A 444028-nucleotide genomic window follows, 5' to 3' on the forward strand; every position below is an offset into this window, starting at 1 on the left:
GCCGAAGCGCATGCGCCGTAGGCGCGAGTCTCGGCCGCTCGGACGCGAGACACCCGGGGGCCGCGAACACGCCGCGCCCGCGCGGCAAATAAGACAGCTATGTTGGGGGGCGACCTCCCCCGTTTGCGAACAGATCGAGGACAGAATTCATGCAGAGGACCCGTGGCAAGGTATTCGGCGTTGTTGTGGCGGTCGCCGCGACCGGCTTGCTCGCTGCCTGTGGCGGCAATGACTCGACCGCGTCGAGCACGCCGACGTTGACCCGTACCACGGCGGCGTCGCAGCCGCCTGCCGCGTCCAGCTCCAGTGTCGATCCTGGTCAGCAGGCCCCGGCGCCCGCGCCTGCGCCGGCTTCGGAGCAGCCGCCGGCTGAGACGGTGGCGCCCGAGCGGCCGCAGCCGATCGATACTCCGCCGCCTGCGGACACGTCGAAGCTCACCGACAAGGACAAGAAGTATCTCGACGCGCTCAAGCAGCAGGGTGTCACTCCGTCTACGCCGGATATCGCGCTGAGTGTGGCGAACTATGTGTGCCAGGGCACCGCGTCGGGTGCTTCCGATCAGGATCTGATGACCTTCGTGACCGCGATGGCCGGTTCCGATCCGTCCTTCGATCCGGCCAAGATGCCGGTGGAGAAGGCCGGGCAGGTTTACATCAGCGCCGCTAAGCAGACGTACTGCAAGTGAACGCGCGCAGCGGTTCGTCGTCTCGCCGGTCCAGGCCGGCGGGGTGCCTTCTGCTGATCGGGATTCCTGTCCTGATCATCATCGTGGTGCTGCTGCTCTGGTACCTGCTCGCCGGTTTGCTGCGGCAGCCGAAGCCGGGACCGAAGCCGCCGAAGGAGCCGACTTCGCAGTCGGCGGACTGTCCGGATGTGCAGATGATCTCGGTGCCGGGCACCTGGGAGTCCAACAGCAATGACGACCCGCACAATCCGTCCGCGAATCCCGTGTCGCTGATGCTCAATATCTCCAACCCGGTCGGCCAGCAGTTCCCGAAGGAGCGGCTGGACGTGTACACCGTCCCGTACGTCGCGCAGTTCTCCAATCCGATCGCGCTGCCGCCGGACGGCCAGGCGTCCTACAACGACAGCCGGTCCGAGGGCACCCAGCGGATGGTCGACGCGATGGCCGCGCGCTACCGCGACTGTCCGTTGACCACCTACGTGATAGCGGGGTTCTCGCAGGGCGCGGTGATCGCGGGCGACGTGGCTTCGGATATCGGTCAGGGCAAGGGGCCGGTGCCGGCGAACAAGGTGCTCGGCGTGACGCTGATTTCGGATGGCAGGCGTACCGGTGACACCGGTCCCGGCCAGCCCGTCCAGGTCGGCGCGGTGCCCGCTGGAGTCGGTGCCGAGGTCGCGCTCAAGGGCCTCAACGTTCCCGGTATCACGATGACCGGTCCGCGGCCGGGTGGTTTCGGCGAACTGGCCGAGCGCACCTTCACCATCTGCGCGCAGGGCGATCTGATCTGTGACGCACCGCGACAGGCGTTGAGCCCGTTCAACATCATGGGCAGCGTCGGCGCGCTGGTGCGGGCGGCGGGCAATCCGGTGCACTCGCTGTACAACGGTTTCGTCGTCGAGGACAACGGGGCGACCTCGACCCAGTGGACCGTCAACTGGGCGAACGGCCTCATCGAATCGGCGCCGCATCCGGCGCATTCGTGAAATGTCACAGCCAATGTTCCGGTCGGCACGCAGTACACCTAGACCTGCTCCGGCAAGCGCGACTCCTGTTGGGCAGGACGCTGTAAAGTGCCGCTGGTGATCGCGACGCAGGCAACACCGACTTCGTGTTCGGGGTGGGATCGCCCTGCACCGTCGCGCCCGAATTTCCTTACAGCCAGGAGCATGAGTTCATGACAGAAGCCGCCGCACCAGCCGGTGAGTTGACCGCGCTCGGTACGCCGCTGCGCAGCTTCCGCTTCGGGGCAGCGGGCGAGGGAAACAAGCAAGAGGGTGGCGCCCGCAAGTTCGTCCAGACGGCGCAGCAGGCCGAGGAGTACGGGTTCGACACCTTCTTCGTGCCGGATCACCTCGGTGACCAGATCGGCCCGATCGCCGCGCTCGGCGCGCTGACTCAGGCTACCGAGAAGATCCGCCTGGGAACCTCGGTGCTGGCCAACGGTTTCCGGCATCCCGTGGTGCTGGCCAAGGACCTGGCCACCATCGACGTGCTGTCCAAGGGGCGCCTCGAGGTCGGCGTCGGCGCGGGCTGGAAGCAGGACGAGTTCCTCGCCGCGGGCCTGCCCTACGAGACACCGGGCATCCGGCTGGAGAAGCTGGACGAGACGCTGACCATCCTGGATGTGCTACTGCGCGGCCAGGAGTGCAATTTCGAGGGCAAGTACTACCAGGTGCGCGGGATCAAGGGCACGCCGCGCCCGCGGCAGGGTCCGCGCCCGCCGATCTGCACCGGTGGCGGCGGCCCGAAGATGCTGCGGCTGGCCGCCAAGCACGCCGACATCATCTCGATCGTGCCGGTGACCACCAAGAACGGTAAAGGCCTCTTGTCGGGTATCACGCTCGAGAAGACGATCGAGAAGGTGAACCTGATCCGCGACGCCGCGGGCGACCGGTTCGCCGATATCGAGCTCAACTGGGCGATCACCGCCATCGTCATCACCGACGATCGCGAGAAGACCGCTGAGATGGCACTTTCCGCGATCGAGCGTGGTCTGCACCCGGATCTCGAAGTGGACGTGAAGCTTTCGGTCGAGGACATCCTCAACTCGCCCTACGTGGCGATCGGCAGCTTCGAGGAAATCGCCGAGCAGATCCGTCGTGTGCGCCAACTCACCTCGATGTCGTATGTCGGGGTGTTTCCCACCCAGATGGACGCGTTCGCCCCCGTTATTCCCCTGCTGCGAGACGAGTGAGCCGGGCTTCTCTGTAACATGACTCTGGTTTGAGTACATCTAGCCGATAGCGGTCACCGCGCAGACCGCCCAATAACTGCAGGCTGACTCGGGCACTTGGAGCCACCCGCGGGCGAAAGCGAGTCGGGGCCTCACAGGTAACTACGGCGTTGTCGCCGTCTTGCTGCGTGTGCCTCGGAGGAGAAGAAGGAATGGAAGAGACTTTCGACGACTACCTGGACGAGACCGGGAACATCCGAATTCCCGAGGATCACACCCTGGTCGATCACGTCGAGAAGCACACCCGGAACGACGCGAACACCCTGGCGTACCGCTACATCGATTACTCGCGTGAGCGTGATGGCGAGGCGCAGGAACTGACGTGGCGTGAGTTCGGCATTCGGCTGCGCGCGGTGGCCGCTCGACTGCAGCAGGTGACCAACCCGGGCGACCGGGTCGCGATCCTCGCGCCGCAGGGCCTGGACTACGTGGTCTCCTTCTTTGCCGCGATCTACGCGGGCACCATCTCGGTGCCGCTGTTCGATCCGGACGAGCCGGGGCACACCGACCGCCTGCATGCCGTGCTGGGCGACTGTGAGCCTGCCGCCGTACTGACCGCCAGTTCGTCGGCGGCCGGGGTGCGGCAGTTGTTTCGCTCGTTGCCCTTCGCCCAGCGACCGCGCATCATCGCGGTAGATGCGATCCCGGATACCGTCGGTGAAAGCTGGGTGCGTCCCGATATCGCCATCGATGACATCGCCTACCTGCAGTACACCTCGGGCTCGACCCGTACTCCGGCCGGTGTGGAGATCACGCACCGCGCGGTCGGCACCAATCTGCTGCAGATGGTCGACGCGATCAACCTGGACTGGAACTCGCGCGGCGTCACCTGGCTGCCGCTGTTCCACGACATGGGCCTGCTGACGGTGATCCTGCCCGCGGTCGGCGGTAAGTACATCACCATCATGTCGCCGAGCGCGTTCGTGCGCCGCCCGTACCGCTGGATCAAGGAACTCGCCGCGCAGTCCGACGGCGCCGGAACCTTCGCCGCCGCACCGAATTTCGCGTTCGAGCACGCCGCGGCGCGTGGCCTGCCGAAGAACGGCGAGTCGCTCGACCTATCGAACGTGATCGGCCTGATCAACGGCAGCGAGCCGGTCACCACCTCCTCGATGAAGAAGTTCAACGAGGCGTTCGCGCCCTACGGCCTGCCCAAGACGGCGATCAAGCCGTGCTACGGCATGGCCGAGGCGACGCTGTTCGTGTCGGCGACCAAGGCCGAGGACGAGGCCAAGGTCACCTACGTCGACCGCATCGAGCTCAACGCGGGCCGGATGGTCAAGGTCGAGCCGGGCACGGAGAACGCCATCGCGCAGGTCTCCTGCGGTTACGTCGCGCTGTCGCAGTGGGCCGTGATCGTCGACCCGGAGACCGTCGAGGTCGACGGCGGGACCGAGCAGCCCGACGGCCGGGTCGGCGAGATCTGGCTGCACGGCAACAACATGGGCATCGGGTACTGGGGCAGGCCGGACGAAACGTCGGCGACCTTCCAGAACAAGGTGCCGCACCGGTTGGCCGAGGGCAGCCACGCCGAAGGCACCGAGCGCGACGCGAATTGGATGCGCACCGGCGACTACGGCGTGTACCTGGACGGCGAGCTGTACATCACCGGGCGGGTGAAGGACCTGGTGATCGTAGACGGCCGCAACCACTACCCGCAGGATCTCGAGTTCTCCGCACAGGAGGCCTCGAAGGCGCTGCGCCCCGGTTTCATCGCCGCGTTCTCGGTGCCCGCGAACCAGCTGCCCGCGCTCGTCTTCGACCAGGGCAGCCATTCGGGCCTGAAGTTCGACGCCGACGACGCCTCCGAGCAGCTGGTGATCGTGGCCGAGCGTGGTCCGGGTGCGGGCAAGGCGGATCCACTACCCATCGCGGACGAGGTGCGTGCCGCGATTGCGTCACGCCACGGTGTCACCGTTCGAGACGTCCTGCTGGTGCCCGCGGGTTCCATCCCGCGTACCTCCAGCGGCAAGATCGCCCGGCGGGCCTGCAAGGCCGCCTACCTCGAGGGAACGCTCCGGGGTGGTTACACCCAGCAGGCGTTCCCCGATGCACCGGAAGAGTAATTGCCCAGGGGTGGCCTCGGACAGCCGACATGTCGTCCAATGTCCCAAGCGCGGCACGCCCGGTTCGCAGACAGGTAGCTTGAGGAATTGATGGCTGACAACGAGGGCACGTCCACCACGACGAGCGAATCCCTGCCCGCCGGCGCGGAGGCCGACCAGGCTTCCGCGCAGGTGGCCGCCGCCTCCACCCCCGGCGGCGCACAGACCGACATGACGGTCGCCGAGCTGCGCGACTGGCTGCGTCAGTGGGTCGCCGACGCGATCAATCAACCGGTCGAGCAGATCACCGTCGACCGGCCGATGGAGGAGTTCGGGCTCGCCTCGCGCGACGCCATCGCGCTCGTCGGTGACATCGAGGACCTGACCGGCGTTGTGCTCACCGCGACGGCCTACTTCCAGCATCCGACGATCGCCTCGCTGGCCGAGATGGTCATCAACGGTGAGCCGGAGACCGTCGAGGAGGCGTCCGGTGACGCCTTCTACACCGACGGCTTCACCCCGGGCGATTCGCACGACATCGCCATCATCGGCCTGTCCACCCGGCTGCCCGGCGCGGGCGACACCCCCGAGTCGACCTGGGACTTCCTCATCGGCCGCGGCGACGCCATCCGCGAGCTGCCGGAAGGCCGGTGGGAAGAATTCACCAGCAACCCGGCGGCCGCCAAGGCGATCGCCGACGGCAACACCCTCGGCGGCTATCTCGACCAGGACGTGGTCAAGGGCTTCGACGCGGAGTTCTTCGCGATGTCGCCCATCGAGGTCGAGCGGGTCGATCCGCAGCAGCGCCTGATGATGGAGCTGACCTGGGAAGCGTTGGAGCACGCCCGGATTCCGGCGAGCGAGCTCAAGGGCCAGCCGGTCGGCATGTTCATCGGCTCGTCCACCAGCGACTTCATGCTGATCGCCGCGCTCGGGCTCGGCGCCGACCAGGGACCGAACGTGCCTGCGTCCGCGCAGGCCTACGGGATCAGCGGCAGCTCGAACGGCATCATCGCCAACCGCGTCTCCTACTTCTACGACTTCCGCGGCCCCTCGGTCACCGTCGACACCGCGTGCTCGTCGACCCTGGTCGCCGTGCATCAGGCGGTGCGCGCACTGCGCGAGGGCGACGCCGATGTGGCGCTGGCCGGTGGCGTGAACATGATCCTGGCGCCGATGGCCACCCTCGGCTTCGACATGGGCGGCGGCGTCGCCAAGAACGGCCGGGTCAAGGCCTTCTCGTCCGACGCCGACGGCATGGTCCGCTCGGAGGGCGCCGGGCTGTTCGTGCTCAAGCGCCTCGCCGACGCCGAACGTGACGGCGACCGAATCATGGCCGTGATCAAGGGTTCCGCGGTCAACAGCGACGGCCGCTCCAACGGCCTGTACGCGCCGAACCCCGACGCCCAGGCCGACGTGCTGCGCCGGGCGTACCGGGACGCGGGCATCGTGCCGTCCACCGTCGACTACATCGAGGCGCACGGCACCGGCACCCCGCTCGGCGATCCGATCGAGGCGGACGCGCTGGCCAAGGTGGTCGGCCGCGGCCGCGACGAGGACAAGCCCGCGCTGCTCGGTTCGGCCAAGACCAACTTCGGCCACCTGGAGTCCGGTGCGGGCGCGGCGAGCCTGGCCAAGGTGCTGATGGGCCTGCAGCACAACGTCATTCCGCCGAACATCAACTACGCGGGCCCCAACCCGTACATCCCGTGGGATCAGTCGCACCTGAAGGTGGTCGTCGAGCCTACGGAATTCCCGCGCTACAGCGGCACCGCCACCATCGGCATCTCCGGCTTCGGCTTCGGCGGCACCAACGCGCATGTCGTTGTGCAGGAATATGTTCCGGCTTCGGCCGAGGTCGCGGCTGTCGAGCCGGTAGCCATCGAAGCCGAGGCGGATTCCGCGGTCGCGGCTCTCGATGCCGATCTCGACGACGAGACCACCGATGTGATCGCGGAAGCGGACGCGGTTGTCGAGGAAGCGGACGGGGACGTCGCCGAAACTGCCGCTTCCGCAGTGGAAATCGCCGCGCCTGTCGCGGAAACCGTTGCCCCCGTTGCTGAATGGACTGCCGAGCGGACCGAGCCGCTGCCGGTGATCCTGCCGGTCTCCGGCTACCTGCCCTCGCGTCGCCGCCGGGCCGCCGCGGAACTGGCCGACTGGCTGGAATCCGAAGCGGGCCGCGATGTTTCGCTCGAGGATGTGGCCCGCTCGCTGGCCAAGCGCAGCCACTGGCGTTCGCGCGGCGTGGTGCTCGCCAGCACTCACGAGGAGGCCGTCACCGGTCTGCGCGCCATCGCCGCGAGCAAGCCGGGCGCCGGTGTGTTCACCGCCGACGCGCCCGCCGTCATGGGTCCGGTCTGGGTGCTCTCCGGTTTCGGTGCGCAGCATCGCAAGATGGCCAAGCGGCTCTACCTGGAGAACTCGATCTTCGCCAAGGCCGTCGACGAGGTCGATGCGCTGGTCGAGGACGAGGCCGGGTACTCGATCCGCGAGCTGTTCCTCGATGACGGCCAGGACTACAACGTCGGCACCTCGCAGGTCGGCATCTTCACCATCCAGATCGGCCTGGCCGCGGTGCTGCGGGCGCACGGCGCGCAGCCCGACGCGGTGGTCGGTCATTCGATGGGCGAGGTCGCCGAGGCCTACATCGCCGGTGGCCTGCCGCTCGAGGACGCGGTGCGGGTGATCTGCGCGCGCTCGCGGCTGATGTACGAGGGCGAGCAGATGATCACCGACGACGACGTGCGCAACATGGCACTCGTCGAGAAGAGCGCCGAGGACATCGAAGCGCTGCTCACCGACTACCCGGACGTCGAGGTCGGCGTGTACGCCGCGCCGACCAACACGGTGATCGGCGGCCCGCAGGCTCAGGTCGAGGCGATCGTGGCGCGGGTCGAGGCGGAGGGCAAGTTCGCCCGCATCCTGCAGACCCGCGGCGCGGGCCACACCTCGCAGATGGACCCGCTGCTCGGCGAGCTGGCCGCGGAGCTGGCCGGCATCGAGCCGACCAAGCTGAAGACCGGCCTCTACTCGACGGTGCACAAGGGCGCGTTCTACCGTCCGGGCAACGATCCGATCCATACCGAGGACTACTGGGTCAAGAACCTGCGCGGCAGCGTGTTCTTCACCAACGCGGTGAAGCTCGCGGTGGACGCCGGGCACACCACCTTTCTGGAGCTCGCGCCGAATTCCGTTGCGCTGATGCAGGTGCTGGGCACCACCTTCGCGGCCGGTCTGCATGACGCGCAGCTCATCCCGACGCTGAAGCGCAAGGAAGACGAGGCGGCCGGCGTGATCGGCGCGCTGGCCCAGCTGTACGTGCACGGGCACAAGGTCGACCTGTCGTCGCTGCTGACCCCGGGTGACTACGCCGACATTCCGCGAACTAAGTTCGTGCGCAAGGAGTTCTGGCCTAAGGTCTCGCTGGCCGCGACCGGCAGCACCGGCGCGCCCGGCGCACATGTGGCACTGCCGGACGGCAGGCACGCGTGGGAAGTGCAGGCAGAGTCGGCAGGCGATCTCGCCGCGCTCGTGACTGCCGCTGCGGCACAGGTGCTCAGCGACGTGTCGCTCGGCGCCTCGATCGCGCACGCCGCCGTGCCCGCCGTCGGCACCCTCACCACCACGCTCACCCCGCATCCCGGTGGCGCGTCGGTGCAGGTGCACGCCAAGGAGGGCGGGAGCTTCCGGCTGCTGTTCGACGCGGTGGTCACCTCCGGTGCGCCGCTGCCCGAATCCGTTGCAGCTGAGATCGTTCCGGCCACCAGCCCGGCGATCGAACCGGCGGGTGGCGACCTAGAGGTCGTGGAGACCTTCGGTGACCGGTGGGACCCCAACGGCAACCAGACGCTCGACGCCCGGCTCGCGCTGATCGTCGCCGAGTCGATGGGCTACGCGGTCGAGGACCTCCCGATGGAGATCCCGCTGATGGAGCTCGGCCTCGACTCGCTGATGGCCATGCGCATCAAGAACCGCGTCGAATACGAATTCGACATCCCGCAGCTGCAGATCCAGGCCGTGCGCGACGCCAACCTCAACGAGGTCGGCAAGGTACTGCGCTACGCCGTCGAACACCGCGACGAGATGCAGGCGGTGGCCGCGCGGCAGGCAGCGGGCGAGGAAATCGTCGTCGACGCCGATTTCATCGCCGCGGCACGCGCCGCGGTGGAAGCCGGTGCCGACCCGGCCGCCGCGGTCGCGGAAGCGACTGCCGCCGAAGGTGTTTCGCTGGACGTGGAGAGCACGTCGGTGGCCGCCGAGGCCGCGGAGATCGTCGTGGAGGCCGAAACCGCCGCGGGCATCACCGGTGCCGCGCCCGGTACGGCGACACCGGCTCCGGTCTCGCAAGAGCAGGCTGCCGCAGCGGAAGCGAAGGAAGCTGCCATCGAGCAGTCGCTCGACAACGTGGACACCACTGCCGTCGGTGCCGCGGAAGCGGTTATCGCGCAGGCGACTACGACGGAGTCGGTCTTCGGTGCGCCGTCCTCGGCCGACGAGGATGATGTCCCGCCACGTGACGCCGCCGAACGCCTGACCTTCGCCACTTGGGCGATCGTCACCGGCAAGTCGGCAGGCGGCATCTTCAACACCCTGCCGATCCTCGAGGAGGAGGTCGCCGAGAAGCTGGCGGACCGCCTCACCGAGCGGGTCAAGGCCGAGGTCACCGTCGACGACGTGCTCGACTGCGAGACCATCGAGCAGCTCGCCGATGTCGTGCGCAACCTGCAGGACAGCGGCGCTGACGTGGACGGCTTCATCCGGCCGCTGCGGGCGCGCGAAGCGGGCTCGAATGCGGTGCCGGTCTTCGTGTTCCACCCCTCGGGCGGCAACACGCTGGTCTACGAACCGCTGCTGAAGCGACTGCCGGCGGGCACGCCCATGTACGGCTTCGAACGCGTCGAAGGCGACATCCTGGAGCGCTCGCAGCAGTACGTGACCGAGCTGCGCAAGATGCAGGGCGACGGCCCGTACGTGCTGTACGGCTGGTCGCTCGGCGCGGTGTTCGCACTGCAGGTCGCGCAGCTGCTGCGTGCCGACGGCGCCGACGTGCGCATCGTCGGCCTGATCGACCTGGCCATCCCGGTCGAGGACGAGGACAACAGTCCGGAGGAACGGGTACGCCGGATCGAGCGCTACCAGGTCTTCGCGAAGAAGACCTATGGCGTCGAGGGTGAACTACCGCCGGAGCAACTGCGAGAGCTGGCAGCGGCTACCGATGAAGAGCAGTTCAAGATGATCAGCGATCTGGTCAAGATCAGCGGTACCAAGATTCCCGGCGGCGTGCTCGAGCATCAGCGCACCTCGTGGATCGAGGGACGGCACCTGGCCAAGACCACGCCGACCCGGTACGACGGCGACGTTGTGCTGTATCTCGCGGATCGCTACCAGGACGGCATGATCGAATTGGAGCCCCGTTACGCCGATCGGCGTCCGAATGGTGGTTGGGACGAATACATTCCAAACCTTGAGGTCATTCACATCCCAGGAGACCACCTGCAGATCGTCGATGAACCGCGGATCGGAAAGATCGGAGCCGACCTCACCGCGAAGCTTGCGGTGATTGCCCCCTAGGGGTGAACCTGACGAAAGGGGCGTAGTGAGCACTACTGCCGAGAAGCTCGCCGACCTTCGTAAACGAATGGACCTCGCGCAGGAACCGGCGGGCGAAGCAGGAGTGGCGAAGCGCGCGAAGAAGGGGATCCCGAGCGCCCGCGAGCGGATCAACATGCTGCTCGATCCGGGCACCTTCGTGGAAATCGGTGCGCTGGTGCGCAAGCCGGGTGACCCGACCGCGCTGTACGGCGACGGCGTGGTCACCGGGCACGGCCTCGTCGAAGGCCGACCGGTGGCGGTGTTCTCGCACGATCAGACCGTCTACGGCGGTTCGGTCGGCGAGATGTTCGGCCGCAAGGTCGCCGGAATCATGGAGTACGCGGCCAAGGTCGGCTGCCCGGTGGTCGGCATCAACGACTCCGGCGGCGCGCGCGTGCAGGAGGCGGTGACCTCGCTCGCCTGGTACGCCGAACTGGGCCGGCGCCAGGAGCCGTTATCCGGTCTGGTGCCGCAGATTTCGATGATCCTCGGCAAGTGCGCGGGCGGCGCGGTGTATGCCCCGATCAACACCGATGTGGTGGTGGCGACCGAAGAGGCGTACATGTTCGTCACCGGGCCCAAGGTGATTCGCGAGGTGACCGGCGAGGATGTCAGCCTCGAGGAGCTCGGCGGCGCGCAGAGCCAGGCCGAGTACGGCAACATCCATCATGTCGCGCCGGACGAGAAGTCGGCGTTCGAGTGGGTGCGTGACTACCTGAGCTTCCTGCCGACCAGCTGTCAGGAGCTGCCGCCGATCGTGAATCCCGGCCTGGAGCCGGAGCTCACCGACAGCGACCGGGAACTGAATTCGCTTGTCCCGGACTCGGATAACGCCGCCTACGACATGCACGACATCTTGCTGCGCATCTTCGACGACGGCGGCTTCCACGAGATCGGCGCCACGGCGGGACGCAACATCATCACCGGCTTCGCGCGCGTCGACGGTCGTCCCGTCGGCGTCGTGGCCAACCAGCCGATGGTCTACGCGGGCGCGCTGGACGCGCGGGCCTCGGACAAGGCGGCGCATTTCGTCCGCCTGAGCGACGCGTTCGAGATCCCGCTGGTCTTCGTCGTCGACACCCCTGGCTTTCTGCCGGGCGTGGAGCAGGAGAAGATCGGCGTGATCAAGCGCGGCGGCCGGTTCCTGTTCTCCTATGTGGAGGCGACCGTGCCGAAAGTGACTGTGGTGATTCGCAAGTCGTACGGCGGCGGTTACGCGGTGATGGGTTCCAAGCAGCTCGGTGCCGACGTGAACCTGGCCTGGCCGACCGCGCGCATCGCGGTGATGGGTGCGGAGAGCGCGGTGAGCCTGATCGGCGGCAAGCAGATCGAGGCCGCGCCGGAGGAACAGCGGGCGGCCATGCGCCAGCAGATGATCGACTTCTACAACGCCACCATGGCGACGCCGTGGGTGGCCGCCGAGCGCGGCTACATCGACGCGGTCATCGAGCCCGCGAACACCCGGTTGGAACTGCGCAAAGCCTTGCAGCTGCTGCGCGACAAGTCGCTGGCGCGCAATCCGCGTAAGCATCACCTGCTGCCGCTGTAAAAACCGGAATCGGGCCGCATCCCGTTGTGGCGCGGCCCGATTCACCCGAGTCGGGCTACCTCAGCCGAGGCTGGCGGATTCGATGATGACGTCGTCGGTCGGCACGTCCTGGTGCCCGCCCGCGGAGCCGGTGGACACGGCGGCGATCTTGTCGACCACCTCGGTGCCCTCGATCACCTTGCCGAACACCGTGTAACCCCAGCCGGACGGGGTCGGCGCGGAGTGGTTCAGGAACGCGTTGTCGGAGACGTTGACGAAGAACTGCGCGGTCGCCGAGTGCGGGTCGTTGGTGCGCGCCATGGCCACCGTGTACTTGTCGTTCTTCAGGCCGTTGTTGGCCTCGTTCTGGATCGGCGCCTGCACGCCCTTCTGCCGCAGGCCGCGCTCGAAGCCGCCGCCCTGAATCATGAAGCCCGGAATGACGCGGTGGAAGATGGTGCCGTTGTAGTGACCCGCGTTCACGTAATCCACGAAGTTCTGCACCGTGTTCGGCGCCTTCTGGTCGTCAAGTTCCAGGACGATCGGTCCGTAATTCGTCGAGAGATTCACCTTGGTCATACCCACACCTTGCCAGCCCGCCGTCGCGCGCCTTTTGCCGGTCTCGAGATGCGGCCCGACTATCGCTTGCGGCGCGCGTCCGGGAAGAGTGGCCCATGCTGGGCGTGTCCGGCGAGTCGCCTACCTTCCCGCAGGATCAACTGTGATGTTTGTCCAGGTCGGAAGGCTCAAAGTTCATTTCGCATTTCAATTGATCTAGAAACGGACAACTGATCTCGCGAGAACGCGGGCACCTCGCAACGCGATTCGGCACTTATGCGCCGGACGTCCTCGAAACTTACGGCGCACCTAAGTCGGCCTAAAGACTCGGAGCGGCGGACTAGCCTGGCCTCGAGACGCGGAGACGCGGTACAGCTAGCATTGCCAATCGTGCCCGACGCCGCTACTGCTGTCCTGACGAAACCGCCCGCCGTGCCAGCGGCCTCTTCGGCCGATTTCCGGACGGCGCGAATAATCGCGCTGGTCGCGGGATTGCTCGGCGCGCTGTTCGCCTTGGCCACCCCGTTCCTGCCGGTGACACAGACCACCGCGCAGCTGAACTGGCCGCAGGGCGGGACGCTCGGCAATGTGCAGGCCCCCTTGATGTCTCAGGTGCCGATCGACCTGCGCGCCACCATCCCGTGCAGCGCGGTCGCGCAGCTGCCGGAGCGTGGCGGCATGCTGCTGGCCACCGCGCCGCCGCAGGGCGACCGGGCCGCGTTGGAGGCGTTGTTCATTCGGGTGTCGGACACCTCGGTGGACGTGGTCGACCGCAACGCGGTGGTGGTGTCGGCCCAGCGTTCGGACATGGACCGGTGCTCGGCGCTGGAGCTCACCTCCGACAACCAGAGCACGCATGCGGAGTTCAAGGGCCTCACCCGGATGGTCGACGATCCGAAGGCGCCGGGGCAGCAGCTCGAGGTGCCGGTCGAGGGCACCATGAACAGCGACCTGCGCCCGCAGGTGGTCGGCGTCTTCTCCGAGCTCAAGGGCGCGGTGCCGGCCGGGTTGTCGTTCAACATGACGATCGATACCCGCTTCTCCAGCAGCCCGACCGCGATCAAGCTGATCGCGATGATCGCGGCGGTGCTGTGCACGCTGGTCGCGCTCGCGGCGCTGGCTCGCCTCGATGGTAGTGACGGGCGCGGGCACCGCCGGTTCCTGCCGTCGAACTGGCTGAAGCCGACCTGGGCCGACGGCGCGATCATCGGCACGCTGCTGGTGTGGCATTTCGTCGGCGCCAACACCTCCGACGACGGCTACATCCTGAGCATGGTGCGGGTCGCGCCGCACGCGGGCTACATGGCCAACTACTTCCGCTGGTACGGCGTGCCGGAGGCGCCGTTCGGCTGGTACTACTACGTCATCCAGCTCTTCGCTGAGTTCTCCACCGCGAGCGCATGGGTCCGGGTGCCCGCACTGCTCTGCGCGATCCTCTGCTGGATGGTGATCAGCCGCGAGGTGGTGCCGCGCCTCGGCCGCGGTGTGCGCAACAGCAAGGTCGCGTTGTGGACCGGTGGTCTGGTGTTCCTCGCGTTCTGGCTGCCGTTCGACAACGGCCTGCGGTCCGAGCCGATCGTCGCGCTCGGCGCGCTGCTCACCTGGGTGTCGATCGAGCGGGCCATCGCGACCGGCAGGCTGCTGCCCGCCGGTGTCGCGGTCTTGGTGGCGGCGTTCACCCTGGCCGCCGCGCCTACCGGATTGATGTGTGTCGCCGCGTTGCTCGCCGGTATCCGTCCGCTGGTGCGGATCGTGGTGCGCAGGCGACGGCAGTTCGGCTCCGACGGGGCGAAGTGGTGGTCGACGCTGCCGCTGCTCGCGCCGATCGCCGCAGCTGGGCTGCTGGTGCTGATCGTCGTGTACACCGATCAGACCTTCGCGGGCATCCAGGAGGCCAACCGGGTGCGTCAGGTGACCGGGCCGAACCTCGCCTGGTACGAGGACTACCTGCGCTACTACTACCTGTTCGTGGAGACCGTCGACGGCTCGCTGGCCCGCCGGTTCGCCTTCCTGGTGATGCTGCTGTGCCTGTTCACCACCATGCTGGTGTTGTTGCGGCGCAGGCAGGTTCCGGGCATCGCGAGCGGGCCGACCTGGCGGTTGATGGGTGTCGTCTTCGGCACCATCTTCTTCATGATGTTCAACCCGACCAAGTGGACGCACCACTTCGGCGCGTACGCGGGCATCGCCGGTTCGCTGGCCGCGGTGACCGCGGTCGCGGTCTCGGCATCGGCGCTGCGAGCGCGGAAGAATCGCGCGATCTTCCTGGCCGGGTTGTTGTTCGTGCTGGCGCTGTCGTTCTCCGGCATCAACGGCTACTGGTATGTGTCCAGCTTCGGCGTGCCGTGGTTCGACAAGCGGATCTCGCTGCACGGCTACCAGTCCAACACCCTGATGCTCGGTTTGTTCGGTCTCGCATTGGCTTTGGTCGCCTGGCACTCGTTGCGTGAGGGTTATGCGAAACCGGAGGCCTCGCCGAAGTCGGCGCGTGGCAAGCGGATTCGCAAGTTCGCCGCGATCCCGCTGACCGTCGTCGCGGCGCTCATGGTGTTGCTCGAGGTGCTCTCGCTGGTCAAGGGCGCGGTCGCGCAGTACCCGGCGTACTCCATCGCCCGGTCGAACCTCGACGCGATCGGCGGCAGCAGCTGCGGCCTCGCCAATGACGTGCTGGTGGAACCGAATCCGAACGGCGGCGCGTTGCAGCCGGTCGCCGATCCGGCCCATCCGCTCACCGACCCGAACGACCCGCTGGCCGGTGCCGATCCGGTCGGCTTCGACCCGAACGGGGTGCCGAACGACCTGTCCGCCGACAGCGTCGAGGTGAAGCCGGGCACCGGCAACACCTCCACCCAGTCGGTCGGCGCCGCGTTCGCCGAGGGGCAGAGCGCGGGCACCGGCGGCGGTCAGGGCGCGCGCGGTATCAACGGCAGCACCGTGGCCCTGCCCTTCGGGCTCGACCCGGCGACCACGCCGATCCTCGGCAGCTACCAGAGCGGGGTGCAGCAGCCCGCGCACCTCACGTCCAGTTGGTACGGCCTCGCGCCGCGGTCCGCGGACAAGCCGCTCGTGGTGATCTCCGCGGCCGGCCGCATCCTGTCGGTCGACGACACCGGCGACACCAAGTACGGCCAGTCGCTCACCGTCGACTACGGCAAGCGGCTGCCGGACGGCAACATCGAGAAGCTCGGCACCTACCTGCCGCGCGATATCGGCCCGTTCCCGTCCTGGCGCAACCTGCGCGTCCCGCTCGCCGAGATCGCGCCGGACGCCGACGTGGTGCGCGTCGTCGCCAACGACCCGATCCTGATCGGCGACCAGTGGCTCGCGTTCACCCCGCCGCGGATGCCGAAGCTGGAGTCGCTCAACAGCTTCATCGGCCCCGACCAGCCGGTCCTCGAGGACTGGGCCGTCGGCCTCCAGTTCCCCTGCCAGCGCCCGCTCTACCACAAGAACGGCGTGGCCCAGGTCCCCAACTACCGCATCCTCCCGGACCGCCCGCTCGCCATCAGCTCCACCAACACCTGGCAGGCCGAGGAGTTCGGCGGCCTCCTCGGCTTCGCCCAAATGCTGGCCAAGTCCGAAACCGTCCCCACCTACCTCAAGGACAACTGGGCCCGCGACTGGGGCTCCCTCGAGCGCTACGACCAGTACGACCGCACCGCCACCCCCGCCCAACTCGAAACTGGCACAGCCACCCGCTCCGGCTTCTGGTCTCCCGGCCAACTCCGAGTGTTCTAGCACGCATCAAACGACCGCAGGCCCGTCGAGAGGTACTCCACCCCTCAACGGGCCTGCGGCCGCTAGATGGCATGTTTGAGACCGTGGCCCAGGTCTGTCGGCCGAGCCGAAGCAGGGCAAAAATAAACCCGCCCCCAGAGGGGACGGGCGGTATAGATCAAGGATGCCCCGAAATCGCTCGAACCGCAAGCGAACGACCGGCGCGCTATGCGATCACCAAGGTGTCGGCTTCCGCAGATGGCCGATCATAGGTGGAAGCTGAGCTGAGGTGATGTCGTTCGGCTGGAGTTGGTACCACCAGTGTCCGCCGACGCCGTCGCTCGGCCCACCGCGAAGCCGTCCTGCGGGAAAGCTCATTGTCGGGTTGACCGTCCCTACCGGGACTCGCCGTCGGGCCTCACATATCGGGAATTCGAGATCGCTGTCATTGCTGATCACGACGGCAGCATCGACCGTGCCCTGCAGGACGTCGAGTAGCAGATGAGACGCGACGTTGACGTCAGAGCCCTTCTCCTCCCGCCGCGCGATGGACACCATGAACACGGCATTCGGTTCGGGCGTTCCCTGCCCGTTCTGGATCATCAGCGGCCATGCCGGGTGTGTCAGTTCTGGGCGCCCCTTCTTGCCAGAGGTCGCAAGTGGAGCAGTCGTCGCGCGATGGACGTACGAGCCGAGGGACAACTCGTCTATCGACTTCGCTAGCTGCAACGCACGAAGGTAGACGTCCTGCTCATTCGCGCCGACCGGATTGTCGCGGCCACTGATCCGAGCAGTGCAGTACACCACTCTATCGATAGTTGCGCTAGCCCAATTTGATTGTGTCGCAGTGATTTTGGCCGCGAGTAGGCGTAGGTCCAACCACCGCCAACCCGGTGTGCTTCGTCCGCACATGTTCCGAGCACCGTAGTAGAGATTGAAGCCGTCGATGTATATGCCCACCCGCATGGGCGTCGACAATATCGACTGGCTGACAGCCACATGCGCAATACGCCAAAGGTGCAAGCGTTCGCATACTGATTGCCGGTGGCGTGGACGCGGTGTTGGGTGCGGCGGCGCTCGTTGCGGCCTGGCTCAGGTGTCGTCGGCGGTCGCTGGGTGGTTGCTCAGACCTTTGTCATACGCAGACCGAGTTCGCGGCGGAGGACCTCCTGGGAGGGGAGGCGGTCGAGTACGCGGAGTACGGCGGGGCGTAGTTCGCGTTGTTCATCTGCGGTGAGTAGACCGACGAGGTCGCGTAGATCCATGTGGTCGAAAGCCGACGTCATAGTGCACAGGTTACGGATTTCTGTGGGTTTCGTCCTGCGATCGTGCGGTGTTTTTGCCGTCCAACCGGTCTGTTTACAACATCTTTGCGGCACCGCAACACCGAACCGGCTGGTCCGGTGTCGCGGAACGGCAACGGCGGCTAGCGAACCCGGATCGGATCGTCCTTGGCGAGGCCGGTCCGGGTTTCGACCGTGACGCCGATCTCAGCGGGCCGGGCGTTCGGGTCATAGGGGGTGAACTTCTCCAGGGATCCCCAGTCGCGCGACCAGTCGTGGTCGAGGTAGCTGGGGATGGTTTCCGACTTCAGCAGCAGCCCGGTCCAGCCGAGCGGCCCGCCGCCGATGTCGTCCTGCCAGGCGTTGGACGCGTCGGAGCCGACCCGGTCGGGCAGGATGCGCCAGTTCGGCACCTCGGCGACGCCGTCGTGGTGGTCGAAGGGGCGCTGGCACGGGAAGGCGAGCCCGACGTGCCAGTCGAGCAGCACCGGATTCTTCGAGCCGACAACGGAATTCAGCGTGGTCAGCTTGGGCAGCCGGGGCGGGGTGACCGCGAGCCACTGCTTCTGGGTGATGTCGTTGTCCACCGCAACCAACCGCACCGCGTTCGCCTCGGCGGGCAGCCGGTCCAGCGGCACCCGCAGGTTGCGCCAGGACGGCGCGGGCCCGATGTCGATCGGGTCGACCGAGCCGAGCTTGCGCACCGAGCCGTCCGCCTCGTGCACGCCGTATTCCAGGTGCAGTTCCTGGCCGTAGGTGACGACGCCGTCGGCGTCGACGTGCCGGATCCGGCCCGCCGCGGTGATGGTGAGCACCTGGTAGGCGGGGTCGTGGCGCATGCTGTCGGCCAGGTCCAGGCGGTACCACTGGGAGGTCAGCGAGGCCTGCTGCTGCTCGTCCTCCTGGTAGCTGCCCATGATCGGCGTGGTCGCCGGGTCGAGGCCGAAGGGCAGCGCGACGGTGCTGCCGTTGATGCCGGTCTGTTTCGTGGTGCCGCCGCCGGTGCCCGCACCGGTGGTCTTGGTGGTCTTGTTCTTGGAGTCGGAGTTGACCGAGTTGGCGCCGCCGGACACGGTCTCGTCCGCGTCGGCGGTGAGGTCGCTCGCGACGCCGTTGGGCGTGAATCCCTTTGATTCCGCGGCCAATCCGTCAGCGGGCGAGCCGGAGTAGGGGAGCAGCAGCGAGTTACGCGTGTCCGTCTCCACCAGCACCTCGTTCGCCAGCGCGCACGAATCTCCCTTCAACGACTGGAGATTCGACTTGGCGACCGAGTATGCGGGGTACTGTGCGACGGCCGCCTTGGCCAGCGACGCCACCTCGAACAGTACGAGCAGCGCCGCCGCGATGGTCAACGGCGCGCTCGCGAACCGATCGAAACGCCTTGGCGTCGTGCGTGGCCGGCGATACGGCTCCCGATAGTGCAGCCACACCGCGACCACCAGCGCGACCCCGCTGAGCCCGAGGAACAGCGTGGAGAAGCCCTTGCCCGCGAACAGCGGCGCCTTGTCCCACCACGGCACGCCGTAGCTGGACACATACCACCAGCCGTTCGACCCGGTGAACGTCACCGCGAGCAGGAAGAGCACCGCCGCCGCGAACAGTGCCCGGTTGCGCGGCGAGCGAATTCCCTCACTGCCCACCGCAACCGCCGCGAGCGCGGCCAGCGAACCGGCCAAGCCGGCGTACACGCCGAAGTGGTGCGTCCACTTGGTGGGCGTGAACATCATCAGCACCAGCGACGCGAACACGATGCCGAGAATCCGCACCGACGGCCCGCGCGAGGTGCCGGGGATGCGTCCCTTGCGCAGCACCTGCAGCACGCAGACCAGCAGGCACAGCAGCATGACCAGCACACCGAACCGGCGGGCCAGCGATCCGTCCGGTGAGAGCATCAGCAGCGAATCCCACCGCGTGCGTTCGTCGAACCAGGCCACGTTCGGTCCGACGATGGTGCGCACCCGGGTGGCTTCCAGCACTGTCGACAGCGTCTGATCGGCGAAAACCACCACCAGCACGAGGGTTCCGGCGGACAGGCCCGGTGCGAGCAGCGCCAAGTAGCGGAAAAGCGTTGTTACCCAAGACGGCCGGGTACCGCCGGCGTCGGATGCGCCGGACTTCATTGCCGGAACAGCGTCCGCGTCGTCCTCGAGTCCCATTGCACCCGAGGGGCTTTCGGCCACTCCACCGCCAACCGCAGGAACCACCCCACGCGCCCGCTTGATGATGATCTGCAGCACCGGCCGAGATCCCGCGATCAGCGCACCGATGCAGATGAGCCCGGTCGGCCCGGCGGCCAGCGAGAACCCGGCGATCAACACCGCGACAGCCGCGGGCAGCAACCGCCCGGTGGCGATGGCCCGTTCGATCGAGCACCAGGTGAGCAGCGCGCCCGCCGCGATCAGCGGCTCGGGCCGCAGACCGTTGTCGTAAGGCAACCAGAACGCGAGGAACACCAGCCCGGCCGTCCACAGCGCGACCTTGTTCCGTCGTACCCGGGCGCCCAAGCGCGGCAACACTTCCCGGCTGATCACCAACCAGCAGGTCACGCCCGCGAGCAGGGCGGGCAGCCGCATCCACGGGCTGGCGTCGGAGATCCTGGTCATCCAGGCCAGCACCTCGTACGACCAGCCGAACGGCGCCTCGGGCACGCCGAACCAGCGGTAGTAGTTGGCCATGTAGCCCGCGTGCCCGGAGGCGCGCGCCATGTTCAGGATGTAGCCGTCGTCAGAAGTGTTGGCGCCGATGAAGTGCCACAGCCCGAGCGTGCCGAGCACCACCGCGTCCGTCACCGTGAACCGCCACCAGTGCGCGGGCAGGAACCGGCGCGCCCGTCGCCGGTCGCTGGTGTCCAGCATGTGCAGTGCGAGCAGCGCGATGATCGTGCAGACCACCGCCGCGATGATCGCGATCAGTTTCAGCACCGACGGCGACGAGGAAAAGCGCGAGTCGATGTCCGCGTGCAACCGGGCACCGTCCAGCCGCCCGGCTGCCAGATCGGTGAACACACCGACCATTTGCGGCCGGATGTCCCGAGTCACGGTGTTGCGGAACGGCGTCCCGTCCTGCCGTGTCGCACCGGCGATCTCGGTGGATGTCGCGGCGGCCGTCGAATCGACGGTGAGCGCGGTACATCCGGCCGCGGTGATCTCGGCGACGGGCGCGGACAGCAGCGGCACGTCGCGCAGCACCACCGACAGCGTGCCGTCGGCGACCGACACCACCAGCCCGGTGGCGGTCGCCTGTCCCGACGAGACCGGCACGGTGGACACCACCGTGCCCGATCCCACCGCCTGGATCAGCGAGCACGGCAGCGTCGCGCTCAGCCGCAACGGCTGATACGACACCAGCGGCGCCTCGACACTGCTGAGCCCGGCCTGCGGCCAGTCCAGCGTGGCCTGGTCCTGCCGCACCGGCAACAGCGGTGTCAGCAGCGCCAGCACGAATCCGAGGAGCCCGGAGACGAGGGCGATCAGGCGGTAACGGGTGAACGCTCGAGTTGATCGGTCCGGTCGCACGGGGGTTGATGCTAGCCACCCGAGCCGCCGGAGCCGGTGATCACCACCTATCGCATCGCGCGAACATCCCAAACCCACACGTCAGCCACCCGGGTCGGCCCGAAGCCGAGCAGTTGCGTCATGGTGGTGCGCAGCGTGTCCACATTCCTCGTCGCGGGCAACACGAACACGTCGGCTCGCCAGAAGTTCAGGTCGGCGCGGATCTGTTCGCGGGCCTCATCGGTCAGCGGCGGCACGGCGCCGGTGTCCTGCGCCTGCACCAGCAGCGCGGTGGTCGGCCGGAACTCGGGGCCGTAGATGCCCTTCTTCTGGGTGCTCGTCGGGCCGACGAAATAGCCGCCGGCGAGCGGGAAGTCGAAGTCCGTGTCGGCCTGCCAGCGCAGCGCGCCCGCGTCCATCGGCCGCGACGGCGGCACCATCACCACCGACCCGGTGTTGACGTAATCGCGCACCAGCCCGTCTGCGAAGAACGCCGGTGTCGGCGGGCGCTGGACCACCGGGAGCACGGTCGGGATCAGCGGCAGCAACGCGAAAAGCAATGCGCCGAACCAGGCCAGCGGCCGCCAGTCGACCGGCGATGCCCGCCACCAGCCGATCGCCCGCTGGGTGGCCAGGGCGAGCACCGCGGCGATGGCCGGGATCGCCGCCATGGTGAGCCGGGTTTCCAGCACCGTGTTCAGCAGCGGGATGTGTTCGGCCCAGCGCCACGGCAGGGCGAAGCCGGTGTCCCGCTTGCCGAACATGGCGACGGCGCCGAGCGACAGCACGCCGAACACCGCGATCACGACGGCGGCGGCCCGGACCACCCGCTCGCGCCAGAGCAGCACGAGGGTGCCGGCCAGCACCAGCAGCAGCGGCCAGCCGAAGTAGGCGTTCTGCTCGGTGTCGTTGATCGCCACGTACTGTCCCGGCGAGAAGAGCCCGCCGAGCGACTCGGACGGGAACTGCGTGATCGCCTTCAGGTCGTTGCCCATCGGGCCGTGATCGATCGAGCGGTAGCTCTGCGGCCCGAAGAACTGGTACCACAGCGGTATCACGGTGCACAGCAAGGCGATTGCCCCGGCCAGCAGGATCGCCGGGGTGATCCCGCGCAGCACGCGCAGACCTTGTCGCGGCGTGTGCACGTAGTACACAACCGTGAACAACCCGAACGACAGCGCGAAGATCAGCAGCGGTTCCTCACCGAGCGCGATCTGCAGCGCCACAAGGAATCCCAGGAGGACGGCGTCGCGGACGCGCCAGCGCCGCCGATCCGAATCATGCACCCCGGCCCGTCGCGCCATCCGGATCAGCAGCCCGGCCATGATCGGAAGTAGCAGCAGCACAACAAAATTCGGATGTGCGTTGGCGTGAGAGATCATCGCGGGCGCGAAACCGCAGAACAGCCCGCCGATACCGGCCGCGATCCTGGACTGGACCAGCTCACGGGAGAACAGCCAGTACCAGGCCAGTGCCGTCGTAGCCAGCCCGAGGGTAAGCACCAGCACGAACGTCACGGTCGGCCCGAACAGCAGGGTGATCGGAGTCAGCGGCACCCCGACCCCGAACATGGCCGTGTTGGCCATCATGTTCACCCCGGCCGGGAAGTTCTGCAGCGTGGTGCCGAGCGGGTTCTCCAGATGCGCCACCGAATGCGCGGTGACCGCGAAGAACCATTCCCACATGGTCTGGTCCTGACCGCTCTTGATCAGGTAACCGCTCTGCGTATTGCGCCACTGGCCGGACAAGACGACGACCGCCAACGCCAGGTAGCCGAACGCGGCGACCACATCGAACGGACTGATCCGGATGCTGGGCAGCCTGCGCTTGCGAACCGGAGCCGATGTCTCGGTGGTGCGCATGCCGGTCGCGGTGGATTCCTTTTCCGCGACTCCTACCGCCGACCCGTCCTGCGTGCCCAGATCAACCTGTCGTGCCCGTACCACCTGCAAACCGCTCCTGTAACTAGCTGCAACTCAGCCGCCCACGCTAACCGAACACGCTGTGTAGCGCCTGGCAACGGGAGCTGCGAGCAGCCCGAAAACAGGGCAGAGGCGCAGGTCGAGACGCGCTTCTGCCCTGTTTTATTCGAGCTGGCTATCGGCGGACGGTGACCAGCGTGAAGGGGCCGATGTCGGTGGTGGTGAAGTGCGGGTCGTTGAAGAGGTCCTTGGGGAACGCGACGGTGTAGCGCTGCACGTTGGGATCGTTCGGGTAGACGTCTCTGGCGAGGCGCAGCGTGTAGGTGTCACCGCTGTTGCGGAAGAGGAAGGCGTCCGGCGCACGCCACGGGCTGGCCGCCAGCGCGTCGAGCAGCGCGCCGGAGGACTTCAGCTTGCTCCAGCTCTCGATGGTCGCGGCGCGAGCGGGGAAGTCGGCGAGCATGTTCGCGTAGTGCGAGGTGAGCGCCTGGAAGCCGTAGTACGAATAGAAGGACAGGAAGCTGGTGTCGGCGGTGAGCACCACCGTGCCCGAGCGCGGCCGTCCGGTTTGCGCGAGCAGGGCCTCGTCGATGGCGCGGTAATGCGCCACGGCCGAGGGCGGACGCTTGTCGGCGCGCACCCCGTTGCCGTCGGTGTCGGTGTACGCGGTGGTGATCTCCGGCGCGAGGATGTGCGGGATGTTCTGGGTGAACGCGAGCGCGCCGACGATCGCGACCGCCACCGCCGCGAGCCGGAAGCCGCCCGGCTCGTTCAACGCCTGATAGACCGCCCTGGCGCCCTCGGCGAAACCGAACGCGCCCGCCGCGGCGAGCAGCGCGAGCAGCACCGACTCCAGCCGGAACGACAGCAGCGTGGTGCCCGCCGCGGTCGCCGCCATGGACAGCAGCGACCACAGGTAGACGGCGAGCACACCGATCCCGAGCGCCTGCGCGCGCCGCGACGAGGCGGCCCGCAGCACCAGCCAGAGGAGGCCGACCAGGCACAGCGCGCCGCGCAGCGAGAACTCGGCCATCGGCAACGGCAGTTCGGAACCGGACTCGGGCAGATAGTGGAACGCGGAGCCCGAGGTCGCGACCTTCCCGCTCAGCGTCTTCAGCAGATACGGCAACCACACGATCAGCGCGACCAGTGCCGCGATCGCCGCGATCACCACCAGCCGCACCAGCGGCGGGACGGCCGCCCGCCACGGCCGGACGGTGTCGTCGTTGCCCCTGGCGCGCCGAGGCCGCGCGGCGGCGTACTGTTCGCGCACCGCGAGCCCGGCCGCGATGACGCCCATCAGCCCGACGGCGAAGGCCGCGAAGCCCGCGTACAGGGTGTAGAACGTGGCGGCCATCCCCAGGAACAAGCCGGTGCCGAACACCGCACCCCAACCGCCGAGGCTGTTCCCCCGCTCGGCAGGCCGGTGCAGCGCACCCCAGGCGAGCACCAGCGCCGGTGGCAGCAGGATCACGATCACCGCGCTGTAGGCCTCCGGCGAGGCGTACGCGACCGCGAGCGCGGTCACCGCCGCCGTGACCGCGATGGCCCAGTCCGCGCGAATCAGCTTGGACCACAGCACGAGTGAGATGACCGCCGCCACCGCGATCGATCCGATCGCGTACGGCTTGAACACCTCCCACCCGTCCATGCCGAGCACGTTGGCGACCCGGCCGCCGATCCAGAACCACCCGGCCGGATAGAACGGCGGCAGATCCGCGTAGGTCATGTCGTGCAGCGCCGCGGAATCGGTGAGCCGGGTCAGGTATTCGGTGCGGAACTCCTGATCCACCGAGACGCCCAGCAGATACAACTTGGTCGCGCCCAACGGCATACCGAGCGTGAACGTGACGAACGTCGAAATACCAACCCAGGACAGCAGTTTCGTGACCCACGGCCGAGCGAACCACCTACCCGGCCGCAGCCGCGTCAGCGCGATCGCCGCCACCACGAAGACGGCGGCGACAACCTGCCCGACCGTCGTCAACGCGCGAGTCACGTTGGAGGAGTTGAAAGCAGGCCAGTGCACGATCGAGAACGCGTAGAGCCCGACGGTGGTCACCACGATGGCGACGAGCGCCGCCAGCACAGCCTCACCGACACCCGACCCGATCTGCTTGGCGAGCAGCGATCCTCGTCCGCGCACCGGAGCAGGGGCTTCGCCTCGCTCCTCGAGCACCGCCGTCATCGACCGGCTCCGGCGACGTGCGAGCGGCACGCCGTGCTGCGGCATTCTCGGATTACTCGCATGGCATCTCCGGGTTCACTCGGGTGTGCATTCGCATCGGCGCCGCGCGGTCTCGGTTCGAGAGCGTGCGGGGGATCGGCGATCATGCTGCCAGGTCCGGGTTCGGATGTGGCAACACGTGCCGGTCGTGGCGAAACGAAAACCGCACCCCGCCGACCCGCGCATCGAAATGCGGGGCGGATCGAGGTGCGGCTCGGGGTAAGAAAATTAGATGGGGAGCTTGCGGAAGATCGGGCGCGGGATGTGGCGCAGGATCATCATCACGTAGCGGAAGGCGCCCGGCGCCCAGATGAGCTCCTTGCCCTTCTGCGCGGCCGAAACCGCAAGCACCGCAATGTCTTCCTTGTCGACCGTGAGCGGCGCCTCTTTGACGTGCGCGGAGAACCGAGTCCGCACCATGCCGGGCCGGATCACCAGCACCTGCGGGCCATGCGGGCGCAGCGCCTCGCCGAGCCCGAGGAAGAACCCGTCCAGGCCCGCCTTGGTAGACCCGTAGACGAAGTTCGAGCGGCGGACCCGCTCGCCGGCCACCGAGGACATGGCGATGATCCGCCCGAAGCCCTGCGCCTTCATCTTCTCGCCGACCAGCACGCCGACCGAAACCGATGCGGTGTAGTTGATTCCGGCGACCTGCACGGCCTTGCGCTGGTTCTGCCACAGCTCTTCGGGATCGCCGTCCAGCGCGAACGCGACGATGGCGATATCGATGTCGCCGCCGTCCCAGGCCGCGTCGATCACCTTCGGGTGGCTGTCGGTGTCGAGCGCGTCGAAGTCGATGACGTCGACCTGGCTCGCGCCGGCCGCCCGCATCTGCGCGACCGCGTCTTCGCGGAGCGGGTCGTTCGGCAGTGCGGCGAGCACGATGCGCGTGGGACCCTTCTTCAGGTATTCCGTGCAGATCGCCAGGCCGATCTCGGAGGTCCCGCCCAGCAGCAGGATGGCCTGCGGGTTACCTACGGCATTGATCACTGCAGCTCCAGCCTTCTCGCCATATCGGACATGAAAACGCCTGTGGGATCGACACTTCGGCGGATCTTGATCCACTCGTCGATCCGCGGGTACATCTGGTGGAACGTCTCGGCGGTGGTCCGCGAGTCCTTCGCGGTGTAGAGCCGCCCGCCGAACTCCAGCACGCGCCGGTCCAGCTCGCTGACCAGCTCGTTGAGCCCCGGCTTGATCGGGAAGTCGACGCAGATGTTCCAGCCCGGCATCGGGAAGCTCAGCGGCGCCGGGTTGCTCGCGCCGAACAGCTTGAACACGTTGAGCGCCGAGTAGTGCCCCGAGCCCTGGATGTCGATGATGATCCGCTTGAACTCCTCGACCGCCTCGGTCGGCACCACGAACTGGTACTGCAGGAATCCGTTGGAACCGTAGCCACGGTTCCACTCCGCGATCATGTCCAGCGGGTGATAGAACTGCGTCAGGTTCTGCACCTTGCCGGTGTAGTTGCCGCCCATCGCGTAGTACGCCTCGCCGATGGACCGCAGCGTCAGCTTGTTCATGGTCCAGTTCGGGAAGATGTCCGGCACCGTCATCAGTTGCGGCGCATCGAATTTCAGCGGCTTGGCGCGCAGCCGCTTGGGCAGCTCGTCGACCTTGGCCAGCCTGCCGCGGGTGATGGTGGCCCGGCCGAGCTTCGGCGCGGGGCTGATTACGTCGAACCAGGCGCTCGAGTACGTGTAGTTCGCCTCGCTGCCGTCGCTGTGCGCCGCGATCGTCTCGTCCAGCGTGGTGGTCTTCACGCCGTCGTTGAGGAAGTAGGCCGACTCGGTCGGCGTCATCTCGATGGTCGCGCGCAGGATGATGCCGGTGAGCCCGTTGCCGCCGACGGTCGCCCAGAACAGCTTGGCGTTGCGCTTCGGCGTGAGGTGCTGCACCTGCCCGTCGGCGGTCAGCAGATCGATCGAGCGCACGTGGTTGCCGAAGCTGCCCTCGCTGTGATGATTCTTACCGTGGATGTCGGAGGCGATGGCGCCGCCGATCGTCACCTGACGGGTGCCGGGCAGCACCGGGACCCACAGCCCGAACGGCAGCGCCGCCTTCATGAGCTGGTCCAGGCTGACGCCGCCGTCCACGTCGACGATCCGCGTATCGCGGTCGATCCGATGGATGTTGTTCAGCGCGGTCATGTCGACGACCAGGCCGCCCGCGTTCTGCGCGTGGTCGCCGTAGGAGCGGCCGAGCCCGCGCGCGATCACGCCGCGGCGCAGATGCGGGGGCTTCGAGTCATTGTCCTCGGCGACCATGGCGACAGCCTTGGCGATCAGTTCCGGATCGCTGGTCGAGAGCACTTCGGACGAGGTTGGTGCGGTGCGACCCCACCCGGTCAACGTGCGGGTCTGCGTCGGCAATGCGAACGCGTTCCCGGCGTCGGCCCCATCGTTTGTGACGGTGGCGCCGTTCTCGTTACCGGTTGTCGTGGTGGCGGTCGGAGCTTTCGTGGACATCGGCATAGAGGCTACAGGTATGACCCGACATCGGCGTCGATGTCTCTTACTCCGGAGTAGTGATCTACATATCGGTTTAGCGACCGCTACGCTCGTCGCGTGCATGCCGAACCCCACCTGCCGCTCCCGGCCGAGCTGCCGCTCGTCGACGAGCCGGGCGGTACCGACGTCGACCTGAAGACGCAGATCGTCCGGTTCACCCTGACCGGCGGGCTGTCGGCGATCGTCGACTTCGGGCTGTACAGCCTGCTGTTCAACCTGATCGGGCTGCCGCGTGAGGTGGCCAAGTCACTCAGCTTCATCGTCGGCACCACGACGGCGTATCTGATCAATCGCCGCTGGACCTTCCAGGCGCCGCCCAGCCGGGCCCGGTTCGTCGCGGTGGTGATCCTCTACGCGGTCACCTTCGCCGTCCAGGTCGGCATCAACGCGGTGCTCTACGACGCGCTGCCCGACGCCGCCTGGCGTCAGCTGCTGGCGTTCGTCATTGCGCAGGGCACGGCCACGGTCATCAACTTCGTCGTGCAACGCCTGGTGATCTTCAAGATCCACTGAAGCGTCAGCGGGTGACCAGCGCCCCGGCCCGGTCGCCGCTCTCGGCCTTGGCGCCGAAGTAGTCGCCGCCCTTGGCGCGGACGTTGTCGGTGCCCCAGTCGCGTCGCTCGCGGTCGGCGGGCGCCAGGTGCGGAATGTGCTTGCGGCAGTGGATGTAGGCCTCTTCGATGTCGACGACCACCCAGCGTTCGGCGGTGCGGCCCTTGAGGTTCTCCGGCAGGCCGGGGGTGGCGTTGCGCAGCGTGGCGTCGGGGATGATCCGGGCTGAACCGTTGATGTGCAGGCCGATCAGATCGCGGACGAAATCGATGAGCAGGATGCCGACGTGCGGGTTCTCCAGAATGTTGCCCAGGCTGGCCAGTACGCCGTTGCCCCGGTATTCGGGGTACGCAATCGTGCGTTCGTCGATGACGTGCAGAAAACCGGGCTCGCCCGCGCGGAAGCTGGAATCACATTCGCCGTGCTTGTCCGAAGTGGCGATGAAGGCCATCTCCATCCGGCCGATGAATTCGATCATCGTGGGGTTCAGCTCTTCGAGCACCTGGTCGTTGTAGAAGCGGGCGGCTCTGTCCTGGGTGCCGTACCGATCCTGTAGCTCGTGCTCACCGTCGCTGCCGCACTGTGTACCGGGCATCTTCGCCACCCTCTGGTCGCCGGAGTCCGGATCCTTCGAGGGTCGTCGTTGAGCCCGCGACTAAACCGAAATCCTGTCCATTTTAGTCCGTTCGGCCTGGCAAAAACTGGGAAATCAACGTTGAGAATGCACTGAATGCGTAGTTAGCGCAAGGGATTCCGTCGTTCGACCACAAGCCGACCGGCCGGAATGGTTGGCCTGCTTTCGGATCGGCGCCGACCGCCGTCATGCCGGGCTCAGCGTCACCGGGACGCCGTTGAAGATCGCGTTGCCCGACGGCACGTCGACCACCGAATCATCGGTCAGCGCATTGGCGTTGACGCCCGCGTGCGCCCTGGCGACGGTCTGTGTGCTGTCGGCGTGCCCCCAACCGTGCGGCAGGCTCACCACGCCGGGCATGATCGCCTCGGTCGGCTCCAGCGGCACCGTCAGCGTGCCCGCGGCCGACTTCACCACCGCGTGCTCGCCGAGCCCGAGCCGGGCCACGTCGGCCGGATTGATGTGCAGCGTGCAGCGATTCGACCCGCTCACCAGCTGGCCGATGTTGTGCATCCAGCTGTTGTTGGACCGCAGCTGGCGCCGGCCGATCAACACCACGTCCGGCGCGATATCGGCCAGCCGCGCCCGCATCCTGGCCACGTCGTCGAGCAGCGGCGGCGGGGCCAGCTCCACCTGCTTCGATGCGGTCCGCAGCACGCCGGGCAGCCTCGGCTGCAGCGGGCCCAGATCGATACCGTGCGGATTGTCCAGCAGCACTTGCAGATTCAGCGTGCCGCCGTTCCACTCGCCGAACGGGCCGAGCCGGAGCATCAGGTCGAGGCGTTGCTCGGTGGTGTCCGCACCGGCCAATTCGCCGCGCCGGTCGGCCATTCCGGCCTTCTGCAGGGTGCCCGCCATGATCAATTCGTCCACGCCGGTGATCGGGTCGACCCCGTCCACTCCCTCGTGCGGCATGCCGGAGACCGCCGCGGCGAGGCGGGCCAGTACCGCCGATTCCGAGGGCCGATCGGCCAGCGGCACCAGGGGCCGGGAGTAGCGCGCGTAGTTGTGCACCGCGAACTGCAACAGCGCGAAGTCGTAGTGCGGCGACTGCACCGGCCGCGGCGGCGGCAGGATCACGTCGGCGTGCCTGGTGGTTTCGTTCAGATAGCGGTCGACGCTGACCATGAAGTCGAGTTGGGCGAAGGCGGCGTCCAAGCGGGGACCGCTCGGCGCGGACAGCACCGGGTTGCCTGCGACCGTGACCAGCGCGCGGATCTGCCCGTCACCGGGGGTGAGGATCTCGTCGGCCAGGGTCGCGACCGGCAGTTCGCCCATCGCCTCGGGCATTTCGCGGACCCGACTGGTCCAGCGGCCGAGCCGGAACGGCCTGCTGCGCGTGATGCCGCCCGCCGCCGCGGTGGCGAACATCGCGCCGCCGGGCGCGTCCAGGTTGCCGGTGAGGGTGTTGATCGCGTCCACCAGCCACTGGGTGATGGTGCCGAATTCCGCTGTGCAGGTGCCGATCCTGGCGTACACCGCCGCCGTCGGCGCCGCGACGAGTTCGCGCGCCAGCCGAATCACCGTTTCCGCAGGTACTCCGGTACGGACCGCCACCGAGTCCGGGCTGAATGCCGCTGCGGCCGTGCGCAGTTCATCGAGCCCGGCCACCTCGACCCGGACGTCGGTGAGATTCTCCGCGAACAGCGTGTGCACGATCCCGAACAGCAGATACGCGTCGCTGCCCGGCCGGATGAACAGATGCTCGTCGGCCAGTTTCGCGGTGCGGGTGACCCGCGGATCGACCACCACGAACCGGCCGCCCCTGCGCTGCAAGGCCTTCAACCGACCGGGGAAGTCCGGTGCGGTGCACAGCGATCCATTCGATTCGAGCGGATTCGCGCCGAGCATCAGCAGGTAGTCGGTGCGGTCGAGATCCGGCACCGGCACGGTCAGCGGGTCGCCGAACATCAGCCCGCTGGCCACCTGCTTGGGCATCTGGTCGGCGGTGCTGGCCGAGAAGATGTTCTTGGTGCTCAGCGCGCGCAGCAGCACCGGCACATACAGCGCGCCCGCCACGGTGTGTGCGTTCGGGTTGCCCAAATACGCTGCCGCCGATTGTTTTCCATATTCGGCTATAACCGCAGGAAAACGTTCGGCGATCAGATCGAATGCCTCGTTCCATGAGGCAGCCCGCCAGGTATCGGTGGCCCTATCTCGAATAAGCGGTTCGGTCACCCGATCCGGATCTTCGTCCAGTTGGCCAAAACTCGCCCCCTTCGGGCAGATGAAGCCCTTACTGAAGGGATCCGCTTTGTCACCACGGACCGAGGTCACGTGATCGTCGGGATCAAGGGTGATTTCGAGTCCACACACGGCCTCGCAAAGCGGGCAGGTGCGCAACAAGTTGCGAGTATCCGTGACAGGAGCCATGCCCCATCCTCCCGCGCGCACGCCGGTCTGAAAAGAGAACGAGCGATATACGGCCAAGGCGACACAGTGATACAGAAACCGAACCACGCGTCTCGGGCGAGACGCGTGGTTTCGTAAGTACATGGGTAACTCGTCGGGGACGGGCTAACTTGGCTACTACGTCACGGCCAGCCGCCAACGTTGCTGTTGTGGCACCTAAGTCTGGCCTGAATACGCGGAGAGGCGGGCTAGCAGGCGACGCTGGTGAGCGCCGAGCCCTTGCGGGCGGTGGCGGCCCGGACGGCGGCGCTGATCGCGACGACCGGCGGTACCCAGCGGGCCTCACCGGGTGCGACGCTCCAGCAGGCCGAACCGGCCGAGAGCTGGGTGGGCGGCAGCGGGACGCCCGCGCCGTCGGTGTAGACGGTGGCACCCGCGGCGGTCAGCGCCTCGAGCGCCATGGCGGCCTTGCGGACGCCGGTGACCAAGTGGATCTCGCGACGCTCGGCGCCGGGCAGCTCGATGACCGGGCCGGACAGGTTGTTCGCCCGCAGGAAGCGGCGAACCTCGCCGGCCAGCTCGCCGCTGACCTCGATGGCGGAAAGGTCGTCATCGGTGATCAGGCAGAGACCGTTGGCCGTTTCTGCGACCGTCCATCCGCGCTGGGTGTAGTCCTGCGCAGCGGCGGTCATTGCGGCCGCCGAGACGGAAGTCGGAAACGTGGTGCGCACTGTTCTCTCCATTCCCCGGTAGATCTGGGTCCTGCATCTTCATGGGGCGTATCGGTGCCTGTGGTGCGCAGCGTTACGCGATCTTCAAAACTTCTTCAGGACTGTTGGCTACGTCTCTTTCAGCCCTACTTGAAAGCTAATTGCTATGACGTTGCTCGAACTCGTCAAGAGTTGTTGTCCCGCCGCTACTTTCGGCCGCTGACCTGTTCTTTCGCTGTGCCGTTCCTGCGAGGCCGCTGTGGATGATGGGACTCGTGTGGTCTGCACGAGGTTACGGCTGGCCCGGAGGTGGGATTACGGGGAGGATTTCGATCATGAGTGATGAGTCCAACGGCACCGGCACGGAGAGTGAGCTGCCGGATCCGGAGGAGTACGAAGCCGAATCGCGGTGGATCACTTGGAAGGAGTCGGCGGCCCGCCGGTTCTCTCGCGGCACCCCGGTCGCGGACGAGCGGCCGCCGGAGCCGTTCGAGAGCCCGCGCGCCTTCCGGCAGTGGAGCGTCGAGGCGGCGCGCGGTCTGCTCGATGTGCAGTTCCGCCGCACGGCGACGCGCACGCTGCTGCCGCTGGTCTACATGCTCGGGCTGGTGTTCGCCTTCGCGGTGCCGATCGCGCTCACGGTGTCCATGTGGCGGGTCTCGGCGGTGCTCGGGGTGCTCGCGGCGCTGATCGGGGTTCCGCTCGGGCTGACCATCGCGGCCGCGGTGCGGCTCATCCTGGAATTCCTGGCGAACGCCTCGCGCCTGGCGACCAGGATGGAGCACATCAGCGAGCTGGCCGACGATCTGTTCCAGGCGCTGTCCGATGTCGCCGAGCCGGTCAACCAGCTCTCCGAAGACGTTCGCGCGGTGCAGTTCTGGCGCTTCCGCAAGGGCGGCTCGCGCAGGTAGCCGGCGGCAAACCGCGCTGGCCAAACATGTTTGGCGTCGTGAGGCCATCGGCCTAGCTGAGCCACCGATCGTGACCTGTGTCCGATTTGCTGTGAAACAATGCTGTTTGGATGCTCAGATACCGAAACGGGCATCAGCTAGGGATGGTCGCGAGGGCGAACCCGGATGGGTTCGGGAGTGCGACCGGCGCACGGCAACGAGGGGGGAACACCTATGGCTTTACCGCAGGGGACGACTGGATCGACCATGCCCCGGCGCCAGCTCGGGCGCCATCTGCGCGACCTGCGCAACCGGGCGCGGATGACCACCAGGACCGCGGCCCAGCAGCTGGAATGGTCGGAGGCCAAGATCTGGCGGATCGAGACCGGCCAGACCTCACTGCGCAGCCTCGACGTCGAGGCGATGTGCAAGGTCTACGGCGCGCCGTCCGACCTCATCGGGCCGCTCACCGCCTTGGCACGGGAGACCAAGGCGCGGGGGTGGTGGACCGCGTACGGCGATGTGATCGCCGAGGGGTTCGAGGTCTACATCGGCTTGGAGGAGGCGGCCGCGCGGCTGTCGACCTATGAGAACGAGTTGGTCCCCGGCCTGTTGCAGACCGAGGCGTACACGCGGGCGATGCTGCGCACCGGGCGCCCCGAGATGTCGGCGAGCGAGATCGATCGCCGGGTGCAGCTGCGCCGGGCCCGGCAGGCGTTGGTCACCCGTGCCGATTCGCCGCTGCACCTCGACGCGGTGATCAGCGAGGCGGTGCTGTGGCGGCGCATCGGCGGCGCCGAGGTGGCGGCCGGGCAGCTGGAACACCTGCGGCGCATGTGCGACTTGCCCAACGTCCGAATCCGGGTGGTGCCACCGGATTCCGGCTACCACGAGGGCATGGAATCGGGCCGATTCGTCATGCTCGAGTTCCCCGAGCTGCGGGTCGGCGAGCAGCCCGAGCCGCCGGTGGTCTACGTCGAGGCGTTCACCGGGCCGGTCTACCTGGACAAGGAAATCGAAATCGACCGGTACCGAAAGGCTTTCACGAGCCTGGGCGCCGCGGCGGTGGACGCGCGCGCCGGCATCGAGGAAGCGCGGGACAGCAGCCCGGTGTAGTGCTGAACTTGGGCGCCGTTGCGCCTCAGCACTTTTGGCCGGGCGAGCCCCAGGTGTCGGTCAGCACGGCGCGGTGCGTCGGCAGCGCTCGCTCGTAGACCTCGCGGCCTTTCTCGGTGAGGCAGACGAACACCGCGCGGCGGTCGTCGGTGCACATGGTGCGCGACACCAGGCCGTCGCGCTCCAGCCGCGCCACCGCACGCGAGAGCGCGCTCTGACTCAGGTAGATGTCGTTGGCCAGATCGCTCATTCGATAGTCGCCGCAGTTGGCGTCGATCAGCCGGTCCAGGGTCTCGAACTCGCTGAGTCCGATCCGGTGCTGTCCCTGTAGCGCTTTTTCCAGTGCGCAACTCACCGTCGCGTGCCGGTCGAGCAGCTCGCGCCACTCGCCAATCAGCCCGGTCTGCGCGACGGTGCGGCGGGCTGTCTCGATTGCCGATGGGTTCGACATGGCCCCATCCTAGTGGTCAGAGCCAGTCCATGCAACTGCATTAAATGTGTTGGCATTTAATGCGTGTGCATGTAACGTACCCGGCATGACTTCACCAGCAACCCTGGCGGCCGCTTCCGCGACCGATCCGACCAGATGGACTACCCGCCTTTGGGGCATGCTGATCACGCTGTGCATCGTGCTGTTCCTCGACGGCCTCGACGTGTCGATGATCGGTGTGGCGCTGCCGTCCATCGGCAACGAACTCGATCTCTCGACCTCAACGCTGCAGTGGCTGGTGAGCGGCTACATCCTCGGCTACGGCGGCCTGCTGCTGCTCGGTGGCCGCACCGCCGACCTGTTCGGCCGCCGCAAGGTCTTCCTCATCGCACTGGCGATCTTCGCGGTCGCCTCGCTCGCCGGCGGCCTGGTGAGCTCGGGCCCGCTGCTGATCCTCACCCGTTTCGTCAAGGGCCTGGCCGCCGCGTTCACCGCGCCGACCGGTCTGTCGATCATCACCACCAACTTCGGCGAGGGCCCGGCCCGCAACAAGGCGCTGTCCATCTACACCGTGTTCGGCGCCGGTGGTTACTCGTCCGGCCTGCTGTTCGGCGGCCTGATGACCGGCGTCGGCTGGCGCTGGACCTTCCTGCTGCCCGTCCCGATCGCGCTGGCCGCGCTGGCCGCCGCGTGGGTGCTGGTGCCCAAGGACAAGCCCGCCGAGGGCGGCGGCCACGACCTGTTCGGCGCGCTGCTGTCCACCTCCGCCATGCTGCTGCTGGTCTACACCGTCGTCACCGCGCCGGAGGCCGGTTGGGCCTCGGCCCGCACACTCGGTTCGTTCGCCGCAGTGCTCGTGCTGTTCGCCGGGTTCATCGCGGTGGAGAAGCGGGTCAAGCACCCGCTGGTCCGGCTCGGCATCCTGCGCAAGGTGTCGCTGGTCCGGGCGAGCCTGGCGATCGTCGCGGTGGCCGGTTCCTACTTCAGCTGGCAGTTCATCGTGACCCTGTACATGCAGGACAGCCTCGGCTGGTCGCCGCTGAAGCTGTCGATGGCGCTGCTGCCGGTCGGTCTGATGGTCGCGTTGTCGGCGGTGTTCTCGGACAAGCTGGTCGACCGGTTCGGCACCGGCCCGATCATCGGCGTCACCATGGCCGTGATGGCCGTCGGCTACCTGCTGTTCCTGCGGCTGGACACCGCGCCGTCGTACTGGACCATGCTGTTGCCCGCGATCCTGCTGATCGGCATCGGCTGGGTCGGCTTCCCCGCCATCAACATTCAGGCGACCAACGGGATCGACGACGACGAGCAAGGTCTCGCGGCAGGCGTGCTGCAGACCTCCATGCAGGTCGGTGCGGCCATCGTGCTCGCGGTGACCACCGCGATCATCGCGTCGGGCAGCCACGGTGAAACCTCACCCACCGCGATGCTCGACACCTACCGGCCCGCTCTGATGTTCGCCACGGCCGTGTCGATTGTCGGTGCGCTGGTTGCCCTTTCGGCCTTCTTCGTGAAGAAGCGTGACAAGCAGGCCGAGGTTGCTCCGGAACCGGAGCTCGAACTCGTCGGCTGACCCTCGCGGCCGACTCGAAAAAGCCGACCGGCGCCACTGTGGGGTGGTGCCGGTCGGCTTTCGCGTTGGTCAGGAAAAAGGTTGCGCCGCAGTGTCTTTGGCCGAGCGGATGAAGGTCAGCGGGCTGCCGTCGCGGCCCACCGTCGGCCACTCGATCCCCAGCCGTGGGTCGAAAGCGTCGATGTCCCTGTCGAATTCGGGCGTGTACTCCAGCGAGCACAGGTAGGTGACCGTGGAGTTGTCCTCCAGCGAGAGGATCGCGTGCCCGAGGCCCTCGGACAGGAACATCGAGCGCCGGTCGACATCGTCGAGCAGCACGCTGTCCCAGCGCCCGTAGGTCGGCGAGCCGGGCCGCAGGTCGACGACCACGTCGAGGAACGCGCCGCGCACACAGGTCACGTACTTCGCCTGCCCCGGCGGATCCTCGGTGTAGTGGATGCCGCGCAGCACGCCCGCCGCCGAGACCGACAGGTTCACCTGCCGCAGATCGAACGGCCGGCCCGTCACCTTCTCGAACTCCGAGGCCTTGAATCCCTCGAGAAACATGCCGCGGCCGTCACCGAGCTGGCGCGGCGTGATCACCCAGGCGCCGGGCACCGCGAGTTCCCTGAACTCCATGTTCACCAGTCCCGCCCGCGTTCGAGGATGTCGAGCAGGTAGCTCCCGTAGCCGGAACGGGCCAGCGGTTCGGCGAGCTTGCACAGCTGCTCGTCGTCGATGAAGCCCATCCGCCAGGCCACCTCCTCGGGCACGCCGATCTTGAGGCCCTGTCGTTCTTCGATGGTGCGCACGTAGTTGGCGGCGTCGAGCAGCGAGTCGAAGGTGCCGGTGTCGAGCCACGCGGTGCCGCGGGCGAGCACGTCGACGCGCAGCCGATCCTGTGCCAGGTAGGCCCGATTGATGTCGGTGATCTCGTATTCGCCACGCGCGGAAGGCTGCAGCGTGCGGGCGATCTCGACGACGTCGTTGTCGTAGAAATACAGCCCGGGGATGGCGTAGTTCGACCGCGGCGCCTTCGGCTTCTCCTCGATGGATACCGCGCGTCCCTCGGTGAACTCGACCACGCCGTACGCGGTCGGATCCGACACCCGGTAGGCGAACACCGCACCGCCGTCGATCCCGGCGAAGCGGTTCAGGCTGGTACCGAGCCCGGGGCCGTGAAAGATGTTGTCGCCGAGCACCAGCGCCGCCTTGTCGGTCCCGATGTGATCGGCGCCGAGCACGAACGCGCGGGCCAGGCCGTCCGGCTCGGGCTGCACCACGTAGCTGATCGAGAGGCCGAACTGCGCGCCGTCGCCGAGCAGCCTGCCGAACGCGTCCGCGTCCGCGGGCGTGGTGATCACCAGGATGTCGCGAATGCCCGCGAGCATCAGGGTGGACAGCGGGTAGTAGACCATGGGCTTGTCGTAGACCGGGACCAGCTGCTTGCTGACCCCGCGCGTGATCGGATGCAACCGGGATCCGGTGCCACCAGCCAAGATGATTCCCCGCATGACCAGGAGTCTGCCAGCTCGGCCCGCGCTGAGCGTCGGCGAGGTTCCGGGTACTCGTCGAATTGATTACGGAATGGGCTTTCCCGGTTTCATGAGCCGCCGATTCGGTGATTCTGTTGCTTAGGTCACACAACACATGGTGTTCTGAAACATCATTGTGTGAGATGTCAGCGCCGACAGCTCGCCTGAGACCGCTCGGTCGTGGCTCGGCGCGCCAGTTGGTGAGGTAGGTGCGCGATGGCAGCGACCAGCGTCGGCGAGCCCGGCAATGTGATGAATCCGGAAAATCTGAGTGCCCCCGCGCGCCTGGTGCTGGCGGCCTGCCTCGGCGTCGTCCGGCCCGCCCTGCGCGCCGCGCCGATCACCCGCGCGACCATCCCGATCGGCGCGCTGGCCATCGACACCCTGGCGCGGCTGCGGCCGGAGCCGTCGGGGATCGATCGGGAGCAGGTGTCGCTCAACGGTTTCCGGATGGAGATCCTGCGCCCGGCGGGCGCGGCCCGGGCACTGCGGCATGGTGCCCTGCTGTACATGCACGGCGGCGGATTCGCGGTCTGCGGGCTCCGTACCCATCGGCCGGTCGCGGCGAGCCTGGCGCGGCGTACGGGCCTGCCGGTGGTCAACGTCGACTATCGCCAGCTGCCGAGCAAGCGCATCACCAATTCGGTCGACGACTGCCTCACCGCGTATCGCTGGCTGCTCCGGCACGGCGCGGACCCGAGCCGGATCGTGTTCGCCGGTGATTCGGCGGGCGGTTACCTGACTTTCGCCACCGCGTTGCGGGCGATCGAGGTCGGCCTGCCCGCGCCCGCCGGGCTGGTCGGGCTGAGTCCGCTGCTCGATCTGGACTACGCGGCCAAGCGAACGCACGTCAATGTCCGGCGCGACCCGTACATTCCGCTGCTCGCGCTGGAGGCGGTGGTCCGCATCGGCGCGGAGATCGACGGCAAGCTCGACCCGCTGCTCTCGCCGGTCAACGGGATCCTGGCCGGGCTGCCGCCGGTGCTGCTGATCGCGGCGGAGGACGAGGTGCTCCGCTACGACTGCGAGCTGATGGCGCAGCGGCTCACCGCGGCGGGTGTGCCGAACGCGGTGGAACTCTGGCGCGGTCAGGTGCACGCGTTCATGAGCATCGCGCCGAACCTGCCGGAGAGCAGGGCGGCGCTGGCCCGGGTGTCGCGCTTCGTCCGTGCCCGGATCGAGGAGGGCCAGCAGGCGCGGACCGCGTAAGCCGTCCGGCCTGTCCAGGCGAGCCCCGTTCCGCTTGTGGCCGGGACGGGGCTCGCGCCTGCCGGGAACAGGCGAAACCCCGCCCGGCGCAAGGCCGAGCGGGGTTTCGACGGTGTATTCGGTTGTGCGCGTTGCCTACTTGGCGGGCGCGGGCGCCGGGATGGACGGCTGCGCCAGGGTGGCGAAGTACTGGATCGCCGCACCGATGGCGACCGGGGCGGTCACGAAGATCTGGCCCGCGACGGTGCCGAGGGCGCCGACGGCGATGATGCCGCCGAGGCAGCCGATGGCGGCGGCGGGGATGAACGGGCCGAACAAGCCGATGATGGTGGCCGAGGCCGCGGTCGCGCCGAGGATGCCGCCGAGGACGCAACCGACGGCCGCGCCGCCGAGGCCACCGACCAGGGTGCCGATGGTGGCACCCATCGAGATGGTGCTGGTCATCCGGCTCCAGGCCGCCTGCTCACGGTCGTAGTCGCTCTTCCACGGCGCCTTGTCCTCGAAGGGCAGGGCGACGGGCTTGTAGACCGCCTTGTCCATGTTGAACTGCGGGGTGAGCGTCGCGGTGTGATCGGCGATGTCCGCGGCGATCGGGAACTCGTAGTCATCGACCCGGAACTTCAGCGGGGTGCCCGCGACCGTGCTGCCGTTGGCCGCCTTGATCTTGAAGACGCCGTCCTCGACGACCATGGAGCCGGCATCGGTCTTGATGATGGACGTCGAGTCGACGGCCTGAGCGGTGAAGTTGATGGCGTCGCCGGCCTCGGGGGCCGGAGCCGCGTTAACGGTGCCAGCGGTGACACCGAGCGCGGCGATAAGTAGGGCCGAGGTGGCGGCAAACTTCTTGATGATCATGCGTTTTGGTCCTCATCCAGGTGCTTTTGGCAGGGGGGTGGGGGCCGGAAACTGAGGTCGCAAACTTTCAGTAACACGGCTGGGCTTGGGGAAACCCGCTCGACGGACAGTCGAGCGGGTTCCTGGCTCGTTTCTTCAGTTGTGCGAATTCAGTTGTGTTAGAGCGATTTTCGACTTACTTCGGCGCGTTGAACGGGCCGGAGGTGGTCGCGAAGTACTGGATGGCAGCACCGATCGCGACCGGGGCGGTGATCAGGATCTGGCCCGCGACGGTGCCGAGTGCGCCGACGGCGATGATGCCGCCGAGGCAGCCGATGGCGGCGGCCGGGATGAACGGGCCGAACAGGCCGATGATGGTGGCCGAGGCCGCGGTGGCACCGAGGATGCCGCCGAGGACGCAACCGACGGCCGCACCGCCGAGGCCACCGACCAGGGTGCCGATGGTGGCGCCCATCGCGATGGTGTCCTTCATGCGGTTGAAGGCGGCCTGCTCACGATCGAACTCGCTCTTCCAGGGAGCCTTGTCCTCGAAGGGCAGGGCGACGGGCTTGTAGACCGCCTTGTCCATGTTGAACTGCGGGGTCAGCGTCGCGGTGTGATCCGCGATGTCGGCCGCGATCGGGAACTCGTAGTCATCGACCCGGAACTTCAGGTCGGTGCCGGCGAGGGTGGTGCCGTTGACGGCCTTGATCTTGAAGACACCGTCTTCGACGACCATGGAGCCGGCATCGGTCTTGACGATGGTCTGGGAGTCGGTGGAGCTCGCCGTGAAGTTGACGGCTCCGTTATCGGCCTCGGGGGCCGGAGCCGCGTTGACGGTGCCTGCGGTGACGCCAAGAGCGGCGATCAGCAGCGCCGAAGTCGCGGCGAATTTCCTCATCAGCATTTTGTTGAAAACCTCGATGTGAAGCGTTCGGAGGGGACTAGACGATCGAAATCTAGACCAGCTAACGCGTGGTGAACCGGTTGTGACCTTTTATTCAAATTTTGTTCACCAAGGAGACTCATGGCATGGTGGGGTTGCGGAAATATGCACGCCTGCCGGGGTTTTGATCCGCAAAGCAGACTGGGCGTCCTATATCTACCGGAGAGTATGAGACCAAGGTCACGGAGCGCAACTCTGGCGGATCGGCCGAGATCGCCTGGCGTTGCGTCGATCCCGCTCTCGCGCACCCGTCGAAGTAGAGTCGTGGCGTGCGAGTGCTTGTCACCGGCGGAGCCGGATTCATCGGAGCCAACTTCGTCAAGCAGACCGTGGCCGACCGTCCCGACACCACCGTAACGGTTCTGGACGCGTTGACCTATGCCGGAAATCGCGCCTCGCTCGACCCGGTGGCCGACCGCATCGATTTCGTGCACGGTGATATCGCCGACCTGGATCTGGTCGACGAGCTCGTCAGCAGCGTCGACGCGGTGGTGCATTTCGCCGCCGAATCGCACAACGACAACTCCCTCGCCGAGCCGTGGCCGTTCGTGCAGACCAATATCGTCGGCACCTATTCGCTGCTGCAGGCCGTGCGGCGCTACGACGTGCGCTACCACCACGTCTCCACCGACGAGGTCTACGGCGATCTGCTGCCGGACGAGCCGGCGTTCACCGAACGCACCCCGTACAACCCGTCCAGCCCGTACTCGGCCACCAAGGCGTCCAGTGACCTGCTGGTGCGCGCCTGGACCCGCTCGTTCGGCGTCCGCGCCACGCTGTCCAACTGCAGCAACAACTATGGGCCGTATCAGCACGTGGAGAAGTTCATCCCGCGTCAGATCACCAACCTGATCGACGGCGTCCGGCCGCGGCTCTACGGCGCGGGTCATCAGATACGCGACTGGATCCACGTCGACGACCACAACCGCGCCGTGTGGGATGTGCTGGAGCGCGGGCGGATCGGGCAGACCTACCTGATCGGCGCGCAGGGCGAGCAGGACAACAAGTCCGTGGTGCGGATGATCCTCGAGGCCTTCGATCGCGACCCGGACGACTTCGACCACGTCACCGACCGCCCGGGCCACGACCAGCGCTACGCGATCGACGCCACCCTGCTGCGCACCGAACTCGGCTGGAGCCCGCGCTACGCCGACTTCCGGGCCGGCCTGGCCGCGACCGTCCAGTGGTACCGCGACAACGAATCCTGGTGGCGCCCCTACAAAGCCATCACCGAGCGCGCCTACGTCGCCGCGGGCGAGCAGACCCTCGACTAGCCCCAGACGATGTCGTAGTACTTCCAGACCGCGCCGATCAGTGCGATGACCGTCGCGACGATGACGGTGACCGCGGGACCGAGGGTCGGGGTACGTCCGGCGATGTTGGTGAGCCGCAACGGCATCCAGCGCAGCAGCACCGCGAAGGCGACGATCGCCAGCGGCACGAAGTAGCGGCCCTGCACGCCGTCGATGATGTAGTAGCCGACCGGCGTGAACGACATGTACAGCGTCACGTAGATCATCGCCACACTGGCCGCCACGGTGAGCGCGACGAGCAGCGTGCGCCGGAAGGTGGCGGCGGTCATCCGATCCGCCACACCGATGCTCACCGCGAACGCGAACAGGCAGGCCAGCATCGTCAACGCGGGCACGTCGATGTAGGAGAAGCCGAGCTCACCGAAGAACTGGCTGAACCACCGCTCGTCGCGCAGCGCGATGCTCTCTCCGAAGACGTTGATGAAATGGCCTGGGTCGGTGAGGATCCCGCGCAACTGCTCGCCTGGTTTCACCGAATGCCATTGGTGCTCAGGCCGCATCAGGCCCATGCCGTCGCCGGTCGGTGCCGCGATCTTCATCCAGACGGCGAAGACCAGGCCGCCCAATGCCGCGAAACCCCACGGGATTCCGCGCTTCCAACCGGTGAAGCCGAGCCGGTCCGCAGGCACCAGCACGACGAGCATCGCGAGCAGCACGTAGGTCGGCTTGCTCACCGGCAGCAGGATCGTCGCGGCAAGCAGCGCACCGGTTTCCAGCCTGCCGAGCCGGTCGCCGAGGAACAGCGCCTTCACCAGCAGCGCCGACACCATGATGGCGAGCGCGTTGGTCATCGTGTCCGCGGTGACGGTGCCCGCCTGGAACACCGCGATCGGCAGCACCGCGACGGTGAACGCCAGCCACTGCACCCGGCGCTCGCGCAGCGCGTACAGGCCGAAGCCGACTACCACGAGGTACGCGACCAGCCCGGCCAACCTGGTCAGCGCGATGGTCCCGCCGACATCGAGGCCGAACAGCTCGGCCGCTCGAATGCCAACGGCGGCAGGGATATACGGCACCGGCGAGTAGGCAGCGGTGTTGGTGAACCAGACCGGTTCCTTGGCGTCGGACACCGCGGCACCGCCGAGCCGGTCGTACGCAGCCGGGTCTTCGACCATCGAGCCGGGCTCTTCGGGGTTGTTCTGGTAGTCGTGCAGCGCGTAGCCCATCAGCGCGGTGATGCTCTTCGGCACATCGCCGCCGTAGGCGACGCCACGATCATCGTGAATCTGCTGTGGCAGCAGTCCACCGTGCGCGACCTGATAGGCGCGGCCGAACTGGGTGATCTCGTCATGGCCCCAGAAGGCGGGCGTCAGGAACGTGAACAGGCCGCCGAAGATGGCGACGAGCACCGTGAAGGCGATCGTCGCCCCGCCGAAGCGGGTCACCACGCGGCCGCCGAACGAGCTCTCAGAAGTCTTGACCGACAAGGGTTTCGCCGCACCGTTGCCGTTGGCCGACGCGGGGGCAGTCTCGTCCAGCGTCCCCGTCGATTCGCTGTCTTCCGCTGTGGCTCGGTCCGCCGCGGCGGTCACTGCCGGTCTCCGCCGGTGCGGGCGTCACCGCCGTTGCCGTTCGGATGAAAGTCGTCCGCGCTCACCGCGGAGTAGCGCAGATACACCAGCCGCGCGGCCTCGTGCCGCGAACGCCGGATGCCGTCCAGGATCAGGCCCGCGGTCCACGCGAGGCTGCCGAGCAGCAGCAAGGTGAACGCGAGGAACAGTGTCGGGAACCGGGGCACCGTGCCGGTGTTGTAGAACTCGACGACGATCGGGATGCTCAGGATGATCGACACCAGCCAGCTCAGCGTGCCGAACAGGCCGTAGAACATGACCGGCCGCTCGTGCCTGGCCAAGCCGATGATCAGCGCCAGGATCTTCAGGCCGTCGTGATAGGTGCGCAGCTTGCTCTCGCTGCCCGCCGGGCGGTCCCGGAAATCGACCGGCACCGCGGTCCGCGGCACCCGCAGGTGCAGCGAGTGCACCGTCAGCTCGGTCTCGATCTCGAACTCGCGCGACACCGCGGGGAAGCTCTTCACGAAGCGGCGGGAGAACACCCGGAAGCCGCTCAGCATGTCTTCGACGTTCTCGCCGAACACCTTGCCGACCACGCCGTTGAGCACCTTGTTACCGGTCTCGTGCCCGGCGCGGTACGCCGAGCCGCTCTCGTCCTGCCTGCGCACGCCGAGCACGTGGTCGTACGGGCCGTCCAGCAGCGTCTTGATCATCAGCGGCGCGGCCGACGCCTCGTAGGTGTCGTCGCCGTCGATCATCAGATAGACGTCGGCCTCGATGTCGGCGAAGGCGCGGCGGACCACATTGCCTTTGCCCTTGGTGTACTCGTGGCGCACGATCGCACCGGCGGCGCGGGCGCGCTCGGCGGTCTGGTCGGTGCTCAGGTTGTCGTAGACGTAAACGACGATCCCCGGCACGGCGGCCTGCAGGTCGGCGACGACCTTGGCGACGGACGCTTCTTCGTTGTGGCACGGCACCACGGCGGCAATACGAAGCTCGGTGGAGTCCACCCGGGTCAATCCTCGCGATCGGTGGTGAATGTGGGAACACCGGGAGGGTACAGGGAACTCACGGTGGACGCGTGGCCGACCTCACCGCGTCGGGGCCGGAATTTTGGGTCGGGGCACGCGGCGCGCGGGCTGCGGTACCGTCGGGCCGTGCCAACCAGTGAGTCGACCGCGCAGGCGGGCGAGACCGTGCCGCCCGGCGACGCATCGATCGTGCGGAAGGTGCGCACCGCGCTACGGCAGGGCAGTGCGTTCCTGGTGGTCGGGGCGATCGGGTTCCTGGTCGACGCGGGCACCTACAACCTCCTGGTGTTCTGGGGTGGCGAGGGGGTGCTCTATCACTACCCACTGCCCGCCAAGATCATCGCGATCCTGGTGGCTACGGTGGTCACCTACTTCGGGAACAAGTGGTGGACCTTCGCGCACAAGAAGACCGACAACCCCGGGCGCGAATACCTTCTCTACGCGGTCTTCAACGTCGTCGCGATCGGCCTGCAACTGGGTTGCCTCGGCTTCTCCCGGTACGTGCTCGACCTGTCCTCACCGCTGTCGGACAACATCTCCGGCACCCTCATCGGCCAGATCGTGGCCGTGATCTTCCGCTACTGGGCCTACGACAAGTTCGTCTTCACCGGCGCGCGCGAGTCGGCCGTCGCGGCCGATACCGATACTTCAGCGAACGTTCAGCAACAGTAAAAGACGCGTCGGCACCACCACTGAGCAGGCAGCTAGCTACGCTGGTTGATATCCTCACCCCCGCCGCGAACGGCATCCAGGGGCAGTCTGTCCCGTCCGGCACGATAACGATTTCGAGGACTTCATGGATCAGTCGGCTACCCAGGCCGTGACCGAAACGAACGATCGAGCGCCGGCCGTTGCCGCCCCGACCTCCCTGCGCTCCGAGCACCTGGCCCCGGATCGGCTGGTGCTGCAGCGCGGCATCTTCACCGGTCCGTCGGCCAAGGTGAGCGACGAGCTCTATGCCGTCGTCAAGGGTCGCGCGCACCGGGAACGCCAGGTGCTGCGGCTGGAGAAGGGAACCGCCGCACACACCAATACCTACTTCGGCCGCTTCGCCGCGAGCTACTGGCAGCGCTGGACCACCGTCACCGAGGTGCGGGTGACCATGGTGCTCGACGTGACGAAGAAGGCCAGGGTCCGCCTGGTCGCCTCCGATATCGCGGGGCATCGCCGGATCATCGACACCGCGCAGGTCACCGACAGCGGCCCGCTGACGCTCAGCGCGCCGCTGGATCAGTACGTCGACGGCGGCGCGATCTGGCTCGAATTCGACGCGATCGGCGGCGACCTCGGCATCACCGAGGTCAGCTGGACCACCGCCGCGCCGGACCACATCCGGCCCGTCGCGATCGCCATCTGCACCTTCAACCGGGCCGAGGACTGTGCGCACACGGTCGCGGCGCTGGCCTCCGACGAGGTCGTGCTGGCCGCGATCGACGCGGTGTACGTGGTGGACCAGGGCACCGATCTGGTGCAGAACCGGCCGCGCTACCAAGAGGTGGTGCCGGTCTTCGGCGACAAGCTGCGCTATATCCGCCAGCCCAATCTCGGTGGGGCGGGCGGTTTTACCCGCGGGCTCTACGAGGTGTCCGCGGCCAACGAGCACGCCGACGTCATCCTGATGGACGACGACATCCTGTGCGAGCCGGAAACGGTGTTGCGGCTCAACGCCTTCGCCAACATGACGGTGGAGCCCACCCTGGTCGGCGCGCAGATGCTGTTCCTGCTCAACCCCGACTACCTCAATGTCGGCGCCGAAGAGGTGCACCTGCAGCAGCTGCGGCACGGGCAGAAGGTGCCGAAGGCGTTGCGCAACACCAGCATGCTCAAGAAGAACCAGGAGCGCCGGGTCGACGCGGGCTACAACGCGTGGTGGACCTGCCTGATCCCGGCCGAGGTGGTCGCCAAGATCGGGCTGCCGGTGCCGATCTTCTTCCAGTGGGACGACGTCGAATACGGCATCCGGGCCCGCGAGAACGGCTTCGTCACGGTCACCCTGCCGAACGCGGCGGTCTGGCACGCGGACTTCTACTGGAAGGACTACGACGACTGGGCGCGCTACTTCAGCACGCGCAACTCGTTGATCGTCGGCTCGCTGCACACTGACCTGGACGCGAAGGCGATCACCCGCAAGCTGTTCCGTGAGCTGTCCGAGCAGCTGGTCGCCATGCAATACGGCCTGGTGCACACCACGCTGCAGGGCATCGAGGACTTCCTGAAGGGGCCGAAGGTGTTGCGGGACGGCGGCATCGACGCGCTGGCCGCCGCCCGCGGCACCCGGTCCGACTACCCCGAGACGATCAAGCATCCGGCGTCCACGCCGCCGGTGCGCTCCGGTGACATCCAATTGCGCCGCGCCACCGGCGAACCGAGCCGTCCGGTGCTGGTGCTGATCAAGCGGGCCATCAACCAGTGGTTCGGCCGCACCCAGCACGGCGTCATCGGCGTCACCCGCGAAGACGCGTACTGGTGGCATGTTTCGCTGTTCGACCACGTGGTGGTCACCGACGCTTCACAGTCCGGCGTCCGAGTCCGGCAGCGAGACAAGGCGCGAGCGCGTCAGCTGCTCCGCCGCACCATCCAGGTGCTGCGCCGGCTGCGCGACGAACTGCCCGCCCTGCAGCAGGAGTACCGCGCCGCGGTGCCGGAGCTGACCAGCCGGGCCAACTGGGAACGCCTCTACGGCATCGAGAATGCCAAGCGCGACAACTGATCTCGCACACAACTGAGGGCCGGGCAAGATTTTGCCCGGCCCTCAGCTGTCGGTGCTACCGGCCGAGCGGGGAGTCGTCCAGGAAGAGGTCGGTGGTGAGTTTGCCGTCGCCGGGCACGACGCGGTACTTCTCCAGATCCGTGATGCCATGCGCGGCAAGGACATCGTCATCGATGAAGAAGTTGCCCGAGGTCGACTTGGCCGGTGAGGTGAGCACCAGGTAAGCGGCGTCGGCGTAGATGTCGGGGGTGCGCGAGGTGGCGATCATCTCCTCGCCGCCGAGCAGGTTCTTGACTGCGGCGGTGGCGATGGTGGTGCGCGGCCACAGCGAGTTCACGCCGATACCGTCGCCCTTCAGCTCCTCCGCCAAACCCAATGTGGTGAGCGACATTCCGTACTTGGCGATGGTGTAGCCGAGCGCCATGCCTGCCCACCTCGGGTTGAGGTTGAGCGGCGGGGACAGGGTGAGGATGTGCGGATTGCGGTCGGCCGCGGCCGATTCGCGCAGGTGCGGGAGGCTCGTCTTGGCCAGCAGGAAGCTGCCACGGGTGTTGATGTCCTGCATCAGGTCGTACTTCTTCATCGTCAGCGCGTCGGTGGGCGACAGATCGATGGCCGAGGCGTTGTTCACCACGATGTCGATGCCGCCGAACCGTTCGACCGTCTGCCGAACGGCTTCCTCCACCGATTCATCGATCCGCACATCGCCGACGAACGGCAGTACCTGCGCACCGGCCGCCTCGAGTTCGGCCGCCGCGGTATGGATGGTGCCGGGAAGCTTGGGATGCGGCAGATCGGTCTTGGCGATCAGGGTGATGTTCGCGCCGTCGGCCGCGGCCCGCTTGGCGATCTCCAGACCGATACCCCGGCTACCGCCGGACATGATCAGCGTCCGGCCCGCGAGCGGCTTGGATCCCGATTCCGTCATTGACGTGCTCCTGTCGTCGGCGCCGCAGGTAAGGCCCCGCAGCCTTCCACCGTTTGCACAATAAGCGTAAACCCTCGTCATATGCAACGGGTTGCATAGGGGCGCGGATGAGCGGTGCCGTTGCGCCGGGCGGGCGGTCGCCGATCGCCAACCGCGTACCGCCCGCCCCGCGCGTTCAGCGGCGGGAACCGCGTTCCCGATAGCCCTGCCGCTGCTGTTTGGAGATGACGCGCCAGTCGCGTTTGCGCTCGGCCTCCAGGCGTTTATCGGCGCGGGCCGCCATCCAGGCGTTCTCCTTGGCCAGCTTGCGGTAGCTGTCGAAGCGCCGCTGGGGGAGTGCGCCGTTGTCGATCGCGGCCAGCACGGCGCAGCCGGGCTCACCGTTGTGCGCGCAGTCGGCGAATCGGCATCGGGCGGCGAGGGATTCGATGTCACTGAAGGTCTTCTCGATGCCTTCGGCGGCGTCCCACAGCCCGATCCCGCGCAGGCCCGGTGTGTCGATGAGCGTGCCGCCGTTCGGCAGCGGGCGCAGCTCCCGATGCACCGTGGTGTGCCGTCCCTTCTTGTCCGCCGCGCGAACGGCGTTGGTGGCGAACACTTCCTGCCCGAGCAGCGCGTTGGCGAGGGTGGACTTCCCGGCGCCGGACGGGCCGATCAGCGCGACCGTCCCGTCGAGCATGGCGGCGAGCGCGTCCAGCCCGGCACCGCTGTTCGCACTCACCGCGAGCGCGCTCGCGCCGGGCGCGACGGCCCGCACGTCCTCGATCGGGATATCCACTGCCGCATCGGCTTTGGTCAGCACCACGATCGGTTGCGCGTTGCTCTCCCAGGCCAGCGCGAGCATCCGCTCGATCCGGCCGAGGTCGACGTCCGCGTTCGCCGCCGTGCAGAGCAACACCGTGTCGACATTGGCGGCCAGCACCTGCGCCTGCGAGCGCCCGGACACCGACGATCGCATGATCGCCGATCGCCGCGGAAGCATTTGCCGCACAGTCGATTCGGCATCGATCGTCACCCAGTCCCCGGTGCACAGCCCGCTGACCTCGGCATCGCCCCGAGGGCACCGGGCACGGGCGAGCCCGGCCGAGGTGGCGACATCACATTCGCTGCGATCCATCCGGATAACCCGGGCGGGCACGCAGTTCTCCTCGATCAGCGAGGCGTATTCATCGGCTACGGCTTCGGTCCAGCCGTAAGGAACAAGAAGGTCGTTCTCGACCATGATGGAGGGAGTCTTTCGTTGGGCACCGAGCCCAACCCGGACTCAGCGACTGACGTATGAGGTGGTGTTCCGTGCGACGGCGTGCGTGAGCACAGCTCGTCCGGGCACGGCAATCCGAATGTTCCTAGCCACGGTCAACACCTCCTCGCCTCGCTCGCAGTTGCCCAACTTTGACATGGCTCCGCCACCCCGCACAACCGATTTATGACGGCTACGGACGCTGGTCGGGTTTGCCGAATTGCTCGTGCCGGCCGAGGGAGCGCAGGTGGAACCATTCGCGCAGGCCGGCCGGGTCGCGGCGGGTGACCAGGAAGAACCAGGAGAAGCGGATCCATTCCTGGGGAAGCAGCTTGCGCATACCCGGCTGGGACATGAGGTAGCCGCGGTTGCGGTAGGTGAAGTAGCGCTTGATCGGGTCGTCCGGGTACTGGGTGTGCATGCGTCCGCCGAGGATCGGCTTGAACTCGTCGGCGCCGTTGGGGTGCAGGTACGCGGTCTGCAGGCAGGTGCCGAAGGGCAGGCCGGAGCGGACCAGCCTGCGGTGCACCTCGACCTCGTCGCCGCGCACGAACAGGCGCAGGTCGGGCACGCCGATCACGTCGACGACCTTGGCGGAGATCAGGGCGCCGTTGAAGAGTGAGGCAATGCCGGGCAGGAAGTCCTCGTCGCCGAGTTCGGAACGCCGCCGCCGCCACACCACGCCGCGACGCAGCGGGAAGGCGAGCTGATCGGGTTCGTTGATATCGCAGACCACCGGCGACACCTCGACCAGCCCGTGCCGCTTCGCGCAATCCAGCAGGGTGGCAAGGACGTCCGGTCCCTCGGGGCGGCCGTCGTCGTCGGCCAGCCAAACCCAGTCCGCGCCTACGCTCAGCGCGTGCAGCATGCCGAGCGCGAAACCGCCTGCGCCGCCGAGGTTGTGCGCCGAGCCGAGATAGGTGGACTCGATCGGCTGATCGCGCACCAGGTCGGCGACCTCGGGCTCGTTGGCGTTGTCGACCACGATCAGGTGATCCACCGGACGGGCCTGGGACGCAATGACTTTCAAGGACTCCGCGAGCAGCTCACGCCGCTTGTGCGTGACCACGACGGCCACGATGCGGGCCTCGGGGCCGGTCTCCGTCGGACCATAGCTCTGCGCCCCAGGGCCGACAGTCTCGATCGGGGTGTCCGGCCCGGTCGGCTCACTCATGCCTGGTTCCGCTCCAGTTCTCGTTCGGTGTCCATGGTCTTTTCGGCTGCCAAGGCCTTTTCGTCTGCCAACTCGCGCAGCACGGTCGCGACGTGGTTGCCCGCGTCCGGACCCTCGTAGGCTCGCACCACTTCTTCGATACCGCCGCGCTGGCGTATGTGTCCGTGATCGATCCACAGCGCGGAATCGCAGAGCTGGGCGAGAAATTCGTTGGAATGACTGGCGAATACCAGGATGCCCGATCGGGCCACCAATTTCTGCAGGCGCAGCCGGGCCTTCTTCATGAATTCGGCGTCCACCGCGCCGATGCCCTCGTCCAGCAGCAGGATCTCCGGGTCGATCGAGGTCACCACGCCCATCGCCAGCCGCACCCGCATACCCGTCGAGTAGGTGCGCAGCGGCATGTACAGGTATTCCTCGAGATCGGTGAAATCGGCGATCTCGTCCATCTTGGCCAGCATCGACTTGCGCGTCTGCCCGAGGAAAAGGCCGCGGATGATGATGTTCTCGTAGCCGGAGATCTCCGGGTCCATGCCGACCCCGAGATCGAATACCGGCGCGACCCGGCCGCGGATGCGCGCGCTACCCCGGCTCGGTTCGTAAATGCCGGCGAGCAGCCGCAGCAGCGTCGATTTGCCCGCGCCGTTGTGCCCGACCAGGCCCACCCGGTCGCCTTCCTGCAGCGACAGCGTGATGTCGTTCAACGCCTCGACGACGACGACATCGGACTGGTTGCGCCCGATCGCGCCGCCCGCCTTGCCGAGGAACGCCTTCTTCAGCGACCGCGATTTGGCGTCGAAGATCGGGAATTCGACCCAGGCATGGCGGGTTTCGATACTCACATGGTCGGTCATCGATGCCCTCCTAAACCCAGTACGGCACGCGCGAGCGGAACTGCTTCATCGCGAAGATAGCCACCAGCCAGCCGACCACGGTGATCGAGCCGACGATCACCCAGTGGTACAGATGCTGATCCTCGCCGAGTAATGGCGCGCGAACGATCTCCAGATAGTGGAACGTCGGGACGATCTCGGCCAGCTTCGCGCGGTCACCGACCGCACCACCCTGTGACGTCAGGCTTTTCGTGCTCCACATCACCGGGGTCAGCACGAACAGCATCAGCGTGAGGCTGCCGAGAATCGGCGCGATATCGCGGTAGCGGGTGCTGAAGATGCCGAACACGATCGACACCCACATCGCGTTGAGGAAGAGCAGCCCGAGCGCGGGAATGGCGAAGATCGCGGTCCAGTGCAGTTTCTCCCAGACGCCGAACGCGACGAGCACCACGAAATAGATCACCAGATTGTGCGCGAAGAACAGCAGCTGTCGCCAGACCAGGCGATAGACGTGCACGCTCAGCGCCGAGGGTAACTGTTTGATCAGCCCCTCATTGGCGATGAAGACATCGGCGCCCTCGAGAATGCTCGCGTTGATCACATTCCAGACGATGATGCCGATCGCCACGTAGGGCAGGTAGTCCTTGATCGGCTGGTCGAGCAGCGCGGAATACAGCAGGCCGATCGCCGCGGCCTGCACGCCGGTCGCGATGGTGATCCAGAACGGCCCGAGCACCGAGCGCCGGTACCGCTGTTTGATGTCCTGCCAGCCGAGCGACAACCACAGTTCCCGCTGCCCGAAACCGACGCGGAAGTCTTTGAACGCGCGCCGATAGGTCTGCGAATCCGAGGGGAACGGTTCGGTGTCCACCGGTTCGGCGAGTGCCGTCGAGGTCTCGCTGGGACTCACCGGACCCTCTTCCGCCGCGCTGTTGTCGTCGGAGCGCACCGCGCTGTCGTCGGAGGGATCGTCCTCCGAGCGCACGGATTCATCTGAGCTGTCATCTGAACGCACTGAGCTCTCTTCAGGACGCCCCGAACCCATGTCCGAGTCGGGGCGGGCGGCAGCGGCGGGCACGGTGCTCGACACTACCCTTGGACATTCCTGTCGACCCGGCTGGACGCGGGTCGGTACCTCACAAATACTGCCCGGACCCGCCGGTCACATGGTTGGCCGGACCGCCGCGTGGGTCGCCCGCGTGGATGCCGGGCGGCAGCGCGCCCTGGCGCATCTGCTCCAGTTGCGCCCGCGCGGCCATCTGCTGCGCGAACAGCGCGGTCTGGATGCCGTGGAACAGTCCCTCCAGCCAGCCGACCAGCTGTGCCTGCGCGATGCGCAGTTCGGCGTCGGACGGAATGGCGTCGTCGGTGAACGGCAGCGTGAGCCGCTCGAGCTCGGCGCGCAGTTCCGGGGCCAGGCCCTGTTCCAGTTCGCGCACCGACGACTTGTGGATCTCCTTGAGCCTGCTGCGGCTCGCGTCGTCGAGCGGAGCCGCGCGCACCTCTTCGAGCAGTTGCTTGATCATGGTGCCGATGCGCATGACCTTCGCCGGCTGCTCGACCATGTCGGCGAGCGATTCGCCGGTATCGTCCCGATCGTCCGACTCGTCTTTCTTGTCCTCGTCGGTCACCACCTGCGCGGTGAAGGGCGCGTCCGCCGCGGCCTCCGCTGGGATGACCAACGGGCGGCCGTCCGGTCCGACAACGACGATGTGGTCCGGGGCCTCATCCGATTGCGTCATGGTCCCTATCATGTCGCGTCGTTCCCGAACGCGCTAAGCCGGTGTTCACCGGCCTGCGGATAACGGGCTGCGACCAGGTTGCCCGGTACTCGGCAGCGTGACCGGGTGGCGTTCTATTCTGTTCGGGTCGTGTGGTTCGGATTTGCTGAAAGTCGGTTGCCATGCTGAGTCCCAGGTCGCTGTGCCCCCGCTATGAGGCGGAGGGGAACGCGGTTACACAGGCTCGCCCGCTGCCCTTAGAGTGGCCAACATGACTTACGACGTCGCGAGGGTTCGGGGCCTGATACCGTCCCTCGGCGACGGCTGGATCCATCTCGACCCGCAAGCGGGCATGCTGGTGCCCGATGCGGTATCTCGCGCCGTCTCAACAGGATTCCGAACTTCCTCTTTTTCGCATATCGGTCGTAATGGTGCGGCGGTGCGCAGTGCCGCCATTCTGGACGCGGCCCGCGAGGCGGTGGCGGATCTGGTCGGCGGCGATCCGGCGGGCGTTGTGCTCGGCCCGGATCGGGCCGTGCTGCTCGCCTGGCTGGCCGAATCGCTGAGCTCGCGGCTCGGGCTCGGCACCGGCATCGTGTTGTCCCGGCTGGACGACGAGGCGAATGTCGCGCCGTGGTTGCGGATCGCCAATCGGTACGGCGCGCACGTGCGCTGGGCCGAGGTGGAGATCGAGACCTGCGAGATGCCGTCCTGGCAGTTCGAGGAGTTGATCGGGCCCACCGCGCGGCTGGTCGCGCTCACCGCCGCCTCGCCGATCGTCGGCTCCGCGCCCGCGGTCCGGGTGGCCGCCGACCGGGTGCACGAGGTGGGCGGCCTGCTCGTCGCGGACGCGTTCGGCGCGGCGCCCTACGCGCTCATCGACATCGATGAACTCAATGCCGACGTGGTCGCGCTCAGCGCGCCCGCCTGGGGCGGCCCGCAGATCGGCGCACTGGTCTTCCGCGATCCGGCCTTCCTCGACCGGATTCCCTCGATGTCGTTGAACCCGTACGCCAAGGGGGCCGAGCGGCTCGAGGTCGGCGGCCACCAATACGCCCTGCTCGCCGGGCTGACCACCTCGATCGACTTCCTCGCCGGACTCGACGAGCGGGCGCGCGGTAGCAGGCGCCAGCGGCTGGAAATGTCGATCACCTCGCTGCAGGACTACCACGATCAGCTGTTCGAGCACCTGATGGATGTGCTGGACAAGATCCCGAACCTGACCGTGATCGGCCGCGCCTCCACCCGAATCCCCACTGTCAGTTTCACTCTCGCGGGCATGCAGGCCGAAAAGGTCGCCGCCAAGCTCGCCGACAACCGCATCGGCACCCTCAGCGGCGTACACGGCGGCAGCCGCCTGCTCGACGCACTCGGCGTCAACGACGAAGGCGGCGCGGTAACCATCGGCCTCGCCCCCTACACCACCAGGTTCGAAATCGACCAGCTCGGCCGCGCTCTCGGCACCCTGGAGTAGCGCACCCGGATCTGCCTCCCGCGCAACGATTCTCGTGCCGCGCTCGAAATAGTCGGCAATTTCCTGCGCACCAAGCCAATCCGTGCGCAGCATCGGAGATCAGCGCCGGCGTGCGCACCGCAGGGTGTTTCCGCCGCGCACCGATTCGCATGCTGCGCTCGAAGTAGTTGGCAATGTGGTGCGCGCCAAGCCAATTCGTGCGCGGCGTGCGGTCAGAGGTCCTGTACTCGCAGGACGACTTTGCCGAAGGCTTCGCCGGATTCGAGGAGGCGGTGTGCCTCGCTCGCGTCGGCGATCGGGACTTCGGCGTGGATGATCGGGGCGATGGTGCCGTCGGCTACCAGCGGCCACAGGTTCTTACGCACCTCGGCGATGATCTCGGCCTTGCTGCCGTGGCCGGTGGCGGGGCGGTTGCGCACGTTGGTAGCGTGTACGGTGCCCCACTTGCGCAGCAGCGCAGCGACATTCAGCTCACCGCTGACCCCGCCCTGCATGCCGATGATAGTCAAGTGGCCGAAATTCGCCAGCGCCTCGACGTTGCGGGACAGGTAGGCCGCGCCCATGTTGTCCAGGATGACGTCGGCGCCACCTTCGGCCCGCACCGCGGCGACGAAATCGTCCTCCCGATAGTTGATCAGCACGCTCGCGCCGAGTTCCTTGCACCGCGCCAGCTTCTCGGCCGAACCCGCGGTGACCGCGACCCGCGCACCGAGGCTGCGCGCCACCTGGATGGCATGCGTGCCGATCCCGCTGCCGCCACCGTGGATCAACAGCAGCTGGCCCGACCGCAGCCCTGCGGTCATGACCAGGTTCGACCACACCGTCGCCGCCACCTCGGGCAGCCCGGCAGCCGCCCCGAGGTCCAAGCCCTCGGGCACCGGCAGCAGCTGAGCGGCAGGCGCGACCACCTTTTCGGCGTACCCACCGCCGGACAGCAGCGCGCAGACCCGATCGCCGACCTGCCAGTCGTGCACGCCGTCGCCGAGCTCGGCGACGACACCGGAAACCTCCAGGCCGATCACCTCGCTGGCCCCGGGCGGCGGCGGGTAGAGCCCCTGACGCTGCATCAGGTCGGCCCGGTTCACCCCGGCGGCCGCGACCTCGATCAGCACCTCACCATGCCCCGGCACCGGATCCGGCGCGTCCGCCCACGCCATCGCGTCGGGCCCCGCGGAACCATTCACCTTGATCGCACGCACGAACTCCATACTGCTCCCGTCCGCCTCGCCGTGAACCGCGGGCCCCTCGCGAGCGTCTGGTCCGATCGTGCCCGATGTTGTCCGCTGACTGATACGTCTTTCCCCACAGCGGTTTTCCGCAGTTGGGGGCGACATAGAATGAGCGGCGTGCATTCCGAACCGAGCGGTCCCGTGGCAGCCGAGCCGAGGTGGCTCTCTCCGGCGCAGCAACGGGCCTGGCGGGCCTATATGGACGGGCACCAGCGTCTGATGGCCACCTTGAACCGGCAGCTACAGCGCGACAGCGAGCTGAGCGTCGCCGAATATCGCATCCTGGTGCTGCTGTCCGAGGCCCCCGGCCGCGCGCTGCGGATGAGTGAGCTGGCCGACGGCGTGCTCTCCTCCCGGAGCCGCCTCACCCACCAGATCCGCCGCCTGGAGGCCGAGCGCATGGTGCGCCGCAACACCTGCCTCGAGGACGGCCGCGGCGTGCTCGCCGAGCTCACCGACGAGGGCATGCGCCGCCTCGAAGCCGCCGCCCCCGGCCACGTCGAAGCCGTCCGCCGCGACTTCGTCGACCTGCTCACCCCACACCAGCTAGAGGTCATCGCCGAAGTCTTCGCCCGCATCGATCAGGAAATCGGAACGCGCCCCGCCTGAGCCGTCCGCTACCATCGTGCACTGAGGAGACGTGGCAGAGCGGCCGAATGCACTCGCCTTGAAAGCGAGCGTCGAGAGATCGACCGGGGGTTCAAATCCCTCCGTCTCCGCTGGGTAGACCGCAGGTCGGGCTGGTTTTTGCGAACAGAACCCGGCGCTGCGGTTGCTGGTTGAATGGCTTTGTGGTGACGGAACCCGTTGTGCTCGAAGCCATTACCGGGCAGGATCCGGTCGTGTGATGAACAGACGAATCCATGGATCCATCCTGCTCGCCGCGTCCGTCGCGGCAGTGACGTTCGCTCCCTTTACCGCCGCCCCCGCTCTCGCGGCGTCACCGTTCAAGGCCCCCGAGGTCACCTTCGAGGTCACCGCGCCGGGAACGGTCACGGCGACCCTGCACAACACGAACGATCGCGGCCAGTGCTGGGCGGAAGCCGGCGTCGGTCCCGACAAGAACCACGTCTTCTTCGGCGAGGGCAAGCTGGAGTCGCTGGCCCAGCCCGGCCAGACCATCAAGACCTCGTTGACCGGTCTCGAGCCGGGCTCCACCATCACCGCGCGGGGCGGCTGCGCCGACACCAGCACCGCGGGCGGATACGAGTTGGGCGCCCCGGTCGACATCGTCGTCACCCCCGCCGCCCCCAAGCCGTCGACCGGCAGCTTCGGCAGCTAGCCTGCTCGGCCGACCGCCACGACGAGCGGCGCGGGTGCCGCGGTGCCCACCGCCGACCCTCGCGCCGCTCGTCGGCGTTTGCCCGTCGTTCCGAAAACGGCAGCGCGTGTTTGTCTCCCGCGCCGCCGGGTAACCGGCCGTCGACTGGGCGGTGGCGTGCTCGCCTCGCGTCGAACGCGACATCGAAGCCATCAAGGACGGGAGACGCCGATGAGCGACGAGGAACGCCGCGCCGACGACGCGACCGAAGCCGACAAGCCGATCGTGCGCGGGCCGATCGATGAGGAAGCCTTACGCGCGGATCGCGACACGGCCAGAGAAGAACTCGGGCAACCGATTTCGGAGTCGGCCGACAAGCCGAGCGATACTGCGGACACCGCACGCGCGAAGGTGCACGACACCGCGCGGGAAAAAGCCACGGAGCCAACCGAAGCCGCCGCGAAGACCGGGCAGGCGCAGGCAGCCGTGAGCCGCAAGACTGCCGCGCCCAAGGCGGCGGCGAGCAAGAAAGCCACCGAGACCAAGGCACCCGCGACCAAAAAGGCCACCGGGACCAGACAGGCCGCGAGCAAACAGGTCACGCGGGCCAAGGAATCCGCAGGCCAAATCGCCGCCGAGGCGAAGGATTCCGCGAACCGCAAGGCAGCCGAAGCGCGGGAAGCCGCCAGCCGCGACGCCGTCCAGGCTGCGGCGGCCGCACGCGAGCATGCCGAGCAGGCAACTGAAGCCGCGAGCCGATCGGCCGCACAGGCCAAGCAGGTGCTCGAGGAGACGGCTCAGCGGGCCAAGGCACAGACCCGGGAACTCGCCGACCAGGCCGTAGCCGCAGCACCCGAGCCGGTGGTCGAACGTGGCAGGCAGGCCGCCGACGTGGCCCGTAGCCAGCCCGCCGCGGTCGCCGGTGCCGCAGTGCTCGCAGCCCTCATCGTCTGGTGGATCCTGCGCCGACGATGAGGTGACAGTCCCGGGCGGGGCTGACCGGATTCACTCGTCGGCATCCCTGCTGAAATCCCGGCGGACGAAGTTGGGCCGGATATCGGGATCCGGCGGGTCGTAATACCGATGGAAGGTCGGCGTCAGCCCCGAGGAGATCGGCGGATTGATCCAACTCCAATCGGTCGGGCAGGTCCGGCCCGCGGCCTCTTCCCGTTGCACGTGATCGCAGAACTGCTTGGCCACCGTGTGGTGGTCGACGATGTACACCCCCGCCTTGCGAAAGCTGTGCAGCACCGCGCGATTGAGTTCGACCAGGGCGGAGTCGCGCCACAGGTTACGTTCGGATCGGGTGTCCAGGCACATCATTTCGGCGATCAGCGGCAGCATGTTGTAGCGATTGGTGTCGCTGAGATTGCGTGCGCCGATCTCCGCGCCCATGTACCAGCCGTTGAACGGCGCGAACGGGTAAGTGACGCCGCCGACTTCGAGGTTCATGTTGGAGACCGCGGGCAGCGCGTGCCAGCGCAGGCCGAGCCCGGCGAACCATTCGAATTCCGGATGCTCCAGTTCCACCTCGCGGGCCAACTCCGGCGGAATGTCGAACCAGCGGATCGGCTCGTCCGGCGTGCTGATCAGTAGCGGCAGAATGTCGAATGGTGTTCTGGCACCGCGCCATCCGAGCTTCATCGCGAATTCGGTGAGCGTCACATTCGCCGCGTCACCGGTCACCGTGCCGTCGCCGTTGCGGTAGCCCGCGTACCGGATGAGCTGCGGGCTGACGATGCGGAATTCTCGCCCGTCGGGCTGGCGCGGCGGGCCGACGGTGATCATCGATTGAATGGCGCCGCCATTGGTGGCCATCTGCAGGTGCTGCCAGCACACCTCGGCCAGCTCGCGCGCGGACCGCACGCGCCGCGCGTCGAGCAATTTCAGTGAGCGCCAATGTTTTCGGCCGACACAGCGGGCGTGGTTGCGCCAGGCGAGCTTGGCGCCGATCAGGATTTCCTCGGCGGTCTGCAGGTAGCCACCGGTTTGTTCGAGCTGCTCCAGCGCGATGCGGCGGCGCTGGGACGACAGGTGGGCCAATTCCGGCATGCGGAAGAATTCATCGCACTCGCGTAGCCGGCGTTTCAGGTCGGTGCTGAAAGGCTTTGTGTCCGGCGAGTTTTCGAGCGGTGGTACAGGTAACACAGGATTCACGGTTTTCTCCGGTCGGGCATAGGTACTGCGGTGAAACAGACGAGTTCGAGCGGGAGAATTCGCATAGGCGCGCAGCCGACACCGTCGCTCGCCGGTGGCCCGCGAGGGCGGTTCGGTGCGGTGATGCCGCGAAATAGCTTCGGCTCGAAGCGAAGTGCGGTTTTCGCGGGACTGTCGCGACTCCGTACCGAGCGGCCGGTCTGCTTGCTGCGCATAAGCGCAGCGAGGTGACCTCGGTGCCGATGGTGCGGATCCACGATCATGCTCGTCCTTGTTCATGCCCGGAAGAGGCCCGGAGAGTAGCGTACGGCGAGTGTGCTGGCAGTGTGCCCAGATTTGCTGGATTTGCTGGGTTGGCCCAAGTCGCGGCCTGAAATCGGGTGTCGTCGAGTCCCATTGACGACGCGTGGCGCTCCGATAGCCGGGGTTTGCTGCGGTCGGAACGGGGTGCCTGATGCGCGCGGAACGGGTGACATCGGCTACATCGATGCCAGGCCGACTGTGCCCACCAGATGGGATCGCCGCCGCGGCACACCGACTCGTCCGCGGACAACGGCGCTGGCAGCGCCGCATTCAGGCACCGCCGAAGCTCAAACGTGGCCCTGGTCACATCTGCTGGCGACCCGCTATGGCCGAGCGTTTGATCAGGGCATTTCTGGCAGGATGGGTCGCATGCTGTCTCGGCGCAGGGTGCGGCGCTGGGTTTCCAGCGTCTTGGTCAGCGCGGCACTGGTTTCCGGTGCTGTGGCGTTCGGCGCTCCCCAGTTGTCCGCGGCTCCCTCTGAACCATCCAAACCAAGTAGCGGCTCTGCGGACGGCCCGGGTCCGGCCGAGCCGACCACCGACCGACCGGCCAAACCGGCGATCGACCGCATCGAACCGATCAACGATCGGTGGCTGCGGGTGTTCGTCGACTCACCCGCCATGAGCCGCACCGTCGAGGTACAGGTGCTGCTGCCGCGGGACACGTCGAAACCGCGACCGACCGTCTACATGCTCGACGGCCGCAGCGCGAACCCGACCAGCAACAACTGGACCGACATGGGCCACGCCGACCGCTTCTTCGAGGACAAAGACGTCAACGTCGTGCTGACCGTAGGCGGCCCGGCCAGCTTCTACACCGACTGGAAGAAGCCGGATCCGGTGCTCGGCACGAACATGTGGGACACCTTCCTGGCCCGCGAGCTGCCGCCGCTGATCGACGCGAAGTTCAAGGGCAACGGCCGCAACGCCGTGATGGGTGTGTCCATGGGCGCCGAGGCCGCGATGATGCTGTCCGTCCGGCACCCGCAGCTCTACACCGCGATCGCGGCGCACAGCGGCTGCTTCTCCATGGGCACCGACCTCGGCCAGGCGCAGGCCAGGGCCGTGATCGCCACCTATCAGGGCGAGCCGGACAACATGTTCGGCGGGCAGGACGACCCGGCCTGGCTCGACCACGACGTGACGCTGCACGCGGAAGCGTTGCGCGGCAAGACGATCTACATGTCCGTCGGCAGCGGCGTGCCCGGCATCCACGACGTGCCCGGCGAACCGGACGTCGACGTGGCCACCGCCATCAGCTTCGGCGGGCCGCTGGAGGCCGCCACCAATGCCTGCACCCGCAGGCTCACCGATCGGCTGCGCGTTCTCGGTATCCCGGTGACCGCCGACTTCCGGGCGACCGGAACCCACTCGTGGCCGTATTGGGCCGACGAGCTGGTCCAGTCGTGGCCGGTCGTGGCGGGCGCCCTCGGCGTCTGAGGGCCTACCCCAGGAAGCGTTCGAGCACTGCGGGATCGGTGGCGAAGCTCAGGAACAGGTCGTTCTCGTGCGGATCGCCGGTGGTGATGCGCACCCCGTCGGCGCCATAGGGCCGAACCAGCACGCCCGCCTCGGCGCTCGCCTCACCGAACTCGGCGCTGCGCTCGCCCAGCGGCAGCCAGACGAAGTTGGTCTCGCTCTGCGGCACCTCGTAGCCGGCCGCCAGCAGGGCGTCGCGCACGCGGTCCCGTTCGAGCACCAGCGTGTGCGTGCGGTCCAGCAATTCGTGCCGCGCGTCCAGCGAGGCGATCGCCGCGGCCTGCGCGACCCGGTTCACGCTGAACGGGATGTGCACCTTCATCAGCGCCGTGATCACCGCCGGATCGCCCACCGCGTACCCGGCGCGCAGCCCGGCCAGCCCGTACGCCTTCGAGAAGGTGCGCAGCACAAGGACATTGGGCCGGGTGCGGCCGAGCTCGATGCCGTTCGGGAAGTCTTCTTCGGCCAGCCGCATGTACTCGAAGTACGCCTCGTCCAGCACGACCAGCACCCGCTCGGGCACCGCGTCCAAGAAGCGGGTCAGCTCGGCCGTGCCGACCGCGGTGCCGGTCGGGTTGTTCGGGTTGCAGACGAAGATCAACTTGGTCCGCTCGGTGACCGCCGCGGCCATCGCGTCCAGGTCGTGCCGGTAGTCCGGGGCCAGCGGCACCTGAACGGCGGTCGCGTTGCCCACCTTGGTGACGATCGGATAGGCCTCGAACGAGCGCCAGGCGAACAGCACCTCGTCGGTCGGTGCGTCGCAGGTGATCTGCACCAGTTCCTGGCACAGCGCGACGCTGCCGCAGCCGACCGCGACGTTCGCCGGCGTGACGCCGAGAAAATCGGCCAGCGCGGCGCGCAGCTCGACGGCCTGGTTGTCCGGATACCGATTGGCCAACTCGGCCGCCTCGGCGATGGCCTTGGCTGCGGCGGGTAGCGGACCGAAGGTGGTCTCGTTGCTGGCGAGCTTGACCGCGCCGGGATGGTTGCGGCCTGGGACATACGCCGGAATCGAGTCGAGGTCCGGCCGGGTTGACGCTGTCACACACCAACCATAGGTGGCCTGGTGCAAAGCCTGACTCGCGTACCGGAAATTCTGTGGTCGATAGGCCCTCAACAGCAATTTCTACCGAAGATCAGCAAGTCGCCCTACGCTGGTTTCATGTCGGGCACCTACAACGACCTAGCCCCCCTGCGCTGCGACGACCGGTCGCCGGGACCTGCGACCGACGCGACACCTCGGGCCGCCGATACCCAGGTGCCCATCATCGTGGTCGAACCCGAGGGCAATGCCCGCGGCGGCATCGTGATGCTGCACGAAGCCCGCGAGTTCACCGGCGCGCTGCTGGCTCTGATGAGCGCGCTGGCCCTGGAGGGCTGGACGGTGGTCGCGCCCAACCTGTTCCATCGGTCGAGTCGCGAGTCGGTCGTCGAGGTGTTCGGCGACGAGCTCTTCGACGACTTCGACGCCTGCTTCGACTGGCTGACCCGGCACGGTGTGTTCCCCGACACCATCGGCGTGCTCGGCTTCGATTCCGCGGGCACCGCCGCGTTCCTCGTCGCCACCAACCGTCCGGTCGGCGCGGCCGTCAGCGTCGCGGCACCCGGCATCATCGAGCCGCTCACCGATCAGGCCGACGCCCTGGTCCGGGTCGCCCCACACCTGCAGGCCCCCTGGCTCGGCCTCTTCGGCACCGACGACCCGGCCACCCCGCCGGTCGAGGTCGAGCGACTGCGCGACGCGACCGGCCGTGCCGCCGTGGCAAGCCTGGTCGTCAGCTACCCCGGCCTCCGCCATCGCGCCGACCATCCGGCCACCGAGGACGACTACGGCCTGGTCGACTCACAGACCCGCATTTTCGACTGGTTCGACAGCAACTTACGCTGATAACCAGCCGTTTTGCGATCTGGACAAGGGCTACTGTAATCTTCATGCTCGGCGGTTCGAAAGGACCGGTGCCCTCGAAGAGAAGGCTCCAGGAGGCGTGCCAGAGCGGCCGAATGGGACTCACTGCTAATGAGTTGTCCCTTCACGGGGACCGGAGGTTCAAATCCTCTCGCCTCCGCCACAACCCGGGAAACCGGCACAACTGAATACCCACGCGGCTGTAGCTCAACGGATAGAGCATCTGACTACGGATCAGAAGGTTAGGGGTTCGAATCCCTTCAGCCGCACAGAATCAAAGCCCTGACAGTCCCACTGTCAGGGCTTTGATTGTTTCACCGGCGTCCTCGTTGTCGTCATGATCTCAATCTCGCCGCCATCCCACACTTCCCCGCAGTTGGATGCGCACCCGCGAACGGTTCCAACGCCGCCCGGCGAGTCGGGCACCAACAGTTCCCGTTCCACGTAGTGCTCCTCGGCCACCTTCGAACTACGCCGATGCCGAGGAGCAAACCCGCCTGACCTATGCCGTACTCACGGGTGATCACCGCGGTCGCAGTCTTGCGGAACATTTTCGGTGTCACCCATGCGAAGGTCTCGCCGTGCGCACCGCGCCATGTCCTAGGGAAGTTCGCCGGACTGCGCCAACCACCCGTGCGAGACGGGAAGATCGGCGATTCGTCCGTTGCGCGGGAGTACCGGCCGTCGTGAGTCTCGCCGAGCTACTGCACGACCGCTCATGTGTGCTCTTCGACTTCGACGGCCCGATCTGTGCTGTCTTCGCCGGGTTCATCGACCGAGCAGTCTCCAAAGACCTTGCAGTGCTTTTAGATCCGCCGCTCCCCGCCGAGGTATCCGCAGCCAAAGATCCTTTCGACGTGCTTCGCTACGAGATCTCCACTGGACGCTGCAACCGCCGGAACGTCGAGCGTCGCTTAAGCGACGCTCGACATGGACGCGATGAGCTCTGCCACGTCAACCGACGCGACTCCAGCTGCGATGCGCGATGTTGCCGTAGTGGGCCGAACCATCGGTGTGGTCAGCAACAATTCCACAGCCGCCATCGACGCGTATCTCACCGCCCACGGACTCTGCGGCCTCGTCGATGGAAGAGACGCCCTAAGAGATTCCGTGCAACCGACCAACCGTCGATAAGCAGGCATTACCGGGCGGTCAGGCCGACCAACAGACGTCCAGCGAACGCGCGCGGCAATCGACGAAGCCTCCGAGGGTCGCTGAGGCGGAGTCGGCGTCAGTGTGTTCTGCGGATAGCCCGTTCGCGAGCACCAGCATCACGGCACACTTCGACTAGGCACTCGCCGCCCCGTTCCCAGTGGCTGGGATAGGGCAGTCAGATATGGCACTCAGTGCCACATATCGACCATCTCGCACCGCATAGTGTCACGCGACATGAGTCGCTGCGGCGGCCCCCGACTGACGTGCCCGCCGAACGCAATATTGCGAACGGGATGCCAGATGCGAGGACGGGGTGCTACTCGAAATGGAACACGTGACAGATCGATCTTGAATTTTTCGAAACGGGCAGCTCGCGAACTGTTATCGGTGTTGGCAATGCTATCCAGTTTCAGGAAGCGCATAGCAAGACGAGCATATGGTTTTAATTTCGCCCGGCGTGTCGTTTTGACTAATCGGCAATGTCCAGATCTGAACTGCTGATGCTTGCAAACAACGTGCACGAAGTAATCAAACCAGCGCATCGTCAAAAACTGACACCGCGTGCCATTCCAAAAGAATATTACCGTTTATAACGTGATATAGGTCACTTCAGAAACGGGAACTCTTCTCTCAGCAAACCTCCGGCATACCACTGCCCTCGAGCGCAATCGGGTGTAGTCCGAAAACCGGGACCTCCCGCAAACCTGGTGCTGACGTACGGGATAAACTCGTGCCGCGTGGTCGTGATTAGCTCGTTACCTTCGGGTGGCGGTCTCACTGCCACGTTCGTTCCTGCTGGCCCACCTTGGTCGAGGAGGCTCCGGACACCGTCCGGCACCTGCTCGGCCACTGTGGTCACGCGAGAAAAGGTAGGAACGATATGGGTTCGAGAAGGAAAGAAATTCAACGACTTCAGAACGAAGTTGAAGAATTGAAGAAGGAATTGAAAGAAAAGGAAACCTCGGCCGCTAAGCATGGTAGCGCCACGGCCGAGGTCTCTCTTCAGATCCGACTTCAACTGATAATTCCGATGACAATCGGAATGGTTTTCGGCTCAGGGACGACGCTCTTGATCACTCAGATCGCCAGCTAGCCCCAAGCCGTGGAGAGACGGACCGCCCAGGTACCAGCCGGACGGTTCGTCTTCTCCAATAACAGTTGAGAACCGGACATCCTCCAGGATTGCACGTTCTTGCAACTCCCACCACCCGCCACCTGGGGTAACGATCGACCCAGTGAGCGATAACACGGCATATCCGCTGCTCGGGTGGCTGTCGCGCTCTCCCGTTATGGACTGCAATGTATCCCACATGCTGGTTCGACGCGCCTGCGCCCCACATGTATGTGCATATCCCCAAATGGGGGGAACACGCGACATGTAGGACTTACTTCCTGGAACCGGCCAAAACATACCGTTCTGGCCAAAACGTACCGGACAGTGCACAGGGGCCCTGGCTCATTCCCTCCTGACCAATGCTCTGCACCCATCTATATGGTGCCCAACATGCATCGGTCTGCTGGGGTCGGTCAGCACGTAATTGTCTGAAGTACTGCCGAATTTCGCCCGCCAGGAACGCCGCACAGTTCTCGATTCGGGGCCAGGATCGGCGGCCCGTCGGCTTCGGGTGAACGCGCCTGACGCCGCCCGCCAGTGCCGCCTCCGGCTGCCACGCCAGGCTGTCCCAGTCGTGGACGGTCCACACGTCCCGGGCGTGCCACGGAAGGTTCTGCGCTTCGAAATCGCCTTGGCCGCTGTTATCGTGGGCCGGTTCGGAATGCTCTGCGGTAAGCGCCGGGTGTGGTGCCGAGGGCGCGGAGGAAGCGTCTTCGGAGGTTGGTGGGGGAGGAGAGGCCGACTCGGCGGGCTATGGCGTCCAGGGGGAGGTCTGAGGTTTCCAGTAGTTCTCGGGCGACCGCGATTCGCTGGGCGAGTAGCCATTGGCCGGGGCCGATGCCTAGTTGGTCGGTGAAGCGGCGGGCGAGGGTGCGGGGGGAGACGGCGGCCTGGGTGGCCAGGTGCTCGACGGTGAGGGGTTCGCTGAGTCGGGCGGTGATCCATTCCAGTAGTGGGGCCAGTGAGCCGTCGATTTGAGTGGGGTGTGGGGGTGCCGCGTATTGCAGTTGGCCGCCCTCGCGGTGCGGCGGCATGACCATGCTGCGGGCGACCTGTGCGGCGTAGCCGGCTCCGTGGTCTGTGCGGACCAGGTGCAGGCACAGGTCGATGCCTGCGCCTGCGCCGGCGCTGGTGGCCATGTCGCCGTGGTCGACGTAGAGCACGTCGCGGTCGACGGATATGGCGGGGAAGCGTTCAGCCAGTTCGTCTGCTCGGGCCCAGTGGGTGGTTGCCCGGCGTCCGTCCAGTAGGCCGGTGTGCGCCAGCGCGAAGACGCCGGAGCAGATGCTGACCAGGCGTGCGCCGCGGTCGTGTGCACGTTGCAGGGACCGGATGACGGCTGGGGAGGGCGCTTCCTCGGTAGGTAGCCAGCCGGGGACGATCACGGTGTCTGCCTGGTCGAGCGCGCCGAGCCCGTCGGTCACGAACATGGCGTATCCGGCGTACGTAGCGATGGGGCCGGGGTGTTCGGTGCACACGTTGAAGGTGTATCGCGTTGGCAGCCCGCCGCGTTCGATCCCGAACACCTCTGCCGCGCAACTGAGTTCGAAGGTCGACTGCGGCGGGTGGACTAGCGCGACGACACGGTGCATGGCAGAAAAGTACCCTGGGATGTCATTTCTGACACTCGGCAGCGGCACTCGGTGCGGCGAGGCTGGCTGCATGACAACAGACTTGAACATGGCCGGCTACGAATGGTCGAACGCACAGGACGCTCCGGTTCGTGAGATATTCCCCGGCATCCGCTCGCGTTCGCTGTGGCTCGGCGGTAATGGTGCGAAGGCGTATGTGCTCGAGATGGACCCGAACTCCTGCTGGCAGGGAATCGACGTGCACGAACCGGGGCCCGAGGAGGTTTTCGTGGTTTCCGGAGTCTTCAACGACGGGGTCAGGGACTATCCCGCAGGCTCCTTCATCCATGCCCCAGCGGGTTCCTCGCATATTCCGCAGACGACGACAGGGTGCACGCTGTTCGTCTTTTATCCCGAGGGTTAGCGCTACTGCCAATGGAATTGGGGTCAGCGAAGCTGAAACTTCCGGGTGGAATCGGCCGATACATTGCTGCGATGGTCCAACGAACGGAGATCGGAATGACAGCAAGCTGGCACCGCATCATCAGTAGTTCGGCCCTCCTCGGCCTAGCGGCGGCCGCGGTCGTCGCCACCGCCGGTTCGGCCACGGCCGAACCGAGGGACTGCGTCCTCGATCGGTCGCTGACCGGCGCGACCGGCTTCTGTCCCGGCGGCGACGGGTATTTCACGGTGGAAGCCGACTGCGTCGGCGTCTTCGTCACCCGGGGCGGTGTGGGTGTCGGCCCTTACCGGCAATCGAGCCAGCGCAACGCTTACGCGGGCCCGCATCCCGAAATGGATGCGACGCAGACCCACCCGAGGGCCGAGTGCAACGAGTTCATCACCGGACACTTCGGCATCGCCACGGACGCTCGCCTGTACGAAACCTTCCGCTGACCTCTCGGCTCAACAGACGCCGCTTACCTACGGAGAGACTATGCGACACCGCAATTGGCTCGTTCGAGTACCGATCGTCGGGGCGCTGCTTGCCGGAGCGCTCCTCGCCACCAACGCGACAGCCACGGCAGACGACGCCCTCGGCACCCAACTGGGCTACACCAACACCCTCTGCTACGACCCACTCACCTTCGCGACGATCACCGGCAATGCGGGGAACCGTCCCGACGTCGGCGGCCCGGGTGGCGCCAGCGTTTGGTACGGAATCCAGCATTACCTGTTCGTCTACCCGCCGTGCACCGTGACCGTCTTCGCGAACTGGCGCAATCTCGACACCGGCGATTCCGGTTCCGTGCCCGTCCTGGTAAGCGGCGGTTGGGGATTCGCACTTCCGGCGAACCCGGGCGCGGTCGGGCGCGCCGACCTCCCCACCGGGCGTGGTCGAATCAGCATCACCACCACGACCGACCGGCCCCATCAAGCCGGGCCCGCCTACGAGTTCACCGTTCGCTGACACGAGCGACCGCAACGCCCCGCCCCTCGAATCTCGATGGGGGCGGGGCTTTTCGCTCGCGATGAGCTACTTCCAGGCGGGCAGGGCGGGCAAGTCGCCGGTCAGGTCGGCACCGTCGGAACGGCCGAGCAGCCAGGCGGCGAGGGACGCGGCCGGTCCGGCGATGGTGTTGCCGGGGGAGTCGGCACCGACGATTCCGGTGAAGTCGGTGTCTGTGGCACGGAGTGCGAACGCCGGAACCGGTTCCGTTGCGGCAGCGGTGATTCGATTCATATCGACGGTCGCCTGACCGAGTACCCGCGCGACGAACGCGACGGGCCAATCCGCCGGGGTGTATCCGACGTTGAGATCGACGTGGTGAATCTCCACCTCCTGCAACCGCATCCACCGCACTTCGCTGGCCGGAATCGGCCGCCCTTGCCGGGTACGAACTTCCGCGTGCCAGATGTCCTCGGTCAGCGAATTCGCCAGTGCCAGCCACCGTTTCGCCGCGGCCTCGTTATCAGCGAGTTGTTCCGCAGCAGGCCGAGGCGCACCGGCCTCGATGTCGAAGTCCCGCAGATACATACTCGCGTATTGCGGAATTTCCACACCCGTATGCGCCCACAACAGCAGATTCAGCAGACTGTCGGCATTCCGGGCAACATGCGCGAGCACATGCCCGCGACTCCACCCCGGCAACAGCGACGCCTCGGCCGCCTCGTTGTCGCCCAGCTTGCGCATGGCGTCGAGGAGACGATCGGTCGCCTCGGCCAGGGTGTCGAGTGAGACGGGATCTTCCGCAGCAGCACTAGTCACAGCTGCGACCCTAGCGATCCGGGCCCCGGCCCGCCGGTGGAACGTGGCAAGCCGGGCTCGATATCAGGCACTGATGCTCTCGGTGCTGTTCCGGGGCGTGCAGCTCGTTTCGGGTCAGGTTGCGAAGCTCGGGTCGAGCCAGATCGACATGTCATCCCGGAATGCTCCGACCCGGAGCTTCGAGATGTAGTCGATCTCTTTCTGTCTGTTCTTGTCGTTCTTGGCGTCGCGGACCTTGGGCACGGGTGTCATCACCTCGACCGCGTTGATCAGTTCGGTCAGCAGCGCGTAATACTCGTCCCTTACCTCGGGTTTGCAGAGCTTCAACCGTGACGCGTTGGTCAATTCCTTGGTGTTGAGGACATGATCGCGGGCCTCACTGATGGGATCCTCCGGGTCAGCGGCCGTCCCGAACGTGACAGGCAGAGCTTCTCGGTAGTTGGTGTCGAGCAGGTCCAGCGTTATGTCATCCATTTCTTCTGTGGTGCAAAACGCCTCCTCGAGCTTGAAAATCTTCTGGACATTGACGGGCGTGTCCATGAAGGTGTCGCGGTAAATGCCCGGCAGCGGCACGATTAGGAGCTTGCCTACCGTTCTGTTGGCGATCGCGGTCCCACTGGGTGCGGGATCAGCGGAACCCGTGGGTGCCAGGACCGTCAGCGCGGCAATCGCGGTCGCAGCCACGGCCAGCACAGCCCTGGTCGACTTATGTTGTTTGGACATGGCCGGAGACCATACGTGGTGTGATTCACAGTCGCTGAGGCGTGGGTCGCTTAGGAAGGTGCCCGGAATGCGTGCTACCGCAGCAGATTCGGATCGTCACGGCGTTGGCCAGCGGCAACACGATTCCGGCCGGACTGATGGGCCTGGCCTACTCGCTGACGATCGCGTCGGCTTCGATCTCCACCAGCAGGGCCGGGGTGATCAGGGCGCTGATCTCGTACATCGAGGTGGCCGGGCGGATGTCGCCGAAGACCTCGGCGTGCGCCTTCGCGACCTCGGGCCAGCGGGCGATGTCGGTGACGAAGATGCGGGTGCGGACGACGTCGGCGAGGCTCGCGCCCGCGTCGGTGAGGGCGGTGGCGATGCGGCGCAGGGTTTCCCGGGTCTGTTCGCCGATATCGTCGCCGCCGACCGCGCTGCCACCGGTGACCGAGGCGGTGGTGCCGCTGACCGCGATGGTGTTGCCGACCCGGACGGCGCGGCTGTAGCCGACGATGTCTTCGAACTCGGAGCCGGAGGAGATGTTCACGCGTGTGGTCATGGCGTCAGCATCACACGCGCAGCATCGCGGAGCCCAATGGCCCAGGATTCGGCGGGGATCGGCACCGAGTTGTCACCTGCGCGTCGGCCAGATTTCGGATCGGCGCGGTAGGCAGTCCCAGTGAAAGCTCTCTCTCGTCCTCGCGTCACCGCCGTCGCCGTGCTCTGTGTCGGCGTACTGGCCGCAGGCTGCTCATCGTCGGACTCGGCCGCGGACTTCACCGCGACCATGGACCAGCCGCTGGTGATCTCCCTGGATGACCTGCTCGCCAAGACGGGCGGCAGCGCTGCCGTCCGTATCGCCGATCCGGAACACGGCAAGCTGAGCCGTCGCGTCGACGGCGCGATCGTCTACACACCGAACGCCGGCTACATGGGCTCCGACAGCTTCAAGGTGACCACCACCGACGCGGTGCGCCTGTACACCACCGACATCCCGCCGCTGGGCGAGTTCGGCGGAACAACGGTGCAGGCCAGCGGTTTCGGCTCGGCCTGGACCCCGGTGCCGGGCAGCAAGGACGAGTTCTACGGGCTGACCGACCGCGGCCCGAACGTGGACGGCCCTGGTAAGAACGAGAAGCTTTCCCCGACACCGAGTTTCGTGCCGAAGATCGGCCGGTTCAAGCTGGTCGGCACCCGCGCGGTGCTGCAGTCCAGCCTCGACCTGCACACCGCGGCGGGCGTCCCGTTCAACGGTCAGGTCGACGTCGCCGCGAGTACCGGCGAAACCATCAAGGACCTCGCCGGAAATGTCTTGCCGCCCACCGATCACGGCCTCGATCCGGAGGGCCTGGTCGCACTGCCCGATGGCACCTTCTGGGTGTCCGACGAATACGGCCCGTTCCTGGTGCATTTCGACGCCAAGGGTGGTGAACTGGAGCGTCTTGCCCCGGGATCCGGCCTGCCCAAGGAACTTTCGCTGCGCACACCGAACCAGGGCATGGAGGGCCTGACCATCACGCCGGACGGCGGCACCCTCGTCGGCATCGTGCAGAGCGCCTTGAACACGCCGGGCCTCAACGGGTCCGCCAAGGAGGTACCGCTCACCCGCATCGTCACCGTCGATCTGAAGACGAAGGCGCAGAAGGAATTCGTGGTCCCGCTGGAGAACCCGAAGAGCAGCAAGGTCGCCGACTCGGAGATCACCGCGCTGAGCGCGACCACCTTCCTCGTCGACGAACGCGACGGCAACCTGGCGCCCAAGGCGGACAAGAAGCTGTGGACCGTCGACATCGCCAACGCCACCGACGTCGGCCCCGACTCGAAGGTGCCCGGCGCACAGTACGATCCGGAACACGGCGGCCTCCTGATCGACGGCAAGGCGCTGGAGACCTTGGTCGGCACGGTCTCGACCACCGACGGCATCGCCGCGCTGACCAAGGCGGGCATCACCCCGGCCGCCAAGCCCAAGAACCTCGATCTGAACGGTCTGGTCAAGGAGTTCGACGCCGACGGAAAGTTCTTCGGTCACGACAAGATCGAGGGCGTCGCCACTCTGGACGGCGGCAAGACGCTCTACATCTCCAACGACAGCGACTTCGGCCTGCTCGGCAGCAAGGGCGACCAGCCGCCGTTCGGGCTCAAGCCGAAGACGCTGCCCAACGGCGTGCAGGACAGCGGCGAGATCCTCTTCGTCGACACCGCGAAGCTGCCCGCGAAGACCGGCGAACACACCGTCACGCTGAATGTGAAGTAGCTAGTCGCCCGGGTCGATCCACTCCCGGCCTTCCAGAATCACCGCCGCGGCCAACGTGATCAGCCACAGCGACATCGAACCGACCTGGATCCGCTGGGCGATCCCGAGCGCGTAGTTGCCGGGCAGGTTGTCGGCGACCAGCATCCACACGGTCGCCGCCGACCCGACCACCAGCACGACCAGCCCGGCCTCGCGCAGGATCCGCCAGCGGTGATAGCGGAACGCGGCCACGCTGAACGCGAAGGTGGCGACGGCGATCGAGGTGACCGCGATGGTGCTCGACAGTGCGTGCGGCTGGTGCAGTTGCGGGAAAAGCTCGCTGTCACCGCCGCACGCATTGTCGCTCGCGGTGCAGTCCTTCAGGGGCAGCAACACATCGGCGATCGTCGCGGCGCCGAAGCAGAACAGCGCGACCCAGCCGATCGTGGTGAACCGGCGGCGCGGGAAGAGCAGCAGTCCGCCGATCGCGGCGGGGATGAGCATGACCCCGACGATCTTGTCGGCGGTCGCGAACACCGCGCGATACGGCTTGCCCTCGGCATCCAGCTCGCTGAGGAACGAGTTGACCGGGTCGACGTCGATCTTCAGCACGAACTCGAGCACCCAGGACGAGTAGCAGACTCCCGCGATCAGGATTGCCGCCGCGATCACCAAGGACGCCACCCGCACGCGCCGTTCGGCGATCTTTTGGCTATCTGTCACGGATCCATTCTCCTACCTCCCACTGGACCGATGATCAACCGTAGGTCAGCGGGCGCGCGGAGTCATGGGATCACCGACCGGATGGGATCAAACACACGTCATTGCCAACCGGCGCACAGGCTCCTGTCAGGTTCGACGGACAGGCTGTGAGGGAAGCGTTCCTGAGGAGGTCCCCATGATCGGCTACGCAACAGCCGTCGCAGGCATAGCCGTGATGGCGGTGATGGTGGCATCGAGCTACCTCGCGGCCCACGCGCCACGCACGTTGGTCCGGGTCAAGTCCCGCCGCTAGTACCCGCCCTGAGCGTGGCCTGCACCCGATCGGCCGCGGCCACGGCGTCTTCGTGCTCCCATACGCGAATCACCTGCCAGCCCGCGGCGATCAACGTCGCATCGGTCGCGCGGTCGCGCGCCACATTTCCGGCGAGCTTGGCCGCCCACCATTCGGCGTTGTTGCGCGGCTTGGTCGCGTGCTGCGGGCAGCGATGCCAGAAGCAGCCGTCGACGTAGACCGCGACGCGTAGCCGCGGAAACACCAGATCGGCGCGTCGCCGCTGCCCGCGGATCGGCGCGCGATCGACGAAATACCGCAGCCCGCGCCGATGTAGTTCCCTGCGCAGCGCCAGCTCCGGCTTGGTCCCGCTGCGCCGCTGCCGCGACATGCGCGCACTCGTCGCCGCGTCGGTGGTGGGCCGTCGACTATCGCGCGAAAATCGTGATGCGTCGTCGGGCGCGTCGCCGGATGTTCCCGGCCCGGCACCCGCCTGCCGGCTCATGCCGCCCAGCCACCCATCCGATGGAGATGACTCTCCACATCGTCGAGAAAGCCCGGCGGAAACCGCAGGCTCCCCATGCCGGTCCGCCGCAAGAATCCCGCGGTCGCCCGCGCCGACAGCAGCCGGGAATCGGTCAGGAAATTCTGTAGATCCTCGTACGGCTCGTGCACCGGCCAGGTCGACACCGGAACCCGGAAGGCCGCCCCGTGGTGCCCCCAAGCCGCCACCGGCCACGGCGTTCCCGGTGGTAGCGGCAGGTCGCCGGGGACCAGGCCGCGCGGCGCGGACAGTCGTGACCCGACCCAGTCGGCCATCCGCACACTCACCGCATTGCCGACCAGCTTCCACCGATGCCCCTGCCGGATGCCGGGCACCTCACCGGCGGGCGCGGTCCACTCCGCATCGAAGCCCTGCAACCGTTCCACGTCGACGAGACCGGGCGTGACGATCTCCCCGGACGGCAGCCGCACCGCGGGCGGACTGGCGATGCCCAGCGCGGATCCGCCCTTCACCGTCGGTACCGCGTTCACCGCCCAGCCGAGCCCGCGCACGCCCTCGGTCCAGTAGAACCCGCACGGATCGCGCTCGGCGTCGCCGACGATCCGCGGTCCCGCGTCGTCACCGAACAGCACTGCGCGTGGGTCCTCGGTCCTGGAGGCCAGCATCAGCACCCGCTGACGGCGCTGTGGCAGCCCGAACGCACGCGCGTCCACCACCCGATAGGCCCAGGTGTAGCCGAGCTCCTCCAGGGCCGTGGTGATGTGCCGCATCGCGGCGCCGCGACCGAGCTGCAGCATGAACGGCACGTTCTCGATCAGCAGCCAGCGCGGACCGCGTTTGCGCCGCACCAGCCGGAACACCTCGTCGACCAGGCCGGACCGTTTTCCGGTGATGCCCGCGGTGCGGCCGGCCTGGGACAGGTCCTGGCAGGGAAATCCGGCCGCGACCAACTCGGTGCCCGCCGGTAGCGCGCGCAGGCTGGTGATGTCGGAATGCAGTGGTACATCGGGAAAACGGGCGCCGAGCACCCCCTGCGCGCCCGCATCGATTTCGCACAGCAACTCGGTCTGCCAGCCGTTGCGGCCGAGACCGAGTTCGAGCCCGCCGATCCCGGCGAACAGCCCGACCATCCGCGCGCCCGTCACCGACTGTCCCTTCCTCGCGTCCTCGGTCGAGACGCCGCCGACGTCGCCCCGTGCCCGGGGAGAGGTTACTCGAGTTGCCGGGTGTCGTCCGCGAACAACGCCATGACGGCGCGACGCAGCGATCGCAACAGTGGCCTGGTACCGTCCGCGTGTCAGCAACATGATCGGTCTGCTGCTGCTCGATAATGCTCATCGGCCGATCAAGTGTGCGGCCCTGATGACAGGCTCGGCAGGCTGATCTGCCTGCGCTCCAGCGCTATACGCGCGGATGCCGCCCCACGTGTTAGGCGGCGCGTCCGCATGCGAAATGCAAATGCTCCACAAAGGTTTTGAGCTCGACAAATTTCTTAGTCGTCACGCTAGGGAAAGTGAGCGAACATGCAGATACCTTCGAAAAACAGGAGCTTTCCCAACGTCGTCGTGACCAGCCTGGCGGCGACGACCTCCATCGCGGGCGACATCGACTCGACCTGGAAGGGCCTGCTCAACGGCGAGAGCGGCATCGACGTCCTGGAGGACAGCTTCATCGAGCAGTTCGAGCTGCCGGTCCGCATCGGCGGGCACCTGAAGGTCTCACCCGCCGAGAGCCTGACCCGGGTCGAGGCGCGCACCCTCTCCTACGTGGAGCAGATGGCCACCGTGCTGAGCCGTGAGGTGTGGCGCAACGCGGGCAGCCCCGAGGTCGACAAGACCCGGCTCGGCGTCGCCATCGGCACCGGTCTAGGCGGCGGCGAGTACATCATCGACGCGCGCGACCGCATCAAAAACGGTGGCTACCGCAAGATTTCACCACTCACCGTGCAGCGGATCATGCCGAACGGCTCGGCCGCCTGCGTCGGCATCGAGCTCGGCGCGGGAGCCGGTGTGGTCACGCCGGTGTCGGCCTGTTCCTCGGGCTCGGAGGCCATCGCGAACGCCTGGCAGATGATCGTGATGGGCGACGCCGACATGGTCGTCACCGGCGGCGTCGAGGGCTCCATCCAGGCGGTGCCGATCGCGGCGTTCACCATGATGCGCGCGATGAGCACCCGCAATCACGATCCGAAGAGCGCGTCGCGCCCGTTCGACAAGGACCGGGACGGCTTCGTGTTCGGTGAGGCGGGCGCGATGATGATCATCGAGACCGAGGAGCACGCCAAGGCGCGCGGCGCGACGATCCATGCGCGAATCATGGGGGCCGGCATCACCTCCGACGCCTTCCACCTGGTCGCGCCCGACCTGGAGGGCAAGGGTGCGGCGCGCGCGATGACCAGGGCGATCGAGAAGGCCGGGTTGACGAAAAACGATGTCACCCACGTGAACGCGCACGCCACCGCCACGCCGATCGGGGATACCGCTGAGGCGCAGGCTATTTCGTCGGCGATCGGCAACCACACCTCGGTCTACGCGCCGAAGTCGGCACTCGGTCATTCGATCGGCGCGGTCGGCGCGCTGGAGTCGGTGATCACCGTGCTCTCCATTCGCGACGGCATTGTGCCGCCCACCCTGAATTTGGACAATCAGGACCCGCAAATCGACCTCGACGTCGTCAAGGGCCAGAGCAGGCCGGGTCGGATCGATTACGCCGTGAACAACTCGTTCGGTTTCGGCGGGCACAACGTAGCGATCGCCTTCGGGCGGTACTGAGCGTCGGAAGGCTGCGCACCTGCTAGCCTTCCCGACGCTTCGTTATCGACCTGTGTTCGGTGTAACTGCACGGCCTGTGTGCGTGCTTTGGCAAAAGGATAAGGCGATGATCGACGAGACCTTCGACGACTATTTGGACGACCAGGGCAATATCAAAATCCGCGGTGACAAGACCCTGATCGACTTCGTCGACAAGCACAGCGCGGAGAACGGCGACGACCTCGCCTACCGCTATATCGACTATTCGCGGGAACGCGACGGCGAGTACCACGAGCTGACCTGGCGGCAGTTCGGCGTCCGGCTACGGGCCGTTGCGGCACGGCTGCAGCAGGTGACCAAGCCCGGCGACCGGGTCGCGATTCTGGCACCGCAGGGGCTCGACTATGTCGTCTCCATTTTCGCGGCCGTCTACGCGGGCAATATCGCGGTCCCGCTGTTCGACCCGGAGGAGCAGGGGCACACCGACCGGCTCACCGCGGTGCTCAGCGACTGCACGCCCGCGGCGATCCTCACGGTCGGCGCCGCGGCGGGCGGTGTGCGGAACTTCTTCCGGCATCTGCCCGCGGCGCAACGGCCGCGGATTATTGCGGTGGAAGCGATTCCGGACAGCGTCGGCGCGATGTGGGTGCGGCCCGATATCAATATCGACAGCGTCGCTTACCTGCAATACACCTCCGGTTCCACCAGAACGCCTGCGGGTGTGGAGATCACGCACCGTGCCGTCGGCACGAATCTGCTGCAGATGATCGATGCCATTGGTGTCAAAGAGAATTCGCGCGGCGTCACCTGGCTGCCGCTGTTCCACGACATGGGCCTGCTCTGCGTGATTCTGCCGACCGTCGGTGGCGGATTCATCACCATAATGTCGCCGAGCGCGTTCGTTCGCCGCCCATATCGCTGGATCAAAGAACTGGCCGCCGCCTCCGACGGCGCCGGAACTTATGCCGCGGCACCGAATTTCGCCTTCGAGCACGCGGCGGCACGTGGCAAGCCGAAGCCGGGCGAGGAACTCGACCTGTCGAATGTGATCGGCCTGATCAACGGCAGCGAGCCGGTGTCGGTGTCGTCGATGAAGAAGTTCAATGACGCGTTCGCGCCGTACGGGCTGCCGAGGACGACGATCAAGCCCTGCTACGGCATGGCCGAGGCGACGCTGTTCGTCTCGGCGACCAAGGCCGAGGACGAGGCCAGGGTCGTGTATGTCGATCGCGCCCAACTGAATTCGGGCCGGATGCTCGAGGTCGAGCAGGGCGCCGACAACTCCATCGCCCAGGTGTCCTGCGGGTATGTGGCGTTGTCGCAGTGGGCGACCATCGTCGATCCGGACACCGGCGTCGAGCGGGCGGACGGCGAGGTCGGCGAGATCTGGTTGCACGGCGAGAACATGGGCATCGGTTACTGGGGCAAGCCAGAGGAGACCGTAGCCACCTTCCGGGCCAAACTGGCCGCTCGCCAGCCGGAGGGCAGTCACGCGCAGGGCACGGCCGAGGACGCCAACTGGATGCGCACCGGTGATTACGGTGCCTACCTCGACGGCGAGCTGTACATCACCGGCCGGGTGAAGGACCTGGTGATCGTCGACGGGCGCAATCACTACCCGCAGGACCTGGAGTTCTCGGCGCAGGAATCCAGCACGGCGCTGCGCCCCGGCTTCGTCGCGGCATTCTCGGTGCCCGCCAACGAACTTCCGGCGCTGGTGTTCGCGAAGGACAGTCACTCCGGATTGCGGTTCGACGCCGACGACAGTTCCGAGCAGCTGGTGATCGTGGCCGAGCGCAACACCGGTGCGGGCAAGCTGGAAACCGAGCCGATCGCGGATACGGTGCGGGCGGCGGTTTCGCAGCGGCACGGTGTCACCGTGCGCGATGTGCTGCTCGTGCCCGCGGGGTCGATTCCGCGGACCTCCAGCGGCAAGATCGCCCGCCGCGCCTGCCGCACCGCGTATCTCGACGGCACGCTGCGCGGCGGATACCAGCAGCAGGCCTTCCCGGACGCACCCGTCGAGCGGGAGTCCGAGAGCGCGGGGATCCGTTAGGGGCGAACCTCGTTCGAATACTCGAATTCACTGACCTCGGCGCCCAGGATCTGGGCGCCGAGGTCGTTTGCTGTCCCGGCACCCTTGACCTCGAGGTTACTTCAGGTTGTTTGCTTGGTGGATGAAGGTGGGTGCGACCTGCGCGGAAGCGGTGATTTCCAGCACGAACACGGGTTACGGGGAATCGTCAAGCCCGGAAAACCGGTTGGCTGAATCGGGTAATACTGCCACCCTGAAGTGTCGGACCTCGATGCGAACATCATCGAGTGTCCCTGTTCTCGACACCGCCAACCACAGACCTGTAGGGGGAGCTTTGTCAGTTGCACTGGACGTCGCAACGGCCGATCCGGAGGCCGACAGACCGGAGCGGTCCGGCGCGCCCGCGCCGGGCCGCCTGCAATCGTTGCGGCGTTTCTGGCCGTACGTGCGCCCGTACCGGCGCGCGCTGCTCGGCGCGACCACCCTGGCCGTGCTCTCCTCGCTGACCGCGATTGTCATCCCGCTGATCATCGCCAAGATCATCGACGGACCGATCGCACGCCGCGATTTCGCCGGCGTGTTCGCGCCGGTCGCGCTGGTGCTCGCGCTCGGCGTGCTGGAAGCCGCCGGCGTGTGGGGGCGCCGCTGGCTGGTATCCAAGCCGGCGACGCTGGTCGAGATCACCATGCGCGCCAAGATCTTCCGCAAGTTGCAGTCGCTGGCGATCGGGCGGCACGACTCCTGGGAGTCGGGTCAGCTGCTGTCTCGCGCGGTCGACGACATGGCCACCCTGCGCCGCTTCGTCGCGTTCGCCGGGCCGTTCCTGATCATCCACCTCGTGCTGATCCCGGTCGGCCTGCTCGTGCTGCTCGCCTTGAACTGGCAGATCGGGCTGATCTTCGTGATCATCGCGATTCCGTTGACCTACATCTGCGTTCGGTTCGAGCGCGCGTATTCGGTCGCGTCGCGCCGGTCCCAGGACCAGTCCGGCGACCTGGCCACCACCGCCGAGGAGTCGGCGCAGGGCGTGCGCGTGCTGAAGGCGTTCGGGCGCGGTGTGTTCTTCGGCGGCCGGTTCCTCGCCCAGTCGCGCGAACTGCAGCAGACCGAACTGCTCAAGGTGCGCCTGGACGCGCGGCTGTGGTCGGCCATGACCGGCATGCCGCAGCTGGCCATCGCGTTCGCGCTCGGTTACGGCGGCTACGCCGTGGCGCAGGGCTCGATGACGCTCGGCACCCTGGTCGCGGCGATCACCCTCGCCAACTTCCTGCAGTGGCCGATCATTTGGACCGGCTTCCTACTCGCCGAGTTGAACGACGCGCGTACGGCGGGCGATCGGTACTGGGAGATCATCGACACCCCGGTCGACATCGCAGATCCGGCCGATCCGGTGGAGCTGCCGCAGACGGTGCTGGGCGAATTGCGTTTGGATGGCGTGAAGTTCGCCTTCCCGGATGCGAAAAGCGAAGTGCTGCAAGATGTTTCGCTAAAGATTCGACCCGGCGAGACGGTGGCCCTGGTCGGCGCGACCGGTAACGGAAAGACCGCGCTGCTCAACCTGATTCCGCGGCTCTACGACCTGTCCGGCGGTGTGATCACCATCGACGGCATCGACATAGCGACCATGCGCCTGGCCGACCTGCGCTCGCTGGTGTCGGTCGCGTTCGAGGAGCCGGTGCTGTTCTCGGCGAGTGTGCGGGAGAACGTCGCACTCGGCGACCCGTCCGCCACCGACGCCGATGTGCGGCGCGCGCTGGACGTCGCACAGGCCACCGAGTTCGTGGACAACCTGCCGTGGGGCCTGGACACCAGGATCGGCGAGCAGGGTCTGAGCCTGTCCGGCGGTCAGCGCCAGCGACTCGCGCTGGCCCGCGCGGTGTTGAGTGGCGCGGGCGAGGGGACCCGCAGCCGGATCATGGTGCTCGATGACCCGTTGTCCGCGCTCGACGTGGAAACCGAAGAGCGAGTGCAGGAACGGTTGCGCACCGTGCTGGCCGGCGCGACGACGCTGCTGGTCGCGCACCGACCCTCGACGGCGGCGCTGGCCGACCGGGTTGCGGTGCTGGCCGATGGCCGCATCGTCGCAGAGGGCACACACGATCAATTGCTGCGCAGCAGCAGCCGATATCGCGAACTGATGGGAGGTGAACAGCAGTGAGTACGGAGACGGTCGCGTCAAAAGACGTTGTGATCGACAAGGATTCGTCCGAGCCTCGTGACGAGGCCGCCGACTGGCGTGGCATCGCCAGCGAGGACAAGGAGGTCACCCAGGCCGGAAACCTGGTGCTGGCCGGGCGATCCCGGCGACTGCTGCTCGACCTGGTCCGCCCGTACCGCAAGCTGGCGGCGCTCGCGCTGGTGCTCATCGTGGTGGACAACGCCGCGATGGTGTCCGCGCCGCTGTTCATCGCGCACGGGCTCGACAACGGCATCGGCGAAGGGCGCAAAGGGAATTGGACGCCGCTCACCTGGGCGGTCGGCGGGTACTTCACCGCGGTGCTGCTCGGCGGGCTGACCACGTTCCTGTTCCTGCGGGTGTCCGGCAAGCTCAGCCAGAGCGTGCTGTTCGACCTGCGGGTGCGCTCATTCGCGCACATGCAGCGGCTCAGCGTCGCCTTCCACGAGAAGTACACCTCGGGCAAGGTCGTCGCGCGCCTCACCGGCGACATCGAGACGCTGCAGGAGCTGCTGGAGGGCGCGCTGAATCAGGCGCTCAGCGCGATCCTTTCGGTGCTGACCATCGCGGTGCTGCTGATCTACCTGGATCTGACGCTGGCCGCGATCGTGCTGATCGGCTTCGTGCCGCTGGTGTTCGTCACCCGCTGGGCGCAGCGCAGGCAGCGCGCGAGTTACCGGCACACCCGCGGCGCCATCGCGAAGGTGGTCGTGCAGTTCGTCGAGTCGATGGGCGGCATGCGCGCGGTGCAGACGTTCCGCCGCGAGCAGCGCAACGAGTCGGTGCTCGCGCACGAGGACAGCGACTATCAGCAGGCGACCACCAAGGCCATGCGCGGCATGGGCGACTACGCGGGACTGAGCAGGCTGCTCGGCAACCTGACCACGGCGATCATCATCGTGGTCGGCGCGTGGCAGGTGATCGAGGGGCACATCGCGGTCGGTGTGCTCGCGGCATACCTGTTGTACCTGAACGAGTTCTACGGTCCGCTCGACGAACTCGCGCAGGTGTTCAACTCGTATCAGTCCGCGGCCGCGGCGCTGGAGAAGATCTCCGGCGTGCTCGAGGAAGAGCCCTCGGTGGCCGAGCCGGCCGACCCGACGCCGGTGGCGAAGGCGAGCGGCGCGGTGCTGATGGATCGGGTGTCGTTCGGTTACGGCGCCGAGCGTCAGGTGCTGCCGGAGTTCACGCTGGACATCCCGGCCGGACAGGTCGTCGCGCTGGTGGGTGCCACCGGCGCGGGTAAGTCGACGCTGGCCAAGCTGCTGACCCGGTTCTATGACCCGTCCGAGGGCGCGGTCACGCTGGACGGGGTCGATCTGCGCCGGATCGCCGACGCCGATCTGCGCCGCAATGTCGTGATGGTCACTCAGGAGTCCTATCTGTTCTCCGGCTCGGTGGCCGACAACATCCGGCTCGGCAGGCCGGACGCGAGCGACGAGGAGGTGTTCGCGGCGGCCCGCGCGGTCGGGCTGTACGACTTCGTGCGGGCGCTACCCGAGGGCTTCGGCACCGACGTGCGCAAGCGCGGCGGCCGGTTGTCCGCCGGTCAGCGGCAGTTGGTCGCGTTCGCCCGGGTGTTCCTGGCCGACCCCGCGGTGATCGTGCTGGACGAGGCCACGTCCAGCCTGGACATCCCGGGTGAGCGGCTGGTGCAGCGGGCACTCGAGACGGTGCTGCGCGATCGGACCGCGGTGATCATCGCGCACCGGCTGTCCACCGTGGCCATCGCCGACCGGGTGCTCGTCCTGGAATCCGGCCGCATTGTCGAGGACGGCAGCCCGGCCGAGCTGATCGCGGGCACCGGCCGGTTCGCCAGCCTGCACGCGGCCTGGCGAGAATCCCTGGTGTGATGCGGGCTGGTGTGGTGCGGGGTACGGCTCGGTGTCGCTTACGGTAGATACGTGACGACTCCAGCCCCCGAGAGCCAAGCCTCTGGCCCCGAGACGCCGCCGGCCTCCCGGTGGCCGGCGATTCTCACCTGGCGCGCGCACAACGCGTCCCGGATGGAGTCGGTCCGCGTGACGCTGAACGGCAATCGCATCCGCGCCGCCGGTCGCATGATCGGCGGCGCGTGCGACGACCACCCGGCGTTCAGCGCGTCCTACGACCTGGTCACCGACGAGAGCGGCGCGACGAAGCGGCTCTCGCTGCGCACCACCACGGCGGCGGGTGAGCGGCACGCGTCCATCGCCAGGGACGAGGAGAACTACTGGCTGGTCGACGCGGGCGGCAGCCACGTGCGCTCCACCTTCGCCGGCGCGCTCGATGTCGACGTGGTGCTCAGCCCGTTCTTCAACACGCTGCCGATCCGCCGCTTCGACCTGCAGCACGCGGTGCACGACGTCCAGGTCCCGGTCGTCTACGTGCGCCTGCCCGACCTGCTGGTCCAGGAAGCCAGCCTCACCTACAGTGCGGCCGCCGACGGCATCAGCGTGCTTTCCCCGGTCTCCAGCGCGACCGTCACCGTCGATGCCGACGGCTTCCTGCTCGACTACCCGGGCCTGGCCGAACGCATCTGACAATTCGGTTTACCGGGCTCAGTTCAACCGGGTGATAACCCCACCGCGCTGCCCGGCCTCCCGCAAGTTCGCCAGCCAATTGTGGTCACCGGGGTGGATATCGGTGATTTCCCATCGTCGCGCGGTTTCGTAGCGTTCGCGGGCATCGTGTCCGGCTTCGACGAGATCGGCCAGGGAATTGTCCGCGCGCAGGCTGTCGCGGGCGGCGCCGAGCACCGTGAGCGTTTCCTCCAGCACCGCCAGCAGTGCCGCGGAATTGGGTTCACAAATGGCGCGCACTAGATCGGGGGCGGTCGCCGCGACCCGGGTGCCGTCGCGGAAGGAACCCGCCGCCAGCCCGAGGGCGAGCTCGCCGCCCGCCGCACCGGCCGAGGCCAGCGCCTCGGCCAGCACGTGCGGCAGATGGGAGATCCGGGCCACCGCGCGGTCGTGCTCGTCCGCGACCACCGGCACGACCACCGAGCCGCAATCCAGGGCCAGTCGCACCACCCTGGTCCACGCCTGGACATGGGTGCCCTCGTCCACGCCGACCGCCCACCCGGCATCGCGGAACAGCTCGGAATCGGTGGCGGCCCATCCGGATTCGGCGGTACCGGCCATCGGATGGCCGCCGACATAGCGGGCCGACAGGCCTTCCTTGCGCACCGCCTCGGCGACCGGCGCTTTCACACTGACCACATCGGTCAGCACGCAGCGCGGCGCGAACGTGGCGATCGCGGAGACCATATGCGCGACCGCGGGCATCGGCACCGCGATGACGATCAGCGCGTCCGCCTCGGCGGCCCGGGTCAGCGCGGCGGACAACTCTTCGGTGACGTCGAAGCCGTCCGCCCGTGCGGCCTGCGCACCTGCCGCGGAACGGTTGAATCCCCAGGCTTCATAGCCCGCGCCGACGGCGGCACGCAGCAGGGAACCGCCGATCAAGCCGGTTCCGAGGACACAGACGGATGCTTTCCCAGCAGAAGTCACCTGAACAGATTGGCATACGACTTCAACATTTCGGCTCGGGCAGACTACCGTTGCGGCCATGGCAGCACAGCGCTCGGGCACGAATAGGGCGGCGTCGGATGATTACGACGACGTAGAAGGGTTCGCAGTGGCGGTTGTCCGCGAAGAAGGCAAATGGCGGTGCAGCCCGCTGAGCCAGGAAGCCCTTACGGATTTGTCCGCGGCGGAAAACGAACTGAAGGCGTTGCGCAGCTCGGGTGCCGTGTTCGGCCTGCTCGACATCGACGACGAGTTCTTCATCGTGGTCCGGCCCGCGCCCAGCGGCACCCGGATGCTGGTCTCGGACGCGACCGCCGCCATTGATTACGACATCGCCGCGGACGTACTTGACGCCCTGAACGTGGAAATCCCGGACATCGACCCCGACGAGCTCGACGACATCGAGCCGTGGGAAGAGGGCGACCTCGGTGTCCTCGCCGATCTCGGGCTGCCCGAGCCGGTGCTCAGCGTCATCCTCGCCGACACCGACCTCTACCCCGACGAGCAGCTCGGCATGATCGCCCAACGCCTCGGCTTCGCCGACGAACTTTCGGCGGTGCTGGACAAGCTCCCCCGCTGACGTGCCCCTCCCTTCGGACGCCGACATGGTGCGCGCCGCGATCGCCGCGGCCGCCGAAGCGGACCCCCGCGACGTTCCCGTCGGTGCCGTCGTATTCGACGCCACCGGAAGGGAACTCGCGCGCGCGGCGAACGCCCGCGAAGCCCTCGGCGACCCCACCGCACACGCCGAAGTCCTAGCCCTGCGCCAAGCCGCCCAACTCCACGGCGACGGCTGGCGCCTAGAAGGCGCCACCCTAGCCGTCACCCTGGAACCCTGCACCATGTGCGCAGGCGCCCTAGTCCTAGCCCGCGTCTCCCGCCTGATCTTCGGCGCCTGGGAACCCAAAACCGGCGCCGTAGGCTCCCTCTGGGACGTAGTCCGCGACCGCCGCCTCAACCACCGCCCCCAAGTCCGCGGCGGCATCCTCGAACCCGACTGCGCCACCCTCCTAGACACCTTCTTCCGCACCCACCGCGACCCGACTTAACGCACGATCCACCCTCCTGACGCAAGCTGCAGCATGCGTCAGGAGCCCCTTCCGTGCGTCAAGTCACACCACTCCCGCCGCTGCCCAGGCGATTTAGCGATCAGCTCCCGTTCCGGTATGGTTGTCGGCGGTGGCGTGTCCGAGCGGCCTAAGGAGCACGCCTCGAAAGCGTGTGAGGGGTAACCCCCCTCCGAGGGTTCAAATCCCTCCGCCACCGCCAAAGCCCTTCACCTGTTCCGACAGGTGAAGGGCTTTTTCTATGCCGTCGCCTTGCCTGATTCCGAAACGCTGGGCTGGAACGGAACTGACGCGACCATCCCAACCATGATGAGCTAGCGGACCCGGTGGTTGCTCGTGTCGGCGATATAGAAATCTTCGCCTTGATCCCCAGTGTTGACCTGAAAGGTCCTGGAGCTCTTGGGCTTTGGGGTGGGGACCTCCGTTTCGGTGGTGGCTGGATCGTCCGGAAGAGATTCAGAGGGTTGTTCTACGTTGGTCATCGCGGTCCCTCGTTCTGCTGGCCGTTCACGCCGTCGTTCGACGCACATTGATCGTCGCACCGCAAACCATCGAACAAGCGTGATTCGTGAGTCTTACGCTTTGATGACGGGGCGGTAGTCCCCTCCCCCGGTCGAAGCCCTGACGGTTGGCATAGGGCTTGCCAATTTGTACGGCTTGTGTACTGCGTCGCGCACGGGTGGAAAGCTGATCAATGCCCGCAACGATCATTCCGTTGGCAGGCGGAAGCACATCCGGCGAATCGGGATCTTTGTACTCGCTTCGCACGGGGTGACCGGTCTTCGCTGCCAGGGCATCGGTATCGATGAATCGGCGGCCGTTCGGTGAGGCGATCACGCATACATCCCAGCCGTCTGCGTGCGCCAGGACGATCAGCTTGTCGACGTCTTGGGCGACTCGTGCACCGGTCACGATGGCGTACAGGACGGGCGCTCCGTTCTCGTTTACTGGCTCATCGTCCCAGCAGCGGTGGGTGCACGTCGTGGGCGCGCCCTCGTACCCCCTCCTATGCGGCGGTGCCTAAGTGGTTCCCATCCGGACTGCCCGCAGGATCGAATACGGAAGCAGTGACCTCCGTGCTCCTCCCGCAGCTAGTCCGGCTGCATGGGCACCTGACATATCAGAGAGAACTGCCATGCGTGTCAGCCCAGCTCGGATAACCGCCTTCGCCGCCGCGTCCATCCTGACAGTTGCCGTTGCAGCCGTGATCGCACCGACTGCTCATGCCGAACGCTACGACGACGAAGCCTGGAACACTTTGCCCGGTTACACTTGCTCGGGCGGACTGGCGGGAAAAGGGTTGCACGATACCTATTTCTCGATAATTGAGGGAAGCGACTGTGTAGCAGCTAACGACGCGCCCGAAACCGGGAAGATCACCTTCAAAAAGTTTGTAATAAAAGAGCCGGACAGCAGCAGCAAGCCGATAAAATGGTTATGCCAGAGCTACAAAGGTTACTCGGGCCAAGCAGCGCTCCCCAAGAAAGTCACCGGACAGTCATGCTACCCAACGAGCTACCATGACCAGCCCCCTTATCCGCAGCCGTCCTGACTTCTCGCCCACGCCCACCAGCGTAACCAACACGCCGAACCCGGGCATGCTTCGCCGTCAATTCGCTGCACCGCCAAAGCCCCTCACCTGCTCACCCAGGTGAGGGGCTTTTTCTATTTGATAGAACGCGCTGTTCGTCGGGTGCTACTGCTTGATCGGTTCGATCGGCGTGGTGCGGACGTATCGAATACTGCGCTGACCCGCGCCGTACCGGGCGCGCCCTATCCAGTTTTGATGCAAGAACTTCCGGTGTAGAGGCCGGTGCCTTCGACGTTGATGGTGGTGAATTTCGTTGACGTGTATTGCCCTGGCACGCTTTGGATTGCGGTGAGGATTTGCGGGCCGGTGTGGGTGGGGGTCCAGGTGGTGGTGACGGTGTTGTTGGCGGGGTGGTGGATGGGGTCGCCGGGGAGGCGTTCGCCGTTGCCGGGGATTACGCCGCCGGAGAGCCAGAAGAAGACGGTGCCGGGGGCGGTGGAGGCGTCGGTGACCGTGGCGGTCACTCGGTAGTGGCAGCCGGTGACGATTCCCTCGGAGCCCAGGTCGACGCTGACGCCGGTGACCTCGGCGTTGGCCGGTGGTCCGGCCAGTACGGCGGTGGCGGTCGCGGCCGCGAAGGTGGCCGCGCCGACCGCGGCGCGCGAGTAGGACCTGCTCATCGTGCTACCTCCCTGACTGGAACTTCACGATCGCCTCACCGTTGCGGCTTACCCAGTCCAGCAGACTGTGCAATCGTTCCGCTACTTCCATACCCATCGGGGTGAGCGAGTATGTGACTTTCGGTGGGGTAGTTGGTTCTACGGTGCGGTCGGTGAGGCCGTAGTCGGTGAAGGTGCGCAGGTTCTGCGACAGCATCTTCTCGCTGATGCCGCCGATGTGGTCGCGCAGGACGTGGAACCGCATCGGTCCGTCACGCAGGGCGGACAGGATCAGCACGCCCCAGCGGCTGGTCAGCTTGTCGAGGACGGTGCGCCCGGGGCAATCGGTGTCGAATATTGCGTGCCGTGTGGTGTCGGGCGAGCTGTTGACCAGGGAACCTACCTTCACGGGTAGAGCTTACTTTGAGGTGGGGCCTTACCAAAGGTTAGTCGCTTTCGTATGGTGAGCGAATGGCTCAAATAGCGAAGGTTTCGGTGATCGGTGCGACCGGTCATGTTGGCGGACAGGTTGTTTCGCAACTCGCGAAGACCGAGGTGACGGTGCGTGCACTCGCGCGCAAACCCGAGGCGGCGTCATTTCCGACGGGCATCGAGGTTGTGCCCGGCGATCTGACCGCGCCGGAAACGCTGATCCGCGCGCTCGACGGAGTGGACGCCGTCTACCTGACCTGGCCGAATTTGCCCCCCGACAACGTGATTCCGGTGGTCGAGGTGATAGCCGAGCACGCGCGCCGCATCGTCCTGCTGTCCTCCGCCGCGGTCCACGACGATCTCGAGGAACAGGACAACCCGATCGGCAAGGTACACGCGCTCCTCGAAGAGCCGATCAGGAATTCCGGACTGGAGTGGACCTTCTTGCGCCCCTACGGTTTTGCGACAAACACGTTGGAATGGGCACCTCAAATCCGCACTGGCAACGTCGTGCGCGGCGCATACGGAGCCGCATCGATGACCTTGCTGCACGAGGCGGATATCGCGGCGGTCGCGGTACGTGCGCTGACCACTGACGAGCACATCGGTGCGCGATATGAGCTGAGCGGTCCGTCCTCACTGACCAGGGCCGAGCAGGTAGCGACGATCGGCGCGGCACTCGGTCGTCCGCTTGTCTGGGAGGAGATCACCCGGGAGCAAGCCAAGGCGCAGATGGATTGGGCGCCAGCGGAATTCGCTGACTACATCCTCGGCGGCCTGGCCGCGATGGTGGACACGCCAGGGCAGCCGACGTCGACGGTTCAGCAGGTCACCGGATCACCGGCCCGCAGCTACGCGCAGTGGGTCGCCGATCACGCCGCCGACTTCGCCTGACACCTATCCGATACGCAGACAGGAACTTCCGGTATCGAGCCCACTGCCGACAACGTCGACGGTGATGAACTTCGATGACGTGTACCGACCCGGCTCACTCTGCATACCGATCAGGTTCTGCGAACCGACCCGGGTCGGCGTCCAGTTGAGGGTGACGGTGTTGTTCTCCGGGTGATGCACGGCCTCACCCGGGATCCGCTCCCCATTACCCGGAATCACGCCGCCGGCCAGCAGGAAGAACACCGAGCCCGGCGGAATCTCCGAATCGGTGACCGTCGCCGTCACCGTGTAGTGACAGCCGGTCAGCAGCCCTTCGGGCCCGGCGGCGACGCTGACGGAGTCGACGTCGGCGTTCGCCGGTGGACCGATCATCACGGCGGTGACGGCAGCGGCCGCGAAGGCCGCGGCACCCACCACGGTGCGAGAGAAAGACCTGCTCATCGTGCTACCTCCTGAAAGGTCGGCATGCGGTCGAGCTGAAAGAAGCCTAGACGCTGACAGGTCCGGACAACCGGCAGTCGTGCCGAATAGTGCGCCGAACCGGACTTTCACGCAGGCGCCGCGGACTTGTCCGCGGTAGCGCCGATGCGCCGCGTCGAGGTGAGTACGGCAGCACCGAGCACCACACACAACACGGCAGCACTCGCCGGAAACAGCCCGACCTGCCAGATCGAGTACACACCCCAAGCCGCCAGCGCCGTACCGACCACCGCGGGCACCGTCGCGTCGCGCGCGGCGTACCGCGCACAGAACACATCCCAGCGCGTGCTGACCCGCACCACGAAGAACAACACCACCCCGCCGACCAGAATCCACAACGGCCGTGTCTCCCACCAGGTTTGCGGATCAGCCGGCAGCAATCGCGACGGCGCGAGCGTCGCCGCCCCGGTCAATATCGCGATCACGGGCACATGCCACAGATAGATCGTCATCAGCAACGGCACGATCGTGGTGATCACCCGTCGCACCGAGCCGCTCGGTTCCCATCCGCCAACCCGCCGGTCCACCAACGTCAACAGCGCCAGCTGAACGACGGCCAGAATCGAGATGGCCGAAGTAGGCGGGGACAGATTGGACACCGGTGCATCGGCCACCCCGAGGGTGGTCGGAAAATACGGACCCACCCCGACCATCACCACCAGCAGCCCGACGCCGGCCACGGCAAGCAGCAGCACACCAGCATCGGTGACCGTCCGCAACAGCCCGCGCGCGTGCACCACCCCGAGTTGATGACAGAACAACCACACGAAGACCAGATTCCACTCGGCGAACCGCCCCGCACCACCGAATCGCAAGGCGTCCACGGCAATCGAGCATCCCAGCAAAACCAGCGGCAACAGCAGCGGCACCCGATCGTGCAGCACCACCGCGCCCGGTGCCACCGCCACCGCGACCAGATACACCGCGAGAAACCACAGCGGACTGGCCACGACATGTGCGGCCGTCGCCGCCGTCCGCTCGGAGTAGACGCCGAGGACCGTGATCACCGGAGCCAGCACCGCGACCAGCGCGAGCACCGGCGTGACCAGCCGTCGCGCCCGCGGACCGAGATACTCCCCATAACCCAACCCGCTTGCCCGCCAACGATCCACGATCAGCGTGTTCGCGAACCCGCCCGCGAGAAAGAACAGCGGCATCACCTGAATCAGCCAGGACAGGGCCCAGATCGGCCGCCCGTGCAGCGCGGGCTCGCCACGCAGCACCCCGTCGGTGACGGTGACCCGCACCGAAATCCAGTGAATGACAACGACGACCCCGATCGCGAAGACCCGACCGAGATCGATCGTCCAACTACGCGGTCTACTCACACTTATGGGCGTACCCGCCCCGGCTGAACAGCGGATGAAATGCACCGCACGCCTGCGGTATCGAACCGGCGAGCAATAGTTCGGCGGCAACGGATATTTCGGGCGATCGGGGGTATACGCCGGATAGCTAAATGCGGGAAGGACGTGGTGGCCCATGCGCCGTCGTGCAGTCCGCTCGAGACCGATGAGCGAGAGAAACATGAGAATCGGAAGCGTTATTGTCCTGGTCTGGTTGCTGATCGGCGTGGTCGCCACAGCTCAGCGGGGCTACTTCGACAGCGGCCCGGTGAACTGCGCCGGGTTCGGCACCATTGCGGTCACGGTGATCGCGGGCCCGCTCAACTACCTGGGCGTGAACCCCAAGATCGACGATTGCAATGTGCCGCAACCAAGTCCGTAATCCACGGAACCGGTGAAACACCGGCCCAACATGATTCGGTGAACCTCGCGCCCGGCAACGGGCGCGAGGTTCGCTGTGGCGCGCTGGCCGTGTCGCTGCGTTCGGCGTGTCGCGTTCGGGACCCGATAATGAGGGTCGCTCAGAAGACGCCGACGAATGAGGCACTATGCGACTTGGCAGTCTGATTGTCGTGCTCTGGCTCGTGATCGGTGTGATCGCCGCAGGCCAGCGCCACTACTTCGACAATGGCCCGATCAATTGCGCCGGCTTCGGCACCACCGCGCTCACCGTTCTGGCCGGTCCGCTCAACTACGTCGGCATCAACCCGAAGATCGCCGACTGCAACGTCCCGCAACCGAGCCAGTAGGGGATAAACGCTGATCAGGCGGGTATTCTGGGGTGGGGAGCACGGAAAGGGAGCGACGACATGCGCGACCAAGAGATTCGTGACCGCGGTTTTCGCGGCCGAGCAGTGCGTCACACCGGTACCAGGCTGTTCAGCTCGCTGCTGCTGATCTGGCTGGCCATCGGCCTGATAGCCGCGGGGCAGCGCCACTATCTCGAGAGCAGCCCGACGAACTGCGCGGGTTGGGGCACGATCGCCGTCACGGCGCTGGCCGGGCCGCTCAATTACATGGGCATGAACCCGAAGGTCGATGACTGCACGTTGCCGCAGCCGAGCCAGTAAAAGTACTGGCCCCCACCCGGAAAACCGAGTGGGGGCGAATTCTGGAAAATCAGCCGACGTCGGCGGGCAGCTTCGCATCGCCCGGCGTCGGTTGCCCGCGCAACGCGAACAACTTCGCGCCCTCCACATCGATGTCCGGCACGATCTTGTCCAGCCACTTGGGCATCCACCAGGCCCACTTGCCCATCAGCGCGAGCAGCGACGGAATCAACACCATCCGCACCAGGAAGGCGTCGAACAGCACGCCGGCCGCCAGCGCGAAACCCATCATCTTCGCGGTCACGTCGGTCTCCAGCAGGAACGAGCCGAACACCGAGATCATGATGACCGCGGCGGAGGTCACCACCCGGGCCCCGTGGTGATACCCGCTGATCATCGCCTCCTTCGGCGGCTTGCCGTGCACGTATTCCTCGCGCATGCGAGTCACCAGGAACACCTGGTAGTCCATCGCGAGGCCGAACACCAAGCCGACCAGCATGATCGGCAGGAAGCTCACGATCGCCCGCGGATCCTGGATCAACCCGAGCTTGCCCTCCTGGAAGATCAGCACCGTCGCGCCGAAGGTGGCCGCCATCGACAAGAGGAAGCCCAGCGCGGCGGTCAGCGGCACCAGGATCGATCGGAAGACCAGGATCAGCAGGATGAACGCGGCACCCGCCACGATCGCCATGTACGGCACGATCTTGCCGAGCAGCACGTGGTCGATATCGGCATAGATGGCGGTGGTGCCGGTGATGCCGTATTTCATCCCGTACTGCGATTCGAGCCGCCCCTCGGCCGCGCGGGCGTCGCCGACCAGGTCCTTGGTCGACTGGTCGTTCGGCCCTGACTTCGGCACGCCGTTGATCAGCGCGCCGAGCCCGTCCTGACTCAGCCGCGGCTCGGTCACGTAGTCCATGTCCGGTGAGGCCGCGAGCTCGTCGTGCAGCGAATTCAGTGCCGCGGTGCGCTTTTCCGCCGGAACATTCGCCAGGTCGACCGCGACCTGCAGCACGCCGTTGCTGCCCTCGCCGAACCCGGCCGTGCGCAGCTCGTAGGCCTTCCGGACGGTGGAGGTCTTGGGCATGCTGTCCTCGCCGGGCAGCCCGAGGTTCATATTCGTCGCGGGCAGGGCGAGCAGCCCGAGCACGACGATGCTGAGCACCAGTGCGACGGCGGGCGCCTTGCCGATGGCCTGGGCGAAGCGCATGCCGTTGGTGATCGAGTTGTCGTCCTCGGGATCGTGCTGCGCGATGAACGGCAGCTTCGGCTTGAACAGGTGCCGCCCGAACGCGCCGAGCAGCGCGGGCATCAGCGTGATCGCGGTGAGCACCGCGAAGCCCGCGGCGATCGCGCCGCCTAGACCCATGAAGGTAAGGAATCGAACACCGACGATGCTGAGCCCGACCAGCGCGATGATCACCGTGAGACCGGCGAACACCACCGCCGAGCCTGCGGTCCCGAGCGCGGTCCCCGCCGCCTCGTCCGGCGAATCCTGTACTGCCAGTTCATGTTTGTAGCGCGAGACGATGAACAACGCGTAGTCGATGGACAACGCGATACCGATCATCGACGCGAGGAACGTGGTGAAGCTGGGGATAGAAAGGAACGAGGTGCCGAGGAAGATCACCGCGGTAGCCGCACTGAGCCCCACCACCGCGGTGATGATCGGCACGAAGGCGGCGACGATCGCACCGAACGCCACGAACATCACGATCAATGCGACCGCCATGCCGATCATCTCGGACTGACCGCTCGGCGCCTGCTGCTCCGTCGCGATGGTGCCGCTCAGCTCGACCGTCAACCCCGCGCCGCGCGCCTGATCGGCCACGTCGTAGGCGGCCTTGCGGCTCTCGGCGGTGACGTCGGTGAAGTTCTTGATGCCGAACGGCACGCTGAAGAACGCGACCGTGTCCCGGTCGGTCTTGTTGAGCACGTTCAGCGGCGCGCCACTGCACTTCGAGGCGTCCGGCTCGGCGACGAGACAGCCCATCTCCTCGGTCGCGGTGATCGGGTTCGTGATCGGCTTGCTGTGGTCGACGATGCCGAGCTGGTTCAGCTTGTCGATCAGCGCGTCGATCGCCTGCCGGTTGACCGGGTCGGTCAGTTTTTGCCCCGCGGGCGCGCCGAGCACGTAGGTCCCGGTGACCGCGTCGAATTTGAACGCCTCGGACATGCCGGGGAAGTGCTGGTCGAGGATCTGCGTCGCGCGCTCCGACGGCAGGTTCGGCATGCTGAAGTCGTCGCTCATCGGCTCCTTCAGCTGGGTGCCGAGCACGCCGAGGACCAGGAAACCGACGATCCAGATGGGCAGCACAATCCACTTGTGGCGGAAGGCGAACTTGCCCCACCGGTATAGATACACGGACACAGGGTTCTCCTCGCGGTGGTCGAGTCGGGCCGGATCGAGCGTCTGAACGCCCGCGGGCCGACTGCGCCCGCCGGGGAACTACCGAGCTGGAGAGGTCGAACTTCTTCTGAGTCTGCTGCGGACGGCGCACAAGATCAAGAACCGACCGCGGAAACGACTCGGCCCCGCACCCGGAGAATCGAGTGCGGGGCCGAGTGCGGAGTGATCAGCTGACGCCGACCGGCACCTTCGCCGTTTCCGTCGAGCGCTGCTGCAGTTCACGCAGCTTGGCGCCCTCGACGTCGATATCGGGCACGATCCGGTCCAGCCACTTCGGCATCCACCAGGCCCACTTGCCCATCAGGACGAGCAGCGACGGGATCAGCACCATCCGGACGATGAACGCGTCGAACAGCACGCCGGCCGCCAGCGCGAAGCCGAACGACTTGGCGGTCACGTCGGTCTCCAGCAGGAATGAGCCGAACACCGAGATCATGATGATCGCCGCCGAGGTCACCACGCGGGCCCCGTGGTGATAACCGGCGACAACCGCTTCCTTCGGTGACTTGCCGTTGACGAACTCCTCGCGCATGCGGGTCACCAGGAACACCTGGTAGTCCATCGCGAGGCCGAACACCAAGCCGATCAACATGATCGGCAGGAAGCTGATCAGCGGATGCGGATCCGCGATCAGGCCGAACTTGCCCTCCTGGAAGATCAGCACCGTCGCACCGAAGGTGGCGCCCATGGAGAGCAGGAAGCCGAGCGCCGCGGTCAACGGCACCAGGATCGAGCGGAACACCAGGATCAGCAGGATGAACGCGGCACCGGCGACGATCGCCAGATACGGCACGATCTTGCCGAGCAGCACGTTGTCGACGTCGGCATAGATGGCGGTGCTGCCGGTGATGCCGTATTCCATGCCGAACTCGGCCTGCAGCTGGCCTTCCGCATCGCGGGCGTCCTTGACCAGGTCCTTGGTGGCCTGGTTGTTCGGGCCCGACTTCGGCACGCCGTCGAGCAGCACGCCCTGCTTGTCCTCGCTCCACTTCGGCTCGGTCACGTAGTCCATGCCGGGGTAGGCGGAGAGCTTGTCGCGCAACGCCTTGACCGCGTTGTCCCGGTTCTCCACCGGCACCTTGGACAGGTCGGCCGCGACGTTCAGCACGCCGTTGCTGCCCTCGCCGAAGCCCTCGGTGCGCAACTCGTAGGCCTTGCGGATGGTGGAGGTCTTGGGCTGGCTGTCGTCGCCGGGCAGGCCGAGGTTCAGCCCGGCCGCGGGCGCGGCGAGCGCGCCGAGCACCAGGACGCTCAGTCCGAGCGCGAGCCAGGGCGCCTTGCCGATCAACCGGCCGAAGCGCATGCCGTTGGTGACCGAGTGGTCGTCCTCCGGATCGTGCTGAGCGACCAGCGGCAGCTTCGGCTTGAACAGGAACCGCCCGAACGCGCCGAGCAGCGCGGGCATCAGCGTGATCGCGGTGAGCACCGCGAAGCCCGCGGCGATCGCGCCGCCCAGACCCATGAAGGTCATGAACTGCACGCCGACGATGCTGAGCCCGCCGAGCGCGATGATCACCGTCAGGCCGGCGAACACCACCGCGGACCCGGCCGTGCCGAGCGCGGTACCGGCCGCCTCCTCCGGCGAATCCTGTACCGCCAGTTCATGTTTGTAGCGCGAGACGATGAACAACGCGTAGTCGATGGACAGCGCGATGCCGATCATCGACGCGAGGAAGGTGGTGAAGCTCGGTACCTCGATCACCGAGGTGCCGAGGAAGATCAGCGAGGTGGCCGCGCCGAGACCGATGATCGCGGTGAGGATCGGCACGAAGGCGGCGACGATCGCGCCGAAGGCCACGACCATCACGATCAGCGCGACGCCCATGCCGATCATCTCGGACTGGCCGCTCGGCGCCTGCTGCTTCATCGCGATCGAGCCGCTCATCTCGACCGTCAGCCCGGCATTGCGCGCGTCGGCGGCGACCGCGTAGGCCGCGTCGCGCTGCTGGTCGGTGACGTCGGTGAACTTCTTGATGGTGAACGGCACGTTCAGCACCGCCACCGAGTCGGGCACGGTCTTGCTGAGCACGTTCAGCGGTGCGCCACTGCACTTTCCGGGATCCGGGTCGGCCAGGCAGCCCATCTTCTCGGCGGCCGCGACCGGGTTCATGATCGGCTTGCTGTGGTCGACGATGTCGAGTTCGCCGAGCTTGGCGATGAACGCGTCGACGGCCGTGCGGTTCGCCGGGTCGGTGAGCTTCTGGCCCGCCGGTGCCGCGACCACGTAGGTGCCGGTGACGGCGTCGAACTTGAACGCGGCGGACGCGCCCGGAAAGTGTTTGTCGAGTATGTCGTTCGCGCGCGCGGACGGCAGGTCCGGCATGCTGAAGTCGTTCGTCATCGGCTTCTTGAGCTGCGCACCCAAGCCGCCGAGGATCAAGAAGAGCAGCAGCCAGACGGGGAGCACTATCCACTTTTTTCGGAAAGCGAACTTTCCCCATCTGTAGAGGTACACGGACACGAGAGATCTCCTAGCGGTGCTGGGGGACGTGCTGATTCAGGCCGGTGACAGCACTCGCGGGGTGCCCTGCTTGTCCCCGCCTCCACGTGACGCTTTCTGCCTACCGTGCGGTAGGTAGACTATTCGAGGACTAAGCGGAGGTGCAACCTCTATTTCGCCGACACCGTTAGCTCGGCGCATGAATGGTGAGAGGATCATCCGATGACCGCGCGATCTACCCACGGCAGCGTTGCCGCTGGTCGAGGCACTAAATCCGCGATCCGCGACGCCGCGGTGAAGCTATTCGGCGACAAAGGATTCGAGCAGACGAGCCTGCGCGAGGTCGCGGATGCGGTGGGAATCACAAAGGCCTCGCTCTACTATCACTACGCCTCGAAGCTCGACCTGCTACACGCGATCATCGATCCGATCATCGATCACATGCACTCGGTGGTGCTCGAGCTCGACCAGGCCGCGCGCGACGCGGCCGGCATCCGGGACGTGCTGCGCAACTATCTGCGTGGCCTGGTCCACCACCGCGCCGCGGGCGCGCTGGTGCTGCGCGACACCGTGACGATCCTCAACGCGATGGCCGACCGGCATCCCGATCTAGTCGAAGACGACCAGACGCTGCGCGAATGGCTGGCCGGACCGGACGCCACCGATGAGGCCAAACTGCGCGCGGGCGCGGTGCTCGCGATGCTCGGCGTCGCGCTGATGTCCAGGGAGTTCGCGCCGGGCGCGGACAACGCGCTGGTGGAAACCACGCTGCTCGATGCGGCGACCTGCGTGCTCAACGGGCGCAACAGCGCGTAGATTGCAGCTACTCGACGGACCAACCGGAAAACGCCAGGAGATGCTGTGCACATCACCGCGAAGGTCGACTACGCGGTGCGGACGTTGCTCGAGATCGCCCGCGCACCGCAGCTGAACCCGGCCGTGCTCGGCCCCGTCGTGCAGGCCGCACCGGTGGTGAAGGCCGAGGCGATCGCAACGGCCCAGCGAATCCCGCCGAAGGTGCTGGAGACGGTGCTCGGCGATCTACGCAGGGCCGATCTGGTGATCAGCAGGCGCGGTCCCGACGGCGGCTACTGGCTGGCCCGCCCGGCCACCGAGATCTCCGTCGCCGACGTGATCAGGGCGATCGAGGGTCCGCTCGCGTCGGTGCGCGGCGAGCGCCCGGAGGACGTGACCTATCCGGGCGCGGCCGAATCGCTGCAGCGTGTCTGGATCGCCTTGCGCGTGAATATTCGTGCGGTACTGGAGAATGTGTCGATCGACGACGTCGCCAACAATCGGCTACCCGAGTTCGTCGACGCGCTCACGAATGATCCGGGCGCATGGGCGCGTAGAGAGCGCCCGCTGAATTAGGCCCGCTGAATCAGACATATCACCCGCTGAATCAGATGCCAGGGCCACCGAATTGGACGCCAGGCGCGGGTAAGCGCCTCGACGGGAGGGCATTTATGCAGGTCAGAAATGTTTGCGACGCACGTCACTGTTCGCCGGTATTCTGCGATTCATCATGCTGATTCGACTTCTGCGCACCTATCTGTACCCCTACCGCGCCCAGCTGGCGGGGGTCGTTGTGCTGCAGTTGATCTCGGTGATCGCGATGCTGTATCTGCCGAGTCTCAACGCCGATCTGATCAACAACGGCGTCACCAAGGGCGATATCGGATATATCTGGAGCACCGGTCTACGGATGCTCGCGGTCACCTTTGTCCAGATCGTCAGCTCGGGCTGCTCGGTCTACCTCGGCGCGCAGGCGGCGATGAGCGCGGGCCGCGATATGCGTGGCGCGCTGCTGCACCGAGTCGGCACCTTTTCCGCACGCGAGGTCGGCATGTTCGGCGCGCCGTCGCTGATCACCCGCAATACCAACGACATTCAGCAGGTGCAGCTGCTCATCGCGATGTCGGCGACCATCCTGGTGATGGCGCCGATCATGTGCATCGGCGGCATCATCATGGCGTTGCGCGAGGATCTCGGCCTGTCCTGGCTGCTGCTCATCGCGGTGCCGGTGCTCGGGCTGTCGATGGGGTGGATCATCAGCCGGATGGTGCCCGGGTTCCGGGACATGCAGACCAGGATCGACGAGGTGAACCGAGTACTGCGCGAGCAGATCACCGGTATCCGCGTGGTCCGTGCCTTCGTCCGGGAACGCCAGGAAACCTGGCGCTTCGGCGTCGCGAACACGGAGCTGACCGATACCGCGTTGCGGGTCGGCAGGCTGATGGCGCTGATGTTCCCGCTGGTCATGCTGATCAGCAATGTCACTGCCGTCGCGGTGATCTGGTTCGGCGGGCACGCCGTAGACGGCGGCACCATGCAGATCGGCTCGCTCACCGCGATGCTGTCCTACATCATGCAGATCCTGATGGCCGTGATGATGGCCTCGTTCCTGGCCATGATGGCACCGCGCGCCGCGGTCTCCGCCGAACGGATCGGGGAGGTGCTGGAGACCGAGTCCTCGGTCGTGCCGCCGCCGCTGCCGCAGCCGTTCAAGGGCGACCCGGCCGAGGTCGACTTCCAATTCGCCGAGTTCGCGTACCCCGGCGCGGAGAAGCCGGTACTGAAAGCCATTCGGTTCCAGGTGCGGCCGGGCACGACCACCGCGATCGTCGGCTCCACCGGTTCGGGCAAGACCACGCTGCTCAATCTCATTCCGCGGCTGATGGACGTCACCGACGGCGCGGTATACCTGGGCGGCACCGACGTCCGGCACATCGACCTCGAGGTGCTGCGCGCACAGATCGGCCTGATCCCGCAGAAGGCCTACCTGTTCTCCGGGACGGTGGCCAGCAACCTGCGCTACGGCAATCCGGACGCCACCGACGAGGAACTCTGGCGGGCGCTGGAGATCGCGCAGGCGGATGACTTCGTCCGAGAGATGGCGCAGGGCTTGGAAACTCCGGTCGCCCAGGGCGGCACCACCGTCTCCGGTGGCCAGCGCCAGCGGCTCGCCATCGCGCGGGCACTGGTGAAGCGGCCGCGGGTCTACCTGTTCGACGACTCGTTCTCCGCGCTCGACCAGGCGACCGACGCCAGGCTGCGCGACGCGCTCCGGCCGGTGACCGGTGACGCCTCGGTAATCATTGTGGCGCAACGGATTACCACGATCCGCGACGCTGACCAGATCGTGGTGCTGGAGGACGGCGAGATGGCCGGAATCGGCACGCACGAACAACTGATGCGTGACTGCAAGGAATACCAGGAAATCGTGTCATCCCAGCTGAGCGCGGAGGAGGTGCGATGAGGCCAGGAATGCCTGCCCCCGGTGCGCCGGATGCCAAGGCGAAGTCGTTCGGCCCGTCGCTGAAGCGACTGCTGCATCGGCTCGCACCGGAGAAGAAGCTCGTCTGGCTGGTCATGCTGCTCGCCATCACCTCGGTGGTGCTGAACACGCTCGGCCCCTACATGCTCGGCAAGGCGACCAACCTGGTCTTCGACGGCTTCGTCGGCAAGCACCAGCTGAGGTTCCCGCCGGGGACCACCAAGGATCAGGCGGTCGACTACCTGCGGGCCAGCGGCAACAACACCTTCGCCGACATGGTCAGCGCCATGGACGTCACCCCCGGCGTCGGCATCGACTTCACCGCCGTCGGTCATGTGCTCCTGCTGGTGCTCGCGCTCTACATCGGCGCTTCGGTGTTCGGCTGGTTGCAGGCCTTCCTGCTCAACCTGGTGATCAACCGGACGGTCAAGCGGCTGCGCGGCGAAATCGAGGACAAGATCCATCGACTTCCGTTGCGCTACTTCGATTCTCAGCCGCGCGGTGACGTGCTGAGCCGGGTCACCAACGACGTCGACAACGTGTCGCAGAGCCTGCAGCAGACGATGAGTCAGCTGATCGTCTCGGTGTTCACGGTGCTCGGCATCCTGGTGATGATGTTCTGGATCTCGCCGCTGCTCGCGCTGATCGCCCTGCTCACCGTGCCCGCCGCGATCGTGGTCACCGCGCTGATCGCGAAACGCTCCAAGCCGCACTTCGTGGACCAGTGGAAGCACACCGGTCTGGTGAACGCGCAGGTCGAGGAGGCCTACACCGGGCACGAGATCGTCACCGCGTTCGGCCGCAACCAGGAGGTCGGCGCCGAGTTCGACAAGCGCAACGAGGAGCTCTACCAGTCGAGCTTCAAGGCGCAGTTCATCTCCGGGCTGATCATGCCCGCCATCATGTTCCTCGGGAACGTGAACTTCGTGCTGGTGGCGCTGGTCGGCGGCCTGCGGGTCGCGACGGGTCAGCTCTCGCTCGGCGAGGTGCAGGCGTTCATCCAGTACTCGCGTCAGTTCAGCCAGCCGCTCACCCAGATCGGCGCGATGGCCAACCTGCTGCAGTCCGGTGTCGCCTCGGCCGAGCGGATCTTCGAGATCCTCGACGCCGAGGAGCAGAGCCCGGATCCGATCGCGGCCGATACCCGCCCGGTCGACCGCGGCGAGGTCGAGTTCGAGGGCATCTCCTTCCGCTACGAGGAGGAGAAGCCGGTGATCGAGCGGCTGTCGCTGATCGCCGAGCCCGGCCACGTGGTCGCCATCGTCGGTCCCACCGGCGCGGGCAAGACCACGCTGGTGAATCTGCTGATGCGGTTCTACGAGCTGGACTCCGGCGCCATCACCATCGACGGTGTCGACATCACCCGGATCAGCCGCGACAACCTGCGCTCCCGCATCGGCATGGTGCTGCAGGACACCTGGTTGTTCAAGGGCACCATCCGGGAGAACATCGCCTACGGCAACCCGAACGCCGGCGAGGAAGACATCCTCGCTGCCGCACGGGCCGCCTATGTGGACCGTTTCGTGCACGCGCTGCCCGACGGTTACGACACGGTCATCGATGAGGAAGGCTCCGGTGTCAGCGCCGGGGAGAAGCAGCTGATCACCATCGCCAGGGCGTTCCTGGCGAAGCCGTCCATCCTGATCCTGGACGAGGCGACCAGCTCGGTGGACACCCGCACCGAACTGCTGGTCCAGCACGCGACCGCAGCCCTCCGCCGCGACCGCACCAGTTTCGTCATCGCACACCGCCTGTCCACCATCCGCGACGCCGACCTGATCGTCGTCATGGAGGCGGGCCGCATCGTCGAGCACGGCACCCACGAACGCCTGCTAGAGGAACGCGGCGCCTACTACCGCCTGTACAACGCCCAGTTCGCAGCGGCCTCGGCCGACGTATAGCGCGAACCATCGAGCAGAGTCATATGGTCGCGAAACGATCTTGACCAGCAACCATATGACTCTGCTCGATCACGCCATCGACCATTTGACTCTGCTCGATGATGCCAACGCCCACCTGACTCGCCTCGTTTTCCCAAGCATCTTTGAACCGGACCACAGCCAGTCCTCACGCTGGAACACAAGCGTTGCCCATCACAAGCCGCGGAAGAGCAGGTCGGGTACCCCACCTGACGCGCCCAGCACTACTCCGGTCATCTGATGAACCAGTCGACAACCTCTGAGCCAGCACACCACCGAAGTTCTCTGTGCGTACACCAACCCGGACCAGTACACAAACAGACCCTCGGAAAGGTCCACTTATCCGGGCAAGTGCTTCTTAGGGACTCCAGGCGATGACCTGTCCAGTGAGCTGAAGACCTGATCCCACGTTTTCTTGTGAGTAGTGCTGGGCACGTCAGGTGCCGTACCCGACTTTAGGTGCGCGTCAGGTGCGCGATGTCACGTTCCCGAGGTGGTCACCTGGCTGTGGTTGCGTCACAAGCGCTTTGGACAAGAGCGGTTGGTCGGCTGCGGTTTCGGTGGCCGATCAACCCCGCGAGATGCTCGGCGCCGGTTTCGGTGCGCGATCCGCACCCGCCAGGTGTGCCCCGAGCCGGTGTCCCCAGGATCTGCACCCTGTCTCGGGATCGGCACCGGGAATAGGGCCCTAAAGCCAGTGCCGATCCCGAGAGGGTGCGCAGATTCTGGGTTCGGCGGGGTGGAGTGGGGTGCTGGGCGTTCGTGGCGGGGTGCGTACCCGGTTTCGAGCACCGATCCGCACTCGCTCTCGGAATCGGACCGGCAGTGGCGCCCTGATCCGGGTGCGCGATCCCGACACAGGGTGCCGATTCCGCTGCCCGCGTGGGGAATTGGAAGGTTCTCACCCTTTGTGTGAGCTGCACACCGGGTGTACTGGGTGAGCGGGTTAGGCAATGGGTGTTCAGTTGACCTATCTGTCGCTTGGTCTCTGGTTGCTGTTGAGGGTTGTTGGCGGGTTGGGGGTTGGCTCGGTGTGGGGGTGGGTGGGGGACCTGGGAGGATGTTCGGGTGTCAGACCCTGGTTCCTTCTCGTTCACCGTCGGTAACCGCCTCGATGGGCGGCACGGGCGGTCAGGTGTGATCAACACTCCGCACGGTTCGATTGCGACGCCTGCGTTCATTCCGGTGGGCACCAAGGCGACGGTGAAGGCGGTGTTGCCGGAGACGATGAAAGAGATCGGCGCGCAGGCGCTGCTGGCCAACGCCTATCACCTCTACCTGCAGCCGGGGTCCGACATCGTGGACGAGGCGGGCGGGCTGGGCACGTTCATGAACTGGCCGGGGCCGACCTTCACCGACAGCGGCGGCTTCCAGGTGATGTCGCTGGGCGTCGGCTTCAAGAAGGTGCTCGCCATGGAGGCAGTCGACGTGCGCAGCGACGACGTGATCGCGAAGGGCAAGGAGCGCCTGGCCACCGTCGACGACGACGGCGTCACCTTCCGCTCGCACCTGGACGGCTCGAAGCACCGGTTCACCCCCGAGGTGTCCATGGGCATCCAGCACCAGCTCGGCGCCGACATCATGTTCGCCTTCGACGAGCTCACCACCCTGCTCAATACCCGCGGCTACCAAGAGAAGTCGCTGCAGCGCACGCACGAGTGGGCGCAGCGCTGCCTCGACGAACACGAGCGGTTGACCGGCGCCCGCACGCATCGCCCGTACCAGGCGCTTTTCGGCGTGATCCAGGGCGCGCAGTACGAAGACCTGCGGCGCAAGGCCTGTCGCGGGCTGGAGTCGCTGCGCGGCAGCGAGGGCACGAGTTTCGACGGGTACGGCATCGGCGGCGCGCTGGAAAAGAGCAACCTCGGCACCATCGTCGGCTGGTGCTGCGACGAACTGCCCGAGGACAAGCCGCGGCACATGCTCGGCATCAGCGAGCCGGAGGACATTTTCACCGCGGTGGAGCACGGCGCGGACACCTTCGACTGCGTGAACCCGTCCCGGGTCGCCCGCAATGCCGCCATCTATGTCGCCGAGGGCCGATTCAACATCAACACCAGCCGTTTCCGGCGCGACTTCACCCCGATCGACGACACCTGCGACTGCTACACCTGTGCCAACTACACCCGCGCCTACCTGCACCATCTGTTCAAGGCCAAGGAAATCCTCGCGGCGACCCTGTGCACAATCCACAACGAGCGCTACACCATTCGGCTGGTAGACCGTATTCGCGCGAGCATCGAGGGCGGCTATTTCGATGAGCACAAGGCCGAGACGCTCGGTCGCTGGAAGGGCCGGATTCCGACCCCGTGAACCGGTGGCCCCGAACTCCACGGCGTGAAGTTCGGTGGCCGCCAACATCTTTCAGCTCAGTAGTGCGGGTTCTTTGCTCGGTGCGTAGGTCGGCTCGTTCTTCTTGAGCCAGGCGATCACCCGATAGGTGATCGGCAGCACGATGACCTCCGCGAGCGTCTTCCAGATGAAGCCGACGATCACGTAGTTCACGAACTGACCCCACGAGTCGATGCCGATGGCGGTGGCCGCGATCGAGCAGAAGATCAGCGTGTCACCGAACTCGCCGACCACGGTGGAGCCGATCAGTCGCGCCCACAGGTGCTTTTCCTTGGTCCGTTCCTTGATCAGCACCAGCGTCGCGGAGTTCAGCATCTCGCCGACGAAGTAGCCGGCCAGCCCTGCCGCCACCAGTTGCGGCGTGGTGCCGATGACGGTGCGGAACGCCTCCTGGTTGTCGTAGAAGGTCGCCGCGGGCAACTCGATCGCGATCTTGAAGCACACCACCACCAGCAGCAGGATGGCGAAGCCGTAGTAGATGGCCCGGCGGGCGGCCTTGAAGCCGTAGATCTCGCTCAGCACATCGCCGATGATGTAGGCCAGGGGGAAAAGGAACCAGGCGCCGTCGGTGCTGATCGGCAGCACCTCCAGCGGCCCTATCTTCACCGAGTGGTCGGTGAAGAACTGCACGCCCTTGGTCGCGCAGATGTTAGAGATGATCAGCGTTGCCGTGAACAACGCCACGATCGGTGTGTAGTACCCCCGCGCCACCTGGGCAAATGCCGCATGGTCGGGCGCGGGGTGCCCAGATTCGGGCGCTTCGGTTTTATTCGGCTCACTCACCCGCATCATCCAACCAGGTTGTGGAATACCCTGTAGCAATGACGAATCCCGGCGATTCCGACGAATGGTGGAAACAGTACGGCGGCCAAGGCGTATCGCCGGAATCCGGTGCGCAGAGCTCGGTTCCGCAATACCCGAACGCTGAACAGCCATCGGGGTACCCGTCGGCGCCGCAATACCCGCAGCAACCCGCCCAGCCCATGACCCCGCCGCCGCAACAGCAGTACCCGGGCTACCAGCAGCCGCAGCAGGCGTATGGGCAGCAACAGCCGCAGCAAGCCTATGGCCAGCCGCAGCAACCGTATGGTCAGCAGCCGAACTACGGTTACCAGCCCGCCTACCAGCCGTACGGGATGCCGCAGCAGCAGGGCACCAACGGCATGGCGATCGGCGCGCTGATCGCCTCGCTGGCCGGATTCGTCACCTGCGGCCTCGGTTCGATCGTCGGCATCATCCTCGGCGTCATCGCCTTGAACCAGGTCAAGCAGAGCGGCCAAGAGGGCAAGGGCATGGCGCTGGCCGGCATCTGGATCGGCGTCGGCGCCATCGCGCTGGCCGTCCTGTGGTTCGTCGTCGTGCTCATCGCCGGAACGACTTAGTCTCGACCGCACCAAAACGTCAGGGGCGCACCCGATATCGGGTGCGCCCCTGCGCGTGTTTTCAGCCGATCGGCGTCAGGACTTGACGACCTGCGTGCCACCGGCGAACTTGTCGTGCCAACCCTGCTTGTTCGGGTCCTGCGAGATGGTGACCATGATGTAGATCGCGAGCACCAGCGAGACCACGCCACCGACGCACGGAATGATGTTCGCCGCCACGAAGATGTTGCGCTTCAGCGAGGTGACCGGCTCGATCTTGGCCGCGCCGCCGGGCGCGAGCACCTTCAGGCCGAGCACCTTCTTGCCGATGGTGGTCCCTTGCGAGGTCTCCATGCCGACGAAGTAGCCGAGCTGCACCAGGGTCCAGACCAGGCCGAGGCCGATGGTCAGCCCGAGGCTGTTCTTCACCAGGAAGTAGATGATGAGGTAGGGGATGTAGAGGATGAGTGCGTCGATGACGCGCGCACCGATGCGGGTGCCGAGGTCACCCGGCTGCCCGCCGTACTGGTTGAAGCCGCCCGGCTGCTGCGGGTACTGGCCGTACTGGTCCTGCTGGCCGTACTGCGGCGCCTGACCGTACTGCGGCTGCTGGCCGTATTGCGGCGGCTGCTGACCGTACTGTGGCGGCTGCTGGCCGTACTGTCCGCCCTGGGGGAACTGTTGCCCGCCTTGCGGGAACTGCTGGCCGCCTTGCGGGTACGGCTGCTGCCCATACGGCTGCCCGCCCTGCGGATATTGGTTGGGGTCGTACCCACCGCTTGTCATAGTTTGTCCTCGTCGAGTGATCAGTAGTTGGACGAATGCGTACGTTACGGACATCGACTGCGTTGCAACAACCCATTCCCGTCGAGTATCCACGGTTCGCGTGGCAGATGTGCCGGGTCGAAGCTGTCGAGCAGTTCCGCCGCCGAGGTCGCCGGGTAGCCGAGCGAGTGGGCCAGTGCGGCCACCACCTGGTCGGGCGTGTTGCCGAGCGCGCGTTGATCGGCCAGCGTCACGGCGCCGTCGCGCTTGGCCAGACGTTGTCCTTCGGCATTGAGTACCAGCGGAACATGTGCGTAGTGCGGCACCGGAAGTTGGAGCAGCGTCGCGAGATAGGCCTGACGCGGGGTGGACGGTAGCAGGTCGTCGCCGCGCACCACCTGATCGATGCCCTGCGCCGCGTCGTCGACCACGACCGCGAGGTTATAGGCCGGGACGCCGTCCGCGCGCCGCAGCACCACATCGTCCACCGGTGCTCGATAGGGCCCGTGCAGGTTGTCGACGATCTCGAATTCGGTTGCCGCCGCCCGCAGGCGCAGCGCCGCCGGACGTCCCGCCTCGTGGAACCTGGTGCGTGCCTGGTCGGTCAGCGTTCGACAGGTGCCCGGATAAGCACCGAGCGGACCGTGTGGCGCTGTCGCCGCCTGCTGGATTTCCTTTCGCGTGCAGAAGCATTCGTAGGTGAGTCCGGCGGCGGTGAGCCGATCGATCGCGTCCTGGTAGTACGGGAGACGCTCGGACTGCCGGACGACCGGGCCATCCCAGTCGAGTCCGATCGCGGCGAGATCGTCGAGCTGCCGTTGCTCGGCGCCCGCGCGCACCCGGTCCAGGTCCTCGACCCGGAGCAGGAAGCGCCGACCGGTCGAGCGGGCGAACGCCCAGGCGAGCAGTGCCGTGCGCAGGTTGCCCAGGTGCAGATCACCGGACGGGCTCGGCGCGTACCGGCCCGCACCCGGCTCAGGCACGGGCCCGGCTCGGGCGCGATGACGTGAACACGGTGCCCATCGTAGATATCAGCCGCGCAGCTGCGGCATCAGCTCCGTCGGCGCGATCGGCGTCTGCGCGTCCAGCGCGTCGAGCAGTGCCTGCGAGTGGGCGATCAGGCCGGCGCGGTCGATGCCGTAGGGCGTGTCCGCGGGCTGGTACTCGGTCAGCCGGGTGATCGCGCGGTTGAGCAGGGTGCGCGCGCCCTTGGGATTACCGCGCTGGATGTGGGTGACCCCGACAGCGAGTTGGGCGAGTGCCTGCCACAGCATCCGTTCGGCGAACGGTCCGTTCTTCCACGCCGCCTCTAATACCTCGTGCGCGTTGAATGCCAAACCGTCGTCCAGCAGTTGCTGAGCGAAGGTGAGCGTTTGCTGCGGCGGCAGGTCCAGATCGTCGGGAATTCGGGCAACTCCGACACTGCCGGGTGGCAGCGGACGGCCCAATCGGTCACGCGGACGAGAGTTAAGGGCGCGACCTGCGTCGTCGCGATCGCGGTCAACCATGAGTTCCATCATGCCCGCCGCCGGCGGTGGCGTCGATGAGCCAGTGTCCACAGAAAGAAACTCTGCCGGATCACGGAGCAATCACATCGGTCGAAAAGTTTGCGGCAGTCCGATCGGAGGAATGGCCAATACCTGCTGGCAATGTTTCCGCAACATTTCATCTTCGCAAACTTGGCAGTTGCGATGTTTCAATAAGCAAGAGGCGGGCAAACTTTCGATAGACCTGCTAGGGTTTATCGCGCGGGGGCAACCTCGCGGGGTGTATTCACCCCGACGTACAGTGCGATAACGACGCACCGTTGAGTTGCGCGCTTCTAGCAGGCGCACAGGGGATTCGGCGTTGGTTGGCCGGGTGCCGGTGCTAGTTAGAACGATGTCAGAAGAAATCTCGTTCTCGACGCAGCAAAGGAGCTAGTGCCGTGGAGGTTGATTTGACGGATGCTGTGTGGCGTAAGAGCACATACAGCGGCCCCGATGGGAACTGTGTGGAAGTCGCCTTTCTAGTCGACGGCAAAATCGCGGTCCGTGACACCAAGGACAACGGATATGGCCCGGTGCTCGCGTTTGCCCCGGGGCAGTGGGACACATTCCTAACTGGAGTGGCGCAGGGGGAGTTCGGGCGCGCCTGATAACAACAGGTCGTCTGAACAGGCACTACGGGCCCCGGGTCGGCACGGACTCGGGGCCGCGCAATATTCGGGCATCGGGTTTCCGGCGTCCGAATACTTGCATGTCACCGATAAAGAGCGTCGGTCAGCTATTGGTCGTCGACTAACGCGCACTGCCGTTGCCGCCCGCGCCGTTCCCGTTCCGGCTATCGCGTTCCTGATAATTCCGCAGTACCGCGAGCTGACGCCGCTCCTCGTTGTGGTCGGCCTCGTGATTGCGCTCGGACTCCTCCGACGGATCGGCCCGGAAGAAGCTGCCGGTCCCCGGCTTGCCCGCCAACCCGAGCTTGCTCATCTTCTTCGGCACCGGCGCGCCCTGGTACTCCAGCGGGATCGGATGGCCGTGGTCGTCCACCGGGCCCAGCGGCTGATGCAGCTCGATGTACTCCCCATCCGGCAGCCGCCTGATCACGCCGGTCTCGACGCCGTGCTCGAGCACCTCGCGGTCGCCGCGCTGCAGGCCGAGGCAGATCCGATACGCGACGAAGTAGGCCAGCGGCGGCAGCAGCAGGATGCCGATCCGTCCGGTCCAGGTCGTCGCGTTCAATGAGATGTTGAACTTGTAGGCGACGATGTCGTTCACGCACGACAGGGTGAGCACGACGTAGAACGCGATCGACATCGCACCGATCGCGGTGCGCACCGGCACGTCCCGCGGGCGTTGCAGCAGATTGTGATTCACGGCGGAGTCGCCGGTCAGCCGTTTCTCGATCCACGGGTAGGTGATCAGCGCCGTGAACACCAAGCCCATGATCAACGCGCCCCACACCGGGGCGGGCACCGTGTAGCGGCCCAGATACAGCTCCCACGGTGGGATGAGGCGCATCATGCCGTCGGTCCACATCATGTAGAAGTCCGGCTGCGATCCCGCGGAGATCTGAGAGGGGTTGTACGGACCCATGTTCCAGATCGGATTGATCTCCAGCAGGCCACCCATGATGGCGACGATGCCGAGGGTGAACGCGAAGAACGAGCCCTGATCCAGGGAGAACACCGGCACGATGCGCGCGCCGACCACGTTGTTCTCGGTGCGGCCCGGACCGGGGAACTGGGTGTGCTTCTGATACCAGACCAGTGCGACGTGTGCCGCGATCAGCGCGAGCATGATGCCGGGGAACAGGAGCACATGCGCGATGAACAGGCGCGGAATGATGATGGTGCCCGGGTAGTCGCCGCCGAACATCAGCCAGTGCAGCCAGGTGCCGACGATCGGTATGCCGAGCGTGATGGACGAGAACGCGGCTCGCAGGCCGGTACCCGAGAGCAGATCGTCGGGCAGCGAGTAGCCGAAGTAACCCTCGAACATCGCCAGGATCAGCAGCAGCGAGCCGATCACCCAGTTCGCCTCGCGCGGCTTGCGGAACGCGCCGGTGAAGAACACCCGGAACAGGTGCACGATGATCGATGCCGCGAAAAGCAGGGCGGCCCAATGGTGTACCTGCCGCACGAACAACCCGCCACGCACCTCGAACGAGATGTTCAGCGCCGTCTCGTAGGCCCGCGACATGGTGACGCCACGTAACGGCTGGTAGGCGCCGTCGTAGACCACCTCGGTCATGGACGGGTCGAAGTACAGGGTCAGATACACGCCCGACAGCAACAGGATGATGAAGCTGTACAGCGCGATCTCGCCGAGCAGAAACGACCAGTGTGTCGGAAAGACCTTGTTGATCGACCGCTTGAGGAAGCCGGCGGCCTGATATCGCTCGTCGGCGGAATTCGCCTGCGCGCTGACCTTGCGACCGAGTTGAGTTGCCATGGTCGACACCCCGCCCCTGGGAGAGTGGTATGCGTTCTACTACAGACGGTAGCAGGTAGGTCCGGTGGAATCGATGGGTTTCGCCCGATCCGCTTGCGGAACAAGATCATTCAGGCTCGGCCGGTGCTGTTCCGAGTGAGCCGCAGGCGGGCGTTCCCGGCGCTCGAGTGGCGCGGGCGGACGGGTTCGATACTGTCGGGCGGTGGGTTCGATGGCGGCGCAGGACGCGACGATGTACTGGCTGTCGGCCCGTACACGCAACGATCTGTTTCTGCTGTACTGCTTCACCGATACCGGGCGTCCCACCGCGGACCTCCGCACCTTCGTCGCCGAACGCAGCGCGCGGATCGCCGATCTGCGGGTGCGAGCGCGCGTCGTGCCGGGCGATCTCGATTACCCGTCGTGGGTGCGGTGTGATTTCACCGCAGACCAGTTCGTTGAGCATGTGCTGGCCGAGCCGGATTGGGCGCATCTGCAGGCGGCGCTCGGCGAGGTGCTCGGCACCGGAGTGGACGCGGCGGTGCGGCCGTGGCGATTGCACGTGTTCCGCGGCATCGTCGATGCTCCCGGGCGGAATCGCGCGAGACCCATGAGCGGCGCGGGGTCTGCACCGGTCGACGGCGACCCGGGACCTACGTCCCAGGATGACTCAGGTCCGGTGCTCGTCGCGGTTCTGCAGATGTCGCACGCGCTCGCGGACGGTCGGCGCGCCGCCGAGATCGCGCGAGCGTTGTTTGCCGAGGCGGATCCGGCGGCCGAAGCGAACTCTGCCGGGGGCGGTACTCGCACCGATCGGCCGCTCGGCTTCCGGGCTCTGGCCACCTTGGTGACGCGGACGGTCGGTACCAAGGTTGTCGGTTTCGGACCGTATGCCACCCTGCGGGATTCGGCCGCTGACGTGCTTCGCGGGTCGGTCGGAGCGGCGACCTCGGCGTCGGCGGCCGCGGCGCTGGCGTTGCCGCAGCTGCCGATTCGTTTGGCCCGGACCGCTTTCCGTGGCTACCAGGCGTTTCGAGCTCAGCAGGAGCTCGCGGAGTTCACTGCGGCAGGCAGGCTGCCGTCGCCTGGGCCGGGCTTCCCGCCAAGTCTGGTCAATCAGGCTGCGACAGAAGCTGATTCGGGACATCAAGTACGAATGATTGTGTGCGACTCGGCAGCTTTGCGGGTTCCCGGGCGCACGGTGACCGTGGTCGTGCTGACCGCCGTGTCGCTCGCACTCGCGCGCTATCTCGAAGGGCGCGGCGGTGCGGCGGTGCGGCTCGGTGCGCAGGTGCCCGTGGCGCTGTCAGATACCGCGATGTCCAACGCGCGCAACAACTATCGCAGCCTCAGCATCGATCTCCGCATCGATGAACCCGATCTCCGGCATCGCGCCGACAAGATCGCGGCCGCCATGGCCGATCGGCGAGTGCGTGCACAGCATCCGTTGCTGGCGGCACAGGATCGCGTCACCGCCGTCGTGCCCGCGCCGCTGCTCCGTCGCGATGTCGGCCGGTATCCCCTGGACGCGGTGCCCGACTCCATTGCGGGGCACACCGTCGTTTCCAGCGTGCATCGCGGGCCGGCGAACCTCACCTTCGGCGGCGGACTGGTCCGCTTCACCGGCGGCTTCCCGGCGATCGGCTCGGTCATGCGGTTGACCCACGGAGTTCACGGACTCGGGGAGACCGTCACGATCTCACTTCATGCGGATGCCGCGACTATTCCGGATCTCGACGTCTATGCCGAACTGTTGCGCACCGCGTTGGACGAGACATGTCGAGACTTGAAATGATTGCGCCACAGGTCAATTCGAATGTCTGGCAAATCTAGCTGTCGGGTTTCTGCCACACCAGTGAGTACCGCCAGTAGACGAGCCGCCGCACCCGTGCGCCGGGAAGTATCGCGACCGCCTGCTGCCGCACCTGACGAGTCGTCAGCGGCGGATCGAGAACCACCGGCATGTCCTCGTGGCTCGGCGCCAGGGCATGCCAATCTCCGCGACCACAGCGACGAAGACCAGCGAACGCAACCCCGAGAACCCGGTGCCCGAGCGCCGCCATGATCTCGACCGGCAGTTCCCGAGGCAGGTCCGCGCGCGGCAGCGCCACAACGGCCAGCACCCCGCCCGGTCGCAGCGCATCGGCCAGCACCGGCAACGTCTTGTCGAGCGGCAGATGGTGCAGCGTGCTGATCGATACGATCGCGTCGTAGCTCGCCGCGGGCAACGGCTGTGCCAGCACGTCCCCCACAATGCAGGTGACATTGTCGGGCGCCGCCTGTTTCGCGGCGTCGATCATCACCGGCGACCGATCGATGGCATCCACCTGTTCGGCCTGCCGCGCCAATTCGACTGCGAATGCTCCGGCCCCACACCCGACATCCAGCACTCGCGCACACGGCTTCGGCAGTTGTCGCACCAGAAACCGGTGGTAGAAGCTGTTGTGATTCCACTCCGGTCCAGCCATCAATCCCACTTTGCCACAGTATTTCCGGGCATCAATGCGTCAGTCGAGCGCTAACGTCGCCGTCACCGTCTCGCCGCTGACGGTCGATGTTGCCGCCCCGAGCAGCCTGCGCGCCGCCGAATTAGCCACCGTGGTGACCGCTACCACCCGCCGCGCACCGATCTCCGCAGCAACCATCCGCAGCTGCTCGGCAACGGCCCGGCCCACACCACGCCCACGATCCGAGCGGCCGATCCACACACCTGCCTCGAGCCCCTCCGCACCCGGCTGCAACCGCGCGGCCCCGACCACCCGACCACCCACCACGATCAAATAGGTGTACTCCACCGGCCCATCCGCCAACAGCGCCCGCCCGCGATGGAAATCCAGAAACGCCTGCTTGCGTTCCGCATTCCACCCCGGCGCACCATCCACCGGCGGCATCACCTCCAGCGGATCCGCGTCGGCCACCGCCGCGTCGAGCAGCAAGGCGAGATTGTCCGCGGTCAACGGCTCGAGCACGACCCGCTCCGTATTCCTGTGCACAGCCCGAGCTTGCTGGACCGGTCATTCCCGGTCAACGGAATTCCTGACGGCTGCTCCAGCTCAGCTCAGGGCTGCTACCGCCTAGTCGGATTCTGCGGTGCCCCGGCAACCTCGCCGGGGCAAGCTAGGGCATCGAGCAGGAAGCCACCGTGCCCGGCGAGATGCCGACCCAGCCGTGATCCAGCGGGGCCAGCCAGCGCGTTCCGGGTCGGTCCGCCGGGTAAAAGCGCAGGCTACGATGGCCGGGAGTCGGAATCGGTGACGAACGAGCCTGCGTGGGTGATCAATTCGGGTCCGCAATGGCAGCAGGTGGCATGTGGTCGGCGACTCGACGTCTGAGAGGACGGGATGCTGCGCGCTGGTGAGGTTTTCGCCGGGTACGTGATCGAGCGCCGCCTGGGTCACGGCGGTATGGGATCGGTGTACCTCGCGCGGCATCCGCGGCTACCGCGCCGGATCGCGTTGAAGCTGCTCAGTTCCGGGCTGCAGGCCAACGACGAAATGCGGGCCCGGTTCGAGCGTGAGGCGGAACTGGTCGCACAGCTGGACCATCCGAATGTCGTCGCGGTATACGACCGTGGCGTCGAGGACGGCATCCGCTGGATCTCGATGCAGTACATCGACGGCATCGACGCCGGAGCCCTAGACCCGCGCGCCCTGGACCCGGCCCGCGCGGTGGAGATCATCGCCGAGACCGCGAAGGCCCTCGACTACGCGCACGCCGTCGGCGTCCTGCACCGCGACGTGAAACCGGCCAACATCATGCTGTCCCGCCCGACGGCCGGACAGGACGAGCGAGTCCTGTTGACCGACTTCGGCATAGCCCGCCTACGCGACGACGCCCACCAGCTGACCCGAACCGGAATGTTCGCCGCCACCTTGGCCTACGCCGCCCCTGAACAACTCTCCGCCACCCCCGTCGACCACCGCTCCGACCAATACGCCCTCGCCTGCACCCTCTTCTGGCTCCTCTCCGGCACCGCGCCCTTCACCGCCGACAACCCCGCCGCGATGATCGCCGCCCACCTGCATCAATCGCCTCCACTGCTCAGCACCCGCCAGCCCCACCTACCACCCGCGCTGGACGCGGTGCTGACAAAGGCATTGGCCAAACGCCCCGCCGACCGCTTCCACTCCTGCACCGAATTCGCCACCGCGGCAAGGCAAGCCCTGGCAAGCGGCGCACAGTCGGACCACCGATCACCATGCGGTCCAACAACAACCGGCCACGCCCCACCCACAGTGCCGCAGTCGTGGGTACCGCCACATACAGAACCGCGAGAGCCAAGCGAGTCCGCCCACGGGCAGTCGTCGGATAACCGTCCGCGACAAGCAGAGTCGTATGCACCTACGTGGCAGTCGGAGTCGGCTGGTTCCGCGCACGAGACGCTGTCGGATGCGGGCGCGTGGCAGGTGGCACCGAGTGGCTGGACGCAGGAGGTCGGCTCGAGCGAGCGTACGCGGCAGGCAGAGTCGGAGTCGGCTGAGCGCGGATTGGCGTCGGGCGAGCGGACGCGGCAGGAGGATCCGAGTGCGTCGGTGCATGGGGCCGGGTCGAGTGAGCGCACGTTGTCGGAGGAGCCGAGTCAGTGGGCGCAGGAGGGTGAAGGGCCTCGGGAAGCGCTGGTAGCAGGGCGTTCTGGCGGGCGGACCGCTCGCAATGCCGGGCTTGCCGGGGCGGCGCTGGTGGTTGTGGCTGTGATTGTGGCGGGGTTTGTTTGGGCGAACTCGGGATCCTCTTCGGACACGGCGGCGCCGCCCACCGGGGCGGGTGCGCCGCATCCCATTGATTGGGTGCGGGCGGTGGCTCCTGGGACTATCGGCGCGTCGCGGGCTTTCGAGCCGCTGACGCAGATCGATGCTCTGGGCAAGGAGGTTGCGAAACCCAGCGTCGCGTTCGCAGCGGCGGGCGATGGGCAGGCGACCTGCGCGCCCGTAACCATTGCGACGACGGCGGCTGCCACGCAAAGCACCGGCGGTGGGGTGAAGTTGGCGATCGATCAGTTCACCAAGGCGAATCCGGGATGCTCTGTCGCACTGCGGGAATTCGATATCGCGGGGGACCCGCAGTCCGCGGCCGGAGTGGCCGCGCAGATCGTGAACGACCCATCGATCGTCGCATTGGTAGGACCGGTGTTCTCCACGGAAATCCAAACTGCTGGAAGGGTGTTCAGCGACGCCGGGCTTCCGTTCCTGACCCCCTCGGCCACCGACCCCGCGTTGTCCACCAACGGTTGGCACTCCTTCTTCCGCGCTTTGGCCGCCGATGACGTCCAAGGAACCGCGTTGGCGAAATACCTGGTCAATACGGCGCACTTCCGCAAGATCTGCATCATCCAGGACAAGTCCGGTTATGGCAGCAGCCTGGCAGGCAGCGCTGTCTCCAGCCTCGGTTCCGCCGCCGACCCGAATTGTGCGGCCGCCATCGCCAAGGGCGATCGTGACTTCACCACGGTGACAACCGGTATCGCCGCCGCCAAGCCGGACGCGGTCTTCTACTCCGGCTTCTACGAAGAGGCTTCCGCCCTGCTGCAACAGCTGAGACGGGCGGGCAGCACCGTGCCGTTCGTCTCCGCGGAAAGCACTGTGACACCGGATTTCGTTGCTCGAGCAGGCGATTCGGCGACTGGAGCGATCGTGTCCTGCTCTTGTGGCCCGGTCGTCACTCAGTTCGCCAGTGACTACCAGGCTTTGAACGGCCGAGCTCCCGGCCCAAGTTCCGTCGAAGCCTACGACCTCACCACGATCATCCTGACGGGCATCGCCACCGGCCGCGCGACCCGCCCCGGCCTGGTCGACTACCTGCGCGGCTATGAGGGCACCGGCCTCGCCCGCACCTACCGCTGGTCCAGCACCGGTGAACTCGCAACTCCCCAAACTTGGCTTTACAAGGTCAACTAACTCGTATTGTGTCCGCCCCCGAACGCAGTGTCGATCGTTCAACTCCGCCCGCGCGACGACCGAACAGCGGCGGTCTATTCGCTGGTAGCGCAACATATTTGCGCCGCACCGACGCCCGATAACCTGTTGCCGCATCGAGAGAGACTTTCTCGCAATGCTGCTACCGTGGATGAACCGTCAGCTTCTGGGCGGTTGCCAGGACTAGGGGGATTCGCCGGTGCCGCACCCGTCGAAAACATGTGTCCTGCAGGGACTGTGAGGTAGGTGCGGTGAACCTGCGGTTGCCGCACGGCGTTCCGGTCCTCGCCGTGCACTCGTTAGCAATGGTCACCTATGGTCGGTTGACACCTGATACACCTCCGACCTTTCCCGAGGCACCTGGCCGAGCCACGGGCCCGCGCACCGACCGTCTGGAGTCACGTCCTTGACCACGTCACCATTCACCGAGACCGCCACGCCCGGAGTCTGCCCTGTCCAGCACGGGTCGCCCATCGACACCGATGGCCCCCGAGTGCAACTGCACACCCCGGAGTTCGCCGCCGATCCGCATCGCGCCTATGCCGAGATGCGCAGGCAGTACGGCTCGCTGGTGCCGATCGAGCTGGCTCCGGACGTGCCGGCCACCCTGGTGGTCGGTTATCAGGCGGCATTGCGAATCCTGAACGACCCCGAGCATTTTCCGGCCGACCCGCGGACCTGGCAGCAGCACATCCCCGACGACTCGCCGGTCAAGCCGATGATGGAGTGGTACCCGAACGCGTTGCGCAACAGCGGCGCCGCGCACGCGCGCTACCGGCAGGCCTACACCGTCGCCATCGACGGAATCGACCTGCACGACCTGCACGCCACCGTCGAGCGGATCGCCATCCCGCTGATCAATACCTTCTGCGCGAAGGGGTCCGCCGACCTGGTGACCCAGTACGCGTTCCCGCTGGTCTTCGAGGTGCTCAACCAAATGGTCGGCTGCTCAGCGGAACTGGGCCAGCGGGTGGCGACCGGCATGGCCGCGCTCTTCGACACCGTCAACGCCGCCCAGGGCATGCAGATGCTCAGCGAGGCGCTGCTGGAGTTGATCGGTCTGCGGCGCGCGGAACCCGGCGACGACGTCACCTCCCGGCTAGCGCATCACCCGGCCGAACTCGACGACACCGAAATGCTGTCCCAGCTGATCAGTTTCTACGGCGCGGGCATCGAACCGCAGCAGAACCTGATCATCAACACCCTGCTGCTGATGGTCACCGACGACCGGTTCGGCGGCGACGTCGTCGGCGGCAGCATGTCGACCCGCGACGCCCTCGACGAGGTGCTGTTCAACGACCCGCCGATGGCGAACTTCTGCACCTCGTACCCGAGGCAGCCGATCCTGATCGACGACAACTGGTTGCCCGCGCACCAGCCGGTCCTGATCAGCCTCGCGGGCTGCAACAACGATCCCGAGATCCGCGGCGGCGACCGCACCGGCAATCGCTCGCACCTGGCGTGGGCCGCCGGACCGCATGCCTGCCCGGCCAAGTCGGTCGCCTACCTGATCGTGCAGGACGCCATCGACCAGCTGCTCGACGCTCTCCCCGAAATGGAACTCGCCGTGCCCGTCGACGAATTGGTGTGGCGGCCAGGGCCTTTCCACCGCGCGGTCGCGGCACTGCCGGTCGTCTTCCCCAAGTCCCCTCCGTTGAACATGATGTAAGGAGCGTCCGATGGAGCATGAACCGATAGTTCTGGACACGACCGGTGCCGACATTCAAGGCGAGTCCGCGCGGATCCGGGCGCGCGGACCCGTCGCGGTAGTGGAATTACCGGGTGGCGTGCCCGCGTGGTCGGCCACCGACGCGACGGTGCTCAAGAGCCTGCTCGCCGATCCGCGCGTGTCCAAAGATCCTCGGCAGCACTGGTCTTCGTTCATCAACGGCGAGATCACCGAGGCGTGGCCGTTGCTGCCCTGGGTCGCGGTGGACAACATGTTCACCGCCTACGGTGCCGACCATCGGCGGCTGCGGAAATTGGTCTCGCCCGCGTTCACCCATCGGCGCACCACGGCGCTGCGGCCGCGGATCGAGGCGATCACCGAGAACCTGCTGAACGCGCTGGCGGCCACCCTGCCCGGCGAATCAGTGGACCTGCGTGCGGGATTCGCGTATCCGGTGCCGATCCAGGTGATCACCGAAATGATGGGCGTGCCCGAGCATCTGGGCGGCGGCCTGCACAAATGCGTCGACGGATTCTTCGACACCTCGTTCACGCCCGAGCAGGCGCAGGCCAACTATCTCGAAATGTACCGGCTCATCAGCGAACTCGTCGCCTACCGCACCGAGACCCCCGGCGACGACGTCACCAGCGTCTTGATCGCCACCCGCGACGAGGACGGCTCCCAGCTGATCGAGAAGGAACTCGTCGACACCTTGATGCTCGTCATCAACGCGGGGCACGAGACCACCGTAAACCTGCTCGACCAAGCGATTTTCGCGCTGTTGACCCATCCGGAACAGCGCGCCGATGTGGTCGAGGGCCGGGTGCCCTGGTCGGACGTGGTGGAGGAGACGCTGCGCTACGAGGCACCGGTCGCGCACCTGCCGTTGCGCTACGCGGTCGACGACATCGACATCGGCGATATCCGAATCCCCAAGGGCGAGGCCATCCTCGCCTCCTACGCGGGTGCCGGACGCGACCCGAACCTGCACGGCGCGACGGCCGATCAGTTCGACATCCACCGCACCAACAAGGACCATCTGTCCTTCGGCCACGGCGCCCACCACTGCATCGGTGCACCGCTGGCCCGACTCGAAGCGGCGGTCGCGCTCCCCGCCTTGTTCGAGCGCTTCCCGAACCTCCGGCTCGCGGTGGATCCGGCGGATCTGCAGCCGGTCGGCAGCTTCGTCTCCAATGGTCACCGCCAGCTGCCGGTGTATCTGGGGGAGTAGGTCGCTCTGCGTGGGGTGTCCTCGGACGGCACCCCACGCGTATTCACCCGATGAAGGCCAGCGCGGCCACCGCGAGGGCGATCAGCGCGACCACGTCCACCCACGCGACGCGCTTGGTTTTGTCGTTGAGGTCGCGGAAACCGACGGTGCGGGCAAGCGCGAGAAAGCTGATCAGGCTGATCGCCGCTGCGGTCATCGCGGCCACTCGGATCGGCGCGAAGAGGGCCCCGACGATGACTCCGGCCCCGACCAGCGCGAGCAGCAGCGCACGATGCCGCAGCAAAAGTTCCTGGTCGCGATTGCCGAGCTCGGTGCCGTAAACCGCGGCGGCGCGGCCGGGTGCGCAGGCGACGATGCCGGGAACAATGTGGATCACGCCTATCAGCACAAGCGTTGCCTGCGCGAGGTATTCGAATCGCATGGTCGACCCCTTTCCGTTGGTCGTGCAAGCATGGCGAGCATGGGTGGTGCGGCACTTCCAGAAACACGCTGTCTTACGACGGTGTGGTTGTGGCCCGGGCACGCGGTGTATCGAGGCCCCTCGCTGCGGCTCGACGCGCACTGTGGCTCGGTGCTGTGCCTGGCGGTAGGCATCGATGCGCCGTTCACGCTGTGTGCCGACGGGTCGGCACGGACTGCTCGTACCGCGCTGATTCCACCCCGGATGGTCCATCAGGTCGTGGCTACCGGCGGGCAGATGCTGTTCTGCTATATCGATCCCAGCTCGCCCCGGGCGAAGACGAGCTGGGACCGGATGACCATCCGTTTCCATGGATTCGGGTTGGACCACCGCGACGAACCCGACCTGATAAGCCTTGCCGCACAGGTGGATTTCGACCCTGCCGCCGCAGTCGACCTGGCGTGTGGTCCGGGGGCGGCGCCCATCGATACCAGGATCGCGGCCGCGGCGGCGATGCTGCTGGCGCACCCGGCCCGGGCGAACTCGGCCGCCGAACTGGCCGCCGAGGCGCACCTGTCGACCTCACGGTTCCTGCACCTGTTCGCCCGGCACGCGGGCACCAGCTTCCGCCGCTACCGAATGTGGGCGCGCATGCTCAGCGTCGGCCGTGCCATCGCGAAGGGCGCGGACCTCACGACCGCCGCCGCGGACGCGGGTTTCGCCAGCCCCTCGCACTTCAGCGATACCTTCCACGCCATGTGCGGACTCACTCCCAGCGCGCTGCTCGCTGGTGGCGTCCGGATCGTCGTGCTCGACTCGTTGGCAGCAGGCAGGCGGTAAGGGTTGTGGCCGAGAGGGTTTCGATGTTGCTCTGATCATCAACCCAGGAACGAGTGGTTGCCGTCATGGTGCGTGGTGCCGGTGTGCCGGGGCAGTGCCGCGCCAGCGTGGCGAAGAATTCGTCGGGGTCGAGCAGGGTCTCCGGGGTGTGCACGCCGGGTTTGGTGGGCAGTCCGAGGGCGGCTACGGCGAGCGGGACGCCGGTGATTTCGGCCATGGACAGGCCGGGGACGTGTGCCAGCGCGGTGGCGGCAGTGCCGGGGGCGCCGTCGTGAGTCCCGCTGAGCACGGCGAACAACGGCGGAAGCGCGCCGGGGCGCAGGCCGTCCGCCGGATCGGAGGGCAGTCGCCGTTCGGCCGCTTCGACAGTCCGCGCTGCCGCGGCTGCGGTGAGGATGTGGTGGTCGACGCAATAGCGCAGTGCCGCAAGCGCTGTGATGATCCAGCGGTGGCCGACTACCACATTGACGTTGTCGCGAGCGTGTGGGTAATCCCGATGCAGGGTGACGGCCTCGGGATGTCCGAAGCTCCAACCGCAGCCCGGTCCGAGCCCTGGATAGTGGAATCGTTTCTGTGCCAAGGCGGGCCGGTCGACCAGTCGACCGTCTCGCAGTATCCGGATCGTGCCGGTGATCTGCTGAATCCCATGCGCGACAGCCGCATTCGGTGTTCCGGCCGCTTCGGCAGGTGACGCCGTCGCCACGTCGATGCTCCACCCGGTGATGATGTCGGCCACGGTGTCGAGTTCGCGAGCCGCGGTCACCGCGAGCAGATTGGCGATTCCGGGACTGGCTCCCATGCCGACCAGTGCAGTGACCCCTGCCGTCCGCGCCTCTTCATCGAGCTCGAGCATCTGCAGAGTTGGTTCCCAATCGTCGCAGATGTCGATGTAGTCGCGGCCCGCCTCGATCGCCGCCGACAGAATCCGCGCCCCGAAGCGAAAGTACGGACCTACCGTATTCACCACGAGGTCGCAGTCGCGCAGGGCGGTGGCCAGCCCGGCCGCATCGAGCACATCGACACTGATCCCGGATACCTTCGGGCCCAGTCGATCTGCGACTGTCAGCGCCTTGCGCTCGCAAAGGTCGGTCACCACAACATGTTCGACAGCGTCATCCTCGGCGAGGACGCGCGCGGCAACCCGCCCCATCTGACCAGCGCCACCGAGCAGCAGGATTCGCATCTCTGCCCTCCATATCTATTTACCTATCGTGGCAGTAAATAGACCTGGAATGCATTATTCGGCGGTCGAATTCCACTCGGTTCCGCATCGGCTTGGATCAGGCGAATTGCGCGAGCAGCCGCGCGTCCAAGTCCCGCAGATAGTCGCTGCCGTAAGGGCCGTGCTCGAGCCCGATCAGCAATGCGTCCGGCAGGTCCTGCTCGATCTGCGGTGAGCGCGATCCGGCGGCGAGCGCGATCGTCGCGACGGTATCCACATCGCCGGTGAAAGCCACTGAGACACGCAGGATTTCGCTGAGGCTGCTGCTCGAGGTCAGCGCGGTGAGCGCGGCGCGCACGCTCATCCAGCCCTTCGATCCGACCTTGCCGCGCCACGGTCGCGCCCAACTCGGGTCGAGCTGAGCACCGAGCCAGCCGGGCAGGTCGCCCACCGGCCCGAGCTCCCGATGGCAGTAATGCACAGCCAGCGCGGCGGCCTGCGCCGCCGAGATCCCACCGGGAGTGTTGTGGGTGACGCGCGCCTGCACCTCCGCGTAGTGCAGCACCTGATCGACCGTCGGTAGCAGGCCGATCGGCCCGGCACGCATGGCGGACCCGCTCTTGTCGCTGGACGGATCGATGCGGCGCAACAGGTCCGCGCCGGTGTGCACGGTGTCGAGGAATTGCTGAAACCGAGTGGCGTAACCGTCGCGCGGGTCACGGTGATAAGCCCGCACGAAGTGGTCGGCCAGTTGCACGGGCTCCCACGGCTCACCGGAGACCATCAGTTCCGCGATGGCCAACGTCATCTGAGTGTCGTCGGTATACGCACCCGGCCGGACGCCCAGATGCGTCGGATGCTGGATGTACGCATCCAACGTGTTGTATTCGGCGACAAGTCTCGGATCGGCGTACTCGAAACCCGCCCCATACGCGTCACCAACGGCCAACTCGACCAGCATTCGGTCCCCTCCCAGCATCCGATTCTACAGTGCAGCAGGATAACTCGAAGCTGGTATGGGCTGGCCGAGCTGCCGCCGAAGATCACCGTCGAGACCGCGGAGGCGAGCCAGCGTGTTCAGTGGGACTCTGCTCGGCGTTCCTGAACTGCCGCAACGAAGTTCGGATGCGCGAAGACGATCAGTTGGTTTGCCGGGTCTGCCATCCAGACATCTGCGAAGTAACTGGATCGCTTCCACAGGACCACCGCGAGGAATAGCAGGATGGGAAAGCAGCCGGGCAGGATCGCGAAGGCGAGCGGTAAGTAGAACTGCTGGGCAGCGAAATAGCGAGCGACAATGGTCGCCCCGATCGTTATCGCAATCACGAGCAGCAGGAGCAACGCGATGCGCCGGTATCGGCGAACATCGTGCAGGCAGTACACACAGGCCGGGCAGGCGAATCGGACCAGCGCCCGCACCCCGCCGGTCCGGTATTTCCGCGATGTACTCAGGGACCGAAGAACGGACCCCACACTCGGAATCTCCGATCCCGGCCCACTGGAACTCACTGTGAATGGCCGACTTTCCGCGGCGGGCTCGCCGTGTTCGCTACACACGTCGGGCATGGCCTCCACGAGAATCAGTTCGAGCGGCGCCGCCGCGAACACCGGCGCACGATCCGGATTGATATCCGTCTCGAACAGCACCTGCTGCCGCCGCGACCCACTCGGTGCACTCGACATCAATAGTCTTCCCGCACTTGTCGATTCACTCCAGCCACCCACGCTGGCGGCGGTCCTGGAAGTACTCGTCGTCCTCGTCTGGTTCATCGGGGGAGACGATGCGGTCGCGATTGGGCTTGCGTGTTCCTGGCAGCACGGTATCCGCGGGTGCGGACGGTGGCGTTCGGTCGGTCGGTGGTGTGCTGTCGGTCGAGGGCTGGGCATCGGGCGGCTGGTTGCGCAGCCGTTCCAGCTCGGCCTCACCTTGCGCGGCAAGGCTATTGCGTTCGTCCGCAGGCATTTCCGCGAACTTCTGCATTGCCGCGGGCAGCGTTCGATCGAGGACCCGATTGAACGCATCGCTACCCATCAGATCGCGGGCACTGCCTTTTCCTTCGAGGATGCCGCGAATCTGGTTCTTCAGCTGCGGATCCGGGCTGCCATCCAGCAGCACCTTCAATGCACGCGAGAGTTGACGAGAGACGGCCAGATCGCCGCGGGCGAGATCATGAATCGGCTCGGGTGAATTCACGTCAGGCCCCCGGATGGTCGTAGGTCTTGCCGGGGAGCGAAGGCAGGTCGGTGGACTGGATCAGGCCGGCCGCACCATGGATGAGCCCGCCGACGCCTTCCAGGACAACGACTCCCTTGGTGAATGTTTCGACCAATCGACCGAATTCCGCGATGACCCGCAGCGTGGTCGCGGTTGCCGCCGCGACCAATGCGGCGGTGGCGACGAGTCCTACGCCGGTGAGTGCGGAAGCCTCTGCCGCGGCCCATTCGATTACCGCGATCGCGGCCATATCCAGCACGGTCTGCGCCGCGTCGCTGAGCGACTTCGCGATGAAGTACGCGGAGTTCGCGTAGCTGTTGATCTGGTCGGCCATATCCCGCAATGGACCCGCTTGAGCGGCCACAGCCTTGGCGAAATCGGTGAAGTACGACTGAGCGCTGGTGGCCGCGTTGCCGTGCCAATGGGGATCGACGGCCTTGGCCGCGTTGCCGATCTCTTCGGAGTAGCTGGAACTGTAGGCCGCGAGGTTCTCCACCGCCTTGCCTGCCTTCTGCAGGGCTTCCCAGTCACCGGCGATCTTCGTGGCGACGAACTCCACCGGATCCGTCCCGATGACGTTCTTGCACCAGGTCTGGACCCAATAGGTCGGCGAGATCGCGTTGAAGGTGAGCAGGAACTCGAAGTTGTCCGAGATCGGGTCGTCCGGCTGCGGTTCGGTCAAATGCTCGACCGGAGTCTTCGCCATCACTTGCCTCCCGGATAGGTGGCGTCCAACTCCGCGGCCCTGGCAGTGTCCGTGGTCCGATACACCTGAGCGACATTGGACAGTTCGCTCGCCGCGGACGCGGTCAGCTGTCCCAGTGCCGCGTAGTTCGGCTGCAGCTTTTCCAGCGTCGAACGGATTGCCTTGGCGCCGATGGGGAAAAGCCCCCCGTCGCCGAATGCGCCGGCGTCTACCTCCAGCCATTGTTTGAGGTACGACGCGGTCGCCGCATTTTCCTGCGCCAGCTTCTGCAAGCTCGCAGAGAATTTGTCCACTTGGGCCGGAGCCACGCTGAACTTGTCGGTCATCGAAATCCCTCCCCCGGGCCGGTGCTTCTTGGATTCTGCCCGACATCGATATACGAACTTCGGCAAGGGTAGGCGATCGGTGCGACCGCCCTTCTCGCTGGCCTACGACCGGCGACGCACTGTGACGTGGGTATCTCGTCTCGGGAGTTGCCGCTCCAGGCATGATCCTCGGTCGTCCACACGTGGCAGGTCGGCCACCGGCCGAGGCTAGGATCCCCGGGGTGTCTGTACCGAAAGCCGAATTGCATCTGCACATCGAGGGAACGCTGGAGCCGGAGCTGGCCTTCGCGTTGGCCGAGCGTAATGGGGCCGAGCTGCCGTTCGCGTCGGTGGATGAGTTGCATCACGCCTATCGGTTCGAGGATCTGCAGTCGTTCCTCGACCTGTACTACCGGCTGACGGACGTGCTCCGGGTCGAGCGGGACTTCACCGACTTGGCCGAGGCGTATCTGGTCCGTGCCCGCGCGGCCGGCGTCCGGCATGCCGAGATCTTCTTCGATCCGCAGGCGCACACGGCCCGTGGGGTGCCCTTCGCGACCGTCATCGACGGTTTGTGGGCGGCGCTGCGTGACAGCGAGCAGCGGTACGGCATCACGACGAAGCTCATCCTGTGCTTCTTGCGCGACCTGTCGGTCGAATCCGCCCTCGAAACCCTCGAGGCCGCCGAGCCGTACCTCGATCGGATCGTCGCGGTCGGACTCGATTCGGCGGAGGTCGGTCATCCGCCCGCCAAGTTCGCTGCGGTCTATGAGCGGGCTCGCGAGCTTGGCCTGCGGGCAGTAGCGCATGCCGGCGAGGAGGGCCCGGCGGCGTACGTGGCCGAGGCGTTGGATGTGCTCCGCGTCGAACGCATCGACCACGGCATCCGGGTGCTGGACGATCCAGCACTGGTCCAGCGCCTGGTACGCGAGCGAATCCCGCTGACCGTCTGCCCGTTCTCCAACGTGCGGCTGCGGGTGATCGACAAGCTCGCCGATCACCCGCTGCGCCAGATGCTGGATCTCGGTCTGGTCGCCACGGTGAACTCCGACGACCCGGCCTATTTCGGTGGCTATGTGCAGGACAACTTCGACGGCATCCGAGACGCCTTGGACCTGACCGCCGATCAGCTGCGCACCCTGGCTCGCAACTCCTTCGAAGCCTCGTTCATCGATGAGCCGACCCGCGCCCGCTACCTCGACGAGGTCGACGCCTACCGGTTCTGACCCGACTAGGCGCCGACGAGGCAATCCGGATGAAAGCTGTTCGGGGACCGCGTTATCTGCGGGCGAGGCAGATCGTCAGGCCGTTCGTGACGCCTGGATCGAAGGTGATCCAGGCGGGTGACTTCGCCGGACAATTGCCGTCATTGGACTCGTGCCGGTCGATCACCTCGTGGGTGGCGGCCGGGTCCGCGCAGTCGACGCGTCGGGACCGGTCCGCGGGGCCGGTACCGCCGGAGGCGACGCAGTCACCGACCTTCGAGTAGATGACGGCGTTGTCGGCGGCCGGGCCGAGGCAGATCGCCAGCACCAGATCCGCCTTGTCGTTGTGTGTCATCGAGAAGGCGTTGGCGCCCAACACATCTGGACACTGTGGCTTCGTCGGCCGTTGATGCAGCGCGCGGACCGTCAGCACCCGAAGGTTGGCATCCGGAGAATCGCACCGCACTATCTGGCGCAGCTCCCTGGTGGTGCAGTCGCCGACCTGTGCCGAGTCGAGATTCTGCGGATCGTTGACAACCGCGCACAGCACGATGGCTCGCCCGCCAAGTGAAGCTTGTGCGAACGCCTGCCTGGCTTTCGGTTGATCACGGCACGCCTGATCGGTAACCGGAACCTGTCGATGCAACTCGATGCTCAGCACCCGGGTCGACTTGTTGGCCGCGCACGGAATGCGATGCACGCTGTCACCCGCGCCGGTGACCTCGACGCAGTCGTCGGGCTGCAACGCGCCAGGATCATTGGTGTTGAACCGGGTCGGGGTCAGGCACAGCGCAACCTCGGCGTTCGGCCCCGGAGTATCGCCGACGGCCTTGGTGACGTCGGAATACTTCATGCACGCCGACTCCATCGGCCACATCACCGCCTCACGAGCCGTGATGCGATACGTCGCTTTGCTGTCGGCACAGCCGTATTCGATCGGTATCGCGGTGTCGATCGAAACACAGTCACCGACCGCCAACGCTATCGGTTCCGGCCGGAGCAGAAAGTAGCCGCCGACCGACACCGACCCGACCAGCACGAGCACCGCGACCAACGCGAGCCACACCCACTTCCGCCGCCCACTCGGCCGCGCAGTGGCTTCAGGCATTGGACCCGGTTGCCCGGCAGGCGACGCCCCCGGATCACCCATCCACAGCTGCCCACCGTCGGGAACCCCATACGGCGTCTGACCATCGCCGGGCCCACCACCCGCACCCGAATCGACATGGTTGTACCACTGGTCTTGCACGATCTTCCCCCACCGGCCGAACCCTCAGCCCTCGAGCACCCGCGCACCCACGCGGAACCGATGATCATACCGCGCGAAGAACCCACCGCAACCGCTCGAAAGTTGTTCAGGCATAACCGCATCGATGAACCCCGCACCGTACGGCCCCATAACAATCACGCTGCGGGTATTTCGTGTTGAACCGTCTTGCAACGTGATTCACTCGAAGGGTGATCTCTTCCGCTGGCTGTTCATCGAGACGATGAGCGGAGCGGCGAGTGCGAGCGCGGATGGCAGGGCCGCACCGGCATGACGTTCACCGACGAAGCGGTGTATCGGGTCGATTGCGTGACCTACCGCTTCGACGGGGCGGGGAGCGTGCTCGTCGTGATGAGGATGGAGGTGCGCAGATGCGACTGCGGACAGCGATAGGGCGAGGGGTGCGGGGAGGTATCGCGGGGGTTGCGATGGTGCTGGCCTTTTCGGCCGTGCCCTGGCCTGCGGTGGCGGATGTGCCAGCCGGTGGGCATGGTTCGGTCGTCTCGACGCGCCCGCTGACCGCAGATCCCGGTATCCCCGGGGCGCGCAACTATCTGGTGTCGTATCGGTCGGTGGATGTGCATGGGCAACCTGTCGAGGTATCGGGCACCCTGGCCGTGCCGCAAGGCCAACCGCCTGCGGGCGGTTGGCCACTGATCTCCTGGGCGCACGGCACCACCGGCGTCGCCGATGTGTGTGCGCCCTCACGTGATACGGGTCCGGACTATCTCTCCCACGACTACACCTCGCTGGTGCGCGGCGTGCAGGCCAAGTGGGTGGCGGCCGGTTATGCGTTGGCGCAGACCGACTATCAAGGGTTGGGCACCGACGGTGCGCACGGCTATCTCATCGGTACGGCCGAACAGCGTGCCGTCGCCGACTTCGCGCTCGCGGCCCACGACATAGATCCGTCCGTCGGCACTCGTTGGGTTGCGATCGGTCACTCCCAGGGCGGGCAGGCCGCCGTCTTCGCTGACGCGCAAGCGCAGGATTGGGTGCCCGAGTTGCAGTTGCTCGGTGCGGTGGCGTTGGCTCCGGCCTCCCATCTCGGCCCGGCCGTCGAGGCGGCGAAGGTAGCGGCAACCTCCGGTGGCGCCCAGCTGCCTGGAAATGCTGCGTTCCTACCGCTGCTGATTCGCGGTGCGCAGACCGTCGCCGAGATCGATCCGGCCAGATTCCTGACTCCCAAGGCACTGGCGCTGTTACCGCAGGCTGACGATCGTTGTATCGGCCAGTTGCGCGGCGACGATTCCTGGGGTGGTCTGCGCGCGGGCGAGGTGTTCACTAGGGACGCCGACATCAAAGCACTCACTCGCGTCCTCAACGACAACGACCCGAGCTCCCTGACCTTCACCACCCCGCTGCTGGTGTTGCAGGGCCGCAGCGACACCACGGTGGCGCCTCAGGGCACCGATGCGATGGTCGCCCAGCAACGTTCGTCCGGCCAGCCCGTCAACTACCGCAACTACCCGGGCATCGATCACCGCGGCGTCCTAGATGCGTCGTTCGACGACGCGCTGGTCTGGGTGAACGCCCGCTTCGGCCGCTGATCCGTCGGCCCGGTCCGGGTCTCTTGCCGTCCAAATGGCCCGGCCTCGTGCAGATTTGGCGAGAGCACGGCGACTGCGAATTATGAAAAACGCCTCTGACCAGCCGATTAAGGCGGTCAGAGGCGTTTGCCACTGCGGAGGATAGGGGATTTGAACCCCTGAGGGCGTTAACCCAACCCGCGTTCCAGGCGAGCGCCATAGGCCACTAGGCGAATCCTCCGTGGAGCAGCATACCGGGTGGGGGACGCTTGACGCCAAACGGGTCCGTTCGGACCAGGAAAGTCCCAGTTCGGCCCGGTTTTGACCCCGTTTCGGGTACCCGGCGCAGAGGGGTGGGCGCGGGAGCGGCTACACTGGCCGACGGATCCCGCGCGGCGCGCATCCTGTGAACTCCCCCAGGGCCGGAAGGCAGCAAGGGTCAATGGGCTCTGCCGGGTGCGCGGGGTCCCCTTATTTTTTGAGGGGCCCGCCAGGCCTGCCGCCCGGCTGTCGAATAACGCCTCCAAATCCGAGCAACGCACGGGTAACGTGAACTACGGTCCGGCGACGCACGATGCGCTCGGCGGGCTGGCACGTCCGGCCGCCGCACATCGGTCCGGCCACAACCCACGTCCCCGCTGCTTCGAAAGGCTGCCCAGGATGCCCCGGCAAACGCAGATCGGTTTGATGAGCCACGAGGAACTCGTGTCCGAACACGAGACTCAGCACGCGAACTATGCGACGCTCAAGACCGAGAAGCTCACGCTGGACCTGACCCGAGGTAAACCCTCGCCGGAACAACTCGACCTGTCGCTGGACCTGCTTTCGCTGCCCGGCGACGGCGACTACCGCGACGGCACCGGCACCGACTGCCGCAATTACGGCGGCCAGCACGGACTTCCGGAGTTGCGTGCGATCTTCGGCGAGCTGCTCGGCATCCCGGTGGACAACCTGCTGGCCGGCAACAACGCCAGCCTCGAGCTCATGCACGACGTGCTCACCTTCGCGATGCTGTACGGCACCAACGACTCCGAGCGTCGCTGGGCCGCCGAGGACAAGCTGAAGTTCCTGTGTCCGACCCCCGGCTACGACCGGCACTTCTCGATCACCGAGGTGCTCGGCTTCGAGATGATCCCGGTCCCGATGCACCACGACGGCCCGGACGCGCACGCCATCGCCGAGCTGGTCGCGAACGATCCGCAGATCAAGGGCATGTGGGTGGTGCCGAACTACTCCAACCCGTCCGGCGTCACCTTCTCCGAAGAGGTTGTCCGGGAACTGGTTTCGATGCCGGCCGCGGCCCCGGACTTCCGGCTGATCTGGGACAACGCCTACGCCGTGCACCCGCTGACCGATACCGCGGCCCCCGTGTACGACGTGCTCGGGATGGCCGCCGCGGCCGGAAACCCCAACCGCCCCTTGGTATTCGCCTCCACCTCGAAGATCACCTTCGCCGGTTCGGGCGTCAGCTTCCTCGGCGGTTCCACCGCGAACCTGAACTGGTACCTCGGGCATGCGGGCAAGCGGAGCATCGGCCCGGACAAGATCAACCAGCTGCGTCATCTGCGTTTCTTCAAGGACGCCGACGGCGTGCGCGCGCACATGCAGAAGCATCGCGCCATCCTGGAGCCGAAATTCGCTGCGGTGCTGCGAATTCTGGAAGACCGGCTCGGCGCGTCCAAGGTCGCGTCCTGGACGGAGCCGAAGGGCGGCTACTTCGTCAGCCTGGATGTCATGGAGGGCACCGCGGGGCGGGTGATCGCCCTCGCCAAGGATGCGGGCATCGCGCTCACCGCCGCCGGTTCGGCCTTCCCGTTGCGGAATGACCCGGAGGACAAGAACATTCGGATCGCGCCCAGCTTCCCGAAGCTGCCCGAACTGGAGAAGGCGATGGACGGCCTGGCCACCTGCGTGCTGCTCGCGGCCACCGAGAAGCTGCTCGACAAGTAGACGAAAACAGCGGGCGCGTACCGAGGTACGCGCCCGCTGTGGAGTCCGTGGTCAGTTCGGCTTGTGCGCGAGTACCGCGAACATCGTCACCGAGAGGTGGATGTCGCCGCTGGCCGCGCCCGCCTCGAGGTCCTCGACCAGCCGGTCGCGCTGCTCCTCGGTGATCACGCCGCGCGCCACCGCCATCGCGGAGATGCGGGTGACCAGCGAGCCGACGCCGACGGTGCGATCCTGCACCAGCGCGTGCGAGCCGATGTCGTCGATCACCAAGCCCGCCTTGGTCAATTGCCCGGGCAGCCTGCGGCCGGAGAACGGATTGGTGGTCGCGGAGATCAACGTGTCGACCACCTCGCGGACCACCTGACGCTCGCCGGGATGCACGATCGCGGTGCCCCAGTCGCTGTCCATCACCACGACGCGGCCGCCGGGACGCAGCACGCGCGCGATCTCGTTGGCGGCCCGCGCGGGTGCGGTCAGATGCTGAAACACCCGCTCGCACAACGCGGCATCGAAACTGCCCGCGCCGAACGGCAGGCCGTAGGCGTCGCCGGAATGGAACTTGGCCAGTGAACCGGTCTGCGCGGCACGGCGTTCCGCGGAGGCGAGCAGGTTCGGGTCGGGCTCGACGCCCACCGCCGCGCCGCCGGGGCCCACCGCGTCGGCGAAGGCCATCACCTCCGTGCCGGTGCCGGAGCCGATATCGAGTGCGTGTTCGCCGGGACGCAGCGCGAGCGCGTCGTGCGCCCAGTCCCGCAACCTGCGGATACCGGGCAGCGCGGCTTGTAAGTCGCGCACGTCGACGAGTTGATCCTGGCCTGCTCGATCGAAGCGATCGGGGCGCAAAGTGTAGGTGTCCATGGGCCCGTTTCCATCCCTAGCCGTGGCCACCTCGTGGGGTGCCGATGTAGGTACTGCCGTCTGCTGAGGCATGCGGTGGAGCCTACGCGGGGGCCCATAGCGGTGCACGGCAGGGATGTGAGGCCCGTCACGGTGCCGTCGGTCAGGGGTACGTGACGGTGTACAGGTACGCGGTCGCGGCCAGCACCGCGCCGAGTGCGGCCCCGGCGATCACCTGGTCGCGGGTGTGATCGCCGAGCCATACTCGCGACCAGCCGATCAGCGCGGTCAGTGGCAGCGCGAGCAGGAACCACGGCGAAGAGACCAATGCCAGCAGGACTATCGTGCCCGCGCTGACTGCCGTGTGCACGCTGACCTTCCAGCCGCCGAGCATCGTCACGAGGCCGATCCCCACCAATACCGTCAGCGCGGCCACAGTCCAGGCGATCAACTCGCGCGGTGCGCCCTGAACGGTCTCGATCATGAGGCCCGCGTACACGATCGCCAGGATCACCGGTATCACCCAGTGGCGGTCCTCGATCTCGGTCACATGGTGATCGCTCGCGATACCGCGCCGCACACCGGACAGGATGACGATCATCGGGATCACGCCTGAGATCGTCGCGACGAACAATCCCCACGCGGGCGCATCCACCAGGAACCCGGCGACTACCGAGGTGACGGTGTTGGTAATCCACGGTGCCCCGAGTTCGGTCAGCGTCCGCGCGGCCCGCTCCGCCGCCGTCACCGGTTTACCTCCAGCGACTGCCCAGCGGTCACCGCGTACCCCCCTTGCATACCGTCATCAAACCACGCGAAGATCCGCGACGCCTACCTATTTGGACGGGCCGACAGTGCGGTGCGATCGCGATGGGCAGGACGCCTTCACACCGTCTTGACAAGTGAGATGATCGAGTCCGTCCGAGCATATTTGTCACGGTGGGAAGGAATGGCGATGAGTCGCAAGCTTTGCCTGGCGCAAGACGTCGAGGCGGACGAGCTATTGACCGAGGACCACTTCGCCACCCTGCTCGGCATGCTGCTCGACCAGCAGTATCCGATGGAGCACGCCTTCCGCGGCCCGAAGAAGATCGCGGACCGGATGGGTGGCTTCGACATCCACCGCATCGCCGAGGCCGACCCGCAGGAATTCGAAGACCTCTGCGCCACCCCGCCCGCCATCCACCGCTACGGCCGCTCCATGGCGCGGCGCGCCCAGGAACTCGCCCGCTACATCATCGAGAACTACGACGCGAAAACCGAGAACCTGTGGAAGAACGACAAGCCCGACGGCGCCGAGGTGCTGCGCCGGCTCAAGGCGCTGCCCGGTTTCGGCGACCAGAAGGCCAAGATCTTCCTGTCACTACTCGGTAAGCAGCGCGGGGTCCAACCGGTCGGCTGGCGCGAAGCGGCAGGCGCCTACGGCGACGAAGGTTCGCGTCGCTCCGTCGCCGACGTGACGGACGCCGAATCACTGGCCCAGGTACGGGAATTCAAGAAGCAGGCGAAGGCGGCCGCGAAACAGGGGTAGTCGGCGCGGGGATTTCGCGAAATCCGGTGCAGTGGCGGGTTACTGGCAGTGGGCGGGCATTGCCGGGGACGGCGGTTTACCGGATGGTTTTGGGCGGAAGGGAGTGGTCTGATGAGGCGATGTCCAGCGGCGGTCGGGTACTTGCGTCGAGATGTTTCCGGAGCGCGGCAGCAGTGGGATGAGGTGCTGATCCGGAGCCTGGCGCAGCGGTTCGGTTATGACCTCGCCAAAACGGTGGTGTTCGGTGCGGAGACCGAGGATGTCACCGGGCGGTTGGTGACGGTGGCGCGGCGGCTGGATACGGACGCCGTGATCGTGCCGAGCACCGCGCATTTCGAGGGCGACGTGCCCGACGAGCTGGTGCAGGTATGCGATGTCATCACCGTGGCGCCGGAGTACACGTATGCCCGTCGGCCGAGCACCACTTTCGCGGACGGGGTGGAAGGTCCCCGGCCCGCTTGACCTTCGCGACTAACTCACGGCCGACGCTGACGCCGTGAAGGTATTGCATTGGGTCGTGCGGTTCTTGTCCAGACCCGATTCGAACCACTGGCCACCGTTTTCGGAGGTGCCGTGGTCGCGCATGTCACCGGCTTGGTCGCCGCGACCGTAGGCATCCTTGCGCGCGAGGGTGATCTGGGAGTTGGTGAGTGACCCGCCGCCGGAGGACGAGTTGAGGTACATGCCGTCGAAGCAGTTGGCCTGCAACTCGACTCGGCGCGACAGCTCGAGACCGCGGGTGGTGCGGGGGCCCGCATCGGCGCGGTCACTGTTGGCCTTGCGCAGGATGCCGGACATGGCCTGTACGTGGTGGCCGTACTCGTGCGCGAAAACGGACAGGTAGACGACCCAGTTGTCTTTGAAGAAGTCGGTCTGCAGCTGACTGATCGGCATATAGATGGTTTTGTTCGCCGGGCAGTAGAAGGCGGCGAAGTTGCTGGTCGAGCCGGTGCACGGGGTGGTGATGCCGGTGGTGGTCGCGCTGACGTTGAGGGCAGGCGCGGTGAACGGCAGATTCGCCTTCTGCAGCACCGGTTTCCAAGCCGCCTCGAGGCAGCCCGCGGCGCTTTCGAAGAACTTGCGTGCGGCGTCGACCTGCGTGCCCCACGGGGAGTACGCGCAGCGTGACGGGATGAGCGTCGCGCTCGGGTCGGCCAGCAGTGGATTAGCGCCGGTCTCGGCCGGGCCAGTGGCGCCGTCGGGGGCGAAGGTGAGGCTGGGTGCGGGACCCGTCGCGGCGCTGTTGTCCTTGCCGGTGGATATCGCGTTGCGCACCAGGCCGCCTGCGACCAGGAAGACCACGACGACCAGCACGGCGATCCACGCGCCGCCACCACCGGACCGGCGGCGCGGGGTGTGCGGCGGACGTCCGGGCGGACCGTAGGGCATCGGCGGCGGTGCGCGATGCCCGGGCGGCGGACCGTATCCGGGCGGCGAATAACCAGGCGGCGGACCGTATCCCGGTTGCTGGCCGTAACCGGGCTGCTGGCCGTACCCCGGTTGCTGCCCGTATCCCGGCTGCTGGCCATAACCTGGCTGTCCCGGCGGCGGCCCGTATCCGGGCGGCGGACCGTAACCCGGCGGCGGACCGTATCCGGGCCCAGCGGGCTGTCCGTACCCGGGCGGGGGCGGAACAGGTCGCCCACCAGGCGGAACCGGTCCATATCCGTACGGTGGTTGTGTCACGCCCCCGTACCCCCTCGTCTCAATGATCACCGACAGCCGATGACGCAGAATAGCAAGCTGTCTAAAGTAGGCAGCCATGCTGACTTTTCGGGGGGGCGCCGTAGGCGCGCTGCTGCTCGCCACCGTGGGATTGCTCGCGACCGCCCCGATCGCCCACACCCAGCCCGCCCCGAGCGGTGTCACCATCATCGCCGATCTGAAGCTCAGCCGCGAGGGCGTGCTCGAGGTGGTCGAACAGGTCGATGTGCCCGCGGACGGCTCGTTCCGGATGTCGCTGCCGTTGCGGCTGAAGGTGAATGACGACGTCGAGCGCTATTTCAAGGTCACCGACGTCGACACCAAGGGCGCGGGCACGGCGACGGTGGCGAACGATCAATTCACCATCGAGGCGAAGCCAGGGGAGTCGACGTTCACCTATTCGGTGCACAACCTGGTCAATGACGCACCGGGCAGTCAGGTGTTCAACTGGCTCGGGGTGATGGGCAGCGATATCGCGTCGATCAGCGCCACGCTGATCAGCCCGAGCTTCGAAATGGGCATCGTGGACTGCAAACTCGGCCCGCCCGGCAACACCAGACCGTGTGCCGACGTGAAGACCGAGGTCGACGGCGTGCTCCATCTGGAGCAGACCGATCTGAAAAAGGGTGACGCGATCGACCTCACCCTGCAGCTGCCGCCGGGCAGCGTGCCGAGCAATGCCGATGTGCGCGACACAGGCGCTTCGGGACCGTTCGCCATCACCGCGCCGGTGCTCATCGCGTTCGGCGTGCTGCTGGTCGCGCTGGCCGGTCTTGCCGCCTTCGTACTGCGCGCTCGCCGCCGAAATGCCGCTGCCGCAACCGGATCGGAGACACTCGATCCGCTGGTGCGCGACGGTGAGCGAGTGCAGTTCACCTCCCCCGACGGTGTACTGCCCGGCGAGGCGGGCCTGCTGCTGGACGAGCACGTCGACCCGGTCGATATCGCCGCCACGGTGGTGGATCTCGCGGTGCGCCGGTACATCTGGATCACGCCGCTCGGCGAGACCGACTGGCGGATCACCCGGGTGAACGCGCCCGACGACCAGCTACGTGACTACGAGAAGGTCGTCTATCGGGCGTTGCTACCCGACGGCACCGACGCCGCCACCATCACCGAACTGCGCGCGCCGGGACGGGTGCAGTCCGGACCGGTGCGTACCGCCCTCGTCGCCGACGCGGTCGCCCGCGGCACCTTCCTCGACCGCCGCCGCCCCGGCCTGGCGCTCTGGCTGGGCGGCGCGCTGATCGTCGCCGGTATCGCCGCGACGATCGCCCTGGCCCTCACCTCGGGCCACGCACTGGTCGGTGTGGCGATCGCGCTGGCAGGCCTCGCTACCGTGCTGCTGCCCAAGTACCTGCCCGTCCGGACCACCCACGGCCTCGCCCTGACCGGCCAGATCCGCGCCCTCCAGCGCGGCCTGGAATCGACCAGACGCGAACAGGTCCCACCCATCGATCAGGAAACGGTCTTCTCCCGCGCCCTGCCGTTCATGGTGATCGGCGGCCGCGCCGACAACTGGATCCGCGCCTTCCGCGACCTGAACCCCTCCGCCGACTCCCAACCCGGCCTCTACTGGTTCGGCGGCTTCGACCGCGACCGCAACCTCCAACGCTTCGCAGGCCACTTCCCCTTCTTCATCACCGCCCTGGAAGCCCTCTTCGCCACCGCGGGCGACCCGCACCGCTAGCGCCGACTCGCACTTGACGCAGGTTGCGTGCTCTTGACGCAGGCTGCAACCTACGTCAAGAGGATGCTTCGTACGTCAAGTCGTGGGGCTCGAGGCGGTGGAGGGCGCGTCGGTGTGGAGGTCGGTCGACTCGGTGCAGGCCTTGGGAAAGTTATTGCGGGGCAGGGTGATCCGCGGGGTGTGTGGCGGGGGGTGAGCGCTTTGCGTTGACGATGGTGCGGCGGAGTAGGGCGCGGGCGGTGGCCAAATCGGCTGCGCGGCGGTCTAATTCGGTTAGGCGGTCCTGTAGTGCGGGTAGGACGTGGGGGCAGGTGCGGAGTGCGCCGTTGTCGGTGGTGCAGGGGAGCAACTGGCCGATGACGCGGGTGGGGAGGCCGACGGCGAGTAAGGCGCGGATTTGGGTGACGCGTTGCTCGGCGGACTCGTCGTAGTCGCGGTAGCCGTTGCTGCGGCGTTCGGCTGCGAGTAGGCCTACGCGTTCGTAGTAGCGCAGTAAGCGTTCGCTGATGCCGGTGCGGTTGGACAGCTCACCGATCAGCATGATTTGACCTTGTCATGGTGTCAGGGATCAACACTCGGCGGTGCAACTCGATTCCTGAGGAGGACCGTTGATCATCGACGCGCACAGCCACGTACACGTTCCGGTCGAGGACCACATCGCGCTGCTCGACGAGGCAGGTGTGGACAAGACCGTGCTGTTCATGTCCAGACCGCATCCCGAACGAGCTCGAGACCTGGCCGCGCTGCGTCAGGAGATGGACCTGCTGCACCGGGCGCTCGCGGGAGGCGGTGGTGCGGGCCGCGAAACAGCCTGGCGTGAACTCGATGCGGCGCTCACCGCATACCCGGACCGATTCATCGGCTTCGGCTCGGTGCCGCTCGACGCACCCGATGTCGGCGAGCTCGTCGAGCGCGACGTGGTCGGCCGAGGGCTGCGCGGTATCGGTGAGCTGACACCGCCGCCGGATCGGGCAGCGCTACTGGAGCCGGTATTGCGGGCCGCCACCGACCACGATGGGCTTCCGGTGGTCGTGCACGGTGCCGCGCCCACGACCGCCGCCGATCTGCGCACCCTCGCGGACTTGGCGCGCCGCTATCCACAGGTGCCCCTGGTGGTGTCCCAGCTCGGCGGCGCGTACTGGATGGACGCCATCGAGCTGGTCCGCGACACACCCAGCATGTACCTCGAACTATCCACCGCCAGTATCGTTTTCGCCGTCCGCCTGGCCATCACGGAGATCCCGGAGCGCACCCTCTTCGGCTCGGACGCACCCTACGGTGACCCGGTTACCGCGCGCATCACCGTCGAGCGGGCCACTCGTTCGGCAGCAGTGCGCGAACTGGTTCTCGGCGGAACCGCTCAGCAGCTGCTGGGCTGACGCCGGATCTTCGCCGGTCGGCTGCTGAGCGGTCTCCGGTCGCTGTCAGTCGGTCAGCGCCGTCCGGCGGATAGCGGCGAGCGGGTCCGCGTAGAGCACGCTCAGTGAGGTGACCACCGCGGCGAATTCCTGGACCTTGCCGCCGAATCCGCTGATCCGGATGTCGGTGGGCGGGAGGGTGGAGCCCTGGTTGAACGCGCGCGCCACGTGCGTGACGGCGGGGCGGTAGCCGGTGAAGGCCTGGCCGCCGAGGATCACCCGGTCCGGGTTGAGCATGTCGCGGACCATGGCCACGGTGTTGCCGAGGATGGTCGCGCGTTCGGCGAGCAGCTCACGGGCCGGTTCCGAACCCGATTCGGCCGCACGATACAGATCCAGGATGGTCGAGCCCGCGGTTCCGTTGTGCGCCGGGATGATTCCGCGCCCGACCGCCCGCGAGTGCAGCGAACGATCGCCGACGGTCACCTCGAGGCAACCGCGCCTGCCGCAGGTGCATTCGACGTCGGAGCCGGTGGGTAGGTGCGCGATCGAGCCGGGCCCGTTGCTCGGCGTGTGCACGCGACCGTCCAAAGTCACCGCGACACCGGCGGTTTCGCGAACGTAGAAGTACAGGCTGCTGCCGCGTTCCGGACCGGCGACGCGACCGTTGGCCGCATCGCGCGATTCGATGGTGGGCAGCAACAACTCCGAGGCCGCCATCGCCTCGACGTGCGGCGCCACCGACACCGGCAGCTCGAGTACCTCGCCGAGCACGGCGCCGATCTGCGCGCCCTGCCATTCCAGCTTGGGATGGTCGACCACGCCGGTGAGCGGATCGACCCGCCCGCCGATGGCGACGCCCGCCCAGAGCGGCTTGCGCCGATGCCACCGCTGCAGGAACGCCTTGGCGCTGCGCGCGACGGTGGTGGTGGCGAATTCCTGGCCGGTCTGCGGGGTGGCGATGGCCAGGCCGCCGAGGATGCGGCCGCGCAGGTCGGCCGCCACGATCTTGGTGACCGCGGCGCCGATGTGGATGCCGAGGGTCAGGTACGCCTCGTGGTCGATCTCGAAGGGCACCCGCGGTCGTCCGACCGCACCCGACGCCGTCAGGTCGGGCCGTTCGCGCAGCAAACCGGCGGCAAGCAGCGCGGACACCTGGCGGTTGACCGTGGCGATGCTCAAACCCGTTGACCGCGCGGCATTGTCACGCGAGACGGGACCGCCGGTGGCGGACCGCAGCACCGCGGCCGCCGGGTTGTCGGCGATGCGCAGTTCCGGGGCGACCACGGGTCGCTGGACCCGAATGCGGCCGCTGGCAACCCTGGTGCCGGATCGTTCAAGGGTAGGAAGGGACATGGTGAAGATTCCTTGCCGAGGTCCCGCGCCGGGCGAGACGTGCCTACATGGGCGACTAGGCAGCAAACGAGCCGGAAGAAGGGCTCAGCTGCAGCAAGGGCGACAACACAGTTCGCGCGTCAGCGGCAACCGCAAACCGAGCGCAGCGGTCACATAGGTGACCCGCAGTGCGTTCGAGCGGCCAGCAGACATGTAAATGAAATTAACACCGGTGACCGCAACTCACCAAGCCTCAACCCGCCGCTGTGTTCTCGCACACACCGTTTCCCCAGGTCGCGGACGAGCGTTGGCGATACGTGGTCCGCCATTGGCCGCCGTGGCACGCAGAAAGCTCTACCCGGGCGCGCATGGGCACGCCCGGACGGAGCCGATCATCAGCTCGCGCCGAGCGGACAACGGCCGCTCCGAGCCGGAGCCGAGCGGGTCGCGGACGAAAGCCCCGCCCAGGCGAGCGCAGTTCTGGGTGGGACGTGCTCAGGTCAGCGAGACTTAGATGGGCCACCCGGCCGCTCGTGCGGCATCGACCGCCGCTGCCTCGGCCTTGTTGGCCTTGATGCGATTCTCGACCGTATCGCCGGGGGCCGTGTCCCTGAATTCGGCCTCTGCGGCCGCATCGGCTGCCATATCGGCTTCCATGTCGTCACCGTGCGATTCCGTCGATTCCGGCATGTCCGGATGCTCGCCGGCCAGCAGCCGGGCGCGGGCGCGGGCGGCCGCGGCGGTTGTCTTGGCGTTCAGCAACTTCGGTGGGAGGGTTTTGTCGTCATGCTTGTCGACGGTGCCACCCCCGGATTTCTTGTACAGGTAGTTGCTCAGCGACTTATCCGGCTCCGGGTCGGACGCGGACTCGACCTTGACCGGGTCGAAGTACAGAGCGCCCCCTTTTTCGGCCGTGTAGAAGCCGGTGTAGTAGGCGGCACGGATCGCCGCGTTTTCGTAGGCGCTCACGCTGCCGGTATCCGAAAACTCGGCGTCGCCGAACAATGATTGCTGCGTTTGCGGTTCGACACCCTGACCTGTTTTCAGTTTGAAGGGTGTGATCTTTTCCGGATCCTCCGAGACCGGGACGCTGCTGCGCCGGGCCTCCGCGCTCTGAACTCGCAACTGTCCACACTTGTCGACGGCAACCGGGTCAGGTTTTTCTTCGGCGTCGCGTTCCTGCTGGTCTGTACACAGTGTCGGTGGCCCGGCGAGCGCGATGGCCGGCGTCGGAATCATGAGACCAACCCCCACGACGAGCGTGGCACGTGCGAGAACGCGTGAACTGACGAGCATGGATCCTCCAAGTTCGTTGTGCGCTGTTCGGTACCGAGGTACTCGGTCCCGATTCCTTCGCCCTCTTCGTCAATTCTTTGCTTCGCCCTGGATTCACCGTACGAGGAGACATTCGTACCCATCGGCATTCGGGATTGGTTGGGCGAGGCGTTCGCACGCGAAAAACCCCGCCCAGCGAGAGGATGCTGAGCGGGGTTTTGTCGCGGCAGTGGCGACCGCGCCTTACTTCGCCGGGGCGAAAGGCTGATTGATTGTGGTGAAATACTGAATTGCCGCACCGATGGCGACCGGGGCGGTCACCAGGATCTGGCCGGCGACGGTGCCGAGGGCGCCGACGGCGATGATGCCGCCGAGGCAGCCGATGGCGGCGGCGGGGATGAACGGGCCGAAGAGGCCGATGATGGTGGCCGAGGCGGCGGTGGCGCCGAGGATGCCGCCGAGGACGCAGCCCACGGCCGCGCCGCCGAGACCGCCGACGAGGGTGCCGATGGTCGCGCCCGCGCTGATCGTGCTGGTCAGTCGGCTCCAGGCCGCCTGCTCACGGTCGTACTCGGACTTCCACGGCGCCTTGTCCTCGAACGGCAGGGCGACCGGCTTGTAGGTGGCGTGCTGGGGGTCGATCTGCGGGGTGAGCGTCGCGGTGCGCTCGGAAATCTGTGCGGCGATCGGGAATTCGAAGTCGTCGATCTTCAGCTTCAACGGCGTCGCCGCGACGGTGGTGCCGTCCGCGGCTTTGATCTTGAACGCCTCGTCCTCGACCACCAGCGAGCCGGAATCCGTCGAGATGATCGATGACGTGTCGGTGGCGCGCGCGGTGTAGTTCACCGGGTCCGCATCGGTCTGCGGTGCCGCGACCGAAGTGCCTGCGGCTACTCCGGTAGCCATGGTCACCAGCGCCGCGACCACGGCAAGCTTCCTCATCCTCATGTACTGCAATCCCTCATCTAGATGGCTCTGTCGAGGCAAAGCATCGAGGAGAAAGCCCAGGAGAACGAGGGAAAAACGCAGGCAGATTCCAATGGACGACACCGCGGCGAGTGGGTCAGAGTTTGCGGCGCAAGTCGTCGAGCCACACCGCGGCCTCGTCCGGTGCCGCATCGGTACCGATCATGTCCACCACCACATGGCCGATGCACGCGGCCCGCAGCACCCGGTTCGCCACCACTTCGGTATCGCCCCACGGGATAAACGGTTTGGCGATCAGCAGTGAAGCGATACCGTGCGCGGCGGCCCACAGGTCGAGCACGACGGGCAGCGGGTCACCCGGGGTGATCACCCCCGCGTCCATGCATTCCTGCACCGTTCGCGCGAAACGCAGGAACGCACCGCTGCCGAGCACCTGATCCACCGCGCCGCCGGACATGGATGGGATGGTCGCCAGCCGATACTGCTCGGGGTGCTCCCTGGCGAACCGGACGTAGGCCAGCCCCTGCTCGCACAGCCGCGTGATCGGCGAGACCGATGGATCGGACTCGGCGGCGATCGCGGCGTCCAGATCCTCGAAGACCCGCACCACCACGGCCTCGATGAGCTCGTCCTTGTCGGCGAAATGCCGGTAGATCGACGGCGCGCTGACGCCGACCCGCCTGCTGATCTCGCGGATCGACACCGCGTCGGCGTGCCCGGTACGGGCCAGCAATTCTCCTGCCGCGTCGAGGATTTCGGCACGCAACTGAGCGCCGGTGCCGCGGGCCGAGCGCGACCTGCCCGGACCGATCATTCGTGCCCGGCCAGTACCCGCTCGGTGGGATCGGGATCGACGTCCTCGCGCAACCCGATTCGGGCATGCAGCCGGGCCAGCGGCGCGGGCGCCCACCAGTTCCAGGTGCCCATCAGCTTCATCAAGGCTGGTGCGAGCATGGTGCGGATCAGGGTGGCGTCGGCGAGCACGGTCAAGGTTAAACCGAGGCCCATCAGCTGGATGAACGACACCTTCGAGGTGATCATCGCGCCCATCACGATGGCCATGAGAAGCGCTGCGGCCGTGAAGATCCGGCCGGTTCGCGCGACGCCGACGGCGACGGCGTGCACGTTGTCCTGCGCGGTGCGCACGGTGACGCCGTCGACGACCCGGCCGGAGGCGAGCCATTCCTCGCGAATGCGGGAGAGCAGGAACACCTCGTAGTCCATCGACATGCCGAACGCGAGGCAGAACATCAGGATCGGCATCGTCGGCGTCATATAGCCGACCGGGGTGAAGCCGAGCAGGCCGGACAGGTGACCGTCCTGGAAGATCCAGACCATCGCGCCGAACGCGGCGGCCAGCGAAAGCGTATTGAGGACAATGGCTTTCAGCGGCAGTAGCAGGCTGCCGGTGAAAAGGAACAGCACCACGAAGGTGGCGAGCGCGATCAGCGCGATGGCCAGCGGCAGCCGTTTGCCGAGCGAGTCGAGGGCATCGGCATTGATCGCCGCGCCGCCGCCGAACAGTGTCTCGCCCGGGGCGGGCACGGCGCGCAGCTCGCGTAACTGTGCCTCGCCCGCCGGGGAGAACGGGTCGACCCTGGTCGCGATATTGATGTATTCGCCTGTGCTGTTTGCCATTCCGGCCGGGCCATTGGCGACTCGGCCGCCCTTGATGTAGACGCCCGCACTGGACAGCACCGCCGAGACACCGTCCGCTTTGGACAGTCCCTTGGCGTAGTCGCCGAGCGGCCCTTGGCCGCCGCGATACCCATCCAGCACGACGGTGGTGTTGTTGCCCGCGTTGGCCGCGGGGAACTCGGCCCGCAGCACGTCACCGACCTGGCGGGTGGCGGCGCTGGTCGGCAGCACCCGGTCGTCGGGATAGCCGAATCTCACGGAGAGGAACGGCGATCCGAGCGCGAGGAACAGCGCGACGAGCAGCACCGCGACCGGGATGGCATGCCCGGTCACCCAGGTCACCATCCGGTACCACCGGCTCTGCTCCGGCACCTGCGGCGTCAGCGGATCGGGAGCCGAGCGACCGAACAAGCGGCGCAACGGAACTCGGATGTCGAGCGAGTTCACCCGGTGCCCGAGCAGCACCAGCGCGGCGGGCAGGATCAGGATCGCCGCCGCGGCCGCGGCGGCGACCACCGCGACGCCGGCATAGGCGAACGAGCGCAGGAAGTAGATGTCGAAGATGCTCAGCACGGCCAGCGAAAGGGCAACGGTCAGTGCGGAATACAGCACCGTGCGGCCCGCGGTCTGTACCGCGCGAATGGTGGCGGCCACCGGTTCGAGGCCGTTGGCGAGCTCCTCGCGGTACCGGCTGACAATGAACAGGCTGTAGTCGATCGCCAGCGCGAGACCCATCGCGGTGGTCATGTTCAGCGCGTAAATGGACACGTCGGTGATCAACGTGAACATTCGCAGGATCGCCAGGGTGGTGAGGATGGCGAAGAGGCCGACGGTCAGCGGCAGCGCGGCGGCGATCAGGCTGCCGAACACCAGCACGAGCACGACCAGCGAGACCGGGATCGCGACGCCCTCCGCGAGGGCGAGGTCGTGCGTGATCTGCTTGTTCACATCGTGGAAGACGGCTGCGGTGCCGCTCTGCCGGACGGTGATGCCGTCGGTGGTTCCGGTGAGCTGCTCGGTGAGCTCGCCCGCGGCCACCTGGGATTGGGTGTCGTCGCCGGTCAGGTAGGCGAAGACCAGGGCTTCCTTGCCGTTGGTGCTGCGCAGTGCGGACGCCACCGCGGGCGGCGCGGTCCAGTACGATTGCACGCCCTTGACGTCGCCGCGGGCCCGCAATGTGTCGGTCAGGTGCAGGCCGACCGCGCGGGTGGCCGGTGCGTCGGCGCCCGCGTCCGAACTGACCAGCAGCACGTAGTTCGGTGCCGCCCCGTCGAAATTGTCCGCGAGCAGCCGCGCGACCTGGGACGACTCGGCGTCGGGCGAGGTGAATCCGGCGGCCTTCAGATGCGACGCCGCCGTCGCGCCGAACACGCCGCAGAGGATCGCGAGTGCCGCCGCGGCGAGCAGGATCGCCCGGGGATACCGGGTGACGATCTGGGCAATCCGAATCAGCACGCGCGGCTCCCTCGCTCGGCGCAGTATGTTAACGGCGTTAGCGTAACGCCGTTAACCCCGCACGAACAGAGGGAACCGCCGAGCGTTCAGTGATCCCGGTCACCTAGCTGGCCCTGGCCGAAGTGCCCCTCGCCGAACCGGCGCGGCGAGTGGCCGTGCACGCCCTCGGCGTAGGCGGTCTCGGCGTGCAGCGCGAAGTCGATGCCCGCGGTCTCCTCTTCGCGGCTCACCCGGAAGCCGATGGTGCGATCGATGAGCTTGCCGACCGCGAAGGTCACCACGAACGCGAACGCCGCGACGACGAGCACGCCGACCAGCTGCTTGCCGAGCTGCGCGAGTCCGCCGCCGAAGAACAGCCCCTCGACCCCGCCGGTCATCACCTGGGTGGCGAGCAGGCCGATCAGCACCGTGCCGACGATGCCGCCGACGAAGTGCACGCCGACCACGTCGAGCGAATCGTCATAGCCCGCCTTGAATTTCCAGCCGACCGCGAACGAACACACTACGCCGGCGGTGAGCCCGACGATCAGCGCGCCGAGCGTGTTCACCGATCCGCAGGACGGCGTGATCGCGACCAGGCCGGCCACCACGCCGGACGCCGCGCCGAAGGTGGTCGGCCTGCCGTCGCGGATCTGCTCGACCGCGAGCCAGCCGAGCATGCCGAGGCAGCCCGCCACCAGGGTGTTCAGAAAGACCGCCGCCGCAACACCATTCGCGGACAGCGCGGAACCGGCGTTGAAGCCGAACCAGCCGAACCACAGCAGGCCGGCGCCGAGCAGCACGAACGGCAGGTTGTGCGGACGCATCGCGTCGGTCTTGAAACCGATGCGCGGGCCGAGCACCAGGGCGAGCGCGAGTGCCGAAGCGCCGGAAGCGATCTCGACGACCAGGCCACCCGCGTAATCCAGCACGCCGAAGGAGGCGAGCCAGCCGTCCGGGCCCCACACCCAGTGCGCGATCGGGGCGTAGACCACCAGCGCCCAGACCGGCACGAAGATCATCCACGCGGCGAATTTCGCGCGGTCCGCGATCGCACCGCTGACCAGCGCCGCGGTCAGGATCGCGAAGGTCAGCTGGAAGGTGGCGAACAGCAGTTCCGGCACGGCGCCGTGCAGGGTGCTCGGATCGATGTTGGCCATGGCGAGGTGATCGAGATTGCCGATCAGGCCGCCGCCCGCGTCGTCGCTGAAGGCCAGGCTGTAGCCGAACAGCAGCCAGGCGACGGTCACCAGCGGGATCGCGATGAAGTTCATCATCAGCATGTTGAGCACGCCGGTCGAGCGCACCATCCCGCCGTAGAACAGCGCGAGCGCCGGTGTCATCAGCAGCACCAGGGCCGTGCTGATGAGCAGCCAGGCGGTGGCCGCGGGATCCAGGGGTGTGGACACGAGGAGCTCCTTCCACGCAAGGTGCGTTGCAAGGAAATTACCGAATGCTCACCGCCGGATTTGCGCTGGTCTACGAGTTGCGCGCAAGTCCGGACATGGGATGTTTGCCGAGGGACGCCGTTCGGCGGCGACCGATCAGCCGCGCGACTTGCGGGCGATCGCGCGCTGACCACGTTTGCCGGGGACGGGCAGCTCGTCCTGGATGGCCACCCATTCGGCGGTGGTCAGCCACAGTTCCTGGACGCGGGCGTCGGCGGTGTTGTGGAAGACCCGGCGGCCGCGATCGTCGCGCAGTTCCTGGGCGACGGTGGACCAGCGCGGGGCGCGATCGTGCTCGGTCAGGTAGTCGCCGAGGTAGGCGGCCACCGCGGTGCCGATCGTGTTGACCGGGCGCAGCGAGACCCGGTTGCCGTACTGATCGGAGTGGAAACGCCGTCCGGCGCACAGTGATCCGGCGTTGGCGTTGGAGGCGATCCAGCCGGCCCGCTGGGCGCGCTCGATCAGCCAGAGGTGTTTCACCGCCGCGGGGGCGATGTCGCCGATGCGGGTCCGGATCAGCGACATGACCTGTTCGGAGGACAGCACGTCGCGCCGGGTGGGGCCGATGCCGTGCGCGGTCCAGTGGGCGTCGGCCAGGGTGGCCAGTGCGCGGCCGAAGTCGTCGATGCTGCGCTGGGCGCGGCGGCCGAGGCGCTCGATGCGTTCGGCCTCGCGGCGCATCTCGTTCTGCGCGGTGAGGGTGCGGATGGCGGCCATCGTGGGCACCTGGCCGCGTTCGAGGAGCTCGAGGATGGCGGCGGAGGTGGCGGGATCGGCCGCGGCGGCTACCGGGAGTGAGTCGCGTTTGATCGCGAAGTCCTGCGGGCTGATCGCGCGGCTGAGCAGGTCTACCGCGGAGCGATCGCCGGCGAAGTCGGTGCTGGAAAGCAACGCGGTGGCGATGTCATCAGGCGTTTGCACGGTGAGAAGTTCCTCCGATGGATGTGGAACTCGGTTGCGCTGGAACTTGGCGGTGCGGGAACTTTGGTTGTGCCCCGGTCGGGATGAGGGACCGGCCGGGGCAACCAACCTGATGAAGGTTTGGCTACCGAAGTTGCCGATTGCCACGGTAGCCAGCCGATTGCGTCGGTGTCACCCTCGTTGACGCTTTCGTTATCTCCACAAACCTGCGGTAAATCGGGGAATAGGTACATATTTTCCGGTTTACAAGGGGGAATTGGGCGGTATTTTCCCGCCTTCGACCGGTGCTTCGTCAGCGTTAGCTCATACGTTGCCGCTGTCGCTATCGGTCAGTGGGGGTTAAGAAGGGCTCCGGAATCTTGTGATTTGGATCACATATCGAGATCTGCGCTGGCGCTGTTTCGCCGCGCCGGGCCCGGCGCGCAGCGGGAATGTTCTTTGTCGGTGCGCGCCGGTAACCTCTGGCCGTGGCTCTGTACCGGAAGTACCGACCGGCAACGTTCGCTGAGGTAGTGGGTCAGGAGCACGTCACCGACCCGCTGAGCATCGCCCTTGATACCGGCCGGATCAGTCATGCCTACCTGTTCTCCGGACCGCGGGGGTGTGGCAAGACGTCGTCGGCGCGCATCCTGGCGCGGTCGCTGAACTGCGTGCAAGGCCCGACCTCGACGCCGTGCGGCGTCTGCCCGTCCTGCGTCGCGCTCGGCCCCGGCGGCCCGGGCAACCTGGACGTGATCGAACTCGACGCCGCGAGTCACGGCGGCGTCGACGACACCCGCGAACTGCGCGACCGCGCCTTCTACGCGCCCGCCGAATCCCGCTACCGGGTGTTCATCGTCGACGAGGCGCACATGGTCACCACGGCGGGCTTCAACGCGCTGCTGAAGATCGTCGAGGAGCCGCCGGCCCACCTGATCTTCATCTTCGCCACCACCGAGCCGGACAAGGTGCTGCCGACCATCCGCTCGCGCACCCACCACTACCCGTTCCGCTTGCTGCCGCCCGCGACCATGCGCGGACTGCTCGGCAAGATCTGCGACCAGGAGCAGGTCACCGTCGAAGAGGCGGTGTACCCCTTGGTGATTCGCGCGGGCGGTGGCTCGCCGCGCGACAGCCTCAGCGTGCTCGACCAGCTGCTGGCCGGTGCCGGTCCCGAGGGCGTCACCTATTCGCGGGCGGTATCGCTGCTCGGCGTCACCGATGTCGCGCTGATCGACGATGCGGTCGGCGCGCTGGCCGACAACGACGGCGCGGAACTGTTCGGCACGGTCGACCGGGTGATGGAGGCGGGGCACGATCCGCGCCGCTTCGCCGTCGACCTGCTCGAGCGATTGCGCGACCTGATCCTGATGCGCGCGGTCCCCGACGCCATCCAGCGCGGGTTGGTCTCCGGGCCGGAGGATGTGCTCGATCGGATGAGCGAGCAGGCCGGGCGACTCGGCCCGGCCACGTTGGCTCGGTATGCGGAGTTGCTGCACGAGGCGCTCGGCGAAATGCGCGGCGCGACGTCACCAAGGCTGCTGCTCGAGGTCGTCTGCGCGCGCATGCTGCTGCCGTCGGTATCGGATGCGGAATCCGCGACCTTGCAGCGGTTGGAGCGGCTCGAGCGCGGGTTCGCGGGTGGGGTGATCGCCGCCGTACCTGCGCCATCGTCGGGGTCGGCGCCTGTTGCCGCAGCACCCGCCGCAGCTGCGCCGCGAGTCGCGCCCGCCACCACATCGGGCGAGTCGACCCGTCGACGCGGCGCGGAGGCGTTGGCCGCGATCCGCCGTGAGACCACGGGAGGTGCCGCTCAGGCAACTGACGACAGCGCGGGAGCCGGATCGCGTGGCGAAACTTCCGCTGCCCCGGCCCCGGCCGCGAGCGATGCAGGTGCGCGGAGCGACCATGAGGTGGGTGGCGAGGCGGCGCAAGCGCAGCCCGCTCCGACGGGCTCGAGTGCTTCGGCCGAGAGTGGTGCCCAGCCTGCTCACGGTGACGAGGGGATCGACGAGGCCGAGGCAACCCGATCCGCGGTCGTCGGCGTTGCTGCCGGCGCGGATCCTGGTGCCGTCGCGTCGGACAGCTCGGTCGATCGACCGAGCGCGCCGACTTCCGCCGAGGCCGAGCCCGAATCCGCTGGTGCCGCTGCGCTCGAGCCGAGTCGGACGGCTGCCGCGCCGGAGCAAGTTCCGGCGAGTTCGCGCGAGTCCGTTCCGGCCGTAGCAGCGACCGAAGGCCAAGCGGCGCAGGCGGTTTCCGCCGATGATTCGGTTGGCGGGGAGGTTGCGGAGCAGGCGCCGGCGCCCGCCGCGCAGGTCGCCCCTGCCCAACCGGAGCCTGCGCCGTCCGCTGCTCAGCCGTCCGCCGATACCGCACAACCCGATCCGGTGGCCGAGCCGGAACCGTCGGCCGCGCCCACCGGGCCGAACGCGGATCTGCTGCGCGAGGTCGAGGCTGCCTGGGCGGATATTCGGGCCAAGGTGCGCGAGTTCGGCGCCGCCGTGCAGGCGATGCTGGCCGGTGCCTCGGTATCGCGCATCGAGGGCGACACCATCGTGTTCGCGCATCAGCACGCGCCGCTGGCGCAGCGACTCTCGGACCCGCGCAACCTGGACGCGGTGCGTTCCGCAGTCCACGCGGTGCTCGGCCGCGAGCACGACGTGCGCTGGGAAGCGGGCGGTGCCGCCGCGCGACCTGCGGCGACACCGCGGGCCGGCGCGGCCACGAAACCTCAGCGCGGTGCCGCGCAACCGGCCGGGCGTGAATCCGGCAACGCGGCCGGGCGTGGCTCGGATGCGCCTGCGCCACCGCGTTTCTCGCGGCCGAGCCAGGCCAAGAACGCCGCGGCGGACCAGTCGGCGGCGGCGAACAAGCCGCGTTCGTTCGGCGACGACGATATTCCGCCGCCCGACTTTCCCGATCTACCGGACGATCCCGGCCCTTTTGATTCAGCGCCGCCCGAGTCGGCGCAATCCCAGGTCGGCAACGGGACAGGCGGCGGCGTCGGCCGGACCGCCGACGGCGCGGTACCGGAGACCACGCCGGAGGACGAAGAGGAGATGATCCGGGCCGCGGCGGTCCCGGTGGCGCCGGAGGATCGGCGCGACCCCGACGAGACTGCCCTCGAATTGCTGAAGAGTGAGCTCGGTGCCACACGGCTGAGTGGTTGACAAGCACCGCCGCCAGGACGTTAAGTTAACCGGAGTTCGCACACCACGGTAGTATGAACGGGTGGCCGTGAGCTCCGGTACGACGAGGTTCTATGGTATGCCCAGGCGTATGGGCGATCGGAACCTGCGTCCGCCGTCGCATGCCGCGTTTTGTACAGCGTCAGGACGGTCGGTCACAGGACTGGTCGGCGAGGTTATCCGCAGTGAAACCGCAGTATGCGGTGCCGTTGCACAGAGCGCTCGGACGGACGACGTCCGGCCGCCGCACCTTTAAGGAAGGAACACTCCGATATGACCACAGAGGCCTACATTTACGAGGCCATCCGCACTCCGCGCGGCCGCGGCAAGAAGAACGGCTCGCTGCATTCGGTCAAGCCGATCGACTTGACTGTTGGTCTGATCCAGGAGCTGCGCGGCCGCTTTCCGAACCTCGACGAAGACCGGATCTCGGATCTGATCCTCGGTGTCGTCAGCCCCGTCGGTGACCAGGGCATGGACATCGCCCGCACCGCGGTGACCGTGGCGGGCCTGCCCGACACCGTCGGCGGCTTCCAGCTCAACCGGTTCTGTGCCTCCGGCCTCGAGGCCGTCAACCTGGCCGCGCAGAAGGTGCGCTCCGGCTTCGACGACCTCGTCCTCGCCGGCGGCGTCGAGTCCATGTCCCGCGTGGCGATGGGCTCCGACGGCGGCGCGTGGGCGCTCGACCCGGCCACCAACTACGACACCTACTTTGTGCCGCAGGGTGTTTCGGCCGACCTGATCGCCACCATCGAGGGCTTCAGCCGCGATGACGTGGACGCCTACGCGGTGCGCTCGCAGGAGCTGGCGGCCAAGGCCACCACCGGCGGCTACTTCGCCAAGTCGGTCGTCCCGGTCAAGGACCAGAACGGCATCATCGTGCTGGACAAGGACGAGCACATGCGTCCCGGCACCACCGCCGAGGACCTGGCCAAGCTCAACCCGTCCTTCGCCGTGATCGGTGAGATGGGTGGCTTCGACGCCGTCGCGCTGCAGAAGTTCTACTTCGTCGAGAAGATCAACCACGTGCACCACGGTGGCAACAGCTCGGGCATCGTCGACGGTGCCGCGCTGGTGCTCGTCGGCACCGAAGAGGCGGGCAAGGCGTCCGGCCTGACCCCGCGTGCGCGCGTCGTCGCGACCGCGACCAGCGGCGCCGACTCGACCATCATGCTGACCGGCCCCACCCCGGCCGCCAAGAAGGCGCTGGCCAAGGCGGGCCTGACGATCGAGGACATGGACCTCGTCGAGATCAACGAGGCGTTCGCCTCCGTCGTGCTGAAGTTCCAGAAGGACCTGAACGTCCCGGACGAGAAGCTGAACGTCAACGGTGGCGCGATCGCGATGGGCCACCCGCTGGGTGCCACCGGCGCGATGATCACCGGCACCATGGTCGACGAGCTGGAGCGCCGCAACGGCCGCTACGCGCTGATCACCCTGTGCATCGGCGGCGGCATGGGCGTGGCGACCATCATCGAGCGCGTCTAAACCCCAACCGACAGCTGAGAATTCAAGGAGACACAGAGCTGTGAGCGAAACCAACATGATCGGTTGGGAGCAGGATTCGGACGGCATCGTCACGCTGACGATGGACGACCCGAACCAGGGCGCCAACACGATGAACGAGCTGTACAAGACGTCGATGACCGCGACCGTCGAGAAGCTCGAGGCCGAGAAGGACAACATCACCGGCGTGGTGATCACCTCGGCGAAGAAGACCTTCTTCGCGGGTGGCGACCTGAAGAACATGATGCAGGTCGGCCCGGGCGACGGCCAGGGCGTGATGGAAGAGCTCTTCACCATCAAGGACGCGCTGCGCCGCCTGGAGACCCTCGGCAAGCCGGTCGTCGCCGCCATCAACGGCGCCGCGCTCGGCGGTGGCCTGGAGATCACGCTGGCGACCCACTACCGGATCGCCGCCGACGTGCCGGGCGTGCAGCTCGGCCTGCCCGAGGTCAGCCTCGGCCTGCTGCCCGCCGGTGGTGGCGTCACCCGCACCGTGCGCATGCTCGGCCTGCAGAACGCCCTCATGCAGGTGCTGTTGCAGGGCAACAAGTACCGCCCGGGCAAGGCCAAGGAGATCGGCCTGATCAACGAGGTCGTCGGCTCGGTCGAGGAACTGGTGCCCGCCGCCAAGGCGTGGATCAAGGCCAACCCCGAGGGTGGCGTGCAGCCGTGGGACAAGAAGGGCTACAAGATCCCCGGCGGCACCCCGTCCACCCCGGCCTTCGCGGCGAACCTGCCCGCGTTCCCGGCCAACCTGCGTAAGCAGCTCAAGGGCACCAACATGCCTGCGCCGCGGGCGATCATGTCCGCCGCGGTCGAGGGCGCGCAGGTCGACATCGACAACGCCTCGCTCATCGAGTCGCGCTACTTCGTGCACCTGCTCACCGGCCCGGTCGCGAAGAACATGATTCAAGCGTTCTTCTTCGACCTGCAGTCCATCAACAACGGCGGCTCGCGGCCGAACGATGTGCCGAAGAAGGACATCAAGAAGATCGGCGTGCTCGGCGCGGGCATGATGGGCGCGGGCATCGCGTACGTCTCCGCGAAGGCGGGCTACGACGTCGTGCTCAAGGACGTCACCATCGAGGCGGCCGAGCGCGGCAAGAACTACTCCGAGAAGATCGAGGCCAAGGCCCTCTCGCGGGGCAAGACCACCGAGGAGAAGTCCAAGGCGCTGCTGGCGCGGATCACCCCGTCCGCCGACGCCAAGGACTTCGACGGCGTGGACTTCGTGATCGAGGCCGTCTTCGAGAACACCGAGCTCAAGCACAAGGTGTTCCAGGAGATCGAGGACATCGTCACCCCGGACGCGCTGCTGGGCTCGAACACCTCGACCCTGCCGATCACCGGCCTGGCCGACGGGGTGAAGCGCCAGGAAGACTTCATCGGCATCCACTTCTTCTCGCCGGTCGACAAGATGCCGCTGGTGGAGATCATCAAGGGCGAGAAGACCTCGCCCGAGGCGCTGGCGCGGGTGTTCGACTACACCCTCGCGATCAAGAAGACCCCGATCGTCGTCAACGACAGCCGTGGCTTCTTCACCTCGCGGGTGATCGGCACCTTCGTCAACGAGGCCATCTCGATGCTCACCGAGGGCATCGAGCCCGCGACCATCGAGCAGGCCGGTCTGCAGGCCGGCTACCCGGCCGCGCCGTTGCAGCTGTCGGATGAGCTGAACCTCAAGCTCATGCAGAAGATCGCCAAGGAGACCCAGGAGGCCGCCGAGCACGGCGACACCACCATGGGCAAGAAGCGGCACCCGGCCCAGGACGTCATCGACTACCTGGTGTCCGAGGGTCGTCCGGGTCGCCTGGAGAAGGCCGGCTTCTACGAGTACGACGAAGACGGCAAGCGCACCGGCATCTGGCAGGGCCTGCGCGATCACTTCAAGACCACGGCGGACTTCACTGTCCCGCTGCAGGATCTGATCGACCGCATGCTGTTCATCGAGGCGATCGAGACCCAGAAGTGTTTCGACGAGGGTGTGCTGGAGACCACCGCCGACGCCAACATAGGCTCGATCTTCGGCATCGGCTACCCGGCCTGGACCGGTGGTGTGCACCAGTTCATCGTCGGTTACCCGGGCGGTCAGGCGGGCTTCGTGGCTCGTGCCGACGAGCTCGCCAAGACCTACGGTGAGCGTTTCGAGGTTCCGGCCTCGCTGCGCAAGTAGGCACCAACGGTAAAGCCCGCCACCGCCTTTCGCGGTGGCGGGCTTTCGCCGTTTTCGGGGCTGTTCGGCGGATTCGGGTGCTGTTCACCTGTTGGTACCGCATTGTGGATAGCGTGAGGCGCGTGAGACGTGGACAGGCACGACGTGGGCAAGCTCTGTTGGTCGCGAGCATCGCGGTGGCGCTCGGCGTAGCGCCCGCCGCCGCGGCGCCGGACGCGCGCCCCGCGGTCCGGCTGCTCGGCGAGCAGGTGGTGCCCAACGATCTGGTCTTCCAAGACACCGCGGTCGGCGGCCTGTCCGGGATCGACTTCAATTCCCGCACCGGCGATTACGTGCTGATCAGCGACGACCGTTCGGAGCGCGATCCGGCCCGGTTCTACACGGCTCGCTTCCCGGTGGGCGAAAACGGTATCGGCCCGGTGACTTTCACCGGTACCCGGCCGCTGCTGACCGCCGGGGGCGCTGCCTACGGCCCGAAGTCGGTGGACCCCGAGGAGATTCGGGTCGACCCGTGGACCGGCGACTACTACTGGACGCAGGAGGGTGAGCGCACCGATACGGTGCTCGCCGACCCCTCGGTCCGGGTCGCGCGACCCGACGGTACCTTCGCGGCCGAGCTTCCGATTCCGAACAACGAACGGATGCAGCCGAATTCGGGTCCTCGGCAGAACCTGGCGCTGGAGGGCGCGACGTTCACCGCCGGTGGTGCGCTGTTCGTGACCTCGGTGGAAGCTCCGCTGCTGCAGGACGGTCCGCTCGCCACGACGACGGCGGGCGCGACCTCGCGGCTCACCGTGCAGGCGCGGTCCGGCCAGCTGCTCGCCCAGTACGCGTACCCGATGGAGCCGGTGTTCGCCGAGTCCCGGCCCCAGCCCGATCTCGGCATGAACGGCATCTCCTCGATCCTGGCCGCCGACCCGGTGGACCCGTCGAAGATCCTTGTCCTGGAACGCTCTTTCGTCTTCGGCGTCGGTAACAAGATCCGGATCTACGAGGCCGACCTGAGTGCCGCCACCAACGTGCTGGACGCCCCGCTCGGCAACGCCCGCCCGGTCACCAAGCGCCTGCTGGTCGACCTGGCCGACGTCGGCCTGCACGCCATCGACAATGTCGAGGGCATGACCTGGGGCCCACGCCTCCCCTCCGGCGAACGCACCCTGATCCTGGTGAGCGACAACAACTTCGCCGACAACCAGATCACCCAGTTCATCGCCCTCGCCGTCCGCTAGACCGCGTCGCTCACGGCCGCCGCGCACCAATCAGCCTGCCGCGCGCGAAATCGTCGGCAAACTCGTGCGCGGCCGGACGAAACGTGCGCGCCGGCATGTCATGCCCCGCTGGGTTCAGTCGGCGCGTAGGTCTTCGGTGGCGTCGCGGAAGGCGTCGGCGGCGCGGGTGAAGTAGTCGAACAGCACCTCCCGCTGTTCTGGGGTGTAGCCGCTGACGATCTCGCCGATCCGGCGGCGGGCGGGGGCCAGCGCCGCGTCCAATTCCGCTGGTGTGCCGACCAATTCGACGAGCACCTTGCGCCGGTCGCCGGGCACCGGGACGCGCCGCACGTAACCCGCGTCTTCCAGGCGGTCGATCAGCCGTGTCGTAGGTCCGGTGGTCAATCCGCTGCGCGTGCCGAGTTCGCCCGGCGTCATCGGCCCGGCCAGCTCCAGGATGTTGAGCGCGTACAGATCGGTCGCGCCCAGGTCGACGGCCCGCGCGCCGGCCTGTCCATGCAGCATGACCGCACTCAAATACCGCTGGTAGACCTTGCTCGCATCCGATCGCGCGGGGGGTGTTGACACGGCGGACCTCCATCTCGTAATCTCTTCCTCAACGAAGAAACTTCTCCAATGAAGAAAGCTCTTCTAAGAAGAGAATCTACCACGGAGGCCGTTATGAGCAGCAACAACGTCGACCAGCAGGGCCAGGAAATCCGCACCGTCTTCGCCGAAATGGTCGCGGCCTGGGGTCGCGGCGACGCCGACGCCTACGGCGCGGTCTTCACCGAGGACGCCACCTACACCGCCTGGTTCGGCACCCTCTTCCAGGGCCGCACCGACATCGTCGAATCCCATCGCGCCCTGTTCGGCAGCTTCCTGAAGGACACCAAGATGGCCGAGGACGTGGTGGACATCCGCCTCTACGGACCCGACACCGCGGTGGTCAACAGCCGAGGCGACCTCTACAAGGGCAGCCCGAAGACGCCGGACCGGTTGGGCAAGGTGCAGACCTACACGCTGGTCCGCCAGGACGGGCAGTGGCTGATCGCCAGCTTCCAGAACACCAAGCGCAAGAAGCTCATGGAGCGCTTCACCTTCCGCTTCGCCCCCGGCGCCCGCCCCGCCGCCCAGCGCTGACCCACCCGGCAGGCGGGTCGCTGGGAAATTGCGTCCTTCCACAACACCAAGCGTCAGAATGTTATGGAACGAATCTCGTTCCTGATCGCACCGGACACCAGGCCCGCGCTGGAGCGCTGAGCAGGGAGAATTACGGGGAAGATGGAGGTGGAAAAGATCCTGTTCCGAAACTTCTCCCACCGGATGCCGTGCCCGCGCTACGTTGGAGTATGCGCAGACATATCGGACATCGCGCGGGGTTTCGGGTGATGTCCGGCGGTCGGCGCGCTTATTGGTCGCCGGTGACGCCGATTCGATATGAGTTCGAGGTGGTCACGTGAATCCACGGACGCAGACGGGGGAAGTCGGCCCGGACTCGACTCCGGCCGACTCGGATACCCAGCGCCACCCGCTCATCGGGATCGCCGACGAGCTGGAGGCGATGGGCCTGTCGGAAGCGAAGGAGATCGGTCGGGGCGGCTTCGGCGTGGTCTATCGCTGTATCCAGCGGGCGCTGGAACGGGTGGTCGCGGTGAAGGTGCTCTCCTCGGAGATCGAGCTGGAGAGTCGCGAGCGCTTCCTGCGCGAGGAACAGGCCATGGGCCGGCTGTCCGGCCACCCGAATATCGTCGACATCCTGCAGGTGGACGTCACGCTGAGCGGGCTGCCGTTCATCGTCATGCCGTACTGCACCCGCGGCTCGCTGGAACAGGTGATCCGCGATCAGGGCCCGCTCACCTGGGCCGATTCATTGCGGGCCGGGGTGAAGCTGGCGGGCGCGATCGAGAGCGCCCATCGCGCCCAGATCCTGCACCGCGACGTGAAACCGGCCAACGTGCTGCTCAGCGGCTACGGTGAGCCGCAGCTGACCGACTTCGGCATCGCCAGGATCCCCGGCGGTTTCCAGACCTCCAGCAGCCTGATCACCGGGTCGCCCGCGTTCACCGCGCCGGAGGTGCTCAAGGGCGACGATCCGACCATCCGCTCCGATGTCTACGGCCTCGGCGCGACGCTGTTCGCGCTGCTCACCGGGCACGCCGCGTTCGAGCGGCAGGCGGGGGAGAAGGTGGTCGCGCAGTTCCTGCGGATCACCACCCAGCCGGTGCCCGATCTGCGCGCGCACGACATCCCACCGGACGTGGCCGACGTGATCCAGCAGGCCATGTCCACCGACCCCGACGAGCGCCCGCCCTCGGCCTACGACTTCGGGCAGCTGCTGCGCACGGTGCAGCGCGACCACGACCAGATGCCCGACGAGATGGCGCTGCTGGAAACCATCGCCGCGCCCGAGCCGATGGCGCATCCCCCCGAATCCTCGGCCTCGACCAAGTCCAGGCCCGCGGTGACGGCCCGGCGCAGCTGGCCGCTGACGCTGCGCCCGGCGCTGTCCCCGCAGGCAGGCACCACCGGCTCGGCCACCACCTTGCCGCCGACCGCGGCCACCAAGTTCCGCCCGCCGACCCCGGCCCGCGACCCGGTCCCGCGCCCGCGGCTGCTGGACATCCTGCGGGCGGGCGGCAGGCGCAGGCTCGCCGTGATCCACGCGCCCGCCGGTTTCGGCAAGAGCACCGTGGCCGCGCAGTGGCGCACCGACCTGACCGACCGCGGCATCCCGGTCGCCTGGATCGGCATCGATCGTGACGACGACAACGAGATCTGGTTCCTCGCCCACCTCATCCAGGCGATCCGCCGGGTCCGCCCGGACGTGGGCGCGGGCCTGGATCAGGCGCTCGAGGAACGGCCGGCCGACGCGGGCGCCTTCGTGATCTCCACGCTCATCGACGAAATCCATGCCAGCGGCAGCACGGTCGTCGTGGTCATCGACGACTGGCATCGGGTCACCGACGCGGGCGCGCACCGGGCGATGGAAGCGTTGCTGGACAACGGATGTCACCATCTGCGCTTCGTGGTGACGAGCCGGGAGCAGTCCGGCCTGCCGACCAGCCGGATGCGGGTGCACGACGAACTGGTCGAGATCGGCTCGGCCGCGCTGCGCCTGACCACGGAGGAGACCAGCGAGATCCTGGTGCGGCACCACGGGTTTCCGCTCAGCGACACCCAGGTGGAGCAGATCCATGCGGCCACCGACGGCTGGCCCGCGGCCATCCAGCTGGTCAGCCTGTCGCTGCGCGGCAATGCCGACCCGGCGCAGCTGATCGCCAATCTGTCCGAGGGCAATCACGGCATCCGCGAGTACCTCGCCGAAAACGTCTTGGACACACTGGAACCCAGGATGCTCGACTTCCTGATGTCGATCTCGGTGACCGAGCGGGTGTGTGGCTCGCTGGCCGCGGCGCTGTCCGAGGACGCGGACGCCGAGCAGCTGCTGGAGCAGGCCGAGCAGCGCGAGCTGTTCCTGCGCCGGATCGTGCACGACCCGGAGTGGTTCCGGATGCAGCCGCTGTTCGCCGAGCATCTGCGGGCGCGACTGGAACGCGCCCAGCCGGGTCGGCTGAAGTCGTTGCACCGCAAGGCGGCCCGCTGGTACGCCGAGCATCAGCTGCTGCGTAAATCGGTCGATCACGCGCTCGCCGCCACCGATTTCAAGATGGCCCTCGATCTGCTCGAGACCGGCGGCATGGACCTGATCGACCGGTCCCGGCTCGCGACGCTGCTCGGCTCGGTCTCCAAACTGCCGATGCAGCAGGTGGCTTCGCGGTCCAAGCTGTTGATGGCGGTGGCCAGGGCCAACGTGAACCTGCAGCAGTCCGGCGCGGCCCGGACGGCGCTCGGCCGGCTGTCGAACATCCTGGCCCGCGGCTCGGCCACCGACGAGGACGTGAGTCAGCAGCGCTGCCAGGCCGCCGTGATCGGCGCCGCCGATCAGATCGCCCGCGACCACACCGACGGCGTGCTCGACCGGGTCGCGGACTGCCTGAAGAAGCCGGACGAGCTGCCCGCCTGGACCGTGTCGACCGCGGCGAATCTGACCTCGTTCGTGCGGCTGTGTGAGTTCGACTTCGACGGCGCCCGCGAGATCCAGGACTGGGCCGCGCCCTACCATGCGCGGTCCAAGGATCCGCTCGGCGCGGTGTTCGGCCTGTGCGGGCGCGGTGCCGCCGCCTACGAGCAGCTCGACATTCCCACGGCGACAGAGTGTTTCCAGCAGGCGTGGCAGGTGGCCGAGCAGCGGTCCGGCCCGCGCTCGCACTCGCTGCGGGTGGCTTCGGCGATGCTCGGCGAATTGAACTACCGCCGTGGCGATCTCGACACCGCCGACCGGCTGCTCGACGAGAGTCATCAGCTGGTCGCCAGGGTCGGCCCGGTGGACTTCCTGATCTCGACCTTCGTCATCGGCGCCAGGGTCAAGGCGGTGCGCGGCGACCTGTTCACGGCCGCGACCCGGCTCGACGAGGGTGCGCGGATCGCCAACGACAACAGGCTGTTCCGGCTCGCCGCGCACATCCGTGCCGAACGGTTGCGGCTGGGTTTGCCGCTGGACGAGGCGGACGGTCAGTTCGGGGGCGCCGAATCACCTTCCGCGCCACTGCATGCGGGCCACCGGATAACCGGCACCGCCGTGCTCACCGCGGAGGCCGAGGAGGTCGCGGCGATCCGCGCCCTGCTGGCCAACGGCCGGAGCGGCTCGGACGATCGCGCGGTCCGCCGATCGCGCGCCCTGCACGGCCGGATGCTCGACAAGGGCCGTCCCCGGGCTCAATTGGACGCGTCACTGCTGCTCGCCGAATGCCTCGCCGCATCGGGCTGGGTCGGCGAGGCCACCGGCCTGCTGCTGCCCGCGGCCGCGACCTGTGCCGAACTCGGTTGGACCAGGCCACTCCTCGACGCCGGCCCGGGCGTGGTCTCCATCCTGCGCGTGCTGCGCGCCGAAATGCCTTCCGCCGCAGCACATACCGGCGACATAGCACTGCCCGCCCAATTCCTGGATGAACTCCTGGACTAGGACGGGCAGTGCTGCGAAAGCTACGGCTGCCACCACGGGCGCAGCGGGACTGTCCAGTCGCCGTCGGCCGGTAGTTTCACGCCGAGCACCTGGTGCAGCTGAACCACGTTGCGCTGGAAGCCGAGTCGGCAACCCGCCATGTACAGGCCCCACACCTTCGCGGTGCCCTCGCCGACCTCCGCGACGCACGCGTCCCAGTTCTCGACCAGGTTCTTGCACCATTCGTGCAGGGTCAGCGCGTAGTGCTCGCGCAGGTTCTCCTCGTGCAGCACCTCGAGACCGGTGTTCTGGATCTCGGAGATGATCCGGCCGGAGCCGATCAGCTCGCCGTCCGGGAACACGTACCGGTCGATGAAGTCGCCGGCCTTGGTGGTCCTGGTGTTGTCCGGCCGAGTGATGCTGTGATTGAGGAACAGGCCGCCGTCGCGCAGCTTGGTCTTCATGTACTCGAAGTAGTACGGATAGTTGTGCACACCGATGTGTTCGGTCAGCCCGATCGAGGACACCGCGTCGAACTCGCCCTCCGCGATGTCGCGGTAATCGGAGTGACGCACCTCGGCGAGCTCGGACAGGCCCTGCTCGGCGATCTTCTGCTGCGCCCACTCGGCCTGCTCGGCGGACAACGTCGCGCCGATCACCTTGACGCCGCGCTTGGCCGCGTAGCGGACCATGCCGCCCCAGCCACAACCGATGTCGAGCAGCCGGTCGCCTTCCTTCAGCCGCAGCTTCTCGAAGACGAGGCGGTACTTGTTCTCCTGCGCCTGTTCCAGCGTCCAGTCCTCGGCGCCGTAACACGCACAGGTGTAGGTCATCGACGGGCCGAGCACGTACTCGTAGAACTTGTTCGAGACGTCGTAGTGGTGATGGATCGCCTCGGCGTCGCGAGTCTTGGAGTGCCGCAGGCCTTCCAGCGCGATCCGGCGCCAGCGCGGCAGCGTCTCCTGCGGCGGCGGCGCGATCGGCTTGAGCCGCTCCCAGCCCAGCGAGCGGGCGATGGTGACCAGCGCGAGCGCGGACGGGCGGTGGAACTTCAGCCCGTCCATCGCCGCGAGAATGTCGTAGGGATCGCCGGGATGCACCCCGTCGGCGGTCATGTCGCCGGAGATGTAGGCGCGGGCCATGCCGAGATCGCCGGGCGCGGTCGCCAGGTAGTTGATGCCGCGTGGCGTCTTGATGTCCAGCGCGTACTTCGAGTCCTCGGGACCGGTCGCGCTGCCGTCGTAGGCGGTCAGCCGGATCGGTACCTCGCCGTCGATCAGCGTCTCGAAGATCTCGGCAATGCTGAGTTTGGCTCCTAGGTCACCTAAGACGTCGGAACGGTCCTTGAATGTCGTCATTTGCGTTGCACCGCCTTCGAATACAAATCCAGCAGCCGCTGGTCTGGGTCGTAGCGTTTCTTCAATTCGGTGTAGGTATTGCCGCCGTACAGCGCCGCGAACTCATCTTTGTCGTAGTAGGAATCGGAGTACAGCGACTTATGTCCATCGAAGTCGGTCACGGTGCGTTCGATCGCACGGTTGGCCGCTCCTTCCTGCTGTCCGGGCACGGTGGGGACGGCGGACCAGAACCCGACGTTGACGTACGTCCGGTTCGGCTCGAGGGGGTACAGCGGCCAGGTGCGCTCGGTCGTCGCGGGCGCGCCGGTCTCGCGCAGCCGCAGCGGGCACAGCCAGATCGGCTCGATCGGAATCTCGCGCAGGAACCATTCGACGAAGTCGGCGGTGCGGTCCACCGGCACCTCGATATCCTGCACCACCCGCTCGCGCGGCGGGTTGCCCTGCCGGGCCTCCAGCTTGTCGGCGATGTTGTATTTGTGATCGAGGGCGATGAGCTTCCAGTAGAAGCTGCTGCGCCGGTACCGCTTCGGCCAGAACCGGCGGATCTTCGGGTTCTGGGTGCCGAACGCGCGCGAGCACCAGAACCAGTCGGTGTCCCAGCGCCACAGGTAATCGTGGATGGTCAGGCGGTCGCGTTTGGGCACTACGTCGTCGTGCTGGATGGACCGGTAGAAGATGTCCATGTCGGTGTAGTCGCTGACCGGGCCCGGCTCGTCGGTCTGGCGGCCGAGGGTCAGGTAGCTCTCGTCGGCGGTGAACACCACGCCGTCGAGGTAGTCGACCCGCTCGCCGTCGTAGGTCTGCTCGTCGACGATGGTGGCCAGGGTCCGCTCCAGCTCACGCAGGTCGTGGAAGCGCAGGTGGCGCAGCGCCACGTACGGCTGCACGGTCTCCAGTTCGATCTTCAGCCGGACCGAATAGCCGAGGGTGCCGTAGGAGTTGGGGAAGCCGCGGAACAGGTCGGCGTGCTCGTTGTCCGGGGTGGCGGTGATGATCTCGCCCGACCCGGTCAGGATGTCCATCTCCAGCACCGACTCGTGCGGCAGGCCGTTGCGGAACGAGGTCGACTCGATGCCGAGGCCGGTCACCGCGCCGCCGAGGGTGATCGTCTTGAGTTGCGGCACCACGAACGGCGCGAGGCCGTAGGGCAGGGTCGCGGCGACCAGGTTCTCGTAGGTGGTCATCCCGGCCACGTCGGCGGTTTTCGCCACCGGGTCCACCGTGATCACCTGGGCCAGCCCGGATACGTCAAGGCCGGGCGCGGGGTTTTTCGCCCTGGCCCGGAACAAGTTCGAGGTCTTCTTCGCCAGCCGCACGTTCGCGTCCCGGGGAATCGCGCGATAACTCGCCAGGAGTCGATCCACTCCAGCCCGATGCGCGGCAAACCCGGATTCGTGCGCGGCCGGAGCGTGTCCGGCCTTCCCCAACAGACTCACTGCCACCCCTCGACGCTAGTACGCACCTCAGTGTGAGACCACCGCGAGGGCAGGGTCTCGGGAGAAATGTCACGCATATGTTGCGAACCGGAATACCGACCGGCTCGGAGAAGTTCGCCACACGATTCGACCGGCATGCGGTGTGCTGGCCGCTACAGGGCAGGATGGAGACCGGTCGACATACCGTACCCGGACAAGGAGCTCATTGTGGGACAGGTCAGCGCCAGCAGTTCGATCACCGTTGCGGCGGACCCGCAGCGCACCCTCGCGGCCATCGCGGACTACGAGACGGTGCGGCCGCGCATTCTGTCGTCGCACTACCACGACTACAAGGTCGTCGAGGGCGGCAAGGGCGCGGGCACCGTGGCCGAGTGGACGCTGCAGGCCACCGAGAAGCGCTCGCGCAACGTGCACGCGGTCGTGACCGTGTCGGATTCGATTGTCACCGAGCGCGATTCGAACTCCACCATGGTCAACACCTGGACCGTGACGCCGGACGGCGCGGGCGCGCAGGTCACCCTGCGCACCACCTGGCAGGGTGCGGGCGGCGTGGCGGGCATCTTCGAGGGCATCTTCGCGCCGCTCGGCCTGAAGAAGATTCAGGCCGAGGTGCTCGGCAACCTGCAGCGCGAACTCGCCTGACCGCAAGCAATGCCGAAAAGCGCAGTCCGGGTGTCGGGCTGCGCTTTCCAGTCGGTAGTTACGCCGCGCCGATGTCGAAGAGGTTGCCCTCCGGGTCGGCCAGCGTTGTCCACTGCGCGCCGTACTCGTCGAAGTCGCCGATCCGCTTGGCGCCCAAGCTGACCGCGCGCTCGATGTGCTGATGCCAGTCCTCGGCGTGCAGGTCGAGGTGGATCACGTTCTTGCCCGGCGTCTTGTCGGGCACCTGGATGAACATCAGCACCGGTGACTGCCCGGCCGCGCGGCCGACGGTGGCGAATTGCGCGGACGCGCCCTCGTCGACCGGCTGATCGAGCAGCTCGGACCAGAATCCGGCCAGGGCGGCGGCGTCGTTGCTGTCGATGGTGATGTGTGCGAGTGACAGTGTCATGGGGTTCTCCACTTCTCAGAGCAGGCCGATCGGCCAGCAGACTTCGGTTCGGTAGCTGTTCGGGTCGTCGGTGTCGTCGGGGCTGAGCAGATAGCGCTCCCGGACGGGTTCGGCCAATGCGGTGTCGTATTCGGCGACATAACTGCCCAGTGCGCCGTAGGTCCGGTCGAAGTCCTCGAAATCTCCCTCGTGCAGTGCGATGGCGAATCGGCGCGCGGGCAGCTCGATGACCGCGACCCGGTCGGCCGCTTCGATCCGGGCGGCGGCCGGGATCGGGACGTAGGCCACCACCTCGCCGATGTCGTTCTCGAAGAACTCCATCGAGTAGGTGGCGCCGTCGATGCCGTCAGGCTCGATGCCCGCCGCGGCCAGCGTCTGATGCAGCAGCGGGTATGCGGCCGCACACCACGGGCCGATGTCGTCCCTGCTGACCACCTCGGTGAGCGCCAGCGCGGAAAAGGCGGGGATCGAGCGGTATTCGACGGTGATCGGCGCGGTCGGGGTGAGCAGCGACCGCAGCGACGCCACCACCGAGCGGGTTCTGGCCAGCTCGGCCTCCATCCGCTCCAGATGCGCACGCAGGGCCGCGTTGCGAATGTCGTCGTCCGGGGCGGCCAGCACCGCCTTGATCTCGGGCAACGGCATGTCGAGCTGGCGCAGGCGCCGAATCAGATGGGCCTGTGCCACTTGGTCGGTCGAGTAGCGCCGATAGCCGGACCCCGTATCGATCTCGACTGGTTCGAGCAGCTCGATGTCGTGGTAGTACCGGAGCGTCTTCACGGTCAGGTACGTCAGCCTGGCGAACTCCCCGATGGAGACGGTCGCTGTCATGCCTTCAGCGAACACCCTCCAGCGACGGGAGAGTCAACTTCCCCCGAAATGCGCCCTCGCGCATGCGCTCCCTAGGTCAACACGAAGGTGAGCAGGAGGGTGTTCTGGAAGAAGCCGCGCCACCAGGAGTAGCCGAACCAGACGCCGGGGGTGACCTCCCGGATCTCGTCGTAGACCTGCGGTGTGGGGGACGGGTCGTAGTTCAGTGCCCAGGTCGGCTTGCCGTCGAGCATCGCGGGCGCCGTGTACACGTAGGCGGGCCAGGCCTCGTAGCCCGCGCCGGTCACCCGGTTGGTCAGCGTGCCGCCGTCCGGGCCGGTATAGAAGGTCTTGCCGATCCAGAATGCGGGCGCGATGCCCTGAATCGCCGGCGGCCTGGTCACCCAGCCGTTCTTCACGCCCATCGGCACGTCGCCGCGGTCCGCGTCCCGGAAGATGGCGTCCTGCTGTTCGGGTCCACAGCGAAAGCGCAGCGAGTCGATCGTGGCCGCGGGATTGTCCGGGTAGAGGACACAACCTCCGCCATAGTCGGCGGCCGCCTCGACGACACCGGAATCGGCGGTCGCCGCCGGCGCGGCGATGCCGAGGAAAATGCCGGGAACCCCCAGTGAAAGCACCGCAGTGCTCCGAAAACGCGCCCTCATCGTGCTCATATCGGTAACTCCAGAACTCCCGACCTGTCTCCCGATGGTAAGGCGATCTTGTTGTACTGAAGCCGGACGTGCTCAACCTGTTACCGGTCATGCCTCGAAGACATAACGACCGGTCGGGAGCTATATCGCCGAACAGATTTCGGACGCGCGGACTCAGCGCTCGGTCGAGGCGGCGCGGCGTCGTCCCCGGATCAGGGACTAGGCTGGTGAACGAGTCTTTCCCCAGAGAGGAATATGCCGTGCAGCCCGGTGGTCAGTTCGACATGCAGCAGCTACTCGCCCAAGCGCAGCAGATGCAACAGGCGGTGATGGAAGCCCAGGCCGAGATCTCCGCGGCCGAGGTGGACGGCCAGGCCGGCGGCGGGCTGGTCAAGGTCACCATCAAGGCGTCCGGCGAGGTCGTCGCGCTCACCATCGATCCCAGGGCGGTCGACCCGGAGGACGTGGAGACGCTGCAGGACTTGGTGATCGGCGCGGTCAACGACGCGATGGCCAACGCGCAGCAGCTGGCGGCCGAGCGGCTCGGCCCGCTCTCGGGTGGGCTCGGCGGCGGCTCGCTGCCCGGGCTGCCGGACTTCTGATAGCCACGAGGACATAGCCGTTGTACGAGGGTCCGGTTCAGGATCTGATCGATGAGCTGGGCAAGCTGCCCGGCGTCGGTCCGAAGAGCGCGCAGCGCATCGCCTTTCATCTGCTCCAGGTGGAGCCGCCGGAAATCGACCGGCTGCAGGCCGCCCTGCAGAAGGTGCGCGACGGTGTGCAGTTCTGCGTTGTCTGCGGCACGGTGTCCGACGGCGAGAAGTGCCGCATCTGCGCCGACGCGCGCCGCGATCGCACCATGATCTGCGTGGTCGAGGAGCCGAAGGACGTGCAGGCGATCGAGCGCACCCGCGAGTTCCGTGGTCGATACCACGTGCTCGGCGGCGCGCTCGACCCGCTGAGCGGGATCGGGCCGGACCAGCTGCGGATCCGGGAGTTGCTGGCGCGCATCGGCAATCAAGAGGACGGCATCGATGTCACCGAGGTGATCATCGCGACCGACCCGAACACCGAGGGCGAGGCGACCGCCACCTACCTGGTGCGGATGCTGCGCGACTTCCCCGGTCTGAGCGTGACCCGGCTGGCGTCGGGCCTGCCGATGGGCGGCGATCTGGAATTCGCGGACGAACTCACGTTGGGCCGCGCACTGTCCGGACGGCGCGCGCTCTAACTTTCGGCGCAGGTCCAGCCCCGAATTAATGGGGTTTGCGGGGTCCCGCTGACGGGTTACTGTCACGGGGATGAGCATCGAATTCATGCTGACCACGCTCGTCATCGTCGCCACTCCGGGCACGGGCGCGCTGTTCACTCTGGCGGCTGGACTTTCCAGGGGAACGAAGGCCAGCGTGATCGCGGCGTTCGGCTGCACCCTCGGCATCATTCCGCACATGGTCGCGGCGATCACCGGCCTGGCCGCGCTGCTCAACGCGAGCGCGGTCGCATTCCAGACGTTGAAGTACCTCGGTGTCGCGTACCTGATCTACATGGCGTGGAGCACGTTCCGGGACAAGGGCGCGCTCACCGTGCCGGAGGACAGCGCGCAGGTCACCCAGTCGGCGCGCAAGGTGATCACCTCGGCGGTGCTGCTGAACATCCTCAATCCGAAGCTGACCATCTTCTTCTTCGCGTTCCTGCCGCAGTTCGTGCCGAACGGGTCACCGAACGCGTTGGCGCGCATGCTCGAACTGAGCGGGATCTTCATGGCCGCCACGTTCGTGGTGTTCGCGGTCTACGGCGTATGCGCGGCCGCGGTGCGCAACCACGTTATTTCCCGGCCCGCCGTGGTGACCTGGATGCGCCGGGTATTCGGCGTCTCGTTCATCGCGCTGGCCGGCCGCCTGGCCGTGCAGAACCAGTGAGTCAGAGTTCCACCCGCGACCACGGCAGGTTCTGCATCCGGGTGCGGTCGTCGGTGGCCCAGTCCCAGATGAGCGCGGACACCGTCGGCGCGTCCAGCACCGTGGTGCCGAAGTGCTTGTCCGGGGCGCCATCTCGGTACTCGAGGGTGAACGCGCCGGTCTTTTCCCGGTAGGTCTGCATGTAGACCTGCTCGTCGCGTTCCACCACCAGGTACGGGTTCGGCGGGGCCAGCTCGGAAACCCACTGATCGGCAAGGGTTTTGGTGAGGTAGGGGAACTCGCCCGCGCCGCCGTGGGTGACCGTGGCGGGCACGTGCCCGGCCGGGTCGATCAGCCAGGCCAGCTGCGGATCGTAGATCGCGTAGTCCAGCGGCGTCGCGATCGCGAACAGCAGCTGCCGGACGAAGCCGATCGCGTCGTACGGGCTCGGCACCTGCAGTGCGGCGCCGGTCGGGACGCCGCCGACCGGGTGCACGCTGAGGAAGCTGTCGTCCTCCGGAACTTCCGAGTTGGCCTTGTTCAGCTCGGCCGCGATCTGTGCGACCAGGCCCGCCTGCGGGAGTCCCTGCTGAGTGTTGAGGTAAGCGTCGACCTCGGAGATCGATGACGCGACACCGGACGGCAGCAAGATGTGGTCATAGCTCACCCGGACAGGGTACGTACGCGACCGGTCAGGCCCGGCGACGGGCCGTCTCGGGCTCGACGCAGGCGCAGCCACCGGCCACGTCGGCGCAGTCCACGACGAAGGTGTGCCTGACGTAGTCGAGATCCACGCAGTCGCCCTCGGTGCATTCGGTGAGCCTGTTCGGATGGACGATCAGGGTGCCGTGGCAGTGGTCGACGGCGGATTCGCAGGACGAACAATCCGGCGCGCGCATATGACCTCCAGACGAGATCGGTTCGTTATCTTCGGTCTACCACTCCCGGGCCGCACGCTGGGGGATGTTGGTGACGTGTGTCGGACCGCGGCCGTCGTTTGCGCAGTTCGGCGTCGCCGTGAACGCTGCGCGATTGTGTCCGACACCGCGTCCGCCATGTGGTGAACTTGCTGCATGGGTATCAAGGTGTCGCTCGAACACCGGACCATATACACCTTCGACCGGCCGGTGCAGGTACATCCGCACGTGGTGCGCCTGCGCCCGGCGCCGCATTCGCGCACCACCATCGATGCCTACTCGATGCGGGTGACGCCCGCCGCGCACTTCTGTAACTGGCAGCAGGACGCGTTCGGCAATTTCCTTGCGCGACTGGTGTTTCCGGAGCCCACACCGGAGTTGTCGATCACCATCGGGTTGATCGCGGACCTCGAGGTGGTCAATCCGTTCGACTTCTTCATCGAGGACTACGCCGAGCACTATCCGTTCGAGTACAGCGCGGAACTGCTCGCGGATCTGGAGCCGTACCTGCGGCCGGTGGACGAGTCGGGGCCTGGGTCCGGACCCGGTGCGCTGGTCAAGGATTGGGTACGCGCGCACGACGTGGCGGATCGGCCGCGCACCATCGACTTCCTGGTCGACCTGAACCAGGCGCTGCGGCACGACGTCGGCTACACGATCCGGCTGGAGGCCGGTGTGCAGACGCCCGATCACACGCTGCGCGGCGCGCTCGGATCGTGCCGGGACTCGGCCTGGCTGCTGGTGTCCATCCTGCGCGAGCTCGGGCTGGCCGCACGGTTCGTGTCGGGGTATCTGGTGCAGCTGGCCCAGGATGTGCCGTCGCTGGACGGGCCGTCGGGTCCGCCCGCCGACTTCACCGACCTGCACGCCTGGACCGAGGTGTTTCTGCCCGGCGCGGGCTGGGTCGGGCTCGATCCCACGTCGGGTCTGTTCGCGGGGGAGGGGCACATCCCGTTGGCGGCGACGCCGCATCCGGTGTCCTCCGCGCCGATCACCGGCGCGACCGAGCCGGCCGTCGCCACCATGGAGTTCGCCAATACCGTCCGGCGGTTCCACGAGGATCCTCGGGTTACCTTGCCCTACACCGGATCTCAGTGGGCGCGGATCGCCGCGTCCGGTGCCGCGGTCGACGCGCGGATGGCCGCCGAAGACGTGGGTTTGACCGTCGGCGGCGAACCGACGTTCGTCTCCATCGACGACCAGACCGGTCCGGAATGGACCACCGAGGCCGATGGCACGCACAAGCGTGAACGCGCGGTCGATCTCGCCGATCGGTTGCGGCGGATCTACGCGCCGACCGGGTTGGTGCAGTATCGGCAGGGCAAGTGGTATCCGGGAGAGCCGTTGCCGCGCTGGGAGATCGCGGTCGCGTGGCGCGACGATGGTGAGCCGGCGTGGACCCGGCAAGATCTGCTCGCCGACCCGTGGACGCCGTTCGGGCAGCACCGCAAATCCTCCGAATTCGTGCGGGCAGGTCAACCGATTTCCAGCGAAAAGTCCAGTACCACAATGGCTTCGACCGCAGCGAGCACCGAGGCGACGCAGGCTACGCGATCACCCGAGTCTGCTGGGCAGGCCGGTGTGCGCACAGATAGTGGTCCGCAGCTATCGGAGGACACCGAATCGGCTGCCGCGCAACGCACACACGCACCAGTCGAACCCGACGCCGCGCGTGCCCTGATCGGGCACGTGGCAGCGAGCCTCGGCCTGCCGCCGGGCCAGGTCCGCCCGGCGTACGAGGATCCGCTGCTCCGGCTGGCCGGGAAAGTCCGTGCCCCCGAGGGGGATCCGGTCGACCCGGTCGATGATCTCGACCCGGATCTGGACTCGGCGCAGGCTCGCAAGGAACTGCTGACCCGGCTGGACACCGAGGTCAGCGAACCGACGGCCTACGTGCTCTCGCTGTATCGCCGCGACGACGGCACCGGCTGGGCGAGCGCGGACTGGCGGCTGCGGCGCGGCGTCTCCACCGACCAGCCCGCTGGTCGAATCGTGTTGACGGAGGGCGATTCTCCGGCCGGGCTGCGGCTACCACTCGACTCGGTCTCCTGGCACACGCCGACCCAGCGCCCGGACCGCGATCCACTGTTCGCCGAGCCGTTGACCGTTGACCGCGCCGAGCCACCCGCCGTGGTGCGACCCGCCGACTGGGAACCGACGACCGCGCTGGTAGGCGAGGTACGCAACGGTCGGCTGCACGTATTCCTGCCGCCCGTCGAGGAACTCGACGACTTCCTCGACCTGGTCCGCCGGATCGAGGCCGCTGCGGTGGCGGTCGACCGGCCCGTGGTGCTGGAGGGCTACGCCCCGCCCGCCGACGCCCGGCTGCGGACCTTCTCGGTGACACCGGATCCCGGCGTGATCGAGGTGAACGTGCAGCCGACCATTTCGTTCGCCGAGCAGTCCGCGCTGCTGTCCACCCTGTACGAGCAGGCGCGGCTGGCCCGGTTGAGCACCGAATCGTTCGATGTCGACGGCACGCACAGCGGCACGGGCGGCGGTAACCACATCACCCTCGGTGGCGCCACCCCCGCGCGCTCACCGATGCTGCGCCGCCCCGACCTGCTGGTGTCCATGCTGACCTACTGGCAGCGGCATCCGTCGTTGTCCTATCTGTTCGCCGGTCGTTTCGTCGGGCCGACGTCGCAGGCGCCGCGGGTGGACGAGGGACGCGAAGAGACCCTCTACGAGCTGGAGATCGCGTTCGCCGAGATCGCCAGGCTCGCAAAGTCGAGTCGGCTTGCGCAGGTGGCGGATTCGGCGAGCCATTCGGCGCCGTGGCACGTCGATCGTGCGCTGCGGCATCTGCTCACCGATCTGACCGGCAACACCCACCGTGCCGAGTTCTGCATCGACAAGCTCTACAGCCCCGAAACCGCCAGGGGCAGGCTCGGATTGGTGGAGATGCGCGGCTTCGAGATGCCGCCGCACTTCCAGATGGCGATGGTGCAGTCGCTGCTGGTGCGCGGCCTGGTGGCCCGCTTCTGGTCGGAACCGTTGCGGGCGCCGCTGATTCGGCACGGCGCGAACCTGCACGGCCGATATCTGCTGCCGCACTTCGTGCTCGCCGATATCGCCGAGGTCGCCGCCGATTTGCGTGCGCACGGCATCGATTTCGACGCGAGCTGGCTGGAGCCGTTCGCCGAGTTCCGCTTCCCGCGCATCGGCACGGTGCTGCTCGGCGACGTCGAGCTCGAATTGCGCGGCGCCATCGAACCGTGGCACACCCTCGGCGAGCAGACCACCGCGGCGGGCACCGCGCGCTATGTCGACTCCTCGGTGGAACGCCTGCAGGTGCGGGTGGTCGGCGCCGACCGCGGCCGCCACGTGCTGACCTGCAACGGCATGCCCGTCCCGCTGCTGGCCACCGGCAAGGGCGACGTGCAGGTCGCGGGCGTGCGCTACCGGGCGTGGCAGCCGCCGAACTCGCTGCACCCGTCGATCACCGTCGACGTGCCGCTGGTGTTCGACCTGATCGACGCCGATACCGGGCTGTCCCGCGGCGGCTGCACCTACCACGTGGCGCACCCGGGCGGCATGGCCTACGACGAACCTCCGGTCAACGCGGTGGCCGCGCAATCGCGTCGCAACCGGCGCTTCGAGGCGGCCGGACACACCACCGATCGGGTCGACCCCGGCGAGTTACGTGCGAAAATAGCAGCACAATCCATGGACGCCGGTGTCGCGGGCATCCTCGATCTGCGCCGGGCGCGGACCGTCTGGGGATTGGTCAGCGACCGTTAGGCACGTCTGGCAGGGGAAGTGAGGTCGGCGCGGTGACGATGCGCGAAGATGCGCTGCGGGAGACCACTGCGGGCGCCACCGTGCGCGAGCAGGTGGCCGAGCAATTCGCGCGCTACCGGACCGGCGGCGTCGAGAGCGCGCCCTTCGACGAATGCGGCAGGCCGACCGAGGGCTACTACGACGAACTGGTCGACGGTGACGGCAAGGTGCGCCGGATGTGGTCGGAACTGTCCGCCGATTTCGTCGAACTCGGCACCACCGGACTCGGCAGGCTCGACAGCCGGGTGCGCAGGCTGATCGAGGACGACGGCATCACCTACACCGAGGTCACCGGGGCGGGCGAGCAGGCGGTGACCACGCCGTGGCGGCTCGATCCGATCCCGCTGCTGATCTCCGCGGACGACTGGACCCGGCTGGAGGCGGGGCTGGTGCAGCGCTCGCGGGTGCTCGACGAGGTGCTCACCGACGTCTACGGCCCGCGTCGCACGCTCACCAGCGGGCTGCTGCCACCCGAGGTGATTTTCGGCTATCGCGGCTATGTCCGTGCCGCACATGGCATTACGGTGCCCGGTCGGCATCAGCTGTTCCTGCACGGCTGCGATATCAGCCGCTGGAGCGACGGCCAGTTCCGGGTGACCGCCGACTGGGCGCAGGCCCCGTCCGGCGCGGGGTACGCGCTGGCCGACCGGCGGGTGGTGTCCACGGCGATCCCGGAGGCGTTCGAGCATTCCAATCCGCGCCCGCTCACCCCGTTCGCCAGGGCGATGCGGTTGATGCTGATCGAGTCGGCGCAGGAGGGGGAGTCCGACGATCCGTTCGTGGTGGTGCTGAGTCCCGGCGTGTACTCCGAGACCGCATTCGATCAGGCCAATCTCGCGTCGATGCTGGGCTTCCCGCTGGTGGAGAGCGCAGATCTGGTGGTGCGCGATGCCGCGCTGTGGATGCGCTCGCTCGGCACGCTGCGCCGGGTCGATGTGGTGCTGCGCCGGGTGGACGCCGAGTTCTCCGATCCGCTGGACCTGCGGCCGGATTCGCGGCTCGGCGTGGTCGGGCTGGTCGAGGTGTTGCGCAGGGGCGCGGTCACCGTGGTGAACACGCTGGGCAGCGGGCTGCTGGAGAATCCGGCACTCACCGGGTTCCTGCCGCGGCTGTCCCGCGCGCTGCTCGGCGAGGACCTGATGTTGGAGAGCGCGCCGACCTATTGGGGCGGCGAGGAGAAAGAGCGCGCGCACCTGACAAAGAACCTGCACCGGTTGATCATTCGGTCCGCGGTCGACGGCGCCACCGTCTTCGGCCCCGAATTGTCGATCCGGCAGCGGGCCGATCTGCGGGCCAAGATCGAGGACACCGGATGGCAATGGGTCGGCCAGGAACCCACGCAGTTCTCGGTGGCGCCCGCCGTCGAAGGCTACGGCGGGTTGGCGCCCGCACCGGTCGGCATGCGGCTGTTCTCGATGGCCCGGCGCAGTGGGTACACCGCGATGGCGGGCGGTCTCGGCCAGTTGCATCAGCGCATGTTGCCCGAGCGCGTGGTGATCAAGGTTGCCGCCAAGGACATTTGGGTCAGGGCGGCACCGACGGCGGTGCCAGCGGTCGGCACCGAGGCGCCGCACGAGGAGCGCGAGCGGCGGGCCGCGCCGGCGGTGATGGCGGTCAGTTCGCCGCGCGTGCTCAACGATCTGTTCTGGATGGGCCGCTACAGCGAGCGGGCGGAGTCCGCCGCCCGGCTGCTCATCGCCACGCACGCCCGGTATCAGGACTACCGCTACCGGCCGTGGCTGGAGGGTGCCGAGGCCGTGCCGGTCTTGATGGCGGCGCTGGCTCGCGCCACCGCGACGATCGCCCCGGCAGCTGTGGTATCCGGTGTCGCCCCCGGCGACGACGCCGATAGTGATGCGGCAGAGCAAGATTCGGCACTGGACTCGGCGAGTTCACAGTCTCGGTCAGCTGCGCACCAGTCGACGGCAGCGAGTGCGTCGCAGTCGCAGTCACAGGGGAGCCAAAGGCAGTCGCAGTCGATGGGCCGTCCCCCGACTTCGGTTGGGGCCGAATCCGGTTCGGCCGGGCAATCGGAATCCGCGACGGAAGGTGTCGACGGCACGGACTCGGGTATTGCCGAGGAAATGAACGTGACCATACGACCAGGGCTGCTGCAGCGGGCGATCGTCGCCGCCGCGAGTGCCGCCGAGGAACAAGGAGGCACGGCCCCCGTGCCGGTGTGGACGCCCGCGGTGGCCGGGGCGTCCCGCGAGGGCTATGAATACTTGGCGGCGTTGACGATCGACCGCGACCTGCCCGGGTCGCTGGCGTTCGCGATCGATCGATACGAGAACGCCGCCCGCGCCGTACGCGATCAGCTGTCCGCCGATACCTGGATGATTCTGAGCGCCGTGGATCGGGCGCTCGCCGAATACCGTGGCGCCGACGGGGATCAGGAGACCGCGTTGTCGGCGGTGCATTCGCTGACCTTGGCGGCGCTGCTGTCGCTGTCCGGCATCGGCGCCGAATCGCTGGTGCGCGACTCCGGTTGGTACGTCATGGATATCGGCAAGCGGATCGAGCGCGGGCTGGCACTGACCGCGCTGATGTCGGCGGCGCTGACCCAGACCTATCCGGACGAGGCCGAGCGGGTGGTCACCGAGTCGGTGCTGCGGGCCACCGAGTCGCAGGTGAGTTACCGTCGGCGGCACGGGGATTCGGTGCGCATCTCCGCGGTCGCCGGGCTGCTGCTCTTCGATACCGCCAATCCGCGTTCGCTGGCATATCAGCTGGATCGGCTCGACGCCGACCTGCAGGCGTTGCCCGGTGCGTCGGGATCGTCGCGGTCGCAACGCTTGCTGGCCGACGCCCAGCGGATGCTGCGCCGCGTCGACCCGGACGATCTCGACGTCACCGACGACGACGGCATGCGCACCGAGCTGCTCGAGCTGCTGGAGGGTGTGCATCTGCGGCTGCGCAAGCTGGCCGAATCGTTCGAGACGTCGAAACTGTCGCTGCCCGCAGGCTTTCAGCCGCTGTGGGGTAGCACCCGGGTGGTCGGATGACCGGCCGCAACGGTTCGGCCCGGCGGTATCGCGTGGCGCACCGCACCACCTACTGCTACTCCGACGAGGTCACCAGCTCCTACGGGCGCGCCTACCTGACGCCGCGCGAATTCCCCGGGCAGCGGCTGCTTTCGCACGACATCTCGATCGATCCGGTGCCCTCGGACCAGTCGGTCGGCCCGGATGTGTACGGCAACACCACGTCCTACTTCCACGTGACCGCCGAACACCGGACCCTGGTGGTCACCGGCGAATCCCTGGTCGAGGTCGAGCGCCCCGATCGCGCGCCGGACGGCCCGGCGGCGCGGCCGTGGGAGCAGGCCCGCCCGACCGGCGCGACGGGCCCGCTCGCGGTGGAATTCACCCTCGATCTGCAGCCGCCCGAGATCACCCCCGAGGTGCGGGCGTACGCGGCCGAATCGCTGACCCCCGGCCGCCCGCTGCTGGAGGCGGTGGCCGAGCTCAACAGTCGCATCCACACCGACTTCACCTACAAGTCCGGCTCGACCACCGTCTCCACCAAGGTCGCCGACGTGTTCGCCGCCAGGGCCGGCGTCTGCCAGGACTTCGCACGAATCGGCGTGGCCTGCTTGCGATCACACGGTTTGGCGGGCCGCTACGTATCGGGATACCTGGCCACCGACCCGCCGCCCGGCAAGGAACGCATGGTCGGTGCCGACGCCACGCACGCCTGGTCGGCCGTGTGGGTGCCCGGCGGCGACGAGCTGGACCGGACCGGTCACTGGATCGACTTCGACCCCACCAACGATCAATTCGGCGACGAGCGCTACGTCACCGTCGCGTGGGGCCGCGACTACGCCGACGTGCCGCCGCTGCGCGGCATCATCTATACCGACGCCAAGGAGAGCACAATTACCGTCTCGGTCGATGTCTCTCCGGTGGAGGTGTAACCCGCGTGCGTGATTTCGCCTGTCCCAACTGTGGTCAGCAGTTGGCCTTCGAGAACTCGGTGTGCCTGTCCTGTTCCAGCCCACTGGGTTTCAGCCTCGCCGAGATCGCCCTGGTGGTGATCGGTGCGCCGCCGGGCGATGTCCCGAACGACGCGAGCACCGGTGTGGTGGATGCCAGCCGCTTCCGGCTCTGCGACAACCTCCATGTGGCGCAATGCAATTGGCTGGTGGCGGTGCCGGACCCGGGATCCGAACCCGCGGCGCGGGCCGCGAACGGTAACGGGAAGCCGGTGCTGTGCGAATCCTGCCGGCTCACCCGAACCCGGCCCAACGACCTCGACGCCGCCGGGCTGGCCGCCTTCGCCGAGGCCGAGGCGGCCAAACGCCGGCTGATCGTCGAGCTGACCGAACTCGGCCTGCCCATCGTCGGCCGCGACCAGGACCCGGACCGCGGCCTGGCCTTCGACCTGCTCACCAGTGCCAGCGGCAAGGTCGTCACCGGCCACAAGAACGGCGTCATCACCCTCGACCTGGCCGAGGCCAACGACCCGCACCGCGAACAGTTGCGCATCGAAATGGACGAGCCCTACCGCACCCTGCTCGGCCATTTCCGCCACGAGATCGGCCACTACTACTACATGATCCTGGTCGCCACCGACGACGCCGCCCAGCGCTTCCGCGACCTCTTCGGCGACCCCGACGCCGACTACCAGGCGGCACTGAACCGCCACTACTCCGAGGGTGCCCCGGCAGGCTGGGAATCCGCCTACGTCTCCTCCTACGCCACCATGCACGCCTCCGAGGACTGGGCCGAAACCTTCGCCCACTACCTGCACATCCGCGACACCCTCGACACCGCCGCCGCCTTCGGCCTCGCCCCCGCGGGCGCAACCCTGGACCGCCCTCAGGTGGGCCGTGCGGGCTTCGACAAAATCATCGACCTCTGGCTCCCCTTGGCCTGGTCCCTCAACATGGTCAACCGCTCCATGGGCCACCCCGACCTCTACCCCTTCGTCCTGCCCGACCCGGTCCTCGACAAAATGCGCCTGGCCCACGACCTCTGCGCCACCCCGGCCCGCTGACCATCGCGAACCGTGTTGCCTTGCCGTTCGGTGGTGGACTAACCTCTTAGCTAAGGAGGTGGGCCATGTCGGGCAGCGCAGCGGAACAGTTCAATATCCACGACGCCAAGACGAACCTGTCGCGCATCATCGAGCGGGTCGAACGCGGCGAGGAGATCATCATCAGCCGCGCCGGTCGCCCGGTCGCCAGGCTGGTCCCGCTGAGTCGCAGCGTGAACCGGGGCGGCCGCGGTGTGCTGAGCGGGCGGCTGGTCCTCACCCCCGATTGGGACTCGGACGAGACCAACGCCCAGATCGCCGCCGACTTCGGTATGGCGCCGTGAGGATGCTGCTGGACACCCACGTGGTGCTGTGGTGGCTCACCGACGATCCGACGCTGTCCGAGGACATGAAGGAACAGATCACCCACGACCCGGAAATCCTGGTGAGCGCGGCAACGATCTGGGAGGTCGCCATCAAGCAGGCCCTCGGCAAGCTGGACGGGCCGGTCGGGCTCGCGGACTACATCGGCAACGGCGGGTTCATCCCGCTGCCGATCGGCCTCGACCACGCCGCCGCGGCCGGTCGGCTGCCGCTGATTCATCGGGACCCGTTCGATCGAATGCTGGTGGCGCAGGCGCAATGTGAGGATCTCACGCTGGTCACCCGTGACCCGTGGTGTCAGCGGTACGAGGTCGCCGTGCTCCAGGTGTGAGGCCGCGTCACGCGTGGGCGGCGTAGATGTGCGCGGAGACCTCGTCGCGCATGTGGATGAAATCGGGGTGGGCGCGCAGGGTGGTGAAGGTGGGGTCGGTCAGGGCCGTCTTGAAAGTGGTTGGCTCGTCGTAGATTATGCGGCCGGGGCGGGTGCCCATGACCAGGACTCGGGTGCCGAGGAGCAGGGCTTCGTCGATGCTGTGCGTGACGAAGAGGACGGTTTTTCTGCGGTCGCGCCACAGGGTGAGTAGTTCGCCCTGGAGTTTTTCGCGGGTCAAGGCGTCCAGGGCGCCGAAAGGTTCGTCCATCAGGATGATTCGGGGATCGTTGACCAGGACGCGGGCGATCTGGGCACGTTGTTGCTGGCCGCCGGAGAGTTCGTAGGGGCGGCGACCGCCGAGGTGGTCGAGGCCGACCAGGGCCAGCATGCGTTCGGCGTCGGTGCTGCGCTGATTGCGCGGCACACCACGGACTTTCGGGCCGAATTCGACGTTCTGGCGGACCGACAGCCAGGGGTAGAGGTTGGGCTGCTGGAAGACGACACCGCGGTCGGGGTCGGGTCCGGTGATCGGGTGGCCGCCCACCCGCACCGTGCCCTCGGTCGGTTCGAGGAAGCCAGCGAGGATGTTCAGCAGGGTCGACTTGCCGCAGCCGGAAGGGCCTACGACACAGACGAACTCGCCGCCCTCGATGGTCAGGTCGGTCGGCGCGAGCACCTGGGTCGGGCCGTCGTCACCGGGGTAGCTCTTGCTCACCCCGGTGAGAGCGACTTGGAGCTCGCTCACGAGCTGGCACCCTTGGCCGCGTCGGCGTAAATGCCGGTGCGGTAGGCGGATTCGTCGCCGATCGCGTCGATGCCGCCCTGGCTCAACAGGAATTCGGCCGTCTTGTGCAGATCGCCGCCGAAGCCGCCGCCCAGGTACTTCGCGTCGGCCTGCTCGGCCGCGCCGAGGTAGGTGTACCCGGCCAACTGCGGTCCGACCAGCTTGGGCTCGATGCCGAGCTGCGCGCCGATCGAGACGGCCGCGTCGTCGGGCTTGGTCCGCAGCTGGGTCACCGCGTAGTCCTGCAACTTCGCCCAGACCACCGCGAACTTCGCGTTCTCGTCGAGAAACTTCTTGCTCGCCACCGCCAGATCGAAGGTCGGCGCGCCCGCGGCCGCGGTGTCGGCGCTGGACGTGATGATGTGGCCGCCGGATTCGGCGAGCTTGGACAGGGTCGGATCCCACACCCAGGCCGCGTCGATCTGACCGCCGGTCCAGGCGCCGGGAATCGCATCGGGTGCCATGTTGATCAACTGCACGTCAGCGGCCAGGCCTGCCTTACCAAGCGCCGCGAGCAGGCTGTAGTGCGCGGTGCTGCCGAACGGCGTCGCGACGCGCTTGCCGCGCAACCCGGCCAGCGAGGTGATCGACTTGTCCTTGGCGATCAGCGATTCCGACTTGCCAATCACGTCGTGGATCCACAGCACCCGCACCGGCAGGTTCAACGGCGCGGACAGCGCCTTGGTCGCCGGGCTCGACCCCATGGTGCCGATGTCGAGGCTGCCCGCGCCGAACGCCTGGACCACGTCGGCACCCGAGGAGAACTGGCTCCAGGTGACTTTCGCGTTCGGCAGGCAGGCGGCGAGCAGCCCGCGATCCTTCACGAGCAGATCGGCATTCGGGATGGCCTGGTAGCCGATCCTGGCCTGCGTGGTCACGCCGGGATCCGCCGCGAACGGGCAGGCGGACTGTGCCCCTTCGGCTCCGGTGTCGCCGCGACCGGACTGGACACACCCTGCGGTCGTCGCGACCACGGCCGCCATGGCCAAACCTGCGGTGACCGCCCGGCGGACTGCGGATTTCATACCTTGCCTTTCCACGGAACTGCTTTGGCACCAAGGAATTTGATGACCGAGTCGAGCACGAGAGCGGCGCAGCCGATCACGATGATGCAGGCGATGGTCAGCGGCGTATTGAGCTGCGTGCCCGAGATATACGCGAGGCCGCCGATGCCGGGGATACCGTTGTTGAGCTCGGCGGCCACCACGGTGGTCCAGGCGAACGCGGTGGCGATCCGGATGCCGCCGATCACCTCGGGCAGCGTGGCGGGCAACACCACGCGCGAAATGACCTGGGTGCGACCGGCACCCAGCGAACGGGCGGCATGGAGATAGTCCTGCTTGACGCCCGTGACGCCGCTCAGCGTCGCGATGGCGATGGGCGGGAACGCGGCGAGGAACAGCAGCCAGATCTTGGACATGTCGCCGATGCCGAACCAGACGATCAGCAGGCCGATGTAGCCGAGCGGCGGCAGCGACCGCAGGAAGTTCAGGATCGGCTCGGTGACCAGCCGCACCGGGGTGAGCATGCCCATCACGAATCCGACCAGCGGGCCGACCACGATCGCGAGGCCGACCCCGGCGCCGATCCGCTGCAGGCTGGCCAGCAGATGCTCCCACAGGTAATAGTTCTGCTCACCGATCACCGTGCGATCGACGCCCGCCGCGATCTGATGCCGAGAGTTGGCCCGTACGAAGGCATCCCACACCGCGTGCGGCGACGGCAGATACAGCGGATCGACCAGACCGGTCGCCGTGAGCACCGCCCACAGGCCGAGCACGAGCGCGAGCGCGCCGAGGCGGGTCAGCGCCGGACCGAGCAGGCGGCGATAGTTCCGCGACCGCCGCGGTGCGACGGCGGGCGCGTCGGCACCCACCGTCGGTGCGTCCGGCGTGGTGATCGCGGTCATGCGGCGCCCGGCGGCAGTCCGCGCCGATGCAGGCCCACGTCGGACACGGCACTCTCCTCAAAACTCGGTAAAACTCGACGCTATCCGCGGCGAGGGGACCGAAGGGAGAGTTAGAAACGCCGTGAACTTAATTGATCGCGGGCACCGAGGAGCCGGTCACCCTATTCCGTTGACGCTGCCGTTCATGCCGATGTGCTCGCCGATGTTGCCCGCCAGCCACTGGTTCTGCGCCAATGTCTCGAAAACACAGATCAGCAACAGCTTTCGACTGCGCCTGCTCACCGAGTACTCCAGATCCGGCGCGGTTTCCGGGCCGCGCAACGCGCTGCTGATGCCTTTGCGCAGGTTCGGTTCCGACAGCAGCCAGAACAATTCCGGCCCGATCAACACCGATTGCCCGCCGGTCTCGTGGAACCAGCGACCGGCGAATTCGATCAACAGGTCGGTGAACGCGTCCCCGCTTTCCACCGACTCGGTGAGTTGGCTCAGCGCTCCCGATCGGTCCACACTGCTCTGGATCACCGAGGCGAGCCTGCTCGCTACTTCACGGAACTGATCGACGTCCTGGTCCTGCCAGACTGTGAGAGACATGCGTTTTCCCATCGAAGTAGTCGAGCGCGGGTGAGTTACTAACTACCTCCGGTGTCGCCGCGTGATTATCGGTGATTGACCAGCTTTCGGCCGTCGGCGTCGAAGGTGTTGAAACGCATCGGAGTGTTCGGTCCGGCGGCGAAGGGCGCCTGGGCGGGCTTCGCGACCTCGTGCCCGTTGGCCTGCGCGTGCCCGTTGGCCAGCGCATGCCCGTTGAGCTGTGGCGATGTCAACTGCTCCGGCATCTCCTCGGCGGTGACGTATTGATCGATCTCCGCGGTCACCACGTCCGGGACCGCACGCGCGGCGGTGCTGCGCCCGAGCAGAATCAGCGTGAGGTGCACCGCGAACAGCAGGGTCAACGGCATTCCGGCATAGATGATCAACGACACCGGACCGCCGCCGATCTCGCGCGCGTATTCGATATTCCCGGCGACCGACACCAGCGTCGAAAGCACGAAAAGCCCGGTCGCATACCACCAGCCGGCACTGCGTTTCGGGAATGACGCGGTGGCGACGATGGAGCCGACGACAAGGCCGTCGATGGCGATCGGCACATTGGACGCCAGGTCGGCTTCCACGAGGTTGCGCACGGCCAGATGGTGTAGTGCGGCAAAAGACATCTCGAACGCCTTGAGCGCGACTACCGACGAAACGATCAGCGACAGATACAACGGACGCGGCCGTAGGATGCTGCGCCAGCGAGACCAAACCGGTGGACGGCGTGGCAATACCGGCTGCGCCATTGATTCGGCAGGCAACCCCGGCGTGATCGTCGTCATAGCGGGGAGCGTAGCGTGCGGATAGCCCAGCACCCAGGAGCGCCTCGGTCGAGTCGCGTTTATCGACCGATAAACGCCACAACCTGGCATTGTGCTATCTGGCGCTGTACTACCTACGCGCGCAGACGTTCACGGCGGAGTTGCTCGACCTCCGGCATCGGCAGCGGAGCCAATTCCGCGACGCCGAGCGCCCGCGCCAGCAACAGATCGGCCAGTTCCGGATTGCGGGCCAGCGCCGGGCCGTGCATGTAGGTGCCGATCACCGAGCCCTGCACCACACCCTCGAGGCCGTCACCGACGCCGTTGCCGACACCGCGGGTGACCTTCGCCAGCCCTGTCGCGTCGCCGCCGAGTTTGGTACCGCCCCGGTGGTTTTCGAAGCCGGTCAGTGCCGCGGTGAGCCCGGACAGCAGGGGCGCGGTGGTCACCTCGCCGATCGCGCGCTTGGGCTGCGGCGAGGTGGTCACGTCGATCATGCCGACGCCGTCGACGCGCTCGCCCGACGAGGTCTCGTACCACTGGCCGAGCACCTGGATGGCGGCGCAGATGGCAAGCACCGGAGTGCCGTTCGCGGCCGCCTGCTGCAGGCCGGGGTAGCGCTGCAGATGCCGGGTGGCCAGCCGCTGCGCCGAATCCTCCGCGCCGCCAAGGGTATAGATGTCCAGCGAATCGGGAACCGGGTCGGCCAGCGTGATCTCGACGACCTCGGCGTCATAACCGCGCAGCCGCAACCGCTGTCGCAGCACCAGCGCGTTGCCGCCGTCGCCGTAGGTGCCCATCACATCGGGCAGCACCAAACCGATGCGGACGGTCGATTCGCTCATGACTGCACCTCGCTGGCGCTCGGTTCCGTCATGCGCGATGCGCGCTGTGACATGATTCGTTCGCTTCGCTCTCTCATGACTTGCCCTCGAGGTCGCGGTTGAGATCCCGGAATGCGGTGTAGTTTGCCAGCACCTCGACGTGCCCCGCCGGGCAGGAGGCGATGGCGCGCAACGGGTTCGGCACCGTGGTGTGTTCGACGCCCGCGTAGGTGAGGCGCACCGCGAGGTCGGTGGCGCGTTCGCCGGAGGCGACCACCTGGACGCCCTCGAAGTGCTCGAACCGCACGTCCCACAGCCAGGACAGGTCCTCGCCGTCGGGCACCTGCCCGTTCACCGCGATCACCAGTCCGGCCGAGCTCGGCTCGATCATGGACAACGCTTCCTGCCAGCCCGCCGGGTTCTTCGCCAGCAGCAGCCGGGCGGCGTGCTCGCCGACCTGCACCGTGCGGTAGCGGCCCGCGATCTCGCGCACCGTGCCCGTCGCGGTAACGGCCGCGGCCGGATCGGCGCCGAGTGCGATCGCCGCGGCGACCGCCTGCGCGGCGTTGCCCCGGTTGGCCCGGCCGGGCAGGGCCAGTGTCAGCGGATACCGCTGCTTGTCGGGACCGACCAGATCATCGCCGTCCAGCCACCAATCCGGTTCGGGCCGTTCGAAATCCGCCCCCGTGCTGCGCCAGTGCTCGCCCTCCCACAGGATCGGCTCGCCGCTGCGCGGGCAGCTGGTCGCGTCCATCGCCCAGCCGCTGCCCGCGGCCACCCACACCACGTTCGGGTGGTCGTAGGCGATCGAGGTCACCAGCACGTCGTCGCAGTTGGCGATCACCACGGTGTCGGGATGCCGGGCCAGGCCAGCGCGCAGCTTGCGCTCGATCATGTTGATCTCGCCGACCCGGTCCAGCTGGTCGCGGCTCAGGTTGAGCAGCACCACGGCGGCGGGGTTCAGCGCGTCGGTGACGTGCGGCAGGTGCAGCTCGTCCACCTCGATCGCGGCGAGCTCGACACCGCGATGGGCGCTGAGCGCGGCCACGATGCCCGCGTCCATGTTCGCGCCGTCGGCCTGGGTGGCGACCGCGCCGAGCGTGCTGAGCGCCGCGGTGGTCATCCTGGTGGTGGTCGACTTGCCGTTGGTGCCGGTCACAAGCACCGTGCGGCGGCCGCGGCCGAGCTGGTCCATGATCGTCTTGTCGATCTGCAGCGCGATGAGCCCGCCGATCATCGATCCCTTGCCGCGTCCGGCCTTCTGCGAGGCCCACGACGCTGCCGCCGCGGCCCGCAGGGCGATACGCCCACGCACCGAAATGTCTGCCACGCCGCGAGTCTATGTTCGACCAGCGTTACCGGCGCGGCCCGGGCCAGTGGCGTAGCCCACCCGGTGCGGCTAGCCCTGGTACAGCTTGCTGTTGTAGTTGGCGGGGGCGTAGTGACGTTCGAGTTCCTCGATGGTTTCGGTGACGTCGGTCTGCACCTCTTTGACCAGGTGCGGCCAGGACGGCAGGCCGTCGTCGGGCCACTGCTCCGGCTGCCACAGATGGCTGCGCAGGAACGCCTTCGCGCAGTGGAAGTAGATCTGCTCGATGTCGACCTCGACGGCCAGGATCGGGCGGTGCCCGTGCACCGTCATGTCGTCGAAGTACGGGGCGTCGCGTACGAGCCTGGCCCGCCCGTTGATCCGTAGCGTCTGGCTGCGGCCCGGAATGACGAACAGCAGGCCGATGTGCGGATTCGCGAGGATGTTGAAGTAGCCGTCGGCCCGCCGGTTGCCGGGGCGCTCGGGAATCGCGAGGGTCCGGTCGTCGAGGACCCGCACGAAGCCCGCCGGATCGCCCTTCGGCGACGCGTCGCAGTTGCCCGTGGCGTCGCTGGTGCTCATGACCAGGAACGGGGTGGCGGCGATCCAGTCGCGATCGCGAGGATGCAGCGAGACCCGCTCCTTGTTCGCGGCTCGAGGCGGCACCTCGCCGAGCAGGTTTCGCAGGTCGACGGGGTCGGTGATCTGATCTACAGGCTCGCGCATACCCGATTCAAGCATCCGAATCATGGTGGGCGGCCGGGAGATCGGTCACATCAGATTTGCACGTCGAACATGTTGGGCTGGCCCGCGGCATAGCGATCCGCGTCGATCCGGCGCAGTGGTTCGAGCTCGGCCGCCCGGTACAGCGTGAACTTCTTGCAGCGTTCGGCGTTCGAGCCGTCTACGTCGAGCAACGCGTTCACTGCGGCTCGGGCCGACTCGTTGGCGCCCTCCATGGTGGCCAGGTCCACGTTGGTGCGAACGTAATCGCCTGCCAGGAACAGGTTTTCGAGCGCGCCGTGCGGTTCCGGCCGGAACTCCCACGATCCGGCGGTATTGATCAGCAGCGGGTCGGCGTTGGCGTTGCGGTGCGGACCGTCCTGCCAGGTGATGCCGGGGTCGAGGTGCCAGGAGTGCAGGTCGGCGTCGCGCAGCACGTCGCCGCGGTCGTTGAGATGCGCCGCGATCTGCGCCCAGACCTCGCGGGCGATCTCGTCGTGGGTGCACTCCTTGGCGGGCTTGCCGTACAGCATGCCCGGGGTGTTCCAGTCGGAGACGTCGACCGAAAGACAGTCCTGCACGGTGCCGTCGCCGAAGTCGGTGAATTTGCGCGCCCACACCTGATTCTGGTTGATCGAGGTGAGCGCCCACGGTGCGTCGATGTAGGCGGTGTGGCCCCGGGAGATATCGGCGGGCCTGCGCAGATAGAACTGGATGCCGTTCATCCAGTCGGAGAAGAGCCGGTCCATCGTGGCCAATTCGGGGCGCACGGCGAGCACGTCGGGCGACCACAGGGCGCGCGCCTGCTCGGCGGGCACGGCGACCACGAAGTAATCGGCGTCGATGGTGCGTTGCGCGCCGGACTTGTCCACCACCCGGGCCGCGGCGATCCGGCGATCGCGCACGTCGAGCCCGCGCACCTCGGTGCCGAGCTCGAATCGCACGCCGAGGTCGCGCATCCGCTGCAGCCACGGCTCGATCCAGACCGCGTTGGTCGGCCCGTTCAGCACTCGATCGAGGCCGCCATCGTTGCCGATCTCGGCCGGGTTGCCGAGGAACTGCTCGCCCATGTTGCCGATGGTGCGGACGCTGGCGACGTCCTCCTTCGCGGCGACCATGATGCTGGTCAGCGTGCGGGAGAGCAGCGCGCGGAATTCGTGCGAGCGCGCGTTGCCGCCGACGTAGTCGCGCCAGGAGGTGTGCTCCCACTGGCCGAGGCGGCGGGCATCGCAGCTGCTGTTGAACACCAGCAGGCGGTTGGCGAAGTAGATGCCCTCAATGGCAGGCATATTCAGCGTGGTCGAGATAGTGGCGCCGAGTGTCTCGCGGAAACTGTCCGGAGTGAACCCCGTGCGGGCTCGCGGGCCGAGCGGCAGCCGGAAGTCGTCGCCGTCGCGCCGGGCGAAGCGGGCCTCCGGCACCGCGACCAGGTTGTTCCACACGCCATTGGTGTTGCCCGCGAAGGGAATTCGCCGCATGGTGTCGGGCACGTGCTGATAGAAGCCGGGGAAGAAGCGGAAGCCGTGCTCGCCGGGCAGATCCGGCCGCCCCGCGGAACCGGTGCCGGGCACCGGCACGCTGCGCGCCTTGCCGCCCCACGCGCGGCGCTCGAAAATCGTTACCTGGAAGCCACGTTCGATCAGCTCGTGCGCTGCGGTCAAGCCCGCGACGCCACCACCCAGTACCGCGACCCGCCTGCCCGGACCAGCCGCGGCAGGCCCCGATCTCAGCGCGCCGGCCGTCAGTGCCCCCGCTGTCGCTACCCCCGCCACAGCCGTTCCGCGAAGCAATGTCCTCCGCGATACGGTCCACCGATTTTCTGCCATGCGCCGCTCTGTGCCTAGCCTCGGGACCTTTATTACACGTTGTCACTACTGTAAAGCGGCAGGTCCGCACCGGCGTACCCGCCCCGCGCCTGGCCCGAGGTGAAGGCTGATTCGGTCGGCGAATGTGAGCATAGCGATATCGGCTATCGGATGGGCAAACCTGTGACGACGGTTTCTCGAACCTCTTGGCACACATAAATATCCGTGCCGCCCGGCCCGCTCGGTGGCACGAGCGGAACAGGCGGCACGGCGGGGTACGCGCGGTGTCAGGCGGCCTTGCGCATTCGCAAGTGCGCTAAGCCTTGACGAGTTCCGGCGTACCGGCCGCCGCATCGAGTTCCGCGGCCTGGGCGCGGTCGACCTTGGCGCGTTTGCCCGCGGTCGCGGCGAACGCGCCCGCGATCACGATCACGCCGCCGATCAGCGAGAGCGGCGTCGGGGTCTCGTCGAGGAACGCCCACGCGGCGGCGATGCCGACGATCGGAACGAGCAGGGTGAACGGCGCGACCACACCGGCCGGGTAGCGGCTCATCAGATACGTCCACAGGCCGCTGCCGACCACGGTCGCGAGGATGGCGGTGTAGGCGATCGCGGCCAGCGCGGGCCAGCCGGTCGCGGAGAAGGAATCGGCCACCGCGCGCAGGCCGGTGGCCGGGCCCTCGGTCGCGGCGGACAGCACGAACATCGGCAGCGGCGGGACGACCGCGATCCACAGCGTCAGGTGCATGGTGTTGAGGCCGGGGGACTCGACGGTGGCCTGCCGCGCACCGATATTGCCGAAGGCCCAGCCGAGCCCGGCCGCCAGCGTCAGCAGCACCGGCAGCACGGAGGCGTGCTCGAGGCGATCCCAGCCGATCACCGCCATGCCCGCCATCGCCACCGCGATGCCCGCCACCTGCACCGGCCGGATCCGCTCCCGCAGGAACAGCGTGCCGAGCAGCACGGTGAACGGCGCGGACGACTGCAGCACCAGCGAGGCGAGCCCGGTCGGCATGCCCGCACGCATCGCGGTGAACAGGAAGGCGAACTGGAGGATGCCGAAACCGGTGCCGTACAACAGCAGCCAGCGCAGCCGGACCTTGGGGCGCGGGACGAACAGCAGCACCGGAACCGCGATGACCGCGAAGCGCAGCGCCGCGAAGAAGAACGGCGGGAAGTGGTCGAGGCCCGCGCGCAGCGCGAGGAAGTTCAGTCCCCAGAGCAGGACGACGGTCAGTCCGAGCAGGCGGTCACGAGCGGTCATGTGGTCAATCGTGCGCGCGACTAACCATCAGAACAATCGAATTAATGTGGACTATTACTGTAGTTTTACTTCATGATCGAAGTGCCGCTCTCGGCTCGGCAAAACCGTGGCTGACCGGCCGGATGGGCCACCGATGTCGGTCGAGCGGCTCCGGGTACTGCGCGAGTTCGCCGACCGCGGCACCATCGCCGCCGTCGCCACCGCGCTCTCGATGACGCCCTCGGCCGTTTCCCAGCAGCTCAAGGTGCTCGCCAAGGAGGCGGGCGTCGCGCTGCTCGAACCGGACGGCCGCCGCGTCCGGCTGACCGACGCGGGCCGGGCGCTGGTGGTGCGCGCGGACGAGGTGCTCGCCGCGATGGATCGCGCCGTCGCCGAGATGGCCAACTACCGTGGTTCGCCGCGCGGCCGGGTCCGGGTCGCACTGTTCCCGTCGGCGGGCGCGCTGCTGCTGCCGCTGGTGCTGTCCGCGCTGTCGCACAGCGGCGTCGACCTCGTCGCGAGCGATGTCGACCTGCCGCCGTCCGAGGCCACCCGGCTGCTCGCCGACTTCGACGTGGTGCTCACCCATCGCGACGAGCGAGCCGCGCCCATCGCCGATCCGCGCATCGTCGTGCGCCTGCTCATGCGCGAACCCATCGATGTCGTTGTCGCGCCGTTCCATCGGCTGGCCGGCCACGCCGCGGTGGCGCCCGAGGAACTGGCCGACGAGACCTGGCTGAGCGTGCGCGGCGGCTATCCGATCGACGACGTGCTCCGTTCGATCGCGACGCTGACCGGTGTGCAGCCGCGAATAGCGCAGCGGCTCAACGACTTCCGTGTCATCGAAGCGTTGGTGACCAGCGGTTACGGTGTCGCGTTGATGCCCCGTTACTCGGTGGTGCACCAGGATCTGTCGCTGCTGCGCCTCACCGGCGTCCGCGCCGCCCGCATGTTCGAGCTGGCCACTCGGCCTCGGGCCGAGAGCAGTCCGGCCATCGCCGCGGTGCTCGCGGCCTTCCGTGACGCCGCGGCGAGCATTGTCGCGGAGTCGGCACCTCGGCCGACTGCGCGGCGCGAGAGCTGATTTCGCCGACTCGGAGCCGATTGTCGGCTTTCCACAGGCGGTTCCGCGACACCAGGAGGGCGCGGTTGAGAAGGTGCAGGTACAGGGATCAGCTGTAGAGCTTAGGGGGCTGAACGCTGTTGCGTCGTTGGCACATTCCCACAACTGCCGGGTGTGCCCTGTGAGAGTTCCGTACATGTCGGATCATGCATCCGCGAAATAGATTGCAGGACAGGCCGTCCGAACCGATGAAGGATTTTTGACACGATGCGTGATATCTCCGAGTTCTCCACTCGCAACGGTGGATTCCGAAGCGTGGTGGTCACCGCGGTCGAGGTCTCCTCCGCGCTCGGCGCCGATGCGGAGTCCACGTGGAAGGGCCTGCTGGCGGGGGAGAGTGGCGTTCGGGTGCTCGATGACCCGGAGGTCGAGAGCAGTCGGCTGCCGATCAATATCGGCGCGAAGTTCAAGAGCGACCCGACCGCCGAGCTCGATCGGATCAAGAAGCGGCGCATGTCCTATGTTCAGCAGGTCGCCTACGTGATGGGCAAGCGGATCTGGGCGACACTCGGCGCGCCCGAGGTGGACAAGGACCGGCTCGGCATCTCGATCGGAACGGGTGTCGGCGGCGCCGAGGTCATCGTCGACTCGAACGACATCCTGCGCGATCAGGGCTATCGCAAGGTGTCGCCGTTCGCGATACCGATGGCCATGCCGAACGGTCCCGCCGCGGTGCTCGGGCTGGAACTCGGTGCGCGGGCGAGCGTGGTGACGCCGGTGTCGGCCTGTTCGTCGGGGTGCGAATCGCTGGTGCACGCGTGGCGTTCGATCATCCTCGGCGAGGCCGACATCATCGTCGCGGGTGGCGTCGAGGGGCGGATCAACGCCCTTGCGCTGGCGGGCTTTACGAACATGCGCGCGCTGAGTTCCCGGGTGGCGGAACCGGAACGCGCCTCGCGGCCGTTCGACCGGGACCGGGACGGTTTCGTCTTCGGCGAATCCGCGGCCCTGCTCGTGCTGGAGACCGAGGAGCACGCCCTGGCTCGCGGCGCCCGGCCGCTGGCCCGGCTGCTCGGGGCGGGCCTGACCGCCGACGGCTATCACCTGGTCGCGCCGGATCCGGAGGGGCGGGGCAACGCCCGCGCCATGCGTCGCGCGCTGGAGACCGCGGGCGTCGACGGTGCGGAGGTGGACCACGTCAACGCGCACGCGACGGGGACGCCGTTCGGAGACTTGGCCGAGGCCAAGGGAATTGCCACCGCGATCGGCAAGCATCCCGCGGTGTATGCCCCCAAGTCGGCACTCGGTCATTCGGTGGGCGCGACCGGTGCGCTGGAGGCGGCGATCTCGGTGCTGAGCCTGCGCGACGGCGTGATACCGCCAACCCTCAACCTGGACAACCAGGATGCCGACATCGATCTCGATATCGTCAGTGGCGCAGCGCGATACACGGATGTCCAGTACGTGATGAACAATTCGTACGGCTTCGGCGGGCACAACGCCGCGGTGCTGTTCGGCAAGTACTAGCGAAGAGTGCGGCCCCGGTGCGTATGCACCGGGGCCGCAACGTCTTTCGGGTCGCTAGTGTCCCATCGGCCCGGGGTGGTGGTACTGCTGCGCGCCGACGTAACCGAAGTCGTCGGCGACCATCGCGCCCAGTTCCAGCAGGGCCCGCCGGGTCGGCTTGCTGACCAGTTCCAGGTCGATCTCCGCGCCTTCGGCGAGATGATCGTCGAAGGGCACCACCTGGACCGCACGGGTGCGGTCGAGGAAGAGCTTGCGCAACTGGTCCAGGTCGACCGTGGAGGCGCCGCGGCGGGAGGCGTTGACCACGACGACGGTGCGCTCGACGAGCTTGCCGTACCCGTGGTGGTCCAGCCAGTCCAGCGTGGCCGAGGCGCTGCGTGCGCCGTCGATGGCCGGCGAGGTGACCAGCACCAGCGAGCTGGCCATATCGAGCACGCCCGCCATGGCCGAGTGCATCAGGCCGGTGCCGCAGTCGGTCAGGATGATGTTGTAGAACGACTGCAGGATACCGATGGCCTTGCGGTAGTCGGCCTCGCTGAACGCCTCGGAGACCGCCGGATCCTGTTCGCTGGCAAGCACTTCCAGTCGGCTCGGCGCCTGCGAGGTGTGCGCGCGCACGTCCGAGTACCTGCTGATGTGCTGATCCTCGAGCAGGTTGCGCACGGTGGAGCGGGTCTGCCGCGGCACCCGGTGGGCGAGCGTGCCGAGGTCGGGGTTGGCATCGATCGCGATGACCCGATCACCGCGCAGCGACGCGAACGTCGAGCCGAGGCCGACCGTGGTGGTGGTCTTGCCGACGCCGCCCTTGAGCGACAGGATCGCGATCCGATAGTCGCCGCGCACCGGCTGATTCACCCGGTCGACGAGGTCGCGGTAGACGACGTCGGCCGCGGACTCGCCGGGGTTGAGCACGCCGCCGGTGGCCTTGTGCACCGCACGCCGCCAGCCGCTGCGCGGCGCGCGCCGGGCACGCTTGAGCAGGTTCAGGTCGTTGACCGAGTGGCCGGGCTGGCCGGGCGCGGGCACATGCTGCGGCTGGAACGGCTGCGCGGGCTGGTGCGGGTTCGGTCCACCCTGCCAGCTCGGCGGCGGCACCTGCCCCATCGGCGGTCCCGGCGGCTGCTGCCCCATCGGGGCGGGCGGCTGCTGATACGCGGGCGGTGGCGGCGGCTGGTGGGTCACCGGCGGAGGCGGCGGCGCCCAGCTGTAGATCGGCCCGGCCGGCTGATCGGCTTGCGGCACACCGGCTTCGGCGTGTTCCTGCGGCACCCGGCGGACCAGGCCGTCGGGGCCGATCTCCTGCCGGTATTCGCCGTAGCCCGAATTCTGCTGCGGTTCGGGCGCGATCTGGTGGCTACCGCTGTGCGCGGCCACCGGCTGGTACTGGCCGGTCTGGTACGGCTCATACGCGCCGGGTGGCGCGAACGGCCCGGCGTTCGGCGGCGCGTAGCCGCCGTACTGTTCGGCGGGGCCGGGCGGCGGCGGGAAACCCTCGGGCGGGCCGTAGGACTGCGGCGGCATCGCCGCGTGCGGGTAGGACACGGTCTGGTCCGTCGAGCCGCTGAAGTCGGGCTCGGCCGGATCCTGGTCCGGCTTGTCCGTCGCTTCGGCCGCCTCGGACTCCGCCACTTCCCCGTCGGGCTGCGCTGCCGTCGAATCGGTGGCTTGCTCCGACTCGGTGCCGTCGGCCGTGTCCACCGCTTGACTCTGCAGCCAGGGCGGTGAGGTCGGGTTGTGGTCGTTAGTTGTCACAGTTCCCCCATCTGCTCGGGACTACGAGCAGAGAGCTCGGCGCTTGAGTGCGAAACCAACGCTAGCACGGGGTTCGCGGGCTCGCGTCGCGGTATGTAGAGCGGACGCGCCCGTATGACACGCCGCTGATATCTGGTCTCCGACAGCAAGATCGAGAGCCGGGCACGGGGTCGATCAACGACCACCGTGCCCGGCTCCACCGTACTCGACCTGCGCTATCAGCGTGCTCGGTTGGCCGAGGAGACCACCGCACGCGCCGACCGCGATCGCGCTCTAGTGCGCGCGGTTCACCGCGGAGACCACCGCGCGCAGTGACGCGGTGGTGATGGAGGTGGCGATGCCGACGCCCCACACCACCTTGTCGCCGATCGCGCACTCCACGTAGGCGGCGGCCTGCGCGTCGTCACCGGCGGACATCGCGTGCTCGGAGTAGTCCAGCACCCGTACGTCGAAGCCGACCGTGGCGATCGCGTCGATGAACGCGGCGAGCGGGCCGTTGCCGGTGCCGGTGATCTCCTGCTCGACCCCGTCGACCTTGACCACCACCGCAATGGTGTCGGTGCCGCCGTCGGTCTCGGACGCGGTGACCTTCTGCCGGATCCGCTCCAGCGGCCGGATCGGGCTCAGGTACTCGCTGGCGAAGACGTCCCACATTTCCTTCGGGGTCACCTCGCCGCCCTCGCCGTCGGTGATCCGCTGCACCGCCTGGGAGAACTCGATCTGCAGCCGGCGCGGCAGCGCCAGCCCGTGATCGGTCTTCATGATGTAGGCGACGCCGCCCTTGCCGGACTGCGAGTTCACCCGGATGACGGCCTCGTAGGTGCGCCCGACGTCCTTCGGATCGATCGGCAGGTACGGCACCGCCCAGGTCATGTCGTCCACGTCGGCGTCCGCGTCGTCGGCCGCGACCTTCATCGCGTCCAGGCCCTTGTTGATGGCGTCCTGGTGGCTGCCGGAGAACGCGGTGTAGACCAGGTCGCCGCCGTACGGGTGGCGCTCGGCGACGGCCAGCTGGTTGCAGTACTCGACGGTGCGGCGGATCTCGTCGATATCGGAGAAGTTGATCTGCGGGTCGACGCCGCGGGAGAACAGGTTCATGCCCAGGGTGACCAGGCAGACGTTGCCGGTGCGCTCGCCGTTGCCGAACAGGCAGCCCTCGATCCGGTCCGCGCCCGCCTGATAGCCCAGCTCGGCGGCGGCCACGGCGGTGCCGCGATCGTTGTGCGGGTGCAGCGACAGCACGATCGACTCGCGGCGGGCCAGGTTGCGGCTCATCCACTCGATCGAATCGGCGTAGACGTTCGGCGTCGCCATCTCGACGGTGGCGGGCAGGTTGATGATCAGCGGCTTGGCCGGGGTCGGCGCGATGATCTCGGAGACCGCGTCGCAGACCTCTTTGGCGTACTCCAGCTCGGTGCCGGTGTAGGACTCCGGGCTGTATTCATAGCGCCAGTTGGTGTCGGGGTAGCGCTTCTCGATCTCCAGGCACAGCGTCGCGGCGTCGGTGGCGATCTTCTTGACCGCCGCGCGGTCGGCGCGGAACACCACCTTGCGCTGCAGGATCGAGGTGGAGTTGTAGAAGTGCACGATCACGTTCTGCGCGCCGGCACAGGCCTCGAAGGTGCGCTCGATCAGCTCGGCGCGACACTGGGTCAGCACCTGGATGGAGACGTCGTCCGGGATCGCGCCGTCCTCGATGATCTCGCGGACGAAGTCGAAGTCGGTCTGGCTGGCCGACGGGAAGCCGACCTCGATCTCCTTGTAACCCATCCGCACCAGCAGGTCGAACATGCGGCGCTTGCGGGCCGGGCTCATCGGATCGATCAGGGCCTGGTTGCCGTCGCGCAGGTCGACCGCGCACCAGCCGGGCGCGACGTCGATGATCTTGTCCGGCCAGGTGCGGTCGGGCACGGTGACCGGCTCGACCTCCTCGGCGAAGGGCCGGTACCGGAAGGTCGGCATCGAGGAGTTCTTCTGCGCGTTCCACCCGGCCTGGTCGGCCGGGGCGGGCTTGGACGGCGGCGTGATGGTGCGCGAGCCGGATACGAAGGCGTCAGCAGGGGACATGGCGATTACTCCGAGGGTGTGGTGTTTCCCAAAGGGTGGGTCGACCGGCGCGGCGAAACCCCGCGACGGGAGCCGGTCCGATCAGACCCCGTCGCGGCGGCTGAGAAGAAGTGCCCGCTGCATGATGTCGGCGAGTTTACCGTGTGGCAATACACCTGCGGAACCCCGGTCCCGTCGTCTGTTCGACCGACAGTGCCACTAGCGTTCGAGCCGGAACAAACGCTTGTACGGACCGTTTGGTCCGACGGGACGTCGAACGGATTTTCCTATGACTTGGCTGGAACAGCTGGCCGTCTTCGGTGCGGGCATCGCGGCGGGCGGCATCAACACGATCGTTGGTTCGGGCACGCTGATCACCTTCCCGGTACTGCTCGCCTTCGGGCTGCCGCCGGTGACCGCGAATGTCTCCAACACGATCGGCCTGGTGCCCGGCGCGATCAGCGGCGTGCACGGCTATCGGCGCGAACTCGCCGGACAGCGTGAACGATTGCTGCGCTTCGGCACCGCGTCGCTGCTCGGCGGCATCACCGGCGCGGTACTGCTGCTCACGCTGCCCGCGACCGCGTTCAAGGCGATCGTGCCGGTGCTGATCATCGCGGCGCTGGTGCTCGTTGTCGTGCAGCCGAGGCTGTCGCGCTGGGTCAAGCAGCGGCGCGAGGACGGCGACAGTCCCGCACCGAAACACGGCGGCCCGATCCTGTTCGTGGCGATCTTCGCGACCGGCATCTACGGCGGCTACTTCGGCGCGGCGCAGGGCGTACTGCTGATGGGGCTGCTCGGGGTGTTCGTGCACGAGGACATGCAGCGCCTCAACGGCATCAAGAACGTGCTTGCGATGCTGGTCAACGGGGTGGCCGCGGTGATCTTCATCGTGATCGCCGACGTGGACTGGCGCGCGGCGCTGCTGATCGCGCTCGGCTCCATCATCGGCGGGCAACTCGGTGCGAAGATGGGCAGACGGATGCCGCCGACCGCGTTGCGCGCGGTCATCGTGGTGGTCGGCCTCATCGCGGTGGCCCGACTGTTGATGACCTAGGAGGTGGCGGCGATCTCAGGGTGCAATTCATCCCTGCGGGGGACGACCGCCGTGTCGTTGCGGCACAAGATGATCGGCATGCGTGGGTGGAGGATCGTCGTCGTTGCCGCGCTGGCAGCGACGCTGGCGGCGAGCGGCTGCGGGGCGCCGAAGAAACATGAGCAGGCGGTGGCCGATCTGGTCGCTCAGGCCGATGCGGCGGCGACGCCACGGCTGGACTGGGCGCCGTGCCAGGAGAAAACCCTGAGCAAGCTGCAATGCGCGACGGCGGCGGTGCCGGTGGACTACGCGCACCCGGACGGTCCGACGCTCGCCCTCGCGCTGGTCCGCCAGCCCGCGACCGACCAGTCGCGGCGCATCGGCACCCTCTTCTCCGCGGCGGGCGGGCCGGGCGGCTCCGGTATCCACTGGGCGAGCACCGGTCCGATGTTCCCCGGCGAGATCGCCCGCCGCTTCGACGTGGTGACCTTCGATCAGCGCGGCGTCGGGCGCAGCTCGCCGGTGCGCTGCTTCGCCGATGCCGAAGCGGACCAACGATTCTGGGCCGGCGCGGCGATTCCGCCGGTGAACGCCGAGCAGGAGGCGGCGCAGGCGCGCTTCAGCCGCGACCTGTCGGCGGATTGCGCGGCGAACAGTGCCGCCTTGCTGCCGCACCTGACCACCGTCGACGCCGCCCGGGACCTGGATCTGCTGCGCCGAGCCGTCGGTGACAAGCGGCTGACCTACGAAGGTGGTTCGTACGCAAGCTATCTCGGCGAAGTGTACGGCGCGATCTTCGGTGATCGGGTGCGCGCGCTGAGCCTGAGCTCGATGATCGACCCGGACGCCTACACCTCCGACACCCGCGCCGAGGTCGCCGCCGCGGCCACGGGCACCGACGAGGTGCTGTCGGAGTTCTTCCGGCTGTGCGCCCAGGCGGGTCAGTCGCGCTGCGCCTTCGCGACCAAGGCACAGGCCGACCCGATCGGGCAGCTCCGCAGCGACCAAAAGGCAAGCGACGGTGCGGATTTGCGCGCCCGCGATATCACACTGCTGGACCGGCTGCGGCAGGGACCTGTGGTGGTCGGCGAGGGCGAGCATGCCAAGACGGTCAGCTACGCGAACGTAATCTCGCCGCACACACTGATGCTGTACGACCCCAAGGACGGCTGGCCCGCCCTGGCCCAACTCCTGGCCGAACTCGAGCGCGGCGCCGCGGGCAACCCCGATATCGTGCGCTCGATCCTCGACGCGAATGCGGTGCCACCCGGGTTCCTCGACTCGTTCATCGCGATCTCCTGCGCGGACAACACTTTTCCCCGCGAGCCGGAGCAATGGCCCACGATGGCAAAGGAATTGGGCACCGACAACGCCACCTTCAGTTCGTTCTGGCTGTACCTGCGCCAGCCGTGCGCCTCGTGGCCGACCCCGCAGGGCGGCTACCCGCAGCGCTACGCCGGTCCGTGGATCCTGCGCTCGGACGTCCCCGCGTTGCTGTTCAACAACCGGTTCGATCCGGTCACACCGCTGACCGCGGCACGCAAGGCGCAGCAGGCCCTGGTCAACGCGCGCCTGGTGGTCATCGAGGGCGGCTACGGCCACGACACCACCGTCGACTGCACCCGGCGCCTGCAGGAGCGTTACCTCATCGACCAGCAACTTCCCGCACCCGGCGCGACCTGCAAGGCCGATCGGGCACCGTTCACCGACTGAGTCGCGCCCCCTGCTGTCCATCTGCCGCAGGTGTTTCGTGGCCTGTTCGTCACGCTGCCGTTCCCAGCGCCGGGCCCGGCCGCCGGCCCGGCCGACGGGACAATGGAAGGGAGACAACGGATGACGGTCAGGCAACAACTGTTCAGCTAGCGGGAATACCGGTAATCTGCGCTCGGCCATGCGTGATGAGGGAGGTGGCTGGGTGCGAAGACGTGCCTTCTTCAAAGCGGCCGGTACGGCCGCGCTGCTCGGTGCTGCCGCGGGAACGTTGCGGTCCACCGCACCGGCGTCCGCGGACCCGGTGTGGAACCTGCTGTTCCAGTCGTGGGTACCGGAAATCTTTGCCCCGCTACCCGACCCGCCCGAGCACACGCCCGCGATCGTGATCGGCTCCGGCTTCGGCGCCGCGGTCACCGCGTTGCGGCTGGCCGAGGCGGGTATCGCCAACACGGTGCTGGAGCGCGGGTCGCGCTGGCCCAACGATCCATGGCGGGAGATCTTCACCGGCGACGACCTGCCGGACGGGCGCGGCTTCTGGCATCGCACCAGCTTCACCGGCGTCAGCAAGGTGCCGATGACGTTCGCCAGCTTCGGCGGCGTGCTCGACTGCACCACCTATCCGGGCATCGATGTGTGGCGCGCGGCCGCGGTCGGCGGCGGGTCGGTGGTCTTCACCGGCGCGATGGTGGCCCCGGAGCGCCGCTTCTTCGACCACCTCTTCGGCGGCACGGTCGAGTACGGCGAGCTGGATCGGGTCTACTACCCGCGGGTGCGGGAGATGCTGCGGCTCAACTCGATGCCGGGAGACATCTACGGCGCCAAGCCGTTCGCGCACTCCAGGGCGTGGGACGACCAGGTGCGCAAGGCCGGCTACCAGCCGACGCCGAACGACTCGATCTTCAACTGGGACATCCTGCGCGCCGAGTTGGCGGGCGGCAGCCGGGAGTCGGCCACCGCCGCCCGCAGCAACCTCGGCAACTCCAACGGCGCCAAGTTCGACCTCAATCAGAACTATCTGAAGTACGCGGAGGGCACCGGCCGAACCGCGATCTTCCCCGGCCATCAGGTGGAGTCCATCGCGCAGGAGCCGGGCGGCCGGTTCTCGGTCCGGGTGACGAAGCTGGCGCCGACCGGTGAGGTGCTGGGCACCCGCACGCTCACCTGCGACCAGCTCTTCCTCGGCGCCGGCTCGGTCGGTACCTCGGAGTTGCTGGTCCGCGCGCAGGCGACCGGCGCGCTGCCCAACCTCAACGAGCACGTCGGCGACGGCTGGGGGACCAACGGCGACGTGGTGCTCGGTCGCGGCGCGAGCGCGCTGGCCGGTTTCGGGCAGGGCGTGCCGAGCGCGAGCCGGATCTTCGACGAGTCGGGCCTGCCGCTCAGCCTGGAAAGCTGGTACATCCCCGGCATTCCGTTCGAGACGGGCGCGCTCGCCTCGCTCGGCATGGTGCTCGACCCGGCCCGCGCCCGGTTCGGCTACGACGCGGCCGCGAACCGGGTCGGCCTGTCCTGGCCGAGCCGCAACCGCGACGACATGGTGGCCGCGGCCCGCGCGGTCGATCACCGGATCGCCGAACGGGCCGACGCGGTGCTCGAATACGGCGCCCTCGGCTACGACGCCAACGCGTTGTTCACCGCGCACCCGCTGGGCGGCGCGGTGCTCGGCAAGGCGACCGACGGCTACGGCAGGGTGCACGGGCACCCCGGGCTGTATGTGATGGACGGTGCCGCCATTCCGGGCAGCACCGGCACGGTCAATCCGTCGCTGACCATCGCCGCGCTCGCGGAGCGCAATATCGAGGCCATCATCCGCACCGGGAAGTAGCGATCCAGCCGCAGCGCGGTCGTGCCGACTAGTGTCGGCACGACCGTTCGGCGTTGAAGGGACACCCAGGTGACAGCTGCGAGCACCACTCCGGTCAGCGAGGAACTTCCGGAGGGCGACTACCCGCGTAAACCGCCCGCGTTGTGGACCGACTTCGGCATGCTGGCCTTGGCCATCGTGTCGGTGGCGCTGGTCGTCTGGATCACCTTCTTCGACGTATCCGCGCAGACCCATCACACGATCGTGGTCGTCGACTGGACGATCTGTGGCGTGTTCGCCGTCGAGTTCCTGTGGCGCTGGCGCCGGGCGGGCTGGCCGTGGACGTTCCCGTTCGTCTACTGGTACGAGGTCCTCGGCATGATCCCGGTGACCAGCCCGTTCTTCCGCGGGTTCCGGTTGCTGCGGATCGTGGTGATCGTGGTCCGGCTCGGCCGGGTGGCCGATCGCGTATTCGGCGACCGGATCACCGCCGCGGTGGTCAACCGGTTCGTCATGACCATCGTGGACACGATCAAGCGGCCGATGACCATCGCGGTGATGGACGAGGTCGCCTCGGTGATGCGCACCGGCCACTACACCCGCAATATCGCGGCGGCGCTACAGGAGAACCGCGCCGAGATGGACGAGATGATCCTGGAACTGATCAAGAAGGACCCGCAGGCGGGCCGGGTGCGCTATATCCCGTTCCACGACGACATCATCCGGCTGATCGCCGACACCACGTTCCGCATCTTGTTCCAGGTGCTGGAGGATCCGCGCACCGATGAGCTGGTCTCGGATGTGTTGCGCGAGAACATCGATCAGATCCGGCACGCGGTGCGCAACGATGTCCGGGTGCCGCCGTCCGCGTACGGCCCGACGCCGCCCGAACACAGCGTGCGGCATCACCTCAGTCGGATACCCCGTGCCTGATCTCGTCCCTCGGCTGCGCGAATTGGATTGTTTCCCAGACGATCAGGATGGCGAGCACCGCGCACAGCATGGCCAGTGCCGCCAAGGCGGGCAGCGCGGCGGCCAATGGGATCAACGCGAGCAGCGCGACGATGACGATCACCCGCGGCAGGCTGACCTGCCCTGTCGCATAGTGTTTCGCGCCGACCAGTGCGATCAGATACAACACGACTCCGCCGTACAACGCGAACAACGGAATTCCGTACAACGCGTCTTTCAACGTGTGATGTGACTCGTCGCCGACATAGTAGAGGACTTTCTTCAAACCCAGTGACAGCGCGATGATTCCGACGATCATCGGGAAATGCCAAAAGGTGTAGGCGCCCCGCGCGATCTTGATCTGCCGCGCGCCGTCGGCATGCTTGAGCTCGTGTTCGATGGACAACGCGGCGACATCGAAATACGTCCACCACAGCAGTCCGGATACCGCGAGCCCGAGCAGCGCACCCACCGCGATCGGCCACGAGATAGGCAGTCCGGCAACGCCGATACCGATCGAAACGATCGATTCGCCGAGCGCGACGATAATGATCAGTCCGTACCGCTCCGCGAAGTGGCTGGCCGAATTCAAGCGCCAGTCGGTGCCCGCGAACAGCGTCCACAGGTAGTCACCCGCGATGGCGGCGATCCACAACCCGATCTGGACCGCGCCGGAGGTCATCGCCGCGATCACCAGCAGGGTGGTGCCGAGGGTGATCGAGCCGAGCGACCAGCGCAGCACCTGACCGCGCAACTGCGCGTCCTCGGCGCTGGCCAGCCAGAACATGCCCACGTGCACCAGCCGCACGACCAGATATGCGATCGCGAAGACCAGCGGGCCGTACCAGCCGCCGGGCAGATCGTGGAAGGCCTCGGGGATGGCGAGCGCGGCGAGGAACGCGCCGCCCATCGCGGCGAACATCGCGACCCTGGCGAAGCCCTCGTCGGCGCGAACCACGTTGCCGAGCCAGGAGTAGGCGATCCACAACCACCACATCACCGCGAGCACGAGAAACGCGCGCAGCATGTTCTTGACGCTGGTCTCTTCCGCCGCCAGGTCGGTGACCATGGTGAACGCGAAGACGAGCACCAGGTCGAAGAACAGCTCGAGCTGCGTTACCGACTCGCCTTCGGCGACCGCCTGCAGCCGAACCCGTTTGGAACCGATCATGATGCACATAGTCGCACCCCGATCGGGTCGGCGGGCGCTTGCTCGGCTGCGCGTCGCCCGATTTCGCTCAGGGCGTTCGACTACTGCCGGTTATTCGTTATAGCTATACGGCTTCATCGGTTCCGCTTCCGGAAACGTCTCGGCGAACTCGATGAAATTCTGCACCGCGATCTCGTTCTGCTTGCGCACGGTGCGCTTGAGTAGTAGTCCGGGCACCGGGATGGGTAGGTAGACCTCGGCGTGGAACCAGACGTCGGTGGCTTCCGCGCCCTCGCTGACCTCGAACCAGCCGCCGCCCTTCACACCCCGGGTACTGTCGGTGACCTGCCAGGACGATCGGTTGCCCGACCAATCGTATTCCAGCACTTGCAGATCGGAGCTGCCGAGCAGTTCGGTCTTGACGAAAACTCGAACCGGCCTGCCCGCGTCGTCCCGTGATGCGACGCGGGCATCGGTATATCCCGGCGACCATTCCGGCAGCATTTCGACAGCGGCCAGCGCATCCATCACTTGCGCGGAATCGGCGTCGACGACGAATCGAATATCGGTTCTCGTGCGCATGCAAAACCTTCCGACCCCCGATGGACAACTCAGCCCGATTCTCTCTATCGGTTATCTGATTCGTCAACCTCGGCGCCGAGCCGGATAGTCCGTTGGCGCGACCGACGTGGTCTTTTGTGTCCAAAAGCAGACATCGGAAGTGCGCTAACAAGTTCCATGCGGAAGATTTGTGCGATCTACCAAGTGGTGTGCGGCGCGGATGTCATCGAAAGTCGGTACGCAGGCCGCATCGCCGAATCACCGCGTGCGGGCGCGTCACAATGCGGCCATTGCGACGGCGGCCGACGTCAGTTGGCCGGTTCGACTATCGCATCGGGTCCCGGAAACACCAGCGACTCGCGTCCGTCGGCGTAGCGCACGAGGTAGGGCGGTGAACCTTCCGGTCCACGAACCTCGATGATCTCCCCTTGGCGATCACCTTGGCCCACAACGTGTCCGTGCACGAGCAGTCGATCTCCGACCTTCGCCATCATCGACTCATTATCGGATGCCGGTGACACGGGTCACAAGGATTCGGCCATGGAGACCGGGTGGTCTTCATGCCTCGATGACGCGATCCACCGCGGCCGCGATCAGTTCCTGACTCTGCTCCTCGGTGAATACGCCCGGCAGGGTGAGCCGGTCCACGATCAGCCAGTTCAGTGCCAAATAGAGCAGTATTACCGACTTTTCATCACCGGGCAGTCCGGCGTCGAGGTGGTTGCGCACGTTGAATTCCACGTCCGCGCGCACCCGCTCAGTCAGCACGGCGCGCAGTTCCGGGCGCCGGGTCGCCTCGAGGCGCAGCTCTAGCAGGGCGAGGTAGCCGGTCCGGTAGGCCTCGATGCGCTCGACCACCTCCTGCATCAGCTTCGTGATGTGCGCGCGATTCTTCGGGCCGTCGGCCAGCTGGCTCATGGCGGCCGCGCTCGGCGCCAGCCGTTCGTAGAAGCGGCTGCCCGACTGAGTGAGTAGGTCGTCGCGGTTGGCGAAATAGTTCGACGCGGTGCCGGCGGGCACCGTGGCCTCCTTGTCCACCGCGCGGAAGGTGAGCCCGCGCGCTCCGTCGCGGGCCAAGACCTCGATCGCCGCATCGAGCAGGGCCTGTCGACGCTCGGGGTTAGTTCGCACTTGACACCACTCCATCTGTAGTACTACATTTCAAATCACTACAGATAGAGTACAACGGATTGGGCGGTACCGGAATGCGAAAGCTTGTCTACTACGTCGCCGTGTCGCTCGACGGATACATCGCAGGTCCGGGCGGCGAGTACGACTTCTATCCCGACGACGCGGAGATGGGTGCTTCGCTCAATACGGAGTACCCGGAGTTCGTCCCGTCGTTCGTGCGGCCGCACTTCGGCATGGCCGCCGACGAGCCGAACAAGCGGTTCGGCACCGTGCTGATGGGTCGCGGCACCTACGAGCCCGCCCTGTCTGTCGGCGTGAGCAGCCCGTATCCGCACATGAAGCAGTACGCGGTGTCGCGCACGCTCGGAATCGATGACCCGGCAGTGGAATTGGTCGACGCCGACCCGGTCGGTCTGGTGCGACGGCTCAAAACGGAAGCGGGCCAAGATATCTGGCTCTGCGGCGGCGGCAATCTCGCCGCCCAGCTGCTCGGCGAGATCGACGAGATGATCATCAAGAGCTACCCGGTCGTCGCGGGCAGCGGCATCTCCGCCTTCGCCGGCGAGTTCCGCCCGACCCTTTTCACGCCTACCCGGCGCGCGGAATTCGGCAACGGCGCGCAGGTCACCTGGTTCACCCGCGCCTGACCCGCTTCATATCGAAAGAGGTTCTACCATGCGAAAACTCGTCTACTTCGTCGGCGTATCGCTCGACGGCTACATCGCCGCGCCCGATGGCGATATCAGTTTCTATCCGCTGCCGGAGGACTTCACGGCGTGGCTCGCGCGGGACTACCCGGAGACGCTACCCACCCACGTGCGCCCGCATTTCGGGATCGTGGCGGATGCGCCGAATCGGCGGTTCGACACGGTGGTGTTGGGCCGGGGCACCTACGAGCCTGCCCTGTCCGCCGGACTGACCAGCCCGTATGGCCATCTGCGCCAGTACGTGGTGTCGGGCACGCTCGGCCGGATCGATGACCCGGCAGTGGAATTGGTCGAGCAGGATCCGGTGGCCCTGGTGCGGCAGCTCAAACAGGAAGGGGGCTCGGACATCTGGTTGGCGGGTGGCGGGAAGCTGGCCGCCGGCCTACTCGGTGAGATCGATGAGCTGGTGATCAAGAGCTACCCCGTCGTCGCGGGCGCCGGCATCCCGGCCTTCGACGGCGAATTCCGGCCGACGCTGTTCGCGCCGACCGATCGCAAGGAATTCGGCAACGGCAACCAGGTCACCTGGTTCACCCGCGCCTGACCCGACAGTGGCGACGGCCGAACAGCTTTCGCCGCGGCCGCCGCCGTCGGGGGATCATTCGCCGCGGACGCGGTCGTAGATCAGGTACAGCGCGCCGGACTCGGTGGAGGACAGGTCGGTCAGCGACCAGCTCGACGCCGCGAGGCCGTCCTCGAAGAGGCGGGCGCCCCCGCCGGCGATCTCGGGGCACTGGGTGATGAGGATCCGGTCGACCTCGTCGGCCGCGAGCAGTGCCTTGATCACGCTGCTGCTGGCCAGCACGACGATGTCGCCGCCGTCCTGCTCGCGCAGGTGCTCGACGGTCGCCACCGGGTCGGCGTCGGCGATCCGCGAGTGCTGCCACGGGGCCTCGGTGAGCGTGCTGGAGAAGACCACCTTTTCGACGTCGTCGAGCCACTGCCCGAAGGCCCGGTCGCGCGGGTCGGCGTTCTCGTCGACCGCGACGGTCGGCCAGTAACCGCCGAAACCCTGGTAGTTCTTGCGGCCGAGCAGCGCGGTGGTGGCCGCCTCGGTCATCTGCACCATCCGGCCGCGCGCCGTGTCGCTCACAGCGTGCGGCACGATCCAGCTCATGTCGTAGTCGCCGCCCGGGCCGTTGGTGCGGCCGTCCAGTGAGAGCGAGATGCTGGCAACGACCCGGCGGTTTCCTGTGTTCGTCATGATGTTTCCTTCTTGTCTGTGACGCTGTCCGCGTCGTTGAAATAGATACTTCCGTCGCGGCGGCCGCGGAACATCTGCCACCTGGCCGATATGTGGTGGTCAAGGTGGCCGAGTTGGCTGACCGGATATGGGTCGCCCGCGCGGGTCCGGCATGTCAGACTGCTGACGCGATGCCAGACTCCACCGACGCACTACCCGCCGAGCTGTCCTCGTTCATCGGCCGCACCGAAGAACTCGAGGCGATCGGTGCCGCGATCGCGCCGGGCAAGGTCGTCACCCTGGTCGGTCCCGGCGGCTGCGGCAAGACGCGGCTCGCATTGCGCGCCGCCCACACCGTGTCCGAGGACTGGCCGGATGGTGTCCGCTGGGTCGCGCTGGAAGAAGAACACGACGATGCGGCGGTGGTGCATCGCGTCGCCGCGGCCCTCGGCGTGCTGCTGCCCGGTGGCGCCGATCCCCTCGCGACCGTGGCGCGCGGGCTCGCCGACTGCGAAACCCTGCTGGTACTGGACAATTGCGAGCAGCTGGGCGATGGCGTAGCGGCGCTGATCACCGGCCTGCTCTGGCGTTGTCCACAACTCGGTGTGCTCGCGACAAGCCGCGCGCCCCTCGGGATCGGTGGCGAGCAGGTGCGCCGGGTGCCCCCGCTCGCGCTGGCCGACGCGTTGACGCTGTTCCTCGCGCGTGCGCACACCGGCGAGCCGACACCGGAGGCGCGCACCGCGGCCCGCCGGGTGTGTGACCGCCTGGATCGGCTGCCGCTGGCCCTCGAACTGGCCGCGGGGTGGGCGGGCACCCTGTCCCTCGCTCAGCTCGCGGACTCGCTGCACGAGCCGTTCACGGTGCTCGACGGCGGTTCGCGCACCGCGCCGTTCCGGCAGCGGACCCTGGCGGAATCGATGCGCTGGAGCCACGACCTGCTCGACGACGACGAGCGGATGCTGTTCCGCAGGCTCGGGGTGTTCGAGCCGGGTTTCGCCGCCGACGCGGTGGCCGCGTTGGACCCGACGCCGGGTCGCGCGCTGCGGACCCTGCGCGGGTTGATCGACAAGTCGCTGGTCGCGGCGGACACGACCGGCGAGGTGGCCCGCTATCGAATGCTGGGCGTGGTGCGGGATTACGCGCTGCTGCGGCTCGCCGAGGCCGGGGAGACCGAACTGCTGCGCGACCGTCACCTCGCGGGGTATCTCGCGTTGGCCGAGCGCGCCGATCCGCTGCGCGGCACCGACCAGGATGCCTGGCGAGCACGAATCACGGTGGAACTGAACAATATTCGCGCAGCCATCGACTGGGGATTGAGCCGCGATGACCCGACCGATGGCCGCAGGCTTGCCGCAACGATGGCCTGGTTCTGGTATCTCGAACCGCGTGGCCTCGAAGGGGTGCGGGTGCTGCGGCTTGCCGTCGATCGCGGCGACGGGGCACGCGACGAGTTGCAGGCCCGGGTGCTGGCCGGGTTGGCGCTGGTGTGCGACACCGCCGTCTACGGCTTCGCCGGATACGAGTCCGCCCGTGCCGCAGTCGAATTGGCCGACGCGGTCGGGGCGGACGCGGTCGGCAGGCTGGCGCGCTCGCTGTGCGCGGTCGAGCAACTCGGCATCGACCTGGACCGGGCAGCCGCCGACGCCGCCGCGTTGCACCGGGACGCCGTGCGCGTCGGCGACGGCTTCATCGCCGACTCGACGCAGGCGCTGCTCGGGCTGGTCCACCTGTTCCGCGACGAATACCGCAGCGCCATCGAACAACTCGACCAAGCTCTGGCCGGCATGCGCGAGCGCAACGACCGCGGCCACGCCTCCTTCGCGCTCACCTGGCTCGCCACCGCGACCGCCCAGTCGGGCGAGCTGTCACGGGCCGCTGAACTCGCCGAGAGCGCCGTCGCTACCGCGCAGCCACTGCACGACTTCCACCACATGGGCTCAGCGCGAGCGGCACTCGCCGAAATACGAGTGCGCCAAGGCCGTCTCGACGATGCCGCCGCAGCCCTCGCCCCGATCGACCGCCTGCTCGACGGGGAAGCCTCGCCCTTCGTGCCCGGCTGGGAGCGCGTGCACGGCCTGCTCGCGCTGGCGGCGGGCGACCCGGCGGCGGCCATCGCGTGGTGCCGCAGGGAGGGACGCACGCCCGGCGATACCGCCGATGGGCCACTCACCCCGTGGACGCAGGTGGTGCTGGCCACCGCATTGCGGCAATCGAGCGAACTCGACACCGGTCGCTCGGACGAATCCGGCATGGCAGCAGCACTTCTCGACCCGATGGCGGCCGAGCCGATGATCCGCGCCCTGCCCTCGGTGTACGCCGACGTACTCGACCAGCAAGCATTCCTGTTGCACCACAGGGATATCGAGCAAGCACTTCGCCTGCATCACGAAGCGCTACGCATCCGGACCGAGCACGAGCTCGTCCTGGGTTGCGTGGCAAGCCTCGAAGCGCTCGCGGTGACGCTGGCCCGGCGCGGCACGGTCGAAACGGCCGCGGTGCTGCTCGGTGCCGTCGACCGTGCCCGCTCCGACACCGGTTCGGCACCGGGGCGATCGGCAGAAGTAGCCCTTACGCTGCTGAGTTCCCTTGTCGCCGACCAAGACCTGGCCGACTACCGCGAACGCGGCCGTTCCATGGGCATCGCCCAGGCCATCGACTACGCCACCAAAGCACGCGGCAAACGCAACCGCCCGGATTCCGGCTGGGCGAGCCTGACCCCGATGGAACGGTCCGTCGTCGACCTCGCCGTCGACGGCCTGTCCAATCCGGAGATCGCCGCGCGCTTGTTCATCAGCCGCGGCACGGTCAAGACCCATCTCGCGCACGTCTACGCCAAGCTCGGCATAGCCAACCGCACCGAGCTCGCCCGCCTGCACGAACCAGCGGACGGCCCCGCTTAGTCACTGAGGAACGACAGCCGCACCTGCCGCTCTGGATTGTCGACATTGAGGTCGACGAATGCGACGGACTGCCAGGTCCCCAAGGCCATCGCGCCATCGATCACCGGAATCGTCGCGTACGGCGCGATCAACGCGGGCATCACATGCGAGCGCCCGTGCCCGCGTGACCCGTGCGCATGCCGCCACCGATCGTCGGCAGGCAGCAGGTCGCGCAGCGCGGCGAGCAGGTCGTCGTCACTGCGCGCACCGAGTTCCATCACCGCGATCCCCGCCGTCGCATGCGGCACGAAAACATTCAGCAACCCATCACCGCCACCGGACGCTTCGCGCACGAACGCCGCGCACTGTCCGGTGATGTCCTGCACGACCTCGGTCCGCCCGGTGGTCACCGCTAATACCGTGCTCTTCATCACCCCATCGTGCGTCAACTATCCGGTTTCGTCGGCGCGCAATGCCCGGGCCGCCCGCAGCGATGTCTCGTACCGCCGATGCCACCGCACCGAATTCCGGTGTGAGCAGCTCAAAGTGCGGTCGGCGGAGGAGGCAGGGGTAATCCGCTGGACGATGGCCGGTACGCTGGGTGGCTGTTAGCAGCTGGTAGTCGATCTTGGAGGACCCTGTCGTGGCTCTCGTTGTTCAGAAGTACGGAGGATCCTCGGTGGCTACCGCCGAGCGCATCCGGCGCGTCGCTGAACGGATCGTCGAGACCAAGAAGGCGGGCCACGACGTGGTGGTCGTCTGCTCGGCCATGGGCGATACCACCGACGAACTGCTCGACCTCGCCCAGCAGGTGGCGCCCGCGCCGCCGGCCAGGGAAATGGACATGCTGCTCACCTCGGGTGAGCGCATCTCCAACGCGCTGGTCGCGATGGCCATTCACTCGCTCGGCGCCGAGGCCCGCTCGTTCACCGGCTCGCAGGCCGGCGTGATCACCACCGGCGCGCACGGCAACGCGAAGATCATCGACGTCACCCCGGGCCGGTTGCGCCAGGCGCTCGACGACGGGCAGATCGTGCTCGTCGCGGGCTTCCAGGGCGTGAGCCAGGACAACAAGGACGTCACCACGCTCGGTCGTGGTGGCTCCGACACCACCGCGGTCGCGCTGGCGGCCGCGCTGGAGGCCGACGTCTGCGAGATCTACACCGACGTGGACGGCGTCTTCACCGCCGACCCGCGGATCGTGCCGGACGCGCAGCGGCTCGATCAGGTCTCCTACGAGGAGATGCTGGAACTCGCGGCCTGCGGCGCGAAGGTGCTGATGCTGCGCTGCGTCGAATACGCGCGCCGGTACAACGTGCCTGTGCATGTGCGCTCGTCCTATACCGACAAGCCGGGCACCTACGTTTACGGATCGATGGAGGACATCCCCTTGGAGCAAGCAATCCTCACGGGCGTCGCGCACGATCGCAGCGAGGCCAAGGTCACCGTGGTCGGGCTGCCCGACGTGCCCGGCTACGCCGCCAAGGTGTTCCGCGCGGTCGCCGATGCCGAGATCAATATCGACATGGTGCTGCAGAACGTCTCCAAGATCGATACCGGCAAGACCGACATCACCTTCACCCTGCCCAAGACCGACGGCGCGCGGGCCGTCGAGATGCTGACCAAGCAGCAGGACGAGATCGGCTTCGCCCAGGTGCTCTACGACGACCACATCGGCAAGGTGTCGCTGGTCGGTGCGGGCATGAAGAGCCACCCCGGCGTCACCGCCACCTTCTGTGAGGCGCTGGCCGACGCGGGCGTGAACATCGATCTGATCTCCACCTCCGAGATCCGCATCTCGGTGCTGGTCCGCGACACCGAGCTGGACGAGGCGGTCCAGGTGCTGCACCGGGCCTTCAATCTCGGCGGCGACGAGGTCGCCGTGGTGCACGCGGGAACGGGGCGTTAAACGATGGGCATTCGCGTAGGCGTCGTCGGCGCGACCGGACAGGTCGGTGCCGTCATGCGAAAACTGCTGGAGGAGCGCAACTTCCCGGCCGACGAGGTGCGGTTCTTCGCCTCGTCGCGTTCGGCGGGCACCACGCTGCCGTGGCGCGGCGGCGAGATCGTCGTCGAGGACACCGAGCTGGCCGATCCGGCCGGCCTGGACATCGCGCTGTTCTCCGCCGGTGCCACCATGTCTCGCGTGCAGGCCCCGCGCTTCGCCGCGGCGGGTGTCACCGTGATCGACAACTCGTCGGCCTGGCGCAAGGACCCCGACGTCCCGCTGGTGGTCAGCGAGGTCAACCCCGAGCAGACCCGCAATCTGGTCAAGGGCATCATCGCCAACCCGAACTGCACCACCATGGCCGCCATGCCGGTGCTGAAGCCGCTGCACGACCTCGCCGGTCTGCGCCGCCTCATCGTGTCCAGCTACCAGGCGGTGTCCGGTAGCGGCCTGGCCGGGGTGGAAGAGCTTGCGACGCAGTCGCGCGCGGTGATCGACGACATCGAGAAGCTGACCCACGACGGCAGCGCGGTGGACTTCCCCGCGCCGAACAAGTACGTCGCGCCGATCGCGTTCAACGTGCTGCCGCTGGCCGGTTCGCTGGTCGACGACGGCTCCGGCGAGACGGACGAGGATCAGAAGCTGCGCAACGAGAGCCGCAAGATTCTCGGCCTGCCCGAGCTGCTGGTGAGCGGCACCTGCGTGCGCGTGCCGGTGTTCACCGGCCACTCGCTGTCGGTGAACGCCGAGTTCGACCAGCCGCTTTCGGTCGAACAGGCCAAGGAGATCCTGGCCAAGGCGCCCGGCGTCAAGCTCGTCGAGGTGCCGACCCCGCTGCAGGCGGCCGGTGCCGACGACTCGCTCGTCGGTCGCATCCGCCAGGATCCGGGTGTGCCGGACGGTCGCGGTCTCGCCCTGTTCATCTCCGGCGACAACCTGCGAAAAGGTGCCGCCCTCAACACCATTCAGATCGCCGAGGTACTGCTCAGCAATCGCTGAGTACGCTGATCCGACCTCGCGGCCGTGGATCCCTACCGGATCCACGGCCGCGGTCGTTCACTCGGCTGTGTATTCGGCCGTCAGGCGGCGATCGGCGATCGAGCGGCCTGCCTGGATCTCGTAGGAGCCGGGCACTTTTCGCCACGTACCGCCGTCCCAGATCTCGAATGCCCGGTCCGGGATACGGATCTCGGCTTCGACCAGTTCGCCCGGATCGGCTTCGACGCGGGCGAAACCGGCCAGCCAGCGCGCGGGCCGGATCGCCGAATCGGCCACGGGCGCAAGGTAAACCTGCACGACTTCGCCGCCGCGGCGGTCGCCGGTGTTGCGCAGCCGGATCGTCACCGTGCTGTCTTTGTTGGTGATCGACTTGTAATCCCAGGTGGTGTAACCGGATCCGTGCCCGAACGGATAGGCCGGAGTGGTTCCCGCTCGCTCCCACGCGCGGTAACCGATGAACAGGTCTTCTCGGTAGACGAGTTCGCCGTCGGTGGGGGTGACCTCCGAGACCGGGCAGTCTGCCAGCGTGGCAGGCCAGGTGGTGGGCAAACGGCCGCCCGGCTCAGCGTCGCCCAGCAATACCTCGGCGAGGGCCGAGCCGCCCTGCTGGCCGGGGAACCAACTCAGCAGAATCGCGGGAACTTCGGTGCGCCAGGGCATTTCGACCGGTGACCCGGCATTAACGACCACGACGGTGTTCAGGTTGGCCGCGGCGACCCGGCTGACCAATTCGTCTTGGCGGCCAGGGAGCTTCAAACTGGTGCGATCGAAACCCTCGGACTCGACCTGCTCGGTGGTGGCGACGACCACCACCGCGACGTCGGCGGCGCGGGCCGCCTCGACGGCCTCGGCGATCAGCTCGTCCGGATCGCGGCGGGGATCACTGTGCGCGAGGGTGAACAGGATCGCCTGGATGGGCATGTCCGCGAACTTCAGCGGTGTGTGGCTCATGGTCACCTCGACCGGCGTCCCCGCGGTGAGCTCAACCGTGCCGCGTTCGGTCGGTGTGCCGAAGAAGGCCTCGAACGGGTCTGCGCCGGTGAGGGTTTCGGCACCGTCGAACAGCACCGCGTCGCCGACGGCGACCTTGAAATCACCGACTCCCTTGGTGCCGAACACATGCGCGCCGGTTTCCTCGGGGGTGAAGGTGCCGCGCACCTCGACGGTGTGCAGCGCGTCGTAGTCGATGCCGTCGGGCAGCTCGCCGAGCCAGTTGACCATGCCGTTGGGCAGCGAGCTCTCCCCGAGCAGGGTGCCGTCGGCGTCGAAAACGCGGGCGCGCAGCTCGAATCCGCGGTCCGCGGCGCCGAGGGCATCGCTCGGGGCGGCGCCGATCGTGTAGGTGAGCGCGCCGTCCGGCAGTGCGGCGCTCAGCCCGTCGAGCGGGGACACCACGGACTCGGGGAAGACGGTGGCCGAACCGCCGCCGAGGATGCGGGCGTCCCGAGCAGCCAGACCGATCAGTGCGACCTTCGTCCGAGCCTTGTCGAGGGGGAGGGCCGGGCGCTGCCCGACCGTCTCGTTGCGCACCAGAACGAAAGCGCGAGAGGCGATCTCACGCGCCAGTGCCACTCCGTCGATCGCCGCGGGCGGCGTGGTCACCGAGGGCTCCGCACCTTCCAGCAGGCCGACTCGGGCGGCGAGTCGCAGCACATTACGCACCGCGGTGTCGACCACGGATTCGTCCAGCTCGCCGTTGCGCACCGCCGCGACCAAAGCATCTCCGTACACGCCACGCGGACCCGGCATCGCGACATCCAGCCCGGCGGTGATCGCCGCGACCGTCGACCTCGCGGCCATCCAGTCCGAGACGACGATGCCGTCGAAACCCCATTCCCCGCGCAGTGTTCCGTTCAGCAGCTCGCCGTGTTCGGTCATCGTCGTGCCGTTGACCTGGTTGTAGGCGGCCATCACGCCCCACGGCCCGGCATCGCGGACCATCGCCTCGAACGGTGCGAGATACAGCTCGCGCAGTGCGCGGGCGGAGACGACGTTGTTCACGGTGAAGCGTTCCGTCTCGGCGTCATTGGCGACAAAATGCTTTACGGTGGTGCCGATTCCGCCGTCCTGCACGCCGCTCACATAGCCGGTTCCGATGCGGCCGGTGAGATACGGGTCCTCCGAGTAGCTCTCAAAATGCCTTCCGCCCAACGGTGACCGGTGCAGGTTGACCGTCGGAGCGAGCAGCACGTGCACACCTTTGCGCCGAGCCTCCTGCGCGAGCAGCCGACCGGCCCGCCTGGCCAAGTCCGGATCCCAGGTCGCGGCGAGCGCCGTCGGCGACGGCAATGCGATGGACGGATCGTCGGCGGTCCAGCGCACCCCGCGCACTCCGATCGGGCCGTCGGACATGACCAGCGACCGCAACCCGATCTCCGGCAGCGCGGGCAGCGACCACATGTCCTGCCCCAGCAGCAGCCGGGCCTTCGCCGGGAGGTCGAGCTTTCCGAGGGCCGCCGTCACGGCGTCCTCCCGGGCTACGTCGGCTGGACTCATGATGAACTCCTTTGTCTGCCAAGGTCGTTGCGGACGGGGTCGGCGGGATGTCATCGACAACCCATGAGTGCAGGCAGCGGACGTCCGCGGGCACCGCTGAACTCACCTAATCAATAGTAGGTGTTGTTACTTTCTCGTTATATAAACCGAGCGCCGGCCGCTATTGCGCAGTGTCCTCGCTCGGCCCGAGCAAGGCGACGAAGTCCCGGAACGCGGCACCCATATCGATGGACTCCGGATCCAGCAACCACTGCGTCTGCAACCCGTCCAGCACCGCGATCAACAGCGGCGCCACCTGCTCCGGCGTCCGCCCACCTGCCAACCGATCGCCGAACTCCGCCCGCAGCATCGCCGCCAGCCCCGCCCTGGCCTGCGCATACCGCTCGACGAAGTACGCACGCGCCGGATGTCCGCCCGTCACACTCTCCCCGGCCAACGCCGCGAAAGTCTGCACGACCCCGGGCCGCGTCGCGTTGTACTCCACCAACTGCTCCAGGTGCGACAACCGCCAGCTATCCGACCCTCCGGCCAGAAACGCCGCCGTATCCCACCGATCCCGAGCCTCCAGCACCGCGACCAAGAGGTGCTCCTTACTCGGAAAGTAATGCAGCACCCCGGGCTGCGTAAGCCCGACCCGCTCCGCGACCGCCCCCAATGAAGCCCCCCGATACCCCCGCTCGGCGATCACCTCCCGAGCGGCCTCGAGAATCGCCTCCCGCCGCTCAGCCCCCTGCGCCTCCCGCCCACCCCGCCGTCCCTGAGTCACACGGTCGAGCCTAACCAGACCCGCCACCTGCACAGCGGACCGGCTGAAAATCGGTTCGCCCCGCCGCCCGCGCGGCTGTTAGCCTCCGCCGATGGCAAACCCCCATCCTCATGTGTATCTAGGTGACCGGATCGTCGCGGCCGAGGCGGCCACGGTCGGCGTCGCATCGTCGGCGGTGTTGTACGGACTCAGCGTGTACACCGTCTTCCCGGTTCATGTGGCAGGGGCGGCACATACCGCATTCCGGCTGGATGATCACTTCCGGCGGCTCGAGGAGTCCTGCAAGATCATCGGGATCGATCGGTTCGCGATGGAGTGGGACTACGAACGGTTTTACGCGGCGGTGGTCGAGCTCATCGGTCGTAATGCCCCGGCCGAGGATGTCTTCGTACGTGCCACAGTGCATGTCGTCGAGTCGATTCCCGGCACCCGGGTGCGTGGCTGCGCGATTCAGGTCAGCATGTTCGTCTATGACGCGGTGCCGATCGTCCCGCAGCACGGCATGCGGCTGAAATCCAGTCCGTGGCGGCGTATCCCGGACAACGCGATCCCGTCCCGCGCGAAAGTCAATGGCGCGTACGTGAATTCGGTGCTAGCCAAGCAGGACGCGATCGACAGCGGCTACGACGACTGCATCTTTCTCGACGGCAACGGCCACGTCTGCGAGCTCAGCGCGGCCAACATCTTCCTCGTCCGCAACGGCACGCTGATCACCCCCGACGTGTCCGGCGACATCCTCGACGGCATCAACCGCAGAACGATCCTCACCCTGGCGGCCGAGGACGGCATCCCGGTCGTCGAGCGCATGGTCGACCTGACCGAGCTCTACATCGCCGACGAGGTCTTCGTCACCGGCACCTCCGCGGGCGCCGCCCCGGTCTTCGAGGTCGACGGCCGCACCGTCGCCGACGGCCAAGCGGGCCCGATCTCGCAGGCCCTGCGCAAGCGGCACGCCGCCGCGCTGCGCACCGACGACCTGCACGGCTGGCTCACCCCGCTCGACTGACCATGCGCGAGCGTCCGGGCTACCCCTGCGCGTGCTCGGGCCGGCGCTCGCGCACTCGCGGGGGGAGGTCAGGACGGATGCGTTCGAGCAGCTTCCCGCCGAACGCGGCGGCCATCGGAGCGAAGAACCAGGCGTACCAGAGGTACGGCGCGACCCACACCAGCCCGGCCGTCAGCACGAAGACGGAGGTGACCGCCGCGGACGCGTTGGCGCTGATCCGGAGCTTCACCGGATCGACGCCCGGGCGCAGTACCGCACGTCGCCAGGCGAATTCCTTCATGACCGCCTCGCAGCCGAACAGCGCCGCGGCAGTCGCGGCGAACAGGCACGCGGCCAGCTTGTTGTCCGGCACGTGCCCGAATATCGCGGTCGGGAACGGCAGGAAGGCGGCGAACATCAGCAGTGGCGCGTGCGCCGCGGTGGTCGCCCGGTCCAGCCGCTCGACCTCGTCGATGAAGACGTGGTGCCTGCGCCACACCGACCACAGCAGGAAGAACGCCAGCACGAACGCGACGAACGACGCCTTCTCGTGCCAGAGGAATTCGGCGAGGGCGTGCGGGCTGGCCAGCTCCTCGCCCTCGGGCCGTTTGATCTCGATGACGAGCAGCGTGATCGCGATCGCGAGCACCGCGTCGGCGAACGCCCCCATCCGGTGGGCGCTGAAATACTCGTCTTCGGGAGAGGGTGATACCTGATCGGTCACGCTTCGGGCTCCTAACGACTACGCGGTAAATCGGTTGAACCGTATCGGATCACCGGCCGCCGGTCCTGCCGCAGGAACGCGTACTGATAATCGGCCGATAATCGGCCGGTGCGATCGATGGCCGATCATGCCGTAGCTTCAATCGGGACACAGTTGATTCCTGATTGAGGGGTGCGCATGACCGGACTTGCCGAAGCATCCGATCGCGGCACGGAGCGCCCGGTCGCCGCGAGCGGCCAGGCGCCGGACGGCGCGGACTCCGCGCACGGCGACAACTGTTTCGGCTGCGGGCCTGCCAATCGCGCCGGCGTGGCCATGCTGACGAAACTCGTGGACGGCCGCATCGTCGGCGACTGCACCTTCGACGAAAGGCATCAGGGCGCACCGGGTCTGGCGCACGGCGGGGTGGTCGCGGCGGTACTGGACGAGGCCTCGGGGAGCGTGCCGACCCGCGCCGGGATTCCCGCGGTGACCGCCAAGCTCACGGTGAACTACGTCAAACCCGCGCCGCTGCATCGCCCGATGACCGTGTCCGCGCACATCGATCGCCGCGAAGGCGACCGCAAGCTGCACATCTACGCACGGCTCGAACTCGACGGCGACCTCGTCGCCGAGGCGGACACGCTGTTCATCGTCGTCTCCCCGGACCACTTCCGCACGCACGGCGCCAAGGAGGGCGAGTTGCCTTTCCTCGGTGTGTGATTCAGCGGATGCCGGGGGCGTCGGGGCCGAGGCAGGCGAAAATCGCACACCCGGGTGCGGCGTCCGCGAAGGGCAGCGCCAGCGGAAAATTCAAGCAGGACAAGACATTACAGCCCGGGTACGCGAACGACCCGGCACCGAACACCGCGAGCACGAAGTTCAGATCGACGAACTGGCTCGGGTTCAATCGCACCAGCGGTTCGACATACGGCCCCGGGTCCGGCATGGGCGGTTCCTGGAATGCCGCGAACAACCGGCGGAAGAATTCGTGCGGCAGTTCCGCGATGTTCTGGATGGTGCCGGTCGGCCCGTACTGGCTGACATTGCCGAAGAATCCGGTCCACATCACCACCAGGTCCAGGCTAGGGATGATGAAGATGTTGTTCAGGCCGAGCCCGGCCATCATGTACACGTCGGCGGGCAGCATGCTGTCCGACTCCGCGCACCCCGGTCCGAGCCAGAACAGATAGCCGTAGCACGTGTTGGCTTTCGACGGTTTACGCGCCTGTCGCAGGTATTCGGTCGAGACGAGTTGTCTTGTGCCCCAACGCCCGTCATTGCTGGTGAGCAGTCCGAGCTTGGCGAAATCGTTCGGCGGGAGCATGAGGTGCGCGTAACCGTAGGTGTGCCCGGCCCGATCTCGCGCCCAGTAGTAATCACCGCGTTCGATGCCGAGCGGATCGAACAGTTCCCGTTGCGCGAATCGCTGAAGTGGTTCGCCGACCGCCAATTCCAGCACATAGGACAGTAGATCGACGTTGCGCTGGCTGTAGCTGAATACCGTGCCCGGCGGATTGTCCAGTGGCACACCGAGCGCCTGCACCGCGCTGTTCGGGTCGATAGGAACGACACCGGTGGCCCCCTCGGTCAATACGCCGACCTTCATCCCCGACGATTCGGTGAGCAGGTTCTCGACGGTGATCGAGCGATGTTCGGCGTCGCCGAGTCCCGGCGGCAGGTATCGGTCGATCGGTGCGGCGATATCGAGTTTGCCTTGATCCCAGGCGATTCCGGCGAGTAGCGAGACCACGCTCTTGGTCGCGCTCCAGATGTTCCACGCCACGTTCCCGGTCTGCGTGTTCGTCGGTCCCTCGCCGATCAGGCAGTTGTGCCGGAACACCTGCACATTCAACCGATTCCGGGTGGCGGCGAACGCCAGTGCGTCGGCAAGCCGTGTGCTGTCGAGCCCGACCTGCTCGGGCGCCGCGCGCGCGAACTCGCGGCCGGATCGCACCGCGCAACTCAACGGCTCGGCGGCCGCCGAACCGTTGCCGATAAAGACATTCCCGGCGACCAGCGATAACACAGCGAACCCAACGAGGAACCCACCGAATCGCCCCATACGCACGAGGTTATCGCGCGGACTCGGCGGTGACGGGCGAATGACGAGTTACGGTGCGCCCGAACCTCACCGGATACCCGGGGCGTTCGGCCCGAGGCACGCGAGAATCGCACAACCCGGTGCGGTGTCCCAAAACGGCGGGGCCAGCGGGTAGTCCAGGCAGGAGAAGACATTGCAGCCCGGATACGCGTCCGGGCCGATGCCGAACACCGCGAGCAGAATGTCGGGGTCGACATACGTTCGCGGGTCCAACCGCACCGGCGGCTCGACGAACGGGCCGAGGTCGGGCATGGGCCGGTCGTGGAACGCCGCGAACAGTTTCCGGAAGAACTCGTACGGCAGTTCCGCCTGGTTCTGCAGGGTGCCGGTCAGGCCCTTGCTGCTGCGATTGCCGAAGAACCCGGTCCAGACCACCGTGAGATCGAGGCTCGGAATGCCGAATACGTTCTGCATGCCGAGACCGTCCATCATGAATACGTCCTTCGGGACGTTGTAGAGCGGAGCCGCGCACTCCGGCCCGAGCCAGAACAGATACCCGTAGCACTCGTTGGCCGGTGACGCCTTCAGCGCCAGTCGCAGATACCTGTCGGAGATGAGTTGTTGTGTGCCCCAACGCCCGTCGTTGCTCACCAGCAAACCGAGCTTGGCGAAATCGTTCGGCGGAATCATCAGATGGGCGTAGCCGTAGGTATGTCCGGCGCGATCGCGCGCCCAGTAGTAGTCGCCACGTTCGATGCCGAGCGGATCGAACAGCTCGCGCTGCGCGAATTGCTGCAACGGCTCACCGACCGCCAATTCGAGCACATAACTGAGCAGGTCGACGTTGCGCTGGCTGTAGCTGAATTTCTGGCCGGGCGGATTGTCCAGCGGCATACCCAGCGCTTGCACCGCGCTGTTCGGATCGATCGGAACCACCCCGGTGATGCCCTCGGTGAGCGCGCCGACGGCCAGCCCCGAGGACTCGGTGAGCAGGTTCTCCACCGTGATCGCACGATGCTCGGCGTCGCCGAGCTCCGGCGGCAGATACCGGTCGATCGGTGCGGAGATTTCGAGTTTGCCTTGATCCCAGGCAATCCCGGCGAGCAACGAGACCACGCTTTTGGTCGCGCTCCAGATGTTCCACGCCACGTTCCCGGTCTGTGTGTTCGTCGGTCCCTCGCCGATCAGGCAGTTGTGCCGGAACACCTGCACATTCAACCGATTCCGGGTGGCGGCGAAGGTGAGTGCGTCCGCGAGCAGCTTGCTGTCCAGGCCGACCTGCTCGGGCTTGGCCCGGGGGAACTCGCGTCCCGACTGCGGCGTGCATCGCACGTCCGCGGACACGCGGCTGGGCGCCGCCTGCGCGGTCCCGGTGAAAATATTGCCTGCCACCAGCGATAACGCAGCGAACACCACAAGGAACCCACCGAATCGCCCCATGCGAACGAGGCTATCGCGCAAGCTCGCCAGGACCGGACAACAAGGCGGCGAGCCGGGCCGGAAAACACAAACGCCGCCAGGTCACTAAACCTGGCGGCGCTGAGTCGCCGGACGCCACTCCAGCGTCACGACTCGCGTCGACGTCCCACAAGCGCCTCTCGGCGGGTGGTCGCTCGTAGCGACAAAAGGGGTGAGGCCCGGGGCTGTCCGGACGCCGACAGTGGTGATCAACGACCACTTGCCCGAAAGTATTCCGCGCCCACGACTGTGAGCTGACCGACAAATATGTATCTCTTCATTTTCTTGACTAATTCCAGAAAATACGGAGGATCGTAGGTATGCACACCAACCACACCGATGCGCAGGCACAGTTGCGCGCAGCAGGTCTGCGGGTCACCGCCCCGCGGATCGCGGTGTTGGACGCGGTCGCGGCCGCACCGCACACCGACGCGGATCGGGTCGCCGCCACCGTCCGGCGGTCGCTGGGCTCGGTGTCGACCCAGGCGGTCTACGACGTGCTGCGGGCCTGCGTGAACGCCGGGCTGCTGCGGCGCATCGAGCCGGCCGGTTCGGCGGCGCTCTACGAGACCCGCGCCGGGGACAACCATCACCATCTGGTGTGCCGCAGCTGCGGCACGGTCGTCGACATCGACTGTGCCGTGGGTAGCGCCCCATGCCTGGCACCCGGCGACGATCACGGGTTCGCGATCGACGAGGCCGAGGTCGTTTTCTGGGGTCTGTGCCCGACGTGCCGCACGCAGGAGCGGCAGCAATCCTGATCGCGCCCCGGGGGTACAGCCCACCCCCGGGGCATCCGCACCAACGAGGAGGCTTCGAGATGACCAAGCCGACAACGACGAACACCGGAACGCCGGTGGAGAGCGACAACGAATCGCTCACCGCGGGCACCCAAGGCCCGATTCTGCTGCACGACCACTACCTGATCGAGAAGCTGGCCCAGTTCAACCGCGAGCGGGTGCCGGAGCGGATCGTGCACGCCAAGGGCGCCGGTGCCTACGGCGAGCTGGTGGTGACCAACGACGTCAGCCGCTACACCAAGGCCAAGCTGTTCCAGCCGGGTGCGCGGACCGAGTCGCTGGTTCGCTTCTCCACCGTCGCCGGCGAGCAGGGCAGCCCCGACACCTGGCGCGACCCACGGGGTTTCGCGGTGAAGTTCTACACCGAGGACGGCAACTACGACCTCGTCGGCAACAACACCCCGGTCTTCTTCATCAAGGACCCGATCAAGTTCCCCGACTTCATCCGCTCGCAGAAGCGGCTGCCCGGCAACGGACTTCGCGATCACAACATGCAGTGGGACTTCTGGACCCTGCGCCCGGAAACCGCACACCAGGTGACCTGGCTGATGGGTGACCGCGGCATCCCGAAGACCTACCGGCACATGAACGGCTACGGCTCGCACACCTACCAGTGGGTCAATGCCGCGGGTGAGCGCTTCTGGGTGAAGTACCACTTCAAGACCGACCAGGGCGTCGACTACCTCACCCAGGCCGACGCGGACCGGATCGCCGGCGAGAACGCCGACTATCACCGCAAGGACCTGTGGGACGCGATCGAGCGCGGCGAGTTCCCGAGCTGGACGCTGCACGTGCAGGTGATGCCGGTCGCCGACGCCGAGGGCTACCGATTCAACCCGTTCGACCTGACCAAGGTGTGGTCGCACCAGGACTACCCGCTGATCGAGGTCGGCAAGTGGACGCTGAACCGCAACCCGGGCAACTACTTCGTCGATATCGAGCAGGCCGCCTTCGAGCCGTCGAATGTCGTGCCCGGCATCGGTTTCTCGCCGGACAAGATGCTGCTCGGCCGGGTGTTCGCCTACGCGGACGCGCACCGCTACCGGATCGGCACCAACTACGCACAGCTGCCGCCGAACGTGGCGCGGGCCGCGGAGGTGAACTCCTATTCCAAGGAGGGCGCGATGCGGTACTCCTACAACGACGCGAGCGTGCCGGTGTACGCGCCGAACTCCTTCGGTGGTCCGCACGCCGATCCGGCGCAGGCGCCCGACGGTGGTCTGTGGGAGTTCGACCCGACGATGGTGCGGGCCGGCTACGTGCAGCACGCCGAGGACGGCGATTTCACCCAGGCGGGCACCATGGTCCGCGAGGTGTTCGACGATGAGCAGCGCGACCGCCTGGTGAACAACATCGTCGGGCACGTGCTCGGCGGTGTGCGGGAGCCGGTGCTCAGCCGGGTCTTCGAGTACTGGACGAACGTGGATGCCGATCTCGGCAAGCGGGTCGAGGCGGGCGTCCGGGCGGGTCTCGACACGCCGCCTGTGCAGGGCTGAGCGACACGGTAGTGCAATGCCGAGGCAGGCGCGCAGCCTTTGTGGTGCGCGCCTGCCTCGGTGATAGCCGCAGGTCATGCGGACCGAAGTCGCGTTTGCGGGGCGGTGGCTCGCCTGCAACAGTGATGGGATGTTTCGGCTGACGCGTGATGTCCGGGTGGCCTTGACCACCGCCGTTCTCGTTCTACCGTTGCTTGCCGCCTGTGGCACCGACACCCCTGCCGCACATACCGACTCGCCGAGCGCGAGCGCGCAGGCCGACAATTCCGCCGCCGCCGAGCTGGCGGCGCTGGAGAAGCAGTACGCCGCGCAGCTCGGTCTGTTCGCGGTCGATACCGGAAGCGGCAAGACCCTCGCCGCCGGCGGAGATGTGCGCTTCCCGTTCCTGTCCACCTTCAAGGGCCTGGCAGCCGCGGCCCTGTTGAAGGCGCACCCACTCGACACCGGCTACTTCGATCGGGTCATCCACTTCACCCCCGCCGATCTGCTCAGCTACTCGCCGGTGACCAGCACCAAAGTGGCCGAGGGTATGACGCCCGCCCAGCTGGCCGACGCCGCGATCACCCAGAGCGACAACGCCGCGGGCAACCTACTGCTGCGTGAACTCGGTGGCCCGCAAGCACTTACGGACTTCCTGCGCACCCTCGGCGATCAGGTGAGTCATCTCGACCGCTGGGAACCGGACCTCAATACCGCGATCCCCGGCGATGAGCGCGACACCACCACCCCGGCCGCGCTCGCCGCCGACTACCGCGCGGTCGTGCTCGGCGACGCCCTCGGTGCGCCGGAGCGCGAGCGCCTGACCGGCTGGCTGAAGGCGAACACCACCGGCGACAAGCGCATTCGCGCGGGAGTGCCCGCGGGCTGGACGACCGGCGACAAGACCGGCACCGGCGATTACGGCTGCGCCAACGACGTGGCGGTCACCTGGCCGGACGGCGCCCGCGCGCCCCTGGTCATCGCGGTCCAGTCCCGCAAGCCCGCCAAAGACGCCGAGCCGAGCAACGACCTGGTCGCCGACGTCACCAAGGTCGTCGTCAAAAACCTGCACTGACGTTGTTCCGCTGTCCGCCATTCATGTTGGCGGACAGCGGATCTCGTTGCGGTCAGGCGACGGCGCGGCGTGCGCGCAGCCCGGCGGTGCCGATGACCAGATCGGCGATGATCTCGAAAATCGCGGCAAACCAAGAGAATCCATTCACCTTGGCCGAGGCGGGCGGGTTGATGAAGCTGTCGCTGAGCGGTCCGAACCAGTCCGGGAAAAGGTGCACCAGGGTGAACCCGGCCGCGCTGGCGAAGCCGATGGCGACGGCCGCGACCGCAGCCATTCGATGGCCCGTGCACACCAGCACAACGGTCACAACCGCGAGGACGAATTGCACCGTGCCGAGCGCCATTACGGTGCTGGAAACGGTGTCCATGCCCCGTCGTAGATGATCGGCGCCGTGGACGAGCAGTGCCACCGCGAACAAGGCGGTAGCCCAGCGTAATTGGGCTAAGGCGGGCCCGGCGCCGAGATCCGGCCGGGCAGCTGTCGGGTTGGTCATGGTTACCCCCATCGGACCAGACGTGCGTACGACTACGCCACAACTCTACGACAGAGTGTAGTAGATCTGGTCGGTATCGACCAGGTTGTCGTCCTCGACTACAGCAGGCCCCACCAATAGAGCAGGCAGGCCAGGGCCCAGACCACCACGGTTTCCATTGTTGCTCCCACTCTCCTTGGCGCTCCTGCCTCCATCATCCGCTATCCGGCACCGGTTGGTACAAACTCGGCACATTCGCCGCCCAGACGGCCTTATTACCGGCGGCTTTACGCCTGCAAGGTGTTCTTAAGTCCGTGCTAAGCCCGCGCGTGCATTGTTTGTGTCAACACCGAACGCCCCGGGTGGGGAGATCAGGGGCTTCGGTGTTCTAGCCACCACCGGGGGTGGGGAACGGAGCGCGACCTGTCTTCGAGGGGTTGACAGGTCGGGCTCCGGGGGAGAGTGCTTGCCGGGCCGGTCCACGAGGGGTGACCGGCCTGGCGAGCCACTCGGGACACTGGTACACGCTTTTCGCTGGCTCTTCCGGGAGCTGACCGGCAACGAGCACCGGGTTGCCACTGCTGAAGGTAACCGCGGGGGCGCGGCGACGGTCCCGACTCGAAAGGGCGGCCGGACCGGTTTCGGAGGGTAATCGGCCCGGCGCCATCGACTAGAACTCGTTCTAGACATAATCGTCTATTTGTCTTACCGTCACTACATGTTGATCGATGCGTATCGGCCTGCTCCCGTCTTCGAGCTGCGCTCCGGCCCCACCTGGACGTCGCCGTGGGAGATGTATGCCGCACTGCGCGAACAGGATCCGGTACACCACGTGGTGCCGCCCGCGCGTCCCGGCAACGACTACTGGGTGCTCACCCGGCACGCGGACGTGTACGCGGCGGCGCGCGACAGCGACACCTTCTCCTCGCGCGACGGGCTGACCGTGGAGTACGGCGAGTTGGCACAGATCGGTCTCACCGACAATCCGCCGCTGGTGATGCAGGATCCGCCGGAGCACACCGACTTTCGCAAACTCGTCGCCCGCGGGTTCACGCCGCGCCAGGTCACCGAGGTGGAACCGGTGGTGCGCCGATTCGTCCGCGACCGCTTGGACCGGATCGCCGAGGACGGCGGCGGCGACATCGTCAAGCAGGTGTTCAAGCCGCTGCCGAGCATGGTGGTGGCCTACTACCTCGGCGTGCCCGAGGAAGATCGGGCTCGATTCGACGGCTGGACCGAGGCGGTGGTCGCGGGCAGCATCGATCGCGCGCAAACCCAGGCCATGCCCGCTTCGATGGAGATGATGGGTTACTTCGCAGAGCTCATCAAGCGGCGCCGGAGCGATCCGGGGGAGGATACGGTGTCGCTGCTCGTGCAGGCGGGCATGGCGGCCGACGACGCGGATGTGCGAGGCCTGGTGCAGATTCTGGCCTACACCTGGACGATGGTCGCCGGCGGCAACGACACCACGACGGGTCTGCTCGGCGGTGCGGTGCAACTGCTGCAACAACATCCCGAGCAGCGGGCCGCACTGGTCGCGGACAAGGACCGGATCCGCACGGCCATCGAGGAATTCGCCAGGCTGACCGCGCCGGTGCAGGGCCTGGCGCGGACGGTGACGCGCGACATTGCCTTGGGCGGCAAGACAATTCCCGTCGGCCGCAAGGTATTGCTGGTGTTCGGCTCCGCGAACCGGGACGAACGCGCCTTCGGTGCCGACGCGGCGGAGCTCGACATCGATCGGAATCCGCAGCGAATCCTCACCTTCGGGCACGGCCCGCACCACTGCCTGGGTGCCGCCGCGGCCCGGATGCAGGCCCGGGTGGCGCTGGAGGAAGTGCTCGATCGCTTCCCGAACTTCGCGGTGGATATCGACGCGGTCGAATACGCACCGGGACCCTACGTCCGGCGGCCGACCACCGTGCCGTTCCGGTGCGCGGCATGACCGGTGACTGGCTGGCGGACGGTCGCGCGGAACTGGCGAGCGAGCGGATCCTCGACGCGGTGCGTGCGCTGTTCATCGATAAGGGGGTCAGCGGCGTCGGAATGGCCGAAGTCGCCGAGGCCGCAGGGTGTTCCAGGGCGACGCTCTACCGCTACTTCGACAATCGGCAGGCCCTGTACGTCGCGTTCGCCGGTCGCGAGGCACGTCAGGTGGTCGAGCGCGTGTGGCGCGATCCGGCCGTCACCGCAGCCGCCGACCCCGGCGAGCAACTGCTCGACGGACTCACCGCCTTGGTCGCCGAGGTTCGTAAAACACCGCACCTGGCCGTGTGGTTCGCGCCCGCCAACGCGGGAATCGTTGCCCAGCTGTCGAATTCCTCCGAGGTGGTGGACACCCTCGCGACCGACTTCGTCAGCGGCTTCCGTCCTGACCTGCCCGCCCCCGCCGCCCGCCGGCTCGGGCAATGGTTCGTGCGCGTGCTGGTGTCTCTGCTGACCCTGCCCGGGGCGGGCGAAGACGAGGAGCGAATGTTGCTCCGTAACTTCGCACTTCCGTTTCTGCTCGACCAGCGAACGACAATCGAATAGGCGCATACGACAACGACCGGAGCCGTGCTGGACGGTTCCGGTCATTGTCGTATGCGGGTTACTGCTGGACAGTCTGCGCGGAGTAATCGGGCAGGTCGTAGGACTCGGTCTTGCTGAGCATCTTCATCATCAGCGGCTTCATCGCCTTCGAGGTCATCAGCTTGCTGACGGCCTGGCCCGCGCGAATGCCGAAGCTGGACTTGGGGGTCATGGCCTTCAACCCGCCCGGAGGCAGTTCCTGGGCCTTCGCGATGAACGGTCGGAGCACCTCCTCGTAGCGGGCCAGCGCTTGCTCGGGATCGCCTGCGTGCGTCGCGATTTCACCGGCGAGCACGTACGCGCCGATCAGTGCCATCGCGGTGCCGTTGCCGGTGAGCGGTGAACCGCAGTAGCCGGCGTCGCCGAGCAGCACGACCCGGCCCTTCGACCAGGTCGGCATGTCGATGCGCGCCAGGTCGTCGAAGTAGAAGTCGGTCGCCTCGGCCATGGCGGCGGTGATCGTGGCCGCCTCCCAGCCGCCGTCGGCCAGCCGCTGCCGGATCAGGTCCTGTTGGGCCGAAACATCGCGGCGCAGTGCGGGATCGGCGTCGGTGCGGATGGTGACCAGGGCCTTGGACGTCGCCGGGTCGGCGTCGGGTCGCAGGCCGATGTTGGTCGCGCCGACCAGCGAGTGCATGGTGAACCAGTTGTTCTCCACGCTGTCGGGGGTGGGCAGGGTGAAGAAGGACATGTAGCCGCCCAGGTAGGTCGAGAACTCCTCTTCCGGGCCGAACACCATCCGGCGAGTACCGGAATGCAGTCCGTCGGCGCCGATCACGATGTCGAAGCGCTGCTGCGCACCGGAGGCGAAGGTGACCTCGACGCCCATCTCGTCCTGCGCGAGCTCGGCGATCCACTCGCCGTAGCGGTAGTCGACGCCGCCCGCTCCGGCCAGCGCGTCGAGCAGCACCTGGTTGAGATCGCCTCGGGTGAGCTCGATTTCGGCGACACCGCCCTTGCCGTCGAACAGCTCGGTGGGCATCCGCAGCACGTCGCGGCCCGCAGCATCCACGAACTTCATGCCGCGCTCGTCGAGCTGGTGCTTGCGGATGCCCGGCATCAGGCCCATCCGCTCCGCCACCTCGCAGCTCGGCCCGCGCAGGTCGACGGCCTGTCCGCCCGGTCGCGGTGCTGCGGCCCGCTCGACCACGGTGGCGCGGATGCCTGCCCGAAGCAGCTGCAGGGCGACCGCGTTGCCGCCGATGCCGCCGCCGGCGATGAGGATGCGGAGCTCGGTGGAGTGGTTACTCATGGTCTGTTCCCTTGCTTTGGTCTGAATGTCTTAGACATATGTCTACAGCACGCTTGCACGAATGTCTAGAACAATTGTGCAAGACATACGTACAGTGTGAGTATGGGAAACAGAGAAGCACTGCTCGTCGCCGCCCGCACCTGCGTCTACCAGCAGGGATTCGCCCGGACGACGGCGCGCGACATCGCCTCCGCAGCAGGCGTGAGTCTGGCCTCGATCGGCTACCACTTCGGCTCGAAGGAGCGCCTGCTTACCGAGGCCTTCACCGAGGCGACAGGTCAGCTGCTAGGGGACGAACTAGCGGAGCGGATTCGGAGTGCGGCTCGCGACCGATCGCGGGTCGAGGCATTCGCGGATACGTGGTCCGGCATCGGAGAACTCTTCGGCCGCCATCGCGACGGGGTCGTCGCCAGCGCCGAGAACTTGATCCGCAGCCATCGCTCGATGGCCGCCGACCAGCACCACATGGCGGCGGTCCACGAAACGGCGATCGCCGGATTCGCGGCCCTGGTCGGCGAATTGCATCCACCGCTGTCCGAGACTCAGGCCCGCGCCATCGGCAAGCTGTACTTCGTTCTCGTCAACGGCCTGGCGCTGCAATGGATCAGCGATCCCACCGGTCCGCTCCCCACCGGCGAAGAACTCGCCACCGCCATAGCCGCCCTGGCTCCGTGAGTGGCACATAGCTGCGGCAAACCACGCCGATGTGCCACTCACGGCGCGCTATGCGCGCTGTTCGAGGTAGGACTTCCAGCCGCCGAAGGTGGTGATGTCGGTGGCTGCGCTCGCGGCGTCGTAGGTGCAGGCGAAGCCGATTACCGAACGGCCGCCGGACAATTCGATGCTGGTCAGTGCCATGGGGGCGGGCAGGGCGGCGAGGAAGCTGCCGAGCCCGGCCTCGGCGACGCGGAAGAGCTCGCCGAGGATGGGGGCGCCGAGGCCGTCGCCGTGGCGGACGAGTCCCGGCTTGGGCGGAGTGGTGTCCAGGGCGGTCAGGCGATAGGCGTCGGTGGTGTGGATTTCTCCGGCGAAGCGGGCGCCGATCTGTTCGAGCTGCCAGTGCAGCGGCTGGCCGCGCAGGTGCGCGCCGAAAACGGCGAGTTCGACGCCGCGTTCGACCAGCAGCGGGGTGGTTTCGGCACCGAGCATGCGGGCGGCGAGATCGACGGCGACCTGGTCGGCGAAGGCGGGCGTCACCAGCATGACGCCGAAAGGTGCACCGTCGGCGGTGGATTCACCGGGGAACGCGATCGACGCCAGGTCGAGCAGGTTGCAGAAGTTGGTGTAGGTGCCCAAACGCCTGTTGATCCCGATCGGGTCCGCTTGTACCGCAGCGATACTCGGGTGTTCGGTGGTCGTCGGCAGCAGCAGTGCGTCGAAGCCGTCGAGCAGTTCGGCGGCGGACGCACGGGCGCGCGCCAAGGTGTCGAGATCGGCGGCGAACGCGGGACCCGTTGTGCGGCCCGCTGATTCGATGATCGCGGCGACCGTGGGGTCGGCACCGGCGGGCGCTGTTTCCAGGAAGGCGCCGACCGCCGCATAGCGTTCGGCGACGATCGCGCCGTCGTAGAGCAGCAGTGCCGCGTCGAGCAGGCCGGAGATGTCGACCTCCTCGAGCTTCGCGCCGGAATCCGCGACGACGGCGGCGGTGCGCGCGAACGCATCCCGATACGGCCCGCTCAACGCGGTCAGGTCCGCGGCGCGCGGGATCGCGATGCGCGGCGCCAGCGGGGCGGCCAGCAGGACATCGGCGGGCCACCTGCGACTGCGCGGATCCCGCGATTCGGGTCCCGACATCACTGCGGCCGTCGTCACCGCACCGGCGAGGTCCGCGGCGAACACGGTGACCGCGTCGTAGTCCGCGCACGCGGGCACGACACCGTGCGCCGGGATGACACCCAAAGTGGCCTTGATGCCGACGATTCCGTGCAGCGCCGCCGGAACGCGACCAGAACCCGCTGTGTCGGTACCGATTCCGATGTCGGCGATGCCGAGCGCCACCGCCGCCGCCGACCCCGAGCTGGAACCACCGGAAATGAGCGTGGGATCGTGCGCATTCCGCACGGCGCCGTACGGGCTGCGCGTGCCGACCAGTCCCGTGGCGAACTGGTCGAGGTTGGTCTTGCCGAGCACGATCGCGCCCGCCGCGACCAGCCGCTCGACCGCGGCCGCGGTCACCTCGGCGGTATAGGCGAATTCGGGGCAGCCCGCGGTCGTCGGCAACCCGGCGACGTCGATGTTGTCTTTGACCGCCACCAGTACACCGGCCAGCGCGAGCGAAGCACCGTCGGCGAGCCGCCGCTCGACCGCCGCGGCGTCGGCGGCGACCTCGTGCTCCGGGCGCAGGGTGATCCACACCTCGGGCCGATCCACCTCGGCGATCCGCCGATACGCGGCGGTCACCCGCTCGGTGGGTAATGCGCTGTTGCCTGAGGGGACGGCAGCCGGCGAAGCCGGCGGGGTGGGTGAATACGGCTGGCCGGCGGTCATTCAGTCGACTCCGATCACTGCTAGTGGGGTTCCCGGTTCTACTTTGGCACCTGGCGTGGCAAGTAACTTCAAAACCGTGCCGGCGCCCGGGCTGTGCACCGGCAGTTCAAGTTTCATCGCCTCCAATACGGCGATAGGCGTGCCTGCCGTGAGTCGTTGTCCCGCTTCGACTTCGATCCGCCAGACATTGCCGATCATCGGCGCGGTCACCACCGTCGCGCCGGGTGGCATGCCCACGAGCGGGTCGTCGACGGGTTCGGCGGCAGGTGCGGTCGCGGTGGGACGGTCGAATTCGCCCGCCGCGCGCCAGGCGGCCTTCTCCGCCTCGAACGCCGCCGCCTGCTTCGACTCGAACGCGGCGATGGAGTCGGCCTCCGCGCTGAGCATGCGCAGGTGGTCGGCCAGCGCGAAGGTGCCGTCGCTGACCTCCGCGTCGAACCGGCCCGCCGCGGCGGCCGCGCGATGTTCCAGGAGTTGTTCGGCGCTCACCGGTTCCCAGGCGATGCGGTCGAAGAACCGGAACAGCCAGGGGGTGCCCGGCTCGAACGGCGCGGACTGGCGGTAGCTGGACCAGATCGGCACGGTCCGTCCGATCAGCTGATAGCCGCCGGGCGAGGCCATGCCGTACACGCACAGGTACTTGCCGCCGATGCCGACCGCGTCCGACGGTGTCCAGGTGCGGGCCGGATTGTATTTGGTGGTCACCAGGCGGTGTCGTGGATCGAGCGGAACCGCCAGCGGCGCACCGAGATACACGTCGCCCAGGCCGAGCACGAGGTACTCGGCGTCGAACACGGTGGCGCGTACGTCGTCGACGCTGTCGAGTCCGTTGATGCGGCGGATGAATTCGGTGTTCGACGGCAGCCACGGCGCGGAGTCGCGAACGCCACTGCGGTATCTATCGATCGCTTCGGCGATGGACGGGTCGTCGAACGACAGCGGCAGCCGGATGGTGCGGCTCGGCACCACCAGGTCGGTGGTCGCGGGCAGCGCGAGTTCGAGCTCGTGCAGCGTGCCGAGCAGCCGATATTGCGGCAGCACTGCGGGATCGAAGTGGATGTGCAGCGACCGGACGCCGGGGGTGACATCGAGGATGCCGGGCAAGCCGGTGCTCGCCAGTGCCTCGGCGAGCGCGTGCACCCGCATGCGCAGGCCCAGATCCAGCACCATATCGCCGTATTCGACCAGGATGTTGTCGTCGCCGCCGCGCAGATAGGCGACCCGTGGTCGATCGCCGTCGCCGTCGAGGGCGCCGAGGATTCCTCGATCACGCAGTGCGGCAAGGGGATTCGGGGCGATATCGTGCGCGCGGGCGGTGTTCGATTCGCGCAGCGTGATCGCCTCGTCGTCGGTGACCGGCACGAAGCGGAGCGTGTCGCCGGGCCGTAGTTGGCCGAGCTTCCAGCGGTGTGCCGAGACGACGGTCAGCGGGCAGGCGAAGCCGCCCAGGCTCGGGCCGTCCGGGCCGAGCAGGATCGGGGTGTCGCCGGAGACGTTCAAGGTGCCGACGCTGTACGGGTTGTCGTGCAGGTTGGACGGATGCAGCCCGGCGTCGCCGCCGTCGGTGCGCGACCAGGTCGGTTTGGGTCCGTCGAGGCGGATACCGGTGCGATTGGCGTGGCTGCCGACTTGCCAAGGGTGCGTGTAGAACTGGGTCATGTCGGCGTCGGTGAAGTAGGCCGGGGAGGTCTGTGGCCCTTCGCCGACGGCGAGCTGCCAGTCGTGCGTGAAGTCGGGGCGCTCGCGCGGCGGCACCTCGGCCGGGGTGCCGAGAGTGTGCTCGGCGGTCGGTGCGATGCCCAGAACATCGCCTGCGACAACGGCTTTGCCGGTGACGCCGCCGAAGCCGCCGAGGGTGAAGGTGGCGGCGCTGCCGTGATAGAGCGGTGCGTCGATGCCGCCGCGGACCGCCAGATAGGTGCGCAGGCCGCAATCGGCCGGTGCGCCGATATCCAGCACCGAACCGGCCGGCACGGTGATCGGCTGCCACATCGGCGCCGGTTGTCCGTCGACCGTGACCGGAGTGGGTGCGCCGGTCACACACACCACCGCGGCGTCGGAGAAGCGCAGCTGCGGGCCGTGCAATGTGCATTCCAGCGCGGGCACGCCGACCGGATTGCCGACGGCGGTGTTGGCGAGGGTGAAGGAGAGATCGTCCATCGGACCGGACGGCGGAATACCTACCTGCCACAGGCCGATTCGGCCCGGATAGTCCTGCACGGTCGTCATGGTGCCGCCGCGCAGGACATCGATGCGACGGCCGACCGGGCGGATATCGGCGAGCGTGGTCGTCACGTGCTTCGCGGCCAGCACCCGCGGATCGCGGGCCGCCTGGCGCAGTTGGGGCAGGTTGGTCTGCACGCCGTAGATGCGCGAGCCGGCGAGTGCACCGGTGAGACGGGCGAAGGCCTGATCGCGACTGTCGCCGACCGCGATGACCTTGGCCAGCAGCGGGTCGTAATACGGACTCACCTCGGTGCCGGTGCCCACCCAGGTGTCGACGCGGATGCCGGTCTCGGGCGCGGACGTCTCGGCGCTGGCCTCGACCGGAAACCTGGCGGCCGTGATCAACCCGGCGCTCGGCCGGTAGTCGTGGCCCGGATCTTCCGCGTAGACCCGGGCTTCCACGGCCCAGCCGGTGATCGGCGGACCGCTCTCCGGCTGTTCGTCCACCATCGAGGTGTCGCCACCGGCCAGGCGCAGCATCCAGGCGACCAAGTCGACGCCGGTCACCGCCTCCGTCACCGGATGTTCCACCTGCAGACGGGTATTCATCTCCAGGAACGACGCGGCGCCGTGTTCGGCGTCGTAGACGAACTCCACCGTTCCGGCCGAGCGGTAGCCGACCGATCTCGCCAGTTCCCTTGATGCCGAGAGCAATTGGTCCGTCAGCGCCGGGCTGAGGCCGGGTGCGGGCGCTTCCTCCAGCACCTTCTGATTACGTCGCTGTAGCGAACAATCCCTGGTGCCGAGGCTGACCACCCGGCCGTGGCCGTCGCCGAACAACTGCACCTCGACGTGCCTGGCCCGCGCGACGAAGCGTTCCAGGAAGACGCCGGTCGAGGCGAAGTTCGTCGCCGCGAGGCGCTGTACGCGCTGGTAGGCGGCGCGTAGCTGGTCGGCGTCGAAGCAAGCCTGCATGCCGATGCCGCCACCGCCGCCGACCGCCTTGAGCATCACCGGGTAACCGATCCGATCGGCTTCGGCGGCCGCGTGGTCGGCCGAGTCGAGCAGTCCGCTGCCCGGAATGAGCGGAACGCCCACGGCGCGCGCCGCTTCCCGGGCGGTGTGCTTATCGCCGAAGACACGCAGCTGGTCCGGGGTCGGGCCGACGAATCGCACACCGGACGCGGCCACTGTCGTAGCGAAATCGGCGTTCTCCGAAAGGAATCCGTAACCGGGATGGATAGCGCCCGCGCCGGTTGCCAACGCCGCCTCGATCACCCGATCCGCGCGGAGATAGGACTCGGCTGCCGGGCCCGGCCCCAAGCGCACCGCGACATCGGCCATTTCGACATGGGCCGCGCCAGTGTCGGCATCGGAGTAGACGGCGATCGTCTTCAGGCCGAGTGCCTGCGCGGATCGCATGATCCGGCAGGCGATCTCGCCACGATTAGCGACCAGCACCGTATCGAATTCCAGCCTCACGAGCTTCTCCCTATTCAGTTGAGGGTTATTCGGCGGCCATCGCGGCGATGGCCCGGGTGACTCGTTCGAGCACCACGTCGAGCGATTCGCCGATATGGGTGTGCAGCAGCCGGTAGGCGAGGGAAAGATCTTCGGCCAGTACGGCATCCAGGATGCCGAGGTGCTCGGCGATGGTGGTCTCGATGCGGTTGTTGACCATGAAGTCGTACATCCGGACGTGCCGGATCCGCGAGTTCACCGCCTTCAACGCCCGCACCATTTCGGCATTACCCGCCGCGGTCAGCAAGGTGACGTGGAATTCCTCGTCGCGCACTACGAATCCCGGCTCCTGCACCGGCGGATCGGCCCGCAACGCCAGCCAGGCGTCGCGCTCGACCTCCAGCAACGCCCGATCGTGCGTCACCGCAGCATTGGTCATCGCCCGCTGTATCCCGCCGAGCTCCACCGTGATTCGCAGCTCGTACAGGTCGCGGATCAACGGAATACTCGGCCGCACCGGACTGAACCCGAATTCCTCACGCTGCAGCAGCCCGTCGGAACACAGCACCGTCAACGCTTCCCGGATCGGCGTCCGCGAAATCCCGAACCGCGCCGACAACTTCGGCTCGGTGAGCCGTTCCCCGAACTTGATGTCCCCATTCATCAACTCGCTGCGCAGCGCCGCATACACCACGTCCCGCAGCGGTCGCCCCGCCGCATCTTCCAGTGTGGCCACCCGTGTCGACATGCCTGTATACGCTATGGAGCTCGCGTTTCAGCAATGTGACAACAGGTTAGCAAGGCGTAAGGGTCTGCTCACCGCCCCCCAATTTCGCCGCCGGGCCGCCCCGGTTCACGGCTTCACCAATTCAGCCCGGAGCCCGGGATACGGATCAACGATGTGCCGCGGCACCTCCACGCGAAGCACGGATCGGAGCTCCGCAAGTTGCGCACCCGCCACATAGTGGCGGCCTCGCGTCTCGCCACGCGCCGCGAGCAAGCCGAGGTCGGTCAGTGCCTTGAGGTCGCGGGAGGCAGTTCGTTCATCGATCTGGGCACGAGTGAGGTATCCGTGTCGGCGGATGCGGAATCCGATCAGGGCGTCGTACAGGATGTCGGCGGCCCGTTCGGGCAACTTGTGCGCACCGACGAGGTCATCGAGGTGCGTCCAGGCGCGCTCGGTGCGCCGCATCCGGCCCTCGACGGTCTGCGCCTGGATATCGTGCGCACGCAGGTTGAACTTCAACCACAGCCCGGCGTCGCGCTCGGGTGACCAGGAGCCCGCCCCGGTGATCGCCAGGATGCGGTAGTAGTCATCGGTATTGACGCCGAGCCACTCCTCGATGCTGCAGAAGGTCGGCTCGGCGACGCCACGGGATACGACCAGGGTCTGGATCGCTCGCGCCATTCGCCCATTGCCGTCGCGAAAGGGATGGATCATCACCAGGTTCAGGTGCGCCATGGCTCCGGCCACGATCGGGTCGGTATCTGACTCGAGCGCGCCGGCGAGCTCGGCCATCAATCCGGGGACCAGCGCCGTGCCTGGACCTTCGTAGACGGTGGTGTCTTCGCGCACGTAGATCGGGCCGGTGCGATATTGGCCGGGACTCTTCGTGAGGTCGTGGCCGAGCAGCATGAAATGCAGTGCCCTGATGGTGGATTCGTCGACCGGTGCCGCGGTCTGTGCCACCGTCAGCACGTAGCCGAGGGCCTGCCGGTAACCGCGAATTTCGGCGAAGGTCTGCTCATCGGCGGTGAGCGCTTCTTCGTAGTCGACCGCGGCGGCCGCGTCATCGGTTTCCACCCGATAGCCCTCGATGCTGTTCGAGCCGCGGATGGCGCGGGCCATGAGATTGCGGCGCAGCAGCCCCGGCCAGCGTTTGGGCACCCGCATGGCCGACGCGAGGCCGGCGCGCCGCCGGTAGATGCCCGCCAGTACGTCCTGGTCGGTGGAGTCGAGCTCGGGTGTCGCATACAGCACTGGTCGCCTTCCGATGTCCTGATGTCTCTAATCTTAGGACAAAATTAGAGTTATGGCTCTAAAATAGAGACATCGAGACATGGCGACCTGCGGAAATGTGGAGCGGTCAGGTTCGCTGCGAGGGGTGGGGACGGTTGTGGATGGTTTGCCGGACCGCCGACGGCCACGCCGCCGATGCTCCTAGCGGGCCCAGAGTTGCGGAAATCGAGGCTCGGACCGATGGGAGGCGGCGAAATGGACCGGGAGGGATGGGGATAGGCGGAGCTGTGGGTGGATCGTGTTGTCGGCCAACGCCCTTGGTTAAAGGGCGAAATGGGCGCACACTTTTAGTGGCAGCAGTTCGCGGCGGGATGGGAGGCCGATGATCGGAAATCGCTGCGGTACAACCCTGTAGGTGGGGACCGTGCTGCGAGGACATCGAGAGGGACTGTGCTCGAACAGGTTCGGTGGTTGGTGATGCGGGGCCACCGTAGTTGGGTGGCGGGCGGATGGGCGAGTTCTCCGTCAGGCGTTGGCGAGTTTGTACTCGAGCACATCGCGCGGTTCACCGGCACCGAAGTAGCGTTCCTCGTAGCCGGTCCAGGCGAAGCCGATGCGGCGATAGAGGTTATATGCCGACTGGTTGGTCGGGCGGACGGTGATGCGCACACTGCGCATCGCGCGCTGCCTGCATAGGTTGATCGCCTCTTGGAGCAGGGTCGAACCGTAACCGCGACCGCAACTGCGCTCGCTGACCGCGAGGCTGAGCAGCCAGCCGCGTCGATCCGGAGTGAGCGCGACCAGGACATGGCCGAGGACGATGCCGTCGACCTCCACGATCAGCCAGTTGGCGCCGTGCAGGTCGAAGAGCTGGCGCAAAACGAAGTACGGGTAGGCCTGGTCGCCGAAGCGCTCGGCCTCGATCGCGGCGACATCGACGAGATCGGAAAGCTCGGCACTCCGATACACGGGCGACGGTGACGCCGTCGCGCTGCCCACTGTGCTCCCTTGCGCGGTAACACGAGTCATAAAACACAGCGTAAGCGTTTGCTCGGTCGGTCGAGGCGAACCCGGTGTGCACGATCCGGATCGAGATCGTTCAAGCGGAGTCATGCGGTCCCGCTGAGCAGTTCGGTGAACGGTGTACCCGAATCGGCCCTGCTGTCCGCGTTGCCCGCGCTTCACCGGCGGTTTGCCTGCGTAGTGGTCGTTTTCAGGCGGTACCGCCGTCGATCCGAATGTGTTCGGCCGTCACGGCTTCGGCGTCGTCGCTTACCAGCAAGGCCACCGCCTGAGTGATCTCGGTTGAAGCTTTGATTCGATCTAGGAAATTCGTTCCCATAACGTAACTCGGTTGGTGCTCGGCCTTTTCCGCGCTGTCCGCCTTCGGATCGGCCGTGCCCGGGCTGACCGCGTTGACCGCGATGCGCCGGGGCGCGAAATCCGTGGCAAGCGCGCGGGTGAACTCCGCGATGGCACCGACCGCGGCGTTGTCGACCGCATTGCCGGGCGCAGTGGAACCTCCGACGGTGATGATGCGGCCACCGTCGGACAGGTGGGCCGCGGCAAGTTGGATGCCGTAGAAAACGGCCTTGGCCGGAACCGCGAAACCGAGGTCGAACTCCTCCTCGGAAATCTCCGCCAGCGGTGCCTCGAGCGCCGCCGCCGTGGTCTGCACCAGCACGTCCCAGTGCCCGCACTCGTCCAGCAGGGCTTGGACCAGTTCCTCGTATTCGGCTCGATCGCCGATATCGGCGGCGAGGGCCAGCGCCGACCCGCCCGCGTCGGTGATCTCCTTGACCGCGTCGGCGGCCGATTCCGGTGCGTGCGGATGCTGGATCACCACCTGCGCCCCCTGCTCGGCCAGTGTCTTGGCGATGGACTTGCCGATCCCGGTGTCGGCGCCGGTGATCAGGGCCGTCTTTCCGGTCAGCGGGCCGGTCTTGTTCATGGCCTTGCCTTTCCGTACGCGCCGCTGGTGCGCAGCAGAGCAAGTATGCATTCCGCATCGGCCCAAAATCGACCACTCCGCGACACCGTTCGGCCGGCTCGAGGCGATCGCGTGCCGCTGTCTCGCTGCGCATAGGGCTCCGGAAACGGGTCTGCCCCCTGCCGGTGAGGGCAGGGGGCAGACCGTTCGTCTCAACCACGAGTCGGGGTGACAGGATTTGAACCTGCGACCTCTTCGTCCCGAACGAAGCGCGCTACCAAGCTGCGCCACACCCCGTGAATCGAACCTGGACTACCTTACAACAAGGACGGTGTAGACGTTAAACCGCCAGGTCAGGGAGGTATTCCAGGGGGTGGTCAGGCGTCGTGCGGGCGGATGCTGGTGAAGATGCGCTTGGCGGTGTCGGCGTCGAGCGCGTGCGGGACGCCGGTGTCGGCGGCGATCACCATCACGAAGCTGCCGTTTTCGGTGGGGAAGGCGGCGGTGTAGACGGAGTACGCGGTGGCACAGCCGGGCTTGGCCTGGGTGACAGTGCCCTTGGTCTCCACGAACATGCCCTTTTGCGTCCCGTCCAGCGATTCGAGCGGGACGGGCGGGGCCGGGTGGGCGTCGGCGGAGGCGGTGTAGGCGAGTTTGGCTGTTCGGGTGCCGAGATCGGTTGCGGCGGTACCGGAATCAGCGTCCTTGGAGCCGGTCAGGAACGACGCGGTGCGGGTCGATCCGGGGCAGTAGCCCTTGCCGTCACTGGCGTAGCCCTTGCCCGCCACCGCGTTCGGCGGCTCACCGTACCCGCCGATGGCGGTCTCCGGCGCGATCGTCCAGCCCGGCGGCACGTCGTAGGCCGCGCCGCGATCGGGCGCGACCACGACCTGGTAACCGGGGACCACCGGATTCTCGTGGCGGCTCGAGCTGGTCGGGGTCGGCGGCGCGGTGGTGGTCTTCGACGGTGTCGGTTGCGCGCCCCCGCTGGTGGTGAGCGCGCTCACCATGGAGGGCGAATTGCGTTGCGAGTCGGCGTTGTTCGATCCGCGCTTGGCCAGCGTCACCGCGGTCACCGCGCCCGCGGCGACCAGCAGCACCACCAACCCGATCAGCAGTACGGCTTTTCCGCGTCCGCTCGGCGGCGGCCCGCTCGCGCCGTGGCCGGGCGGCAGCTGCTGTGGCGGCCCGCCGAACCCGCTCTGTGGCGCGTACGCGCCGGCCACCGGCTGACCGTACTGCGGCGCGGCATAGGTGGGCGCCGGGGCCGCAGACTGCCATTGCGGCGCGGGATCGGGCTGGCCTAGTCGAGTGGCGTTGGGATAGCCGAGCAGGGTCGGCGCGGCTTCGCCGGGCGCGTTGGGGCTCGGTTCCGGGGTGCCGAGGCTCGGCTGCCAGAGGCCGGCCGGCTCACCCGTACCGCGCGGCTGTGGCTGTGCCAGCAGGGTCGGGTCGGCCTGCCCTGGTGCCTGCCACTGTGCGGGCGCCTGACCGCCGGATACGGGCTGTGCCATGAGGGTTGGGTCGGATCGGCCAGCGGTAGGAGCCTGCCACTGCTGAGGCTGGCTGCTGCCGCCGGGCTGCCACTGTGCGTCGGGTGCGGAACCGCCACTGCTGGGCTGCCACTGCGAGTTCGGCCCTGGGGCTGACCCGCCCGGCTGCCACTGTGCGTTCGGTGCGGGAGTCTGCCACTGTGCGTTCGGTGCCGGAGCTGACCCGCCGTTACTCGGCTGCCACTGCGGGTTTGCCGCGGGAGCCGATCCCGGCTGCCACTGCGCGGGCTGGCCTTGTCCGCTGGGACTCGGCTGCCATTGGTAGTTCGGTTCCGACTGCCGCTGCACCGTGGGATCGGCCCCGGCGCCCGGCGCGTTCGCCCCCTGCTGCCACTGGACGGTCGGATCCGGCTGCCCGGTCCCGCCCGCCTGCGGCGGCCACGGCACCTGCTCGTGGAAACCCGAATCCCGCTTCCATGGCCGCGCGGGTGCGGCCTGCTCGCCGGTGTCGTCCGCCGACGCCGGGTCGAATTGGTCTGCGCCGTACGACTGTTGCTGATTGGGGTGCGCCGCACCGGGCTGGCCCAGGGCGGTCGGGTCGTTGCGCCGGTCGTCGAATCCACTCACAGTTGTCCCCTGCCTGACACACGTCTCGGCACGCGACCTTAGCGGGCGACGGCCTCCGAGGTGGACACGCCCTGGCCGCTATCGGCGGACGGCCGCTTCGGCGGCGCGGCGACCAGCGTCAACAGGGTCGCCTCCGGCCGGCAGCAGAAGCGGTACGGCGCCCACGGCGAGGTACCGACGCCCGCGGAGACGTGCAGCTGGGTGTGCTCGCCCCACTTGGACGCACCCTTGACCCGGGACCGGTCGATGCCGCAGTTGGTGACGAGTGCGCCGTATCCGGGCAGGCACAGTTGACCGCCGTGCGTGTGCCCGGCCATCACCAGGTTGTAGCCGTCCTCGGCGAAGCGATCGAGCACCCGCGGCTCGGGGGAGTGGGTGAGGCCGATGCGCAAGTCGGCCAATGGGTTCGGCGGGCCCGCGATGGTGTCGTAGCGGTCGCGGTGCAGGTGCGGGTCATCGACGCCCGCGGTGGCGATCCGGATGCCTGCGACCTCGAGGTCGCGGCGGATGTGCGTCAGATCGAGCCAGCCGCGCTCGGTGAAGGCCGCGCGCAGGTCCTTCCACGGCAGCGGGGCGCCGTAGACCCGCCGGTGGTCCTTCTTGAAGTACTTCATCGGGTTCTTCGGCACCGGCGCGAAGTAGTCGTTGCTCCCGAAAACGAAAAGCCCCGGGCGGGAAAGCAATCCGCCGAGGGCCTGGACTACCGCGGGTACCGACTTCTGGTGCGAGAGGTTGTCACCGGTGTTGATGACCAGGTCCGGCTCCAGCCGATCCAGTTCACGCAGCCACTGCTGCTTACGCTGCTGGCCGGGAGTCATGTGCAGATCACTGATGTGTAGCACCCGCAGCGACGACGATCCCGGCGCAAGGACCGGCATCGTGGCCTCCCGCAGAACGAAGGCGTTGCGTTCGACCAACGAGGCGTAGCCGATTCCGGCCACGGCCGCCCCGGCGGCTCCCAACGCGGTCGTGCGGACAGCAGAGGTCGAGATTACGGGCATTTGCCCAGCATAGGTGACCCCGTTGCGGAACGCCGAGTGTGTTTACGCACAAGGGCTTGCGTAAAGGCCATGGACCACCCCCTAAAACAGCGCCGCAATTCGTCGCAGCTGCGCAAATGTGGTGGGCGGGTTGCGAAGGACCGGCTACCGTGAGCCTCATGTCGGAACTCAAAGCGCAACTGCGGACGGACATGACCGCCGCGATGAAAGCCAAGGACACGCTGCGTCTTGCCACGTTGCGGATGCTGCTCGCCGCCATTCAGACGGCCGAGACCGCAGGCTCCGAGGCGCGCGAACTCTCCGATGCCGACGTGATCGTGGTGCTGCAGAAAGAGGCGAAGAAGCGCAGCGAGTCGGCCGAGATCTACACCCAGAACGGGCGTGGAGAACTGGCCGCCAACGAGCACGCCGAGGCGCGGATCATCGATGAATACCTGCCGACCCAGCTGAGCGAGGCGGAGGTCGCCGACGTCGCCGACACCGCGATCGCGCAGGTTGCCGAGGAACTCGGCGAGCGGCCGGGCATGCGCCAGATGGGCCAGGTCATGAAGGTCGCCACCGCGCTGGCGGAGGGCAAGGCCGATGGATCCCGGCTTTCGGCCGCAGTGAAATCCCGACTCTGACTAACGCACGCTACGCAAAGGGCCGCGAACCCAATAGGTTCGCGGCCCTTGTTGTCAGCGGGGGATGGGGATCGGAATCGGGATGGGCGGCAACAGCGGTGGCGGTGGCAGCCCCGGGATTCCCGGCGGGCCCGGTGGCGGTCCCGGCGGCGGCGCGGCCCGCTGGGTGCCGTCGCTGATGTAGAGCGTGATCACCGAACCGGGAATCGCCGACCCGTTCGGCGATGTCCCCATCACGGTGCCCTTGGCCTGGGCGCCCGGACCGGTCACCGGCGTCACCTGGAAGCCCGCACCGACCAGCGTCGCGGTCGCCTGGCCCTGGGTCTGCCCTGCCACGTCGGGCACCTGCGCGTTGTTCGACCCGCGGACGTATTTGTCGTCCAGCGGCGGCAGGCCAGGCGGCGGGAAGCGGTTGAGCACCGGCTTGATGGAGTTGAACCAGGTCCGCGCGGGTTCGTTACCGCCGAACAGGTTTCCGTCGCCGCAGTTGCGCAGCGGGAACGAGCAGATCTCGCCGGGCGTCGGGCTGTCGCCGTAGACGTAGGTGGCGGCGGCCAGCGAGTTGGTGAACCCGACGAAGGCCGACGAGCGGTGGCTCTCGGTGGTGCCGGTCTTGCCGGACAGCGGTGCGTTCCAGCCCGCTGACTGCGCGGCGCCCGCCGCGGTGCCGCTGACGTCGTCCTTGCTCATCGCGTTGGCCAGGGTGTTCGCCAGGCCGGGCTCGATGACCTGCTCGCAGGCCTGCTGGGTGAGCGGCACCTGCTTGCCCGACCGGTCGACGACCTCCTTGATCGGGTTCGGCGGGCACCATTTGCCGCCGGAGCCCAGGGTCGCGGCGACATTGGACAGCTCGAGCGGGTTGATCGCGACCGGGCCGAGGGTGAACGAACCGAGGTTCTGTTCCTTCATCATGTCGGCGAGGCTCTGGTTGCCGTGGCCCGAACTGCCCGCCTCGGTGTAGGAGCGCATGCCGAGCCGGACCGCCATGTCGACGGTCGGCGTGACGCCGACGGCCTGAATGAGCTTGACGAACGCGGTGTTCGGCGAGGTCGCCAGCGCCTCGGTCACCGACATCGGCGACTTGTACTTGCCCGCGTTCTCGACGCAGTAGGTGGCCGGCGGGCAGCCGCGCGCACCACCGTTACCCATCCCCTTGGCCTCGAACCGGGTCGGCACGTCGAGTTGGGCGTTGATGCCGAGGCCCTTCTCCATCGCCGCGGCGGTGGTGAAGATCTTGAAGATCGAGCCCGCGCCGTCGCCGACCATCGAATACGGCTGTGGCTGCACGGTTTCGTTCGCGTCCCGGTTCAGGCCGTAGGTGCGGCTGCTCGCCATCGCGAGCAGCGGATGCGAGTCCTGGCCCGGCGCGACGACGGACATCACCTGCGCGATGTTGTCGAGGTTCGGATTGGCCGCGTCGGTCACCGAGCGCTTCACCGAGTCCTGCACGGCCGGGTCGAGGGTCGTCTTGATCAGGTAGCCGCCCTTGTCGATCTGCTCGCGGCTGATGCCCGCGTTGGCCAGGTACTGAATGGCGTAGTCGCAGAAGAAGCCGCGATCGTTGGCGGCGATGCAGCCGCGCGGCAGGCCCTTCGGCTCGGGCAGCACGCCGAGCGGCTTGGTCTTGGCCTCGCGGAACTCGTCGGCCCGACTGGGGATGTTCTGGATCATCGTGTCCAGCACCGTGTTGCGCCGGGCCAGCACGCCCTCGGTGTTGGTGTAAGGGTTCAGCTTCGAGGAGCTCTGCACCATGCCCGCCAGCATCGCCGCCTGCGACACGTTCAGGTCGGAGGCGTCGACGCCGAAGTAGGTCTGCGCCGCGTCCTGGATGCCGTAGGAGGAGTTGCCGAACGGGACCAGGTTCAGATACCTGGTGAGGATCTCGTCCTTGGTCAGCTGCCGGTCCAGGGTGAGCGCCATCCGGATCTCCCGGATCTTGCGCGCGGGGGTCGTCTCGATGGCGGCCCGGCGTTCGGCGTCGGTCTTGGCGACGACGAGCAGCTGGAAGTTCTTCACATACTGCTGGTCGAGCGTCGACGCGCCCTGCTGGACCTCGCCACTGCTGGTGTTGGTCAGGAACGCGCGCAACGTGCCCTGCCAGTCCACACCCTCGTGTTCGGCGAAGCGCCGGTCCTCGATGGAGACGATCGCCAGCTTCATGTCGTTGGAGATCTTGTCGCTGGGAACCTCGAAGCGGCGTTGCTCGTAGAGCCAGGCGATCGGTGTTCCACTCGCGTCGACCATGGTCGAGACGGCGGGCGCGGTGCCCTCCACCAGTTCCGAGGACACGTTGTCGACGGCGTCGGCGGCTCGGTTCGAGACGAATCCGAAGCCACCTGCGAGCGGGAACATCAACCCGGCGACGAGCACGGCGGCCAGCGCGCAGCTGCCGGCCAGCCTCGCGAGCGTTTGTGTGATCGGCACGAACCCCAGCCTACGGGGTGGGGTCCGGGCGCTCTTCCGTGCGTTTACCCGAAGGCGATTCGCACGGGCGATTGGGCGTGTCGCGAGGGCGAGTCTGGCGTGTCGCGGGACGGCGCGCCGCGAATGTGCCGGACCTGCCGCCGCTCGCGGCATTTTGCAGGGACGGACGTACCAAAAATTCCGGGGCCGGTCTTGCGCTGGGCCATACCTTTACCTAGATTGAGAACCCAGTGTGATAGAGCTAACACTCAAAGTGGAATGTGGTGCAGAGCGCAGCGGGGTTTGGGTTGCTGCGACGCTGACACGCGATTCTGGAGCGCCGTTGACCCGGTGTTCGGACTGCAAAGGGGCACACCAAATGCACATGACAACCCCCATCGCTCGATTGGACGTGGAGCAGGCCGAAGCAAGGATTGCCTGGGTAGCCCAGGCCCGATGCAAGGAAGTGGATCCCGATCAGTTGTTCGTCCGCGGCGCTGCACAGCGCAAAGCCGCGACGATCTGCAGGCACTGCCCGGTGCTGATGCAGTGTGGTGCCGACGCCCTCGACAATCGAGTGGAGTTCGGTGTGTGGGGCGGTATGACCGAGCGGCAGCGTCGCGCGCTGCTCAAGCAGCATCCCGAGGTGACCTCCTGGGCCGATTTCTTCCAGGCCCAGCGCCAGCATCAGGTGGCAATGTAGCCCCGGTAGCCATTCGGAACTGAGCCTGCTGACGCGGGCTCAGTTCCGTTTAAAGCGCAATTACTTCCGTTTGCAATAGCCGATGCGTCTATGTATCAAGCAGATGCTCGGTTACCGGTCAGTTGATCACCGACCACTCGCAGCGCCTCCAGATCCGACACCTCGAACGGCAACGCGGTCACCGACACGATCGGTACCCGCGGATGCGCGCCGGTAAACCGGTGCAGCAGATGCTGTTCGCGCTTGTCGGTGGCGACCCGCCTGGCATGGATGCGCAGCACGGCCGCGGTGAGCGGATCGCCATCGGCCAACTGCTCGGCCGCGGTCAACGCGTGATCGCCGGACAGTGAGCTGAGCGCCGGATGCGTTCGGTTGAGGATCAATCCGGCCAACGGCATCCGCTCGGTGGAGAGCCGGTCGACGAAGAACGACGCCTCGCGCAACGCGTCCGGCTCCGCGGCGGCAACCACCAGGAAGTGGGTGCCCGGCTTGGACAGCATCGCGTAGGTGCGGTCCGCCCGATCCTGGAAGCCGCCGAACAGCGAATCCAGCGACTGCAGGAAGTTCGACGCATCCTTGAGCATCTGCCCGCCGACGATGGTGGAGACCCCGCGCACCGCAAGGCTCATCGCGCCGGTGACCAGCCGGGTGACGCCGCGACCCGGCGCCATGATCACCCGGATCATCCTGCCGTTCAAGAAGTTTCCGAGCCGCTTCGGTGCGTCGAGGAAGTCCAGCGCGTTGCGCGACGGCGGAGTGTCGACCACGATCAGGTCCCACTCCTTGCGCCCGGCCAGCTGACCGAGCTTCTCCATCGCCATGTACTCCTGCGTCCCGCCGAACGAGGAGGCGACGGTTTGATAGAAGGGGTTGGCGAAGATCTGCTCGGCCTTGTCCGGGCTGGTGTGCTCGAGCACCATGTCGTCGAAGGTGCGCCGCATGTTCAGCATCATCGCGTGCAACTCGCCCTTGGCTTCCGGGCCGAGCGGCACCCGCTGCGGGGTGTTGCCGAGATCGGCGACGCCGAGTGACTGGGCCAGCCGGCGGGCCGGGTCGATGGTGAGCACGACCACCTTTCGTCCCTGCTCCGCCGCGCGCAACGCGATCGCGGCCGCAGTGGTCGTCTTGCCGACCCCGCCGGAGCCGCAGCAGACCACCACCTTCGCGGTCCGATCATTGATGATGTCCGAAATATCCAGCGGCGCAGCCGTAATCGGCGTACTCATGACTATCGGACCCCTTGCGTACTGAGATGTTCGGCCAGTTCATAGAGGCCGCCGAGGTCCATGCCTTCCGGCAGGGCGGGCAGGTAGAGACGAGACACGTCGACCTTGGCGAGCTCGGCGGCGCTGTCGTCCTGCGCCTGCAAAGTAGCCGCGTGCTCGATGGTTTCGGTGATCAGGCCCTGGAAGTCGTTATCCGACAAGGTGATTCCCGCAGTAGCCAATCCGGCCCGGACGGCGTCGGTGTCGACGTCGCCCTGCGCGGCCTTGGCGCGCAGCTCGGACGGCAGCTGGCCCTCGGTGGCCCGGTTCACGATCACCGTGCCGATGCGCAGATCCGCCGCTTTCAATTCCGCGACGGCGTCGGCGGTCTCCTGTACCGGCAGCGCCTCGAGCAGGGTGACCAGATGGATCATCGTCTGGTCCGAGTGCAGCAGCTTGGACACGCCCTCGGCCTGCGAGGCGATCGGCCCGCCCTTGGCCACCTCCAGCATGGCCTGGGTGACGTCGAGGAAGCCGGCGATCCGGCCGGTCGGCGGAGCGTCCACCACGATCTCGTCGTAGACCCGCTTGCCCGACTTGTCCACCCGGACCGCGGTCTCCTTGATCTTGCCGGTCAGGATGACGTCACGCAGACCAGGCGCGATGGTGGTGACGAACTCGATGGCGCCCATCCGGCGCATCGCCCGGCCCGCGAAGCCGAGGTTGTAGAACATGTCCAGGTATTCGAGGAACGCGTGCTCGATGTCGAGCGCGAGCGCGACCACCTCGCCGCCACCGTCGGCGGTGGCGATCCTGGTCTCGGTGGGCGGCAGCGGCGGCAGGTCGAACAGCTGCGCAATGGACTGCCTGCTCTCCACCTCCACCAACAGCACCCGGCGCCCGCCCGCGGCCAACGCCAAGGCGAGGGCCGCGGCCACCGTGGACTTGCCCGTGCCGCCCTTCCCGGAGACATAGTGCAAGCGGGCCTTTTCCGCGCGCTTCGGCCACCCTGTTTCCAGTCCCGGCTCCGCCGAAAGAGGCACTGCTGTTGGTACTCCCACGCTCGCGAGCCTATAACCCGTTCTGAGATCCCGCCCGAGGGATCCGCCTAGTGCCTGGTCCAGGGCGTGTGTCTGTACCAGACAGCAGCCCGGTTGCGCCCTGGGCAACACGAGAGGTTCGCCCTGTGCCGCCGGTGAATCCGACGGCGGTGTGCAGGTTCCGAGCGGCGCGAGATCTACTGCGAATCAGACAGCGTCGCGAACATGCGGTGCCGCAGCGTCACCTATTCCACACCGCTACGCTCAGCGGCATGAGTGAAGCGACCGTATGGGAGTACGCGACCGTGCCGCTGTTGACGCACGCGACCAAGCAGATTCTCGATCAGTGGGGCGCCGACGGTTGGGAACTGGTTTCCGTGCTGCCGGGGCCGACCGGCGAGCAGCACGTCGCCTACCTCAAGCGCCCGAAGTAAGGAGTAAGGGGATGACTTCAGTGACTGAGTGGGAGAACAACCTAGCCAAGCTCGGCGTGACGCTGCCTCCGGTCGTGGCGCCCGTGGCTGCCTACATCCCGGCGATCCGCACCGGTTCGCTGGTCTACACCTCCGGTCAGCTGCCGATGGCGGATGGTCAGCTGACGGTGGCGGGCAAGGTCGGCGCCGAGGTGAGCACCGAGCAGGCGAAGGAAGCCGCGCAGCTGTGCGCGCTCAACGCGCTGGCCGCGGTGCACGATCTGGTCGGGCTCGACGCCGTGGTGCGCGTCGTGAAGGTGGTCGGATTCGTCGCTTCCGCACCGGGATACAACGATCAGCCGATCGTGATCAACGGCGCGTCGGAATTCCTCGGCGAGGTCTTCGGTGACGCGGGCGTGCATGCGCGTTCCGCGGTGGGCGTGTCGGAATTGCCGAAGAACACCCCGGTCGAAGTTGAGATCATCGTCGAGGTGCGTTAACACATAAGTCCCGGACTGGGATTCGATCGACTGGGGTACATCGATGACGCTGACTCATCCCGCGTACGGACAACTACGGCAGGTCACCCCGACGGCGGCGGTGCTGCTGGCGGACAACCCGGGCCAGATGACGCTGCAGGGCACCAACACCTGGATCCTGCGCGCACCGGGCCGATCGGATTGTGTGGTGGTCGATCCCGGTCCGAAGGACAAGGCGCACGGCGCCAAGATCGCCGAGGTCACCGGGGGCGATATCGCGCTCACGCTGATCACCCATCGGCATCACGATCACACCGGTGGCATTGATCACCTCGTCAAGCTGACCGGAACTCCGGTGCGCGCCAAGGAAACCGAGTTCCTGCGCGGTTCGGACGCACCGCTGGTCGACGGCGAGGTGATCGAGGCCGCCGGGTTGCGGATCACCGTGGTTGCCACGCCGGGGCACACCGGTGATTCGACGAGTTTCCTGCTCGACGACGCGGTGCTGACCGGCGACACGATTCTCGGCAGCGGCACCACCGTGCTCGATGCGAGCGACGGCACCCTGGCCGACTATCTGGCCTCGCTGGACCGGCTGGTCGAGATCGGGGCGGGCAAGGCACTGCTGCCCGCGCACGGCCCGGACCATCCCGATCTGGCGCCGGTGGCCCGGTACTACATCACGCATCGGCAGGAACGCCTCGATCAGGTGCGCGAGGCCCTGCGGGTGCTCGGCCCGAACGCGGGCGCGATGGCGGTGGTCCGGCGTGTTTACGCCGATGTCGACAAACGACTGTGGCTGGCCGCACGCAGTTCGGTGCAGGCGCAGCTGGAATACCTGCGCGCCGAGGGCTAGCCCGGACTTGCTCCGAACACGACAACACGCTGGGTTCTAGGAGCTAGGAACCCAGCGTGTTGTTCGGTCAGGTCGGTAGCGGGTCAGCGCGCGCGGCGGGCCAGCCGCTCCGAGTCGGAGATGAGCACGCTCTTGCCCTCCAGTCGCAGCCAACCGCGGTGCGCGAAGTCGGCAAGCGCCTTGTTCACGGTCTCGCGGGAGGCGCCGACCAGCTGGGCGATCTCCTCCTGGGTCAGGTCGTGGGTGACCCGCAGCGCACCGGCCTCCTGGGTGCCGAACCGCTGTGCGAGCTGCAGCAGCGCCTTGGCGACCCGGCCGGGGACGTCGGTGAAGATGAGGTCGGCCAGGTTGTTGTTGGTACGACGCAGGCGACGGGCGAGCACGCGGAGCAATTGCTCGGCGATCTCGGGTCGCTGATCGATCCAGGACTTCAGCGCGTCCCGGTCCATGGTGACGGCGCGGACCTCGGTCACCGTGGTCGCGGTGGAGGTGCGCGGGCCCGGATCGAAGATCGACAGCTCGCCGAACATGTCCGACGGGCCCATGATGGTCAACAGGTTCTCCCGGCCGTCCGGTGATCTGCGGCCGATCTTCACCTTGCCCGAGGTGATGATGTAGAGCCGATCTCCTGGCTCACCCTCGTTGAAGATGACATGGCCGCGCGGAAAATCCACCGGCTGCAATTGCTTGGCGAGGGCGGCCACCGCAGTGGGCTCGACGCCCTGGAAGATGCCTGCTCTGGCGAGGGCCTCGTCCACTTATGTGCTCCTTATGGGAAATGGCTCTGTACTGGACCGAAAGCGACTCGGCCAACAGCGCAGTCTACGCGGCATGATGACAGCGTAGTGACAGACACCACGTAACGTGTGGATTGCGTGGCGCAGCGAAGAACCGTACCAGTTTCTGATCTTGGCATTCGCGGGCACCCGGGTGGTTGCCCCAGCTCCAGCCGCCAGGTCTGTCGCCGCGCGCGTCAGCTCGCCCGTGCCACATCCAGCTCTTCGCCGCGGGCGCGGCGCTTACGCATCCGGGCTACGGCGGCGGGCAGGCCGAGCCTCGTCAGCTCTTTCACTTCTGCGTTGCTTGCTTTGTCCAGGTACTGCTGAACCTCTTCGTCGGGTTCGAGAAGTTTGCGGAGCCGGTTCTCGACCCGCTCCATACCCAGTGCGAACAGCATCAACAGCACTGGGAAGAGCACCACAGCGAGTCCTTGCATACGGAGGAGTAAACACGGTCTAGGTCTCAGATGGAACACGGCAACCGAACTGGACGGGCAACGTTCGCCGATGGTTCCGTATGGTGGACAGGTGCGTGTCACCCCCTCCACAGCCGCCGGGAACGGGCGTGCGTCCGCCCCCGAGGCGACCGATGCGCAACCCGGCCCGGTCGCCGCTCCGAAACGGAAATCCCGCGCGCGACAGGCGGAAACTCAGCTCGGACTAGTCCGCCGGGCGCGCCGGATGAATCGGACATTGGCCGACGCTTTCCCGGACGCGCATTGTGAGCTGGACTTCACGAATCCACTTGAATTGGCGGTCGCGACAATACTTTCCGCGCAGTCCACCGATGTGCGGGTGAATCTCACCACCCCCGCCCTGTTCGCCAAGTACCCGGACGCGCGCGCCTACGCCGAGGCCAACCGTGCCGAGCTGGAGGAATACATCCACTCGACCGGTTTCTTCCGCAACAAGGCCAGCTCGCTGATCGGCCTCGGTCAGGCGCTGCTCGAGCACCACGACGGTGAATTGCCTCACACCATGGACGAACTGGTGAAGTTGCCCGGGATCGGCCGCAAGACCGCCAACGTCATTCTCGGCAACGCGTTCGGCGTGCCCGGCATCACCGTCGACACCCATTTCGGCCGCCTGGTGCGGCGCTGGGGCTGGACCACCGAGGAAGACCCGGTGAAGGTCGAGCACATCATCGGCGAGCTCATCGAGCGCAAAGACTGGACGATGCTGTCGCACCGGGTGATCTTCCACGGCCGCCGGGTGTGCCATGCCAAGAAGCCGGCCTGCGGGGTGTGCGTGCTGGCCAAGGACTGCCCGTCGTTCGGGGCCGGGCCCACCGACCCGGACACCGCCGCCGAGCTGGTGAAGGGTCCGGAGCGGGAGCACCTGCTCGAGCTGGTGGGCCGGTGAGACAATTCCCGGTCGCCTGGCGATGGGCGCTGGCGGGATTGATCGCTGTGGTCGCACTGGCGGCCGCTCTGTGGCCACGAGGACGGGACACCGACAGCACGGCGGACAACGGGCAGCAGGCGCGCCCGAGCGCCGGGATATCCGAGCAGCAACGCGGCGCGGCGAACCTCGCGGCCTGCCCGCGACCCGCCCCCGGCACCGCCGGTGCGGGCCCGCTGGCCGGCATCCCGGTCAGCTGCCTGGCCGACGGTGGCGCGGTCGACCTGGCCGCCGCACTCGCGGGTAAGCCTGCGCTGCTGAACCTCTGGGCCTACTGGTGCGGACCGTGTGCGCAAGAATTGCCGTATTTGCAGCAGTTCGCCCAACGCGCCGGAAACGCGATTACCGTGCTGACCGTGCACAGCGACCCCGATGAGGCCAAGGCGATTTCACGACTGACCGGACTGAACGTGAAACTCCCCGGCGTGCTCGACGCCGGCGCGCGCGTGCGCACGGCCGTCGGCGCGCCCGCCGTGCTGCCGATCTCGGTGCTGCTGCGGCCCGACGGTTCGGTCGCGCGGGTCGAGGTCCGCGCGTTCACCGGGGTGGACGACATCGCGAGCACCGTCGCGCAGGAGCTCGGGGTGGCCGCATGACCATCCCTGTGCCGCAAGACATTCCGAAGTGGCTGAGCAAGGCCATCGAGCCTGCGACGGACACCTCGGACACCCTCACGATCGCACGCACGCTGCGTCGCGCCATGTCCATCACGTCGACGCCGCGGCAGGCGGCGGTGCTGGTGCTGTTCGGTGGCGCACCGGAGGCCGACACCGACGGGCTCGGCGGCCTGCCCGCCGATGCGGAGGTGCTGCTCACCCAGCGCGCCGCCACCTTGCGGCAGCATCGCGGCCAGATCGCGTTCCCCGGCGGCGCGGTGGACCCGGGTGACACCGGGCCGATCGATACCGCGTTGCGTGAGGCGTGCGAGGAGACGGGGCTGGACCGGGCCGGCGTGGAACCCCTTGCGGTGCTGCCGAAGTTGTTCGTGCCGCCGTCACGTTTCGATGTGACGCCGGTGATCGCCTACTGGCGTACTCCCGGCGACGTCGGGGTGGTGGACGAGAGCGAGACCGAACGGGTGGTGCGCGTGCCGCTGGCCGACCTGCTCGATCCGGCGAACCGCTTCCTGGTCCGCAGCAGCCTCGGCTACCAGAGCCCCGCGTTCCAGGTGGACGGCATGCTGGTCTGGGGTCTGACCGGCGGCATCCTCGCAGGCATCTTCAAAGCCGCAGGGTGGGAACCGGATTGGAACCACCGGGATGTGCGTGACCTAGAGGCCGCCCTTGCCGACGTGGGAATGACCTTATGAGTACCTCGGCCTGGCTCGATATCGCGGTGGTGCTGCTCGCGCTGCTGGCCGCCTCCTCGGGGTGGCGGCAGGGCGCGGTCGCGTCCGCCCTCGCGTTCCTCGGCGTCGTCCTCGGTGCGGTCGCGGGCATCCTGATCGCGCCGCACATCTTGATCCATGTCGACGAGGGCCGGACCAGGGTGCTCACCGGCGTGCTGCTGATCGTGCTGCTGGTGATCGTCGGCGAGGTCGCGGGCATGGTGCTCGGCCGCGCCGCACGCGGCGGCATGCGACATCCGTTCACCCGCAGTGTGGACAGCGTGGTCGGCGCGGTGCTGCAGGCGGTGGCGGTGCTGGTCACCGCGTGGCTGCTCGCGTTGCCGCTGGCCACCTCGTCGCAGCCGTCGATCGCCACCGCGATCAACGGTTCCCGGGTGCTCACCGACGTCAACGATGTCGCGCCGAACTGGTTGCGCCGCTTGCCCAACGAGTTCTCCAAGCTGCTCAACACCTCCGGCCTGCCGGACGTGATCGGCCCGTTCGGCCGCGCCCCCATCGCGGCCGTCGAACCGCCGGACCCGAGCGTGCTGTCCAGCCCGGTCGCCGCGTCGCTGCAGGGCAGCGTGCTGCGCATCCGCGGCGTCGCACCGAGTTGCCAACGCGCGCTGGAGGGTTCGGGTTTCGTGATCGCGCCCGAACGCATCATGACCAACGCGCACGTGGTCGCGGGCACCACCAGCGTGCAGGTGGACACCGTGCGCGGCCCGCTGGACGCGAGCGTGGTGCTGTTCGACCCGTCCAAGGACGTCGCGGTGCTCGCGGTACCCGGGCTCACCGCCCCGGTGGTGCCGCAGGCGCCGACCGCCGCGCGGCCCGGCGACAGCGCCATCGTGCTCGGCTACCCCGGCGGTGGCCCGTACACGGCCAGCGCGGCCCGCGTCCGGGAGACGCTGGACCTCACCGGTCCGACGATCTACCGCGACGGCACGGTGGAGCGCGAGGTCTACACCGTCCGCGGCCGCGTCCGCGCGGGCAATTCCGGTGGGCCACTGGTGGATACCGACGGCGAGGTACTCGGCGTGGTCTTCGGCGCCGCCGTAACCGACGACGACACCGGCTACGTCCTCACCTTGTCCGAGGTCCGAGCGCAACTCGACGCCGCATCCGGCTCCACCGTCCCGGTAGGCACCGGCGCCTGCGTCCTGAGCTGACCCCCACCGACCGAAGGCGCCCTTCAGCCCGCCAGACAGGCCGAAGGGCGCCTTCGGTCGGGGTTAGGCCAGGAGTTTGGCCAGTTCGGCGGTGACTAGATCTGGGTTCTCCTGATGGGCATAGTGGCCCGCAGCGGGAATGGTGGCTAGGCGGCGGTCCGGCGAAAGGTGCTGGCCGCGGCGGAAGGTGCTGGTGAGTACGTAGGGGTCGAGGTCGCCGCGCATCGCGAGGACCGGGATGCGGATCGGTTCGCGCATGGTGGCCATGAAGCGGCGGCCGTCCGGGCGCCACTGGCTGCGGAAGGCCCAGCGCTGATATTCCAGCGCACAGTGCGCGGCGCCGGGAATCTGGATGGCCGAACGCATCCGGCGCGCGGTGTCGACGAATTCGGTGGTGCCGGACCAGGATCCGCTCACCCGCTGGCGCAGCAGCCGCTCGACCTCGAACCCGTCGGCGGTGGTCAGCAGCCGCTCGCCGTAGCGGGGCAACTGGTAGCGCAGGAAGTTGGGCAGCCAGGTGGCGCGCTGGTGCCGGTTGCGCAGCACCGCGCTCTTGAGTGCCGCCGGATGCGGTGAGCTCACCACCGCGATGGAACGGACCAGCCGAGGATGCAGCACCGCGGTCGCCCAGCACACCAGGCCACCATCGGCATGCCCGACGAGGGTCGCGTCGGTGTAGCCGAGCGCGCGGATGAGCCCGGCGATATCGCCGGCCAGGGTCCAGCCGTCGTAGCCGCGCGGCGGTTTGTCAGTGTCGCCGTACCCGCGCAGGTCGACGGCCACCGCGCGATAGCCGAGCTCGGCGAGTCCGGTCAGCTGATGCCGCCAGGACCACCAGAAGTCGGCGAAACCGTGCAGCAGCACCACCAGCGGTGCGTCGGTGCGCTCGGGGGCGGCATCGACCACATGGAATCGAATGCCGTTGGCATGAACGTCCCGATGCGCCCACGGTCCGTCGAAACGGACGCTGGACGGATCCGGAATATGGTGCGACGACACGCCGAGGCAGCCTAGTAGTTCGGGGTATCCGCGCGCGAGCGAGCGGCTACGAAGCGGGTTTTTCCAGCGAGCGAGGCTCGTCGTGGGCGGCAGCGCCGAGTCCGTGCGGCAGCACCGCGCGGGCCTGCTTGAGCGAGTCGATCGTCTTCTCCGGCGCCCGCAGCTTCTTCACCCGCAGATAGCCGAGGTAGGCGAGCACCGCGGCCGCGACGATCATCGACGCGAACACGATCAGGAACGCCAACCAGCGGGCCAGCCACACGTCGAGCAGCTCGCCGACGAAGAAGAAAAAGAAGAAGGTGCTGAACAGCAGGACGGTCAGCGCGAGGATGAAGTAGACGCTGCCCTGCAGGCCCTTCTTGATCTCGCCGGTCACCTCGGCCTTGGCCAGCGCCACCTCGGCCCGGACCAGGGTCGACATCTGTTCGGTGGCGTCGCGCACCAGCGTGCCGAAGCTGGCGCTACCGCTGGGATTGGCGTCGGACAGGGGAATGGAGGTCACCGTACGACCGCGCTGTGCGTCGTTCCCGTTTCCGCCGTTTGTGACACTCACTTGGTAGACCCTTCTCCCTGTCCAGGCACTGCTTCGACTCCGTTCGATCTGCGGCGTTCCCGGGGCCCTTCGTGGTCACGCAAGCTACCGCCTCCGGGCCCGTCGCTCACGCCGCGTCCTCTTCTGGTTGTAGCGCACGCGCGTCCCGCCGCGCCTGGTGGACACGCCCACGTCGCAACAGTAGCGCCGAACCGGCGAGCGACGCCGCCATTGATGTGACCAACACAGCGGCCTTCGCCAATTCGACTGCGGAGCCGTCTCCGATGTCGGCCAGCGCGAGTTCTGCCACCAGAAGGCTAACGGTGAACCCGATCGCGCCGAGCACCGACAGGGCGAACATGTCGCGATAGCCGAGTCCGGCGGGCCGCTTCGCCACCCCGAACCGGATTGCGAGCCAGCTGATCCCGAAGATTCCGGCGGTCTTGCCGAGCAGTAACCCGAGAATGATGGCCAGCGCCAGCCTGTCGCTGAACAGTGCGCCGAATACCTTGCCGTCCAACGGAACTCCGGAGGCGAACAATGCGAACAGCGGCACGCACAGCCCGGCCGAGATCGGCTGGATCAGGTGCTCCAGCCGGGTGGCGGGCGCCTCCGCCTCGCCGGGGTCGGTCCGCACTCGGGTGAGCAGGCCGAGCGCGACACCGGCCAGCGTCGGGTGGATGCCCGCCTCGTGCAGCGCGTACCAGGACACCAACGCCAGCGGGAGATAGAGCCACGGCGTGCTGATCCGCCGGTGCTGAGCCAGCGCCCACCCCGCGAAGCAGGCCGCGGCGGCCAGCAGCCACAGCAGCGCCAGCGTCGAGGTGAACAGCACGGCGATCAGAATGATGGCCATCAGGTCGTCGACCACGGCGAGGCTGAGCAGGAACACCCGCGCGCTCGCCGGGATGCGCGATCCGGTCATGGCCAGCACGGCCAGCGCGAACGCGATATCGGTCGCCACCGGAATGGCCCAGCCGCGATCCATCCCCGGCACGCCCAAGCCGACCACCAGGGCGATCAATGCCGGGGTGACCACGCCGCCGAGCGCGGCGATGATCGGCAGCGCGGCCCGTTTCGGGTCGGCCAGTTCACCGACGACGAGTTCGCGTTTGAGCTCCAGCCCGGCGACGAAGAAGAAGATGGCGAGCAGGCCGTCCGCGGTCCACTCGGCCAGCGTGAGATCCAGGTGCAGCGGCGCGATGGCGAGCGTCGTCTGCGTCATCGTCAGGTAGCTGTCGCCCCATGGCGAGTTCACCCACAGCAATGCGACGGCCGCCGCGATGAGAAGGATTGCACCGCCGACTGTTTCGGTCCGGAGATAGCGGGACAGTTCCGAGCGCACTTGCGTGATCACGGGGAACCTTTCGGCAGGGTCGGTCAACGCTGCGACCACGCCGTCCACCGATTCGGCTGTCAGGTACGTGACCGCATGCCGACCAGACTTCCCGGCACACCTTACGCAATCCTAACGGGTAGGGCCGGTGACGAATCACGCCACCGGCCCTAAACTGCCTCGCCCTATCGGTAGGGCTTACGCCTTGGTTGCCCGAATCGCCTCGAAGACGTTGGGGTCGACCAGCGTCGAGGTATCGCCGAGTTCCCGGCCCTCGGCGACGTCGCGCAGCAACCTGCGCATGATCTTGCCGCTGCGGGTCTTGGGCAGCTCGGGCACCACGTGGATCTCCCGCGGCCGCGCGATCGGGCTGATCTCGCGCGACACCTCCGCCTTCAACTCATCCACCAGCGCCGCGCCGGTGTCCTTGGCCTCGGCGGTCAGGATGACGAACGCGACGATGCCCTGACCGGTGGTCTCGTCACTGGCCCCGACCACCGCGGCCTCCGCGACACCGGAGTGCCCGACCAGCGCCGACTCCACCTCGGCGGTGGAGATCCGGTGGCCGGACACGTTCATCACGTCGTCGACCCGGCCGAGCACCCAGAGGTCGCCGTCGCCGTCGAGCTTGGCGCCGTCGCCGGCGAAGTACCAGCCCTGCTCGGCGTAGCGCTCCCAGTAGGTGGCCCGGTAGCGCTCCATGTCGCCCCAGATGCCGCGCAGCATCGACGGCCACGGCTGGTCGAGCACGAGGTAGCCGTTGGCCTCGGTCTCGCCGCGCTGCACCGGCTTGCCCTCTTCGTCGACGACCAGCGCCGAGATGCCGGGCAGCGCGGCCATCGCCGCACCGGGCTTGGTCGCGGTGACGCCGGGCAGCGGCGAGATCATGATCGAGCCGGTCTCGGTCTGCCACCAGGTGTCCACGATGGGTGCGGTGCCCGCGCCGATCACGTCGCGGTACCAGCGCCAGGCTTCCGGGTTGATCGGCTCGCCGACCGACCCGAGCAGCCGGAGGCTGGACAGGTCGTGCGCGGCGGGGATCTCGCGGCCCCACTTCATGAACGTGCGCACCAGCGTCGGCGCTGTGTAATAGATGCTGACGCCGTACTTTTCGACGATCTGCCAGTGCCGGTGCTCGTCCGGGAAGTTCGGCGTGCCCTCGTAGACCACCTGGGTGGCGCGGTTCGACAGCGGCCCGTACACGATGTAGCTGTGCCCGGTGACCCAGCCGATGTCGGCGGTGCACCAGTAAACGTCCTGTCCCGCTTTGTGATCGAAGACGTTGTGGTGGGTGTAGGACGTCTGGGTGAGGTAGCCGCCGGAGGTGTGCAGGATGCCCTTGGGCTTCCCGGTGGTGCCGGAGGTGTAGAGGATGAACAGCGGATGCTCGGCATCGAACGGCTGCGCCTCGTGCTCGGGGGACGCCTGCGCGACCGTCTCGTGCCACCACACGTCGCGCTCGTCGGTCCACGGCACTTCGATCTCGGTGCGGCGCACCACGAGTACATGCTCGACGCTGTGCGGCACATCGCCGTTCGCGAACAACGCCTCGTCCACCGCCTCCTTGAGCGGGGCGGACTTGCCGCGACGCCACTGCCCGTCGGTGGTGATGATCAGCCGGGCGCTCGCGTCGTCGACACGCTGGCGCAGCGCGGTCGGCGAGAAGCCCGCGAACACCACCGAGTGAGTGAGGCCGAGCCGCGCGCACGCCAGCATCGACACGATGGCCTCGGGCACCATCGGCATGTAGATGGCGACGCGATCGCCCGCTTCGAGACCGAGCTCGGTGAAGTAGTTCGCGGCCCGGCTGACTTCGTCGAGCAACTCGCGATAGGTGACCGCACGCGAATCGCCCGGCTCACCCTCCCAGTGGATGGCGACCTGGTCGCCGTGCCCATCCAGCACGTGCCGGTCTACGCAGTTGTAGGCGACATTGAGCTTGCCGTCGGCGAACCACTTCGCCACCGGCGCGTCGGTCCAGTCCAGCACCTGGGTCCACGGCTGATGCCAGTGCAACCGGCTCGCCTGCTCGGCCCAGAACGCGTCACGATCGGCCGACGCCTGCTCGTAGAGCGCGGCATCGGCGTTCGCCGCGGCCGCGAACTCCGCGCTCGGCGGGTACGAGTCCCTGTGGTCGGCGGTTTCGGTCATCTCGTATCTTCTTTCCACGTAGCCTGAGCCCACGATTCAAACGCAGCAAGTTCGACAGTAATCAACTGTGACCTACGCCGCGTCCGGTGTTTCCACCGGGTTTCGGTCCAGTCACGCCGTCGCGTAATCCGCAACGGCGTGGCCGGTCCCAGGAGACACCGGACGGTCTCTATGGAGGCAATGTTCCGGCCGATAGGCCATTTTCGCGCGATGTTTTCCGTGTTTCGGCCATGTTGCCGGATTGGTAACAAGTGGAACGAACCTTTGTCAATCCGATGACAAGGCTCGTTCTTGTGGATAATCTGCGAGGCACCCAAGGCGGTTTGTGCCGGCATGCGCCTGGTGACCTCATGCGCGTGCCAAGGATTCCGCCCTTCTCGAAATCGGGAGAACGCGTTGAGATTCAACAGAGCAATGGCGCTGACTGCGGCAGCCCTGCTGGCTACGAGCCTCGGACTGTCCGCATGTTCGTCGGACGACAGTGCCGACGCGAGCATCGTCACCACGAACGGTGGTGAGCCGCAGAACCCGTTGGTGCCGACCAATACCAACGAGAACATGGGCGGCCGCGTCGTCGACCGATTGTTCGCAGGCCTGAAGTACTACGACGCCGACGGCGTCGCGCACGACGAGCTGGCGCAGAAGATCGAGACGACCGATCGCAAGAACTACAAGATCACCATCAAGCCGGACTGGAAGTTCTCCGACGGCACGACGGTGACCGCGAAGTCGTTCGTCGACGCCTGGAACTACGGCGCCCTCGGCACCAACGCTCAGTTGCAGAGCTACGTGTTCTCTCCGATCGTCGGGTTCGACGAGGTGTCGGCGAAGAATCCGACGGCACAGACCATGTCGGGCCTGAAGGTGGTCGACGACAAGACCTTCACCGTCGCGCTCAAGTCGCCTTCCATCGACTTCGAGACCGAGCTCGGCTACGCGCCGTTCTACCCGCTGCCCGACGCCGCGTTCAAGGACATCAAGGCGTTCGGCGAGAACCCGATCGGCAACGGCCCGTACAAGTTCGCCAAGAACGGCGCCTGGCAGCACAACGTGCAGATCGACCTGGTGGCCAACCCGGATTACCACGGCGGTCGCGCGCCCAAGAACAAGGGCCTGCGGTTCGTGATGTACCAGTCCTATGACACGGCGTACGCCGATCTGATCGCGGGCAACCTGGACACCCTCGACACCATCCCGGACAGCGCGATCACCTCCTACGAGAAGGATCTCGGCGACCGGGCGATCACCAAGCCGACCGCGCAGAACCAGCACATCGGCATCCAGGCCAACGTCCCGCACTTCTCGGGCGACGAAGGCGTGCTGCGCCGCAAGGCCCTCTCGATGGCGATCAACCGAGAGCAGATCTGCGAGAACATCTTCCACAAGACCCGGCTGCCCGCGCGTGACTTCACCTCGGCCTCGCTGCCCGGTTTCAACGGCAACCTGCCCGGCTCGGAGTTCCTGAAGTACAACCCGGACGAGGCCAAGAAGCTGTGGGCCCAGGCCAACGCCATCTCCCCGTGGTCGGGTCGCTTCGAGATCGCCTACAACTCCGACGGTGGCCACCAGGCCTGGATCGAAGCCGTGGCCAACAGCATCAAGAACACCCTCGGCATCGAGTCCATCGGCGCCCCGTACCCGACCTTCAAGAACATCCGCGACGAGGTGAACGCCAAGACCATCGGTAAGGCGTTCCGCTACGGCTGGCAGGGCGACTACCCGACCATGCTGCAGTTCCTCACCTCGCAGTACTACAGCTACTCCGACACCAACAACGTCGACTGGAAGGTGCCGGAGTTCGACAAGCTGCTCGACGCCGCGCTGGCCGCGCCGACGCAGGACGAGTCCTACAAGATCATCGCGCAGGCACAGACGATGATGCTGCAGCAGATGGCCGACATCCCGGTGCTCGACTACATCGCGTCCGCCGGTCGTTCGGACAAGGTGAAGGCCGCGCCACTGGCCTGGAACGGCCTGTTCGCTTTCGAAAACATCGAGAAGTAGCCGCTGGTGAGCCGCGCCGCCCCGCGCGGCGCGGCTCATCACTGAACCCAGGAGGCGAAATGGCCTGGTATATCGTGCGGCGTCTGCTTCAAATGATCCCCGTGTTCCTCGGGGCGACGTTGCTCATCTATGCCCTGGTATTCCTCGTCCCCGGCGATCCGATTCACGCGCTCGCCGGCGACAAACCGATGACCCCCGCGGTGGAGGCCCAACTCCGCGCGCGGTACCACCTCGACCGGCCCTTCTTCATGCAGTATCTGCTGTACTTGAAGGGCATAGTCACCTTCGACTTCGGCACCGCCTTCTCCGGCAGGCCGGTGCGCGCGGAGTTGGCGCGCGCCTTCCCCATCACCATCAAGCTCGCCTCCATGGCGGTGGTCATCGAGGCGGTGTTCGGCGTGGTGTTCGGCCTGATCGCCGGCCTGCGCAAGGGCAAGCTGTTCGACTCGACCATGCTGGTCGTGAGCCTGATCGTGATCGCAGTGCCGATCTTCGTGGTCGGCTTCCTCGCGCAGTTCCTGCTCGGCGTGAAGTGGGGGATCGCGCCGGTGACCGTCACCGGCAAGGCGAGTTTCACCGAGTTGCTTGTCCCCGCGTTCGTGCTCGGGTCGCTGTCGTTCGCCTACGTGCTGCGGCTGACTCGGAACTCGGTGGCCGAGAACATGACCGCCGACTATGTACGCACCGCGACCGCGAAGGGGTTGAGCAGGCGCCGCGTGGTGACCGTGCACATCCTGCGCAACTCGATGATCCCGGTGATCACCTTCCTCGGCGCCGAACTCGGCTCGTTGATGGGCGGTGCCATCGTCACCGAAGGCATCTTCAACATTCCCGGCGTCGGCGGCACGCTGTACCAGGCGATCACCCGAGGCGAACCGCCGACGGTCGTCTCGTTCGTCACGGTTCTGATCATCATCTTCTTGGTCTCGAACCTGATCGTCGACCTGCTCTACGCCGCACTCGATCCGAGGATCCGCTATGCCTGACCTCGACAAAGGACAAGGAATCGACCTCGCGGAGAGCGCGGCCCGTGGTAGGCAGACCTACTTCGTCGCGCCGCCCGACGAGGTCGAGGTGCTCGCCACCGACATGGTCGTCGACCAGGGCTCGCCGAGCAGCATCTGGTACGACGCGTGGCGGCAGCTGCGGCGCAACCCGATCTTCATCGTCGCGGCACTGATGATCCTGTTCGTGCTCGTCGTGGTGATCTGGCCCGGCCTGTTCACCAGCCAGGACCCCCGGTACTGCAACGGCGACTTCAGCATGAACCCGCGCGGTGCCGGTCATCCGTTCGGTTTCGACAAGCAGGGTTGCGACATCTACGCCCGAACCGTTTACGGCGCAAGGGCTTCGGTGATGGCCGGAGTCGGCTCCACCATCGCCTTCGTGCTGATCGGCGGTGTGCTCGGCGCGCTGGCCGGCTTCTACGGCGGGTTCCTCGATTCGGTCGTTTCCCGTGTCGCCGAGATCTTCTACGCGATTCCGCTGATGCTGGCCGCGATCGTGATCATGCAGCTGCTCCATTCGCGGACCATCTGGACCGTGATCCTCATCCTCGCCGGGTTCACCTGGCCGCAGGCGGCCCGGATCGCGCGCAGCGCGGTGATCCAGGCGAAGAACAGTGATTACGTCACGGCGGCAAAGGCATTGGGCGTGTCCCGAATACGCACGCTGATCCGGCACGTGCTGCCGAACGCGGCGGGCCCGCTGATCGTGGTCACCACGATCTGGCTCGGTGTCTTCATCGTCACCGAGGCGACGTTGTCCTACCTCGGCGTCGGGTTGCCGCGCACCATCGTGTCGTGGGGCGCCGATATCGCCTCCGGGCAGAAGGAGATTCGCACCTCCGCGATCCTGTTCTATCCCTCGGCGGCCTTGGCGCTCACCGTGCTGAGCTTCATCATGCTGGGTGACGCCGTGCGCGATGCCCTCGACCCGAAGGCGAGGAAGCGATGAGTGAATTTCGCAGCGCACAGTCGCCACTGCTCGAAATCAAGGACCTGAACGTCTGTTTCACCTCGGACGGCAAGAAGATCCCCGCCGTCCGCGATGTGAACCTGTCGGTGTACCCGGGCCAGACCGTCGCGATCGTCGGCGAATCCGGCTCGGGCAAGTCGACGACGGCGCACGCGATCATCGACCTGCTGCCCGGTACCGGACAGGTGACCTCCGGGTCCATTCTGTTCGACGGCAAGGACCTCGCGAAGGCGTCCAAGAAGGATGTCGTCGCGGTTCGTGGCAGCGGGATCGGGCTGGTCCCGCAGGACCCGATGTCCAACCTGAACCCGGTGTGGAAGATCGGCTTCCAGATCCGGGAGACATTGGAGGCCAACGGGATCGCCAAGGGCAAGGCCGCCAAGCAGCGCGCCATCGAGCTGCTGCACGAGGCGGGCATGTCCGACGGCGAGCGGCGGGTGAACCAGTATCCGCACGAGTTCTCCGGCGGTATGCGGCAGCGCGCGCTCATCGCGATCGGCCTGGCCTGCCGCCCCAAGCTGCTGATCGCGGACGAGCCGACCTCGGCGCTCGACGTCACCGTGCAGCGGCAGATCCTCGATCACCTCGACGGCCTGACCAACGAGCTCGGCACCGCGGTCCTGTTGATCACGCACGATCTCGGCCTCGCCGCCGAACGCGCGGAGCACCTGGTCGTGATGTACCGCGGCCGCGTGGTGGAATCCGGTCCGGCGCTACAGATTCTGCGTGAACCGCAGCATCTGTACACCAAGCGGCTGGTGAACTCGGCGCCCTCGCTCGCGTCGCAGCGGCTGTCTTCGGTGAAGCAGCGCATCGAGATTCGCGAGCAGGCGGTGCACGTGGCCGAGCAGATCGCGGCCGCCGATACCGAGTTGGCCGACGCCCCGGACGACGTGGTGGTCGTCGACAACCTCACCAAGGCCTTCAAGATCCGCGGCAACGCGCCCTGGAAATCGTCGGACTTCATTGCGGTGCAGGATGTTTCGTTCCGGCTGCGGCGGGGCACCACCACCGCCATCGTCGGTGAATCGGGTTCGGGCAAATCGACTGTCGCGCAGATGATTCTCGGCCTGCTCGAGCCGACCTCGGGCAAGGTCGTGTTCGACGGCAAGGAAGTGGCGAAGCTGGATCGCAAGAGCGCCTTCGCGTTCCGGCGCCGGGTGCAGCCGATCTTCCAGGACCCGTACGGCTCGCTGGACCCGATGTACTCGATCTACCGCACCATCGAGGAGCCGTTGCGCACGCACAACATCGGCTCGCCGAAGGAGCGCGAGGCGACGGTGCGTGAGCTGCTCGAGAAGGTGTCGTTGCCGGCCAGCGTGATGCGCCGGTACCCGAACGAGTTGTCCGGTGGTCAGCGGCAGCGGGTCGCCGTCGCCCGCGCCCTCGCGCTCTCGCCCGAGGTCGTGGTCTGCGACGAGGCGGTGTCCGCGCTCGACGTGCTGGTGCAGGCGCAGATCCTGCGGCTGCTGAACGACCTGCAGGCCGAACTGGGCTTGTCGTACGTGTTCATCACCCACGACCTGGCCGTTGTCCGGCAGATCGCCGACGACGTGCTGGTCATGCAGACCGGCAAGGTGGTCGAGGCGGCCTCGACCGAAGAGGTCTTCGACAGTCCGCGTGAGGAGTACACGCGGCGGCTGCTGGATGCCATCCCGGGCCGAGATCTGTTGGTGAGCTGAGCAATCGGCTAGCCGATAGCATCAAAGCGGCCGCTCCGACCTGATGGGTCGGGGCGGCCGCTGCTGTATGCAGATTCGGGCCACCGCAGCTCGCCTCTCGGCCTGTTTGCGGGGTCGGCGCAACTCACACGCGGCGGGCTCCAGAACGGGCTGGGTAAGGCGTGCGCGGGGGCGCAAGTAGCCTCGTAAGCCGTGACCGATCCGCTACAGCCTCTTGTCGATCTGCCCGGCGTTCGTGCCGCCGCCGATCGAGCCCGTGACGCGCTCGCCGAGGTGCATCGGCACAAGGCGAATCGGCGGGGCTGGCCGACCACCGCCGCCGAGGCGGCCGTGCGTGCCGCTCGGTCCTCCGCCGCCATCGATGGGGGCAGCACCGAGCTGCCCGCCGACGGTCAGGTCGGCGACCCGATCCTGGCCGGGTCGTTGCGGGTCGGGCAGGCGTTGGACGGCGACGCGTTGCGCAATCTGGTCGGCACCTGGCAGCGGGCGCCGTTGCAGGCGCTGGCCCGGCTGCATCTGCTCGCCGCGGCCGACCTGGTGGACGACGAGGAGTCGCTCGGCAGGCCGCGCGCGGACGCGGGAGTGGCGGAGCGGCTCGATCTGCTGGTGCAGGCGGTGCTCGGGTCGAGTGCGCCCGCGCCGGTGATCGCGGCGGTGGTGCACGGGGAACTGCTCGCGTTGCGGCCGTTCGGCACCGCCGACGGCGTGGTGGCGCGGGCGGCATCGCGGCTGGTGGCGGTGTCGAGCGGGCTGGACCCGCACAGTTTGGGAGTGCCCGAGGTTTTCTGGTTGCGGCGCAGGCAGGCGTATCTCGAGGCCGGTGCGGCGTTCGGGAGTGGCGCGGCGGACGCGGTGGGCAGCTGGGTGATGCTGTGCTGCGGTGCGCTGGAAGACGGAGCGCGGGAAGCCACATCGATCGCCGATTCGGCGTCGGGCTGACCCGGACATCAAAACGGGCGGCGTTGTCGTTGTCGACCTCGCCGCCCGCGTAGCACGGGTTACCCGGTTACCAAGCGTGCTGGGTGGGTTGTGTTCTTGCGGCCTCGGCGATAGTCCGAACTCCGGCGGTTCATCCCCGCAACCTGTGCGAGGCCCTTGCCGACGAAGACCCGGATTTCGCAGGCCCACAACGCTTCTGCCCTTGTCGCGGCGCGCTCCGCGTGGGTGCCTGGTGCCCGTGCTGGGAAGGGTGGGTTGGGAGACTGAACCTTCTCTTCCGGTCCTGCCTTGGCCTTCCGACCTTCCGTAGTTACCTTTCTACCCTGTGACGGCCCTCACATCAATAGCTGGGAAAACATTGAATATTCGGCGTGTCGGACGGCGTTTCGTGGTTCAATGCCTGGTCGCGATTTCCTCGGCGTTTCGTCGGCAAACCCTCTTGGCAAGCACCCCGCTTCCGCTCGAGCAGCACGGGTCGCGGTGCGGTGCGCGGTGGCTAAGGCTCAGCTGCGGCGGCGCAGCAATCGATAGCTGATCGCGCCGGCGAGTACCGCGCTCAGGCCGACCACCGCGGTAGCGGCAAGGGTGGTGGACGACGGCGCCTGGAAGCGCGCCCACAACGACACCGGATTCGAAAAGGTCAGCACGGGCCAACCTTTGGCGACCGCCTCGCGGCGCAGGTTGCGATCCGGATTGACCGCCGTCGGATGGCCGACCGCGTTCAACAGCGGCAGATCGGTGACCGAATCAGAGTATGCGTAACAGCGCGTGAGATCGTAACCCTCACTGGCGGCGAGCTTTTCGATCGCGGCGACCTTGCCCTCGCCGTAGCAGTAGAACTCGACCTCGCCGGTGTACTTGCCGTCCGCGACGACCATCCGCGTCGCCGCGGTGTGCGAAGCGCCGAGCACCTCCGCGATCGGGCCGACGATCTCCTCGCCCGAGGCCGACACGATCACCACGTCGTGGCCTCGGATCTTGTGGTCGGCAATGAGATCGGCCGCCTCGGCGTAGATCAGCGGATCGACCAGCTCGTGAAGCGTTTCGGCCACAATGGTTTTCACCTGCTCCACATCCCACCCGGCGCACATGTTCGTGAGATGGGCGCGCATCCGCTCCATTTGGTCGTGGTCGGCGCCGGACAGCATGAACAGGAAGTGGGCGTAACTGCTTTCGAGCACGTCGCGGCGATTCAACAGGCCTTGCGCGTAGAAGGGCTTGCTGAAGACGAACGTGCTCGATTTCGCGATCACGGTCTTGTCGAGATCGAAGAAGGCGGCGACGCGTCCGTCCGCGGTGGGTGAGTCCACCCGACCAGCATAGGCGTACGCCGGGATCCGCTTCGGCCGCGCGCGGACCGGGTTCGGCGCGGCGGTCGCGCGGACCGGAACTGGGGATCGTCTGGGGACAGCGCCGGTGCCGCCCGCAGCCGGCTTCCGAGCCGCAGCCGCGGTCGCGAGCGGGGAGTTTGCCCCGCGGCCACGGAGCAGGTAATCGCCGTAAACTTCTGCCGCGACAGACTTGCGTTGTGGGCGGGGCTTGGGTGTAGTATTGCTGGCACCTGGACATGGTCCAGGCGCGTTCAGCCCGACCCCCCGGGGCTGAACCCGACGGCCCCAGCCTCCTCCCCCCCGGCTGGGGCCGTCCTCTATTCAAGGGACGGTTCGCGTCCTGCTCGGCAGCCTTCGAATCCCGCGCCGCAGCACCCAAAAAGTTCTCCACACCCCCGAGTTATCCACAATCGGCGCATCGCCTCTTCTGCCGCCGCCCGAGTTCGGCCACGCTCAGCCGCATGAATCTTGAAGTGGCGCCGGACAACAGCAGCCCGCCACCCGCACTGGTGCTCCTGCACGACCCCCGGCTGCGCGATGAAGTACGCCGCGTCGCCGCCGCGGCCGAACGAGCCCTCGACGAACGCGCGCTGCCCGTCGGCAGGCACGCCTGGACCGCAGCGCCGCTGGTGATCCTGGACACAACCACGGCGCGGCAGGCCGCCGACGCCGGGTATCTGCGCCGAGTCGGCGTCGTGCTGGTCGCCGACGGCGAACCCGGCCTGCCGGACTGGCAGGCCGCCGCGGCCGTCGGTGCCGAGCGCGTGATCGCGCTGCCCGGCGGCGCCGAAGGACTTATCGAGATGTTTGCTGAGTACGGGGAACACCGCACAGGAGACGGTGTCGTAGTCGCCGTCGCGGGCGCCGCCGGGGGAGCCGGAGCGTCGACGCTGGCCGCCGCGCTCGCACTGCGATCCGCCGCCGAAGAGTTCCGCCGCGACACCGTGCTGGTCGACGGCGCACCCCTCGGCGGTGGTCTCGACCTGCTGCTCGGCATCGAAACAAGCACCGGACTGCGCTGGCCGGACCTGGTCGTCGAGGACGGCAGAGTCTCCGCGGCGGCACTGCACTCCGCCCTGCCCACCGCGGCGCCCGGCTTGGCGGTCCTCGCCTGCGGCCGCTGCGGTGCGGGCCGGTTGCCACGCGAGATCGGGCCCGCCGCCGTGCGCGCTGTGATCGAAGCAGGCCGTGCCGCAGGCGATTTGGTGGTTTGCGACATTTCCGGCGAACGCGGCCCACACGCCGATCAAATGCTCGACTCGGCCGACCTCGTCGTGCTGGTCGTCCCGGCACGGTTACGCGCGGTTGCCGCCGCCGAGGCCGTGTCCGCCCACATCGGGCGTCGAAACCCCAACCAGGGCTTGATAGTCCGAGGTCCGGCCCCCGGCGGTCTGCGCGGGCCCGAGGTGGCGGAGGTGCTCGACCTCCCGCTGCTCGCCGCCGTCCGTGCCCAACCCGGTTTGGCCGCCCGCCTGGAACGCGGCGGATTGACCGTGCGCCGGCGCGGGCCGCTGCGCGAGGCGGCCGACGCGGTGCTCGATGTTTTGAGCGCGCCGTCTGGACAGCGGCGATGAGCGCGTTGGTGACGTCCGAGCTGTTGGATCGGGTGCGGGAGCGGCTTTCCGGTGCTGCCGGTGATCCGGATCCGGCGCAGGTCGCCGCCGCTATTCGGGCGGAGGCGGGCGGGGTGCTCGGGGACACGGATCTGCTGCGGGCGCTGCGGCTGTTGCAGACCGAGATGACCGGGGCAGGGGTGCTCGAGCCGCTGCTGCACGATCCACAGGTCGCCGATGTGCTGGTGACGGGTCCGGATGCGGTGTGGATAGATCGCGGGCACGGCCTGGAGAAGACCTCGATCACCTTCCCGGACGAGGCGGCGGTGCGCAGGCTCGCGCAACGGCTCGCCCTCTCGGCCGGTCGGCGGCTCGACGACGCGCAGCCGTGGGTGGACGGCAGGCTGTCCGGAACCGGAGCGGCGCTGGGTGATTCGTTCGGCGTGCGACTGCATGCCGTACTCGCGCCGGTCGCACACGGTGGCACCTGCCTGTCGCTGCGAGTGTTGCGGCCCGCCACCCAAGGTTTGGACGCCTTGGCCGCCGCGGGTGCGGTACCGGCCGACGCAAAGCGACTGCTGGAGCGGATCATTCAGGCGCGATTGGCGTTCCTGGTGGTCGGCGGCACCGGCGCGGGCAAGACGACACTGCTCTCCGGCCTGCTCGCCAAGGTCGAACCGCGCGAGCGAATCGTTTGTGTGGAGGACGCAGCCGAACTCGCGCCGCCACACCCGCATGTGGTGCGGCTCGTCGCGCGCACCGCGAACGTCGAGGGCGTCGGCGCGGTGACCGTCCGTGACCTCGTGCGACAAGCCCTGCGCATGCGACCGGACCGCATCGTCGTCGGCGAGGTCAGAGGCGCCGAGGTCGTCGACCTGCTGACCGCGCTGAACACCGGCCACGACGGCGGCGCCGGAACGGTCCATGCGAATTCGCCACAGGAAGTGCCGGCGCGCCTGGAAGCCCTTGCGGCCCTTGGTGGAATGGATCGCGCCGCCCTGCACAGCCAACTCGCGGCCGCCGTCCAGATCGTCCTGCACGTGCATCGCCGACCGGACGGCTCCCGTGGACTGCGTGAGATCGGCCTGGTCCACCGCAACGCCGACGGCCGCGTCCACATCACCCCCGCCTGGCACGCGTCCGCCCCGGCCCCCGCCCGCGACGACCTGGTGCGGCTCCTCAGCGAACGGCTCGATCGATGAGTGCCGAACGGATCGGTGCTGCATCGCCGAAGGTGGTCAGCCGATGAGCGTGGCGTTGACATGTCTCGCGCTCGCACTGCTCGCGATGCCGCCTTCGACTGCGCGTCGTCGATTCGACGGTCTGTTCGAGGAGCCGATCGAGGGCGGAAAAGTGCGGCGCGACACGGTACTTCGGGTCACTGCCTGCGGCGGGGTCGTGGCCGTGCTGGTGTTCGGGCTCGGTCCGTTTCTTGCGGCGGCAATGGTGCTGGGAACAGTGGGATTCCGGGTTCGCCGAGCGGGCCGGGATCGGCGCAGGAACGCCGAATGCGCCCATCTGCTGGACGCATTGGAGGCGGTGATCGGTGAGCTTCGAGTCGGTGCGCATCCGAGTGCCGCCGCCGAGGTCGCGGCGAGCGAGGCACGGGGTGAATCCGCCGAGGCTTTCGCCGTGAGCGCCGGGCGCAGCAGGCTGGGCGGTTCCGCAGCCGAGGGACTGCGGCAGCCGGACTCCATCGTGGCCGGCGAGCTGTCCCGCATCGCCGACGCGTGGCAGGTGGCCGAGCGGCACGGACTCGCGCTCGCCGAGCTGCTGTCCGCCGCACGCACAGACCTGGTGGGCCGCATCCGATTCCACGGCCGCACCACCGCCGCCCTCGCCGGTGCCCGCGCGACCGCCACCGTCCTGGCCGCCTTACCCCTGCTCGGCATCGGTCTCGGCCAACTGATGGGCGCCGCGCCGTTGCACGTCCTCTTCGCGTCAGCGGCGGGCACGGTCCTGCTGCCACTGGGTGCCGCCCTCGCCTGCGCGGGCTTGCTGTGGACCGATGTCATCACCCGAAAGGTGCTCGTATGAAGCAAGCCGATTACCGCCTGTGCGCACAAACCATTGCGCGGCAAACGAATTCGTCACCAGCGACTGACTTGATTTCGCGTTTCACGACTTGCCTTGCGGTAGCGGAATATTCGTCCGACAACGTGCGTGGGGAGGCTCTGGGTGGAGCTGTCGGTGGGTTGTCCGGCACTGCCGGCGTTGCTGCTCGCGGTGGCACTGCTCCTCTTGCCGGGCCGGGTCGCGGTGAGCCGTCGCCTGCGGGCCCTTCGGCAGCAGGAGGTCGCGCAAGCCGCCGCCCCTGCGTCCGAGCAGAAGCTGGACCCGCTCGCATCGGCCTCAGTGTTCGACCTGCTGGCGGCGTGCCTGCGAGCCGGACTGCCGATGGCGGGCGCGGCCCGGGCGGTGGCGCCCGGCGCACCGGAACCGTTGGGGGAGGCGCTGCGCCGGGCCGCAGACCTGCTCGCACTCGGTGCCGATGCCGCGACGGCGTGGGAGCGAGCGGCGGCAGACGGAGCCGGGCGTGCGGGAGCCGAGGAGGTCGAGTCACTGGCCCGGATGGCGCGACGGTCGGCGCGGTCGGGCGCCTCGCTGGCGGTCGCCGTCGGCGAGTTGGCCGAACAGCGCCGGGCTGCGGTCGAGGATGCCGCCGCGGCACGAGCCGAGCGCGCCGGGGTACTGATCGGCGGTCCACTCGGACTCTGCTTCCTACCTGCCTTCGTCTGCCTCGGCATCGTCCCGGTGGTGATCGGACTGGCCGGCCGGGTGCTCGGCGGTGGACTGCTGTGAGCGAGCGTCCGCGGAGTGGGGTCGTGCGCGAGCGGATCGCGGCCGGACCCGTGCACGCGAGGACCGCACGGCCCATCGGAACACGCCCGCGCGGATCGGCCGCGCGGGGTGAGGTGAGAGGGGAATCAGGTGCGGATCGAGCGAATGACGAGCCACGCGGGCCACGGCTCGAGGGCTGTATATACGGAGCTGCGTTTGCGAATCATGCACGCGATGGTCGCCGACGACGGGATGAGCACGGCGGAGTACGCGATCGGCACGATCGCCGCCGCGGCGTTCGGTGCGGTGCTGTACGGGGTGGTGACCGGCGACAGCATTGTGAACGCGCTGACGAAGATCATCGATCGGGCCCTCAACACCGCCGTGTAGAAACATCGGTGCACGGGGTAAAGCCTTGTGGTGCAATGCTTCTCGGCGATGATCGAGGTTCGGTAACGGTCGAGGCGGCGATCGCCCTCGCCACCCTCGTCGTCGCGGTGGTGCTGTGTATCGGAGCATTGCTGGCGGCGTCGACGCAGGTGCGCTGCGTCGACGCCGCTCGCGAGGCGGCGCGACTGTCTGCCCGCGGCGACGAAGCCAACGCGATCTCGGCGGCCCGCCGCGTCGCACCCCCAACCGCGGACATCTCGGTACACGGCGAGGGCAGCCAGGTAATCGCCCGGGTCACCGCTCGAACCCCGCTCCTACCCCTGCTGACCCTCCATGCCGACGCCGTCGCGTCGCGCGAGCCAGGGACAACACCGTGAGCGCCTTGGCGCGCTTGCGTCATCGACCGCCACCCGCACGGCAGTGCGTGGTCAACGGCGCTGTTCGGGTGTGGGCTGAGCGTTCTCGGCCGTTGTCTAGGCATCGCTGGCCGGATCGTGGTGGCCGGGTGGGTGCACTGGGGAGACTTCGGGGTGACGGTGGGGCGGCGACGGTGTTTGCGTGTCTTGCGCTGGCCGGGCTTATCGCGGGGACGTTGATGGTGGGGCAGGTGGGTGTGGTGGTTGTCACTCGGCATCGGGCGCAGGCGGCCGCGGATTTGGCGGCGCTCGCGGCGGCCGGGGCATTGGCCGAAGGAGGCGATGCGGGGTGTGCCGAGGCGGGTGCGGTTGCGCGGCGGATGGCGGTGCGGATGGAAGCGTGTGAAGTCGCCGAGTGGGACGCAACTGTGATTGTTAACAGGAATGTACCAATAGGTCTGTTAGGAGTACGCATGGTGCGCGCGGTCGCGCGCGCCGGACCGGTAGAAGACTGAGAGAAACCTAAGTGCGGACCCGCACTTCCGGCGTTGTCGAGATTGGCGGAAATTGGCAATACCCTGGCCAAATAATTTCAGACGGCACAATTGTCCGCTGGTACGCGGATAAAGAATCGAATGAATGCGCATGTACGCAGGCGGCGATGTGGCAATAGCGCAGTTAACATGAATACATTCCTCTTTATTCGGCCGCCTTGCCCGGACCGTGGTCCGCAACGGCGTCAGCCGCCTGCACCGGTAACTGCCCAGGTCAGGTCGCTATTTGAGCACGCGCCGAGCTCGGCACCGTCACGGACCGGGCTCGGCCCGTCACCTGACCGACAGCTCGGCCAGCACCGCGGTGAGTAACCGTGCGGCGCAGGCCTTGTCGAGCGGATGGTTCCCGTTTCCGCACTTGGGTGACTGTACGCAGGACGGACAGCCCGCAGCGCAGGCGCAAGACTCGATGACGGCGAGGGTCGCCGAGAGCCAGCGCTGCAGCTGAGCGAACCCGCGCTCGGCGAACCCGGCCCCGCCCGGCTGGCCGTCGTAGACGAATACCGTCGGCAGCCCGGTATCCGGGTGTTCGGCGGTGGAAACCCCGCCGATATCCCACCGGTCACAGGTCGCCACCAGCGGCAACAGCCCGATCGCCGCGTGCTCGGCGGCATGCAGCGCGCCCGGCACGTCCGCCGCGTCGATTCCGGCCAGCGCCAACAACTCCGGGCTGACCGTGTACAGCACCGCCCTGGTCGGCAGCGTGTGCTCGGGCATGTCGAGCTCGACCAGGTCGAGCACCTCGCCGGTGACCAGGGTCCGCAAATACCCGACCACCTGACTGGTCACCCTGACCTGCGCCAATGCGGTCGTCACGTGGCCGTGGCGGCGCTGGTCGGTCATCGCGTCGATGGCGATCGAGGTGACCGACCGAGCGCTGGTGGTCCACCCGGGCTCGGCGCCGTGCACGAACGCGACACCGTCCTCGAGATCCAGCTCGTCGACCACATAGGTATCGCCTTGATGCAGGTGCACCGCGCCCTGATGCAGCGTCGCGGGTGCCCGCCCGGCATCGGCGGTGCCGAGCAATCTGCCGGTCTCTCCGTCCACGATGGCCACCGGCGTGCCGATCCCGCCGCGGACATCGACGGCGTCGTGCGGCTGTGTTTCCGCCGTGACGTACCAGCGCCCGCGCTCCTCGCCGCCCGCGGCCACGCGCCGCCTGATCAGCCCCTTCTCGGCCAGGCCGGTGAGCACCTCGCGAGCGCCGAGTTCGTCCACCTCGACATCGGTGAGCGGCAGTTCCAACGCGGCGCAGAGCAATTGCGGACCCAGTACATAGGGGTTACGCGGATCGGTGATGGTGGCCTCGACGGGCTTGTCCAGCAGCGCCTCCGGATGGTGCACAAGGTAGGTGTCCAGCGGATCGTCCCTGGCCACCAGCAGCACCAACGATCCCTGGGTGCGCCGCCCCGCCCGCCCGGCCTGCTGCCAGAACGACGCGACCGTCCCGGGAAAACCGCAGATCACCACGGCATCGAGTCCGGCGATATCGACCCCGAGCTCGAGCGCGTTGGTGGTCGCCGCGCCGAGCAGCGAACCGTCCGACAGCGCCGTCTCCAGCGCGCGCCGATCCTCGGCCAGATACCCGGCCCGATAGGCGGCAACCCGCTCGGCAAGGCTCGGATCGATATCGCTGAGCAGCCGCCGCGCGTCCATCGCGGTGAGCTCGGCGGCCCGCCGCGACCGCACGAAGGTCAGCGTCCGCGCGCCCTCGACCACCAGGTCGGCCATGATCCGCGCGGCCTCCGTGGTGGCCGCCCGCCGGACCGGTGCGCCGTTTTCGCCGGTCACCGTGGTGAGCAGGGGCGGCTCCCACAACGCGACGGTGCGCGGCCCCTGCGGCGACCCGTCCTCGGTGACCGCGACGCACGGCGCTCCGATCAACCGGGACGCGGCGGCCGCGGGCTCCGCCGTGGTGGCCGAACACAGCACGAACACCGGGTCGGCGCCGTACCGCGCGGCGATCCGGCGCAACCTGCGCAGCACCAGCGCCACGTGCGAACCGAAAACGCCGCGATAGGCATGGCATTCGTCGACGACGATGTACCGCAGCCTGCGCAGCACCCGCGCCCAGCGCTGATGCGAGCGCAGGATGCCGAGATGCAGCATGTCGGGATTGGTGAAAACCCAGCGCGCGTTCGCCCGGACCCACTGCCTGATCTCGGCGGGCGTATCGCCGTCATAGGTCGCCGGATGAATATCGCGCAGTGGTCCCTCGTGGGTCAGTGCGCCGACGGCGCGCAGCTGATCGGCGCCGAGTGCTTTGGTCGGTGACAGATAAATAGCGGTGGCACGTGGGTCTTCGCGCAGCGCGGTCAATACCGGCAGCTGATATCCCATCGACTTACCGGACGCCGTGCCGGTGCTGACCACGACGTTGGCGCCGCCGAAGGCGAGGTCGGCGGTGCGGGTCTGATGACTCCACGGCGCGGCCACCCCGGTGTCCTGTAATGCCGAGATCACCTCTGGCGATGTCCAATCGGGCCAGGTGGTGACCGCGGCGGCGCGTGCGGGTAGCTCGACGACATGGGTTAGCCGAGGGTCGTCAGCGGGTGCGCCGGCTAGGACACGATTCAGCAACGATGTCCCATAGCTGAGGTCGTCAGGGAGGGCCGCACGGGCGGTCGAGTTCGTCGGATTCATGCGGCGCGCGCCGCGACACGCTGAGAAAGTGTGAAACGTGCGCGGTTAGGAAGCCCTACCTGCCAATTCGATACCAAATAGCGACCTGGGTCACAGGCTGTTTGCCATACGCCCACTCGGTTATCGGGAGGCAAACGAACCTCAAGTCTGGATTCTGGCATTGTGTCCCTCACCTGCGCATTCGCAAGATCAACTTTTTTGCAAATTGTCGGTAACTCGACTGTTGAATTGCTCGGAGACATGGTTCACTGGTTCCTGGTCGCAAGCTTCTGTGTTCGAGGGTCGGATCCAAAGTCCAAACCGTCAGCAGGATCGATGTTGCGAACGGTGTGCTTGGTGCTTTCCTGCAGGGGGAACCAACAGTACAGCGGTCGGAACGGGCCCGGTGGACGAACCCAGTTGTCCGCCGTTCCGGTAAGAAAAGAGAAGGAACAGAATGGCACAGGGAACTGTGAAGTGGTTCAACGCGGAGAAGGGGTTCGGCTTCATCGCGCCCGAGGACGGCTCCGCTGACGTCTTCGTCCACTACTCCGAAATTCAGGGTTCGGGCTTCCGCACCCTCGAAGAGAACCAGAAGGTCGAGTTCGAGGTCGGCCAGGGCACCAAGGGCCCGCAGGCCACCGGAGTTCGCGCGCTCAGCTGAGCGACGCCATCCAACACTCGTCCCTCACCGCCGGTAACCCGGAGGTGGGGGACGAGCTATATCTAGGGCAAAGACACACCCCGCGACTCAGGTCAGGGCGTTGTGAACACGCCGTGGCGCAGCCGAGGCCTGAACACAAGGCATACTGATTCGCAGTGACGCGCGTACGCTCTGTGGTTCAAGTCGCAAGCACTCGACCACACGTAGCGTCAAGGTATAAACGTGTCTGGTGGCGACGCCCAGCCGTCGTCCCCGCTTGCCCCAGCCGCGCACAGCGCCGAAAAGCGTCAGCGCGGGTCGACAGGAAAGGTGTATTCGCCGGTGGCAACACGAGACCGCGGTGCAGCCGACCAGGGCCGTCCCCTGCGTCGTCTCGTGATCGTCGAGTCCCCAACCAAGGCCCGAAAGATAGCGCCCTACCTAGGCCGTAACTACACGGTCGAGGCCTCGGTGGGCCATATCCGGGACTTGCCACGGGGGGCGGCGGACGTTCCCGCCAAATACAAGGGTGAGTCCTGGGCGCGCCTCGGCGTCGACGTGGACCACGACTTCGAGGCCATCTATGTGGTGAGCCCCGATAAGAAGGCCAAGGTCGCCGAGCTCAAGAGCTTGCTGAAGGACGCCGACGAGCTCTATCTCGCCACCGACCCCGACCGGGAGGGCGAGGCGATCGCCTGGCACCTGCTGGAGACGCTCAAGCCCAAGGTCCCGGTCCGGCGGATGGTGTTCCACGAGATCACCGAGCCCGCCATCCAGGCGGCCGCGGCCGACACGCGAGACCTCGACAACGATCTGGTCGACGCGCAGGAGACCCGCCGCATCCTGGACCGGCTGTACGGCTACGAAGTCAGTCCGGTGCTGTGGAAGAAGGTCATGCCCCGGCTCTCGGCGGGCCGGGTGCAGTCGGTTGCCACCAGGGTGATCGTCCAGCGCGAACGCGAGCGGATGGCGTTCCGTTCGGCCGAATACTGGGATATCGCCGCGAAACTCGATGCGGGCCCGGGCGAAGACGGTGACACCAGTAACCCGCGGACCTTCGGGGCGCGGCTGGTGAACGTGGCGGGCGCGCGCGTCGCGACCGGTCGCGACTTCAGCTCGGACGGCCAGCTCAAGACCGCCTCCGGGGTGGTCGTGCTGGACGAGGCCTACGCGCACCGCCTGGCACAGGCGCTCGACGGCGCCGATCTGGTGGTCTCCTCCGCCGAGGCCAAGCCGTACACCCGCAAGCCGTATCCGCCGTTCATGACCTCGACGCTGCAGCAGGAGGCCGGGCGCAAGCTGCGCTTCAACTCCGAGCGCACGATGCGGGTCGCGCAGCGGCTGTACGAAAACGGCTACATCACCTATATGCGTACCGACTCGACCACGCTGTCGGAGTCGGCGATCGCCGCGGCCCGTTCGCAGGCGACGCAGCTCTACGGCACCGAGTACGTGCACCCGACACCGCGGCAGTACACCCGCAAGGTGAAGAACGCGCAGGAGGCACACGAGGCGATCCGCCCGGCCGGCGACACCTTCGCCACGCCGGGCCAGTTGCACGCGCGGCTGGACAACGACGAGTTCCGGCTCTACGAGATGATCTGGCAGCGCACCGTCGCCTCGCAGATGGCCGACGCCAGGGGCACCACGCTGACCCTGCGCATCACCGGCACCGCGGCCACCGGCGAGGAATGCGTGTTCTCCGCGTCCGGTCGCACCATCACCTTCGCGGGCTTCCTCAAGGCCTACGTGGAGAGCGTGGACGAGGAGGCGGGCGGTCAATCCGACGACGCCGAGTCCAGGCTGCCCGCGCTCGCCGAGGGCCAGGGCGTCACCGCGGTCGAGCTGAATCCCGATGGGCACAGCACGAATCCGCCCGCGAGATACACCGAAGCCTCGCTCATCAAGACGCTCGAAGAACTCGGCATCGGCCGGCCTTCGACGTACGCGTCGATCATCAAGACGATTCTCGACCGCGGCTATGTGTACAAGCGCGGCAGCGCGCTGGTGCCGTCGTGGGTGGCGTTCGCCGTGATCGGTTTGCTGGAAGAGCATTTCGGCCGACTGGTCGACTTCGACTTCACCGCGGGCATGGAGGACGACCTCGACGCCATCGCCGGTGGCCGCGAGCAGCGCGGAAGTTGGCTCTCCAGCTTCTATTTCGGCGGCGAGACCGGTGCCGAGGGCTCGGTGGCCCGCTCGGGCGGGCTGAAGAAGATGGTCGGCGAGCGGCTCGACGACATCGACGCGCGAGAGATCAACTCCATCAAGCTGTTTGCCGACGAAGAGGGGCGCGACGTCGTCGTCCGGGTCGGCAGGTATGGGCCTTACCTGGAGCGGATGGTCGTCAATCCCGATGACCCGGAAGGCAATTCGATCTCGCAGCGGGCCAACCTGCCCGACGATCTGCCGCCGGACGAGCTGACCATCGAGGTCGCCGAGAAGCTGTTCTCGACGCCGCAGGAGGGTCGCTCGCTGGGCACGGATCCGACGTCCGGGCACGAAATCGTCGCCAAGGAAGGACGTTTCGGCCCGTACGTCACCGAGGTGCTGCCCGAGCCCGCCGCCGAGGAGACGGCCGCGCCCGCCAAGAAGACGGCGAAGAAGGCGGCCGCGCCCAAGCCGCGCACCGGGTCGCTGTTCAAGTCGATGGACCTGGCCTCCGTCACGCTCGACGACGCGCTCAAGCTGCTGTCGTTGCCGCGCGTGGTCGGCGCGGATCCGGCCTCCGGCGAGGAGATCACCGCGCAGAACGGCCGCTACGGCCCATATCTGAAGAAGGGCACCGACTCTCGTTCGCTCACCAGCGAGGATCAGATCTTCGATGTCACGCTCGACGAGGCGCTGAAAATCTACGCCGAGCCGAAGCGGCGCGGGCGGCAGGCGTCCGCCGCGGCGCCGTTGCGCGAGTTGGGCAATGACTCGGCCTCCGGCCAGCCGATGGTGATCAAGGACGGGCGTTTCGGTCCGTACGTCACCGACGGTGAGACCAATGCCACGCTGCGCAAGGGCGACGAGATCGAGTCGATAACCCCGGAGCGGGCGATGGAGCTGCTCGCCGATCGCCGGGCGCGTGGACCGGTGAAGAAGAAGGCGGCGGCGAAGAAGGCGCCCGCCAAGAAGACTGCGGCGAAGAAGACCGCCGCCAAGAAGGCGACGGCCGCCAAGTCGACGACCACCAAGACGGTCGCCAAGAAGACCGCCGCGCAGAAGACGGCGGCGAAGAAGACCGGCGTCGGGAATTCTTGAGTTCGCGGGTCGGGCGGTCGGCCCGGCCCGCGACCGGATTTCGCGCTATTTGCCCAGCACCCTGAGGAATTCGCGCATCCACGCGGGATGATCGGGCCAGGCTCGGCCCGTCACGATGTTCTCGTCGACGTAGGCCTCGCTGTCCACGAACTTGGCCCCGGCCGCCTCGATATCCGGGGCCAAGGCCGGGTACGCGCTGCACGACCGGCCGACCAAAACGCCTGCGGCAGCGAGGATCAGCGGTCCGTGGCACAGCGCGGCGATGGGTTTGCCCGCCTCCGCGAAGTGCCGCGCCAGGCGCTGACAGTCCGGGTTGTTGCGCAGGTACTCCGGTGCCCGGCCGCCCGGCACGACCAACGCGTCGTAGGCGGCCGGATCGACGTCGGCGAACGCGACGTCGGCGGGCCAACTGTGCCCGGCCTTTTCGGTGTAGGTATCGAAGCCGTCGACGAAGTCGTGCACCACGAACTGCAACTTCTTGACGGCGGGAGCCGCGATGTGCACCTCGTGGCCCTCTTCGAGTAAGCGCTGATACGGGTACATGACCTCGAGGTCTTCGGCCGCATCGCCGGTGATCAACAGGATTCTCACGGTGATTCCACCTCCTTCTCGAGGATCCGCCCGGCGGTCGGCCCGGTCAATAGCCGCGTGCGCGTCGGGCGCACCCGACCGGGCGATCCGTGTCGGTGCGGGCGGCTAGGGTGTACGGCGTGGCAGGTGTCTTCGATCGGTTGGTCGGCCAGGATGCGGTCGAGTCCGCGCTCACGACTGCCTCGGTCGCGGCCCGCGCGGAGGTCGTCCAGGGGGCGATGACGCATTCGTGGCTGTTCACCGGGCCGCCCGGATCGGGCAGATCCGTTGCGGCGCTGTGCTTTGCGGCCGCGTTGCAGTGCACCGATCCCGGCACGCCGGGCTGTGGCCGCTGCCATGCCTGCACCACCACCATGGCGGGCACGCACGGCGACGTGCGCCGGGTGATCCCGGAGGGGCTGAGCATCAGCACCAAGGAGATGCGCGAGATCGTGCAGATCGCCTCGCGCAGGCCGAGCACCGGCCGGTGGCAGGTGGTCGTCATCGAGGACGCCGATCGATTGACCGAGGCCGCGGGCAACGTGCTGCTGAAGGTGGTCGAGGAGCCGCCGGACCGGACCGTGTTCCTGCTGTGCGCGCCGTCGGTCGACCCCGAAGACATCTCGGTCACCCTGCGCTCCCGTTGCAGGCACGTGCATCTGGTGACGCCCTCGGTGCCCGCCATCGCGCGGGTGCTGATGGAACGCGACAAGCTCGACGAGAAGACCGCGAACTGGGCCGCCTCGATCAGCGGCGGACACGTCGGCCGCGCCCGGCGCCTGGCCACCGACGAAGAGGCGCGCGCCCGTCGCCGGCGTGCGCTGGCCTTGGTCGCCGCCGCCTCGAAGCCCGGCGCCGCCTACGCCGCCGCCGATGAACTGGTCAAGGCCGCCGACGACGAAGCCAAACAGATGAGCGCGGGCCGCGACGACCGCGAGCGCGAAGAACTGGCCACCGCGATGGGCGCGGGCGGCACCGGCAAGGGCGCGGCGGGCGCCACCCGCGGTTCCGCGGGCGTGCTGAAAGACCTGGAACGCCGCCAGAAATCGCGCGCCACCCGCACCGGCCGCGACTCGCTCGACCGCGCCCTCATCGACGTCGCCGGTGTCTACCGCGACGCACTCGCCGTCCGCTTCGGCGCCGCCCGCAACGGCTCCGGCGTCGCCCTCACCCACCCCGACATGTCCGACCAGATCCACGACCTGGCCGGCCGCGTCCGTCCCGAGGGCCTGCTCAAATCCATCGACGCCGTCCTGGCCTGCCGCGAAGCCCTGGACGTCAACGTCAAACCCCGCTTCGCCCTGGCCGCCCTCGCCGCCGCCCTGATGGCCGCCCAATCCACCTGACACCGCCCCCGGTGACCACCCGTTTTCGCGATCCACCCCCCAAGACGATAGACTCGCCACGCCGAAAGGCACGCCGCCTTAGCTCAGTCGGTAGAGCGCTTCACTCGTAATGAAAAGGTCGCGAGTTCGATTCTCGCAGGCGGCTCCACACTCCCAGTTGCAGGCCGATTTTCGGCCGCAACGGAGTTCGACCTATCTGGCTGGACTCCCAACAAAGTCGCCCGCCGCCCTGCCGAGCATTCCGCCGCGGCGATCCAGCCCACCTCATCAGCTACCCCGACGTCCCGCCGACCGTCGCCGACGCTCGGTAGCTCGTCCAACGGGACATGAGGGCGGTGACACGCGGCAGTGGCCGCCACCACGTCCCGTTCGATGCGCGAAAAAAGAATTTCGGGGGCGTGTCGATCTTCGGTGCTGCCCGTTCGACCTATGGGTGAAAGGGTCCAGAGGGGACCCGGATGAACCGAGGAGACGAAACCATGAAGTACATGCTGGTGATGCGCGCGACGGACGAGGCGTACGCGGGGATGGGCGAAATCGACTTCGAGAAGATGCTCGAGATCGTGGGGCAGTTCAACGAGGAGCTGATCCGGGCCGGGGTGCTGCTCGCGGCCGAGGGGCTCGAGGATCCGGCCGAGGGTGTGGTCGTCGACTACTCGTCGGAGCAGCCGATCGTCACCGACGGCCCCTACGGTGAGACCAAGGAACTGTTCGGCGGCTTCTACATCCTCAATGTGGCGTCGAAGGAGGAGGCGATCGAGTGGGCCAAGCGCATGCCGATCGCCGGGCCCGGCTTCAAGACCGAGATCAGGCGGGTTTCCTCGATCGACGAATTCCCGCAGGACAACGAGTGGATTCAGAAGGAGCGGGCGTGGCGCGAAGCCACCGGCCAGCTCTGAACGGGACGGCGGGCGATGGCTGAACACACCGGTCGTGCGGCCGTCGCCGCCGTCTGGCGGATCGAATCCGCGCGGATCGTCGGTGCGCTGGCGCGCTACACCGGTGATTTCTCACTCGCCGAGGACCTCGCGCAGGAGGCGCTGGCCGAAGCGCTGGTGACCTGGCCGCGCGACGGAGTGCCGGGCAATCCCGCCGGTTGGCTGCTCACCGTCGGCAGGCGGCGAGCCATCGACGCGTTCCGGCGGCGCTCCGCCCTCGACGAGCGGTACACCGCCCTCGCCCACAACCTGGGCGAGGGCGGTGCCGTCTCGGGCAGCGAACCGGCCGATCCCACCGACGACGTGCTGTGGGATCCGGACCAGATCGACGACGACATCCTCGCGCTGATGTTCATCTCCTGTCACCCGACGCTGTCCAGGGAGGCCCGAGTCGCGCTGACGCTGCGCGTGGTCGGCGGCCTGACCAGCGACGAGATCGCCAAAGCGAGCCTGGTGCCGACGGCGACCGTGCAGGCGCGGATCACCAGGGCGAAGAAGACCCTGGCCGCGGCCAAGGTGCGGTTCGAGGTGCCGTCGGCACAGGAGCGGAACGTGCGGCTCGGCTCGGTGCTCAACGTCGTGTACCTGATCTTCACCGAGGGGTCCTCGGCCAGTTCCGGCAGCGAGTTGATCCGGTCCGAGCTCGCGGGCGAGGCACAGCGACTGGCACGGGTGCTCGCCCGGCTGGTGCCGAATGAGCCTGAGGCACAGGGACTTCTGGCACTGCTCGAGCTGACTGCGGCACGTTTTCCCGCGCGCACCGGCCCGGACGGGCATCCGGTCCTGTTGGCGCAGCAGGACCGTCGCCGCTGGGACCGCGCCGCGATCCGCCGTGGCCGCGCGGCCTTGGATCGTGCGGGTCGGGTCGGCCGTGGTCTCGGCGCCTACGGACTGCAAGCCGCGATCGCCGAATGCCATGCTGTCGCACCATCGGTCGAGGAGACGGCGTGGGAGCGGATCGTGCTGCTGTATGAAGCCCTCGGCCGGCTTGCCCCCTCACCGGTGGTCGACCTCAACCGTGCGGTTGCCGTGTCCATGGCGCAGGGACCGGCGGCGGCCTTACCGATCGTAGACGAGTTGGCCTCCGCCCCAGCGCTATCCGGCTCGCATCTATTGCCGAGCGTGCGCGGCGAACTGCTGGTCCGGTTGGGCCGGAATTCGGAAGCCCGCGCCGAACTGACCCGCGCAATCACCTTGTGCGCCAACGACCGTGAGCGTGCGGTCCTGTCCGACAAGCTCGCTGGTCTCGACTGATTCCCGCTGTTCAGCTCGCGAAAGATGTTGTGTCACAACCGTGCGTTCGAAGACGTTTATCCGGGCCGGGTCGACGGGGTCGGTGGTGATAGCGCAGTCGAGGCAGCCGACGAACTAATCGGTACGTGGGTGCTGTTCCTGGGCCGCCGTTGACCGGCCCAGGAGAACGATCGAGGGTCAGCCTGCGACGGCCGTGCGGAGGTTGGCCTGCTGGGCTACCCGCTCTAGTTCGGCGTTGAAGCGGTTGGCGGCCTCGATATTGCCGAGGTGGCCGGTCGGCCAGCTGTGGTATGCGGCGAGATGGCCGGTGCGGGACAGGGTGTCGGCGATGCGGCGGGCCATCCGCTCTGGCAGCAGGCGGTCGTGGCTGCCGGAGATGACCGTGGTGGGGATGGTCAGGTGTGCGGCGCCGTCGCTGACGTCGAGGTCGGCCAGGGCGGCGGCGTGCTTGCCGCGGGCCAGCGGGCGACAGGAGCGGACGATGCCGAGGGCGAAGTTCACCTCGTCGGCGGTGGCGTGCTTGCTCATCACCCGGTCCTTGAGTACCGCGCCGACCAGCCAGCCGCCGGGGAGCGGCACCGGGCTGGTGAGCACCGTCTCCGAGAAGAAGGTGGGCAGGCGAACCGGGGCGCCGAGCAGCGTGATCGGCTTGTTCTGCACGGTGAGCTGCTTGTTCAGCAGGGGCAGCAGGTCGGTGTCGTACCGGATATTGCCTGCGGTGGTGTTCAGCAGGATGGCGGCCGACGCGCGGCGGGTGACCTGCTCGGGGTAGCGAGCTGCCCATGCCTGCACGGTGATGCCACCCATGCTGTGCCCGGCGAGCACGGCCCGCTGGCCGGGGCGCAGGGTGGCGTCGAGCACGGCGGACAGGTCGTCGGCGAGGGTGTCCCGGCTCGGCATGCGGGTGCCGAGTTCGCTGGCGCCGTGGCCGCGCTGGTCGTAGCAGACCACCCGATACCGGTCGGCGAAGGCGTTGATCTGCGGATTCCAGTACTCGATGCTGCAACTCCAGCCGTGGATCAGCACGATCACGTCGCCGTCGGCGGGGCCGTAGGCGTGCACCCGCAGGCGGGTGCCGTCGACGGTGGTGACCGGAATGACCTCGAGTGGCGCGGTGGGCGCGTTCAACGACGCGGTGCGGAAGGTGCGTGAACGCAGTCCGGCACGATAAGCGGCGGTCAGGGCGCCATTACGCGCGTCCGCCAAAGTCTTCATCGACTTCACCAGCATCGGGCACTCCTTTGTGTCTGCCGCCACAGTACAGCGCAAGCTGAGTGCTTGCTAGTGCAAGCGCGCCGCGGCGGAACTTCTGGCTCACTGGCTTGAATACCCGGAATTCGATGCAGTGACACCGTCTCTTTTCACAAAAAATCGGGTCGGCGATGGGCCTCTGCCCACTTCATCGCACCACCCGGCTGGCTGCGTTAGCCCGCGAAAGTGGCGATCCAGTAACGGTTTCCGCGCACTCGCTCAGCTGGTGGAGTACAGCGCGGCGATCACTTCGGGGAGTACAAGGCACACCTGGTCGTCCGGATGGAAGTCGCTGGGCACGTCGCTGCGATTGGGCGCGCGGACGAAAACCACGACCGAGGAGCCGTCGCCGGGATCGATTTCGACCGCGACCATCCGGCCGCTGTCGTCGTCGAGATCGTGATGCTTGGGTGCCGACCAGTGTCCCACATGCCCGAAATCGAGCCTGCGAGTCGCGGTGATCGCGAATCCGTCGAGCCGGGTGAAACCAGCGGCATCCACAACAGAAATCATACTCTACCTGCGAAAATAGCCAAAATATTCGGTCGTGTCCGACCCCGGTGCGATGATCGTCGGGTGGCTTCCGATGCGATCGGCTTCGCAGCACCCGTCCCCGTATTGCGCATGTTCGATGTCGCGCGGGCGTACGAGTTCTATTGCGACTACCTGGGTTTCACCGTCGACTGGGAGCACCGGTTCGGCGATGACTTTCCGCTGTACGCCGAGGTCTCACGGGGCGCGGCGAAATTCCACCTCAGTGAGCATCACGGCGACGGTACGCCGGGCACCGTGGTGTGGATCGCGGTGGCCGATATCAAGGCCTGGCATGCCGAGCTGGCAGGCAAGGAGTACCGCTACGCCAAGCCGGGACCGCCCGAGGACGGGCCGGGCGGTCCCGGATTCGAGTTGATCGACCCCTCCGGCAATACCCTGCGCTTCGCACAGCCCGACTAGACCGGGCCATCGGTATGGCGGTGACCGGCGGCGCGCAGTTACCGTTGGTGCTGTGGACAGCACGCACGTGGCACCGGAACCGGCGGCGCAGCAGGAATCAGCACCGACCAAGCCCGGTGTGCGTGGTGTCGGAGTGCCGCTGCTGGTGGCGGGTGTCGGCATCGGAATCGGGGTGTTGCTGCATGTGCGTGACCCACACGTCGACGGTTCCTACGGCGTGTGCCCGGTCTACGCGCTGACCGGATGGTGGTGTCCCGGCTGCGGCGGCATGCGTGCTGTGCACAACCTGACCGACGGCCATCTGCTGGACGCGGTGCACAGCAACCTGCTTGCGATTCCGCTGGTCCTCGCCTTCGTGCTGTGGGTGAGCGACTGGACCCTGCGCGCCTGGCGCGGCCAGCGCATGCGCCTGCCTTCGATCTCCCGCACCACGATGTGGAGTTTCTTCGCGCTTCTGACGGTCTACACCGTATTGCGCAATACGCCGTGGGGTACCTGGTTCACCCCGGTCTGAACCGATCCGGCGTGCCCGGGTGATGTCCCCGCCGCGGACCAGGCAAGCTGCTGTCATGAGTGATTCGCTGAAGGACCGTGTCCGCTCGAAGCTCTTGCGCCAGCTCGCGGAGGACGGCGCATCGGACAACGAGCAGGACGATCCCCGCAGGCTCTCGGTCGAATCCGATCTCGAGGCCCTCGACAACGTCGGCGACGACGATCCCCTCATCGAAGAACTCGCCTCGCGCTACCTGGTGTTCTGAACAGAACTACGCCGCCGAGGGCGGCAGCTGCGGCAGCGGCTTCTCGACCAACCAGCTGTCCCACAGCGACCGCAGCGGAGTCCGGCTGTAGTGCCCGGCCAGATCGGTGAACTCCTCGGTGCTCACCGAGCCGTGCCGGTAGCGAATCGTCCACTCCCGCAACAGATCGTAGAATCCGAGATCGCCCAGTTCCAGCCGCAACGCGTGCAGCGTGAGCGCGCCGCGCTTGTAGACCCGATCGTCGAACATGTGCTGCGGTCCCGGATCGCCGACGGCGATGTCCTGCGGCTGCCTGGACAGATTGTGCCGGGCCGCACGCGCGAGCTGGTCGGCGGTCGGGCCGCCCGCCTCCTCGGACCAGATCCATTCGGCGTAACAGGCGAAGCCTTCGTGTAGCCAGATATCGCGCCACTGCCGGATGGTGAGGCTGTTGCCGAACCACTGATGCGCCAACTCGTGTGCGACCAGCCGTTCCGCGCCGCGTCTGCCGTCGCAGTGGTTGGCGCCGAAGATGGAAATGCCCTGTGCCTCGATCGGGATCTCCAGATCGTCGTCGGTGACGACCACGGTGTAACCCTCGAACGGATAGGGCCCGAACCGTTCGGTGAAGATCGCCATCATCTGCGGCTGGCGCGCGAAGTCGTGCTCGAAGTTGGCGCGCAACCGGACCGGGGCGACGGCATGCATCGGCACCGAGTTGGGCGGGGCGACGATGCGGTGCTTCTGATACGGCCCGACCTGGATGGTCGCCAGATAGGTGGCCATCGGCTCGGCCTGCTCATACACCCAGGTGGTCTGGCTGGCCTTGACCTGCTTGCGCAGCAGGGTGCCGTTGGCCAGCGCGTAGTACGGACTGTCGGTGGTGATCGAAATCCGGTAGCTGGCTTTGGAACTCGGGTGGTCGTCACAGGGGAACCAGGACGCCGCGCCGTTGGGCTGGCTGGCCACCAGCGCGCCCTCGGTGAGCTCTTCCCAGCCGACCGCGCCCCACGGGCCGCGCACCGGGCGCGGGATGCCGCCGTACTGAACCACCAGCGAGAGCACACCGCCCGCCGGAATGCGTTGCTGCGGCGTGATCACCAGCTTGCCGCGCTGATGGGTGTACTTCGCGGCCTTGGCGCCGTTGACGAACACCTTGGACACGGTGAGCGCCTGGGACAGATCGAGCGAGAAGCGCGGCTGCACGGCGGTGGTCACCGCGGTGATCTCGGCGCGACCGGCCAATCGGTTGCTCGCCACCTTGTAGGTGAGGTCGAGCTCGTATCGCGATACCCGGTAGCCCCGATTTCCGTTCTGCGGCAGGTATTCGTCGATCGGTGCTTCGTAGAACTTCCCCGGCATCAGCGGGCCGCTCCCGGGTCGCCTCCGAACCAAGGCGCGATCGGGTTGCCCCACCAGCGAGTGGACGGGGGAACGGTGTCGCCGCGCATCACCAGCGAGGCGGGGCCGATGGTCGCGCCCTCGCCGATGGTCGAGGCGGGCAGCGCGACGCAGTGCGGGCCGAGTGTGGCACCCGCGCCGAGGGTGACCGTGTCCATGGACATGATGCGGTCGTGGAAGAGATGGGTCTGCACCACGCAGCCGCGCTCCACGGTCGCGCCGTCACCGAGTGTCACCAGGTCCGCCTCCGGTAGCCAATAGGACTCGCACCATACCCCGCGGCCGATCTTGGCACCGAGTCCGCGAAGCCACAGGTTCAGCACCGGTGTACCCGTCGCGGCGCGCGCGAACCACGGCGCGGCAACGGTTTCCACGAAGGTGTCGGACACCTCGTTACGCCACACGAACGAACTCCACAGCGGATGCTCCTCGGCGCGAATCCGGCCGATCAGCAACCACTTCGCGGCCACCGAGCTCGCGCCGGCGAGCGCGCCGGCGGCCAGCAGCACGAAGCCGCTGAGCAGTGCGGTGGGCAGATGGCCGAGGCTCTGCGCGAGCCAGGCGAGGGTGAACAGCACGCCGAGCCCGATGGCGAAGGTCACCAGCACCGGGATCAGGCGGCAGGTCTCGACGATGCCGCGCGCGATCCGCAGCTTCGGCGGCGGATCGAAGGTGCGTGCGGTGTCCGAACTTTCCGGCGCGCGGCGCAATCGCACGGGCGGGCTGCCCAGCCAGGACGAGCCCGCCTTCGACTTGGACGGCGCCGCCGAAAGGACCGCGACCAGACCGTTTTTCGGCACCCGGCGGCCGGGCGCGGTCATGCCGGAGTTGCCGAGGAACGCGCGCTTGCCGACCTTCGCCTCGCCGATGCGCAGCCAGCCGCCGCCGAGTTCGTAGCTGGCGATCATGGTGTCGTCGGCCAGGAACGCGCCGTCGGCGACCGTGGTGAATTTGGGCAGCAGCAACACCGTGGACGCCTCGACGCCCTTGCCGATCTTCGCGCCCAGCAGGCGCAGCCACGTCGGCGTGAGCAGGCTCGCGTAGAGCGGGAACAGGAAGGTGCGGGCGGAATCCAGCAGGCGCTCGGTGGACCAGACCTGCCAGCCGGTCCGGCTGCGTACCGGGTGATAACCCTCGCGCAACCGGAAGCTCAGCAGTCGTACCAAGATGATGGTGATCGCCGCGTAGACCGCGAGGCTGAGCAGCGTGGCGACCGGCAGGATGGCGAAGGCGCGGCCCAAACCGCCCGCGAGCGTGCGGGTGTCGCGGATGAACCAGGCGATGAAGAGACCGCCCGCGCCGAGTCCGAGGATCGGCACCGCGGCCAAGGCTATCGAGGTGACGCCGAAGATCGCCACCCAGTGTGCGGCGCGATCGGGCGTGTGCCCGGGCCAGCGATGGTGCGCCTTACCGATTTTCGCGGCGGGCGAGCCCGCCCACTCCTGCTCTGCCTTGACCTTGCCGGACACCGCGGAGCCCGGGGCTACCTCGGCGTTCTTGCCGATTCTGGTGCCGGGCAACAGGATCGATCGAGAGCCGACCACCGCGCCGGGTCCGACGGTGACCGGGCCGATCTGCACGACGTCGCCGTCGATCCAGTAGCCGGACAGGTCGACCTCGGGTTCCACGCTGCAGCCGTCGCCCAGTTCGAGCATGCCGGTCACCGGCGGGAGGGTGTGCAGGTCGACGCCCTTGCCGACCTTGGCGCCGAGCGCCCGCGCGAACGGCACCATCCACGGTGCGCCGGAGAGGTTTTCCGCGCCGCTCGCCTCGGACAGGCGTACCGCGGCCCACAGCCGCAGGTGCACCGAGCCGCCGCGCGGATACCGGCCGGGCGTGACGCCGCGCAGCAGCAGCCGAGCGCCTGCCACGCAGATCGCCATCCGGCCGGGGGGTGAGATGAAGAGCAGGAACGCCACCAGCGTCCACCACCAGGACAACTGCGGCAGCCACGGCAGCGAGCCGGACCAGGCCGCGACATTGCCGACGATGGCCAGCCAGGTGAGCCACTGCAGGCCGGTGAGCGTGGTGAGCGGAATGGTGGCCAGCACCTGCGCCCACTGGGCGGGCCGCGGCGTCGGGCGCACCACGCGCTCCTCGACGGCGACGGCCGGTGTGCTCTGCTCCAGCAGTTCCACCAGCGCGCCGAGGCGAGGATGGTCGTAGAGGTCGGCGACGGTGATCTGTGGATAACGCGCACGCAGTGCGGTGACCATCTGCGCCGCGGCCAGCGAGCCGCCGCCCAGGTCGAAGAAGTCGGCATCGAGGTCGGTGACCTCGCCGCCGAGCACCGAATCCCACAGTCCGGCAACCCATTGCGCGGTGCCGGTGAGATCGCTCTCGTCGTCCTCGGGGTTGTTCGGCAGCGGCCAGGGCAGCGCGTTGCGGTCGACCTTGCCCGAGGTGCGGGTGGGTAGTTCGTCGACCACGGCGAGCCGGGGCACCAGTGGCGCCGGAAGCTGTTCGGCGAGTTGGGCTCTGGCCGCCTTGCTGTCGAAATCGGGGCCGGTGCCCGCGAGGTAGCCGACCAGGATCTTGTTGCCCGCCTTGGTCGTTCGGATCGCGGCGGCGGCGCCGGTGACGCCGGGCAGGTGCTGCAGCGCGTTGTCGATCTCGCCGAGTTCGATGCGGCGGCCGCCGAGCTTGATCTGGTCGTCGGCGCGGCCGAGGAAGACCAGGCCCGCGCTGTCGTTGCGAACCAGATCGCCGCTGCGGTAGGCGCGATCCCAGCCGACCGAGGGCAGCGGCGCGTACTTCTCGGCGTCCTTCGCGGGATCGAGGTAGCGGGCCAGGCCGACGCCGCCGATCACCAGTTCGCCGGATTCGCCCTCGGCCACCGGGTTTCCGGCCGCGTCGATCACCACGAGATCCCAGCCGTCGAGCGGCAGCCCGATCCGGATGGGCCAGGCGCCGTCGAGCAATGCGGCACAGGCGACCACCGTTGCCTCGGTGGGGCCGTACGTATTCCAGACCTCGCGATCCGTATCACCGTTTCCGGCAAGGCGTTCCGCGAGCTCGGGCGGTACCGCCTCGCCACCGAAGATCAACAGACGGACCGCGTCGAGCGCCTCGGCGGGCCAGGTGGCGGCCAGCGTCGGCACGGTGGAGACGATGCTGATCTCCCGGCGCACCAGCCACGGGCCGAGATCGGCGCCGGTGCGGACCAGGTCGCGCGGAGCGGGCACCAGGCAGGCGCCGTTGCGCCAGGCCAGCCACATTTCCTCACAGGAGGCGTCGAAGGCGACGGAGAGTCCGGCGAGCACACGGTCGCCGGGGCCGATCGGGGCGTCCGGCAGGAAGAGCCGGGCCTCGGCGTCCACGAACGCGGCGGCGTTGCGATGGGTCACCGCAACACCTTTCGGCGTTCCGGTGGAGCCGGAGGTGAAGATGATCCAGGCGTCGTCGGCGGGGGTCGGCAGGGTGCTCGTGCTCGCGTCGGCCGGCTGGTCCGCCGTGGCCCGGATGCCCGCCGGTGTCGTCTCGATGCCCGCGGCCGTGACGATCGCGGTGACCTGCGCCTCGCCGAAGACCAGCTGGGCCCGTTCGTCCGGGTCGTCGGCGTCGACCGGCACATAGGCGGCGCCCGCGTACAGGACGGCGAGGATGGTCAGGTAGAGCTCCCCGGAGCCCGACGGCATCCGCACGCCGACCCGGTCGCCCGGCCGCACGCCCGCGGTGGCGAGCCGGGCCATGGTCTTCTCGATCTCGACGACGAGCTCGAGGTAGCTGAGCACCACCTGGCCGTCATCGATGGCGGGTGCGTCGGGATGGGTCAGCGCGGTCGCGGTCAGGATGTCGACGAGGGTCCGGGCCGGTGGCGTGTGCGCGGTCCGAAGTAGTGGGTCCACCGTCACATCAACCTGTGGTTGGAGCATGACGCCCTGCCCACCTCCCATTCGACCTGCCTCGCACTTCCCTGGTGTTGTTTGTGTCATAGCTGGGTTACCAGTGGGCAAACACCACGGTGACCAGTTGTCCACGGTACTCGGGGTTGTCGACGTTTGTTGTTCACCGGCGCGGTTGCCCGTCTCGGGACTGTGGGCGGGGTTGTTGCAGGTCGTGGCGATTTCTCCCGGACACGCCGAAGCAACGCCTGGTCGGCGGGTTACCCGGCGGGTTCGCTGGATGATCGCTGCGCCGACCTGCTTATTCCGGTGTGATTCCCCACATGAGCCCGGTGATCTTGCAGCTCAGGGCGTTTCGCGCAGCATCGATCAGGCCGCGGAGGCGGCGGTGCCGACACCGAGGGTGGCCAGGATGGCGGCGCTCACCTGTTCGAGCCGATCCCGGAGCTTCGGGCGGCGCAGCAGCGCGACCGCGCGGGAGGCGGCCAGGGCCAGGAGCACCATCGCTACCGCGGCAATGCTCGATTCGACGGCGCCGAGGGCGAGGGTGTTGGCGAAGGTGACCTCGGTCAGGAACTGGGGCAGCACGGCGAGGTAGAACAGGCCGACTTTCGGGTTGAACATGCACGAGACGACGCCCGCGGTGAACGCCGAGCGAACCGACGCGCGGGTACCGCCGCCCGCTTGTGCGAGCCCCTCCGCGCCGGTGGCGTCCCGGCCCGCTCCGCGCTGCCGCCGCTGGTCGAGCAGCGCGCGAATACCCAAGTACACCAAGTAGATTCCGCCGATCAGCTTCAGCGCGCGATACGCGGTCGCCGACTGCTCCAGCAGCGTGGCGACACCGGCCGCGACCACCACCGCCCACAGGATCCCGCCCAGCGCCGACCCGATCGCGGCCGCGATGCCCGGTCGGGCGTCTACCAGCGAGAACCGCAGCACGAGAAACGAATCCGGGCCCGGCGTCAGCGCCAGCAGCACGCACAGACCGACGAAGCTGAACAGCAGCGAAAGTGACACCTCATGATGTGACCGCAAAGTCGCCGCAGAAGCAATGGATTTCCACCGCTCCCGACGGAGGTGACCAGCGCGGGAGTTTTCCGGGCGAACACGCGGCGCCGCGGACCAGTTGACAGCGCCGGGGGATGTCTGCCAATCTCGGTTCAGGTCATGAGTACCAGCGTTCAGCCCCGGCTTGCTGGTCGGCAACCCTCCTCCGCGGTGGGGTGCTCCGGGTGACGACCGGGCTGACACCCGACCGGGTGCGGCAAGCGCGGACTCGACGAATCACCTGATTGCGGGTCCCAGAGCCGACGGGATTTTCGTGATGACTGCTGTGGCGACCCAGAACTGTGCCCCCCTCGCCCGGGTTTCCGGTGACGACCTCCAGGTGCCGCTCGTCCAAGGCGGGACGACCACCTACGCCAACTTCGACTACGCGGCGAGCGCACCCGCATTGGCCCAGGTCACCGACCGGATCCAGCAGCTGCTGCCGTTCTACGCGAGCGTGCACCGCGGCGCGGGCTACGCCTCGCGGATCTCCACCGAATGCTACGAGGCCGCCCGCGGTTCGGTGACCCGCTTCCTCGACGCGACCGACGACCAGGTAGTGGTGTTCACCCGCAACACCACCGACTCGCTGAACCTGCTCGCGTCCTGCGTGCCCGGCGACACCGTGGTGCTCGACATCGAGCATCACGCCAACTTCCTGCCGTGGACCACGCGCGGCCGCCGCGTCGTGCAGGCCGCGGCCACCGTCGAGGAGACCATCGGGCGGCTGGTCGCCGAGCTGTGTAGCAAGCCCGCCGCGCTGCTCGCGGTCACCGGCGCCTCCAACGTCACCGGCGAGGTGCTGCCGCTGGAGCGCCTGGCCACCATCGCCCACCAGTGCGGCGCCCGCATCCTCGTCGACGCCGCCCAGCTCGCGCCGCACCGGCGAATCAGCCTGCGCGACACCGGCATCGACTACCTCGCGTTCTCCGGCCACAAGCTGTACGCGCCGTTCGGCGCGGGCGTGCTGGTCGGCCGCCGCGACTGGCTCGACAACGCCGAGCCGTACCTGGCCGGCGGCGGCGCGGTCCGCGAGGTCACCACCACCGGCGCCGAATGGGCGCCCGCCCCGCAGCGGCACGAGGGCGGTTCGCCCAACGTGCTCGGCGCCGCCGCGCTCGCCGCCGCCTGCGACGCGCTCTGTGCGATCGACGCCGACGCGCTCGCCGCGCACGAACACCGGCTCGCCGACCGGCTGCGCGACGGACTCGCCGCCATTCCCGGCGTCAACCTGCTGCGCATCTGGACCGACGCCCCCGACGCCGTCGGCATCGTCGCCTTCACCCTGGACGGATTCGTCCCCGGCCATGTCGCCGCCTACCTGTCCGCCGAACACGGCATCGGCGTCCGCGACGGCCGCTTCTGCGCCCACCCGCTGCTGGCCCGCCTCGACCTCGACGGCGCGCTCCGCGCCAGCATCGGCCTGGGTACCACCCTCGCCGACGTAGAGCGCCTGATCCAAGCCATTGCCACGCTGGTCGAGGCCGGACCGGCCTGGAACTACGCCACCACGCAAGGCCTCTGGAACCCCACCCCGGAAACCCGCCCGTTCACGTCCCAATCTCCCACCGGCGCCGCCCCCTGCCTCGTCGACTAGTCCGGCAACGGCGGTCGCCCGGCGTGGGCGACCGCGTTCAGTCGCCGAGTCTGGTCGGGCGGTGGTAGCGGCCGTTGTAGTAGAGGAGGGGCGCGGCGGCGGGGGTTTCGTTGGTGTTGTCGTGGACTCGGGTTACCAGGCCGACGACGAGGGTGTGATCGCCGAGGGGGATCAGTTGGTGGATGGTGGCGCGCAGCCAGATGGGGGTGCCGTGCAGGACGGGTTCGCCGGTGTCGAGGGTGGTCCATAGCGAGCGGTCGGCGAAGCGGTCCGCGGCCGTGCGGGCGAAGCGCTGGGCCAGCTCGTGCTGGTGTTCGCCGAGGAAATGGATGACGACCGAGTCGGCATCGAGCAGTGCGGTGAGGCTTGACGAGGTGTGCGCGATGTTGAAGGAGACGAGCGGGGGCGCCAGTGACAGGGAGGCGAACGAGGTCGCGGTGAAGCCGATCGGGCCGCTCGGTGAGTTCAGCGTGACAACGGTGACGCCCGCCGGATAGTGGCGCATCGAGGCGCGGAACTGCTCGGCGGTGATCCCGCTCAGATCATCAGGGATCTGGAAATCCGTGGCGGGCCGTTCTGCTTCGGTCACCCGTCCAAAACTACGCGGGGTTCCTCCGGCTCGCCTATATTGCCTGCGGCGACTTGTTGTCCGATTCGCGGCCGCCGGTTTCAGTCGACGTCTATCGGCAGACCGGCCGTGATGCGCACCAGCTCGTGAAATGAGGTGCGGAAGACCGTGTTCGGGTGGCCGCCCGAGGCCCACACCTCGCGGTGGTGGGAGAGGGCGGTGTCCACCCAGGTGGGCAGGTTGGTGGGGTGGCCGACGGGGGCGACGCCGCCGATCGGCTGGCCGGTCACCTCGCGCACCATCTCGGCGGGCGCGTGGGTGAGCGTGCCCTCCAGCCGCTTTCCGGTGGACTCGAGATCGACCTCGTGCGCGCCGGAAACCAGCAGCAGCACCGGATCCTCGTCCAGCAGGAAGACCAGCGCGGAGGTGATGGCACCCACCTCGACGCCGAGCGTTCGCGCGGCATCGGCGATGGTGGGCGTTGGTGCCGGCTGGGTCACGATGACACCGTGATGGCCTCGGGCGATGAGGGTGTCCGCGACTCGGCAGGCGATCGGTGGCAATGTCGACCTGCGCATGCCACCAGAGTAGAGCGATTGCGGATGGTGCGCCGGGCTACTCGATAATGCGTCAGTATTCCGGATAGCCCTCGCTCGGCCCGAGCATCAGCGCGATCCGCGCACGGGTGATCCGCGCGAGCTCGGTCACGCTGCCGCCCGAGACCTGTTCGTGCGCAACTGCTTCGAGTGCCCGATCCAGATCGGCCTGGGACAACGCGAGCAACTCGATATCGGCCTCGGCCAGCAGCGCGTCCCGATCCGGATAGGGCCGGGCGGCCGCGAGCTTGGCGGCCCAGGTGACATTGCCGCAGCAGGAGAAGAGCGCGTGTATCGCACGGGCGCGGGAGATTTCGTTGAACCGTTCGAGACCGATTCCTCGATGCATCAGCATGATGGCCTCCGACTCGATGATTGAGGTTTGCTGACTGACTCCATGATCCGCTGGAGCACTGGCCGGGACCTAGTGCGCCGCACCGATTTTGCGCAGGGTTTACATGGGAGGTCGGACCGGCCGCGTGATCGCGGTGTTGACGTCTGGGTGGCTGCAGCGTGTTGGCGGGGCCGCGAACGGCGCTCGCGAATCCACACTGTGCTGGTCGTAGGTGCGACCCATTCCTGGATGCGGAGTGCCTGTCTCCCGCCTGCTCGATACGCTGTACAAATGACTGATTGGCAGGCTTTCACCGTAGAAACGAAGGACCACGTCGCACAGGTGACGTTGACGGGTCCCGGCAAGGGCAATGCGATGGGCCCGGACTTCTGGCGGGAGCTGCCGGAGATCTTCCACGGCCTCGACGCCGACCCCGAGGTGCGCGCGATCGTGCTCACCGGCTCGGGCAAGCACTTCTCGTACGGTCTCGACCTGCCCGCGATGAGCGGCCTGTTCGGCCCGCTGATGGCCGACAAGGCGTTCGCCGCGCCGCGCACCGAGTTCCTGGTCGAGCTGCGCAAGTTGCAGGCGGCGGTGACCGCGGTGGCGGATTGCCGCAAGCCGGTGATCGCCGCGATCTCCGGCTGGTGCATCGGCGGCGGGCTGGACCTGATCGCCGCCGTCGACATCCGCTACGCCAGCGCGGACGCGAAGTTCAGCCTGCGCGAGGCGAAGGTCGCCATCGTCGCCGACATCGGGTCGCTGCACCGGCTGCCGGGCATCATCGGCGAGGGGCAGCTGCGCGAACTGGCCTACACCGGCAAGGACATCGACGCGGCGCGGGCGGAGAAGATCGGCCTGGTCAACGACGTTTTCGCGGATCAGGAGGCGGCGCTGGACGCGGCACACGCCACCGCACGCGAAATCGCCACGAACCCGCCGCTGGTGGTGCAGGGTGTGAAGGACGTGCTCGATCAGCGGAACAAGGACCAGGTGGCCGCCGGGCTGCGCTACGTGTCCGCGTGGAACTCCGCGTTCCTGCCGTCGGAAGACCTCACCGAGGCGATCAAAGCGGTGTTCGAGAAGCGGGCACCGGAGTTCAAGGGTAAGTAAAGCCCGGTAAATCACTTGCCCCAGTAGGAGGCTCGTCCGCATACTTGCATCGCGCAACTAATTGATTGATGCAAGCAAAGGTATAGGGTTTGGACGAGCAAACGATCGACACGATCGCGATGCAGCTCACCCGATTGCAGCGGATCCGTGACCGTACTGCGGCCCAGATCGGGACGTGGACGAAGGACGGGCTCGATCCGGCGGCATTCGCGACGTTGATCCGGCTGTGTCACGACGGGCCGATGCGATCGGGCGCGCTGGCCGATGTGTTGCATTCGGACGCGTCGACGGTCAGTCGTCAGGTGGCTCAGTTGGTCGGCAAGCAGTTGGTCGAGCGGCAGGCCGACCCGGCGGACGGCAGGGCCACCGTGCTCGTCGTCACCGATCGTGGCCGGACCGTCGCCGAAGAAGTCCGCAGGCGTCGCAACGAGAACCTGACCCGGGTGATGGCCGATTGGGAGCCGCAGTCCCGGGCCGTTTTCGCCGAAATGCTCCGGCAGTTCGTCGACGACTTCGAGCGCACCAGACCCGAGATGATCGCAGCGATGCGCCGCAATTGGGATCAGACCTTTACTGGGACGGAGAACAAGACATGACGACTGCTGAGAAGGTGGAGGCGCCACCCGCCTTTACCCATCGCCAGATTCTGGTGATCCTGAGCGGATTGATGCTCGGGATGCTGCTTGCGGCACTGGACCAGACGATCGTGTCCACCGCGATCCGCACCATCGCCGACGACCTCGACGGCTACTCGTTGCAGGCGTGGGCGACCACCGCCTACCTGATCACCGCGACGCTGGCGACGCCGCTGTACGGCAAGTTGTCCGACATGTTCGGCCGCAAGCAGTTCTTCATGCTGGCGATCGCGATCTTCATCGTCGGCTCGCTGCTGTGCACCATCTCCCAGTCGATGTACGAGCTGGCGGCGTTCCGTGCCGTGCAGGGCATCGGCGCGGGCGGTCTGATGTCGCTGGCGCTGACCATCCTCGGCGATATCGTCGGGCCGCGCGAACGCGCCAAGTACCAGGGTTACTTCCTCGCTGTGTTCGGCACCTCCAGCGTGATCGGCCCGGTGCTCGGCGGCGTGCTCGCCGGGCAGGACACGATCCTGGGCGTCAGCGGCTGGCGCTGGGTGTTCCTGGTGAACGTGCCGATCGGCCTGATCGCGCTCGCGGTGGTGTACCGGGTGCTCAAGCTGCCGAAGCGGCCGCATTCCACCGATCGGGTGGACTGGTGGGGCGTCTTCGTCCTCGCCGTCGGCCTGGTCCCGCTGCTCATCGTCGCCGAGCAGGGTCGCGAATGGGGTTGGGCCAGTGGGCGTTCCATTGCCTGCTATGTGATCGGTATCGCCGGTGTCATCGGCTTCGTGTTCGTCGAGAAGGCGCTGCGCGATGCGGCGCTGATCCCGCTGCGGATCTTCAAGAACAAGACCTTCGCGCTCGGCGTGGTGATCTCGTTCGTGGTCGGCGCCGGCATGTTCGGCGGCATCTCGCTGCTGCCGCAGTACCTGCAGGTGGTGCGCGGTGCCAGCCCGACGCTGGCGGGTCTGCAGATGCTGCCCATGGTGCTCGGCCTGATGACCGGCTCGGTGGTGTCCGGCCAGCTGATCTCGCGGACCGGCCGCTACCGCAGCTTCACCATCATCGGCGCGACCATGCTGACGCTGGGCCTGTTCCTGCTGCACTTCCTGACCGCCGACACCCCGCTGTGGCTCGCGATGATCTTCATGGCGTGCACCGGATTCGGGCTCGGCAACCTGATGCAGCCGCTCACCCTGGCGCTGCAGAACGCGTTGCCGCCCAAGGACATGGGCGTGTCCACCGCGGCCGCGACCTTCTTCCGGCAGATCGGCGGCACGCTCGGTGTCGCGGTGTTCCTGTCCATCCTGTTCTCCCAGCTGACCCCGAACATCTCCGACGAGATGCGCAGTGCGGCAGCCGATCCGGCATTCCAGCACGCGGTGGTCGAGGGTGCGCAGAGCAGTAACCCGGCCGATGTCGCGTTGTCGAAAGGCCTGCTCGCGCAGGACACTTCGGCAGCGGGCGCGGTGCTGAAGGACAGCTCGGTCATCCAGCAGCTCAGCCCGGACCTGGCCCGCCCGTTCAAGGTCGGCTTCGCGGAATCCATGTCGACGGTGTTCCTGTCGGCGACCGGTATCGCGTTGCTCGCGCTGATCCTCGTGCTGTTCTGGCGAGAAGTGCCGCTGCGCATGGTCAGCGGCATCCAGGCGGCCAAGGACGCGGCGGCCGGCGAGGCGAACTCGGCGATCGACGCGGAGGCCCGCGTGGTGGAGCAGGCCGGGCTGCTGCTCGGCGGTGGTGAGGCGGTGAGCCCGCCGAACGGCAGTGGCCGGCGCGACGGTGCCGCGGGCAGGTCGACGGACGGCTCCGGCTCGGCGTGACCGAAGCCGGTGTCACCGCGCCCGGGTCGATGAGGGACTCGGGCGCGGTGGCGTCCGCGCGGCAGCCACGGACCGCTCTGACAGCATGAACAGCGTGATGGTGGCCCTACGCGCAGTGCGCGACCGATTGCGGCGCCTGCCGGGCGCGATCGCTTACCTGGTGGTCGGCGTCGGCACGTCGGTGGTCGCGCTGTTCGCGGTGATCGGCCTGTTGCTCGTCGCCGGATTCTGTTTGCTCGGTGTCGGGATACCGGCTTTGCCCGAGGCTGTTCGGGTGGTCCGCCCATTGGTGTCGTTCGAACGGCGCAGGGCGGCAAAGCAACTCGGCGAGCCGATCGCCGAGGCCTATCAACCGCTCACCGGTGGGCTGCGGCAACGGGTGACCACCGTTTTCACCGACCCGGCCAATCGCCGCGACTTCGCCTGGCTGGTCGCTCAGGCGGTGACCGGCATGTTCGTCGGGCTCATCGCCGTCGCGTTGCCCGTCAGTGCGCTTGTTCAGCTCGCTACTCCGGCGATGTGGCAGCATGTTCCGCCCGGCGAGCTGACCAGCTACGGATTCGAGGTCGACTCGTGGCCACGGGCGGCGCTGAGCTTCCTCATCGCATTCCCCGTCGGCTTCTTGGCTCTGCAGGTCCCGCTCGTGGCCCGCTGGCAGGCGCTGCTGGCCCGCGCCCTGCTCGGCCCTGCCGAGGGGGTCGTGCTTGCCGACCGGGTCGCCGCGCTGACCGCGACCAGAGCCGCCGCGTTGGACGCGCACGGCGCGGAACTGCGCCGGATCGAGCGCGATCTGCACGACGGCGCGCAGGCGCGGATCGCGGCGGTGATCATGCAGCTCGGCCTGGCCGATCAGCTGCGCGAACAGGATCCCGAGGCGGCGGCAGGCCTGGTTCGCAAGGCGCAGGACACCGCGACGGCCGCGCTGGCCGAACTGCGTGACGTGGTGCGCAACGTGTATCCACCGGTGCTCTCGGATCGCGGGCTGGTGAGCGCGATCTCGGCGATCGCCGCGCGCAGCCCGATCCCGTGTGTGCTCGATTCGAGCGAGGTGGGCAGGCGGCCCGCGGCGGTGGAGGCGGCGGCCTACTTCGTCATCACCGAGGCGCTCACCAACGCCACCAAACATTCAGGCGCCGAAGGCCTTTCCCTGGTGCTGGGTGGCCCGCCCGAGCTGCTGCGGATCGAGATCCGCGACGACGGTGCCGGCGGTGCGGTCGAGACCTACGGCGGCGGCCTGGCCGGTATCCGGCGCCGGGCCGAGGCGCTCGACGGCAGCATGATGCTGACCAGTCCGCCCGGTGGCCCTACTGTGTTGCGGGTGGAGTTGCCGTGCGGGTCATGATCGCCGAGGACGATGCCCTGCTGCGGGAGGGTCTCGTCCTGTTGCTGAGTACCGCGGGCATCGAGGTGGTCGCGGCCGTGGACAACGCGGACGATTTCCTCGCCGCGGTGGCCGCGGACCGGCCGGACGCAGTGGTCGTCGACATCCGATTGCCGCCGACGTTCACCGACGACGGGCTGCGCGCGGCCGTCAGCGCCAGGAAGCTGCATCCCGGCCTGCCGGTGCTGGTGCTGTCGTCCTGGGTGGAGGACAGTTACGCCGCCGAACTGCTCGGCGACGGCGCGGGCGGCGTGGGCTATCTACTCAAGGAACGGGTCGGCAAGGTCGATCGCTTTCTGGATTCGCTGCGCCGGGTCGCCGCGGGCGGCACCGCCATGGACCCCGAGGTGATCTCGCAACTGCTGGTGCGGCGTAAGGCCGACGACCCGCTGGCGGCGCTGACCGCCCGCGAGCGCGAGGTGCTGGCGCTGATGGCCGAGGGACACAACAACGGGACCATCGCCGAGCGGCTGGTGGTCACCGAAGGTGCTGTGCACAAACACATTCGGAGCATTTTCGCGAAACTCGGGTTGTCCACCGAGGACGTCGGCCACCGTCGAGTGCTGGCCGTGCTTGCCTACCTGAACGCGTGAAGGCCTGAACCCGTTGGGGTTCAGGCCGTTACGCGTCGTGCTCAGTCGGCGTGGCAGGTGGTATCGGCGGCGGGCATGGTGCCGTCGCGCAGGTAGGTGTTCACCGCCGAGTACGTGCAGGCATTCTGGTAGCGCCCGAAGATCCAGTGGATCGGGACATCCTGGAGGGTGACCAGGCGGGAGCCGCTCAGGTTGTTGTGCAAGGCGACCGCGCCGGCGTACGCGGTCCGGGTGTCACCGGTGGACTGCACGATCAGGGCCGGCACCGAATTGCGCACCACGGTAGCCGGTTCGGCGGGCGGGGCCCAGAACGCGCACGGCGTGATGTTGTTGGTGAACGGGCCGAACACCGGCTGGGTGGGACGGGCGGCCTCGATATTGCGCCAATAGAATCCCGGATCCCGTGGTGCGGCCACATCGCCGCACAGGACGGCCATCTGCGACGAATTGTCTTGCGGCCGTGCCTTCAGCGCGTACCCCAGGGTGGCGTCCAATGTCTCGTCGAGTGCAACGGGTTTGCCCGCGGCGGCATCGGCGAGCGTGCGGACTTGACCGGCGAGCATCCCGTATTGCTCTGGGCTGTCCAGTCCGACGAACAGCACCAGCGGCAGCCAATGATCGTCGATCTCGTACTCGCCCAAGCGGATCGGCTTGTCCGCAGCCTGGCGGATGAGGTCCTGGACGGCGCCGCGGACCTGGGCCCGGTCGGTGCCGAAGTGGTATTCGCCGTCACGCGCCGCGACCCAGTCCGCCCACAGGTCGAGGGCGGCCTCATTGGCCGGTCCCATCGCCTGCATCATGCCGACGGTCCCGTAGTTGTCCGGATCCGCCGCGCTGTCCAGCACGATCCGGTCGCTGCGGTCGGGAAACATCTGGGTGAACACCGCGCCGAGGTAGGTGCCGTATGAGGTGCCGTAGTAGCTGATTCGGTCGACGCCGAAGATGCCGCGGATCACGTCCATGTCCCGCGCGGTGTTGCGGGTGGTGATGTAGGGCAGGCGAGCCGCTTCTGTGGTCGCGCAGCGTGCTGCCAGATCACCCTGCGCCGCAACCGATTCCGCGAAGCCTGTCGCGCCGACGCCCGCCGATCGCAGCCCCATGCCGACCGGCCAGCGGCATTGGATGGGGGAGGAGCGTCCGACGCCGCGCGGGTCCATGCCGATCAGGTCGTAGCGGGCCCGCACGTCGGGGGTCATCGCCTTGCCGACGTCGACCATGAAATCCAGGCCCGCACCGCCCGGCCCGCCGGGGTTGGACAACATGACGCCGCGCTTCTGCGCGGGATCGATGGCGGCTAGCCGGGATATCGCCACGGTGAGGGTAGACCCTTGCGGCTCAGCATAATTCAGTGGGACAGTGACATCCGCGCACTGTGCGCCCGCCGCAGCCAATTTCGGATCGCCGCAGGCCTTCCAGTCCAGCTGCTGGCTGTAGAAGCGGTCCAGTGCCGGGGCTGCCGGTTGCGCCTCGGCCTCGGGTCCGGCGCAGCCGAGCAGACCGGCACCGGCCACCAGCCCCGCCAAGGCGATCGCCAGCCCTTTCACGCGTCTCACTGATTCTCCTCGGAAGTCATTCGGCCGCAATCGATATCGGAGCAGCCGGGCTGAATGGCAGGACGGTCGATCACGAGGCGCACAGTGCGGCATCGAGCACGCCGCCGACCGCGTCGGCGCCCTCTTCGGTGGTCGGCAGCTGGTTCACCGTGACGGTCACCGCGGTGCCGTCGGCCAGCACGCCGTTGCGCGTCTCGAAGCCGGGAATGCTGCCGCCGTGCCCCCACACCTCTTTGCCGCACGGCGCGGTGCGATGGATAAGGGCGAGACCGTAGTCGGCCCCCGGCATCCGGTCGAACGGCACGGTGCGCTTCATCTCCGCCAATTGCGCCGGCGGCAAAAGCTTTCCGGCCAGCAATGCGGTGAAGAACCGGTTCAGGTCGGTCGCCGTGGCGACCATATCGCCCGCGGTGCCACCCCAGGACGGGTCGAGGTCGGTGAAATCGACCTGCTTGCCGCCCACGACGTGGTAGCCCTGAGCATGCGGGCCACGGATGGTCGTTTCGCGCGAGGCGGGCACATAGGTGTCGCGCAGGCCGAGCGGCTCGATGATCCGGCGGCTGATCTCGGCGGCGGCCGGATTGCCGGTCACCCGCTCGATCAGCAGGCCGGCCACCAGGTAGTTGGTGTTGGTGTAGACCGCTTTCGCGCCGGGTTCGAAGTTCGGCGGCGCGCTCATCGCCCGGCGGACCAGATCGGCCGCCTCGAAGTGCTGCCAGCGGAGGGCCTCGTCGTCCGGGTTCAGCTGTTCGGAATGATCCCGCTGGACGCCGTCGGCGGTGCCGTGGCCGAGGTAGTCCGGTATGCCGCTGGTGTGCTGCAGCAGCTGGCGCACGCTGATCCGGTTGCCGTCGTTGCCATTGCCCTGCACGACGCCGGGCAGGTAGCGCTCGATCGGCGTGTCCAGCTCGACTTTGCCCTCGGCGACCAGCTGCAGCACCACCGTCGACACGAATGTCTTTGTGTTGCTGCCGATCCGGACGCGGGCGTCGTCCGGGAACGGTGCCCGGGTGGTCAGGTCGCCGACGCCCGCGGTGAAGGTGCGATGGCCACCGGGTCCGTCGATCACCACCTGCACACCGGGAAATCCCTTGCGCACCACGTTGTCCAGTGCGGCGGCGACGGCGGTCGGTGGCGTCTTCGCCGGATCATCGGTCTTACCCGCCGACGTCTCACCGCCGCATGCGGACGCGGCAAGTACCGCGCCGACCACTGCGGCCGCGACGGCCGCCCTGCCGGAGTTGCGCCGAAATGGGTTCATGAGCAGTGCTTTCCTCCTGTTCGAGCCGGAAGGCATTGGTGCATCCCCGACGCTTTCGAGCCTAGGAATCGGCAACCGTCGCGCCCATGCCGCGCGCACCCGAATGCTGGGTATTGCCTGCGGGTGGCCGATGGTGGGGCTAGCACTACCGTGCGCGGTCGCTCAGCAGCGGTGGCGAGCACCGGGAGTGCGTGCAAACATACGGTGACCGGGATCTGTACATCTATTACCGATCTCAACTGTCGAAAAGGGCATCCGGCCGAGTCGGATGTCCTTTTTCGCGCACATACCAGCGTCGGATCAGTAAGCCGTCACGAAAAACTCATGAAACCATTGGTTGGATGTCTGGACGATGACGTCTGATCAGCAGTGGCTCATCGGTGACTTCGCTGGGGCGAGACCGCGGAAGACGTCGGACGATTGGCTACGTTCACTGGTGAACGATCGATGGTCGGAGAGAGAACCGAATGCTGAAGTTCGCTGTACTCGGCGAGGTGCGTGCGTGGCGTGATGAGCTGGAGCTCGATCTCGGCTCCAAACAGCGCCGAGCCTTGCTGGCAGCCCTGTTGCTGCGCAGCGGACGTTCGGCGACGGTGCCGGAACTCATCGACGGCGTCTGGGGCGAGCATCCGACGCCGAGCGCGATCGGCGCGCTGCGCAACCACATCCTGCACCTGCGCCGGGCGCTCGAGCCGGACCGGACGGCCGGTGCGCCCGCCACCGTGCTCGTCGGGTTCGGCGGCGGCTACGCGCTGCGGCTGCCACAGGGCGCGGTCGATGTGGAGATGGTCGAGGACATACTGCTCGAGGTGCAGCCGGACCGGATCGATGCGGAGTCGGCGCACGCGGTCGAGCTGATCCGCGAACGGCTCGACGCCGCGCTGCGGCTCTGGTCGGGCACGCCGCTGGCCGGGCTGCCCGGCCCCTACGCGGACCGGCAGCGCACGCAGCTGATCGAACGGCGGGTCGCGCTGCTGGAACAGCGCATCGAGCTGGACCTGCGCCTCGGCCGCTATCCGGAGGTGATCGCCGAGCTGACACCGCTGTGCGGTGAGCACCCGATGCGCGAGCAACTGCGCGGCCTGTTGATGACCGCGCTGTATCACGCGGGCAGACAGGCCGAGGCGCTCGCGGTGTACGCCGACACCCGAAAGGTGCTCATCGAACGACTCGGCATCGAACCCGGACAGCAGCTCGCCGAGCTGCACCAGCGCATCCTGCGGGCAGATCTGCCTGCGCCACAACGGGATACCGAGAGCGAAGCGGTCATCGTGCGACCGCCGCGCCGCACGGTGGGGCGGGTCGCGCAGTTGCCCGCCGACGTCGTCGACTTCACCGGCCGCGCCGACACGGTCCGGCGGATCAGCGAATGGCTCACCCGCGCAGACGGTTTCGCGGTACCGGTGTGCGTGATCGGCGGCATGGGCGGGATCGGCAAGAGCGCGCTCGCGGTGCACGTCGGTCATCGCGTCCGTGACCGGTTTCCGGACGGACAGCTGCATGTCGACATGCACGGCTTCGCGCAGGCCCGCGGCCGCGGGCCCGGCACTCGATCCGGCACCCCGGCCGCGGACACGCTCGGTGATTTCCTGCGCGCCCTCGGCGTTCCGGAGGGCGAGATCGCGCCGACCCTGGCGGAGCGTTCGGCCCAGTTCCGCAGTTTCCTGGATGGCAAGCGGGTGCTCGTGGTGCTGGACAACGCGCGCGACAGCGACCAGGTCGCCCCGCTGATTCCGGGCACTCCCGGCTCGGCGGTGCTCATCACCAGTCGCTCATCGATGCCCGAATTGCCTTGCGTGGTGGGCGTTCTCGGCGTGCGGCTCGATGTGCTGTCCCGGGCCGAGGCGCGCATCCTGCTCGCCGGAATCGCGGGCTCGCGTCGCGTCACCGCCGAGCCCGCCGCGGTGGACAGCGTGCTCACCGCGTGCGGCGGGCTGCCGCTGGCGGTCCGGATCATCGGCGCGCGGCTGGCGGCCCGGCCGAACTGGAGCATCAGCAGCCTGGCCGAGCGGCTGGACGACGCGAAGCAGCGGCTCGGCACCCTGCGCAGCGGCGACCTGGCGGTCGAGGCGGCGTTCCGGCTCAGCTACGACCAGCTCGATTGTGCTCAGGCCAGGGCCTTTCGGCTGTTGGCCACGCCGGAGGTCGCGGAGCTCTCCCTGGACGGCGCGGCCGCGATCCTCGGCTCGGATCGGATGCTGGTCGAGGAGCTGTGTGAGTCGCTCGTCGACCTGAACCTGATGGAGACCAGCGCGTCCGGGCGCTACACCTATCACGATCTGCCCCGCCTGTTCGCCCGCGAGCTGCACCTCGGCCCCGACGTCGCCGAGCCGGTGTCCGGGGTGCTGATCCGCCTGCTCGACTTCTATCTGGCCACCATGAAAAACCTGATGGTGGTGTGCAATCCGGGCTCACGACTACCGGAACACCTGGCGCCCACCACCGCTGCCGGACTGTCGTTCCCCGACAGCATCGCCGCGCAATACTGGCTCGACGTCGAGCGACCGAACCTGATCTCGCTGTACGAACAGATCGCCAGGATCGGTGGTCCCGCGCTCGCGCTGGCCGCCGATATCGCCTGGGCCACCGCGGAATTGATCGACGGCGGGCCGCACTGCCAGGAGCTGTCCCGGGCGCTGGACAAGCTGCTCGACGCGGGCGTGCGGGCAGGCGACCGTCGCGTCGAATGCCGGATCCGGGTCACCCTGGGCACGATCTACAGCTACTCGCTCGGCACGCTGCGCCAAGGCCGCGATCACGTGCGCATCGCGCTGTCGCTGCCGCCGGCCTCGGCAAGTGACGTGCGACTGACCGCGTTCGCAGGCCAGCTGCTCGCCTCGTCCACCAGGATGGGCACCGAAACGGCGGCCTCGATCGCGCACGCCGAACGCGCGATCCGGCTGGCCAGGCGGGTCGAGGATGCCGCGGTCGAATGCGCCAGCCTGGTGCACATGGCCAAAACCCTGTCGGACGCAGGGGAATACGCGCAATCCCAGGAACGGGCGACGGAGGCGAAGACCCTGGCCGCCAAGATCGGCAATGCCGCGCTCGAAGCGATGGCGACGCACGAGCTAGGCGCGAGTCGCGGCTATCAGGGCGACCATCGGCACGCGATCGAGCTGTGCCGCGAGTCGGTCGAGCTGGCCCGGCTCAGCGGAGTGGAGTTACGCGAAGGCTGGGCGCTGGCGCGGCTGGCGCACGTGTACATGATGGCCGGGCAGTTGACGCAGGCCGAACCGATCGCCGACGCGGCCATTCGCATGCTCAACCGCGCGATCGGCCCGCTGTCCAGGGCGCGCGTGCTGGTGATGCACGGGCTCATCCTGCAGGCGGCCGGCCGGACCCATCAGGCGTATTGCGTATACCGTTCGGCGGCAGAGGCTTTCGCCCTCATGGAGGACGCGCACTTCACCCACGAACGGCTCAACGGCCAGGTGGAGGCGCCGATTCTGGCGCTGCTCGGCGAGCACCTCGACCAGGTGATCGCCGAACGCACTCAGCGCCGCGCCGCCACCGGCTCGGCGTGAGCGGGAAGCCACCGACGGACTTCCCGCGCACCAAGCCGGCTCAGTGGCCGCCGTTGTCCTTCAGCCGCTGGATCGAGGCCGTCACCTCGGCCTCGGCCTCGGTGCGGCCGACCCACTCCGAGCCCTTGACGAACTTGCCGGGCTCGAGATCCTTGTACCGCTCGAAGAAGTGCTTGATCGCGGCCAGCTCGAACTCGGGCACATCCTTCAGGTCCTGGATGTGCTCCCAGCGCGGATCGCCGGCCGGCACGCACAGCACCTTGTCGTCGCCGCCTGCCTCGTCGACCATCTTGTACATCGCGACCGGGCGCACCTCGATGAGGCAGCCGGGGAACACCGACTCGGGCAGCAGGACCAGCGCGTCCAGCGGGTCACCGTCCTCGCCGAGGGTGTTCTCGATGTAGCCGTAGTCGGCGGGGTAGACCATGGACGTGTAGAGGTGCCGATCGAGCCGGACCCGTCCGGTCTCGTGATCGACCTCGTACTTGTTCCGAGAGCCCTTGGGGATCTCGATGGTGACGTCGAACTCCACGCCATCTCCTTCGGTGCATCTATGAGCATGGGCAGTCACGACTGCCGACTCGCCAGGTTGTTCGGGGGAACGGTTGCGCAACGAGGATAGTGTGGTCGGCGGGGACATGGGTGCGGCAGGCGGCTGCTGCGGAAATCAGTCGAGGAGAGCTGCGGGCTGTGGTTGGTAAGAACATCGGTGGCTTGGCTGCCCGGCGGCGCCGCAATATCTGGATCGGACTCGGCGTGACGCTCGCCGTCGTCCTCGCGGCGGGTGGTGGCGTACTGCTCACGGTCAAGCCGTGGACCGACGAATTCCGGCACGGCGGGCTGACCACGGCCGCGCCGCCCGCACCGGTCAAACCGTATCCGCAGATGGCTCCCGCGCCGTCGAACGCACCCGCGCCGAGCCCGGCCGGGATCGCCGCCGCGCTCGCGCCGGTCCTCGGCAATCCCGATCTCGGCGCCTTCGCCGGGCAGGTGACCGACGCCGACAGCGCGACGGTGCTGTGGAGCGGCGACCCGGGCCGGCCGATGATTCCGTCGTCGACCGCGAAGATCCTGACCACGGCCGCCGCGCTGCTCACGCTGCCGGACAACCATCGGCTGATCACCAAGGTGGTGGCCGGGACCGCGCCGAACGAGCTGGTGCTGGTCGGCGGCGGCGATCCGACGCTCACCGCCGAGCCGGAAGGCAAGGGCTACTACCCGAACTCCGCGCGGGTGTCCGATCTGGTCGCCCAGATCAAGAATTCGGGCCGGGCCGTCGACACGATCGTGGTCGACACCTCGGCCTATGCCGGGCCGAGCATGGCGAAGGGCTGGGACCCGGTCGACATCCACGACGGCTCGATCGCGCCGATGGAGTCGGTGATGATCGACGGCGGCAGGCTGCAGCCGCAGGTCGAGTACTCGCCGCGCACCCCGACGCCCGCGCTGGACGCCGGGCGCAGGCTGGCCACCGAGCTCGGTCTCGACCCGGCCAAGGTGCGTGCGGGCACCGCGTCGCCCGCCGCCGCCGCGGTGGCGAGCGTGCAGTCGGCGCCGCTGCGCGACCGGCTGCGGGACATGATGGTCTACTCCGACAACATTCTCGCCGAGGCGGTCGGGCGCGAGATCTCCGTCGCCAACGGCGGCGAGGCCTCGTTCAGCGGCGCGGTCGACGCGGTGCGCACCGCGCTCGGCAAGGCGGGCTTCGACCTGGCCGGGCTGGACATGCAGGACAACAGCGGTTTGTCGGTGGACGACCGCATCCCGGCCAAGCTGCTCGATCGGGTCATCGCGACCGCGGCCAAGCCGAACGCGTCGACGGCCGTCCAGCCCGCTGACACCATGGCCCGACCCGAAAACGACCGGCTCGCATCCACTTTGGCGCCGCTGCTGGACGACCTGCCGATCGCGGGCGCGACCGGGTCGCTGACCAGCCGCTATGTCGAGCGCAACCGGCAGGGTGCCGGTTTTGTCCGGGCCAAGACCGGAACTCTGTCGGTGTCCAGCGCGTTGGTCGGGTATGTGCTCGACGCCGACGGGCGGGTGCTGACCTTCGCGTTGATGTCGAACGATCGACCGCCGGAGGTGAGCAGGCCCGCCCTCGACGCGATCGCAGGCACGCTACGCAACTGTGGATGCTCGTGACGGGTGGTTGACAATGCACGGAGAAATTTCCGACCCAGCTGATGCGGGCCAGGGTTCAGTCGAGCCCGTGGCCGCCGGTGCGGTCGAGAAGACCAAGGGCCGCTCGGGGTTCTCCGGTGCCGTCGACTGGAAGCTGGCCGCGAAGACCGGTGCCGCGTTGGTGCCGTCCGGCCCGCGTACCTCGCGTTACTCGGCCGAGCAGGTGGTCGCCGAACTGGCCGTCGCGTCCGAGCGCGCCGAAGGACCGGTCCGGGAAGTGAGCGGGCTGCTCGACGATCAGCCGGTGCCCGCCGCCCGGATCGTCGACCGGCCGGGCTGGATCGAGGCGGCCGCCGACTCGATGGGCCAGCTCACCGGCACCGGCGGGGACACCGGCGAACGCGGCCTGCTGCAAGGCAAACCGGCCGGCGTGCAGGCGGGCGCGATGCTGGCCTTCCTGTCCACCGCGATCCTCGGCCAGTACGACCCGTTCACCGGGCCGGACGGCACGCTGCTGCTGGTCGCGCCGAACATCATGGCGGTGGAGCGCGCGCTCGGCGTCTCGCCCAGCGACTTCCGGCTCTGGGTCTGCCTGCACGAGGTGACGCACCGGGTGCAGTTCTCCTCGGCGCCCTGGCTGGCCGACTACATGCGCGCCAATGTCGAGGTGCTCGGCGACGTCGGCGACGAACCGCTCAACGAGATGCTGTCCCGACTGGTCGAGGAGGTCCGCGACCGTCGCCGCGGCAGCACGCCCGACGATCCCGCCGCCCGCGGCGTGGTCGGTCTGCTGCGAGCCACGCAGGCCCCGCCGCAACGCGAGGCCCTCGATCGGTTGCTGATGCTCGGCACGCTGCTGGAAGGCCACGCCGACCACGTCATGGACGCCGTCGGTCCCGCCGTGGTGCCCTCGGTCGAACAGATCCGCTCCGCGTTCGACCAGCGCCGCAAGCGTCCGACCAACCCGCTGCAGCGCATCATGCGCGCGTTGCTCGGGGTGGACGCGAAGGTCGCGCAGTACGTGCGCGGCAAGGCGTTCGTGGACGACGTCGTCGGCCGGGTCGGCATGGAACGCTTCAACACCATCTGGACCAATGCTGAAACCCTGCCCCGCACAGACGAAATCGAGCATCCCGAACGCTGGGTCACCCGCGTCCTCGGCTGACGCCGCGACCACCCGGTCAGCGACTCCTCGAACCTCGAGGTGGGGTCGGTACGCTCCGGTTATGGGTGGACCAGTGGCCGAGCCGCGCCGGTTGCCGGAGACGGCGGCGGTGCTGGTGGTCCGGCGTGCGGTCCGGGACTGGGTCGCTGCGTACGCACCGGGTGAGGATGTCGTAGTAGCACTGTCGGGCGGAGCGGATTCCCTGGCGCTCACTGCCGCGGCTGTGGTCGAGGTGGAAGCGGTCGATGCGGTCGTGATCGACCATCAATTGCAGGTGGGTTCCGACGTGGTCGCGGCTGCGGCTGCTGCGGCGGCGCTGGCACTCGGCTGCCGCTCGGCTCGGGTGATCCCGGTCGAGGTCGGCGACGAAGGCGGGCTGGAGGCAGCCGCACGACAGGCTCGGTATGCGGCACTGGACGCAGCACGGGGTGGGCTGCCGGTGCTGCTCGGGCACACCCTCGACGATCAGGCGGAAACCGTATTACTCGGATTGGCGCGTGGATCGGGCGGACGGTCGATTCACGGGATGGCCGAGTGGACGCAGCCTTGGGGCCGGCCGTTGCTCGGGGTGCGGCGGTCGGTGACTCGGCAGTTGTGTGCGGACGTGGACGTGTCGCCGCACGAGGATCCGCACAACGCATCACCCGAGTTCACCAGGGTTCGATTGCGCACCGAGGTGCTGCCGTTGCTCGAGGAGGTGCTCGGCGGTGGAGTCGCCGGCGCGCTCGCGCGGACCGCCGAACAGTTGCGCGAAGACGGGGCGGTGCTCGACGCGCTCGCGGGTGAGCTGCTGCACACCGCGAGTGATGGCGCGGCGCTGTCGATCGAGACGCTCGCCACTGCGCCCGCCGCGCTGCGCCGCCGCGCGATCCGGGCCTGGTTGCTGGCGGGTGGCGCGAAAGCCCTGACCGGCAAGCATTTACACGCGGTGGACGAGCTGATCACCAACTGGCGCGGGCAGGGTGGGATCGCGGTCGGCGGCGGGCGCGCGGGTAGCAGGTTGGTCGCGGCGCGCGAACGTGGCAGGCTGACACTGCGTCTGCGCAGCGGTTGATGACACATAATGGGTCGGCCGTCCGGGAGCGAAAACCAGAAGGGAACAGCTGACGTGTACGGGGACGACATCGCGTCTGTTCTGATCACCCAGGAAGAGATCGCCGCCAAGACGAAGGAGCTGGCCGAGCTCATCGCCAAGCGGTATCCCGCCGACGCCCCCGAGGGGGATCTGCTGCTGGTAGGCGTGCTCAAGGGCGCGATCTTCTTCATGACCGACCTGGCCAAGGCGTTGCCGATCCCGACCCAGCTGGAGTTCATGGCCGTCTCGTCGTACGGGTCGTCCACCTCGTCCTCCGGCGTGGTCCGCATCATGAAGGACCTGGACAAGGACATCGCCGGGCGCAATGTGCTGATCGTCGAGGACATCATCGACTCGGGCCTGACGCTGTCCTGGCTCAAGCGCAACCTATCCACCCGCAACCCGGCCTCGCTCGAGGTGGTCACCCTGCTGCGCAAGCCGGACGCGCTACGCACCCATGTCGACGTCGCGCACGTCGGCTTCGATATCCCGAACGAATTCGTCGTCGGCTACGGCCTCGACTACGCGGAGCGCTACCGCGACCTGCCCTACATCGGCACCCTCGACCCGAAGGTCTACTCCTAGCGGTCCGGCAGGATGCCGAAAATCGTTGCGGGGGAGCCGGAGCCGCGTCGGTAGAGCGGCCCGCCGACCAGGATCCAGGCGCCGGTCGCGGGGATCGCGGCCAGGTTGGCCAGGCATTCCAGGCTGATCCGGTGCTCGCCGTAGAGCAGTCTGGAGACGGCGTAGGTGTCGTCGGTACCCAGGTCCGGGCCGAAGGTGTCGATGCCTAACGCGCCGCGGTGGCCGAGCCTGCCGGTGCGCAGCAGCCATTCGATCGTCTCGACCGCGAAACCCGGCTGATGGTCGGCGAATTCGGCGGTGCCGATGAATTCCGGGGTGCCCCACTTGCTGTCCCAGCCCGTCCAGGCGATCACCGCCGCGCCGTTCGGGATGCGCCCGTGCCGTCCCTCCCACTGCTTCAGATCGGTGACGGTGATGGCGTAGTCACGATCGCGGTCGCACGCCTCGCGGACATCGATCTTCACCGCGGGCAGCAGCAGATCGTCCAGGTCCAGCTGGTCGGCGCCGAGGCCGTCGGAGTGAAAGTGAATCGGTGCGCCCCAATGGGTTCCGGTGTGCTCGCCCTGCTGGATATAGCGCAGGTAGTAGCCGTCGTTGGCGACCGTCGCGACGATGTCGGTGCGGAATTCCGGATCGTCCGGATACAGCGGCGTGGTCGCCGGATCGTGCACATGCGACAGGCTCACCAGCCGCCCGAGCGGACGCGGCGAGGTCATCGTTTCCGCTGCGGGATGGCCCGCGCGAGCGCGAGCAGGTCGGCCTCGAGCCAGCGGAACAACCGGTAGGTAACCACGAAAGCCAGAATGCCACCGACGCTGAGCAAGCGCACCGGAACGATCACCAACTCCAGGTCCCCGGCGTCGACGAAGGTCGCGCCCGCCACCCCGAGCAGCGGCACCGACGCCGCGACGCCGAGGTAGAAGTTGCCGCGCCGGGCCAGATTTCGCAGCTGCCGCTCGTCGCCGGGCCCGATGCCGCCGCGCACCAGCAACTGTGGATACACCGAGCGGACCGCGTAGACCATGATCGGGAAGAACGGATAGGCCAGCGCGATGGCCGCGCAAACCACCTGTGCCGCAAAGAAATGCAGGAACGTCTTCGGGGGCAGGTCGACACCGGTGAAAGCCAGGCCGAGCGGCCAGATCACGCCGGCGGCGAGCCAGAAACCGAACGGCACCAACACCGCCCAGTCGCCCATCAGCAAGGTGTCGCGGCGCGCCTTGGCCAGCGTGCGCGCGGAATACTCACGGCCGCGGGCCAAGCGGAAGCCGATGGTCAGCGGCCTGCGAGTGAGAAAGATCAGCAGCAGCGCCGCGACCGGGAAGGCGATCAGGTTGTTGACCAACCCGACGGTGGCGAACTTGTGCTGGTCGACCTCCGACATCCGGTCGATGATCAGCGACTGGTTCAGCTGGATGTTGTACCAGCTCGCGAGCACGTTCGGCACGCCGATACACAGGGCCGCGAACGGAATCAGCCAGCCGCGCGCCCGGTGGGCCAGACTGGTCGGCGGCGGATCGGCCAGGTTCCGCGCGCGGGCGTCCAGGCACAGGTCGAGCTGCCCGGCCAGCTCGGCGCCGTTGCGCCAGCGGCGTTTCGGGTCGGCGGCCAGGCAGTCCAGCAGCACGCGGCGCAGGGACGCCGGTGTGTCCGCGGGCAGCCGGGATTGGGTGGCCGCGCTGACGCCGTCGCGGCGGACGGCCAGCATGCGCGCATAGGCCTCGGCGGGTGTCTCGCCTGCTCGCGGGGTGTCCTCGAACGGGCTTGCGCCCGTGAGCATTTCCCACAGCAGCACGCCCAGCGAATAGATATCGCTGCGGGTGCCCGCCGCGGGCGCGGCCGGGTCGAGCAGCCGGGCCAGCTGCTCCGGCGACCGGTACGGCAGCGAATCATCCACGGGTTGAGCTGGATTCGCCGCGACCGGGCGCGGACCCGACTCGCTCAGCGCGAAATCGGCCAGCTTCGGAATGCCCTCAGCGGTGAACAGCACGTTCGCGGGTTTGAGGTCGTGATGCAGCACCCCGTGGTGCTCCGCGTAATCCAGCGCGTCGGCCAGCCGCCTGCCCACCCAGGCCACCGTCTCCGGCCAGCTCAGCGCCCCGATCTCGGCCCGCACACTCGAATCCGACGGCCGGATCTCGCCTTTCGCCTCCATCGCCGCATCGATGGCCCGCAACAGCAGCGCGCCACCGTCGGACGCCGGGCCGGTGCGCCGCTGGTCGAGCACGCCGAGCGCGGTGCCGCCGGGCAGGTACTGCATGTAGACGAGGCGGGGCGCGGCGGCGCCGAGGAGGGCGCGACCGGTGTCGACCGGTGTGCCGCCGTCTCGGGCAATGCCGGGGAACGGGTCTGTTCGGGTAGGTCGTGGGAAATCGGTGCTGCGGCCGCGCGGGGCGGCTACGGTCGCGTTGTCGTGCTGGCTCAGCGGATTACCGCTGAGCGCAGTCGAGTCGGCGTCCATCGGGCCGGCGACGGTAGCGTCGCCGCCCGAGGGGCCACCGTCGCGCACAGTGTTGTCTGGGCCGCTGGGCGCGCTGGCGACCGTGGCGTCGTCGGTCGCGGAGCTGGCGCGGTCGGGTTCGGTGGGGTCTTCTGGGCGGGAGCGTTGCACGCTGTGGAAGCCCGGCGGCTTCGATCGGGCGCCCGGTCGAGCACCGGTGTCGCGGACGGAATCGGCTGTCTCCCAGTCGAACGGGTCGTCGCGGTCGGCGGCGGGCTCGGTGCTCAGCAGCCGCTGGTCGAAAACTCGGACGATGTGCGCGTGATCGAGTTGCGCCATGGTGTGCGGTGCGCTGGCCCGGCCCGCCGAAAGGCGCACCGCGACAAGCCGTTGCATGGAGCGCTGCCTGGCCAGAAAGACTCGGCCGAGCACGCCGGTGCCGAGGTCGGTGATCAGGTCGAAGTCGTCGATCTGCCGACCAGGGGCCAGATCGGCCAGTGCGGCAACGGCTTCGGCCGATTCCGCCGCGCCGAAGTCATCGGTGCTGTCATCGATGGCGAAGGCGGCGAGGCGTTCACGCACCTCGTCGGCGAGTTCCGGGTACTCGGTGAGGAATTCCTCGATGGTCAGCGGTGCGTGGCGGCGTCGCGCCAGGAACTCCTCGCAGAGCAGGTCGGTCAGCGCGGGACAGTGCTCGACCTCCGGAAATTCCTTGCGGTACTCGGCGATCCGCTTGCCGAGGTCGGCGGCCCTGGCCCAGCGCTCGCGCAGGTCGATGCGCAGCAGATCGGCGAGCACCGCGAGGCGCACCTGGGTGCCGTCGGGCACGTAGTCCGCGAGCCGCGGCGGCGCGAACGGATCAGCGCGCAGGCTGCGTTGCCAATCGTCGGCGAACCGGGCGACGGCGTCGGCGCGCGAGGAGGTCACGTGCGCGTCTCCGGCCCGATCGGCCCGCTGTCGTCGAAGTCCACTGTCACAACGGTATTCGTGCCCGCCGACTCCGGCGCGACGACGCGCTCCAGCGCCCGCAGATCGGCCTCCAGCGCGCGGAACAGCAGATAGGAGCCGACGAACGCGACGATGCCGCCCGCGCACAGCACCCGAACGGCGAAGATCACCATCGGAATATCGGACGGCGGCAGGAAAGTCACGCCCGCCACCGCGAGCAACGGCACTGACGCGGCGACCGCCAGATAGCCATTGCACCGGCGATCGAGCCCGCGCAGCCAGATCGCGTCCTCGGGGCTGATGTCGCCGTGCCGGAGGAACAGCGGATAGATGCAGCGCACCATGTAGAAGGTCAGCAGGAAGAACGGATACGCCACCGCGATGGCACCGCACACCACCAGCGACGCGAGGAAGTGCACGATCGCCCGCGCGGGCAGGTCACCGGTCACCAGTTGCAGCGTGACCGGGAAGGTGATGCCGGACAGCACCCACAGCGAAAACGCAACGGCCACCGCACGATCGCCGAGCAGTAGCGCGTCCCGTCTGGCATTGCGCAACGTCTCCGGGTCGTAGCGTCGTCCCTTGCGCAGCCCGCGCGGCACTGTCAGCAAAGACCGGGACATGTACACCACGATCGCGATGCCGGTGGGAAAGAACACCCCGTTCACCACGCCGGTGATGACCACGAAGCTGTGCTGGGCCTGCTCGGTCAGCCTGCTGATGATCAGGTGCTGGTTGTGCTGGATGTTGTACAGCGAGGCAAGCACATTCGGCAGTCCGACCGACAGCAGCGTGACCAGCACCATCCACGGCCGCAGCCGCAGCCGCCAGCTGTTCGGCGCCGGATCGACGAGCTCGCGGGCCCTCGCGTCCAGGCACAGCTCGAACTGCCGCGCCAGCACCGACCCGTTCGCCCACCGCTTCGTCCGCTCCGGCTCCAGGCAGCTGAGCAACACCCGGCGCAGCGCCGCCGGGCAATCGGCCGGAACCCGTTCCAGCGCAGCCGCGTCCACCCCGCCGCTGCGCCGCTCCAGCATGGCCTCGAGTGTCGTGTCGTCGCCGGGATTGTCGGCGCCCGCGGTGCTGTCGTCGAACGGTTTCGCGCCGGTGAGCAGTTCCCACAGCACCACCCCGAGCGAGTAGATATCGGCGCGCGTGTCCAGATCCGCCGCGCTGCGGCCGAATCCGGGATGGCAGGCCTCCAACTGCTCCGGCGACATGTACGCCAGCGAGCCGCCGAAATAGGCCACCGGACTGGTGCCCTCGACATTGCGGCTGAAGCTGATGTTGAAGTCGGCGAGCTTGGGCACCGCCTCGGCGGTGAGCAGCACATTGGCCGGTTTCACGTCGCGGTGCAGCACCCCGTGCGCGGACGCGTAGTCCAGCGCCTCGGCCAGCCTGCGGCCGAGCCACGCCACCGTCTCCGGCCAGCTGAGCGCGGCGATCTCGGCGCGCACACTGGAATCCGTCGGCCGGATCTCGCCCTTCTCCTCCATCGCCGCGTCGACCGCGTCCAGCAGCAGCTGACCGCTGCGTTCGGCGGGCGGGGTGGCGCGCACCCAGCGCAGCACGCCGAGCAGCGTGCCGCCGGGCAGGAACTGCATGTAGAGCAGGCGCAGCCGGCGCGCGGGACCGGCGTCGTCGAGCAGACGCTGATCGAAGACCCGCACGATGTAGTCGTGGTCGAGCTGGGCCAGCGTCTGCGGCTCGGTGCCGTGATCGGTGGAGATCTTCACCGCGACCAGCCGCTGCAGCGAGCGCTGCCTGGCCAGGAAGACGCGGGCGAACGCGCCGCTGCCCAGCCCGGTCAGCAGGTCGAAATCATCGATCCGCTGGCCGATTTCGATCCGGTCGAGCGCGTCGAGCCGGCCCGGTCCGGTGCCGATCGTGGTGGGAATGGCTGTCGCCGTTCCCGTCAGATCAGTGGTGGTCGCTCGGGTCACTTCTGAACCACGAGTCGACTCAGTGGTTCGGTTCAATTCGTTATCGACGAACGCGGCTCTGGTGCGCGCGAGCGCGGTCAGCGTGGAATCCTGCAGCGCCGCCCGCCGGGTGCTCTGTTCGACATCATCGGCGTTCAGCAGTGCGCGCAGTTCGGTCGCCTGGTGTGGATATTCACGCAGGCATTCACGCGGATCCACCCGTTCGCCGCTGTGCCTGCGGATGACGAACTCCTCGTACACCAGACCGGCCGGGATACTTCCGGGCTGAAGTTCGGGAAACTCGGTGCAGTATTCAGCGAGCCGTTTACGGGTGTCCTGGTTCGCGCCGAGCACGGTCCGGCGCAACCAGCGATGCCGCAGGTCGACGCGGATCAGCTCGACCAGCGCCTCGGTGCGCAGCGTCCGCGCATCGGGCAAATACTCGGCGATCTCGGGCGGGCGGCGGGTGGATTCATCGACGGCGTCTTCCCAGGCGGCGGAGAAGGCTGCCACGGCGTTGAATTCGGTACGCAGCGGGTGGTTGCCGAAACCAGCGGCGGAATCGGAACTTCTATCGGAGTTGGCACTCATTCTCGGACCTAGTGGCTCGGCGGACACCGAAGAATCCGCACTGGTCGGTCGGTGGATGTGCCGGAGAAATTCCGCCACACCCGACGCCATCGTCCCCCGAGCAGTATTCGGAATGATAACTTGCGGCTTGAGAGCGATCACCCGAATTCGACAACGATGCGACGGGGGACGACCAGCACATGCAGATCAAGGCCACAGCGGTGGCGGACGCTTCGGCGAAAACCGAAACTTCCGGCACGGAGACAGCCGCGCAGACGCCGACCAAGCACTCGGTCGTCGCGCAAGTTACCCAGAAACAGTCGACTGTCGCACAGTCACCGCCCACCCGATCGGGCGTCGAGGCGAGTGCGCCCGCTCAAGATAGTCCGCTGGGCGCGAACGACCAAATCCTGTCCGACAAGGGTCCGGCCGCGGCCATCGCGGCGCGCGTGCGGGACGGTTCGCTGACCGCGACGGAGGTGGTCGAGACGACCATGGCCCGGATCGTCGCCGAACACCGGAACACCAATGCCTTCAGCGTCATTCGCACCGAGAAGGCCAGATCCGAGGCGGCCGCGCTGGAGCAGCGCGCCGATCTGGACGTGCTGCCGCTGGCCGGGGTGCCGATCGCGATCAAACACAACATCCCGGTGACCGGCGAGACGATGCGGTCCGGCTCGGCGGCCACCGACGCCCGTCCGGTCGCCGACGATCATCCGGTGGTGCGCAGGTTGCGCGCCGCGGGCGCGGTGGTCGTCGGACTCACCACGGTGCCGGAACTCGGCCTGTGGGGCACCACCGATACCCCGGAGCGGATCACCAGCAATCCATGGAATGTCGCGCGCAGTTCGGGCGGCTCGTCCGGCGGCTCGGCCGCGGCGGTCGCCGCCGGACTGGTGCCGATCGCGCACGGCAACGACGGACTCGGTTCGATCCGCATCCCCGCGGCCTGCTGCGGGGTGTACGGCATCAAGCCGGGCCGCTACGCGGTGCCCGCCGAGATCGGCGTCGACGCGTGGTCGGGCATGGTCGAAAACGGCGTGCTGGCAACGACAGTCGGCGATGCCGCGCTCGCGCTCTCGGTGCTGGCCGCCCGACCGGACCTAGCCGAGGTGGAGCCGCCCGGCCGACTACGCATCGGTCTAGCCGTGGCTCCGCCGTATCGCTGCTTCCCGGTCGACCGGCACTGGACCAACGCCGCCCGCACCGCGGCCTCGGTCGCCGCCGCGGCAGGCCACCTGGTCGAGCCGGCCACGTTGCCCTATGGCGACGCGATGCTGTCGATCTTCCTGCGCTGGTTGGCCGTTGGCTCCCGGGACGCAGCCGCGCTACCGAATCCTGAACGCCTGCAACCGCGTACCCGCCGCCACCTCGCGCTAGGGCGCCTGGTGCAGCGACTACGCCTGGTTCGACCGGCCCAGATCGACCGGGTCGAGGCGCGGCTGCTCGAATACTTCGAACGCTACGACGTGGTGATCACGCCCACGCTCGCCTGCCCGCCGCCCAAGGCGCGGGCCTGGCACAGTCGCGGCTGGTTGGCCAATGTGCTTGCCACCGCGCGCTTTTCGCCCTTCACCCCGCTGTGGAACCTGGTCGGCTGGCCGGCCGCGTCCATCCCGATGGGCATGCATCCCGATGTCGGGACGCCGGTGGCCGCTCAGCTCGCCGGTCCGCCGGGGAGCGAATCCACCCTGCTGCGGTTGTCCGCGCAACTGGAATCGCTGCACCCGTGGCGGCGCACCATCAACTGATCAGGCGCTGATGGCGGGTTGCGGTTGCTGCACCGAGAACCCGCCGTCCACTGCGCGGCCGGCGAATTCGAGGATGGTCGGCCGGGTGTCGTCGGCCCGCCACGCGACGGCCAGCTCGCACGGTGCGAGGCCGGCCACCGGTCGCGCGGTGAGGCCGGGCCAGCGGTACATCGGCACGTTGTTCTCGGCGAGCAGGCAGACGCCGAGGCCGAGGCTCACGGCCTCCAGCTTGTCCTCGGGGGTCGCCGCCTCGGCGCCGATCTTCGGCTGACGTCCGTTGCGTGCGTCGTTGCCGAGCCAGAAGTCGCGCACCGCACCGGCTTCGGTGGGCAGCGCGATGAACGGCTCGTCGAGCAGGTCGGTGAACTCGATGATTTCCCGGTCGGCCAGCGGGTGGTTCTCCGGGAGCAGCACCCAGCGCGGCTCGGTGCGCAGCACCTGCCAGCGGTAGCGGTTCGGGTCGGGCAGCGGCAGCCACACCAGCGACAGGTCCGCCTGCCGACCGGACAGGCCGCTGGACGGGTCGGTCCACGAGGCCGCGTGCAGCGCGAGCCGGTGGCCGCTCGCGCTTTCCAGGTCGTTCAGCAGGCCGCGGCCGAGCGCGGACTGGATGCCGACGCGCAGCACCTCGCCCGCCTCCTGCAGCGAGACGTTGGTGACCTCCCACAGCTCCAGGATCTTGCGGGCGCCCTCGAGCAGTTCCTTGCCTGCCACGGTCAGGGCCACGCTGCGCTGGTTGCGGTCGAACAGGACCACGTCGAGCTGGCGTTCCAGCTGCCGGATCTGACGCGACAGGGTGGGTTGAGCGATGTGCAGCCGCTGAGCGGCGTTGGTGAAGTGCAGTTCCTCAGCGACGGCGACGAAATACCGCAGGTCGCGCAAATGCGGGTCCATAGCCCCTTGCTATCAGAATCAGTCCTGAATTTCCAGCCTTATCAGGCCAGAAAGTTCGGATACGGGTACCAAAACGTTCTACAGGTTTGTTAGGGACAGCATATTGCTTGTGATGGTGGGACGCACCATCGACTCCGCGAATCTTCGGCATGCGAGCGCTGAACCAGCCGCTCGGCGATAGTTGGGCGCGTGACCAGCAATGATGGTTGCCCGCCGCGCGTCGCGCGAGCTGGAACTGGCGGTCTGTGCGATTGCCGTTCGTCAGCTGGACACCCTCTTCTGGTCGATGTGTGGTCATTTGCCCCCTCGATAGTGATTTTCGTCACAATTTGGTTTGTATTGCCGATTGGACCGCATCTCGAGCCCCTTCCGAACACACGAAAAGGCGCTGCGGCCGGGACGAATCCACGGCCGCAGCGCCCGCTGCTTCACCCGATCTAGACGCTGCGCGCCCGGTCCTCATACGCCCTGCGCTTGTCGGCGTCGACGTCGTCGAGGAACGCGTGACCCGAGCCGAGCACCCGGCCGAGGCCGTCGCCGATCGCCTCCGGCAGCAGCCCGACCAACTGCGAGACGATGCCCGCCACCGCGGTCACCCGCACCTTCGACTTCGGCGCGACGATCAGCCCGACGATCGCGTCGGCGATCTCCTCCGGCTCGGCCGGGCGCAACAGCTTCGGCGCGGTGACACCGGCACCGAGCTCGGTGTTGGTCAGCGTCGGCAGCACCGAGGAGAAGCGAACGCCGGAATCCCGGTACTCCTCGCGCAGCGTGTCGGTGAACCCGAGCACCGCGTGCTTGCTCGCGTTGTAGGTAGCCAGGCCGGGGATGTGCGTCTCGCCCGCGAGCGAGGCGATGTTGATGACATGACCGCGCTTGCGCGGCAGCATCCTCGCCAAACCCAGCTTGGAACCGAGAATTACACCGTAGACATTGATGTCCAGGATGCGCCGGGTGATCTGGTCCGGCTCGTCGACCAGCTTGCCGGTCGGCATGATGCCCGCGTTGTTGATCAGCACGTCGATCGGGCCGACGGTGCGCTCGACCTCGTCGAGGAAGCTCTCGAACGAGGCGGGATCGGTGACGTCGAGGCGGCCGTACAGCTCGAAGCCGCGCGCGGTGCCGGACTCCTTCACGGTGGCCTCGTCGATATCGCCGATCGCGATCTTGGCGCCGAGCGCCTGCAGCGCGGTGGCGGTAGCCAGCCCGATGCCGCGAGCGCCGCCGGTGATGACGACGACCTTGCCGCGAATCTTCGACGTATCCGTCACTTGTTGTCTCCCTTGAGTTTCAGAACGGCAGGCAGGTCGATCCGACGCAGTCCGCGCGCACCGGCCGCGCGCATGGCGCCGAGGGCGAAGAGCAGCTTCGGCATCGAGTACGGGTACCAGAACAGCTCCTTGTCCTGGGTCGGCAGCATCGGCGCGGTGATCGCCTGCTGGCGGCAGTACTTGCGGACACCGTTGGCGCCGCCCCAGCGCGCGCCGACGCCGGACTGGCCCCAGCCGCCCATCGGCAGCGCGAAATTGAACAGGTTGCTGAAGACGTCGTTGATGTTCACCGCGCCCGCGTTGAGCTGCCTGGCGATCCGCTCGCCGCGGTCCTTGTCGCCGGTCCACACCGACGCGGACAGCCCGTAGATCGAATCATTGGCCAGCCGAACGGCTTCCGCCTCGTCGGCCACCTTCATGACCGGCAGCGTCGGGCCGAAGGTCTCCTCGGTGATACAGGACATGGTGTGGTCGACATCGACCAGCACGGTCGGCTCGAACGCGGTGCCGAACCCGGCCCGCTTGCCGCCGGTGAGTACCCGTGCCCCGGCCGCGACGGCCTCGTCGACGTGGCGCTGCACGATGTTCGCCTGGTTCTCGTTGGCCAGCGCGCCCACGTCGTGCTTGGACTCGCGGCCGTCGATGCCCTGTCGCAGTGCCTTGACGTTCGCGGTCAGCTTGGCCACGAACTCGTCGTACACCGGCGCCTCGACGTACACCCGCTCCACCGAGATACACACCTGGCCGGAGTTGAACATGCCGCCGAACGCGATGCCGTGCGCGGCCCGATCCAGGTCGGCGTCGGCCAGCACGATGGCCGGATCCTTGCCGCCGAGTTCCAGGCTGTACGGGACCATCCGCTCGGCACAGGCCACCGCGATCTTGCGGCCGGTCGCGGTCGATCCGGTGAACTGGATGTAGTCGGCATTGCAGACGACGGCGCCGCCGGTCGCGCCCGCGCCGGTGACCACGGCGAACACCGGCGGTGCGCCGATTTCGGCCCAGCCCCTTGCCATTTCGAGCGCGGACAGCGGCGTCACCTCGGACGGCTTCAGGATGACGGCGGCGCCGGCGGCCAACGCCGGGAAAACGTCGAGCGCCGGCATGGCGAGCGGGAAGTTCCACGGGGTGATCACGCCGACGACCGGGTACGGCTTGTACACGGTGGTCAGCTTCTTCACCCTGGCCAGCGGGCTGTGCGGCGACGGGTGGTCGTCGGCGAGGAACTTGGCGGCGCGGCGCGCGTAGTAGCCGACCAGGTCGGTCGCGAAGGCGGGATCGATCAGCGAATCGACCCGCGGCTTACCGGTTTCGGACTGCACCACGTCGGCGAGGGAGTCGGTGTGGTCGATCAGCCAGTCCTGGAATTTCAGCAGCCATTCCTTGCGGCCGTTGGGGCCGATGGCCTCCCACTCCGGCTGGTACAGCCGCAGCTCGCGCACCTTGGCCGCGACCTCGTCCGCGCTCACCACGGGCACCGTCCCGACGAGCTCGCCGGTGCCGGGATTGCGCACCTCGATGACGGCGGGAGCGTCGGTCACCGGCTCCGCCTTGACTGCCGGTGCCACCGCCTTCTTCGCGGTCGTCTTCCGTGCCGGTGCTTTCTTCGCCGCGGCGGGCGCTGGGTCGGTATTGGTCACGCTGTTCTCCCACTGACGTTGTGCTGTGAACCGCATCGGCCGACTACTGTGAATCAGGCCACTGAACTATGATGGTGGCACAATGTTGGGGGAGTTTCTTGGCTCGGTTTGTCAACGGACGCGAGCTAATTTGTGCTCTGAGAACAAATCGGAGGAGATGTGACCGCATCGTCACCCCAGCGGATCGGGCCCAATAGCGAAGTGGTCCGCGACTGGCTGGCGGAGTACGTCTACGAGACGATGCGCAGCGAGTCCATCGAACAGATCGTGCAGCGGCTCGACAGCGCCATCATCGCGAGCCTGCCCGAACTCGCCGATCGTGACGTGCGCCGCGATCTCGCCGCCAGCACCCGCGCGCACGCTCGGGTCATGCTGAGCGGAATCACCAGCGACACTTTCGAATACGTGCTGCCCGAGGAGGCGCACACCTTCGCACGCACCATCGCGCGGCGCGGCTTCGAACTGCGCATGCTGCTGCGGACCTACCACGTCGGCATGGAAGCGGTGCTCGACTACATGACCGACACCCTCGAGCAGCGCCCGGCGCCGCAGGACATCGAGCGGGCGGTGATGCTGCGGATGTTCGAGCGGGCGACGAAGTGGGTCAGCCTGTCGGTCGAATTGCTCACCGACACCTACATGGCGGAGCGCGAGCGGGTCCTGCGGGCCGCGCTCAATCGACGCACCGAGACCATTCGCGCGCTGCTGGCCGGTGACGAGCTCGATCTGGAGCAGGCCTCGGCCCGGCTCGGCTACCGGCTCGGCCAGCGGCACCTCGCCTTCGTGCTGTGGACCGACGAGCGCGAATCCGGCAGTGCAGACAGCGAAGTCGTCGGTGTGCTCGAACGGGTCGCGACCCGCGTCGCGGCCGAGATCGGCAGCGGCCGGGTGCTCACCGTCGCGTCCGGGTCCAGCGGCATGTGGGCATGGGCCGGACTCGATGACCTGGCCGACGCGGCCCGGGAGCCTGGCGCGGTGGAGTCCGTCGCCGCCGGGCTGGTCGAATCGCCGGTCCGAGTGGCCTTCGGCGTGCCCGCCGGGCAGGTCGCCGGGTTCCGGCAGAGTCATCGCGAGGCGGTGGCCGCCCGGCAGGTGGCCGAGCGCGGCCCGGCCGGTACGGCACGGGTCATCGGTTATCGCGAGGTGGAGATCGCCTATCTGGCCGGTGCCGACGACGCGGCGATGCGCGGCCTGATCGGCCGGGAATTGCGCACACTGTCCGGATCGGATCCGAACGCGGCACGGCTGCGCGAGACGCTGCACGCCTACCTGAAAAGCCATCGCAGCCCGGAGGCCACGGCGAAACTGCTTGGGGTACACAAGAACACGGTCCGCTACCGGATCCAGCGGATCGAGGAACTGCTCGGTCATCCGATCGAACAGCGCAGCCTGCCGCTGGAGGTCGCGCTGGCCTGCGTCGCCGCGTACGGGGTAGCCGCGCTGCCGTGAAGCGGCGCGCGATCAGTCGATGGTCGTCTCGCCCGTGGCGACGCGACGCGACGGCGGTTCCGTCGGCGCCGCGACCGGGCGATCGGGTAGGTCCGCGAGCAGCTGGGTGGTGGCCGCGGCGATGGCCGTGACCGCCTTGTCGACGGCGACCTTGGTCGTGGAGCTAAGGCCGGACACACCACCGACCGTGCGCACGTACTGCAGTGCGGCAGCATAGATTTCCTGCTCGGTAGGGGCAGGCTCCAGGCCGCGAAGGAGGGTGATGTTACTACTCATGCGAGCACAGTAGCTCTCGAGCACGGTATGCGGCAGGGCAAGAAAACTACCGGTCCGAAAATCGCGCCGCGCCGTCGCCGCGCGGGACCGGCCCCGGCGAACGAAGGCCGGCGAGCAAACTCCGGCGCGCCAGCAGGGACACGCAGAATTCGTCCCGTTACACAGGCTCTTCCAAGATCCATAGTGAACAATCGGGACCATGCCTGCCCGCGGTGTACCCACGTTGACAACCTTCCCGTACGAGGAGCTGGATCAGCGCGAAGAGGACCACTGGTCCGGCGCCGCGGTGGCCGACGACGAATTACGGGCGCTAGCGCTCGGCGCCTTCTACTCCGCGCGCTGGGACGCCTTCCACGACGCGCTGCTGCTCGGCCCGGAGCGCGAGCATCCGCTCGGCGACCGCCGCGAGCTCGCCATCGACACGCTCACCGGCGCCTGGGGCATCACCGACGCGACCGAGGCGCAGGCCTCGATGGAGCAGTTGCTGGACGGCATGCACGCGCCGCTCTACGCGCTGGTCCACCCGCTGGTGATGGCCTCGATCAACGCCAGCGAACGGGACCGGTTCGGCGAGCGCGCCGATCGGCACCGGGCCTTCCTGCGCCAGGTCGGCTCGTTCCGCGGCATGGACAACCCGGAGGCGCTGGTCCGCGACTACGACATCTGGTCCCAGGCCATCAAGATCGGCTTCACCGACCACCTGGCCCGCCCGCTGCCCAGCGACATCCACGCGTGGGACCTGGCCCGCGTGGTCGCGGTCGCGCGGATGGCCTTCACCGCCGGATATCTCGACGCCGATCTGGCCTGGGACTATCTGGCCAGGGCGCTGCCGATCGCGCAGGCCAAGTACCGCAACTGGCGCCAGTTCGGCGACGCCTACCTGACCGGCTGGACCTACTGGCAGGCGTGCGAAGACCTGGCCGAACTGAAGAACGGCGGCGTCGATCGCCGGATGGAACTGCTGCGGCTGTGGATGCGGCCGACCAGCCCGTGGCGGCGGATCAGCCTGACCGTGCCGCCGGTGGTGCAGCCCTAGCGGTCAGCCGCCGTCGGGGAGTGAGCGCAGGATGCCGCGGCCGTAGCGCTGGAACTGCGCGTCGTCGACCATGCCGAGCGAGTGCCGCTCGACCAGCAGCTCCCACTCCGAATACAGTTGGGCCACACCGGGATCGGCCGGGCCCGCGCCACCGTCGGCGGAATCGCGGCGCACCGCGAAGTTCACCGCGAGCGTGACGCGTTCGGTGTCGGCTCGATCGCTGCCGGTGAAATGCAGGGTGATGTTGCCGTCGTGCACATCCATCCCCGCCTCGCCGCGGGGCGCGCCGATCTCGCCCGCCGCCACCGGCGTGCCGTCGGTATTGCGAGCCCACAGCACCGCGGGGATGGGGAGTTCGTGTGCGTAGCGGGTGCCGGTGCCGATCGAGATGAACAGCAGCCGCCCGGTCGTCGCGGCGAGCAGACCCGGCCCGCTGCCGGCCGGCGCGTGCGCGACAGCGATCGCGGTCTCCAGCACGTATTCGTCCGGCGTGACATATCGATGCAGCGCGGCGATGGCCGTCTTCGCCTCGCGGTGCGGCGCCATCCGGCGCACGGCACGGTCCACGTCGGCGCGGGTCGGGCCGGACTTGCCCCAGGTGGGGGCGGGCGGGTTCAGGTCGGGGGCGGCCACGTCGATGCGCTGGGTGGCCAGGATCTGGCTGTTGATCCGGTCGACGATCTCGGTTGCGGCAGGCACGTCGTGCTCGGCGATGAGCACGGGCAGCGGTGTTCGGTCGGCGGGCACGCCGGTAAGCACGGGAGTGGGGTATCTCAGATAAATCTCGATGACAACGGCGTCGTCGGCACGGCGATTCAAGCGGACCTTCAACAGATCCGAGACCGGTACGTCGAGCACCCGCTCGCCATCGGAGCCAGGGCGCAGCACGATCAATCGCCCGCGGCCGTGACGCACTATCGCTGTGGGTGTCCGTAGCTCAACTATGTCCATACCCCCTGCGCTCTGTTGGGTTTACGGTGCTCGCGGGCTAAGTAACGTGGTTCGCAAGCTACCGCTTCCGTGCCCGTCGTTCGCACCGCGGTGTTGTGTCGTCGCTCACGATAGGCCGAACATGCCATGATTGTGACCACTTGGAGTAACCCGGACCGGGGTCTTCGGGAACCACCGAGGTCCCTTGACCGTTTACCCCTTTAACTGCACCTGCAGCCGAACTGCGCGATGTATCGACTAGACCGTACGCGGTAACGTGGCATGTCCGCATCCGAACCCTCCCGGAGCCGGACGCGCCCGACGCATCGCTAGCAAGAACCGGAGACACCGGAAAGGACTGGCCGGACCGGCCGACGCTCTATGAACCGCAAGACTGTGTTTCGCACCCTGGCCATAGTCTCGGGCATTTTGCTCGTGATCTATGCGTTCAGCTATTTCGGCAACGACACGCGCGGCTGGAAGAGCGTCGATACGTCCGTCGCATTGAGCCAGCTGAACGACAAGAGCAACGTCAAGAATGTTCAGATCGATGATCGTGAACAGCAACTGCGCATCGAGCTGAAGAACGGCAACGACGCGACCGGTGGCCAGAGCAAGATCATCGCCAAATACCCCGGTGGCAGCGCGACCTCCGGACAGGTCTTCGACGCCGTGAAGAATTCCGGCGCGACCTATAACACCGTGGTCAAGCAGGACAGCTGGCTCACCCAGATCCTGCTGTTCGTGCTGCCGATGATCATCCTGCTGGGGCTGTTCGTCTTCGTGATGGCCCGCATGCAGGGCGGTGGTCGCGGCGGCATGATGGGCTTCGGCAAGTCCAAGGCCAAACAGTTGTCCAAGGACATGCCCAAGACCACGTTCGGTGATGTGGCCGGCGCCGACGAGGCGGTCGAAGAGCTCTACGAGATCAAGGACTTCCTGCAGAACCCGGTGCGCTACCAGGCGCTCGGCGCCAAGATCCCGAAGGGCGTGCTGCTGTACGGCCCGCCGGGAACCGGTAAGACGCTGCTCGCGCGCGCCGTGGCCGGCGAGGCGGGGGTGCCGTTCTTCACCATCTCCGGCTCGGACTTCGTCGAGATGTTCGTCGGTGTCGGCGCGTCCCGGGTGCGTGACCTGTTCGAACAGGCCAAGCAGAACAGCCCGTGCATCATCTTCGTCGACGAGATCGACGCGGTCGGCCGCCAGCGCGGCGCGGGCCTCGGCGGCGGTCACGACGAACGCGAGCAGACGCTGAACCAGCTGCTCGTCGAGATGGACGGCTTCGGCGATCGGACCGGCGTCATCCTGATCGCGGCGACCAACCGCCCCGACATCCTCGACCCCGCGCTGCTGCGGCCCGGCCGGTTCGACCGGCAGATCCCGGTCGGCAACCCCGACCTGGCGGGCCGGCGTGCCATCCTGCGGGTGCACTCGCAGGGCAAGCCGATCTCGCCCGACGCCGACCTGGACGGTCTGGCCAAGCGGACCGTCGGTATGTCCGGCGCCGACCTGGCCAACGTGATCAACGAGGCCGCGCTGCTCACCGCCCGCGAGAACGGCGCCGTCATCACCGGCGACTCGCTCGAGGAGTCGGTGGACCGTGTGGTCGGCGGCCCGCGCCGCAAGAGCCGGATCATCAGCGAGCACGAGAAGAAGATCACCGCTTACCACGAGGGCGGCCACACTCTGGCCGCCTGGGCGATGCCGGACATCGAGCCCGTCTACAAGGTGACCATCCTGGCCCGCGGCCGCACCGGCGGCCACGCCATGACGGTGCCCGAGGACGACAAGGGCCTGATGACCCGCTCGGAGATGATCGCCCGCCTGGTGATGGCGATGGGCGGCCGCGCGGCCGAGGAACTGGTGTTCCACGAGCCGACCACCGGCGCGTCCTCGGATATCGACCAGGCCACCAAGATCGCTCGCGCGATGGTGACCGAATACGGCATGAGCTCGCGCCTCGGCGCGGTGCGCTACGGCCAGGAGGCGGGCGACCCGTTCCTCGGTCGCTCGATGGGCCAGAGCTCGGATTACTCGCACGAGGTCGCGGGCGCCATCGACGAGGAGGTGCGCAACCTGATCGAGGCCGCGCACACCGAGGCGTGGGCCATCCTCAACGAGTACCGCGACGTGCTCGACGTGCTGGCGACGGCGCTGCTCGAGAAGGAGACGTTGCACCGCAAGGAACTCGAGACGCTGCTCGCCGCGGTGCAGAAGCGGCCGAGGATCACCGCGTTCAACGACTTCGGCGATCGGGTGCCCTCGAACAAGCCGCCGGTGAAGACCCCGGGCGAGCTGGCGCTGGAGCGCGGCGAGCCGTGGCCGCCGCCGGAGCAGATCCCGGCGCCGCTGCCCGCGGGGGTGGCGCGCGAGGGCCAGCCCGCCAACGGCTACCCGGGCGAGGGCGCCTACAACGCCCAGCCGCAATACGGTTACCCGGCGCCGCCCGCGACCGGTTACCCGGTGCCGCAGGGCCCCGCGCAGGGCGGCTACCCGCAGCGCGGTGGCACGCACGGCTCGCGGCCGGACTACGGCGCTCCGGCCGGCTGGTCGGCCCCGGGCTGGCCGCCGCGGGACGAGCAGCAGCAGCCCGATCAGCCCAGCGGCTGGACCGAGCCGCCGCACCAGGGGTACCAGCCTTCGTGGGGTCCGCAGGGTGGTCCGCAGGACGGCGGCCACGATCGCGGTAACTACGGCGAGCACCCCGGCTACGACGAGCCGCGTCGCACCAACCCGAACGGCGAGGGCGACAACGGCGAATGGGATGGACCGAACAACGGTCGGCACTGAAGTACGGCGGCGCTCGCGCGACCTTTCCGGTCGCCGCGAGTCGCCGCCGCCGGGCCTGTTGCTCACGCCGTGAGCAGCGACGATTAGGCTCGACCAGCGGGGTGCCGAGTAATTGCCGGGACCCGAGATTTTGGAGGTGTCCTCGATTGTCGGCCAACAATCACGTCGGCGGCCACACGCTCGCCGATTCGGACGACGTTGACGAATACGAATCCGGCAACGGCGTGACCAGGCCGGAGCCCATCGCTCTGGAAACCGGTCAACCGTTCGACCAGGCCAGGGCCGAAGCCGCGGTGCGCGAGCTGTTGCTGGCGGTCGGTGAAGATCCCGACCGGCCCGGCCTGCTCGATACGCCCGCCCGCGTCGCCCGCGCCTATCGCGAGATGTTCGCCGGGCTCTATGTCGAGCCGGACGCGGTGCTCAACACCACGTTCGACGAGGGGCATCAGGAACTGGTGCTGGTCCGCGACATTCCCATGTACTCCACCTGTGAACATCACCTGGTGTCGTTCCACGGCGTCGCGCACGTCGGCTACATCCCCGGCAAGCACGGCCGGGTGACCGGGCTGTCCAAGCTGGCCCGCGTGGTCGATCTGTACGCCAAGCGCCCGCAGGTGCAGGAGCGGCTGACCAGTCAGATCGCCGACGCGGTGATGCGCAAGCTGGACCCGCGCGGCGCCATCGTGGTGATCGAGGCCGAGCACCTGTGCATGGCGATGCGCGGCATCCGCAAGCCGGGCGCCAGCACCACCACCTCGGCGGTGCGCGGCCTGCTCCAGTCGAGTCCGTCCTCGCGCTCGGAGGCGCTCGATCTCATTCTGCGGAAGTGAACGAGGTTCACATGACCGTAGGTGGGAGCAGCTTCGCGCGTGCCGGTCGCTCCTGTGTGGTGATGGGCGTTGTCAACGTCACCAGTGATTCGTTCTCCGACGGCGGCCGCTACCTCGATCCCGAGCTGGCCATCGCGCACGGCATCGAGTTGTACGAGGCGGGTGCGGACATCGTCGACATCGGCGGCGAGTCGACCAGGCCCGGCGCGGTGCGGATCGATCCCGAAACCGAAGCGCAACGGGTGGTTCCGGTGATCCGCGGCTTGGTCGCGGCGGGCGTGCCGACCAGCGTCGACACCATGCGCGCCGGCGTGGCCGAGGCCGCGCTCGCGGCGGGTGTCTCGGTGGTGAACGACGTGTCCGGCGGACGTGCCGATCCAGACATGGTGAAAGTCGTTGCCGCCGCCGGTGTCCCGTGGATTCTCATGCACTGGCGAGCGGGCGCGGACTATCGGCACACCGGCCCGGCCGACCACTACGACGACGTGGTCGCCGAGGTGCTCGCCGAGCTGACCACCCAGGTCGACCTGGCGGTGGCCGCCGGTGTCGACCCGTCCTGCCTGATCCTCGATCCCGGCCTCGGCTTCGCCAAGAACGCCGAGCACAACTGGGATCTGCTCGGCGCGCTGCCCGAACTGATCGACAACGGACTGCCCATCCTCATCGGCGCCTCGCGCAAACGCTTCCTCGGCGCCCTGCTCGCCGACGACTCCGGCCCGCGTCCGCCGGACGGCCGCGAGACCGCCACCGCGACCGTCTCGGCGCTGGTCGCCATGCACGGCGCCTGGGGTGTGCGGGTGCACGACGTGCGCGCCTCGCTGGACGCCATCACCGTCACCGACGCCTGGCAGGCCGCCGCCCGGCACCGCACCGCCCAGTCGAGCCCGTCGCAAGGAGCCCATCGATGAACCCGACCCCGGCCACCGCCGATCAGGCTGCGGCGCAGGAGAATTCGGTGGTCCGACGCGGCGCCGACCGGATCGAGCTGCGCGGGCTACGCGCCTTCGGCCATCACGGCGTGTTCGATCACGAACGCCGGGACGGCCAGGAGTTCATCGTCGATCTGACTGTGTGGCTGGACTTTTCCGTCGCCGCGGCCTCCGACGATCTGGTCGCCACCGCGCATTACGGCGAGCTCGCCGGCAACGCCGTGCGCATCATCGAGGGCACACCACGCAATCTCATCGAGACCGTGGCTTCCGAGATCGCCGACGACGTGATGACCGATCCGCGCATCACCTCGGTCGAGGTGGTCGTGCACAAGCCGTCCGCGCCGATCCCGCATACCTTCGCCGATGTCCGCGTGGTCACCTCGCGGCATCGCGGGGAGCCGCTATGACCCGCGCCGTCCTGTCCATCGGTTCCAATATGGGGGACCGGCTCGCGCATCTGCGCAGCGTGGTGGACGGCTTCGGCGACCGGGTCGTCGCCGTGTCGCCGGTGTACTCGACCCCGCCGTGGGGCGGTGTCGAACAGGACGACTACCTCAATGCCGTTGTGGTGGTCGATGATCCGGAGTTCGACTGTACCGACTGGCTGCGTGGCGGCCAGCGGCTCGAACAGGCCGCCGACCGGGTTCGCGAAGTGCGCTGGGGCGCACGGACACTCGACGTCGACGTGGTCTGGTGCGGGAAGCCGGAAAACGGCGAGCTGGTGGCCGTCACCAGCGCGGACCCGGAACTGACCCTGCCGCATCCGCAGGCACATCGCCGCGCGTTCGTGCTGATCCCGTGGCTGGACGTGGCACCGGACGCGACGCTCGAGGTCGACGGCCGGGCGCAGGCGATCACCGACCTGCTCGACGAACTGCCCGCGGCCGAGCGCATCGGCGTCCAGCGGACCGAGCTGTCGCTGTCGCCTGCCGCCGAAGGCTCGGCGTCGTGCAGCTGAAACCCACGCGAATCCTGGACCTGGTGGCGAACGTGGTGATCGCCGCGATCCTCGCGTGGGTCGCGACGCGGCTGGCGTACAACAGCTTTCCGCCGATCTCCACCTATGCGGGTGCCTCGTTGTACCCGGTCGCGGCGATCGAGGCGGTGCTCGGGTTCGTGATCCGGGCCAGGGTCAGCGACAACCAGCTCGGCGACGGCAGGCATCAGCTGCATCCGATCACCGCGGCCAGGGCGGTCGCGCTGGCCAAGGCGTCGCTGCAGGTCGGTTCGATCGCGGCGGGTGTGTGGCTCGGGTTCCTGTGCTGGGTCTTCCCGCAGCGGGGCACCCTCGGCGCGGCCGCGGCGGACAGCCCGGGTGCCATTGTCGGGATGCTGGCGGGGGTGGCTTTGGTTGCTGCGGCCCTGTGGCTCGAGTATTGCTGCCGGGCTCCCGAGGACCCGACGGACGATCCGGCAACCACGTAGCAAATATTGCGCTCGGAATTGCCGGACGGAGTTGTGGGCGCGACGAGTCGATCAAGCTACCCTGGCTTGCATGGTTTCACCCTCCCGTACCAGCACTTCCCGTCGACGGCGGGACGACGCGGGAAAATTGTTCATCGGCGTATTGATTCTGCTCGGACTGGTTGCCAGCGTTTTCCTCGTCTTCAGCAACAGCTTGCAGTTCGTCCGGATCGGCTTGGTCGCGGCCCTGTGGGCGGCGGTCATCGGCGCGTTAGCTGCGACGAGGTATCGCAAGGAAGCGACGATCGATAAGGCCAAGGTTCGCGATCTGCAGACGGTTTACGAGTTGCAGCTCGAGCGTGAGGTCACTGCCCGGCGCGAATTCGAGCTCGGCATCGAGGCGCGGGTGCGCGAGGAAGTCGGCGCCGACGCCACCGAATTGGCCGCGCTGCGCGCCGAGCTCACCGTGCTCCGGACCAGCCTGCAGCGGCTTTTCGACGGCGATCTGCCGATGGATCGGCCCGCGCTGCGCGCCGACGCGACCCGGATTCAAGAGCTGACCAGCGCGGTCGGCGATCCGGCGAACAATAGCTCCGCGAATGCCGGACCCTGGTCCGTACCGTCGAACCAGCAACCGCGCAGCAGTGTCACCCCGGTGTTCGTGCCCGACCATCCGGAGCCGCCGCTCTTCGCCAGCCCGTTCGACGATCCGGTCACCGCCGAAACCTCCGCGGTATCGCTCGACGACGACGTGCCCGAGGCCGAGGTCACCGATGTCGACCGCAACGACGATGCGGAGCAGTCCGCGTCCGGTTGGGCCGATGCCTTCACCGAGGGCCCGGTCATCCAGCCGACGCCCGCGCCGCGGCCCGCGCCCAAACCCACGTACCAGTCGACTCGCCCGTCGGCCTGGCCGACCACCGAGGCCCCGCCGATCGGCACCGCGAGCTCGCGCAGGCGCCGTCGCGCCGAAGCCGACGCGGATTCCGATATGCCCGAGCGCCGCCTCTCGGTCGCCGAGATCATGGCCAACTTGCAATCGGAGGAGAAGAGCCGCGACCGTCGCTGATCATTGCCGCGCCTGGTAGCGGGTGCATCAGGCACTGCGTTGTAAATCACTGCCCAGGTCCGTGGCACTGGCAAACATCGGGCCGATATTCTCGATGGCGTACGTCTGGTACCCGCACGGCGGGACTGGAACGAAATCGAGAGGACACTGTTGACCTCGAGAAGCGTGAATTCTGATGACGCGGCTTCGGGCTACCCCGTTTCGAGCGACCCGCAATCGGCCGGTGACCTCGCGCCCGCACGCCTGACGGTCGGCATCGTCTCGGCGGGACGGGTCGGCTCCGCACTCGGCGCGGCCCTGGAACGCGCCGGACACGTGGTGTTCGGCGTCGCCGCCATCTCCGACGCCTCGGTGCGCCGCGCGCGAACCCGGCTGCCCGACTCCGAGATCCTGCCGATCGAGGACGTGGCCGCGCGCAGCGAACTGCTGCTGCTCGCCGTGCCCGATACCGAGCTCGCCGGATTGGCGCGCGGGCTGGCCGGTGCGAAGGTGGTCCGGCCCGGCACGATCGTGGCGCACACCTCCGGCGCCAACGGTGTCGGCGTGCTCGCCCCGCTGGCCGACATCGGCGCCATGCCGCTGGCCATTCATCCCGCGATGACCTTCACCGGCCATGACGAGGACATCACGCGCCTCGGCAACGCGTGTTTCGGCATCACCGCCGCCGACGAGATCGGCTATGCCATCGCGCAGGCGCTGGTGATCGAGATGGGCGGCGAGCCGGTCCGGGTGCAGGAACACAACCGCGCGCTCTATCACGCGGCCCTCGCGCACGGCAGCAATCATCTGGTCACGCTGATCGTGGATGCCCTTGCCGCCCTTCGTATCTCGCTGGAGGGACCAGGTTTGCTCGGCCAGCAGATCGTCGACGATCAGCCGAACGGGCTGGCCGAGCGACTGCTCGCGCCGCTCGCCTCCGCCGCGCTGGACAACGCTTTACGGCGCGGGCAATCCGCGCTGACCGGTCCGGTGGCCCGCGGCGACGCGGACGCGGTCGCCGCGCACCTGACCGCACTGGAATCCGTCGACCCGCGCCTGGCCGAGGGCTATCGCGCGCTGTCGCTGCGGACCGCCGAACGGGCGGGCACCAATCCCGCCGTCATCGAGCTGCTGAAAGGGCGCTGATGTTCGATACGAAATTGCGTGGCGCTTATAAGCCCGGTGAATTGACCGTGCACCACGATCCCGCCGTGCTCACCCAGGTGTCCAACGCGCTGCGCAGCGTCGGCCGCACCGTCGCGCTGGTGCCGACCATGGGCGCGCTGCACGAGGGTCACCTGGAAATCGTGCGCGCGGCCAAGCGGAACAATCAGGTCGTCATCGTCTCGATCTTCGTGAATCCGTTGCAATTCGGCGCGAACGAGGACCTCGACAAATATCCGCGCACCCTGGATTCCGACGTGGCTCTGCTGCGCGAAGAAGGCGTCGGGCTGGTGTTCGCGCCGAGCGTCGCCGATATGTACCCGGACGGCCCGCGCACCACCGTGCAACCGGGCCCGCTCGGCGCCGAGCTCGAAGGGGCAAGCAGGCCAACGCATTTCGCGGGCATGCTGACCGTGGTCGCCAAACTGCTGCAGATCGCGCGGCCGACCGAGGTGTATTTCGGGGAGAAGGACTATCAGCAGCTCACGCTGATCCGGCAGCTGGTCCGCGACCTGAATTTCGATGTGCGGATCAAGCCGATCGCCACCGTGCGCGAGCACGACGGCCTGGCCATGTCGTCGCGCAACCGCTTTCTCGATGCGGCACAGCGCGAATCGGCGCTCGGCCTGTCGGCGGCGCTGGCCGCGGGGCGGCACGCGGGCGGGCTCGGCCCGGAGGCGGTGGTCACCGCGGCCCGACAGGTGCTCGCCGCGGTGCCCGGCGTCGATATCGACTACCTCGAACTGCGCTCCACCGCCCTCGGCCCCGCCCCGTCGACCGGCAATGCCCGGCTGCTGGTGGCGGCCAGGGTCGGTCCGACCCGGCTGATCGACAATGCCCCCGTCACCCTCGGCGCGCCCATCGACGGCCACCCCGACGCCTCCGCCCAGCGGACCTCCCAGCCTGTCTAGGCCACGAACAAATCGAAAGGGCGACGCAATGCTGCGCACCATGATGAAGTCGAAGATCCACCGCGCCACGGTCACTCATGCCGACCTGCACTACGTCGGCTCGGTGACGGTGGACCAGGACCTGCTCGACGCCGCCGATCTGCTGGAGGGCGAGCAGGTCTGCATCGTCGACATCGACAACGGCGCCCGGCTGGAGACCTATGTCATCGCGGGCGAACGCGGATCCGGTGTGATCGGCATCAACGGCGCCGCCGCGCATCTGGTGCACCCCGGCGATTTGGTCATTCTTATTGCCTATGCCCAGCTGAACGAGCAGGAAATCGCGGAATACGACCCGAAGGTCGTTTTCGTGGACGAGCGCAATCGTCCGGTGGAACTCGGCTCGGATCCGGCGCACGCGCCGGCGGGCTCCGGACTCACCTCGCCGCGCTCGCTGTCGCTCGCCTGACATGCTGCTGACAATCGACGTCCGCAATACCAGTATCGTGCTCGGACTGTTCTCGGGCAGCGGCGCGCATTCGAAACTGGTGCGGCACTGGCGGATCCACACCAATCCACTGCTCACCGCCGACGAATTCGCCATGCAGGTGCGCGGCCTGGTCGGCCCGCAGCTCGACCAGGTGATCGGAGTTTCCGCGCTGGCGACGGTGCCGCCGGTGCTGCGGGAATTGCGCACCATGCTGAGCCAGTATTGGGGTCACGTGCCGCACGTACTGGTCGAGCCCGGCGTCCGGACCGGTATTCCGCTGCTGGTGGATAACCCGAAAGAGGTCGGCGCGGACCGGATCGTGAACTGCCTCGCGGCCTATCAGCACTATTCGTCGCCGGCCATCGTTATCGATTTCGGCACCGCGATCTGTGTCGACATGGTCTCGGCGAAAGGTGAGTTCCTCGGCGGAATCATCGCGCCCGGCGTGGAGATTTCGATGGAGGCCCTGGTCGAGCGCAGCGCGCTGCGCCGGGTCGAGCTGGCAAGGCCGCGTTCGGTGCTCGGGAAGAACAGCATGGAATGCATGCAGTCCGGCGCGGTTTTCGGTTTCGCCGGGATGGTGGACGGGCTGATCGACCGGATTCGCGACGAGTTCGAGGCTTTCGGCGGCAATGATGTCGCGGTGGTCGCGACCGGCCCGACCGCTGCGCTGATCGTCCCGGAATCGGAGACCATCGACGACCACGACCCGTACCTCACCCTGACCGGCCTGCGCCTTGTATACGAGCGAAACCAGCGCCGCAAGGGCACTGTCTGATTCTCGCGGTGTCGGATTCGTCGCACCTGGCGATGCTTGCCGGCACCACGCCCGATGCTGATACACTCACCGACGTGTATTTCCGCGTGCGCACCCAGGAGTGTTGTCGAGGCTGACCAAGCCTCGACCGTTCGAGGCTGACCTTTAGCCCTCGACCGTTCGCTACCTCCTGGAGATTCGCTCATGCGTTCTTCCGTTCTTTCCCTTACCTCAGCCCGGGACGCCCATTCGGCTACCCCGCCCCTCGAACGTGCCGTGGCCTCCGCTCTGCCGACGCGTCTGCGTCCCGCCGATTTGCTGCGGTTGACCGATGAGGGCGCCGAGGACGTACTGGCCGGACGTTACGACCACCTACTACCGGCGAATGGCATTTGGCCGTCCGACGAACGGTGGGCGGCCCGCCTGCTCACCGATGACGAGGTCGATGTCTGGCTGATCAGCTGGACGCCGGGCAAATCCACCGAACTGCACGACCACGCCGGCTCGCTCGGTGCCTTGACCGTGCTCAGCGGTGCGCTTTCGGAATTCCGCTGGAACGGATCCGAACTGCGACGCCGCATACTCGCCGCGGGCGATCAAGCCTCGTTTCCGATCGGCTGGGTGCACGATGTAATGCGTGCCCCGGCGCAGTCCGTGGCAGACGGCACCAGCGAGTCGATCGATCCGGCACTGCTCGAACCCACGCTCAGCGTGCACGCCTATTCTCCGCCGCTCACCGCCATGTCCTATTACGAGGTCACCGGCCACGGCACCCTGCGGCGCACCCGAACCGTTCTCACCGACCAGCCCGAAGGTGACATGTAATGAATCGTCTGACCATCGATCAGATGCTCGACAACGCGCGGGCCCAGCTCAATCGGATCTACGCCTTCGAATTGCCGCAGGCGCTCGCCAGGGGCGCGATTCTGGTGGACATCAGGCCGCAGGCGCAGCGCGTGCGTGAGGGCGCGTTGCCCGGTGCCCTGGTGATCGAGCGGAATGTGCTGGAATGGCGGCTCGATCCGACCAGTTCGGCCCGCTTGGCACTGGCCACCGATCACGATGTGGAATGGATCGTCGCCTGCTCCGAGGGCTATACCTCCAGCCTCGCTGCGTACGCGCTGCAACAACTCGGACTGCATCGGGCGACCGATCTGGTCGGCGGCTTCCACGCATTGAAGGCGGCAGGCCTTCTGCACATCGGAATCCGGGCGCCGCACTTCGCTCGCGAGGTGGACTCGCTCGCCTCGCTGTAATTACTCGCGCATCGCTTCCATCTCGAAACATCAGGGCGCACAAGCGGTTTCGTGCGTCCATCGATGCATGCCCGCTATTTCCGGTGATACCGGACCGCACAAATCCGGCGGCGGGCGCCGGCCTGCGGCGAGACCGATCCGTTACTCGGTGAACTAGGCCGGGCGGCCCGCAAAACGATTTCCGGTGCACGCTAGGGTTGTTGGATGTGAGCACCAGCGACACTTCCTCGTCCAGCGATCCCGCATCGGATTCGCGGCCTGCCGTGGCGCCCGACGCCGACGACACCCCGGAGCAGATACGGATTCGCAAGGAGAAGCGGGAGCGGTTGCTCGCGGACGGCGGTGACGCCTATCCCGTCGTCGTGCCGCGCACGCATACCCTCGCTGAAATTCGCGCCGCATATCCGGATCTGGACAAAGACACCCAGACCGGGCTGCAGGCGGGTGTCGCCGGTCGCGTCATATTCATGCGTAATACCGGCAAGCTGTGTTTCGCGACGCTGCAGGAGGGTGATGGCACCAAGCTGCAGGCGATGATCAGCCTCAACGGCGTCGGCGCCGACGCGCTCGCGGCCTGGAAGTCCGATGTCGACCTCGGCGACTTCGTTTTCGTGCACGGCGAGGTGATCTCGTCGCGGACCGGCGAATTGAGCGTGCTGGCCGATTCCTGGTTCATGGCGGCCAAGTCGCTGCGCCCGTTGCCGGTGGCGCACAAGGAGATGAACGAGGAGTCGCGGGTCCGGCAGCGCTATGTCGATCTGATCGTGCGTCCCGAGGCCAGGGAAATGGCCCGGACGCGGATCGCGGTGGTGCGCGCGCTGCGCAATGCGCTGGAACGGCGCGGCTTCCTCGAGGTGGAGACGCCGATGCTGCAGACGCTGCACGGCGGTGCGGCGGCCCGGCCGTTCGTCACCCATTCCAATGCCCTCGATATTGATCTCTACCTGCGTATCGCGCCGGAGCTGTTCCTGAAGCGCTGCGTGGTCGGCGGGCTCGAGCAGGTCTTCGAGATCAACCGGAACTTCCGCAACGAGGGCTCGGACTCCACGCATTCCCCCGAGTTCGCGATGCTGGAAACGTACGAGGCGTACGGCACCTACGACGACTCGGCGCGGATGACCCGGGAATTGATCCAGGAAGTCGCCCAGGAGGTGTTCGGCACCCAGGTGGTGACACTTGCCGACGGCACCGAATACGACCTGCGCGGCGAGTGGACGACGGTGGAGATGTACCCGTCGCTCTCCGACGCCCTCGGCGTCTCCGTGACACCGGAAACGTCGATCGCCGAATTGCGCGCGCTGGCCGATCGGGTCGGCCTGGAAATTCCGGACGGCAAGGGCTACGGGCACGGCAAACTCGTCGAGGAACTCTGGGAACACCAGTACGGCGACAAGCTGTACGCGCCGACTTTTGTGCGCGACTTCCCGGTGGAGACCTCACCGCTCACCAGGCAACATCGGACCGAGGCCGGGGTCACCGAGAAGTGGGACCTCTATGTCCGTGGCTTCGAGTTGGCTACTGGCTATTCGGAGTTGGTCGATCCGGTGATCCAGCGTGAGCGCTTCGTGGATCAGGCGCGACTGGCCGCGCAAGGCGACGACGAAGCGATGGCGCTGGACGAGGACTTCCTTGCCGCGATGGAGCACGGCATGCCGCCGACCACCGGTACAGGTATGGGAATCGATCGTCTGTTGATGGCGTTGACGGGTCTCGGAATCCGGGAAACAATACTGTTCCCAATTGTGCGACCGGTCACTCGGTGACCGGCTGATTGCAAAATCTCGGCCTCGTCTTGGAAAATTTGGAATTCGAGGTATTCTTGCCTCGGGTAATCGGCCTAGTATGCGGGTCGCACGATTTCGAGAGGACGTTCATCTCATGGCAAAGAAGGTCACCGTTAGCCTGATCGACGATGTCGATGGGGAGTCCATCGCGGACGAGACCATCGAGTTTGCGATCGACGGTGTTTCGTACGAGATCGACCTGTCGTCGGCAAATGCCGCGAAGCTGCGCGACGGGCTGGAAGAGTGGGTTTCGAGCGCGCGTCGAGTGAGTGGCCGTCGCCGCGTCAAGGCCGCCGCGACCGCGACGGGCGCCCCGAAGAGCCGGGTCTCGATCGACCGGGAACAAAGTGCAGCAATTCGCGAGTGGGCTCGTCGGAATGGACACAAGGTGTCCGCGCGGGGGCGTATCTCCGCCGACATCACCGATGCGTACAACAAGGCCGCGAAGGGTTAGTTTCATATTTTTCAGCCGCCGTCCCAGCGAATCGTGCGACGCCGGGGCGGCGGTTTTCTCTTTCGCCGGCGGCTCATAGGCTGCTGATATAACCGCGCGGCGCGGTGACACGCTGCTGGAAGTGGCGCGCGGATCGATCTTGCTCGTGGTTCCAGGACGCGGCACCATGGAAACGTGCGACGGTCACTGGCGGTATGGAGAGGCGAGGTATCGGCGCAGTGACTGGATTCGTCGGATCATTTTTGCGATTCCAAGATGACGCGGGTCGCCAGCAGGAACTCATGCTCAGCGCCGACCAGGAACGCGTGACGATCGGTCGCTCGCCGCAGGCCGACCTCGCCCTGCCGTGGGACGCCGAGGTGTCCAGGCTGCACGCCGCGATCGAGTATCTCGGCGCGCAGTGGACCATCGTGGACGACGGCCTTTCCCGCAACGGCACTTTCGTCAACGGCGACCGGCTGGTCGGCCGGCGCAGGCTGATGGCGGGCGACGTGATCCGGGTCGGCACCTCGCGGGTGTCCTTCCACGATTTCGGCGGCGTCGCCGACGACATCACCCGCGTCTCCAGCGGCACGGTGCCGCCGAGCTTCCGGCAGCTCACCGAAACTCAGCGCGCGGTGCTGATCGCGCTGTGCCGCCCGTACAAGAACGGGGCGGCCTTCGCCACGCCCGCGTCCAATCAGCAGATCGCCGAGGAATTGTTCCTCAGCGTCGACGCGATCAAGACACATCTGCGCGCGCTGTTCGCCAAGTTCGGCGTCGAGGACCTGCCGCAGAACGCCAAGCGCGTGCGCCTGGCCTTCCTGGCGATTCAAAGTGGCCTGATCTCCGACCGGGATCTGTGACCCGCCCGTAGACGATCGCTTAGTCGGCCGAGTGTCTCGGCCATGGAGAGCCGTGTCGAAACCGGCTTGACTAAGACTCATCGAACCGGAGCGATGAGGGCTCCGGACGGGTTTCCCTTCAGGAGGAATTATGACCGCCGCACGCCTGGCCGCCCTGGTCGCAGCCATCTTGGCCACCGGACTGATCGCAGGCCTTTTCTACGGCTACGCGAACTCGGTGATGCCCGCGCTGAATCAGACCGACGATCGCACCATGATCGACGTGATGCAGAAGATCAACGTGGTCATCATCAACCCGGTGTTCATGATCGGGTTCATCGGCACCGTCGGCTTCTCGATTCTCGCGGCGGCGCTGCATCTCGGTAAGGACCAGCGCACCACGCTGATCTGGATCGGCGTCGGCCTGGCCATCAACATCATCGCCTTCGCCGTCACCTCCGGCCTGAACGTGCCGCTCAACAATCAGCTGATGGCCGCGGGCGATCCGTCGCAGATCGCCGATCTGGCCAAGGTCCGGGCGGACTTCGAATCCACTTGGGTGCGTTGGAATATCGTCCGCGCGGTGCTGCACACCCTGGCCTTTCTGGTGCTGACCGGCGCGCTGTTCGTCTCGGGCGTCCAGCAGGGCAGGGCGAGCGCCGCGGCGCCCGGACCGCAGGTGGCGCAGGGGCAGTTCCCCGGCCAGCAAGGTCAGTTCCCCGGTCACCCGGGCGCCCCGACCTACCGGTAGGGCTGGACATCAACGGCCACAACCAGTTTCGCGACTCGACCGCGCCTGGGACACGCCGCACGGTAGCTTTCTGGAACACGTTCCAGATTTGGAGGCTACCGTGCCGCGTGTTCCAGGCTTTTCGCTTCTCCTCGTCCTTTTCGCCGCGCTGTGCACCGTCACCGCGAGTCCCGCGCAGGCCGAGCAGTATCCGGTCGACTACAACTTCTTCGCAGGCATCCCCAACGAACTGCTGCATCCCGGCGGCTCGCTGCCCGGCACCAACGACTGGACTTGCCGTCCGAGCGCCGCGCATCCGAATCCGGTGGTCCTGGCGCACGGCACCGGCGGTGGGGCACAGACGAATTGGGGGGTATACGCGCCGCTGCTGGCCAATGAGGGCTACTGCGTGTACTCGATGACCTACGGCGCCTACGACCTGCCGTGGCCGATCTCGGCCATCGGCGGCATGCTCCCGATGGAGCAGAGCGCCCCGCAGTTCGCCGCGTTCGTCGACCGGGTGCTCGCCGCGACCGGTGCCCAGCGCGTCGACATCGTCGGCCACTCGCAGGGCAATTTCATCGGCAATTACTTCATCAAGCGGCTCGGCGGCTCGGCGAAAGTGGACAAACTGGTCGCACTCGCCCCGCCGTGGCTCGGCTCAGACGTCGCGGGCGCGGGCGAAATCGCCGCGTTCAGTGCGCGTCTCGGCGCGGGCCCGGCCTTCGATGCCATCACCGGATCGCTGTGCCAGGCCTGCCGTCAGGTCCTGGCCGGCTCGGATTTCGTGCGGGCACTGAACTCGGACGGCGTCTATGACCCTGCCGTCAGCTACACCAATATCTCGACCCGGCTCGATGAGCTCGTCGTCCCCTACACCTCGGGCCAGGTACCCGGCCCGAACGTGACGAACATCGTGGTCCAGGATGGTTGTGCCCAGGACTTTTCCGAGCACGCGGGCATCGCGGGCAGTCCACGCGCCGCGGCATATGTGCTCAACGCGCTCGACCCGGCACACCCGCACGAAGTGCCGTGCGGTTTCATCCCGCCGTTCACGGGGTAGCACCCGCGAAAGCGGCGGCGGCGAGATATCCCTGTTCGCTGAGGGCAAAACTGGATCGGAAACGAATCCTGCAACCCTCACGTTATGAGTGAATGACCGTGCTGACGCTGGTCGCCAATAGGGTGGACTGGCGGCGGCAGCATCCCCCGCCAACTAGAGTGGAGGCGGGGGCCACGACCCCCGGGCTTCATGGCAGGCTGACGCCCACGGTTGTTACACAGCACACTGCGGCGTCTGTTGCCAGAATGTCGGAGCAGGAGAGTGAGGGAGCGATGTTCGAGAGGTTCACCGACCGCGCGAGGCGTGTCGTTGTCCTGGCCCAGGAAGAGGCCCGGATGCTCAACCACAACTACATCGGCACCGAGCACATCCTGCTGGGGCTGATCCATGAGGGTGAGGGTGTCGCGGCCAAGTCGCTGGAATCGCTCGGCATTTCGCTGGAGGGCGTGCGCAGCCAGGTGGAGGAGATCATCGGACAGGGCCAGCAGGCTCCATCCGGTCACATCCCGTTCACCCCGAGGGCCAAAAAAGTCTTGGAGCTGAGTCTGCGCGAGGCGCTGCAGCTCGGCCACAACTACATCGGCACCGAGCACATCCTGCTCGGTCTCATCCGCGAGGGTGAGGGCGTCGCCGCGCAGGTGCTCGTCAAACTGGGCGCCGATCTCAACCGGGTGCGTCAGCAGGTCATCCAGCTGCTGTCCGGGTACCAGGGCAAGGAGCCGGTCGAATCCGGCTCCCGCGGTGAGGCGGGCACGCCGTCCACCTCGCTGGTGCTCGACCAGTTCGGCCGGAACCTGACCCAGGCCGCACTCGAGGGCAAGCTCGATCCCGTCATCGGCCGCTCGAAGGAAATCGAGCGCGTCATGCAGGTGCTGAGCCGCCGCACCAAGAACAACCCGGTGCTCATCGGCGAGCCAGGTGTCGGTAAGACCGCCGTCGTGGAGGGCCTCGCGCAGGCCATCGTCAACGGCGAGGTTCCCGAGACGCTGAAGGACAAGCAGCTGTACACCCTCGACCTGGGTTCCCTGGTCGCGGGCAGCCGCTACCGCGGTGACTTCGAAGAGCGCCTCAAGAAGGTGCTCAAGGAGATCAACACCCGCGGCGACATCATCCTGTTCATCGACGAGCTGCACACGCTCGTCGGCGCGGGTGCCGCCGAGGGCGCGATCGACGCCGCGTCCATCCTGAAGCCGAAGCTGGCCCGTGGCGAGCTGCAGACCATCGGTGCGACCACCCTCGACGAGTACCGCAAGTACATCGAGAAGGATGCCGCGCTGGAGCGCCGGTTCCAGCCGGTCCAGGTCGGCGAGCCGACGGTCGAGCACACCATCAACATCCTGAAGGGTCTGCGCGACCGCTACGAGGCACACCACCGGGTTTCCATCACCGATGGCGCGCTGGTGGCCGCGGCGACCCTGGCCGACCGCTACATCAACGACCGGTTCCTGCCGGACAAGGCGATCGACCTGATCGACGAGGCCGGTGCGCGGATGCGCATCCGTCGCATGACCGCCCCGCCGGACCTGCGCGAATTCGACGACAAGATCGCCGATGCGCGCCGGGAGAAGGAAAGCGCGATCGACGCGCAGGACTTCGAGAAGGCGGCGCGACTGCGCGACAAGGAAAAGCAGCTGGTCGCCAAGCGCGCCGAGCGGGAAAAGCAGTGGCGCTCCGGTGATCTCGACGTGGTTGCCGAGGTCGACGACGAGCAGATCGCGGAGGTGCTGGCCAACTGGACCGGTATCCCCGTCTTCAAGCTCACCGAGGAGGAGACCACCCGGCTGCTCCGCATGGAGGACGAGCTGCACAAGCGGATCATCGGCCAGGAGGATGCCGTCAAGGCCGTCTCCAAGGCGATCCGCCGCACTCGGGCCGGCCTGAAGGATCCGAAGCGTCCGTCCGGCTCGTTCATCTTCGCCGGTCCGTCCGGTGTCGGTAAGACCGAGCTGGCCAAGTCGCTGGCGAACTTCCTGTTCGGCGACGACGACGCGCTCATCCAGATCGACATGGGCGAGTTCCACGACCGCTTCACCGCATCGCGGCTGTTCGGTGCCCCTCCCGGGTACGTCGGCTACGAAGAGGGCGGCCAGCTCACCGAGAAGGTGCGCCGCAAGCCGTTCTCCGTGGTTTTGTTCGACGAGATCGAAAAGGCACACCAGGAGATCTACAACACCCTGTTGCAGGTCCTGGAGGACGGTCGTCTCACCGACGGCCAGGGACGCACGGTCGACTTCAAGAACACCGTGCTGATCTTCACCTCCAATCTGGGTACCTCGGACATCTCCAAGGCGGTTGGCCTGGGCTTCACCCAGTCCAACATCCAGGGCTCGAACTACGAGCGGATGAAGCTCAAGGTCAACGACGAGCTGAAGAAGCACTTCCGGCCCGAGTTCCTCAACCGCATCGACGATGTCATCGTCTTCCACCAGCTCACGACCGATCAGATCGTGCAGATGGTGGACCTGATGATCGGCCGCGTCGGCGTCCAGTTGAAGAACAAGGACATGTCGATGGAGCTGTCCGAGCAGGGCAAGGCGCTGCTGGCCAAGCGTGGCTTCGATCCCGTGCTCGGTGCCCGGCCGCTGCGCCGGACCATCCAGCGCGAGATCGAGGATCAGCTGTCGGAGAAGATCCTCTTCGGCGAGATCGGCCCCGGCCAGACCGTCTTCGTCGATGTCGAAGGCTGGGACGGCGAAGGCTCCGGCGAGGACGCCAAGTTCACCTTCGTCGGCAAGACGAAGCTGACCAAGGCGGACAAGGACGAGGAAAAGCCCGAGGTCGTGCTGACCGGTGCCGCTGAAGGCACCGCCGAAGCCTCAGGCGAGTAGCAGCACCACGAGAAAGGCCCGCTTCCCTTGGGAGGCGGGCCTTTTCCGTTGGCACCGGAGTGCGGGCTATTGTTCGTCGACCGTAGTCGCGAAGTGCGCGAGCACCGCGGCGAAGGCGTCGGACAGCTCGCCGGGGATGAGCACCTCGTCGATTCCGTGCTTCTCCCTTCGGATTTCGAGCGCCTCGGCGGCGGCGGTCGGATCCGCGTCGAGAACTCCCGCCGCGCCCGCCGCCCGCAACTCGTCCGTGCTGAGGCCGAGCCGCTTACTCGTCCAATACGGCAGCCGGTCGCCGATCCCGATCAGCTGATGGCTGAACGAGATTTCCCGGTCGGTATGGTCGCGGACGATGCGGACCATGTCGGCCAGCTCGGCCTCGGTCACCTGCGGACCGGCGGCGAGCAGGATTCGATCGGCGAATTCCGCTGCCGCGGCGAGCATTAGAGGCCCGCTAGCGGCCACGATGACCGGCGGGGCCGGGTCGACCGCCGCACGGACCGCCGCGATGGTGTCGGCCAGCTGTGCGCGGCGTTCGGCGGCGGAACCCCATGGCATACCGAGGCGTTCGGCCTCCGCGCCGGCGTCCGGCCGGCCGGAGCCGATGCCGAGCTCGAACCGTCCGTCCGAAAGCAGTTGCAGGGCTGCGGTTTCCCGGACCGTAGCGGCTGCGGTGCGCAGCGGGGCGGCGAGCACGTTGGGGCGCAGCCGGACCGTGCTGGTGACCGCCGCCGCGGCGGCCAGCGCCGGGAACGGCGATGCGGTGTTCAGCGTGTCCGGCAGCAGGATCGTCCGATAGCCCTGCTGCTCGGCATCCCGTGTGGCGGTGGCCCATTCGGCGCCGGAGCGCGGGGTGACGACAATGCCGAATTTCAAGCTCATGCTGGTCTCCCGTCAGCTCTTGGCCGGACGCTTCGGCTCGCGCAATACGGCGAGGCGGCTGCGGTACTGGTCCTCGGTGATCTCGCCGCGGGCGAACGCGGTACGCAGCGCGCCGACTCCGCTTTCGCGGCCGATGAACCGGCGGCGCGCGAAGAACGCCAGCGTGATGAAGGTGATCCAGAACAGCAGCGGGAAAATCCAGAAGAACGGCCATGGATGCCAGCCACCGTCGTAATGGTCGGCCAGGAAGGTCATGACCTCGGGTCGGGTCGAAATGTTCATGAACAAAGCCTGCGCCGCCGGCCCATCCCGCGGCATCGGCCGTGCGGCGCTGCTCGTCGTACGCCGCAGCGCGTATGCCGGGGTACTTTGGATGGGGTTCATCGAACCGACCCGGGGGTGCTGAATGACAAATCCAGATCTGACACTGATAGCCGTACTGCTCGACCGTTCCGGATCGATGCAGTCGATAAAGTCCGACACCGAGGGCGGTTTCGACGCCTTTATCGAGGAACAGCGCAAGGTGCCGAAGACGATCGAGGTGACGCTGGCGCAGTTCGACACCGAATACGAATGTGTCTACGCGAGCCGTGCGCTCGCCGAGGTGCCGCCGCTCGACCTGCGGCCGCGCGGCATGACCGCGCTGTACGACGCGGTGGGCAAGCTGGTCACCGACGTCGGCGCGGAGCTCGCGAAACGTCCCGAACACGAACGGCCGGGCACGGTTATTGTCGTCGTGCTCACCGATGGTCACGAGAATTCGAGCAGGGAGTGGTCGCACACCGCGGTGAAATCGCTGATCACCCAGCAGCAGGACGTTTACAACTGGAACTTCATGTTCCTCGGCGCGAATATGGACGCGGTCGAGATCGGCACCCAGATGGGTTTCGATCCGGGCAATTCGATCACGTATGCCGCGTCACCACAGGGTGTTTCGCGGGTGTTCCGCTCGTCGGCGTCCCACTCGGCCCGAATGCAGGCCGCGCCGCCCGGTGCGAAGCGCGGCGGATTCACCGATGCGGAGCGCGAAGAGTCGAATCCCGGTAGCGCGTAGTCACTGCCAGCCCGGACGCACCACGCCGGATTCATAAGCCATGACCACCAATTGGGTGCGGTCGCGGGCGCCGAGCTTCATCAGAATGCGGCTGACGTGCGTGCGGGCGGTGGCGGGGCTCATGAAGAGCCGCTCACCGATTTCGGCGTTCGTGAGCCCCTCGGCGACCAGCACCATCACCTCGCGCTCGCGCTCGGTGAGTTCGGAAAGCGTTGCGGGCGGCGGTGTTTTGGCGTGTGCGGAGAATTCGGCGATCAGTCTGCGGGTGACGCCGGGGGAGAGCAGCGCGTCACCGGCCGCGACCACCCGGACCGCGCGCACCAGGTCGGCCGGTTCGGTGTGCTTGACCAGGAAGCCCGTCGCGCCCGCGCGCATCGCCTCGAAGACGTACTCGTCGAGCTCGAAGGTGGTCAGCACGACCACCCGCACCTCGGCCAGCGCGGCGTCCTCGGCGATCATCCTGGTGGCGGCGAGGCCGTCCAGGATCGGCATCCTGATGTCCATCAAGACCACGTCCGGGCGGAGGCTGCGGGTCATCCGCACGGCCTGTTCGCCGTTGTCCGCCTCGCCGATCACCTCGATGCCGTCCTGCGCCTCGAGCAGCGCGACGAAACCGCCGCGTACCAGCGCCTGATCGTCGGCCACCAGGACCCGTATCGCCACCACGCCTCCTATTGCGGCCCGTGCGCGCTGGACTGCTGCGCTTTGTCGCCGGGCCGGATCGGCCGCACGTTGTCGGGCCGGGGCGCGTCCTCGGATCGGCTCGGCGGCTTGCGTTCGCTCGGTGCCATCGGCCGCAGCGGCAGTCGCGCCGCGACCCGGAAGCCGCCACTGGGGCGTGGGCCCGCGGTGAGCGCGCCGCCGAGCGCGTGGGTGCGTTCCCGCATGCCGATGATCCCGTTGCCGCCGCTGGTGCCCGATCGCGTCGCCGGTGCGGTCGGGCGGGCGTTGTCGACGGTGATATCGACCGATTGCGCCGCGTAACGCACCGTCACCGTGGCCTCCGCGCCCGGCGCGTGCCGCACCACATTGGTCAGCGACTCCTGGATTATCCGCGCGGCCGCCACGTCGATCACGCTCGGTAGCTGCTGCGGTTCGCCGATGATCTTGGTGCTCACCGATAATCCGGCCGCGCGGGCACGCTGGAGCAGGGTGTCCAGCTCGGCGATGCTCGGCGCGGGGTTACGCGGTGCCGCCGGACGCGCCTCGGCCTCGGCGGATTCGGCAGCGGCCCTGCTCGATTGCTCATCGTCGGCCGGAACGCGTTCGGTCCCAGGGGAATTGCGTCCGCTCCAGCCGCGCGGGCGCCGCCGGCTCGGCGCGCTGCGCTCGACGTCGATGAATTCGTCCTCGTCGCCGTCGGATTCGCCCGCGACGGTGCCACCGGTTCGGATCGAGTGCAGCAGTGTGTGCACCTCCGCGAGGGCGTCCCGGCTGGCCGTCTTGATCGCGTCCAGCGCGCCGGCGGCCTGTTCCGGCTTCTTGTCGAACAGCTCGAGCGCCACCGAGGATTGCACGTTGATCAGCGAAAGGCTGTGTGCCAGTACGTCGTGCAGCTCGCGGGCGATGGCGAGGCGCTCCTCAGTGGCCCGCCGTTCCCGCTGCGCCTCCTCGTCGCGGCGCGCGGCCTCGGCCCGCTGCCTGCGCGCCACCAGTACCGCGGTGCGCTGCCGCAGGCCTTCCACCACGCACAGCAGCACGGCAAGCCAGGCCATCAGCGCGAAGATCTGCCACACATTGGCGCCGCGCCCGAACAGCTCGGGCACCGGCCAGACCAGCACGAGGTAGCCCAGCGGAACGAGTGGGTATGTCCACCAGCGAGATCCGGCGCTCGCGGCGGTCAGGAACGCGATGACCAACGAGAAGAAGATCGGCCCGTAGCCATAGCCGAGCGCCAGGTAGGCGGCGCACGCGCCGAGCGCGACGAGCAGCACCGGCATCGGCCGGGACCGTCGCCAGATCAACGCCACCGGACCGGCGAGTAGTAGCAGGTACCCGAGGATGTCGAGGGAATTCTCGCCCATCCTCATATTCGCGAACGTGCCGCCGACGATTTGGAGCGCGGCAACAACAAGTGCCACACCCCAATCCCATCCCAGCGAGCTCTGGCTCGTTATCCCTGCCCTCACCCACAGCAGCCTATTCGGCTTCGCCACAGTTCGGCGTCCGCCTCGCTACGTATTGCTCAGGTAAGGCCAGAGCGTAGTGCGCTTTACGTACGTCGACCGTCGCCGCGCGGCGGATGTGGCGAGCCTGCTCTGGGCGGATTCTCGGTGCATGACAGATTCGATCGTGGTCACCCGAGGGTTGACCAAACGCTATGGGGCGCATGCCGCTGTCGATGGCGTGAGCATGAGTGTCGCGGCCGGTGAGATCTACGGGTTCCTCGGGCCGAACGGGGCGGGCAAGACGACCACGCTGCGGATGTTGGTCGGGCTCATTCGGCCGAGCGACGGCACCGCGACGGTGGCCGGGCACGTGCCGGGCGATCCCGAGGTGGTCCGGCGGATCGGCGTTCTCATCGAGGGCCCCGGCTTCTACCCCTACCTTTCCGGCCGGGACAACCTGCGGGTGCTCGCGAAATACCGCGGTATCGGCGGCACCGAGGTCGAGGCGGCGTTGGACCGGGTCGGCCTGGTCGACCGGGCCGGCGACAAGTTCCGCACCTACTCCCTCGGCATGAAGCAGCGTCTCGGTGTCGGCGCGGCGCTGCTCGGCAGGCCCGACCTGCTCATTCTGGACGAGCCGACGAACGGCCTCGACCCGCAGGGCATGGCCGAAATGCGGGAGCTGATCACCACTCTCGCGGCCGACGGGCACACCGTGCTGCTGTCGAGCCACATGCTCAGCGAGGTGCAGGAGATCTGCGACCGGGTCGGCGTGATCTCGCGGGGCAAGCTGCTCGTCGAGTCGACCGTCGCCGAATTGCGCGGCGCCGCATCGCTTTTACTGCGGGCCGAACCGTTGGAAGTGGCGTTCCCGGCGGTGCGCGAGGTGGTCGGTGAGCGCGCCGCGATGCTGACGTCGAGCGGCATCCGGATCGAGGCGGGCAACGGCACCGCGCCCGCGGTGGCGCGGGCGGTCATCGCGGCCGGTGCCGATCTGCTCGAACTGCGGATCGACGAAAAGTCCCTGGAGGAAGTGTTTTTCGAGATGACTCAGCTGGAAGTGGCGAAATGACCGTGAAAGACCTGTTGGCCAGCACGAAGGCGGAGGCGCTGCGGCTGCGTAAGTGGCCCGCGTTCTGGATCCTGCTGGGCACCTGGATCCTGCTGAACCTCACCTTCGCCTACCTGTTCAACTATCTCGCCTACACCTCGGGCGAGTCGGGCCGGATGTCGAACGGTCTGCCGAAAGACGCACTGCTGCACCAGATGCTGCCCGCCGCGGTGCCGGAGGTGTTCACCCAGGGCATGGCGATGTTCGGCGGCGCGCTGATGCTGGTGCTCGGCGCGCTCACCACCGGCAGCGGATATGGCTGGGGCACTTGGAAAACCGTGTTCACCCAGGGACCGTCGCGGATCAGCGCGGTGGGCGGGGTGCTGGTGAGCCTGTGCGTCGTGGTGGTCGGGCTGGTGCTCACCGCCTTCGTCGTCGACACCGGGGTGGCGGCGCTGATCGGCGCGACCCAGGCGCAGTCGCTCGCGCTGCCGTCGCTGCGGCAGTCGGCGCTCGGAATCCTCACGGGTATCGCGATTCTCGGCATGTGGACGCTGGCGGGCGCGCTGATCGGCACGATCGCTCGCGGTCCGGCGCTGGCCGTCGGCCTCGGTCTGGTGTGGGTGCTGGTGGTGGAGAACCTGTTGCGCGGGGTGGCGTCGATCTTCTCGCCGATCGCGGCCATCACCGACCACCTGCCAGGCACCGCCGCCGGTTCGATGGCGGGAGCGATGCGGACGGTCGGCGCGGGGACACCGGGCGTGTTCGACATCCTGTCGCGGACCGAGTCGCTGATCATGCTCGGGATCTACATCGCGCTCTTCGTGGCGGGCACCATGTGGCTGATGCGCAGGCGCGATCTGGCGTGAGTGAGTAGCGCGGAAAGCCGTTGATGGACAACCAGCAACGGCTTTCGCGTATCAGTCGAGCACGGCATGGGCGAGCCTGCCGAGGGCGTCGGCGATCTGCGCCGAGGTCAGGCCTCGACTGCGTTGCTGCTGGTAAACCTCGGCCCCCAATGGTGCGAGCAACGCATCGATGAGTGCGTCCGGCTCGCGAATCTTGCCCGCCAGCAACAGCGCCCGCACGTGGGCATGCCAGAACCCGTACGAGCCCGTCGCGAATCGCGCCCCGCCGATCTCCGCGCCGAGCACCAAATCCGCATGCGCGTCCAGCAATTCGACCATCGCGGCGTAGAACGCGGCCAGCCGTGCCGCGGGCGGCGCACCGGGGCCGAGCGGCGGCACGCCGCCGATCAGCTGCTCCTGTAGCGCTCGTTCGTGTTCGTCGAGCAGCGCGACGGCGATCGAATTCGTGTCCGGGTAGCGGCGATACAGCGTGCCGCGGCCGACGCCCGCCGCCTTGGCGATGTCGTCCATCGTCACGGCCCGCGGGTCGCGGGTGGCGAACAGTTCGGCGGCCGCGGCGAGCACCTTGGCCCGGTTGCGTGCCGCGTCCGCGCGCTCGGGCGGCGCGGCCGATTGCCCGCTGAGCAGATCTGAGTGCCTGGTCATGTCGCTGACTGTACCCGAGTTCCGGAATAAGTGGACATAGTGTCCGGTTGCCGATACTGTCGATCTGGCACTAAGTGGACACGACGTCCAGTTGGCCGCTGGTCGTCCGACGGCACGGAAACACAGAGTGAGGTCTAGTTATGAGTACGTTGTTGCACCTGGATGCGAGCGCCCGCACCAGCTCGATCAGCCGGGAGCTGAGTGCGGTATTCGCCGATGCGTGGCGAGCCGGGAATCCAGACGGCGGCTACCGCTACCGGGATCTGGCGGCCGACCCGATCCCGTTCATCGATGCGGCGTGGACCGAGCTGTGCGATGCGGTGCTTGCGCAGGGAAGTACCGACCTCGGCCGGCTCAGTGAGCTGGTGCGCACGCCGGAACAAGCTGCGGCGTGGGCGATCGTCGAGCCGCTGCTGGCCGAGGTGCTGGCCGCGGACGTCATCCTGATCGGCTCCCCGATGTACAACTACTCGATTCCGGCCGCCCTCAAGGCCTGGCTGGATCAGGTGACGTTCCCGCGAATGTCATTGGGCCACCGCCGTTTCGTCGTCGCGACCGCCCGCGGCGGCGCCTACTCGCCCGGTGCGCCGAAGGCCGCCTTCGACTACCAGGAGCGCTTCCTGCGCGACTTCTTCGCGGGCCATTTCGCCGTCCAGGACACGGTTTTCATCAATGCCGAACTGGCCAACGCCCGCCAGGATCCCGCGCTGGCCCACCTGCGCGGCAAGCACCACGAGTCGTACGCGCTCGCCCTCGAGACCGCACGCAATCTCGCTAAGGAGTACTGACGTGAACTGGGTCGTCCTGGGCATCGCGGGCCTGGTCGAGATCGTCTGGTCACAGAGCATCAAACCGACGGAGAACTTCACCCGCCTGGTGCCGACCGTGATCTGCTTCGTGCTCGGCGTCACCGCGGTGTACCTGCTGTCCAGGGCCATGCAGACGCTGCCGGTCGGCACCGCCTACGCGATCTTCACCGGGATCGGCGCGGTCGGCGCCATCGGCCTCGGCATCGTGTTCAACAAGGATCCGCTCAGCGCGGGCCGAGTGTTCGCCCTCTCGCTGATCATCGGCGGCATCGTGCTCGCCAGGGTCACCAATCCCGAATGACGAATGGCGCCAACGTTGCTCGTAGTGCGCTCTAGTCCGACCCGCAGACGCGGGGCGGCAGGCTGGCTAAGCTCGGGCTGCATCCAATAATCAGCGAAAGGACCGTGATGCCTACACGTACCGCGCGTACTGCCTGGACCGGCACTCTGCAGGAGGGGTCGGGACAGGTCGAGCTGGCCAGTTCCGGGGTCGGCAAGTACGACGTGTCGTTCCCGAAGCGTTCCGCCGAGGACGCCGACGGCACCACCAGCCCGGAGGAGCTGATCGCGGCGGCGCACTCGTCCTGCTACGCGATGGCCCTTTCGGCCCAGATCGGTAATGCGGGCGGCACGCCGGAGAGCCTGGACGTCAGTGCCGATGTGACCCTCGGCCCGGACCCGGCCGGTGGCTTCCGGATCAGCGGCATCAAGCTGACCGTGCGCGGCAAGGTCTCCGGCCTCGACGCCGACGGCTTCGCCGCCGCGGCCGAGGCCGCCAAGGCGGGCTGCCCGGTCAGCAAGGCCCTCGCCGGCGTCGACCACATCCTCCTCGACGCGGCCCTCGTCTAACTCGGTACAGCAGGCTGCCCGGTTCGCGCACTGTGGTGCGGGAGCCGGGCAGTTTTGTGTGACAACCGATTTCGGGTGAGCAATGGGTCAGGCCCGGCGAAAGAAGCGGCGGGCCGCAGGGTGGTACATCGCGGGGATGGCGATCAGGACTGCGACGATATGGACAGTGCGGAACAGACCGATCACCGCGGATTCGATGGTGAGGTGGGCGAACAGGTCGCCGAACTTGTCCGCGGAGAGCAGCGCCGCGAGCGGTTCGATGATCAAGGAGAGCAGCCCGATCACGCCGATGCCGAAGGTCAGCAGCAGGCGGGCCCAGCGGGCGCCGTGCGTCATTCGGATGGCGACGAGGAGAACGACCAGGTAGATCCCGAGCCGCACGGCCAGCCCGGTCGTCAGGTCCGCTATGTCGACCTCGTCGCGCTCCAGTAGCAGCGCGGACTGCTCGATCGCCTCGGCGACGCCGGCGAGCAGGGCGACGACGAGGCCGACGAACGCGACGAGGACGGCGCGCGGTGGTTGTGCGGGTACGCCCGAACGCAGCGGTGCGGGCAAAAAGGAAAGGGCAGTGCCGGTCATGACACCGACACTGCCCTGCGTCTTCCGGATGCGGATCAGCCCGCGGTAGCGATCGACTCTCGTACCGGAGTATCACTGCGCGTGGCGAATTCGCTGAGCGCGGCGAAGCCGAGGGCCAGGCAGGCCCACAGCGTCGCGGTCTCGGCCAGCGAGGACGCCCGGAACTGCCACAGCAGCGCGGCCGGGAAGTCCGCCTTCACCTCGTTGATGCCCGGCAGCAGGATGTAACCCGCCGCTGTCGCGAGGACGAACGCGGCGAGCCCACCGATCAGTCGCAGCGTGCTCAGCTGACCGCGCAGCAACTTGTAGACGTACACGCTCGCGCCGACGGCCACCAGGCCGAGCAGCACGGCGGCCACCCAGAGCAGGGTGCGCTGGTTGATCGTCTCCGGATCACCGACCGCAGGTGGGTTCGCCGGATATTTGAAGAACGGCACGGCCACGATCGCGGCCCAGCCGCCGAGCCCGATGCCGAGCGCGAGTTTCGGCCCGGAGAGCGTGGTGTAGCGGCGGGCGAAATGCGCGACGGAGGCGAAGATGGCGCCGAGCGCGAGACCGGCCAGGCCGAGCGCGAGGAACTGCCCCGCCTTCTGGCCGGTGCGGCTGACCAGCGGTTCTTCCTCGTCGCCGTGCGAATGCCCGTTGGTCGCTTCCGCTTCCGTGCCGTGCGGATGATCCGCGGCGGCCGCGCTACCGGCCTCCTCGATGGCGATGGCGGCATCGACCTTCGGTTCGCCGATGAAGAAGCCGACCGAGGCGGCCAGCAAGCCTGCGATGAGACCGGCTAGCAGGCCGCGCAACAAAAGGGTCTTCAGGGAACCAATCAGTGGCACGGCAGCCCCAGCAGGTGACGTCCGTCGTGCATCAGCTCATGCAGGTACATCCCGCTGCGCGAGATGACGCCCTGATCGAAGCCGACCAGGTACAGCGTGAGCAGTGCGAGTAGAACGACACCTACTGTGACGAGCACAGTGGCCAGTGAATCGGTTGCCCGGCTCGGCGAATGCGCGATAGCCATGCGAGTCCTCCTAGGGATGCGCGTCCCGTCGAATGGGTTGCGAAGGAGCCGGTGTCTGGCTATCCGGCACCCAGGGACTCGGTGCATGGAACACAGTGGCGCGACCGCTCCGGAATTTCACCGGATTACCGCATCACCCTCGCGTTTTGTCATCCGAACTGTGACACCTGGAAGCACCCGCCGTCAACACGACAGCAGGGGCCCGCCCTGATGTCGGGCGAGTCGCCGGGCAAGTCAGCCCGCCCGGCAGTGCTCGACAGGTCAGTCGGCAGGCTTCGCGGCCACGTCGATGACGACCTCGAATTCCAGCAGCGACGCGCCCGTGGAGACCGGCTGCCGCCGCTCGCCCGCATGCGCCTCGCGCGCGGGCCCGTCCCGCCACGCCGTGAACGCCTCTTCCGAATCCCACTGGGTGACAACGAAGTACCGCTTGTCACCGGCGACCGGCCGGAGCAGCTGGAAGCCGAGGAAACCCGGGGAGCCCTCGACCGCGTGCGCACGGTGGGCGAACCGCTTCTCCAACTCGGGGCCCGCGCCCTCGGGAACCTCGATCGCGTTGATCTTCACAACAGCCATGGGCTCGACAATACGACCCGCCAGCGTCCGTCCGGTATGGGCCATATCGGGGGCACCGCGCACGGCCGGGGCGCGCCGGGCAGAATCAGCGGGGTGTTGCACGACGAAGGTGGCGCGGGTGTGCCGATCCTGCTGCTGCACGGATTGATGGGCAGTGCCAGGACCTGGCACGATCAGCTGGACTGGCTGCGCGACTACGGCCACGTCTACACCTTCGACGCCGCCGGGCACGGCAGGCCGGCGCCGGCCGAGCTGACCACCGAGGCGTTCGTCGCCGATCTGGCCGCCGCGACCGCGGGCATCACCGAGCCCATGGTGGTGATCGGGCATTCGATGGGCGCGCTGCACGGCTGGGTGTTCGCCGCGACCTACCCCGATCGGGTGCGCGCGCTGGTGGTCGAGGACATCGCCCCGGATTTCACCGGCCGGACCGCCGCGAATTGGGCGGCGATGATCGAGGCGTGGCCGCAACCGTTTCCGGATGCGAATGCGGTGCTGAGGTTCTTCGGGCCGGTCGCCGGTCGGTACTTCCTCAACTCGTTCGAGCACGGCCCGGACGGATACCGGCTGCACGGGTCGGTCGCGACGTTCCGCGATATCTCCGAGGAGTGGGGGAGCCGCGACTTCTGGCCGCAGTGGCACGCCATCCGGGTGCCCGCGCTCTTGCTCGAGGGCGAACACACCATCACCCCGGCCGGCCAGATGCGTCAGATGGCCGAGGCACATCCCGATGCCGAGCACGTACTCGTCTCGGGCGCAGCGCATCTCGTGCACGACGACCAGCCCGGCCAGTACCGGGAAGCCGTCGAGCGCTTCCTCCGCCGCGTGCTGAACGTCTAGTTGCCGCCTTCACCGGCGAGCGCGAAGAGACCGTCGACGGTTTGCTCGATCAGGCCGTCCACCAGTAGCGAGTCCAGAGCCCGGGCTCGCTGGCCGGGATCGAGGGGCCAGGCGAGGTCGAGACTCACCCGCTCCACCGGTCCCGTCGCGCCGCGCAGGACATCGAGCAACCTACCGCGCGCTTGGCGGTCGGTGCCCTCGTATTTCTGTGTGCGACGGACGATTTCGGAAACGGGACGGCCTGCGGCGACCCACGCGCAACTCGGCAGCGGGCAGCGCGAACAGTCCGGTGTGCGCGCCGTGCACACCGTCGCACCCAGCTCCATCAACGCGGCCGAGAACACCGCCGCACGATCGATCTGTTGCGGCAGTAGAGCTTCCGTCTCCGGCAGATCACGCGACGACGGATTACCCGCCTCCGCACGGCCGTGCACCGCCCGAGCGACAACTCGGCGAACGTTGGTGTCCACCACCGGAACTCGTTGTCCGTAGGCGAAGCACGCGACCGCCCGCGCCGTGTACGCCCCGATGCCGGGCAGGCCGAGCAGTACGTCCACGTCGGCCGGCACCTCGTCACCGTGCTCCGCGGCGAGCACCCGCGCGCATTCGTGCAGCCGCAGCGCCCGGCGCGGATAGCCGAGCTTGCCCCACGCGCGCAGCACCTCGGCCTGCGAGGAGGCCGCCATCGCCGAGGGCACCGGCCAGCGCGCCACCCACTCGCGCCAGATCGGCTCGACCCGGACCACCGGCGTCTGCTGCAGCATGATCTCGCTCATCAGGATCTGCCACGCGGTGACCTCGCGGCGGCGCCACGGTAGGTCGCGCGCGGTCTCCTCGTACCAGTCGAGCAACACGTCGGCATCGATGGTGTTCGGTGCTTTCCTCACGGTTCCTGTCCTACTGCCGCCAGCCGGTATTTGCCGACCCGTAACCAAACGAACTCGCTGGTAACTCGAGCCTTGTGCACAATGGTCGGTATGCCTGATTCAAATCCGGTCAGTGCCTGGAAGTCTTTGCGCGAAGGCAACGACCGCTTCGTCTCCGGTGCGCTGCAGCATCCTAGCCAGGGCGCCTCCGACCGAGCCAAGCTCGTCAGTGGCCAGCACCCGTCCGCGATCCTCTTCGGTTGCGGTGACTCCAGGGTCGCCGCCGAGCTGATCTTCGACCAGGGCCTCGGCGACATGTTCGTCGTGCGCACCGCCGGCCACGTGGTCGACAGCTCGGTGCTCGGCTCGATCGAGTACGGCGTGCAGGTGCTCAACGTTCCGCTGATCGTGGTGCTCGGGCACGACAGCTGCGGCGCGGTGAAGGCCACCATCGACGCGCTGGACGGCGGCGAGGTACCTGGCGGATTCATCCGCAGCGTGGTCGAGCGGGTCACGCCTTCCATTCTGATCGGCCGCCGGGAGGGGCTGTCCACCGTCGACGAGATGGAGGCCAGGCACGTGGTCGAGACCAGCAGGTTGCTCATGCAGCGGTCGATGATCATCTCGCAGCGCGTGGCGACCGGCGAATGCGCGATCGCCTGTGTCACATACAAGCTCGCCGACGGCCAGGTGAAGTTGCAGCGTGTCGTCGGCAACATCGGCGAGCTCGCCTGAGCCGGAGTCGTCGCCGTTTGCCCAGCGTGCGGGCCGGAATTCCGTCGCCACGATCGCGTATTCCGGCTCGACACGCCGTGCGCATGAGTCATCGTGCCCGGTCGTGCCCTTACCGTTGAGGCGTGCTGGAACCGAATGGACCGCTGCCACCGGAGATCTATTGGCGTCGTCGCGCATTGGCGATCGGCGCACTGGTCGTCGCGCTGGCGCTGGTCATCTGGCTCGTGCTGACGGTGTCGCGTGGCGGCGACTCGCCCGGTGACACGAAGCCCGTCGTGGCCGGTTCGTCGTCCGCGACGTCGAGCAAGCCCGCCGACGTCACGACGACAAAGGCCGCTGGCCCAAGCGAATCCGGCGCGCCGGTGACGTCGAGTATTTCCCCGTCCGCGTCGAACGAACCGGCCGCGGGCCCGGGGCAGTGCCCCGATCAGTCGCTGGCCATCAAGATCAGTGTGGACCAGCCGACCTATCGGGTCGGCGAGCAGCCGAACTTCCGGATCGTCATCACCAACATCTCCAGCGCGCAGTGCCAGCGGGACATGAACCTGGCGCAGATCCAGGCGTCGGTGCTGTCGCTGGACGGCCAGCGCCGATTCTGGACGAGTTCGGATTGCTCGCCCGTCGACGAGTCGAACCAGCGGAACCTGAAACCCGGTGAGCAGGCGCTGTTCACGGTGCGCTGGTCCGGCACCACCTCGCAGCAGGGCTGCGTCGGCGAGCGGGTGCCGGTGCCCGCCGGGGCGTACCAGGTCATCGCGCAGTTCGGCTCGCTGCACAGCTCGCCGGAACCGTTCAATCTGACGCCCGCCTGAGCCGCCCCGGATTCGGTTGGGCCCGTTAGAAATCGGGTGCCACTTCCTTCTCCTCCTTCGCCGCGCGCCGCTTTCGCGTGCCGGTGATGCGGATGGCCGAGCGCACGTCGGCCACCTCGTGGATCTTCATGCCGCCGCGCTTGAGCGGGGCGTAGCCGGGCGGTACCAGCGCGGTGGTGAAGCCGAGCCGTTCGGCCTCGGCCAGCCTGCGTTCGAGTCCGGTCACCTTGCGCACCTCGCCGGCCAGGCCGACCTCGCCGAGGATCACCCAGCCCGCCGGAATCGCCACCTCGGAATTGGCGCTGGCGATGGCGAGCGTGATGGCCAGGTCGGCGGCAGGCTCCAGCAGGCGCATGCCGCCCACCGTCGCGGCGTACACGTCGGATTTGCCGACGAACACCTTGCCGCGGCTCTGCAGCACGGCAAGCACCATCGCGACCCGGTTGTAGTCCAGGCCGCTGACCGCGCGGCGCGGATTCGGGATCTCGGTCTCCACCGTCAGGCCCTGCACCTCGGCGACGAGCGGTCGCTTGCCGTCCATCGCCACCGTGACGGCGGTTCCCGGCACCGAATCCGTGCGATGGTGCAGGAACAGGCCGGAGGGGTCGTCCACGCAGGCGATGCCGTCCTCGTGCAGCTCGAAACAGCCGACCTCGTCGGCGCTGCCGAAGCGGTTCTTGATGCCGCGCACCATGCGCAGCGCCGAGTTCTTGTCGCCCTCGAACTGCAGCACCACATCGACGAGGTGTTCCAGCGTGCGCGGGCCCGCCACATTGCCGTCCTTGGTGACGTGCCCGACCAGCAGCACCGCGATCCCGCTCGCCTTGGCCAGCGAGGTCAATGCGGAGGTCACCGCGCGCACCTGGGTGACGCCGCCGATCACGCCGTCCACCTCGGGCGCCAGCATGGTCTGCACCGAGTCGACCACCAGCAGCGTCGGCTGCACCTGCTCGACGTGCCCGAGCACGATCGAAAGATCGGATTCCGCGGCCAGATACACCCTTTCGTGCACCGCGCCGGTCCGGTCGGCGCGCAGCCGCACCTGGCCCGCCGATTCCTCCGCCGTGACGTAGAGCGATTTGGCATCGTGCTGCCGGGCCCAGCGGTGCGCGACCTCGAGCAGCAGCGTCGACTTGCCGACGCCGGGCTCGCCGGACAGCAGCACCACCGAGCCGGGGACGACGCCGCCGCCGAGCACCCGGTCGAGCTCGCTGACCCCGGTCGGATTCGCCCTGGTGATCTGCGAGTCGATGCTGGAGATCGGCGCGGCGGCCGTGCTCGGCAGCATCGCGCGCCTGGCCGGGGCGCCCGCACCGGTCGCCGCGACGGCTACCTCGTCGACGGTGCCCCACGCGCCGCAGTCGGGGCACTTACCCACCCACTTGGCGACCTCGTGCGTGCAGGCGGAGCACCGGAAGATCGACCTGGTCTTTGCCACACGCGCACCTTACGTACCGCCTCCGACAACATGTCGGAGGAAAAGAACGGCCGCCGCACCCGTCGGGTGTGGCAGCCGTCTCCGTAAGAGGGCTATACGCCCCGTTGTCCGCAGGTGTGTTCAGTGTCCGCCGGTGTGCTCGGCCTCGGCCGCGCCGGACTTGTCCGACTCGTGCCGCTCGGAGGTGCCCGCGTCCACCGGCACCTGGACCTGGACGGTGCCGTTCTGCTTGAAGTTGAACGCCACGTTGTAGGTGAGGCCCGGCGTGATGTCCTTGGTCAGCCCGGTGATCTCGATCAGGATCGGGTGCGCCTCGGGATCGGTGGTCGCCTCGGCCACGTCGGCGTGCGCGTCGGGCTTGGCCGACGTCGGTGCGGCCGCGCTGGTCGGCGCCGCGCCGTGCGTGTCGCCCGCGGGTGTCGCGGACTTGACCGGCTTGGTGGCCGCGACCACGGTTTGCTGCGGCGCCAGTTCCACCGTCGACTTGCCGGCCGCCGGGGTGATCTTCACGGTGCCGAGATCGGTGGTGAGGCTGGTCAACTCGTCGGGCACCGACGGGCTGTTGTTGATGATCGACAGCGCGATGACCGCCTTGCCGCCCTTGGTGTTGTTGTACTCGGTGCCCTGGGCCGGGAAAACGATGTGCACGTTGCGCAGCGCGATCTTGCCGACGTCGGCGTGGTTGCCGTTGATCGCGGCGACCTGGTCCGCGGTCTGCGAGATCTGGCCCGAGCTACAGCCGGCGAGCACGATCGCCGCACCTGCGGCGAGTGCGGCAACCGGCACCATGCGACGTCGCGCCTTCTTCAGGGCGGTCACAGCTTTCAGGGCAGTCACGGGTTGTCCCTCCATGTCGACCGGGTCACTCCGCAAGGGAGAGTAATAACTAGGCAGCGTAGTAGTTCCCGTCGCAGACCGAGAGCCGGGGCTCGCGACTCGCGGGTCGGTTGGTAACAGATCGGTCGAGCATCGGCGGATCGCGGACGCACTGCCCGCTCGGGTCGGGGGGCTGGTTCGGGGGCAGTGCGGGGAGGTAACCCGTTCTGGCACAACATAATGCACACCGGGCGGTCGTTGTCAAGCCCCACCGCTGCCTCGTTGTGGCCCTGACCTGCACAGTTGATCGCGCCGTTACCGAGTCGCATGTTAAACTGTGAACATCGAAAGGGGCACGGGACACATGATTTTTAAGGTCGGAGACACCGTCGTTTACCCCCACCACGGAGCGGCGCTGATCGAAGCTATCGAGACTCGCACCATCAAGGGTGAGCAAAAAGAGTATCTGGTCCTGAAGGTCGCCCAAGGCGATCTGACTGTTCGGGTTCCCGCAGAGAACGCTGAATACGTCGGCGTACGTGATGTCGTCGGCCAGGAGGGTCTCGATCGAGTCTTCCAGGTTCTGCGCGCGCCGCACACGGAGGAGCCGACCAACTGGTCCCGCCGTTACAAGGCCAACCTGGAGAAGCTCGCCTCCGGCGATGTGAACAAGGTGGCCGAGGTCGTCCGCGACCTGTGGCGTCGAGAGCAGGATCGCGGCCTGTCCGCCGGTGAGAAGCGGATGCTCGCCAAGGCCCGTCAGATCCTCGTCGGTGAGCTCGCGCTCGCCGAGGGGACCGATGACGGCAAGGCCGAGACGCTGCTGGACGAGGTCCTCGCCGCGGCTTCCTGACCGTGAACAAACTCGACAACGGTGCTCGTCTCACCGACGGAACCGTCGTTGCTTTGGTGCCTGCCGCCGGTCGCGGCGTCCGCCTGGGTGAAGCCACACCCAAGGCGTTCGTCCCGGTCGGCGGCAGCCCTATGGTCCGACTCGCCGTCGAAGGTTTGATCGCCTCCGGAGCGGTCGACCGGATCATCGTTATGGTTCCCGCCGAATTCGTCGAGAGCGCCGTTGCCCTGCTGCCGCCCTCGGATTCGGTACACGTGGTCGTCGGCGGCGCCGAACGCATCGACTCGGTGCGGGCAGGTCTCGCCGCCGCACCCGAGGCCGCCTACTACCTCGTGCACGATGCCGCGCGCGCCCTCACCCCGCCCGAGCTCATCGCCCGGGTCGCCGCCGAGTTGCGCGCCGGCCACCTCGCCGTGGTCCCCGCGCTTCCGGTCGCCGACACCATCAAGTCCGTCGACGCGGCGGGCGCGGTCACCGGCACGCCGGACCGCGCGCAACTGCGCGCCATCCAAACTCCGCAAGGCTTCGCCGGCGAACTGCTGCGCTCGGCCTACCTGTCCGAGGGTGTGCAAGCCACCGACGACGCCGGGCTGGTCGAACTGCTCGGCACCCAGGTGCACACCATCCCCGGCGACCCCTTGGCTTTCAAGATCACCACCCCGCTCGACCTGCTGCTCGCACACGCGGTGCTCGACGGCGCGGACCTACGCCGGGCGGTGGCCCAGTGAATATGCGAGTCGGCATCGGCAGCGACGTCCACCCCATCGAACCGGGCCGCCCATGCTGGATGGCCGGACTGCTCTTCGACGGCGACGACGGCTGCGCCGGACACTCCGACGGTGACGTCGCCGCCCACGCACTCTGCGACGCACTGCTGTCCGCGGCGGGGCTCGGTGACCTCGGCTCGGTCTTCGGCACCGACCGCCCGGAATGGGCGGGCGTCTCCGGCGCTGCCATGCTGAAGGAAGTGCGCAGGCTGCTCGGCGAGGCGGGCTTCGAGATCGTCAACGCGGCGGTCCAGGTGATCGGCAATCGACCCAAGATCGGACCGCGCCGCGACGAGGCCCAGCAACTGCTCGGCGAGCTGCTCGGCGCCCCGGTCTCGGTTTCCGGCACCACCACCGATGGCCTCGGACTCACCGGTCGCGGCGAGGGCATCGCCGCCATGGCGACCGCTCTGCTACAAGCCTGTCGCTGACCCAGCTCCGGCGGACCTGAACCGGGTCCGTGAACAGGCTTATCTACCAGCTAGGATCGAACGCCGTGACGCTGCGCCTCTTTGACACCGACACGCGAACCATGCGCGACTTCGCGCCCCTGGTCCCCGGCCGTGCCTCGGTGTACCTGTGTGGTGCCACCGTGCAGGGCGCGCCACACATCGGTCACGTGCGCAGCGGCGTCGCCTTCGACGTGCTGCGCCGCTGGCTGCTCGCGCACGACTACGACGTGTGGTTCATCCGCAACGTCACCGACATCGAGGACAAGATCCTCACCAAGGCCGCCGACGCGGGCAGGCCGTGGTGGGAGTGGGCGGCCACCTACGAGCGCGCCTTCGACGACGCCTACGAGACCCTCGGCGTGCTGCCGCCGTCCGTACAACCGCGCGCCACCGGCCACATCACCCAGATGGTCGACATGATGCAGCGGTTGATCGAGCGCGGCCACGCGTACGCCTCCGAGGGCAACGTCTACTTCGACGTGGTGAGTTACCCCGACTACGGCAGCCTGTCCGGCCACCGCCTCGACGACGTGCACCAGGGCGAGAGCGCGGGCGAGGGTAAGCGCGACCCGCGCGACTTCACCCTGTGGAAGGCCGCCAAGCCCGGCGAGCCGACCTGGCCGTCGCCGTGGGGCCCCGGCCGTCCCGGCTGGCATCTGGAATGCTCCGCGATGGCCGAGTTCTACCTCGGCCCCGAATTCGATATCCATTGCGGCGGAATGGATCTGGTGTTCCCGCACCACGAGAACGAGATCGCCCAGTCCAAGGCGGCGGGCGACGGCTTCGCCCAGTACTGGCTGCACAACGGCTGGGTGACGATGGGCGGGGAGAAGATGTCCAAGTCGCTCGGCAACGTGCTCTCCGTGCCGAACGTGCTCACCCACGTGCGCGCCGTGGAGCTGCGGTTCTACCTCGGCAGCGCGCACTACCGCTCGATGCTGGAGTACTCGGACAAGGCGCTCAACGACGCGGCCCAGTCCTATCAGCGGATCGAGGCGTTCGTGCACCGGACCGTCGATCGCGCGGGCGAGGTCCCGGTCGGCAAGTGGACCGACGCGTTCGCCGCGGCCATCGATGACGACCTCGCCGTGCCGAAGGCGCTGGCCGAGATTCACCGCGTCGTGCACGAGGGCAACAAGGCGCTCGAGGCCGGTGCGATCGACAGCGCACGGGACCTGGCCGGACAGCTCCGCGCCATGCTCGGTATCCTCGGTGTCGACCCGCTGGATCCGCACTGGTTCACCCCACGCGACTCGTCGGCGGCACTCGGCGCGCTCGACGTGCTGGTGCGCGCCGAGCTCGACCGCCGTCAACAGGCGCGAGCAGACAAGGATTGGGCGAGCGCCGATGCCGCCCGCGATCGATTGCAGGCAGCCGGAATCGAGGTCACCGACACGCAAAATGGTCCCGAATGGGCCCTTGGCGCTGCGCCGCAGACGGCGCCGGACGCGCTACAACCTGGAAAGGCCAAGTAATGGCAGGCAATTCGCAGCGTCGTGGTGCGATCCGCAAGGGCGGGACCAAGAAGGGCGCCGTCGTCGGCTCCGGCGGTAAGCGCAGGCGCGGGCTCGAGGGTCGCGGCGCGACCCCGCCCGCCGAGGCGCGCACCAAGCATCCCGCGGCCAAGCGGGCCGCCGCCGCGGCGAAGGCCGCCGCCAAGGGCGGTCCGCGCGGCAGCTCGGGTCGTGCGGCCGGCCGCAAGGACGACGACAGCCCGGAAATGGTGCTCGGCCGCAACCCGGTGGTCGAATGCCTGCGCGCGGGCGTGCCCGCCACCGCGCTGTACGTCGCGCTCGGCGCCGAGAACGACGAGCGGCTGTCCGAAAGCGTGCAGATGGCCGCCGACGCGGGCATCTCCATCCTCGAGGTGCCGCGCGGCGACCTGGACCGGTTGAGCGCCAACGGCATGCACCAGGGCGTCGCCCTGCAGGTGCCGCCGTACCGCTACGCGCACCCGGACGACCTGCTCGCCGAGGTCCGCAATTCGCCGGAGCCCGCGCTGCTGGTGGCACTGGACAACATCACCGACCCGCGCAACCTCGGCGCCGTGATCCGCTCGGTCGCCGCCTTCGGTGGCCAGGGCGTGCTGATCCCGCAGCGGCGCAGCGCGAGCGTCAGCGCGGTCGCCTGGCGCACCAGCGCCGGTGCCGCGGCCCGGCTGCCCGTCGCTCGCGCCACCAATCTGACTCGCACACTGAAGGATTGGGCCTCGCAGGGCATCCAGGTGGTCGGCCTCGACGCGGGCGGCGACACCACCCTCGACGACTTCGACGGCCGCGAACCCACCGTCATCGTGGTCGGCTCGGAAGGCAAGGGCCTGTCCCGCCTGGTCCGGGAGAACTGCGACTCGATCCTCGGCATCCCGATGGCGGGCCCGGTCGAATCCCTCAACGCCTCGGTCGCCGCAGGCGTCGTGCTCGCCGAAATCGCGCGCCAGCGCCGTTCTTGATACTGCGCCGCAAGCGCGAAACGCCCCTCGGCACACGGCAATAGACGCGGCGGGGCGGGCGCGCACCGTAGAATTCGGCTCGTGGTGATACCCAACCAGCCCATCGGGAATCCGGTCGAGCATCCGAACGCGACGGCGGTGCTGTGGCTCGGTGCGGCGAGCGTGCTCTGCTGTGGCGTGCTCGGACCGGTGGCATGGGCGATGGGCAAGCGGGCGCTGGATCAGATCGAGGAATCGCACGGCGCCTACGGTGGGCGCGTCCAGGTGGTGGTCGGCTACATCCTCGGCATCATCGGCACCATCATGATGATCGTCTTCGCGCTGCTCTATCTGATGATCCTGCTCGGCGGCAACGCTTAGTCGAGGCTGGGGCGTTCCTGGTCACCCCGGTCGTCCCAGGCCGGCCACTCCTCGCTGACGCTGCCGGTCCAATTGGGTTGCCTGCGTTCCTTGAACGCCGCCATCGCCTCGCCGCCGTCGATGCTCTTGGTGACGTGCTCGTTCAGGTCGGTCTCCAGCTGCCCGACCATGGCCGGGCTCATCCCGAGCCCCTCCCACAGCAGCCGCTTGGACATCGCCACCGGCAGCGGCGCGGAGCCGTTGGCGATGTCGTGCGCGATGGCCAGCGCCATCGGCAGCACCTCGCCGCCCGGCATGCAGCCGTTGGCCAGGCCCATCGCCTTGGCCTCGTCGCCGTCGAAGGTGCGACCGGTCAGCATGATGTCGGCGGCATTGGCCATGCCGACCAGCCGGGGCAGCGTCCAATGCGAGTAGCCGTCGGCGAGTACGCCGCGCCGGACCTGGTTGAGCCCGTAGACCGCGTCCCGCGCCATGTAGCGCAGGTCGCACTGCAGCGCGAGGGCCAGGCCGATGCCGACCGCGTGCCCGTTCACCGCGGCGATCACCGGCTTGCGCACCCGCCACGGCGCGGGCTCGATGGTGGCGCTGACGTCGCCGACCCGGCTGGATAGATCCGCGCCCGCGCAGAACGCGGGCGGGGTGCCGGTGATCACGACGACCCGGACGTTGTCCTCGACATCGCAGCGCTGCAACGCGGCACTCAATTCGGCGGCCATCGCCGGGGTGAAGGCGTTCTGCTGAGCGGGCCGATTGAGCGTGAGCACGGCGATGCCCGCGGAGACATCGACGTGCAGTTCCGAACTCATGCCAGCGATGTTAGTCCAGGACGCCCCGCCCTGACCCTGGCCCGAAAAACCTCGCTCAACCACGCAGTACTTTGCGTCCGATCGCGTACTTGTGCACCTCGGTCGGACCGTCGTAGAGGCGGAAGGCGCGGATGTCGCGGAAGATCATCTCGACCACCGTCTCGTCGCTGATGCCGATGCCGCCCAGCACCTGCACGCACCGGTCGGCCACCTTGAACAGCTCCTCGGAGACATACGACTTCGCGATCGAGCTCTCGTGCCGCGCCTTCTCGCCCTGGTCCATCAGCCAGCAGGCGTGCCAGATGGTCAGCCTGCACTGGTGCAGCGCGATCTCATTGTCCGCCAACATGAACGACACGCCCTCGTGCTCGCCGATCGGCTTGCCGAACGCGGTGCGGGTGCGCGCGTGCTCCACCGCGATGCGCTGCGCCCGCTCGGCCGCGCCGAGCCAGCGCATGCAGTGGGTGAGCCGGGCCGGGGCCAGTCGCAGCTGGGCGTAGCGCAACGCCTGGCCCGCGTCGCCGAGCAGCGCCGACTGCGGCAGCGTGAGGTTGTCGAAGCGGACGACGCCGTGCCCGGCCACGTAGTTGCGGTCCATTGTGTTCATGGTGCGTTCGATGATGATGCCCGGCTGGTCGCCGTCGGTGAGGAACAGCGTCGGTCCGGCGGGCAGGTGCGGGTTCTCCGCGAGCCGGGCCATGATGATCCACGTCTTGGCGCCGTTGGCCCCGGTGATCAGCCATTTGCGGCCGTTGATGGTGAAGTTCTCGCCGTCGAAGGTGGCGGCGGTGGCCAGCTGGGCCGGATCCGACCCCGCGCCGTCCGGTTCGGTCATGGCGAACACCGAGCGATGCTGTCCGGCGATCATCGGCGCGAGGTGGCGCTCGACCTGCTCCGGGTTCGCCACCTTGGACAGCAGGAACATATTGCCCTCGTCCGGCGCCGCGCAGTTCATCGCGATCGGCCCGAGGGTGGACCAGCCCGCCGCCTCGTAGATCACCGCCTGCTCGATATGCGACAGCCCGCGCCCGCCGAGCGACTCCGGCGCCTGCACGGTGAGCAGCTTCTCGGCCCGGGCCAGCTCGACCAGTTCCTGCCGCAACTCGTCGGTCGGCCCGTGCGCGGTGAGCCGCGGATCTCGCTCGAACGGAACAATCTTATCGATGACGAACTGACGTACCCGATCACGTTCGGCAGCGAGCTCGGCGGGCATCGAGAAGTCGATCATCGTTGGTCACCAATCGTTCGGGGGCGCGTGCGTCGAGCATACGAAACCCAGGCAGACCGACTGAAGGCACCCGCCCTCAACGCCCTGGCGGGCCGATACCCGAACACTATTGACCGCGTACCGCAGAAACGTAGAGATCCCCGGCCAACCTTCTCCCTCGCCGCAAAATCCCACCCCGCCAGGCCAGCCGTACACCCTTTCGATATGCCGTACACCCGCTATACCGGGTGTACGGCATATCGAAAGGGTGTACGGCCACCACAAAGGGCGCGCATCGGATACCAGCGACCCTCCAAACCTCACACGACACGCTCACTCCCTTCCAAAGCGCTCGAGAACAGCACCACAGCCAGTCCTCCCGCTCCCAACCCGCACCTCTACTACCCAAGCCGCGGTAGAGAAGGTCGGGGACCCCACCTGACGCGCCCAGCACTACTCCGGTCATTTGATGAACCAGTCGAAAACCTCTGAGAGAGCACACAATCGGAGATCTCTCGGTGCACCATCCCGGACCAGTACACGCAGAGACCCTCGGAAAGGTGGACCTATCCGGGCAAGTGCTACTTAGAACTCCAGAGGTGGACAGTCCATAGAAGCTGAAGACCTATCCACATTTTCCCGTGAGTAGTGCTGGGCGCGTCGCCTGCCGTACCCGGCTTTAGTTATCGGTCAGGTGCGCGATGTCGCGTTCCCGAGGTGGTCATCGGCTTGTGGTCGCGTCGCGAGACCCCCAGTCTAGTGAAACCCGTTGGTGTGGAAGGGGTTTCACAGAGAATGCATACCCCTCACAAGGGGTATAGCTGCTGTGAAGGGTGTGGAGGCTCTGTGGGTTCAGCGGGCTCGGGCTAGGTGGCGGCGGCGGGTGCCGACTACTCGGCTGACCAGGTAGATCAGGAACGAGATCGTTGTGACGAACGTCGACACCGGTACGCCGGGGGCGAGTGACAGCAGGATGCCGCCTACTGCGGCGATTTCGGCGAAGACGACCGCAAGTATCGTGGCTCGCACGGGGTTCGCTGTCAGCTGTGCGGCTGCGGCGGCGGGGGTGATCAGCAGGGCGAGTACCAGTAGTGCGCCGACGATCTGTACTCCGAAGGCTGCGGTGATGCCGAGCAGTACTGCGAACACGATCGACAGCGCGCGTACCGGAACGCCCCGTGCCACTGCTACTTCCGGATCGGAGCTGGCGAACAGCAACGGGCGGTAGACGATCGCGAGGACCGCGAGTACGCCGACGGTGCAGGCCGCGAGCAGGGTGATGCCGTTGTTGCCCACGCTGACCACCTGTCCGGTCAGCAGCGAGAACTTCGAGCCTGCCCGATCCGGGCCGAGCCACAGGAACAGCACGGACAATCCGAGACCGAACGACAACACCACCGCGATCACCGAATCGCGTTCGCGGGCACGCGTTCCCAGCAACCCGAACAACACCGCTGCGACCACCGACCCGGCGATCGCACCCACGCCGACGCCGATCCCGGCGAGCAGTGCCGCGGCCGCGCCGGTCAGCGACAGCTCGCTGGTGCCGTGCACCGCGAACGACATCTGCCTGCTGATGATCAACGGGCCGATCACTCCGGACAGCAGTCCGAGCAGCGCGGCGGCGAGCACCGCCTGCTGCACGAAGTCGTAGGACATCAGATTCGCGGTGGTGCCGAAGTCGAACATCTTGCCGAGCACATCGGAGAGCTTGTCGATCATGAGCGGACCACGCTCGAATCCTGTTCGGCCACAGCGACTACCGGGACGTCGACGCCCGCGTCGCCGTGGCAGTGCGCCCCGGCCGTGCCGAGCGCGTCCATCGTGTCCCCGGTCCCGACGACCACCAGCCGCCCGCGCACCCGCAGCACATCGACCTCGGTCTGATACAGCTCCGACAGCACCGCGGAGGTCATCACCTCTTCCGGCGTGCCGATCCGGAACTTGCCGTCCACCAGGTACAGCACCCGATCCACCAGCGGCAGAATCGGATTGATCTCGTGCGTCACGAAAAGTACTGCGGTGTCATGGGTTCGCCTGCGCTTGTCGATCAGCTCCGCCACCAATCGCTGATTGGCCAGGTCGAGGCTGAGCAGCGGTTCGTCGCAGAGCAGCACCTTCGGATCGCCGACCAGCGCCTGCGCCACCCGCAGCCGCTGCTGCTCGCCGCCGGACATGGTCTCGAGCGGCGCGTGCGCGAACCGCTCCGCGCCGACATCGGCGATCGCGGCCGCGACCCTGCGCTTGCGGTCGGCTCGCGCCCGGAGCCCGAGCCCCCAGCGGTGGCCGTCGTAGCCCAGCCCGACCAGGTCGACACCGCGCAACTGCACCCCGGCGTCGATCGTCTTCTGTTGCGGCACATACCCGATGTCGGGGTTGCCGGTTCGCGCCGGCGCGCCCGCGACCTGTGCGGTGCCCGCGCTCAGCCCGAGCTGGCCGAGCAGCACCTTCAGCAATGAGGTCTTACCGGATCCATTGGGCCCGAGCACGGCGACGAATTCGCCCTGCGCCACTTCGAGATCCAATTCCTGCCAGAGCGTCCGGTCGCCGAACGACAACCGCGCCCCGTCGAGCCGGACCGCCGGGGCGCCATTCGAAAGCGCCTGCCGCCGTATCTGTTCGGTGTGTTCGGTCACCGCGACCCCCTGTTTCATCGCAGTGCTCGTCAACTCAACGCCGCGCTCAGCGCCTGGGCATTCTTGGTCTGCCACTGCAGGTAATCCATTCCGGCGGGCAGGGTTTCGGTCACCTCGACGACCTTAAGTCCGCTCGACTGCGCCACCGACCGGAGCTCCTTGGTGATCTTGTCCTGCGTCTGCACGTTGTAGACCAGCGCGCGAACCTGCTTGCCGGTCAACAGCTCCCGGGTCGCGGCAACCGCGGCGGGCGCCGGATCGGTCTCCTGCTCGATGGCCTCCTGGAACTCGTGCGGCGTCCGATCCTCGACCCCGGCGGCGAGCAGCAGGTAGTGCGCCAGCGGTTCGGTCTGCAGCACCGGCGTTTTCGGGTGCTCGGCGGCCAGCTTGCCCGCGATCGCGGTGATTCCGGCCAGTCCGCTCTTGAAGGTGGCGGCGCGCTCGGTGAAGCCGCTCGCGGCGGCGGGGGCCAGCTCGCCGAGGCTGCCCGCGATCCGGTCCGCGACCGCGGCGACGGTGCTCATGTCGTAGAAGACGTGCTCGTTCTGGTCGTTCTTGTCCGGGCGGGCCTCGAACGCGTCCACGGTGCGCTTGTTCCGCCCCGCCGCCGCCTTCGCGGCGAACTCGTCGTAGCCGCCGCCGTTGTAGACGACCAGGTCGGCGTCGCGCAGCTTGGCCGACTCGACGGCCGAGGTCTCGTGCGAGTGCGGGTCGGCGGACGGGTCGCTGATGATCGATTCGACCGTGGCGTCCGGTCCCGCGATCGTCGCGGCGATATCGCCCCAGACGTTGGTGGAGGCGATGACGGTCGGTTTACCCGAATCCTTCGAATCGCTGCCGCAGGCGGTCAGCGAGAGTGCGGCGACAACCCCCACGGCGACACCGGCGAACCGTATGGCAATGCTTGTCTTCACGCGGGGGTACTCCTGTGACGCTCAACAGCTGGTGACGCACTCGAGCGGGTGACACAACGCAGCTTAATGGAAATGGTTTCTGTTTCACTTTAGCAACTGCGCGCCGCTGAGACGAGTCCGGGCCCGCCGACCGGGACGCGCGCTGGCGCGGCCGTCGACGGGCCCGGGAGAACCGAGAGGGATCCGGTTAGACGAGCACCTCCACCGACTGCCCGAGCAGCTGCGCGCAACGCAGCAGGCCGAGATGGCTGTAGGCCTGCGGATGATTGCCGAGCGAGCGTTCGGCCACCGGGTCGTACTCCTCGCTGAGCAGGCCGGTCGGTCCCGCCACATCCACCAGCTGAGCGAACAGCGCCTCGGCGTCCGAGCGCTTGCCGATCAGCAGGTACGCCTCGACCAGCCAGGCCGCGCAGAGGTGGAAGCCACCCTCGCCGCCGGGCAGGCCGTCGTCGTGGTGATACCGGTACACCGTTGAGCCGCTGCGCAATTCGGCCTCGGTCGCGACGACGGTCGCGGCGAAGCGCGGATCGGACGGATCGATCAGGCCGCTCAGCCCGATGTGCAGGGTGGCCGCGTCCAGGTCGGTGCCGTCGTAGGCCGCGGTGAACGACTGGACCTCGTCGTTCCAGCCCTTGGACTTCACCTCGTCGGCGATGGTGTCGCGCAGCACCGCCCAGGCCGGATCGACCTCACGCGCGAACTTCTGCGCCAGGGTCAGCGCCCGGTCCACGGTCAGCCAGCCCATCACCTTCGAGTACACGTGATGGCGCGGGTTGCCGCGGATCTCCCAGATGCCGTGGTCGGGTTCCTGCCAGCGCCGCTGCACCGCGGAAACCATGGCGCGCACCAGTTCCCAGTCCGCGTCCGGCAATGCCGCGGCCGGATCGGTGATGCCCTGGATCTCCCGCGCGTGCGACAGGCTCGCGATCAGATCGACGATCGGACCGAACACGTCCAGCTGCACCTGCATGTTGGCCGCGTTGCCGACCCGGACCGGCCGCGAACCCGCGTAACCGGGCAGTTGGTCGATCACGGCCTCGGGCGGCAGCGTCTCGCCGTACAGCGTGTACAGCGGGTGCAGCCGTTCCGGTCCCGGCAGCGTCTCGAGCACCTGATGCACCCAGCCGAGGAAGGCCTCGGCCTCGCCGAGCGAGCCGAGCGAGACCAGCGCCTGCGCGGTGAGCGACGCGTCGCGCAGCCAGCAGTAGCGGTAGTCCCAGTTGCGTACGCCGCCAATGTCTTCCGGCAGCGATGTGGTGGCCGCGGCCAGGATGGAACCGGACGGCGCGTGCACCAGCCCGCGCAGCGTGAGGGCCGAGCGCTTCATCAGATCCGGCTTCAGCGGCGGCAGCTGCAACGTGCCCGCCCACTGCGACCAGTAGCCCTCCGCCAACCGCCGCCGCTCCAGCTCGTCGGTCTTGGCCGGCTTGAGATCCGAGGTGCCGCAACGCATTTCCAGCACGATCGGGCCCTTGGACGGGTCGACGACGGCGCGCGCGGAATCGTGCGTGCCGTCGCTGAGGATCTCCCAGGACAGTCCGGGCGAGCGCAGCACCATCGGGTCGTTGGTGCCGAGCACCCGCAGCCCGTTCTCGGTCGCCTCGATGCTCACCGGCACCTGGCCGAATTCCGGTCGCGGCGCGAACGTCACGACGGCCTTGGCGGCACCGGTGATCACCCGGGTCAGGTCGGTGCGCGTCGCGGGCACGTCGTGCGGCAGGTAGTCCACCACTTGCAGCTTGGCCCAACGGGTTTCGACCGTCATGGTGCTGTCGATGTAGCGCTGCGAGAGCGGCAGGCCTGGTCGCTCCGGCTCGATGGTGAAGTGCCCGGCCTGCGGTCCGCCGAGCAGATGCGCGAACACCGCGGCCGAATCCGGCTCCGGGTGACAGAACCAGGTGACCGTCGCGTCCGGCGTCAGCAGCGCCACCGAGCGCGGGCTGGCCAGCATGGTCAGCCGCTCGATCCGGGGCGCGCTCGCACCGGCCAGCCAGGTGCGCCGCTCCTCGAGCAGGAATGCGAGCGCGCACGACACGGCCTCGGTGCTGTCGACCCGGTGCTTGGCCTGGCTGTCGCCCTCGCCGACCTTGATGCCGAGGTCGGGACCGGACAGCACGCGGAAGGCCTTCTCGTCGGTCACGTCGTCACCGAAGAACACCGCGGCGGACGCGGCGGCCTGATGCCGGATGGTGTCGAGTGCGGTGCCCTTGTCGGTCTGCACCACGGCCAGCTCGATGACGGCCTTGCCCTCGGTCACCTGCACGCCGAACCACAGCGCCGGACCCTGCCGGACGTTGGTCAGCGCCCGGTGGCCGATCTCCGGGCTCGCGTTGCGCACGTGCAGCGCGACGCTGGCCGGTTTGATCTCGACGGTGACGCCGGGGTTTTCCGACGCGACCTGGGTCAGTGCCGTCTGCACCTCTTGGAGCAGTTGTTTGGCATCGTTGTCGATGGCGTGCACGAAACCCACATCGAATTCCGAGCCGTGGCTACCGATCAGTTGGACTTCGACCGGAAGTCGCGACAATGCCGCGAGATCCCGCAGTGCGCGGCCGGAAATGACCGCGGCGGTGGTACCGGTGAGTCCGGCGAGCGCGCGTAACGCACTCACCGATTCCCGGTGTGGAAAGGCCTTCGCCGGGTCGGAAACGATGGGCGCAAGCGTCCCGTCATAGTCCGAGGCAACCAACAGTCTCGGCACTCGCGCGACTGTCGACAGTGCACGACGAAGTTCCAGTGGCAGATCCTGTGCGCTCACGCATCCAACCTAGTGATCGGAGGAGTTTTTTCATGGGCGGGCAGAACAATACTGGGTTAGATTTGCCGCACCGACGCCCGCCGCTATGCGTGCGCTGTATCTAATTTTCCGCCCGATCGCACCGGAGTGCGCGGCGACCGCCCGAAGTCGGGTCCGAGCGGCCACAACCGGTCACTTCTTCGCGTGCGCTGCGATCATGCCGATGTGCGATGGGTAGTGCACGGGCCCCGCAAAACTCGCGCAACCCGGCTACACCGAGCAGCGGCCACGGACGCGAATTCTGTGCGCCCGGGCCGCCTTCGGCTCGAATGTGATCTTCCGCACGAACCCGGCATCCGCTCAGGATTTGCCGGGTATGAGCTGGCTGTCCGAATCTAGGAGCGGTCGCCGAGCAGCAGATCGACGGTGAGCTCGAGCCGCTCGGTCACATCGGTAGCCGAGGCGCGCCGGGTCAGCCAGGCGACCAGGTTCGACAGCCATACATCGCTGATCACCCTGGCGATGGCCAGCTGGCGTTCGTCGGGTTCGCCGTCGTTCATGGCGCGGGCGAAGACCCGATCCATCACCTTGCCGACCCGATCGACCTCGGCGGCCGCCGACGCGTCGGCGAACATGAACGCCCGCGTCATCGCCTCGGTGAGCAGCGGGTCGCGCTGCATCATCCGGGTGATCTGCTGCAGCAGCAGGTGCATGCGCTCCTGCGGCGACTGCCCGGCAAGTGGCTTGCGCTTGCCTTCGATCTGCTCGAATTCCCGGGAGAGCGCGGACACCAGCAGGTGCACTTTCGAGGGGAAATACCGGTACAGCGTCCCGACTGCGACATCGGCGCGTTCGGCCACGGCACGCATCTGCACCGCGTCGTAGCCGCCCTTCGAGGCCAGCGCCAGCGTCGCGTCCAGAATCCGCTTACGCCGTTCCCGCTGCGCGGCCGAACTCAGCTCGTCCTCGCTGAGCGTCGTGACCGTCGCGGTAGCCGGGGCCGCATTAGCGTCGGTCGGCTGCGATCGGGAGGGACTGGCCATCGGTGAGAGTCCTTTCCGGAGACGTCGTTCGTGGTACTGGCCCGAGTATCGGCTCGGCGGTCGTCTCTTGACTTCCGCACAGCTAGGATATTAGAACATGTTCTAGGTGTGGGAGTCACGCCGGGAAGGCGGTACGGAGTGTGACCATCGCCACCACTGACGAGCATAAAGCCGTCCAGGAGTCGATGCGTGGGTGGGCCGGATCGGTGCGTCCAATTGCAACAATGCGAACCGATCAGAGCGCCTTCTGGCGCGCGTATTGGCCCGGTCTCGCCGATCTCGGCATCTTCCGGGTCGCCGTGGCCGAGGACGCGGGCGGGGCGGGCGGCTCGGTCGCCGATCTCGCCGTGCTGGTCGAGCAGGCCGCGCACGATCTGGTCGGCGGGCCGGTGCTGGCGACGGCGCTGGCCAATCTGATCACGGCGGGCCGGCTCGATGAGCAGCTGCCGTGCGGGGTCGCGCTGGACTTCGTCGTCGGCGCCCAGGTCAGCGTACCGGCCGCGAACGGCGAGTTCTCGCTTACCGGTTCTTGGGATTCGGTGGTCGGCGCGGCACCGGAAACCGCTGTGCTGCTACCGGTTTCCGCGCCGGACGGGCAGCGCTGGGTCTTGCTGCAGCCGGACACCGAAGGGCTTCGGGTCGAATCGCTTTCGCCGCTCGACCTGAGCACGCCGCTCGCTCGCGTGCACTGCGCCGATGTGCGAGTGCCGGCCGATCAGATCTTCGCCTCGCCGCACGCGGTCGAGGATCTGGTCGTGGTGCTGGCCGCCGCCGAACTGGCCGGCCTCGCGGGCTGGTGCCTGGAAACCGCGGTCGAATACGCAAAGGTCCGTGAGCAATTCGGCCGCAAGATCGGCTCGTTCCAGGCCGTCAAGCACATCTGCGCCTGGATGCTGTGCCGGACCGAGTTGGTCCGTGCCGTCGCGGCCGACGCGGCGGCCGCGGTGGACGAGGGCGGCGCGGAGCTGCCCGTCGCGGCCGCGATCGCCGCCGCCATCGCGCTGGACGCCGCGGTCGAGACCGCGAAGGACTGCGTTCAGGTGCTCGGCGGCATCGGCTTCACCTGGGAGCACGACGCGCACCTGTACCTGCGCCGGGCGGTTGCCTTGCGTCAGCTGCTCGGCGGTTCGGCGCGCTGGCGGGCCAGGGTGACCGAACTGACCCGCGCGGGTCGGCGCCGCACCACCGGAGCCGATCGCGTCTTCGCCGCCGAAGGTGTTGCGGCCGTGGACGGCAGCAGCGCCGACGAGCTGGCGGCGGAGGTGGCCCGGATCGCCGCGCTGCCCGTCGACCAGCAGCGGGACGCGCTGGTCGACGCCGGTCTGGCCATGCCGCACTGGCCGCATCCGTACGGTCGCGGTGCGGATCCGATGACCAGCCTGCTGATTTCCGAAGAACTGCGTCGCGCCGGACTCACCGCGCCCGACTTGGCGATCGGCGGCTGGGCCATCCCCACGCTGCTGCAGCACGGCACCCAGGAGCAGATCGAACGCTTCGCCTGGCCGACCCTGCGCGGCGAGGTCGTGTGGTGCCAGCTGTTCAGCGAACCCGGCGCCGGGTCCGACCTGGCCGCGTTGCGCACCACCGCCAAGAAGGTGGACGGCGGCTGGGTGCTCAACGGGCAGAAGGTGTGGACCTCGTTGGGCGACAAGGCGAACTGGGCGATCTGCCTGGCGCGCACCGACCCCGACGCGCCGAAACACCGCGGCATCAGCTACTTCCTGGTCGACATGCACAGCGCCGGACTGGAAGTGCGTCCGCTGGTGCAGATCACCGGCGAGGCGCGCTTCAGCGAGGTGTTCCTCGACGACGTCTTCGTCCCGGATGACGGCGTGGTCGGTGCATTGAACAACGGCTGGAAGATCGCCAGGTCGACGCTGTCGACCGAGCGGGTGGCGATGGGCGGCAACGGCATCGGGCCGGTGCTCGAAGAACTCATCGCGAAATCGCCCGCCACCGGACCCGGTGCGGAATTGGTGAACGACCGACTTGGCGGATTCGTCGCCGATGCGATTGCAGGTTTACTGCTCGAGCAGCGCGCCGCCGTAAAAATGTTGGCAGGCGCCGATCCCGGCGCGCAGAGCAGTGTGCGCAAACTCGTCGGGGTGCGGCATCGCCAGGCCGTTGCGGAATTCGCCGTCGAGACGGCAGGTCCCGCGGGTGCACAGGACACTGAAGTGGTAAAAGAATTCCTGCTCACACGCTGTTTATCGATTGCAGGCGGCACCGAACAAATCCTGCTGACCGTTGCCGGTGAGCGGATTCTCGGCCTACCGCGCGACGCAGGCAGCTAGCGACGAGTCGACTGGAGATTAAGCATGGATTTCACCAGGGACGAGGGCCAGGACGCGGTGGCCGAGGTCGTCGTGAGTTTATTGGAGCGCGAACCGGCCCGTGATTACGCGTTGTGGCCGAGCCTGATCGACAGCGGGCTGCTGTCGGTCGCGGTGCCGGAGCGTTTCGGCGGTGACGGCATGGGCCTGCCCGAGGTGTCGGTGCTGCTGACCGAATTGGCGACCGACGCCGTCGCGGTGCCCGCGTTGCCGACGTTGGGCTTCGGGCTGCTGCCACTGCTGTCGCTGCTGCCGGACAACCTGGCCGAGCGGGTGTTTCCCGAGGTGGCCAAGGGCGCGATCATCACCGCGGCACTGAGCGAGCCGACCGCGCCGTTCGCGGTCAAGCCGGAGACGGCCGCCGTCGCCGACGGTGACTCGGTGCGGATCACCGGCCACAAGATCGCCGTGCCATACGCGGAGGAGGCCCGCTGGCTGCTGGTCCCGACCAATTCCGGTATCGCACTGATCGATTCGGACGCCAAGGGTTTGATTCGGGTACCGTCGCCGGTCTCCGGTGACATCCCCGAATGCACGCTGCGGCTGGACCGGGTGCAGATCCCGGCGGAACAACTACTACCCGGTGGCCTGGCCGACCTGCACCGACTAGCCCTCGCGTCGATCGGATCCGTCGCGGACGGGCTGCTCAAGGGCGCGCTGGTCATGACCGCCGAACACCTGCGGACCAGACGCCAATTCGGCAGGCCGCTGGCCGAATTCCAGGCCGTCGCCCAGCAGATCGCCGATCTGTACGTCGTCTCGCGCACCCTGCATGTCGCCGCGGTCTCGGCGAATTGGGCACTGGCACAGGACGATTCCAGCCAGCAGCACCAGGCGCGGATCGACGACGACCTCGACGTCCTCGCCTACAGCGTGGCCGCCGACCTACCCGCCGCCATGCAGAAATGTCATCACCTGCACGGTGGTCTCGGCGTGGACATCACCCACCCGATGCACCGCTACTACGCACAGGCCAAGGACATCGCTCGCTGGCTCGGCGGCGCATCGTTCCGACTCGATCGACTGGGGGCCAGATGTTCATCGATCTGACCGCCGAGCAGCGTCAGCTGCGCGGCGAATTGCGTTCGTACTTCGCGGATCTCGTGACGCCCGACGAGGAAGCCGCGATGGCGGTGAACCGGCACGGCGACGCCTACCGCGACGTGGTGCGCCGGATGGGCCGCGACGGCTGGCTCGGCGTCGGCTGGCCCAAGCAGTACGGCGGGCAGGGCTTCGGCCCCGTCGAACAGCAGATCTTCTACAACGAGGCGGTGCGCGCGGATGTTCCGCTGCCGCTGGTTACGCTGTTGACGGTCGGCCCGACGTTGCAGCAGTTCGGCACCGACGCGCAGAAGAAGCAGTTCCTGCCCGGAATCCTTTCCGGCGATATTCATTTCGCGATCGGCTACTCCGAACCGGAGGCCGGCACCGACCTGGCCTCGCTGCGCACCTCCGCCGTGCGCGACGACTCCGGCGACTGGATTGTCAACGGGCAGAAGATCTTCACCACCGGCGCGCACGAGGCCGACTTCATCTGGCTGGCCTGCCGCACCGGAACGGTCGAGTCGCGACACCGCGGCATCACCATCCTGATCGTGGACACCACCGATCCCGGCTACTCCTGGACGCCGATCATCACCTGCGACGGCGCGCATCACACCAACGCAACGTATTTCGATGACGTCCGGGTGCCCGCCGACATGCTGGTCGGCGCGGAGAACGCGGGCTGGCGGCTGATCACCACCCAGCTCAACCACGAGCGGGTCGGCCTCGGCCCGTCCGGCAAGATCGAGCAGCTCTACGACCGGGTGCGCGACTGGGCGCAGCCGCGTGGCGTGCTCGGCGAGATCGATGTGCGCCGTTCGCTGGGCCGCATCCACGCCATGGTCCGGTTGAACGAGCTGTTGAACTGGCAGGTCGCCGCGACCGTCGACGGCGACCAGGCCGGCGTGATCGCGGACGCCTCGGCCACCAAGGTGTTCTCCACCGAATCGCTGCAGGAGGCGGGCCGGCTGGCCGAGGAGATCGTCGGCCGCTACGGCGATCCCGCCGAGGCGGGCACCGCCGAACTGCTCACCTGGCTGGACCGGCGGACCAAGCAGAACCTGGTGGTCACCTTCGGCGGTGGTGTCAACGAGGTGATGCGCGAATTGGTCGCGACTGCCGGGCTGAAGCTGCCGCGAGTACCCAGATAGCCATCGCAAGTGCTAGTCGAGAAGGAGCCGCGCGTGCCGGAAACCACCAGTCCGGAAGCGATTGTCGCCGAGGCCGAACGGATCAAGGCGGCCGGTGATTGCACGCCGCGTCTCGCGCGTGATCCGGTGAACCAGCCGATGATCAACAATTGGGTCGAGGCGTTGGGCGACACCAATCCCATCTACGTCGACGAGGCCGCCGCTAAAGCCGCAGGGCATCCGGGCATCGTCGCGCCGCCTGCCATGGCGCAGGTGTGGACCATGTTCGGGCTGAATGGTGTTCGCCCACTGGATGATCCGATGGGTGAGGCGACCGAGCTGCTCGATGCCGCCGGGTACACCTCGGTCGTCGCCACGGATTGTCAGCAGACCTATCACCGGTATCTGAATGTCGGCGAACAGGTGTCGGCGACCAGTAGGTTGTCCGAGATCCGCGGGCCGAAGCGGACGGCGCTGGGGGAGGGCTGGTTCGTCACCTTCCTGACCAGTTGGCACGTCGGTGACGAGCTGGTCGCCGAAATGCTGTTCCGGCTACTGAAATTCGCGCCGCGCACCGCCGCACCGCCCAAGCCCGCCGGTGAACGGATCAAGCCGCTGGTCTCCTGGGACACCGAATTCTTCTGGGAGGGCACGAAAGCGGGCGAACTGCGCGTCCAAAAGTTGCCCGACGGTTCGCTGCGGCATCCGCCGATCCCGGCCCTGTGGAAGGACAAGTCGGAGCAGACCGACTACGTCGTCGCCTCGGGGCGCGGCACCGTATTCAGCTACGTCGTGCACCACGCGCCGAAAGTGCCGGGGCGGCAACTGCCGTTCGTGGTCGCGCTGGTCGAATTGGAGGAAGGGGTGCGCATGCTCGGCGAGCTGCGCGGGATAGATCCCGCGGAAGTCCAAGTGGGGCTGCCCGTTCAGGTGGAGTTCGAGAAACTCGACGACGACGCGACGCTGCCCGTCTGGCAGGTGATCGCATGACGACGACCGTCGTACCGACCTCCGTGCAGGTCGGTACCGTGCTGCCCGAACTGGTGATCCTCGCCGATCCGACCTTCGTGGTCAGTACGGCCCTGGCCACCAGGGACTTTCAGGATGTGCACCACGACAGGGACAAGGCGGTCGCCCGCGGTTCCAAGGACATCTTCGTCAATATCCTCACCGACACCGGCCTCATCCAGCGTTTCGTCACCGATTGGGCTGGGCCGCACGCGGTGCTGAAGTCGATTTCGCTGCGTCTCGGCGTGCCGCTGTACGCCAACGACACGCTCACCCTGACCGGCACCGTCACCGCCATCGACGGCGGCGACATCCACATCGACGTAGTCGGCAAGGACAGCCTCGGCGACCATGTCACGGCGAAAGCCGTTATCGCTTACCGGAGTACGAATGAGTGAGCAGGGCATCTCGGGCCGCGCGGCCATCGTCGGCATCGGCGCCACCGACTTCTCCAAGGATTCCGGCCGCAGCGAATTGCGCCTGGCCGCCGAGGCGGTCACCGCGGCGCTGGCCGACGCGGGCCTGACCGCCGACGACGTCGACGGCCTGACCACCTTCACCATGGACACCAACACTCAGGCCGCCGTGGCCAGGGCGGTCGGCATCCCGCAGCTGAAGTTCTTCAGCCACATCGGGTATGGCGGTGGCGCGGCCTGCGCCACCATCCAGCAGGCCGCCATGGCGGTGGCCACCGGCGTCGCCGAGGTGGTCGTCGCCTACCGGGCCTTCAACGAGCGTTCGGTGTCGCGGTTCGGGCAGTTCTCCACCGCGCTCGCCTCGGCTCCCACCTCGTCGGGGATCGACGCGGGCTGGTCCTACCCGCAAGGCCTCGGCACGCCTGCCGCGCAGGTCGCCATGGTGGCCAGGCGCTACATGCACGTATACGGCGCCACCAGTGCGGATTTCGGTCGGGTCGCGGTGGCTGACCGCAAGCACGCCGCAGTGAACCCGGAGGCCTTCTTCTACGGCAAGCCGATCACCCTGGAGGACCACCAGAATTCGCGGTGGATCGCCGAGCCGCTGCACCTGCTCGACTGCTGTCAGGAGTCCGACGGTGGTGTCGCCATCGTGGTCACCAGTGCCGAACGCGCCCGCGACCTGCCGCAGCGTCCGGCGGTAATCACCGCCGCCGCACAGGGTTCCGGCGCCGATCAGTACGTGATGACCAGCTACTACCGCGACGCGATGTCCGGCCTGCCGGAGATGGGACTGGTCGGCGACCAGCTGTGGGCCCAAAGTGGTTTGCGCCCTGACGATATGCAGGCCGCCATCCTCTACGACCACTTCACCCCGTTCGTCCTCATGCAGCTGGAAGAACTCGGTTTCTGTGGCCGCGGCGAGGCCAAGGACTTCATCGCCGACGGCGCCATCGAGGTCGGCGGCAGGCTGCCGCTGAACACGCACGGCGGACAGCTCGGCGAGGCCTACATCCACGGCATGAACGGCATCGCCGAGGCGGTACGCCAGATTCGCGGCACCTCGGTGAACCCGGTGGCGAACCTGGAGAACATCGTGGTCACCGCGGGTACCGGCGTACCGACCTCGGGTCTGGTGCTCAGCGCCAACTGAGCCGAGGGCTAGCGCAGCGGTGCGCCCGGCTGATCGTGCGTCGAGCAGTGGATGCCACCGCCGCCCGCGGCGATCTCATCGATCGGGACCGGGACGATGTCCCGGCCCGGCAGGTGATCCCGCAGGATGCCCTGCGCGCGATCGTCGGCCCGCCGGTCGCCGAATTCCGGCAGGAACACCGCGCCGTTGGCGATGTAGAAGTTCGCGTAGCTGGATACGAACTCATCGCCCTGGCCGGTGATCTGATCGGGGTCGGGCTGCGGCAGATCGACGACCGTCAGCTTGCGCCCGCGCGCGTCGGTGGCCTCCGCGAGCACCTGCCGGGCCTGCTCGCTCGACCGCGACCAGGAGTCGGCGGGCGAACCGGGAAACGCAGTGTCCAGCAGGACAACTCCGGGCGCCACATACCGCACCAGGCAGTCGATGTGCGCATCGGTGATGTCCTCGCCGCGCACGCCCGCGCACCAGATCACCTTCTCCAGGCCGAGGGTCTGCTTCAGCTCGGCCTCGAGCTGGTCGCGGCTCTTGCCGGGATTGCGGTTGTCGTTGACGATCGAGCTCTCGGTGACGAGCAGGGTGCCCTCGCCGTCGGTCTCCAGTGCGCCGCCTTCGGCGATGAAGGGAGCCCGGTACCGAGGAATCCCATAGCGTGACAGCAGTTTCCGGCCGAGCGGGCCGTCATTGTCGTGCCCCTGCTTGTTACCCCAGCCGTTGAAACCGAGATCGACGCCGACCACCTTGCCCGCTTGCTCGACGAAGACCGGGATGGTGTCGCGAGCCCAAAGGTCGTCCACCGCAAGGGAAATCACCTCGACGCCACTGCCGCAGGCGCGCTGTGCCGCGTCGCGCTGATCGTCCCTGGCCAGCATGACGACGTGCTCGTACTCGGCGATCTCCTGCGCTAGCCCGGCGATGTCCTTGCGGACGTCGCCGAGGTATCGGCCCCAGATCGCCGCCTGGGCAGGCCAGGACATGAACGTGCGCGCGTGGCTCTCCCATTCGGCGCCGAAGCGGCCACCGGGCCCCGCCGGGGCCGGCTCGGGGGCGCTGGGATCGCCCGGGGTGGACGGCTCGGACGAGCCGCATGCCGAGACGCCTGCGGCGAGCAGGCCGGCGAGGACGCTGAAGGCAGATCGGCGGGACATGGGGTTCTCCATCACGGGCTCCGATAGTCGATGATCCTGGTTACAGATCCTGACTGAAATTTCAGTCAGGATTACACGGTACCATTGACCCCATGTCTCGTCGTGATTCGATCCTGGAGTCGGCTGCCCGCGTGGTCGCGCAGCGCGGTATCCGTGGCCTACGGGTGGAGGAGCTGGCCGAGGCGGCCGGTGTCTCCACCTCGCTGATCTACTACCACTTCAAGGACCGGGCGGGCCTGCTCGCGCAGACCCTGGACTTCATCAGCACCCGGGCCGAGCGCTACACCGAATCCGATGTCGACGCCGCCGCCGACCCGCGCGGCCATCTCGAACAATTGCTGCTGCTCGAGTTGCAGGACACCCCGCTGGTCATCGAGAACAGCACCGGGTGGGGCGAATCCCGCGCCACCGCCGTCTTCCAGCCGGAGCTGCGCGAGCAACTCCGCGCCGCCACGGTCCGCTGGATCGACTGTTTGAGCGCGCTGATCCGCAGTGCCCAGGATCTGGGCACCGTCCCCGCCGATCTCGCTCCCGCCGATGCCGCCGAACGGCTGACCGCACTGGTCGAGGGCGTGAGCATGCGCTGGCTCAGCGGCACCCTCGAACTCGCCCGCGCCCGCGAATTGGTGCGCGGCGCAATCGCTCTCGAACTGGGCGCGCGCAGGTAAGTTCGAATCGGCACCATCGCCGCACGTGAGGAGCCCCATGACCGCTCGGCACCTGGTCGACGTCCACGTCCTGCTCATCCGCGACGGCCGCCTGCTGCTCAGCAAGCGCCGCAGCGACGACGAGTTCGACGGCCTGTGGCACCTGCCCGCGGGCAAACTCGAGGCAGGCGAATCCGCCACCGCCGCCGCGGCCCGCGAGGCGAACGAAGAAACCGGCGTCCAGATCAACCCCGCCGACCTCCGCCACATCCACACCTCCCACGTGGTCGGCTCCGGCCGCGACCCCCGCCTCGGCCTCTTCTTCGAGGCCCGCCACTGGACCGGCAACCCCACGAACCGCGAACCCGACAAATGCCACGAACTCCGCTGGTTCCCCCTCGACGCCCTCCCCGACGCCATCATCGCCTACCCCGCCGCAGGCATCCGCGCCCACTTCACCGGCGCCACCTACAGCGAGCGTGGCTGGTACGCCGCCTCGGTGGCCGATCTCCTCGGTCTGCCCGAAGGCGTCGCAGATGTTGAGCTCGAGCTACCGGAATTCAGCGACCACCCCCGAGCTGCGGATTTCGACTGACTTCGAGGTCAGGCGCGAACGCCGCGGAAGTAGATCGCCAGCAGGGTCGTGAGTTGGCGGACGCTCGCGGGGGTGCCGGGCACGAGATCCGCTCGGCTGCCCGCGAATCGGTCGAAGACCGCACCTTCGAGCAGGGCGATGAAGTCGGCGGCGGCTGTCGTGGGATCGGGGATGTCCATGGCGTGGAACAGTTCTCGGGCACGCTCGGTGGAGAACAGGCTGCGTGCCAAGCGGGTGTGTAGATCTGCGTCCGACAACAGGTCGAGGATGAGGGCGTGCCTGGCGATCAGGTGATTGCGGCGTCCGGCGAGTAGTCGATCCAGCCAGGCGGCGATGCCGTGTGCGGCGGTGTCGGGATCGACGGGTCCGGGCTGCGGGAGTTGAGCGGCGATGAAGTCCTCGCGGGAACGGGTCGTGATCCGGTCGACGATCGCCTCGATGAGCGCGCGCTTCGTGCGGAAGTAGTACGACGCCGAGCCGGCGGGCAGGTCGAGCGCGGTGTCGAGGGCGCGGTGGGTGAGCGCTCGAAGGCCTTGGGCGGCAATCAGATCGATCGCGGCGTCGACGATCAGCGTGCGCCGGTCGGTTGTGGACATCGTCACCTTCCTGGTCTCGCTTCAGTGCTCCCTCTACAAATGTAGAGGACGAGGAGGTGTCATGGAAATCAGCGGTGAAACTTCGGGGATCGTCCTGGACGCGGATCAGGCTCGGGCGGTGGCGCGGCTAGGGGAGTTGGTGGATCGGCGGGGTAGGCCGGTCAGGCGGCATCGGGGGATCTATCTGCATGGCAGGCCGGGGCGCGGGAAGACGATGGTGATGGATCGGTTCTTCGCCGCCGTCGCGTCGGATCGGAAGCGTCGCTTTCATTTTCATCAGTTCTTTGTCCGGCTGCACGAAGCCGCCCATGCTTCGGGCTCCATCGATAAGGCGGTCGGCGTGCTGCTCGGCGATGCGCGGCTGGTCTGCTTCGACGAATTCCATGTGCACGACATCGGTGATGCGATGCTCATCGCCCGAATGCTCGACGCTTTGTTGGCGCGGCACGTGACCCTCGTGGTGACGTCGAATTACCCGCCTGCGGAGCTGCTGCCGAATCCGCTGTTCCACGAGCGGTTTCTGCCGACGATCGACCGTATCACCACGAACCTGGACGTGATTTCGATCGACGGGCCGCTGGACTATCGCACCAGGGCGGACCGATCACTCGCCCGCCGAACAGGTTTCGCGGCGGGGCAGTATCGGATAGACCCCGGGGGCCGCGACAACGTGAGCCCGAAAGCGGTCTGGGTGCACATCGGCACCCGCAAACTGCGTGCCCGGGCGGCGGATACCGCGCTCACCATCGAATTCGCCTCGCTGTGCGGCACTCCCACCGCCACCGCCGACTATGTCGAACTGGCCCAACGCTTTCGGCAGTGGGTCATCTGCGACGTGCCGCCCCTGCACGATGTACCGCCCGACTGGGCGATGCGTTTCGTCAACGTGGTCGATGTGCTGTACGACGCGGATTGCGAACTCACCGTGCGGTCGCGAGTCCCCTTGGCGGACTTGACCGAAGGTGTCCGGAATGTCCCTGATATTGCGCGACTCGCCAGCCGCCTTTGTGAACTATCCCAATTGGCACCTTCCCCTATCGGATAGTCGTGCATGACCCTGGCGACCTGGGCCGGAGCAGTCCCGCGCACGGTTTAAGAGGATGTATTCCAAAGTATTCGATTCCCTCCCGAGCGGACCGTCCGGCATGTAACTATGTGGCTGTTTTGTGCAGTACTCAGATGTGGTGGTAATCAGTGGCTGGGGCGCGAGCGCCGATAATGCGCGTGATCGTGCTGATCACGCTGCTGATCCTTGCCGCGATCACCCTGCACGGATACATCCCAGGAGTGACCGAATCCCGCGATAATCGCCCCGCGTCCTCGGCGCTGACAGTAGCGCTGATGCCGGTACTGCTCACGGTGTCCGTGGTGATCCTGCTGGCCGGCGTGATCGCCAGCCAGCACCGCCTGCCACTGGCCATGCCCGAGCCCGACCGCGACACCGACCGCCAGCAGTGGCGCCTCGGCCGCGTCGGCTTGCTGGTGCTGGCCGGGCTCACGGCGCTCGCGCTGATCTTCGCGGCCGCCTCCGCCGTGTTCTTCGTCGGCGTCGGCCGCGAAAGCGCGCCCCCACCACCGGCATCGGCCCCCACCACCGGACAGCCGCCGGACGATTTCGCCACCGCGACACCCGACCCCGGCGCCACCCCCGCCGAATTGACCGGCACCGCCCTGCTACTGACCGCCATCGCCGCAGTGGCTCTGCTCGGCGTGGCCATCACCGGGCTCATCGTGGTCACGGTGGCCGCCCGGCGCAGGCCCGCGCCAGCTCCGTTGCCACTGGTCCCGGTCGCCCCCACCGCGGTGGACTCGCTGGCCAGGGCGGCCGAAATGGGCTTGGCCGCAATGAATGTGCCCGGTCAGGAGCCGCGCGCCGCGATCATCGCCTGCTACGTCGCGATGGAACGCGGCCTCGCCTTCGATCGCGCTGCCGCGCCACTGGTTTCGGACACCCCGATGGAGGTGCTCGCCCGCGCCTTCGAGCGCGGCGCGCTGCACGACGCGTCCGCGCGAGAACTGGTTTCGCTGTTCGAGGAGGCCAGGTTCAGTCCGCACGCGATGCTGGAGTGGCAGCGGATGCGGGCCGAGCAACTGTTGCGAATTGTCCTGGCGGACTTGCAGGGAGAGGCGGCAGCTTGAATCGAACGGCCATCGTCATCAGTGCCGCGATCGTCATCGCGCTGATCGAGATCGTCACCCTCGATCGTGCGCGCGGGGTGCTGCTGTTCGTCGCGGCGGTGCCCGTGGCGGTGGCCCTCGCCTGGCTGGTCTGGTCGCTGCTCGAGCGGTCGGAGCCGCGCGGCTACCAGGACATCGACGAGATCGAGAACGGTCCGGCCGAGATGCTGCACCGCTGGCACGCCAGGGCACAGATGCTCGCTGACCGCGCGGACGGCACTCGCGCGGACTGGGACCGGCACCTGCGCCCCTTGCTGGCCAAGGAGTTCGAGCTGTCCAGCGGCCAGCGGGTCGCGAAGAATCGGCGGGCGACCGAGGCCGCGGGCATCCACCTGTTCGGGCCGGAACTGTGGCGCTGGGTGGACCCGGCCAACTCGGCATTGCGTGATCAGACCACTAGGGCACCGGGACGGGCGGCACTGGACGAGATCCTGAGTCGCCTGCAGAGAATGTGAAATGGGTTGAGGCAAGTGCGGGTACACACATGACGATGCCGATGGATGTCACCGTTCAGCGCAGCGATGCCGTGCTCAGGGAGCTATCCCGGGTGATCGTCGGCAAACAGGAAGAGATGCGGTTGATCATGATCGCGGTGCTCGCCGGCGGTCACGTCCTGATCGAGGACCTACCCGGCCTCGGCAAGACGCTGATCGCGCGATCGTTCGCCGCGGCGCTCGGCCTGCAGTTCACCCGTGTGCAGTTCACGCCCGACCTGCTACCCGCCGATCTACTCGGGTCGACCATCTACGACATGAACTCCGGCCGCTTCACCTTCCGGCGCGGACCCGTGTTCACCAATGTGCTGCTCGCGGACGAGATCAACCGGACCCCGCCGAAAACGCAAGCCGCGCTGCTGGAGTCGATGGCCGAGGGACAGGTCAGCATCGACGGCGAAACCTTCCAGCTGCCACAGCCTTTCATCGTGCTCGCGACGGACAACCCGATCGAGTACGAGGGCACCTACCCGCTGCCGGAGGCGCAGCTCGACCGGTTCGCGATCCAATTGCGGCTCGGCTACCTGTCCGAACAGGACGAGAAGCAGATGATTCGGCGCAGGCTGGAGCGTGGTTCGACGACGCCGCAGGTCACCCAGGTGGTGGACGCGAACGGGCTGATGGAGATGCGGCAATCGGTCGAATACGTCACTGTGCATCCGGATGTGGTGAGTTACGTGGTCGCGCTCGCTACGGCCACCAGGGCGCATCCGCAGGTGGAGGTCGGCGCGAGTCCGCGCGCGGAACTGGACCTGGTGCAGATGTCGCGGGCCCGGGCGCTACTGCTCGGCCGCGACTATGTGATTCCGGAAGACGTTAAAGCACTGGCGATTCCGGCCATGGCGCATCGGATCACGTTGCGGCCGGAGATGTGGGTGCGCCGGATCCGCGGCGAGGACGTGATCACCGAACTGCTGCGCCGCCTGCCTGTTCCGCGCGCCACCGTGACATGAGCGAGCGATCATGAGGCATCGCGACGCCAGCACCGCGGTCGAGGCCGAATTGCGGTGGCGCCCGGCGCCGTTGGTCTTCATGCTGGCGATCTGCGCCGCGGCGGCGCTGGTGCTCGCGGTGGTACTCGGGCGGTGGCAACTGGTGGTCTTCGCCGCGCCGCTGCTCGGGGTGCTCGCCACCGCACCGTGGCAGCAGTCGTCGACGAAGATCCAGGTCGACGGTGGTGGGACGCTGCGGTGCTTCGAATCCGAAGAGGTGGTGCTGACCGTCGCCGCGTTCGTCGAGCAGGGGCACGCGCTGTTGCGGCTGAAGCCGGAAACAGTGGTAGCACTCGGTATCGAGGTCGAGGAGGCCAGCGATTCGGGCGTCGCCCCGGCCGGTCTACGGCTCGCACTGTCGGCGGACCGGTGGGGTCGCTATCCCGTCTCGGTGCGGGTGTCCGCGCTCAGTCCGGCGGGTCTCGCGGTCGCGAACGTCGTACTGCCCGCCGGGCAACTGTTCGTCTACCCGATCACCGATCCGCAGCGAATGCGGTTACCGCGCACCGAACTTCCCGAGCGACTCGGCACCCACCTGACCCGGCGGCACGGACCCGGCGTCGAGTACGCCGACATCCGCGCCTACGCGCCGGGTGACCAGCTGCGCATCGTGAACTGGCCGGTGAGTGCGCGGCGCGGCAGGCTGTACGTCACCGAGCGGCTGACCAACCGTTCCGCGGATGTCGTTGTGCTGGTGGACACCTCGCAGCAGGCGCCGGGCCCCGCCACCGATTCCCTCGAACTGTCCGTGCGCGGCGCGGCGCAGGTGGTCCAGTCGACCCTGCAGGCCGGTGACCGGACCGCCGTGGTCTGCCTGGGTCAGGCGCCGCGTTGGCTGCGGCCCGATATCGGGCGCCGGCAGTTCTATCGGGTCGTCGACACCGTGCTCGGCGTCGGCGACGAGCACATCCCGACCACCGGCACCCTGGCACCGCACTCGGCCGTGCCGCTCGGTGCCATCGTGGTCGCCTTCTCCACGCTGCTCGACACCCAGTTCGCGCTCGCGCTGATCGATCTGCGCAAGCGCGGGCACGTCGTGGTGGTGGTGGATGTCCTGCGCGGCACACCGTTTCGCGGCTTGCTCGATCCGACGCTGGCCAAGATGTGGCAGCTCGAGCGGGCCTCGATGTATCGCGACATGGGCACCGTCGGCGTCGATATCGTCGCCTGGCCCGCCGACACCCGGCTCGATCAGATCATGCGCGTGCTGCCGGAACACCGCCGCACCGTCCGGGTGCGTCGATGACCAGATTCCTCGCCGTCCTGTCGGGCGTACTGCTGGTGACATCGGTGGCGTTGCTGGAGCCGTGGGCGGCAGTTCCCGCCCTCGTCCTGGTCGCACTCGGTTGGTGGTTCCGACCCGTCGCGGTCGCCGCTGTCCTACTGGCCGTCGGCGTGCTCGCCGTCGCGAATCCTGGCGTACTCGCCGCCGCGGCAACAGGATTGGTCGCCACCACCTACCTACTCAACGCCGCCACCGTCACCGCGCCACACGGCGTCGTCCCGACCACCGTCCCCTCGGTAACCGGCGCGGTCGGCTTCGCCGTAGCCGGCGTCGGTGCCGCACTGCTCCCCCTGCGCCTGGCTTGGGCACCCCTCGCCGCCCCGATCCTGATAATCCTGCTGTACGCCTTGGTAGTCCACGGCGCGGCGATCCGCCGCGCTCGCAACGGTGCCGAACCCCGCCCCGCTCAAACACAGCCGAACACCCCCTGATCTACCGCACACGCGAATCGCGTCCGAGGTAGACCAAGGGGCTGGCGGAGATCAGGCGGACCGGAACCGCAGGGTCACGTCGCCGAGGACAGGTGCGTCCTCGCGTTCGACCACCGTCGCGGCGATAGTCAACTCGTTGTCCTGCTGCCAGATGCGAGTGCGGATCGTCTCGCCCGGGTAGAGCACACCGGCGAAGCGGGCGCGAAATCCGGTGACCCGGCTCGCATCCGCATCGAGCACGGTGTCGGTAGCCGTCTTGCAGACGATGCCGTACGTGCACAGCCCGTGCAGGATGGGCGCGGGAAACCCGGCGGCGCGGGCGAATTCGGGATCCGAGTGCAGCGGGTTGCGGTCGCCCAACATCCGATAGAGCAGCGCCTGCTGCGGCAGCGTCGCCGTGGTCACGTCGAAATCCGGTGCCCGATCGGGCAGTTCGGACTTCGTGCTCGGCCCACGCTCGCCGCCGAAGCCGCCCTCACCACGCGCGAAGATCGAGGACCGCGCGGTCCACAGCGGCTCGCCGTCGGAACCGGTGACGGTCTGCTCCTGCACCACCACCGCCGCGGAACCCTTGTCCCAGAGCTCGGTGATCCGCCCGGTGCTTGTCGCCTTACCCGAGGCAGGGATCGGGCGATGCACCTCCACCTCCTGATGGCCGTGCACCACCTTCGCCAGGTCGATGTCGATGCCGGGGAAGCTGACTCGCGGCGGCTCGGTCTCGTGCAGGGTCGGCGCTACGGTCGCGAACGTCGGCAGCACCTGCGGCGCACGGTCGTCGAGATAGCGCAGCTCAGCGGGGTCGGTCCACCGCGTGCCCGCGCCGAGGCCCAGCTGATACAGCTGCACATCGGACGGTGTCCACGCGAATTCACGGGTCGGAAGTTCCGCTCCGAGCGCCACTTTCGGATCGATGGGCATCAGGCCTCCTTGCTGCTGGGCAGCGGTCGGGTGGGCTGCGCGGCCCGCTTCTCGACGATATCGAGCACGGCCAGGTAGCCGAAGGTGAGTGCGGGGCCGATGGTGGCGCCGGGGCCCGCGTAGGTGTGGCCCATCACCGGCGTCGAGCTGTTGCCCGCCGCGTACAGCCCCTGGATCGGGCTGCCGTCCTCGCGCAGCACCCGGCCCGAGGTGTCGGCGACCAGGCCGCCCTTGGTGCCCAGATCGCCGGGCACGATCTTGGCGGCATAGAACGGGCCTTGCACCAGCGCGGCGAGGCACGGGTTCGGCTTCACCGTCGGATCGCCGTAGTACCGGTCATAGTGGCTGTCGCCGCGGCCGTAGTCGCTGTCCTTGCCGGTCTCGGCGAAGGTGTTGAAGCGGGCCACCGTGGCGGCGAGGTCTGCCGAGGGGACACCGATCTTGGTGGCCAGTTCCTCGAGGGTGTCCGCCTTGACGATGTTGTCGTTCTCCAGCCAGCGCGACGGAAAGCGTTGGCCCGGCTGCAAACCGGCGAAGATGTAGCGGTTGCGGTAGCGCTGATCGAAGACCAGCCAGGCCGGGATGTTCGCGCCCGGCCCCTCGCCCTGGCCGTACTCGCCGCCGTACATGGTGTGCACGGCCTCGACGTAGGGCGCGGACTCGTTGCCGAATCGCTTGCCCGCGGCGTTGACCATGATGGTGCCCGGCAGGTTGCGCTCGGCCAGCGCGAACCACGGCCGCCCGCCCTTGAAGATGGTCGGACCCCACCAGGCGTCCTCCATGAAGCCGACGTCGCCGCCCGCCGCCATGCCCGCGACGATGCCGTCGCCGGTATTGGCGGCCGCACCGGTGGTCCACTCGGTGGTGATCGGCTGGCGCTGATACTTGGTGCGCAGCTCCGCATTGTGCTCGAAGCCGCCGCTGCCGAGCACCACGCCGTAGCGCGCGGTGAAGGTCACCGGCTCGCCTTCGTGCTCGGCCTCGACCCCGGTGACCACGCCGTTGTCCACCACGAGCCCGGTCAGCGGGGTGTTCAGCAGCACCGGCACATTCGCGTCGAGCAGACCCTTGCGCATGGCGGCGATGATCGCCTGGCCCATGCCGACGATGTGCTTGCCGGTGGCCTTGGCCCAGTAGGTGCGCGCACCCACCCGCAGTGCGCGTGCGATGCCCTTCGGGTGCCTGCGGATCAGGTTGAGCCGGACGAAATCGGCCTGCATCACGACGACGTTCAGCGGCGCCTTGGCGTAGGGCGGCTCCAGGTTGGCCAGCTCCGCGCCGAGCACCTTGGCGTTGAACGGGGCCGGTTCGCAGGAGCGGCCCGCGCCGAGCCCGCCGGGCGCCTCGGGGTAGTAGTCGGAGTAGCCCGGCACCCACTTCATCTTCAGCGGGGTGTGGTCGAGCACGAAGTCGAACGCCTCCGGACCTCGGTCGATGTAGGTGTCGATCCGCTCCTTGGGCACCACGTCGCCGATGATGCTGTGCAGGTAGGTGCGGGCCACTTCGCGGTCGTCAGGTCGGCCGGACGCGCGCAGCGCCTTGTTGCCGGGGATCCAGACGCCACCGCCGGAGCGTGCGGTGGACCCGCCGTAGTGCGCGGCCTTCTCGATGAGCACCACGCTGAGCCCGTGGTGGGCGGCGGTGAGGGCGGCGGTCATGCCCGCAGCGCCGCTGCCGACGACCACCACATCGTATTCCCGATCAATCATGTAGAACACGTTATAGAATGATGCCGCCATTGGTCTATGTTGTGTGGCAGAAGACTTACTTGGCTTTCCGCTTGCTGAGAAACTCGTTTCAGTTTCAGACCGGAGTGAACTACATGGGGTTCGATTGGGACCTGGTGGCCGACGTGGTCGTCGTCGGCTTCGGCGCGGCCGGTGCCGCCGCCGCCCTGGAGGCGGCGGCCGACGGCGCGCAGGTGCTCGCGCTGGAGCGGTTCGCCGGCGGCGGGGCGTCGGCCTTGTCCGGCGGCATCATCTACGCGGGCGGCGGGACGTCGGTGCAGCGGGAGGCCGGTGTCACGGATACGCCCGAGGCGATGCTCGCGTATCTGGAGCGCGAGGTCGGCGACGCGGTGTCGCCCGAGACGCTGCGCCGGTTCGTGGACGGCAGCCCGGCGATGATCGAGTGGCTGAAGGGGCATGGCGTTCCGTTCGAGGCGTCGCTGTGCCCGTACAAGACGTCGTATCCGAACGACAGCTACTACCTGTACTACTCGGGCAGCGAGATCTCGGGCGCGTTCCGGGACATCCCGGCGGCGCAGCGCGGGCATCGGGTCAAGGGCAAGGGTACCTCCGGCAAGCAGCTGACGGGGCCGCTCACCGCCGCCGCCTCCCGGCTCGGCGTCCGGGTCGAAACACTCACGCAGGCAACGCAACTGATCGTCGACGACGCGGGCACCGTGATCGGGGTCGAGTGCCGGACGTTGCGTGACGCACCGGGGCGGGTCCGGGACCGGTACACCCGCATGGCGAAGGTCGCGGCCAAGCCGGGTATCTACTATCCGCCGCTGCGCGCCGCATTGGAGAAGCGGCTCGATCGGCTGGATCGCCAGTACGGCAAGACAGTTCGCGTGCTCGCCCGGCGCGGCGTGGTGCTCAGCGCCGGCGGATTCATCGCCAATCGCGCGATGCTGCGCGAATACGCGCCGGACTATCGCGGCGGGCTCGCGCTCGGCACCACCGGTGACGACGGCAGCGGGATCCTGCTCGCGCAGCGGGTGGGCGCGGCCACCGATCGGATGGGCAATGTCTCCGCCTGGCGGTTCCTCTTGCCGCCCAGCGCTTTTACCGGCGCGGTGCTGGTCGATGCGGCGGGCCGCCGGGTCATCGACGAGACCAGATACGGCGCCGCGGTCGGCCACGCGCTCATCACCGAACACGACGGCAAGGGCTGGCTGCTCGCCGACGACGAGCTGATGCGGACCGCGATCGGCCAGATCGGCAAGCAGGGCGCCTGGTTCCAGCGCGGCCAGTTCGAGGCGATGCGGCGCACCGCGATTCGCGGCGCCACGCTCGAGGCCGTCGCGGCGAAGGCCGGGATCGACGTGGTCGGGCTGCGCGCGACGGTGGACGCGCACAATGCCGCGATCGAGCAGGGCACGCCGGACCCGGTCGGCAAGCCGGCCGAGTTCACCACACCGCTGCGCACCGGGCCGTTCTGGCTGTTGGATGTCGGCATCAAACCGAGCCTGGCCAATCCGTGTCCGATGCTCACCCTCGGCGGCGTCGTCGTGGACGAGCAGACCGGCGCGGTGAAATCGACTGCCGGAACCGATATTCCGGGACTCTTCGCGGCCGGTAGGACCGCCATCGGCATCTGCTCGGAGTCCTACGTCAGCGGGCTGTCGCTGTCGGACTGCATTTTCTCCGGCCGGCGGGCCGGGCGCTCCGCGGCGGGCGAGCAGGCGCTGTCCGAACTCGATCAAGCAATAGTGGAAGGAAACTAGCGTGCTGTCCGACGCGGTACGAACCGAATTGGCCGATGAGCTGGAGCTCGCCGAACGGGATCGGGTGGCGATCGATCCACTGGTCGCCCGGCATCCGGACATCGACGTGGTCGACGCCTACGAGATCCAGCTGATCAATATCCGGCGCAGGCTCGACACCGGCGCCAGGATCGTCGGCCACAAGGTCGGCCTGTCGTCCAAGGCCATGCAGCAGATGATGGGTGTCGATGAGCCCGACTACGGGCATCTGCTCGCGGAAATGGAAGTCTACGAAGACGTTCCGGTCGAGGCGGGTCGCTATCTGTTTCCCCGCGTCGAGGTGGAGGTCGGCTTCGTGCTCGGCGCCGACCTGCCCGGCGCGGACTGCACCGAGGCCGACGTGCTCGCCGCGACAGTCGCTTTCGCGCCCGCCATCGAGCTGATCGACTCGCGCATCAAGGACTGGAAGATCGGCCTGACCGACACCATCTCCGACAACGCGTCCTCCGCCGGTTTCGTGCTCGGCCCGGAACGGGTGGCGCCCAAGGACATCGACGTCAAGGCGATCGACGCGGTGCTCACCCGCAACGACGAGGTGGTGGCCGAGGGGCGCAGCGACGCCGTGCTCGGCGACCCGGTCATCGCGGTGGCCTGGCTGGCTCGCAAGGTCGCGAGCTTCGGGGTGCGGCTGAAGGCGGGCGACATCGTGCTGCCCGGCTCGTGCACCCGCGCCATCGACGCCAGGCCGGGCGACAAGTTCCATGCCGAGTTCGCTGGACTCGGTGCTGTCCGTTTGCAATTCATTTAGGAGGCTTGTGGTGTCCGACAACGGGACCGTCACCGCCGCGATCGTCGGGTCCGGCAATATCAGTACCGATCTGCTCTACAAACTGCTGCGCTCGGAAGCGATCGAGCCGCGGTGGATGATCGGGATCGATCCCGACAGCGAGGGTTTGAAGCGGGCCCGCGGGCTGGGGCTGGAGACCTCGGCCGAAGGGGTGGATTGGCTGCTCGGTCAATCCGAGCTGCCCGACCTGATTTTCGAAGCGACCTCGGCGTATGTGCATCGCGCGGCCGCGCCGAAGTATGCCGAAGCCGGTATCCGGGCGGTGGATCTCACGCCCGCCGCCGTCGGCCCCGCCGTGGTGCCGCCGGTGAACCTCGGCGCGAACCTGGACGCGCCGAACGTCAACATGATCACTTGCGGTGGCCAGGCCACCATCCCGATCGTCGCGGCCGTATCCCGCGTGGTGCCGGTGGTTTACGCGGAGATCGTCGCCTCGGTGTCCTCGGTCTCGGCAGGACCGGGTACCCGGGCCAACATCGACGAGTTCACCAAGACCACCAGCCGCGGTGTCGAAACCATCGGCGGCGCCGAGCGTGGCAAGGCGATCATCATCCTGAATCCGGCCGAGCCGCCGATGATCATGCGCGACACCATCTTCTGCGCCATCCCCGAGGATGCCGACACCGACGCGATCACCGACTCCATCCATCGGATGGTCGCCGACATCCAGCAGTACGTACCCGGCTACCGCCTGCTCAACGACCCGCAGTTCGACCCGCCGTCGGTGATTTCCGGTGGCATGGCGAAGGTTTCGGTGTTCGTCGAGGTCGAAGGCGCGGGCGACTTCCTGCCGCCGTACGCGGGCAACCTCGACATCATGACCGCCGCCGCGACGCAGGTCGGCGAGGTCATCGCCGGTCAAATCGTCTCGGCCCGGGTGTAAGGAGCGAAAACATGGCTTACTCAGCAGAACTCGACATCCGCGTCACCGACACTTCGCTGCGCGACGGATCGCATCACAAGCGCCATCAGTTCACCGCCACCGAGGTCCGCGATATCGTCGCCGCCCTCGACGGCGCGCGCGTCCCGGTCATCGAGGTCACCCACGGTGACGGACTCGGCGGGTCCTCGTTCAACTACGGCTTCTCCAAAACCCCTGAGCAGGAACTGATCAAGATCGCCGCGGAGACGGCGACCCAGGCCAAGATCGCGGTCCTGATGCTGCCCGGTGTCGGCGTCAAGGAGGACATCAAGATCTCCCAGGACAACGGCGCCTCGATCTGCCGCATCGCCACCCACTGCACCGAGGCCGACGTCTCCATCCAGCACTTCGGCTTGGCCCGCGACCTCGGCCTGGAAACCGTTGGCTTCCTGATGATGTCGCACAGCCAGCCGCCCGAGGTGCTGGCCAAGCAGGCCCGCATCATGGCCGACGCGGGCTGCCAGTGCGTCTACGTCGTCGACTCGGCGGGCGCCCTCGTGCTCGACCAGGTCACCGACCGCGTCGCCGCCCTCGTCGCCGAGCTCGGCGGCGACGCCCAGGTCGGCTTCCACGGCCACGAGAACCTCGACCTCGCCGTCGCCAACTCCATCTACGCCATCCGCGCGGGCGCCACCCAAATCGACGGCAGTGCCCGCCGTTTCGGCGCCGGCGCGGGCAACACCCCCGTCGAGGCCCTGGTCGGCGTCTGCGACAAGCTCGATATCAAGACCGGCATCGACTTCTACGCCATCGCCGACGCCGCCGAAGACGTAGTCCGCCCCGCCATGCCCCAGGAATGCCTCCTGGACCGCTCATCCCTGATGATGGGCTACGCAGGCGTCTACTCCAGCTTCCTCAAGCACGCCGAACGCCAAGCCGAACGCTACGGCGTCTCCGCCGCCGAAATGCTCGTCCGCGCAGGCAAACGCAAACTGGTCGGCGGCCAGGAAGACCAACTCATCGACATCGCCCTAGAACTCCAACGCGAAAAAGAAACCGTCCCCGCCACCTGATCCTCGAACGCGAAATGGCCGAGAAACCAGAGTTTCTCGGCCATTTCGCGCTGCGCTACAACCAGGTGTCGAGGGTGGTTGTGGTGAGGAAGTGGTCGAGGTCGGCGCGCCAAGGGGCCGGGGTGGTCTTGTCGGGTTCTATGGCGGTGTATTGGCCTCGGTAGAAGAGGAGGGGGCGGCCGGAGGTTGTCGATTCGGTGAGGGCTTGGACTCGGCCGATGACTATGTAGTGGTCGCCGCCGTCTACGACGCTGTCGACGGTGCATTCGATGGTGGCGAGGGCATCGTCCAAGACCGGGAGGGTCAGTGGGGAGGTGTGCCAGGGGACGCCGGCGAACTTGTCGGGTTCGCGGGAACCGAAGCGGGCGCAGACTTCTCGCTGTTCCTCGGCCAGGACGTTGACGCAGAAGCGGCCGGATTGTTCGATGGCGGCCCAGGAGCGCGACGTCTTGGTGGGGCAGAACAGGATCAGGGGTGGGTCGAGGGAGAGGGCGGCGAAGGACTGGCAGGCGAAACCGATCGGTGCTTCGGCATCATCGAAGGTGGTGATGACGGTGATGCCGGTGCAGAACTGGCCGAGCACGTTACGGAAAGCCCGTGCATCGATTTCGGTTTGGGTCATCTCGCTCGCCCTCTCGGTCACTGCTGGCGCTGCCCGACCGTGAAGTCGTGGCCCCACAGGCTCACGGCGGTGGATTCGCGCGCGATCCAATCATTGTCGTCGACTTCGAGCCCCTCGCAGCCGAATTCGACGTCGAAGCCGCCGGGCGTCTTCATGTAGAAGGACAGCATCTTGTCGTTGACGTGCCTGCCGAGGGTCGCCGACATGCGAACCTTCTTGCGCAGCGCGCGATCCAGGCACAGCCCGACATCGTCGGCGTCTTCCACCTCGAGCATCAGGTGCACGATGCCGCTCGACGTCGGCATCGGCAGGAACGCCAGCGAGTGGTGCCGCGGGTTGCAGCCGAAGAAACGCAGCCAGGCGGGTTCACCGTCGGCCGGGCGCCCGACCATCTGCGGTGGCAACCGCATCGAGTCGCGGAGCCGGAAGCCGAGTACGTCCCGGTAGAACTCCAGCGCGGCCTGATCGTCCTTGGTGCTGAGCACCACGTGCCCGAGCCCCTGCTCCTCGGTGACGAACCGGTGCCCGTACGGGCTCACCACCCGCCGATGTTCCAGTGCCGCACCGTGAAACGCCTCCAGGGTGTTGCCGGACGGATCGTCGAAGCGGATCAGCTCGTGCACCCGCCGATCGGCCAGCTCCGCCGCGGTGCCCTCCTTGTAGGGCACACCCGCGGTTTCGAGCCGAGTTCGAATGTCCTGCAGCTCTTCGGCATTGGCGGTCTCCCACCCCGAGATCTGCAGTGCGTCCTTCTCGCCGGGCACGATCACCAGCCGCGCCGGGAATTCATCCATCCGCAGGTACAGCGCGTCCGGATTCCCGCCCTTGCCTTCGATCATGCCGAGCACCTTGAGCCCGTACTCGCGCCAGGCGGCCATGTCGGTCGCCTCGATGCGCAGGTAGGCCAGTGATCGAATCCCCATCACTTCTCCTTGGAACCGGCAAGGAAATCACTTGTCAGCCGGTTGAATTCGTGGAACTTCTCCAACTGTGCCCAGTGTCCACAGCCGCCGAAAACATGCAACTGCACGCGCGGAATCAGCTTGGTCGCGACCAGCGCCCCGTCGAGCGGATTCACCCGGTCTTCCCGGCCCCAGATGAGCAGCACCGGCTGACGCAGCTTGTACGCGTCGCGCCAGAGCATGCCCTTCTCGAAATCCGCACCGGCGAAAGACTTCCCCATCGCACGGGCCGCGGCCAGCGATTCCGGCGTGCTCGCCGCGGCGAACCGCTCGTCGATCAGCTCGTCGGTGATCAGCGACTGATCGAAGACCATGATCCGCAGGAACGCCTCCAGGTTCTCCCTGGTCGGCTGGTAGCTGAACTTGCCGAGCAGCTTGACGCCCTCGGTCGGATCCGGCGCGAACAGGTTGGTGCTCAACCCACCCGGACCCATCAGCACCAGCTTCCCGGCCAGATCCGGATAGTCCAGCGCGAACCGCACGGCCGCGCCGCCGCCGAGCGAATTGCCGAGCAGATGCACCCGCGAGGTGATCTCCAGGTGCGCGAGCAGATCCTTCAGCGCCGAGGCGCTGTGCACGAAGTACTGCGGATGCTCGGTCGGCTTGTCCGACTGCCCGTATCCGGGCTGATCCACGGCGAGCACATGAAAGTTCTGCGCCAGCACCGGGATATTGCGGGAGAAGTTCGACCAGGACGACGCGCCCGGCCCGCCGCCGTGCAGCAGCACGATCGTCGGCCCGTTGCCGACGCCCGCCTCGTGGTAGTGCAGCCGCAGGTCCGGCCGCACCTGCGCGAAGCGGGAGGTCGATTCGGCGGTGATTTCCACCGTAGAGGTCACAGCAACTCCTACACCATCGCGTCGGTGACGGGCAGCCCGAACTCGTGCTGGCCGTACATCTGGTAAGCCCGTTCCGGATCGTTCGCCGCGTGCACCCGTCCCGCGTGCGCGTCACGCCAGAAGCGTTGCAGCGGAGTGCCGTTGGCCAGCGCGGTGGCACCGGAACTCTCGAACAGCTTGTCGATGGCGGCAATCGAGCGACCGGTGGCTCGCACCTGATCGCGACGGGCCCGCACCCGCAGGTCGAACGGAATGTCCTTGCCCGCCAACAACAGCGCGTACTCGTCGGCCACGTTGCCCGAAAGCTGCCGCCAGGCCGCGTCGATATCGCTGGACGCCTCCGCGACGCGCACCTTGGCGAACGGATCGTCCTTCGCCTTCTCGCCCGCGTAGGCCGCGCGAATCCGCTTGCCCTGATGCTCGACGTGCGCGTCGTACGCGCCGTAGGCCATGCCGACGATCGGTGTGGCAATGGTCGTGGGATGGATGGTGCCCCAAGGCATCCGGTACACCGGATCGGTGTTCTGTTCCAGGCCGGGCGCCTGCAGCTCGCTCATCTTGCGGAAGCTGAGGAATCGGTGCCTCGGGACGAAAACGTCTTTCACCACAACGGTATTGGAGCCGGTCCCGCGCAGCCCTACGACGTTCCAGACGTCATCGATCTGATAGTCGTCGCGCGGGATCAGGAAGCTACCGAAGTCAACTGGCTTGCCGTCCTTGATCACCGGACCGCCGAGCACCGCCCAGGTGGCGTGATCGGAACCCGACGACCAGGCCCACGAACCGTTGACGAGATAACCGCCCTCGGTCACCACGCCCGCACCCATCGGCGCGTACGACGAGGAGATCCGCACCTCGGTGTCCTCGCCCCAGACGTCCTGCTGCGCCTGCTGATCGAACAGCGCCAGGTGCCAATTGTGTACGCCGACAATGCCCGCCACCCAGCCGGTGGACCCGCACGCGCTGGCCAGCTTGCGCACCGTGTCGTAGAACACCACCGGGTCGGCCGCGTGACCACCCCACTGCTTGGGCTGCAGCAGCCGGAAGAAGCCGGTCTCCTGCAAGGCCTTCATGGATTCGTCGGGGATGCGCCGCAGGTCCTCGGCCTCCTGCGCGCGCTCGCGCAGGGTCGGCAACAGCGCGTCGACCCGTTCGGTCACTTCTTGCGTCATCTCGGGACCTGCTCCTGCCTGGTCAATTGGATAACCGGTACTCATTTGCTTCTGAGACTAGAACAGGTTCCTATTTCTGTCGAGAACGGGTGTCGATCACGGGTCGTAAGTGGACATGTGCAGGAAGTGATGGGAATCGCTGGCGTGGAACGCGACATTTTTGTAACGTGTTCTAGTACAGAAGGAGGAGGATTCGCGATGGCAGTTACCCCACAGGGGAGCGGGGCGAAGGTCCGGGAGCTCGACGTCGGTACCGTGCCCACCCGCTATGCGAGGGGATGGCATTGCCTCGGTCTGGCCAAGTCGTTCCGCGACGGCAAGCCGCACGCGGTGAATGTGTTCGGCACCAAACTCGTGATCTGGGCCGACAGCGGCGACGAGCTGCGAGTGCTCGATGCCTACTGCAGGCATATGGGTGGCGATCTGAGCATGGGCGAGGTCAAGGGTGACGACATCGCCTGCCCGTTCCACGACTGGCGCTGGTCCGGAACGAACGGCAAATGCACCGCGATTCCTTATGGGAAGCGCGTGCCACCGCTGGCGCGCACCCGGAAGTGGACCACGCTGGAGCGCAACGGCCAGCTGTTCGTCTGGCACGACGTCGAGGGCAGCCAGCCGCCGCCCGAGGTGACCATCCCGCATATCAAGGGCCCTTACACCGATGCGGACGGTAACCCGGTCGAGCAGCTCGACAGCGGCTGGACCGACTGGACCTGGAACTCCATGCTGATCGAGGGCGCGAACTGCCGCGAGATCATCGACAACGTGGTCGACATGGCGCACTTCTTCTACATCCACTTCGCCTTCCCGACCTACTTCAAGAACATCTTCGAGGGGCACATCGCCACTCAGTACTTGAACACCAAGGGCAGGCCGGACATCGGGATGGCGTCCAAGTACGGCGGCGACACCACGCTGACCTCGGAGGCCTCGTATTTCGGGCCGTCCTACATGATCAATCCGCTGGTCAACCTGTACACCGGCTACGAGGTCAAGAGCGTCCTGATCAACTGCCACTACCCGGTCTCCCAGGACTCCTTCGTGCTGCAATGGGGCATCACGCTGGAGAAGCCGCAGGGCGTCGAGGGCGAGATGGCCGACAAGCTGGCCGCGAAGATGACCGAGGGCATCAGTGTCGGCTTCCTGCAGGACGTCGAGATCTGGAAGCACAAGTCCAAGGTCGAGAATCCGCTGCTGTGCGAGGAGGACGGCCCGGTCTACCAGCTGCGCCGCTGGTACGACCAGTTCTATGTCGATCTCGCCGATGTCACCGACAAGATGACCCAGCGCTTCGAGTTCGAGGTGGACACCACCAAGGCGAACGAGGTGTGGGAGGCCGAGGTCGCGGAGAACCTGCGCCGCAAGCGCGCGGCCGACGAGGCTGCCGCGAAACAGGCGGAGGCCGGGGTCTGATGGCCGCCACCTGGGCGAAAGCACCCGACTTCGCCGACCAACCGGCGCGGCAGGCCGAAGTGCGCGCCCAGACGGTGGTCGACAAACAGCACTATCTGGAGCAGGGCCTGACACCGCTGCGGTGTCAGGCCTGTCAAAGCCAAGTGCTGGTGCGTAAAAGCAGTTCGCATCAGACCTCGGTGCAGTGGACCGAGCCGCCGCAGACGCACTGCCCGGTCTTCGCGGAGCTCAGCCGGAACGGGGGCGGTCTCGGTCGCCCCGACTCCTGCCCGCAGCTGGAGAAAACCATCAAGTGGGCCGTGGACGAGGGCGTGGTCGAGGTGCCGGAGTAGGCGATACGACAACTTCGCCGGCCGCCGTATAGGCAGTTGGCCAAGGCCATACTGACCGTTTTCCCATGTCATGTCGGGCTGCTCTATTGTCCGGAACGGAACTGTTCCGGAGATTGGGGCGCGCAATGGCCACGCACACGGTGGGATTCACCGAACTCACGGCACGGCTGACGGTGCCGTTGATCGCTGCGCCGATGTTCCAGGTCTCCGGGCCGGAATTGGTGATCGCGGCCTGCCGGGCCGGGGTGGTCGGCGCGTTCCCGACCGTGAATGCCCGTACGCCCGAACAACTGTCGCAGTGGTTGTCGGAGATCGACACCGCGCTGGCGTCCGGCGGCGGCCCACGTCCCGCCCCGGTCGCGGCGAATCTGATTGTGCACCCGGGGAATGCGCGGCTGCTGCCGGATCTGCGGGTGCTCCAGGAACAGCCGGCGGAGATCGTGATCACCTCGGTCGGGACGCCCCGCGATGTGGTCGAGCCGCTGCACGAGGTGGGTTCGCTGGTCCTCGCGGACGTGGCGTCGGTGCACCACGCGGTGCGTGCGGTCGAGTGCGGGGCCGACGGGTTGATCCTGCTCACCGCCGGTGCGGGCGGGCAGACCGGCTGGGCGAACCCCTTCGCGTTCGTCCGCGCCGTTCGCGAATTCTTCGACGGGCCAGTGGTTTTGGCCGGTGGTGTGTCCGACGGCGTGGCCTTGCGGGCGGCGATCACCCTCGGCGCGGACCTGGCCTATATGGGCACCAAGTTCCTCGCCACGGCCGAGAGCATGGCCGCGCCCGCGCACAAGGACCTGGTGGCCGCGTCCAGCCTCGACGATGTGGTGCTGACCTCCGCCTTCACCGGCCTACCGACCAACATGCTGGCGGGGTCGATGCAATCGCTCGGCATCGATGTCGCCGCCCTACGGGCCGGAACCTTCGATACCGCAGCACATTTCGCCGACTCCGCCGCACCGAAGAACTGGTCGGACATTTGGAGCGCGGGTCACGCCGCGTCCGGCGTCACCGAGGTGCTCGGCGTCGCCGAACTCGTCGACCGGACGCGGCGCGAATACGCGGGAGCCTGAAGCTCAGTCCATCTGGAAGTCGGCGAAGTCGAAGCCGGGGGAGACGAAGCAACTCACCAGCACGTACTCGTCGCCCGCCGGTCGTGCGGCCTGGCTGACTCCACCCGGCACCACGGCCTGCAGTACCTGACCGTGCTCGACATCGGGGCCGAGCACCACTTCCTCGCCGCCGATGTTCAGCACCAGCGGGCCACCGCGATGCCAGAGCCACAGCTCGTCGGAGCGGACCGTGTGCGGCGCGGACTGCTCGCCGGGCAGCAGCAGGAAGTAGATCGCGGTCGCGCTGGACCGCGCGCCGTCGTAGCCTTCCGGCTTGAATTCCACGGCGCTGCGCCAGGTTTCGCGGAACCAGCCGCCCTCCGGGTGCGGTGCCAGGTCGAGCGCTGCGGCGAGTTCGGGTCGGTTGTCGGTCATCATTCGACTATGCCTGATTCGTGGACGGTAGTCCCGGACGTCCCGGTGAAAAACCAGATGACCGGAGCTGAACTGTCGCGCTACCTTGGCTGAACACCATGGTGGGTGTAGCTCAGTTGGTTAGAGCGCCTGGTTGTGATCCAGGAGGTCGCGGGTTCAAATCCGGTCACTCACCCTAAAAGGCGCCGGACCGGCGCCTTCCCGGGCCGCGTGCTCAGCGTTCCGCGATGCGCCAGGTGATGCCGAACGGCGCCAGCGCGTCGAGGAATTCGGTCGCGTCGAAGGCCTCGGCCGCCGCCAGCGCGCCCGGCTTCGTGGTGCCCTCGGCCAGCCGGACGGCGACCGCCACCGCCATCAGCGCCGAATCGCGGTAGGAGTGCACGCCGCTGACGACGCCGCGGACCGTGCGGCCGTCCACGCCGTAAGCGTCGACTACCAGGTCGTAACGCAGATCCGCGCTCGGTGCGTCGGGCAGCGAGTCGATGAGGTCGGCGGTGAAGCCGCTCAGGGTGTCGAGGATCGAAGTGGCAAGCACGCCTTCGACATAGGAGACATCCGAGTGGCGCGGGATCGTAAGTACCGGCGGCTGCGGGAATTTCGCGACCGCGGTCGGTGCGGTGTCGCCGGGGAAGATCATCGAAGCGTGCCGAGCCGCTGTGCCGGTACGGAATTCGCCGTCGGCGTAGTTCCAGCCGCCGCTGCGGAACCAGTCCAGGCTCGCCAGCACCGTCTTCGCGCTGCCCTTGGAGCCGTTGCCGCCGCTCTTGCTCAGATGACTGACCACCACCTCGGCCGGACCGGCGACCCGGCGGGTGGTCAGATAACCGAGCAGGTCACCGGGCAGATTGCTGTCGGTGACGCCGGCGACCAGGCTCACCCCGGCGGCCTCGGCCCGCGGGCCGAACTCGTCGAACACCTGCTTCAGGAACAGCTGTTCGCCGGACATGTCGGTGTAGTTCGCTCCGGCCTCGATCGCCGCGGCCAGTACCGCTGGACCGTGCTCGACGTACGCGGGCAGGCTGCTGATCACCACGTCGGCGCCGGTGAACGCGGTGACCAAGGCGTCGTGGTCGGCGAGGTCGGCAACTCGGATCTCGGCGTCCGGGAGGTCGGCGGCCACCGCGGCGGCACGGATGCGTGCTTCGTTGCGGCCCACCAGGATTGGGGTGAGGCCGCGACGGTGCAGTTCGGTGAGGAGGTAACCGCCGGTGATCCCGGTGGCACCGTAGACGGCGATGGTCTTGCTGGATTCAGTGGAGCTCGTCGATGGCATGACTCAAAATCTATGATTGATGTGTGAGTAAACCAATGGCCGTATTAATCGCTGCTATATCTAAAACACTCACTGTGGAGCGCTATGGTGAGTGGGTGGACATTCTCAGCGAAACCATCGCCGCCATCCGCACGGGCAGCCCGACCTCCGGGATGTTCATTCGGCACGCACCGTGGGGTCGCAGCTATCCCGTCGTACCCGGTGCCGGTTTCCATGTCGTGCTGCAGGGCTCCTGCTGGCTGGTGCCGCCGGGTGGCACGCCGATGGCGCTCGGCGTCGGCGACGTCGTATTCATGCCGCGTGGCGCCGACCATGTCTTGGTCGACAGCCTCGACAGTTCAGTCGACGAGAAGGCGCAGCCGGGGGAGCCGAGGGAGATCACCGGGCCTGGTGTGCGCACGGCATTGCTGTGCGGCGCATACGAACTCGGCAGACAGCGGAGCCATCCGATGCTCGACGAACTGCCCGAGTTCATCCATCTTCCGGCTCTGCCCGGTCGTCATCCGGCGCTGCGCGGCGCGGTAGACCTGCTTGCCGCCGAGATCGCCGAACCGCGTCCGGGCAGCGACGCCGCCGTTCCCGCCTTGCTCGAAACCTTGGTGCTCTTCACCCTCCGCGCCTGGCTCGACGAACAGTCCACCGCTCAATCCACCGGCTGGGCAGGCGCTTTCGCCGATCCGGCGGTCGCCGCGGCATTGCGTGCCGTGCACGAGGACCCGGCGCGCGGGTGGACCGTCCCGCATCTCAGCGATATCGCCGGCGTCTCCCGCGCCACCCTCGCCCGCCGCTTCACCGCCACCGTCGGCGAACCACCCCTCGCCTACGTCACCCGCTGGCGCATGCTCACCGCCGCCCGCCTCCTCCGCGACACCGACGCCCCCCTCGGCACGATCGCCCGAAAGGTCGGCTACACCTCCGAATTCGCCTTCGCCAAGGCCTTCAAGCGCGAATACGGCCTAGCCCCAGGCCAATACCGTCGCGCCGAGGACAAACCACCACTCGTCGCAGTCTGACCGTGGCGGGAGGAGGCGGGGCGCGGGCAGTCCACTACGTGGTCGTTGGCTCCGAGTAAGTGGTCAGCTTTCGCGCGGGCCGCCGCTGCGGCGCGACTGCTGATGCGTGCAGCATTGCTCCGTGGGCTGGGCCAACCTCGACCGCAGCCTGACGATGTCGGAGTATGCGTAGCGGCGGTGACCTAAGATCCATCGTGTACACGATGGCGTGTACACTCTGTGTATGAGTGAGATCAGCACCCGCGAACTGCGCACCAACCTGGCGAAATACATCGATGCCGCCGAGTCTGGTGAACAGGTGATCATTCTCCGCGACGGCACCCCTGCCGCCGCGCTGGTTCCGCTGTCCGTGGTGGAAGCGGTCGACGACGCCGAAGACGAAATACTGGCACGGGAGGCCGTCGCCCGCCTCGCCGCCGGTGAGAAGACCTCCAGCATGGCCGAGGTGCTCGCCGACATTTTCGAGGCGCGTAAGTGAAGTACACGTTTCGGTTTCTCGAGTCGGCCCGGCGTGAACTGCGAGATCTGGAACAGCGAGACGCGATGCGCATCCTCACCGCGCTCACTGTCCTCGGCGACGATCCGTACGGAGAAGGGCTGGCCGTCCGTAAGTTGGTGAACGTGGACGCCTACCGCCTGCGCGTGGGCCGCTTCCGGGTCGTCTACCAAATACAGGACGATGTGTTGGTGATCCTGGTCGTGAAGGTCGGGTGGCGTCGGGATGTGTACCGCGATCTCTGACCAGTCCGAGAGCGGCCCGCAGTCGATTGTGACTACGGGCCTGATTGTCTCGTGCCGATAAATAGGCGGACGGCTCGACTCGTTACCGCTGACCGAGTCAGCTGAACGGTGTTTTCGGGCGGTCCTGAAGTTCGCCGTCGACGTAGGTGTCGACCTTCTCGTTGTAGAAGCAGACCAGGCCTGCGACCTTCTGGCTCTCCGGCAGCGGTGTGCGGTAGCCCCACACGTAGTCCTGGTATTCCTTGTCCCCGAGGCGGACGGTCCAGTAGTCGGCAGTGCCCTTGTACGGGCAGCTGGTGTGGCTGTCCGATGCGTGCAGCAGGTCCATCCGCACGTCGGTCATCGGGAGGTAATACCTTGCGGGGAGGCCGGTTTCGAAGAGGATGCGTGGGGAGTGCGAGTCCGCGACGGTGACGCCGTCGATCTCGACGCGCACGTGCCGGGAGCTGCCGAGGATGTCGACCCGGGAGTAGGGATCGCGCGGGTGGACGTAGACCGGTTCGTCTTCCTCGAACCACTCGTCCATCTTGCTCCACTCGAGCCGCACCAGGTCGTTCAGCTCGGTCAGTGGCGAATCGTGGTAGCGCAGTGCGGCAGCGGCGGCGGTGGTGCCGTCGACGACCACGTCGTACTCCGTCGCGTCACCACGGCTGGGGGAGTGGTGAGATTGACCGGTCGGCTCGAGTTTCGCCTGCAGGTCCGCGGCCCGAATGTAGTAGGTCGGATAGTGCGGACCCTCCCACACCAGTACCGGCTGAGCCGTATCGGCCACCACCCGGCCACCGAGAAATACCCGAACTCGCTTCTGGCTGGTTTCGATCTTTACCCGGCCTCGCTGCGCATCGCCCATGACATCCGACGGTACTCCCGAGCAGCGTCGCCGGCAGGTATCGCAGACAGCGCAGCTGCCTGAACCCTGCGCGGGTCCAGGCAGCTGCTGGTCGGTTCAGTCGCCGACGGTGATCGCTTCCGCCTCGGCGACACTGTGCGGCGCCGGGTCGTGCTCGTCGATGTGCGCGAGTGCCGCGCGACCGGCCAGCAGCACCAGCACCGCGGCCGCGGTGCAGGCGGCGCCGACCCAGAACGGCAGCGCGATGCTGTGCTCGCCGAGCTTGCCCGCCAGGTACGGCGCGGCCGCGCCGCCGGCGAATCGGACGAAGCTGTAGGCCGCCGAGGCGGTCGACCGCTCGACCGGCGCGGAGATCATCACGGCCTCGGTGATCAGGGTGTTGTTCACGCCGAGGAACAGCCCGGCCAGCACGGTGCCGATGATCAGCACCGGCTTGTGCTCGGCGAACACCGCCATCACCGCGAGGTCGGCGGCGAACAGTGCGATCGACAGGCCCATCATCGGCAGCGAACCGAACCGCCGCTGCAACCGCGGTGCCAGGAACACCGACGAGAGTGCGAGCAGGATGCCCCAGCCGCAGAAGATGAAGCCGATCGCGTAGGTGCCCATGTCCAGCGGGAACGGTGTGTAGGCGAGCAGGGTGAAGAAGCCGAAGTTGTAGAGCAGCGCGGTGAGGCTGACGGTCAGCAGGCCGCGGTGCCGCAGCGCGCGGAACGGGGCGGCGATCGAGGTGTGATGCGTCGGCTTCGGCCCCTCGGGCAGCAGCACGACGATGCTGACCAGGGCGACGGCCATCAACACCGAGACGCCGAAAAACGGTCCACGCCAGCTTATTCCGCCGAGCACGCCGCCCAGCAGCGGACCGGTCGCGATGCCGATACCGAGCGCGGCCTCGTAGAGGATGATCGCGCGGGCCACGCCGCCGCTGGCCGCGCCGACAATGGTGGCCAGCGCGGTGGCGATGAACAGCGCGTTGCCGAGACCCCAGCCCGCACGGAATCCGACGATCTGGGTGACGGTGTCGGACAACCCCGCCAGCGCCGCGAACACGATGATGATCGCCAGACCGGCCACCAGCGTCTTCTTCGCGCCGAACCGGCTGGACACCACGCCCGTGATCAGCATGGCCACACCGGTCACCAGCATGTAACTGGTGAACAGCAGCGATACCTGCGACGGTGACGCATGCAGCTGTTCGCCGATCGGTTTCAGAATCGGGTCTACCAACCCGATCCCCATGAAGGCGATCACGCTCGCAAACGCAACGGCCCACACAGCTTTCGGTTGGCGGTTGGTCGCAGTGGTTTCCGCGCCGACGGCGCGATCAGGAGCCAAGGTGCTCATCGATAATTCCCTCTACATCGGATGATGCTGTGGCGTAGCCGTTTTCAGGGCCTCCAGCAGTTCGTTCAAATCGGTGTCCATGCGGGCGAGGCGTTCGAGGTCGAAGCCGTCGAGCCGCGTGGTGAGCGCGGCGGCGAACGCCTGCCGCGCCTGGGTGAGCCGGTTGCGCCCGGCCGGGGTGAGTTCGACGACGACGGCCCTGGAGTCCGCCGAGTCCTTGCGCCGGGTCGCGAAGCCATCCGCGACCAGCCTGCCGATCAGCGTCGTTGCCGCCGGCTGCGAACAACGGTCGATCCTGGCGAACTCACTGACCCGCACGGCGCCGTGTTCATCGAGCACCGCAAGTGCCCGCAACACCGCCCGCGGCAGGTCGTCGCCGCTGATCACCCCGGCCAGCCGAGTGAGCCTGCCCGCAGTAACGAGTAGATCGACGACAATGTCATCCGCTGTATTCACCTGAGCCTGCTGCACCTAGATATTATTACATAAGCTAACTATATATGTCCCGTGAACTCGATCACGAACACGCGAAAGCCCGGGTACACAGGAGCGTACCGGGGCCTTGACCTGGTCTTTCAGGAACTATGCGGGACTGGGCGGCGGGGCGTGCCGAAGAGGTGGGTGTCGGCGTGGGCGCGTTTGAAGAAGAGGTGGGCGTCGTGTTCCCAGGTGATGGCTATGCCGCCGTGTAGTTGGATGGTTTCGGCGGTGATGGTGGCCAGCGTGTCCGAGCAGTGCAGGCGGGCCACCCAGGTGTCTTCGGCCGCGGCGGGGGTGGCTTCGGCTACCGCGAGGGTGGCGGCGGCGGAGGCGGACTTGGCCGACTCCAGCAGGACGTACATGTCTGCCATGCGGTGTTTGAGGGCTTGGAAGCTGCCGAGGGGGCGGCCGAATTGGACTCGGGACTTGGTGTAGTCGACGGTCATCTGCAGGCAGTGGTCGGCGGCGCCGACCTGTTCGGCGGCGATTGCGGCCCAAGCGATTTCGCGTAGGCGGGCGATGGCCAGGGCCGGGTCGGTGGTGCCGAGGGGGTGGGCTTCGGCTGCGGCGAAGGTGATCTCGGTGAGTTTGCGGGTGGGGTCCATGGTGGGGACGACGTGTCGGTTGACCCCGGTGGTGGTGGGATCGACCTCGAAGAAGCCGGTCGGGGTGAGCACGATCAAGGTGTCGGCGGTGTGGCCGTCGAGCACGTAATAGGCGGTGCCGGTGAGGGTTCCGTCCGACTCGTGGACTCCTGGTTCATCCCAGCCGGTTTCGCCGGCCCAGCACACGGCTAGCGTGCGGGTACCCTCGGCGACCTCGGGGAGCAGGCGGGCACAGGCCTCGGCGTCACCGGACAGCAGCAGGGCCTGGGTGCCGAGGACGGCCGAGCCGAGCATCGGGACACCGGCGAGAGTGCGGCCGAGTTCACCGACCACGAGCAGGGATTCGACCAGACCGGCGCCGACGCCGCCGTATTCCTCGGGAATAGCCAGTGCCGCTACGCCGATCTGCTCGCACAGTCGCTGCCAGAGGGCCTGGTCGTAGCCGAGTTCGGTGTCCATCGCCGCGCGCACCGCGGCCGAGCCGGCGTGCTTGGTGAGCAGTGCCCGCACCGAGGCGGTGAACTCCTGGTGTTCGGTGCTTGTCATGCCGTCCCTCGTAGTTGCCGTTCCGCCGCGTCGCGGAGCGAGCCGGCGATCCGCGCTCGGTGCAGATCCGGTGTGCCCCAGGCAGATCGGAGCGCGGTGACCTTGGTCAGCCACAGCGACAGGTCGTATTCGGCGGTGTAGCCGATCGCGCCGTGCACTTGCAGGGCCGCCCTGGCGGCCCGGTAAGCCGCGTCGCCGCAGGCGATCACGGCGGCCGAGACATCGCGGCCGCGCGTCGCGTCACCCATGGTGAGCGCGGCGCGGTAGAGCAGCGGTTCGGCTAGGTCCAGCCCGATCAACACGTCGGCGAGCTTCTGTTTGACGGCTTGGAATTCGCCGATCGGCTTGCCGAACTGCTTGCGCTGCTTGGCATATCCGGTGGTGGAGTCCAGCAGCGCGCGCCCGGCGCCGAGCAGCTGTGCCGCACAGGCGAGTGCGCCGGTATCGAACCCGATGGCGATGGCGTCGGCAACGTCCTCGGCGACCGACTCGTCGGCGGCCACGGCGAACAGGCGGCGCGCCGGATCGATCGACCGCACCAGCCCGGTCCGGTGACCGGTGTGCAGCTGACCGCCGTCCGCGATCAGCACGACCTCCGCGCTGTCGGCGTCGAGCGCCACACCGTCGTCGAAAGCAATCGTGCCCAGCGCGGCACCCTCGGCGAAGCCGGGCAGCCAGCGACCGGCCAGGCTCTTATCCGGAAGTGCTTGCAGCAGAGCGGGTATCGCGGCAGCCGTCTCCACCAGTGGACCAGGCGCGGCGGCGCGGCCGAGCTCGACGAACGCCACCACCAGGTCGATGGGTTCGGCACCGACACCGCCGTGCTCGTCATCGATGGCCAGACCGAGCACACCGGCACCCGCCAACTGACGGATCAGGTTGCGTCCTGGGCGCGGATCACCGGTCGCCCAACCGCGTACCGCCGCGGGCGTGCGACCCGCGTCGAGCAGCTTACGCACGCTGGTGCCGAAGTCGAGTTGTTCGGGACTGAGCGCGAATCTCATCGGCTGCTCCCTCTGTGCTTACCCACCCCGCCGGCTTCGCCGGCTGCCGACCCCCTAGGTAGTCCGAGCAGCCGCTCGGCGATGATGTTGCGCTGAATCTCGTTGGTGCCCGCGTAGATCGGGCCGGACAGCGAGAACAGATAGCCGTCGGTCCACGGCCCGGACCGTTCGGCACTCGCGCCGAGCACGTCAAGCGCGGTCTCATGCATGGCGATATCGAGCTCGGACCAGAACACCTTGGTGATCGAGGATTCCGCGCCCAGCTTGCCGCCCTCGTTCAGCCGGGTCACCGTGCCGAAGGTGTGCAGCCGGTACGCCTCGCTGCCGATCCAGGCGTCCACCACGGCATCTCGCTGCCCGGTGTTGGTCTCGTCGCCGGTCTCGAGCCACAGGTCGATCAACCGCTGCGCCGTCGCGCTGAACCGCCCTGGACTGCGCAGCGATAACCCGCGCTCATTGCTGGACGTGCTCATCGCCACGCGCCAGCCCTCGCCGGGCTCGCCGATCACGTCACGATCGGGCACGAACACCTCGTCGAGGAAGATCTCCGCGAAGCCGGGTTCGCCGTCCAGCTGCGGAATCGGCCGTACCGAAACACCATCCGCGGACAGCGGGAACATCACGTAGGTCAAACCCTTGTGCCGCTCCGCCTCGGGATCGCTGCGGAACAGGCCGAAGGCCCAGTCCGCGTAGGCCGCTCGCGAACTCCACGTCTTCTGCCCGCTGAGCAGCCAGCCGCCATTGGTACGCCGCGCGGTCGAGCGGATGCCCGCGAGATCGCTACCCGCCTCCGGCTCCGACCAGGCCTGGGCCCAGATGTCCTCACCGCGCGCCATCCGGGGCATGATCCGGTCGAGTTGTTCGGGCGTGCCGTGCTCGAAAAGTGTTGGCGCCAGCAGGAAGATGCCGTTCTGACTCACCCGTCCCGGCGCGCCCGCGGCGTAGTACTCCTGCTCGAACAGCACCCACTCCAGCAGTGAGGCGTCCCGGCCGCCGTACTCCTCGGGCCACGCGACGACCGACAGTCGAGCATCGGCGAGGGTGCGCTCCCAGGCGCGATGTGCCTCGAATCCGGTCTTGGTGTCCATCGAGGGCAATGGCTGCGCAGGCTTGTTGGCAGCCAAGAACTCGCGGACCTCGGCCTGGAATTCCTGTGTCGCCCGATCTATCTCGAGATCCACTTACGACGCCCCGTTCTCGCCGGTCGAGGACGCCTTGGCCTTCATCGTTTTGGCGTTCATGCCTCCCAGCGAATCGGCACCGACCTCGGCGTTGTGCGCGTGCGCGAAGTGATGCAGCCCGAACACCGAATCCATCCCGTTGCGCATGCCCATCTGATCCTCGGCCTGGTTGACCGCCTTCTTCGTCAACGCGAGCCCGAATTGCGGCATGGTGCCGATCTTTTCGGCCAACGCGAGCGTCTCGGCTTCCAGCTCGGCCCTTGGCACCACTCGGTTGACCATGCCCCATTCCTTGGCCTGCGCCGCACCGAACCGATCCCCGGTGAACAGGAACTCTTTCGCGGCCCGCGGCCCCATCACCCACGGGTGCGCGAAATACTCGACGCCCGGAATACCCATCCGCACAACCGGATCGGAGAAGAATGCGTCATCGGAAGCGATGATCAGATCGCACACCCAGGCCAGCATCAACCCGCCCGCGATGCACGCACCCTGCACCATGGCGATGGTCGGCTTGGGAATCTCGCGCCAGCGCCTGCACATGCCGAGGTAGACCTCGAGCTCCCGAGCGAACCGCTGATCGCCGCCGACCTTGTCGACGTGGTCCCACCACAGCGCCGCCTTGTTCGGGTAGTGAATGTGATGATCGCGGCCGGGAGTGCCGATATCGTGCCCGGCGCTGAAGTGTTTTCCGTTGCCCGCCAACACGATCACTCCGACCTCGGGGTCCTCGACGGCCCGCACGAAGGCGGCGTCGAGCGCGTAGGTCATCACCGAGTTCTGCGCGTTGCGGTAGTCCGGCCGGTTCAGCGTGACGATCGCCGTGCGACCACGCACCTCGTACGTGACGACGTCACCCTCGTCCGGGATCGGTTCCGACATTACGAAATCTCCTCACGTAGTTGACGCTTGAGCACTTTCCCGGCGGCGCTGTAAGGCAGCTGATCGCGGAATTCGATGAACCGCGGCACCTTGAAATTGGCCAGCACGGTGGTGGCGTGGGCGAGCACCTGATCCGCGGTGAGCTGAGCGCCCGCCTTGCGGACCACGAAAGCCTTGCCCACCTCACCCATTCGGGTATCCGGCACGCCGATCACCGCGGATTCGGCGATGCCGTCCAGCCGGGCGAGGGCCTGCTCGATCTCGGCGGGATAGACGTTGAACCCGCCGGAGATGTACATGTCCTTGAGCCGGTCGGTGATCTTCAGATAGCCGCGCTCGTCCACCGTGCCGATGTCGCCGGTGTGCAGCCAGCCGTCGGAATCGATGGTCTCCGCGGTACTTTCGGGATCGTCGAGGTAGCCGAGCATCACGTTCGGTCCACGCAACAGCACCTCGCCGTTCGGCGCGAGCCGCAGTTCGAAGTCGGCGATCGGGCGCCCGCAGGTGCCCGCGATGGTCGCCGCGTCGTCGTCCGCGCGGCACATGGTGCCGAACCCGGACGCCTCCGACAGCCCGTAACCGGTGATGACGACATCGAAGTCGAGTTCCGAGCGCATCCGCTCGACCAGCACCACCGGTACGGTCGCCGCACCTGTCACGGCGACCCGCAACGTGCTGAGGTCGAAGCCGCCGCGGTCCGGGTAGTCGAGAATCGTCTGGTAGATCGTCGGCGGCCCGGGCAGCACGGTGATCTTCTCCGCGCTCACCAGCCGCATCGTGGCGGGCACGTCGAACACCGCCTGCGGGATGATCGCGGCCCCGGTGACCAGGCAGGCCAGGATGCCCGCCTTGTAGCCGAAGTTGTGGAAGAACGGGCTCACCACTAGATATCGGTCGTCGCCGTTGAGCGTCGTGCACTCCGCCCAGGCCCGCACCACCGACAGCGCCTGCCGATGCGCCACCACGGTGCCCTTGCTGCGGCCGGTGGTGCCGGAGGTGAACAGGATGTCGGCGGTGTCCTCGGGACTGACCGCCGCCGCGCGCTCCTCGGCCTCGGCCAGGGTGGCTTTTTCGGCGATGCCCGCGAGCTCGGCCCAGTCGAACGCGGTCTCGTCGCTGGTCTCGGTGCCCGGCTCGACCGGGATGACGATCACCGTCTCGATATCGAGTTCCGGTGCGGTAGCACGCAATTCGGCCAGCCGATCGCGGCCGAGGAAGGTGCCCGCGATGAACAGCGCCCGCGCGTCGACCCGGACCAGCACGTCGGCGGCCTCATCGGCGACGTAGCGGGTGTTCAACGGCACCAGCGACGCGCCGACGTAGTGCGCGGCCAGCGCCGCGACGACCCAGTGATGGGTGTTGGGCGCCCACATCGCCACCCGGTCGCCCGATTGCACGCCGCGCGCGATGAGCGCCCGCGCCACCTCCTGGACCGCCGCGAGCAGCTCGGCCCAGTCCAGCCGCACCGGGCCGTCGGCCAGGGCGGGAGCGGTACCGAACGTGCGCGCGGCATGTTGCAGCGCCAGCGGTGTCGTGAGTGCAGGGGGTGTCACGGTTGTCCTTACCGTCCGTGTCGGGGCACTTATGCAAGCGCCCTACAAAGCAAGTGCTTGGTAGGTTATCCTACCGGCGTGGGTGCGATCCAGACCTCAGAATCCGACACCGCCGAGCCGGGCGGGCGGTTTTCCGCGACGCAAGACGCGCGATTCGCCGCCGACGTGCGCGAGTGGCTGGCGGAAAACCTGAACGGCGAATTCCGCGAGCTGCGCGGGCTCGGCGGACCGGGCCGCGAACACGAGGCCTTCGAGGAGCGCCTCGCCTGGGACCGGCACCTGGCCGCCGCGGGCTGGACCTGCCTCGGCTGGCCCAAGGAGTACGGCGGCCGCGAGGCGACCGTGCGCCAGCAGGTGATCTTCCACGAGGAGTACGCGAAAGCGAATGCGCCGTCCCGGGTCTCGCACGTCGGCGAGGAACTGCTCGGGCCGACCGTGCTCGCCTTCGGCACCCAGGCGCAGAAGGAGCGCTTCCTGCCCGGCATCCGCACGGTGACCGAGCTGTGGTGCCAGGGCTATTCCGAGCCGGGCGCAGGCTCGGACCTCGCCGGGATCACCACCGCGGCCCAGCTCGACGGCGACGAATGGTCGATCAACGGGCAGAAGATCTGGACCTCGCTGGCCCACCTCGCCGACTGGTGCTTCGTGATCGCGCGTACCGAGCGCGGCTCGGTGCGTCACAAGGGCCTGTCCTACCTGCTGGTTCCGATGCATCAGCAGGGTGTCGATGTGCGTCCGATCGTCCAGCTGACCGGCACCTCGGAATTCAACGAGGTCTTCTTCGACAACGCCCGCACCGCCGCGGACCTGGTGATCGGCGCGCCGGGCGAGGGCTGGCGCATCGCCATGGGCACACTGACCTTCGAGCGCGGCATCTCCACGCTCGGCCAGCAGATCAGGTTCGCCAGGGAGCTCGCCAACGTCGAGGCGCTGGCCCGCCGCACCGGCGCCGCCGAGGACCCGCTCATCGCCGATCGGATCGACCGCGCCTGGGTCGGCCTGCGGGTGTTGCGCGCCCACGCGATTCGCACCATGGAGGGCGCGGGCGTCGACGACGGCGGACAGGCCTCGGTCGCGAAACTGTTGTGGGCCAACTGGCATCGCGGCCTCGGCGAGCTCGCCATGGCCGTGCTCGGCCCCGCGGGCATGGTGGCCGAGGAGCACGACCTGAACGAATGGCAGCGGATGTACCTGTTCACCCGCGCCGACACGATCTACGGAGGTTCGAACGAAGTGCAGCGCAACATCATCGCCGAGCGCGTGCTCGGCCTGCCACGGGAGACCCGTCCATGACTGATCTTTCTGTTGCGCCACAGCCCATTCCAGGACACGGACTGCTGACCGGGCGTACCGCCGTCATCACCGCCGCGGCGGGCACCGGCATCGGCTCGGCCACCGCACGCAGGCTGCTCGACGAGGGCGCCGACGTGGTCGTCTCCGACTGGCACGAGCGGCGGCTGGCCGCGACGGCCGCCGAGCTCGCGGCCGAATTCCCGGCGCGCAAGGTCGCCTCGATCGCCTGTGATGTGCAGAGCACCGAGCAGGTCAACGCGCTGGTACGCGGCGCGGCCGAGGCGGTCGGCCGGATCGACATCATGGTCAACAATGCCGGACTCGGCGGCGAGACCCCGGTGGTCGACATGACCGACGAGCAGTGGGATCGCGTTCTCGACATCACTCTCAACGGCACCTTCCGCTGTACCCGCGCCGCGCTCGGCTACTTCCGCGAGGCGGGCCACGGCGGCGTGATCGTCAACAACGCCAGCGTGCTCGGCTGGCGCGCGCAGCACGGGCAGGCGCACTACGCCGCGGCCAAAGCTGGCGTGATGGCGCTGACCCGATGCAGTGCCGTCGAGGCGGCCGAACTCGGTGTGCGGATCAATGCGGTCGCCCCGAGCATCGCCAGGCACGCCTTCCTGGACAAGGTCAGCTCGACCGAACTGCTCGATCGGTTGTCCGAGCGGGAGGCCTTCGGCAGGGCCGCCGAGCCGTGGGAGGTCGCGGCCACCATCGCCATGTTGGCCAGTGATTACACGTCCTATCTGACCGGCGAGGTCGTCTCGGTCAGCAGTCAACGCGCCTGAGGCGGTTCAGTGAATTCCCCAGCTGGTGCTGCTGGGGCGACGAATTTTGTCGACCGCGACCGGTCGTGCCGCAGTGGTAATAGGCAGGAATATCCCATCGCGGGGAACTCGATCAATGGTCCGAATGGGTGATTTCGCGGGAGTCGAGCCGGTATCGCGCGGTCGAGTGCCGCTCCGCGATCTTCGCGGATAACCGGCGCCGCGCACCGGAAATTTCGGCGATCTGTCATAGCGCGCAACATTTTTCGCAAACAGTTGCGCCAATCGCGTTCGCGTTGCCGGTCGTTGGCTGCGGTAGGTGTCCGGCAGCGGACAGCAGACTGGACGCCCGGCGGATCGCGCCAGAGTGCGATCGCCTTCCAGCTTCCGGCGTACCTCGAGCAAATGGGCGGCTGATCAGGTAGAAAAGGTCACGCCAGATGTCCCCGGGGTGTGCGATGCTGGTTGAGATCGGATCCCGCACTCTCCAAAGGGGCGATGGCTATGGGCCTGGATAGCCCAGCTGCCCGCGAACAACTGGAACTCGAATTGGTGCGCGAAGTGGTGCTAGCCAGGCGCAGGCTGGACAGCATGGTGCTCGCCGCGCTAACACTCGGCGCCGAATTGATGGAGCACGCCTCCGAATGTGCGACCGCGATGCGTGCGGCACAGATTCTCGAGCAATACGCCGTCGACGAGCGCGAGGTGACGCGCGACCCGCGGGCGGCGTTGCGCGCGGATATGGCGCGAGATCGGGAGCGGGCCAACCAGATCGGGCTCGGCTCCGATCCGGCGGAGTCCGAGCTGGACCGGCGCAGGCATCGGCAGTCCGCGCTGCTGTGCGAGGTGCGCGCGGACCTGCTCGACGTGGTGGCCAAGTGCCGGAAGTTCCGGTTCGACCGGGTGGCCTTCGACGAAGAGATCGCCCAGGGGCTCTGTGCCGCCACCGACAAGCTGGTGGTCGGCGCGGACATGGACACCTATCAGGCGTGGCAGCGCGGGATGGTGCTCAAGCTGATCGAAGAGCCGATGGCCTACGGCCCGCCGCGGGTGATGGCGACGGTGGACGCCGGGCCGGGGCGCGGCCAGCTCACCGTCGAGTGGGACAGCTGCGAACGCCGGCTCGCCTTGGTGGCGCGGATGGCGCGCGCGGGCGTCGAGCCGGTGGTGATCTGTGACCGGCTACTAGCCGACCTATCGGTGTCCTCGCCCCTGCGATATTCGGTGCGCTGAACCCTCTCGAACATGACCTGTCAACCGCCGCTGGCGTGATTGATCGCGCGGCACCCTGTACCAAGCAAATGCTTGGTTGTATTATGGCCGATGTGACCGCACCCGAGGCTTCGAAATCAGCACGGCGCAATGAACTGCTCACGCTGGCGGCCGAACTGTTCGCCGAACGCGGCCTGCGCGCCACCACCGTGCGCGATATCGCCGACGCGGCCGGAATTCTATCGGGGAGCCTCTACCACCACTTCGATTCCAAAGAGTCGATGGTGGACGAGATCCTGCGCGGCTTCCTCGACGAGTTGTTCGGGCACTATCGCGAGATCGTCGGTGCCGGGCTCAGCCCGCGAGACACCTTGGAAGCCTTGGTGATCGCGTCCTACCAGTCGTTCGATCGGCACCACGCCGCGGTGGCGATCTACCAGGCCGAGGCCAAGCGGCTGCGCACCGCAGAGCGGTTCACCTACATCGCCGACTACAACCGCGAGTTCCGCGAGCTCTGGCATCGGGTGCTCACCAACGGCGTGACCGACGGCAGCTTCCGGCCCGAGATCGACGTCGAACTGGCCTACCGATTCCTGCGCGACACCGTGTGGGTCGCGGTGCGCTGGTATCAGCCCGGCGGCCCGATCACCGTCGACAACCTCGCCAAGCAGTACCTGACCATCGTGCTCGACGGCCTCACGCTGTCCGAGGCCGAGCAAACCACGTAGGAGTTCCAAGATGTCAGCACCATCCGCACCACGCCGCCCCTACACCCCGCTGCGGGACGCCTACGTGATCGACGCGGTGCGCACCCCGGTCGGCAAGCGCGGCGGCGCGCTGGCCGCCGTGCACCCCGCCGACCTCGGCGCGGCCGCACTGCGCGGACTGCTGGACCGCAACACGATCGACCCGGGCAACGTCGACGACGTGATCGTCGGCTGCGTCGACAATGTCGGCCCGCAGGCCGGAAACGTCGGCCGCACCGCGTGGTTGGCCGCGGGCTATCCGGAAGAGGTGCCCGGTGTCACCGTGGATCGCCAGTGCGGATCGAGCCAGCAGGCCATCAATTTCGGTGCGCAGGCCATCATGAGCGGCACCGCCGAGGTGATCGTCGCGGGCGGGCTGCAGAACATGAGCGCCATCCCGATCTCGGCCGCCATGTATGCGGGCAAGGAATACGGGTTCGACTCGCCGTTCGTCGGTTCCGAAGGCTGGGACCATCGCTACGGCACCGCCGAGGTCACCCAGTTCCGGGCCGCGCAGCTGATCGCCGAGAAGTGGAACATCAGCCGAGAAGACATGGAGCGCTGGGCTTTACGCAGCCACGAGCGCGCGCGTGATGCCATCAAGAACGGCCGCTTCGACAAGGAGATCGTGCCGGTCGGCGACTTCTGGATCGATCAGGGACCGCGCGAAACCAGCCTCGAGAAGATGGCGTCACTGCCGCCGCTCGCCGAGGGCAGCCCGCTGACCGCCGCTGTCGCAAGCCAGATCTCCGACGGCGCCAGCGCCACCCTGCTCGCCTCCGAATGGGCCGTCGAGGCTTACGGATTGACGCCGCGGGCCCGCATCCATCACGTCAGCGCCCGCGGCGCCGACCCGATCTTCATGCTCACCGCACCGATCCCCGCCACCAAGTGGGCCCTGGAAAAGACCGGCCTCACCATCGACGACATGGACGTAATCGAGATCAACGAGGCCTTCGCCCCGGTCGTCCTGGCCTGGCTGAAAGAAACCGGCGCAGACCCCGACCGCGTCAACGTCAACGGCGGCGCCATCGCCCTCGGCCACCCCCTAGGCGCCACCGGCGCAAAACTTTTCGCCTCCCTCCTCAACGAACTAGAACGCATCAACGGCCGCTACGGCCTACTCACCATCTGCGAAGGCGGCGGCACCGCCAACGCCACCATCATCGAGCGGCTCGACCGGTGAACTAGCTGGGTAGACGTGCGGCGAGCTCGGCGGCCAGCCGCGTGAACCGCGTGTCGTCAGCGCGCCAGAGTAGGGCGGTGCTTACGTCGAGATTGAGGTCTTCGACGGGGAGGAAGCGGTATTCGGTTCGGTCGACGGTGTGTAGGCCTTCGGAGTCGAAGGGGGCGACGATGAAACCTTGGGTTTGGCGGAGCATCATCAGCATGCCGTCGAGGGTTTTGAAGCGGCCTCGGCCCTCGCTGATGCCTGCGCCGGAGAGGGCGGCTTTGGCTCGGTGGCCTAGGGCCAGTTCCCAGTGTTTGGGGCCTTGGATGTGGGTGAAGCCGCGTAAGTCGGCTACCCGCACCGAGGTTCGGCCCTCGAACAGGGTGGCGTCGACGAGGACACCGATCGGTTCGGTGGCGATGACGGCGGACTCGACGCCCGATCCGGAGGCGGGGATGTGGGACAGGGCGAGGTCGATGTGGTTGCTGCGCAGGCTGGCCCCGATGTCGGCGGAGCGCATCTGCTCCAGTGCGAAGGTGTAGCCGGCGGCGAGATCGGTCATCGCGGCGGTGAGCCGGTGGCTGATGTCGGTGCTGAGCAGTTCGGGGATGGCGAAGCGCACCTCGATCTGCTGATCGTCCGGGGCCGTCAGTCGGTCGGGTAGCGCGTCGAAGTCGGTGACGATCGACAGGGCCAGCGGCACCAGTCGTTCGCCGGTCGGGGTCAGCCGGACGTGGCGGTGGGAGCGTTCGAACAGCGGTGTGCCGAGCTCGGTTTCGAGGGCTTTGATGCGTTGTCTCAACGGTGGGACCGACATCTGCAACGCCTGTGCCGCCTTGGTGAAATTCAGCTCTCGGGCGACGGTCAGGAAGTAACGCAGATGGTAGATCTCCATTTGCGACATGGTAACTATCTGACTCGATCGTGCTCCGGTTGGCTGGCCTCGGACATTTCTGACAATTCGCCCGTGCGATAAAGTCGCTGCTAGACGCCGTTTCCGATTGTTATCGGCGTGGACATAGTCACACTGTGGAACATGGTAATCCCGTTAGCTGACCTATCGAATTAGCGTGGAAGTCGACCCGCTCGAGCAGGTGGCCACACCATGGAGGTGTCTCGTGTTCCAGGAGTTATTGGTACTCAACCTGGCAAGCCGCAGCATCGCCCGCATCGACCTGACCGACGGGTCCGTGACGACGGTGCTCAGTGAGGTCGGCCCGGTTCCCGACGGCATCGTCTATGACCAGACCGCCGGACGCATCTACTGGACCAACATGGGCGTGCCCGATTTCGATCCGGCCTTGCCGCTCGACGACAACAACTACGACTTCTCGCCGAAGAACGGTTCGCTCGAGTCCGCCGCACTCGACGGCACGGATCGCAAGCAGGTCCTCCCTGTCGGCGCGTTGACCACCGGCAAGCAACTCGACGCGGATTTCGTTGCCGGACAGCTCTACTGGAGCGACCGAGAAGGTCATCGGGTAAGCCGGGTCGCGCTCGACGGCACGGGATTGACGGATCTGGTGGTCAATCCCGCGACCGGAGACAAGGCAGAAGAATGCGTCGGCATCGCCATCGACCCGGCCGGGAACGCGCTGTACTGGACCCAGAAAGGTCCCGCCAAGGGCGGCCGCGGCCGCATCTTCCGCGCGAATCTTGTTATGCCGGAAGGGCAAACGGCCGCCGCGCGCACCGATATCGAGGTGCTGTGGGACCGCCTGCCCGAGCCGATCGACCTCTGGCTGGACACCACCAACGGCTACCTCTACTGGACCGACCGCGGCGCTGAGCCCGCAGGCAACACACTCAATCGCGCGCCGGTTCCAGCGCGCGGCGAACCCGGCGATGATCCGGAAATCCTCGCTCGCGGTTTCGCCGAGGCCATCGGCCTGGCCGTCGATCTCGAGGCAGGCCTGGCCTATGTCGCCGACCTCGGCGGTAGCGTCCGCGCCGTGGCCTTGGACGGCTCCTCCGACAGCGTCATCGCGAAATTCGAGGGTCAGTCACTGACCGGAATCGTAGGTGTCCAATGAGTACTGAGCGCACCATGGCCGTGGTCGGCGCGGGCGTGATCGGGCTGTCCTGGGCTCGACTGGCACAGCGGCACGGCTGGCGGGTGACGATCACCGACCCGCGTCCCGATCTCGGCGAACTGGTCGAGTCCACCTTCGGCACCGACGACCTCGTGTCGTGGACCGCGGACCTGGCAGCGGCTGTGCGAGACGCCGACCTGGTCCAGGAGAACGGACCGGAGCGGCTGCCCATCAAGCAACAGATCTTCGCCGAAATCCTGCGCGCCGCACCCGCCGACGCCGTGCTGGCCACTTCGAGCTCATCGATCACCGCGTCCCTGATCGCGGCCGACCTGGACAACGCGGGCCGCATCCTGGTCGGGCACCCCTTCAATCCGCCGGAGCTCATGCCGCTCGTAGAGGTGTTGCCCGGCAAGAAGACCGACGAATCGACGGTCACCCGCGCCGTCGCGCTCTACACCGAACTCGACCGCGTCCCGGTCGTGATCCGTAAGGAACTCCCCGGATTCGTGGCCAACCGGCTACAGGAGGTGCTGAGCACCGAGGCCACCTATCTGGTGCAGTCGGGCGTGGTCAGCGTCGAAGACCTGGACATCATTCTGCAGAACTCGATCGGCCTGCGCTGGGCCACCATCGGCCTCTTCGAAGGCAATGTCTTGGGCGGCGGCCCCGGTGGCGCACGGCATCTGTTCGCCGGTGTCGGCGCGGAAGTCGGCAAGATCGAGCCGGGCCGGCCCTCGTCGGATCCGGCGGCGATGGAGTCACTGATCGAGAACATCGAGGGCACATACGGTTCCGGTGAACAGAACTACCAGCGGCTGGTCGACAAGCGCGATCGCCGCACGAACGCGGTACTCGAAGCGTTGGCGAAGGTCGATGACGTCTACACCAGCCCGAGCGTCTGAGAGGTCGGCCATGCTCACTCAACGTCTGAAGAACGCGCTGCACAACAAGAACCGGCCGGTCGACCCGCACGCCGAATTGCAGGAGGTGCTCGGCGGCGTCGGCCTGGCCGCCGAGGACTCGGGCGGCGAGATCACCTTCGTCGGCGCCGACCCGATCGTGTCGAGCACGCTGAGCCTGGCCGCCGCGCCCGGCATCGCGCTCGTCGGCAAGTCGGTCGCCATGGCCAAGCTGTGGCAGCTGCGCGGCGGCCCCGGCCAGGACATCAGCATGGACCTGCGCAAGGCGCCGCATCGGCTGTGTCCCTTCTACGACGGCAAATGGGAGATGCTCAACGGCGAGTTACCGCAGCCATTGGACCCGGCGTCGGTCGACGCGCTGCGGTTCTACCGCACCGCCGACGACCGCCACGTGATGCCGGTGCCGGTTTATCCGAAGTTGAAGTCCGACCTGCTCGAGCTGCTCGGTGCCACCGACAGCGTCGAATCCGTTGCACGCCAAGTACGTACCTGGAATTCCACCGAACTCGAGGCTGCCGCCGCCAGCGCGGGCGTGGTGCTGACCAAAGCGCTCGGTCTGGAAGAGTTGATGGCCGAACGACAGTTCACCGAGGTGCTGGCGAATATGCCGCTGATCGCCGTCGAGAAGATCGGCGACAGCGATCCCGAGCCGCTGCCCGCCGGTGGCACCGCGCCGCTGGACGGCCTCCGGGCACTCGGCCACGCACACATCATCGCGGGCGCGGGGATCGGCCGCACCCTCGCCCTGCACGGTGCCGACGTGCTCAACATCTGGCGGGCGCGGGAAGGGGAACTCGACACGCTCTATCGAACCGCGAATGTCGGCGTGCGCTCCTCGTTCCTCGATTTCGACACCGCCGACGACATCACAAAGATGCGAGAACTGTTGCGGGGAGCGGATATCTTCTACGCCAACCGGCGGGTGGGCTACCTCGACCGGCACGGGCTCTCGCCCGCGGACGCCGCCGAGATCCGGCCGGGCATCATCCATGTCACCAATTCGCTCTTCGGGCAGACCGGGCCATGGGCCGATCGCGTCGGGTTCGACCAGAACGCCGGCGTCGCGACCGGGATGACGCTGCTGGAGGGCAGTCTCGACGCACCACGGCTGCCGATCCTAGGTGTGGTTAACGACTGGATCATGCCCTGGCTGTCCACTATCGCCATCGCCGCCGCGTTGCAGCGTCGAGCCGAGGAGGGCGGCAGCTATCGCGTGCACGTGAGCCTGTCCCGGGTCGCGCTCTGGACATTGAGCCTGGGCATCTTCGACAAGGAGTACGTGGCCGCCACGCTCGACTCCGACGACGACCACCGCTACCTCGACCCGGACCTCTTCACCATGGACGGCCCCGCGGGGATGTACCAGGGCGTCACCGAGCAGGTCCGGATGTCGCGGACGCCCGGCCGGTACCGGTTCGGCTTGGCACCCCGCGGCTCCAGCCGCCCGGAATGGCTCGCCGCGTAACTACGCCTTCTCGGCAGGCTTGAGCAGCACGGCCGTTCCGTAGGCGGCGACCTCGCTCATGGTGTTGGCGATCTCGTTGCAGTCGAAGCGCATGGCGAGGATGCCGTTGGCGCCGAAGGACATGGCGTGCTGGCACATTCGCATGATCGCTTCGTGGCGGGACTGGTAGAGCAGCTGGGTGTATTCGGTGATCTCGCCGCCGCCGAGCGAGCGGAAGCCCGCGGCGAGGTTGGAGCCGATGCCGCGGCTGCGGACGGTCAGGCCCGCCACTTCGCCGAACACCCGAATGACCTCGTGGCCTGGCACGTCGTTCATGGTGGAGACGAGGATGGGGAACTGCGGTGCGGGCTGAGGTTGCTGTTGCTGCTGGTACCCGGGCGGTGGCTGCTGCTGGAATCCGGGCTGCTGCTGGGGGTATTGCGGGGGCATCGGCTGGTTCATGAGCGGATCGTACGGGCCCGGTCACCTGCCTGGCGACCGCGGTTCGCTGAGCGAAATGCCCCCGCTCCCACGGCGGGTGCGGGGGATTCGCGGTGCGGGCTCAGAGGTTCTTTTGCAGCGCCTCGATCCGGGCGATCGCGTCGGCGACGATGCGGTCGATGAGCTCCTGGCAGGTGGGCAGGTCCTCGATGATCCCGGTGACCTGACCGGCGGCGAGCACCCCCGCCTGGGTGTTGCCCTCGACCAGACCGGCGCGCAACAACATCGGCGTATTGGCGGCCATCACGACCTGAGACCAGGTGAGGTCCTTGGTCTTTCGCATGGTCAGTCCATCGCGCACCAGGGTGGACCACTTCATGCCGGTCATGTTCTTGAACTTGGCGGCGTTGGCCACTGCCGCGGCCAGCCCGCGGGTGCGGCCCGAATGTTCCAGGCGCTGCACCAGTTCGGTGTTCAGCACCCGGTGCGGCATGCCGTCGACCTTGGTGGAGACCACCGTGTCCTGCAGCTGCCTGCGCAGGTACTCCTGCTTGACGGCCTCGGGCACGGTGCTCTCCTGGGTGAGCAGGAAACGAGTGCCCATCGCGACGCCCGCCGCGCCGTAGGCCAGCGCCGCGGCCAGGCCGCGACCGTCGAAGAAGCCGCCCGCGGCCACCACCGGGATATCGACCGCGTCCAGCACCGACGGCAGCAGCAGCGTGGTGGCCACGGGACCGGTGTGCCCGCCGCCCTCGCCGCCCTGCACGATCACCGCGTCGGCACCCCAGGACGCGACCTTCACCGCGTGCTTGGCCGCACCGATCGACGGAATCACCACCACGCCCGCGTCTTTCAGCTTGGCGATGAGGTCCTGCTTGGGCGCGAGCGCGAACGACGCGACCGCCACCTTTTCCCGGATCAGCAGATCGATGCGCTCGGGTGCGTCCGAGGCGTCGGCGCGGATGTTCACGCCGAACGGTTTCCCGGTGTGCGCCTTGGTTTTCGCGACCGCCGCTTCGAGCTCCGGGTAGGTCATGGTGGCCGAGGCGAGGATGCCGAGACCGCCCGCCTCGGCGGTGGCCGCGACCAGGCTGGGACCCGCCACCCAGCCCATGCCGGTCTGCGCGACGGGATGTTCGATGCCGACCAGTTCGGTCAGCGGTGTCCGCAGCCGACCGGTCATGACGGCACCTCGGTGTCGCGAATCTTCTTGGGATCCAGCACGTCCCGGATCAGCCGCAGTTCCTCGGCGGTGGGCAGCCGGGATTCTCCCGCATCGGCGAGACCGTGAATCTCGAACGAGGTGTTCTCGGCGACCTCGGCGGCGGTGACGCCGGGGTGCAGGCTGCGGGCCCGCATGGTGTGCTCGGGGCCCGCGAAGTCGAACACGCCCAGGTTGGTGACGACCCGGTGCAGGTGGTGGAACCGGAAGGCCGGGTTGGCCGGGTCGATTTTGTCGTAGCCGACGCCGGACACGATGTCGACCCGATCGGTGAACACCCGGTTGGTGTGCCGCGAAACCCAGTAGCTGGTCGCGTGATTGATCGTATTGCCCGGCGCCCCACGGACACCGAACATCTGCCGGGTCGGCTGCTGCAAGGCACCGAACGCGGACAGGTTCTGATTGCCGTACCGGTCGATCTGGTTGGCGCCCATCACCACATGCCGCCGGCCGGAGGCGACCACGTCGAACACGCGGCGGAACGGAATCCAGCCCTCGATCGGCGCCTTGCCGCCCAGCGGGGGAGTGTCGGCGAAGAGCAGCGCCTCACCGTCGGAGAGGAGCAGATCCGGTTCGGTGGTCAGCTTGGCGAGGCGGGCGCCGATGATCGACATCGGCGACATCGGGCTGGCCATGATTTCGCCTGCGCCACTGAAGATTTCCGCGCAGGCGACCGCGCAGACTTCTGCGCGAGTAATGGTCTCGGTGCTGGTCATCGTGAACCCTCCTGTGCGAACTCACGCACGGCGGCCTGGTACTCGTCCTCGGAGACGGCCAGATACTTGTCGACGAACTGCTGCCACGCCTCGGGTGTCTTCGCCGACTGCACGTAGTGCTTCTGGAACTTCTCGTCCCGGCCGTAACTGTCGCCGGCCAGGGTGAAGTGCGCACCGTTGGGCGCCTCGACGACGCCGTCGACCATCATCCGGTTGAGCAGCAGCGATTGCAGCGGAACGGTTTTCACCAACTCGTCGGTCTCGACGATCCGCTCGACCGACAGGTAGCGACGCTCGGCGGCCAGGCAGTACAGATCATCGAAGTACGGGTCGACACCGGTGTAGGCGGCATTGCCGTGCCGGTCACCGATGTTCAGATGCACCAGTGCCGCATCGAGATGCAACGCGGGCATCGCGATGAGCGTCTCGGCCTGCCCGTCGGCGTCCGGGTAAGGCGAAGCGACCGTGCGCAATTCACCGTCCCAGAAGTTCGGCACATCCGAGCCGAGCCCGGCCCGGATCGGCAGGAACGGCAACCGCGCCGCGGCCGCCTCCAGCCCGCACTTGAGCATGCCCTCGTCCATCTCGCGCGCCGCCAGCGAACCGGAGGTTCTGGCGTGCGCGAACCACGGATCGTAGAACGGCGCGGAATCCAGCGACACGAAGCCGTAGTACGCCTTGCGCACCTTGCCCGCCGAACACAACAGTCCCAGATCAGGTCCGCCGTAACTGACCACCGTCAGATCGGTGACGTCCGACCGCAGGATTGCCCGCACCAGCGCCATCGGCTTGCGCCGCGACCCCCAGCCGCCGATCCCGATGGTCATTCCACTGCGCAACTCGCCGACGACCTCGTCGAGCGACATTCGCTTGTCTCGCATGACTGTTCAGTTCCCTTACTGTTCGGCCTTGCGCGCGGCCAGATCGTCGTCGAACCGGGCGCGGATCTCGTCGGCGACACCGGCGAGATTGAGTTCGAAGGTGAATCCCTGCTCGTACCGGTAGCTGCGGTGCACGTCCTGCGGGTCGATGCCGTTGAGCGCGCGCTTGGCCGCGCGGATCACCCGGCCGTCCTTGGCCGCGATGTTCTTGGCGACTTCCATTGCCGCGGCGTCGAGTTCGGCGCGCGGCACCACCTGATACACCGAGCCGAAGTGCTGCAACTGCTGCGCGGTGATGGTGCTCGCGGTGTAGAACAGCGCCCGCATCAGATGCTGCGGCACCAGCCGGGACAGGTGGGTGGCCGCGCCGAGCGCGCCGCGATCCACCTCGGGCAGGCCGAAAGTGGCGTCGTCCGAGGCGATCACGACGTCCGCGTTACCGACCAGGCCGATTCCGCCGCCGAGACAGAAGCCCTGCACCACCGCGATCACCGGCACCGGGCAGTCGTACACCGCCGCAAAGGCCTCGAAGCAGCCATGATTGGCGTCGATCAGCGCCTGATGACCCGGCTTGCTCTGGATCTCCTTGATATCGACACCGGCGTTGAAACCGCGATTCTCGGCGCGCAGCACCACGACTCGCGTTTCCCTGTCCCGCCCGGCCTCCCGGACGGCGTCGGCGATATCGAACCAGCCGTCCGTCGGTATCGCGTTGACCGGCGGATAGTCGACCGTGACCACGGTGATGCCGGTTGATTCGGAGTGACGGTTGATCCCCATCGACTATCCCTTCGTGCAGGCCACGGCCCACCGTGAGCGACCAGGCTCGGCCGGGCCCAGCATTGGCAAAGCAAGCAGTTGCTTGGTAGGTTAGCACGGTGGCACTCGAAATCGATCTGGCCGACCGCGTAGTTCTGGTGACCGGCGGCGTCCGTGGCGTGGGTGCCGGGGTGAGCAGGGCGTTCCTCGCCGCGGGTGCGACGGTGCTCGCCTGCGCCCGGCGGCCGGGCGACGCACCGGTCGAGGCCGACGGCCGCGCCATCGAATTCCTGCCCTGTGATATTCGCGACTCCGATGCGGTGCGCGGACTGATCGATGCGGTCATCGCGCGCCATGGTCGCCTCGACCACCTCGTCAACAACGCGGGCGGCGCCCCGTTCGCGCTGGCCGCCACCGCGAGCAAGAACTTCCACGCCAAGATCGTCGAGCTGAATCTGCTTGCGCCGCTGCTGGTTTCCCAGGCGGCGAACACGGTCATGCAGCAGCAGCCGGACGGCGGCTCGATCGTCAACATCTCCAGTGTCAGCGGCCACCGGCCGTCCCCGGGCACCGCCGCCTACGGCGCGGCCAAGGCCGGGATGGACAGCCTGACCGCGTCGCTCGCCGTCGAATGGGCGCCCAAGGTGCGGGTCAACTCGCTCGTCGTCGGCCCGGTCGTCACCGAGCAGAGCCAGCTGCACTACGGCGACCAGGCCGGCATCGACGCGGTGGGACAGACCATCCCGCTCGGCCGGATGGCCGAGCCGGACGACGTCGGCCGCTGCGCCGTCTTCCTCGCCTCCCCGCTGGCCGGCTACGTCAGCGGGGCCGCCCTGCTGGTGCACGGCGGTGGCGAGCGCCCCGCCTTCCTGGCCGCGTCCACCGCGGACATCGGTCAGCAGTCCTGAAAACAACGGACACCCACGAAGAGGACACAGGTATGGACACCGAGCAGATCTGCGCAGGCCGCACCGTCATCGTCACCGGCGCGGGCCGCGGCATCGGACGCGCACACGCCCTCGCCTTCGCCGCCGCCGGAGCGCGGGTGGTGGTCAACGATCTCGGCTCGGCGCTGGACGGCGCCGCGACCGGCGAGACCCCCGCCGAGCAGGTCGTCGCGGAGATCGCCGCGCTCGGCGGCACGGCCGTGGCCAACGGCGACGACATCGCGGATTGGCAAGGCGGCCAACGGCTTATCCGCCAGGCGGTGGACACCTTCGGCGGGCTGGACGTGCTGGTCAACAACGCAGGCTTCGTTCGCGACCGGATGCTGGTCAACCTCGGCGAGGACGAGTGGGACGCGGTGATCCGGGTCCACCTCAAGGGGCACTTCGTCACCATGCGGCATGCGATCGAGTACTGGCGCGGGGAGTCGAAAGCGGGTCGTCCGGTCGACGGCCGGATCATCAACACCAGCTCCGGCGCCGGCCTGCAGGGCAGCGTCGGTCAGGGCAACTACGGCGCGGCCAAGGCGGGCATCGCGGGACTCACACTGACGGCTGCCGCGGAGTTCGCCCGCTACGGAGTGACTGTGAATTCCATCGCACCTGCGGCCCGGACGCGGATGACCGAAACCGTGTTTGCCGAGACGATGGCGCGACCGGACGACGGCTTCGACGCGATGGCTCCGGAGAACATTTCGCCGCTGGTCGTCTGGCTCGGCAGCGCGCAATCCGCGGCGGTCACCGGACGCATGTTCGAGGTCGAGGGCGGGAAAGTGGCCCTGGCCGACGGGTGGCGGCACGGCGTCGCGGTCGATCGCGGCGCCAGGTGGTCGCCTGCCGAACTGGGCCCGGTGGTAGCTGACCTGATTGCCAAGGGGATGCCGCCCGAACCGGTGTATGGGGCCTGACCAGGCTTACGACCTTCTTCCTGCGCACCTACCGATAGGGGTTTACTATGGCCCCCATCCGTTAAAAGTCCCGTGTGAGAGTCGCGACCGGGTGAGATCTGCGCTTTATGAATGAGGGGAAGGTCCGGCGCATGGCCATTGGTCGCACGTTCCGTGTGGTCGCGGTAGCTGGGATTGTGGCCGGCTTTGCGCTACTCGGCCCGGTCGCGGCCGAAGCACAGCCCTCGCAACGGTGTCCAGGATGCGCTGTAGACCCCGCTCCGCCGCCCTATGACACCGGAGATCCCTGGTACCCACTGTCGGTGCCCGGTCAGCCCACAGACGTCAGCGCGGTGCCGACCAATCCCGCGATCGGTTCGGGCTCGGCCGCCGGTTCCGCCGCTGCCGGTTCCGCTGCGGCCGGCGGATCGGCGGCAGGCGGTTCCGCGGCGGCCGGTGGTTCAGCTGCGGCCGGTGCCGCCGGTTCTGCCGGACTCGGCGCAGTGCTCGGTACCGGATCCGCCGGGCTCGGTTTGACGCTCGGTTCGGGTTCGGCCGGACTCGGCATCGTCCTCGGCGCCGGTTCTGCCGGGCTCGGCGTCACCGGTTCCGCGGGTGTTGGTGCGCTGGCAACGGGCTCCGCCGCCGTGGGGTCAGCCGGAATCGGTGTGGGCGCAACAGGTTCCGCCGCAGTGGGTTCCGCAGGTGTCGGTTCGGCCGGTGTCGGTTCTGCTGGTGTCGGCTCGGCCGGAGTCGGCTCCGCCGGTGTCGGTTCGGCCGCAACCGGTTCTGCCGCAGTGGGTTCCGCCGCTGTCGGCTCGGCGGCTGTCGGTTCCGCCGCCCCGCTGCTGCTGCTCTTGATCCCGATCCCCGCGCCGCCCGCTCCCCCCGCCGCGCCGCCGGTCGCGGTCCCGCCGGTGCCCTCCCCGGTGATACCGGCCATCCCGGCGCTGCCGGTACTCGTGCCCGCGCCCGCCGCGGCTCCGGCGGCGGTGCCACCGCCGCCTCCGCCTGCCCCGCCCGCCCCGGTGCAGGCGGCCCCCGCCAAGCCCAACCCCGACGTGCGCCCGACAAGCGCCAACGACGGGCTCCCCAAACCCAAACTGCTCTCGGTGATCGGCGGCCTGCTGGCCCTCGGGTTGGCCGGAGCCGGTTCCGGCGCAGTGAGTTTCCAGGGTGCCTCGGCCGCGCAGGCCCGAGTCGACGCCGCCCGTGCCATGTTCTTCCCGAGGCCGTGAGGGTGCAGGCATGAGTGAAAGCAAGACTCAGAGCAGCTCGCGGTCTTACCGTCGGGTCGCGGCTGCGGTGGATGCTGTGTGTGCCGTCGCGGCGGACTCCGATGCGACCACCCTCGACGAGGTGGTGCTCGCCATCGCCAGCGAGCGGCATCGCGAAATCGAAATCGCCAGTGCGGAATTGGGGCCGGGAGTGTGCGGGCAGCGCAGGCTCTACCCCGATCGCGACGTGATCGTGCTGGCCCGGTCACTGCCGAGCCGGGAGCACACCTTGGCACATGAGTTGGGGCACATCGTGTTCAACCACGAGGGCGCACCCGCGCCCGAGGTGACCTTGGAAGCCAGCGACGATCTGATCGCGTACATGCTGAGCCAGCGGGCGCACCAGCAGATCGTCGACGACGGCGCCGACGAGCTCGCCGAGTGGGAGGCCGAGACCTTCGCCGCCATGCTGATGACCCGGCTTCGCGTGTTCAACAGCCGGGGCGCAGGCGTCTCGGTCCTTCGATTCGATGAGGCGCTGGGATGACCCTCTGGTTGACGGCACTGCTGGTCTGGATGGCGGCCGGCGCGCGCGTGGGGCGCGTGCTGGTGAAGCCGGCCACCACGGCCCGGGTGGCCATCGTGGTCGCGGTCGCCGCCGTCGCGCTGGCCGCCACCGTCGCGGTGCCCGAGATCGCCGTGGCCATCGACAACCTGCGCCCGCACGGCGTGCACGCGGGCTGGCTGTCCGACGGTGTGGTGGTGTCGTCCTGGATCGCCTTCGTGACGGCCACCTCGGTGGTCGCCTCGGCCGCCTGGCCGGTGGTCTCCCGGCAGAACCTGCGTCAGGTCGCCATGGTGATCTACAGCATCGGTCTGGTGGCGGTGGCCGCGGCCATCGCGTGGTCGTTCACCTTCGGCTGGGAGGTCGTCGCGTTCGGCGCGGTGTTCATCGTCATCACCGGCCTGCGCAACCTCGACTGGACCACGCTCGGTCGCGGCATCGCGATCTACACCACCGGGTCCGCGGTGGTCGCGGTGCTCGCGGTGCTGGAAATTCGGCGCGCGTTCACCGACGCGCCACCGGTGCCGCCGGCCCAGCCGAACTGGGCGTGGCAGGCGTGGGAAATCGCGAGCCTGCTCGTCGCGTTCGGCGCCGTGTGGATCGTGGTGGAGCTGTGGGTGCGCGCGCGGGTGCTGCTGCGCCAGATTCGGCTGCTGCACCGCATCATGATCGGTCGCTTCCCCGAGGTGGTCGCGCACGACCAGACCGGCACGTCGACTCAGTTGAAGGCGTCCGACCAAGTGGCACAGATCATGGACGCCCTGTATCTGCAGTCGGGCGGTGGCGTGGTGCTCGCCGCGGTGCCGCCGCCGCCCCGATCGGTGGCCGAGCGCGCGGACACCGTGGCGCAGTGGGCGAGAAACCCTTTGGGCGATGTGGCGGTCGACGCGCGGTGGATTGCTCCGCCGGAGGGGATTAGTCCGCGTGGCTGGGTCCAGGCGATCGCCAGGGCGTATGACGCGACATCGCTGGAGCACGTCCGAAATTGAGCGCGAAGGGCGCCAGCGTGTATTCCACGCACTAGTGCGTGCTGCGAGATGAGCGTCCGGGACAGTAGTCCCGGATACGGTTGAGTCGAAATCAGTTGTCCCGGGAAAACTTGCGCGTGCGCTAGTTCCAAAATTGTCGAATGTGCTTGCACCCGGCGGAGATCGAGACATCGTCAGCGGCCTTGACACGGCACGCCCCTATTTCTCCGGGCCCACCCTGTCCGCTCTCCGCATTGGACGCACACATAACACAGCACAGTGCGACCCGGACGGGTCGCACTGTGCTTGTCGTGCAAGCGAACCTATTCGGTGCCATCCGGAGGAATTTCGGGCAAGCCTTCACTTGCCCGCAACTTCTCCGCCATGGACGTGAGTAGGTTCTGAGATTCTTCGGACAGGTCGAACGCTCTACTCGACAGCCGTCGCAGTCCGTAGCCCTGCAGCTGGGACAGCAACTCCAGATCATGATCGATCTTGGCGGCATAGATGTCGTTGAAGAAGTAGTCCGGCTTGACCTTGAAGAACTTCGCCAGGGCGGCCACCGTCTCATCGGACGGGTTCGTCCGTTGTCCCGACCGCAACTGCGACAGGTACGGTTTCGAGATCGGATGTCCGGAGGCAGTCAGCGCAGCCGCAACCTCCGCGTTGGTGTGCGGCTTACGCCCCGGGGGATGCACGGTTTCGAACAGCTTGTTCAGCCGCGCCGCGAAATCAGCCATTGTGAGCCGCCCAATTCCCTTCGCTGTACTAACAGTCGTTATCTCGGATACGTATCATTGATATTAGCGGCTCAGTAACTGAAAACCTACGCCTGATTCCGGATTTCCTTGAAGCTTCTAGGTGCCGCTCCGGCGAAGGCACTGGGACCGTCGCGTTTGCGGGTCACCCCAACGGCTCTCGAGAAGCCGAGGTACGGACCGGTTCTGGCCCGTCGCGGAGGTCTTCCCCGATACGGTCCTGATAGCGGAAAGATAGCTGACGTCTCATCTAGTTGCAAGTCGAAGACATCATGTGGCGTACGACACGTTTCCGGGCCTGGGGGATGAACGTTCAACAATCCTGTTTCCAGGGGTTGAAGGCCCTAAATCCGTTCGATGATGGTCCCTGTCGCCAATGCGCCACCGGCACACATCAGCACCATGGCGGTGCTGCGGCCGGTTCGCTCCAGCTCGTGCAAAGCCGTTGTGATGAGCCGGGATCCGGTCGAGCCGACCGGATGGCCGAGCGCGATCGCGCCGCCGTTGACGTTCACCCGGTCCATGTCGGGCCGGTGCACCGAGGCCCACGACAACGCCACCGAGGCGAACGCCTCATTGATTTCGAAGAGATCGATGTCGGAGATGGTCATACCCGATCGCTCCAGTAGCCGCGAGCAGGCCTGAACCGGGCCGTCCAGATGGAACTCCGGCTCCGCGCCGACCAACGCCTGGGTGACGATCCGCGCGCGCGGCCGCAATCCGGCTCGCTGCGCGGCCTTTTCGTCCATCAGCAGCACCGCGGCGGCGCCGTCGGAGATCTGCGACGAGCTGCCCGCGGTGTGAATGCCACCCTCCAGCACCGGCTTCAGCTTTGCCAGCCCCTCGATGGTCGTCTCGCGCAGGCCCTGATCGCGTGACACGTCCAGCTTCTCGCCCGTCAGGTTTCCCTCTTTATCTACTGCGGGTGCGGAGATGGTCAGCACCTCGCGATCGAAGCGACCTTCGGCCCAGGCCTGTCCGGCCAGGCGCTGCGAGCGGGCGCCGAATTCGTCGACGTCGGCGCGAGTGATGCCGCGCCGCTTGGCAATCCGCTCGGCCGCCTCGAACTGATTCGGCAGGTCGATGTTCCAGGATGCGGGCCTGCGCGGCCCGGCGTGCTCGCCGACGTTGGCGCCCAACGGAACTCGGCTCATCGCCTCGATGCCGCAGGCGACGCCGATGTCGATGGCGCCGGTCGCGATGAGCCCGGCGATGAGGTGATTGGCCTGCTGGGCCGAGCCGCACTGCGCGTCGATGGTGGTCGCGCCGACCTGCCAGGGCAATCCGGCGTGCAGCCAGGCGACCCGGGTCACGTTGTTGGACTGCTCGCCCGCCTGGGTGACGCAGCCGCCGATGACCTGCTCGACCAGGGCCGGATCCAGGTGCGCGCGCTCGAGCAGTCCGCGCTGGGCCAGGCCGAGCAGCTCGCTGGCGTGCAGGCCGGCCAGCCAGCCGCCGCGCTTGCCGATGGGGGTGCGAGCGGCCTCGACGATGACGGGTGTGCCCATGTCCAACCTTTCGTTCGATACGGAAACTGAAACGAGTTCCGGTAGAGAGGAGGCGGTTCTGTCCGGTTTCTTCCCTGATCCAGTCGCCTATGCTTCAATGATTATAGAACGTGTTTCAGTTTGTCGAAGGAGACATCTGGTGGTAGACCCTCGGAATGTCCGGCCGAATCTGCCGGACGGATTCGACGTCACAGACCCCGACATTTACGCCGACCGGATTCCGGTCGAGGAATTCGCCGAGCTGCGCCGCACCGCCCCGGTCTGGTGGAATCCGCAGCCGGTCGAGGTCAGTGGCTTCCATGACGAGGGCTTCTGGGTGGTCAGCAAGCACGCCGACGTCAAAGAGGTGTCGCGGCGCGGCGAGGTGTTCTCCACCTTCGAGAACACCGCCATCCCGCGCTTCAACGACGACATCACCCGCGAGCAGATCGAACTGCAGCGGTTCATCCTGCTGAACAAGGACGCTCCGGAACACACCAAGCTGCGCAAAATCATCTCGCGCGGCTTCACCCCGCGCGCGATCAACGGTCTGCGCGAGCGGCTTTCGGCGCGCGCCCACGAGATCGTCCAGGCCGCAGCCGAATCCGGCTCCGGTGACTTCGTCGCCAAGGTCGCGTGCGAGCTGCCGCTGCAGGCGATCGCGGAACTGATCGGCATCCCGGATGAGGACCGGATGAAGGTCTTCACCTGGTCGAACGAGATGACCGGCTACGACGACCCGGACATCGACGTCGATCCGGTCGCCTCATCCGCCGAAATCCTCGGCTACGCCTATCAAATGGCGGCCGACCGCAAGGCCTGTCCGGCCGACGACATCGTCACCAAGCTGGTCGAGGCCGACGTGGACGGTGATCAGCTGACGCCGGAGGAATTCGGCTTCTTCGTGATCCTGCTCGCGGTGGCGGGCAACGAGACGACACGCAACGCGATCACCCACGGCATGATGGCCTTCCTGGACAACCCGGATCAATGGGAGTTGTTCAAGAAGGAGCGTCCGGCGACCGCCGTCGACGAGATCATCCGGTGGGCCTCGCCGATCATCTCGTTCCAGCGGACCGCGCTGGAAGACACCGAACTCGGTGGGGTGCAGATCAAGAAGGGGCAGCGGCTGGTGATGCTGTACCGGTCGGCCAATTTCGACGACGAGGTGTTCGAGAACCCGGAGCAGTTCGACATCATGCGAAAGGACAACCCGCACGTGTCCTTCGGCGGTACCGGCGCGCACTTCTGTGTCGGCGCGAACCTGGCTCGGCTGGAGGTCGACCTGATCTTCAACGCCATCGCCGATCACCTGCCGGATATCACCAAGATCGGTGACCCGAAGCGGCTACGGTCCGGTTGGCTCAACGGCATCAAGGAATTCCCGGTCGATTTCAAGACCTGCCCGGTCGCACACTGACGCCTGCCGGGCGCCGACGAAAAGGGCCCTCGCACCGGTAGTCCCCACTCCGGTTCGAGGGCCCTTCGCCCGTTGGTTCAGCTGATCTTCTTCGCCGTCGCCATCGCCCGGTCCACTTCCCAAAATGCCCGCAGTGCAGCGATTTTGCCGGATTCATCGACGCGGTAGGTGAAGACCCCATCGGCGTCGATCTGATGACCGCCGAGCGTGCTGCGGATGGTTCCGGTGAACGCGATCTCGTTCCCGCACGCGAACGAGTCGCCGAACAGGAACTCGATCAGCTCCGTCTGCGCGATCGCCTTGTCCCAGAACGCCGCGATCGCCACCTTACCCCGATGGCCCTTGCCCTCGGGGTCGAAACCCGAAGGGCCGATGGGGTCTTCGACGATGCCGTCCTCGGCGAACAGCGCGACCCACGCGTCCTTGTCCCTGGCCCGCACCGCGGCCTGCGAGGCGAGCCCGGCGGTCCGGGCCGGATGGTCGGTGGTGGTCGTCATTTCGATGCCTCCGCGACGATCGGATCTTCGATGTTCGCCGCGGCGAAGCGCCGCAGCGAGTCCTGTTTGGCGGCGAGTTCGCCGTCGAAGCCGATGCCGTCGAACAGCCAGGGGACCACGATCGCGTCGGTGACGCCCGCGTTCGCCAGATCCTGATAGCCGGAACGGCCGAATCGGTCGACGCATACCGCCTGGATCTCGAACGGCACCTCGCCGCGGCCGAATTCGGCGCGTAGCGCGTCGAGCTTGCCGATGGTGCCGCAGAGTTCGTCGTAGGTCATCATGGCCGAGGTCCAGCCGTCGCCCACCCGGGCAGCGCGCCGCAACGCCGCTTCGGTGTGCCCGCCGATGTAGAACGGCACCGGCTCGGTCGGTGCGGGGCTGACCTGCAGTTGGTCGAAATCGAAGAACTCGCCATGGAATTCGACCATGCCGCCGCCGAGGACCAGCTTGATGACCTCGATCATCTCGTCCACCCTGGCGCCGCGCCGGGAGTAGGGCACCCCGCACCACTCGAATTCCTCCGGCGCCCAGCCGATCCCGACGCCGAAGCCGAAGCGGTTGCCGGAAAGATTGGCCACCGAGCCGACCTGGCGGGCCAGCAGCAGCGGATTGCGCGAACCGAGCTTGAGCACGTTGGTGTAGAACCGGATCCGGCTGGTCACCGCCGCCATGGCGGTCGCCCCGATGAGCGGATCGACCCACGGCGTCTCCGGCCCCCAGAACCGGCTGCCGTCGGCGGTATACGGGTACTTCGCCGCCGCCGACTTCATATAGAACAGCGAGTCCGGCAGCGCGATCGACGAGAACCCGCACTCCTCAGCGGTTTTCGCCAGTTCGGGCAGCTGCTCCAGCGGGCTCAGCGCGATGCCGAGGCTGAACTGCAACGGGCTCATGGCTTATCCGACCCAACAACCCACATCGAGAAGTACTGAGACCCACCGCCATACGCGTGGCCGAGCGCCTTGCGGGCCCCCTCGACCTGGCAGGCACCGGCCCGGCCCATCACCTGCTTGGCCGCCTCGGCGAACCGGATGAGCCCGGAGGCGCCGATCGGATTGGAGGAGAGCACGCCGCCGGACGGGTTGACCGGCAGAATGCCGCCGATCTCGGTTTCGCCCTTGTCGGTGAGTTTCCAGCCGTCACCCTGCGGCACGAAGCCGAGGTTTTCCAGCCACATCGGCTCGAACCAGGAGAACGGCACGTAGATCTCGGCCACGTCGATCTCGGTGAGCGGGTCGGTGATGCCCGCGGCTTTCCACAGCGCGGCGGCCGCGTCCTGTCCCGCCTGCGGATTGACCTGATCGCGGCCGGCGAAGGTGGTCGGCTCGGTGCGCATCGCGGTGCCGTGCACCCAGGCGACCTTCTTGCCGGTGGCCTCGACCGCGGTCGCCGCCTCCTCGTCGCCGATCACCAGGGCGCACGCGCCGTCGGAGGACGGGCAGGTCTCGTCGAAACGGATGGGGTCCCACAGCATTTGCGAGGCCAGCACCGATTCCAGGGTGATGTCAGGCTGTTTCAGGTGGGCCAGCGGGTTCTTGGCGCCGTTGCGGCGATCCTTGACCGCGACCATCGCGCCGATATGGCTCGGCGCGTTCGAGCGCCGGATGTAGGAGCGCACGTGCGGGGCGAAGTAGCCGCCCGCACCCGCGCCGACCGGCATGGTGAACGGCACCGGAATCGACAACGCCCACATGGCATTCGACTCCGACTGCTTCTCCCAGGCGATCGCGAGCACCCGCTTGTGCACGCCGGCCTGCACCAGATTGGCGGCGACCACGCCGGTGGAGCCGCCGACCGAACCGGCCGTATGCACCCGCAACAGCGGTTTTCCGGTGGCGCCCAACGCATCCGCCAGATACAGCTCGGGCATCATGACGCCCTCGAACAGGTCCGGCGCCTTGCCGACGACCACCGCGTCGATGTCGGCGATGGTGAGGCCGGCATCGTCGAGTGCGCGATCGATGGCTTCGCGGCACATGCCCGCCATCGATACATCGGTTCTTTTCGTCACGTGATGGGTTTGTCCGGTGCCGAGCACCGCGGCCGGGAAGCTCATCGGCTCGCCTCCGAATCCAGAACTGTCACAAGGTTTTGCTGCAACGCGGGCCCGCTTGTCGCATGAGCGAGTGCGCGATTCGCGTCACCCGCCATGATCGCCTTGGCGGCGAAGCCGATTCGCTCCAGCCCAGCGGCGAACATCGGATTCGCGGCGAGCGCGCCACCCGACGGATTCACCTTCGTGCCGTTCTTCAGTCCGATCGCCTCGGCCAGGATCAGCTGCTGATGACTGAACGGCGCGTGCAGTTCGGCGATGTCGAAGTTGGTATCGCCACCGGTAACCGCCTGTGCCGCAGCCGAAGTGGAGGGCGAGACGGAGAGGTCGCGAGCGCCGAGCACCGGGGTGTCCACCCGATGCGCCATCCCGGTGATCCACGCGGGACGCTCGCAGAGTTCGCGGGCCCGGTCGCCGATCGCCAGCACGATGGCGGCAGCGCCGTCGGTGATCGGGGCGACGTCGTGGGCGCGCAGCGGATCGGCGATATACGGTGCGCCGAGCAGGCTTTCGACGTCGCCGCCGTCGCCTGCCGCGACCGCGGCCATGTCGCGTTCGGTCCAGCGGCCCGCGTCGAGCCCGGCTCTGGCCTGCAGTCCCGCGATGGACCACGCGTCCGGCCACAGCGGCGTCACCAGGTACGGATCGAGCTGCATGGTGAGCACCTGACGTAGCGTGCCCGCCGACGACTTGCCGAAGCCGTACACCAGCGCGGTCTTCGCCTGTCCCGAGCGCAGTTTCACCCACGCCTCGTACAGCGCCCAGGCCGCGTCCATCTCCACGTGCGACTCGTTGATCGGCGGCACCGCGCCGATCGCGTCGATCGCGGAGATGAACGAAAAGGCACGTCCGGCAAGGTAATCCGAGGAGCCGGAGCACCAGAAGTCGATGTCGGACTTGGTGATGCCGAGCTGGCTGTAGAGCTGCTGGAAGCAGGGCACCAGCATCTCCACACCATTGGTGGTGCCGAAGGTCTCCGGCACGTGCGGCGCGTGGGCGAAACCCACGACCGCGATGTCGGTGGCGTTGTCAGTCACGTGCGCCTCTCAGAGGTGGTGCTTGTAGGTGTCGTACTCGGCGTCCGGCTCGCCGGTGGGGCGGAAGTGGTCCACGTTCTCCAGGCCGAAGCCCCACTCCTCGCGTGGCTTCCACACGGCCTCCACCCGCATGCCCATGCGCACTTCGCTTGCCTCGCAACCGAGTACGAGGTGCAGCACGGGGATGTCCGCGCCGTCCAGCAGCACGTAGGCCGCGACGTACGGCGGCTTGATCCGCTGGCCGAGGAACGGCACGTTCACGATGCAGAACGTGGTGACGGTGCCGTGGTCGGGCAGTTCGACGACCTGGTCGGTGGGCCTGCCGTCGGTCGGGTTGGCGCCGCGCGGCGGGAAGTACACCTTGCCCGCGGCGTCGGTGCGGCCGCCGAGCAGCTTGCCTTCGGCCAGTCCGCGCAGGTAGACGGTCTCCTGTGGGGACGCGGTGTGGTTGTAGTTGAGATCGACCGGAGTAGTGATGATGGTGACCGGGTCACCGTCGGCCGCGGTTTCGGCTGGTGCGTCGGACGTTTCGCCGGGTACGAAGCAGGCGATGTCGTGGATGCTGCCGGTGGTCTCCGCGGCCCATCGGACGGTCACTCGCTGACCGGTCTGGATGTCATCGGGCGTGGCGACGTCGACGGCGTGCAGCAGTGCGGTGTCCGCGCCGTCCAGCCGGATCAGCGCCCACGCGAACGGCCGGTCGAACGGCTGGCCGGGCAGCGGCTCGCGCACCCAGGTCCACGATTCGACGGTGCCGGTGTCGGCGACATCGACGAATTCGGTGAGCGGCTCGGCGGTCACCGGATCGTATTCCGGCGGCGGCACCAGCACCCGCCCGTCCGACCCGCGCACGCCGACGATCTTGCGGGCGCGCAGGTTGGTCAGGAAGTTGCCGATCGTCGGTCCCACGGACCGGGTGTAGTCGAATCGCACCCGAAGGGGCGCGCTGAGCACATCGGGCACGGCGTTCAATTCCGACCCTCTCTCATCCGCGATTGTGCCGGATGCAGTATTCCCCTGAGTCACAATGTCGAGTAGAACAGGTTCTTATTCTGCTGGCAAGCAGTTGTCTCGGAAAGGGTGTTCCATGAAGTTCGGACTGCAACTCGGGTACTGGATGGCGCAGCCGCCGCAACATGCGGGGGAGTTGGTGGTCGCGGCCGAGGAAGCCGGGTTCGATGCCGTGTTCGCGGCGGAATCGTGGGGATCGGACGCGTTCGGCCCGCTGACCTGGTGGGGATCGTCGACCGAGCGGGTGCGGCTGGGCACCTCCGTGGTGCAGATGTCGGCCCGCACGCCCGCCGCGACCGCCATGCACGCGCTCACGCTGGATCATCTCAGCGGCGGCCGGGCGATCCTCGGGCTCGGGGTTTCCGGGCCGCAGGTGGTGGAGGGCTGGTACGGGCAGCCGTTCGCCAAGCCGTTGCAGCGCACCCGCGAATATGTCGGGATCATCCGGCGCATCCTCGAGCGGCAAGGGCCGGTCAGCAACGACGGGCCGAATTACCCGCTGCCCTACAGCGGTCCGGGTTCGACCGGACTCGGTAAGCCGCTCAAGCCGATCGTGCATCCGCTACGTGCGGATTTGCCGATCTGGCTCGGCGCGGAAGGCCCGAAGAACGTGGCGCTGACCGCAGAGATCGCGGACGGGTGGCTGGCGATCTACTACGCGCCGCGGCTGGCGAACATGTACAACGACTGGCTGGACGAGGGATTCGCCAGGGCGGGTGCGCGGCGCTCGCGCGAGGATTTCGAGATCGCCGCCAGCTGCCAGGTGGTGATCACCGACGATCCGGCGAGCGAGCTCGAGAAGATGCGCTGGATCATGTCGCTCTACATCGGCGGCATGGGTGCGCCGGAACAGAATTTCCACGCGCAGGTCTATCGGCGGATGGGCTACGAGCGGGAGGTCGATGAGATCGGCAGGCTGTTCCTGTCCGGCAAGAAGGCGGAGGCGGCGGCCGTGGTGCCCGACGAAATGATTCTGGACACCGCGATCATCGGCGACGAGGAGCATGTTCGTAAGCAACTCGGGGTCTGGTCGGCGGCCGGCGTCACCATGATGTTGGTGTCGGCTCCGGATGTTGAGCAATTACGTCGGCTCACCCCCCTTGTTGATATGTAGAACACGTTCTAGATTCAATACTGTGACGACGCAGGAGTCAGTAAAAATTCTCGGTCTCTGGAACATCGCCGAAGCCGAACCCGATCGGATCGCCATGGTCGATCCGGCGGGCCGGGAGGTGACGTATCGCGAATTGGCCACGCTGGCCAACCGGTACGCCACCGGCCTGCGCGGGCTCGGCCTGGAAACCGGCGATGTGCTGGTGAGCATGGTGCACAACTGCGTCGAGGCGATCGCCGCCTACTTCGCGGCGTACCAGGCCGGGCTGTACATCGTCGCGGTGAACTGGCACCTCACCGGCCCCGAGGTCGCCTACATCCTGCAGGACAGTGAGGCCAAGGCGTTCCTGGTCAGCGATCGTTTCGCCGCCACCGGGAAGGCCGCCGCCGACGAGGCGGAACTGCCTGCCGCGGCGCGCTTTTCGGTGGGCGAGATCGAGGGTTTCAAGTCGGTGGCCTGGCTGGGCGCCGCGGATACCGGGCGACCGGCCGACCGCAGCACCGGTGCGCCGATGCTCTACACGTCCGGAACCACCGGGCGGCCCAAGGGTGTTCGGCGTCCGCTCACCGGCGCGGACCCGGATGTCGTTCCGCCGCATACCGGCGCGTTCTTCGGCCTGTTCGAGCTGGCGCCGTACGACGATCACGTGCACATCTGCGGCTCGCCGCTCTATCACACCGCGGTGCTGAACTTCGCGACCATTTCGATCCAGTTGGGGCACAAGCTGGTGCTGATGGATCGCTGGGAAGCCGAGGAGATGTTGCGGCTGATCGACAAGTACCGGGTGACGCACAGTCACATGGTGCCGACCCAGTTCCATAGGCTGCTCGCGCTGCCCGAGGCGGTGCGCGCCAAGTACGACGTGTCCTCGCTGCGCAGCATGGTGCACGGCGCCGCGCCGTGCCCGCAGGAGACCAAGCGGAAGATGCTCGAGTGGTGGGGTCCGACCGTCACCGAGTACTACGCGGCCACCGAGGGCGGCGGCACGGTGATCAACGGGACCGAGTGGCTGCGCAAGCCCGGCTCGGTCGGCAAGGCATGGCCGTGGTCGGTGATCAAGGTGCTCAGCGAGGAAGACGGCACCGAGGTCCCCGCCAATGAGCCCGGCCTGGTCTACATGCGCATGGGCGCTTCGAGTTTCGAGTACCACCACGACAAAGCCAAGACCGAGGACTCCCGCGTCGGCGACCTCTTCACCGTCGGCGACATCGGCCACCTAGACGAGGACGGCTACCTCTACCTGCACGACCGCCGCTCCGACCTGATCCTGTCCGGCGGCGTGAACATCTACCCGGCCGAGATCGAAAACGTCCTGATCACCCACCCAAAGGTCGCCGACGTAGCAGTCTTCGGCATCCCACACCCCGATTGGGGCGCCGAGGTCAAGGCCGTCGTGCAACCCGCAGAGGGCATCGAAGGCACCCCCGAACTCACCACCGAGCTACTCACCTTCGCCGCAACACAATTAGCAAAGTACAAAATGCCAAAGTCGGTCGACTACCTAGCCGAACTCCCCCGAGACCCCAACGGCAAACTCTACAAGCGCAAACTCCGCGAGCGCTACGTCCCCGCGTCGTAACCGCCCACCGAGTCGAGAGTCATATGGTCGCTAAACGATCTTGACCAGCAACCATATGACTCTGCTCGATGGCGCCAACGACCATTTGACTCTGCTCGATCACGCCGACGCCAGCGCCCACGTGACTTGCCTCGCTTTTCCCGAGCATCTTTGAACCGGACCACAGCCAGTCTTCACGCTGGAACTCAAGCGTTGCCCATCACAAGCCGCGGAAGAGCAGGTCGGGTACCCCACCTGACGTGCCCAGC

At 67.5% G+C, this 444028-nt stretch carries 400 protein-coding genes, 8 tRNA genes, 1 other RNA gene and 2 riboswitches; of the genes, 215 read left to right on the forward strand and 194 right to left on the reverse strand.

Annotated elements, in window-relative coordinates:
• Positions 1-149 precede the first annotated feature (149 nt).
• The 6 genes from ACFWF1_RS03840 to ACFWF1_RS03865 all read left to right on the forward strand — a co-directional run bounded on the left by ACFWF1_RS03840 (position 150) and on the right by ACFWF1_RS03865 (position 12108).
• Entirely contained in the window at positions 150-686 is a 537-nt protein-coding gene (locus tag ACFWF1_RS03840; RefSeq protein ID WP_379283000.1) for a DUF732 domain-containing protein, read from the forward strand.
• On the forward strand, positions 677-1669 hold the full coding sequence (locus tag ACFWF1_RS03845; RefSeq protein ID WP_379283405.1) for a cutinase family protein: 993 nt from the start codon (positions 677-679) through the stop codon (positions 1667-1669). Before ACFWF1_RS03840 ends, ACFWF1_RS03845 begins: the two co-directional genes overlap by 10 nt.
• A gap of 191 nt (positions 1670-1860) precedes the next feature.
• Positions 1861-2880 (forward strand): LLM class F420-dependent oxidoreductase, encoded by a 1020-nt coding sequence (locus ACFWF1_RS03850; RefSeq protein WP_379282999.1) that lies wholly within the window; start codon positions 1861-1863, stop codon positions 2878-2880.
• A 191-nt stretch (positions 2881-3071) separates the two neighbouring features.
• A complete protein-coding gene (fadD32, locus tag ACFWF1_RS03855; protein WP_379282998.1) occupies positions 3072-4985 on the forward strand; it encodes a long-chain-fatty-acid--AMP ligase FadD32 in 1914 nt (637 codons plus the stop codon).
• 90 nt (positions 4986-5075) lie between these two features.
• Positions 5076-10538 (forward strand): polyketide synthase Pks13, encoded by a 5463-nt coding sequence (gene pks13, locus ACFWF1_RS03860; protein WP_379282997.1) that lies wholly within the window; start codon positions 5076-5078, stop codon positions 10536-10538.
• Positions 10539-10605: 67 nt separating this feature from the next.
• Positions 10606-12108 carry an acyl-CoA carboxylase subunit beta gene (locus ACFWF1_RS03865; RefSeq protein ID WP_357380368.1) on the forward strand — a complete coding sequence of 501 codons (1503 nt, stop codon included), beginning with the start codon at positions 10606-10608 and terminating at the stop codon, positions 12106-12108.
• A gap of 60 nt (positions 12109-12168) precedes the next feature.
• Here ACFWF1_RS03865 and ACFWF1_RS03870 read toward each other — a convergent pair whose 3' ends face one another.
• Positions 12169-12666 carry a peptidylprolyl isomerase gene (locus ACFWF1_RS03870; RefSeq protein ID WP_379282995.1) on the reverse strand — a complete coding sequence of 166 codons (498 nt, stop codon included), beginning with the start codon at positions 12664-12666 and terminating at the stop codon, positions 12169-12171.
• A 369-nt stretch (positions 12667-13035) separates the two neighbouring features.
• Here ACFWF1_RS03870 and ACFWF1_RS03875 point away from each other — a divergent pair, with 369 nt between their 5' ends.
• On the forward strand, positions 13036-16383 hold the full coding sequence (locus ACFWF1_RS03875; RefSeq protein WP_379282994.1) for an arabinosyltransferase domain-containing protein: 3348 nt from the start codon (positions 13036-13038) through the stop codon (positions 16381-16383).
• A gap of 213 nt (positions 16384-16596) precedes the next feature.
• On the opposite strand, the gene ACFWF1_RS03880 is transcribed toward ACFWF1_RS03875, so the two are convergent.
• The 7 genes from ACFWF1_RS03880 to ACFWF1_RS03910 form a co-directional block, all read right to left on the reverse strand.
• Complete coding sequence (locus ACFWF1_RS03880) at positions 16597-17169, reverse strand: NYN domain-containing protein (RefSeq protein WP_379282992.1); 573 nt, start codon at positions 17167-17169, stop codon at positions 16597-16599.
• Positions 17170-17486: 317 nt separating this feature from the next.
• A complete protein-coding gene (locus ACFWF1_RS03885; protein WP_191093775.1) occupies positions 17487-17648 on the reverse strand; it encodes a hypothetical protein in 162 nt (53 codons plus the stop codon).
• Positions 17649-17788: 140 nt separating this feature from the next.
• Complete coding sequence (locus ACFWF1_RS03890; protein WP_379282990.1) at positions 17789-21160, reverse strand: arabinosyltransferase domain-containing protein; 3372 nt, start codon at positions 21158-21160, stop codon at positions 17789-17791.
• Positions 21161-21207: 47 nt separating this feature from the next.
• Positions 21208-23001, reverse strand: coding sequence for a glycosyl transferase (locus tag ACFWF1_RS03895; protein ID WP_379283404.1), 1794 nt, complete (start codon positions 22999-23001; stop codon positions 21208-21210).
• Between the two features lie 235 nt (positions 23002-23236).
• The gene (locus tag ACFWF1_RS03900) at positions 23237-25249 is read right to left on the reverse strand and encodes a galactan 5-O-arabinofuranosyltransferase (RefSeq protein ID WP_379282988.1); all 2013 of its coding nucleotides are present in this window, start codon (positions 25247-25249) and stop codon (positions 23237-23239) included.
• Positions 25250-25516: 267 nt separating this feature from the next.
• Positions 25517-26278: a decaprenylphospho-beta-D-erythro-pentofuranosid-2-ulose 2-reductase gene (locus ACFWF1_RS03905; protein WP_379282987.1), complete on the reverse strand. Its 762-nt coding sequence runs from the start codon at positions 26276-26278 to the stop codon at positions 25517-25519.
• Positions 26275-27762, reverse strand: a complete 1488-nt coding sequence (locus ACFWF1_RS03910; RefSeq protein ID WP_379282986.1) for an FAD-binding protein — start codon at positions 27760-27762, stop codon at positions 26275-26277. Before ACFWF1_RS03910 ends, ACFWF1_RS03905 begins: the two co-directional genes overlap by 4 nt.
• A 93-nt stretch (positions 27763-27855) precedes the next feature.
• Here ACFWF1_RS03910 and ACFWF1_RS03915 point away from each other — a divergent pair, with 93 nt between their 5' ends.
• Positions 27856-28311 (forward strand): GtrA family protein, encoded by a 456-nt coding sequence (locus tag ACFWF1_RS03915; protein WP_379282984.1) that lies wholly within the window; start codon positions 27856-27858, stop codon positions 28309-28311.
• A 4-nt stretch (positions 28312-28315) separates the two neighbouring features.
• Here the strand turns inward: ACFWF1_RS03915 and ACFWF1_RS03920 are convergent, their stop codons facing one another.
• The 3 genes from ACFWF1_RS03920 to ACFWF1_RS03930 all read right to left on the reverse strand — a co-directional run bounded on the left by ACFWF1_RS03920 (position 28316) and on the right by ACFWF1_RS03930 (position 32067).
• Positions 28316-28945 carry a pyridoxamine 5'-phosphate oxidase family protein gene (locus ACFWF1_RS03920; RefSeq protein ID WP_379282982.1) on the reverse strand — a complete coding sequence of 210 codons (630 nt, stop codon included), beginning with the start codon at positions 28943-28945 and terminating at the stop codon, positions 28316-28318.
• A 225-nt stretch (positions 28946-29170) separates the two neighbouring features.
• Complete coding sequence (locus tag ACFWF1_RS03925) at positions 29171-31357, reverse strand: molybdopterin-dependent oxidoreductase (RefSeq protein ID WP_379282981.1); 2187 nt, start codon at positions 31355-31357, stop codon at positions 29171-29173.
• A gap of 227 nt (positions 31358-31584) precedes the next feature.
• Positions 31585-32067, reverse strand: coding sequence for a hypothetical protein (locus tag ACFWF1_RS03930; RefSeq protein ID WP_357379985.1), 483 nt, complete (start codon positions 32065-32067; stop codon positions 31585-31587).
• Positions 32068-32381: 314 nt separating this feature from the next.
• Here ACFWF1_RS03930 and ACFWF1_RS03935 point away from each other — a divergent pair, with 314 nt between their 5' ends.
• Positions 32382-32957, forward strand: a complete 576-nt coding sequence (locus tag ACFWF1_RS03935) for a DUF4282 domain-containing protein (RefSeq protein WP_379282980.1) — start codon at positions 32382-32384, stop codon at positions 32955-32957.
• Positions 32958-33203: 246 nt separating this feature from the next.
• On the forward strand, positions 33204-34052 hold the full coding sequence (locus tag ACFWF1_RS03940) for a helix-turn-helix domain-containing protein (protein ID WP_379282978.1): 849 nt from the start codon (positions 33204-33206) through the stop codon (positions 34050-34052).
• Between the two features lie 25 nt (positions 34053-34077).
• On the opposite strand, the gene ACFWF1_RS03945 is transcribed toward ACFWF1_RS03940, so the two are convergent.
• Positions 34078-34503 (reverse strand): MarR family winged helix-turn-helix transcriptional regulator, encoded by a 426-nt coding sequence (locus ACFWF1_RS03945; protein ID WP_379282977.1) that lies wholly within the window; start codon positions 34501-34503, stop codon positions 34078-34080.
• 85 nt (positions 34504-34588) lie between these two features.
• On the opposite strand from ACFWF1_RS03945, the gene ACFWF1_RS03950 reads away from it, so the two are divergent.
• A complete protein-coding gene (locus ACFWF1_RS03950) occupies positions 34589-36055 on the forward strand; it encodes an MFS transporter (protein WP_379282976.1) in 1467 nt (488 codons plus the stop codon).
• Between the two features lie 69 nt (positions 36056-36124).
• On the opposite strand, the gene ACFWF1_RS03955 is transcribed toward ACFWF1_RS03950, so the two are convergent.
• The gene (locus ACFWF1_RS03955) at positions 36125-36673 is read right to left on the reverse strand and encodes a dTDP-4-dehydrorhamnose 3,5-epimerase family protein (RefSeq protein ID WP_379282975.1); all 549 of its coding nucleotides are present in this window, start codon (positions 36671-36673) and stop codon (positions 36125-36127) included.
• Between the two features lie 2 nt (positions 36674-36675).
• Positions 36676-37548, reverse strand: coding sequence for a glucose-1-phosphate thymidylyltransferase RfbA (rfbA, locus tag ACFWF1_RS03960; protein WP_379282974.1), 873 nt, complete (start codon positions 37546-37548; stop codon positions 36676-36678).
• Between the two features lie 237 nt (positions 37549-37785).
• Here rfbA and ACFWF1_RS03965 point away from each other — a divergent pair, with 237 nt between their 5' ends.
• Positions 37786-38778 carry an alpha/beta hydrolase gene (locus ACFWF1_RS03965; RefSeq protein WP_357379978.1) on the forward strand — a complete coding sequence of 331 codons (993 nt, stop codon included), beginning with the start codon at positions 37786-37788 and terminating at the stop codon, positions 38776-38778.
• A gap of 135 nt (positions 38779-38913) precedes the next feature.
• Here ACFWF1_RS03965 and ACFWF1_RS03970 read toward each other — a convergent pair whose 3' ends face one another.
• Complete coding sequence (locus ACFWF1_RS03970; protein WP_379282973.1) at positions 38914-39633, reverse strand: hypothetical protein; 720 nt, start codon at positions 39631-39633, stop codon at positions 38914-38916.
• Positions 39634-39808: 175 nt separating this feature from the next.
• Entirely contained in the window at positions 39809-40519 is a 711-nt protein-coding gene (locus tag ACFWF1_RS03975; protein WP_379282972.1) for a hypothetical protein, read from the reverse strand.
• A 308-nt stretch (positions 40520-40827) separates the two neighbouring features.
• Here ACFWF1_RS03975 and rfbB point away from each other — a divergent pair, with 308 nt between their 5' ends.
• Complete coding sequence (rfbB, locus tag ACFWF1_RS03980) at positions 40828-41832, forward strand: dTDP-glucose 4,6-dehydratase (protein ID WP_379282971.1); 1005 nt, start codon at positions 40828-40830, stop codon at positions 41830-41832.
• Here rfbB and ACFWF1_RS03985 read toward each other — a convergent pair.
• A complete protein-coding gene (locus ACFWF1_RS03985; protein ID WP_379282970.1) occupies positions 41829-43403 on the reverse strand; it encodes a DUF2142 domain-containing protein in 1575 nt (524 codons plus the stop codon). The genes rfbB and ACFWF1_RS03985 overlap by 4 nt on opposite strands.
• Positions 43400-44392, reverse strand: a complete 993-nt coding sequence (locus tag ACFWF1_RS03990) for a glycosyltransferase (RefSeq protein WP_379282969.1) — start codon at positions 44390-44392, stop codon at positions 43400-43402. Before ACFWF1_RS03990 ends, ACFWF1_RS03985 begins: the two co-directional genes overlap by 4 nt.
• A gap of 147 nt (positions 44393-44539) precedes the next feature.
• Between ACFWF1_RS03990 and ACFWF1_RS03995 the strand changes: the two genes are divergently transcribed.
• Both ACFWF1_RS03995 and ACFWF1_RS04000 read left to right on the forward strand, forming a co-directional pair.
• Positions 44540-45085, forward strand: coding sequence for a GtrA family protein (locus tag ACFWF1_RS03995; RefSeq protein ID WP_379282967.1), 546 nt, complete (start codon positions 44540-44542; stop codon positions 45083-45085).
• Positions 45086-45209: 124 nt separating this feature from the next.
• Complete coding sequence (locus tag ACFWF1_RS04000; protein WP_379282966.1) at positions 45210-47123, forward strand: glycosyltransferase; 1914 nt, start codon at positions 45210-45212, stop codon at positions 47121-47123.
• Between the two features lie 55 nt (positions 47124-47178).
• On the opposite strand, the gene ACFWF1_RS04005 is transcribed toward ACFWF1_RS04000, so the two are convergent.
• From ACFWF1_RS04005 to ACFWF1_RS04030, 6 genes are all read right to left on the reverse strand, one after another.
• Complete coding sequence (locus tag ACFWF1_RS04005) at positions 47179-48051, reverse strand: NAD(P)-dependent oxidoreductase (RefSeq protein ID WP_357379970.1); 873 nt, start codon at positions 48049-48051, stop codon at positions 47179-47181.
• Between the two features lie 175 nt (positions 48052-48226).
• Positions 48227-49273: a ribosome small subunit-dependent GTPase A gene (gene rsgA / locus ACFWF1_RS04010; RefSeq protein WP_379282964.1), complete on the reverse strand. Its 1047-nt coding sequence runs from the start codon at positions 49271-49273 to the stop codon at positions 48227-48229.
• A gap of 211 nt (positions 49274-49484) precedes the next feature.
• Entirely contained in the window at positions 49485-50465 is a 981-nt protein-coding gene (locus ACFWF1_RS04015; protein WP_379282963.1) for a glycosyltransferase, read from the reverse strand.
• The gene (locus ACFWF1_RS04020) at positions 50462-51319 is read right to left on the reverse strand and encodes an ABC transporter ATP-binding protein (protein WP_379282962.1); all 858 of its coding nucleotides are present in this window, start codon (positions 51317-51319) and stop codon (positions 50462-50464) included. The genes ACFWF1_RS04015 and ACFWF1_RS04020 overlap by 4 nt, the downstream gene beginning before the upstream one ends.
• Positions 51320-51329: 10 nt before the next feature.
• A complete protein-coding gene (locus tag ACFWF1_RS04025; RefSeq protein WP_379282961.1) occupies positions 51330-52286 on the reverse strand; it encodes an ABC transporter permease in 957 nt (318 codons plus the stop codon).
• A gap of 151 nt (positions 52287-52437) precedes the next feature.
• The gene (locus ACFWF1_RS04030) at positions 52438-53043 is read right to left on the reverse strand and encodes a bacterial proteasome activator family protein (RefSeq protein ID WP_040729518.1); all 606 of its coding nucleotides are present in this window, start codon (positions 53041-53043) and stop codon (positions 52438-52440) included.
• A 250-nt stretch (positions 53044-53293) separates the two neighbouring features.
• Between ACFWF1_RS04030 and ACFWF1_RS04035 the strand changes: the two genes are divergently transcribed.
• Entirely contained in the window at positions 53294-54496 is a 1203-nt protein-coding gene (locus ACFWF1_RS04035; protein WP_379282960.1) for a cysteine desulfurase-like protein, read from the forward strand.
• A gap of 212 nt (positions 54497-54708) precedes the next feature.
• Here the strand turns inward: ACFWF1_RS04035 and ACFWF1_RS04040 are convergent, their stop codons facing one another.
• Entirely contained in the window at positions 54709-55704 is a 996-nt protein-coding gene (locus tag ACFWF1_RS04040) for an NAD(P)H-quinone oxidoreductase (protein ID WP_379282959.1), read from the reverse strand.
• Positions 55705-55833: 129 nt separating this feature from the next.
• On the opposite strand from ACFWF1_RS04040, the gene ACFWF1_RS04045 reads away from it, so the two are divergent.
• The 4 genes from ACFWF1_RS04045 (at position 55834) to ACFWF1_RS04060 (ending at position 57961) form a co-directional block, all read left to right on the forward strand.
• Complete coding sequence (locus tag ACFWF1_RS04045) at positions 55834-56334, forward strand: MarR family winged helix-turn-helix transcriptional regulator (protein ID WP_379282958.1); 501 nt, start codon at positions 55834-55836, stop codon at positions 56332-56334.
• Between the two features lie 25 nt (positions 56335-56359).
• Positions 56360-56444: transfer RNA gene (locus ACFWF1_RS04050), tRNA-Ser, on the forward strand.
• Between the two features lie 128 nt (positions 56445-56572).
• Entirely contained in the window at positions 56573-57007 is a 435-nt protein-coding gene (locus ACFWF1_RS04055; protein ID WP_379282957.1) for a hypothetical protein, read from the forward strand.
• A gap of 210 nt (positions 57008-57217) precedes the next feature.
• Positions 57218-57961, forward strand: a complete 744-nt coding sequence (locus ACFWF1_RS04060; RefSeq protein ID WP_379282956.1) for a hypothetical protein — start codon at positions 57218-57220, stop codon at positions 57959-57961.
• A 30-nt stretch (positions 57962-57991) separates the two neighbouring features.
• Here the strand turns inward: ACFWF1_RS04060 and ACFWF1_RS04065 are convergent, their stop codons facing one another.
• Together ACFWF1_RS04065 and ACFWF1_RS04070 are read right to left on the reverse strand one after the other, a co-directional pair.
• Positions 57992-59077 carry a nitric oxide synthase oxygenase gene (locus ACFWF1_RS04065; RefSeq protein ID WP_379283402.1) on the reverse strand — a complete coding sequence of 362 codons (1086 nt, stop codon included), beginning with the start codon at positions 59075-59077 and terminating at the stop codon, positions 57992-57994.
• A gap of 710 nt (positions 59078-59787) precedes the next feature.
• Positions 59788-60069: a hypothetical protein gene (locus ACFWF1_RS04070; protein WP_379282955.1), complete on the reverse strand. Its 282-nt coding sequence runs from the start codon at positions 60067-60069 to the stop codon at positions 59788-59790.
• On the opposite strand from ACFWF1_RS04070, the gene ACFWF1_RS04075 reads away from it, so the two are divergent.
• On the forward strand, positions 60068-60886 hold the full coding sequence (locus ACFWF1_RS04075; protein ID WP_379282953.1) for an alpha/beta hydrolase: 819 nt from the start codon (positions 60068-60070) through the stop codon (positions 60884-60886). The two genes, ACFWF1_RS04070 and ACFWF1_RS04075, sit on opposite strands and share 2 nt — an antisense overlap.
• A 4-nt stretch (positions 60887-60890) precedes the next feature.
• On the opposite strand, the gene hisC is transcribed toward ACFWF1_RS04075, so the two are convergent.
• The gene (gene hisC, locus ACFWF1_RS04080) at positions 60891-61970 is read right to left on the reverse strand and encodes a histidinol-phosphate transaminase (protein WP_379282951.1); all 1080 of its coding nucleotides are present in this window, start codon (positions 61968-61970) and stop codon (positions 60891-60893) included.
• A 117-nt stretch (positions 61971-62087) separates the two neighbouring features.
• Here hisC and ACFWF1_RS04085 point away from each other — a divergent pair, with 117 nt between their 5' ends.
• From ACFWF1_RS04085 to ACFWF1_RS04095, 3 genes are all read left to right on the forward strand, one after another.
• Positions 62088-62813, forward strand: coding sequence for a dienelactone hydrolase family protein (locus ACFWF1_RS04085; RefSeq protein ID WP_379282950.1), 726 nt, complete (start codon positions 62088-62090; stop codon positions 62811-62813).
• Positions 62814-62904: 91 nt separating this feature from the next.
• Positions 62905-62994: transfer RNA gene (locus ACFWF1_RS04090), tRNA-Ser, on the forward strand.
• Between the two features lie 33 nt (positions 62995-63027).
• Positions 63028-63100, forward strand: a tRNA-Arg gene (locus ACFWF1_RS04095).
• Positions 63101-65741: 2641 nt separating this feature from the next.
• Here ACFWF1_RS04095 and ACFWF1_RS04100 read toward each other — a convergent pair.
• Positions 65742-66692, reverse strand: a complete 951-nt coding sequence (locus ACFWF1_RS04100) for a helix-turn-helix domain-containing protein (protein ID WP_379282949.1) — start codon at positions 66690-66692, stop codon at positions 65742-65744.
• 70 nt (positions 66693-66762) lie between these two features.
• Here ACFWF1_RS04100 and ACFWF1_RS04105 point away from each other — a divergent pair, with 70 nt between their 5' ends.
• From ACFWF1_RS04105 to ACFWF1_RS04115, 3 genes are all read left to right on the forward strand, one after another.
• Positions 66763-67095 carry a cupin domain-containing protein gene (locus ACFWF1_RS04105; RefSeq protein WP_379282948.1) on the forward strand — a complete coding sequence of 111 codons (333 nt, stop codon included), beginning with the start codon at positions 66763-66765 and terminating at the stop codon, positions 67093-67095.
• A 95-nt stretch (positions 67096-67190) separates the two neighbouring features.
• Complete coding sequence (locus ACFWF1_RS04110) at positions 67191-67568, forward strand: hypothetical protein (protein ID WP_379282946.1); 378 nt, start codon at positions 67191-67193, stop codon at positions 67566-67568.
• A 40-nt stretch (positions 67569-67608) separates the two neighbouring features.
• The gene (locus ACFWF1_RS04115) at positions 67609-68082 is read left to right on the forward strand and encodes a hypothetical protein (protein ID WP_379282945.1); all 474 of its coding nucleotides are present in this window, start codon (positions 67609-67611) and stop codon (positions 68080-68082) included.
• 66 nt (positions 68083-68148) lie between these two features.
• Here the strand turns inward: ACFWF1_RS04115 and ACFWF1_RS04120 are convergent, their stop codons facing one another.
• The 3 genes from ACFWF1_RS04120 to ACFWF1_RS04130 form a co-directional block, all read right to left on the reverse strand.
• Entirely contained in the window at positions 68149-68880 is a 732-nt protein-coding gene (locus ACFWF1_RS04120; protein ID WP_379282944.1) for a maleylpyruvate isomerase family mycothiol-dependent enzyme, read from the reverse strand.
• A 114-nt stretch (positions 68881-68994) separates the two neighbouring features.
• Positions 68995-69603 (reverse strand): hypothetical protein, encoded by a 609-nt coding sequence (locus tag ACFWF1_RS04125; RefSeq protein WP_379282942.1) that lies wholly within the window; start codon positions 69601-69603, stop codon positions 68995-68997.
• A 148-nt stretch (positions 69604-69751) separates the two neighbouring features.
• Entirely contained in the window at positions 69752-70144 is a 393-nt protein-coding gene (locus tag ACFWF1_RS04130; RefSeq protein ID WP_379282941.1) for a RidA family protein, read from the reverse strand.
• Between the two features lie 120 nt (positions 70145-70264).
• On the opposite strand from ACFWF1_RS04130, the gene ACFWF1_RS04135 reads away from it, so the two are divergent.
• The gene (locus tag ACFWF1_RS04135; RefSeq protein WP_379282940.1) at positions 70265-71839 is read left to right on the forward strand and encodes an esterase-like activity of phytase family protein; all 1575 of its coding nucleotides are present in this window, start codon (positions 70265-70267) and stop codon (positions 71837-71839) included.
• Here the strand turns inward: ACFWF1_RS04135 and ACFWF1_RS04140 are convergent, their stop codons facing one another.
• The 3 genes from ACFWF1_RS04140 to ACFWF1_RS04150 form a co-directional block, all read right to left on the reverse strand.
• Positions 71840-72541: a DUF998 domain-containing protein gene (locus tag ACFWF1_RS04140; protein WP_379282939.1), complete on the reverse strand. Its 702-nt coding sequence runs from the start codon at positions 72539-72541 to the stop codon at positions 71840-71842.
• Between the two features lie 275 nt (positions 72542-72816).
• Positions 72817-73317 carry a very short patch repair endonuclease gene (locus ACFWF1_RS04145; protein WP_379282937.1) on the reverse strand — a complete coding sequence of 167 codons (501 nt, stop codon included), beginning with the start codon at positions 73315-73317 and terminating at the stop codon, positions 72817-72819.
• Positions 73314-74447 carry a DNA cytosine methyltransferase gene (locus tag ACFWF1_RS04150; RefSeq protein WP_379283401.1) on the reverse strand — a complete coding sequence of 378 codons (1134 nt, stop codon included), beginning with the start codon at positions 74445-74447 and terminating at the stop codon, positions 73314-73316. The genes ACFWF1_RS04145 and ACFWF1_RS04150 overlap by 4 nt, the downstream gene beginning before the upstream one ends.
• 393 nt (positions 74448-74840) lie before the next feature.
• On the opposite strand from ACFWF1_RS04150, the gene ACFWF1_RS04155 reads away from it, so the two are divergent.
• The 5 genes from ACFWF1_RS04155 to ACFWF1_RS04175 all read left to right on the forward strand — a co-directional run bounded on the left by ACFWF1_RS04155 (position 74841) and on the right by ACFWF1_RS04175 (position 82800).
• Entirely contained in the window at positions 74841-76088 is a 1248-nt protein-coding gene (locus ACFWF1_RS04155) for a KasA/KasB family beta-ketoacyl-ACP synthase (protein ID WP_379282936.1), read from the forward strand.
• Between the two features lie 106 nt (positions 76089-76194).
• The gene (fadD32, locus tag ACFWF1_RS04160) at positions 76195-78123 is read left to right on the forward strand and encodes a long-chain-fatty-acid--AMP ligase FadD32 (RefSeq protein WP_379282935.1); all 1929 of its coding nucleotides are present in this window, start codon (positions 76195-76197) and stop codon (positions 78121-78123) included.
• 313 nt (positions 78124-78436) lie between these two features.
• The gene (locus ACFWF1_RS04165; protein ID WP_379282934.1) at positions 78437-80260 is read left to right on the forward strand and encodes an ABC transporter ATP-binding protein; all 1824 of its coding nucleotides are present in this window, start codon (positions 78437-78439) and stop codon (positions 80258-80260) included.
• On the forward strand, positions 80257-82131 hold the full coding sequence (locus tag ACFWF1_RS04170; RefSeq protein ID WP_379282933.1) for an ABC transporter ATP-binding protein: 1875 nt from the start codon (positions 80257-80259) through the stop codon (positions 82129-82131). Before ACFWF1_RS04165 ends, ACFWF1_RS04170 begins: the two co-directional genes overlap by 4 nt.
• Positions 82132-82182: 51 nt before the next feature.
• The gene (locus ACFWF1_RS04175) at positions 82183-82800 is read left to right on the forward strand and encodes a putative glycolipid-binding domain-containing protein (RefSeq protein WP_357379947.1); all 618 of its coding nucleotides are present in this window, start codon (positions 82183-82185) and stop codon (positions 82798-82800) included.
• Between the two features lie 18 nt (positions 82801-82818).
• Here ACFWF1_RS04175 and ACFWF1_RS04180 read toward each other — a convergent pair whose 3' ends face one another.
• Positions 82819-83769 carry a prephenate dehydrogenase gene (locus tag ACFWF1_RS04180; RefSeq protein ID WP_379282931.1) on the reverse strand — a complete coding sequence of 317 codons (951 nt, stop codon included), beginning with the start codon at positions 83767-83769 and terminating at the stop codon, positions 82819-82821.
• 58 nt (positions 83770-83827) lie between these two features.
• On the opposite strand from ACFWF1_RS04180, the gene ACFWF1_RS04185 reads away from it, so the two are divergent.
• The 3 genes from ACFWF1_RS04185 to ACFWF1_RS04195 all read left to right on the forward strand — a co-directional run bounded on the left by ACFWF1_RS04185 (position 83828) and on the right by ACFWF1_RS04195 (position 85056).
• Positions 83828-84367 carry a tRNA adenosine deaminase-associated protein gene (locus ACFWF1_RS04185; RefSeq protein WP_357379945.1) on the forward strand — a complete coding sequence of 180 codons (540 nt, stop codon included), beginning with the start codon at positions 83828-83830 and terminating at the stop codon, positions 84365-84367.
• A 25-nt stretch (positions 84368-84392) separates the two neighbouring features.
• On the forward strand, positions 84393-84836 hold the full coding sequence (locus tag ACFWF1_RS04190) for a nucleoside deaminase (protein ID WP_379283400.1): 444 nt from the start codon (positions 84393-84395) through the stop codon (positions 84834-84836).
• 129 nt (positions 84837-84965) lie between these two features.
• Positions 84966-85056, forward strand: a tRNA-Ser gene (locus ACFWF1_RS04195).
• Between the two features lie 305 nt (positions 85057-85361).
• On the opposite strand, the gene ACFWF1_RS04200 is transcribed toward ACFWF1_RS04195, so the two are convergent.
• Complete coding sequence (locus ACFWF1_RS04200) at positions 85362-85766, reverse strand: hypothetical protein (protein ID WP_379282929.1); 405 nt, start codon at positions 85764-85766, stop codon at positions 85362-85364.
• Between the two features lie 223 nt (positions 85767-85989).
• Between ACFWF1_RS04200 and ACFWF1_RS04205 the strand changes: the two genes are divergently transcribed.
• Complete coding sequence (locus tag ACFWF1_RS04205; protein WP_379282928.1) at positions 85990-86406, forward strand: hypothetical protein; 417 nt, start codon at positions 85990-85992, stop codon at positions 86404-86406.
• A 221-nt stretch (positions 86407-86627) separates the two neighbouring features.
• On the opposite strand, the gene ACFWF1_RS04210 is transcribed toward ACFWF1_RS04205, so the two are convergent.
• Complete coding sequence (locus tag ACFWF1_RS04210) at positions 86628-87065, reverse strand: hypothetical protein (RefSeq protein WP_379282927.1); 438 nt, start codon at positions 87063-87065, stop codon at positions 86628-86630.
• A 4-nt stretch (positions 87066-87069) separates the two neighbouring features.
• Positions 87070-87453: a winged helix-turn-helix transcriptional regulator gene (locus ACFWF1_RS04215; RefSeq protein WP_379282926.1), complete on the reverse strand. Its 384-nt coding sequence runs from the start codon at positions 87451-87453 to the stop codon at positions 87070-87072.
• Positions 87454-87515: 62 nt separating this feature from the next.
• On the opposite strand from ACFWF1_RS04215, the gene ACFWF1_RS04220 reads away from it, so the two are divergent.
• Positions 87516-88370: an SDR family oxidoreductase gene (locus ACFWF1_RS04220; RefSeq protein ID WP_379282925.1), complete on the forward strand. Its 855-nt coding sequence runs from the start codon at positions 87516-87518 to the stop codon at positions 88368-88370.
• A 3-nt stretch (positions 88371-88373) separates the two neighbouring features.
• Here the strand turns inward: ACFWF1_RS04220 and ACFWF1_RS04225 are convergent, their stop codons facing one another.
• Both ACFWF1_RS04225 and ACFWF1_RS04230 read right to left on the reverse strand, forming a co-directional pair.
• A complete protein-coding gene (locus ACFWF1_RS04225) occupies positions 88374-88811 on the reverse strand; it encodes a hypothetical protein (protein ID WP_379282923.1) in 438 nt (145 codons plus the stop codon).
• Positions 88812-88918: 107 nt separating this feature from the next.
• Positions 88919-90178: an acyltransferase family protein gene (locus tag ACFWF1_RS04230; protein ID WP_379282921.1), complete on the reverse strand. Its 1260-nt coding sequence runs from the start codon at positions 90176-90178 to the stop codon at positions 88919-88921.
• Positions 90179-90377: 199 nt separating this feature from the next.
• On the opposite strand from ACFWF1_RS04230, the gene ACFWF1_RS04235 reads away from it, so the two are divergent.
• The 3 genes from ACFWF1_RS04235 (at position 90378) to ACFWF1_RS04245 (ending at position 91266) form a co-directional block, all read left to right on the forward strand.
• A complete protein-coding gene (locus tag ACFWF1_RS04235) occupies positions 90378-90578 on the forward strand; it encodes a hypothetical protein (protein WP_379282920.1) in 201 nt (66 codons plus the stop codon).
• A 166-nt stretch (positions 90579-90744) separates the two neighbouring features.
• The gene (locus ACFWF1_RS04240; RefSeq protein WP_379282919.1) at positions 90745-90945 is read left to right on the forward strand and encodes a hypothetical protein; all 201 of its coding nucleotides are present in this window, start codon (positions 90745-90747) and stop codon (positions 90943-90945) included.
• 60 nt (positions 90946-91005) lie between these two features.
• Positions 91006-91266 (forward strand): hypothetical protein, encoded by a 261-nt coding sequence (locus ACFWF1_RS04245; protein ID WP_379282918.1) that lies wholly within the window; start codon positions 91006-91008, stop codon positions 91264-91266.
• A 49-nt stretch (positions 91267-91315) separates the two neighbouring features.
• Here ACFWF1_RS04245 and ACFWF1_RS04250 read toward each other — a convergent pair whose 3' ends face one another.
• Together ACFWF1_RS04250 and ACFWF1_RS04255 are read right to left on the reverse strand one after the other, a co-directional pair.
• Complete coding sequence (locus ACFWF1_RS04250; protein WP_379282916.1) at positions 91316-93616, reverse strand: MMPL family transporter; 2301 nt, start codon at positions 93614-93616, stop codon at positions 91316-91318.
• A 205-nt stretch (positions 93617-93821) separates the two neighbouring features.
• Positions 93822-96116, reverse strand: coding sequence for an MMPL family transporter (locus ACFWF1_RS04255; protein ID WP_379282915.1), 2295 nt, complete (start codon positions 96114-96116; stop codon positions 93822-93824).
• 201 nt (positions 96117-96317) lie between these two features.
• Here ACFWF1_RS04255 and ACFWF1_RS04260 point away from each other — a divergent pair, with 201 nt between their 5' ends.
• The 4 genes from ACFWF1_RS04260 to ACFWF1_RS04275 all read left to right on the forward strand — a co-directional run bounded on the left by ACFWF1_RS04260 (position 96318) and on the right by ACFWF1_RS04275 (position 101273).
• Positions 96318-96911, forward strand: coding sequence for a TetR/AcrR family transcriptional regulator (locus ACFWF1_RS04260; RefSeq protein ID WP_379282914.1), 594 nt, complete (start codon positions 96318-96320; stop codon positions 96909-96911).
• 45 nt (positions 96912-96956) lie between these two features.
• The gene (locus ACFWF1_RS04265; RefSeq protein ID WP_379282913.1) at positions 96957-97466 is read left to right on the forward strand and encodes an RrF2 family transcriptional regulator; all 510 of its coding nucleotides are present in this window, start codon (positions 96957-96959) and stop codon (positions 97464-97466) included.
• A 154-nt stretch (positions 97467-97620) separates the two neighbouring features.
• Positions 97621-99354: an ABC transporter ATP-binding protein gene (locus tag ACFWF1_RS04270; protein WP_379282912.1), complete on the forward strand. Its 1734-nt coding sequence runs from the start codon at positions 97621-97623 to the stop codon at positions 99352-99354.
• Positions 99351-101273, forward strand: a complete 1923-nt coding sequence (locus ACFWF1_RS04275) for an ABC transporter ATP-binding protein (protein ID WP_379282911.1) — start codon at positions 99351-99353, stop codon at positions 101271-101273. Before ACFWF1_RS04270 ends, ACFWF1_RS04275 begins: the two co-directional genes overlap by 4 nt.
• A 19-nt stretch (positions 101274-101292) precedes the next feature.
• Here the strand turns inward: ACFWF1_RS04275 and ACFWF1_RS04280 are convergent, their stop codons facing one another.
• Positions 101293-101430: a hypothetical protein gene (locus ACFWF1_RS04280; protein WP_379282910.1), complete on the reverse strand. Its 138-nt coding sequence runs from the start codon at positions 101428-101430 to the stop codon at positions 101293-101295.
• A 929-nt stretch (positions 101431-102359) separates the two neighbouring features.
• On the opposite strand from ACFWF1_RS04280, the gene tgt reads away from it, so the two are divergent.
• The gene (gene tgt / locus ACFWF1_RS04285) at positions 102360-103604 is read left to right on the forward strand and encodes a tRNA guanosine(34) transglycosylase Tgt (protein WP_379281797.1); all 1245 of its coding nucleotides are present in this window, start codon (positions 102360-102362) and stop codon (positions 103602-103604) included.
• 51 nt (positions 103605-103655) lie between these two features.
• Here tgt and ACFWF1_RS04290 read toward each other — a convergent pair whose 3' ends face one another.
• A complete protein-coding gene (locus tag ACFWF1_RS04290; protein WP_379281798.1) occupies positions 103656-104426 on the reverse strand; it encodes a queuosine precursor transporter in 771 nt (256 codons plus the stop codon).
• A 38-nt stretch (positions 104427-104464) separates the two neighbouring features.
• On the opposite strand from ACFWF1_RS04290, the gene ACFWF1_RS04295 reads away from it, so the two are divergent.
• Complete coding sequence (locus ACFWF1_RS04295) at positions 104465-105025, forward strand: DUF4190 domain-containing protein (protein WP_379281799.1); 561 nt, start codon at positions 104465-104467, stop codon at positions 105023-105025.
• Positions 105026-105100: 75 nt separating this feature from the next.
• Here ACFWF1_RS04295 and ACFWF1_RS04300 read toward each other — a convergent pair whose 3' ends face one another.
• The 3 genes from ACFWF1_RS04300 to ACFWF1_RS04310 are packed head-to-tail and all read right to left on the reverse strand — an operon-like array spanning position 105101 to position 107277.
• Positions 105101-105790: an RDD family protein gene (locus tag ACFWF1_RS04300; RefSeq protein ID WP_379281800.1), complete on the reverse strand. Its 690-nt coding sequence runs from the start codon at positions 105788-105790 to the stop codon at positions 105101-105103.
• Positions 105791-105834: 44 nt separating this feature from the next.
• Positions 105835-106752 (reverse strand): tRNA glutamyl-Q(34) synthetase GluQRS, encoded by a 918-nt coding sequence (gluQRS, locus tag ACFWF1_RS04305; protein WP_379281801.1) that lies wholly within the window; start codon positions 106750-106752, stop codon positions 105835-105837.
• Positions 106753-106800: 48 nt separating this feature from the next.
• A complete protein-coding gene (locus ACFWF1_RS04310) occupies positions 106801-107277 on the reverse strand; it encodes a DUF309 domain-containing protein (RefSeq protein ID WP_379281802.1) in 477 nt (158 codons plus the stop codon).
• A gap of 443 nt (positions 107278-107720) precedes the next feature.
• Here ACFWF1_RS04310 and ACFWF1_RS04315 point away from each other — a divergent pair, with 443 nt between their 5' ends.
• Positions 107721-107906, forward strand: coding sequence for a DUF397 domain-containing protein (locus ACFWF1_RS04315; RefSeq protein ID WP_379282307.1), 186 nt, complete (start codon positions 107721-107723; stop codon positions 107904-107906).
• 142 nt (positions 107907-108048) lie between these two features.
• Here ACFWF1_RS04315 and ACFWF1_RS04320 read toward each other — a convergent pair whose 3' ends face one another.
• The gene (locus ACFWF1_RS04320; protein ID WP_379281803.1) at positions 108049-109704 is read right to left on the reverse strand and encodes a cytochrome bc complex cytochrome b subunit; all 1656 of its coding nucleotides are present in this window, start codon (positions 109702-109704) and stop codon (positions 108049-108051) included.
• A gap of 211 nt (positions 109705-109915) precedes the next feature.
• Between ACFWF1_RS04320 and ACFWF1_RS04325 the strand changes: the two genes are divergently transcribed.
• Positions 109916-111478: a WS/DGAT domain-containing protein gene (locus tag ACFWF1_RS04325; RefSeq protein WP_379282308.1), complete on the forward strand. Its 1563-nt coding sequence runs from the start codon at positions 109916-109918 to the stop codon at positions 111476-111478.
• A 34-nt stretch (positions 111479-111512) separates the two neighbouring features.
• On the opposite strand, the gene ACFWF1_RS04330 is transcribed toward ACFWF1_RS04325, so the two are convergent.
• Both ACFWF1_RS04330 and ACFWF1_RS04335 read right to left on the reverse strand, forming a co-directional pair.
• Entirely contained in the window at positions 111513-112151 is a 639-nt protein-coding gene (locus ACFWF1_RS04330) for a class I SAM-dependent methyltransferase (RefSeq protein WP_379281804.1), read from the reverse strand.
• A gap of 39 nt (positions 112152-112190) precedes the next feature.
• Complete coding sequence (locus ACFWF1_RS04335; RefSeq protein WP_379322153.1) at positions 112191-112652, reverse strand: GNAT family N-acetyltransferase; 462 nt, start codon at positions 112650-112652, stop codon at positions 112191-112193.
• 372 nt (positions 112653-113024) lie between these two features.
• Here ACFWF1_RS04335 and ACFWF1_RS04340 point away from each other — a divergent pair, with 372 nt between their 5' ends.
• The 3 genes from ACFWF1_RS04340 to ACFWF1_RS04350 all read left to right on the forward strand — a co-directional run bounded on the left by ACFWF1_RS04340 (position 113025) and on the right by ACFWF1_RS04350 (position 118495).
• Positions 113025-115577 carry an ABC transporter substrate-binding protein gene (locus ACFWF1_RS04340; RefSeq protein WP_379281806.1) on the forward strand — a complete coding sequence of 851 codons (2553 nt, stop codon included), beginning with the start codon at positions 113025-113027 and terminating at the stop codon, positions 115575-115577.
• 424 nt (positions 115578-116001) lie between these two features.
• Entirely contained in the window at positions 116002-117264 is a 1263-nt protein-coding gene (locus tag ACFWF1_RS04345) for a cytochrome P450 (RefSeq protein ID WP_379281807.1), read from the forward strand.
• A gap of 10 nt (positions 117265-117274) precedes the next feature.
• On the forward strand, positions 117275-118495 hold the full coding sequence (locus ACFWF1_RS04350) for a cytochrome P450 (protein WP_379281808.1): 1221 nt from the start codon (positions 117275-117277) through the stop codon (positions 118493-118495).
• Positions 118496-118538: 43 nt separating this feature from the next.
• Here the strand turns inward: ACFWF1_RS04350 and ACFWF1_RS04355 are convergent, their stop codons facing one another.
• Entirely contained in the window at positions 118539-118916 is a 378-nt protein-coding gene (locus ACFWF1_RS04355; protein ID WP_379281809.1) for a hypothetical protein, read from the reverse strand.
• 30 nt (positions 118917-118946) lie between these two features.
• On the opposite strand from ACFWF1_RS04355, the gene ACFWF1_RS04360 reads away from it, so the two are divergent.
• Positions 118947-119735, forward strand: a complete 789-nt coding sequence (locus ACFWF1_RS04360) for a helix-turn-helix domain-containing protein (RefSeq protein ID WP_379281810.1) — start codon at positions 118947-118949, stop codon at positions 119733-119735.
• Here the strand turns inward: ACFWF1_RS04360 and ACFWF1_RS04365 are convergent.
• The 6 genes from ACFWF1_RS04365 to ACFWF1_RS04390 all read right to left on the reverse strand — a co-directional run bounded on the left by ACFWF1_RS04365 (position 119662) and on the right by ACFWF1_RS04390 (position 124144).
• On the reverse strand, positions 119662-120918 hold the full coding sequence (locus ACFWF1_RS04365) for a saccharopine dehydrogenase family protein (RefSeq protein ID WP_379281811.1): 1257 nt from the start codon (positions 120916-120918) through the stop codon (positions 119662-119664). The genes ACFWF1_RS04360 and ACFWF1_RS04365 overlap by 74 nt on opposite strands.
• Before the next feature lie 97 nt (positions 120919-121015).
• Positions 121016-121858 carry an ADP-ribosylglycohydrolase family protein gene (locus tag ACFWF1_RS04370; RefSeq protein ID WP_379281812.1) on the reverse strand — a complete coding sequence of 281 codons (843 nt, stop codon included), beginning with the start codon at positions 121856-121858 and terminating at the stop codon, positions 121016-121018.
• A 116-nt stretch (positions 121859-121974) separates the two neighbouring features.
• Complete coding sequence (locus ACFWF1_RS04375) at positions 121975-122505, reverse strand: hypothetical protein (protein ID WP_379322154.1); 531 nt, start codon at positions 122503-122505, stop codon at positions 121975-121977.
• 100 nt (positions 122506-122605) lie between these two features.
• Complete coding sequence (locus tag ACFWF1_RS04380) at positions 122606-123091, reverse strand: hypothetical protein (RefSeq protein ID WP_379281814.1); 486 nt, start codon at positions 123089-123091, stop codon at positions 122606-122608.
• A 1-nt stretch (position 123092) separates the two neighbouring features.
• Entirely contained in the window at positions 123093-123818 is a 726-nt protein-coding gene (locus tag ACFWF1_RS04385; RefSeq protein WP_379281815.1) for a WXG100 family type VII secretion target, read from the reverse strand.
• Positions 123818-124144: a hypothetical protein gene (locus ACFWF1_RS04390; protein ID WP_379281816.1), complete on the reverse strand. Its 327-nt coding sequence runs from the start codon at positions 124142-124144 to the stop codon at positions 123818-123820. Before ACFWF1_RS04390 ends, ACFWF1_RS04385 begins: the two co-directional genes overlap by 1 nt.
• Positions 124145-124365: 221 nt before the next feature.
• Here ACFWF1_RS04390 and ACFWF1_RS04395 point away from each other — a divergent pair, with 221 nt between their 5' ends.
• Positions 124366-125349 (forward strand): adenosine deaminase, encoded by a 984-nt coding sequence (locus ACFWF1_RS04395; RefSeq protein ID WP_379281817.1) that lies wholly within the window; start codon positions 124366-124368, stop codon positions 125347-125349.
• A 52-nt stretch (positions 125350-125401) separates the two neighbouring features.
• Here the strand turns inward: ACFWF1_RS04395 and ACFWF1_RS04400 are convergent, their stop codons facing one another.
• On the reverse strand, positions 125402-126436 hold the full coding sequence (locus tag ACFWF1_RS04400) for a hypothetical protein (protein ID WP_379281818.1): 1035 nt from the start codon (positions 126434-126436) through the stop codon (positions 125402-125404).
• 530 nt (positions 126437-126966) lie between these two features.
• On the opposite strand from ACFWF1_RS04400, the gene ACFWF1_RS04405 reads away from it, so the two are divergent.
• A complete protein-coding gene (locus ACFWF1_RS04405) occupies positions 126967-128145 on the forward strand; it encodes an alpha/beta hydrolase family protein (RefSeq protein WP_379281819.1) in 1179 nt (392 codons plus the stop codon).
• Between the two features lie 135 nt (positions 128146-128280).
• Here ACFWF1_RS04405 and ACFWF1_RS04410 read toward each other — a convergent pair.
• Positions 128281-128365 (reverse strand) — tRNA-Ser (locus ACFWF1_RS04410).
• 139 nt (positions 128366-128504) lie between these two features.
• Between ACFWF1_RS04410 and ffs the strand changes: the two genes are divergently transcribed.
• Both ffs and ACFWF1_RS04420 read left to right on the forward strand, forming a co-directional pair.
• Positions 128505-128599, forward strand: an RNA gene (gene ffs, locus ACFWF1_RS04415) — signal recognition particle sRNA small type.
• Positions 128600-128784: 185 nt separating this feature from the next.
• Complete coding sequence (locus ACFWF1_RS04420) at positions 128785-130074, forward strand: aminotransferase class I/II-fold pyridoxal phosphate-dependent enzyme (protein WP_379281820.1); 1290 nt, start codon at positions 128785-128787, stop codon at positions 130072-130074.
• A gap of 51 nt (positions 130075-130125) precedes the next feature.
• Here the strand turns inward: ACFWF1_RS04420 and ACFWF1_RS04425 are convergent, their stop codons facing one another.
• Positions 130126-130932, reverse strand: coding sequence for a methyltransferase domain-containing protein (locus tag ACFWF1_RS04425; RefSeq protein WP_379281821.1), 807 nt, complete (start codon positions 130930-130932; stop codon positions 130126-130128).
• Between the two features lie 142 nt (positions 130933-131074).
• On the reverse strand, positions 131075-131659 hold the full coding sequence (locus tag ACFWF1_RS04430) for a phosphatase PAP2 family protein (RefSeq protein WP_379281822.1): 585 nt from the start codon (positions 131657-131659) through the stop codon (positions 131075-131077).
• 207 nt (positions 131660-131866) lie between these two features.
• On the opposite strand from ACFWF1_RS04430, the gene ACFWF1_RS04435 reads away from it, so the two are divergent.
• Entirely contained in the window at positions 131867-132442 is a 576-nt protein-coding gene (locus ACFWF1_RS04435; protein ID WP_379281823.1) for an HhH-GPD-type base excision DNA repair protein, read from the forward strand.
• 111 nt (positions 132443-132553) lie between these two features.
• On the forward strand, positions 132554-132904 hold the full coding sequence (locus ACFWF1_RS04440) for a hypothetical protein (protein WP_379281824.1): 351 nt from the start codon (positions 132554-132556) through the stop codon (positions 132902-132904).
• Positions 132905-132913: 9 nt separating this feature from the next.
• Here the strand turns inward: ACFWF1_RS04440 and ACFWF1_RS04445 are convergent, their stop codons facing one another.
• Entirely contained in the window at positions 132914-134128 is a 1215-nt protein-coding gene (locus ACFWF1_RS04445) for a neutral zinc metallopeptidase (RefSeq protein WP_379281825.1), read from the reverse strand.
• Between the two features lie 76 nt (positions 134129-134204).
• Here ACFWF1_RS04445 and ACFWF1_RS04450 point away from each other — a divergent pair, with 76 nt between their 5' ends.
• Positions 134205-135836, forward strand: coding sequence for a DUF2207 family protein (locus tag ACFWF1_RS04450; RefSeq protein WP_379281826.1), 1632 nt, complete (start codon positions 134205-134207; stop codon positions 135834-135836).
• Positions 135837-135987: 151 nt separating this feature from the next.
• On the opposite strand, the gene ACFWF1_RS04455 is transcribed toward ACFWF1_RS04450, so the two are convergent.
• Entirely contained in the window at positions 135988-136377 is a 390-nt protein-coding gene (locus ACFWF1_RS04455) for a MerR family transcriptional regulator (RefSeq protein WP_379281827.1), read from the reverse strand.
• A gap of 67 nt (positions 136378-136444) precedes the next feature.
• Here ACFWF1_RS04455 and ACFWF1_RS04460 point away from each other — a divergent pair, with 67 nt between their 5' ends.
• Positions 136445-137215, forward strand: a complete 771-nt coding sequence (locus ACFWF1_RS04460; RefSeq protein WP_379281828.1) for an amidohydrolase family protein — start codon at positions 136445-136447, stop codon at positions 137213-137215.
• 45 nt (positions 137216-137260) lie between these two features.
• Here ACFWF1_RS04460 and ACFWF1_RS04465 read toward each other — a convergent pair whose 3' ends face one another.
• The 7 genes from ACFWF1_RS04465 to ACFWF1_RS04495 all read right to left on the reverse strand — a co-directional run bounded on the left by ACFWF1_RS04465 (position 137261) and on the right by ACFWF1_RS04495 (position 146172).
• Positions 137261-138550 (reverse strand): ROK family protein, encoded by a 1290-nt coding sequence (locus ACFWF1_RS04465; RefSeq protein ID WP_379281829.1) that lies wholly within the window; start codon positions 138548-138550, stop codon positions 137261-137263.
• A 489-nt stretch (positions 138551-139039) separates the two neighbouring features.
• Positions 139040-139825 carry a hypothetical protein gene (locus ACFWF1_RS04470; protein WP_379281830.1) on the reverse strand — a complete coding sequence of 262 codons (786 nt, stop codon included), beginning with the start codon at positions 139823-139825 and terminating at the stop codon, positions 139040-139042.
• A 222-nt stretch (positions 139826-140047) separates the two neighbouring features.
• Complete coding sequence (locus tag ACFWF1_RS04475; RefSeq protein WP_379281831.1) at positions 140048-140752, reverse strand: hypothetical protein; 705 nt, start codon at positions 140750-140752, stop codon at positions 140048-140050.
• A gap of 115 nt (positions 140753-140867) precedes the next feature.
• Positions 140868-141545, reverse strand: coding sequence for a TetR/AcrR family transcriptional regulator (locus ACFWF1_RS04480; RefSeq protein ID WP_379281832.1), 678 nt, complete (start codon positions 141543-141545; stop codon positions 140868-140870).
• Positions 141542-143824 carry an MMPL family transporter gene (locus ACFWF1_RS04485; RefSeq protein WP_379281833.1) on the reverse strand — a complete coding sequence of 761 codons (2283 nt, stop codon included), beginning with the start codon at positions 143822-143824 and terminating at the stop codon, positions 141542-141544. The genes ACFWF1_RS04480 and ACFWF1_RS04485 overlap by 4 nt, the downstream gene beginning before the upstream one ends.
• An 86-nt stretch (positions 143825-143910) precedes the next feature.
• The gene (locus ACFWF1_RS04490; protein WP_379281834.1) at positions 143911-145212 is read right to left on the reverse strand and encodes an ammonium transporter; all 1302 of its coding nucleotides are present in this window, start codon (positions 145210-145212) and stop codon (positions 143911-143913) included.
• Between the two features lie 135 nt (positions 145213-145347).
• The gene (locus ACFWF1_RS04495; RefSeq protein WP_379281835.1) at positions 145348-146172 is read right to left on the reverse strand and encodes a hypothetical protein; all 825 of its coding nucleotides are present in this window, start codon (positions 146170-146172) and stop codon (positions 145348-145350) included.
• 467 nt (positions 146173-146639) lie between these two features.
• Between ACFWF1_RS04495 and ACFWF1_RS04500 the strand changes: the two genes are divergently transcribed.
• From ACFWF1_RS04500 to ACFWF1_RS04515, 4 genes are all read left to right on the forward strand, one after another.
• The gene (locus ACFWF1_RS04500) at positions 146640-149324 is read left to right on the forward strand and encodes a DNA polymerase III subunit gamma and tau (RefSeq protein ID WP_379281836.1); all 2685 of its coding nucleotides are present in this window, start codon (positions 146640-146642) and stop codon (positions 149322-149324) included.
• Positions 149325-149615: 291 nt separating this feature from the next.
• The gene (locus tag ACFWF1_RS04505; protein WP_357379893.1) at positions 149616-150830 is read left to right on the forward strand and encodes an acetyl-CoA C-acetyltransferase; all 1215 of its coding nucleotides are present in this window, start codon (positions 149616-149618) and stop codon (positions 150828-150830) included.
• 40 nt (positions 150831-150870) lie between these two features.
• Positions 150871-153021 (forward strand): 3-hydroxyacyl-CoA dehydrogenase NAD-binding domain-containing protein, encoded by a 2151-nt coding sequence (locus ACFWF1_RS04510; RefSeq protein ID WP_379281837.1) that lies wholly within the window; start codon positions 150871-150873, stop codon positions 153019-153021.
• A 122-nt stretch (positions 153022-153143) separates the two neighbouring features.
• On the forward strand, positions 153144-154250 hold the full coding sequence (locus ACFWF1_RS04515; RefSeq protein WP_379281838.1) for an esterase-like activity of phytase family protein: 1107 nt from the start codon (positions 153144-153146) through the stop codon (positions 154248-154250).
• 114 nt (positions 154251-154364) lie between these two features.
• Here ACFWF1_RS04515 and ACFWF1_RS04520 read toward each other — a convergent pair whose 3' ends face one another.
• On the reverse strand, positions 154365-154817 hold the full coding sequence (locus ACFWF1_RS04520) for a MarR family winged helix-turn-helix transcriptional regulator (protein WP_379281839.1): 453 nt from the start codon (positions 154815-154817) through the stop codon (positions 154365-154367).
• A 93-nt stretch (positions 154818-154910) separates the two neighbouring features.
• On the opposite strand from ACFWF1_RS04520, the gene ACFWF1_RS04525 reads away from it, so the two are divergent.
• Positions 154911-155372 (forward strand): SgcJ/EcaC family oxidoreductase, encoded by a 462-nt coding sequence (locus ACFWF1_RS04525; RefSeq protein WP_379281840.1) that lies wholly within the window; start codon positions 154911-154913, stop codon positions 155370-155372.
• Positions 155373-155688: 316 nt separating this feature from the next.
• Positions 155689-159255, forward strand: coding sequence for a protein kinase (locus ACFWF1_RS04530; RefSeq protein ID WP_379281841.1), 3567 nt, complete (start codon positions 155689-155691; stop codon positions 159253-159255).
• Positions 159256-159275: 20 nt separating this feature from the next.
• On the opposite strand, the gene ACFWF1_RS04535 is transcribed toward ACFWF1_RS04530, so the two are convergent.
• Both ACFWF1_RS04535 and ACFWF1_RS04540 read right to left on the reverse strand, forming a co-directional pair.
• Positions 159276-160592, reverse strand: a complete 1317-nt coding sequence (locus ACFWF1_RS04535) for a class I SAM-dependent methyltransferase (protein ID WP_379281842.1) — start codon at positions 160590-160592, stop codon at positions 159276-159278.
• Positions 160589-162028 carry an FAD-binding oxidoreductase gene (locus ACFWF1_RS04540; RefSeq protein ID WP_379282309.1) on the reverse strand — a complete coding sequence of 480 codons (1440 nt, stop codon included), beginning with the start codon at positions 162026-162028 and terminating at the stop codon, positions 160589-160591. The genes ACFWF1_RS04535 and ACFWF1_RS04540 overlap by 4 nt, the downstream gene beginning before the upstream one ends.
• A gap of 207 nt (positions 162029-162235) precedes the next feature.
• Between ACFWF1_RS04540 and ACFWF1_RS04545 the strand changes: the two genes are divergently transcribed.
• Positions 162236-162670, forward strand: a complete 435-nt coding sequence (locus ACFWF1_RS04545) for an SRPBCC family protein (RefSeq protein WP_379281843.1) — start codon at positions 162236-162238, stop codon at positions 162668-162670.
• A 58-nt stretch (positions 162671-162728) separates the two neighbouring features.
• On the opposite strand, the gene ACFWF1_RS04550 is transcribed toward ACFWF1_RS04545, so the two are convergent.
• The 3 genes from ACFWF1_RS04550 to ACFWF1_RS04560 all read right to left on the reverse strand — a co-directional run bounded on the left by ACFWF1_RS04550 (position 162729) and on the right by ACFWF1_RS04560 (position 164527).
• Positions 162729-163079: a VOC family protein gene (locus ACFWF1_RS04550; RefSeq protein ID WP_379281844.1), complete on the reverse strand. Its 351-nt coding sequence runs from the start codon at positions 163077-163079 to the stop codon at positions 162729-162731.
• Between the two features lie 15 nt (positions 163080-163094).
• A complete protein-coding gene (locus ACFWF1_RS04555; protein WP_379281845.1) occupies positions 163095-163910 on the reverse strand; it encodes a MerR family transcriptional regulator in 816 nt (271 codons plus the stop codon).
• A 71-nt stretch (positions 163911-163981) separates the two neighbouring features.
• A complete protein-coding gene (locus tag ACFWF1_RS04560; RefSeq protein WP_379281846.1) occupies positions 163982-164527 on the reverse strand; it encodes a hypothetical protein in 546 nt (181 codons plus the stop codon).
• Between the two features lie 275 nt (positions 164528-164802).
• Between ACFWF1_RS04560 and ACFWF1_RS04565 the strand changes: the two genes are divergently transcribed.
• The 3 genes from ACFWF1_RS04565 (at position 164803) to ACFWF1_RS04575 (ending at position 166461) form a co-directional block, all read left to right on the forward strand.
• Positions 164803-165144 (forward strand): YbaB/EbfC family nucleoid-associated protein, encoded by a 342-nt coding sequence (locus tag ACFWF1_RS04565; protein WP_379282310.1) that lies wholly within the window; start codon positions 164803-164805, stop codon positions 165142-165144.
• Positions 165145-165164: 20 nt separating this feature from the next.
• On the forward strand, positions 165165-165773 hold the full coding sequence (gene recR / locus ACFWF1_RS04570) for a recombination mediator RecR (RefSeq protein ID WP_357379883.1): 609 nt from the start codon (positions 165165-165167) through the stop codon (positions 165771-165773).
• Between the two features lie 70 nt (positions 165774-165843).
• Positions 165844-166461: a LysE family translocator gene (locus tag ACFWF1_RS04575; RefSeq protein ID WP_379281847.1), complete on the forward strand. Its 618-nt coding sequence runs from the start codon at positions 165844-165846 to the stop codon at positions 166459-166461.
• A 1-nt stretch (position 166462) separates the two neighbouring features.
• Here the strand turns inward: ACFWF1_RS04575 and ACFWF1_RS04580 are convergent, their stop codons facing one another.
• Together ACFWF1_RS04580 and ACFWF1_RS04585 are read right to left on the reverse strand one after the other, a co-directional pair.
• Positions 166463-167107 carry a hypothetical protein gene (locus tag ACFWF1_RS04580; RefSeq protein WP_357379881.1) on the reverse strand — a complete coding sequence of 215 codons (645 nt, stop codon included), beginning with the start codon at positions 167105-167107 and terminating at the stop codon, positions 166463-166465.
• A 25-nt stretch (positions 167108-167132) separates the two neighbouring features.
• Positions 167133-167339: a hypothetical protein gene (locus ACFWF1_RS04585; RefSeq protein WP_379281848.1), complete on the reverse strand. Its 207-nt coding sequence runs from the start codon at positions 167337-167339 to the stop codon at positions 167133-167135.
• 174 nt (positions 167340-167513) lie between these two features.
• On the opposite strand from ACFWF1_RS04585, the gene ACFWF1_RS04590 reads away from it, so the two are divergent.
• The 6 genes from ACFWF1_RS04590 (at position 167514) to ACFWF1_RS04615 (ending at position 176832) form a co-directional block, all read left to right on the forward strand.
• A complete protein-coding gene (locus tag ACFWF1_RS04590; protein WP_379322155.1) occupies positions 167514-171101 on the forward strand; it encodes a DUF2126 domain-containing protein in 3588 nt (1195 codons plus the stop codon).
• A gap of 38 nt (positions 171102-171139) precedes the next feature.
• Positions 171140-174145 carry a circularly permuted type 2 ATP-grasp protein gene (locus ACFWF1_RS04595; RefSeq protein WP_379282311.1) on the forward strand — a complete coding sequence of 1002 codons (3006 nt, stop codon included), beginning with the start codon at positions 171140-171142 and terminating at the stop codon, positions 174143-174145.
• Positions 174142-175056, forward strand: a complete 915-nt coding sequence (locus ACFWF1_RS04600; RefSeq protein WP_379281849.1) for a transglutaminase N-terminal domain-containing protein — start codon at positions 174142-174144, stop codon at positions 175054-175056. Before ACFWF1_RS04595 ends, ACFWF1_RS04600 begins: the two co-directional genes overlap by 4 nt.
• Before the next feature lie 5 nt (positions 175057-175061).
• Complete coding sequence (locus ACFWF1_RS04605; protein WP_379281850.1) at positions 175062-176138, forward strand: putative zinc-binding metallopeptidase; 1077 nt, start codon at positions 175062-175064, stop codon at positions 176136-176138.
• A gap of 65 nt (positions 176139-176203) precedes the next feature.
• Positions 176204-176461 (forward strand): type II toxin-antitoxin system Phd/YefM family antitoxin, encoded by a 258-nt coding sequence (locus ACFWF1_RS04610; protein ID WP_379281851.1) that lies wholly within the window; start codon positions 176204-176206, stop codon positions 176459-176461.
• Positions 176462-176463: 2 nt separating this feature from the next.
• Positions 176464-176832 (forward strand): type II toxin-antitoxin system VapC family toxin, encoded by a 369-nt coding sequence (locus ACFWF1_RS04615; protein WP_379282312.1) that lies wholly within the window; start codon positions 176464-176466, stop codon positions 176830-176832.
• A 7-nt stretch (positions 176833-176839) separates the two neighbouring features.
• Here the strand turns inward: ACFWF1_RS04615 and ACFWF1_RS04620 are convergent, their stop codons facing one another.
• The 10 genes from ACFWF1_RS04620 to ACFWF1_RS04665 form a co-directional block, all read right to left on the reverse strand.
• Entirely contained in the window at positions 176840-177619 is a 780-nt protein-coding gene (locus tag ACFWF1_RS04620; RefSeq protein WP_379281852.1) for an ABC transporter ATP-binding protein, read from the reverse strand.
• The gene (locus ACFWF1_RS04625; protein WP_379281853.1) at positions 177616-178683 is read right to left on the reverse strand and encodes an ABC transporter substrate-binding protein; all 1068 of its coding nucleotides are present in this window, start codon (positions 178681-178683) and stop codon (positions 177616-177618) included. Before ACFWF1_RS04625 ends, ACFWF1_RS04620 begins: the two co-directional genes overlap by 4 nt.
• Positions 178680-179567: an ABC transporter permease gene (locus tag ACFWF1_RS04630; protein WP_379281854.1), complete on the reverse strand. Its 888-nt coding sequence runs from the start codon at positions 179565-179567 to the stop codon at positions 178680-178682. The genes ACFWF1_RS04625 and ACFWF1_RS04630 overlap by 4 nt, the downstream gene beginning before the upstream one ends.
• A 156-nt stretch (positions 179568-179723) precedes the next feature.
• Positions 179724-180158 carry a hypothetical protein gene (locus tag ACFWF1_RS04635; protein WP_379281855.1) on the reverse strand — a complete coding sequence of 145 codons (435 nt, stop codon included), beginning with the start codon at positions 180156-180158 and terminating at the stop codon, positions 179724-179726.
• Between the two features lie 65 nt (positions 180159-180223).
• On the reverse strand, positions 180224-180940 hold the full coding sequence (locus tag ACFWF1_RS04640) for a DUF2637 domain-containing protein (protein ID WP_379281856.1): 717 nt from the start codon (positions 180938-180940) through the stop codon (positions 180224-180226).
• Positions 180941-181053: 113 nt separating this feature from the next.
• Complete coding sequence (locus tag ACFWF1_RS04645; RefSeq protein ID WP_379281857.1) at positions 181054-181764, reverse strand: type 1 glutamine amidotransferase; 711 nt, start codon at positions 181762-181764, stop codon at positions 181054-181056.
• A 73-nt stretch (positions 181765-181837) separates the two neighbouring features.
• Entirely contained in the window at positions 181838-183073 is a 1236-nt protein-coding gene (locus ACFWF1_RS04650; protein WP_379281858.1) for a MurT ligase domain-containing protein, read from the reverse strand.
• Between the two features lie 69 nt (positions 183074-183142).
• A complete protein-coding gene (locus ACFWF1_RS04655) occupies positions 183143-183778 on the reverse strand; it encodes a pyridoxamine 5'-phosphate oxidase family protein (RefSeq protein ID WP_379322156.1) in 636 nt (211 codons plus the stop codon).
• 50 nt (positions 183779-183828) lie between these two features.
• Positions 183829-185601, reverse strand: coding sequence for an FAD-dependent oxidoreductase (locus ACFWF1_RS04660; RefSeq protein ID WP_379281860.1), 1773 nt, complete (start codon positions 185599-185601; stop codon positions 183829-183831).
• 295 nt (positions 185602-185896) lie between these two features.
• Entirely contained in the window at positions 185897-186844 is a 948-nt protein-coding gene (locus ACFWF1_RS04665; protein WP_379281861.1) for an EamA family transporter, read from the reverse strand.
• Positions 186845-186977: 133 nt separating this feature from the next.
• Between ACFWF1_RS04665 and ACFWF1_RS04670 the strand changes: the two genes are divergently transcribed.
• Together ACFWF1_RS04670 and ACFWF1_RS04675 are read left to right on the forward strand one after the other, a co-directional pair.
• Positions 186978-187907, forward strand: a complete 930-nt coding sequence (locus ACFWF1_RS04670; protein ID WP_379281862.1) for a LysR family transcriptional regulator — start codon at positions 186978-186980, stop codon at positions 187905-187907.
• Positions 187908-188153: 246 nt separating this feature from the next.
• The gene (locus ACFWF1_RS04675) at positions 188154-189413 is read left to right on the forward strand and encodes a KasA/KasB family beta-ketoacyl-ACP synthase (protein ID WP_379281863.1); all 1260 of its coding nucleotides are present in this window, start codon (positions 188154-188156) and stop codon (positions 189411-189413) included.
• Between the two features lie 54 nt (positions 189414-189467).
• Here the strand turns inward: ACFWF1_RS04675 and ACFWF1_RS04680 are convergent, their stop codons facing one another.
• The gene (locus ACFWF1_RS04680) at positions 189468-191111 is read right to left on the reverse strand and encodes a MinD/ParA family protein (protein ID WP_379282313.1); all 1644 of its coding nucleotides are present in this window, start codon (positions 191109-191111) and stop codon (positions 189468-189470) included.
• Between the two features lie 327 nt (positions 191112-191438).
• Positions 191439-193232, reverse strand: a complete 1794-nt coding sequence (gene leuA, locus ACFWF1_RS04685) for a 2-isopropylmalate synthase (RefSeq protein WP_379281864.1) — start codon at positions 193230-193232, stop codon at positions 191439-191441.
• Between the two features lie 268 nt (positions 193233-193500).
• On the opposite strand from leuA, the gene ACFWF1_RS04690 reads away from it, so the two are divergent.
• From ACFWF1_RS04690 to ACFWF1_RS04705, 4 genes are all read left to right on the forward strand, one after another.
• Positions 193501-194268 carry a sulfite exporter TauE/SafE family protein gene (locus ACFWF1_RS04690; RefSeq protein ID WP_379281865.1) on the forward strand — a complete coding sequence of 256 codons (768 nt, stop codon included), beginning with the start codon at positions 193501-193503 and terminating at the stop codon, positions 194266-194268.
• 78 nt (positions 194269-194346) lie between these two features.
• Entirely contained in the window at positions 194347-195960 is a 1614-nt protein-coding gene (locus ACFWF1_RS04695; RefSeq protein WP_379281866.1) for an alpha/beta hydrolase, read from the forward strand.
• A gap of 202 nt (positions 195961-196162) precedes the next feature.
• The gene (locus tag ACFWF1_RS04700) at positions 196163-197785 is read left to right on the forward strand and encodes a GMC oxidoreductase (RefSeq protein ID WP_379281867.1); all 1623 of its coding nucleotides are present in this window, start codon (positions 196163-196165) and stop codon (positions 197783-197785) included.
• A gap of 69 nt (positions 197786-197854) precedes the next feature.
• The gene (locus ACFWF1_RS04705; RefSeq protein ID WP_379281868.1) at positions 197855-198697 is read left to right on the forward strand and encodes an ion transporter; all 843 of its coding nucleotides are present in this window, start codon (positions 197855-197857) and stop codon (positions 198695-198697) included.
• Here the strand turns inward: ACFWF1_RS04705 and ACFWF1_RS04710 are convergent.
• The 4 genes from ACFWF1_RS04710 to ACFWF1_RS04725 all read right to left on the reverse strand — a co-directional run bounded on the left by ACFWF1_RS04710 (position 198675) and on the right by ACFWF1_RS04725 (position 201557).
• Positions 198675-199886 carry a low temperature requirement protein A gene (locus ACFWF1_RS04710; protein WP_379281869.1) on the reverse strand — a complete coding sequence of 404 codons (1212 nt, stop codon included), beginning with the start codon at positions 199884-199886 and terminating at the stop codon, positions 198675-198677. The genes ACFWF1_RS04705 and ACFWF1_RS04710 overlap by 23 nt on opposite strands.
• 90 nt (positions 199887-199976) lie before the next feature.
• Positions 199977-200447, reverse strand: coding sequence for an SRPBCC family protein (locus tag ACFWF1_RS04715; protein ID WP_379281870.1), 471 nt, complete (start codon positions 200445-200447; stop codon positions 199977-199979).
• Positions 200448-200734: 287 nt separating this feature from the next.
• Positions 200735-200920 carry a DUF1918 domain-containing protein gene (locus tag ACFWF1_RS04720; RefSeq protein WP_379281871.1) on the reverse strand — a complete coding sequence of 62 codons (186 nt, stop codon included), beginning with the start codon at positions 200918-200920 and terminating at the stop codon, positions 200735-200737.
• Between the two features lie 64 nt (positions 200921-200984).
• Positions 200985-201557 carry a TetR/AcrR family transcriptional regulator gene (locus tag ACFWF1_RS04725; RefSeq protein WP_379281872.1) on the reverse strand — a complete coding sequence of 191 codons (573 nt, stop codon included), beginning with the start codon at positions 201555-201557 and terminating at the stop codon, positions 200985-200987.
• Between the two features lie 74 nt (positions 201558-201631).
• Here ACFWF1_RS04725 and ACFWF1_RS04730 point away from each other — a divergent pair, with 74 nt between their 5' ends.
• Together ACFWF1_RS04730 and ACFWF1_RS04735 are read left to right on the forward strand one after the other, a co-directional pair.
• Positions 201632-202204 carry a dihydrofolate reductase family protein gene (locus tag ACFWF1_RS04730; protein WP_379281873.1) on the forward strand — a complete coding sequence of 191 codons (573 nt, stop codon included), beginning with the start codon at positions 201632-201634 and terminating at the stop codon, positions 202202-202204.
• A gap of 28 nt (positions 202205-202232) precedes the next feature.
• Positions 202233-202808 carry a dihydrofolate reductase family protein gene (locus tag ACFWF1_RS04735; protein ID WP_379281874.1) on the forward strand — a complete coding sequence of 192 codons (576 nt, stop codon included), beginning with the start codon at positions 202233-202235 and terminating at the stop codon, positions 202806-202808.
• 54 nt (positions 202809-202862) lie between these two features.
• On the opposite strand, the gene ACFWF1_RS04740 is transcribed toward ACFWF1_RS04735, so the two are convergent.
• Positions 202863-203468, reverse strand: a complete 606-nt coding sequence (locus ACFWF1_RS04740; RefSeq protein WP_379281875.1) for a dihydrofolate reductase family protein — start codon at positions 203466-203468, stop codon at positions 202863-202865.
• Between the two features lie 170 nt (positions 203469-203638).
• On the opposite strand from ACFWF1_RS04740, the gene ACFWF1_RS04745 reads away from it, so the two are divergent.
• Positions 203639-206350, forward strand: a complete 2712-nt coding sequence (locus ACFWF1_RS04745; RefSeq protein ID WP_379281876.1) for a LuxR C-terminal-related transcriptional regulator — start codon at positions 203639-203641, stop codon at positions 206348-206350.
• Here the strand turns inward: ACFWF1_RS04745 and ACFWF1_RS04750 are convergent.
• Positions 206347-206760: a secondary thiamine-phosphate synthase enzyme YjbQ gene (locus ACFWF1_RS04750; RefSeq protein ID WP_379281877.1), complete on the reverse strand. Its 414-nt coding sequence runs from the start codon at positions 206758-206760 to the stop codon at positions 206347-206349. The two genes, ACFWF1_RS04745 and ACFWF1_RS04750, sit on opposite strands and share 4 nt — an antisense overlap.
• A gap of 212 nt (positions 206761-206972) precedes the next feature.
• On the opposite strand from ACFWF1_RS04750, the gene ACFWF1_RS04755 reads away from it, so the two are divergent.
• Together ACFWF1_RS04755 and ACFWF1_RS04760 are read left to right on the forward strand one after the other, a co-directional pair.
• Complete coding sequence (locus ACFWF1_RS04755; RefSeq protein ID WP_379281878.1) at positions 206973-208238, forward strand: aspartate kinase; 1266 nt, start codon at positions 206973-206975, stop codon at positions 208236-208238.
• Positions 208239-208241: 3 nt separating this feature from the next.
• Positions 208242-209276: an aspartate-semialdehyde dehydrogenase gene (locus ACFWF1_RS04760; RefSeq protein WP_379281879.1), complete on the forward strand. Its 1035-nt coding sequence runs from the start codon at positions 208242-208244 to the stop codon at positions 209274-209276.
• A gap of 57 nt (positions 209277-209333) precedes the next feature.
• Here the strand turns inward: ACFWF1_RS04760 and ACFWF1_RS04765 are convergent, their stop codons facing one another.
• Together ACFWF1_RS04765 and ACFWF1_RS04770 are read right to left on the reverse strand one after the other, a co-directional pair.
• Complete coding sequence (locus ACFWF1_RS04765) at positions 209334-211772, reverse strand: glycoside hydrolase family 3 protein (protein ID WP_379281880.1); 2439 nt, start codon at positions 211770-211772, stop codon at positions 209334-209336.
• 160 nt (positions 211773-211932) lie between these two features.
• On the reverse strand, positions 211933-212538 hold the full coding sequence (locus ACFWF1_RS04770; protein ID WP_379281881.1) for a TetR/AcrR family transcriptional regulator: 606 nt from the start codon (positions 212536-212538) through the stop codon (positions 211933-211935).
• A gap of 91 nt (positions 212539-212629) precedes the next feature.
• Here ACFWF1_RS04770 and ACFWF1_RS04775 point away from each other — a divergent pair, with 91 nt between their 5' ends.
• A complete protein-coding gene (locus ACFWF1_RS04775; protein WP_379281882.1) occupies positions 212630-213544 on the forward strand; it encodes an aminotransferase class IV in 915 nt (304 codons plus the stop codon).
• 19 nt (positions 213545-213563) lie between these two features.
• On the opposite strand, the gene ACFWF1_RS04780 is transcribed toward ACFWF1_RS04775, so the two are convergent.
• The gene (locus tag ACFWF1_RS04780) at positions 213564-214247 is read right to left on the reverse strand and encodes a TMEM175 family protein (protein WP_379281883.1); all 684 of its coding nucleotides are present in this window, start codon (positions 214245-214247) and stop codon (positions 213564-213566) included.
• A 177-nt stretch (positions 214248-214424) separates the two neighbouring features.
• Here ACFWF1_RS04780 and ACFWF1_RS04785 point away from each other — a divergent pair, with 177 nt between their 5' ends.
• Positions 214425-214949, forward strand: coding sequence for a PaaI family thioesterase (locus tag ACFWF1_RS04785; RefSeq protein ID WP_379281884.1), 525 nt, complete (start codon positions 214425-214427; stop codon positions 214947-214949).
• Between the two features lies 1 nt (position 214950).
• Here ACFWF1_RS04785 and ACFWF1_RS04790 read toward each other — a convergent pair whose 3' ends face one another.
• Both ACFWF1_RS04790 and ACFWF1_RS04795 read right to left on the reverse strand, forming a co-directional pair.
• Complete coding sequence (locus ACFWF1_RS04790; RefSeq protein ID WP_379281885.1) at positions 214951-216291, reverse strand: serine hydrolase domain-containing protein; 1341 nt, start codon at positions 216289-216291, stop codon at positions 214951-214953.
• Between the two features lie 66 nt (positions 216292-216357).
• Positions 216358-217710 (reverse strand): serine hydrolase domain-containing protein, encoded by a 1353-nt coding sequence (locus ACFWF1_RS04795; protein ID WP_379281886.1) that lies wholly within the window; start codon positions 217708-217710, stop codon positions 216358-216360.
• Between the two features lie 338 nt (positions 217711-218048).
• Here ACFWF1_RS04795 and ACFWF1_RS04800 point away from each other — a divergent pair, with 338 nt between their 5' ends.
• The 3 genes from ACFWF1_RS04800 to bla all read left to right on the forward strand — a co-directional run bounded on the left by ACFWF1_RS04800 (position 218049) and on the right by bla (position 221078).
• On the forward strand, positions 218049-218489 hold the full coding sequence (locus ACFWF1_RS04800) for a Fur family transcriptional regulator (RefSeq protein ID WP_379281887.1): 441 nt from the start codon (positions 218049-218051) through the stop codon (positions 218487-218489).
• 59 nt (positions 218490-218548) lie between these two features.
• Entirely contained in the window at positions 218549-220024 is a 1476-nt protein-coding gene (locus tag ACFWF1_RS04805) for a catalase (protein ID WP_379281888.1), read from the forward strand.
• A 130-nt stretch (positions 220025-220154) separates the two neighbouring features.
• A complete protein-coding gene (gene bla, locus ACFWF1_RS04810) occupies positions 220155-221078 on the forward strand; it encodes a class A beta-lactamase (protein WP_379281889.1) in 924 nt (307 codons plus the stop codon).
• A gap of 52 nt (positions 221079-221130) precedes the next feature.
• Here bla and ACFWF1_RS04815 read toward each other — a convergent pair whose 3' ends face one another.
• Entirely contained in the window at positions 221131-221571 is a 441-nt protein-coding gene (locus ACFWF1_RS04815) for a hypothetical protein (protein WP_379281890.1), read from the reverse strand.
• 697 nt (positions 221572-222268) lie between these two features.
• On the opposite strand from ACFWF1_RS04815, the gene ACFWF1_RS04820 reads away from it, so the two are divergent.
• Positions 222269-223495, forward strand: coding sequence for a cytochrome P450 (locus ACFWF1_RS04820; RefSeq protein ID WP_379281891.1), 1227 nt, complete (start codon positions 222269-222271; stop codon positions 223493-223495).
• Complete coding sequence (locus tag ACFWF1_RS04825; RefSeq protein WP_379281892.1) at positions 223492-224082, forward strand: TetR/AcrR family transcriptional regulator; 591 nt, start codon at positions 223492-223494, stop codon at positions 224080-224082. The genes ACFWF1_RS04820 and ACFWF1_RS04825 overlap by 4 nt, the downstream gene beginning before the upstream one ends.
• A gap of 58 nt (positions 224083-224140) precedes the next feature.
• On the opposite strand, the gene ACFWF1_RS04830 is transcribed toward ACFWF1_RS04825, so the two are convergent.
• Positions 224141-225373 (reverse strand): FAD-dependent monooxygenase, encoded by a 1233-nt coding sequence (locus ACFWF1_RS04830; protein ID WP_379281893.1) that lies wholly within the window; start codon positions 225371-225373, stop codon positions 224141-224143.
• Between the two features lie 102 nt (positions 225374-225475).
• Here ACFWF1_RS04830 and ACFWF1_RS04835 point away from each other — a divergent pair, with 102 nt between their 5' ends.
• Positions 225476-226048: a TetR/AcrR family transcriptional regulator gene (locus ACFWF1_RS04835; RefSeq protein ID WP_379281894.1), complete on the forward strand. Its 573-nt coding sequence runs from the start codon at positions 225476-225478 to the stop codon at positions 226046-226048.
• Positions 226049-226096: 48 nt separating this feature from the next.
• Here ACFWF1_RS04835 and atzF read toward each other — a convergent pair whose 3' ends face one another.
• The 9 genes from atzF to ACFWF1_RS04880 form a co-directional block, all read right to left on the reverse strand.
• The gene (gene atzF, locus ACFWF1_RS04840) at positions 226097-227863 is read right to left on the reverse strand and encodes an allophanate hydrolase (protein ID WP_379281895.1); all 1767 of its coding nucleotides are present in this window, start codon (positions 227861-227863) and stop codon (positions 226097-226099) included.
• Positions 227864-231451: an urea carboxylase gene (gene uca / locus ACFWF1_RS04845; protein WP_379282314.1), complete on the reverse strand. Its 3588-nt coding sequence runs from the start codon at positions 231449-231451 to the stop codon at positions 227864-227866.
• A gap of 85 nt (positions 231452-231536) precedes the next feature.
• Positions 231537-232238: a GntR family transcriptional regulator gene (locus tag ACFWF1_RS04850; RefSeq protein ID WP_379281896.1), complete on the reverse strand. Its 702-nt coding sequence runs from the start codon at positions 232236-232238 to the stop codon at positions 231537-231539.
• A gap of 105 nt (positions 232239-232343) precedes the next feature.
• Positions 232344-233471, reverse strand: a complete 1128-nt coding sequence (locus ACFWF1_RS04855; RefSeq protein ID WP_379281897.1) for a Fic family protein — start codon at positions 233469-233471, stop codon at positions 232344-232346.
• 504 nt (positions 233472-233975) lie between these two features.
• Complete coding sequence (locus ACFWF1_RS04860) at positions 233976-234479, reverse strand: GNAT family N-acetyltransferase (RefSeq protein ID WP_379281898.1); 504 nt, start codon at positions 234477-234479, stop codon at positions 233976-233978.
• Between the two features lie 184 nt (positions 234480-234663).
• Positions 234664-235401: an SDR family NAD(P)-dependent oxidoreductase gene (locus ACFWF1_RS04865; protein WP_379281899.1), complete on the reverse strand. Its 738-nt coding sequence runs from the start codon at positions 235399-235401 to the stop codon at positions 234664-234666.
• 202 nt (positions 235402-235603) lie between these two features.
• Positions 235604-235677: transfer RNA gene (locus ACFWF1_RS04870), tRNA-Pro, on the reverse strand.
• Positions 235678-235757: 80 nt separating this feature from the next.
• Entirely contained in the window at positions 235758-237500 is a 1743-nt protein-coding gene (locus ACFWF1_RS04875; protein WP_379281900.1) for a hypothetical protein, read from the reverse strand.
• 38 nt (positions 237501-237538) lie between these two features.
• Positions 237539-238501 (reverse strand): metallophosphoesterase, encoded by a 963-nt coding sequence (locus ACFWF1_RS04880; protein ID WP_379281901.1) that lies wholly within the window; start codon positions 238499-238501, stop codon positions 237539-237541.
• 158 nt (positions 238502-238659) lie between these two features.
• Here ACFWF1_RS04880 and ACFWF1_RS04885 point away from each other — a divergent pair, with 158 nt between their 5' ends.
• Positions 238660-239124 carry a GatB/YqeY domain-containing protein gene (locus ACFWF1_RS04885; RefSeq protein ID WP_379281902.1) on the forward strand — a complete coding sequence of 155 codons (465 nt, stop codon included), beginning with the start codon at positions 238660-238662 and terminating at the stop codon, positions 239122-239124.
• Between the two features lie 54 nt (positions 239125-239178).
• Here the strand turns inward: ACFWF1_RS04885 and ACFWF1_RS04890 are convergent, their stop codons facing one another.
• Positions 239179-241548, reverse strand: a complete 2370-nt coding sequence (locus tag ACFWF1_RS04890; RefSeq protein ID WP_379281903.1) for a penicillin-binding protein — start codon at positions 241546-241548, stop codon at positions 239179-239181.
• A 358-nt stretch (positions 241549-241906) separates the two neighbouring features.
• On the opposite strand from ACFWF1_RS04890, the gene ACFWF1_RS04895 reads away from it, so the two are divergent.
• Positions 241907-242230, forward strand: a complete 324-nt coding sequence (locus ACFWF1_RS04895; RefSeq protein ID WP_014981178.1) for a WhiB family transcriptional regulator — start codon at positions 241907-241909, stop codon at positions 242228-242230.
• Between the two features lie 95 nt (positions 242231-242325).
• Here the strand turns inward: ACFWF1_RS04895 and ACFWF1_RS04900 are convergent, their stop codons facing one another.
• Both ACFWF1_RS04900 and ACFWF1_RS04905 read right to left on the reverse strand, forming a co-directional pair.
• A complete protein-coding gene (locus ACFWF1_RS04900; protein ID WP_379281904.1) occupies positions 242326-243456 on the reverse strand; it encodes an ArsA family ATPase in 1131 nt (376 codons plus the stop codon).
• A gap of 2 nt (positions 243457-243458) precedes the next feature.
• Positions 243459-244478, reverse strand: coding sequence for an ArsA-related P-loop ATPase (locus ACFWF1_RS04905; protein WP_379282315.1), 1020 nt, complete (start codon positions 244476-244478; stop codon positions 243459-243461).
• A gap of 269 nt (positions 244479-244747) precedes the next feature.
• Here ACFWF1_RS04905 and ACFWF1_RS04910 point away from each other — a divergent pair, with 269 nt between their 5' ends.
• The 3 genes from ACFWF1_RS04910 to ACFWF1_RS04920 are packed head-to-tail and all read left to right on the forward strand — an operon-like array spanning position 244748 to position 246223.
• A complete protein-coding gene (locus tag ACFWF1_RS04910; RefSeq protein ID WP_150400783.1) occupies positions 244748-244909 on the forward strand; it encodes a DUF4177 domain-containing protein in 162 nt (53 codons plus the stop codon).
• A gap of 11 nt (positions 244910-244920) precedes the next feature.
• Positions 244921-245388, forward strand: a complete 468-nt coding sequence (locus ACFWF1_RS04915) for a RidA family protein (RefSeq protein ID WP_379281905.1) — start codon at positions 244921-244923, stop codon at positions 245386-245388.
• A 43-nt stretch (positions 245389-245431) separates the two neighbouring features.
• Complete coding sequence (locus ACFWF1_RS04920) at positions 245432-246223, forward strand: MBL fold metallo-hydrolase (RefSeq protein WP_379281906.1); 792 nt, start codon at positions 245432-245434, stop codon at positions 246221-246223.
• 83 nt (positions 246224-246306) lie between these two features.
• Here ACFWF1_RS04920 and ACFWF1_RS04925 read toward each other — a convergent pair whose 3' ends face one another.
• Both ACFWF1_RS04925 and ACFWF1_RS04930 read right to left on the reverse strand, forming a co-directional pair.
• Entirely contained in the window at positions 246307-246981 is a 675-nt protein-coding gene (locus ACFWF1_RS04925; protein WP_011206875.1) for a Crp/Fnr family transcriptional regulator, read from the reverse strand.
• 215 nt (positions 246982-247196) lie between these two features.
• Complete coding sequence (locus tag ACFWF1_RS04930) at positions 247197-247424, reverse strand: hypothetical protein (protein ID WP_014981184.1); 228 nt, start codon at positions 247422-247424, stop codon at positions 247197-247199.
• A gap of 106 nt (positions 247425-247530) precedes the next feature.
• Between ACFWF1_RS04930 and nth the strand changes: the two genes are divergently transcribed.
• Genes nth through ACFWF1_RS04950 form a run of 4 tightly spaced genes read left to right on the forward strand, consistent with a single transcriptional unit; the run spans position 247531 to position 250902 of the window.
• Positions 247531-248364 (forward strand): endonuclease III, encoded by an 834-nt coding sequence (gene nth / locus ACFWF1_RS04935; RefSeq protein ID WP_379281907.1) that lies wholly within the window; start codon positions 247531-247533, stop codon positions 248362-248364.
• Complete coding sequence (locus ACFWF1_RS04940; RefSeq protein WP_379281908.1) at positions 248361-248999, forward strand: TlpA family protein disulfide reductase; 639 nt, start codon at positions 248361-248363, stop codon at positions 248997-248999. The genes nth and ACFWF1_RS04940 overlap by 4 nt, the downstream gene beginning before the upstream one ends.
• Entirely contained in the window at positions 248996-249712 is a 717-nt protein-coding gene (locus tag ACFWF1_RS04945) for an NUDIX hydrolase (protein WP_379281909.1), read from the forward strand. The genes ACFWF1_RS04940 and ACFWF1_RS04945 overlap by 4 nt, the downstream gene beginning before the upstream one ends.
• On the forward strand, positions 249709-250902 hold the full coding sequence (locus ACFWF1_RS04950) for a MarP family serine protease (RefSeq protein ID WP_379281910.1): 1194 nt from the start codon (positions 249709-249711) through the stop codon (positions 250900-250902). The genes ACFWF1_RS04945 and ACFWF1_RS04950 overlap by 4 nt, the downstream gene beginning before the upstream one ends.
• A 63-nt stretch (positions 250903-250965) precedes the next feature.
• On the opposite strand, the gene ACFWF1_RS04955 is transcribed toward ACFWF1_RS04950, so the two are convergent.
• From ACFWF1_RS04955 to acs, 4 genes are all read right to left on the reverse strand, one after another.
• On the reverse strand, positions 250966-251901 hold the full coding sequence (locus ACFWF1_RS04955; protein ID WP_379281911.1) for an alpha/beta fold hydrolase: 936 nt from the start codon (positions 251899-251901) through the stop codon (positions 250966-250968).
• Positions 251902-251947: 46 nt separating this feature from the next.
• Entirely contained in the window at positions 251948-252454 is a 507-nt protein-coding gene (locus ACFWF1_RS04960) for a phage holin family protein (RefSeq protein WP_379281912.1), read from the reverse strand.
• Between the two features lie 106 nt (positions 252455-252560).
• On the reverse strand, positions 252561-253787 hold the full coding sequence (gene nhaA, locus ACFWF1_RS04965; protein ID WP_379282316.1) for a Na+/H+ antiporter NhaA: 1227 nt from the start codon (positions 253785-253787) through the stop codon (positions 252561-252563).
• 180 nt (positions 253788-253967) lie between these two features.
• Positions 253968-255920, reverse strand: a complete 1953-nt coding sequence (gene acs / locus ACFWF1_RS04970) for an acetate--CoA ligase (protein ID WP_379281913.1) — start codon at positions 255918-255920, stop codon at positions 253968-253970.
• A 414-nt stretch (positions 255921-256334) separates the two neighbouring features.
• Between acs and ACFWF1_RS04975 the strand changes: the two genes are divergently transcribed.
• The 5 genes from ACFWF1_RS04975 (at position 256335) to ACFWF1_RS04995 (ending at position 262522) form a co-directional block, all read left to right on the forward strand.
• Positions 256335-257924 (forward strand): ABC transporter substrate-binding protein, encoded by a 1590-nt coding sequence (locus ACFWF1_RS04975; protein ID WP_379282317.1) that lies wholly within the window; start codon positions 256335-256337, stop codon positions 257922-257924.
• A 59-nt stretch (positions 257925-257983) separates the two neighbouring features.
• On the forward strand, positions 257984-258910 hold the full coding sequence (locus ACFWF1_RS04980) for an ABC transporter permease (RefSeq protein ID WP_379281914.1): 927 nt from the start codon (positions 257984-257986) through the stop codon (positions 258908-258910).
• Positions 258903-259880 carry an ABC transporter permease gene (locus ACFWF1_RS04985; RefSeq protein WP_379281915.1) on the forward strand — a complete coding sequence of 326 codons (978 nt, stop codon included), beginning with the start codon at positions 258903-258905 and terminating at the stop codon, positions 259878-259880. The genes ACFWF1_RS04980 and ACFWF1_RS04985 overlap by 8 nt, the downstream gene beginning before the upstream one ends.
• On the forward strand, positions 259877-261583 hold the full coding sequence (locus ACFWF1_RS04990) for a dipeptide ABC transporter ATP-binding protein (RefSeq protein WP_379281916.1): 1707 nt from the start codon (positions 259877-259879) through the stop codon (positions 261581-261583). The genes ACFWF1_RS04985 and ACFWF1_RS04990 overlap by 4 nt, the downstream gene beginning before the upstream one ends.
• 192 nt (positions 261584-261775) lie before the next feature.
• Positions 261776-262522: an oxidoreductase gene (locus tag ACFWF1_RS04995; RefSeq protein ID WP_379281917.1), complete on the forward strand. Its 747-nt coding sequence runs from the start codon at positions 261776-261778 to the stop codon at positions 262520-262522.
• 503 nt (positions 262523-263025) lie between these two features.
• Here ACFWF1_RS04995 and ACFWF1_RS05000 read toward each other — a convergent pair.
• Positions 263026-263832 carry an HAD-IB family hydrolase gene (locus ACFWF1_RS05000; RefSeq protein WP_379281918.1) on the reverse strand — a complete coding sequence of 269 codons (807 nt, stop codon included), beginning with the start codon at positions 263830-263832 and terminating at the stop codon, positions 263026-263028.
• 482 nt (positions 263833-264314) lie between these two features.
• Between ACFWF1_RS05000 and ssd the strand changes: the two genes are divergently transcribed.
• From ssd to ACFWF1_RS05035, 7 genes are all read left to right on the forward strand, one after another.
• Positions 264315-265427 carry a septum site-determining protein Ssd gene (ssd, locus tag ACFWF1_RS05005; protein ID WP_379281919.1) on the forward strand — a complete coding sequence of 371 codons (1113 nt, stop codon included), beginning with the start codon at positions 264315-264317 and terminating at the stop codon, positions 265425-265427.
• Complete coding sequence (locus ACFWF1_RS05010; protein WP_379281920.1) at positions 265424-266608, forward strand: TadA family conjugal transfer-associated ATPase; 1185 nt, start codon at positions 265424-265426, stop codon at positions 266606-266608. Before ssd ends, ACFWF1_RS05010 begins: the two co-directional genes overlap by 4 nt.
• A 43-nt stretch (positions 266609-266651) precedes the next feature.
• Positions 266652-267443, forward strand: coding sequence for a type II secretion system F family protein (locus tag ACFWF1_RS05015; protein ID WP_379281921.1), 792 nt, complete (start codon positions 266652-266654; stop codon positions 267441-267443).
• 141 nt (positions 267444-267584) lie between these two features.
• On the forward strand, positions 267585-268208 hold the full coding sequence (locus tag ACFWF1_RS05020) for a type II secretion system F family protein (protein WP_379281922.1): 624 nt from the start codon (positions 267585-267587) through the stop codon (positions 268206-268208).
• Between the two features lie 204 nt (positions 268209-268412).
• Positions 268413-268577, forward strand: a complete 165-nt coding sequence (locus tag ACFWF1_RS05025) for a DUF4244 domain-containing protein (RefSeq protein WP_379282318.1) — start codon at positions 268413-268415, stop codon at positions 268575-268577.
• 35 nt (positions 268578-268612) lie between these two features.
• On the forward strand, positions 268613-268954 hold the full coding sequence (locus tag ACFWF1_RS05030; protein WP_379281923.1) for a TadE family type IV pilus minor pilin: 342 nt from the start codon (positions 268613-268615) through the stop codon (positions 268952-268954).
• Between the two features lie 128 nt (positions 268955-269082).
• Complete coding sequence (locus ACFWF1_RS05035; protein ID WP_379281924.1) at positions 269083-269448, forward strand: Rv3654c family TadE-like protein; 366 nt, start codon at positions 269083-269085, stop codon at positions 269446-269448.
• A 312-nt stretch (positions 269449-269760) separates the two neighbouring features.
• Here ACFWF1_RS05035 and ACFWF1_RS05040 read toward each other — a convergent pair whose 3' ends face one another.
• Positions 269761-272133 (reverse strand): DEAD/DEAH box helicase, encoded by a 2373-nt coding sequence (locus tag ACFWF1_RS05040; RefSeq protein WP_379281925.1) that lies wholly within the window; start codon positions 272131-272133, stop codon positions 269761-269763.
• A 436-nt stretch (positions 272134-272569) separates the two neighbouring features.
• Between ACFWF1_RS05040 and ACFWF1_RS05045 the strand changes: the two genes are divergently transcribed.
• The gene (locus ACFWF1_RS05045) at positions 272570-272776 is read left to right on the forward strand and encodes a cold-shock protein (protein ID WP_011206895.1); all 207 of its coding nucleotides are present in this window, start codon (positions 272570-272572) and stop codon (positions 272774-272776) included.
• Positions 272777-273097: 321 nt separating this feature from the next.
• Positions 273098-276004 (forward strand): type I DNA topoisomerase, encoded by a 2907-nt coding sequence (topA, locus tag ACFWF1_RS05050; protein WP_379281926.1) that lies wholly within the window; start codon positions 273098-273100, stop codon positions 276002-276004.
• A 45-nt stretch (positions 276005-276049) separates the two neighbouring features.
• On the opposite strand, the gene ACFWF1_RS05055 is transcribed toward topA, so the two are convergent.
• Positions 276050-276595: a DJ-1/PfpI family protein gene (locus ACFWF1_RS05055; RefSeq protein ID WP_379281927.1), complete on the reverse strand. Its 546-nt coding sequence runs from the start codon at positions 276593-276595 to the stop codon at positions 276050-276052.
• Between the two features lie 119 nt (positions 276596-276714).
• Here ACFWF1_RS05055 and ACFWF1_RS05060 point away from each other — a divergent pair, with 119 nt between their 5' ends.
• The 4 genes from ACFWF1_RS05060 (at position 276715) to ACFWF1_RS05075 (ending at position 280112) form a co-directional block, all read left to right on the forward strand.
• Complete coding sequence (locus tag ACFWF1_RS05060) at positions 276715-277920, forward strand: DNA polymerase III subunit delta' (protein WP_379281928.1); 1206 nt, start codon at positions 276715-276717, stop codon at positions 277918-277920.
• 72 nt (positions 277921-277992) lie between these two features.
• Positions 277993-278068, forward strand: a tRNA-Thr gene (locus ACFWF1_RS05065).
• Positions 278069-278399: 331 nt separating this feature from the next.
• A complete protein-coding gene (locus ACFWF1_RS05070; protein WP_379282319.1) occupies positions 278400-278819 on the forward strand; it encodes a YciI family protein in 420 nt (139 codons plus the stop codon).
• A gap of 15 nt (positions 278820-278834) precedes the next feature.
• Positions 278835-280112 (forward strand): RNA polymerase sigma factor, encoded by a 1278-nt coding sequence (locus ACFWF1_RS05075; protein WP_379281929.1) that lies wholly within the window; start codon positions 278835-278837, stop codon positions 280110-280112.
• Positions 280113-280289: 177 nt separating this feature from the next.
• On the opposite strand, the gene ACFWF1_RS05080 is transcribed toward ACFWF1_RS05075, so the two are convergent.
• Both ACFWF1_RS05080 and ACFWF1_RS05085 read right to left on the reverse strand, forming a co-directional pair.
• The gene (locus ACFWF1_RS05080) at positions 280290-281342 is read right to left on the reverse strand and encodes an alpha/beta fold hydrolase (RefSeq protein WP_379281930.1); all 1053 of its coding nucleotides are present in this window, start codon (positions 281340-281342) and stop codon (positions 280290-280292) included.
• Positions 281343-281582: 240 nt separating this feature from the next.
• Entirely contained in the window at positions 281583-281864 is a 282-nt protein-coding gene (locus ACFWF1_RS05085; RefSeq protein WP_379281931.1) for a hypothetical protein, read from the reverse strand.
• Positions 281865-281939: 75 nt separating this feature from the next.
• Here ACFWF1_RS05085 and ACFWF1_RS05090 point away from each other — a divergent pair, with 75 nt between their 5' ends.
• From ACFWF1_RS05090 to ACFWF1_RS05100, 3 genes are read left to right on the forward strand one after another with little or no spacing between them, the layout of a single operon-like run.
• Positions 281940-282317: a glyoxalase superfamily protein gene (locus ACFWF1_RS05090; RefSeq protein ID WP_379281932.1), complete on the forward strand. Its 378-nt coding sequence runs from the start codon at positions 281940-281942 to the stop codon at positions 282315-282317.
• Between the two features lie 52 nt (positions 282318-282369).
• Positions 282370-282831 carry a DUF2752 domain-containing protein gene (locus ACFWF1_RS05095; RefSeq protein WP_379281933.1) on the forward strand — a complete coding sequence of 154 codons (462 nt, stop codon included), beginning with the start codon at positions 282370-282372 and terminating at the stop codon, positions 282829-282831.
• A gap of 55 nt (positions 282832-282886) precedes the next feature.
• Complete coding sequence (locus tag ACFWF1_RS05100; protein ID WP_379281934.1) at positions 282887-283075, forward strand: hypothetical protein; 189 nt, start codon at positions 282887-282889, stop codon at positions 283073-283075.
• Between the two features lie 6 nt (positions 283076-283081).
• On the opposite strand, the gene ACFWF1_RS05105 is transcribed toward ACFWF1_RS05100, so the two are convergent.
• The 3 genes from ACFWF1_RS05105 to ACFWF1_RS05115 form a co-directional block, all read right to left on the reverse strand.
• Positions 283082-284416, reverse strand: coding sequence for a M1 family metallopeptidase (locus ACFWF1_RS05105; RefSeq protein WP_379281935.1), 1335 nt, complete (start codon positions 284414-284416; stop codon positions 283082-283084).
• Entirely contained in the window at positions 284416-288330 is a 3915-nt protein-coding gene (locus ACFWF1_RS05110; RefSeq protein WP_379281936.1) for a Pls/PosA family non-ribosomal peptide synthetase, read from the reverse strand. Before ACFWF1_RS05110 ends, ACFWF1_RS05105 begins: the two co-directional genes overlap by 1 nt.
• Before the next feature lie 339 nt (positions 288331-288669).
• Positions 288670-289317 (reverse strand): LysE family translocator, encoded by a 648-nt coding sequence (locus ACFWF1_RS05115; protein ID WP_379281937.1) that lies wholly within the window; start codon positions 289315-289317, stop codon positions 288670-288672.
• A 146-nt stretch (positions 289318-289463) separates the two neighbouring features.
• Positions 289464-289577, forward strand: a riboswitch (SAM riboswitch).
• Positions 289578-289624: 47 nt separating this feature from the next.
• On the opposite strand from ACFWF1_RS05115, the gene ACFWF1_RS05120 reads away from it, so the two are divergent.
• Positions 289625-290944 (forward strand): aminotransferase class V-fold PLP-dependent enzyme, encoded by a 1320-nt coding sequence (locus tag ACFWF1_RS05120; protein WP_379281938.1) that lies wholly within the window; start codon positions 289625-289627, stop codon positions 290942-290944.
• Between the two features lie 37 nt (positions 290945-290981).
• Here ACFWF1_RS05120 and ACFWF1_RS05125 read toward each other — a convergent pair whose 3' ends face one another.
• The 3 genes from ACFWF1_RS05125 to ACFWF1_RS05135 all read right to left on the reverse strand — a co-directional run bounded on the left by ACFWF1_RS05125 (position 290982) and on the right by ACFWF1_RS05135 (position 292463).
• A complete protein-coding gene (locus ACFWF1_RS05125) occupies positions 290982-291533 on the reverse strand; it encodes a flavin reductase family protein (protein ID WP_379281939.1) in 552 nt (183 codons plus the stop codon).
• 80 nt (positions 291534-291613) lie between these two features.
• Positions 291614-292090, reverse strand: coding sequence for a YbaK/EbsC family protein (locus tag ACFWF1_RS05130; RefSeq protein WP_379281940.1), 477 nt, complete (start codon positions 292088-292090; stop codon positions 291614-291616).
• Positions 292091-292142: 52 nt separating this feature from the next.
• Entirely contained in the window at positions 292143-292463 is a 321-nt protein-coding gene (locus ACFWF1_RS05135) for a 2-oxo-4-hydroxy-4-carboxy-5-ureidoimidazoline decarboxylase (protein ID WP_379281941.1), read from the reverse strand.
• Positions 292464-292733: 270 nt separating this feature from the next.
• On the opposite strand from ACFWF1_RS05135, the gene ACFWF1_RS05140 reads away from it, so the two are divergent.
• From ACFWF1_RS05140 to ACFWF1_RS05160, 5 genes are all read left to right on the forward strand, one after another.
• Positions 292734-293555, forward strand: coding sequence for a crotonase/enoyl-CoA hydratase family protein (locus ACFWF1_RS05140; protein ID WP_379281942.1), 822 nt, complete (start codon positions 292734-292736; stop codon positions 293553-293555).
• An 89-nt stretch (positions 293556-293644) separates the two neighbouring features.
• The gene (locus ACFWF1_RS05145; RefSeq protein WP_379281943.1) at positions 293645-294151 is read left to right on the forward strand and encodes a MarR family winged helix-turn-helix transcriptional regulator; all 507 of its coding nucleotides are present in this window, start codon (positions 293645-293647) and stop codon (positions 294149-294151) included.
• Complete coding sequence (locus tag ACFWF1_RS05150) at positions 294148-295956, forward strand: MDR family MFS transporter (protein ID WP_379281944.1); 1809 nt, start codon at positions 294148-294150, stop codon at positions 295954-295956. Before ACFWF1_RS05145 ends, ACFWF1_RS05150 begins: the two co-directional genes overlap by 4 nt.
• An 85-nt stretch (positions 295957-296041) precedes the next feature.
• Positions 296042-297298 (forward strand): sensor histidine kinase, encoded by a 1257-nt coding sequence (locus tag ACFWF1_RS05155; protein ID WP_379281945.1) that lies wholly within the window; start codon positions 296042-296044, stop codon positions 297296-297298.
• Positions 297286-297930, forward strand: coding sequence for a response regulator (locus ACFWF1_RS05160; RefSeq protein ID WP_379281946.1), 645 nt, complete (start codon positions 297286-297288; stop codon positions 297928-297930). The genes ACFWF1_RS05155 and ACFWF1_RS05160 overlap by 13 nt, the downstream gene beginning before the upstream one ends.
• Positions 297931-297971: 41 nt before the next feature.
• Here the strand turns inward: ACFWF1_RS05160 and ACFWF1_RS05165 are convergent, their stop codons facing one another.
• Complete coding sequence (locus tag ACFWF1_RS05165) at positions 297972-299483, reverse strand: alpha/beta fold hydrolase (RefSeq protein WP_379281947.1); 1512 nt, start codon at positions 299481-299483, stop codon at positions 297972-297974.
• 70 nt (positions 299484-299553) lie between these two features.
• Positions 299554-300744 carry a serine hydrolase domain-containing protein gene (locus ACFWF1_RS05170; RefSeq protein WP_379281948.1) on the reverse strand — a complete coding sequence of 397 codons (1191 nt, stop codon included), beginning with the start codon at positions 300742-300744 and terminating at the stop codon, positions 299554-299556.
• Positions 300745-301211: 467 nt separating this feature from the next.
• On the opposite strand from ACFWF1_RS05170, the gene ACFWF1_RS05175 reads away from it, so the two are divergent.
• Positions 301212-304271 (forward strand): BTAD domain-containing putative transcriptional regulator, encoded by a 3060-nt coding sequence (locus tag ACFWF1_RS05175; RefSeq protein WP_379281949.1) that lies wholly within the window; start codon positions 301212-301214, stop codon positions 304269-304271.
• A 40-nt stretch (positions 304272-304311) separates the two neighbouring features.
• Here the strand turns inward: ACFWF1_RS05175 and ACFWF1_RS05180 are convergent, their stop codons facing one another.
• On the reverse strand, positions 304312-304803 hold the full coding sequence (locus ACFWF1_RS05180; RefSeq protein WP_357379777.1) for an inorganic diphosphatase: 492 nt from the start codon (positions 304801-304803) through the stop codon (positions 304312-304314).
• Positions 304804-304976: 173 nt separating this feature from the next.
• Between ACFWF1_RS05180 and dacB the strand changes: the two genes are divergently transcribed.
• The 4 genes from dacB to hpt all read left to right on the forward strand — a co-directional run bounded on the left by dacB (position 304977) and on the right by hpt (position 309220).
• On the forward strand, positions 304977-306416 hold the full coding sequence (dacB, locus tag ACFWF1_RS05185) for a D-alanyl-D-alanine carboxypeptidase/D-alanyl-D-alanine-endopeptidase (protein ID WP_379282320.1): 1440 nt from the start codon (positions 304977-304979) through the stop codon (positions 306414-306416).
• A gap of 13 nt (positions 306417-306429) precedes the next feature.
• Positions 306430-307560 (forward strand): zinc-dependent metalloprotease, encoded by a 1131-nt coding sequence (locus ACFWF1_RS05190; protein ID WP_379281950.1) that lies wholly within the window; start codon positions 306430-306432, stop codon positions 307558-307560.
• Positions 307561-307621: 61 nt separating this feature from the next.
• The gene (gene tilS, locus ACFWF1_RS05195) at positions 307622-308614 is read left to right on the forward strand and encodes a tRNA lysidine(34) synthetase TilS (RefSeq protein WP_379281951.1); all 993 of its coding nucleotides are present in this window, start codon (positions 307622-307624) and stop codon (positions 308612-308614) included.
• Between the two features lie 54 nt (positions 308615-308668).
• Complete coding sequence (gene hpt, locus ACFWF1_RS05200) at positions 308669-309220, forward strand: hypoxanthine phosphoribosyltransferase (RefSeq protein WP_357379774.1); 552 nt, start codon at positions 308669-308671, stop codon at positions 309218-309220.
• Here the strand turns inward: hpt and ACFWF1_RS05205 are convergent.
• The 3 genes from ACFWF1_RS05205 to ACFWF1_RS05215 are packed head-to-tail and all read right to left on the reverse strand — an operon-like array spanning position 309217 to position 315121.
• The gene (locus ACFWF1_RS05205) at positions 309217-309936 is read right to left on the reverse strand and encodes a cyclase family protein (RefSeq protein WP_379281952.1); all 720 of its coding nucleotides are present in this window, start codon (positions 309934-309936) and stop codon (positions 309217-309219) included. The two genes, hpt and ACFWF1_RS05205, sit on opposite strands and share 4 nt — an antisense overlap.
• On the reverse strand, positions 309933-312587 hold the full coding sequence (locus tag ACFWF1_RS05210; protein WP_379281953.1) for a serine/threonine-protein kinase: 2655 nt from the start codon (positions 312585-312587) through the stop codon (positions 309933-309935). The genes ACFWF1_RS05205 and ACFWF1_RS05210 overlap by 4 nt, the downstream gene beginning before the upstream one ends.
• On the reverse strand, positions 312584-315121 hold the full coding sequence (locus ACFWF1_RS05215) for a serine/threonine-protein kinase (RefSeq protein ID WP_379281954.1): 2538 nt from the start codon (positions 315119-315121) through the stop codon (positions 312584-312586). The genes ACFWF1_RS05210 and ACFWF1_RS05215 overlap by 4 nt, the downstream gene beginning before the upstream one ends.
• A 179-nt stretch (positions 315122-315300) precedes the next feature.
• Between ACFWF1_RS05215 and ACFWF1_RS05220 the strand changes: the two genes are divergently transcribed.
• Positions 315301-316851, forward strand: coding sequence for an amidase (locus ACFWF1_RS05220; RefSeq protein ID WP_379281955.1), 1551 nt, complete (start codon positions 315301-315303; stop codon positions 316849-316851).
• On the opposite strand, the gene ACFWF1_RS05225 is transcribed toward ACFWF1_RS05220, so the two are convergent.
• The 3 genes from ACFWF1_RS05225 to ACFWF1_RS05235 form a co-directional block, all read right to left on the reverse strand.
• The gene (locus ACFWF1_RS05225) at positions 316852-317745 is read right to left on the reverse strand and encodes a LysR substrate-binding domain-containing protein (RefSeq protein WP_357379769.1); all 894 of its coding nucleotides are present in this window, start codon (positions 317743-317745) and stop codon (positions 316852-316854) included.
• A 437-nt stretch (positions 317746-318182) separates the two neighbouring features.
• Positions 318183-319016: an SDR family oxidoreductase gene (locus ACFWF1_RS05230; protein ID WP_379281956.1), complete on the reverse strand. Its 834-nt coding sequence runs from the start codon at positions 319014-319016 to the stop codon at positions 318183-318185.
• Positions 319013-320656 (reverse strand): aldehyde dehydrogenase family protein, encoded by a 1644-nt coding sequence (locus ACFWF1_RS05235; protein ID WP_379281957.1) that lies wholly within the window; start codon positions 320654-320656, stop codon positions 319013-319015. Before ACFWF1_RS05235 ends, ACFWF1_RS05230 begins: the two co-directional genes overlap by 4 nt.
• Positions 320657-320815: 159 nt before the next feature.
• On the opposite strand from ACFWF1_RS05235, the gene ACFWF1_RS05240 reads away from it, so the two are divergent.
• Positions 320816-322105: a PucR family transcriptional regulator gene (locus ACFWF1_RS05240; protein WP_379281958.1), complete on the forward strand. Its 1290-nt coding sequence runs from the start codon at positions 320816-320818 to the stop codon at positions 322103-322105.
• Between the two features lie 12 nt (positions 322106-322117).
• On the opposite strand, the gene ACFWF1_RS05245 is transcribed toward ACFWF1_RS05240, so the two are convergent.
• Entirely contained in the window at positions 322118-322381 is a 264-nt protein-coding gene (locus ACFWF1_RS05245; RefSeq protein ID WP_379281959.1) for a DUF2277 family protein, read from the reverse strand.
• A gap of 199 nt (positions 322382-322580) precedes the next feature.
• Between ACFWF1_RS05245 and ACFWF1_RS05250 the strand changes: the two genes are divergently transcribed.
• Positions 322581-323417 (forward strand): DUF1266 domain-containing protein, encoded by an 837-nt coding sequence (locus ACFWF1_RS05250; protein ID WP_379281960.1) that lies wholly within the window; start codon positions 322581-322583, stop codon positions 323415-323417.
• 3 nt (positions 323418-323420) lie between these two features.
• Here ACFWF1_RS05250 and ACFWF1_RS05255 read toward each other — a convergent pair whose 3' ends face one another.
• Positions 323421-324368 carry a hypothetical protein gene (locus ACFWF1_RS05255; RefSeq protein WP_379281961.1) on the reverse strand — a complete coding sequence of 316 codons (948 nt, stop codon included), beginning with the start codon at positions 324366-324368 and terminating at the stop codon, positions 323421-323423.
• A 360-nt stretch (positions 324369-324728) separates the two neighbouring features.
• Here ACFWF1_RS05255 and ftsH point away from each other — a divergent pair, with 360 nt between their 5' ends.
• The 19 genes from ftsH (at position 324729) to ACFWF1_RS05350 (ending at position 343591) form a co-directional block, all read left to right on the forward strand.
• A complete protein-coding gene (gene ftsH / locus ACFWF1_RS05260; RefSeq protein WP_379281962.1) occupies positions 324729-327137 on the forward strand; it encodes an ATP-dependent zinc metalloprotease FtsH in 2409 nt (802 codons plus the stop codon).
• Between the two features lie 146 nt (positions 327138-327283).
• Complete coding sequence (gene folE / locus ACFWF1_RS05265; protein WP_379281963.1) at positions 327284-327967, forward strand: GTP cyclohydrolase I FolE; 684 nt, start codon at positions 327284-327286, stop codon at positions 327965-327967.
• Positions 327968-327978: 11 nt separating this feature from the next.
• Positions 327979-328875 (forward strand): dihydropteroate synthase, encoded by an 897-nt coding sequence (gene folP, locus ACFWF1_RS05270; RefSeq protein ID WP_379281964.1) that lies wholly within the window; start codon positions 327979-327981, stop codon positions 328873-328875.
• Positions 328872-329306: a dihydroneopterin aldolase gene (gene folB / locus ACFWF1_RS05275; protein ID WP_379281965.1), complete on the forward strand. Its 435-nt coding sequence runs from the start codon at positions 328872-328874 to the stop codon at positions 329304-329306. The genes folP and folB overlap by 4 nt, the downstream gene beginning before the upstream one ends.
• Positions 329303-329857, forward strand: a complete 555-nt coding sequence (gene folK, locus ACFWF1_RS05280; RefSeq protein WP_379281966.1) for a 2-amino-4-hydroxy-6-hydroxymethyldihydropteridine diphosphokinase — start codon at positions 329303-329305, stop codon at positions 329855-329857. Before folB ends, folK begins: the two co-directional genes overlap by 4 nt.
• Entirely contained in the window at positions 329854-330324 is a 471-nt protein-coding gene (locus tag ACFWF1_RS05285; protein WP_379282321.1) for a DUF3180 domain-containing protein, read from the forward strand. The genes folK and ACFWF1_RS05285 overlap by 4 nt, the downstream gene beginning before the upstream one ends.
• 70 nt (positions 330325-330394) lie before the next feature.
• On the forward strand, positions 330395-331372 hold the full coding sequence (locus tag ACFWF1_RS05290) for a DUF6779 domain-containing protein (RefSeq protein ID WP_379281967.1): 978 nt from the start codon (positions 330395-330397) through the stop codon (positions 331370-331372).
• A 165-nt stretch (positions 331373-331537) separates the two neighbouring features.
• Positions 331538-332497 carry a Rossmann-like and DUF2520 domain-containing protein gene (locus ACFWF1_RS05295; RefSeq protein ID WP_379281968.1) on the forward strand — a complete coding sequence of 320 codons (960 nt, stop codon included), beginning with the start codon at positions 331538-331540 and terminating at the stop codon, positions 332495-332497.
• The gene (panC, locus tag ACFWF1_RS05300) at positions 332497-333426 is read left to right on the forward strand and encodes a pantoate--beta-alanine ligase (RefSeq protein WP_379281969.1); all 930 of its coding nucleotides are present in this window, start codon (positions 332497-332499) and stop codon (positions 333424-333426) included. Before ACFWF1_RS05295 ends, panC begins: the two co-directional genes overlap by 1 nt.
• 28 nt (positions 333427-333454) lie before the next feature.
• On the forward strand, positions 333455-333874 hold the full coding sequence (panD, locus tag ACFWF1_RS05305; RefSeq protein ID WP_379281970.1) for an aspartate 1-decarboxylase: 420 nt from the start codon (positions 333455-333457) through the stop codon (positions 333872-333874).
• A 1-nt stretch (position 333875) separates the two neighbouring features.
• Positions 333876-334673, forward strand: coding sequence for a type III pantothenate kinase (locus ACFWF1_RS05310; RefSeq protein WP_379281971.1), 798 nt, complete (start codon positions 333876-333878; stop codon positions 334671-334673).
• Between the two features lie 183 nt (positions 334674-334856).
• Positions 334857-335477, forward strand: coding sequence for a cysteine dioxygenase (locus ACFWF1_RS05315; RefSeq protein WP_379281972.1), 621 nt, complete (start codon positions 334857-334859; stop codon positions 335475-335477).
• A gap of 8 nt (positions 335478-335485) precedes the next feature.
• On the forward strand, positions 335486-335908 hold the full coding sequence (locus ACFWF1_RS05320) for a rhodanese-like domain-containing protein (protein ID WP_357380342.1): 423 nt from the start codon (positions 335486-335488) through the stop codon (positions 335906-335908).
• A gap of 263 nt (positions 335909-336171) precedes the next feature.
• Positions 336172-337671 carry a lysine--tRNA ligase gene (gene lysS, locus ACFWF1_RS05325; protein ID WP_379282322.1) on the forward strand — a complete coding sequence of 500 codons (1500 nt, stop codon included), beginning with the start codon at positions 336172-336174 and terminating at the stop codon, positions 337669-337671.
• Between the two features lie 115 nt (positions 337672-337786).
• Complete coding sequence (locus ACFWF1_RS05330; RefSeq protein WP_029900677.1) at positions 337787-338146, forward strand: Lsr2 family protein; 360 nt, start codon at positions 337787-337789, stop codon at positions 338144-338146.
• Positions 338147-338427: 281 nt separating this feature from the next.
• Positions 338428-338991 (forward strand): FHA domain-containing protein, encoded by a 564-nt coding sequence (locus tag ACFWF1_RS05335; RefSeq protein WP_379282323.1) that lies wholly within the window; start codon positions 338428-338430, stop codon positions 338989-338991.
• Positions 338992-339121: 130 nt separating this feature from the next.
• Positions 339122-339721 (forward strand): DUF1772 domain-containing protein, encoded by a 600-nt coding sequence (locus ACFWF1_RS05340; protein WP_379281973.1) that lies wholly within the window; start codon positions 339122-339124, stop codon positions 339719-339721.
• A gap of 100 nt (positions 339722-339821) precedes the next feature.
• Positions 339822-340763, forward strand: coding sequence for an esterase/lipase family protein (locus ACFWF1_RS05345; protein ID WP_379281974.1), 942 nt, complete (start codon positions 339822-339824; stop codon positions 340761-340763).
• Between the two features lie 272 nt (positions 340764-341035).
• On the forward strand, positions 341036-343591 hold the full coding sequence (locus ACFWF1_RS05350; RefSeq protein ID WP_379281975.1) for an ATP-dependent Clp protease ATP-binding subunit: 2556 nt from the start codon (positions 341036-341038) through the stop codon (positions 343589-343591).
• A 66-nt stretch (positions 343592-343657) separates the two neighbouring features.
• Here ACFWF1_RS05350 and ACFWF1_RS05355 read toward each other — a convergent pair whose 3' ends face one another.
• Together ACFWF1_RS05355 and ACFWF1_RS05360 are read right to left on the reverse strand one after the other, a co-directional pair.
• Positions 343658-344470, reverse strand: a complete 813-nt coding sequence (locus ACFWF1_RS05355) for an LLM class flavin-dependent oxidoreductase (protein ID WP_379281976.1) — start codon at positions 344468-344470, stop codon at positions 343658-343660.
• Between the two features lie 12 nt (positions 344471-344482).
• Complete coding sequence (locus tag ACFWF1_RS05360; RefSeq protein ID WP_379281977.1) at positions 344483-344752, reverse strand: hypothetical protein; 270 nt, start codon at positions 344750-344752, stop codon at positions 344483-344485.
• Positions 344753-344876: 124 nt separating this feature from the next.
• Between ACFWF1_RS05360 and ACFWF1_RS05365 the strand changes: the two genes are divergently transcribed.
• Positions 344877-345524, forward strand: coding sequence for a VWA domain-containing protein (locus ACFWF1_RS05365; protein WP_379281978.1), 648 nt, complete (start codon positions 344877-344879; stop codon positions 345522-345524).
• On the opposite strand, the gene ACFWF1_RS05370 is transcribed toward ACFWF1_RS05365, so the two are convergent.
• Entirely contained in the window at positions 345525-346187 is a 663-nt protein-coding gene (locus tag ACFWF1_RS05370) for a response regulator (RefSeq protein WP_379281979.1), read from the reverse strand.
• Between the two features lie 8 nt (positions 346188-346195).
• Positions 346196-347605, reverse strand: coding sequence for a sensor histidine kinase (locus ACFWF1_RS05375; protein ID WP_379281980.1), 1410 nt, complete (start codon positions 347603-347605; stop codon positions 346196-346198).
• Positions 347606-347801: 196 nt separating this feature from the next.
• Here ACFWF1_RS05375 and ACFWF1_RS05380 point away from each other — a divergent pair, with 196 nt between their 5' ends.
• Both ACFWF1_RS05380 and ACFWF1_RS05385 read left to right on the forward strand, forming a co-directional pair.
• A complete protein-coding gene (locus ACFWF1_RS05380) occupies positions 347802-348704 on the forward strand; it encodes an ABC transporter ATP-binding protein (protein WP_379281981.1) in 903 nt (300 codons plus the stop codon).
• On the forward strand, positions 348701-349552 hold the full coding sequence (locus ACFWF1_RS05385) for an ABC transporter permease (RefSeq protein WP_379281982.1): 852 nt from the start codon (positions 348701-348703) through the stop codon (positions 349550-349552). Before ACFWF1_RS05380 ends, ACFWF1_RS05385 begins: the two co-directional genes overlap by 4 nt.
• A 51-nt stretch (positions 349553-349603) precedes the next feature.
• On the opposite strand, the gene ACFWF1_RS05390 is transcribed toward ACFWF1_RS05385, so the two are convergent.
• On the reverse strand, positions 349604-350197 hold the full coding sequence (locus tag ACFWF1_RS05390) for a TetR/AcrR family transcriptional regulator (RefSeq protein WP_379281983.1): 594 nt from the start codon (positions 350195-350197) through the stop codon (positions 349604-349606).
• A gap of 140 nt (positions 350198-350337) precedes the next feature.
• On the opposite strand from ACFWF1_RS05390, the gene ACFWF1_RS05395 reads away from it, so the two are divergent.
• The 3 genes from ACFWF1_RS05395 (at position 350338) to ACFWF1_RS05405 (ending at position 351855) form a co-directional block, all read left to right on the forward strand.
• Entirely contained in the window at positions 350338-350985 is a 648-nt protein-coding gene (locus ACFWF1_RS05395; RefSeq protein WP_379281984.1) for an FMN-dependent NADH-azoreductase, read from the forward strand.
• Between the two features lies 1 nt (position 350986).
• On the forward strand, positions 350987-351307 hold the full coding sequence (locus tag ACFWF1_RS05400; protein ID WP_379281985.1) for a DMT family transporter: 321 nt from the start codon (positions 350987-350989) through the stop codon (positions 351305-351307).
• A 107-nt stretch (positions 351308-351414) separates the two neighbouring features.
• A complete protein-coding gene (locus ACFWF1_RS05405) occupies positions 351415-351855 on the forward strand; it encodes an OsmC family peroxiredoxin (protein ID WP_357379738.1) in 441 nt (146 codons plus the stop codon).
• 87 nt (positions 351856-351942) lie between these two features.
• On the opposite strand, the gene ACFWF1_RS05410 is transcribed toward ACFWF1_RS05405, so the two are convergent.
• From ACFWF1_RS05410 to mhuD, 4 genes are all read right to left on the reverse strand, one after another.
• Positions 351943-352434 (reverse strand): hypothetical protein, encoded by a 492-nt coding sequence (locus tag ACFWF1_RS05410; protein ID WP_379281986.1) that lies wholly within the window; start codon positions 352432-352434, stop codon positions 351943-351945.
• Positions 352435-352469: 35 nt separating this feature from the next.
• Positions 352470-353267 (reverse strand): CbtA family protein, encoded by a 798-nt coding sequence (locus ACFWF1_RS05415; protein WP_379281987.1) that lies wholly within the window; start codon positions 353265-353267, stop codon positions 352470-352472.
• Positions 353258-353452 carry a CbtB-domain containing protein gene (locus tag ACFWF1_RS05420; protein ID WP_039794710.1) on the reverse strand — a complete coding sequence of 65 codons (195 nt, stop codon included), beginning with the start codon at positions 353450-353452 and terminating at the stop codon, positions 353258-353260. Before ACFWF1_RS05420 ends, ACFWF1_RS05415 begins: the two co-directional genes overlap by 10 nt.
• 28 nt (positions 353453-353480) lie before the next feature.
• A riboswitch (cobalamin riboswitch) is annotated at positions 353481-353636 on the reverse strand.
• Positions 353637-353713: 77 nt separating this feature from the next.
• Entirely contained in the window at positions 353714-354028 is a 315-nt protein-coding gene (gene mhuD, locus ACFWF1_RS05425) for a mycobilin-forming heme oxygenase MhuD (protein WP_379281988.1), read from the reverse strand.
• Between the two features lie 93 nt (positions 354029-354121).
• On the opposite strand from mhuD, the gene ACFWF1_RS05430 reads away from it, so the two are divergent.
• Positions 354122-354868, forward strand: coding sequence for an alpha/beta fold hydrolase (locus ACFWF1_RS05430; RefSeq protein ID WP_379281989.1), 747 nt, complete (start codon positions 354122-354124; stop codon positions 354866-354868).
• Here the strand turns inward: ACFWF1_RS05430 and ACFWF1_RS05435 are convergent.
• Positions 354865-355755, reverse strand: coding sequence for an A/G-specific adenine glycosylase (locus tag ACFWF1_RS05435; protein ID WP_379281990.1), 891 nt, complete (start codon positions 355753-355755; stop codon positions 354865-354867). The two genes, ACFWF1_RS05430 and ACFWF1_RS05435, sit on opposite strands and share 4 nt — an antisense overlap.
• A gap of 90 nt (positions 355756-355845) precedes the next feature.
• Here ACFWF1_RS05435 and ACFWF1_RS05440 point away from each other — a divergent pair, with 90 nt between their 5' ends.
• Together ACFWF1_RS05440 and ACFWF1_RS05445 are read left to right on the forward strand one after the other, a co-directional pair.
• The gene (locus ACFWF1_RS05440; protein WP_379281991.1) at positions 355846-356469 is read left to right on the forward strand and encodes a carbonic anhydrase; all 624 of its coding nucleotides are present in this window, start codon (positions 355846-355848) and stop codon (positions 356467-356469) included.
• Between the two features lie 122 nt (positions 356470-356591).
• Positions 356592-357281, forward strand: a complete 690-nt coding sequence (locus ACFWF1_RS05445; RefSeq protein WP_379281992.1) for a hypothetical protein — start codon at positions 356592-356594, stop codon at positions 357279-357281.
• Between the two features lie 25 nt (positions 357282-357306).
• Here the strand turns inward: ACFWF1_RS05445 and radA are convergent, their stop codons facing one another.
• Positions 357307-358719 carry a DNA repair protein RadA gene (gene radA / locus ACFWF1_RS05450; protein WP_379281993.1) on the reverse strand — a complete coding sequence of 471 codons (1413 nt, stop codon included), beginning with the start codon at positions 358717-358719 and terminating at the stop codon, positions 357307-357309.
• Positions 358720-358839: 120 nt separating this feature from the next.
• Entirely contained in the window at positions 358840-359556 is a 717-nt protein-coding gene (locus ACFWF1_RS05455; RefSeq protein WP_379281994.1) for a hypothetical protein, read from the reverse strand.
• Between the two features lie 343 nt (positions 359557-359899).
• On the opposite strand from ACFWF1_RS05455, the gene carD reads away from it, so the two are divergent.
• From carD to ACFWF1_RS05485, 6 genes are all read left to right on the forward strand, one after another.
• Positions 359900-360388 (forward strand): RNA polymerase-binding transcription factor CarD, encoded by a 489-nt coding sequence (gene carD, locus ACFWF1_RS05460; protein WP_011206964.1) that lies wholly within the window; start codon positions 359900-359902, stop codon positions 360386-360388.
• Positions 360389-360390: 2 nt separating this feature from the next.
• The gene (gene ispD / locus ACFWF1_RS05465) at positions 360391-361116 is read left to right on the forward strand and encodes a 2-C-methyl-D-erythritol 4-phosphate cytidylyltransferase (RefSeq protein ID WP_379281995.1); all 726 of its coding nucleotides are present in this window, start codon (positions 360391-360393) and stop codon (positions 361114-361116) included.
• Between the two features lie 2 nt (positions 361117-361118).
• Positions 361119-361586, forward strand: coding sequence for a 2-C-methyl-D-erythritol 2,4-cyclodiphosphate synthase (gene ispF, locus ACFWF1_RS05470; protein WP_357380339.1), 468 nt, complete (start codon positions 361119-361121; stop codon positions 361584-361586).
• A 65-nt stretch (positions 361587-361651) separates the two neighbouring features.
• On the forward strand, positions 361652-363082 hold the full coding sequence (gene cysS / locus ACFWF1_RS05475; RefSeq protein WP_379281996.1) for a cysteine--tRNA ligase: 1431 nt from the start codon (positions 361652-361654) through the stop codon (positions 363080-363082).
• A complete protein-coding gene (gene rlmB, locus ACFWF1_RS05480) occupies positions 363082-364056 on the forward strand; it encodes a 23S rRNA (guanosine(2251)-2'-O)-methyltransferase RlmB (protein WP_379281997.1) in 975 nt (324 codons plus the stop codon). The genes cysS and rlmB overlap by 1 nt, the downstream gene beginning before the upstream one ends.
• Before the next feature lie 81 nt (positions 364057-364137).
• A complete protein-coding gene (locus ACFWF1_RS05485; protein ID WP_357379725.1) occupies positions 364138-364416 on the forward strand; it encodes a DUF4190 domain-containing protein in 279 nt (92 codons plus the stop codon).
• On the opposite strand, the gene ACFWF1_RS05490 is transcribed toward ACFWF1_RS05485, so the two are convergent.
• The 7 genes from ACFWF1_RS05490 to kstR form a co-directional block, all read right to left on the reverse strand.
• Complete coding sequence (locus ACFWF1_RS05490; protein WP_379281998.1) at positions 364413-365222, reverse strand: enoyl-CoA hydratase/isomerase family protein; 810 nt, start codon at positions 365220-365222, stop codon at positions 364413-364415. The two genes, ACFWF1_RS05485 and ACFWF1_RS05490, sit on opposite strands and share 4 nt — an antisense overlap.
• 55 nt (positions 365223-365277) lie before the next feature.
• Positions 365278-366450, reverse strand: coding sequence for an acyl-CoA dehydrogenase family protein (locus ACFWF1_RS05495; RefSeq protein WP_379281999.1), 1173 nt, complete (start codon positions 366448-366450; stop codon positions 365278-365280).
• A gap of 831 nt (positions 366451-367281) precedes the next feature.
• Positions 367282-368151: a metal ABC transporter permease gene (locus tag ACFWF1_RS05500; RefSeq protein ID WP_379282000.1), complete on the reverse strand. Its 870-nt coding sequence runs from the start codon at positions 368149-368151 to the stop codon at positions 367282-367284.
• A complete protein-coding gene (locus tag ACFWF1_RS05505) occupies positions 368148-369083 on the reverse strand; it encodes a metal ABC transporter ATP-binding protein (protein ID WP_379282001.1) in 936 nt (311 codons plus the stop codon). The genes ACFWF1_RS05500 and ACFWF1_RS05505 overlap by 4 nt, the downstream gene beginning before the upstream one ends.
• Before the next feature lie 11 nt (positions 369084-369094).
• Positions 369095-369979 (reverse strand): metal ABC transporter solute-binding protein, Zn/Mn family, encoded by an 885-nt coding sequence (locus ACFWF1_RS05510; protein WP_379282002.1) that lies wholly within the window; start codon positions 369977-369979, stop codon positions 369095-369097.
• Positions 369980-370166: 187 nt separating this feature from the next.
• The gene (gene otsB / locus ACFWF1_RS05515; RefSeq protein WP_379282003.1) at positions 370167-372737 is read right to left on the reverse strand and encodes a trehalose-phosphatase; all 2571 of its coding nucleotides are present in this window, start codon (positions 372735-372737) and stop codon (positions 370167-370169) included.
• Between the two features lie 374 nt (positions 372738-373111).
• Positions 373112-373759: a cholesterol catabolism transcriptional regulator KstR gene (gene kstR / locus ACFWF1_RS05520; RefSeq protein ID WP_379282004.1), complete on the reverse strand. Its 648-nt coding sequence runs from the start codon at positions 373757-373759 to the stop codon at positions 373112-373114.
• 140 nt (positions 373760-373899) lie between these two features.
• On the opposite strand from kstR, the gene ACFWF1_RS05525 reads away from it, so the two are divergent.
• From ACFWF1_RS05525 to ACFWF1_RS05550, 6 genes are read left to right on the forward strand one after another with little or no spacing between them, the layout of a single operon-like run.
• Positions 373900-376053 carry an acyl-CoA dehydrogenase family protein gene (locus ACFWF1_RS05525; protein ID WP_379282005.1) on the forward strand — a complete coding sequence of 718 codons (2154 nt, stop codon included), beginning with the start codon at positions 373900-373902 and terminating at the stop codon, positions 376051-376053.
• A gap of 24 nt (positions 376054-376077) precedes the next feature.
• Positions 376078-377142, forward strand: coding sequence for an acyl-CoA dehydrogenase family protein (locus ACFWF1_RS05530; RefSeq protein ID WP_379282006.1), 1065 nt, complete (start codon positions 376078-376080; stop codon positions 377140-377142).
• Positions 377127-378287: an acyl-CoA dehydrogenase family protein gene (locus ACFWF1_RS05535; RefSeq protein WP_379282007.1), complete on the forward strand. Its 1161-nt coding sequence runs from the start codon at positions 377127-377129 to the stop codon at positions 378285-378287. The genes ACFWF1_RS05530 and ACFWF1_RS05535 overlap by 16 nt, the downstream gene beginning before the upstream one ends.
• A 33-nt stretch (positions 378288-378320) precedes the next feature.
• Positions 378321-379256 (forward strand): bifunctional MaoC family dehydratase N-terminal/OB-fold nucleic acid binding domain-containing protein, encoded by a 936-nt coding sequence (locus tag ACFWF1_RS05540; protein ID WP_379282008.1) that lies wholly within the window; start codon positions 378321-378323, stop codon positions 379254-379256.
• The gene (locus tag ACFWF1_RS05545) at positions 379253-379672 is read left to right on the forward strand and encodes a MaoC family dehydratase (RefSeq protein WP_379282009.1); all 420 of its coding nucleotides are present in this window, start codon (positions 379253-379255) and stop codon (positions 379670-379672) included. The genes ACFWF1_RS05540 and ACFWF1_RS05545 overlap by 4 nt, the downstream gene beginning before the upstream one ends.
• Entirely contained in the window at positions 379665-380843 is a 1179-nt protein-coding gene (locus ACFWF1_RS05550; protein ID WP_379282010.1) for a lipid-transfer protein, read from the forward strand. The genes ACFWF1_RS05545 and ACFWF1_RS05550 overlap by 8 nt, the downstream gene beginning before the upstream one ends.
• Positions 380844-380851: 8 nt before the next feature.
• Here the strand turns inward: ACFWF1_RS05550 and ACFWF1_RS05555 are convergent, their stop codons facing one another.
• On the reverse strand, positions 380852-381988 hold the full coding sequence (locus ACFWF1_RS05555) for an agmatine/peptidylarginine deiminase (protein WP_379282011.1): 1137 nt from the start codon (positions 381986-381988) through the stop codon (positions 380852-380854).
• 92 nt (positions 381989-382080) lie between these two features.
• Between ACFWF1_RS05555 and ACFWF1_RS05560 the strand changes: the two genes are divergently transcribed.
• Both ACFWF1_RS05560 and ACFWF1_RS05565 read left to right on the forward strand, forming a co-directional pair.
• Positions 382081-382656, forward strand: a complete 576-nt coding sequence (locus ACFWF1_RS05560) for a TetR/AcrR family transcriptional regulator (RefSeq protein WP_379282012.1) — start codon at positions 382081-382083, stop codon at positions 382654-382656.
• 37 nt (positions 382657-382693) lie between these two features.
• The gene (locus ACFWF1_RS05565) at positions 382694-383230 is read left to right on the forward strand and encodes an NUDIX domain-containing protein (protein ID WP_379282013.1); all 537 of its coding nucleotides are present in this window, start codon (positions 382694-382696) and stop codon (positions 383228-383230) included.
• Between the two features lie 8 nt (positions 383231-383238).
• Here the strand turns inward: ACFWF1_RS05565 and ACFWF1_RS05570 are convergent, their stop codons facing one another.
• Positions 383239-383826 carry a TetR/AcrR family transcriptional regulator gene (locus ACFWF1_RS05570; RefSeq protein WP_379282014.1) on the reverse strand — a complete coding sequence of 196 codons (588 nt, stop codon included), beginning with the start codon at positions 383824-383826 and terminating at the stop codon, positions 383239-383241.
• Between the two features lie 61 nt (positions 383827-383887).
• On the opposite strand from ACFWF1_RS05570, the gene zapE reads away from it, so the two are divergent.
• From zapE to ACFWF1_RS05600, 6 genes are all read left to right on the forward strand, one after another.
• Positions 383888-384871 carry a cell division protein ZapE gene (gene zapE, locus ACFWF1_RS05575; protein ID WP_379282015.1) on the forward strand — a complete coding sequence of 328 codons (984 nt, stop codon included), beginning with the start codon at positions 383888-383890 and terminating at the stop codon, positions 384869-384871.
• A 149-nt stretch (positions 384872-385020) separates the two neighbouring features.
• On the forward strand, positions 385021-385965 hold the full coding sequence (locus ACFWF1_RS05580; protein WP_379322157.1) for a DUF4129 domain-containing protein: 945 nt from the start codon (positions 385021-385023) through the stop codon (positions 385963-385965).
• Positions 385962-386459, forward strand: a complete 498-nt coding sequence (locus ACFWF1_RS05585) for a hypothetical protein (RefSeq protein WP_379282016.1) — start codon at positions 385962-385964, stop codon at positions 386457-386459. Before ACFWF1_RS05580 ends, ACFWF1_RS05585 begins: the two co-directional genes overlap by 4 nt.
• Positions 386460-386488: 29 nt before the next feature.
• Complete coding sequence (locus ACFWF1_RS05590) at positions 386489-387451, forward strand: AAA family ATPase (protein WP_379282017.1); 963 nt, start codon at positions 386489-386491, stop codon at positions 387449-387451.
• A 10-nt stretch (positions 387452-387461) separates the two neighbouring features.
• Complete coding sequence (locus ACFWF1_RS05595; RefSeq protein ID WP_379282018.1) at positions 387462-388736, forward strand: DUF58 domain-containing protein; 1275 nt, start codon at positions 387462-387464, stop codon at positions 388734-388736.
• Positions 388733-389206: a hypothetical protein gene (locus tag ACFWF1_RS05600; RefSeq protein ID WP_379282019.1), complete on the forward strand. Its 474-nt coding sequence runs from the start codon at positions 388733-388735 to the stop codon at positions 389204-389206. Before ACFWF1_RS05595 ends, ACFWF1_RS05600 begins: the two co-directional genes overlap by 4 nt.
• A gap of 51 nt (positions 389207-389257) precedes the next feature.
• Here the strand turns inward: ACFWF1_RS05600 and ACFWF1_RS05605 are convergent, their stop codons facing one another.
• Positions 389258-390124 carry a MaoC/PaaZ C-terminal domain-containing protein gene (locus ACFWF1_RS05605; protein WP_379282020.1) on the reverse strand — a complete coding sequence of 289 codons (867 nt, stop codon included), beginning with the start codon at positions 390122-390124 and terminating at the stop codon, positions 389258-389260.
• A complete protein-coding gene (kstD, locus tag ACFWF1_RS05610; RefSeq protein WP_379282021.1) occupies positions 390124-391833 on the reverse strand; it encodes a 3-oxosteroid 1-dehydrogenase in 1710 nt (569 codons plus the stop codon). Before kstD ends, ACFWF1_RS05605 begins: the two co-directional genes overlap by 1 nt.
• Before the next feature lie 113 nt (positions 391834-391946).
• Here kstD and ACFWF1_RS05615 point away from each other — a divergent pair, with 113 nt between their 5' ends.
• Genes ACFWF1_RS05615 through dmpG form a run of 4 tightly spaced genes read left to right on the forward strand, consistent with a single transcriptional unit; the run spans position 391947 to position 396336 of the window.
• Positions 391947-393575, forward strand: a complete 1629-nt coding sequence (locus ACFWF1_RS05615; RefSeq protein WP_379282022.1) for an FAD-binding protein — start codon at positions 391947-391949, stop codon at positions 393573-393575.
• A gap of 1 nt (position 393576) precedes the next feature.
• Positions 393577-394362, forward strand: coding sequence for a 2-keto-4-pentenoate hydratase (locus ACFWF1_RS05620; RefSeq protein WP_379282023.1), 786 nt, complete (start codon positions 393577-393579; stop codon positions 394360-394362).
• Between the two features lie 10 nt (positions 394363-394372).
• The gene (locus ACFWF1_RS05625; RefSeq protein WP_379282024.1) at positions 394373-395284 is read left to right on the forward strand and encodes an acetaldehyde dehydrogenase (acetylating); all 912 of its coding nucleotides are present in this window, start codon (positions 394373-394375) and stop codon (positions 395282-395284) included.
• Positions 395285-395295: 11 nt separating this feature from the next.
• The gene (gene dmpG / locus ACFWF1_RS05630; protein ID WP_379282025.1) at positions 395296-396336 is read left to right on the forward strand and encodes a 4-hydroxy-2-oxovalerate aldolase; all 1041 of its coding nucleotides are present in this window, start codon (positions 395296-395298) and stop codon (positions 396334-396336) included.
• A 55-nt stretch (positions 396337-396391) separates the two neighbouring features.
• Here dmpG and hsaB read toward each other — a convergent pair whose 3' ends face one another.
• The 4 genes from hsaB to hsaA are packed head-to-tail and all read right to left on the reverse strand — an operon-like array spanning position 396392 to position 399931.
• The gene (gene hsaB, locus ACFWF1_RS05635) at positions 396392-396958 is read right to left on the reverse strand and encodes a 3-hydroxy-9,10-secoandrosta-1,3,5(10)-triene-9,17-dione monooxygenase reductase subunit (protein ID WP_379282026.1); all 567 of its coding nucleotides are present in this window, start codon (positions 396956-396958) and stop codon (positions 396392-396394) included.
• 17 nt (positions 396959-396975) lie between these two features.
• Entirely contained in the window at positions 396976-397881 is a 906-nt protein-coding gene (gene hsaC, locus ACFWF1_RS05640; RefSeq protein WP_379282027.1) for an iron-dependent extradiol dioxygenase HsaC, read from the reverse strand.
• Positions 397881-398759 (reverse strand): 4,5:9,10-diseco-3-hydroxy-5,9,17-trioxoandrosta-1(10),2-diene-4-oate hydrolase, encoded by an 879-nt coding sequence (hsaD, locus tag ACFWF1_RS05645; RefSeq protein ID WP_379282028.1) that lies wholly within the window; start codon positions 398757-398759, stop codon positions 397881-397883. Before hsaD ends, hsaC begins: the two co-directional genes overlap by 1 nt.
• A gap of 8 nt (positions 398760-398767) precedes the next feature.
• On the reverse strand, positions 398768-399931 hold the full coding sequence (gene hsaA, locus ACFWF1_RS05650) for a 3-hydroxy-9,10-secoandrosta-1,3,5(10)-triene-9,17-dione monooxygenase oxygenase subunit (RefSeq protein ID WP_379282029.1): 1164 nt from the start codon (positions 399929-399931) through the stop codon (positions 398768-398770).
• Between the two features lie 198 nt (positions 399932-400129).
• On the opposite strand from hsaA, the gene ACFWF1_RS05655 reads away from it, so the two are divergent.
• The 3 genes from ACFWF1_RS05655 (at position 400130) to ACFWF1_RS05665 (ending at position 402743) form a co-directional block, all read left to right on the forward strand.
• Positions 400130-401344: a Rieske 2Fe-2S domain-containing protein gene (locus ACFWF1_RS05655; RefSeq protein WP_379282030.1), complete on the forward strand. Its 1215-nt coding sequence runs from the start codon at positions 400130-400132 to the stop codon at positions 401342-401344.
• Positions 401344-401676, forward strand: a complete 333-nt coding sequence (locus ACFWF1_RS05660) for a hypothetical protein (RefSeq protein ID WP_379282031.1) — start codon at positions 401344-401346, stop codon at positions 401674-401676. The genes ACFWF1_RS05655 and ACFWF1_RS05660 overlap by 1 nt, the downstream gene beginning before the upstream one ends.
• Positions 401677-401801: 125 nt before the next feature.
• On the forward strand, positions 401802-402743 hold the full coding sequence (locus tag ACFWF1_RS05665; protein ID WP_379282032.1) for an NAD(P)H-dependent flavin oxidoreductase: 942 nt from the start codon (positions 401802-401804) through the stop codon (positions 402741-402743).
• Between the two features lie 3 nt (positions 402744-402746).
• On the opposite strand, the gene ACFWF1_RS05670 is transcribed toward ACFWF1_RS05665, so the two are convergent.
• Entirely contained in the window at positions 402747-403160 is a 414-nt protein-coding gene (locus ACFWF1_RS05670) for a cupin domain-containing protein (protein ID WP_379282033.1), read from the reverse strand.
• A 98-nt stretch (positions 403161-403258) separates the two neighbouring features.
• Between ACFWF1_RS05670 and ACFWF1_RS05675 the strand changes: the two genes are divergently transcribed.
• Positions 403259-403332, forward strand: a tRNA-His gene (locus ACFWF1_RS05675).
• A 39-nt stretch (positions 403333-403371) separates the two neighbouring features.
• Here the strand turns inward: ACFWF1_RS05675 and ACFWF1_RS05680 are convergent.
• Positions 403372-404430 carry a saccharopine dehydrogenase NADP-binding domain-containing protein gene (locus ACFWF1_RS05680; RefSeq protein ID WP_379282034.1) on the reverse strand — a complete coding sequence of 353 codons (1059 nt, stop codon included), beginning with the start codon at positions 404428-404430 and terminating at the stop codon, positions 403372-403374.
• 95 nt (positions 404431-404525) lie between these two features.
• On the opposite strand from ACFWF1_RS05680, the gene ACFWF1_RS05685 reads away from it, so the two are divergent.
• From ACFWF1_RS05685 to ACFWF1_RS05695, 3 genes are all read left to right on the forward strand, one after another.
• Positions 404526-405443, forward strand: coding sequence for an AraC family transcriptional regulator (locus tag ACFWF1_RS05685; RefSeq protein ID WP_379282035.1), 918 nt, complete (start codon positions 404526-404528; stop codon positions 405441-405443).
• Between the two features lie 223 nt (positions 405444-405666).
• A complete protein-coding gene (locus ACFWF1_RS05690; RefSeq protein ID WP_379282036.1) occupies positions 405667-405921 on the forward strand; it encodes a type II toxin-antitoxin system Phd/YefM family antitoxin in 255 nt (84 codons plus the stop codon).
• A complete protein-coding gene (locus ACFWF1_RS05695) occupies positions 405918-406184 on the forward strand; it encodes a type II toxin-antitoxin system RelE/ParE family toxin (RefSeq protein ID WP_379282037.1) in 267 nt (88 codons plus the stop codon). Before ACFWF1_RS05690 ends, ACFWF1_RS05695 begins: the two co-directional genes overlap by 4 nt.
• Before the next feature lie 97 nt (positions 406185-406281).
• Here the strand turns inward: ACFWF1_RS05695 and ACFWF1_RS05700 are convergent, their stop codons facing one another.
• The 8 genes from ACFWF1_RS05700 to ACFWF1_RS05735 all read right to left on the reverse strand — a co-directional run bounded on the left by ACFWF1_RS05700 (position 406282) and on the right by ACFWF1_RS05735 (position 414629).
• Entirely contained in the window at positions 406282-407034 is a 753-nt protein-coding gene (locus tag ACFWF1_RS05700; protein WP_379282038.1) for a DUF427 domain-containing protein, read from the reverse strand.
• A 96-nt stretch (positions 407035-407130) separates the two neighbouring features.
• Positions 407131-408378, reverse strand: a complete 1248-nt coding sequence (locus ACFWF1_RS05705; RefSeq protein ID WP_379282039.1) for an MFS transporter — start codon at positions 408376-408378, stop codon at positions 407131-407133.
• Positions 408379-408390: 12 nt separating this feature from the next.
• Positions 408391-408834 carry a MarR family winged helix-turn-helix transcriptional regulator gene (locus tag ACFWF1_RS05710; protein ID WP_379282040.1) on the reverse strand — a complete coding sequence of 148 codons (444 nt, stop codon included), beginning with the start codon at positions 408832-408834 and terminating at the stop codon, positions 408391-408393.
• Positions 408835-408953: 119 nt separating this feature from the next.
• Complete coding sequence (locus ACFWF1_RS05715; RefSeq protein WP_379282041.1) at positions 408954-410009, reverse strand: acyl-CoA dehydrogenase family protein; 1056 nt, start codon at positions 410007-410009, stop codon at positions 408954-408956.
• Positions 410006-411013 carry an acyl-CoA dehydrogenase family protein gene (locus ACFWF1_RS05720; protein WP_379282042.1) on the reverse strand — a complete coding sequence of 336 codons (1008 nt, stop codon included), beginning with the start codon at positions 411011-411013 and terminating at the stop codon, positions 410006-410008. The genes ACFWF1_RS05715 and ACFWF1_RS05720 overlap by 4 nt, the downstream gene beginning before the upstream one ends.
• Entirely contained in the window at positions 411010-412194 is a 1185-nt protein-coding gene (locus ACFWF1_RS05725) for an acyl-CoA dehydrogenase family protein (RefSeq protein ID WP_379282043.1), read from the reverse strand. The genes ACFWF1_RS05720 and ACFWF1_RS05725 overlap by 4 nt, the downstream gene beginning before the upstream one ends.
• On the reverse strand, positions 412195-413076 hold the full coding sequence (locus tag ACFWF1_RS05730) for an enoyl-CoA hydratase (RefSeq protein ID WP_379282044.1): 882 nt from the start codon (positions 413074-413076) through the stop codon (positions 412195-412197).
• Positions 413076-414629, reverse strand: a complete 1554-nt coding sequence (locus tag ACFWF1_RS05735; protein ID WP_379282045.1) for a FadD3 family acyl-CoA ligase — start codon at positions 414627-414629, stop codon at positions 413076-413078. Before ACFWF1_RS05735 ends, ACFWF1_RS05730 begins: the two co-directional genes overlap by 1 nt.
• 78 nt (positions 414630-414707) lie before the next feature.
• Here ACFWF1_RS05735 and ACFWF1_RS05740 point away from each other — a divergent pair, with 78 nt between their 5' ends.
• From ACFWF1_RS05740 to ACFWF1_RS05760, 5 genes are all read left to right on the forward strand, one after another.
• Positions 414708-415922, forward strand: a complete 1215-nt coding sequence (locus ACFWF1_RS05740) for an acyl-CoA dehydrogenase family protein (protein WP_379282046.1) — start codon at positions 414708-414710, stop codon at positions 415920-415922.
• Entirely contained in the window at positions 415919-416713 is a 795-nt protein-coding gene (locus ACFWF1_RS05745; RefSeq protein ID WP_379282047.1) for an SDR family oxidoreductase, read from the forward strand. The genes ACFWF1_RS05740 and ACFWF1_RS05745 overlap by 4 nt, the downstream gene beginning before the upstream one ends.
• Before the next feature lie 483 nt (positions 416714-417196).
• Positions 417197-417925, forward strand: a complete 729-nt coding sequence (locus ACFWF1_RS05750; protein WP_379282048.1) for a hypothetical protein — start codon at positions 417197-417199, stop codon at positions 417923-417925.
• An 83-nt stretch (positions 417926-418008) separates the two neighbouring features.
• Positions 418009-418632, forward strand: a complete 624-nt coding sequence (locus ACFWF1_RS05755; RefSeq protein WP_379282049.1) for a TetR/AcrR family transcriptional regulator — start codon at positions 418009-418011, stop codon at positions 418630-418632.
• A 10-nt stretch (positions 418633-418642) separates the two neighbouring features.
• Entirely contained in the window at positions 418643-419836 is a 1194-nt protein-coding gene (locus ACFWF1_RS05760; protein ID WP_379282050.1) for an acetyl-CoA C-acetyltransferase, read from the forward strand.
• A gap of 1 nt (position 419837) precedes the next feature.
• On the opposite strand, the gene ACFWF1_RS05765 is transcribed toward ACFWF1_RS05760, so the two are convergent.
• A complete protein-coding gene (locus ACFWF1_RS05765; protein WP_379282051.1) occupies positions 419838-420716 on the reverse strand; it encodes a LysR family transcriptional regulator in 879 nt (292 codons plus the stop codon).
• Positions 420717-420939: 223 nt separating this feature from the next.
• Between ACFWF1_RS05765 and ACFWF1_RS05770 the strand changes: the two genes are divergently transcribed.
• From ACFWF1_RS05770 to ACFWF1_RS05780, 3 genes are read left to right on the forward strand one after another with little or no spacing between them, the layout of a single operon-like run.
• Positions 420940-421854, forward strand: coding sequence for a hypothetical protein (locus ACFWF1_RS05770; protein WP_379282052.1), 915 nt, complete (start codon positions 420940-420942; stop codon positions 421852-421854).
• The gene (locus ACFWF1_RS05775; RefSeq protein ID WP_379282053.1) at positions 421851-422759 is read left to right on the forward strand and encodes a 3-hydroxyacyl-CoA dehydrogenase NAD-binding domain-containing protein; all 909 of its coding nucleotides are present in this window, start codon (positions 421851-421853) and stop codon (positions 422757-422759) included. Before ACFWF1_RS05770 ends, ACFWF1_RS05775 begins: the two co-directional genes overlap by 4 nt.
• Positions 422760-422769: 10 nt before the next feature.
• Positions 422770-424242: a CoA transferase gene (locus ACFWF1_RS05780; protein ID WP_379282054.1), complete on the forward strand. Its 1473-nt coding sequence runs from the start codon at positions 422770-422772 to the stop codon at positions 424240-424242.
• Here the strand turns inward: ACFWF1_RS05780 and ACFWF1_RS05785 are convergent, their stop codons facing one another.
• From ACFWF1_RS05785 to ACFWF1_RS05805, 5 genes are all read right to left on the reverse strand, one after another.
• Positions 424243-424572: a YbjQ family protein gene (locus ACFWF1_RS05785; protein ID WP_379282325.1), complete on the reverse strand. Its 330-nt coding sequence runs from the start codon at positions 424570-424572 to the stop codon at positions 424243-424245.
• A gap of 211 nt (positions 424573-424783) precedes the next feature.
• The gene (locus ACFWF1_RS05790) at positions 424784-425845 is read right to left on the reverse strand and encodes an NAD(P)H-dependent flavin oxidoreductase (protein ID WP_379282055.1); all 1062 of its coding nucleotides are present in this window, start codon (positions 425843-425845) and stop codon (positions 424784-424786) included.
• Complete coding sequence (locus ACFWF1_RS05795; RefSeq protein WP_379282056.1) at positions 425842-426600, reverse strand: CoA-transferase subunit beta; 759 nt, start codon at positions 426598-426600, stop codon at positions 425842-425844. The genes ACFWF1_RS05790 and ACFWF1_RS05795 overlap by 4 nt, the downstream gene beginning before the upstream one ends.
• A complete protein-coding gene (ipdA, locus tag ACFWF1_RS05800) occupies positions 426597-427481 on the reverse strand; it encodes a cholesterol ring-cleaving hydrolase subunit IpdA (protein WP_379282057.1) in 885 nt (294 codons plus the stop codon). The genes ACFWF1_RS05795 and ipdA overlap by 4 nt, the downstream gene beginning before the upstream one ends.
• 15 nt (positions 427482-427496) lie before the next feature.
• Complete coding sequence (locus ACFWF1_RS05805) at positions 427497-428261, reverse strand: enoyl-CoA hydratase family protein (RefSeq protein ID WP_379282058.1); 765 nt, start codon at positions 428259-428261, stop codon at positions 427497-427499.
• Between the two features lie 98 nt (positions 428262-428359).
• On the opposite strand from ACFWF1_RS05805, the gene ACFWF1_RS05810 reads away from it, so the two are divergent.
• The 5 genes from ACFWF1_RS05810 (at position 428360) to ACFWF1_RS05830 (ending at position 432842) form a co-directional block, all read left to right on the forward strand.
• On the forward strand, positions 428360-429148 hold the full coding sequence (locus ACFWF1_RS05810; protein WP_379282059.1) for an SDR family oxidoreductase: 789 nt from the start codon (positions 428360-428362) through the stop codon (positions 429146-429148).
• A 32-nt stretch (positions 429149-429180) separates the two neighbouring features.
• Positions 429181-430092, forward strand: coding sequence for an SDR family oxidoreductase (locus ACFWF1_RS05815; RefSeq protein WP_379282060.1), 912 nt, complete (start codon positions 429181-429183; stop codon positions 430090-430092).
• A gap of 302 nt (positions 430093-430394) precedes the next feature.
• Positions 430395-431309, forward strand: coding sequence for a hypothetical protein (locus ACFWF1_RS05820; protein WP_379282061.1), 915 nt, complete (start codon positions 430395-430397; stop codon positions 431307-431309).
• 10 nt (positions 431310-431319) lie between these two features.
• Complete coding sequence (locus ACFWF1_RS05825; RefSeq protein WP_379282062.1) at positions 431320-431835, forward strand: ImmA/IrrE family metallo-endopeptidase; 516 nt, start codon at positions 431320-431322, stop codon at positions 431833-431835.
• Entirely contained in the window at positions 431832-432842 is a 1011-nt protein-coding gene (locus tag ACFWF1_RS05830; RefSeq protein WP_379282063.1) for a hypothetical protein, read from the forward strand. The genes ACFWF1_RS05825 and ACFWF1_RS05830 overlap by 4 nt, the downstream gene beginning before the upstream one ends.
• 302 nt (positions 432843-433144) lie before the next feature.
• On the opposite strand, the gene ACFWF1_RS05835 is transcribed toward ACFWF1_RS05830, so the two are convergent.
• Together ACFWF1_RS05835 and ACFWF1_RS05840 are read right to left on the reverse strand one after the other, a co-directional pair.
• Positions 433145-433561, reverse strand: coding sequence for a helix-turn-helix domain-containing protein (locus tag ACFWF1_RS05835; protein WP_011207048.1), 417 nt, complete (start codon positions 433559-433561; stop codon positions 433145-433147).
• A 362-nt stretch (positions 433562-433923) separates the two neighbouring features.
• Complete coding sequence (locus ACFWF1_RS05840) at positions 433924-435087, reverse strand: steroid 3-ketoacyl-CoA thiolase (protein WP_379282064.1); 1164 nt, start codon at positions 435085-435087, stop codon at positions 433924-433926.
• 97 nt (positions 435088-435184) lie between these two features.
• On the opposite strand from ACFWF1_RS05840, the gene ACFWF1_RS05845 reads away from it, so the two are divergent.
• Positions 435185-436486, forward strand: coding sequence for a cytochrome P450 (locus ACFWF1_RS05845; RefSeq protein ID WP_379282065.1), 1302 nt, complete (start codon positions 435185-435187; stop codon positions 436484-436486).
• A 77-nt stretch (positions 436487-436563) separates the two neighbouring features.
• On the opposite strand, the gene ACFWF1_RS05850 is transcribed toward ACFWF1_RS05845, so the two are convergent.
• From ACFWF1_RS05850 to ACFWF1_RS05870, 5 genes are read right to left on the reverse strand one after another with little or no spacing between them, the layout of a single operon-like run.
• On the reverse strand, positions 436564-436983 hold the full coding sequence (locus tag ACFWF1_RS05850) for a nuclear transport factor 2 family protein (protein WP_379282066.1): 420 nt from the start codon (positions 436981-436983) through the stop codon (positions 436564-436566).
• Positions 436980-437870: a TIGR03619 family F420-dependent LLM class oxidoreductase gene (locus ACFWF1_RS05855; protein WP_379282326.1), complete on the reverse strand. Its 891-nt coding sequence runs from the start codon at positions 437868-437870 to the stop codon at positions 436980-436982. Before ACFWF1_RS05855 ends, ACFWF1_RS05850 begins: the two co-directional genes overlap by 4 nt.
• Before the next feature lie 5 nt (positions 437871-437875).
• Positions 437876-439042, reverse strand: a complete 1167-nt coding sequence (locus tag ACFWF1_RS05860) for a thiolase domain-containing protein (RefSeq protein ID WP_379282067.1) — start codon at positions 439040-439042, stop codon at positions 437876-437878.
• Positions 439039-440076: a thiolase domain-containing protein gene (locus ACFWF1_RS05865; protein ID WP_379282068.1), complete on the reverse strand. Its 1038-nt coding sequence runs from the start codon at positions 440074-440076 to the stop codon at positions 439039-439041. Before ACFWF1_RS05865 ends, ACFWF1_RS05860 begins: the two co-directional genes overlap by 4 nt.
• Before the next feature lie 9 nt (positions 440077-440085).
• Positions 440086-441048 (reverse strand): Zn-ribbon domain-containing OB-fold protein, encoded by a 963-nt coding sequence (locus ACFWF1_RS05870; RefSeq protein ID WP_379282069.1) that lies wholly within the window; start codon positions 441046-441048, stop codon positions 440086-440088.
• A 115-nt stretch (positions 441049-441163) separates the two neighbouring features.
• On the opposite strand from ACFWF1_RS05870, the gene ACFWF1_RS05875 reads away from it, so the two are divergent.
• Together ACFWF1_RS05875 and ACFWF1_RS05880 are read left to right on the forward strand one after the other, a co-directional pair.
• The gene (locus ACFWF1_RS05875; RefSeq protein ID WP_379282070.1) at positions 441164-442201 is read left to right on the forward strand and encodes an LLM class F420-dependent oxidoreductase; all 1038 of its coding nucleotides are present in this window, start codon (positions 441164-441166) and stop codon (positions 442199-442201) included.
• Positions 442202-442223: 22 nt separating this feature from the next.
• The gene (locus ACFWF1_RS05880; protein WP_379282071.1) at positions 442224-443780 is read left to right on the forward strand and encodes an acyl-CoA synthetase; all 1557 of its coding nucleotides are present in this window, start codon (positions 442224-442226) and stop codon (positions 443778-443780) included.
• Positions 443781-444028: the final 248 nt, after the last annotated feature.

The organism is Nocardia sp. NPDC060255 (assembly GCF_042727395.1).
In the GTDB taxonomy this organism is placed as follows: domain Bacteria; phylum Actinomycetota; class Actinomycetes; order Mycobacteriales; family Mycobacteriaceae; genus Nocardia.

Excerpts from the sequence above, each read along its gene's own strand:
- ACFWF1_RS03850 (WP_379282999.1), top strand. The coding sequence starts at position 1,861 with ATGACAGAAGCCGCCGCACCAGCCGGTGAGTTGACCGCGCTCGGTACG.
- ACFWF1_RS05500 (WP_379282000.1), bottom strand. The coding sequence starts at position 368,151 with ATGATCGACAAGCTCTCCGATGTGCTCGGCAAGATGTTCGACTTCGGC.
- ACFWF1_RS04270 (WP_379282912.1), top strand. The coding sequence starts at position 97,621 with ATGCTGATTCGACTTCTGCGCACCTATCTGTACCCCTACCGCGCCCAG.
- carD (WP_011206964.1), top strand. The coding sequence starts at position 359,900 with ATGATTTTTAAGGTCGGAGACACCGTCGTTTACCCCCACCACGGAGCG.
- ACFWF1_RS04110 (WP_379282946.1), top strand. The coding sequence starts at position 67,191 with ATGACAGCAAGCTGGCACCGCATCATCAGTAGTTCGGCCCTCCTCGGC.
- ACFWF1_RS05840 (WP_379282064.1), bottom strand. The coding sequence starts at position 435,087 with ATGGGCACACCCGTCATCGTCGAGGCCGCTCGCACCCCCATCGGCAAG.
- ACFWF1_RS04260 (WP_379282914.1), top strand. The coding sequence starts at position 96,318 with ATGACCGCGCGATCTACCCACGGCAGCGTTGCCGCTGGTCGAGGCACT.
- ACFWF1_RS04835 (WP_379281894.1), top strand. The coding sequence starts at position 225,476 with ATGGGAAACAGAGAAGCACTGCTCGTCGCCGCCCGCACCTGCGTCTAC.
- ACFWF1_RS05100 (WP_379281934.1), top strand. The coding sequence starts at position 282,887 with ATGAGTGATTCGCTGAAGGACCGTGTCCGCTCGAAGCTCTTGCGCCAG.
- ACFWF1_RS04035 (WP_379282960.1), top strand. The coding sequence starts at position 53,294 with ATGACTTACGACGTCGCGAGGGTTCGGGGCCTGATACCGTCCCTCGGC.
- ACFWF1_RS03940 (WP_379282978.1), top strand. The coding sequence starts at position 33,204 with ATGCCCCGGCGCCAGCTCGGGCGCCATCTGCGCGACCTGCGCAACCGG.
- ACFWF1_RS04600 (WP_379281849.1), top strand. The coding sequence starts at position 174,142 with ATGACCGGCCGCAACGGTTCGGCCCGGCGGTATCGCGTGGCGCACCGC.
- ACFWF1_RS05595 (WP_379282018.1), top strand. The coding sequence starts at position 387,462 with ATGAGGCATCGCGACGCCAGCACCGCGGTCGAGGCCGAATTGCGGTGG.
- ACFWF1_RS04785 (WP_379281884.1), top strand. The coding sequence starts at position 214,425 with ATGACCGGACTTGCCGAAGCATCCGATCGCGGCACGGAGCGCCCGGTC.
- ACFWF1_RS04115 (WP_379282945.1), top strand. The coding sequence starts at position 67,609 with ATGCGACACCGCAATTGGCTCGTTCGAGTACCGATCGTCGGGGCGCTG.
- ACFWF1_RS04220 (WP_379282925.1), top strand. The coding sequence starts at position 87,516 with ATGGCTCAAATAGCGAAGGTTTCGGTGATCGGTGCGACCGGTCATGTT.
- ACFWF1_RS04190 (WP_379283400.1), top strand. The coding sequence starts at position 84,393 with ATGGTGCGCGCCGCGATCGCCGCGGCCGCCGAAGCGGACCCCCGCGAC.
- ACFWF1_RS05505 (WP_379282001.1), bottom strand. The coding sequence starts at position 369,083 with ATGAAACAGGGGGTCGCGGTGACCGAACACACCGAACAGATACGGCGG.
- ACFWF1_RS04735 (WP_379281874.1), top strand. The coding sequence starts at position 202,233 with ATGCGAAAACTCGTCTACTTCGTCGGCGTATCGCTCGACGGCTACATC.
- ACFWF1_RS05405 (WP_357379738.1), top strand. The coding sequence starts at position 351,415 with ATGCCTACACGTACCGCGCGTACTGCCTGGACCGGCACTCTGCAGGAG.
- ACFWF1_RS04070 (WP_379282955.1), bottom strand. The coding sequence starts at position 60,069 with ATGGCGGGTGAGTCGACGAACACCCGCAGCCACCGATCGTTGATCGGT.
- ACFWF1_RS03895 (WP_379283404.1), bottom strand. The coding sequence starts at position 23,001 with ATGCGCACCACCGAGACATCGGCTCCGGTTCGCAAGCGCAGGCTGCCC.
- ACFWF1_RS05765 (WP_379282051.1), bottom strand. The coding sequence starts at position 420,716 with ATGGAGATCTACCATCTGCGTTACTTCCTGACCGTCGCCCGAGAGCTG.
- ACFWF1_RS04205 (WP_379282928.1), top strand. The coding sequence starts at position 85,990 with ATGCGTGTCAGCCCAGCTCGGATAACCGCCTTCGCCGCCGCGTCCATC.
- ACFWF1_RS04505 (WP_357379893.1), top strand. The coding sequence starts at position 149,616 with ATGACCACAGAGGCCTACATTTACGAGGCCATCCGCACTCCGCGCGGC.
- ACFWF1_RS04465 (WP_379281829.1), bottom strand. The coding sequence starts at position 138,550 with ATGTCCCTTCCTACCCTTGAACGATCCGGCACCAGGGTTGCCAGCGGC.
- rlmB (WP_379281997.1), top strand. The coding sequence starts at position 363,082 with ATGGCAGGCAATTCGCAGCGTCGTGGTGCGATCCGCAAGGGCGGGACC.
- ACFWF1_RS05420 (WP_039794710.1), bottom strand. The coding sequence starts at position 353,452 with ATGGCTATCGCGCATTCGCCGAGCCGGGCAACCGATTCACTGGCCACT.
- ACFWF1_RS05070 (WP_379282319.1), top strand. The coding sequence starts at position 278,400 with ATGAAGTACATGCTGGTGATGCGCGCGACGGACGAGGCGTACGCGGGG.
- ACFWF1_RS05760 (WP_379282050.1), top strand. The coding sequence starts at position 418,643 with ATGTCAGCACCATCCGCACCACGCCGCCCCTACACCCCGCTGCGGGAC.
- ACFWF1_RS05010 (WP_379281920.1), top strand. The coding sequence starts at position 265,424 with ATGAGCGCGTTGGTGACGTCCGAGCTGTTGGATCGGGTGCGGGAGCGG.
- ACFWF1_RS04655 (WP_379322156.1), bottom strand. The coding sequence starts at position 183,778 with ATGCGCGAGCCTGTAGATCAGATCACCGACCCCGTCGACCTGCGAAAC.
- ACFWF1_RS05355 (WP_379281976.1), bottom strand. The coding sequence starts at position 344,470 with ATGAGCTTGAAATTCGGCATTGTCGTCACCCCGCGCTCCGGCGCCGAA.
- ACFWF1_RS03970 (WP_379282973.1), bottom strand. The coding sequence starts at position 39,633 with ATGATCATCAAGAAGTTTGCCGCCACCTCGGCCCTACTTATCGCCGCG.
- mhuD (WP_379281988.1), bottom strand. The coding sequence starts at position 354,028 with ATGGCTGTTGTGAAGATCAACGCGATCGAGGTTCCCGAGGGCGCGGGC.
- ACFWF1_RS04760 (WP_379281879.1), top strand. The coding sequence starts at position 208,242 with ATGGGCATTCGCGTAGGCGTCGTCGGCGCGACCGGACAGGTCGGTGCC.
- ACFWF1_RS04155 (WP_379282936.1), top strand. The coding sequence starts at position 74,841 with ATGCAGATACCTTCGAAAAACAGGAGCTTTCCCAACGTCGTCGTGACC.
- ACFWF1_RS04330 (WP_379281804.1), bottom strand. The coding sequence starts at position 112,151 with ATGGCTGGACCGGAGTGGAATCACAACAGCTTCTACCACCGGTTTCTG.
- ACFWF1_RS04710 (WP_379281869.1), bottom strand. The coding sequence starts at position 199,886 with ATGATCGGTTCCAAACGGGTTCGGCTGCAGGCGGTCGCCGAAGGCGAG.
- ACFWF1_RS05825 (WP_379282062.1), top strand. The coding sequence starts at position 431,320 with ATGAGTGAAAGCAAGACTCAGAGCAGCTCGCGGTCTTACCGTCGGGTC.
- ACFWF1_RS05170 (WP_379281948.1), bottom strand. The coding sequence starts at position 300,744 with ATGAACCCATTTCGGCGCAACTCCGGCAGGGCGGCCGTCGCGGCCGCA.
- fadD32 (WP_379282998.1), top strand. The coding sequence starts at position 3,072 with ATGGAAGAGACTTTCGACGACTACCTGGACGAGACCGGGAACATCCGA.
- ACFWF1_RS04020 (WP_379282962.1), bottom strand. The coding sequence starts at position 51,319 with ATGACCGACCATGTGAGTATCGAAACCCGCCATGCCTGGGTCGAATTC.
- ACFWF1_RS05350 (WP_379281975.1), top strand. The coding sequence starts at position 341,036 with ATGTTCGAGAGGTTCACCGACCGCGCGAGGCGTGTCGTTGTCCTGGCC.
- hsaC (WP_379282027.1), bottom strand. The coding sequence starts at position 397,881 with ATGGGGATTCGATCACTGGCCTACCTGCGCATCGAGGCGACCGACATG.
- ACFWF1_RS04830 (WP_379281893.1), bottom strand. The coding sequence starts at position 225,373 with ATGAGTAACCACTCCACCGAGCTCCGCATCCTCATCGCCGGCGGCGGC.
- ACFWF1_RS04480 (WP_379281832.1), bottom strand. The coding sequence starts at position 141,545 with ATGATCGGTCCGGGCAGGTCGCGCTCGGCCCGCGGCACCGGCGCTCAG.
- ACFWF1_RS05605 (WP_379282020.1), bottom strand. The coding sequence starts at position 390,124 with ATGCCCATCGATCCGAAAGTGGCGCTCGGAGCGGAACTTCCGACCCGT.
- ACFWF1_RS04885 (WP_379281902.1), top strand. The coding sequence starts at position 238,660 with ATGTCGGAACTCAAAGCGCAACTGCGGACGGACATGACCGCCGCGATG.
- ACFWF1_RS05410 (WP_379281986.1), bottom strand. The coding sequence starts at position 352,434 with ATGACCGGCACTGCCCTTTCCTTTTTGCCCGCACCGCTGCGTTCGGGC.
- ACFWF1_RS05135 (WP_379281941.1), bottom strand. The coding sequence starts at position 292,463 with ATGCTGATGCATCGAGGAATCGGTCTCGAACGGTTCAACGAAATCTCC.
- ACFWF1_RS04740 (WP_379281875.1), bottom strand. The coding sequence starts at position 203,468 with ATGACGAACACAGGAAACCGCCGGGTCGTTGCCAGCATCTCGCTCTCA.
- ACFWF1_RS05155 (WP_379281945.1), top strand. The coding sequence starts at position 296,042 with ATGAACAGCGTGATGGTGGCCCTACGCGCAGTGCGCGACCGATTGCGG.
- ACFWF1_RS05750 (WP_379282048.1), top strand. The coding sequence starts at position 417,197 with ATGGGCCTGGATAGCCCAGCTGCCCGCGAACAACTGGAACTCGAATTG.
- ACFWF1_RS05340 (WP_379281973.1), top strand. The coding sequence starts at position 339,122 with ATGACCGCCGCACGCCTGGCCGCCCTGGTCGCAGCCATCTTGGCCACC.
- ACFWF1_RS04100 (WP_379282949.1), bottom strand. The coding sequence starts at position 66,692 with ATGCACCGTGTCGTCGCGCTAGTCCACCCGCCGCAGTCGACCTTCGAA.
- ACFWF1_RS04575 (WP_379281847.1), top strand. The coding sequence starts at position 165,844 with ATGAGCATCGAATTCATGCTGACCACGCTCGTCATCGTCGCCACTCCG.
- ACFWF1_RS05655 (WP_379282030.1), top strand. The coding sequence starts at position 400,130 with ATGGCAGTTACCCCACAGGGGAGCGGGGCGAAGGTCCGGGAGCTCGAC.
- ACFWF1_RS04880 (WP_379281901.1), bottom strand. The coding sequence starts at position 238,501 with ATGCCCGTAATCTCGACCTCTGCTGTCCGCACGACCGCGTTGGGAGCC.
- ACFWF1_RS04355 (WP_379281809.1), bottom strand. The coding sequence starts at position 118,916 with ATGCGATTCGAATACCTCGCGCAGGCAACGCTTGTGCTGATAGGCGTG.
- ACFWF1_RS04450 (WP_379281826.1), top strand. The coding sequence starts at position 134,205 with ATGCTGACTTTTCGGGGGGGCGCCGTAGGCGCGCTGCTGCTCGCCACC.
- ACFWF1_RS04340 (WP_379281806.1), top strand. The coding sequence starts at position 113,025 with ATGCTGCGCGCTGGTGAGGTTTTCGCCGGGTACGTGATCGAGCGCCGC.
- ACFWF1_RS04045 (WP_379282958.1), top strand. The coding sequence starts at position 55,834 with ATGAGCGGCGTGCATTCCGAACCGAGCGGTCCCGTGGCAGCCGAGCCG.
- ACFWF1_RS04320 (WP_379281803.1), bottom strand. The coding sequence starts at position 109,704 with ATGGCAACTCAACTCGGTCGCAAGGTCAGCGCGCAGGCGAATTCCGCC.
- ACFWF1_RS05395 (WP_379281984.1), top strand. The coding sequence starts at position 350,338 with ATGAGTACGTTGTTGCACCTGGATGCGAGCGCCCGCACCAGCTCGATC.
- ACFWF1_RS05745 (WP_379282047.1), top strand. The coding sequence starts at position 415,919 with ATGACTGATCTTTCTGTTGCGCCACAGCCCATTCCAGGACACGGACTG.
- ACFWF1_RS05690 (WP_379282036.1), top strand. The coding sequence starts at position 405,667 with ATGAGTGAGATCAGCACCCGCGAACTGCGCACCAACCTGGCGAAATAC.
- ACFWF1_RS04635 (WP_379281855.1), bottom strand. The coding sequence starts at position 180,158 with ATGTCTCTCACAGTCTGGCAGGACCAGGACGTCGATCAGTTCCGTGAA.
- zapE (WP_379282015.1), top strand. The coding sequence starts at position 383,888 with ATGGAAATCAGCGGTGAAACTTCGGGGATCGTCCTGGACGCGGATCAG.
- ACFWF1_RS04695 (WP_379281866.1), top strand. The coding sequence starts at position 194,347 with ATGCGTGGGTGGAGGATCGTCGTCGTTGCCGCGCTGGCAGCGACGCTG.
- ACFWF1_RS04455 (WP_379281827.1), bottom strand. The coding sequence starts at position 136,377 with ATGCTGATCGGTGAGCTGTCCAACCGCACCGGCATCAGCGAACGCTTA.
- ACFWF1_RS05790 (WP_379282055.1), bottom strand. The coding sequence starts at position 425,845 with ATGACCGGTCGGCTGCGGACACCGCTGACCGAACTGGTCGGCATCGAA.
- folP (WP_379281964.1), top strand. The coding sequence starts at position 327,979 with ATGACCGTAGGTGGGAGCAGCTTCGCGCGTGCCGGTCGCTCCTGTGTG.
- ACFWF1_RS04585 (WP_379281848.1), bottom strand. The coding sequence starts at position 167,339 with ATGCGCGCGCCGGATTGTTCGTCCTGCGAATCCGCCGTCGACCACTGC.
- ACFWF1_RS04805 (WP_379281888.1), top strand. The coding sequence starts at position 218,549 with ATGACCAAGCCGACAACGACGAACACCGGAACGCCGGTGGAGAGCGAC.
- ACFWF1_RS05045 (WP_011206895.1), top strand. The coding sequence starts at position 272,570 with ATGGCACAGGGAACTGTGAAGTGGTTCAACGCGGAGAAGGGGTTCGGC.
- ACFWF1_RS03975 (WP_379282972.1), bottom strand. The coding sequence starts at position 40,519 with ATGCTGATGAGGAAATTCGCCGCGACTTCGGCGCTGCTGATCGCCGCT.
- ACFWF1_RS05555 (WP_379282011.1), bottom strand. The coding sequence starts at position 381,988 with ATGTCCCGCCGATCTGCCTTCAGCGTCCTCGCCGGCCTGCTCGCCGCA.
- ACFWF1_RS03885 (WP_191093775.1), bottom strand. The coding sequence starts at position 17,648 with ATGACGTCGGCTTTCGACCACATGGATCTACGCGACCTCGTCGGTCTA.
- fadD32 (WP_379282935.1), top strand. The coding sequence starts at position 76,195 with ATGATCGACGAGACCTTCGACGACTATTTGGACGACCAGGGCAATATC.
- ACFWF1_RS05205 (WP_379281952.1), bottom strand. The coding sequence starts at position 309,936 with ATGACCTCGCCGCGTCCGCTCGGGCGGCTGGTGAGCCTGTCGCATGTG.
- ACFWF1_RS03865 (WP_357380368.1), top strand. The coding sequence starts at position 10,606 with ATGGACCTCGCGCAGGAACCGGCGGGCGAAGCAGGAGTGGCGAAGCGC.
- ACFWF1_RS05360 (WP_379281977.1), bottom strand. The coding sequence starts at position 344,752 with ATGAACATTTCGACCCGACCCGAGGTCATGACCTTCCTGGCCGACCAT.
- ACFWF1_RS04440 (WP_379281824.1), top strand. The coding sequence starts at position 132,554 with ATGAGGCGATGTCCAGCGGCGGTCGGGTACTTGCGTCGAGATGTTTCC.
- folK (WP_379281966.1), top strand. The coding sequence starts at position 329,303 with ATGACCCGCGCCGTCCTGTCCATCGGTTCCAATATGGGGGACCGGCTC.
- ACFWF1_RS04665 (WP_379281861.1), bottom strand. The coding sequence starts at position 186,844 with ATGACCGCTCGTGACCGCCTGCTCGGACTGACCGTCGTCCTGCTCTGG.
- ACFWF1_RS04640 (WP_379281856.1), bottom strand. The coding sequence starts at position 180,940 with ATGACGACGATCACGCCGGGGTTGCCTGCCGAATCAATGGCGCAGCCG.
- ACFWF1_RS04275 (WP_379282911.1), top strand. The coding sequence starts at position 99,351 with ATGAGGCCAGGAATGCCTGCCCCCGGTGCGCCGGATGCCAAGGCGAAG.
- ACFWF1_RS04800 (WP_379281887.1), top strand. The coding sequence starts at position 218,049 with ATGCACACCAACCACACCGATGCGCAGGCACAGTTGCGCGCAGCAGGT.
- ACFWF1_RS05845 (WP_379282065.1), top strand. The coding sequence starts at position 435,185 with ATGATTATAGAACGTGTTTCAGTTTGTCGAAGGAGACATCTGGTGGTA.
- ACFWF1_RS04730 (WP_379281873.1), top strand. The coding sequence starts at position 201,632 with ATGCGAAAGCTTGTCTACTACGTCGCCGTGTCGCTCGACGGATACATC.
- ACFWF1_RS05680 (WP_379282034.1), bottom strand. The coding sequence starts at position 404,430 with ATGCCATCGACGAGCTCCACTGAATCCAGCAAGACCATCGCCGTCTAC.
- ACFWF1_RS03920 (WP_379282982.1), bottom strand. The coding sequence starts at position 28,945 with ATGCCCGGTACACAGTGCGGCAGCGACGGTGAGCACGAGCTACAGGAT.
- ACFWF1_RS03925 (WP_379282981.1), bottom strand. The coding sequence starts at position 31,357 with ATGGCTCCTGTCACGGATACTCGCAACTTGTTGCGCACCTGCCCGCTT.
- ACFWF1_RS05600 (WP_379282019.1), top strand. The coding sequence starts at position 388,733 with ATGACCAGATTCCTCGCCGTCCTGTCGGGCGTACTGCTGGTGACATCG.
- ACFWF1_RS04150 (WP_379283401.1), bottom strand. The coding sequence starts at position 74,447 with ATGGTCGGGCTGTTCGCCGGGATCGGCGGGCTCGAACTCGGTCTCGGC.
- ACFWF1_RS04310 (WP_379281802.1), bottom strand. The coding sequence starts at position 107,277 with ATGGTTGACCGCGATCGCGACGACGCAGGTCGCGCCCTTAACTCTCGT.
- ACFWF1_RS05290 (WP_379281967.1), top strand. The coding sequence starts at position 330,395 with ATGGTTTCACCCTCCCGTACCAGCACTTCCCGTCGACGGCGGGACGAC.
- ACFWF1_RS03900 (WP_379282988.1), bottom strand. The coding sequence starts at position 25,249 with ATGACGGCGGTGCTCGAGGAGCGAGGCGAAGCCCCTGCTCCGGTGCGC.
- ACFWF1_RS05380 (WP_379281981.1), top strand. The coding sequence starts at position 347,802 with ATGACAGATTCGATCGTGGTCACCCGAGGGTTGACCAAACGCTATGGG.
- ACFWF1_RS05535 (WP_379282007.1), top strand. The coding sequence starts at position 377,127 with ATGTTCATCGATCTGACCGCCGAGCAGCGTCAGCTGCGCGGCGAATTG.
- ACFWF1_RS05015 (WP_379281921.1), top strand. The coding sequence starts at position 266,652 with ATGAGCGTGGCGTTGACATGTCTCGCGCTCGCACTGCTCGCGATGCCG.
- ssd (WP_379281919.1), top strand. The coding sequence starts at position 264,315 with ATGAATCTTGAAGTGGCGCCGGACAACAGCAGCCCGCCACCCGCACTG.
- ACFWF1_RS05795 (WP_379282056.1), bottom strand. The coding sequence starts at position 426,600 with ATGACCAGCACCGAGACCATTACTCGCGCAGAAGTCTGCGCGGTCGCC.
- ACFWF1_RS04615 (WP_379282312.1), top strand. The coding sequence starts at position 176,464 with ATGCTGCTGGACACCCACGTGGTGCTGTGGTGGCTCACCGACGATCCG.
- ACFWF1_RS05775 (WP_379282053.1), top strand. The coding sequence starts at position 421,851 with ATGAGTACTGAGCGCACCATGGCCGTGGTCGGCGCGGGCGTGATCGGG.
- ACFWF1_RS05700 (WP_379282038.1), bottom strand. The coding sequence starts at position 407,034 with ATGGGCGATGCGCAGCGAGGCCGGGTAAAGATCGAAACCAGCCAGAAG.
- ACFWF1_RS05175 (WP_379281949.1), top strand. The coding sequence starts at position 301,212 with ATGCTGAAGTTCGCTGTACTCGGCGAGGTGCGTGCGTGGCGTGATGAG.
- dmpG (WP_379282025.1), top strand. The coding sequence starts at position 395,296 with ATGGCTTACTCAGCAGAACTCGACATCCGCGTCACCGACACTTCGCTG.
- ACFWF1_RS04360 (WP_379281810.1), top strand. The coding sequence starts at position 118,947 with ATGGCGAGCATGGGTGGTGCGGCACTTCCAGAAACACGCTGTCTTACG.
- ACFWF1_RS03950 (WP_379282976.1), top strand. The coding sequence starts at position 34,589 with ATGACTTCACCAGCAACCCTGGCGGCCGCTTCCGCGACCGATCCGACC.
- ipdA (WP_379282057.1), bottom strand. The coding sequence starts at position 427,481 with ATGCGAGACAAGCGAATGTCGCTCGACGAGGTCGTCGGCGAGTTGCGC.
- ACFWF1_RS05815 (WP_379282060.1), top strand. The coding sequence starts at position 429,181 with ATGGACACCGAGCAGATCTGCGCAGGCCGCACCGTCATCGTCACCGGC.
- ACFWF1_RS04675 (WP_379281863.1), top strand. The coding sequence starts at position 188,154 with ATGCGTGATATCTCCGAGTTCTCCACTCGCAACGGTGGATTCCGAAGC.
- ACFWF1_RS05670 (WP_379282033.1), bottom strand. The coding sequence starts at position 403,160 with ATGATGACCGACAACCGACCCGAACTCGCCGCAGCGCTCGACCTGGCA.
- ACFWF1_RS04745 (WP_379281876.1), top strand. The coding sequence starts at position 203,639 with ATGCCAGACTCCACCGACGCACTACCCGCCGAGCTGTCCTCGTTCATC.
- tilS (WP_379281951.1), top strand. The coding sequence starts at position 307,622 with ATGGGTGGACCAGTGGCCGAGCCGCGCCGGTTGCCGGAGACGGCGGCG.
- ACFWF1_RS04945 (WP_379281909.1), top strand. The coding sequence starts at position 248,996 with ATGACCATCCCTGTGCCGCAAGACATTCCGAAGTGGCTGAGCAAGGCC.
- ACFWF1_RS04660 (WP_379281860.1), bottom strand. The coding sequence starts at position 185,601 with ATGGCAGAAAATCGGTGGACCGTATCGCGGAGGACATTGCTTCGCGGA.
- ACFWF1_RS04105 (WP_379282948.1), top strand. The coding sequence starts at position 66,763 with ATGACAACAGACTTGAACATGGCCGGCTACGAATGGTCGAACGCACAG.
- ACFWF1_RS05850 (WP_379282066.1), bottom strand. The coding sequence starts at position 436,983 with ATGACGACCACCACCGACCATCCGGCCCGGACCGCCGGGCTCGCCTCG.
- ACFWF1_RS05255 (WP_379281961.1), bottom strand. The coding sequence starts at position 324,368 with ATGGACATAGTTGAGCTACGGACACCCACAGCGATAGTGCGTCACGGC.
- ACFWF1_RS04185 (WP_357379945.1), top strand. The coding sequence starts at position 83,828 with ATGGCAGCACAGCGCTCGGGCACGAATAGGGCGGCGTCGGATGATTAC.
- ACFWF1_RS05495 (WP_379281999.1), bottom strand. The coding sequence starts at position 366,450 with ATGATCGACTTCTCGATGCCCGCCGAGCTCGCTGCCGAACGTGATCGG.
- ACFWF1_RS04405 (WP_379281819.1), top strand. The coding sequence starts at position 126,967 with ATGCGACTGCGGACAGCGATAGGGCGAGGGGTGCGGGGAGGTATCGCG.
- ACFWF1_RS04975 (WP_379282317.1), top strand. The coding sequence starts at position 256,335 with ATGGCGCTGACTGCGGCAGCCCTGCTGGCTACGAGCCTCGGACTGTCC.
- ACFWF1_RS04895 (WP_014981178.1), top strand. The coding sequence starts at position 241,907 with ATGCACATGACAACCCCCATCGCTCGATTGGACGTGGAGCAGGCCGAA.
- ACFWF1_RS04860 (WP_379281898.1), bottom strand. The coding sequence starts at position 234,479 with ATGACTCGTGTTACCGCGCAAGGGAGCACAGTGGGCAGCGCGACGGCG.
- ACFWF1_RS04535 (WP_379281842.1), bottom strand. The coding sequence starts at position 160,592 with ATGACGACATTCAAGGACCGTTCCGACGTCTTAGGTGACCTAGGAGCC.
- ACFWF1_RS04690 (WP_379281865.1), top strand. The coding sequence starts at position 193,501 with ATGACTTGGCTGGAACAGCTGGCCGTCTTCGGTGCGGGCATCGCGGCG.
- ACFWF1_RS05530 (WP_379282006.1), top strand. The coding sequence starts at position 376,078 with ATGGATTTCACCAGGGACGAGGGCCAGGACGCGGTGGCCGAGGTCGTC.
- ACFWF1_RS04765 (WP_379281880.1), bottom strand. The coding sequence starts at position 211,772 with ATGAGTCCAGCCGACGTAGCCCGGGAGGACGCCGTGACGGCGGCCCTC.
- ACFWF1_RS04385 (WP_379281815.1), bottom strand. The coding sequence starts at position 123,818 with ATGGCGAAGACTCCGGTCGAGCATTTGACCGAACCGCAGCCGGACGAC.
- bla (WP_379281889.1), top strand. The coding sequence starts at position 220,155 with ATGTTTCGGCTGACGCGTGATGTCCGGGTGGCCTTGACCACCGCCGTT.
- ACFWF1_RS04425 (WP_379281821.1), bottom strand. The coding sequence starts at position 130,932 with ATGGACACCTACACTTTGCGCCCCGATCGCTTCGATCGAGCAGGCCAG.
- ispF (WP_357380339.1), top strand. The coding sequence starts at position 361,119 with ATGCGAGTCGGCATCGGCAGCGACGTCCACCCCATCGAACCGGGCCGC.
- ACFWF1_RS05075 (WP_379281929.1), top strand. The coding sequence starts at position 278,835 with ATGGCTGAACACACCGGTCGTGCGGCCGTCGCCGCCGTCTGGCGGATC.
- ACFWF1_RS05715 (WP_379282041.1), bottom strand. The coding sequence starts at position 410,009 with ATGACAAGCACCGAACACCAGGAGTTCACCGCCTCGGTGCGGGCACTG.
- ACFWF1_RS04645 (WP_379281857.1), bottom strand. The coding sequence starts at position 181,764 with ATGAGCGAATCGACCGTCCGCATCGGTTTGGTGCTGCCCGATGTGATG.
- ACFWF1_RS04295 (WP_379281799.1), top strand. The coding sequence starts at position 104,465 with ATGACGAATCCCGGCGATTCCGACGAATGGTGGAAACAGTACGGCGGC.
- ACFWF1_RS05315 (WP_379281972.1), top strand. The coding sequence starts at position 334,857 with ATGCGTTCTTCCGTTCTTTCCCTTACCTCAGCCCGGGACGCCCATTCG.
- rfbA (WP_379282974.1), bottom strand. The coding sequence starts at position 37,548 with ATGCGGGGAATCATCTTGGCTGGTGGCACCGGATCCCGGTTGCATCCG.
- ACFWF1_RS04350 (WP_379281808.1), top strand. The coding sequence starts at position 117,275 with ATGGAGCATGAACCGATAGTTCTGGACACGACCGGTGCCGACATTCAA.
- ACFWF1_RS04370 (WP_379281812.1), bottom strand. The coding sequence starts at position 121,858 with ATGCTGGTCGAGTTGGCCGTTGGTGACGCGTATGGGGCGGGTTTCGAG.
- ACFWF1_RS05215 (WP_379281954.1), bottom strand. The coding sequence starts at position 315,121 with ATGAGTGCCAACTCCGATAGAAGTTCCGATTCCGCCGCTGGTTTCGGC.
- ACFWF1_RS05730 (WP_379282044.1), bottom strand. The coding sequence starts at position 413,076 with ATGTCGGAACCGATCCCGGACGAGGGTGACGTCGTCACGTACGAGGTG.
- ACFWF1_RS04085 (WP_379282950.1), top strand. The coding sequence starts at position 62,088 with ATGTCGGGCACCTACAACGACCTAGCCCCCCTGCGCTGCGACGACCGG.
- ACFWF1_RS04555 (WP_379281845.1), bottom strand. The coding sequence starts at position 163,910 with ATGACAGCGACCGTCTCCATCGGGGAGTTCGCCAGGCTGACGTACCTG.
- ACFWF1_RS05040 (WP_379281925.1), bottom strand. The coding sequence starts at position 272,133 with ATGAATCCGACGAACTCGACCGCCCGTGCGGCCCTCCCTGACGACCTC.
- ACFWF1_RS05545 (WP_379282009.1), top strand. The coding sequence starts at position 379,253 with ATGACGACGACCGTCGTACCGACCTCCGTGCAGGTCGGTACCGTGCTG.
- ACFWF1_RS04040 (WP_379282959.1), bottom strand. The coding sequence starts at position 55,704 with ATGGAGTTCGTGCGTGCGATCAAGGTGAATGGTTCCGCGGGGCCCGAC.
- ACFWF1_RS04625 (WP_379281853.1), bottom strand. The coding sequence starts at position 178,683 with ATGAAATCCGCAGTCCGCCGGGCGGTCACCGCAGGTTTGGCCATGGCG.
- ACFWF1_RS04795 (WP_379281886.1), bottom strand. The coding sequence starts at position 217,710 with ATGGGGCGATTCGGTGGGTTCCTTGTGGTGTTCGCTGCGTTATCGCTG.
- ACFWF1_RS04000 (WP_379282966.1), top strand. The coding sequence starts at position 45,210 with ATGGATCAGTCGGCTACCCAGGCCGTGACCGAAACGAACGATCGAGCG.
- ftsH (WP_379281962.1), top strand. The coding sequence starts at position 324,729 with ATGAACCGCAAGACTGTGTTTCGCACCCTGGCCATAGTCTCGGGCATT.
- ACFWF1_RS05105 (WP_379281935.1), bottom strand. The coding sequence starts at position 284,416 with ATGCCGGGGAAGTTCTACGAAGCACCGATCGACGAATACCTGCCGCAG.
- ACFWF1_RS04325 (WP_379282308.1), top strand. The coding sequence starts at position 109,916 with ATGGCGGCGCAGGACGCGACGATGTACTGGCTGTCGGCCCGTACACGC.
- ACFWF1_RS04390 (WP_379281816.1), bottom strand. The coding sequence starts at position 124,144 with ATGACCGACAAGTTCAGCGTGGCTCCGGCCCAAGTGGACAAATTCTCT.
- ACFWF1_RS04980 (WP_379281914.1), top strand. The coding sequence starts at position 257,984 with ATGGCCTGGTATATCGTGCGGCGTCTGCTTCAAATGATCCCCGTGTTC.
- ACFWF1_RS04750 (WP_379281877.1), bottom strand. The coding sequence starts at position 206,760 with ATGAAGAGCACGGTATTAGCGGTGACCACCGGGCGGACCGAGGTCGTG.
- ACFWF1_RS03965 (WP_357379978.1), top strand. The coding sequence starts at position 37,786 with ATGGCAGCGACCAGCGTCGGCGAGCCCGGCAATGTGATGAATCCGGAA.
- ACFWF1_RS05565 (WP_379282013.1), top strand. The coding sequence starts at position 382,694 with ATGACCGCTCGGCACCTGGTCGACGTCCACGTCCTGCTCATCCGCGAC.
- hsaA (WP_379282029.1), bottom strand. The coding sequence starts at position 399,931 with ATGACGCAAGAAGTGACCGAACGGGTCGACGCGCTGTTGCCGACCCTG.
- ACFWF1_RS05665 (WP_379282032.1), top strand. The coding sequence starts at position 401,802 with ATGGCCACGCACACGGTGGGATTCACCGAACTCACGGCACGGCTGACG.
- ACFWF1_RS03870 (WP_379282995.1), bottom strand. The coding sequence starts at position 12,666 with ATGACCAAGGTGAATCTCTCGACGAATTACGGACCGATCGTCCTGGAA.
- ACFWF1_RS04475 (WP_379281831.1), bottom strand. The coding sequence starts at position 140,752 with ATGAGGATGAGGAAGCTTGCCGTGGTCGCGGCGCTGGTGACCATGGCT.
- ACFWF1_RS05570 (WP_379282014.1), bottom strand. The coding sequence starts at position 383,826 with ATGTCCACAACCGACCGGCGCACGCTGATCGTCGACGCCGCGATCGAT.
- ACFWF1_RS04420 (WP_379281820.1), top strand. The coding sequence starts at position 128,785 with ATGCCCCGGCAAACGCAGATCGGTTTGATGAGCCACGAGGAACTCGTG.
- rsgA (WP_379282964.1), bottom strand. The coding sequence starts at position 49,273 with ATGGTCGAGAACGACCTTCTTGTTCCTTACGGCTGGACCGAAGCCGTA.
- ACFWF1_RS04055 (WP_379282957.1), top strand. The coding sequence starts at position 56,573 with ATGAACAGACGAATCCATGGATCCATCCTGCTCGCCGCGTCCGTCGCG.
- pks13 (WP_379282997.1), top strand. The coding sequence starts at position 5,076 with ATGGCTGACAACGAGGGCACGTCCACCACGACGAGCGAATCCCTGCCC.
- ACFWF1_RS05660 (WP_379282031.1), top strand. The coding sequence starts at position 401,344 with ATGGCCGCCACCTGGGCGAAAGCACCCGACTTCGCCGACCAACCGGCG.
- ACFWF1_RS05250 (WP_379281960.1), top strand. The coding sequence starts at position 322,581 with ATGCCTGCCCGCGGTGTACCCACGTTGACAACCTTCCCGTACGAGGAG.
- ACFWF1_RS04790 (WP_379281885.1), bottom strand. The coding sequence starts at position 216,291 with ATGGGGCGATTCGGTGGGTTCCTCGTTGGGTTCGCTGTGTTATCGCTG.
- leuA (WP_379281864.1), bottom strand. The coding sequence starts at position 193,232 with ATGTCCCCTGCTGACGCCTTCGTATCCGGCTCGCGCACCATCACGCCG.
- uca (WP_379282314.1), bottom strand. The coding sequence starts at position 231,451 with ATGCGATCCGCGCAGGCACTCGGCCTGAAGACGATCGCCGTCTACTCC.
- ACFWF1_RS05805 (WP_379282058.1), bottom strand. The coding sequence starts at position 428,261 with ATGGGGATCAACCGTCACTCCGAATCAACCGGCATCACCGTGGTCACG.
- ACFWF1_RS05835 (WP_011207048.1), bottom strand. The coding sequence starts at position 433,561 with ATGGCTGATTTCGCGGCGCGGCTGAACAAGCTGTTCGAAACCGTGCAT.
- ACFWF1_RS05220 (WP_379281955.1), top strand. The coding sequence starts at position 315,301 with ATGCAGATCAAGGCCACAGCGGTGGCGGACGCTTCGGCGAAAACCGAA.
- ACFWF1_RS04435 (WP_379281823.1), top strand. The coding sequence starts at position 131,867 with ATGAGTCGCAAGCTTTGCCTGGCGCAAGACGTCGAGGCGGACGAGCTA.
- ACFWF1_RS04985 (WP_379281915.1), top strand. The coding sequence starts at position 258,903 with ATGCCTGACCTCGACAAAGGACAAGGAATCGACCTCGCGGAGAGCGCG.
- ACFWF1_RS04670 (WP_379281862.1), top strand. The coding sequence starts at position 186,978 with ATGTCGGTCGAGCGGCTCCGGGTACTGCGCGAGTTCGCCGACCGCGGC.
- ACFWF1_RS04470 (WP_379281830.1), bottom strand. The coding sequence starts at position 139,825 with ATGCTCGTCAGTTCACGCGTTCTCGCACGTGCCACGCTCGTCGTGGGG.
- ACFWF1_RS04075 (WP_379282953.1), top strand. The coding sequence starts at position 60,068 with ATGAGCCGCACCGTCGAGGTACAGGTGCTGCTGCCGCGGGACACGTCG.
- ACFWF1_RS04820 (WP_379281891.1), top strand. The coding sequence starts at position 222,269 with ATGTTGATCGATGCGTATCGGCCTGCTCCCGTCTTCGAGCTGCGCTCC.
- ACFWF1_RS04990 (WP_379281916.1), top strand. The coding sequence starts at position 259,877 with ATGAGTGAATTTCGCAGCGCACAGTCGCCACTGCTCGAAATCAAGGAC.
- ACFWF1_RS04240 (WP_379282919.1), top strand. The coding sequence starts at position 90,745 with ATGCGACTTGGCAGTCTGATTGTCGTGCTCTGGCTCGTGATCGGTGTG.
- ACFWF1_RS05190 (WP_379281950.1), top strand. The coding sequence starts at position 306,430 with ATGCACGGAGAAATTTCCGACCCAGCTGATGCGGGCCAGGGTTCAGTC.
- ACFWF1_RS05550 (WP_379282010.1), top strand. The coding sequence starts at position 379,665 with ATGAGTGAGCAGGGCATCTCGGGCCGCGCGGCCATCGTCGGCATCGGC.
- ACFWF1_RS04775 (WP_379281882.1), top strand. The coding sequence starts at position 212,630 with ATGGCAAACCCCCATCCTCATGTGTATCTAGGTGACCGGATCGTCGCG.
- ACFWF1_RS04060 (WP_379282956.1), top strand. The coding sequence starts at position 57,218 with ATGAGCGACGAGGAACGCCGCGCCGACGACGCGACCGAAGCCGACAAG.
- ACFWF1_RS05875 (WP_379282070.1), top strand. The coding sequence starts at position 441,164 with ATGAAGTTCGGACTGCAACTCGGGTACTGGATGGCGCAGCCGCCGCAA.
- ACFWF1_RS04525 (WP_379281840.1), top strand. The coding sequence starts at position 154,911 with ATGAGCAGCAACAACGTCGACCAGCAGGGCCAGGAAATCCGCACCGTC.
- kstD (WP_379282021.1), bottom strand. The coding sequence starts at position 391,833 with ATGATTGATCGGGAATACGATGTGGTGGTCGTCGGCAGCGGCGCTGCG.
- ACFWF1_RS05705 (WP_379282039.1), bottom strand. The coding sequence starts at position 408,378 with ATGAGCACCTTGGCTCCTGATCGCGCCGTCGGCGCGGAAACCACTGCG.
- panD (WP_379281970.1), top strand. The coding sequence starts at position 333,455 with ATGCTGCGCACCATGATGAAGTCGAAGATCCACCGCGCCACGGTCACT.
- acs (WP_379281913.1), bottom strand. The coding sequence starts at position 255,920 with ATGACCGAAACCGCCGACCACAGGGACTCGTACCCGCCGAGCGCGGAG.
- atzF (WP_379281895.1), bottom strand. The coding sequence starts at position 227,863 with ATGACCGCCGGCCAGCCGTATTCACCCACCCCGCCGGCTTCGCCGGCT.
- ACFWF1_RS05390 (WP_379281983.1), bottom strand. The coding sequence starts at position 350,197 with ATGACCAGGCACTCAGATCTGCTCAGCGGGCAATCGGCCGCGCCGCCC.
- ACFWF1_RS05080 (WP_379281930.1), bottom strand. The coding sequence starts at position 281,342 with ATGCTGGTGAAGTCGATGAAGACTTTGGCGGACGCGCGTAATGGCGCC.
- ACFWF1_RS05830 (WP_379282063.1), top strand. The coding sequence starts at position 431,832 with ATGACCCTCTGGTTGACGGCACTGCTGGTCTGGATGGCGGCCGGCGCG.
- ACFWF1_RS04900 (WP_379281904.1), bottom strand. The coding sequence starts at position 243,456 with ATGAGTACGCCGATTACGGCTGCGCCGCTGGATATTTCGGACATCATC.
- ACFWF1_RS04715 (WP_379281870.1), bottom strand. The coding sequence starts at position 200,447 with ATGCGCACGAGAACCGATATTCGATTCGTCGTCGACGCCGATTCCGCG.
- kstR (WP_379282004.1), bottom strand. The coding sequence starts at position 373,759 with ATGGCCAGTCCCTCCCGATCGCAGCCGACCGACGCTAATGCGGCCCCG.
- ACFWF1_RS04815 (WP_379281890.1), bottom strand. The coding sequence starts at position 221,571 with ATGACCAACCCGACAGCTGCCCGGCCGGATCTCGGCGCCGGGCCCGCC.
- ACFWF1_RS05755 (WP_379282049.1), top strand. The coding sequence starts at position 418,009 with ATGGCCGATGTGACCGCACCCGAGGCTTCGAAATCAGCACGGCGCAAT.
- ACFWF1_RS04920 (WP_379281906.1), top strand. The coding sequence starts at position 245,432 with ATGACGCTGACTCATCCCGCGTACGGACAACTACGGCAGGTCACCCCG.
- ACFWF1_RS05140 (WP_379281942.1), top strand. The coding sequence starts at position 292,734 with ATGACTGATTGGCAGGCTTTCACCGTAGAAACGAAGGACCACGTCGCA.
- ACFWF1_RS05110 (WP_379281936.1), bottom strand. The coding sequence starts at position 288,330 with ATGCTCCAACCACAGGTTGATGTGACGGTGGACCCACTACTTCGGACC.
- ACFWF1_RS04225 (WP_379282923.1), bottom strand. The coding sequence starts at position 88,811 with ATGAGCAGGTCTTTCTCTCGCACCGTGGTGGGTGCCGCGGCCTTCGCG.
- ACFWF1_RS04915 (WP_379281905.1), top strand. The coding sequence starts at position 244,921 with ATGACTTCAGTGACTGAGTGGGAGAACAACCTAGCCAAGCTCGGCGTG.
- ACFWF1_RS05025 (WP_379282318.1), top strand. The coding sequence starts at position 268,413 with ATGCACGCGATGGTCGCCGACGACGGGATGAGCACGGCGGAGTACGCG.
- ACFWF1_RS05330 (WP_029900677.1), top strand. The coding sequence starts at position 337,787 with ATGGCAAAGAAGGTCACCGTTAGCCTGATCGACGATGTCGATGGGGAG.
- folB (WP_379281965.1), top strand. The coding sequence starts at position 328,872 with ATGAACCCGACCCCGGCCACCGCCGATCAGGCTGCGGCGCAGGAGAAT.
- ACFWF1_RS04590 (WP_379322155.1), top strand. The coding sequence starts at position 167,514 with ATGGGTATCAAGGTGTCGCTCGAACACCGGACCATATACACCTTCGAC.
- ACFWF1_RS03935 (WP_379282980.1), top strand. The coding sequence starts at position 32,382 with ATGAGTGATGAGTCCAACGGCACCGGCACGGAGAGTGAGCTGCCGGAT.
- hsaB (WP_379282026.1), bottom strand. The coding sequence starts at position 396,958 with ATGACCCAAACCGAAATCGATGCACGGGCTTTCCGTAACGTGCTCGGC.
- ACFWF1_RS04865 (WP_379281899.1), bottom strand. The coding sequence starts at position 235,401 with ATGAACAAGACCGGCCCGCTGACCGGAAAGACGGCCCTGATCACCGGC.
- ACFWF1_RS05030 (WP_379281923.1), top strand. The coding sequence starts at position 268,613 with ATGCTTCTCGGCGATGATCGAGGTTCGGTAACGGTCGAGGCGGCGATC.
- ACFWF1_RS05780 (WP_379282054.1), top strand. The coding sequence starts at position 422,770 with ATGCTCACTCAACGTCTGAAGAACGCGCTGCACAACAAGAACCGGCCG.
- ACFWF1_RS04550 (WP_379281844.1), bottom strand. The coding sequence starts at position 163,079 with ATGACACTGTCACTCGCACACATCACCATCGACAGCAACGACGCCGCC.
- ACFWF1_RS05615 (WP_379282022.1), top strand. The coding sequence starts at position 391,947 with ATGGGGTTCGATTGGGACCTGGTGGCCGACGTGGTCGTCGTCGGCTTC.
- ACFWF1_RS04595 (WP_379282311.1), top strand. The coding sequence starts at position 171,140 with ATGCGCGAAGATGCGCTGCGGGAGACCACTGCGGGCGCCACCGTGCGC.
- ACFWF1_RS05365 (WP_379281978.1), top strand. The coding sequence starts at position 344,877 with ATGACAAATCCAGATCTGACACTGATAGCCGTACTGCTCGACCGTTCC.
- ACFWF1_RS03955 (WP_379282975.1), bottom strand. The coding sequence starts at position 36,673 with ATGGAGTTCAGGGAACTCGCGGTGCCCGGCGCCTGGGTGATCACGCCG.
- ACFWF1_RS04630 (WP_379281854.1), bottom strand. The coding sequence starts at position 179,567 with ATGACCGCGATCACCACGCCGGACGCACCGACGGTGGGTGCCGACGCG.
- ACFWF1_RS05310 (WP_379281971.1), top strand. The coding sequence starts at position 333,876 with ATGCTGCTGACAATCGACGTCCGCAATACCAGTATCGTGCTCGGACTG.
- ACFWF1_RS05130 (WP_379281940.1), bottom strand. The coding sequence starts at position 292,090 with ATGCGCAGGTCGACATTGCCACCGATCGCCTGCCGAGTCGCGGACACC.
- ACFWF1_RS05440 (WP_379281991.1), top strand. The coding sequence starts at position 355,846 with ATGCCTGATTCAAATCCGGTCAGTGCCTGGAAGTCTTTGCGCGAAGGC.
- ACFWF1_RS05590 (WP_379282017.1), top strand. The coding sequence starts at position 386,489 with ATGACGATGCCGATGGATGTCACCGTTCAGCGCAGCGATGCCGTGCTC.
- ACFWF1_RS04910 (WP_150400783.1), top strand. The coding sequence starts at position 244,748 with ATGAGTGAAGCGACCGTATGGGAGTACGCGACCGTGCCGCTGTTGACG.
- ACFWF1_RS04720 (WP_379281871.1), bottom strand. The coding sequence starts at position 200,920 with ATGATGGCGAAGGTCGGAGATCGACTGCTCGTGCACGGACACGTTGTG.
- ACFWF1_RS04365 (WP_379281811.1), bottom strand. The coding sequence starts at position 120,918 with ATGCGAATCCTGCTGCTCGGTGGCGCTGGTCAGATGGGGCGGGTTGCC.
- ACFWF1_RS04015 (WP_379282963.1), bottom strand. The coding sequence starts at position 50,465 with ATGAGTGAGCCGACCGGGCCGGACACCCCGATCGAGACTGTCGGCCCT.
- ACFWF1_RS05490 (WP_379281998.1), bottom strand. The coding sequence starts at position 365,222 with ATGAGTTCGGAACTGCACGTCGATGTCTCCGCGGGCATCGCCGTGCTC.
- ACFWF1_RS04130 (WP_379282941.1), bottom strand. The coding sequence starts at position 70,144 with ATGACCACACGCGTGAACATCTCCTCCGGCTCCGAGTTCGAAGACATC.
- ACFWF1_RS05225 (WP_357379769.1), bottom strand. The coding sequence starts at position 317,745 with ATGGACCCGCATTTGCGCGACCTGCGGTATTTCGTCGCCGTCGCTGAG.
- ACFWF1_RS03910 (WP_379282986.1), bottom strand. The coding sequence starts at position 27,762 with ATGCCGATGTCCACGAAAGCTCCGACCGCCACCACGACAACCGGTAAC.
- ACFWF1_RS04850 (WP_379281896.1), bottom strand. The coding sequence starts at position 232,238 with ATGTCGACACGGGTGGCCACACTGGAAGATGCGGCGGGGCGACCGCTG.
- ACFWF1_RS04300 (WP_379281800.1), bottom strand. The coding sequence starts at position 105,790 with ATGACAAGCGGTGGGTACGACCCCAACCAATATCCGCAGGGCGGGCAG.
- ACFWF1_RS05385 (WP_379281982.1), top strand. The coding sequence starts at position 348,701 with ATGACCGTGAAAGACCTGTTGGCCAGCACGAAGGCGGAGGCGCTGCGG.
- ACFWF1_RS03945 (WP_379282977.1), bottom strand. The coding sequence starts at position 34,503 with ATGTCGAACCCATCGGCAATCGAGACAGCCCGCCGCACCGTCGCGCAG.
- ACFWF1_RS03840 (WP_379283000.1), top strand. The coding sequence starts at position 150 with ATGCAGAGGACCCGTGGCAAGGTATTCGGCGTTGTTGTGGCGGTCGCC.
- ACFWF1_RS05720 (WP_379282042.1), bottom strand. The coding sequence starts at position 411,013 with ATGAGATTCGCGCTCAGTCCCGAACAACTCGACTTCGGCACCAGCGTG.
- ACFWF1_RS04825 (WP_379281892.1), top strand. The coding sequence starts at position 223,492 with ATGACCGGTGACTGGCTGGCGGACGGTCGCGCGGAACTGGCGAGCGAG.
- ACFWF1_RS05335 (WP_379282323.1), top strand. The coding sequence starts at position 338,428 with ATGCTCAGCGCCGACCAGGAACGCGTGACGATCGGTCGCTCGCCGCAG.
- ACFWF1_RS04245 (WP_379282918.1), top strand. The coding sequence starts at position 91,006 with ATGCGCGACCAAGAGATTCGTGACCGCGGTTTTCGCGGCCGAGCAGTG.
- ACFWF1_RS05560 (WP_379282012.1), top strand. The coding sequence starts at position 382,081 with ATGTCTCGTCGTGATTCGATCCTGGAGTCGGCTGCCCGCGTGGTCGCG.
- ACFWF1_RS05120 (WP_379281938.1), top strand. The coding sequence starts at position 289,625 with ATGACTGCTGTGGCGACCCAGAACTGTGCCCCCCTCGCCCGGGTTTCC.
- ACFWF1_RS04235 (WP_379282920.1), top strand. The coding sequence starts at position 90,378 with ATGAGAATCGGAAGCGTTATTGTCCTGGTCTGGTTGCTGATCGGCGTG.
- panC (WP_379281969.1), top strand. The coding sequence starts at position 332,497 with ATGTTCGATACGAAATTGCGTGGCGCTTATAAGCCCGGTGAATTGACC.
- ACFWF1_RS04610 (WP_379281851.1), top strand. The coding sequence starts at position 176,204 with ATGTCGGGCAGCGCAGCGGAACAGTTCAATATCCACGACGCCAAGACG.
- ACFWF1_RS05150 (WP_379281944.1), top strand. The coding sequence starts at position 294,148 with ATGACGACTGCTGAGAAGGTGGAGGCGCCACCCGCCTTTACCCATCGC.
- ACFWF1_RS04400 (WP_379281818.1), bottom strand. The coding sequence starts at position 126,436 with ATGCCTGAAGCCACTGCGCGGCCGAGTGGGCGGCGGAAGTGGGTGTGG.
- ACFWF1_RS05245 (WP_379281959.1), bottom strand. The coding sequence starts at position 322,381 with ATGAGTAGTAACATCACCCTCCTTCGCGGCCTGGAGCCTGCCCCTACC.
- ACFWF1_RS04950 (WP_379281910.1), top strand. The coding sequence starts at position 249,709 with ATGAGTACCTCGGCCTGGCTCGATATCGCGGTGGTGCTGCTCGCGCTG.
- ACFWF1_RS04125 (WP_379282942.1), bottom strand. The coding sequence starts at position 69,603 with ATGTCCAAACAACATAAGTCGACCAGGGCTGTGCTGGCCGTGGCTGCG.
- ACFWF1_RS04145 (WP_379282937.1), bottom strand. The coding sequence starts at position 73,317 with ATGAGCCGGCAGGCGGGTGCCGGGCCGGGAACATCCGGCGACGCGCCC.
- ACFWF1_RS04030 (WP_040729518.1), bottom strand. The coding sequence starts at position 53,043 with ATGACGCAATCGGATGAGGCCCCGGACCACATCGTCGTTGTCGGACCG.
- ACFWF1_RS04210 (WP_379282927.1), bottom strand. The coding sequence starts at position 87,065 with ATGAGCAGGTCCTACTCGCGCGCCGCGGTCGGCGCGGCCACCTTCGCG.
- ACFWF1_RS05860 (WP_379282067.1), bottom strand. The coding sequence starts at position 439,042 with ATGAGCTTCCCGGCCGCGGTGCTCGGCACCGGACAAACCCATCACGTG.
- ACFWF1_RS04005 (WP_357379970.1), bottom strand. The coding sequence starts at position 48,051 with ATGACGGAATCGGGATCCAAGCCGCTCGCGGGCCGGACGCTGATCATG.